The organism is Nocardia sp. CA-136227, from assembly GCF_050955695.1.
Classification (GTDB): domain Bacteria; phylum Actinomycetota; class Actinomycetes; order Mycobacteriales; family Mycobacteriaceae; genus Nocardia.
On the sequence record NZ_CP192081.1, the window covers coordinates 112,524 to 572,585 of the forward strand.

The 460,062-nt window shown below is 68.6% G+C and carries 422 protein-coding genes, 7 tRNA genes, 1 other RNA gene, 1 pseudogene and 1 riboswitch (2 of these 432 running past the window's edge); of the genes and pseudogenes, 275 read left to right on the top strand and 156 right to left on the bottom strand.

The window, feature by feature from the left end:
• Positions 1–1,662, bottom strand: the 5' portion of a protein-coding gene (locus ACQP06_RS00530) for an N-acetylmuramoyl-L-alanine amidase (protein WP_433669667.1). Its footprint begins 354 nt before the window's first position; only the first 1,662 of its 2,016 coding nucleotides appear in the window; its start codon is at positions 1,660–1,662; the stop codon falls past the left edge of the window.
• 318 nt (positions 1,663–1,980) lie between these two features.
• Here ACQP06_RS00530 and ACQP06_RS00535 point away from each other — a divergent pair, with 318 nt between their 5' ends.
• Positions 1,981–3,381 (top strand): SpoIID/LytB domain-containing protein, encoded by a 1,401-nt coding sequence (locus ACQP06_RS00535; RefSeq protein ID WP_433669669.1) that lies wholly within the window; start codon positions 1,981–1,983, stop codon positions 3,379–3,381.
• Positions 3,382–4,015: 634 nt separating this feature from the next.
• Here ACQP06_RS00535 and ACQP06_RS00540 read toward each other — a convergent pair.
• Complete coding sequence (locus ACQP06_RS00540) at positions 4,016–4,270, bottom strand: helix-turn-helix domain-containing protein (RefSeq protein WP_387301033.1); 255 nt, start codon at positions 4,268–4,270, stop codon at positions 4,016–4,018.
• Between the two features lie 140 nt (positions 4,271–4,410).
• Here ACQP06_RS00540 and ACQP06_RS00545 point away from each other — a divergent pair, with 140 nt between their 5' ends.
• The 22 genes from ACQP06_RS00545 to ACQP06_RS00650 all read left to right on the top strand — a co-directional run bounded on the left by ACQP06_RS00545 (position 4,411) and on the right by ACQP06_RS00650 (position 25,009).
• A complete protein-coding gene (locus ACQP06_RS00545) occupies positions 4,411–4,647 on the top strand; it encodes a hypothetical protein (protein ID WP_433669672.1) in 237 nt (78 codons plus the stop codon).
• 2 nt (positions 4,648–4,649) lie between these two features.
• Complete coding sequence (locus ACQP06_RS00550) at positions 4,650–5,330, top strand: hypothetical protein (RefSeq protein WP_433669673.1); 681 nt, start codon at positions 4,650–4,652, stop codon at positions 5,328–5,330.
• Positions 5,331–5,434: 104 nt separating this feature from the next.
• Complete coding sequence (locus ACQP06_RS00555; RefSeq protein WP_387301028.1) at positions 5,435–5,632, top strand: hypothetical protein; 198 nt, start codon at positions 5,435–5,437, stop codon at positions 5,630–5,632.
• Positions 5,633–6,066: 434 nt separating this feature from the next.
• Positions 6,067–6,840, top strand: a complete 774-nt coding sequence (locus tag ACQP06_RS00560; RefSeq protein ID WP_433669675.1) for a PE-PPE domain-containing protein — start codon at positions 6,067–6,069, stop codon at positions 6,838–6,840.
• Between the two features lie 128 nt (positions 6,841–6,968).
• Positions 6,969–7,178: a hypothetical protein gene (locus ACQP06_RS00565; RefSeq protein WP_387301024.1), complete on the top strand. Its 210-nt coding sequence runs from the start codon at positions 6,969–6,971 to the stop codon at positions 7,176–7,178.
• A gap of 1 nt (position 7,179) precedes the next feature.
• Positions 7,180–7,476 (top strand): hypothetical protein, encoded by a 297-nt coding sequence (locus tag ACQP06_RS00570; RefSeq protein ID WP_379343225.1) that lies wholly within the window; start codon positions 7,180–7,182, stop codon positions 7,474–7,476.
• A 211-nt stretch (positions 7,477–7,687) separates the two neighbouring features.
• Positions 7,688–8,302 carry a hypothetical protein gene (locus tag ACQP06_RS00575; protein ID WP_433669677.1) on the top strand — a complete coding sequence of 205 codons (615 nt, stop codon included), beginning with the start codon at positions 7,688–7,690 and terminating at the stop codon, positions 8,300–8,302.
• On the top strand, positions 8,299–11,112 hold the full coding sequence (locus tag ACQP06_RS00580; protein WP_433669679.1) for a hypothetical protein: 2,814 nt from the start codon (positions 8,299–8,301) through the stop codon (positions 11,110–11,112). The genes ACQP06_RS00575 and ACQP06_RS00580 overlap by 4 nt, the downstream gene beginning before the upstream one ends.
• Positions 11,113–11,931: 819 nt before the next feature.
• Positions 11,932–12,369 (top strand): hypothetical protein, encoded by a 438-nt coding sequence (locus tag ACQP06_RS00585; protein ID WP_433669680.1) that lies wholly within the window; start codon positions 11,932–11,934, stop codon positions 12,367–12,369.
• 143 nt (positions 12,370–12,512) lie between these two features.
• Positions 12,513–13,031: a hypothetical protein gene (locus ACQP06_RS00590; RefSeq protein ID WP_379343236.1), complete on the top strand. Its 519-nt coding sequence runs from the start codon at positions 12,513–12,515 to the stop codon at positions 13,029–13,031.
• 219 nt (positions 13,032–13,250) lie between these two features.
• Complete coding sequence (locus ACQP06_RS00595; protein ID WP_433669683.1) at positions 13,251–13,541, top strand: hypothetical protein; 291 nt, start codon at positions 13,251–13,253, stop codon at positions 13,539–13,541.
• Positions 13,502–13,918, top strand: coding sequence for a DUF5361 domain-containing protein (locus tag ACQP06_RS00600; protein WP_433669685.1), 417 nt, complete (start codon positions 13,502–13,504; stop codon positions 13,916–13,918). Before ACQP06_RS00595 ends, ACQP06_RS00600 begins: the two co-directional genes overlap by 40 nt.
• Positions 13,919–13,973: 55 nt before the next feature.
• Complete coding sequence (locus ACQP06_RS00605) at positions 13,974–16,427, top strand: hypothetical protein (RefSeq protein WP_433669686.1); 2,454 nt, start codon at positions 13,974–13,976, stop codon at positions 16,425–16,427.
• Positions 16,424–17,317, top strand: coding sequence for a phage tail protein (locus ACQP06_RS00610; RefSeq protein WP_433669687.1), 894 nt, complete (start codon positions 16,424–16,426; stop codon positions 17,315–17,317). Before ACQP06_RS00605 ends, ACQP06_RS00610 begins: the two co-directional genes overlap by 4 nt.
• Positions 17,317–18,933, top strand: a complete 1,617-nt coding sequence (locus tag ACQP06_RS00615) for a phage tail protein (RefSeq protein ID WP_433669689.1) — start codon at positions 17,317–17,319, stop codon at positions 18,931–18,933. The genes ACQP06_RS00610 and ACQP06_RS00615 overlap by 1 nt, the downstream gene beginning before the upstream one ends.
• 23 nt (positions 18,934–18,956) lie before the next feature.
• Positions 18,957–19,985 (top strand): hypothetical protein, encoded by a 1,029-nt coding sequence (locus ACQP06_RS00620; protein WP_433669691.1) that lies wholly within the window; start codon positions 18,957–18,959, stop codon positions 19,983–19,985.
• Between the two features lie 85 nt (positions 19,986–20,070).
• On the top strand, positions 20,071–21,072 hold the full coding sequence (locus ACQP06_RS00625; protein ID WP_433669692.1) for a hypothetical protein: 1,002 nt from the start codon (positions 20,071–20,073) through the stop codon (positions 21,070–21,072).
• A 14-nt stretch (positions 21,073–21,086) separates the two neighbouring features.
• Positions 21,087–22,133, top strand: a complete 1,047-nt coding sequence (locus ACQP06_RS00630) for a hypothetical protein (RefSeq protein ID WP_433669694.1) — start codon at positions 21,087–21,089, stop codon at positions 22,131–22,133.
• Positions 22,130–22,432: a hypothetical protein gene (locus ACQP06_RS00635; protein WP_379343252.1), complete on the top strand. Its 303-nt coding sequence runs from the start codon at positions 22,130–22,132 to the stop codon at positions 22,430–22,432. Before ACQP06_RS00630 ends, ACQP06_RS00635 begins: the two co-directional genes overlap by 4 nt.
• 59 nt (positions 22,433–22,491) lie before the next feature.
• Positions 22,492–23,784, top strand: coding sequence for a hypothetical protein (locus tag ACQP06_RS00640; RefSeq protein ID WP_433669696.1), 1,293 nt, complete (start codon positions 22,492–22,494; stop codon positions 23,782–23,784).
• On the top strand, positions 23,784–24,230 hold the full coding sequence (locus tag ACQP06_RS00645) for a hypothetical protein (protein ID WP_433669697.1): 447 nt from the start codon (positions 23,784–23,786) through the stop codon (positions 24,228–24,230). Before ACQP06_RS00640 ends, ACQP06_RS00645 begins: the two co-directional genes overlap by 1 nt.
• 14 nt (positions 24,231–24,244) lie before the next feature.
• Positions 24,245–25,009, top strand: a complete 765-nt coding sequence (locus tag ACQP06_RS00650; protein WP_433669699.1) for a peptidoglycan recognition protein family protein — start codon at positions 24,245–24,247, stop codon at positions 25,007–25,009.
• A gap of 430 nt (positions 25,010–25,439) precedes the next feature.
• On the opposite strand, the gene ACQP06_RS00655 is transcribed toward ACQP06_RS00650, so the two are convergent.
• Positions 25,440–26,171 (bottom strand): helix-turn-helix domain-containing protein, encoded by a 732-nt coding sequence (locus ACQP06_RS00655; RefSeq protein WP_433669701.1) that lies wholly within the window; start codon positions 26,169–26,171, stop codon positions 25,440–25,442.
• A gap of 530 nt (positions 26,172–26,701) precedes the next feature.
• A complete protein-coding gene (locus ACQP06_RS00660) occupies positions 26,702–27,202 on the bottom strand; it encodes a MarR family winged helix-turn-helix transcriptional regulator (RefSeq protein ID WP_433669703.1) in 501 nt (166 codons plus the stop codon).
• Positions 27,203–27,312: 110 nt separating this feature from the next.
• Between ACQP06_RS00660 and ACQP06_RS00665 the strand changes: the two genes are divergently transcribed.
• Together ACQP06_RS00665 and ACQP06_RS00670 are read left to right on the top strand one after the other, a co-directional pair.
• The gene (locus ACQP06_RS00665) at positions 27,313–28,242 is read left to right on the top strand and encodes an EamA family transporter (protein WP_433669704.1); all 930 of its coding nucleotides are present in this window, start codon (positions 27,313–27,315) and stop codon (positions 28,240–28,242) included.
• 30 nt (positions 28,243–28,272) lie between these two features.
• The gene (locus ACQP06_RS00670; protein WP_433669706.1) at positions 28,273–28,911 is read left to right on the top strand and encodes an NAD(P)-dependent oxidoreductase; all 639 of its coding nucleotides are present in this window, start codon (positions 28,273–28,275) and stop codon (positions 28,909–28,911) included.
• Between the two features lie 93 nt (positions 28,912–29,004).
• Here the strand turns inward: ACQP06_RS00670 and ACQP06_RS00675 are convergent, their stop codons facing one another.
• On the bottom strand, positions 29,005–29,736 hold the full coding sequence (locus ACQP06_RS00675; RefSeq protein WP_433669708.1) for a S1 family peptidase: 732 nt from the start codon (positions 29,734–29,736) through the stop codon (positions 29,005–29,007).
• A gap of 271 nt (positions 29,737–30,007) precedes the next feature.
• Here ACQP06_RS00675 and ACQP06_RS00680 point away from each other — a divergent pair, with 271 nt between their 5' ends.
• Together ACQP06_RS00680 and ACQP06_RS00685 are read left to right on the top strand one after the other, a co-directional pair.
• A complete protein-coding gene (locus tag ACQP06_RS00680) occupies positions 30,008–30,460 on the top strand; it encodes a DUF4189 domain-containing protein (protein ID WP_433669709.1) in 453 nt (150 codons plus the stop codon).
• Between the two features lie 113 nt (positions 30,461–30,573).
• Entirely contained in the window at positions 30,574–31,329 is a 756-nt protein-coding gene (locus ACQP06_RS00685; RefSeq protein WP_433669711.1) for a MerR family transcriptional regulator, read from the top strand.
• A 112-nt stretch (positions 31,330–31,441) separates the two neighbouring features.
• Here the strand turns inward: ACQP06_RS00685 and ACQP06_RS00690 are convergent, their stop codons facing one another.
• Positions 31,442–32,668 carry a hypothetical protein gene (locus tag ACQP06_RS00690; protein ID WP_433669712.1) on the bottom strand — a complete coding sequence of 409 codons (1,227 nt, stop codon included), beginning with the start codon at positions 32,666–32,668 and terminating at the stop codon, positions 31,442–31,444.
• A gap of 232 nt (positions 32,669–32,900) precedes the next feature.
• Here ACQP06_RS00690 and glf point away from each other — a divergent pair, with 232 nt between their 5' ends.
• From glf to ACQP06_RS00785, 19 genes and pseudogenes are all read left to right on the top strand, one after another.
• Positions 32,901–34,094: a UDP-galactopyranose mutase gene (gene glf / locus ACQP06_RS00695; RefSeq protein WP_433669714.1), complete on the top strand. Its 1,194-nt coding sequence runs from the start codon at positions 32,901–32,903 to the stop codon at positions 34,092–34,094.
• Positions 34,094–36,049, top strand: a complete 1,956-nt coding sequence (locus ACQP06_RS00700; protein WP_433669716.1) for a glycosyltransferase — start codon at positions 34,094–34,096, stop codon at positions 36,047–36,049. The genes glf and ACQP06_RS00700 overlap by 1 nt, the downstream gene beginning before the upstream one ends.
• The gene (locus tag ACQP06_RS00705) at positions 36,046–36,630 is read left to right on the top strand and encodes a phosphatase PAP2 family protein (RefSeq protein ID WP_357088192.1); all 585 of its coding nucleotides are present in this window, start codon (positions 36,046–36,048) and stop codon (positions 36,628–36,630) included. The genes ACQP06_RS00700 and ACQP06_RS00705 overlap by 4 nt, the downstream gene beginning before the upstream one ends.
• Before the next feature lie 26 nt (positions 36,631–36,656).
• The gene (locus ACQP06_RS00710; protein ID WP_433669718.1) at positions 36,657–37,604 is read left to right on the top strand and encodes a decaprenyl-phosphate phosphoribosyltransferase; all 948 of its coding nucleotides are present in this window, start codon (positions 36,657–36,659) and stop codon (positions 37,602–37,604) included.
• Positions 37,605–37,650: 46 nt separating this feature from the next.
• On the top strand, positions 37,651–39,576 hold the full coding sequence (gene zomB, locus ACQP06_RS00715; RefSeq protein WP_433673538.1) for a flagellar motor control protein ZomB: 1,926 nt from the start codon (positions 37,651–37,653) through the stop codon (positions 39,574–39,576).
• A gap of 231 nt (positions 39,577–39,807) precedes the next feature.
• Complete coding sequence (locus ACQP06_RS00720; RefSeq protein WP_433669720.1) at positions 39,808–40,872, top strand: alpha/beta hydrolase; 1,065 nt, start codon at positions 39,808–39,810, stop codon at positions 40,870–40,872.
• A gap of 205 nt (positions 40,873–41,077) precedes the next feature.
• The gene (locus ACQP06_RS00725) at positions 41,078–42,166 is read left to right on the top strand and encodes an alpha/beta hydrolase (protein ID WP_433669721.1); all 1,089 of its coding nucleotides are present in this window, start codon (positions 41,078–41,080) and stop codon (positions 42,164–42,166) included.
• 174 nt (positions 42,167–42,340) lie between these two features.
• A complete protein-coding gene (locus ACQP06_RS00730; protein ID WP_433669723.1) occupies positions 42,341–43,387 on the top strand; it encodes an alpha/beta hydrolase in 1,047 nt (348 codons plus the stop codon).
• Between the two features lie 585 nt (positions 43,388–43,972).
• Positions 43,973–44,932: an alpha/beta hydrolase gene (locus tag ACQP06_RS00735; RefSeq protein WP_357275140.1), complete on the top strand. Its 960-nt coding sequence runs from the start codon at positions 43,973–43,975 to the stop codon at positions 44,930–44,932.
• 87 nt (positions 44,933–45,019) lie between these two features.
• Entirely contained in the window at positions 45,020–46,030 is a 1,011-nt protein-coding gene (locus ACQP06_RS00740) for an alpha/beta hydrolase (protein ID WP_433669725.1), read from the top strand.
• A 127-nt stretch (positions 46,031–46,157) separates the two neighbouring features.
• Positions 46,158–47,183 carry an alpha/beta hydrolase gene (locus ACQP06_RS00745; protein WP_433669726.1) on the top strand — a complete coding sequence of 342 codons (1,026 nt, stop codon included), beginning with the start codon at positions 46,158–46,160 and terminating at the stop codon, positions 47,181–47,183.
• Between the two features lie 142 nt (positions 47,184–47,325).
• A pseudogene (locus tag ACQP06_RS00750) lies at positions 47,326–49,110 on the top strand (alpha/beta hydrolase-fold protein); the annotation flags it as partial.
• 490 nt (positions 49,111–49,600) lie between these two features.
• The gene (locus ACQP06_RS00755; protein ID WP_433669727.1) at positions 49,601–50,116 is read left to right on the top strand and encodes a DUF732 domain-containing protein; all 516 of its coding nucleotides are present in this window, start codon (positions 49,601–49,603) and stop codon (positions 50,114–50,116) included.
• The gene (locus ACQP06_RS00760; RefSeq protein ID WP_433592406.1) at positions 50,113–51,096 is read left to right on the top strand and encodes a cutinase family protein; all 984 of its coding nucleotides are present in this window, start codon (positions 50,113–50,115) and stop codon (positions 51,094–51,096) included. The genes ACQP06_RS00755 and ACQP06_RS00760 overlap by 4 nt, the downstream gene beginning before the upstream one ends.
• A 412-nt stretch (positions 51,097–51,508) precedes the next feature.
• On the top strand, positions 51,509–53,431 hold the full coding sequence (fadD32, locus tag ACQP06_RS00765) for a long-chain-fatty-acid--AMP ligase FadD32 (protein ID WP_433592407.1): 1,923 nt from the start codon (positions 51,509–51,511) through the stop codon (positions 53,429–53,431).
• A 104-nt stretch (positions 53,432–53,535) separates the two neighbouring features.
• Positions 53,536–58,665, top strand: a complete 5,130-nt coding sequence (gene pks13 / locus ACQP06_RS00770) for a polyketide synthase Pks13 (RefSeq protein WP_433669729.1) — start codon at positions 53,536–53,538, stop codon at positions 58,663–58,665.
• 52 nt (positions 58,666–58,717) lie between these two features.
• A complete protein-coding gene (locus ACQP06_RS00775; protein WP_433669730.1) occupies positions 58,718–60,262 on the top strand; it encodes an acyl-CoA carboxylase subunit beta in 1,545 nt (514 codons plus the stop codon).
• An 83-nt stretch (positions 60,263–60,345) separates the two neighbouring features.
• On the top strand, positions 60,346–60,822 hold the full coding sequence (locus ACQP06_RS00780) for a hypothetical protein (protein ID WP_433669732.1): 477 nt from the start codon (positions 60,346–60,348) through the stop codon (positions 60,820–60,822).
• A gap of 61 nt (positions 60,823–60,883) precedes the next feature.
• Entirely contained in the window at positions 60,884–61,090 is a 207-nt protein-coding gene (locus tag ACQP06_RS00785) for a DUF5988 family protein (protein WP_433669734.1), read from the top strand.
• Between the two features lie 85 nt (positions 61,091–61,175).
• Here the strand turns inward: ACQP06_RS00785 and ACQP06_RS00790 are convergent, their stop codons facing one another.
• On the bottom strand, positions 61,176–64,535 hold the full coding sequence (locus ACQP06_RS00790) for an arabinosyltransferase domain-containing protein (RefSeq protein WP_433669736.1): 3,360 nt from the start codon (positions 64,533–64,535) through the stop codon (positions 61,176–61,178).
• A gap of 124 nt (positions 64,536–64,659) precedes the next feature.
• Positions 64,660–67,914, bottom strand: coding sequence for an arabinosyltransferase domain-containing protein (locus ACQP06_RS00795; protein ID WP_433669737.1), 3,255 nt, complete (start codon positions 67,912–67,914; stop codon positions 64,660–64,662).
• A gap of 68 nt (positions 67,915–67,982) precedes the next feature.
• Between ACQP06_RS00795 and ACQP06_RS00800 the strand changes: the two genes are divergently transcribed.
• The 3 genes from ACQP06_RS00800 (at position 67,983) to ACQP06_RS00810 (ending at position 73,131) form a co-directional block, all read left to right on the top strand.
• A complete protein-coding gene (locus tag ACQP06_RS00800; RefSeq protein WP_433669739.1) occupies positions 67,983–69,857 on the top strand; it encodes a serine/threonine-protein kinase in 1,875 nt (624 codons plus the stop codon).
• Positions 69,858–69,890: 33 nt separating this feature from the next.
• The gene (locus ACQP06_RS00805) at positions 69,891–71,498 is read left to right on the top strand and encodes a serine/threonine-protein kinase (RefSeq protein ID WP_433669741.1); all 1,608 of its coding nucleotides are present in this window, start codon (positions 69,891–69,893) and stop codon (positions 71,496–71,498) included.
• A gap of 118 nt (positions 71,499–71,616) precedes the next feature.
• Positions 71,617–73,131 carry a serine/threonine-protein kinase gene (locus ACQP06_RS00810; RefSeq protein WP_433669743.1) on the top strand — a complete coding sequence of 505 codons (1,515 nt, stop codon included), beginning with the start codon at positions 71,617–71,619 and terminating at the stop codon, positions 73,129–73,131.
• 7 nt (positions 73,132–73,138) lie between these two features.
• On the opposite strand, the gene ACQP06_RS00815 is transcribed toward ACQP06_RS00810, so the two are convergent.
• The 4 genes from ACQP06_RS00815 to ACQP06_RS00830 form a co-directional block, all read right to left on the bottom strand.
• Positions 73,139–74,959, bottom strand: coding sequence for a glycosyl transferase (locus tag ACQP06_RS00815; protein ID WP_433673539.1), 1,821 nt, complete (start codon positions 74,957–74,959; stop codon positions 73,139–73,141).
• Positions 74,960–75,162: 203 nt separating this feature from the next.
• The gene (locus tag ACQP06_RS00820; RefSeq protein WP_433669745.1) at positions 75,163–77,094 is read right to left on the bottom strand and encodes a galactan 5-O-arabinofuranosyltransferase; all 1,932 of its coding nucleotides are present in this window, start codon (positions 77,092–77,094) and stop codon (positions 75,163–75,165) included.
• Between the two features lie 145 nt (positions 77,095–77,239).
• Positions 77,240–78,001 (bottom strand): decaprenylphospho-beta-D-erythro-pentofuranosid-2-ulose 2-reductase, encoded by a 762-nt coding sequence (locus tag ACQP06_RS00825; RefSeq protein WP_379277959.1) that lies wholly within the window; start codon positions 77,999–78,001, stop codon positions 77,240–77,242.
• Positions 77,998–79,500, bottom strand: coding sequence for an FAD-binding protein (locus ACQP06_RS00830; RefSeq protein WP_433669747.1), 1,503 nt, complete (start codon positions 79,498–79,500; stop codon positions 77,998–78,000). The genes ACQP06_RS00825 and ACQP06_RS00830 overlap by 4 nt, the downstream gene beginning before the upstream one ends.
• A gap of 44 nt (positions 79,501–79,544) precedes the next feature.
• On the opposite strand from ACQP06_RS00830, the gene ACQP06_RS00835 reads away from it, so the two are divergent.
• Positions 79,545–80,027 (top strand): GtrA family protein, encoded by a 483-nt coding sequence (locus ACQP06_RS00835; RefSeq protein WP_379277963.1) that lies wholly within the window; start codon positions 79,545–79,547, stop codon positions 80,025–80,027.
• A gap of 7 nt (positions 80,028–80,034) precedes the next feature.
• Here ACQP06_RS00835 and ACQP06_RS00840 read toward each other — a convergent pair whose 3' ends face one another.
• The 3 genes from ACQP06_RS00840 to ACQP06_RS00850 form a co-directional block, all read right to left on the bottom strand.
• Complete coding sequence (locus ACQP06_RS00840; protein ID WP_379277964.1) at positions 80,035–80,652, bottom strand: pyridoxamine 5'-phosphate oxidase family protein; 618 nt, start codon at positions 80,650–80,652, stop codon at positions 80,035–80,037.
• Between the two features lie 412 nt (positions 80,653–81,064).
• Positions 81,065–83,365, bottom strand: coding sequence for a molybdopterin-dependent oxidoreductase (locus tag ACQP06_RS00845; RefSeq protein ID WP_433669749.1), 2,301 nt, complete (start codon positions 83,363–83,365; stop codon positions 81,065–81,067).
• A gap of 191 nt (positions 83,366–83,556) precedes the next feature.
• The gene (locus ACQP06_RS00850) at positions 83,557–84,024 is read right to left on the bottom strand and encodes a hypothetical protein (RefSeq protein WP_433669750.1); all 468 of its coding nucleotides are present in this window, start codon (positions 84,022–84,024) and stop codon (positions 83,557–83,559) included.
• Positions 84,025–84,397: 373 nt separating this feature from the next.
• On the opposite strand from ACQP06_RS00850, the gene ACQP06_RS00855 reads away from it, so the two are divergent.
• Together ACQP06_RS00855 and ACQP06_RS00860 are read left to right on the top strand one after the other, a co-directional pair.
• The gene (locus tag ACQP06_RS00855) at positions 84,398–84,979 is read left to right on the top strand and encodes a DUF4282 domain-containing protein (protein ID WP_433669752.1); all 582 of its coding nucleotides are present in this window, start codon (positions 84,398–84,400) and stop codon (positions 84,977–84,979) included.
• Between the two features lie 107 nt (positions 84,980–85,086).
• Positions 85,087–85,959, top strand: coding sequence for a helix-turn-helix domain-containing protein (locus tag ACQP06_RS00860; RefSeq protein ID WP_357275186.1), 873 nt, complete (start codon positions 85,087–85,089; stop codon positions 85,957–85,959).
• 9 nt (positions 85,960–85,968) lie between these two features.
• Here the strand turns inward: ACQP06_RS00860 and ACQP06_RS00865 are convergent, their stop codons facing one another.
• The gene (locus ACQP06_RS00865) at positions 85,969–86,385 is read right to left on the bottom strand and encodes a MarR family transcriptional regulator (protein WP_433669754.1); all 417 of its coding nucleotides are present in this window, start codon (positions 86,383–86,385) and stop codon (positions 85,969–85,971) included.
• 60 nt (positions 86,386–86,445) lie between these two features.
• Here ACQP06_RS00865 and ACQP06_RS00870 point away from each other — a divergent pair, with 60 nt between their 5' ends.
• Positions 86,446–87,936: an MFS transporter gene (locus ACQP06_RS00870; protein WP_433669756.1), complete on the top strand. Its 1,491-nt coding sequence runs from the start codon at positions 86,446–86,448 to the stop codon at positions 87,934–87,936.
• 111 nt (positions 87,937–88,047) lie between these two features.
• On the opposite strand, the gene ACQP06_RS00875 is transcribed toward ACQP06_RS00870, so the two are convergent.
• Together ACQP06_RS00875 and rfbA are read right to left on the bottom strand one after the other, a co-directional pair.
• Positions 88,048–88,614 (bottom strand): dTDP-4-dehydrorhamnose 3,5-epimerase family protein, encoded by a 567-nt coding sequence (locus tag ACQP06_RS00875; protein WP_433669758.1) that lies wholly within the window; start codon positions 88,612–88,614, stop codon positions 88,048–88,050.
• 2 nt (positions 88,615–88,616) lie between these two features.
• The gene (gene rfbA, locus ACQP06_RS00880) at positions 88,617–89,492 is read right to left on the bottom strand and encodes a glucose-1-phosphate thymidylyltransferase RfbA (protein ID WP_357088120.1); all 876 of its coding nucleotides are present in this window, start codon (positions 89,490–89,492) and stop codon (positions 88,617–88,619) included.
• A gap of 248 nt (positions 89,493–89,740) precedes the next feature.
• Between rfbA and ACQP06_RS00885 the strand changes: the two genes are divergently transcribed.
• A complete protein-coding gene (locus tag ACQP06_RS00885; protein WP_433669760.1) occupies positions 89,741–90,739 on the top strand; it encodes an alpha/beta hydrolase in 999 nt (332 codons plus the stop codon).
• A 134-nt stretch (positions 90,740–90,873) separates the two neighbouring features.
• Here ACQP06_RS00885 and ACQP06_RS00890 read toward each other — a convergent pair whose 3' ends face one another.
• Complete coding sequence (locus tag ACQP06_RS00890) at positions 90,874–91,590, bottom strand: hypothetical protein (protein ID WP_433669761.1); 717 nt, start codon at positions 91,588–91,590, stop codon at positions 90,874–90,876.
• Between the two features lie 435 nt (positions 91,591–92,025).
• Here ACQP06_RS00890 and rfbB point away from each other — a divergent pair, with 435 nt between their 5' ends.
• Positions 92,026–93,030, top strand: a complete 1,005-nt coding sequence (rfbB, locus tag ACQP06_RS00895; protein WP_433669763.1) for a dTDP-glucose 4,6-dehydratase — start codon at positions 92,026–92,028, stop codon at positions 93,028–93,030.
• Between the two features lie 80 nt (positions 93,031–93,110).
• Here the strand turns inward: rfbB and ACQP06_RS00900 are convergent, their stop codons facing one another.
• Together ACQP06_RS00900 and ACQP06_RS00905 are read right to left on the bottom strand one after the other, a co-directional pair.
• Entirely contained in the window at positions 93,111–94,676 is a 1,566-nt protein-coding gene (locus tag ACQP06_RS00900) for a DUF2142 domain-containing protein (RefSeq protein ID WP_433669764.1), read from the bottom strand.
• Positions 94,673–95,644 carry a glycosyltransferase gene (locus ACQP06_RS00905; protein WP_433669766.1) on the bottom strand — a complete coding sequence of 324 codons (972 nt, stop codon included), beginning with the start codon at positions 95,642–95,644 and terminating at the stop codon, positions 94,673–94,675. Before ACQP06_RS00905 ends, ACQP06_RS00900 begins: the two co-directional genes overlap by 4 nt.
• A gap of 98 nt (positions 95,645–95,742) precedes the next feature.
• On the opposite strand from ACQP06_RS00905, the gene ACQP06_RS00910 reads away from it, so the two are divergent.
• Both ACQP06_RS00910 and ACQP06_RS00915 read left to right on the top strand, forming a co-directional pair.
• Positions 95,743–96,246 carry a GtrA family protein gene (locus ACQP06_RS00910; protein WP_357088106.1) on the top strand — a complete coding sequence of 168 codons (504 nt, stop codon included), beginning with the start codon at positions 95,743–95,745 and terminating at the stop codon, positions 96,244–96,246.
• Between the two features lie 94 nt (positions 96,247–96,340).
• Positions 96,341–98,242 carry a glycosyltransferase gene (locus tag ACQP06_RS00915; protein ID WP_433669768.1) on the top strand — a complete coding sequence of 634 codons (1,902 nt, stop codon included), beginning with the start codon at positions 96,341–96,343 and terminating at the stop codon, positions 98,240–98,242.
• A 92-nt stretch (positions 98,243–98,334) separates the two neighbouring features.
• Here the strand turns inward: ACQP06_RS00915 and ACQP06_RS00920 are convergent, their stop codons facing one another.
• Entirely contained in the window at positions 98,335–98,922 is a 588-nt protein-coding gene (locus ACQP06_RS00920) for a TetR/AcrR family transcriptional regulator (protein ID WP_433669770.1), read from the bottom strand.
• Positions 98,923–98,943: 21 nt separating this feature from the next.
• Between ACQP06_RS00920 and ACQP06_RS00925 the strand changes: the two genes are divergently transcribed.
• Entirely contained in the window at positions 98,944–99,324 is a 381-nt protein-coding gene (locus tag ACQP06_RS00925) for a hypothetical protein (protein WP_433669772.1), read from the top strand.
• Positions 99,321–99,824: a hypothetical protein gene (locus tag ACQP06_RS00930; protein WP_433669774.1), complete on the top strand. Its 504-nt coding sequence runs from the start codon at positions 99,321–99,323 to the stop codon at positions 99,822–99,824. The genes ACQP06_RS00925 and ACQP06_RS00930 overlap by 4 nt, the downstream gene beginning before the upstream one ends.
• A 2-nt stretch (positions 99,825–99,826) precedes the next feature.
• Here the strand turns inward: ACQP06_RS00930 and ACQP06_RS00935 are convergent, their stop codons facing one another.
• Positions 99,827–100,675, bottom strand: a complete 849-nt coding sequence (locus tag ACQP06_RS00935) for an SDR family oxidoreductase (protein WP_433669776.1) — start codon at positions 100,673–100,675, stop codon at positions 99,827–99,829.
• Positions 100,676–100,899: 224 nt separating this feature from the next.
• On the opposite strand from ACQP06_RS00935, the gene ACQP06_RS00940 reads away from it, so the two are divergent.
• A complete protein-coding gene (locus tag ACQP06_RS00940; RefSeq protein ID WP_433669777.1) occupies positions 100,900–102,075 on the top strand; it encodes a serine hydrolase domain-containing protein in 1,176 nt (391 codons plus the stop codon).
• An 11-nt stretch (positions 102,076–102,086) separates the two neighbouring features.
• Positions 102,087–103,613, top strand: a complete 1,527-nt coding sequence (locus ACQP06_RS00945) for an alpha/beta hydrolase (protein ID WP_433669779.1) — start codon at positions 102,087–102,089, stop codon at positions 103,611–103,613.
• Here the strand turns inward: ACQP06_RS00945 and ACQP06_RS00950 are convergent, their stop codons facing one another.
• From ACQP06_RS00950 to ACQP06_RS00980, 7 genes are all read right to left on the bottom strand, one after another.
• Complete coding sequence (locus tag ACQP06_RS00950) at positions 103,614–104,261, bottom strand: response regulator (protein WP_379275808.1); 648 nt, start codon at positions 104,259–104,261, stop codon at positions 103,614–103,616. It lies immediately after the preceding gene.
• A 33-nt stretch (positions 104,262–104,294) separates the two neighbouring features.
• Positions 104,295–105,581 carry a sensor histidine kinase gene (locus ACQP06_RS00955; RefSeq protein WP_433669781.1) on the bottom strand — a complete coding sequence of 429 codons (1,287 nt, stop codon included), beginning with the start codon at positions 105,579–105,581 and terminating at the stop codon, positions 104,295–104,297.
• A gap of 111 nt (positions 105,582–105,692) precedes the next feature.
• Positions 105,693–106,799 (bottom strand): ribosome small subunit-dependent GTPase A, encoded by a 1,107-nt coding sequence (gene rsgA, locus ACQP06_RS00960; protein WP_433669783.1) that lies wholly within the window; start codon positions 106,797–106,799, stop codon positions 105,693–105,695.
• 227 nt (positions 106,800–107,026) lie between these two features.
• The gene (glfT1, locus tag ACQP06_RS00965; RefSeq protein WP_433669785.1) at positions 107,027–107,950 is read right to left on the bottom strand and encodes a galactofuranosyltransferase GlfT1; all 924 of its coding nucleotides are present in this window, start codon (positions 107,948–107,950) and stop codon (positions 107,027–107,029) included.
• The gene (wzt, locus tag ACQP06_RS00970) at positions 107,947–108,768 is read right to left on the bottom strand and encodes a galactan export ABC transporter ATP-binding subunit Wzt/RfbE (protein WP_433669787.1); all 822 of its coding nucleotides are present in this window, start codon (positions 108,766–108,768) and stop codon (positions 107,947–107,949) included. Before wzt ends, glfT1 begins: the two co-directional genes overlap by 4 nt.
• 7 nt (positions 108,769–108,775) lie before the next feature.
• Positions 108,776–109,621 (bottom strand): galactan export ABC transporter permease subunit Wzm/RfbD, encoded by an 846-nt coding sequence (wzm, locus tag ACQP06_RS00975; RefSeq protein WP_433673540.1) that lies wholly within the window; start codon positions 109,619–109,621, stop codon positions 108,776–108,778.
• A gap of 120 nt (positions 109,622–109,741) precedes the next feature.
• On the bottom strand, positions 109,742–110,338 hold the full coding sequence (locus tag ACQP06_RS00980; RefSeq protein ID WP_433669789.1) for a bacterial proteasome activator family protein: 597 nt from the start codon (positions 110,336–110,338) through the stop codon (positions 109,742–109,744).
• Between the two features lie 327 nt (positions 110,339–110,665).
• Between ACQP06_RS00980 and ACQP06_RS00985 the strand changes: the two genes are divergently transcribed.
• Positions 110,666–111,871: a cysteine desulfurase-like protein gene (locus ACQP06_RS00985; RefSeq protein ID WP_433669790.1), complete on the top strand. Its 1,206-nt coding sequence runs from the start codon at positions 110,666–110,668 to the stop codon at positions 111,869–111,871.
• 3 nt (positions 111,872–111,874) lie between these two features.
• Here the strand turns inward: ACQP06_RS00985 and ACQP06_RS00990 are convergent, their stop codons facing one another.
• On the bottom strand, positions 111,875–112,867 hold the full coding sequence (locus ACQP06_RS00990; RefSeq protein ID WP_433669792.1) for an NAD(P)H-quinone oxidoreductase: 993 nt from the start codon (positions 112,865–112,867) through the stop codon (positions 111,875–111,877).
• A 293-nt stretch (positions 112,868–113,160) separates the two neighbouring features.
• Between ACQP06_RS00990 and ACQP06_RS00995 the strand changes: the two genes are divergently transcribed.
• The 3 genes from ACQP06_RS00995 to ACQP06_RS01005 all read left to right on the top strand — a co-directional run bounded on the left by ACQP06_RS00995 (position 113,161) and on the right by ACQP06_RS01005 (position 115,093).
• Positions 113,161–114,339 (top strand): alpha-hydroxy-acid oxidizing protein, encoded by a 1,179-nt coding sequence (locus ACQP06_RS00995; RefSeq protein WP_433669794.1) that lies wholly within the window; start codon positions 113,161–113,163, stop codon positions 114,337–114,339.
• A 169-nt stretch (positions 114,340–114,508) separates the two neighbouring features.
• Entirely contained in the window at positions 114,509–114,943 is a 435-nt protein-coding gene (locus ACQP06_RS01000) for a MarR family winged helix-turn-helix transcriptional regulator (RefSeq protein ID WP_433673541.1), read from the top strand.
• Positions 114,944–115,008: 65 nt separating this feature from the next.
• Positions 115,009–115,093, top strand: a tRNA-Ser gene (locus ACQP06_RS01005).
• Between the two features lie 59 nt (positions 115,094–115,152).
• Here ACQP06_RS01005 and ACQP06_RS01010 read toward each other — a convergent pair.
• Both ACQP06_RS01010 and hisC read right to left on the bottom strand, forming a co-directional pair.
• A complete protein-coding gene (locus ACQP06_RS01010; RefSeq protein ID WP_433669796.1) occupies positions 115,153–115,950 on the bottom strand; it encodes an alpha/beta fold hydrolase in 798 nt (265 codons plus the stop codon).
• Between the two features lie 87 nt (positions 115,951–116,037).
• On the bottom strand, positions 116,038–117,114 hold the full coding sequence (gene hisC, locus ACQP06_RS01015) for a histidinol-phosphate transaminase (protein WP_433669798.1): 1,077 nt from the start codon (positions 117,112–117,114) through the stop codon (positions 116,038–116,040).
• A gap of 187 nt (positions 117,115–117,301) precedes the next feature.
• Here hisC and ACQP06_RS01020 point away from each other — a divergent pair, with 187 nt between their 5' ends.
• The 3 genes from ACQP06_RS01020 to ACQP06_RS01030 all read left to right on the top strand — a co-directional run bounded on the left by ACQP06_RS01020 (position 117,302) and on the right by ACQP06_RS01030 (position 118,281).
• Positions 117,302–117,994: a dienelactone hydrolase family protein gene (locus ACQP06_RS01020; RefSeq protein ID WP_433669800.1), complete on the top strand. Its 693-nt coding sequence runs from the start codon at positions 117,302–117,304 to the stop codon at positions 117,992–117,994.
• Positions 117,995–118,082: 88 nt separating this feature from the next.
• Positions 118,083–118,172, top strand: a tRNA-Ser gene (locus tag ACQP06_RS01025).
• Positions 118,173–118,208: 36 nt separating this feature from the next.
• A tRNA-Arg gene (locus ACQP06_RS01030) sits at positions 118,209–118,281 on the top strand.
• A gap of 55 nt (positions 118,282–118,336) precedes the next feature.
• On the opposite strand, the gene ACQP06_RS01035 is transcribed toward ACQP06_RS01030, so the two are convergent.
• The 4 genes from ACQP06_RS01035 to ACQP06_RS01050 form a co-directional block, all read right to left on the bottom strand.
• The gene (locus ACQP06_RS01035; RefSeq protein WP_433669802.1) at positions 118,337–119,050 is read right to left on the bottom strand and encodes a maleylpyruvate isomerase family mycothiol-dependent enzyme; all 714 of its coding nucleotides are present in this window, start codon (positions 119,048–119,050) and stop codon (positions 118,337–118,339) included.
• Between the two features lie 26 nt (positions 119,051–119,076).
• Positions 119,077–119,838 carry a DUF998 domain-containing protein gene (locus ACQP06_RS01040; RefSeq protein ID WP_433669804.1) on the bottom strand — a complete coding sequence of 254 codons (762 nt, stop codon included), beginning with the start codon at positions 119,836–119,838 and terminating at the stop codon, positions 119,077–119,079.
• Between the two features lie 124 nt (positions 119,839–119,962).
• Complete coding sequence (locus ACQP06_RS01045; protein WP_433669806.1) at positions 119,963–120,382, bottom strand: very short patch repair endonuclease; 420 nt, start codon at positions 120,380–120,382, stop codon at positions 119,963–119,965.
• A gap of 38 nt (positions 120,383–120,420) precedes the next feature.
• A complete protein-coding gene (locus ACQP06_RS01050; protein WP_433673542.1) occupies positions 120,421–121,563 on the bottom strand; it encodes a DNA cytosine methyltransferase in 1,143 nt (380 codons plus the stop codon).
• A 275-nt stretch (positions 121,564–121,838) separates the two neighbouring features.
• Here ACQP06_RS01050 and ACQP06_RS01055 point away from each other — a divergent pair, with 275 nt between their 5' ends.
• Positions 121,839–122,441 carry a putative glycolipid-binding domain-containing protein gene (locus ACQP06_RS01055; RefSeq protein WP_404204459.1) on the top strand — a complete coding sequence of 201 codons (603 nt, stop codon included), beginning with the start codon at positions 121,839–121,841 and terminating at the stop codon, positions 122,439–122,441.
• 6 nt (positions 122,442–122,447) lie between these two features.
• Here the strand turns inward: ACQP06_RS01055 and ACQP06_RS01060 are convergent, their stop codons facing one another.
• A complete protein-coding gene (locus ACQP06_RS01060) occupies positions 122,448–123,398 on the bottom strand; it encodes a prephenate dehydrogenase (protein WP_433669807.1) in 951 nt (316 codons plus the stop codon).
• A gap of 58 nt (positions 123,399–123,456) precedes the next feature.
• Between ACQP06_RS01060 and ACQP06_RS01065 the strand changes: the two genes are divergently transcribed.
• From ACQP06_RS01065 to ACQP06_RS01085, 5 genes are all read left to right on the top strand, one after another.
• Positions 123,457–123,996: a tRNA adenosine deaminase-associated protein gene (locus ACQP06_RS01065; RefSeq protein WP_433669809.1), complete on the top strand. Its 540-nt coding sequence runs from the start codon at positions 123,457–123,459 to the stop codon at positions 123,994–123,996.
• 26 nt (positions 123,997–124,022) lie between these two features.
• Positions 124,023–124,460, top strand: a complete 438-nt coding sequence (locus ACQP06_RS01070; protein ID WP_433594807.1) for a nucleoside deaminase — start codon at positions 124,023–124,025, stop codon at positions 124,458–124,460.
• Between the two features lie 54 nt (positions 124,461–124,514).
• Positions 124,515–124,602 (top strand) — tRNA-Ser (locus tag ACQP06_RS01075).
• 137 nt (positions 124,603–124,739) lie between these two features.
• On the top strand, positions 124,740–125,303 hold the full coding sequence (locus ACQP06_RS01080; RefSeq protein WP_433669811.1) for a hypothetical protein: 564 nt from the start codon (positions 124,740–124,742) through the stop codon (positions 125,301–125,303).
• A 96-nt stretch (positions 125,304–125,399) separates the two neighbouring features.
• A complete protein-coding gene (locus ACQP06_RS01085; protein ID WP_433669812.1) occupies positions 125,400–125,867 on the top strand; it encodes a hypothetical protein in 468 nt (155 codons plus the stop codon).
• Between the two features lie 36 nt (positions 125,868–125,903).
• On the opposite strand, the gene ACQP06_RS01090 is transcribed toward ACQP06_RS01085, so the two are convergent.
• The gene (locus tag ACQP06_RS01090; RefSeq protein WP_433669814.1) at positions 125,904–126,470 is read right to left on the bottom strand and encodes a TetR/AcrR family transcriptional regulator; all 567 of its coding nucleotides are present in this window, start codon (positions 126,468–126,470) and stop codon (positions 125,904–125,906) included.
• 89 nt (positions 126,471–126,559) lie between these two features.
• Here ACQP06_RS01090 and ACQP06_RS01095 point away from each other — a divergent pair, with 89 nt between their 5' ends.
• Positions 126,560–127,669: an FAD-dependent monooxygenase gene (locus ACQP06_RS01095; RefSeq protein WP_433669816.1), complete on the top strand. Its 1,110-nt coding sequence runs from the start codon at positions 126,560–126,562 to the stop codon at positions 127,667–127,669.
• Positions 127,670–127,740: 71 nt separating this feature from the next.
• On the opposite strand, the gene ACQP06_RS01100 is transcribed toward ACQP06_RS01095, so the two are convergent.
• Positions 127,741–130,068 carry an MMPL family transporter gene (locus ACQP06_RS01100; RefSeq protein ID WP_433669818.1) on the bottom strand — a complete coding sequence of 776 codons (2,328 nt, stop codon included), beginning with the start codon at positions 130,066–130,068 and terminating at the stop codon, positions 127,741–127,743.
• Between the two features lie 217 nt (positions 130,069–130,285).
• Between ACQP06_RS01100 and ACQP06_RS01105 the strand changes: the two genes are divergently transcribed.
• The 5 genes from ACQP06_RS01105 (at position 130,286) to tgt (ending at position 136,567) form a co-directional block, all read left to right on the top strand.
• Complete coding sequence (locus ACQP06_RS01105) at positions 130,286–130,873, top strand: TetR/AcrR family transcriptional regulator (protein ID WP_433673543.1); 588 nt, start codon at positions 130,286–130,288, stop codon at positions 130,871–130,873.
• Positions 130,874–130,909: 36 nt separating this feature from the next.
• Positions 130,910–131,449: an RrF2 family transcriptional regulator gene (locus tag ACQP06_RS01110; protein ID WP_433669819.1), complete on the top strand. Its 540-nt coding sequence runs from the start codon at positions 130,910–130,912 to the stop codon at positions 131,447–131,449.
• Positions 131,450–131,519: 70 nt separating this feature from the next.
• A complete protein-coding gene (locus ACQP06_RS01115) occupies positions 131,520–133,253 on the top strand; it encodes an ABC transporter ATP-binding protein (protein WP_433669821.1) in 1,734 nt (577 codons plus the stop codon).
• Complete coding sequence (locus ACQP06_RS01120) at positions 133,250–135,214, top strand: ABC transporter ATP-binding protein (protein ID WP_433669823.1); 1,965 nt, start codon at positions 133,250–133,252, stop codon at positions 135,212–135,214. The genes ACQP06_RS01115 and ACQP06_RS01120 overlap by 4 nt, the downstream gene beginning before the upstream one ends.
• Before the next feature lie 102 nt (positions 135,215–135,316).
• Entirely contained in the window at positions 135,317–136,567 is a 1,251-nt protein-coding gene (gene tgt / locus ACQP06_RS01125; protein ID WP_433669825.1) for a tRNA guanosine(34) transglycosylase Tgt, read from the top strand.
• A gap of 42 nt (positions 136,568–136,609) precedes the next feature.
• Here tgt and ACQP06_RS01130 read toward each other — a convergent pair whose 3' ends face one another.
• Positions 136,610–137,380: a queuosine precursor transporter gene (locus tag ACQP06_RS01130; RefSeq protein WP_433669827.1), complete on the bottom strand. Its 771-nt coding sequence runs from the start codon at positions 137,378–137,380 to the stop codon at positions 136,610–136,612.
• 64 nt (positions 137,381–137,444) lie between these two features.
• On the opposite strand from ACQP06_RS01130, the gene ACQP06_RS01135 reads away from it, so the two are divergent.
• Positions 137,445–138,005: a DUF4190 domain-containing protein gene (locus ACQP06_RS01135; protein ID WP_433669828.1), complete on the top strand. Its 561-nt coding sequence runs from the start codon at positions 137,445–137,447 to the stop codon at positions 138,003–138,005.
• A 96-nt stretch (positions 138,006–138,101) separates the two neighbouring features.
• Here ACQP06_RS01135 and ACQP06_RS01140 read toward each other — a convergent pair whose 3' ends face one another.
• The 3 genes from ACQP06_RS01140 to ACQP06_RS01150 form a co-directional block, all read right to left on the bottom strand.
• Complete coding sequence (locus ACQP06_RS01140; RefSeq protein WP_433669830.1) at positions 138,102–138,875, bottom strand: RDD family protein; 774 nt, start codon at positions 138,873–138,875, stop codon at positions 138,102–138,104.
• Between the two features lie 50 nt (positions 138,876–138,925).
• Positions 138,926–139,885, bottom strand: a complete 960-nt coding sequence (gluQRS, locus tag ACQP06_RS01145; protein ID WP_433669832.1) for a tRNA glutamyl-Q(34) synthetase GluQRS — start codon at positions 139,883–139,885, stop codon at positions 138,926–138,928.
• 98 nt (positions 139,886–139,983) lie between these two features.
• A complete protein-coding gene (locus ACQP06_RS01150; RefSeq protein WP_433669834.1) occupies positions 139,984–140,481 on the bottom strand; it encodes a DUF309 domain-containing protein in 498 nt (165 codons plus the stop codon).
• Positions 140,482–140,862: 381 nt separating this feature from the next.
• On the opposite strand from ACQP06_RS01150, the gene ACQP06_RS01155 reads away from it, so the two are divergent.
• Entirely contained in the window at positions 140,863–141,072 is a 210-nt protein-coding gene (locus tag ACQP06_RS01155; protein WP_357275290.1) for a DUF397 domain-containing protein, read from the top strand.
• A gap of 105 nt (positions 141,073–141,177) precedes the next feature.
• On the opposite strand, the gene qcrB is transcribed toward ACQP06_RS01155, so the two are convergent.
• A complete protein-coding gene (qcrB, locus tag ACQP06_RS01160; RefSeq protein ID WP_433669836.1) occupies positions 141,178–142,833 on the bottom strand; it encodes a cytochrome bc1 complex cytochrome b subunit in 1,656 nt (551 codons plus the stop codon).
• Between the two features lie 96 nt (positions 142,834–142,929).
• Here qcrB and ACQP06_RS01165 point away from each other — a divergent pair, with 96 nt between their 5' ends.
• The gene (locus ACQP06_RS01165) at positions 142,930–144,330 is read left to right on the top strand and encodes a WS/DGAT domain-containing protein (RefSeq protein WP_433669838.1); all 1,401 of its coding nucleotides are present in this window, start codon (positions 142,930–142,932) and stop codon (positions 144,328–144,330) included.
• Between the two features lie 69 nt (positions 144,331–144,399).
• Here the strand turns inward: ACQP06_RS01165 and ACQP06_RS01170 are convergent, their stop codons facing one another.
• From ACQP06_RS01170 to ACQP06_RS01185, 4 genes are all read right to left on the bottom strand, one after another.
• A complete protein-coding gene (locus tag ACQP06_RS01170) occupies positions 144,400–144,825 on the bottom strand; it encodes a hypothetical protein (RefSeq protein ID WP_433669840.1) in 426 nt (141 codons plus the stop codon).
• A 57-nt stretch (positions 144,826–144,882) separates the two neighbouring features.
• Positions 144,883–145,671, bottom strand: a complete 789-nt coding sequence (locus tag ACQP06_RS01175; RefSeq protein ID WP_433669842.1) for a DUF2637 domain-containing protein — start codon at positions 145,669–145,671, stop codon at positions 144,883–144,885.
• Between the two features lie 485 nt (positions 145,672–146,156).
• Positions 146,157–146,242, bottom strand: a tRNA-Ser gene (locus ACQP06_RS01180).
• A 54-nt stretch (positions 146,243–146,296) separates the two neighbouring features.
• Entirely contained in the window at positions 146,297–147,334 is a 1,038-nt protein-coding gene (locus tag ACQP06_RS01185) for a hypothetical protein (RefSeq protein WP_433669844.1), read from the bottom strand.
• Between the two features lie 100 nt (positions 147,335–147,434).
• Here ACQP06_RS01185 and ffs point away from each other — a divergent pair.
• Both ffs and ACQP06_RS01195 read left to right on the top strand, forming a co-directional pair.
• Positions 147,435–147,529: signal recognition particle sRNA small type (gene ffs, locus ACQP06_RS01190), an RNA gene on the top strand.
• Between the two features lie 141 nt (positions 147,530–147,670).
• Positions 147,671–148,960 carry an aminotransferase gene (locus ACQP06_RS01195; protein ID WP_433669846.1) on the top strand — a complete coding sequence of 430 codons (1,290 nt, stop codon included), beginning with the start codon at positions 147,671–147,673 and terminating at the stop codon, positions 148,958–148,960.
• 56 nt (positions 148,961–149,016) lie between these two features.
• Here ACQP06_RS01195 and ACQP06_RS01200 read toward each other — a convergent pair whose 3' ends face one another.
• Positions 149,017–149,835: a methyltransferase domain-containing protein gene (locus tag ACQP06_RS01200; RefSeq protein ID WP_433669847.1), complete on the bottom strand. Its 819-nt coding sequence runs from the start codon at positions 149,833–149,835 to the stop codon at positions 149,017–149,019.
• A 99-nt stretch (positions 149,836–149,934) separates the two neighbouring features.
• Between ACQP06_RS01200 and ACQP06_RS01205 the strand changes: the two genes are divergently transcribed.
• The 19 genes from ACQP06_RS01205 (at position 149,935) to ACQP06_RS01295 (ending at position 167,683) form a co-directional block, all read left to right on the top strand.
• Positions 149,935–150,510 (top strand): HhH-GPD-type base excision DNA repair protein, encoded by a 576-nt coding sequence (locus ACQP06_RS01205; protein ID WP_357088749.1) that lies wholly within the window; start codon positions 149,935–149,937, stop codon positions 150,508–150,510.
• 116 nt (positions 150,511–150,626) lie between these two features.
• Positions 150,627–151,325: a hypothetical protein gene (locus ACQP06_RS01210; protein WP_433669849.1), complete on the top strand. Its 699-nt coding sequence runs from the start codon at positions 150,627–150,629 to the stop codon at positions 151,323–151,325.
• A 157-nt stretch (positions 151,326–151,482) separates the two neighbouring features.
• Positions 151,483–152,202 (top strand): hypothetical protein, encoded by a 720-nt coding sequence (locus ACQP06_RS01215; protein WP_433669851.1) that lies wholly within the window; start codon positions 151,483–151,485, stop codon positions 152,200–152,202.
• A 205-nt stretch (positions 152,203–152,407) separates the two neighbouring features.
• Complete coding sequence (locus ACQP06_RS01220; RefSeq protein WP_433669853.1) at positions 152,408–153,121, top strand: hypothetical protein; 714 nt, start codon at positions 152,408–152,410, stop codon at positions 153,119–153,121.
• Positions 153,122–153,233: 112 nt separating this feature from the next.
• Positions 153,234–153,782: a flavin reductase family protein gene (locus ACQP06_RS01225; RefSeq protein WP_433669855.1), complete on the top strand. Its 549-nt coding sequence runs from the start codon at positions 153,234–153,236 to the stop codon at positions 153,780–153,782.
• Positions 153,783–153,828: 46 nt separating this feature from the next.
• Positions 153,829–154,710: an amino acid ABC transporter permease gene (locus tag ACQP06_RS01230; RefSeq protein ID WP_433669856.1), complete on the top strand. Its 882-nt coding sequence runs from the start codon at positions 153,829–153,831 to the stop codon at positions 154,708–154,710.
• Positions 154,703–155,467 carry an amino acid ABC transporter ATP-binding protein gene (locus ACQP06_RS01235; RefSeq protein ID WP_379103411.1) on the top strand — a complete coding sequence of 255 codons (765 nt, stop codon included), beginning with the start codon at positions 154,703–154,705 and terminating at the stop codon, positions 155,465–155,467. The genes ACQP06_RS01230 and ACQP06_RS01235 overlap by 8 nt, the downstream gene beginning before the upstream one ends.
• A 25-nt stretch (positions 155,468–155,492) precedes the next feature.
• Positions 155,493–156,479 carry an ABC transporter substrate-binding protein gene (locus ACQP06_RS01240; protein WP_433669858.1) on the top strand — a complete coding sequence of 329 codons (987 nt, stop codon included), beginning with the start codon at positions 155,493–155,495 and terminating at the stop codon, positions 156,477–156,479.
• Entirely contained in the window at positions 156,476–156,979 is a 504-nt protein-coding gene (locus ACQP06_RS01245; RefSeq protein WP_379103416.1) for a GNAT family N-acetyltransferase, read from the top strand. Before ACQP06_RS01240 ends, ACQP06_RS01245 begins: the two co-directional genes overlap by 4 nt.
• Complete coding sequence (locus ACQP06_RS01250) at positions 156,976–158,046, top strand: LLM class flavin-dependent oxidoreductase (RefSeq protein ID WP_433669860.1); 1,071 nt, start codon at positions 156,976–156,978, stop codon at positions 158,044–158,046. Before ACQP06_RS01245 ends, ACQP06_RS01250 begins: the two co-directional genes overlap by 4 nt.
• On the top strand, positions 158,043–159,677 hold the full coding sequence (locus ACQP06_RS01255) for an ABC transporter substrate-binding protein (RefSeq protein WP_433669862.1): 1,635 nt from the start codon (positions 158,043–158,045) through the stop codon (positions 159,675–159,677). Before ACQP06_RS01250 ends, ACQP06_RS01255 begins: the two co-directional genes overlap by 4 nt.
• A gap of 4 nt (positions 159,678–159,681) precedes the next feature.
• Positions 159,682–160,641: an ABC transporter permease gene (locus tag ACQP06_RS01260; RefSeq protein ID WP_433669864.1), complete on the top strand. Its 960-nt coding sequence runs from the start codon at positions 159,682–159,684 to the stop codon at positions 160,639–160,641.
• Positions 160,634–160,807: a hypothetical protein gene (locus ACQP06_RS01265; RefSeq protein ID WP_357087937.1), complete on the top strand. Its 174-nt coding sequence runs from the start codon at positions 160,634–160,636 to the stop codon at positions 160,805–160,807. The genes ACQP06_RS01260 and ACQP06_RS01265 overlap by 8 nt, the downstream gene beginning before the upstream one ends.
• On the top strand, positions 160,800–161,678 hold the full coding sequence (locus ACQP06_RS01270) for an ABC transporter permease (protein ID WP_433669866.1): 879 nt from the start codon (positions 160,800–160,802) through the stop codon (positions 161,676–161,678). The genes ACQP06_RS01265 and ACQP06_RS01270 overlap by 8 nt, the downstream gene beginning before the upstream one ends.
• A complete protein-coding gene (locus tag ACQP06_RS01275) occupies positions 161,675–163,291 on the top strand; it encodes a dipeptide ABC transporter ATP-binding protein (RefSeq protein WP_433669867.1) in 1,617 nt (538 codons plus the stop codon). The genes ACQP06_RS01270 and ACQP06_RS01275 overlap by 4 nt, the downstream gene beginning before the upstream one ends.
• A complete protein-coding gene (locus ACQP06_RS01280; RefSeq protein WP_433669868.1) occupies positions 163,291–164,367 on the top strand; it encodes an LLM class flavin-dependent oxidoreductase in 1,077 nt (358 codons plus the stop codon). The genes ACQP06_RS01275 and ACQP06_RS01280 overlap by 1 nt, the downstream gene beginning before the upstream one ends.
• Positions 164,368–164,379: 12 nt before the next feature.
• Positions 164,380–165,744 carry an NtaA/DmoA family FMN-dependent monooxygenase gene (locus ACQP06_RS01285; protein ID WP_433669870.1) on the top strand — a complete coding sequence of 455 codons (1,365 nt, stop codon included), beginning with the start codon at positions 164,380–164,382 and terminating at the stop codon, positions 165,742–165,744.
• Complete coding sequence (locus tag ACQP06_RS01290; protein WP_433669872.1) at positions 165,741–166,550, top strand: DUF1684 domain-containing protein; 810 nt, start codon at positions 165,741–165,743, stop codon at positions 166,548–166,550. Before ACQP06_RS01285 ends, ACQP06_RS01290 begins: the two co-directional genes overlap by 4 nt.
• Positions 166,547–167,683 (top strand): LLM class flavin-dependent oxidoreductase, encoded by a 1,137-nt coding sequence (locus tag ACQP06_RS01295; RefSeq protein WP_433669874.1) that lies wholly within the window; start codon positions 166,547–166,549, stop codon positions 167,681–167,683. Before ACQP06_RS01290 ends, ACQP06_RS01295 begins: the two co-directional genes overlap by 4 nt.
• 155 nt (positions 167,684–167,838) lie before the next feature.
• Here the strand turns inward: ACQP06_RS01295 and ACQP06_RS01300 are convergent, their stop codons facing one another.
• Positions 167,839–168,150, bottom strand: a complete 312-nt coding sequence (locus tag ACQP06_RS01300) for a hypothetical protein (RefSeq protein WP_433669876.1) — start codon at positions 168,148–168,150, stop codon at positions 167,839–167,841.
• 148 nt (positions 168,151–168,298) lie between these two features.
• Here ACQP06_RS01300 and ACQP06_RS01305 point away from each other — a divergent pair, with 148 nt between their 5' ends.
• The gene (locus ACQP06_RS01305; RefSeq protein WP_433669878.1) at positions 168,299–170,641 is read left to right on the top strand and encodes an ATP-binding protein; all 2,343 of its coding nucleotides are present in this window, start codon (positions 168,299–168,301) and stop codon (positions 170,639–170,641) included.
• Between the two features lie 43 nt (positions 170,642–170,684).
• On the opposite strand, the gene ACQP06_RS01310 is transcribed toward ACQP06_RS01305, so the two are convergent.
• The gene (locus ACQP06_RS01310; protein ID WP_433669880.1) at positions 170,685–171,959 is read right to left on the bottom strand and encodes an ROK family protein; all 1,275 of its coding nucleotides are present in this window, start codon (positions 171,957–171,959) and stop codon (positions 170,685–170,687) included.
• Between the two features lie 709 nt (positions 171,960–172,668).
• Here ACQP06_RS01310 and ACQP06_RS01315 point away from each other — a divergent pair.
• Genes ACQP06_RS01315 through ACQP06_RS01340 form a run of 6 tightly spaced genes read left to right on the top strand, consistent with a single transcriptional unit; the run spans position 172,669 to position 179,413 of the window.
• Positions 172,669–173,457, top strand: a complete 789-nt coding sequence (locus ACQP06_RS01315) for a GntR family transcriptional regulator (protein ID WP_433669881.1) — start codon at positions 172,669–172,671, stop codon at positions 173,455–173,457.
• Positions 173,458–173,685, top strand: coding sequence for a 4Fe-4S dicluster domain-containing protein (locus ACQP06_RS01320; RefSeq protein ID WP_357087910.1), 228 nt, complete (start codon positions 173,458–173,460; stop codon positions 173,683–173,685).
• Between the two features lie 22 nt (positions 173,686–173,707).
• Complete coding sequence (locus ACQP06_RS01325) at positions 173,708–175,096, top strand: ABC transporter substrate-binding protein (protein ID WP_433669883.1); 1,389 nt, start codon at positions 173,708–173,710, stop codon at positions 175,094–175,096.
• Positions 175,093–175,959, top strand: coding sequence for an ABC transporter permease (locus ACQP06_RS01330; RefSeq protein ID WP_433669885.1), 867 nt, complete (start codon positions 175,093–175,095; stop codon positions 175,957–175,959). The genes ACQP06_RS01325 and ACQP06_RS01330 overlap by 4 nt, the downstream gene beginning before the upstream one ends.
• Positions 175,956–176,717: an ABC transporter ATP-binding protein gene (locus ACQP06_RS01335; RefSeq protein WP_433669887.1), complete on the top strand. Its 762-nt coding sequence runs from the start codon at positions 175,956–175,958 to the stop codon at positions 176,715–176,717. The genes ACQP06_RS01330 and ACQP06_RS01335 overlap by 4 nt, the downstream gene beginning before the upstream one ends.
• Complete coding sequence (locus tag ACQP06_RS01340) at positions 176,717–179,413, top strand: fumarate reductase/succinate dehydrogenase flavoprotein subunit (protein ID WP_433669889.1); 2,697 nt, start codon at positions 176,717–176,719, stop codon at positions 179,411–179,413. The genes ACQP06_RS01335 and ACQP06_RS01340 overlap by 1 nt, the downstream gene beginning before the upstream one ends.
• Before the next feature lie 21 nt (positions 179,414–179,434).
• Here the strand turns inward: ACQP06_RS01340 and ACQP06_RS01345 are convergent, their stop codons facing one another.
• Positions 179,435–180,235: an immunity 49 family protein gene (locus ACQP06_RS01345; RefSeq protein WP_433669890.1), complete on the bottom strand. Its 801-nt coding sequence runs from the start codon at positions 180,233–180,235 to the stop codon at positions 179,435–179,437.
• 210 nt (positions 180,236–180,445) lie between these two features.
• Complete coding sequence (locus ACQP06_RS01350; RefSeq protein ID WP_433669891.1) at positions 180,446–182,047, bottom strand: DUF2207 family protein; 1,602 nt, start codon at positions 182,045–182,047, stop codon at positions 180,446–180,448.
• Positions 182,048–182,576: 529 nt separating this feature from the next.
• Here ACQP06_RS01350 and ACQP06_RS01355 point away from each other — a divergent pair.
• Positions 182,577–183,506, top strand: coding sequence for a neutral zinc metallopeptidase (locus ACQP06_RS01355; protein WP_433669893.1), 930 nt, complete (start codon positions 182,577–182,579; stop codon positions 183,504–183,506).
• A gap of 58 nt (positions 183,507–183,564) precedes the next feature.
• Here ACQP06_RS01355 and ACQP06_RS01360 read toward each other — a convergent pair whose 3' ends face one another.
• Both ACQP06_RS01360 and ACQP06_RS01365 read right to left on the bottom strand, forming a co-directional pair.
• The gene (locus ACQP06_RS01360) at positions 183,565–184,860 is read right to left on the bottom strand and encodes an ammonium transporter (protein ID WP_433669895.1); all 1,296 of its coding nucleotides are present in this window, start codon (positions 184,858–184,860) and stop codon (positions 183,565–183,567) included.
• Between the two features lie 105 nt (positions 184,861–184,965).
• The gene (locus tag ACQP06_RS01365) at positions 184,966–185,799 is read right to left on the bottom strand and encodes a hypothetical protein (protein ID WP_433669897.1); all 834 of its coding nucleotides are present in this window, start codon (positions 185,797–185,799) and stop codon (positions 184,966–184,968) included.
• A 400-nt stretch (positions 185,800–186,199) separates the two neighbouring features.
• Between ACQP06_RS01365 and ACQP06_RS01370 the strand changes: the two genes are divergently transcribed.
• The 5 genes from ACQP06_RS01370 (at position 186,200) to ACQP06_RS01390 (ending at position 197,681) form a co-directional block, all read left to right on the top strand.
• Positions 186,200–188,689 carry a DNA polymerase III subunit gamma and tau gene (locus tag ACQP06_RS01370; protein ID WP_433669899.1) on the top strand — a complete coding sequence of 830 codons (2,490 nt, stop codon included), beginning with the start codon at positions 186,200–186,202 and terminating at the stop codon, positions 188,687–188,689.
• 257 nt (positions 188,690–188,946) lie between these two features.
• The gene (locus tag ACQP06_RS01375) at positions 188,947–190,158 is read left to right on the top strand and encodes an acetyl-CoA C-acetyltransferase (protein WP_433669900.1); all 1,212 of its coding nucleotides are present in this window, start codon (positions 188,947–188,949) and stop codon (positions 190,156–190,158) included.
• Positions 190,159–190,195: 37 nt separating this feature from the next.
• A complete protein-coding gene (locus ACQP06_RS01380; RefSeq protein WP_433669901.1) occupies positions 190,196–192,349 on the top strand; it encodes a 3-hydroxyacyl-CoA dehydrogenase NAD-binding domain-containing protein in 2,154 nt (717 codons plus the stop codon).
• A 208-nt stretch (positions 192,350–192,557) separates the two neighbouring features.
• Positions 192,558–196,139: a protein kinase domain-containing protein gene (locus ACQP06_RS01385; RefSeq protein ID WP_433669903.1), complete on the top strand. Its 3,582-nt coding sequence runs from the start codon at positions 192,558–192,560 to the stop codon at positions 196,137–196,139.
• Between the two features lie 36 nt (positions 196,140–196,175).
• Positions 196,176–197,681, top strand: coding sequence for an alpha/beta hydrolase (locus ACQP06_RS01390; protein WP_433669904.1), 1,506 nt, complete (start codon positions 196,176–196,178; stop codon positions 197,679–197,681).
• 78 nt (positions 197,682–197,759) lie between these two features.
• Here ACQP06_RS01390 and ACQP06_RS01395 read toward each other — a convergent pair whose 3' ends face one another.
• The 3 genes from ACQP06_RS01395 to ACQP06_RS01405 all read right to left on the bottom strand — a co-directional run bounded on the left by ACQP06_RS01395 (position 197,760) and on the right by ACQP06_RS01405 (position 206,524).
• A complete protein-coding gene (locus ACQP06_RS01395; protein ID WP_433669905.1) occupies positions 197,760–199,076 on the bottom strand; it encodes a class I SAM-dependent methyltransferase in 1,317 nt (438 codons plus the stop codon).
• Positions 199,073–200,503: an FAD-binding oxidoreductase gene (locus ACQP06_RS01400; protein ID WP_433673204.1), complete on the bottom strand. Its 1,431-nt coding sequence runs from the start codon at positions 200,501–200,503 to the stop codon at positions 199,073–199,075. Before ACQP06_RS01400 ends, ACQP06_RS01395 begins: the two co-directional genes overlap by 4 nt.
• Positions 200,504–200,692: 189 nt before the next feature.
• Positions 200,693–206,524 carry a pentapeptide repeat-containing protein gene (locus ACQP06_RS01405; RefSeq protein ID WP_433669906.1) on the bottom strand — a complete coding sequence of 1,944 codons (5,832 nt, stop codon included), beginning with the start codon at positions 206,522–206,524 and terminating at the stop codon, positions 200,693–200,695.
• 104 nt (positions 206,525–206,628) lie between these two features.
• Here ACQP06_RS01405 and ACQP06_RS01410 point away from each other — a divergent pair, with 104 nt between their 5' ends.
• A complete protein-coding gene (locus ACQP06_RS01410) occupies positions 206,629–207,867 on the top strand; it encodes an SLC13 family permease (protein WP_433669908.1) in 1,239 nt (412 codons plus the stop codon).
• On the opposite strand, the gene ACQP06_RS01415 is transcribed toward ACQP06_RS01410, so the two are convergent.
• Positions 207,864–208,757, bottom strand: a complete 894-nt coding sequence (locus ACQP06_RS01415) for a hypothetical protein (protein WP_433669910.1) — start codon at positions 208,755–208,757, stop codon at positions 207,864–207,866. The genes ACQP06_RS01410 and ACQP06_RS01415 overlap by 4 nt on opposite strands.
• A 109-nt stretch (positions 208,758–208,866) precedes the next feature.
• Here ACQP06_RS01415 and ACQP06_RS01420 point away from each other — a divergent pair, with 109 nt between their 5' ends.
• The gene (locus ACQP06_RS01420; protein WP_357087866.1) at positions 208,867–209,301 is read left to right on the top strand and encodes an SRPBCC family protein; all 435 of its coding nucleotides are present in this window, start codon (positions 208,867–208,869) and stop codon (positions 209,299–209,301) included.
• 5 nt (positions 209,302–209,306) lie between these two features.
• On the opposite strand, the gene ACQP06_RS01425 is transcribed toward ACQP06_RS01420, so the two are convergent.
• Both ACQP06_RS01425 and ACQP06_RS01430 read right to left on the bottom strand, forming a co-directional pair.
• The gene (locus ACQP06_RS01425) at positions 209,307–209,654 is read right to left on the bottom strand and encodes a VOC family protein (protein WP_433669911.1); all 348 of its coding nucleotides are present in this window, start codon (positions 209,652–209,654) and stop codon (positions 209,307–209,309) included.
• A 14-nt stretch (positions 209,655–209,668) separates the two neighbouring features.
• The gene (locus ACQP06_RS01430; RefSeq protein ID WP_433669913.1) at positions 209,669–210,478 is read right to left on the bottom strand and encodes a MerR family transcriptional regulator; all 810 of its coding nucleotides are present in this window, start codon (positions 210,476–210,478) and stop codon (positions 209,669–209,671) included.
• A 101-nt stretch (positions 210,479–210,579) separates the two neighbouring features.
• On the opposite strand from ACQP06_RS01430, the gene ACQP06_RS01435 reads away from it, so the two are divergent.
• Together ACQP06_RS01435 and recR are read left to right on the top strand one after the other, a co-directional pair.
• Entirely contained in the window at positions 210,580–210,909 is a 330-nt protein-coding gene (locus tag ACQP06_RS01435) for a YbaB/EbfC family nucleoid-associated protein (RefSeq protein WP_379273467.1), read from the top strand.
• Positions 210,910–210,923: 14 nt separating this feature from the next.
• A complete protein-coding gene (gene recR, locus ACQP06_RS01440; RefSeq protein WP_357087859.1) occupies positions 210,924–211,532 on the top strand; it encodes a recombination mediator RecR in 609 nt (202 codons plus the stop codon).
• A gap of 38 nt (positions 211,533–211,570) precedes the next feature.
• Here the strand turns inward: recR and ACQP06_RS01445 are convergent, their stop codons facing one another.
• The 3 genes from ACQP06_RS01445 to ACQP06_RS01455 all read right to left on the bottom strand — a co-directional run bounded on the left by ACQP06_RS01445 (position 211,571) and on the right by ACQP06_RS01455 (position 212,766).
• A complete protein-coding gene (locus ACQP06_RS01445; RefSeq protein WP_433669916.1) occupies positions 211,571–211,762 on the bottom strand; it encodes a hypothetical protein in 192 nt (63 codons plus the stop codon).
• A 139-nt stretch (positions 211,763–211,901) separates the two neighbouring features.
• Positions 211,902–212,543, bottom strand: coding sequence for a hypothetical protein (locus tag ACQP06_RS01450; protein ID WP_433669918.1), 642 nt, complete (start codon positions 212,541–212,543; stop codon positions 211,902–211,904).
• Between the two features lie 16 nt (positions 212,544–212,559).
• The gene (locus tag ACQP06_RS01455) at positions 212,560–212,766 is read right to left on the bottom strand and encodes a hypothetical protein (protein WP_357275413.1); all 207 of its coding nucleotides are present in this window, start codon (positions 212,764–212,766) and stop codon (positions 212,560–212,562) included.
• 129 nt (positions 212,767–212,895) lie between these two features.
• Here ACQP06_RS01455 and ACQP06_RS01460 point away from each other — a divergent pair, with 129 nt between their 5' ends.
• The 5 genes from ACQP06_RS01460 (at position 212,896) to ACQP06_RS01480 (ending at position 224,175) form a co-directional block, all read left to right on the top strand.
• Positions 212,896–216,279 (top strand): DUF2126 domain-containing protein, encoded by a 3,384-nt coding sequence (locus ACQP06_RS01460; RefSeq protein WP_433669920.1) that lies wholly within the window; start codon positions 212,896–212,898, stop codon positions 216,277–216,279.
• 23 nt (positions 216,280–216,302) lie between these two features.
• A complete protein-coding gene (locus ACQP06_RS01465) occupies positions 216,303–219,197 on the top strand; it encodes a circularly permuted type 2 ATP-grasp protein (RefSeq protein ID WP_433669922.1) in 2,895 nt (964 codons plus the stop codon).
• Positions 219,197–220,135 (top strand): transglutaminase family protein, encoded by a 939-nt coding sequence (locus ACQP06_RS01470; RefSeq protein ID WP_433669924.1) that lies wholly within the window; start codon positions 219,197–219,199, stop codon positions 220,133–220,135. The genes ACQP06_RS01465 and ACQP06_RS01470 overlap by 1 nt, the downstream gene beginning before the upstream one ends.
• A 199-nt stretch (positions 220,136–220,334) precedes the next feature.
• Positions 220,335–222,137, top strand: coding sequence for a 2-isopropylmalate synthase (leuA, locus tag ACQP06_RS01475; RefSeq protein WP_433669926.1), 1,803 nt, complete (start codon positions 220,335–220,337; stop codon positions 222,135–222,137).
• A gap of 250 nt (positions 222,138–222,387) precedes the next feature.
• The gene (locus tag ACQP06_RS01480) at positions 222,388–224,175 is read left to right on the top strand and encodes a MinD/ParA family ATP-binding protein (RefSeq protein WP_433669928.1); all 1,788 of its coding nucleotides are present in this window, start codon (positions 222,388–222,390) and stop codon (positions 224,173–224,175) included.
• Between the two features lie 83 nt (positions 224,176–224,258).
• On the opposite strand, the gene ACQP06_RS01485 is transcribed toward ACQP06_RS01480, so the two are convergent.
• Together ACQP06_RS01485 and ACQP06_RS01490 are read right to left on the bottom strand one after the other, a co-directional pair.
• A complete protein-coding gene (locus tag ACQP06_RS01485; protein WP_433669929.1) occupies positions 224,259–225,248 on the bottom strand; it encodes an LLM class F420-dependent oxidoreductase in 990 nt (329 codons plus the stop codon).
• Between the two features lie 74 nt (positions 225,249–225,322).
• Positions 225,323–226,216: a LysR family transcriptional regulator gene (locus tag ACQP06_RS01490; protein ID WP_433673205.1), complete on the bottom strand. Its 894-nt coding sequence runs from the start codon at positions 226,214–226,216 to the stop codon at positions 225,323–225,325.
• A 114-nt stretch (positions 226,217–226,330) separates the two neighbouring features.
• On the opposite strand from ACQP06_RS01490, the gene ACQP06_RS01495 reads away from it, so the two are divergent.
• From ACQP06_RS01495 to ACQP06_RS01525, 7 genes are all read left to right on the top strand, one after another.
• A complete protein-coding gene (locus ACQP06_RS01495; RefSeq protein WP_433669931.1) occupies positions 226,331–227,308 on the top strand; it encodes an EamA family transporter in 978 nt (325 codons plus the stop codon).
• 192 nt (positions 227,309–227,500) lie between these two features.
• Positions 227,501–229,201 carry a hydroxysqualene dehydroxylase gene (locus tag ACQP06_RS01500; protein WP_433673206.1) on the top strand — a complete coding sequence of 567 codons (1,701 nt, stop codon included), beginning with the start codon at positions 227,501–227,503 and terminating at the stop codon, positions 229,199–229,201.
• Positions 229,202–229,267: 66 nt separating this feature from the next.
• On the top strand, positions 229,268–229,891 hold the full coding sequence (locus tag ACQP06_RS01505; protein WP_433669933.1) for a pyridoxamine 5'-phosphate oxidase family protein: 624 nt from the start codon (positions 229,268–229,270) through the stop codon (positions 229,889–229,891).
• Positions 229,892–230,086: 195 nt separating this feature from the next.
• Entirely contained in the window at positions 230,087–231,319 is a 1,233-nt protein-coding gene (locus ACQP06_RS01510) for a MurT ligase domain-containing protein (protein ID WP_433673207.1), read from the top strand.
• A 70-nt stretch (positions 231,320–231,389) separates the two neighbouring features.
• Positions 231,390–232,103 carry a type 1 glutamine amidotransferase gene (locus ACQP06_RS01515; RefSeq protein WP_433669935.1) on the top strand — a complete coding sequence of 238 codons (714 nt, stop codon included), beginning with the start codon at positions 231,390–231,392 and terminating at the stop codon, positions 232,101–232,103.
• A gap of 158 nt (positions 232,104–232,261) precedes the next feature.
• Positions 232,262–233,890 (top strand): GMC oxidoreductase, encoded by a 1,629-nt coding sequence (locus tag ACQP06_RS01520; protein ID WP_433669936.1) that lies wholly within the window; start codon positions 232,262–232,264, stop codon positions 233,888–233,890.
• A 182-nt stretch (positions 233,891–234,072) separates the two neighbouring features.
• On the top strand, positions 234,073–234,873 hold the full coding sequence (locus tag ACQP06_RS01525) for an ion transporter (protein ID WP_433669938.1): 801 nt from the start codon (positions 234,073–234,075) through the stop codon (positions 234,871–234,873).
• Positions 234,874–234,877: 4 nt separating this feature from the next.
• Here the strand turns inward: ACQP06_RS01525 and ACQP06_RS01530 are convergent, their stop codons facing one another.
• The 3 genes from ACQP06_RS01530 to ACQP06_RS01540 all read right to left on the bottom strand — a co-directional run bounded on the left by ACQP06_RS01530 (position 234,878) and on the right by ACQP06_RS01540 (position 237,532).
• Positions 234,878–236,086 carry a low temperature requirement protein A gene (locus ACQP06_RS01530; RefSeq protein WP_433669940.1) on the bottom strand — a complete coding sequence of 403 codons (1,209 nt, stop codon included), beginning with the start codon at positions 236,084–236,086 and terminating at the stop codon, positions 234,878–234,880.
• Between the two features lie 83 nt (positions 236,087–236,169).
• Entirely contained in the window at positions 236,170–236,760 is a 591-nt protein-coding gene (locus tag ACQP06_RS01535) for an SRPBCC family protein (RefSeq protein WP_433669942.1), read from the bottom strand.
• A 193-nt stretch (positions 236,761–236,953) separates the two neighbouring features.
• Positions 236,954–237,532 (bottom strand): TetR/AcrR family transcriptional regulator, encoded by a 579-nt coding sequence (locus tag ACQP06_RS01540; protein WP_433669944.1) that lies wholly within the window; start codon positions 237,530–237,532, stop codon positions 236,954–236,956.
• Between the two features lie 72 nt (positions 237,533–237,604).
• Between ACQP06_RS01540 and ACQP06_RS01545 the strand changes: the two genes are divergently transcribed.
• The 3 genes from ACQP06_RS01545 (at position 237,605) to ACQP06_RS01555 (ending at position 240,603) form a co-directional block, all read left to right on the top strand.
• Positions 237,605–238,189 carry a dihydrofolate reductase family protein gene (locus ACQP06_RS01545; protein ID WP_433669946.1) on the top strand — a complete coding sequence of 195 codons (585 nt, stop codon included), beginning with the start codon at positions 237,605–237,607 and terminating at the stop codon, positions 238,187–238,189.
• Positions 238,190–238,301: 112 nt separating this feature from the next.
• Positions 238,302–239,567 (top strand): aspartate kinase, encoded by a 1,266-nt coding sequence (locus tag ACQP06_RS01550; RefSeq protein WP_357275449.1) that lies wholly within the window; start codon positions 238,302–238,304, stop codon positions 239,565–239,567.
• Between the two features lie 4 nt (positions 239,568–239,571).
• Positions 239,572–240,603 carry an aspartate-semialdehyde dehydrogenase gene (locus ACQP06_RS01555; protein WP_387300785.1) on the top strand — a complete coding sequence of 344 codons (1,032 nt, stop codon included), beginning with the start codon at positions 239,572–239,574 and terminating at the stop codon, positions 240,601–240,603.
• Between the two features lie 71 nt (positions 240,604–240,674).
• On the opposite strand, the gene ACQP06_RS01560 is transcribed toward ACQP06_RS01555, so the two are convergent.
• A complete protein-coding gene (locus tag ACQP06_RS01560; protein WP_379103533.1) occupies positions 240,675–240,875 on the bottom strand; it encodes a hypothetical protein in 201 nt (66 codons plus the stop codon).
• Positions 240,876–241,330: 455 nt separating this feature from the next.
• On the opposite strand from ACQP06_RS01560, the gene ACQP06_RS01565 reads away from it, so the two are divergent.
• Positions 241,331–242,581 carry a helix-turn-helix domain-containing protein gene (locus tag ACQP06_RS01565; protein WP_433669948.1) on the top strand — a complete coding sequence of 417 codons (1,251 nt, stop codon included), beginning with the start codon at positions 241,331–241,333 and terminating at the stop codon, positions 242,579–242,581.
• Between the two features lie 15 nt (positions 242,582–242,596).
• Here the strand turns inward: ACQP06_RS01565 and ACQP06_RS01570 are convergent, their stop codons facing one another.
• On the bottom strand, positions 242,597–243,949 hold the full coding sequence (locus ACQP06_RS01570; protein ID WP_433669950.1) for a serine hydrolase domain-containing protein: 1,353 nt from the start codon (positions 243,947–243,949) through the stop codon (positions 242,597–242,599).
• 319 nt (positions 243,950–244,268) lie between these two features.
• Between ACQP06_RS01570 and ACQP06_RS01575 the strand changes: the two genes are divergently transcribed.
• The 3 genes from ACQP06_RS01575 (at position 244,269) to ACQP06_RS01585 (ending at position 248,121) form a co-directional block, all read left to right on the top strand.
• Positions 244,269–245,531, top strand: a complete 1,263-nt coding sequence (locus tag ACQP06_RS01575) for an AAA family ATPase (protein ID WP_433669952.1) — start codon at positions 244,269–244,271, stop codon at positions 245,529–245,531.
• A 17-nt stretch (positions 245,532–245,548) separates the two neighbouring features.
• On the top strand, positions 245,549–246,592 hold the full coding sequence (locus tag ACQP06_RS01580) for a tetratricopeptide repeat protein (protein ID WP_433669953.1): 1,044 nt from the start codon (positions 245,549–245,551) through the stop codon (positions 246,590–246,592).
• A gap of 74 nt (positions 246,593–246,666) precedes the next feature.
• Positions 246,667–248,121, top strand: a complete 1,455-nt coding sequence (locus ACQP06_RS01585; RefSeq protein ID WP_433669955.1) for a catalase — start codon at positions 246,667–246,669, stop codon at positions 248,119–248,121.
• A gap of 45 nt (positions 248,122–248,166) precedes the next feature.
• Here the strand turns inward: ACQP06_RS01585 and ACQP06_RS01590 are convergent, their stop codons facing one another.
• Positions 248,167–248,769 (bottom strand): TetR/AcrR family transcriptional regulator, encoded by a 603-nt coding sequence (locus ACQP06_RS01590; protein WP_433669957.1) that lies wholly within the window; start codon positions 248,767–248,769, stop codon positions 248,167–248,169.
• Positions 248,770–248,870: 101 nt separating this feature from the next.
• On the opposite strand from ACQP06_RS01590, the gene ACQP06_RS01595 reads away from it, so the two are divergent.
• Positions 248,871–249,596, top strand: a complete 726-nt coding sequence (locus tag ACQP06_RS01595; protein WP_433669958.1) for an SDR family oxidoreductase — start codon at positions 248,871–248,873, stop codon at positions 249,594–249,596.
• An 18-nt stretch (positions 249,597–249,614) separates the two neighbouring features.
• On the opposite strand, the gene ACQP06_RS01600 is transcribed toward ACQP06_RS01595, so the two are convergent.
• On the bottom strand, positions 249,615–250,355 hold the full coding sequence (locus ACQP06_RS01600) for a TetR/AcrR family transcriptional regulator C-terminal domain-containing protein (protein ID WP_433669960.1): 741 nt from the start codon (positions 250,353–250,355) through the stop codon (positions 249,615–249,617).
• A gap of 157 nt (positions 250,356–250,512) precedes the next feature.
• Here ACQP06_RS01600 and ACQP06_RS01605 point away from each other — a divergent pair, with 157 nt between their 5' ends.
• Positions 250,513–252,054, top strand: a complete 1,542-nt coding sequence (locus ACQP06_RS01605) for an MFS transporter (RefSeq protein ID WP_433669962.1) — start codon at positions 250,513–250,515, stop codon at positions 252,052–252,054.
• Between the two features lie 67 nt (positions 252,055–252,121).
• Here ACQP06_RS01605 and ACQP06_RS01610 read toward each other — a convergent pair whose 3' ends face one another.
• The 3 genes from ACQP06_RS01610 to ACQP06_RS01620 form a co-directional block, all read right to left on the bottom strand.
• Positions 252,122–252,313 carry a hypothetical protein gene (locus ACQP06_RS01610; RefSeq protein WP_433669963.1) on the bottom strand — a complete coding sequence of 64 codons (192 nt, stop codon included), beginning with the start codon at positions 252,311–252,313 and terminating at the stop codon, positions 252,122–252,124.
• 63 nt (positions 252,314–252,376) lie between these two features.
• Positions 252,377–253,402, bottom strand: a complete 1,026-nt coding sequence (locus tag ACQP06_RS01615; RefSeq protein WP_433669964.1) for a phosphotransferase family protein — start codon at positions 253,400–253,402, stop codon at positions 252,377–252,379.
• A 2-nt stretch (positions 253,403–253,404) separates the two neighbouring features.
• Positions 253,405–254,526: a hypothetical protein gene (locus tag ACQP06_RS01620; protein WP_433669966.1), complete on the bottom strand. Its 1,122-nt coding sequence runs from the start codon at positions 254,524–254,526 to the stop codon at positions 253,405–253,407.
• A gap of 127 nt (positions 254,527–254,653) precedes the next feature.
• Between ACQP06_RS01620 and ACQP06_RS01625 the strand changes: the two genes are divergently transcribed.
• Positions 254,654–255,262 carry a TetR/AcrR family transcriptional regulator gene (locus tag ACQP06_RS01625; RefSeq protein ID WP_433669968.1) on the top strand — a complete coding sequence of 203 codons (609 nt, stop codon included), beginning with the start codon at positions 254,654–254,656 and terminating at the stop codon, positions 255,260–255,262.
• A gap of 521 nt (positions 255,263–255,783) precedes the next feature.
• Here ACQP06_RS01625 and ACQP06_RS01630 read toward each other — a convergent pair.
• Positions 255,784–255,990, bottom strand: a complete 207-nt coding sequence (locus ACQP06_RS01630; protein WP_433669969.1) for a hypothetical protein — start codon at positions 255,988–255,990, stop codon at positions 255,784–255,786.
• Positions 255,987–256,277, bottom strand: a complete 291-nt coding sequence (locus tag ACQP06_RS01635) for an MFS transporter (RefSeq protein ID WP_433669970.1) — start codon at positions 256,275–256,277, stop codon at positions 255,987–255,989. Before ACQP06_RS01635 ends, ACQP06_RS01630 begins: the two co-directional genes overlap by 4 nt.
• A 126-nt stretch (positions 256,278–256,403) precedes the next feature.
• Between ACQP06_RS01635 and ACQP06_RS01640 the strand changes: the two genes are divergently transcribed.
• Positions 256,404–258,089, top strand: coding sequence for a PKD domain-containing protein (locus tag ACQP06_RS01640; RefSeq protein WP_433669971.1), 1,686 nt, complete (start codon positions 256,404–256,406; stop codon positions 258,087–258,089).
• Positions 258,090–258,107: 18 nt separating this feature from the next.
• Here ACQP06_RS01640 and ACQP06_RS01645 read toward each other — a convergent pair whose 3' ends face one another.
• Together ACQP06_RS01645 and ACQP06_RS01650 are read right to left on the bottom strand one after the other, a co-directional pair.
• Positions 258,108–259,103 (bottom strand): TIGR03617 family F420-dependent LLM class oxidoreductase, encoded by a 996-nt coding sequence (locus ACQP06_RS01645; RefSeq protein WP_433673208.1) that lies wholly within the window; start codon positions 259,101–259,103, stop codon positions 258,108–258,110.
• A gap of 151 nt (positions 259,104–259,254) precedes the next feature.
• Positions 259,255–260,889, bottom strand: coding sequence for a GMC family oxidoreductase (locus tag ACQP06_RS01650; protein WP_433669973.1), 1,635 nt, complete (start codon positions 260,887–260,889; stop codon positions 259,255–259,257).
• 205 nt (positions 260,890–261,094) lie between these two features.
• On the opposite strand from ACQP06_RS01650, the gene ACQP06_RS01655 reads away from it, so the two are divergent.
• Both ACQP06_RS01655 and ACQP06_RS01660 read left to right on the top strand, forming a co-directional pair.
• Positions 261,095–262,327 (top strand): cytochrome P450, encoded by a 1,233-nt coding sequence (locus ACQP06_RS01655; RefSeq protein ID WP_433669975.1) that lies wholly within the window; start codon positions 261,095–261,097, stop codon positions 262,325–262,327.
• A 63-nt stretch (positions 262,328–262,390) separates the two neighbouring features.
• Positions 262,391–262,855 carry a glutathione peroxidase gene (locus ACQP06_RS01660; protein WP_433673209.1) on the top strand — a complete coding sequence of 155 codons (465 nt, stop codon included), beginning with the start codon at positions 262,391–262,393 and terminating at the stop codon, positions 262,853–262,855.
• 23 nt (positions 262,856–262,878) lie between these two features.
• Here the strand turns inward: ACQP06_RS01660 and ACQP06_RS01665 are convergent, their stop codons facing one another.
• A complete protein-coding gene (locus tag ACQP06_RS01665; RefSeq protein WP_433669977.1) occupies positions 262,879–264,261 on the bottom strand; it encodes a cytochrome P450 in 1,383 nt (460 codons plus the stop codon).
• A gap of 99 nt (positions 264,262–264,360) precedes the next feature.
• Entirely contained in the window at positions 264,361–264,924 is a 564-nt protein-coding gene (locus ACQP06_RS01670; RefSeq protein WP_433673210.1) for a TetR/AcrR family transcriptional regulator, read from the bottom strand.
• Between the two features lie 119 nt (positions 264,925–265,043).
• Between ACQP06_RS01670 and ACQP06_RS01675 the strand changes: the two genes are divergently transcribed.
• Positions 265,044–265,457, top strand: a complete 414-nt coding sequence (locus ACQP06_RS01675; protein WP_433669979.1) for a hypothetical protein — start codon at positions 265,044–265,046, stop codon at positions 265,455–265,457.
• On the opposite strand, the gene ACQP06_RS01680 is transcribed toward ACQP06_RS01675, so the two are convergent.
• The 7 genes from ACQP06_RS01680 to ACQP06_RS01710 all read right to left on the bottom strand — a co-directional run bounded on the left by ACQP06_RS01680 (position 265,454) and on the right by ACQP06_RS01710 (position 272,418).
• Positions 265,454–266,482: a hypothetical protein gene (locus tag ACQP06_RS01680; RefSeq protein WP_433669981.1), complete on the bottom strand. Its 1,029-nt coding sequence runs from the start codon at positions 266,480–266,482 to the stop codon at positions 265,454–265,456. The two genes, ACQP06_RS01675 and ACQP06_RS01680, sit on opposite strands and share 4 nt — an antisense overlap.
• A gap of 68 nt (positions 266,483–266,550) precedes the next feature.
• Entirely contained in the window at positions 266,551–267,417 is an 867-nt protein-coding gene (locus tag ACQP06_RS01685) for an LLM class F420-dependent oxidoreductase (protein WP_433669983.1), read from the bottom strand.
• 15 nt (positions 267,418–267,432) lie between these two features.
• The gene (locus tag ACQP06_RS01690) at positions 267,433–268,905 is read right to left on the bottom strand and encodes an FAD-dependent oxidoreductase (RefSeq protein ID WP_433669984.1); all 1,473 of its coding nucleotides are present in this window, start codon (positions 268,903–268,905) and stop codon (positions 267,433–267,435) included.
• Positions 268,906–268,935: 30 nt separating this feature from the next.
• Positions 268,936–269,310, bottom strand: a complete 375-nt coding sequence (locus ACQP06_RS01695) for a carboxymuconolactone decarboxylase family protein (protein ID WP_433669986.1) — start codon at positions 269,308–269,310, stop codon at positions 268,936–268,938.
• Positions 269,307–270,185, bottom strand: a complete 879-nt coding sequence (locus ACQP06_RS01700) for an NAD(P)-dependent oxidoreductase (RefSeq protein WP_433669988.1) — start codon at positions 270,183–270,185, stop codon at positions 269,307–269,309. The genes ACQP06_RS01695 and ACQP06_RS01700 overlap by 4 nt, the downstream gene beginning before the upstream one ends.
• A complete protein-coding gene (locus ACQP06_RS01705; RefSeq protein WP_357275517.1) occupies positions 270,182–270,934 on the bottom strand; it encodes an SDR family oxidoreductase in 753 nt (250 codons plus the stop codon). The genes ACQP06_RS01700 and ACQP06_RS01705 overlap by 4 nt, the downstream gene beginning before the upstream one ends.
• 11 nt (positions 270,935–270,945) lie before the next feature.
• On the bottom strand, positions 270,946–272,418 hold the full coding sequence (locus ACQP06_RS01710) for an aldehyde dehydrogenase (RefSeq protein WP_433669990.1): 1,473 nt from the start codon (positions 272,416–272,418) through the stop codon (positions 270,946–270,948).
• A gap of 232 nt (positions 272,419–272,650) precedes the next feature.
• Here ACQP06_RS01710 and ACQP06_RS01715 point away from each other — a divergent pair, with 232 nt between their 5' ends.
• From ACQP06_RS01715 to ACQP06_RS01755, 9 genes are all read left to right on the top strand, one after another.
• Positions 272,651–273,856: a cytochrome P450 gene (locus ACQP06_RS01715; RefSeq protein WP_433669992.1), complete on the top strand. Its 1,206-nt coding sequence runs from the start codon at positions 272,651–272,653 to the stop codon at positions 273,854–273,856.
• A complete protein-coding gene (locus tag ACQP06_RS01720; RefSeq protein WP_433669994.1) occupies positions 273,857–274,651 on the top strand; it encodes an SDR family oxidoreductase in 795 nt (264 codons plus the stop codon).
• A gap of 2 nt (positions 274,652–274,653) precedes the next feature.
• Positions 274,654–274,857 carry a ferredoxin gene (locus ACQP06_RS01725; RefSeq protein ID WP_433669995.1) on the top strand — a complete coding sequence of 68 codons (204 nt, stop codon included), beginning with the start codon at positions 274,654–274,656 and terminating at the stop codon, positions 274,855–274,857.
• On the top strand, positions 274,854–275,417 hold the full coding sequence (locus tag ACQP06_RS01730) for a nuclear transport factor 2 family protein (protein ID WP_433669997.1): 564 nt from the start codon (positions 274,854–274,856) through the stop codon (positions 275,415–275,417). Before ACQP06_RS01725 ends, ACQP06_RS01730 begins: the two co-directional genes overlap by 4 nt.
• On the top strand, positions 275,411–276,667 hold the full coding sequence (locus ACQP06_RS01735; protein ID WP_433669998.1) for a hypothetical protein: 1,257 nt from the start codon (positions 275,411–275,413) through the stop codon (positions 276,665–276,667). The genes ACQP06_RS01730 and ACQP06_RS01735 overlap by 7 nt, the downstream gene beginning before the upstream one ends.
• Before the next feature lie 25 nt (positions 276,668–276,692).
• A complete protein-coding gene (locus tag ACQP06_RS01740) occupies positions 276,693–278,303 on the top strand; it encodes an acyl-CoA synthetase (protein ID WP_433669999.1) in 1,611 nt (536 codons plus the stop codon).
• Positions 278,304–278,369: 66 nt separating this feature from the next.
• Positions 278,370–279,080, top strand: a complete 711-nt coding sequence (locus tag ACQP06_RS01745; RefSeq protein WP_433670001.1) for an acetoacetate decarboxylase family protein — start codon at positions 278,370–278,372, stop codon at positions 279,078–279,080.
• Positions 279,077–279,847 carry an SDR family NAD(P)-dependent oxidoreductase gene (locus tag ACQP06_RS01750; protein ID WP_433670003.1) on the top strand — a complete coding sequence of 257 codons (771 nt, stop codon included), beginning with the start codon at positions 279,077–279,079 and terminating at the stop codon, positions 279,845–279,847. The genes ACQP06_RS01745 and ACQP06_RS01750 overlap by 4 nt, the downstream gene beginning before the upstream one ends.
• Before the next feature lie 178 nt (positions 279,848–280,025).
• A complete protein-coding gene (locus tag ACQP06_RS01755; RefSeq protein ID WP_433670005.1) occupies positions 280,026–281,807 on the top strand; it encodes an ABC transporter ATP-binding protein in 1,782 nt (593 codons plus the stop codon).
• A 47-nt stretch (positions 281,808–281,854) separates the two neighbouring features.
• Here the strand turns inward: ACQP06_RS01755 and ACQP06_RS01760 are convergent, their stop codons facing one another.
• On the bottom strand, positions 281,855–282,676 hold the full coding sequence (locus ACQP06_RS01760; protein WP_357087710.1) for a crotonase/enoyl-CoA hydratase family protein: 822 nt from the start codon (positions 282,674–282,676) through the stop codon (positions 281,855–281,857).
• Between the two features lie 137 nt (positions 282,677–282,813).
• Here ACQP06_RS01760 and ACQP06_RS01765 point away from each other — a divergent pair, with 137 nt between their 5' ends.
• Positions 282,814–284,403 (top strand): succinic semialdehyde dehydrogenase, encoded by a 1,590-nt coding sequence (locus ACQP06_RS01765; protein WP_433670007.1) that lies wholly within the window; start codon positions 282,814–282,816, stop codon positions 284,401–284,403.
• 67 nt (positions 284,404–284,470) lie between these two features.
• On the opposite strand, the gene ACQP06_RS01770 is transcribed toward ACQP06_RS01765, so the two are convergent.
• On the bottom strand, positions 284,471–285,085 hold the full coding sequence (locus ACQP06_RS01770) for a YbhB/YbcL family Raf kinase inhibitor-like protein (RefSeq protein WP_433670009.1): 615 nt from the start codon (positions 285,083–285,085) through the stop codon (positions 284,471–284,473).
• 132 nt (positions 285,086–285,217) lie between these two features.
• Between ACQP06_RS01770 and ACQP06_RS01775 the strand changes: the two genes are divergently transcribed.
• A complete protein-coding gene (locus ACQP06_RS01775) occupies positions 285,218–286,078 on the top strand; it encodes a helix-turn-helix transcriptional regulator (RefSeq protein WP_433670011.1) in 861 nt (286 codons plus the stop codon).
• A 21-nt stretch (positions 286,079–286,099) separates the two neighbouring features.
• Positions 286,100–286,570 (top strand): nuclear transport factor 2 family protein, encoded by a 471-nt coding sequence (locus ACQP06_RS01780; RefSeq protein ID WP_433670012.1) that lies wholly within the window; start codon positions 286,100–286,102, stop codon positions 286,568–286,570.
• On the opposite strand, the gene ACQP06_RS01785 is transcribed toward ACQP06_RS01780, so the two are convergent.
• Positions 286,567–287,139 carry a TetR/AcrR family transcriptional regulator gene (locus ACQP06_RS01785; protein ID WP_433670014.1) on the bottom strand — a complete coding sequence of 191 codons (573 nt, stop codon included), beginning with the start codon at positions 287,137–287,139 and terminating at the stop codon, positions 286,567–286,569. The genes ACQP06_RS01780 and ACQP06_RS01785 overlap by 4 nt on opposite strands.
• 76 nt (positions 287,140–287,215) lie before the next feature.
• Between ACQP06_RS01785 and ACQP06_RS01790 the strand changes: the two genes are divergently transcribed.
• Positions 287,216–287,683, top strand: a complete 468-nt coding sequence (locus tag ACQP06_RS01790; RefSeq protein WP_433670016.1) for a cupin domain-containing protein — start codon at positions 287,216–287,218, stop codon at positions 287,681–287,683.
• 258 nt (positions 287,684–287,941) lie between these two features.
• Here the strand turns inward: ACQP06_RS01790 and ACQP06_RS01795 are convergent, their stop codons facing one another.
• From ACQP06_RS01795 to ACQP06_RS01805, 3 genes are all read right to left on the bottom strand, one after another.
• The gene (locus ACQP06_RS01795) at positions 287,942–288,409 is read right to left on the bottom strand and encodes a hypothetical protein (RefSeq protein WP_433592534.1); all 468 of its coding nucleotides are present in this window, start codon (positions 288,407–288,409) and stop codon (positions 287,942–287,944) included.
• 526 nt (positions 288,410–288,935) lie between these two features.
• Positions 288,936–289,610: a YdcF family protein gene (locus ACQP06_RS01800; RefSeq protein WP_433592535.1), complete on the bottom strand. Its 675-nt coding sequence runs from the start codon at positions 289,608–289,610 to the stop codon at positions 288,936–288,938.
• Between the two features lie 11 nt (positions 289,611–289,621).
• A complete protein-coding gene (locus ACQP06_RS01805; RefSeq protein ID WP_433592536.1) occupies positions 289,622–290,386 on the bottom strand; it encodes a GntR family transcriptional regulator in 765 nt (254 codons plus the stop codon).
• Between the two features lie 199 nt (positions 290,387–290,585).
• Between ACQP06_RS01805 and ACQP06_RS01810 the strand changes: the two genes are divergently transcribed.
• From ACQP06_RS01810 to ACQP06_RS01860, 11 genes are read left to right on the top strand one after another with little or no spacing between them, the layout of a single operon-like run.
• Complete coding sequence (locus ACQP06_RS01810) at positions 290,586–291,047, top strand: hypothetical protein (RefSeq protein ID WP_433592537.1); 462 nt, start codon at positions 290,586–290,588, stop codon at positions 291,045–291,047.
• A 14-nt stretch (positions 291,048–291,061) separates the two neighbouring features.
• Positions 291,062–291,313, top strand: a complete 252-nt coding sequence (locus tag ACQP06_RS01815) for a hypothetical protein (protein ID WP_433592538.1) — start codon at positions 291,062–291,064, stop codon at positions 291,311–291,313.
• A complete protein-coding gene (locus ACQP06_RS01820; protein ID WP_433592539.1) occupies positions 291,313–291,615 on the top strand; it encodes a hypothetical protein in 303 nt (100 codons plus the stop codon). Before ACQP06_RS01815 ends, ACQP06_RS01820 begins: the two co-directional genes overlap by 1 nt.
• Before the next feature lie 3 nt (positions 291,616–291,618).
• Positions 291,619–292,881 carry an FtsK/SpoIIIE domain-containing protein gene (locus ACQP06_RS01825; RefSeq protein WP_433592540.1) on the top strand — a complete coding sequence of 421 codons (1,263 nt, stop codon included), beginning with the start codon at positions 291,619–291,621 and terminating at the stop codon, positions 292,879–292,881.
• Positions 292,878–293,066 carry a hypothetical protein gene (locus tag ACQP06_RS01830; protein ID WP_433592541.1) on the top strand — a complete coding sequence of 63 codons (189 nt, stop codon included), beginning with the start codon at positions 292,878–292,880 and terminating at the stop codon, positions 293,064–293,066. The genes ACQP06_RS01825 and ACQP06_RS01830 overlap by 4 nt, the downstream gene beginning before the upstream one ends.
• The gene (locus ACQP06_RS01835; protein ID WP_433592542.1) at positions 293,063–293,365 is read left to right on the top strand and encodes a hypothetical protein; all 303 of its coding nucleotides are present in this window, start codon (positions 293,063–293,065) and stop codon (positions 293,363–293,365) included. Before ACQP06_RS01830 ends, ACQP06_RS01835 begins: the two co-directional genes overlap by 4 nt.
• A complete protein-coding gene (locus ACQP06_RS01840; RefSeq protein ID WP_433670018.1) occupies positions 293,362–293,568 on the top strand; it encodes a hypothetical protein in 207 nt (68 codons plus the stop codon). The genes ACQP06_RS01835 and ACQP06_RS01840 overlap by 4 nt, the downstream gene beginning before the upstream one ends.
• A complete protein-coding gene (locus tag ACQP06_RS01845) occupies positions 293,565–294,185 on the top strand; it encodes a hypothetical protein (RefSeq protein WP_433670020.1) in 621 nt (206 codons plus the stop codon). Before ACQP06_RS01840 ends, ACQP06_RS01845 begins: the two co-directional genes overlap by 4 nt.
• A complete protein-coding gene (locus tag ACQP06_RS01850) occupies positions 294,182–295,858 on the top strand; it encodes a replication initiator (protein ID WP_433670021.1) in 1,677 nt (558 codons plus the stop codon). The genes ACQP06_RS01845 and ACQP06_RS01850 overlap by 4 nt, the downstream gene beginning before the upstream one ends.
• 13 nt (positions 295,859–295,871) lie before the next feature.
• Positions 295,872–296,096, top strand: coding sequence for a helix-turn-helix domain-containing protein (locus ACQP06_RS01855; RefSeq protein WP_433592546.1), 225 nt, complete (start codon positions 295,872–295,874; stop codon positions 296,094–296,096).
• A 4-nt stretch (positions 296,097–296,100) separates the two neighbouring features.
• Entirely contained in the window at positions 296,101–297,336 is a 1,236-nt protein-coding gene (locus tag ACQP06_RS01860) for a tyrosine-type recombinase/integrase (RefSeq protein ID WP_433592547.1), read from the top strand.
• Positions 297,337–297,453: 117 nt separating this feature from the next.
• On the opposite strand, the gene ACQP06_RS01865 is transcribed toward ACQP06_RS01860, so the two are convergent.
• From ACQP06_RS01865 to ACQP06_RS01880, 4 genes are all read right to left on the bottom strand, one after another.
• Positions 297,454–297,527 (bottom strand) — tRNA-Pro (locus ACQP06_RS01865).
• 56 nt (positions 297,528–297,583) lie between these two features.
• On the bottom strand, positions 297,584–298,348 hold the full coding sequence (locus tag ACQP06_RS01870; RefSeq protein ID WP_433670022.1) for a hypothetical protein: 765 nt from the start codon (positions 298,346–298,348) through the stop codon (positions 297,584–297,586).
• Between the two features lie 351 nt (positions 298,349–298,699).
• A complete protein-coding gene (locus ACQP06_RS01875; RefSeq protein ID WP_433670023.1) occupies positions 298,700–299,731 on the bottom strand; it encodes a hypothetical protein in 1,032 nt (343 codons plus the stop codon).
• 76 nt (positions 299,732–299,807) lie between these two features.
• Entirely contained in the window at positions 299,808–300,773 is a 966-nt protein-coding gene (locus ACQP06_RS01880) for a metallophosphoesterase (protein WP_379280235.1), read from the bottom strand.
• 83 nt (positions 300,774–300,856) lie between these two features.
• On the opposite strand from ACQP06_RS01880, the gene ACQP06_RS01885 reads away from it, so the two are divergent.
• Positions 300,857–301,321, top strand: a complete 465-nt coding sequence (locus ACQP06_RS01885) for a GatB/YqeY domain-containing protein (protein ID WP_357087687.1) — start codon at positions 300,857–300,859, stop codon at positions 301,319–301,321.
• A gap of 87 nt (positions 301,322–301,408) precedes the next feature.
• On the opposite strand, the gene ACQP06_RS01890 is transcribed toward ACQP06_RS01885, so the two are convergent.
• Positions 301,409–303,775, bottom strand: a complete 2,367-nt coding sequence (locus tag ACQP06_RS01890; RefSeq protein WP_433670025.1) for a penicillin-binding protein — start codon at positions 303,773–303,775, stop codon at positions 301,409–301,411.
• A gap of 323 nt (positions 303,776–304,098) precedes the next feature.
• On the opposite strand from ACQP06_RS01890, the gene ACQP06_RS01895 reads away from it, so the two are divergent.
• A complete protein-coding gene (locus tag ACQP06_RS01895) occupies positions 304,099–304,422 on the top strand; it encodes a WhiB family transcriptional regulator (protein WP_033089817.1) in 324 nt (107 codons plus the stop codon).
• Positions 304,423–304,569: 147 nt separating this feature from the next.
• Here the strand turns inward: ACQP06_RS01895 and ACQP06_RS01900 are convergent, their stop codons facing one another.
• Together ACQP06_RS01900 and ACQP06_RS01905 are read right to left on the bottom strand one after the other, a co-directional pair.
• A complete protein-coding gene (locus tag ACQP06_RS01900; RefSeq protein ID WP_433670027.1) occupies positions 304,570–305,745 on the bottom strand; it encodes an ArsA family ATPase in 1,176 nt (391 codons plus the stop codon).
• A 2-nt stretch (positions 305,746–305,747) separates the two neighbouring features.
• Complete coding sequence (locus ACQP06_RS01905; protein ID WP_433670029.1) at positions 305,748–306,767, bottom strand: ArsA-related P-loop ATPase; 1,020 nt, start codon at positions 306,765–306,767, stop codon at positions 305,748–305,750.
• 270 nt (positions 306,768–307,037) lie between these two features.
• Here ACQP06_RS01905 and ACQP06_RS01910 point away from each other — a divergent pair, with 270 nt between their 5' ends.
• From ACQP06_RS01910 to ACQP06_RS01920, 3 genes are all read left to right on the top strand, one after another.
• A complete protein-coding gene (locus ACQP06_RS01910) occupies positions 307,038–307,202 on the top strand; it encodes a hypothetical protein (protein ID WP_404204436.1) in 165 nt (54 codons plus the stop codon).
• A complete protein-coding gene (locus ACQP06_RS01915) occupies positions 307,202–307,657 on the top strand; it encodes a RidA family protein (protein ID WP_404204432.1) in 456 nt (151 codons plus the stop codon). Before ACQP06_RS01910 ends, ACQP06_RS01915 begins: the two co-directional genes overlap by 1 nt.
• 83 nt (positions 307,658–307,740) lie before the next feature.
• Positions 307,741–308,547, top strand: coding sequence for an MBL fold metallo-hydrolase (locus tag ACQP06_RS01920; RefSeq protein ID WP_433670030.1), 807 nt, complete (start codon positions 307,741–307,743; stop codon positions 308,545–308,547).
• A gap of 90 nt (positions 308,548–308,637) precedes the next feature.
• Here ACQP06_RS01920 and ACQP06_RS01925 read toward each other — a convergent pair whose 3' ends face one another.
• Positions 308,638–309,312, bottom strand: coding sequence for a Crp/Fnr family transcriptional regulator (locus tag ACQP06_RS01925; protein ID WP_019044571.1), 675 nt, complete (start codon positions 309,310–309,312; stop codon positions 308,638–308,640).
• Positions 309,313–309,582: 270 nt separating this feature from the next.
• Positions 309,583–309,825: a hypothetical protein gene (locus ACQP06_RS01930; protein WP_033089361.1), complete on the bottom strand. Its 243-nt coding sequence runs from the start codon at positions 309,823–309,825 to the stop codon at positions 309,583–309,585.
• A 292-nt stretch (positions 309,826–310,117) separates the two neighbouring features.
• On the opposite strand from ACQP06_RS01930, the gene nth reads away from it, so the two are divergent.
• Genes nth through ACQP06_RS01950 form a run of 4 tightly spaced genes read left to right on the top strand, consistent with a single transcriptional unit; the run spans position 310,118 to position 313,407 of the window.
• A complete protein-coding gene (nth, locus tag ACQP06_RS01935; protein WP_433670032.1) occupies positions 310,118–310,798 on the top strand; it encodes an endonuclease III in 681 nt (226 codons plus the stop codon).
• On the top strand, positions 310,795–311,451 hold the full coding sequence (locus ACQP06_RS01940; RefSeq protein ID WP_433670033.1) for a TlpA family protein disulfide reductase: 657 nt from the start codon (positions 310,795–310,797) through the stop codon (positions 311,449–311,451). The genes nth and ACQP06_RS01940 overlap by 4 nt, the downstream gene beginning before the upstream one ends.
• A 37-nt stretch (positions 311,452–311,488) precedes the next feature.
• Entirely contained in the window at positions 311,489–312,217 is a 729-nt protein-coding gene (locus tag ACQP06_RS01945) for an NUDIX hydrolase (RefSeq protein WP_433670034.1), read from the top strand.
• Positions 312,214–313,407: a MarP family serine protease gene (locus ACQP06_RS01950; RefSeq protein ID WP_433670036.1), complete on the top strand. Its 1,194-nt coding sequence runs from the start codon at positions 312,214–312,216 to the stop codon at positions 313,405–313,407. The genes ACQP06_RS01945 and ACQP06_RS01950 overlap by 4 nt, the downstream gene beginning before the upstream one ends.
• 63 nt (positions 313,408–313,470) lie before the next feature.
• Here the strand turns inward: ACQP06_RS01950 and ACQP06_RS01955 are convergent, their stop codons facing one another.
• From ACQP06_RS01955 to acs, 4 genes are all read right to left on the bottom strand, one after another.
• Positions 313,471–314,418, bottom strand: a complete 948-nt coding sequence (locus ACQP06_RS01955; RefSeq protein WP_433670037.1) for an alpha/beta fold hydrolase — start codon at positions 314,416–314,418, stop codon at positions 313,471–313,473.
• Positions 314,419–314,441: 23 nt separating this feature from the next.
• Complete coding sequence (locus tag ACQP06_RS01960; protein WP_433670039.1) at positions 314,442–314,954, bottom strand: phage holin family protein; 513 nt, start codon at positions 314,952–314,954, stop codon at positions 314,442–314,444.
• A 41-nt stretch (positions 314,955–314,995) separates the two neighbouring features.
• The gene (nhaA, locus tag ACQP06_RS01965; protein WP_433673211.1) at positions 314,996–316,219 is read right to left on the bottom strand and encodes a Na+/H+ antiporter NhaA; all 1,224 of its coding nucleotides are present in this window, start codon (positions 316,217–316,219) and stop codon (positions 314,996–314,998) included.
• 205 nt (positions 316,220–316,424) lie between these two features.
• Positions 316,425–318,371: an acetate--CoA ligase gene (acs, locus tag ACQP06_RS01970; protein WP_433670041.1), complete on the bottom strand. Its 1,947-nt coding sequence runs from the start codon at positions 318,369–318,371 to the stop codon at positions 316,425–316,427.
• 208 nt (positions 318,372–318,579) lie between these two features.
• On the opposite strand from acs, the gene ACQP06_RS01975 reads away from it, so the two are divergent.
• From ACQP06_RS01975 to ACQP06_RS01995, 5 genes are all read left to right on the top strand, one after another.
• Positions 318,580–320,181, top strand: coding sequence for a peptide ABC transporter substrate-binding protein (locus ACQP06_RS01975; protein WP_433673212.1), 1,602 nt, complete (start codon positions 318,580–318,582; stop codon positions 320,179–320,181).
• Between the two features lie 4 nt (positions 320,182–320,185).
• Positions 320,186–321,112 (top strand): ABC transporter permease, encoded by a 927-nt coding sequence (locus ACQP06_RS01980; RefSeq protein ID WP_357087656.1) that lies wholly within the window; start codon positions 320,186–320,188, stop codon positions 321,110–321,112.
• Between the two features lie 13 nt (positions 321,113–321,125).
• Positions 321,126–322,085: an ABC transporter permease gene (locus ACQP06_RS01985; protein WP_433670042.1), complete on the top strand. Its 960-nt coding sequence runs from the start codon at positions 321,126–321,128 to the stop codon at positions 322,083–322,085.
• A complete protein-coding gene (locus tag ACQP06_RS01990) occupies positions 322,082–323,752 on the top strand; it encodes a dipeptide ABC transporter ATP-binding protein (RefSeq protein WP_433670044.1) in 1,671 nt (556 codons plus the stop codon). The genes ACQP06_RS01985 and ACQP06_RS01990 overlap by 4 nt, the downstream gene beginning before the upstream one ends.
• Positions 323,753–323,813: 61 nt before the next feature.
• Positions 323,814–324,560: an oxidoreductase gene (locus ACQP06_RS01995; RefSeq protein ID WP_357087649.1), complete on the top strand. Its 747-nt coding sequence runs from the start codon at positions 323,814–323,816 to the stop codon at positions 324,558–324,560.
• Positions 324,561–325,029: 469 nt separating this feature from the next.
• Here ACQP06_RS01995 and ACQP06_RS02000 read toward each other — a convergent pair whose 3' ends face one another.
• Positions 325,030–325,830 carry an HAD family hydrolase gene (locus tag ACQP06_RS02000; protein WP_433670046.1) on the bottom strand — a complete coding sequence of 267 codons (801 nt, stop codon included), beginning with the start codon at positions 325,828–325,830 and terminating at the stop codon, positions 325,030–325,032.
• Positions 325,831–326,268: 438 nt separating this feature from the next.
• Between ACQP06_RS02000 and ssd the strand changes: the two genes are divergently transcribed.
• The 8 genes from ssd to ACQP06_RS02040 all read left to right on the top strand — a co-directional run bounded on the left by ssd (position 326,269) and on the right by ACQP06_RS02040 (position 331,635).
• Positions 326,269–327,582, top strand: a complete 1,314-nt coding sequence (gene ssd / locus ACQP06_RS02005; RefSeq protein ID WP_433670048.1) for a septum site-determining protein Ssd — start codon at positions 326,269–326,271, stop codon at positions 327,580–327,582.
• Positions 327,579–327,776 (top strand): hypothetical protein, encoded by a 198-nt coding sequence (locus ACQP06_RS02010; protein ID WP_433670050.1) that lies wholly within the window; start codon positions 327,579–327,581, stop codon positions 327,774–327,776. The genes ssd and ACQP06_RS02010 overlap by 4 nt, the downstream gene beginning before the upstream one ends.
• The gene (locus ACQP06_RS02015) at positions 327,769–328,965 is read left to right on the top strand and encodes a TadA family conjugal transfer-associated ATPase (RefSeq protein WP_357087639.1); all 1,197 of its coding nucleotides are present in this window, start codon (positions 327,769–327,771) and stop codon (positions 328,963–328,965) included. The genes ACQP06_RS02010 and ACQP06_RS02015 overlap by 8 nt, the downstream gene beginning before the upstream one ends.
• A gap of 234 nt (positions 328,966–329,199) precedes the next feature.
• Entirely contained in the window at positions 329,200–330,012 is an 813-nt protein-coding gene (locus ACQP06_RS02020) for a type II secretion system F family protein (RefSeq protein ID WP_433670052.1), read from the top strand.
• Positions 330,009–330,605: a type II secretion system F family protein gene (locus ACQP06_RS02025; RefSeq protein ID WP_433670054.1), complete on the top strand. Its 597-nt coding sequence runs from the start codon at positions 330,009–330,011 to the stop codon at positions 330,603–330,605. Before ACQP06_RS02020 ends, ACQP06_RS02025 begins: the two co-directional genes overlap by 4 nt.
• A gap of 78 nt (positions 330,606–330,683) precedes the next feature.
• Positions 330,684–330,878, top strand: a complete 195-nt coding sequence (locus ACQP06_RS02030) for a DUF4244 domain-containing protein (RefSeq protein ID WP_433673213.1) — start codon at positions 330,684–330,686, stop codon at positions 330,876–330,878.
• Positions 330,879–330,913: 35 nt separating this feature from the next.
• Complete coding sequence (locus ACQP06_RS02035; RefSeq protein WP_433670056.1) at positions 330,914–331,228, top strand: TadE family type IV pilus minor pilin; 315 nt, start codon at positions 330,914–330,916, stop codon at positions 331,226–331,228.
• Positions 331,225–331,635 (top strand): Rv3654c family TadE-like protein, encoded by a 411-nt coding sequence (locus tag ACQP06_RS02040; protein ID WP_433670058.1) that lies wholly within the window; start codon positions 331,225–331,227, stop codon positions 331,633–331,635. The genes ACQP06_RS02035 and ACQP06_RS02040 overlap by 4 nt, the downstream gene beginning before the upstream one ends.
• 320 nt (positions 331,636–331,955) lie before the next feature.
• Here ACQP06_RS02040 and ACQP06_RS02045 read toward each other — a convergent pair whose 3' ends face one another.
• The gene (locus tag ACQP06_RS02045; RefSeq protein WP_433670060.1) at positions 331,956–334,352 is read right to left on the bottom strand and encodes a DEAD/DEAH box helicase; all 2,397 of its coding nucleotides are present in this window, start codon (positions 334,350–334,352) and stop codon (positions 331,956–331,958) included.
• Positions 334,353–334,787: 435 nt separating this feature from the next.
• Between ACQP06_RS02045 and ACQP06_RS02050 the strand changes: the two genes are divergently transcribed.
• From ACQP06_RS02050 to ACQP06_RS02070, 5 genes are all read left to right on the top strand, one after another.
• Positions 334,788–334,991, top strand: coding sequence for a cold-shock protein (locus ACQP06_RS02050; protein ID WP_029925108.1), 204 nt, complete (start codon positions 334,788–334,790; stop codon positions 334,989–334,991).
• A 317-nt stretch (positions 334,992–335,308) separates the two neighbouring features.
• Complete coding sequence (gene topA, locus ACQP06_RS02055) at positions 335,309–338,212, top strand: type I DNA topoisomerase (protein ID WP_433673214.1); 2,904 nt, start codon at positions 335,309–335,311, stop codon at positions 338,210–338,212.
• A gap of 61 nt (positions 338,213–338,273) precedes the next feature.
• Complete coding sequence (locus ACQP06_RS02060; RefSeq protein ID WP_404204449.1) at positions 338,274–338,780, top strand: DinB family protein; 507 nt, start codon at positions 338,274–338,276, stop codon at positions 338,778–338,780.
• A gap of 42 nt (positions 338,781–338,822) precedes the next feature.
• Entirely contained in the window at positions 338,823–340,037 is a 1,215-nt protein-coding gene (locus ACQP06_RS02065) for a DNA polymerase III subunit delta' (protein WP_433670061.1), read from the top strand.
• An 80-nt stretch (positions 340,038–340,117) separates the two neighbouring features.
• A tRNA-Thr gene (locus ACQP06_RS02070) sits at positions 340,118–340,193 on the top strand.
• Between the two features lie 52 nt (positions 340,194–340,245).
• Here the strand turns inward: ACQP06_RS02070 and ACQP06_RS02075 are convergent.
• The 3 genes from ACQP06_RS02075 to ACQP06_RS02085 form a co-directional block, all read right to left on the bottom strand.
• A complete protein-coding gene (locus tag ACQP06_RS02075) occupies positions 340,246–340,605 on the bottom strand; it encodes a hypothetical protein (protein ID WP_433670063.1) in 360 nt (119 codons plus the stop codon).
• Positions 340,606–340,795: 190 nt separating this feature from the next.
• Positions 340,796–341,860 (bottom strand): NAD(P)H-dependent amine dehydrogenase family protein, encoded by a 1,065-nt coding sequence (locus ACQP06_RS02080; protein WP_433670065.1) that lies wholly within the window; start codon positions 341,858–341,860, stop codon positions 340,796–340,798.
• 24 nt (positions 341,861–341,884) lie between these two features.
• Positions 341,885–342,673: an SDR family oxidoreductase gene (locus ACQP06_RS02085; RefSeq protein ID WP_433670067.1), complete on the bottom strand. Its 789-nt coding sequence runs from the start codon at positions 342,671–342,673 to the stop codon at positions 341,885–341,887.
• A gap of 139 nt (positions 342,674–342,812) precedes the next feature.
• On the opposite strand from ACQP06_RS02085, the gene ACQP06_RS02090 reads away from it, so the two are divergent.
• The 3 genes from ACQP06_RS02090 to ACQP06_RS02100 all read left to right on the top strand — a co-directional run bounded on the left by ACQP06_RS02090 (position 342,813) and on the right by ACQP06_RS02100 (position 344,209).
• The gene (locus ACQP06_RS02090; RefSeq protein WP_433670069.1) at positions 342,813–343,442 is read left to right on the top strand and encodes a TetR family transcriptional regulator; all 630 of its coding nucleotides are present in this window, start codon (positions 342,813–342,815) and stop codon (positions 343,440–343,442) included.
• Between the two features lie 95 nt (positions 343,443–343,537).
• A complete protein-coding gene (locus ACQP06_RS02095; protein ID WP_357087566.1) occupies positions 343,538–344,002 on the top strand; it encodes a DUF2752 domain-containing protein in 465 nt (154 codons plus the stop codon).
• 18 nt (positions 344,003–344,020) lie between these two features.
• Positions 344,021–344,209 carry a hypothetical protein gene (locus ACQP06_RS02100; protein WP_433670070.1) on the top strand — a complete coding sequence of 63 codons (189 nt, stop codon included), beginning with the start codon at positions 344,021–344,023 and terminating at the stop codon, positions 344,207–344,209.
• A 15-nt stretch (positions 344,210–344,224) separates the two neighbouring features.
• Here the strand turns inward: ACQP06_RS02100 and ACQP06_RS02105 are convergent, their stop codons facing one another.
• Positions 344,225–345,538, bottom strand: coding sequence for an aminotransferase class V-fold PLP-dependent enzyme (locus ACQP06_RS02105; RefSeq protein ID WP_433670072.1), 1,314 nt, complete (start codon positions 345,536–345,538; stop codon positions 344,225–344,227).
• A gap of 55 nt (positions 345,539–345,593) precedes the next feature.
• Positions 345,594–345,707, bottom strand: a riboswitch (SAM riboswitch).
• Positions 345,708–346,017: 310 nt separating this feature from the next.
• Here ACQP06_RS02105 and ACQP06_RS02110 point away from each other — a divergent pair.
• Entirely contained in the window at positions 346,018–346,686 is a 669-nt protein-coding gene (locus ACQP06_RS02110) for a heme oxygenase (biliverdin-producing) (RefSeq protein ID WP_433670073.1), read from the top strand.
• Between the two features lie 154 nt (positions 346,687–346,840).
• Positions 346,841–347,473 carry a LysE family translocator gene (locus ACQP06_RS02115; RefSeq protein ID WP_433670075.1) on the top strand — a complete coding sequence of 211 codons (633 nt, stop codon included), beginning with the start codon at positions 346,841–346,843 and terminating at the stop codon, positions 347,471–347,473.
• Between the two features lie 2 nt (positions 347,474–347,475).
• Here ACQP06_RS02115 and ACQP06_RS02120 read toward each other — a convergent pair whose 3' ends face one another.
• The 3 genes from ACQP06_RS02120 to ACQP06_RS02130 form a co-directional block, all read right to left on the bottom strand.
• The gene (locus tag ACQP06_RS02120) at positions 347,476–347,940 is read right to left on the bottom strand and encodes a flavin reductase family protein (RefSeq protein WP_433673215.1); all 465 of its coding nucleotides are present in this window, start codon (positions 347,938–347,940) and stop codon (positions 347,476–347,478) included.
• 149 nt (positions 347,941–348,089) lie between these two features.
• Positions 348,090–348,563 carry a YbaK/EbsC family protein gene (locus tag ACQP06_RS02125; RefSeq protein ID WP_433670077.1) on the bottom strand — a complete coding sequence of 158 codons (474 nt, stop codon included), beginning with the start codon at positions 348,561–348,563 and terminating at the stop codon, positions 348,090–348,092.
• A gap of 41 nt (positions 348,564–348,604) precedes the next feature.
• On the bottom strand, positions 348,605–348,919 hold the full coding sequence (locus ACQP06_RS02130) for a 2-oxo-4-hydroxy-4-carboxy-5-ureidoimidazoline decarboxylase (RefSeq protein WP_433670078.1): 315 nt from the start codon (positions 348,917–348,919) through the stop codon (positions 348,605–348,607).
• Positions 348,920–349,068: 149 nt separating this feature from the next.
• Between ACQP06_RS02130 and ACQP06_RS02135 the strand changes: the two genes are divergently transcribed.
• Together ACQP06_RS02135 and ACQP06_RS02140 are read left to right on the top strand one after the other, a co-directional pair.
• A complete protein-coding gene (locus ACQP06_RS02135; RefSeq protein ID WP_433670080.1) occupies positions 349,069–349,890 on the top strand; it encodes a crotonase/enoyl-CoA hydratase family protein in 822 nt (273 codons plus the stop codon).
• 123 nt (positions 349,891–350,013) lie between these two features.
• Entirely contained in the window at positions 350,014–351,669 is a 1,656-nt protein-coding gene (locus tag ACQP06_RS02140; protein WP_433670082.1) for an MDR family MFS transporter, read from the top strand.
• 47 nt (positions 351,670–351,716) lie between these two features.
• On the opposite strand, the gene ppa is transcribed toward ACQP06_RS02140, so the two are convergent.
• Positions 351,717–352,208, bottom strand: a complete 492-nt coding sequence (ppa, locus tag ACQP06_RS02145) for an inorganic diphosphatase (RefSeq protein ID WP_433670084.1) — start codon at positions 352,206–352,208, stop codon at positions 351,717–351,719.
• Between the two features lie 134 nt (positions 352,209–352,342).
• On the opposite strand from ppa, the gene dacB reads away from it, so the two are divergent.
• From dacB to ACQP06_RS02170, 5 genes are all read left to right on the top strand, one after another.
• Complete coding sequence (gene dacB / locus ACQP06_RS02150) at positions 352,343–353,803, top strand: D-alanyl-D-alanine carboxypeptidase/D-alanyl-D-alanine endopeptidase (protein WP_433670086.1); 1,461 nt, start codon at positions 352,343–352,345, stop codon at positions 353,801–353,803.
• Positions 353,804–353,816: 13 nt separating this feature from the next.
• Positions 353,817–354,890 (top strand): zinc-dependent metalloprotease, encoded by a 1,074-nt coding sequence (locus ACQP06_RS02155; RefSeq protein WP_433592577.1) that lies wholly within the window; start codon positions 353,817–353,819, stop codon positions 354,888–354,890.
• A 112-nt stretch (positions 354,891–355,002) separates the two neighbouring features.
• On the top strand, positions 355,003–356,136 hold the full coding sequence (locus tag ACQP06_RS02160; RefSeq protein WP_433670087.1) for a tRNA lysidine(34) synthetase: 1,134 nt from the start codon (positions 355,003–355,005) through the stop codon (positions 356,134–356,136).
• Positions 356,137–356,189: 53 nt separating this feature from the next.
• Entirely contained in the window at positions 356,190–356,747 is a 558-nt protein-coding gene (hpt, locus tag ACQP06_RS02165) for a hypoxanthine phosphoribosyltransferase (RefSeq protein ID WP_357087534.1), read from the top strand.
• Between the two features lie 380 nt (positions 356,748–357,127).
• Positions 357,128–358,015, top strand: a complete 888-nt coding sequence (locus ACQP06_RS02170; RefSeq protein ID WP_357275660.1) for a LysR family transcriptional regulator — start codon at positions 357,128–357,130, stop codon at positions 358,013–358,015.
• Between the two features lie 183 nt (positions 358,016–358,198).
• On the opposite strand, the gene ACQP06_RS02175 is transcribed toward ACQP06_RS02170, so the two are convergent.
• Entirely contained in the window at positions 358,199–359,536 is a 1,338-nt protein-coding gene (locus ACQP06_RS02175; RefSeq protein WP_433673216.1) for an amidase, read from the bottom strand.
• Positions 359,537–359,864: 328 nt separating this feature from the next.
• Here ACQP06_RS02175 and ACQP06_RS02180 point away from each other — a divergent pair, with 328 nt between their 5' ends.
• Genes ACQP06_RS02180 through ACQP06_RS02190 form a run of 3 tightly spaced genes read left to right on the top strand, consistent with a single transcriptional unit; the run spans position 359,865 to position 365,396 of the window.
• Entirely contained in the window at positions 359,865–362,438 is a 2,574-nt protein-coding gene (locus ACQP06_RS02180) for a serine/threonine-protein kinase (RefSeq protein ID WP_433670088.1), read from the top strand.
• The gene (locus ACQP06_RS02185; RefSeq protein ID WP_433670090.1) at positions 362,435–364,690 is read left to right on the top strand and encodes a protein kinase domain-containing protein; all 2,256 of its coding nucleotides are present in this window, start codon (positions 362,435–362,437) and stop codon (positions 364,688–364,690) included. Before ACQP06_RS02180 ends, ACQP06_RS02185 begins: the two co-directional genes overlap by 4 nt.
• A gap of 19 nt (positions 364,691–364,709) precedes the next feature.
• Complete coding sequence (locus ACQP06_RS02190; RefSeq protein WP_433670092.1) at positions 364,710–365,396, top strand: nucleoside/nucleotide kinase family protein; 687 nt, start codon at positions 364,710–364,712, stop codon at positions 365,394–365,396.
• A 4-nt stretch (positions 365,397–365,400) separates the two neighbouring features.
• Here the strand turns inward: ACQP06_RS02190 and ACQP06_RS02195 are convergent, their stop codons facing one another.
• The 3 genes from ACQP06_RS02195 to ACQP06_RS02205 are packed head-to-tail and all read right to left on the bottom strand — an operon-like array spanning position 365,401 to position 368,779.
• Positions 365,401–366,294, bottom strand: coding sequence for a PfkB family carbohydrate kinase (locus ACQP06_RS02195; protein ID WP_433670094.1), 894 nt, complete (start codon positions 366,292–366,294; stop codon positions 365,401–365,403).
• A gap of 20 nt (positions 366,295–366,314) precedes the next feature.
• Positions 366,315–367,145: an SDR family oxidoreductase gene (locus ACQP06_RS02200; RefSeq protein WP_357087520.1), complete on the bottom strand. Its 831-nt coding sequence runs from the start codon at positions 367,143–367,145 to the stop codon at positions 366,315–366,317.
• On the bottom strand, positions 367,145–368,779 hold the full coding sequence (locus tag ACQP06_RS02205; protein ID WP_433670096.1) for an aldehyde dehydrogenase family protein: 1,635 nt from the start codon (positions 368,777–368,779) through the stop codon (positions 367,145–367,147). Before ACQP06_RS02205 ends, ACQP06_RS02200 begins: the two co-directional genes overlap by 1 nt.
• A 156-nt stretch (positions 368,780–368,935) precedes the next feature.
• Here ACQP06_RS02205 and ACQP06_RS02210 point away from each other — a divergent pair, with 156 nt between their 5' ends.
• Positions 368,936–370,201 carry a PucR family transcriptional regulator gene (locus ACQP06_RS02210; protein ID WP_357087514.1) on the top strand — a complete coding sequence of 422 codons (1,266 nt, stop codon included), beginning with the start codon at positions 368,936–368,938 and terminating at the stop codon, positions 370,199–370,201.
• Between the two features lie 11 nt (positions 370,202–370,212).
• Here ACQP06_RS02210 and ACQP06_RS02215 read toward each other — a convergent pair whose 3' ends face one another.
• Positions 370,213–370,482 carry a DUF2277 family protein gene (locus tag ACQP06_RS02215; RefSeq protein WP_433670098.1) on the bottom strand — a complete coding sequence of 90 codons (270 nt, stop codon included), beginning with the start codon at positions 370,480–370,482 and terminating at the stop codon, positions 370,213–370,215.
• A gap of 194 nt (positions 370,483–370,676) precedes the next feature.
• Between ACQP06_RS02215 and ACQP06_RS02220 the strand changes: the two genes are divergently transcribed.
• On the top strand, positions 370,677–371,501 hold the full coding sequence (locus ACQP06_RS02220) for a DUF1266 domain-containing protein (RefSeq protein ID WP_357087511.1): 825 nt from the start codon (positions 370,677–370,679) through the stop codon (positions 371,499–371,501).
• Between the two features lie 59 nt (positions 371,502–371,560).
• On the opposite strand, the gene ACQP06_RS02225 is transcribed toward ACQP06_RS02220, so the two are convergent.
• Positions 371,561–372,427, bottom strand: a complete 867-nt coding sequence (locus ACQP06_RS02225; RefSeq protein WP_433670099.1) for a hypothetical protein — start codon at positions 372,425–372,427, stop codon at positions 371,561–371,563.
• Between the two features lie 367 nt (positions 372,428–372,794).
• Here ACQP06_RS02225 and ftsH point away from each other — a divergent pair, with 367 nt between their 5' ends.
• The 21 genes from ftsH (at position 372,795) to ACQP06_RS02330 (ending at position 393,502) form a co-directional block, all read left to right on the top strand.
• Positions 372,795–375,158, top strand: a complete 2,364-nt coding sequence (gene ftsH, locus ACQP06_RS02230) for an ATP-dependent zinc metalloprotease FtsH (protein ID WP_433670100.1) — start codon at positions 372,795–372,797, stop codon at positions 375,156–375,158.
• Positions 375,159–375,311: 153 nt separating this feature from the next.
• Entirely contained in the window at positions 375,312–375,935 is a 624-nt protein-coding gene (gene folE / locus ACQP06_RS02235) for a GTP cyclohydrolase I FolE (RefSeq protein WP_433670102.1), read from the top strand.
• A 77-nt stretch (positions 375,936–376,012) separates the two neighbouring features.
• The gene (folP, locus tag ACQP06_RS02240; RefSeq protein WP_433673217.1) at positions 376,013–376,870 is read left to right on the top strand and encodes a dihydropteroate synthase; all 858 of its coding nucleotides are present in this window, start codon (positions 376,013–376,015) and stop codon (positions 376,868–376,870) included.
• A complete protein-coding gene (folB, locus tag ACQP06_RS02245; RefSeq protein ID WP_433670104.1) occupies positions 376,867–377,256 on the top strand; it encodes a dihydroneopterin aldolase in 390 nt (129 codons plus the stop codon). Before folP ends, folB begins: the two co-directional genes overlap by 4 nt.
• Positions 377,257–377,258: 2 nt before the next feature.
• On the top strand, positions 377,259–377,795 hold the full coding sequence (gene folK / locus ACQP06_RS02250) for a 2-amino-4-hydroxy-6-hydroxymethyldihydropteridine diphosphokinase (RefSeq protein WP_357087497.1): 537 nt from the start codon (positions 377,259–377,261) through the stop codon (positions 377,793–377,795).
• The gene (locus ACQP06_RS02255; RefSeq protein WP_357087494.1) at positions 377,792–378,259 is read left to right on the top strand and encodes a DUF3180 domain-containing protein; all 468 of its coding nucleotides are present in this window, start codon (positions 377,792–377,794) and stop codon (positions 378,257–378,259) included. The genes folK and ACQP06_RS02255 overlap by 4 nt, the downstream gene beginning before the upstream one ends.
• Positions 378,260–378,328: 69 nt before the next feature.
• Entirely contained in the window at positions 378,329–379,330 is a 1,002-nt protein-coding gene (locus tag ACQP06_RS02260) for a DUF6779 domain-containing protein (protein WP_433670106.1), read from the top strand.
• A 131-nt stretch (positions 379,331–379,461) separates the two neighbouring features.
• Positions 379,462–380,466: a Rossmann-like and DUF2520 domain-containing protein gene (locus ACQP06_RS02265; RefSeq protein WP_433670108.1), complete on the top strand. Its 1,005-nt coding sequence runs from the start codon at positions 379,462–379,464 to the stop codon at positions 380,464–380,466.
• Positions 380,466–381,392, top strand: a complete 927-nt coding sequence (gene panC / locus ACQP06_RS02270; RefSeq protein ID WP_433670110.1) for a pantoate--beta-alanine ligase — start codon at positions 380,466–380,468, stop codon at positions 381,390–381,392. Before ACQP06_RS02265 ends, panC begins: the two co-directional genes overlap by 1 nt.
• A gap of 13 nt (positions 381,393–381,405) precedes the next feature.
• Positions 381,406–381,825, top strand: coding sequence for an aspartate 1-decarboxylase (gene panD, locus ACQP06_RS02275; RefSeq protein WP_357087483.1), 420 nt, complete (start codon positions 381,406–381,408; stop codon positions 381,823–381,825).
• A gap of 14 nt (positions 381,826–381,839) precedes the next feature.
• A complete protein-coding gene (locus tag ACQP06_RS02280; protein WP_433670112.1) occupies positions 381,840–382,634 on the top strand; it encodes a type III pantothenate kinase in 795 nt (264 codons plus the stop codon).
• A gap of 192 nt (positions 382,635–382,826) precedes the next feature.
• On the top strand, positions 382,827–383,441 hold the full coding sequence (locus ACQP06_RS02285) for a cysteine dioxygenase (RefSeq protein WP_433670114.1): 615 nt from the start codon (positions 382,827–382,829) through the stop codon (positions 383,439–383,441).
• 5 nt (positions 383,442–383,446) lie between these two features.
• Positions 383,447–383,869 (top strand): rhodanese-like domain-containing protein, encoded by a 423-nt coding sequence (locus ACQP06_RS02290; protein WP_433594547.1) that lies wholly within the window; start codon positions 383,447–383,449, stop codon positions 383,867–383,869.
• Positions 383,870–384,157: 288 nt separating this feature from the next.
• Positions 384,158–385,624 carry a lysine--tRNA ligase gene (gene lysS / locus ACQP06_RS02295; RefSeq protein WP_433673218.1) on the top strand — a complete coding sequence of 489 codons (1,467 nt, stop codon included), beginning with the start codon at positions 384,158–384,160 and terminating at the stop codon, positions 385,622–385,624.
• A gap of 116 nt (positions 385,625–385,740) precedes the next feature.
• Positions 385,741–386,103, top strand: coding sequence for a histone-like nucleoid-structuring protein Lsr2 (locus ACQP06_RS02300; RefSeq protein ID WP_357087475.1), 363 nt, complete (start codon positions 385,741–385,743; stop codon positions 386,101–386,103).
• A gap of 187 nt (positions 386,104–386,290) precedes the next feature.
• A complete protein-coding gene (locus ACQP06_RS02305; protein ID WP_379273295.1) occupies positions 386,291–386,914 on the top strand; it encodes an FHA domain-containing protein in 624 nt (207 codons plus the stop codon).
• Between the two features lie 121 nt (positions 386,915–387,035).
• Positions 387,036–387,632: a DUF1772 domain-containing protein gene (locus ACQP06_RS02310; RefSeq protein WP_433670116.1), complete on the top strand. Its 597-nt coding sequence runs from the start codon at positions 387,036–387,038 to the stop codon at positions 387,630–387,632.
• A gap of 197 nt (positions 387,633–387,829) precedes the next feature.
• Positions 387,830–388,777 (top strand): esterase/lipase family protein, encoded by a 948-nt coding sequence (locus ACQP06_RS02315; protein ID WP_433670118.1) that lies wholly within the window; start codon positions 387,830–387,832, stop codon positions 388,775–388,777.
• Positions 388,778–388,827: 50 nt separating this feature from the next.
• Positions 388,828–389,772 carry an esterase/lipase family protein gene (locus ACQP06_RS02320; RefSeq protein ID WP_433670119.1) on the top strand — a complete coding sequence of 315 codons (945 nt, stop codon included), beginning with the start codon at positions 388,828–388,830 and terminating at the stop codon, positions 389,770–389,772.
• 273 nt (positions 389,773–390,045) lie between these two features.
• Complete coding sequence (locus ACQP06_RS02325; protein WP_433670121.1) at positions 390,046–392,604, top strand: ATP-dependent Clp protease ATP-binding subunit; 2,559 nt, start codon at positions 390,046–390,048, stop codon at positions 392,602–392,604.
• A gap of 112 nt (positions 392,605–392,716) precedes the next feature.
• A complete protein-coding gene (locus ACQP06_RS02330) occupies positions 392,717–393,502 on the top strand; it encodes a phytanoyl-CoA dioxygenase family protein (protein WP_433670123.1) in 786 nt (261 codons plus the stop codon).
• A gap of 4 nt (positions 393,503–393,506) precedes the next feature.
• Here ACQP06_RS02330 and ACQP06_RS02335 read toward each other — a convergent pair whose 3' ends face one another.
• Positions 393,507–394,313 (bottom strand): LLM class flavin-dependent oxidoreductase, encoded by an 807-nt coding sequence (locus tag ACQP06_RS02335; RefSeq protein WP_433670125.1) that lies wholly within the window; start codon positions 394,311–394,313, stop codon positions 393,507–393,509.
• A gap of 125 nt (positions 394,314–394,438) precedes the next feature.
• On the opposite strand from ACQP06_RS02335, the gene ACQP06_RS02340 reads away from it, so the two are divergent.
• Positions 394,439–394,951, top strand: coding sequence for a hypothetical protein (locus tag ACQP06_RS02340; protein ID WP_433670127.1), 513 nt, complete (start codon positions 394,439–394,441; stop codon positions 394,949–394,951).
• Here ACQP06_RS02340 and ACQP06_RS02345 read toward each other — a convergent pair whose 3' ends face one another.
• Together ACQP06_RS02345 and ACQP06_RS02350 are read right to left on the bottom strand one after the other, a co-directional pair.
• Positions 394,952–395,614, bottom strand: coding sequence for a response regulator (locus ACQP06_RS02345; protein ID WP_433670128.1), 663 nt, complete (start codon positions 395,612–395,614; stop codon positions 394,952–394,954).
• 22 nt (positions 395,615–395,636) lie between these two features.
• Complete coding sequence (locus ACQP06_RS02350) at positions 395,637–396,863, bottom strand: sensor histidine kinase (RefSeq protein ID WP_433670129.1); 1,227 nt, start codon at positions 396,861–396,863, stop codon at positions 395,637–395,639.
• Positions 396,864–397,011: 148 nt separating this feature from the next.
• Between ACQP06_RS02350 and ACQP06_RS02355 the strand changes: the two genes are divergently transcribed.
• Both ACQP06_RS02355 and ACQP06_RS02360 read left to right on the top strand, forming a co-directional pair.
• Positions 397,012–397,908, top strand: a complete 897-nt coding sequence (locus ACQP06_RS02355; RefSeq protein WP_433670131.1) for an ABC transporter ATP-binding protein — start codon at positions 397,012–397,014, stop codon at positions 397,906–397,908.
• Positions 397,905–398,789 carry an ABC transporter permease gene (locus ACQP06_RS02360; RefSeq protein WP_433670133.1) on the top strand — a complete coding sequence of 295 codons (885 nt, stop codon included), beginning with the start codon at positions 397,905–397,907 and terminating at the stop codon, positions 398,787–398,789. Before ACQP06_RS02355 ends, ACQP06_RS02360 begins: the two co-directional genes overlap by 4 nt.
• A 63-nt stretch (positions 398,790–398,852) precedes the next feature.
• Here the strand turns inward: ACQP06_RS02360 and ACQP06_RS02365 are convergent, their stop codons facing one another.
• Positions 398,853–399,458: a TetR/AcrR family transcriptional regulator gene (locus tag ACQP06_RS02365; RefSeq protein ID WP_433670135.1), complete on the bottom strand. Its 606-nt coding sequence runs from the start codon at positions 399,456–399,458 to the stop codon at positions 398,853–398,855.
• A 105-nt stretch (positions 399,459–399,563) separates the two neighbouring features.
• Between ACQP06_RS02365 and ACQP06_RS02370 the strand changes: the two genes are divergently transcribed.
• The 5 genes from ACQP06_RS02370 (at position 399,564) to ACQP06_RS02390 (ending at position 402,889) form a co-directional block, all read left to right on the top strand.
• Positions 399,564–400,211 (top strand): FMN-dependent NADH-azoreductase, encoded by a 648-nt coding sequence (locus ACQP06_RS02370; RefSeq protein ID WP_433670137.1) that lies wholly within the window; start codon positions 399,564–399,566, stop codon positions 400,209–400,211.
• 1 nt (position 400,212) lies between these two features.
• The gene (locus ACQP06_RS02375; protein WP_357087443.1) at positions 400,213–400,533 is read left to right on the top strand and encodes a DMT family transporter; all 321 of its coding nucleotides are present in this window, start codon (positions 400,213–400,215) and stop codon (positions 400,531–400,533) included.
• A 30-nt stretch (positions 400,534–400,563) separates the two neighbouring features.
• Positions 400,564–401,004 (top strand): SRPBCC family protein, encoded by a 441-nt coding sequence (locus tag ACQP06_RS02380; protein ID WP_433670139.1) that lies wholly within the window; start codon positions 400,564–400,566, stop codon positions 401,002–401,004.
• A 43-nt stretch (positions 401,005–401,047) separates the two neighbouring features.
• Positions 401,048–401,491, top strand: a complete 444-nt coding sequence (locus ACQP06_RS02385) for an OsmC family peroxiredoxin (RefSeq protein WP_433670140.1) — start codon at positions 401,048–401,050, stop codon at positions 401,489–401,491.
• Between the two features lie 165 nt (positions 401,492–401,656).
• Entirely contained in the window at positions 401,657–402,889 is a 1,233-nt protein-coding gene (locus ACQP06_RS02390) for a DUF418 domain-containing protein (protein WP_433670142.1), read from the top strand.
• Here ACQP06_RS02390 and mhuD read toward each other — a convergent pair whose 3' ends face one another.
• Positions 402,890–403,201, bottom strand: coding sequence for a mycobilin-forming heme oxygenase MhuD (mhuD, locus tag ACQP06_RS02395; RefSeq protein WP_357087432.1), 312 nt, complete (start codon positions 403,199–403,201; stop codon positions 402,890–402,892).
• Positions 403,202–403,245: 44 nt separating this feature from the next.
• Here mhuD and ACQP06_RS02400 point away from each other — a divergent pair, with 44 nt between their 5' ends.
• From ACQP06_RS02400 to ACQP06_RS02410, 3 genes are all read left to right on the top strand, one after another.
• Positions 403,246–403,989 carry an alpha/beta fold hydrolase gene (locus tag ACQP06_RS02400; protein WP_433670144.1) on the top strand — a complete coding sequence of 248 codons (744 nt, stop codon included), beginning with the start codon at positions 403,246–403,248 and terminating at the stop codon, positions 403,987–403,989.
• Between the two features lie 77 nt (positions 403,990–404,066).
• Positions 404,067–405,239: an acyl-CoA dehydrogenase family protein gene (locus ACQP06_RS02405; RefSeq protein ID WP_433670146.1), complete on the top strand. Its 1,173-nt coding sequence runs from the start codon at positions 404,067–404,069 to the stop codon at positions 405,237–405,239.
• A gap of 48 nt (positions 405,240–405,287) precedes the next feature.
• Entirely contained in the window at positions 405,288–406,100 is an 813-nt protein-coding gene (locus ACQP06_RS02410) for an enoyl-CoA hydratase/isomerase family protein (protein WP_433670148.1), read from the top strand.
• Positions 406,101–406,103: 3 nt separating this feature from the next.
• Here ACQP06_RS02410 and ACQP06_RS02415 read toward each other — a convergent pair whose 3' ends face one another.
• From ACQP06_RS02415 to carD, 6 genes are all read right to left on the bottom strand, one after another.
• Positions 406,104–406,382: a DUF4190 domain-containing protein gene (locus ACQP06_RS02415; RefSeq protein WP_357087423.1), complete on the bottom strand. Its 279-nt coding sequence runs from the start codon at positions 406,380–406,382 to the stop codon at positions 406,104–406,106.
• 122 nt (positions 406,383–406,504) lie between these two features.
• Positions 406,505–407,488 (bottom strand): 23S rRNA (guanosine(2251)-2'-O)-methyltransferase RlmB, encoded by a 984-nt coding sequence (gene rlmB, locus ACQP06_RS02420; RefSeq protein ID WP_433670150.1) that lies wholly within the window; start codon positions 407,486–407,488, stop codon positions 406,505–406,507.
• 263 nt (positions 407,489–407,751) lie between these two features.
• A complete protein-coding gene (gene cysS / locus ACQP06_RS02425; RefSeq protein WP_433670152.1) occupies positions 407,752–409,152 on the bottom strand; it encodes a cysteine--tRNA ligase in 1,401 nt (466 codons plus the stop codon).
• A 45-nt stretch (positions 409,153–409,197) separates the two neighbouring features.
• Positions 409,198–409,665, bottom strand: coding sequence for a 2-C-methyl-D-erythritol 2,4-cyclodiphosphate synthase (ispF, locus tag ACQP06_RS02430; protein WP_379106264.1), 468 nt, complete (start codon positions 409,663–409,665; stop codon positions 409,198–409,200).
• Positions 409,666–409,679: 14 nt separating this feature from the next.
• Complete coding sequence (gene ispD, locus ACQP06_RS02435; protein WP_433670154.1) at positions 409,680–410,426, bottom strand: 2-C-methyl-D-erythritol 4-phosphate cytidylyltransferase; 747 nt, start codon at positions 410,424–410,426, stop codon at positions 409,680–409,682.
• Between the two features lie 2 nt (positions 410,427–410,428).
• A complete protein-coding gene (carD, locus tag ACQP06_RS02440; RefSeq protein ID WP_025346809.1) occupies positions 410,429–410,917 on the bottom strand; it encodes an RNA polymerase-binding transcription factor CarD in 489 nt (162 codons plus the stop codon).
• 476 nt (positions 410,918–411,393) lie between these two features.
• Here carD and ACQP06_RS02445 point away from each other — a divergent pair, with 476 nt between their 5' ends.
• Both ACQP06_RS02445 and radA read left to right on the top strand, forming a co-directional pair.
• The gene (locus tag ACQP06_RS02445; protein ID WP_433670155.1) at positions 411,394–412,044 is read left to right on the top strand and encodes a hypothetical protein; all 651 of its coding nucleotides are present in this window, start codon (positions 411,394–411,396) and stop codon (positions 412,042–412,044) included.
• Between the two features lie 130 nt (positions 412,045–412,174).
• Entirely contained in the window at positions 412,175–413,578 is a 1,404-nt protein-coding gene (gene radA, locus ACQP06_RS02450; RefSeq protein ID WP_433670157.1) for a DNA repair protein RadA, read from the top strand.
• Positions 413,579–413,713: 135 nt separating this feature from the next.
• Here the strand turns inward: radA and ACQP06_RS02455 are convergent, their stop codons facing one another.
• Positions 413,714–414,379 (bottom strand): hypothetical protein, encoded by a 666-nt coding sequence (locus ACQP06_RS02455; RefSeq protein ID WP_433670159.1) that lies wholly within the window; start codon positions 414,377–414,379, stop codon positions 413,714–413,716.
• Between the two features lie 104 nt (positions 414,380–414,483).
• Entirely contained in the window at positions 414,484–415,107 is a 624-nt protein-coding gene (locus tag ACQP06_RS02460; protein ID WP_357087408.1) for a carbonic anhydrase, read from the bottom strand.
• A 347-nt stretch (positions 415,108–415,454) separates the two neighbouring features.
• Here ACQP06_RS02460 and ACQP06_RS02465 point away from each other — a divergent pair, with 347 nt between their 5' ends.
• The gene (locus ACQP06_RS02465) at positions 415,455–416,327 is read left to right on the top strand and encodes an A/G-specific adenine glycosylase (protein ID WP_433670161.1); all 873 of its coding nucleotides are present in this window, start codon (positions 415,455–415,457) and stop codon (positions 416,325–416,327) included.
• Between the two features lie 124 nt (positions 416,328–416,451).
• On the opposite strand, the gene ACQP06_RS02470 is transcribed toward ACQP06_RS02465, so the two are convergent.
• The 5 genes from ACQP06_RS02470 to kstR all read right to left on the bottom strand — a co-directional run bounded on the left by ACQP06_RS02470 (position 416,452) and on the right by kstR (position 422,955).
• Positions 416,452–417,327 carry a metal ABC transporter permease gene (locus ACQP06_RS02470; protein ID WP_379280338.1) on the bottom strand — a complete coding sequence of 292 codons (876 nt, stop codon included), beginning with the start codon at positions 417,325–417,327 and terminating at the stop codon, positions 416,452–416,454.
• Positions 417,327–418,304, bottom strand: a complete 978-nt coding sequence (locus ACQP06_RS02475; protein ID WP_433670163.1) for a metal ABC transporter ATP-binding protein — start codon at positions 418,302–418,304, stop codon at positions 417,327–417,329. The genes ACQP06_RS02470 and ACQP06_RS02475 overlap by 1 nt, the downstream gene beginning before the upstream one ends.
• Before the next feature lie 35 nt (positions 418,305–418,339).
• Complete coding sequence (locus ACQP06_RS02480; RefSeq protein ID WP_433670165.1) at positions 418,340–419,287, bottom strand: metal ABC transporter solute-binding protein, Zn/Mn family; 948 nt, start codon at positions 419,285–419,287, stop codon at positions 418,340–418,342.
• Positions 419,288–419,457: 170 nt separating this feature from the next.
• Positions 419,458–422,034, bottom strand: coding sequence for a trehalose-phosphatase (otsB, locus tag ACQP06_RS02485; RefSeq protein WP_433670167.1), 2,577 nt, complete (start codon positions 422,032–422,034; stop codon positions 419,458–419,460).
• Between the two features lie 270 nt (positions 422,035–422,304).
• Positions 422,305–422,955, bottom strand: coding sequence for a cholesterol catabolism transcriptional regulator KstR (gene kstR / locus ACQP06_RS02490; protein WP_357087396.1), 651 nt, complete (start codon positions 422,953–422,955; stop codon positions 422,305–422,307).
• A 166-nt stretch (positions 422,956–423,121) separates the two neighbouring features.
• Here kstR and ACQP06_RS02495 point away from each other — a divergent pair, with 166 nt between their 5' ends.
• The 7 genes from ACQP06_RS02495 to ACQP06_RS02525 all read left to right on the top strand — a co-directional run bounded on the left by ACQP06_RS02495 (position 423,122) and on the right by ACQP06_RS02525 (position 430,516).
• On the top strand, positions 423,122–425,272 hold the full coding sequence (locus ACQP06_RS02495; protein WP_433670168.1) for an acyl-CoA dehydrogenase: 2,151 nt from the start codon (positions 423,122–423,124) through the stop codon (positions 425,270–425,272).
• Between the two features lie 25 nt (positions 425,273–425,297).
• A complete protein-coding gene (locus ACQP06_RS02500; protein ID WP_433670169.1) occupies positions 425,298–426,365 on the top strand; it encodes an acyl-CoA dehydrogenase family protein in 1,068 nt (355 codons plus the stop codon).
• A complete protein-coding gene (locus ACQP06_RS02505; protein ID WP_357275790.1) occupies positions 426,350–427,519 on the top strand; it encodes an acyl-CoA dehydrogenase family protein in 1,170 nt (389 codons plus the stop codon). The genes ACQP06_RS02500 and ACQP06_RS02505 overlap by 16 nt, the downstream gene beginning before the upstream one ends.
• Before the next feature lie 18 nt (positions 427,520–427,537).
• The gene (locus ACQP06_RS02510) at positions 427,538–428,503 is read left to right on the top strand and encodes a bifunctional MaoC family dehydratase N-terminal/OB-fold nucleic acid binding domain-containing protein (protein WP_433670172.1); all 966 of its coding nucleotides are present in this window, start codon (positions 427,538–427,540) and stop codon (positions 428,501–428,503) included.
• A complete protein-coding gene (locus tag ACQP06_RS02515) occupies positions 428,500–428,913 on the top strand; it encodes a MaoC family dehydratase (RefSeq protein ID WP_357087381.1) in 414 nt (137 codons plus the stop codon). Before ACQP06_RS02510 ends, ACQP06_RS02515 begins: the two co-directional genes overlap by 4 nt.
• Positions 428,910–430,085 (top strand): lipid-transfer protein, encoded by a 1,176-nt coding sequence (locus ACQP06_RS02520; protein ID WP_357275796.1) that lies wholly within the window; start codon positions 428,910–428,912, stop codon positions 430,083–430,085. Before ACQP06_RS02515 ends, ACQP06_RS02520 begins: the two co-directional genes overlap by 4 nt.
• 122 nt (positions 430,086–430,207) lie before the next feature.
• Positions 430,208–430,516: a hypothetical protein gene (locus ACQP06_RS02525; RefSeq protein ID WP_433670174.1), complete on the top strand. Its 309-nt coding sequence runs from the start codon at positions 430,208–430,210 to the stop codon at positions 430,514–430,516.
• Here ACQP06_RS02525 and ACQP06_RS02530 read toward each other — a convergent pair.
• Complete coding sequence (locus tag ACQP06_RS02530) at positions 430,494–431,117, bottom strand: TetR/AcrR family transcriptional regulator (protein WP_433670176.1); 624 nt, start codon at positions 431,115–431,117, stop codon at positions 430,494–430,496. The genes ACQP06_RS02525 and ACQP06_RS02530 overlap by 23 nt on opposite strands.
• Before the next feature lie 79 nt (positions 431,118–431,196).
• Between ACQP06_RS02530 and zapE the strand changes: the two genes are divergently transcribed.
• From zapE to ACQP06_RS02575, 9 genes are all read left to right on the top strand, one after another.
• Positions 431,197–432,147, top strand: a complete 951-nt coding sequence (zapE, locus tag ACQP06_RS02535; protein WP_433670178.1) for a cell division protein ZapE — start codon at positions 431,197–431,199, stop codon at positions 432,145–432,147.
• Between the two features lie 272 nt (positions 432,148–432,419).
• The gene (locus ACQP06_RS02540) at positions 432,420–433,538 is read left to right on the top strand and encodes a glycosyltransferase family 4 protein (RefSeq protein WP_433670180.1); all 1,119 of its coding nucleotides are present in this window, start codon (positions 432,420–432,422) and stop codon (positions 433,536–433,538) included.
• A 2-nt stretch (positions 433,539–433,540) separates the two neighbouring features.
• A complete protein-coding gene (locus ACQP06_RS02545) occupies positions 433,541–435,007 on the top strand; it encodes a UDP-glucose dehydrogenase family protein (RefSeq protein ID WP_433673219.1) in 1,467 nt (488 codons plus the stop codon).
• Between the two features lie 326 nt (positions 435,008–435,333).
• Positions 435,334–436,251 carry a DUF4129 domain-containing protein gene (locus tag ACQP06_RS02550; RefSeq protein WP_433670182.1) on the top strand — a complete coding sequence of 306 codons (918 nt, stop codon included), beginning with the start codon at positions 435,334–435,336 and terminating at the stop codon, positions 436,249–436,251.
• Between the two features lie 49 nt (positions 436,252–436,300).
• Positions 436,301–436,801 (top strand): hypothetical protein, encoded by a 501-nt coding sequence (locus ACQP06_RS02555; RefSeq protein WP_357275810.1) that lies wholly within the window; start codon positions 436,301–436,303, stop codon positions 436,799–436,801.
• 20 nt (positions 436,802–436,821) lie between these two features.
• Entirely contained in the window at positions 436,822–437,784 is a 963-nt protein-coding gene (locus tag ACQP06_RS02560) for an AAA family ATPase (protein WP_357275813.1), read from the top strand.
• Positions 437,785–437,791: 7 nt separating this feature from the next.
• Positions 437,792–439,066, top strand: a complete 1,275-nt coding sequence (locus ACQP06_RS02565; RefSeq protein WP_433670184.1) for a DUF58 domain-containing protein — start codon at positions 437,792–437,794, stop codon at positions 439,064–439,066.
• Positions 439,063–439,491: a hypothetical protein gene (locus tag ACQP06_RS02570; protein ID WP_433670186.1), complete on the top strand. Its 429-nt coding sequence runs from the start codon at positions 439,063–439,065 to the stop codon at positions 439,489–439,491. Before ACQP06_RS02565 ends, ACQP06_RS02570 begins: the two co-directional genes overlap by 4 nt.
• Before the next feature lie 54 nt (positions 439,492–439,545).
• The gene (locus tag ACQP06_RS02575; RefSeq protein WP_433670187.1) at positions 439,546–440,106 is read left to right on the top strand and encodes an RNA 2'-phosphotransferase; all 561 of its coding nucleotides are present in this window, start codon (positions 439,546–439,548) and stop codon (positions 440,104–440,106) included.
• A gap of 46 nt (positions 440,107–440,152) precedes the next feature.
• On the opposite strand, the gene ACQP06_RS02580 is transcribed toward ACQP06_RS02575, so the two are convergent.
• Positions 440,153–440,500 carry a hypothetical protein gene (locus ACQP06_RS02580; RefSeq protein WP_433670189.1) on the bottom strand — a complete coding sequence of 116 codons (348 nt, stop codon included), beginning with the start codon at positions 440,498–440,500 and terminating at the stop codon, positions 440,153–440,155.
• A 206-nt stretch (positions 440,501–440,706) separates the two neighbouring features.
• Between ACQP06_RS02580 and ACQP06_RS02585 the strand changes: the two genes are divergently transcribed.
• Both ACQP06_RS02585 and ACQP06_RS02590 read left to right on the top strand, forming a co-directional pair.
• Positions 440,707–441,366, top strand: coding sequence for an AraC family transcriptional regulator ligand-binding domain-containing protein (locus ACQP06_RS02585; protein ID WP_433670191.1), 660 nt, complete (start codon positions 440,707–440,709; stop codon positions 441,364–441,366).
• A gap of 111 nt (positions 441,367–441,477) precedes the next feature.
• Positions 441,478–441,654 carry a helix-turn-helix domain-containing protein gene (locus tag ACQP06_RS02590; protein WP_433670193.1) on the top strand — a complete coding sequence of 59 codons (177 nt, stop codon included), beginning with the start codon at positions 441,478–441,480 and terminating at the stop codon, positions 441,652–441,654.
• 135 nt (positions 441,655–441,789) lie between these two features.
• Here the strand turns inward: ACQP06_RS02590 and dmpG are convergent, their stop codons facing one another.
• The 3 genes from dmpG to ACQP06_RS02605 are packed head-to-tail and all read right to left on the bottom strand — an operon-like array spanning position 441,790 to position 444,605.
• Entirely contained in the window at positions 441,790–442,854 is a 1,065-nt protein-coding gene (dmpG, locus tag ACQP06_RS02595) for a 4-hydroxy-2-oxovalerate aldolase (protein WP_246598189.1), read from the bottom strand.
• Between the two features lie 12 nt (positions 442,855–442,866).
• Complete coding sequence (locus ACQP06_RS02600) at positions 442,867–443,775, bottom strand: acetaldehyde dehydrogenase (acetylating) (protein ID WP_213558314.1); 909 nt, start codon at positions 443,773–443,775, stop codon at positions 442,867–442,869.
• Between the two features lie 44 nt (positions 443,776–443,819).
• On the bottom strand, positions 443,820–444,605 hold the full coding sequence (locus tag ACQP06_RS02605) for a 2-keto-4-pentenoate hydratase (RefSeq protein ID WP_433670195.1): 786 nt from the start codon (positions 444,603–444,605) through the stop codon (positions 443,820–443,822).
• 143 nt (positions 444,606–444,748) lie between these two features.
• Here ACQP06_RS02605 and kstD point away from each other — a divergent pair, with 143 nt between their 5' ends.
• Together kstD and ACQP06_RS02615 are read left to right on the top strand one after the other, a co-directional pair.
• The gene (gene kstD / locus ACQP06_RS02610; protein ID WP_433670197.1) at positions 444,749–446,464 is read left to right on the top strand and encodes a 3-oxosteroid 1-dehydrogenase; all 1,716 of its coding nucleotides are present in this window, start codon (positions 444,749–444,751) and stop codon (positions 446,462–446,464) included.
• Positions 446,465–446,810: 346 nt separating this feature from the next.
• Entirely contained in the window at positions 446,811–447,671 is an 861-nt protein-coding gene (locus ACQP06_RS02615) for a MaoC/PaaZ C-terminal domain-containing protein (RefSeq protein WP_433670198.1), read from the top strand.
• 751 nt (positions 447,672–448,422) lie between these two features.
• On the opposite strand, the gene hsaB is transcribed toward ACQP06_RS02615, so the two are convergent.
• Genes hsaB through hsaA form a run of 4 tightly spaced genes read right to left on the bottom strand, consistent with a single transcriptional unit; the run spans position 448,423 to position 452,017 of the window.
• Positions 448,423–449,034: a 3-hydroxy-9,10-secoandrosta-1,3,5(10)-triene-9,17-dione monooxygenase reductase subunit gene (gene hsaB / locus ACQP06_RS02620; protein WP_433670199.1), complete on the bottom strand. Its 612-nt coding sequence runs from the start codon at positions 449,032–449,034 to the stop codon at positions 448,423–448,425.
• 29 nt (positions 449,035–449,063) lie between these two features.
• Positions 449,064–449,963 (bottom strand): iron-dependent extradiol dioxygenase HsaC, encoded by a 900-nt coding sequence (gene hsaC / locus ACQP06_RS02625; protein WP_433670201.1) that lies wholly within the window; start codon positions 449,961–449,963, stop codon positions 449,064–449,066.
• Between the two features lie 2 nt (positions 449,964–449,965).
• The gene (gene hsaD / locus ACQP06_RS02630) at positions 449,966–450,844 is read right to left on the bottom strand and encodes a 4,5:9,10-diseco-3-hydroxy-5,9,17-trioxoandrosta-1(10),2-diene-4-oate hydrolase (RefSeq protein ID WP_357089847.1); all 879 of its coding nucleotides are present in this window, start codon (positions 450,842–450,844) and stop codon (positions 449,966–449,968) included.
• Between the two features lie 3 nt (positions 450,845–450,847).
• Positions 450,848–452,017, bottom strand: a complete 1,170-nt coding sequence (gene hsaA, locus ACQP06_RS02635) for a 3-hydroxy-9,10-secoandrosta-1,3,5(10)-triene-9,17-dione monooxygenase oxygenase subunit (protein ID WP_433670204.1) — start codon at positions 452,015–452,017, stop codon at positions 450,848–450,850.
• Between the two features lie 200 nt (positions 452,018–452,217).
• Here hsaA and ACQP06_RS02640 point away from each other — a divergent pair, with 200 nt between their 5' ends.
• Positions 452,218–453,423, top strand: a complete 1,206-nt coding sequence (locus ACQP06_RS02640) for a Rieske 2Fe-2S domain-containing protein (protein WP_433670206.1) — start codon at positions 452,218–452,220, stop codon at positions 453,421–453,423.
• A complete protein-coding gene (locus tag ACQP06_RS02645; protein WP_357089840.1) occupies positions 453,423–453,752 on the top strand; it encodes a hypothetical protein in 330 nt (109 codons plus the stop codon). Before ACQP06_RS02640 ends, ACQP06_RS02645 begins: the two co-directional genes overlap by 1 nt.
• Before the next feature lie 85 nt (positions 453,753–453,837).
• Here ACQP06_RS02645 and ACQP06_RS02650 read toward each other — a convergent pair whose 3' ends face one another.
• The gene (locus ACQP06_RS02650) at positions 453,838–454,248 is read right to left on the bottom strand and encodes a cupin domain-containing protein (protein WP_379279917.1); all 411 of its coding nucleotides are present in this window, start codon (positions 454,246–454,248) and stop codon (positions 453,838–453,840) included.
• An 82-nt stretch (positions 454,249–454,330) separates the two neighbouring features.
• Here ACQP06_RS02650 and ACQP06_RS02655 point away from each other — a divergent pair, with 82 nt between their 5' ends.
• Together ACQP06_RS02655 and ACQP06_RS02660 are read left to right on the top strand one after the other, a co-directional pair.
• On the top strand, positions 454,331–455,245 hold the full coding sequence (locus ACQP06_RS02655) for an AraC family transcriptional regulator (RefSeq protein ID WP_433670208.1): 915 nt from the start codon (positions 454,331–454,333) through the stop codon (positions 455,243–455,245).
• 71 nt (positions 455,246–455,316) lie between these two features.
• Entirely contained in the window at positions 455,317–456,051 is a 735-nt protein-coding gene (locus ACQP06_RS02660) for an SIR2 family NAD-dependent protein deacylase (RefSeq protein ID WP_433670210.1), read from the top strand.
• A gap of 5 nt (positions 456,052–456,056) precedes the next feature.
• Here the strand turns inward: ACQP06_RS02660 and ACQP06_RS02665 are convergent, their stop codons facing one another.
• Entirely contained in the window at positions 456,057–456,809 is a 753-nt protein-coding gene (locus tag ACQP06_RS02665) for a DUF427 domain-containing protein (protein ID WP_379279914.1), read from the bottom strand.
• 164 nt (positions 456,810–456,973) lie between these two features.
• On the opposite strand from ACQP06_RS02665, the gene ACQP06_RS02670 reads away from it, so the two are divergent.
• The gene (locus tag ACQP06_RS02670; protein WP_433670212.1) at positions 456,974–458,425 is read left to right on the top strand and encodes an amino acid permease; all 1,452 of its coding nucleotides are present in this window, start codon (positions 456,974–456,976) and stop codon (positions 458,423–458,425) included.
• A 9-nt stretch (positions 458,426–458,434) separates the two neighbouring features.
• On the opposite strand, the gene ACQP06_RS02675 is transcribed toward ACQP06_RS02670, so the two are convergent.
• Positions 458,435–458,911, bottom strand: coding sequence for a YbjQ family protein (locus tag ACQP06_RS02675; RefSeq protein ID WP_433670214.1), 477 nt, complete (start codon positions 458,909–458,911; stop codon positions 458,435–458,437).
• Between the two features lie 117 nt (positions 458,912–459,028).
• On the bottom strand, positions 459,029–460,062 hold the 3' portion of the coding sequence (locus tag ACQP06_RS02680; RefSeq protein ID WP_433670216.1) for an acyl-CoA dehydrogenase family protein. Its footprint extends 10 nt past the window's final position; only the last 1,034 of its 1,044 coding nucleotides appear in the window; the start codon falls outside the window, past its right edge; its stop codon occupies positions 459,029–459,031.

Sequence of the window (460,062 nt, forward strand, 5' to 3'; positions counted from 1 at the left end):
GTTCCAGTAGCGGGCGACGGCACTGCGGTCGAGCATGCCGAGGATCCGCTGGGTGAGGTCGGCGAGGGCGGCCAGGTCCGCTTCACTGGAACTGGGCGCGGGCGGCGCCGGGGCGGCCTGGACCTGCGGGTTCGCGCCCGCGTTCTGGCCGGGTCGGGTCCGGTTCGGGCTGGTCGGTTCGACCGCGCTGGTGCCGCCCGCGGCGTCGGCGGCGATCTGCCGGATCTTGTCCATCAGGGCGTAGGCGGCGTCACCGGGGCAGGTGGTGTTGCCGACGTCGCGGTGGGCGAAGATATTCGGCAGCTTGACCGCCTGTCCGAGCGCGTATTTCGTGTAGTCGCTGCCCTCGGAGTACATGGTGCTGGAGCCCAGTGGGTCGAAGCCCGCCAGCTTGGCCCGCCAGCCGATGAACTTGCCGAGCGCTTGGATGGAGACGTCGGTCGGATCGTCCTCCTCGTAGTCGCCCATCAGCGCGACGCCCGCGGTGTCGATATTGAAGCCGCCCGCGTGCGCGCCCTCGACCGGGCGGTCGAGGCCGCCGTAGCGTCCCTCGAAGATCTGCCCGTACTTGTCGACCAGGGCGTTGTACCCGATGTCGCACCAGCCCAGCGTCTTCGCGTGATACGAGTAGATGGCGCGCACGATGCCCGCGGACTCGGCCTTGGTGTAGTCGTTGCGGCCCGCGGTGTGGTGCACGGTGATCGCGGAGACGCCGTCGTCATAGGTGGGTTCCTCGCAGCGCAGCGACTCGTCCGCGCCCCATTGCGCCCGCGAGATCACCTTCGGACCGCCGCCGGGCAGCGGGGCGGCCACCGAGGTGAGGTTCTCGTCGATGCTGCCGCGACCCGGATCGATCAGCACCGCGGCCAGTTTCTCCAGATTGATCTGCGCGGGATCGGCTTTGCTGTCGTCCAGCGGAGTCGGTTCGGCCGGCGTGGCGACGGCTTTCGCCTTCGGCGTCACCAGCATCTGCACGGTCTTGGTGTTGCCGACGTAGATGGGCTCGGTGCCCTTGCGCTTACCCGGCTGGGACTTGTCGCTGCCGGATTCGGACTCGGCGTCGTACCACGGTCCCCAGGTGCCGTCGGGGCGCTGGGCGCGAATCTTGGTGGTGGCGTTGAGAACATCGGCCGCGGTGAGCGCGACCATGCTGAACGGGGTGTCCCGGGAGAGCTCCTTGACCTGCGCGCCGACCTTGTCGACCAGGTCGGTGGGGACCGCTCCGGGGGAGAGGGCCGGGGTGCGCAGGTCGCCCGCGAGACCGGGGACCGGATGCGGGCCCGGGGCCGCAGGGTTGTCCGCGGCCGGGAGCGGACCCGGTTCGGCGATGAATCCAGGTACCCCCGCAGGGGTGTTCGGTTTCGCGGAGCCGGGGACCACCGGTGTGGCGTTGGGGAGGGAGCCCGGCAGAGTGGGCCGGACGGCGTGCGGCGCGGGAGCCGGGGCGGGCCCGACGGGCTGTGGCTGGGATTTGTCGAGCTTGGGCAGCGGGATCTCGGTCGGCAGTGGCACGCCCGGGATCAGGTTCTCGGGGATCTGAATCGCGCTGGGCAGCGGCAACATCCGCAGATCGGACAGTCGCAGGTCGGGCAGATCCAGCCCGGTCAGCTCACGCAGCGGCAGCACGATATCGGGCGCGGAGGCGAGGGCGACTTCGGCCATTTGTGCTGGTATAGCTGCCAAATTGCTTTCATCCGCATTCCGGACATCCCGGATGTCACTCAGGGCGAGGACACCGACGGACACGGTCAGCGCGAGGGCGGTGACTACCGGGAGCGTGTAGGCATGTTTCGGTCTGCGATACGGCACAAGCATCTCCCATTCAGGTAAATCGGTCTAACCGCGCCCCGAGCACAAGCTTGCTACTTGGCGCATCAACGATCACACTAGTCCCTACTGTCACATTCCCTGAACGTTTGGTTGAGGCTTAGCTTTGGGTAACTCGAATGTAGCTTCAGCCCTCGAGAGAACGGGTATGACATGCCGAACGGGTACCTAGCCGAGCGCCGTAGACGGCGCGGCCTGCTCACCCTGTCCCTCGCTGTCGCCGCCACCACCGGCGGCACCGCCCTCCTCGTGTGGGCCTGGCCCGAGAACGCCCTCCACTTGACGGTGGGCGCCGGTCACGGCCGCGGCTTGAGCCAGAACGGTGCGTTCGAGAAGGCCGCCCAAGGCTGGACCGCCGACCGCATCCTCGCGAACTACTACTCCGGAGCCGACCTCGCGGACATCGGCGCGACCTCCGTCCGAGTGCGCATCATGGAGCAGGACGACAAAACCCTCGACGTCGTCTCCGACTCCGTCTTCTACGTCGCCGGCCGCCGTGTCATCCCCGGCCAGGCCGCCCACCTCACCCCCACCGCCTCCGGCGCGGACGTCACCATCACCCAGGGCTGCGACGGCAACACCCTGTGGGAAGGCGCCACCGACGACCCCTGGGCCTACCCCGTCACCGAGGGCACCGCCCGCCCCGCCGAGGAACAACTGGAGATCTGCGGCGGCAACGCCTTCCGCGGCGTCCTTGGCGTAGCCCTCGAGGGCGACGCCTTCCGCACCGTCAACGAAGTAGACCTCGACGACTACCTCAAAGGCGTGGTCCCCGCCGAAATGATCCCCGGCTGGGCCGACCAAGGCGGCACCGAGGCCCTCAAGGCCCAAGCCATAGCCGCCCGCTCGTACGCCCTAGCCGAAGACCGCTACACCTACGCCCAAACCTGCGACACCACCGACTGCCAGATGTACCTCGGCACCGACAAAGAGGACCCCCGCACCACCGAAGCCGTCGACTCCACCTCCGGCCGAGTCCTGGTCCGCGACAACCACATCCTCCGAGCCGAATACTCCGCCGCCCCCGACGGCGGCCCCCTGACCCCCGCCTCGGCAATGGAAATAGGCCCCGCCCTCACCGACTTCCCCGGTGTTCAATCCCAGGGCCTCCTCCCGAGCCTCCTGTCTCCCCAGACACCCCAAACCGGTTCCACCCCAACGGAACTCGACCCGGAAACCGGCGCCCCCCTGGACACGACCACCCCCGGCGCCGTCACGCCGACCTACACGGATCCGTCCTACGCCCCACAGACCCTCCCCGGCACCGAAAACCCCGAAACCCCAAACAATGTCGCCCCGGGTACGCCTCCGCACCCCAGCCCGGGCAACCGAACCCGACGCAACCTCCCCAGCCCTGGTAGCGCCGACCCGAACTCGATGCACTCCGACACCAGCGGGCTACCCGACCGAACACCCCCACAGCCGCTGGCCGTCCCAACTGCCACCCCGGGTCCTCGGGCCGCGACCACCGCGACCCCACCCAGCCCCGATCTCCCGGCATACACCACACCTCGGCCCGCGACCCCGGCAACGACTCTCCGGTCTCCCGAGTAATTGGCACGAATGGTCATTGCTATTGGCCGAGTAAACGCATATGCGTGGCGGTGGAGGTCAAATGTACTTAATGCCAACCGATTTCAGACGCAACTCGTAGATGAGTCATGTAGCCAACCCTTACCTATCGGTAGTTCTGTGGGTGGCCGAATAGCCAGATGCATTGGGTGAGACTTGAATCGATGGTTGTCTGGCCGAATGTGTATACTCCGCACGTTGACCTTGATTCGAAGGTGTTGTGCCCCAGGGCATCACAGACAGGTGGATGAATGCGTTAGGCCTGTGCAGGCCGCACGGCATGGGGGCCGGGCGGTGCGGTAGTTACTGTCGAGGGGGTCGACCAGGCTCGGCGTAACGCCATGTTGCCACCATCGACTCGTCGGCGGTCTTTCATGACCCGCTAGGGGTCGACGGATTGGCGGTCCGCAGTGCGCGGGCTCGAAGAAGGGGCAATTGCGCTGTGCTCGCAGAAGCAATGGTTGAGTGGTTCGTGCAGGTTTTTGATACGGAAAGCTTGACTCTGGTGGCAAGCCGATTGGGCGTCGAAGTGGCGCAACGAATCGTGCGGGGTGAGGCCACGGTGGCCGATCTCTTCCTGGCATCGGAGGTCATCGGCTGGGAGTTGGGGGAGCTGTTACCCGCTTCCCTTGACGAACTGAACGGCACGCTCCATGACCTCGAGCGGCGAAACGCCGAGTGCATTGCATAGCGCGAACAGCTGATGCATGTCGGGGGAGCGCTCCCCGTTCTCGAAGCGCTGGATCGTACTGACCGCGACGCCTGACGCGGCCGCGAGCTGGGCTCGCGTGTAGTCGCGCCGGGCGCGGGCAGCGCGGAGCTCTTCACCCACCGCGCGGTTGATGCCGTCGTGGAGATCCCGCAGTTCCATATGGACCATCATGAGGTCCAAACGGAATTCTTGCAAACACACCCAGGCTGACGCGTGCCCAAACCCAACCCCGCGTAACGATCGGGTAACTGTTCCGTTTGGACTTGTTGAAGGTCCGTATGGACCATATGGTGAGCCGTATGGACTTCCTAGATCGACATATCGCCGAAAGGGTGGCACTGGCGATGAGTGAGGCGGGCATAGGGCTGGGGCAGATCGTTGCTCGAACCGGACTCAATGCGACGTCGCTTGCTGCCGAATTGGGCGCGATCGCGCCGTTCAGCGTCGCCGATCTAGTGCTCGTCGCGTGCGCGCTGGGACGTGAGCCCAGCGAACTACTCCCGATTCCGGCCCGTGTGGATTCGGAGGTGGCGTAGTGATGACAAGCGACGGATCGGCCCACCTGTACCTCGAAGTCGATGCCCTTCGTGAGCTCGCCGAGTTGCTCGCCGGTATCCCGGCTCTGGTCGAGGATCTCGCGGATTCCGTCAACGGCCGGGCTCGACTCGGTGCGGCCAATACCCGGCTCAGTGGACGGACCAGTGATCAGCCACTGCCTTTCAGCGTCGGCGCGGCCAGGGTTCGTGACCACCTGCACGCCAGCCTGATCGGCTGGGTACGCCTGGTGTGCGAACAGCGCGCTCTCGACTACAGCGGCCCGACCTCGACGGCCGGACTCGCCGCGTGGCTGCGCACGAACCTGATCGCGTTGGCGATGACCGAGGGGGTGGAGTCCGCTCCCTCGGACATCCGCGCCGCTGTCGAAGCCGCCGAACGGGTGATCTGCCCGCCGGCGCAGCGATTCGTGGTCGATGCCGCATCGGTCGAGGCCGCTCGCCGGGCGCGCCTCAATGTCTCCGGAATCGCCATCCTGGCACAGGAATTGGGTGATCCGTTCCGGACTGTCACCGTTCGTCGCATCCAAACCCTGCGTGACGCGGGCAAGGTCGCGCCCGTACCGGGACCCTGGGCGCCCGACTGGCCGGAACTGTTCCTGGTCGGCGACGTACTCGACGCCCATCTGAAATACCCGATGCGTCGCCGGAAGTCCACCGCGTGATCGCTTGTCCCGCCCGAATCACCCCTGTCGCCCAGGCCGCCGAACCACCGCTCAGCTGCGGTTCGGCGGCCTTCGGCGTTTCCGCCGTCCCTTGGAGGCCCGTCATGAACTACACCCTTCTCGAGCTGATCGAGCTCGCGGCGCACACAGCTCCCGCCGATCCGCTGTCCACGGATCGCGCGCACGAGGTCATGCGCTTGCACCGCGAATGTCCCGCGCGTGAGTGCCCGCATAAGGCGGCGGCCTTCCAAGTGTTGGTCGCCGCCGGCCACATCACGCCCGATTCCGGTCGGTTGCGGTGACTTCGAAGATGGCTTCTACCAGCAACTTTCAAGATATTCAGACTGGACTGTTGACTTTCCTCGTTGCTTAAGTGAAGCTATGTGCAGCGCCACAGTTGCGCCTTCCTCCCGAATCTTCCGGGAATCTTCACTACAACACCAGGTTCCACTCTCGTATCCGGTGTTGACCCGAGATCCGCTGCCCGGCACCAACTTCGCCGACACCACGCCCTTCTCGAACCTCATGCGGCAAGCCCCCGAAAACCCTTCGCAGGTATAACGCGGGTTCAGAGCATGCCGCATGTCCACCCCTCGTGCGCCCGTCTCCCTCAGGTGGTCCGCGGTCGCAGACGACGCAGCAGCACAGGGGTGTCACACGGACGGCCCCACCCGCAATCGCTTCCCGCGGGTGGGGCCGTCCGCTATCCACCCACCGGACCGAAAGGCGACTCCGCGTGATCACCGTCCTGACCTGCCGTGGCACGGGCGAACCCTACGGTTCCCCGGCGAACATGCTCGCGAACGTGACCAGGCAACTCGATCCCGCCAAGTACGAGATCGGCCCCGATATCGAGTACCCCGCAGCCATCGGTCCCGTCAACCCGCAACGGAGCCTCCTCGGTTGCAGCGAACAACAATCCATAGACCAGGGCGTCGCCGCGCTTGTGAAGGCAATCCATGCCACCCCCAATCAAGTTGGCCTCCTGGGCTACAGCCTCGGCGCGGAGGTCGTCACCCGGTTCCTCGAGGCGAAGGGGTGCGGCGAGTATCCGGACTGTGAGGTCGCGTGGGCTGCCAACATCGCCAATCCACTTCGCATGGACGGTGATTCGATCGACCCGAACCCTGTTGGATTCGGGATCGCCGGCCGCCACGACCGCTGGCCGGATGAGTTCCCGATCTGGGAGGTCGCGAATCCCTCGGACTGCATCACGTCGTGCCCAGCCGACTCGCCGCTTCGCACCCTCGCTGACTCGGTATCCGCGTTCGGAGTCGCCGATATGGGCGGCTGGACCTTGGACCTGGCCGACCGCATCCGCAGAAACCGCTGGCAAGCAGTGCGATTCGGCTCCTGGACCAATCCCCTCCGAATCCTGGACCTTTGGTCGAAGGCCGCGGCCTCGATGGAGGGCTACCTACTCGGTGGTGAACACACCACCGCCTACGTCGCCGGCGGCTACTGCGATCGCCTGGCGTCCATCCTCAACCGATATCCCGAGAGGAGGTGAACCCAGTGATCACCATCGCCGAAGACATCATCAAGCTGATCGCCGACCTGATTCCGCTGATCCTGCCGCTGTTCGGCCTGTAACCAGCTCTCGTTATCGACCTGGCCAGCTCGTCAGAAGGAAGAATCATGCGAATCACCAAGGCTCCCGAACCAGCCCTGATCCGATCGGTCCTGGTGGCGGTCACCGGCGTTGTGGCCTACCTGCTCGGCCGCCAGATCAGCACCGACTGGATCGAGGCTGTCCTGACCATCTACGGACTGTTCACGCCCGTGATCGCAGGTGCGGCGATCAGACCGGCCGTGACTCCGGTGGTGCGAGGGGACGGTGCAGGCTGAGATGCAGCAATCCGTCAGTCCAGATCTCGTCCAGGCGGTCGGCGCCGCCATCGCGACGATCATCGCCGCCGTCACTGCCTGGCAGGCGCGTGAGGTAGCGAAGCTCCGCGAACGTGTTGCGGCCCTGGAGGATCAGGCGATCAGCGACCATCGCCGCTTCCGTGACGCGATCCGTCTGATCCGCGCCCTGCAACGGCACATAGATGAGTTGCTCGCGTTCCTCCGCCTCCATGTCCCGGGTCAGGATCCGCCGCAGGCGAACTACAAGATCCCGCCCAACCTCGAAGAAGAACTCTGACGGCAACCTGCCGTCGGATGCCCGCCCCTCCAGCGCGCCCGCCTCCCGCAGATCAACAGTGGTCGCAGACGCCGGTCGCAGCGCAAGGGGCGCAATGGGTCCCGCCCCCGCATGTCCCCTGTGAGTGGGGGCGGGACCCTCCCACCTCACCGATCCCGCGGCCTCCCAGGGCCCGGCGCCGCTCCATGTCTCCGGAAGGTCCTGATACCCGATGCCCGACAAGGAAATCGTCGAATCCGTCCACTTCGGCAACCACCAGCCCCCTTCCGAGTACGTGAAAACCGATACCGGCCAGCTGGTCACCCCCGAATTCCTCGCCCTCATCCAGCAGTCCCTCTCGGGCAAGCTCTCCGAGACCAGCCAGACCGACGAACTGTCCCCCGAGGTCAAGGCTCTCGCCGAAGAACTCGCCGTCATCCATCTCCCCGAATGGCGCACCGAGGTCGGCCGCAAACTCGCCGAACCCACCGTGACGAGCATCAAACAGGCCGTGCGCGTCGCCGAATACCTCGTAAAGCGCGGCGTCCGTATCCATCCCGAACTCGAGGAAATCCGCTGGACCGCCACCCCCGGCGGCCAGCCCGGCGTCTTCGACACCGGCATCCACATCACCAAGGACACCGCCGGCAACTGGCCAGCCCCCGACCCCGAGGAGTTCTACAACCTCGAAGACATCCAGGTCACCAAGACCGACGAGGGCTTCTGGGTAGCCACCCACCCCCGCGGCCTGGCCTCCGAAGCCGCCACCAAAACCGACGCCTACGCCGCCCTCGTCGACCAGCTCCGCCAGCGAATCGAACAAGCTCGGCACACCCGCGAGGAGTGATCATGCCGATCCCTCCAACCGAAAAAGGGCAGGGCAAGGTACATAACTTCTCCGTCGGATCGAGCGCCGATGCAGTGCAACAGTTCGCACGAATACTCCGCACCCAAGATCTGATCGAATCGGCTGGCACGCGGTCGATTCCGGGCCTCCAACCCGTCAGCGGAAAGTACGAGGACCCATACGCGCCAGGCGGTGATCTGGGACCCACCTTCCACAACCCTATGTACAAGGATCCGGAGACCGGAGGCTGGGTGCCCGGTATCGATCCCGCGAAGGTTGCTCCCACAAAGCCCGAGCCAGCGCAACAGCCTGCACCGAGTCCGCAGCCCCAGCTGGCTCAGCAACAGCAACCGAACTCGCAAAAGCCTGCGGTCCAATCGGGCCAGCCCGAGGCGTCGCAACTGGATCCCAATCAGCAACAACAGCCAGAGACGGTCGCTGACGTACCGGCGGGCGCCGACGAACATATCTTCGGTTTGCCTGACGTCACTGGTCACAAAGAGGGCGACACCTGGGAAGAGTTCCTACCTCCAACCCCGGGTAACTCCAAGGGAATTCGCCGGGTGAACACGATCCCATTCGGCAACGGAACTCAAACAGTCGACCAGGTGATCTATAACGCTAACGGCACCATTACCCACTCACGAGTCGTTGCAAACGGCCTGGGTGGTTTCCAACGCTGGAACAACGAGTCTACCGGGGCTGGATCCTACGTCGACAAGAGAACCGCAGAAGCGCCCGCACGTATTCAATCGTTTGAACCTGGATCCTCAACATCCGGCCCGCCTGATCGAGAATCCGGTGCGAACCGAGGGTGGACGGAGACCTACGGGAACTCATACGACTCGGATGGAAATCTGGTCGGCACTGATCGCGGTGTTCGCAACGCAGCCGGCCTCTACAACAACGTCCACTCCGATCTGGCTGGGAACCGCCTCGTCACGCTGGTGACCCCAAACGGCAGCGACGGATTCAAGTCCCGCCTCGCGATGCAGCTCGACCCTTCAGGTTACGGCGTTTACGTCGATCCTTATGACAAGGAATGGTCTGTCTTCCCGGATGGACATGGGCGGCTCGGAATGCAGCGTACCGAGGATGTCGGGGGTGGTATTCATTTCCTCCACGCGAATTCTATTGGGGTGGTTACCGACGAATTCAAGCCGAAGTCTGGAAAGGCTGAAGAATGGTATCGCGATACCGAGGACGTCGATGGATTCAGAACTCGTCTGCTCGCCGATTTCACGGTTATCAAATACGACAAGAGCGGCAAGGAGATCAGTCGAACTGAGCATCCTGACGGCAAAGCCGGGTGGGAAAAGCTTGGACTAGGTTTCGGGTCAGTCATCCTAATCGGAATTCCGAAGACGGCCTGGACGCTAATCTCCTATCCATTCCGGAAGGTCGTCGATTCGATGGCGTCGCTGTCGTCGGTGCAAGTAACGGACACGGGACTGATGACAACCTACCAGTCTCCGAATCGCGAATCCGAACTACTCGATATTGGCAAGAGTTCCGTAATGCCCATGCTGGGCCCGCTGAAATACGGATTCGGAACCCTGGCCGACTCGATGGTCTCTCTCGGCTCTGTCCAAGCAACCCCCGCCGGACTAGCCACCACCTACAAGCCGCCGGACCGTACGGGCGAGCTGATCCACGACGTCACCGGCATCTCTCGCGAGGGATGGGCAAAGGATCCCTGGGGTTCGGCCGGCGCAACCACCGCAATGGTCGCCCTAATGTTCCTCGGGCCCAAAGGTCGTGCCGCACCAGTAAGAATCGGTACTTCAATGGACACAAAAGCGGCATCCATATCGGCACCAACTGTCAGTGCAAATATCGTGAAATCGGATGTCATCCCATTTGGAATTTCTGGTATGGGACACACTGAAATACTGCAACTGAACCACGGATGGGGGCCTAGTTCGATGCTGGGCGACGTTATCGCCCCGGGGATTCCGGTCTCGCCGAACGCAATGATCGCGAACAGGCCCCGATTCCCGATCATCGATCGCCCTGAGCGGGCAACTGCGCCTGTAGCCGAGACAATGGGTAACAAGCTCCATTCACTGAAGCCACCGCCAGAATATGGGTCGATGGCCAAGCTGCCAGCGCCGAAGAATTCACCATTAACGGGGAGAGGAGCCGCAACGCCGATAAGGGAGCCGCAATCGACTTTGATGCTGAAATCCATTGTCGATCGATCCGAAACCGCGAATACCGCAGAAGTGAAAATCACCATGGATGCCCAGGTAGAGGCATCGGTTGGCAGTGGACGCGCTCGTGCAAGCAGTTCCGGGACAGGCGTCGGCGCCGCATCCGGACAAGCAACCGGCCATCCCAATCCGGAATTGGGGCCCCATGGCACTGGAGTGGGTTCTGCAGGTGGTGGTGGCGGTCGCAATGGCCAGGCTGGCCGTAATGAGTCGGGCCCACCTGGGCCTAAAATAGAAGATCCTGATGGGCCTCTGGAATTCGAGAATCTATTCCCAGAGGATCGTCCTGATTGGGCGAGGACCTTTAGTCCCCAGGCGCTACTGAGCGGTCGCTCCGGGAAGTATGCTTACGTGGTTCTGCAGGATGGGAGTCTTGTTCTCGGCCGGATTACTGACGGGCATGTTAGCCTTGCCAAGGGCGAGCTGGTTCTAGCTGCTGGTGAGCTCAAAATGAGGAGTGGGAGAATTGTGGAATTGAACAATCTTTCTGGTCACTATAGACCGTGGGGAAAGAATGCCGAAAACGCTGCAGTTCGCGCCTTTAATGAAAATGGGTTCAGTGCGGAAGGAAAGTATGTTGGATACGAGTTCCCCTAGTATCTGTAATCGAGCTTTATCCAAGGTCAACTTCATCCTCAAGATTGAGCCGATGGTTGACGGTGTGGACCAAATCGAACCACTGTTTGTGGATCTGGTTGAGTATTTGCAAGAGCACCCTCAATGTCGGGATTCTGTGTCCGGGGAGTTCGTGAAGCTACTATCGATGTTGCCGAATGGCTATGTTGATCTACTTCAATTTTGCATGCATATTCTCAAGTGGCGCGAGATTCGTGAGGCCGCCAGTGAGTGCATGCTCTCAGAGCGAGACATTAATCGAAAGAGGTCTTACGAGAGGATTCTGGAGTCCTTTGATGTTGAATGGGTTGATAAAGATCTGTACGATCGATTCGTGAAGTAATGGCGACCGCCCGGGCGGATCTGGTTGACGAGATTGATCGAGGGATCGTCGGGTCGGTCGGGTATGGTTTGAACGATATCGATGTTTGCTCAGCTTTATTGGCCGATGCATAGGTGTCGAGTTTGTTGTCGACGCCTCGGACCCCGCCTCGAAATTCTACGGAAACATCCATGAGTCATCCAGAGATTTGGCGACTAGATTTCGACGAATTCGTTTTGGAGACCGATGGCATTCGCATGCACCAAGTGCGAGGCGCCGGCCCCGTATTTTCTCTATATGAAGTTGTTGATGGGATCGCGGGTCTGGCGGAGAGCGAAGATCGCGCGCCTACGGATGAGGAGCGGGCGTTCATTGACTCTATTCTTTATCGCACTCATTTGCTTTAAAGAGGGTGCTGCGAAGGAGGGCAGCTCGGATGGGTTTGGGGATTCTTCGAATAATTGAAAGGAGGATGATCGATGGCTGAGCAGATTTTGTTCTCTGACATCGAGAAGGCCTTACAGGAATTTTTGTTCGCGAAGCTCTCGGCAGCGTCCGATACCGCGAGTGTTGTTGTCAGAGTGCCGGATCCGCGCCCAGCGCGGTGGGTTCGGGTATCTCGCAACGATCGGAAGGCTCGGCTGGATGTCGAGGATCGGGAGGGGCACCGGGGTGCGCACTTGATCCTGGATCGTCCGCGAGTCCTGTTCGAGTGCGTCGATGATGCCGGTGGTGCCGCGGAGTTGGCGGCCAAGGTGCGGGGCATCGTGAATGTCGCTGCACCGGGGTACATCGGCACCGTCTGGTGTGACTACGTCGAGGATGTCGGCGAAGAGAACGATACTGATCCGGTGACTGCCGCTCCGCGGTACACGATTGTCACCGACCTGATTGTGCGGGGCAAAGTTCTCGCCTGACTGCGTGTCAATTGCAGTCGAAACTGAATAACCAATCCCTAGGGCCTGCGCAAATCCCAAGGGAGATAACGAAAATGGCTCTGCCCTCTAGCAAGTACATTGGCGCCGGCACTCCGAACATCGCTGTTACCGGCGGTGTTCTGGTGGCGCCGCTGGCTACCGCGCTGCCGACCGGCGCGGCCGGCACCATCGATCCCGCGTTCAAGGCGCTCGGCTATGTGTCCGAGGACGGCATCGAATCGATGGGTGAGCGCAAGATCGAGTCCGTCAAGGACTGGAACGCCGATATCATCGCGCAGCTGCAGACCGAGCACTCGGTGCGGTTCGGTCTGACCCTGTATGCGGTGTGGGACAAGGACGTGCTGAGCGAGGTCTTCGGTGCGGGCAATGTCGTTCCGACCGCTGCCACCTCCACCTCCGGTGCGCTGTACCAGGTCAAGGAGACCGGTTCGCCGCTGCCGCGTCGCTCGTGGATCTTCGACATGGTCACCGAGGACAAGAAGCTGCGCATCGTGCTGCCGAACGCCAAGATCACCTCGGTCACCGAGAAGAAGTTCGTGTCGAATGCACTGGCCGGCTTCACCATCAGCGTCGAGGCCTTCAAAGACGACGCCGGTGTGAAGGCGTACCGCTACCTGGACGACGGTATCAAGGCCGCCTGATTCCGACGGTATTCACCGTCGAACACCACGACGGGGTGACAACTCCGTGTAACTCGGGGTTGAACCCTGTCTGACGACGGCTCCGGCCGTCCTGCAAAGCCCCCAACGGCGGCGGTCATTCCAAACCTACGCGCAGGCCCGCCGCCGCCGTTGGGCCTTCCAGCAATGCCCCGCAATTCTCGCAAAACCACAACAACGAAACGAAAGGGTCTGTGTCCAATGACTTCTCCGAAAGCTCCCATCACGATCGCCGCTCCGACGAAGGTGAAGGATGACTTCCACTACCAGGTCGACGGTATCGACATCGAGCTGCCGTCCCTGACCTACCTCAAGCCGGGTCTGGTCCGCCGGATCCGCCGCCTGGGCGATGTGGACGCCATGTACACCTTGATGGAGCTGGCGGTCTCGCCCGAAGCGCTTGCGGCCCTGGATGATATGGATCCGGATGCCTATCACGAGATGTTGGAGGCATGGCGCGCGCATTCGGGAATCAGCCTGGGGGAATCCTGAGCCTCGATGCCCTTCTCGAAGAGCATTCCGAGGCAATCGAATACGACCTGATTGCCCTCGGCCTGCGGTTGCGTCAACTCAGCGGTGAAGCGCTGAGCTGGCGCGACCTGTGGGCCATAGTCAAATTTCTGCCGCCCGACTCGGCATTGATGCGCACTATGCACCCCGAAGACCATCGCTGGCGGCTCGAGCAACATCTGCTCGCGGAGATGACCGACTGCCTGCGCTGGCTGGTGTGGTCCAAGAGTGACGACGCCCGGAACGGGCGCAACCGTCCCGAGCGGATCTCACGGCCGGGACTCGAGTCCGACCGTGAACGCGTGGGAACAGCGGTGGGCGTCGACCGGATCAACGAATTCCTCGGCTGGAGTGAGTAGTTCCTCGCCGGTGGGCGAGCTCGGGCGCACTCGGCCCAGAAAGTGGATGTGAATTGTGGACAAGCAACGCCCACCGGCGATGACACTGCCGGACATTCTTGCGATGACGACGAGCGGGCAGCCGGCTCCTGGGAAGCGGATCACGCTCCCCAGCGGCGCCCTCTGGGAAGGAGGTCCCACTCCCGGGACTTCACTCGTCACGCTTCCGGACCAGGATCCGATCCTGGTCTCCGACAACGGGGCCAGCGCACCGAACTCCCTCGTCGGCCGCTCCGGTCCGTTCGCAGCTCTGGCCCACGCGTTCGAAGAGGTGCTCGGCCACGTGCCGAACTTCTTCGCGGACCGGGTCGCGACGCAGGCGCTGAACCTGTTTCGGGACCATACGAAGGGCGACGAGACCGAGACCCGGATCGTCAAATTCAGTGCCAAGACCACGTTGCTCAACCCCGCAAAGGGGGGAGCGCGATCCACGGGGAGATCGGAAGACGGAGAAGACCGAGATGATTCGGTCTTCGATAGGCAGAATCCGGTTCGCCGTGCGCGCGGCGGCCTGGTCTTCAAGCCGGGCGATACGGTTGCCGATGGCGGCCTGGTCGCGGGCTCCGGCGGCCCGTCCTCCGATTTGGTCCATCTCGCCGCCTCCCGGGGCGAGTACGTGGTCAATGCCGACGCGGCCGCGCAGGCGCTATCGCTACTCGACGCGATCAATTCCGGCTGGGTGCCCTCGGCCGATTTCCTGGCTGGAATGCTGCCAAGTCTCGCGGGCGCCGATGCGAGTCGTACGGCCGCGCCGAGTAATACGAACCAGTGGCGTGATCTGCTCGGCCAGGGCGTAATCGCGGACACGCTGGGCGGGATGGGGAATGCCGCGGTGGACGCGGCATCCTGGGCCGGTGCCGCGCTGGGATCGGCCCTGGCCCCTCTGTTCGGACCGGGTGGCTTGCTCGCTGCCCGACCGGGTTCGGCCGCCTCCACATCGGTGCAGAGTGATCAAGGTCTGACCGACTCCGGAGCCGCGGTGCCGATGACGGCATCCATGCAAGCCACCCCCTCCGCGACGTTGGGGATTCTCGGCGCCGGCCGACCGAACTCGGCTGATGGCGGAACCAGCGAATTGGGTTCTCTCGCAGCTGCTCTCACCTCTGGGATCAGCGGTGCCGCCACCGCGGCAGGCAGTCGGCTGGGCGAGGTGCTGGGTTCGGCCATCGCACCGGCCCTCGGACCCGCCGGTGAACTCGCGCCCGTCATCGGCGACCAACTGGGCCGATTGATCGGATCCCAGTTCGGCAGTCAGCTGAGTACCTCACTCACCGTGCAGGCCGGGCTCGGTGGCGGACAGGCCAGTTCCGTGACCGGTACCGGAGGCGCCGCCGGGGCCGCACCTGGTGGAGCGGGATCGGATTACGGCGACGGTGGTTCCGCTCCGGAACCGACCAGCGGCGGTGGCACCGTTGTGGAGGCAGCCGGTCCGGCTGCCACCACCGGCGGCAGCGGCAACATCATCGGGCAGACGAATCCGGATGGCAGCCGGTGGGAGTACGTGGCCGCCAACCCGGAACTCGGCACATCGGCGGGTTGGGCGCTGTTTACGCCGAAGCGAGGGGTGCCCAACGACGCGGTGCCAGAGGGTTTCTCGCCGGGCAACTTCATCCCCGATGAGGACGGTGCGCCACGTCGTATGGTGCCGAACCCTACCGGCCTGAACTGGATCGATGCGCTGACCGGCCGTACGGGTCAATCTGGTTTGCAGGATCCCAAAGAGGAAATCCACCAGTACAACCCGCACGGCGGCAACTTCACGGATCTCGTCACCTTGGCTGCCGACAAGGTGGGCGGCGATCTGGGCACGCTGCTGGCGCCGGTATTGGGCCCGCAGGCTCCGAGAACATTCGCCGATCTGGCGCAGTCGCTGCTGACGCCGATCGGTCAGGCATACAGTGCCGCCGATCCCGACAAGAATTGGACCAACACGCTCGGTTACTGGATCAAGAACCTGACCGGTATCGAGTGGAGTCCTACTGGAACAAGCGGTTCCCCGTCCGCTACTCAGTTGACCGATCCGCAGCAAATCGGTGTCAGGGCCTTCTCATCCGCGATCACCGGCGTGCAACAGCACGGTCTACTCGGCGGGCTCACCGGAGCGATCTCGGGCGCGGCTTCGACCGCGGGCAGCGCGGTCGGCACCGCGATCGGCACCATGATCGCGCCCTTCCTCGGACCGGCCGCCGCGCTCGGTCCCGCCGTCGGCTCGATCCTGGGTTCGATGATCGGCGGTTCGATCGCCGAGGAATTCACCCGCCCCATCGAGTGGGCGGGCAATGCGGTCAAGGAATTGGTCGGAACCGGTTTCGGTCTCACCGATCTGGCTGAAGGCCCGGGCGGGCACACCGTCCGTGGCGATATCTACAACTTCAACGGCACGGACCCCAAGAGCGCGACCATCGCGGTCGAACGGGTCCGCCGACGCCGGGCTGTGGCCCAGCAACGCGGAGGAGGTTTCGGGCGATGACCCACCAACTTTTGGAAGCCCACGGCACGAAGGTGGTCGTGTGGGATGTCGACGGCCGGGTGTGGCATCTGTCCGGCGTGAACTCCGGACGCGAAGGCGTGCGGCTGTCACAGCAGACCGGATTCATGTTCGCGCCTGTGCAGCTGCTGGTTTCGGAGGGTGCCCGCCAGGACGGCGCGACCTTCATTCGTTCTGTTCGGTCGAAGAAGGAATGGGATTTCCTGGTCGTCATCTCCGGTGCCTCGAAGGTCGCCGGGGTGGATCCCATCCGGGATTTCCACGCCGTGCATGACGCCTGGATGCGCGGCTGGTCCACGGACAAGCCGGTCACGGTCGGGTATTACACGCGGCATCAGGGCTGGAGGTTCCAGCAGGCGCAGCTCGATTCCGCGCCGGAACCCGTCGGTGACGTCGATCCGGCGCGAAATGCCTTGGCCGCGTACAAGATGTCGGCCACCGCGATGGACCCGCTGGAACGACACTTCGACGAGAACGCGGTGTGGACCAACACCTCCGGTCTCGGTGAAGGCACCGTACGGGTGCGCAATGCCGCTGATCAGCCGGTCTGGCCGCGATACACGATGAATGGCCCGGGCCGCTGGTCGATTCTGGACCCGGTCGGTGGAGACCTGCCGCGCATGGTGCAGACGCCGACCCTGACAGCGGGACAGACCTTGCGGATCGACACCCACCCGCGTCACCGCACGGCCAGCCTGTACACGGTCGGAAGCTCGAAACCGACGAACGTGTGGGCGCAGTTGGCGGGTCGTCGCTGGTTGCAGTCGATGGCTCCGTGGAGCACCACCGACATCACCGTGAAGGTCGATGGCGGCACCACCGCGTCCAGCATCGTCGCCACGGTCACGCCGCGTTCCTCGAGGCCGTTCTGATGAGCGCGGGGACCTGGGATCCGCACGACGAAGTACGGCGGATGGACGAACAGTTCCTGGCCGACCAGGAACAGGCGCGCAATCCCGATGTGCTGGTGCGCTATTGGAACAAGTTCATGGAAGAGGTGGGGGAGGAGCACAGCTACCTCTCCCTGGAGTTCACCTATCCGCGCAACTCGGCGGGTGGTCTGAAGATGATCTGCCCGCGCGACATGGTGCATTTCGATCACCTCTTCAACAATCCCGACGGCGAGGACGCCACGATCCCGATCACGGTGAACACCAAGGGATTCCGCTGGGATGGCTATATCACCAAGGCGTCGATCGTCCGCGATGACAACGGCGTCGAGACCGTCGATATCGAGGCCATCCACTGCTGGAACCACATCGCCACGATCTGCTGCTGGGCATCGCCATTCGCGCCGGTGCTGGCGCAGTTCCCGCGCCACCACATCCTTTTCGGGCCGGTCCGTACGCTGGTGACCACGTATCTGTCGATGAACCTGATGCGGTTGCAGGCGCCGGGCTGGGCTCCGGAAGACGGCGTGAACTCCCCGAAATGGAACGCGGGCAACACCCTCTTCCCGGTGGCCGTCGTGCCGGTCGATCCGCTGCATGACACCAGCCGATGGAGCGCCGCCTCCGCTCGATTCGACATGGCGGACAAGCTGTTCCAGCCGATGCTCGAGGACTCGGGGGTGATGCTCACCGCCCGGTTCTTCTTGCCCGACGAAGACGAGCAGCCTGCTCCGGAGTACTTCTTCCTGGAACAGCCCACGGTGGTGCTGGAGACTGTCGACAAGTCCGGTGTCACCGGCAACACCGGCACACTGCTGGACGGAATCAAGTCGTGGATAGAGGAATTCGCCGATGACGGCACCACTCCGAAACGCTACCCGAAGCTCGATTCGACCACCGAGTACGAGGCCGTCTACGGGGAGCCGGGCAAGTTCGGCACCACGAAGAACTTCCCCTGGGTGTGGTACTTCGAAGGCGAGTATTCCGGCATCGGCGCATCCGAAATCGCCCTCCACAAGCCGACCGCGACCGATGTGATCATCGGTGGCCGTTCCCCCGGCTGGGTGAATGCGGGCATCGAAGTCGTCATCAAGGGACTGCTGTCCCTGATCGGACTGGGCTGGCTGTATCGCGGACAGCTCAACGACGTCTTCCTCGCCTGGATGGTGTACCGCGACATGGAGCGAGCGCGCCGTGCCGGACCGTACGCCTTCCGCGAGCTGTACATCACCGGCAGCGACAAGGCCTTCAACCTCGACGGCCTGGTCGCTGCCCGGCAGGGCCTGCACCTGACCCGCGGCTACACCAGCCACAAGGTGACCATCGAGGACAACGCCCCCTATCTGCTGGGCAGGGACTTCGGTCTCGGCGATCAGATCGGTTTCGCGGTTGGCGAGTACGTCTTCACCGATTACGTCACCGAGTTGACCTTCACCGACAACCGCGAGACCCCGGGCATCTGGCACATCACCGTAGGCGACGGCTCCGATGAAGAGGATTCGGTCGTCAAGGCCTGGCAGCGCCTCGGTCGCTTCGCCGCGGCCATCAAGGACCTGTCCACCGATGTCGGCGCCGACCTCGACCTGCTCATCTTCTGATTTACCCGTAGAGGAGAAAATCCATGGCGGACAGTACATTTCCCGCCCAACTCACCGTGGATCGCGGGCTCGACATCAACGGGTTGCCGATCCTGACCGCGAATATCGCGGTCGCCGACGACGTAGCCGATTTGCCGCTGCCCGCCGGTCCCGCTGGACCGCGAGGCCAGCGCGGGCGTCCTCGCACCACCTTCCGCAAGATGGGTGCGATTCCCGATGCGGCCGCGCGCCCGACCGGCCTCGGCGCGGATGACCGCGGCTGTTGGTGGCATCGGATGGACGACGACGGCATGGATGTCTGGGATGGCGCCGGTTGGCGGCATTCCCCGCACGCTGTCGGGCCGCGGGGCCCGCTCGCACCGGCCAATTCGATCACCGTGACCGAGACCATCCATAACTGGAATTTGACCGTTCCGGCGGTCGACTTCACCGGCAAGGGCGCGGAACAGCAGGTGAAAGTGACAGCACCGGCCGGTGTGCAAGGCCCGAAGGGACCGGCCGGAACATCTGGAGCCATCGCCGATTCGCCCGACTACGACAAAGCGACCAGCCCCGGCCCCGGTTCGGTGTTCGCCTACCATCGGGCTTCCCAGAAGTTCCGGCCGATGCCCCCGCCGATGGGGACAGGGCCGTGGTCGTGGTTCCAGGAGGACTTCGCCGCGGACCAGGAGATCGATGCCGCGTCGATCACGGTCGGCAACTTCACGATTCCCGCACAGCCATTCGCGTGGCGGCCGGTAGTGCAGGGGCACCTGTACGTGTACGGCGCCAGCGCCTCGGTCGAGGCCACCGTACGGCTGAGCAACGGGGACGGCGCTGTCCTGGCGGCAACCCGCTCCTGCACCGGCGGCTATCTGTACCTTCCGCTGTTCACCAGTTATCGAGACGATCAAGCGGTCAAGACGCTCTCACCCGGCTCGACCTTCGCCACGCTGCCCGCCGGTCAACCGGCGAACCTGGTCGTCAGCGTGGCCCGGGTCGGCGACGGCAGCGGCAAGATCGGCTTCTCGCGCAACCAGGCGTCCCTGGTCGTCCATGCCCAGCCCATCTGAACGAGGTGACATGTCCACAGTAGGCGAATATTTCGAATCGACGCTGATCAGGGGCATCGACGAGGGGATCGGTACCGCGGGTGTCGTGCAGTCGCTGCACGGCACTCCACGCGACGGAGCCCTCGAACTGATGACAGGCACGACTGGACCGGCGGGGCCGCAGGGCGAACCTGGCGCGGCTTTCCGGTGGGAAGGCGATATCGCCGACCAGTCCGCGCTCACCGCACTGTCCTCGAAACTGGGACTCGCGCATGCCGGCAAGACATGGCGGGTGCTCGCAAATGACACCCTGATGTATTGGAACGGAACAAGTTTCGAGTCGTTCATCGATGCGTTCGGTGCCGCTGGTCCGGAAGGACAGCCGTGTGGCATCACCATCGGCACCGTTGCGACGGGGCCTGCCGGATCCGATCTGGAGGTCGCTGTTTCCGGCACGGCTCCCAACCGCATCCTGAACCTGACTGTGCCCCAGGGCGTCCAGGGTCGCAAGGGAGACCGCGGCGGTCCGGGGCCCATCCGCAACGCCCCCGACTATGCGGACGGCCCGCACGTGAATGGTTCGGTGCCGCTGTGGAATGCGGCGAGCAACCGCTGGCAGGGCCGGCCCTTTCCTGGTTCGCGGGGACCGTGGTCCATCATGGGCGCGCAGGCGTGGGATGGCGGCCCGGGGTTCGCCCCGTCGCAGTCCAAGGTCGGAACCACACCCAATACGGTCGCGCAGCTGAACATTCCGGCCCAGGACGTGGACTGGCGGCCCGTCATCGCGGGCGGTGTGCTCGTTTTCACGGACGAGGGTATTGGCAGCTTCAACACCCGTATCGACGCCGAAGTGCGTCTGGGCTCCGCCGTCGGCCAGATCGTCGCTCTCGGGGCGGGTTTTCCCTTCGGCGCCGACGGCTACTGCTACTTCCAGCCCTATTACGGTGCGCGGGCGATGACCCCCGACAGCACCATCGGTGTCGTCCCTGCCGGCCAGGCGGTAACCCTGTACGTGGTGCTGCGCCGCAACCACGGCGATTCCCTCTATTCCTACAAGCAGGACAGCGCCCAGGTCGTGTGCTGGGCCAAGCCGGTGACGGCGTCGTGATCCCGGAGCAGAACATGACCGAGAACAGCGTCGTCTATGACGACAACATCATGATCACCATGCGCGGCGTCTCCGACTCGGTCGGATTGCCGTACACGGTCAATCCGCTCGAGCTGGTCGATCGGGAGGCGCTCATCGAGCTACGTGAGGGCCCTGTCGGACCCGCGGGTCGCGACGGTGATCCCGCGTGGCCGTGGCAGTGGCGCGGCGATATCGCCGATGTCGCCGCCCTGCGTGCCTTGAATCTCACCACCGCTGATGCCCGTTCGGCCTGGCGGGTGGTTTCCGAGAACGCGGTCTACTACTGGACCGGACTCGAATTCGTGGCGCTCGGGCAGGCCTTCGGCCGAGCGGGGAAGGCGGGTCCCGCCAACGTCCTGACCGGTACCGCGGTCGCCGCAGCGCCGGGGTCGTCCGCGGCCGCACGGATCACGGGTACGACGCCTGGCCAGAACCTCGAAATCACCTTCCCTCGTGGTGTGTCCGGAGATACCGGAGATGCGGGTGGACCGGGGCACATCCAGAACGCGGCGGATGTGCTCGTCGACGACGATCATTCGCTCGCTCAGGATTACATCCTGTCCTGGGATGCGACGCTGGGAAAGTTCGTGCCCGTCCCCAGCCCCCGGCTCGGCGGGCCCTGGGCCATCGCGAAGAACCAGTTCAGCGGTGGCACCAACCTCAACGAGCCGAAAGTACTGGCCGCCATCACGATTCCGGGCCAGGCGACCCGATGGCGGCCTCAGGTGCGGGGACAGGTCCGTGTCAATCCCGCGAACGGCAATGGCTACGGCACCCGCTGCGATGTGAAGGTGTGCATCGGCAGCCCCGACGGCCAGCTCGTCGGCTACGGATTCGGTTACGACATCCAGAATTGGGACTGGGTCCTGATCGGCCCGCGATTCGACTTCCCGCCGACGCCGACCAGCGACTTCGGCGTGGTCCAGCCGAACCAGTCCATCACGCTCTATGTCGTCGCCCAGCGCGTCAAGGGCGGCAACTCCTTCACCGTCGACACCACCGGCGCCCAGCTCATCGTGTACGCGGAGCCGGTGCGATGACCAGCATCTTCCGGCTTCAGGTCGACGTCGGCCCGGAATGGAGCGAGGCCCTCGTTCCCGCAGGCAGCGAACTGCTGTGGACGAAAACGGAATTCGGAAAGTTGGTCACCTTCTGGAGCCACCCGGGCGAGCCGACCGCGCCGGCCGACGAGACGCACCTACTGCGTTTCGATTCGCTTCCACTGCCGCCGGGCGCGGACCTGAACAACACCCTGCGCGGTGTCGCGGATCTCGCGGGCGCGGTCGCCTACATCCAGGACGGCGCGCTGCTCTGGGTCTGCAAGAAGCCCGCTGAATAGACACAATCCGCTCTCGGCATGCCCATCGAGGCTGCCCGCTGCTCGAAAGGCATTGATCCATGGCTGATCTGCCCCCACTGAAATACGGCAAGGTCGTCGGGCGCCTCCTGGCGAATATCGCGGACGGTCCCGACATCGGTGACCTGCCCGAGTTCCCGCCGCTCGCCGGCACCATCACCTTCACCGCCGACGCGCCGAAGATCCTCGTGGCGGGCGCGCAGCCCGCGCCCGCCACCTATGTGCAGCTTCCCAACCATTACGTCTGCGAGCTGGACGAATTCGGGTATCTGACCTGGCGAGGCCAGCGCGGAATCCGGCTCGTCGCACCGAGCGGTGACACCAATCCGCGTGATTGGACCTGGCGAGTGTCGTTCGACGTGAACTATGACGGCGAGCCGATCGCCCTGGAGCCGTTCAACTTCACGGTATCCGAGTACATCCCCGGTCCCGACGCGGCCAACCCGGATACGGGGTCGCAGGGGCTCGTCGACCTGACGCTTGTTTCACCGGTTCCGGCCAGCCCGGGGAACGCCGTCGTTCGAGGTGAACGTGGAACCGGCATCCACATCGATGGATCGGTTGCCACCTATGCGCAGCTACCCGCCGCGCCGCAGGAAGGCGCCCAGTACGTGGTGAAGGCGGACGGGCTGCTGTACGTGTACCACGCGGCTGCGAGCGGGTGGATGCCCAATGGTCAGGGCGTTGTGATCCGAGGTCCTGCGGGAACCACCGATTGGGCCGGTATCACCGGCAAGCCGTCGACCTTCCCGCCCACGATCGGCGCTACGGCCAATACCGCTGTCGCAGGCGATGATCCGCGGCTCACCAATGCGCGTACACCGACCGCCCATACGCATCCGGCGGCTCAGCTGTCCGATGCGACGGCGCTCGGCCGATCGGTGCTCACCGCCGTTGACGCCGCTGCCGCGCGCACAGCGCTGAGTGCGGTGGCGACGACCGATGCGCGCCTGTCCGACCCGCGCCCGCCGACCTCGGCGGGCCAGGTATACGACATCGCGTTCAAGTCGCACACCGGAACTCGTGCGGCCGGAGCCGGGACCGTGATGCCCGAAGGCGTGCGGATCGAACGGAACATCTCGATCAGTTCGATCACGTTCCGCGGTGAAACCGCAGGCACCGGAAACCTGGTCGTCGAACTCCGCAAGAACGGCACCGCCATCGCGGGCACCTCCACCACGATCGCCGCCGCCAATCATGCCGTCGACACCACCGTAACCACCGGCGGGCCGTGGGCCTTGACCACCGGTGATCGGCTGACGGTGAACATCACCACCGCGGACAGCCCGGCCGGTAAGGGCTTGCAGGTGAGCTTGAAAGGCGTGACAGCCTGATGCCCTTCACAATCATCGCGCCCGCACCGACCATGCCCATGGGCATGGACAAAAATGCCGATCAGCAGGTGATCGCGGGAGTCACCAATCTGAAGCTGACCGGCTGGACGGCCCGAAGCGGTTACGGCAGTTCGGATATCACCAATGACGAACTGATCGCCAACGGTTCGGCCACGGCCAACGTGCGCTGCCGCATCCAACTGGCCGCGAACTGGGCCTCCACTCAGGGCGCCCTGCATGTGATGCTCATGCGGAACAGCGCCGAGGTCAAGTCGGCCGATTTCGCCAACAACAGCTCATCGCTGACCTTGCCCGACACCCAGGTCAGCCTGGCGGCGGGTGATCGTATCTGGGTTCAGATCACCAACTCGACGTCGAGCATCTGGGCTGCCAACGCCACCGTCCAGGGAGGCGTGAACACCTACGTCTCCTTCGACCTGGTCTGATCCGGAAAGGCGGAATGACCATGTCATGGACCGGCGACCCGGTCTGGCTCGCAGATGTCCTGCGCGAAGCCGGGTTACGAGTAATCGAACACGACGGCTGGCGCGACCGCGGCCACGGCGACTTCGCCGACCTGCGCGGCGTGCTCTGTCACCACACCGCCGGCGGCGGCACCGACGACTGGCGCATCGTCCAATACGGCCGCCCCGACCTGGAAGGCCCCCTGGCCCAACTGGTCCTCGAACGCGACGGCGCCTTCCGCGTCATCGCCGCCGGCGTCTGCTGGCACGCCGGCCGCGGCTCCTGGCCCGGCTGGCCCACCGACAACGCCAACTACCACGTCATCGGTATCGAGGCGGTCTCCCGAGGCGACGGAACCGACTGGACCCCAGCACAACTCGACGCCTACAAGCGCGGCTGCGCTGCCATCCTGCGCCGCATCGGCCGCACCGCCAATGACTGCGTGGCCCACCGCGAATACAGCACCGAAGGAAAGATCGACCCCGCCGGCATCGACATGGACGAATTCCGCCGCGATGTCCAGGCTTTCATCGACGGAGAGGACGCTCCCATGAGCGCAGCAGAAGTCAACCAGATCCAGGACTTCATCACCGCCTTCTGCGGCCCGATCGGCAGCGACGTCAAAGACATCCGCGAACAACTGTGCGGCGAGTCCCAACGCGACGCGGGCCAGTACGCCGGCTGGCCCCAGCTGGGCAACCGCACGGTGGTCGACGCCCTGGCCGACATCTACACCCGTCTCCAGCGGCTCGAACACTAGGAGGCGACGGACATGTCGCACTCATCGACACCGCCGCTGTCCGCCTGGACACCGGGCAACCCGAGCAGAAGCGGATCCGCCGCCAGCGATCGTGGTGGCCGGGTATTCAACTTCAACAACTTGAGCCAGGCACAGACCGCCGCGCTGGTCAGACGGCAAAATCTAGCTCGTGATCTGAAACGATCAGCCCGCAGCGCAAGCAGGTCGTAGCCGCTTCAATCTCTGCGTGAAGGCCCTATCCCGAGAACGGGATTGGGCCTTTGGCAGTGATGGCGTGCCAAGTGAGCCAACCACGTTCGGGACTCCCTTGGAGTTCGCTATCGAACCGCCGCTCAACGAAGACGACAATCCGATGAATGCGATCGAATGGGCGAGATCTTCGGCTATTGGCAACGGTAGCTGGAGCGCAGGGGCGTGCTTGGTCGTGCCCTCATCGCTGACCATGTTCGCCGGGGCCGCGCACGAGGTGGCAGAGCCACCAGGTGCGTTGGGGATATTCGGGGGAGTACGTGTGTATGTGGAGTCGGATCTGTTGGCTGGTGGGTGTGCGGACCAATAGATGGGGGGTGAAGGTTTTGGGGCTCTGGCTGTTCCACAGCTCATCCCACTCCGGGGCTTGGCTGCATGCTGTCGCCATCGCTGACAGGCGTGGGTCTTTCGCGACGTTGGGGGAGAGTTGGTGGATGCTGTGGAGGCAGCGGCGGGCCTCCTGGTCCCAGTCCACGATCACGTCTCGGGCGGTCGGGTTCAGGAACAGCCACTCGGGGAAACTCACGCTGGGAACCAGGCCAGGGAACAGGTGTTGGTGGGCGGAGTTGGCTGCGACGATCGTGAAGGTTGGGAGCGTGTAGAAGCATGCCGGGGTTTCGATGCCGGCCAGCGCCACTAGGTCGTCGGGGCCGGGTTCCGGAGATGTTGCGGGCGGGGGAGGACCGAGGAGGCCGGGAAGGCTCCGGTCGAGGATGTGGCGGCGGTACATGGGGGCCACGTCGAGGGTGTCGAAGAGGATTTGCAGGGCGTGGAGGGTGGGCTGGCGGGTGCCCAGTTCGATCTTTTCGATGAGGGAGACAGACAGGTTCGCCTTCTTGGCGAGGTCTGTTCGGGTGAGCCAGGCGGCCTGGCGGCGTTGGCGGATGTAGTCACCGAAAAGGTTGTCGGCCAACTGGTTTCACCTATCTCCCGAACATTTGTATTGAGCTATGTACGGCCGGGGTGTCCCACGGATTGTGCGGGCGGGGGTCGTTGAACTCCGATCTTGGTTTCCCGGATAATAGAACACATGTTCGAACGATAGCTCAAATGCTGCCGGTGGCTGCGATGGCGGGGCCGGTGGCGGCAGTGGGCAAGGGGCGGAAGGCGGTCTTGTGGGCTGGATGGACAGGTGTGTCGGGGCGCGGGTCGGGCGGGCCATGAAGGAGGCGGGGGTGAGTGATGTTGACCTGGGGGAACGAGTCGGGATGACGGGGGCTGCGCTCGCGCGCCGGAGGGGTCGGGCCGGGTCGTTCCGGGTGGATGAGTTGATCCTCGTCGCCGCGGCGCTCGGGTGTGATGTCCAGGACCTGTTGCCCGCCGGGGACTGCTTGCCGAATGATGGCTGCTGGATGTGCAGGAATGAAACGTGAACTGTGGCCGGGTAATTCGGCTCATCAAAGGGCGGCACCCTCGAAATGAGGGTGCCGCCCTTTTCGTGTTTCAGTCCAGGGAGAGGTCGCCGAGGGATTCGGAGAACTTGCGGAGGAGGGGGATGAGGGCTTCTCGGTCGGCGGGGGTCAGGTCGGTCAGGAGGCGTTGTTCGTTTTCCATGTGCAAGGGGAGGACATTGTCGACGAGGGTGCGGCCGGTGGTGGTGAGGCGGACTCGGATGGCGCGGCGGTCGACGGGGTCGGGGACGCGTTCGACCAGGTCCTTGGCGACCAGGCGGTCGATGCGGTTGGTGATGGCGCCGGAGGTGCGCATGGCGGCCTTGTTGAGGGCGCCGGCGGTGAGGCCGGAGTCGTTGCCGGAGCGGCGGAGGGTGGCGAGGACGTCGAACTCCCAGAACTCCAGGCCCTGCGCGCGGAAGAAGTCGGTGAGTTCGCGCTCGATGATGTGGGCCAGGCGGGAGATGCGGCCGAAGATCTCCATGGGGGAGCTGTCGACGTCGGGGCGCTGCTGACGCCAGGCCGCGGTGATCTGGTCGACTGCGTCGGGCATGTGACCTGCTCCTTTCGATCTCCGAAATAATCTCAACGTTGAGATACTTGACGCTGAGGTATCCGGGATGGTGTTATCTCAACGTTGAGATTATCAATGAGGAGCTATCGATGACCACCACACGCGCCGGCGCCGCAGGACTCGCGGGAACCCTCGCCGTCACTGCCCTCGCACCGTTGGTTTTCGGGTCGACCTACGCGATCACGACGACGTTCCTGCCGCCGGACCGGCCCATGTTCACCGCGCTCATGCGCGCCTTGCCCGCCGGTCTGCTGCTGCTGGCGATCACCCGCAAGCTGCCGCATGGACAGTGGATCGGCCGCGCCGCGGTGCTGGGCGCGCTGAACATCGGCATCTTCATGCCGCTGCTGTTCCTGGCCGCCTACCGCCTGCCGGGCGGCGTCGCCGCCGTACTCGGCGCGGCCGCACCGCTTTTCGCCCTGGGCATCGCCACCGTGGCGCTCAACGAGCGGCTCACCGTGCGCAAGGTGCTGGCCGGTGTGATCGGACTCTTCGGCGTCGCCCTCGTAGTCCTCAGGGCCACAGCGGTTCTCGATACCGTCGGCGTTGTCGCCGGTCTGCTGGGCGCGGCCTCCATGGCGGGCGGCACCGTGATGACCAAGCGCTGGGGACGCCCCGACGGCGTCAGCCCGCTCGCCATGACCGGCTGGCAGCTGACCGCCGGTGGCCTGATGCTGCTGCCGCTGGCCGCCATCGTCGAGGGTGCGCCGCCCGCGCTGGACGCCCGCAATATCGGCGGCTACCTCTACCTCGGCCTGATCGGCACCGCCGCCGCCTACGCGCTGTGGTTCCGCGGCATCGCCAAGGCCCCCGCCACCTCGGTGTCGTTCCTCGGCCTGCTCAGCCCGCTGTCGGCGGCCGTCATCGGCTGGGCCGCGCTCGGCCAGGCGCTTGCCCCGCTGCAGATCCTGGGCATGGCGATCGCGCTGGGCGGCACCCTGCTCGGCCAGACCGGCGCCGCGCCCAAGGCGCCCGAACCCGTCACCGACACGCCCGCACCGGCCCGCACCGCGGCCTGATCCGGAAATCTTGCGAAGGAGCGAAACATCATGCAGATCACAGTGTTCGGAGCCAGCGGAGACACCGGCAGCCGGGTCGTGACCGAGGCGCTGAGCCGGGGCCACCGGGTGCGCGCGGTCGCCCGCGACGCCGAGCGGCTGCGGCATCTGCCCGAGCAGGTCGAGGTGTGGGCGGGCAATGCCGCCGATGCCGCCGCCGTCGAGAAGGCCAGTGCCGGTAGCGATGTCGTGATCAGCGCGACCCGCCCGGTTCCCGGCAGCGAACACGAGCTGGCCGAGGTCGCCGCGGCCCTGCTGGAAGGGCTGGCGGACAGCGGAATCCGGCTGCTGGTGGTCGGCGGCGCGGGCACCCTGACCGTCGCCGGAACCGGCCGGACCCTGGCCGAGCAGCCGGAGTTCCCGGCCGAACTGGGCCCGATCGCCGAGGGCGGCCGCCGTCAGCTCGAGGTGTTCCGGACCACCGCGCACCCGGTGAACTGGACCTACGTCAGCCCGCCCGCGCTGTTCGAGCCCGGTGAACGGACCGGCGTCTTCCGGTTCGGCCTCGACGAGATGATCGCCGACGACCAGGGCAATTCCTCGATCTCCATGGAGGACATGGCGATCGCGCTGCTCGACGAGATCGAGAATCCTCGCCACCACCGCGTCCGATTCACCGTCGGCTACTGAAAGCCACTACCGCACAACGAGAACACCGCGGGGCGTGACCGATGATCCGGTCACGCCCCGCGGTGTTCGCCGGTTCACCCGGCGTCGAAATGCTTACGCGACGCGGAAACCCGCGCCCGCCCCGCCGTGGTGGTCGATGCTGGCCAGCACCGTGGTGATGTTGGTGGCCAGCTCCGGCTCGTGGATCAGGTTGCCGCCACCGGTGCACAGCGGCAGTTCGATGGTGATCGGCCCGGCCCGGAAGTCGGTGCCCGCCACCACCATGCCGACCAGCTGGTCGCCGCGCAGCACGGGCGCGCCCGAGTCACCGTGGTTGGCACACACCTGGCTACGGAAGTAGGTGGACTTGGTCTCCCACACCGGACCGCAGGTGAAACCGGTGGTGCGGCCGTTCTTGCAGACGTTCTCGCCGATCTGCGGCGGCGCGCCCACCGAGTTGATGACCGACTGCGCGACCTGACGGGTCGGGATCACCCGGTCGGCGTTGAAGACGATGATGGCCCAGTCCATCTCCTCGTCCTTCTCGGCGATGACGCCGATGCCGCCGGAGCGGGTGTACTCGGCGGCGATGCGCGCGCCGACCTCACCGCAGTGGCCCGCGGTCAGTCCGACCAGCTGGTTCTTGTTGTCGTAGCCCATCGCGGTGATGGTGCACTCGCTGACCGAGGTGGCGTCCTGGAGGTCTTCGACGTAGACGCCGGAGCCACCGCCGAGCGTCACCACCGGGGCGGCGTCCGCGGAGCCGGCGAACAGGAGGGTGGAGCTCACGGCAGTGACGGCCGCGGCCGCCCAGTGCAGAACTCGGGCGCGGCCCGCAAACTTCATCAGGTTTTCCCCATCCCACGAAAAAATCGATTCCAGCGCGCCGAATTCGGGAGTCCGGGGGCGCGCGCGTGGAGCATGTCACGCCCGCAAGTGGTTGGCAAGTCCCCACTTCCGGAGCTATTCGGAAAAGCTATGCCCGGCAGCCGGTTCCGGCGGAAACTGACTTGGCCGTGTCGGTGGCCCGTGATAGAAATCCGGCAGTGGTGATCGCACCACCGAGAGCAGTAGCGGCCCATGCGCAGCGGCCGCTGCGAAATTGGGGAGAATTCGAATGGCTTTCTCGGGCAAGCTCGCCTTGACCATGTTCGTTTCCGCGGCCGCCGTGCTGGTGACGTCGCTGGGGGCCGGTACCGCCAATGCCGAGCGGGGACCGGATGGATCGCTCTACGGCACGCTCGCGCTGAGCACCGACGGCGGCACCTTCTACGGCGCCGCGTGGAACTACCCGAGCTGGGGCGCCTCCGACACGGCCGCGCTGAACAAGTGCGCCCACCGCGGCTGCAAGGTGATGGTGCAGTTCGCCAACGGCTGCGGCGCCATCGCCGAGAGCGCCGACCACTCCTATTACTACGGCGGTTCGGGCCGCAACCGCGCCGAGGCCGAGCGTGACGCCATGGACCGGCTGACCAACTGGATGCCGTCCCCGCCGGCCATGTTCGGCAGCTCGGCCCCGCCGAAGCAGTCCGTGCACGTGCGCTACAGCGAGTGCACCGCCGGCGCGTAAGCCCCTCGAACAAGCCCCGACCGGCGCATACTGGTCGGGGCTTGACCTTGACGCTGCGTCAACTTGCATCCTGAATTCGTCGAGGAGAACGAGAGGATACGAAAGGCCGGAACGTGGCAACCGAATGGTCCATCCAGCAATTGGCAGCGGTCGCCCGAACCACCAGCCGCACCCTGCGGCATTACGGTGAGCTCGGGTTATTGCCGCCGAGCCGGATCGGATCGAACGGTTACCGCTATTACGACCAGGAATCCCTCGTCCGGTTGCAGCGCATCCTTTTACTCCGCGAGCTCGGTCTCGGCCTTCCGGCCATCGCCGAAGTGCTCGCCGGGCAAAAGGACACCGCCGCCGCCCTGCGCACACATCTGGAATTGCTGAAAAACGAGCAGGACCGGATCGCGCGCCAGATCGCCTCGGTGCAAACAACATTGCGCAAGACGGAAGCAGGTGAAGAACTGATGGCAGACGAGGTATTCGACGGATTCGACCACGCCCGGTACAAGGACGAGGTCATCGAACGCTGGGGCAAGCAGGCCTGGGACAGTGGCAACCAGTGGTGGAACGCCATGAGCGACGCCGAGAAGAAGGCGTTCCAGCAGCGCCACCTCGACATCGCCGCCGACTACGGCCGCGCCCACGCCGCGGGCCTCCCGGTCGACAGCGACGAGGTGCAGGCCATCGTGCGGCGCCACCACGACTGGATCGGGGCGTCCCCGTCCGGCGGGCCGGTGACCGCTCAGTACTTCAACGGTCTCGGCGACATGTACGTCGCCGACCCGCGTTTCGCGAAGAACTACGACGTGCACGGCGACGGCACCGCCGCGTATGTCCGTGACGCGATGCGGGTGTACTCCGCCGCCCGGCTGTAGTCCCCGGGCAGTGATTCCGGCCGCGGGGGAGTGGCCCGAGAAGTGAACAGCCGCCCGGTCTTTCGGCCGGGCGGCTGTTTCAGTGCTCGATCGGTTTCGGATCAGTGCTCGGTCAGGCCGCGCACATCGACTGCATGACACCGCGCAGGATCGGCGCGCCGTAGGTGGTGGGCGCGAAGGCGATGGTCTGCGCCATGCTCAACGGGGTCGTGATGACCGAGCCCACCCCGGTGAATCCGGCGATCGTGGTGCCCGCGGTGAGCAGCAGGCTGGTGGCGTCGAGCGCGAAGGTGATGAGCGAGAAGACGTTCTCCACCTTCACATCCGCCAGCGCGACGGTGTTCAGGGCGCGGCCCTCGTAGATGTCGAAGCCCAGGTTGGCCAGGAAGGTCAGCGGCCCGTAGTCCATGGCGTCCACGATCGGGCCGAGCTGCTCGGTGCGGCGCAGCATCATGATGTCGGCGACCCGGTTCTCGTGCAGGAAGCCCTGCAGCGCAGCGGCGTTCGCGTTCACCGCCGCCGGGTCGACGGGCAGTCCGGCCGCGGTGGTGAGGAACGCGCGGGTGCGCTCGACCAGGTCGGCGGTCTTCAGTTCGGCCAGGGTGGTGCAGGTGCCGTCGGCCTTGGTGAGCTGGTTGGCCAGGTCGATGAGCGGCTGCGGCACGTCCACGTGTTCGTCGGGCAGTTCCAGCCGCAGCTTCTGGTACGCGCCGTTGGCATCGCAGCCCAGTGACAGCTGCGACTGCACCGACCGCGCCAGCGACTTCACGCCGTTGAACAGCGCGCCCACCACCGGCTTGAGCACGAAGCCGACGGTCGGCACCAGGCTGGCCGCGAACTGGGCGGGGATCTTCACGATGCGGGTGGCGAGAATGAACACCTCGACCACGTCGCGCACCTTCAGCTGCGAGAGCGCGATGGTCTTGTGCAGGTTGCCGGTCTTGACGGCGTCCAGGTTGTTGACGATATAGGTGACGATCGGGTCGTCGAGGAACTGCGTACGGTCGTTGACCTCGTCGGGGCCCAGCGGCAGCAGCCCGTTGCGGTGCACATGGATCGAGGCGACGCTCTGCCGGAAGTCCTCGACCGAGCGGTCGTAGGCGGATTGCTGCTCGGCCGGAACCACCGTGCGAACGGCCGTGGCGGCCGCGGTGATGACGTCATCGAAGGTTGCGGCGGGCTTGCCGCAGACGTCGCCGGCGTCGGCGATCTCGGCTGCCGCGAGGGTGTCGCCCTCGTCGGCGCGAGCCGGGGCCGCGCTCGGGACGAGGGCGGCCGTGCTCAGGATGGCGGTGATGGACAATGCCCCGACGAGCGGGGCGAATCGTGCGAGGCGCATGTACGTGGTCTTTCGAGGGGCCGCGCAATCACACGGCAACAAACTGGTCGGTGTTACAAATCGAGTCGATATGTAATACAGCTTTCATGACGCAACTGTCTGCCGTTTCGTGAACGCTGAGCGAAAACCACGCGACGAATCCCATTCGCCGGGATGGCCTGGGCCACCCCTGCCCGCCGCCCCCGCCGGAGCCCACGCGCGTCCCCGGGCAGTGCCGGTAGTCTGGGCGACCGTGACCGTCGCATCCCCCTTCGATCTGATCGTTGTCGGCTCCGGCTTCTTCGGGCTGACCATCGCCGAACGCACCGCCAACCTGCTCGGAAAGCGGGTTCTGGTGGTTGAACGCCGCTACCACTTGGGTGGCAACGCGTACTCGGAGGCGGATCCCGAAACCGGCATCGAAATCCACAAGTACGGCGCCCACCTCTTCCACACCTCCAACAAGCGGGTGTGGGACTACGTGAACCAGTTCACCGAGTTCACCGGGTACCAGCACCGCGTCTTCGCCAAGCACAAGGGCCAGGCGTACCAGTTCCCCATGGGCCTGGGTCTGCTCTCGCAGTTCTTCGGCCGCTACTTCACGCCCGACGAGGCGCGCGCGCTGATCGCCGAGCAGTCCGCGGAGATCGAGACCAAGGACGCCTCCAACCTCGAAGAGAAGGCCATCTCCCTGATCGGCCGCCCGCTCTACGAGGCATTCATCCGTGACTACACCGCCAAGCAGTGGCAGACCGACCCGAAGGAGCTCCCGGCCGGGAACATCACCCGCCTGCCGGTCCGCTACACCTTCGACAACCGCTACTTCAACGACGACTACGAGGGCCTGCCGAAGAACGGCTACACCGCGTGGCTGTCGAAGATGGCCGAGAACGACCTCATCGAGGTCCGTGTCGACACCGAATGGTTCGACGTGCGCGACGAGATCCGCGCCCAGAACCCGGACGCCCCGGTCGTCTACACCGGCCCGCTGGACGCCTACTTCGACTACGCCGAAGGCGAACTCGGATGGCGCACCATCGATTTCGAGACCGAGGTGCTCGAAACCGGTGACTTCCAGGGCACTTCGGTGATGAACTACAACGACGCGGACGTCCCCTTCACCCGCATCATCGAGCCGCGCCACTTCCACCCCGAGCGCGACTACCCGGCCGACAAGACGGTCATCATGCGCGAGTTCTCGCGCTTCGCCCAGACCGGCGACGAACCGTACTACCCCATCAACACCCCCGACGACCGCGCCAAGCTGCTGGCCTACCGCGAGCGCGCCAAGGCCGAGACCGCGTCGGCGAAGGTGCTGTTCGGCGGCCGTCTGGGCACCTACCAGTACCTGGATATGCACATGGCCATCGGCGCCGCGCTCAGCATGTTCGACAACGTGCTGCGCCCGCACCTGGAATCCGGCGCGCCGCTGGTGGACGAGGCCTGATGACCGCCCAACTCACGCGGGAAGACATGAGCACCGAGACTCGCGCCGTATCCCTGCTCCAGCGCATCATCCTGCCCCGGCCGGGTGAACCGCTGGACGTCCGCAAGCTGTACCTCGAGGAATCCGACACCAATTCCCGTCGCGCGCACGCCATCACGCGCACCGCGCTGGCCATCGGCGCGGAGTCGGAGGTGTCGTTCTGCACCTACTTCAACGCGGTTCCGGCCAGCTACTGGCGGCGCTGGAGCGTGCTGAAGTCGGTCGTGTTGCGTCTGGAACTGTCCGGCCACGGCCGCGTCGACGTCTACCGCTCGAAGGCCGACGGCTCCCGAATCCACGTGCAGGGCAATGAGTTCAGCACGCCGGGCGAGGGCGCGGCCGCCGCGGACTTCGTCGAGTTCGAGGTGGATCTGGGCCCGTTCGAGGACGGCGGCTGGATCTGGTTCGACATCACCACCGACAGCCACGTCGAAATGCGCAGCGGCGGCTGGTACGCGCCCATCGAGGCGCCGGGTGAGGGCAGCATCGCCGTCGGCATGCCGACCTTCAACCGCCCCACCGACGCGGTCAAGACGCTGACCGCGCTGGGCTCCGACCCGCTGGTGCTGGAGAAGATCAAGGCCGTCATCATCCCCGACCAGGGCACCAGGAAGGTCGTGGACGAGCCCGGCTTCAGCGAGGCCGCGGCCCGCCTGGCCGGTCGCCTCGCCATCCACGACCAGCCCAACCTCGGCGGTTCCGGCGGCTACAGCCGCGTCATGTACGAGGCGCTCAAGACCACCGACGCCGAGTACATCGTCTATATGGACGACGACATCGAGATCGAGCCGGACTGCATCCTGCGGGCCCTGGCCTTCTCGCGTTTCGCCAAGTCGCCCATCCTGACCGGCGGCCAGATGCTCAACCTGCAGGAGCGCTCGCACCTGCACGTGATGGGCGAGGTGGTGGACCGCTCCATCTTCATGTGGACCGCGGCCCCCAATGTCGAGTACGACCACGACTTCGCCAAGAACCCGCTGCGCGACCGCGACAACTCCAAGCTGCTGCACCGGCGCATCGACGTCGACTTCAACGGCTGGTGGACCTGCGTCATCCCGCGCCGGGTCGCCGAGGAGATCGGGCAGCCGCTGCCGCTGTTCCTCAAGTGGGACGACGCCGAATACGGTTTGCGCGCAAGGGAACACGGCTACCCGACGGTCACCCTGCCGGGCGCCGCGGTGTGGCACATGGCCTGGTCCGACAAGGACGACGCCATCGACTGGCAAGCCTACTTCCACCTGCGCAACCGCCTGGTGGTCGCCTCGCTGCACCTGCCCAACGACGGCCGCCCGATGGTGGTCAACACCGTCAAGGCCACGCTGAAACACCTGCTGTGCCTGGAGTATTCGACGGTCGCCATCCAGAACGAGGCGATCCGCGACTACCTCGCCGGACCGGAGAAGCTGTTCGAGCTGCTGCCGACCGCGCTGGGCAAGGTGCACGCCATGCGCAAGGAATACCCGGACGCGGTCGTGGTGCCGTCCTCCACCGAACTGCCCCTGGCCTCGCGCGCCGAGGTCGGCGCGGTCGGCGAGCCGGGCAACCCGATCGCCAAGGTGGTGCGCCTCGGCAAGGGCGTGCTGCACAACTTCCGCAAGGCCAACCCGAAGCATCACGACACCCCGCAGCTGAACGTGCCGACCCTGGACGCGCGCTGGTTCCTGCTCTCGCAGGTCGACGGAGTCACCGTCACCACCGCCGACGGCCGCGGTGTGGTCTACCGTAAGCGGGATCCGCGCAAGGCCAAGGAGCTGTTCACCGAGGCCATGCGCCTGCGCAAGGAGCTGGCCGAGCGCTTCCCGGAGGTGCGCGAGCAGTATCGTCGCGCGCACGCGCATCTCACCAGCCAGGCCGCGTGGGAGAACGTCTTCGGTATCGACGCTTCCGCCGCCCAGACGAGGAATGAGCCCAAATGACGGCTGCACAGCCAGCTTCCGGCGTGGACCGCGGACTGCACGCGGTCCCGGACGCGCCGGCGACTCCGGCCGCGTCCCCGGCCGAGGTCAAGATTCTCAACCTGGTGCAGGGCACCATCGGGCAGAACCCGGCGGTCGTGAAGGCCGCCCGCGGCATGTCCCACTTCGGTGAGCACTCGCTGGGCTGGATCGGCATCGCCGCGGTCGGCGCGCTGGTCGACAAGCCGCGCCGTCGCCAGTGGGCCGGGGTCGCGGTCGGCGCGTTCGGCGCGCACGCCGCGTCGGTCGTGATCAAGCGCGTGGTCCGGCGCCCCCGCCCGAACCATCCGTCCGTGCAGGTCAACGTGTCGACGCCGTCGAAGCTCAGCTTCCCGTCCTCGCACGCCACTTCGACCACGGCGGCGGCTGTGTTGCTCGGCCGACTGACCGGGCTACCCTTGCCTGCGGTGCTCGTCCCGCCGATGCTGCTCTCGCGGGTGGTCCTCGGTGTGCATTACCCCTCCGACGTGCTGGCGGGTTCCGCGCTGGGCGCAGCATCAGCCGCCGCCGTGCTCGCCGCCGAAAAGAGACTCGCGAAGTGACCGCCCAGGAAGAAGCCATCGTTGACATGAGCGAAGAGCCGACCAGCACCGACCTAGCAGAGGCGGTCGTCAAGGGACCGCCGAAGACGTTGGGCGGCGGCTTGATCAAGGCCATGCGCCCGCGCCAGTGGATCAAGAACGTGCTGGTCCTGGCCGCGCCGCTGGCTGCCGGCAAGACCGCCGCGGGCGATCTGGTGATCAGCGATGTGTCGGTGCTCGGGCACGTGGCCCTGGCGTTCGTGGTGTTCTGCATGGCGGCGTCGGGCATCTACCTGGTCAACGACGCGCTCGACGTGGAAGCCGACCGCGCCCACCCGACCAAGCGTTTCCGGCCCATCGCGGCCGGCGTGGTGCCGGTGAACCTGGCCTACGCGCTCTCGGCGGTGTTGCTGGTCGGCTCGATCCTGCTGTCGTTCGCCGCGAATTGGCATCTGGCCGTGGTGATGGCGGTCTACGTCAGCATCCAGCTGGCCTACTGCTTCGGCCTCAAGCACCAGGCGGTGCTGGACATCTGCATCGTGTCGTCGGGCTTCGTGCTGCGCGCGGTCGCCGGTGGCGTGTCCTCGGATATCCGTCTGTCGCAGTGGTTCCTGCTGATCATGGCGTTCGGTTCGCTGTTCATGGCGGCCGGAAAGCGCTACGCCGAACTGAAGTACGCGCTCGACACCGGCGCGAAGATCCGCAAGTCGCTGGAGTACTACACACCGACCTACCTGCGTTTCGTGTGGACCCTGTCGGCCACCGCGGTGGTCGTGTTCTACGGTCTGTGGGCGTTCGAGCAGGATCGCGCCAAGGACACCATCTGGTTCGCCATCTCCATGATTCCGTTCGTCATCGCCATCATGCGGTACGCGGTGGACGTCGACGGCGGCGAAGCGGGTGAGCCGGAAGAGATCGTCCTGGGGGACCGGGTCCTCCAGTTCCTCGCAGTCGTCTTGACGGGAGCTCTGGGTGTCGCTGTCTATCTCACCTGACGTGGTAGAGGGAGAAGAGCGAGAGACGGGCGCGCCGACGGCACAATTGCCGGTCGGTCGCGCCCGTCGGCGTGCGGATGACTCCGCGCGCGGTGCCTCGCGACTATCCCGAGCCACGTTCATCGGTGGGATCGCACTGACCGCGACACTGTTCGCGGCCGGTGCGTGGCAGCGGCGCTGGATCGCCGACGACGGCCTGATCGTTCTCCGCACGGTGCGAAACCTGCTGGCGGGCAACGGTCCGGTCTTCAATGTCGACGAACGCGTAGAGGCCAATACCAGCACGGCCTGGACCTACATCGTTTACTTCTTCAGCTGGCTGACCCAGGCCCGGCTGGAATACGTGGTGCTCGGGATCGCGCTCACGCTGTCGGTGCTGGCCATCGTGTTCGCGATGCTCGGCACCGCCCGGCTGTGGGGCGGAACGGGTTCCGCGCTGCTGCTTCCGGCGGGCGTGCTGGTCTACATCGCCCTGCCCCCGGCTCGCGACTACGCCACCTCCGGACTGGAGTCCTGCCTCGTCATCTTCTGGCTGGCGGTGCTCTGGTGGGGAATGGTGCGCTGGTCCCAGGCCGAGAAGGTGCGCCCTGCGGGCTTTCTCGCGCTCGTCTTCTTCGCCGGATTGGCCCCGCTGATCCGCCCGGAGATGACACTGGTCGGCGCGCTCGCGCTGCTCATGCTGTTCTGCGCCCCGGCGCCGGAGACCCGCTTGCGGCCCTGGCTGTTCCGGGTGCTGATCGTGGCGGTCGCGGGTCTGCTGCCCGTGGCGTACCAGATCTGGCGGATGGGCTACTACGCCCTGCCCTACCCGAACACCGCGGTGGCCAAGGACGCCGGCGGCGCGAAGTGGGGCCAGGGCCTGGTCTATCTGTGGGATCTGGTCGGGCCGTACTGGCTGTGGTTGCCGCTGCTGGTGCTGCTGGTGGCCGGTGTGGTGGTCGGGCGGCAGCGCCGCGACCATCTCTCCGGTTCCTATCACGCGGGCGAATCCCGGAAACCCGGATGGCGCGGGCGAATTGACAGTTTCAGCCACTGGCTGCGGACCCCCGCCGCGGTGGTCGCGCTCATGCTGGGCAGCGGATTCGTGCTCACCGTCTACGAGATCCGGGTCGGCGGCGACTTCATGCACGGCCGCATGCTGCTGCCGCAGGTGTTCTGCCTGATCCTGCCCGTCGCGGTGCTGCCGCTGCGGCTGCCGCGCACGATGGCGGCGGGCGAGACCGGAATGCGCCGACTGGACTGGGCTTTCGTGGTCGTGCTGGCCGCGTTCGCCGGAACCACGGGGTGGGCGCTGTTCGCGGCCGACACCACGGCGATCACCACCGGCACCAAGATCCGGGCCAACGGCATCGTGGACGAGCGCATCTACTACGTGCTCAACACCGGCCACGACCACCCGATCCGCGCCGAGGACTACCTGGACTATCCGCGCATCCGCGCCATGGTCCGGGACATCGAGAATTCGAAGGACGGCGCGCTGCTGCTCAGCTCGCCCTCGTTCACGAACTGGTACCTGGTGCCCGCACCGGTCCCCGAGGGCAATCAGGAACACGTGGTGTTCTTCCTGAATCTCGGCATGACCAGCATGAACGTCCCGCTGGAGGTACGCGTCATCGATCAGATGGGCCTGGCGTATCCGCTTGCCTCGCACACCGATCGACTGACCGACGGCCGCATCGGCCACGACAAGAACCTCTACTCCGACTGGGTGGTCGTGGACGCCGGCATGGTGGACAAGCACCCGTGGATGCCGTGGTTCCTGGACGAGAAGTGGACCACGCAGGCGCGGACCGCGTTGTCCTGCCCGGCCACCCAGGACATGCTGGCCTCGGTGCGCGCGCCGCTGACCTTCGACCGCTGGCGGCACAACCTGGTGCAGTCGCTCGATTTCGCCAAGTACCGGATCGATCGGGTCCCGAAGTACGAGATTCAGCGCTGCGGATTGGTCGATCCGACCGAGCCGCCGAAGTAACCGGACAGCACAGCAGCCCCGTATCCATCGCGGATACGGGGCTGCTGTGCGCAGTACTCCAATTGATTTGGGCGTTTTGTCACGAACTGAAGATGAAATTTGAAATTCTGTCTCAATTAGGTAACGCCTGGTGGGGGTTTCCGCGATACGCTACTCGGCAGGCCGCTGCGGGTGATCTCTTCCTATGTGTCACAGCGGATGTCATGAGTTTGGAAGGGCCGGAACAACACGATGCCTAGCGCTGCCACTGTGGGTGGGAAACGGGGAACTCGACCGCGGCGAGCGTGGTTCAAGAGGGCGACATTCGGCCTGGCCATGGCGCTGATGCTGCCGTTCGGGGCATCGGTCGCCGGCACCGGCGGCACCGCGCAGGCGGCTCTGAATCCGGCCGGTTTCGATTTCTACGTGGATTCCGCGATGGGCCCGATCAAGTCGCGCGTCTTCCGCGCCAATGACGGCAATACCAATCGCGTGGTCTACCTGCTCGACGGCATGCGTGCCCGCGAGGACCTGAACGGCTGGGAGATCGAGACCAATGTCGCCCAGGCGTTGATGGACGCCAATATCAATGTGGTGATGCCGGTCGGCGGCGCGTCCAGCTTCTACGCCGACTGGACCCAGCCCAGCACCTTCCTGGGCATGAAGCCCGGCACCGCGCCGGGCGACGTGACCGGTTCCGGCGCCTCGTCGGTGTTCTCGGGTGGTCCGGGCAAGTCTTACACCTACAAGTGGGAAACCTTCGTCACCAGCGACCTGCGCAACGCGCTGCGGGATCGGCTGGGCTTCAGCCCGAACCGCAACGGCGTGGTCGGCGTATCCATGAGCGGCAGCGCCGCGCTCATGCTGGCGGCCTTCCATCCCGACCAGTTCAGTTACGCCAGTTCGAATTCGGGTGTGCCGAATATGAGCACGCCCGGCATGCGGGCGGCGATCCGCGCCGCGATGCTGGACTGCGGTGGTTACAACGTGGATGCCCTGGCTTCGTCGGAGTCCAAGTGGCAGCACCTCGACCCGGCCGTGTTCGCAACGCGGTTGAAGGCCAACAACACCCGGCTGTGGATCTCCGCGGCGAGCGCCATTCCGGGCGGCGGTGACATCTCCGCGATGGCCACCAAGGAAGGCATGGGCATCGAGGCGGTGGCGCTGGCGAGCACTCGGATGTTCCAGGCCCGCTTGGCCGTTGTCGGTCTCGGAAATGTCGCCTACGACTTCCCGCCCACCGGCATCCACAACTGGCATACCTGGGAGCCGCAACTCATCAAGCAGTTGCCGGATTTGTCCTCTCATATCGGCTGACATACGTCCCTTTGTCTCGAGTCCTGTATCAATGAGCAGCTCAGGGCACGTTTCCGCCGAATAGTGGCGCCGGTCACTTCTGTCACGAACCGATAACGAACACCTCTCCAACGCACGATAGGCTCCCCGAGACCTTCCGCCGGGAGATGACGGACCGGCGGGAATTGCACGGATATGAACAGGACACGAAAGGCCGGACGAAGGCATGCGAGGCGAGTGGGTTAGACGTCCATCAATGGGCGGCGGATGGTTGAAACGATCGGCACTCGGGCTCGCCGCGGCCCTCATGGTTCCCCTGGGTGCGACGGTGGCCGGGGTCGGCGGGATCGCGCACGCGGCCTTCAACCCCTCCGGGTTCGACTTCTGGGTCGACTCGGCCAGCATGGGCCCGGTCAAGACCCGCGTGTTCCGCGCGGCTGACGGCAACACTGCCCGCGTCGTCTACGCCCTCGACGGTATGCGTGCCACCCAGATCCTCAACGGCTGGGAGAACGACACCGACGTCGTCCGCGCGCTGACCGCCGCGAACATCAACGTGGTCATGCCGGTCGGCGGCGAGTCCAGCTTCTACGCCGACTGGGCCGAGCCCAGCTCCATCCTCGGCATCGGCGGCGGCAGCGGCTCGGCCGGTTCCTCCTCGGGCTCCGCCTCGGGCTCGCAGTCGGGTTCCGGCGCGTTCGGCCTGTTCGCCGGCGGCCCGGGCAAGAGCTACCGCTACACCTGGGAAACCTTCATCACCCAGGACCTCCGTAACGCGCTGCGCGACCGGCTGGGCTTCAACCCCAACCGCAACGGCGTGTTCGGCCTGTCCATGGGTGGTTCGGGCGCGCTGACCCTGGCCGCCTACCACCCGGACCAGTTCAGCTACGCGGGCTCGTTCTCGGGCTACCTGAACGTCTCCGCGCCGGGCATGCGTGAGGCCATCCGCGTCGCCATGATCGACGCCGGCGGCTACAACGTGGACTCGATGGCCCCGCCGTGGGGTCAGCAGTGGCTGCGCATGGACCCGTTCGTGTTCGCGCCGCGCCTGATCGCCAACAACACCCGCCTGTGGATCTCCGCCGCCAGCGCCATCCCGGCCGCCGGTGACGTCTCCGGCGTCATGTCGGTCATCCAGGGCATGCCGCTGGAGGCGCTCGCGCTCGCCAACACCCGGGCCTTCCAGGTCCGGATGGCCACCCTGGGCGCGCAGAACGTCACCTACGACTTCCCGGCCAGCGGTGTGCACAACTGGCGGAACTGGGAGGCCGAGGTCTACCGGATGCTCCCGGACCTCTCCAACAACATCGGCTAGAACACCGCGCTTCAGCGCGTCAAGTCCCCCGGGCGTAGGTCAAGATCTGGACTCGCCCGGGGGACTCGTGCGTCGACACGCCCGACACGCCGACGCGGACGTCCGATACTTGAGCGGTTCCGAAGAGAAGATCGTTCTGCTGGATCGTCTGTGCTCCGATGAGAGGCTGGGTCGATGCGGGTGCGTGGCTTCAAACGAACTGTGCTGGGTATCGCAACGGCGATGTTGCTGCCACTAGGCGCCGGGGTGGTCGTCTCCCCGCCCGCATCAGCCGGTTTCAATCCCTCGGGATTCGACTTCTGGGTCGATTCTCCCGAGATGGGCCCGATCAAGTCGCGGATCTTCCCAGCCGCCGACGGGAATACCAACCGCGTCGTCTACGTGCTCGACGGCGAACGCGCCCAGGGCGACCTGAACGGCTGGGAGATCAACACCAATGTCGCCGAGGTCCTGCAGAGCTGGAACATCAATGTGGTGATGCCGGTCGGCGGCCAGTCCAGCTTCTACGCGGACTGGGATTCGCCCAGTTCCTTCTTCGGCCTCGCACCCGGCAGCGGCTCGTCCGCGCGGAATTCCGGATCCGGCATGACCGAGGCGCTGGGCAGCGGTGAGGGCAAGAGCTACCGCTACACCTGGGAATCGCTGCTCACCAATCAGCTGCGCTGGGGATTGCGGGATCGCCTGGGCTTCAATCCGAATCGCAATGGCGTGTTCGGATTGTCGATGGGCGGCAGTGCCGCGCTCACGCTGTCGGCGTACCACCCCGACCAATTCAGTTTCGCCGGATCATTCTCCGGTTATCTGAACATTTCCGCGCCGGGTATGCGCGAGGGCATTCGCGCGGCCATGATCGACGCCGGCGGTTACAACGTCGACTGCATGGCACCGCCGTGGGGCCCGCAGTGGTTGCGCATGGATCCGTTCGTCTTCGCGCCCACCCTGATCGCGAACAACACTCGCGTCTGGGTCTCGGCCGGCAGCGGCCTGCCGATGCAGCAGGACCTGAACATTCCGTTCGGCGCGGCCGCAGACCGCATCGTTCGAGGCACCCCGCTGGAGGCGTTGGCGCTGGCCAATACCCGCGCGTTCCAGGTCCGCATGATGACGCTGGGCGCGGGCAACGTGGTCTACGACTTCCCGCCCGCCGGGCTGCACGCCTGGACCAACTGGCAGGAAGACGCGTACCGGATGATTCCGGACATGTCGGCGAATATCGGCTGACGTCCGAAATCCGCGCCACCGCAACACGGTTCGACACGAGTTCGCCCGATGTTCGATCAGCGGCATGAGACCGAGTCTCATGCCGCTGTTTTGTTGTGCCTGGTCGGAGCGTGTGCGAGGCATTGCCCGTGCATCGGAGACATTGCCGGCCAGCTGGATTGGAGGCTGCCGATTACCGGCTGAGCTGTTGTCATAGGAATGGCGAATAGACGGGTGAGTGACACAAGTCACTGGTGCTGAATCGCTGTTTGTGCATAGGCGAAATGCGAGTTCGTGTACGCGTCGGATGCGGTTCCCGTCAGTGCCGCGACACTCGCGAGTCGGCGTGTTTCTCATTGTGCCGAAAGATCATTCGGTCCTGTTGCCGAGAGTGGGCTCCGTGACATATTGTCACGCGGAACCAATCTGATGAGGTTGTCGGGGATCTCGCTGTCCGGTGATGTCGCGGCCGATGTCGGCTGCACTCATGGGGCGGGTTGGCCGTCAGCAGCGAAGTAGCCGGAGTAAAAGAAAGCAGGATTCATGAGGTTCGGCAGGAACGGGGGGAGTACTGCGGCGCGTCCGACACGCGGTGCGGGTACATGGATGAGGCGGACGCTGGTCGCATCGGTCGCCGCTCTCGCACTGCCGGTGGTGGTGGGCGGCGCTCCGGCGCAGGCCCTGCCCGCTCATGGCATCACCCACCGGATGAACCCGGGCGCCACCGAGGACCTGATGGTTCCCTCGAGCATGGGCCCGATCAAGGTCCAGGTCCAGTGGGCCCGCAACGGCGGCAACGGCGCGCTCTACATGCTCGACGGCATGGCCGCGCGTGACGACCGCAACGCGTGGAGCTTCGAGACCAACGCCAACCAGCAGTTCTCGAACGACGACATCACCCTGGTGATGCCGGTCGGTGGTCAGTCGAGCTTCTACACCGACTGGCTGGCCCCGAGTAACACCAACGGCCAGAAGTTCACCTACAAGTGGGAGACCTTCCTGACCAAGGAGCTGCCCGCCTTCCTCGAGGGCTACGGCGTCTCCCGCACCAACAACGCGGTCGTCGGTCTGTCGATGAGCGGTGGCGCCGCGCTCGCGCTGGCCGCCTTCCACCGCGACCAGTTCAAGTGGGCCGGCTCGTACTCCGGCGCGCTGAACGTCTCCGCGCCCGGTATGCGGGAGGCCCTGCGCGTGGCCGTCCTGCGCTGGGGCGCCTACAACATCGACTCGATGGCGCCGCCGTGGAGCCCGCAGTGGCTGCGCATGGACCCGTTCGTGTTCGCCCCGCAGCTGCGTGGCCTGCCGATGCGTATCTCGGCCGGTGGCGCGCTGCCCGGTGAGTTCGACCGGCCGGCCAATGTCGGCGCGGTGTTCGACACCGGCGTCGGTATGGGCATCGAGGCGGTCTGCCTGCTCAACACCCGCTCGTTCCAGGCCCGCCTGGCGCAGCTGGGCATCCCGGCGGACTTCGACTTCCCGGCCACCGGCACCCACTCCTGGAAGTACTGGGAGGCCGAGCTGTGGAAGTCCCGCATCGGCATCCTGCAGGCGCTGCACGCGATCTGATCTTCCGATAGCCCGAATGCCGGTCACCCCCTGGGGTGGCCGGCATTCGCCGTTTCCCGGACGGGTTCGAAAGCTAATGTGGCACAGGTGGTATCGCGACGACGGCGCTCGTGCCGGATCAGGGGGACGGTCGCTATCGCGGCGGCCGTCGCGATAGTGCTCACCGGCGCTCCGGCCGCGGCGGATCCCGCGCCCGCCGCGGCGCCCGTCATCAGTCAGGTCACCCCGCTGGGGGCGAGACGTGTTGCGCTGTGGGTGGATTCGCCCGCCATGCGCGACCGCGTGCAGGTGCAGCTGCTGCTGCCGCGCGATTGGGACGCCCGGCCCGCCGCCAAGTTCCCGGTGCTGTTCCTGCTGGACGGGACGCGGGCCAGCGATCAGGAGAGCGGCTGGACGAAAGAGGCTGGGGCGCAGTCGTTCTACGCTGACAAGAACGTGGTGGTCGCCCTGCCCGTCGGTGGCGCGGCGAGCTACTACACCGACTGGAGACAGGCTTCGGAGGGTAAGGCAAATCGGTGGGAAACGTTCCTCACCAAGGAATTACCGCCGCTGCTCGAACGCGACTGGCGCACCACCGATGTGCGCGGCATCGCGGGACTGTCGATGGGTGGTGCGGCCGCCATGACGCTGGCCGCGCGGAACAAGGGCTTCGCGCGTTTCGCGGCCTCGTTCTCCGGTCTGCTCACGGCCACGACTATCGGTATGCCGCAGGCGATCCAGCTCGCGCAGCGGGCGGCGGGGGAGAACAACGCCGACTTCATGTGGGGGCCGCCGGGCGCCGCGGAGTGGTCCGCGCACGATCCCTACGAATTGGCCGAACGGCTCAAGGGCGTCAGCCTCTACATCTCCAGCGGCAGTGGGTCCGGGGGTGTCCGGGGTGGTGCGACGATCCCCGGAGTGAGTACCGACTGGTCCGGTACGGCGCTGGAAATCCTGGCGCGCATGTCATCCCGGCAATTCGCCGCGAAACTCGACAAATTGAGCATTCCGGTCTCGGTGAACTACCGGGCGGCCGGCACGCACGCCTGGCCGTACTGGGATTTCGAGATGCGACAGTCCTGGCCGCAGGCCGCGGCCGCGCTCGGTGTGGAGCGGTGATCGAAACACGCGCCTGCTGAACGGGATACCCGCCGGTTACCTCCGAGCCGTCTGTAGAGTGCACCGTTGTCCGTGACTCCCGTCACGTCGGTGTGGTTCCCCCCTGCGGTTCAGGAGATCGATCTCTATGGCAGTACAGGGCGCTTCGTCATGCCCACAGCACGGTTCGGTTCGGCTCACCACGCGCGCTCGCGTCCGAAGGTTCTGGCGGCGCGCCCTGGTCACGGCCCTGTCGGTGGCCGCGGTCCCGGCGTTGGCCGGGCCCGCGGCCGCCATGCCCACGCACCCGGTGCATCGCACCCCCGAGGGCGGATTCGAGGAGCTGTACGTCCCCTCGAGCATGGGTCCGATCAAGGTTCAGGTGCAGTGGGCGCGGCACGGCGGCAACGCCGCGCTGTACCTGCTCGACGGGCTGCGTGCCCGAAATGACTTCAATGCCTGGACTTTCGAGACGGATGCCTTGAAACAGTTCGCCGAGGACAACGTCACCCTGGTGATGCCGGTCGGCGGCCAGTCCAGCTTCTACACCGACTGGCGCGCGCCCTCCTCGACCAACGGTCAGAAGCTCACCTACAAGTGGGAGACCTTCCTGACCGAGGAGCTGCCGGCGTTCCTCGAGGGCTACGGCGTCTCCCGCACCAACAACGCGGTGGCAGGACTGTCCATGGGCGGCTCGGCGGCGCTGGCGCTGGCCGCCTACCACCGTGACCAGTTCAAACACGCGTCCTCGTTCTCGGGCTATCTGAACATCTCCGCGCCCGGGATGCGGGAGGCGATCCGGATCGCCATGCTCGACGCGGGCCGCTTCAATGTGGATTCGATGGCCTGGCCGTGGAGTCCGCAGTGGCTGCGCATGGACCCGTTCGTATTCGCGCCGCAGCTGCGCAATCTGCCGCTGTTCATCTCCGCCTCCTGGGGCGTGCTCGGCCCGCACGACAATCCGGACTCGGCGACCGGAACGTTCAATACCGTGAATGCCGTTGCGCTGGAGTCCTTGTCGATGGTGAACACCATGTCGTTCATAGGCCGCATGGAGCAACTGGGCATCGACGCGCACTACAACCTGCCGGTCCAGGGCACCCACTCCTGGGGCTACTGGCAGGACCAGTTGGCGGAAGCCCGGCCCGACATCCTGGCCGCGCTGGGGGCTTGACGCCCGGCACGGACCGGCAACTGGGCGTTTGCTGCGGAACGGCAGATTTGCGTGTGTCCTACCGGAACTCACAAGGTTCCGGAGGTACAACACTAATGTGGCTGGAGTTGTCCGTGGGATCAGAACAGGGCGCATGCGCAGGATGGCATGCGCCATGGCGGCGGTATTTCCGCTGATAGCGGGCACTTTCTTGGTGCCGGGGGTGGCAAGCGCCGCCCCCGAGGCCCCGGCTCCGGCGGCCTCGGTCCAGAAGATGAACTGGGTGAACGACCACCGGGTCGATGTGTGGGTGAACTCCCCCGCGACCGGTTCCCCCCTCCAGATTCAGCTTTTGCTGCCGCGTGACTGGAACACCAAGCCGGACGCCAAATTCCCGGTCGTCTACATGCTCGACGGCCTGCGCGCGACCGACGACGAGAACGGCTGGACCAAGGACGCGGGCGCGGCCGGCTTCTACGCCGACAAGAACGCCCTGGTGGTGCTGCCCGTCGGTGGCCAGTCCAGCTTCTACGCCGACTGGCTGGCCCCCGACAACGGCCACAACTACCAGTGGGAGACCTTCCTGGTGAAGGAACTCCCGCCGCTGCTGGAGAGCCAGTTCCGGGCCACCGATGTGCGTGCGGTGGAGGGCCTCTCGATGGGCGGCACCGCCGCCATGATGCTGGCCGCGCGCAATCCGGGCTGGGTCCGCTCGGCCTCCTCCTACTCCGGGTTCCTCACCCTGACCTCGCTGGGCATGCCGCAGGCGGTCAACTTCGCCATGCACGACGCGGGCGGCTTCGACTCGTCGAAGATGTTCGGTCCGCCCACCAGCGCCGCCTGGAAGGAACACGACCCCTACGAGCAGGCCGAGAAGCTCAAGGGCACCGCGCTGTACGTCTCCAGTGGCAACGGCGTCGCGGGCGCCACCGACCCGCTGTCCGACATTCCCGGTATCAGCACCAACTACGCGGGCCTCGGGCTCGAAGTGCTGTCGCGGCTGAGCACCCAGAACTTCGTGGCCAAACTCAGCAAGCTGAACATCCCGGTCTCGGTGAACTACCGCGCCTCCGGCACCCACACCTGGCCGTACTGGGATTTCGAGATGCGTCAGGCCTGGCCGCAGACCGCGGCCGCGCTCGGCGTGGACTCCACCCCGCCCAACTGCAGGACCGGTGGCGCGATCGCCCCGGTGGTGCAGGGAAACAACTGGCTCGGCGACTGCCTCACCGGCGAATACCCGACGACCGGCGGCGTCGGCCAGGACTTCCGCGGCGGCCGGGTGATGTTCTCGCAGGGCACCGGCGCGCAGCCGGTCGCGGGCGCGATCGGCGGCAGCTACGCCGGACTGGGCGGCGCCACCGGCGCTCTCGGCTTCCCGACCGGCGGCGAGGGCGGACTGCCCGACGGCCGCGGCCGGGTGCAGCACTTCCAGAACGGATCCATCTACTGGACCCCGCAGACCGGAGCCCAGGCGGTGCGCGGCGCGATCCTCGGCGAATGGGCCCGGCAGGGCTTCGAGTACGGCCCGGCGGGCTACCCGAACGGGCAGGAGGCGCGCACGCCCCAGAAGGACGGCGTGATCCAGAGTTTCGAGAACGGTCCGGTGTACTTCACCGCCAAGACCGGCGCGCATCTGGTGCAGGGCCTGATCCTGGGCAAGTACTCCCAGCTCGGATTCGAGAGCGGCCCTTACGGTTTCCCGACCAGCGGTGAGCAGGGGCTGCGCGACTTCGGCCGCTACAGCGCCTTCGAGGGCGGCAATATCTACTGGAGCCCGCTCTCGGGCGCCTGGGGTGTGCGCACCGGTCAGATCATGGACGCCTGGGGCGCGACCGGATTCGAGAACGGACCGCTCGGCTTCCCGATCTCCGACGAGGGCCAGACCCCGGGTGGCCTGCAGCAGACCTTCCAGGGCGGCACCATCACCATCCACGACGGCCGCGCCGTCGCGGCCACCTTCGACGGGCGGCCCATCGCCATCCCCGGCAGCGAGGCGCCCAAGCCCGACCCGGCTCCGGCGGCGGCTCCGGCCGCCACTCCGGCTCCGGCTCCCGCGAACGCCCCGGCTCCGGCCCCGGCCGAGGTTCCCGTGCCGGCGGCAGCCGCTCCCGCCCCCGCGGCACCCGCTCCCGCTCCGGCGGCGGCCGCTCCCGCCTCGGTACCGGCCCCGGCGGCCGCTCCGGCTCCGGCCGCGGTCCCGGCTCCGGCGGCGGCTCCGGTCCCGGCCCCGGAACCCACTCCGGCCGAACCGCCGTCCCCGGCACCCATCCCCGCGCTGGGCCCTGAAGTCCGTCCCAACTGAGACTTTTCCGACGAACAGACCCTAATCGGCCCTAAGAAACGGATGAGGGTCCGCTGTGGTTCGGGCTCCACGTCCGGGTTGCGGCTAGCCTGGGGGCGACCTTTGCCCTTGGACAGAAATAGGAAGCGAATAGATGCACGGAACCCGTGGAAAGGTATTCGGCGTGGTGGCCGCCCTCGCCGCCGCCGGCCTGCTCGCCGCGTGCGGTAGCAATGACTCGACCGCCAAGAGCACTCCCACGCTGAGCGCCACCAAGACCACGGCCGCCGCCTCCGGTGCCGCCACGCCGTCGGCCGATCAGCAGGCCCCCTCGGCCGCGCCCGACGGCGGGACGACCCAGCGCCCGGAGCCGATCCCGAGCCAGTTCCTGACCACACCGCCCGGTTCCCCGGCGCTGACGGACAAGGAGAAGGGCTTCCTCGAGGAGCTGAAGAAGGCCGGCATCACCCCGGGTTCCTCGGACATCGCCATCACCGCGGCGAATCTGGTCTGCCAGGGCAAGGCGGAGAACGCGCCGCAGGACCAGATCATCACGTACGTGACCGCCATCGCCGGCTCCGACCCGGCCTTCGATCCGGCCAAGATGTCGGTCGAGCAGGCGGGTAAGACCTACTACGACGTCGCCACGAAGAGCTACTGCAACAAGTGACGACACGACGCCGAAACGGACGACGCCGGACCCGGCCCGTAGGTTGCCTGCTCCTCGCCATCGCCGCGATCGTGATCGTGGTCGTGGTGGCGCTGCTGCTGTGGTACCTGCTGGCCGGCCGGCTGCGGCTGCCCGGCCCCAAGCCGCCGGGACCCACCCGTCCGAGTTCGCAGCCGGCCGCCTGCCCGGATGTGCTGCTGCTGTCCATTCCGGGCACCTGGGAGTCGAACGCCACCGACGACCCCTACAGTCCGACCGCGAACCCGGCGTCGCTGATGTTGAACATCTCCAACCCGATTCGGGCCAAGTTCCCGAACGAACGGCTCGAGGTCTACACCGTTCCCTACGTCGCCCAGTTCTCGAATCCGGTCGCCATTCCGCCGGACGGGCAGGCGTCGTACAACAACAGCCGGTCCGAGGGCGCCAAGCGGGCTTCGGAGAAGCTGGCCAAGACCCACGCCGACTGCCCGCTCACCACCTTCGTGCTGGCGGGCTTCTCGCAGGGCGCGGTGATCGCGGGTGACGTGGCCGCGCAGATCGGCGCGGGCAAGGGCCCGGTGCCCGAGGACCTGGTGCTGGGTGTGACCACCATCGCCGACGGCCGCCGCGATATCGGCGACCCGGGCGAGGCCACGGCCATCGGACCGTCCCCGGCGGGCGTCGGCGCGGAGATCGCGCTGCGGGGGCTGAACGTGCCGGGCATCACCATGACCGGACCGCGCGGCGGCTTCGGCAAGCTGTCCGACCGGGCCTTCACCATCTGCGCCGCAGGCGATTTGATCTGTGATTCGCCCCGGCAGGCGCTCAACCCCGGGAACATCCTCGGCAGCCTGAACATCCTGGTCAAAGCCGCGGGCAACCCGGTCCACAGCCTGTACAACGGCTACCAGGTGGACGACAACGGGACCACCGCCACCCAGTGGACGGTGAACTGGGCCTCCGGTCTCATCGAAAACGCCCCGCACCCAGCGCATACGTGAGTGAATGGTGACCCCCACCGACCAACCCCCCAGTTTGGGGGTCACCCGGTAAAGTGCTCCGGGTTGCGACACTGCCGAGACCCGGTGGGTGCGGCAACTCACATCCCTGTCCTAGTTGTGTCCTATCCGGGGCGCTCCCCACCCATTTGGAGGCATTCGCGCCGGTGAAGCCATAGTCCAGTGGTGTGAGCTGGGAGATGTTCGGCCGCTCCGAAGCATGGCCGGATCGCTCCTCTGTAACATGTCCCTGGCTCGAGAACATCTAGCCAATAGACGGTCACCGCGCAGACCGCAACGAAATTCTGCAGGTTGTCTCTCATGGAGCTCCCGCGGGCGAACACAGTCGGGGCCTCACAGGTAACAGCGGCAAGCAGCCGTTCCATGCCGCGTGTGCCTCGGAGGAGAAGAAGGAATGGACGAGACTTTCGACGATTACCTCGACGAAACGGGGAACATCACGATTCCCGAGGGACGTACCCTCGTCGACTACGTCGAGATGCACACTGCGGGCAATGACGCGAACGACCTTGCCTACCGCTACATCGACTACTCACGCGAGCGCGACGGTGAGTATCAGGACCTCACTTGGAGCCAGTTCGGCACCCGGCTGCGCGCGGTGGCCGCCCGACTGCAGCAGGTGACCAAGCGGGGCGATCGGGTCGCGATCCTGGCCCCGCAGGGCCTGGATTACGTCATCTCCTTCTTCGCGGCGATCTACGCGGGCACCATCTCGGTGCCGCTGTTCGATCCGGACGAGCCGGGCCACACCGACCGGCTGCACGCCGTGCTCGGTGACTGCACGCCGTCGGCGATCCTCACCGCGAGCTCCTCCGCCGCCGGTGTGCGGCAGTTCTTCCGCGCGCTGCCCGCGGCCCAGCGCCCGCGCATCATCGCGGTCGACGCCATCCCCGATAGTGTCGGTGAGTCCTGGATCCGCCCCGACATCCGCGTGGACGACATCGCCTACCTGCAGTACACCTCCGGCTCCACCCGCGTGCCGGCCGGTGTCGAGATCACCCACCGCGGTGTCGGCACCAATGTGCTGCAGATGGTGAACGCGCTTGATCTGAACGAGAACTCGCGCGGTGTGACCTGGCTGCCGCTCTACCACGACATGGGTCTGCTGACGGTGATCCTGCCCGCCGTGGGCGGCAAGTACATCACCATCATGTCCCCGGCCTCCTTCGTGCGCCGCCCCTCGCGCTGGATCAACGAGCTGGCCGCGGTCTCCGACGGCGCCGGAACCTTCGCCGCCGCACCGAACTTCGCGTTCGAGCACGCCGCCGTGCGCGGTCTGCCCAAGGCGGGCGAGTCGCTGGACCTGTCCAACGTGCTCGGCCTGATCAACGGCTCCGAGCCGGTGACCACCACTTCGATGAAGAAGTTCAACGAGGCGTTCGCCCCGTACGGCCTGCCCAAGACCGCCATCAAGCCGTGCTACGGCATGGCCGAGGCCACCCTGTTCGTGTCGGCCACCCGGCACGAGGACGAGGCCAAGGTCATCTACGTGGACCGCACCGAGCTCAACGCCGGTCGCGTGGTGAAGGTCGAGCAGGGCACCGAGAACGCCATCGCCCAGGTCTCCTGTGGTTACGTCTCGCTGTCGCAGTGGGGCGCCATCGTGGACCCGGAGACCGTCGACGATCCCGAGGGCGCGCGTGAGCTCCCCGAGGGTCAGGTCGGCGAGATCTGGTTGCACGGCAACAACATCGGCATCGGCTACTGGGGCCGCGCCGAGGAGACCCAGAAGACCTTCCGGAACCGCCTCACCAACCGCCTGCCCGAGGGCAGCAACGCCGGCGACGTCCCGCTGGACGGCAACTGGCTGCGCACCGGTGACTACGGCGTCTACGTGGACGGCGAGCTGTACATCACCGGCCGCGTCAAGGACCTGGTCATCGTGGACGGCCGCAACCACTACCCGCAGGATCTCGAGTACTCCGCCGAGGAGGCCTCGACCATGCTGCGTGCCGGTTTCATCGCCGCCTTCGCGGTGCCGGCCAACCAGCTGCCCGCCGAGGTCTTCGCGCAGGACAGCCACTCCGGTCTGAGCTACGACGCCGACGATGCCAGCGAACAGCTGGTGATCGTGGCCGAGCGCGGCCCGGGTGCGGGCAAGGCCGATCCGGGTCCGATCGCGGACGCGGTCCGCGCGGCCATCTCCACCCGGCACGGTGTCACCGCACGTGACATCCTCCTCGTGCCCGCCGGGTCGATTCCGCGTACCTCCAGCGGCAAGATCGCGCGTCGGGCCTGCAAGGCGGAGTACATCGGCGGGACGCTGCGGGGTGGTTACAAACAGCAGGCATTCCCCGATGCACCAGACGAGGAGTGAGACGACAGTCTCATAGTTGGATGGCGCGAGCCGATAAGGTTCGCGCCATTCATGCATGAAAACACCGCCGCGCACCGTAAGCAGACAGGTAGCTTGAGGAACTGATGGCTGAGAACGAGGGCACGGACCCCACCCAGACGACCGGTGAAGCGTCGACCCCGGATGCCGCGAAGAAACCCGCGGTGACCGACATGTCGGTGGCGGACCTGCGGGAGTGGTTGCGCCGCTGGGTCGCCGACGCGACCGGGCAGCCGATCGACAACATCACCGTGGACCGGCCGATGGAGGAATTCGGCCTGGCGTCCCGTGACGCTCTCGCGCTGGGCGGCGACATCGAGGAGCTCACCGGGGTCGTGCTGAACGCGACCATCGTGTACCAGCACCCGACCATCGGTTCGTTGGCGGAACGAATCATCAATGGGGAGCCCGACCTTCCGGCCGACGCGGCCGACGACTCGTTCTACACCCAGGGCCTCCAGCCCGGCGAAGCGCACGACATCGCGATCGTCGGCTTGTCCACCCGTCTGCCGGGTGCGGGTGATACACCCGAATCCACCTGGGAATTCCTGATCAACCGCGGCGACGCCATCCGCGACCTACCCGAGGGCCGCTGGTCGGAGTTCCTGACCGATCCCCGCGTCGCGGAGCAGGTCGCCAACTCGAACGTCAAGGGTGGTTACCTCGACCAGTCCGTTCTCAAGAGCTTCGACGCCGAGTTCTTCGCCACGTCGCCGGTCGAGGTCGAGCGGATGGATCCGCAGCAGCGGCTCGCGCTCGAGCTGACCTGGGAGGCGCTCGAGCACGCCAGGATTCCCGCCAACACGCTCAAGGGTGAGCAGGTCGGCGTCTTCATCGGCTCCACCGGCAATGAGTTCGGCATCATCGCCGGCATGGCGGCCGGGAACGTCGATCCGGGCACGCCGCTCTCCGCTGAGGGCTACGTCATCATGGGTGCGGTTTCGGCCATCATCCCGAACCGCGTCTCTTACTTCTTCGACTTCCGTGGCCCGTCGGTGGCCGTCGACACCGCGTGCTCGTCGTCGCTGGTCGCGGTGCATCAGGCGGTCCGGGCGCTCCGCGGTGGTGAGGCCGATGTGGCGCTGGCCGGCGGCGTGAACGTGCTGCTGTCCCCGGCCGCGACGCTCGCTTTCGACGCCAATGGCGGTGTGTCGAAAGACGGTCACATCAAGGCGTTCTCGTCGGACGCCGATGGCATGGTGCGTTCCGAGGGCGCCGGTCTCGTGGTCCTCAAGCGCCTGGCTGACGCCGAGCGCGACGGCGACACCATCTACGCGGTCGTCAAGGGCTCCGCGATCAACAGCGACGGCCGTTCCAACGGCCTGCTGGCTCCCAACCCGGACGCCCAGGCCGAGGTGCTGCGCCGGGCCTACCGCGATGCCGGGATCCTGCCGTCCATGGTCGATTACCTCGAGGCGCACGGCACCGGTACTCCGATCGGTGACCCGATCGAGGCGGATGCGCTCGGCCGGGTCCTGGGCCGGGGCCGCGAGGCGGACAAGCCCTTGCTGCTGGGTTCCGCCAAGACCAATTTCGGTCACCTCGAGGCCGCCGCGGGCGCGGCGAGCCTCGCCAAGGTGATCATGGCGTTGCAGCACAACGTCATTCCGCCGCACATCAACTACGCCGGTCCGAGCCCCTTCATTCCGTTCGACCAGGCGCACCTGAAGATCACCGATCAGTCGACGGAATTCCCGCGCTACAGCGGTAAGGCCACCATCGGCATCAACGGCTTCGGCTTCGGTGGCACCAACGCGCACGTCGTGGTCCAGGAGTACGTGCCGGTCGCGGCCGCGCCCGCCGCCGCCGACGACGAGGCGCCCGCGGATCAGGACGTCGAGAGCACCGATGTGGTCGCCGAGGCCGAGGCCATCGCGGAAGCCGCTGTGCCGGAGCCGGAGTGGGGCCATCGCGAAGAGCCGATGCCGCTGATCATCCCGGTGTCGGGCTACCTGCCTTCGCGCCGCAAGCGTGCCGCCAAGGATCTGGCCGACTGGCTGGAATCCGAAGCCGGACAGGCCACTCCGCTCGCCGATGTGGCCCGCGTGCTGGCCAAGCGCAACCACGGTCGTTCGCGCGGCGTGGTCGTCGCCAAGACGCACGAGGAAGCCATCGCGGGCCTGCGGGCCATCGCCGAGGGCAAGCCGGGCAACAGCGTCTACACCGCCGATTCCCCCGCCGCTCGGGGCGCGCTGTGGGTGATGGCCGGTTTCGGTGCGCAGCACCGGAAGATGGGCAAGCAGCTCTACCTGGAGAACTCGATCTTCCGCAAGGCTGTCGACCAGGTGGACGAGCTGGTCGTGGACGAGGCCGGGTACTCGGTTCGGGAGATGATCCTGGACGACGAGCAGGACTGGGACATCGGCACCGGTCAGGTCGGCACCTTCACCATTCAGGTGGGTCTGGCCTCGGTGCTGCGCGCGCACGGCGCCGAGCCCGAGGGCGTGGTCGGTCACTCGCAGGGTGAGGTTGCGGGAGCGTACATTTCGGGCGGTCTGCCGCTCGAGGACGCGGTCCGGGTGATCTGCGCGCGTTCGCGGCTGATGGCCGAGGGCGAGGCCATGATCACCGACGATCAGGTCCGCAACATGGCCCTGGTGGAGTACTCCGCCGAGGACATCGCCAGGCTGCAGGAGACCGAGTTCCCCGACATCGAGGTCGCGGTCTACGCCGCCCCCACCAACACGGTGATCGGCGGCATGCCGGACCAGGTGCACGCGATCGTGGCGCGCGCCGAGTCGGAGGGCAAGTTCGCCCGCGTGCTGCAGACCCGCGGCGCGGGTCACACCTCGCAGATGGACATGCTGCTGGGTGAGCTCGCCGCGGAACTGGCCGGCATCGAGCCCACCAAGCTCAAGCGCGACCTGTACTCCACCGTGCACGCGGCGGCCGTCTACCGCGGCGGCAACCCGCCGGTGCACGACGTCGACTACTGGGTCATGAACATGCGTGGCTCGGTGTACTTCACCAATGCCATCCGCCAGGCCGTGGACAACGGCATCACCACCTACCTCGAGCTGGCCCCGAACTCGGTGGCGCTCATGCAGGTGATGGGCACCACCTTCGCGGCGGGCGTGCACAACGCCGCGCTCATCCCGACGCTCAAGCGTAAGGAGGACGAGGTCGCCGGTGTGGTCTCCGCGCTGGCGCAGCTGTACGTGCAGGGTCACAAGGTGGACCTGGCCTCGCTGCTGCCCGCCGGTGATTTCGCCGCCGTACCGCGCACCGCGTTCCTGCGTAAGGAGTACTGGCCCAGGGTGACCGGCGGCTTCGGCGGCTCGGGCAACGCCGGGGTCCCGGGTGCGCACGTGTCGCTGCCGGACGGCCGCCACGTCTGGGAGGTGCAGGCCTCGGCCGTCACCGATCTGGCGGCGCTGGTGAATGCCGCTGCCGCGCAGGTGCTCTCGGATGTCACCGTCGGCGCCTCGCTCGCACACGAGGCGATTCCGGCCGATGGCACCCTGACCACGACGCTCACCCCGCATCCGGGCGGCGCGTCGGTGTCGGTGCACGCCAAGGCCGGCAACGCCTTCCGTCCGCTCTTCGACGCCGTCGTCACCTCCGGCGCCCCGCTGCCGGAATCGGCTGTGGCGCAGCCGGCCGTGGCCGTCGAGTCGGCTCCGGCAGTCGAGGTTGCCGAGGCGGCCGGTGAGCGCTGGGATCCCAACGGCACCCAGACCATCGAGGCGCGCCTGGCCATCATCGTGGCCGAGTCCATGGGTTACGCGGTCGAGGACCTGCCCATGGAGATCCCGCTCATGGAGCTGGGCCTGGATTCGCTGATGGCCATGCGCATCAAGAACCGCGTCGAGTACGAGTTCGACATCCCGCAGCTGCAGTTGCAGGCCGTGCGCGACGCCAGCCTGCTCGAGGTCGGCAAGGTGCTGCGCTACGCGCTGGAGAACCGCGAGCAGCTCGCGGACATCGCCGCCCGCCAGGCCGCCGGCGAGGACATCGCCGTCGACGCCGACTTCATCACCGCCGCGCGGACCGCGATGGCCGAGGGCAAGGATCCGGCGGCGCTGCTGCCGAAGGTCGAGACCACCTCTCCGGTGGCCGAGGCCGAGGCGATCGTCTCCGAACCTGTTGTCGCAGACTACGAGGCGTCCGCGCCGGTGGCCGAGACCGACGCCGACAACGTCCCGCCGCGCAACGCGCCCGAGCGACTGGTGTTCGCGACCTGGGCACTGGTGACGGGCAAGTCGGCAGGCGGCATCTTCAACCCGTTGCCGAAGCTCGACGACGAGTCCTTCGGCAAGCTGGTGGCTCGGCTGTCGGAACGTGCCAAGGCGCAGATCGATGCCGAGCGGATCCGCGCCTGCGACACCATCGAGCAGATGTCGGACGTGGTCGCGGAGTACCAGGAGCACAGTGACGACGTCGAGGGCTTCGTCCGTACCCTGCGTGCGAAGGAAGTCGGATCGAACGCCGTGCCGGTCTTCGTGTTCCACCCGTCGGGCGGTAACACCCTGGTGTACGAGCCGCTGCTGAAGCGGCTTCCGGCCGGAACGCCGATGTTCGGTTTCGAACGGGTCGACGGCACCATCGATGAGCGTGCGCGTCAGTACATTCCGGAGATTCGCAAGCGTCAGCCGGAGGGGCCGTATGTTCTCTACGGCTGGTCGCTGGGCGCGGTGTTCGCACTGACAGTCGCGCAGATCATGCGTGCTGAGGGCGCGGACGTTCGCCTGGTCGGTCTGATCGATCTGGCGATTCCAGTTGAGCCGGAGGTGGATACGCTCGAGGCGCGGGTGGAGCGCATGCGCCGGTACCAGTCCTTCGCGCAGAAGACCTACGGCTTCGCCGGTGAACTCGATGATGAGCAGCTGGAGGAACTGGCTGCGGCGTCGGACGAGGACCAGATCCAGATCATCATGGAGCTCGTGAAGTTCGCGGGTGCGAACATTCCGGGTGGTGTGATGGAGCACCAGCGCACCTCGTTCATCGAGGGGCGAGAACTTCAGAAGGTCGAGCTCTCGAACTACGACGGCGATGTGACGCTCTACCTCGCCGACCGCTACCACGACGGAATCATCGAGCTGGAGCCCCGCTTCGGCGATCGTCGCCCGAATGGTGGTTGGTCGGAGCACATTCCGGCGCTCGAGGTCATCCATATTCCGGGTGACCATCTCCAGATCATCGATGAACCGCGGATCGCGGCCATCGGTGCCGACCTCACCAAGAAACTCGGGGAGATCGACACCACCGGGAAATAGCACCACCGCGTCACGGGTTCTGCGAAAGTAGGTTTTTGCCGAAAGGAGTCCAGTGAGCACCACCGCCGATAAACTCGCCGACCTTCGAAGCAAGCTCGACATCGCGAGGGAACCGGCGGGGGAGGCAGGCATCGCCAAGCGGGCGCGGAAGTCCATTCCGTCCGCCCGCGACCGCATCGACATGCTGCTGGACGCCGGAACCTTCGTGGAAATCGGTGCGCTGGTGCGCAATCCGGGCGACAAGAAGGCGCTCTACGGCGACGGCGTGGTCACCGGGCACGGTTTGGTGGAGGGCCGCCCGGTGGCGGTCTTCTCGCACGACCAGACCGTGTACGGCGGTTCGGTCGGCGAGATGTTCGGCCGCAAGGTCGCCGGCATCATGGAATTCGCGGCCAAGGTGGGCTGCCCGGTGGTCGGCATCAACGACTCCGGCGGCGCCCGCGTGCAGGAGGCGGTGACCTCGCTGGCCTGGTACGCCGAGCTGGGCAGACGCCAGGAACCGTTGTCCGGCTTGGTGCCCCAGATCTCGATGATCCTGGGTAGCTGCGCGGGCGGCGCGGTGTACGCGCCGATCAATACCGACGTCGTGGTCGCCACCGAAGAGGCGTACATGTTCGTCACCGGTCCCAAGGTGATTCGCGAGGTCACCGGCGAGGATGTCAGTCTCGAGGAGCTGGGCGGCGCGAATTCCCAAGCGCAGTACGGCAATATCCACCACGTGGCCCGGGACGAGAAGGCCGCGTTCGAGTGGGTGCGCGACTACCTCGGCTACCTGCCCTCCAGCTGCCAGGAGTTGCCGCCGGTGGTGAATCCCGGTCTGGAACCGGAGATCACGGAGTCGGACCGGGAACTCGAGGCCATCGTGCCCGACGCCGACAATGCCGGCTACGACATGCACGAGGTCCTGCTGCGCATCTTCGACGACGGCGACTTCCACGAGTTCGGTGAATCCGCGGGCCGCAATGTGATCTGCGGTTTCGCGCGGGTGGACGGGTGCAGTGTCGGCGTGGTCGCCAATCAGCCCCTGGTCTACGCGGGCGCGCTCGACGCCCGGGCCTCGGACAAGGCCGCACACTTCGTGCGACTCTGCGACGCCTTCGAGATTCCGCTGGTCTTCGTCGTGGACACGCCCGGCTTCCTACCCGGCGTGGAGCAGGAGAAGATCGGCGTCATCAAGCGGGGTGGCCGGTTCATCTTCTCGTTCGTGGAGGCGACGGTCCCGAAGGTGACCGTGGTGATCCGCAAGTCCTACGGCGGCGGTTACGCGGTGATGGGCTCCAAGCAGCTGGGCGCGGATGTGAATCTGGCCTGGCCGACGGCGCGGATCGCGGTCATGGGCGCGGAGAGCGCGGTGTCGCTGATCGGGGCGAAGACCTTGGCGGCGGCGCCGGAGGATCAGCGTGCCGACATGCGCAAGCAGATGATCGATTTCTACAACGCGACGGTGGCGACGCCGTGGGTGGCGGCCGAGCGCGGCTATATCGACGCGGTCATCGAGCCGTCGAGTACTCGCCTGGAAATCCGGCGGGCGCTGCACTTGCTCAAGGACAAGAGAATTCCTCGCAACCCGCGCAAGCATCACCTGCTTCCGTTGTAGATTCCGAAACCATTGCGGGTCGCTCTCAGTTGTGAAAAGCTCGCATTTCATTTTGAAATGCGAGCCTTGGGAGCGAAGCGCTAATGGCTACCCGTCGAATTCGGCAACTCATCATCGGTGGCGCGGCCACCGCCGCCACCGCTCTGGCGGTCGTCTCCGCACCGACCGCGTCCGCGGTGACCTTCGGAATCACGGGTGTCAACGGCCTGGCGCACGTCGGCACGACGTATACCCTCAGCACCCATGTCGGCGGCACGAATGCGGGGACGCAGGTGGGCTTCTGGGTCGTGAACCCGGGTAGCAGCACCGTGGTCAGCCTCGGCGCCGTTCCGGTCGACGCCTCGGGCAACGCGAGTGTGACCTGGTCCCCGTCGGCAGCCGGGCAGTACACCTTCACCGCCAATGACGATCTCACTGTCGGCGCCAACGGCGGCTCGACGCTCAGCATCCAGGCCACCGCGGTGCCCGAGGGCAGCATGGGCGGCACCGGCAGCTTCAGTGCGATCCCGGTCATCGGCGGACCGCTGGTGACCTTGATGAAGCTGATGGGCCTGGTCTAGGCGGCTCGCCGATTGGGCTGAATCTATGGGCTGTAAGGCACGAATGTGAGAGCCTTCAGCTATGAGTACCTCACCGCTGGCGCTACTCGAAGGCGGGCCGGAAGGCCTCGAAACACGGATCGTTCGGATCACTCCACCGGGCGTCGAACTGCGGGTCGCGTACGGGAACGGGTACGAGCGTTTCAAAGTGACGTCACGGTGGCAGGACACTCCGGACGGCAGTTTGCCCGTCTACGAGTGGTTCGCCCACGTGGACGCCGAGAAGTAGCCGCCCCCGGAATTCGATCGGCCCGCATCATGGCAGTGGCCGCCCGCTTCGTCGCGGGCGGCCACCGAATGCCTGACGCCTCGGGTCAGAAGACCCGCATCTTGCCCGGTGACCAGAACCCGGAGCGGTTCACCACGTGGGTGTCGATCTGCGCCGGCTTGGGGAAGTCGCCCTTGCCCGGATCGGCCGGATTCGAGTAGTACGGCACGTACTGCTCCAGCGAACCCCAGTCGCGGTCGTAGTTGTCCTTCAGATACGTCGGGACCGTCTTCGACGACGCCAGCATCTGCGCCCAGCCCAGCGGGCCACCGAATTCCTGCGCCTGCCAGGTGTTGGTGGAACTGATCGCCAGCGGGCGATCGGGCAGGATGCGGTACCCGGGAGCCGCGTCGACCACACCGTTGTGGTGGTCGAACGGGTGTTGGCACGGGAACTGCAGGCCCACCGCCCAGTCCAGCAGGATCGGCTGCGTCCGGCCCAGGTAGCTGTCGAGCGACACCAGCTTCGGCACCCGCGGCGGCGTGAACGCCAGCCACTGATCACCGATCAGGATCGGGTCGTTGGCCCGGATGCGCACCACATTGGCGTCGTCGGACAGCGCCGAGAACGGGATGCGCAGGTTCCGCCAGGACGGCGCGGGGCCGATGTCCAGCGGTCGGTAGGCCCGGATCTCACCGAGGCTGCCGTCCGGATTCCGGTGCGCGTACTCCAGGAAGATGTCCTGGCCGTAGGTCATATTGCCGGTGTCGTCGAACGACATCGCGCGCCCGGCCGCCGAGATGACGATCAGCGGGGAGTCGTCCGAACGCTGCGGCAGCTGGTACCAGCTCGAGGTGAGCGAGGCGGGCTGCTGCACGCCGTCCTGGTAGCTGCCCATCACCGGGGTGGTGGCGGGGTCCAGGCCGAACGGCAGCGCCACGGTCGACCCGTTGACGCCCTGCGCGCCCTTGCCGCCGCCGGTGCCCGCGTTCTGGCCCTCCTCGAAGGCCGGGCCGACGGTCTGGGTGGAGGTGTTGCCGGTACCCGGCTTCACCTCGACGGCGTCCGCGTCGAGCTTGGTGGCGACCCCGTTGGGGGAGAAGCCGACCGGGTTCTCCCCGGCCAGCGGGTCGCCGTTCAGCGGCGGGTGGGCGGGGTCGATGATCGGGGTCAGGTTGCCGCTGTTGACATTGCCCTCGACCAGCACGTCATTGGCCAGGCCGCAGGTCTTGCCGGTGACCGCGTCGATGTTCGAGCGGGCCAGCGAATAGGCCGGGTACTGCTGCACCGCGCCCTTGAGCAGCGACACCACCTCGAAGATCACCATGAGCGCGGCGACCACGGTGAGCGGAATCGCGGCGAACCGGCGGATCCGCTTGCCGCGCCGGGTCTTCCCGTTCTCCATCGGCTTGGCGTAGCCCTCGCGCAGCGACTGCCAGGCCACCACGGCCAGCGCCAGCCCGAACAGCATGAGCATCAGGGTGTTGGACTGGAAGCCGTGCAGGGAGACGGTCTTGTCGTACCACGGCACGCCGTAGCTGGAGACGTACCAGTAGCCGTTGATGCCGGAGAAGGCGACGGCGAGGGTGAACAGCAGCCCGGCCAGGAAGACCGAGCGGTTCTTGCGGGACCGCAGCGCGGTGGCGGACACCGCGACGGCGGTCACCGCGGCCAGCGAGCCCGCGATGCCGGCGTACGAACCGAAGTGGTGGGTCCACTTGGTCGGGTTGAACATCATGAAGAAGATGGTTCCGAAGACCACGCCCATGAGGCGCCAGGTCGGCGCGCTCGCGATGCCCGGCACCTGTCGCCGGCGCAGCAGCACCAGCATGGTGGTCATCAGGCACAGGATCATGAGCAGGAACGCGAAGCGGCGGGCCAGCGAGCCGTCCACCGTCTCGACGAACAGGTAGTAGTAGCGCAGATAGTCCTTGTACCAGGCCAGGTTCGGCCCGGTCACCTGCCGCACCCGGTTGGCCTCCATGATCCCGGCGAAGGTCTGATCGGCGAAAACCGCCACCAGCACCAGGGTTCCGGCGGCCGTGATGGGGGCCAGCAGCGCCACGTCACCGAACTGCTTGCGCCGCCGCACCACGATGGCGACCAGCGGCCGGATGCCCGCGAGCAGAGCCGCGACACACATCAGACCGGTCGGCGCCGCCGCCAGCGTGAACGCCGCCACCAGCACCGCGACCGCGGCGGGCAGCAGTCGCGAGGTCGCGATGGCCCGCTCGATGGAGACCCAGGTCAGCAGTGCGCCCAGGGCCACGATCGGCTCCGAGCGCAGGCCGTTGTCGTAGGGCAGCCAGAAGGCCAGGAACACCAGGCCGCCGGTCCACAGCGCGACCTTGGACCGCGCCACCGCATTGCCCAGGCGCGGCACCACCTCGCGGCTGATCACCAGCCAGCACAGGATTCCGCAGAGCAGCGCGGGAATTCGCACCCACGGGCTGGCGGTGGAGACCTCGGCGAAGGCCTGGATGACGTAGTAGTACCAGCCGAACGGCGCTTCCGGCACGCCGAACCAGCGGAAGTAGTTGGCCAGGTAGCCCGCGTGCGGGGCGACCCGCACCATGGTCAGGATGTAGCCGTCGTCGGAGGTGTTGGCGCCCACGAAATGCCACAGCAGCAGGGTGCCGATGATGCCGCCGTCCGCCCAGGTCGGCTTCAGCCAGTGCGCGGGCAGGATGCGCCGGTGCCCGCGGCCGTCGCTGGTGTCCAGCACCGCGAGCGCGCCCATGGCCAGCAGGGTGAGCAGCACGGCGGCGATGATCGCGACCAGCTTGATCAGCGTCGGCGAGGACGAGTACCGCGAGTCCACCGTCATGTGGAACGAAAGGCCCTCCGGGACGCCGCCTTTCATATCGGTGAAGACGCCCACCACCTGCGGCCGCAGGTCGCCCAGCAGCCGGCCCTCGATCGGCACGGTGACCAGTTCCCGGCCGCCGTCGGGGGTGGTCTTCTCGACCGTGCGGGTGACGCCCTCGAAGCCGGCGTAGGTCTCCTTGCTGTCGGAGGTGATGACGAGCTTCGAGCACTCGTTCATCTCCGCGCGGGTGGCGGTGGCCACCACGGCATTCCGGTCCAGCACGTCCACGCTGTCGCCCGAGACGCGGACGAACATGGCCTCCAGGTCCGCGCCCTTGCCCTGCGGCGGCGCCGTTGCCAGCAGGATGCCGCCGCGCGGATCCAATTGCCCGACCGCGGAACAGGGGATGGTGACGTTCACGTCGATCGGCACCTGTGACACCAGTGCCGCCTGCACCGGATCGAGCGAACCGCGCTGCGGCCAGCTCACCTCCGCCTGGGTCTGCTGCACCGGCAGGAACGGCGTCGCCAGCGCGAACAGCGCCCCGAGCAGGCCCGCGACGATCGCTATCAGCTTCGCTACCCGGTAATCACGCGGGTTCGCGGGGTCGGTCGCCGGAGGGTTCGGCTTCGTGAGCACTGCGGAGGCGTCTGGCACGGTTGCTGATCGTATCTGTCCTCTCTGAGAGTGGCGGTGTTCACTGCCGCGCCGTCGCGGGCATGGTGTGAATAAACCCGAAAGCCCGCCCGGAACAGCGTTCCGAGCGGGCTTTTCGCGGCTTCTACTTGGCCTTGATCGGCGAGTCCTTGGCCAGGCCCGATCGGGTCTCCACGGTCACGTCCAAGGTGGGGCGTGAATTCGCGTTCGGGGCATACGGGGTGAACTTCTCGAGGCCGCCCCAGTCCCGTCGCCAGTCGTGGTTCAGGTACGACGGCCGGGTCTCGGACTGCAGCAGCAGACCGGTCCAGCCGAGCGGGCCGCCGCCGATGTCGTCCTGCCAGGCATTGGAGGCGTCCTGGCCCACGCGGTCGGGCAGGATGCGCCATTCGGGCACCTCGGCCACGCCGTCGTGGTGGTCGAACGGGCGCTGGCACGGGAACGCGAGGCCCACGTGCCAGTCCTCGAGCACGGGGGCCTGGTCGCCGACAAGGGAATTCAGCGTCCGCAGCTCGGGCAGCCGGGGCGGGGTGACCGCCAGCCACTGGCGTGGTGTGATGTCGGCGTCGTTCAGGACCAGGCGAATCGCGTTCGCGCCCGCGGGAATCTGGTCCAGCGGGATACGCAGATTGCGCCAGGACGGGTTCGGGCCGATGTCGATGGGCCGGATCTGGCCGACATCGCGGACCTCGCCCGCGGCGTCGCGGGTGCCGTACTCGACGATCAGATCCTGTCCATAGGTCTGGACGCCGTCCTTGTCGAAGGACTTGATGCGGCCCGCCGCGGTCACCACCAGCACCTGGTAGGCCGGGTTGTCGCGCACCGAGTTCAGCTTCTCGGCGTTGTACCACTGGGTGGTGAGCTTCGAAACCTGCTGCTCGCCATCGGTGTAGCTGCCCAGCACCGGGGTCTTGGCCGGATCCAGACCGAAGGGCAGGGCGACCGAGCTGCCGTTGATACCGGCCTGCTCGCTCTTGCCGCCGCCGGTGCCGGCCCCGGTGGTCTTGGAGGTCTTGTTGCCGGACTTGTCGTTCACCGAGTTGGCGCCGCCGGTGACGGTCTCCTCGGCGTCCGCGGTGAGGTCGGTGGCCACGCCGTTGGGGGTGAACCCGGTGTTCTGCGCGGCCAGGCCGTCGGCGTCGGAGCCGGTCCACGGGTGCAGCAGCGACCCCGCGGTATCGGTCTCCACCAGCACCTCGTTGGCCAGGGCGCACGAATCACCCTTCAGCGCGCGCAGATTCGACTGGGCGATGGAGTAGGCCGGGTACTGGCCGACGGCCGCCTTGGCCAGCGACAACACCTCGAACAGCACCAGGACCGCCGCCGCGATGGTGAGCGGCATGCTGGCGAACTTGTCGAAGCCGCGCACCGGCCGTGGCGTCATATACGGCTCCCGGAAGTGCTGGTAGGCCGCGATCAGCAGGCACAGCACCGCCAGCCCCAGGAACAGGGTCGAGAACCCCTTGCCCGCGACGAGCGGGGCCTTGTCGAACCACGGCACGCCGTAGCTGGACACGTACCACCAGCCGTTGGATCCGGTGAAGGTCATGGCCAGCAGGAAGAACACCGCCGCCGTGAACAGCGTCCGGTTGCGCGGCGAGCGAATCCCGTTGACCCCCACCGCGACCGCGGCCAGCGCCGCCAGCGATCCCGCCAGGCCCGCGTACACGCCGAAGTGGTGGGTCCACTTGGTGGGCGTGAACATCATCAGGAACAGCGACATGAACACGATGCCCAGCACCCGCGCCGACGGACCCCGCGAGGTGCCCGGGATGCGGCCGTTCTTGCGCAGCATCACCATCACGCACACGCCCAGGCTCAGCAGCATGGCGAGGATGCCGAACCGGCGGGCCAGTGAGCCGTCGGGGGAGAGCATGAGCAGCGCGTCCCAGCGGGTGCGCTCGTCGAACCAGGCCACATTGGGGCCGATCAGGGTGCGCACCCGGGTGGCCTCCATGACCGAGGCCAGGGTCTGATCACCGAAAACGACCACCAGCACCAGGGCTCCGGCCGCGATGCCGGGCGCGAGCAGCGCGCCGTAGCGCAGCAGCCACGAACCGCGCTGCTGCCCGGCGCGTTTGATGATCACCATGAGCACCGGCCGCGCGCCCGCGATCAGGGCGGCGATGCAGATCAGGCCGGTCGGCCCGGCGGCCAGCGAGAAGGCCGCGATCAGCACGCCGACGGCCGCGGGCAGCAGCCGCCCGGTGGCGATCGCGCGTTCGATGGAGCACCAGGTCAGCAGCGCGCCCGCCGCGATCAGCGGTTCCGGTCGCAGGCCGTTGTCGTAGGGCATCCAGGCGGCCAGGAACACCAGGCCGGCGGTCCAGATCGCGACCTGGTCGCGGCGCACCCGGGAGCCCAAGCGCGGCAGCACTTCCCGGCTGATCACCAGCCAGCACACGATGCCGGCCAGCAGCGCGGGCAACCGCATCCACGGGCTGGAATCGCTGATCCGGGTCATCCAGGCCAGTACCTCGTACGGCCACCCGAAGGGCGCCTCGGCGACCCCGAACCAGCGGTAGTAGTTGGCCATATAGCCCGAATACTTCGAGGCCCGAGCCATATTCAGGATGTAGCCGTCGTCGGAGGTGTTGGCTCCGATGAAGTGCCACACCACCAGCGTGCCCAGCACCGCGACATCGGCGAGCCGCACCCGCCACCAGTGCGCGGGCAGGAAGCGGCGGGGCTTGCGGCCGTCGGCGGTGTCGAGCAGGTGCAGCGCGTACAGCGACAGCAGGGTGAACAGCACCGCGCCGATGGTCGCCAGCCGCTTGAGCCAGGTCGGGCTGGAGGTGAAGCGCGCGTCGATCTGCACGGTGGCGGAGGCGTTCCCGAGCTGCTCCCGCTTCAGATCGGTGAACAGGCCCACCACCTGCGGCCGGGTGTCGCCGCCGACGGTGCCGACGAACGGCGTCCCGTCCTTGCGCGCGACCCCGGCGAATTCCACCCGGGTCTGGGTGGCGTCGGAGTGCACGGTCACGGCGCCGCACTCGCCGATCTCGGCGACGGGCGCGGACAGCAGCGGAATCAACCGCACCAGCACCGAGAGGACGGGTCCCTTGCCGGGTTCGTCGGTGACCTTGACGACCAGGCCCTTGGTCTCGGCCTGCCCGGAGGCGGCGGGCACCGTCGAGAACAGCGTCCCGCTCGGCAGCTCCCGCAGCACCTGGCACGGCAGCGTGACGTCCAGGCTCAACGGCACATAGGAGACCAGGGGCGCGGCCACATCGGCCGTATCCCCTTGTGGCCAATGCAGAGTGGGCCGGTCCTGCTGCACCGGCAGGATCGGTGTGATCACCGCCAGCAGGAATCCGAGAAGACCGGACACCAGGGCGAGGATGCGGATGCGGTGGAACGCTCGGGAGTCTGCGCGCACGAAGAACGACTCTATGATGGTTGTTATCCGAACTGGGCGTGGGGCCGGGCCGGAGGACAAGAGGAATCATGACCGAGCTGCGACCTGGCGAAGTTCTCGCCGGGTATGTGATCGCGCGGCGGGTCGGGGCCGGGGGATCGGGCGTGGTCTATGCGGCCCGGCATCCGCGGTTACCCCGGCTCACGGCTCTGAAGGTCTTGAAACGTGACGAGGTCGCCGAAGACGACGAGGTGTGGCGGCGTTTCGAGCGTGAGGCCGATATCGCGGCGCATTTCGACCATCCCAATATCGTGCAGATCTACGACCGCGGCGTCGCCGAGGACCGGTTCTGGATCTCCATGCAGTTCGTGGACGGCGCGGATGCCGGTGAACTGCACCATGTTTCGCCCGAACGGGCGTTGAGCATCGGCGGTGAGATCGGGGCCGCGCTGGATTACGCGCACGGCAAGGGTGTGCTGCACCGGGATGTGAAGCCGTCCAACATCCTCATCGCCGATCCCGAGAGCGGCCGCCCGGAGCGGGCGCTGCTCACCGACTTCGGCATCGCGCGGCTGCGCGACGAGACCACGAAGCTCACCCATACCGGAAATATCTCCGCCACTTTCGCTTTCGCATCACCGGAGCAGGTGAGCGGGAAACCGGTCGGTCCGCGATCTGATCAATACTCGCTGGCCTGCACGCTGTTCGTGCTGCTCACCGACCAGCGGCCCTTCACCGCCGACAATCCACTCGCCTGGGTGCACGCTCATACCCAGGAGAAGCCGCGCCGGCTGAGCGAACTGAACCCGGCGCTCCCGGACGCCCTGGACGACGTGTTCGAGCGTGCCCTGGCCAAGGACCCGGAGGACCGCTTCGACAGCTGCGTGGATTTCGCCTACGCCGCCACCGAGGCGTACTACTCCGATCCGGCCCTGGCCGTCACCGCCCGCGCCCGCCTGCCGCATCCACCGCCTCGGAGCGTCGGCAGGCGAAGACGGAAACCGCTGTGGCAAGGGCGGTTACAGCGACGCGTGCTGATCCCGGCGGCGGTGGCGGCGGTGACCGCGGCGGGCGTGGGATTCGCCCTCGACCAGGGCAACTCGCCGTCCCCGCCGACCGCGCGGGGGATGGTGCCCGACCGGTTCGTGGGCACCTGGCTGGCCACCGAGGGCCAGACCAACTACCGGCTCACCGTGCAGCAGGCCAAGATCGGTGATCCGGTGCTGTCCAACCGGGTGGACGGCGTGCTGCCCAACGGGTTTCCGTTCCACTGCGAATTCTCCGCCCCGCTCGATCAGGTGCCCGGCGACGGCGACCGGCTCATCATCGGCACCTCCGAGATCGTGGTGCGCGAGCCGTCCAATGCCTGCCGCGCCAACGGGCCCACCACCCTCACCCTGCTGCCCGACGGGCGGGTCAGCCGCAAAACCGATGTGAGCGGCCTGATCACGTACACCAGCGCCGACACCCTCATCTCCTCGTGGGGCCGTGAGGACGCCGCCATCGCCCGTGCCTTCCCCAGCCTGATCGGTCAGCTCGCCGCCAACGGCACCGCGGTCGGCTGGCAGGGCGGGTCCTGCCGTCCCAAGGATCCCGGTCCGGACGAGGCGGTCCAGGGTGCGCACCGGGTGCGCTGCAATGCCGAGGACGCCACCGGTCAGCCGCGCTTCGACTTCCTCGACTTCGACACCCGCCCGGGCAAATCGGTGGCCGCGCTGTTCTTCGGCGGCAATGCCCGGGTCACCCCGGTAACGCATCAGGACGTGGCGGGCGATCTCACCGTCACCACGGCGGCCACGGTGGATCCGGCCGTCACCCGGGACAGCGAGACCCAGCGCGCGCTGGCCGCGGTCTCCTTCCCCGACGGCGATCCGCGGTCGCGCTTCGTCATGGTGCTGCACTGGCCGGGGCACACGGTGAACAACCTCCTGACCGACTGGCTCGACAGGGCTCCACTGAAGTAGCAGGGTTCCACTGACGTAGGTAGGTGCGCGATCATGGCCGATCCGAAGCCGGGCGAGGAGATCGCCGGATATGTCATCGAACGCTGGATCGGGGCCGGGGGATCGGGCACCGTCTACGCCGCCCACCATCCCCGGCTACCCCGCCTGGCCGCCCTCAAGGTATTCAACCGCGACGAGGTGGACGCCGACACCGAGGGCTGGCGGCGCTTCGAACGCGAGGCCGACATCACCGCCCGCTTCGACCATCCGAACATCGTGTCGGTCTACGACCGCGGCATGGACGCCGGAAGATTGTGGATCGCCATGCAATTCGTGGCCGGACCCGACGCGGACGGCGTCACCGGCCTGGCCCCCGAACGGGCGCTGCGCATCGGGGGCGGCATCGCCTCGGCCCTCGACTACGCGCACGGCCAGGGCGTGCTGCACCGGGATGTGAAGCCCTCCAACATCCTGCTCTCCCCGGCCGCCGACGGCCGCCCCGAACGCGCCCTGCTCACCGATTTCGGCATCGCGCGCCTGCGCGACGAGACCACCCACGTCACCAAGACCGGCGATATCTCCGCCACCTTCGCCTTCGCCTCCCCCGAACAGGTCTCGGGCCGCTACCTCGACCCCCGCACCGACCAATACTCCTTGGCCTGTACCCTTTTCGTGCTCCTCACCGGCACCCGCCCGTTCCTGGCCACCGACCTCGCGGGCTGGATCTACGCCCACACCAGCACCCCGCCCCTGCACGTCACCCAGCTCCGCCCGGACCTGTCCGCCGCCTTCGACCCGGTCTTCGACCGCGCCCTGGCCAAACATCCGGACGAAAGATTCCCCAGCTGCACCGATTTCGCCGACGCCGCCTGGCACGCCTGGCAAACAGGTTCCGCGCAAACCATCCTGAACCCGGCCGCCGCGGCCCCGAGCACCCCCCCGCCCGGTTTCGTCACCGACCCGTCCGTCCTACGCTCCCCCCGCACCGACCCCACCGCCCTCGCCGGCGGCTACCGCACCAACCCCGGCGCACCGGCCTATGGCGTCGCCTACGGCGCGCGCACCGGATCCTTCGAAGACGCGCCGCCCCACCGGCATCGAGCCCCCGAACCCGTCCCGGTGTCGACGGGTGTGAGCCGTGGCGTGGTCACCGGCCTGCTGGCCGTGCTGGCCGCCGCCGTGATCGGCGGCAGCGCCATCGTCGTCACCATGAACCTCGAGAGCCACGGAAGATCCTCCGGCACACCGCTGTCCGCCGCGGTCCCGACCGTCGCCTCGGCAGCCCCCACCGCCGTCACCACGGTCGCCGCCACCACCCCACCGGCCCCCGCGGGCCGCGTCCCCTCCGCCTTCGTCGGCGACTGGTCCGGCACCAGCACCGCCAACGCCGACCGCTACCGCCTCTCCATCCGCCAGGGCAACCTCAACGACGTGGTCGTCACCTCCACCGTCCTCCGGGACAGCCGCCCCATCTGCGTCTTCGACTACCGCCTCCTCGGCGTCCCCGGCACCGCCGACATCACCGTGGGCGCGGGCAATCTGGTCACCGGCGACGCCGACGGCTGCCTCGTCCAAGGCACCCACGAACTCGTCCTCACCGACGGCCGCATCACCCGAGCCCTCTCCCGCAGCGGCGCCGTCACCTACACCCGCACCAACTGAGAACCGAAAAGTCCTTCAACCGGCCGGAATTCGATAGGGTTCCCACGACACGCGCGCTTCGGCGAAGATCGACAGGTCGTCGGCGCGCGGTGTCGGCGAGGAATGGAGAAGCGGGGGCATGGCGGAACTCCGTCCCGGTGAGATCGTGGCCGGGCATGTGATTCAGCGGAGGATCGGGACCGGGGGGTCGGGATCGGTCTACGTGGCGCGACATCCCCGATTACCCCGCATGGTGGCGCTCAAGATCATGCACCAGAGCGCGCTGATGACCGAGGCGGACACCTGGCGGCGCTTCCAGCGCGAAGCCGACCTCACCGCCCGCTTCGACCATCCGCACATCGTGTCCGTCTACGACCGCGGCGTCGCCGAGGACCTGCTGTGGATCTCCATGCAGTACGTCGACGGCCCGGACGCCGGACTGCTGCGGGCCGTGGCGCCCGCGCGGGCACTGCGCATCGGGGCCGAGATCGCCGGGGCCCTGGACTACGCGCACGGCAAGGGCGTCCTGCACCGGGATGTGAAGCCCTCCAACCTGCTGCTCGCGCCCGCCGACAACGGCCGCACCGAGCGCGCGCTGCTGACCGACTTCGGCATCGCCCGGCTGCGCGACGAATCCACCAAACTGACCGCGACCGGCGTCATCTCGGCCACCTTCGCCTTCGCCTCACCCGAACAGGTGTCGGGCGCGCCCATCGGACCGCAGTCGGACCAATACTCCTTGGCCTGCACGCTTTTCGTGCTGCTGACCGACCGCCGCCCCTTCGACGCCGACAATCCGCTGGGCTGGGTGCACGCGCACACGGCGGTCGCGCCGCTGCGGCTGAGCCAGGTGCGGCCCGATCTGCCGCGGGCGCTCGACGACGTGCTGAGCCGCGCGCTCGCCAAGGATCCGGCGCAGCGCTACCCGACCTGCACCGACTTCATGAACGCGGCGCGCGACGCCGCGGAGTCCCGAACGCCGACAACCTATTTCGTGACACCGCCGCTGCCGGGCGGCGCGCCGTCGAATCCACCGCCGAACGCCGTCCGGCCCGCGCCACCGGAACCCGCGCCGCCCGCGGCACCCGTTGCCGGTCCGACCCGCCCGCGGCGCGGCGTCCTCGTGGCCGCCCTCGGCGTGCTGTTCGTGGTCACCGCCGGCGGCCTGGGCTACGGCTTGTTCCGCTACCTCGGTTCGGCGGCGGAGGTGACGAACGCGTCCAGCACCCAGGCGTTCTCGCCGGTCTCGACCGTCAGCCCCACCTCCGCCGGTCGCCCGGCGACCGATGGGCAGGTGCCCGGGTCCGTGCTGGGCCGCTGGTCGGCGAAGACCGGCCCCTCGGGCGACGGCGACTACGCGCTGACCATCAACGGCGGCAATATCGGCGACCAGGTCTTCACCCTCACCGAGAAGATCACGCTGCCCGGCGGCGGCCAGGGCATCTGCTCGTACACCGCGCTGCTGGAGTCCAGCAATCTGTCGACCCGCATCTCGGTCGGGGAGTCCCGGCTCGAAACCACCGGCAGCGATCACGGCTGCCCGGTGTCCGCACCCCGGACCGATGTCGAGTTCCGGGGCGGCACGCTGGTTCGCTCCGGTGCGAATTACCCCGGAGCGACCTACACCAAGGTGAGCACGCCGCCGGCGCGCTGACGCGGGGTCAGTGCAGGAGGGTGCGGACGTCCCACAGCCAGACGCCGTCGACGTACTTGGCGGGGAAGCCGAGGAGCTGGTCCAGGGTCAGGCGCAGGGTGTCGGCGTTGTCGGTGGGCGGGAGGACGACGACGTCGGCCTGCCAGTAGCGGAGGTCGACCAGGGCGCGGATGCGGTCGGACTCGTCGATCGCCGGGATCTTGTTGGACTGCTGGGCTTTGGTCAGCAGGGTTGCGGTGGGGCGGTCGTCGGGGCCGTAGCGGCCCTTCTTGGAGGAGCCGGTGGGGCCGACGAAATAGCCTCCGGCGAGGGGGAATTCGAAGCCGGAGTCCACCTGCCAGCGCAGGGCGCGGGCGTCGGGGGCGGTGGGCGGCGGGGCGATGACCACGGAGCCGCCCGAAACGTATTGGCGCACCGTGCCGTCGGTGAAGAACGCGGGTGTGGGGGCGCGCTGGACCACCGGCAGGACGGTGGGGGTGAGCGGCAGCAGCGCGAAGACCAGGGCGGCGAACAGGGCCAGTGGGCGCCAGTCGGTGGCGGAGACGCTCCAGTAGTCCAGGGCGCGCTGGGTGGCCAGGACCAGCACCACCGCGATGGCGGGGATGGCGGCCATGGTGAAGCGGGACTCCAGCACCGAATTCAGCAGCGGCACATGGTCGAGCCACTTCCACGGCAGCACGATGCCGGTGTCGCCGAGGCCGATGGTGGCCGAGGCGCCCAGCGACAGGATCGTGAACAGGGCGATCACCGCGGCGGCGGCGCGCACCGCGCGTTCCCGCCACATGAGGATGATGGCCACCGACACCACGATCCACAGCGGCCAGCCGAAGTACGAGTTCTCCTCGGTGGCGTTGATGGCCACGTTCTGGCCGTGCGAGAACATGCCGCCCAGGGACTCGGACGGGAACTGGAACAGCGCCTTCAGATCGTTCTTCATCGGCCCGTGGTCGATGGAACGGTAGGACTGCGGCCCGAAGAACTGCCACCACAGCGGAATATCGGTCAGCGCCACCGTGATCAGCGCCGCCAGCAGCACCGGCGGGGCCAGAGCGCGCACCATCCGCAGCCCGGTCTTCGGGGCGTGCAGGTGATAGACCAGCGCGAAGAGACCGAAGGCGAGCGCGAAGATGAGCAGCGGTTCCTCACCGAGCGCGATCTGCGTCGCCACCAGCAGGCCCAGCACGAAGGCGTCCTTGTTGCGGCGACCGCGAGTCACCTCGGTGCCCGCAGCGGCGCGGCGCGCCATCCGGATCACCTTCAGGGCGATCACCGGCAGCAGCGCCAGCAGCACGAAATTCGGGTGGGCATTGGCGTGCGAGATCATGGCGGGCGCGAACCCGCAGAACAGGCCGCCCACGGCCGCAGCGAATTTGGACGACACCAGTTCGCGGGAGAACAGCCAGTACCAGGCGAACGCGGTGCCGCACAGGCCCAGGGTGAGCACCAGCACGAAGGTGACCGTCGGCCCGAACAGCAGCGTGACCGGGGTGAGCGGCACCCCGACGCCGAACATGGCGGTATTGGCCATCATGTTCACGCCGTCGGGATAGTTCTGCAGCGTGGTGCCCAGCGGATTGTGCAGATGCGAGACATCGTGGGCGGTGACCGCGAAGAACCACTCCCACATGGTCTGGTCCTGGCCACTCTTGATCAGGTAGCCGCGGTCGGTGTGCAGCCACTGACCGGACAGCACCAGCACCGCCAGCGACAGGTACGCGCCCGCGACGAACAGATCGGCTCGTGCCAGGCGTAGCCGTGCGGCCGTGCGCTGCGCGCGAGTCAGGTTGGGACGGGCCGTATTCGGCGTGACGCGGTCGAGAACCGCCACCGCCGAGCCCGTTTCGTTCCCCCGATCGGTTTCCCGCCCCTGTGCCAACGCATAACTCCTTGTGCCTTGCAATCAGCGGCCCACGCTACAGCTTCCCGCTGAGATTGCACTGGCAAGTCGAGAAGTTATCCACAGAATCGGACAGTTATCCCCAGATTCCGCCTCACTTTTGGGGATAAGTGATCCTTGTCTCGCCCCATCCCTCAGACACGCACGACGAGGGTGAACGGTCCGATATCGGTGATGCGGTAGTGCCCGTCATCGAACAATGCCTTGGGCAGCGTCACCGTGATGCGCTTCACATTCGGATCGTTCGGGTAGACGTCCTGGGACAGCCGCAGCGTGTAGCCGTCACCGGAACGCCGGAACAGGAAAGCGTCCGGCGCCCGCCACGGGCAGTGCTCGAGCGCGTCGGTCAGCTCCTGCGGCGTCTTCAGTGTGCCCCAGCGCTGGATCTCGGCGGTGCGCGCCGCGAAATCCGCCAGCGGGTTCGCGTAATGCGAAGTGAGCGCCTGGAATCCGAAGTATGGGTAGATCGCGAGGAAGCTGGTGTCCGCGGTCAGCACCACGCTGCCGTCGCGCGGCCGCCCGGTCTGCTCCAGCAGTTTCGCGTCGATCTCGCGGTAGTAGGAGACCGCCGACGGAGCCCGCTGGTCGGCGCGATCCCCATTGCCGTCGGTATCGGTGTACGCCGTGGTGATCTCGGTGGCCAGCACCGTCGGAATGCCCTGGCTGAACCCGATCGCCCCGGCCAGCGCCACCGCGGCCGCCGCGACCCGGAACCGGCTCGGCTCGTTCAGCGCCTGGTAGACCGCCCGCGCACCCTCGGCAAAGGCGAATACGCCCGCCGCCGACAGCAGCGCCAGCAGCGGCGACTCCAGGCGGAACGACAGCAGGGTGGTTCCGCCCGCCGTCGCTGCCATGGACAGCAGGCACCACAGGTAGATGGCCACCACGCCGATGCCCAGCGCCTGTGCGCGCCGTGAACTGCCCGCACGCAGCACCAGCCAGATGGTTCCGGCCAGGCAGAACACACCCAGCAAATCGAACTCGGTCATCGGCAGCGGCAGCCGCGAACCCGTCTCGGGAAGGTAGTGGAGCGCGGAGCCGGAGCCCAAAGATGCCTTGCCCGACAGGAACTTCAGCAGGAACGGGGTCCAGACGGCGAGTGCCAGCACGCCCGCGATGGCACCGATTCCGATGAGCCGGACCAGGATCGGCCAGATGGCCCGCCAGGTGTGTTGCGATCGGATGGCGAGCCCCGCGGCGATGACGGCCATCAGGCACACCGCGAAGACGGCGACACCGAAGTAGAGGCTGTAGAAGGTGGCGCCGAGGCCGAGGAACAACCCGGTCCCCACCACAGCGCCCCAGCCGCCCGCGGTGGTCTCCGTGTCCTCGCCGGACTCGGCGGGCCGATAGAGCGCGCCCCAGGCCAGTACCAGTGCGGGTCCCAGCAACAGCGTGAGCACCGCGCTGTACGCCTCGGGGGCACCATAGGCCAGGGTCACCGCGGTGGTCGCGGCGGCGACAGCGACCGCCCAATCCGCGCGAATCAACTTGGACCACAGCACCAGAGCGACAGTCGCCGCGACCGCCAGACCGATGATCGCGAAGGGCTTGAACGCCTCCCACCCGGCCATGCCGGTCAGGCTCGCGAACCGGCCGCCGAGCCAGAACCAGCCCGCGGGATAGAACGGCGGCAGTTCGGCGTAGTTCATATCGCGCAGCGCCGCACTGTCGGTCAGCCGCGTCAGATACTGCGTCCGGAATTCCTGGTCCACGGACATGCCGAACAGGTACAGCTTGGTCGCGGCCAGCGGCATGCCGAGCGTCACGGTCACGAAGGCCGAAAGTCCGCCCCAGGACAGCAGTTTCGCGACCCACTCCCATTTGCGCAGGCGCAGCAACACGACCGCGACCACCAGCATGGCCAGCGCGGCCACCTGCCCGACGGTGGTGAGCGCCCGGGTCACATTGGAGGAGTTGAACGCCGGCCAGTGCACGACCGAGAACGCCTCGAGCCCGATCGCGGCCACCACGGCCGCCACCACGGCGGCGAGCACGGCCTCCCCGGCCGCATTACCGGCCTGCCGCGCCAGCACCGCCGCTCGCCCGCTCGCCCGCTCGCTCATCCGCACCAGCCCTCCGCATTCATGTCATGGACCGCCGGTCAGCCTAGCCAGTGCCGCGTGCGCGGACCTCTCGCCGGGGCCGACCCGCCGGAAATGAAAAACGCCGCACCCCGGGACCGGAATGCGGCGTTGATCGCAAACTCGCCTAGATGGGCAGCTTGCGGAAGATCGGACGCGGCACGTGCCGCAGGATCATCATGACGTAGCGGAAAACGCCCGGGGCCCAGACGATTTCCTTGCCCTTCTCCGAGGCGGACACCGCGAGCTGCGCGACGTCTTCCTTGTTCACGGTGAGACCGTTCTCCTTGGCGTGCGCGGAGAGCCGGGTGCGCACCATGCCGGGGCGGATGACCGTGACGCGCGGGCCGAACTTGGCGATGGCCTCGCCCAGTCCCAGGTAGAAGCCGTCCAGGCCGGCCTTGGTGGAGCCGTAGACGAAGTTGAAGCGGCGCACCCGCTCACCGGCGACCGAGGACATGGCCAGAATGCGACCGAAGCCCTGCGCCTTCATCTTCTCGCCGAGCAGCACACCCACCGACACCGCGGCGGTGTAGTTGATCTCGGCCATCATGACGGCCTTGCGCTGGTCCTGCCAGAAGATCTCGCCGTCGCCGTCGATGCCGAACGCGACGATGGCCACGTCGATATCGCTGGTGGCCCAGGCCGCGTCGATCACGGCCGGGTGGCTGCCGGTGTCGAGCGCGTCGAAGTCGACGACCTGGACCTCGGAGGCCCCGGCCGCCTTCATCTGCGACACGGCGTCCTCGCGCAGCGGGTCACCCGGCAGGGCCGCCAGGACGATGCGCGCGGGGCCCTTCTTCAGGTACTCGGCGCAGATCGCCAAGCCGATCTCCGAGGTGCCGCCCAGCAGCAGAATGGACTGCGGGTTGCCTACCGCATTGATCACTGAAGCTCCAGCCTTCTCGCCATATCGGACATGAAAACGCCTGTGGGGTCGACGCTCCGGCGGATCTTGATCCACTCGTCGATCCGCGGGTACATCTTGTGGAAGGTCTCCGCGTCGGTGCGCGAATCCTTGGCAGTGTAGAGGCGACCGCCGAATTCCAGGACGCGGCGGTCCAGTTCACGCACGAAGTCGTTGAGACCCGGGCGGACCGGGAAGTCGACGCAGATGTTCCAGCCCTCCATGGGGAAGCTCAGCGGCGCCGGGTTGCCCGGACCGAAGAACTTCAGCACATTGAGCGCCGAGTGGTGACCCGACCGCTGGATATCCACGATGATCTTGGTGAATTCGTCCAGCGCCTCGGGCGGCAGCACGAATTGGTACTGGATGAATCCGGCCGAACCGTAGGCCCGATTCCACTCCGACACCACGTCGAGCAGGTGGTAGAACTGCGTCAAGTTCATGATCTTGCCGCTGTAATTGCCGCCGAGCGCGTAATACGCCTCGCCGACCATGCCCAGCGTGAACTTGTTGGCCGCGAAGCTCGGGAAGATATCCGGCACCGTCAGCAGATTCGGCGCATCGAACTTCAGCGGATTCTTGCGCAGCTTCTTGGGCAGCTCGTCGAGTTTCGCCAGCCGGCCGCGAGACACATTGGCGCGACCCAGTTTCGGCGGCGCGCTGATCGCGTCGAACCAGGTCGAGGAGTAGGTGTAGTTCTCCTCGGACCCGTCCGAGTGGACCCGGATGGTCTCTTCCAGGCTGGTGGTCTTGATGCCGTCGGAGATGAAGTAGGCCGTCTCGGTCGGCGTCATCTCGATGGTGGCGCGCAGCACGATGCCGGTCAGGCCGTTGCCGCCGACGGTCGCCCAGAAGAGTTTGGCGTTCTTCTTCGGCCCGATGGTCTGCACCTTGCCGTCGGCGGTGAGCAGATCGATGGACCGCACGTGATTGCCGAAGCTGCCCGCGCTGTGGTGGTTCTTGCCGTGGATGTCGGAGCCGATCGCGCCGCCCACGGTGACCTGCCGGGTGCCCGGGAGCACCGGAACCCACAGGCCGAACGGCAGCGCCGCCTTCATCAGCTGGTCGAGGGACACGCCCGCGTCCACGTCCACCAGCCGGGAGTCCCGGTCGATGCGGTGGATGCGGTTGAGCGCGGTCATGTCGACGACCAGGCCGCCGGCGTTCTGCGCGTGATCGCCGTAGGAGCGGCCCAGGCCGCGGGCGATGACGCCGCGACGCAGGTGCGCGGGCTTCGAGTCGTTGTCCTCCGCGACCATGGCGACCGCCTTGGCGATCAGTTCCGGGTCGCTGGTGGAGAGCACTTCCGAGGTGGTGGCCGCGGTGCGTCCCCAACCGGTCAAGCGCCGGGTCTGCGTCGGCAGGTCGAACGAACCCTGCTGTGACACGGTGCCCTCTTTTTCTTTGCCGACTACGGGGCTGTCACCGTTCGAGCTGGGCTCGGCGGCGGCCTCGGTAGTGGTCTGAGCTTTCGTGGACATCGGCATAGAGGCTACAGGCATAACCGTTCCGAGGCTTGTGTCCAATGTCGCGGGCATTACTCTTCTGCGTTGTGACCGCGGAACCCCATCTGCCCCTCCCTCCCGAGCTGCCCCTCGTCGACGAACCGGGTGGCACGGATGTCGATCTCAAGACGCAGATCGTTCGCTTCCTGGCGACGGGCATCTTCTCCGCGGTGGTGGACTTCGGCCTGTACACCCTGCTTTTCACGGTGGTGGGCCTGCCGCTGCCGGTGGCCAAGTCGATCAGCTTCATCGCGGGCACCACGACGGCGTATCTGATCAACCGGCGCTGGACCTTCCAGGCCGAGCCGAATCGCAAGCGGTTCCTCGCGGTGATCGCCCTGTACGCGTTGACCTTCGCCTTGCAGGTGGGGATCAACCAGCTCTGCTATTACGCGCTGCCGGACGCCTGGTGGCGGATCGCCCTGGCGTTCTGTGTGGCGCAGGGCACCGCCACCGTGATCAACTTCATCGTCCAGCGTGCGGTGATCTTCAAGATCAAATAGGCGCGGTTCAGGATTCGACGAGGGCGCTGGTCTCTTCCTTGGCCCGGAAGTAGTCACCGCCCTTGGCGCGCATATTGTCGGTGCCCCACTGCCGGGCCTCCCGCTGCGCGGGCACCAGGTGCGGGATGTGCTTGCGGCAGTGGATGTAGGCCTCCTCCACATCCACCACCACCCAGCGCTCGGGCATGCGGCCGCGGGACTCGGCGGGCAGATCCGGGACGCAGCGGCGCATGAGCGCGTCGTCCACGATGCGGGCGGTGCCATTGACGTGCAGGCCGATCAGGTCCTGGACGAAGTCGATCATCAGAATGCCGACGTGCGGGTTCTCGAGCACATTGCCGAGGCTGGCCATCACGCCGTTACCGCGGTATTCGGGGTAGGCGACAGTGCGTTCGTCGATCACGTGCAGGAAGCCGGGATTGCCGGCGCGGAAACTGGCATCGCATTCGCCGTGCTTGTCGGCGGTGGCGATGAAGGCCATATCCATCCGGCGGATGAAATCGATCATGTGGGTATTGAGCCGATCCCGTACCTGATCGGAGTAGAAGCGCTCCGCTCGGTCCTCGGTGCCGTACCGATCCTGCAGTTCCCGCTCGCCGTCGCTGCCGTTTCTGACCCCGGGCATCGTGCGCCCCCTTTGGTAGCTGAAATACCGGATGGAAGAGGCTCGGCCACGAACTACGGCCACCCGAAAGCCTATACGGTTTAACTATTTTCGTGTGGCGAATGCGTGAACCGGCATATCTGCCCTGGTAAGGGCGCTTCGACTGATGCCGGACAAACCTTCCCGATGCGAGGATCCTCCCGGATGAAACCGCTCACAAGGGACCTCCGTCCCTTAGCTGTGGGGATGCTGCCGGTTCATTTCAGGGTGCGGGTATGCGAGATCCCCAGGGGGCGCGGGGATTTCGCATACCTGTTTTGTCCATTTTGCAGACTTTCGCACCCGGCTCGATCGTTTTCATCCCCCTAGCTGGCGCTGATCTTCGGTACTCGAAACATAAATACCGGAAGGTCTTTTCGCGACGGCTCCGGAATCAGGCTCGGGTGAGCGTCACCGGCACCCCGTTGAACACCGCGTTCCCCGACGGGACATCCACCAGCGAATCATCGGTCAGCACATTGGCGTTCACCCCGGCATGGGTCCGGGCGACCGCCTGCGCGCTGTCCTCGTGTCCCCAGCCGTGCGGCAGGCTCACCACCCCCGGCATGATGTCCTCGGTCGGCTCCAGTTCCACGGTCACCGTGCCCGCCGCCGACTTCACCACGGCCCGCCCGTCCAGCCCCAGCCGCGTCGCGTCCTCGGGATGGATGTGCAGCGTGCACCGGTTCGACCCGCCCACCAAGGGCGGAACGTTGTGCAGCCAGCTGTTGTTGGAGCGCAGCTGGCGCCGGCCCACCAGCACCATCTCCGGCCGGCGGTCCTCCGCGCGCGCCCGCAGCCGGGCCACATCGGCCAGCAGCTGCGCGGGGGCCAGCTCCACCTTCCGCGAGGCCGTCCGCAGCGCGCGGGGCAGGCGCGGGCGCAGCGGGCCGAGGTCGATGCCGTGCGGATTGTCCAGCAGTACTTGCAGATTCAGCCGACCCGCCCAGTTCTCGGTCGAGTCCCCGGAATCGGCGTCGCTCGCGGCGGACGGCGCCGTCGGGGCCTTCGCCGCTGCCGCCCACTCGCCGAACGGGCCCAGCCGCAGCATCAGGTCCAGGCGCTGCTCGGTGGTGTTCGACCCGAGCAGTTCCGCACGCCGATCGGCCATCCCGGCCTTGTGCAGGGTCCCGGCGATCACGATCTCGTCGACCACGGTGAGGGGATCCAGCCCCGGCTGCGGTTCCTGCCCGGACACCGCGAGCGCCAGCCGGGCCATCACCTCGGCCTCGGACAGCTCGTCCTCGCCCAGCGCCGTCACCGGCGGCGAGTAGCGGGCGTAGTTCCGCACCGCGAAATTGAGCAGCGCGAAGTCGTAGTGCGGGGACTGTGTCATGCGCGGAGGCGGCAGAATCACGTCCGCGTGCCGGGTGGTCTCGTTGAGGTACCGATCGACGCTCACCATGAATTCCAGGCCCTCGAAAGCGGCATCCAGGCGCGCGCCGCTGGGCGCGGACAGCACCGGATTGCCGGCCACCGTCACCATGGCCCGGATCTGCCCGTCCCCGGGTGTCAGGATCTCGTCGGCCAGCGTCGCCACCGGCAGTTCGCCCATGGCCTCGGGCAGCCCGCGCACCCGGCTGCCCCAGCGTCCGGTCCGGAACGGCCGCGACCGCACGATGCCCAGCGCCGCGCCCGTCGCGAACATGGCCCCGCCGGGCGAGTCCAGGTTGCCGGTCAGCACATTGACCACGTCCACCAGCCACTGCGTGACCGTGCCGAACTCGGCGGTGCAGGTGCCGATCCGGGCGTAGACGGCGGCGGCGGGCGCGGCGGCCAGCTCCCGGGCCAGCCGCGCGATGGTCCCGGCGGGCACCCCGGTGCGCGCGGCGACCAGCTCCGGCGGGAAATCGGCCGCGGCGGCGCGGATCTCGTCGAGCCCGTTCACCTCGACCCGGATGTCGGTCAGCTCCTCCGCGAACAGCGTGTGCACGATCCCGAACAGCAGGTAGGCGTCGCTGCCCGGCCGCACGAACAGGTGCTCGTCGGCCAGCTTGGCGGTGCGGGTGCGGCGCGGATCCACCACCACGAAGCGGCCGCCGCGCTGCCGCAGCGCCTTCAATCGGCCCGGGAAATCCGGTGCGGTGCACAGGGATCCGTTGGACTCCAGCGGATTCGCGCCCAGCATCAGCAGGTAGTCGGTCCGGTCCAGATCCGGCACCGCCACGGTGAGCGGGTCGCCGAACATGAGCCCGCTCGACACCTGCTTGGGCATCTGGTCGGCGGTGCTGGCGGAGAACAGGCTGCGGGTGGCCAGGGCCCGGATCAGCAGCGGCACGTACAGCGCACCGGCCACGGTGTGTGCGTTGGGGTTGCCGAGATACAGGCCCACCGCCTGATTGCCGTACTCGGCCGACACCTGCGGCAGCCGTTCCCGGATCACCCCGAAGGCCTCGTCCCAGCTCGCGGCCCGCCAGGTATCGGTGGCGCGATCGCGAATCATGGGCCGGGTGAGCCGGTCCGGGTCGCCGTCCAAGTGGCCGAGAGTCGCGCCCTTGGGGCAGACGAAGCCTTTGCTGAAGGGGTCGGCGTGATCTCCGCGCACCGACACGATGCGGTCGCTGCCGTCGAGGGTGAGTTCGAGTCCGCACACCGCCTCGCAGAGCGGGCAGGTGCGCAGCGCGGTCCGATGATCACCCTGAGCCGTCCGATGATCACTCGGGGCGGTCCGGGGGCTGTCCGTGACGTGGGTCATACCCAATGATCGCCCGGCGGCGGATCGGGCGAAACACCTGCGGCGGACGAATCGCGATGGGGGAGCAGGAAATCGCGAGGCCTGCGCTGATGTCCGTTATCTCTTAATTCGCAACGTTCGGACCTGGATACGGTGAAACCCGCGAGCGCCGGGGAGCACTCGCGGGCTTCGAGTCGTTCGTGGAGCCGGTGTCAGGAGGCGATACGAGTCGCCTGCGGCCGGGCTCCTTTGGCGGCGGCGCGGACGCCCGCGGCGATGGCGACCACCGGCGGGATCCAGCGGGCCTCGTGCGGGGCGACGCCCCAGCAGGCCGCACCGGCGGACAGCTTGCTCGGCGGCAGCGGGATGCCCGCGCCGTCGGAGTAGACGACCACGCCGGCGTCGCGCAGCGCCTCGATGGCGCGCACGGCCTTGGCCAGGCCGGTGACGAGGTGGATCTCGCGGCGCTCGGCGCCCGGGATCTCGATGACCGGGCCGGTCAGGTCGTTGGCCCGCAGGTAGCGGCGCACGAACGCGGCGGTGTCGCCGGTGACCTCGATGCCCGCGATGTTCTCGTCGGTGACCAGGCAGACGCCATTGGCGGTTTCGGCGACCGTCCAGCCGCGCTGGATGTAGTCCTGCGCAGATTCCGCAACGGCTGACGAAAACGTCGTACGCACTGGTTTCTCCATTCCCCGGTAGATCTAGTTCCTGCTCTGGTGGCGTATCGGAGCGGGGGGTTCGCGGCGTTACACACCCTTTTTCACCTCGAGTCCGGATTCTTTGCAGAACGTCATGTGTCCAGTCCGCTTCGACCGAAAAGCGGCTTTGGCTCATCTGCGACACCCGGATACCGGACCGGCTCTCGCCTGCGACGACGCGTCAAGGGCGCTACCGCTCGGTTCGGAGCCCGTCATCAGCCCGCCGGCGTGACGTGTTCTACAACACACTCTCTCGTCGTGCGGGCCTCCGGCGTTACCGGAGACACTGAATCGGCCGAAACCGGAGACACAGAATCGGCCGAACGGGTCTGCGGGAGAGGAGATCGTCGGCATGGCCGAACAGCCGGGGGAGTCGGAACTCGAGGAGCTCGAGAAGCTCGAGGAGCTCATCGAGGAAGGCCGCTGGGCCGCCTTCAAGGAGGCCGCCACCCGCCGCATGTCCCGGCGGCTCGCCGAGGAAGAAGACCCAGAGGAACCGGTCGAACCCTTCACCAGCCCAGGAGCATTCGGCGCGTGGAGCGTGGATGCCGCCCGCGCCCTGCTGGACCTGCAGTTTCACCACGCCGCCACCCGCACGCTGCTGCCGCTGGCATATCTGCTGGGCTTGGCGGGTGCTTTCACCATCCCGATCGTGGGAACCGTCGGGCTGTGGCGAATCTCGGCCTGGCTGGGAATCGTGTTCGCGGTGGTGTTCGCGGTGCCGCTGGGCCTGGTGATCGCCGCGGTGGTGCGCCTGCTGCTGGAGTTCGTGCTCAACGCGTCCCGGCTGGCGGCGCGGGTCGAGCATATTTCCGATATGGCCGACGATCTGTTCCAGGCGCTGTCGGATGTGGCGGAACCGGTCAATCAGCTGTCCAAAGATGTTCAGGCAGTGCAATTCTGGCGCTTCCGCCGCCGGTCTTCCCGGAAGTAGCCTGGGTAGCGGCCCGTTACGTCTCCGCCGGGAGCGTGTCCCGCGTCCATGGATCGCTGAGTTTTCCTGTGCAACAATGCGATCGCAACACTGGTATAGGGGGACGAATGGCTCTACCGCAGGGGATTACCGGATCGACCGTGCCGCGCCGGCAGCTCGGCCGACACCTGCGCGACCTGCGAAATCGCGCGCGCATGACGACCCGGGTGGCGGCGCAGCGACTGGAATGGTCCGAGGCCAAGATCTGGCGCATCGAAACCGGTCAGACGTCGTTGCGCAGTCTGGATGTCGAGGCCATGTGCCGGATCTACGGTGCGCCGGAGGACGCCATCGAACCGCTCACCGCGCTGGCCCGCGAGACCAAGGCCCGCGGCTGGTGGACCGAGTTCAGCGATGTGATCGACGAGGGCTACGAGGTCTACATCGGGCTCGAGGAAGCCGCCGGAAAGCTGATCAGCTACGAGAACGAGCTGGTCCCCGGGCTGCTGCAGACCGAGCAGTACTACCGCGCGGTGCTGGCGGGGGCCTACCCCGGCATCTCGCCCGAGCAGCTCGACCGCCGGGTCCGGGTGCGCACCGCGCGCCAATCCCTGCTCACCCGTGCCGATTCGCCGCTCCAGCTGGACGTGGTGATCTCCGAGGCCGTGCTGTGGCACCGCGTCGGCGGTGACGAGGTGACCCGCGGCCAGCTCGACCGGCTGCACAAGCTCGGCGAGCTGCCCAATGTCCGGCTGCGCCTGTTGCGCGCCGAGTGCGGCTACCACAACGGTATGGACGCGGGCCGGTTCGTGTTGCTCGAATTCCCCACCGCCGCAGGCGAACCCACCGAACCGCCGGTGGTGTACGTGGAGTCGCTGACCGGTTCCTCGTATCTCGACAAGGAGCCCGAGGTGGCCCGCTACCGCGAGGCCTTCGCCTCGGTGAGTTCCATTGCGGTGGACGCGCTTCCGATCATCGAGTCGGTGCGCGCGGCGCTGTAGGGCGCCGGTTCACTGGCCCAGGGTCTGGGCCAGCACCGCACGGTGCGTGGGCGCGGCCTGCTCGTGCAGTTCGCGCCCTTTTTCCGTCACGCAGACGAAGATCGCGCGCCGATCGTTGGTGCACAGTGTGCGATCCACCAGGCCGTCGCGTTCCAGCCGCGCCACGGTGCGCGAGAGCGCGCTCTGGCTGAGGTAGATGTCATTGGCCAGATCGCTCATCTTGTAGCTGTCGCTGCCGGTTTCGATGAGGCGGTCCAGGGTCTCGAATTCGCTGAGCCCGATGTGGTGGCGGCCCTGCAGTTCCTTCTCCAGGGCGCACGATGTGGACGCGTGCCGGGCCAGGAGCTCGCGCCACTCACCCACCAGCCCCGACGTCTCGAAAGACGTTGTCACAGGCCGGTCGACGGGCAGTGTCGGCTTCGGCATGGGGGTCATCTTAGTCGCTCGGGCAAAATCATGCCACCGCATTAAATGCTTGTGCATTTGATGCGCACGCATGTACCGTCCTCTCTCGTGACTTCCACCGAGATCCGCCCCGCAGTGAGCACCGCGGCCGACACCACGCAGTGGACCGCCCGGCTCTGGGGCATGCTCATCACCCTGTGCATCGTGCTGTTCCTCGACGGCCTCGACGTCTCGATGATCGGCGTCGCGCTGCCCTCGATCGGCACCGAACTCGACATCCAAACCTCCACCCTGCAGTGGCTGGTCAGCGGTTACGTGCTCGGCTACGGCGGCCTGCTGCTGCTCGGCGGCCGCACCGCCGACCTGCTCGGCCGCCGCAAGGTCTTCCTGATCGCCCTCGCCGTCTTCGCCCTGGCCTCGCTGGCCGGCGCGCTGGTCAGCTCGCCGGCGCTGCTCATCCTGACCCGCTTCGTGAAGGGCCTGGCCGCCGCGTTCACCGCGCCCACCGGCCTGTCCATCATCACCACGAACTTCCCGGAGGGCCCGGCCCGCAACAAGGCGCTGTCCATCTACACCGTCTTCGGCGCGGGCGGCTACTCCATGGGCCTGCTGTTCGGCGGCCTGATGACCGGGCTCGGCTGGCGCTGGACCTTCCTGCTGCCCGTCCCGATCGCGCTCGCCGCCCTGGCCGCCGCGTACTTCTTGGTCCCCAAGGACAAGCCCGCCGAAGAGGGCGGCCACGACCTGCTCGGCGCGCTGCTGTCCACCGCCACCATGCTGCTGCTGGTCTACACCGTCGTCTCCGCGCCCGCCGCGGGCTGGGCCTCGGTCCGCACCATCGGCTCGTTCGTCGCGGTCGCCGTGCTCGCCGCCGCCTTCGTCTACGTCGAGAACAAGGTGCGCTACCCGCTCGTCCGCCTGGGCATCCTGCGCAAGGGCACCCTGGTCCGGGCCAGCCTCGCCATCATCGCGGTCGGCGGCTCGTACTTCAGCTGGCAGTTCATCACCACGCTGTACCTGCAGGACACCCTCGGCTGGTCGCCGCTGAAGCTGGCGCTCGCGCTGCTGCCGGTCGGTCTGCTGGTGGTCGCCTCGGCCTTCGTCTCCGACAAGCTGGTCGACCGTTTCGGCACCGGCCCGATCATCGCGATCACCATGGTGATCATGGGCATCGGTTACCTGCTGTACCTGCGCATCGACACCGCGCCGGACTACCTCACCGTGCTGCTGCCCGCCGTGCTGCTGGTCGGCATCGGCTGGGTCGGCTTCCCGGCCATCAACATCCAGGCCACCAGCGGTATCGACGACGACGAGCAGGGCTTGGCGGCCGGTGTGCTGCAGACCGCCATGCAGGTCGGCGCGGCCATCGTGCTCGCGGTGACCACCGCCATCGTCACCTCGTCGGTGCCCAGCCACCCGACCCCGGCCACCATGCTCGACACCTACCGGCCGGGCCTGCAGTTCGCCGCGGGCGTCGCCATCGTCGGTGCCCTGGTCGCGCTCACGGCCTTCCTGCCGAAGGTCCGGGCCCGCCGGGCGGACCGCGACGCGGAGGTCGAGCTGGTCGGCTAGTCACCCGCCGGTCGGGTCCGCCGCTCACACGGGCCCGGCCGGCTTCCCGAAAACAGCCGAGGCGCACCGTTACTCACGGTGCGCCTCGGCTTCGGCGTTTCGGGCGGAAAGTCAGTGCGGCAGTGTCAGATCCGCCAGGCGCGGGGCCGCGGCGTCCTTGTCGGAGCGGACGAAGGTGAGCGGCTCGCCGTCGCGGCCCACGGTCGGCCAGGCGATGGCCAGGTCCGGGTCGAAAGCGTCCAGGTCCCGGTCGAATTCGGGGGAGTACTCCAGCGAGCACAGGTAGTTCACGGTGGAGTTGTCCTCCAGCGACAGCAGCGCGTGCCCCAGGCCCTCGGCCAGGAACACCGACTTGCGCTCCACATCGTCGATCACCACCGCGTCCCAGGTCCCGAAGGTCGGGGAGTCGCGACGCAGGTCCACCACCACGTCCAGGAACGCGCCGCGCACGCAGGTCACGTATTTGGCCTGGCCGGGCGGGGTCTCGGTGTAGTGGATGCCGCGCAGCACGCCCGCCGCCGAGGTGGAGATATTGACCTGCAGCAGATCGAAGGGCCGGCCCGTCGCCTTCTCGAACTCCGAGGCCTTGAACGACTCGTAGAAGACGCCGCGGTCGTCTCCGTGCAGCCGGGGGGTGAACTCCCACGCACCCGGCACCGACAGTTCCCGAATCCGCATGCCTACTCCCAGGTTCGCCCGTGGCCCAGCAGGTCCATCAGGTACTTTCCATAGCCCGAGCGCACCAGGGGTTCGGCCAGCCGGGCGAGTTGATCGTCGTCGATGAAGCCGAGCCGCCAGGCCACCTCTTCCGGCACACCGATCTTCAGGCCCTGGCGTTCCTCGATGGTGCGCACGTAGTTGGCCGCGTCCAGCAGGGAGTCGAAGGTACCGGTGTCGAGCCAGGCGGTGCCGCGGGCCAGCACCTGCACGTGCAGGCGGCCCTGCTCCAGGTAGGCGCGGTTGACGTCGGTGATCTCGTATTCGCCGCGGTCCGAGGGCTTCAGGTCGCGGGCAATGGCGAGCACGTCGTTGTCGTAGAAGTACAGCCCCGGAATGGCGTAGTTGGAGCGCGGGCGGGCCGGCTTCTCCTCGATGGAAATGGCCCGGCCGTCGGCGAACTCGACCACGCCGTAGGCGGTGGGGTCGGAGACCCGGTAGGCGAAGACCGCGCCGCCGTCGAGGTCGTGGAAGGTCTGCAACTGGGTGCCCAGGCCGGGGCCGTGGAAGATGTTGTCGCCCAGCACCAGCGCCGCGCTGTCGTTGCCGATGTGATCGGCGCCGAGCACGAAGGCGCGCGCCAGGCCGTCGGGCTCGGGCTGCACCACGTAGGAGATGTTCACCCCGAAGCGGCTGCCGTCGCCGAGCAGCCGGGTGAAGGCGTCCGCGTCCTCGGGGGTGGTGATCACCAGGATGTCCCGGATCCCCGCCAGCATGAGGGTGGACAGGGGGTAGTACACCATCGGTTTGTCGTACACCGGGACCAGCTGTTTGCTCACCCCGCGCGTGATCGGGTGCAACCGCGATCCGGTGCCCCCGGCCAGGATGATTCCGCGCATGTCACGACAGTCTGCCAGTTCTGCCGCGAACCGTGGCGGTCAGGTTCCGACTGGACCTCAGATCGATCACGCCCGTTTACCGGCGGACGAATCCGGCGATAACTGTTGCGTAGGTCACGTTCCCATGGTGTTCTGAAATAACGCTATGTGAGATGTCAGCGCCGACTCTCCGCGCGCCGGGTGCCGAGCCAACCAATCGGCCCTTCCGGTCGAACGGCTCGGCGCGCCAACAACGAGGTAGGTGCGCGATGGCATTGCCCTATGACGGGACTGTGGCCCGCGACGAAGTCGAGAACCCGGACCGAATCAGCGCCGCCGCGCGCACCCTGACCGCCTTCTCCCGAACCGTGATCCGGCCCGCCGGCGATCGCGCGACGGTCACTGTGGGCTCGATGCCGGTCGTCAGCACCGTGATCAACAGCCTCGCCAAACTGCGCCCCAACCCGCGCGGCGTGGAACGGGAGGAAGTGCGGCTCAAGGGCTTCCGCATCGAGATCGTGCGGCCCGCCGGGGCCAGCAAGTCACTCCGCGATGGCGCGGTGCTGTACATGCACGGCGGCGGCTTCTTCCTGTGCGGCCTCGACACCCACCGCCCGGTGGTCGCGTCCCTCGCCCGGCGCACCGGACTGCCGGTGGTCAGCGTGGAATACCGGCAGCTGCCCAAGACCGACATCTCCGGCTCCGTCGACGACTGCCTGACCGCCTACAAATGGCTGCTGGCACACGGGGTTCCGGCCGGACGCGTGGTGTTCGCGGGCGACTCCGCCGGCGGCTACATGACCTTCGCGACCGCCCTGCGCGCCCGCGACACCGGACTCCCGGTCCCGGCCGGTCTGGTCGGGCTGAGCCCCGCGCTGGACCTGGACTGCGCCGAGAAGCGCGCCCACCCCAACTACCATCGCGACGCGCTGATCCCGTTGTCCGCCTTGGAATCCGTGGTGAAGATCGGCGCGGAGGTCGACGGCCGCCTGGATCCCCGGATGTCGCCGGTCAACAATGTGCTCGCGGGCCTGCCGCCCGCCCTGCTCATCATCGCCGAGGACGAGGTGCTGCGCCGCGACAGCGAGGTGATGGCGCAGCGGATGGCCCAGTCGGGTGTGCCCGCCACGCTGGAGATCTGGCGCGGCCAGGTGCACGCGTTCCCGGCCATCTTCCCCAACATGCCGGAGAGCCGGGCCGCCCTGGCGCACGTGGCGCGGTTCGTCCGCGAACGCATCGAATCCGGAAGCATCGCCCGCACAGCGTGATTCGATGATGTGGGGCTCGGGGTCGTGGCCTCGGGCCCCACATCGACAGTTGGGACAACGCGAAACCCCCGCCCGGATGACCCGGGCGGGGGTTTCGACGTACAGCGCGCGGTTACTCGGCCGGAGCCGGAGTATTACTTGGCCGGAGCCGGGGAGATGTGCGGGCCGTTGATGGTGGTGAAGTACTGGATCGCGGCGGCGATGGCGACCGGCGCGGTGATCAGCAGCTGACCCGCGATGGTGCCCAGGAAGCCGACGGTGGCGGCGCCCACGAGGCAGCCGATGACCGGGCCGGCGCCGAACAGGGCGGCCAGCGGGGCGGAGGCCAGACCGGCGACACCGAAGCCGAGGGCGCAGCCGACGGCCGCGGCGCCCAGGCCACCGACCAGGGTCGCGACGGTGGCGCCCAGCGCGATGGTGTCCTTCATGCGGTTCCAGGCGGCCTGCTCACGGTCGTAGTCCGACTTCCACGGAGCCTGGTCCTCGTACGGCAGGGCGACGTCCTTCACGTTCTGCGGCGTGTAGGTGGCGTGGTCCATGTCGTACTGCGGGGTGAGGGTCGCGGTGTGGTCGGAGATCTCCGCCGCGATCGGGAAGGTGAAGTCGTCCACCTGCAGCTTCAGCGGCATGCCGGCGACGATGCTGCCGTTGGCGGCCTTGATAACGAAGTTGCCGTTCTCGACGACCATCGAGCCCGCGTCGGTACGGATGACGGTGTTGGTCTCGGAGGTGGTGGCGGTGTAGTTGATCGCACCGGCCTCCTCGGCGGGGGCGGCGTTCACGGTGCCGGCGGTGACGGCCATGACAGCGGACACCAGCGCCGCGGTGGCGGCGAATTTCCTCATCAGCATTTGTAGAAACCTCATCGAAGAGCTCGGGGGGACAACACGAATCGAAATGGAGGACAGCTAACGAGCGGTGAACCCGTTGTGACCGTTCGTTCAAATTCTGTTCACCAAGTCGATCGCGCGGTTCGTAAGGTAGGGGAAAAGTGCTGCGTAGGAAAGGTTTTCGCGCAGATATACGATCGCCGTAACCGTCACTCCGGCGCATACTTGTGACGAAGGTCACACGCGCCAATGACGAAGTCGTGACCTTGCGCACCCGAATGTCACGGTCGGAGCACCGAATTGCGAAATGTAGACCGAGCGGCCCCCTTTCATTTAAGTGCATTTGTTTCAACTGGATGACCGATTCCGCGCACACGGGTCGCCCCACAGGTGTATGGGATCGCAACTTCCCGGACCCACCGCCGAGGTTCGCCGCGGCCGTCGTAGTGTTTCGGTGTGCGATTGCTCGTAACCGGCGGGGCCGGCTTCATCGGCGCGAACTTCGTTCACCAGACGGTGACGCGGCGCGCGGGTGTCCACGTCACCGTGCTGGACAAACTCACCTATGCGGGCAACCGCGCCTCACTCGACCCGGTCGCGGACCGAATCGAGTTCGTGCACGGCGACATCGCCGATACCGCGCTGGTGGATCGCCTGGTCGGGGGTGTGGACGCGGTGGTGCATTTCGCCGCCGAATCACACAACGACAATTCGCTGGCCGACCCGTGGCCCTTTGTCCAGACCAATATCGTCGGCACCTATTCGCTGCTCCAGGCCGTGCGCCGCCACCAGGTGCGCTACCACCACATCTCGACCGACGAGGTGTACGGCGACCTGGAACTCGACGATCCGGCGGCATTCGATCAGAACACGCCGTACAACCCGTCGAGTCCCTATTCGGCCACCAAGGCCTCCAGTGACATGCTGGTCCGCGCCTGGGTGCGTTCCTTCGGCGTGCGGGCCACAATCTCCAACTGCTCCAACAACTATGGGCCCTACCAGCATGTGGAGAAGTTCATCCCGCGTCAGATCACCAATCTGATCGACGGCGTCCGGCCCCGGCTCTACGGCGCCGGACATCAGGTGCGGGACTGGATCCACGTGGACGACCACAACAGCGCGGTCTGGGAAATCCTGGAGCGCGGGCGAATCGGCCAGACCTATCTGATCGGCGCCGACGGCGAACGCGACAACAAGTCCGTGGTGGAGTTGATCCTGGAGGCATTCGGCCGCGCCGCCGACGATTTCGACCACGTCACCGATCGCCCGGGTCACGATCTGCGCTACGCCATCGACGCTTCGCTGCTACGCACCGAACTGGGCTGGGAACCCGAGTACCGGGACTTCCGCAAGGGCCTGGCAGCCACCGTCGACTGGTATCGGGACAACGAATCCTGGTGGCGGCCACAGAAGGCCGCGACCGAATCCGCGTACGCCGACGCGGGCGAAAAGGTGATCTAGACCGGTTCTGACCGACCTGAACAGCAACGCCGGGGCAATTCGCCCCGGCGTTGATCGTCGCAGGTCACGGATGTTTCGGGTCAGCCCCAGACCAGAGTGGAGTACTTCACCACGGCCGCGATCAGCGCCACCGAGGTCGCCGCCATCACGGTGAACGCCGCCGCCCGCGCCGGCACCCGGCCCGCGGCGTCGGCGAGCCGCAGCGGCACCCAGCGCAGCAGCACCGCCAGGCCCAGCACCGCCAGCGGCACGAAGTAGCGGCCCTGTACGCCGTCGATGATGAAGTAGCCGACCGGCGTGAAGGACATGTACAGCGTCACATAGATCATGGCCACGCTGGCCGCGATGGTCAGCAGCACCAGCCAGGTCCGCTTGCGGTCCGCGCCGGCCGGAGAGAAGCGCTCGGCCGCACCGAGGCTCATGCCGAAGGCCAGCAGCGCCGCCAGGATGGTGAGGGCGGGCACCTCCACGTAGGAGAAGCCGAGCTCACCGAAGAACTGGGTGAACCAGTGCTGGTCGCGGCGGGCGATGCTGTCGCCGAAGATCCGCAGGAAGTGGAACGGATCGCTGAGGATGCCGTGCAGCTGGTCGCCGGGGCGCACCGTGCCCCACTGCTTCTCGGGCCGCATCAGGCTCATGCCGTCACCGGTCGGGGCGGCGATCTTCATCCAGCCCGCGAAGGACACCGCGCCGAGCCCGGCGGCCGCCCACGGCAGCACCCGCTGCCACACCGCGACCCGCTCGCCGTCGCCGAAGCCGAAGCGGCGGGCCGGGATCAGCACGGTGAGCATGGCGATCAGCACGTAGGTCGGCTTGCAGACCGGCAGCAGCACGGTGGTGGCCAGCGCGGCCACCGTCTCCGGCTTGCTCAGCCGCTCACCGAGGAACAGGCCCTTCACCACCAGCGCCGACACCAGCAGGGCGAGCGCGTTGGTGACGGTGTCCGCGGTGACGGTTCCCGCCTGGAACAGCGCGATGGGCAGCACCGCGACGGTGAAGGCCAGCCACTGCACCCGGTGCCCGCGCAGCACGCGCAGCGCGAATCCGACGATCAGCAGGTAGGCGAGCAGTCCGGCCCAGCGGGTGGCCAGCACCATGCCGCCGACGTTCAGGTCGAGGGCCTCGGCGATCCGGATCCCGGCCGCGGGCGGCAGGTATGGGATCGGGGAGTAGGCCGCGGTATTGGTGAACCACACCGGCGTGGTGTCGGCCGAGACGGCGGCCGCGCCGAGCTGGTCGTAGACGTGCGGGTCCAGAACCATGGGCTCCGGCTCGTCCGGGTTGTCCTGGTAGTCGGCGAAGGCGTAGCTCATCAGCGCGTCGATGCTGACGGGCACGTCGCCGCCCCAGGCCGGGCCGCGGTCGTCGTGGATCTTCTGCGGCAGGAAGCCGCCGTGCGCGACCTGGTAGGCGCGGCCGAACTGGGTGATCTCGTCGTGGCCCCAGAACGGAGGCGTGAGCACCGACCACACCGCGCCGAAGACGCCCGCGATGAGCACGAAAGCCACGGCGGCCGAACCGAATCGGCGTTCGATGCCGATCGCGGCGCGACGCAGCCCGGCGGTCTTCGAGCCGGGCTGCGCGGCAGTGGGTTCGGGTTCGGCCGGGATCTTCTCGGGTGCCGCGACGGTGGTGCTCTCCGTCATCGAACCGAACCGCCGGAGTGGCCGCCGGGTTCGGTCTCGCCGACCGCCGCGTACCGCAGGTACATCAGGCGGGCCGCCTCGTGCCGGGAGCGGCGGATGCCGTCCAGGATCAGGCCGGCGGTCCAGGCCAGGCTGCCGAGCAGCAGCAGCGTGAAACCGAGGAACAGGGTCGGGAAACGCGGGACCTGGTGGGTCTCGTAGAACTCGATCACTATCGGCGTGATGAGCACCAGCGAGACCAGCCAGGACAGCGTGCCGAACAGGCCGTAGAAGGCGACCGGCCGCTCGTGCCGCGCCAGGCCGACGATCAGGCGCAGGATCTTGAAGCCGTCGCTGTAGGTGCGCAGCTTGGACTCGCTGCCCGCGGGCCGGTCCCGGAAGCCGACCGGCACGGCGGTCTGCGGGACGCCCAGGTGCTGCGAGTGCACGGTCAGTTCGGTCTCGATCTCGAACTCGCGCGACACCGCGGGGAACGACTTCACGAAGCGGCGGGAGAAGACCCGGTAGCCGCTGAGCATGTCCTCGACGTTCTCGCCGAACACCTTGCCGACGACGCCGTTGAGCACCTTGTTGCCGGTCTCGTGCCCGGCCCGGTACGCCGACCCGGCCTCGACCTCGCGGCGCACGCCCAGCACGTGGTCGTAGGGGCCCGCGAGCAGGGTGCGGATCATCTCCGGCGCGGCGGCGGCGTCGTAGGTGTCGTCGCCGTCGACCATCAGATAGACATCGGCCTCGATATCGGCGAAAGCGCGGCGCACCACATTGCCCTTGCCCTTGCGGTTCTCGGTGCGCACGATCGCCCCGGCCGCGCGCGCCTTGTCGGCGGTGGCGTCGGTGCTCAGGTTGTCGTAGACGTAGACGACTATGCCCGGGACGGCGGCCTGCAGGTCGGTGACGACCTTCGCGACGGCGGCCTCTTCGTTGTGACACGGCACGATGGCGGCTATACGAAGCTCGGTGGAGTCCACCCGGTCAATCCTCTGATCGGAGGCGAATATGAACACGGGGGAGGGTACCCGACCGTCACAGATATATGGGTGCTGCGGGGTTGGGGTACCGTCGGCCGGTGTCTGCGAACGAGTCCACGGCGGTGAACGTATCGTCGCCGAATACTTCCCTGACCGGGAAGGTCCGGGCCCTGCTGCAGCGCGGCGGGGCCTTCCTGGTGGTCGGCGCGATCGGCTTCGTCGTCGACGCGGGCACCTACAACCTGCTGGTCTTCCTGGGCGGTGAGGGGCCGTTGTTCCGCCTCCCGCTGGTCGCCAAGATCATCGCGATCGGGGTGGCCACGGTGGTCACCTATTTCGGCAACAAGTGGTGGACCTACTCCGATCACGACGGCGATACCGGGGCCCGGCACATCCTCACCTATGCCGCGCTGAATGTGATGGCCATCGGACTGCAATTGAGCTGTCTCGGCTTCTCGCGCTATGTGCTGGGACTGGACAGTCCGTTGGCGGACAACGTTTCCGGCACGCTGATCGGCCAAGCCGTGGCCATGGGCTTCCGATTCTGGGCCTACGGGAAATTCGTCTTCACCAATCCGGCCTCGGGAACGAATAACGCCTGACACTGATATTGTCGGGCCGCCGAGCGTGACAGTGGCCGTGCGACCACGTCGGGATGAGCCGGTGTCTAAGTATTCAAAGGATGTCGAGGGATTCATGGATGCGTCGGCTGGGCAGGCCGTGACCGAAACCGAGGACCAGGAGAGCGTGGCAGCGCCCGCGACCCTGCGCGCGGAACACGCCGCGCCGGAGCGGATGGTGCTGGCCCGCGGCATCTTCACCGGTCCCGCCCCCAAGATCAGCGACGACCTGTACGCCGTGGCCAGGGGCAAGGTCACCCGGGAACGGCAGACCCTGCGCCTGGAGAAGGGCGCGTCGGTCAATACCAATACCTACTTCGGGCGCTTCGCCGCGTCCTACTGGCAGCGCTGGACCAAGGTCACCGAGGTCGAGGTGGGCCTGACCCTCGAGGTGACCGGCAAGGTGCGGGTGCGGCTGGCCGCCTCCGACATCGCCGGACACCGCCGGGTGGTGGACACCGCCGTGGTGAAGGAGACCGGCCGGGTGACGCTGGTCGCCCCGCTGGACATGTATATCGACGGCGGCGCGATCTGGCTGGAGATCGAGGCGCTCGGCGGTGAGGCCGTGATCACCGATCTGGAGTGGACCACCGCCGCGCCCGAGCAGGTGCGCCCGGTGGCCATCGCCATCTGCACCTTCAACCGGGCCCAGGACTGCGCGAACACCGTCGCGGCGCTGGCCTCCGACGCGACCGTGCTGTCGCTCATCGACGCGGTGTACGTGGTCGACCAGGGCACCGACCTGGTGCAGGACCAGGCACTGTTCACCGAGACCCAGCCGAAGTTCGGCGACAAGCTGCGCTATATCCGGCAGCCGAACCTCGGTGGCGCGGGTGGCTTCACCCGCGGCCTCTACGAGGTGTCGGGCGCCAACGAGCACGCCGACGTCATCCTCATGGACGACGACATCCTGTGCGAGCCGGAAACGGTGTTGCGGCTCAACGCCTTCGCCAATCTGACCGTGGAACCCACCCTGGTGGGCGCGCAGATGCTGTTCCTGTTCAACCCCGACTATCTGAATGTCGGTGCGGAAGAGACGAATCTGGGCAAGCTGCGCCACGGCCAGAAGGTGGCCAAGGCGCTGCGCAACACCTCCATGCTGAAGAAGCACCAGGAACGCCGCGTCGACGCCGGCTACCAGGCCTGGTGGACCTGCCTGATCCCGGCCGAGGTGGTCAAGAAGATCGGGCTGCCGGTGCCGATCTTCTTCCAGTGGGACGACGTGGAATACGGCCTGCGCGCGCGGGAGAACGGTTTCGTCACCGTCACCCTGCCCAATGCCGCCGTGTGGCACGCCGACTTCTACTGGAAGGACTTCGACGACTGGGCGCGCTACTTCTCCTCGCGCAACTCGCTCATCGTGTCCTCCCTGCACCACGACCTGGACGGCAAGGCGATCACCCGCCAGCTGTTCCGGGAGATCGCCGAGTACCTGGTCGGCATGCAGTACGGCCTGGCGCACACCACCCTGCAGGGCATCGAGGACTACCTGAAGGGCCCGGAGACGCTGCGCGACGGCGGCATCGAGGCGCTGGCCAAGGCCCGCGGCTCCCGCTCCGACTACCCGGAGACCGCCAAGCACGCGGCGACCGCCTCCGGGATCCCCAACGCCCACCTGCACGTTCGCCGTGCGGGCGGCGAGCCCAGCCACCCGCTGATGGTGCTCTACAAGCGCGCGCTCAACCAGTGGACCGGCCGCGTCATCCCCGGCCCCGTCGCGGTCACCCGCGAGGACGCCCACTGGTGGCACGTCGGCCTGTTCAACCACGTGGTCGTCACCGACGCCTCGCAGTCCGGTGTCCGAGTTCGCGTGCGCGACAAGGAAACCGCCCGCCGTCTGCTGATCCGCACCTACCGGGTGCTGCGTCAGCTCCGCAAGGAGCTGCCGGACCTGCAGCGCCGCTGGCGGGGCGCGATGCCGGAGCTGACCAGTCGAGAGAACTGGGAACGCCTCTACGGAATCGACAAGACTGCTTGATATTCGGCTGAACATGGCCCGGGACATCCTGTCCCGGGCCATGTTTCATTCTGCTGCGGGTATTACGCCTGTCCGCCCATCCGGCTCGCCGGTCAGGGCGCGGTGAGCAGTGTGCGGGCGGCGGCGGCGAGGTCGGCTTCCAGCCACTCCGGGAGTTCGGGGGCGTGGGCGTGGCGGCGCAGCGCGGCGTAGGGGAGGTCCACGACCGCGCGGCTGACGGCGTCGATCTCGCGGGGCCCGGCGCTGCCGTAGAGGCCGTTCGCGATGCGATCCAGCTGCGCGAACAGGGGTTCGTTCATCCGGGCCAGGCGATCGCGGAACTCGGTGTCGGGCGCGCCGTCGAGCAGGTCCCGGGGCCGCAGGTTGAGCAGCAGCTTGGCGTCGTCGGGGCAGTCCCGGCCGAAGCCCACCGCGGCGGAGGTCATACCGACCGCCGCCGCCAGCGGATCCTCCGCCGCCGCGGCGGCCAGCACCCGGGACTGGAACCGGTCCAGCGCCCGGATCCATGCCTCGGTGAGCACGCCGTTGCGGTTGCCGAACCGGTGGTAGAGCGTGCCCACGGGGGCACCGCTGGCCTCGGCGATGGCGGCGACGCTCGCCGCGCGAGGGCCGTCGCGCAGCACCAGTGCGCGCGCTGCGTCGAGGATCACGTCGGTGTCGTGCTTGCGGGGAGCCGCCATGAACTAGTACGTTCCTTCTATATGGAGCGTTTGCCCTATATCGATGAGCATTCCAGGGTAATCAATGCCGATCGCGCCGCAACGTGGACCGCACTACTGCGCACGACCTGCGAAAACCCTGACGATCTCAACACACTGCCCCGCGGTTTCGTGCTCGACGAGGCCGACCAGCCGCACCGATTGGCCGCCAAGGGCCGCCACTGGTTCTCCCGCTACCGCCTGACCTTCGTGCTCGACGAGGTCGACCCCACCCACACCCGTCTCACCGCGATCAGTCACGCCGCCTTCCCCGGCATCCACGGCCGGATCTATCGGGCCCTGGTCATCGACTCCCGCATGCATCGCCTGGTGGTCCGCGACATGTTGCGCCGGATCTCGGTCGCCGCGGGGAGGCCCGCATGAGTCTCCCCGGTCAGCGGTGGGGCGTGACCGACGTCGAACTGTCCGCGCGCATGCCCTGTGACGCAGCGCTTTCCGGCTCCGTGGTGATCTGTGATCGGGCCGTTCCGGTGGACGCGCCCGCACCCCTGGTCTTCGCCTGGCTCTGTCAGCTGCGCGCCGCCCCGTACAGCTACGACCTGCTCGACAACTTCGGCCGCCGCAGCCCGCGGCTGCGCGATCCGGAACTCACCGAACTCGCGGTCGGCCAGCGTGTCATGTCGGTCTTCGAACTGGCCGATTTCACACCCGGTGAGCAGATCACGTTGCGGGCCAAGGGCGTAGCGGTCACCTACGCGGTGCGCCCCGAAACCGGTGCGGGCAGTCGTCTGCACGCGCGCGTCCGATTCCGGGGTCCCGCCTGGCTGCTGGCGCTACCGGTCTGCGGCGATTTCCTCATGATGCGCAAGCAACTGCTCACGCTGAAGGAATTCGCCGAGCGTGAGGCCGTCGCGCTCGGCTGAGTTCAGAGGAACAGGTCGGTGGTGAGGGGGCCGTCGCCGGGAGTGACGCGGTACTTGTCGAGGTCGGTGATGCCGTGGGCCGCAAGGACTTCGTCGTCGATGAAGAAGTTCCCGGTGGTGTCCTTGGCCGGGGAGGTGAGGACCAGGTAGGCGGCGTCGGCGTAGATGTCGGGGGTGCGGGAGGTGGAGATCATCTCCTCGCCGCCGAGCAGGTTCTTGACGGCCGCGGTGGCGATGGTGGTGCGCGGCCACAGGGAGTTCACGCCGATGCCGTACTTGCGCAGCTCCTCGCTCAAACCCAGTGTGGTGAGCGACATTCCGTACTTGGCGATGGTGTAGCCCAGGGCCATGCCCGCCCACTTGGGGTCCAGGTTCAGGGGTGGGGACAGCGTCAGGATGTGCGGATTGCGCCCGGACTGGGCGGAGTCCTTCAGCGCCGGGATGCTGAGCTTGGACAGCAGGAAGCTGCCGCGGCAGTTGATGTCCTGCATGAGGTCGTACTTCTTCATGGGCAGGAGCTCGGTGGGGGAGATGTCGATGGCCGAGGCGTTGTTCACCACCATGTCGATGCCGCCGAACCGCTCCCGCGTCTGCCGTACCGCGTCCGCGACGGCCTCGTCATCGCGCACGTCGCCGAGGTATTTGAGGACGGTGCCGCCCACGGTCTCCAGCTCGGCGGCCGCGGTGTGAATGGTGCCGGGCAGCTTCGGGTGCGGCACATCGGTTTTCGCGATGAGGGTGATGTTCGCGCCGTCCGCGGCCGCCCGCTTGGCGATCTCGAGCCCGATTCCGCGACTGCCACCCGACATGATCATGGTCCGACCCGCCAGCGGCTTCTGTGCTCCGGTCATGGATCCACTCCTCTTCTGCTGTTGTCGCCCTGAATCCGATCATCCGCGCCTCACCGGGCCGGCGGGCCGGAACTCTCGCATCCCGGGCAGTAGCGCTGGCACTACCGAGCACCCGGCCGCCGACACGACCGCGATCCGGGTGCTCGGGGCATGGGCCGCAGCCGTGCGCGTCCCTACCCTCGAAAGGGCCGGAAAACCCGGCCTGAACAGGAGGAATGTCTTCCATGAGCGTATTGCGGCGGCCCCGCGGGCGGGTTCTGCTGGCCGGTGTCGGGGTTCTGGCCGTCCTCGCGGCCCAGGCGTGCGGCACCGACCCCGGGAGCGGCGAACCCGCTCGCAAGGAGCTCTACCGCACCATCACCCAGGCCCTCGACGGCGTGGTCCGCGGCGGCTTCCCGGGCGCGCAGGTCGTGTTCGACGGACCGGACGGTCATCACGTGCTCACCGCGGGCGTGGGTGACCTGAGCACCGGCGCACCCATCCCCGAGGATGCGCTGGTGCGGATCGGCAGCAATACCAAGACCTTCGTCGCCACCGTGGTGCTGCAGTTGGTCGGCGAGGGCAAGATCGAACTGGACGCTCCGATCGAGCGCTATCTGCCGGGCGTGGTGCGCGGTAACGGCAATGACGGCAACCGCGTCACGGTCCGGCAGCTGCTGCAGCACACCAGCGGTCTGCCCGAATACCTGGCGGGCCGCGACCCCGCCGCGCCCGGTTCCGGGCAGTTGACCGCCGATTCCGATCAACTCCGCCGGTCCCACTACGAACCGGCGGACCTGGTCCGCATCGCCATGGCCATGCCACCGCAATTCGAGCCCGGCGCGCGTTCGGTCTACACGAACACCAACTACATCCTGCTCGGCATGTTGATCCAGCAGGTCACCGGCCGCCCGGCGGCCGCCGAGGTCGAGCGCCGCATCCTGGAGCCGCTGGGCCTGCGCGACACCTACTTCCCGAACTCGCGCGAGACCGGGATCCGGGGGCCGCATCCGCGTGGATACCATGAAATCGACGGCCGCCGCGAGGACTACACCGAGCTGGACCCGTCCTGGGCCGACACCGCGGGCGCGATGATCGCCACCCCCGCCGACCTGAACCGCTTCTTCACCGCCCTGCTCGCCGGGAAACTGCTGCCCGCCGCCCAATTGGCGGAGATGAAGCGGACGGTCCCCTGGGATCGCGGCGAACCCGGATCCGGCTACGGGCTCGGACTGATCCACCACGCGAGCTCGTGCGGCAAGGAGGTGTGGGGTCACGGCGGCAGCATTCCCGGCTTCGGCACCCACACCGGTGTGGCCGCCGACGGCACCGCCGTGGTGGTCACCGTCAATCAGCTCCTGGCCGACCGGGCCGCGTCCGAGGTCGTGACCAAGGTCTTCGACTCCGCCTTCTGCTCGTGAGAGGAACCTCCGTGCGTTTTCGCGAGATCGCCCGCACTCGACGGGGCTTGGCCGCGCTGGCGGTGACCGGTCTGGCGGCGGGAGCCGCGCTCACCACGGCCGCCGTCACCGAGCCTCCCGCCGCCGCGGCGCCTCTGGACCGCTACTACCACCAGCAGCTCGACTGGAACTCCTGCGACATTCCGGAACTCGACGGTATGGGCGGGCAGTGCGCCGACATCACCGTGCCGCTGAATTACGCCGAGCCGCAGGGCCTTACGACCACCGTCGCCATCTCCCGCATCCCCGCCGCCGACTCGGCGCACCGGCGCGGCGTCCTGCTCTCCAACCCAGGCGGTCCCGGCGGCGCGGGCCTGGACTACTTCGTGGACACCAGCAAGGCCATGACGCCCGAGGTCCGCGCCCGCTACGACCTCATCGGCATGGATCCCCGGGGCGTCGGGCGGTCCGCCGCCGTGAACTGCCACTGGCCGACCGGCTTCGGACTGCAATTCGCGGGCGTCGACGCCAAGGGTTTCGCCGAATCCGTCGCCACCCAGGCCGACCTGTCGGCGCGGTGCGCGACCTCGGAGGGAGATCGGCTGCCGCACATGACGACTCGCAATACCGCCAGGGACATGGATGTCATCCGCACCGTGCTCGGCGAGGACAAGATCAGCTACCTGGGCACCTCGTACGGAACCTACCTGGGTGCGGTGTACATGCAGATGTTCCCCGACCGATCCGACCGCATGGTGCTCGACAGCAGCGTCGACCCCGACCGCTACGGCGTGGTCGGCATGGTGCACGACATGGGCGCGCCCAACGAGGCCGCGCTCGACGCCTGGGCGGCCTGGACCGCCGAACGCGACGGTGAATACCACCTCGGCGCGTCCGCGGCCGCCGTCCGCGCCCTGGTCCAGCGGCTCATCGAACGCGCTGCCGCCCAACCGATCCGGATCGGCGACTTCGACGTCGACGCGCACTCTCTGCCCCTGGTGCTCTACATCGCCTTCGACTCCCCGCAGAACTACGGCCGCGCCGCGCAACAGATCCGAGAACTGGCCGACGCCGCCGACGGGAAGCCGGTCGAACCGGACGAGAACCTGGCGGGCAGCCTGGCGGTGATACTGCGCGCCCAGCCGCGCGACATGTCCCCGTCGATGGCGGTGCTCTGCGGAGATGTCGGCGCGCCCCGCGATCCGGCCTGGTACTGGCGCAATCTCGAGGCCTCCCGCGCCACCCAGCCGGTCTTCGGGGCGCTGGCCGACAACATCACGCCGTGCGCGTTCTGGGCCCCGCCCGCCGAATCACCCACGGCCATCGCCAATTCGGTGCCCAGCCTGATCATCCAGGCCACCGGCGATACCCGCACCAGCTACGGCGGCGCGCTCGCCATGCACCGGGCGCTGACCGGCTCCCGCATGGTGACACTGCAGGACGTCGGCATCCATTCGATCCTGGGCCGCTACCCGAACGCCTGCGTCTACGACGCCGTGAACACCTACCTGGCGGACGGCGTCCTGCCCGCCGGCGACCTCACCTGCCGCGACGAGTGATCAGCCGGCGTTCAGATAGGCGAGGACGGCCAGCACCCGCCGGTGCCCCACCTCGTCGGCGAACAGCCCCAGCTTGGCGAAGATGCTCCGAATGTGTTTGAGCACAGCGCCTTCGGTGACCACGAGGCGCTCGGCGATCGTGGCATTGTCGAGCCCCTCGGCCATGAGCGCCAGCACCTCCCGCTCGCGCGGGGTGAGGCCCGCCAGCGGATCGTCGGTCCTGCGCCGCACCAGCAGTTGCGAGATCACCTCGGGATCCATGGCGGTTCCGCCCTCGGCGACCCGGCGCAGCGAATCCAGGAAGCGATCCACCTTCCCGACCCGCTCCTTGAGGAGATATCCGATCCCGCCCGCCCCGTCGCCGAGCAGTTCGGCGGCGTAGCTGTCCTCGACCCAGGCCGAGAGCACCAGCACCGGCAAGCCGGGATGAATCTGCCTGGCGCGCACCGCCGCCCGTAGCCCGTCGTCGGTGTAGGTGGGAGGCATTCGCACATCCACCACCACCGCGTCGGGCCGGTCGGCGGTGACCACCCGCAGGAAGTCGTCGGCATTGTCGACCGCCGCGACCACGTCGATACCGGCGGTCTTCAACAACAGCGCCAGTCCCTCGCGCAGCAGCGCGTCGTCCTCGGCGATCACCACGCGCATGACGCCATCACCCGCTCACCGCTTCCCTCATGATCAACATGGCAGCTCCACCCGCACCACGGTAGGTCCGCCGGGCGGGCTGCTGAGCAGCATCCGGCCGTCCAGCGCTTGGGCCCGCCGCCGGATTCCGGCCAGTCCGCCGCCCTCGGCTTCGACCGCCGCTCCGACACCGTCGTCGTGGACTTCCACGGTCAGGACCTCGGCGGTACCCCCGAGGCCGACTCGAAGCTGTCGCGCCCCGGAATGTTTGGTCGCATTGGTCAGCGCTTCGGCGATCACGAAATACGCGGCCGCCTCCACCGCCGCCGGCCTTCGCCCGATCGGGGCGCTCGCCTCCCCGTCGACATCGAGGGTGCACGGGATCGGCGAGCGGGCGGCCAGGGCCGAAATGGCGCTCGTCAGGCCACGATCCGCGAGCACCGGCGGATAGATGCCGCGCACCGCGTCCCGCAATTCGGCGAGCGCGGCCTCGGCCGTGTCCTGGGCCTTGCGCACCAGCTCGTCCGCCGCGTGCGGATCCCGTTGCCGCAGTTGATCGGCCAGACCGAGCTGCATGATGACCGCCGCGATCCGCGCCTGCGCGCCGTCGTGCAGATCCCGTTCGATGCGTCGCAGCTCGGCCCCGTGGGCGTCCAGCGCGTCCGCGCGCGTCGCGGTCAGTTCCGCCACCCGGACCGCGAGCTCGGCGCCCGGCGCCGGTCCGAGCAGCGCCCGCGCCAGCAGCGCCTGCCACCGGGCCACGGTCGGCAACTGAAGAACCAAGGCCGCCAGCGGAATCGCGATCAGGGCGCTGAGCGCCGCCAGCGGCCACGAATCGACGACGAAACCGAAGCTCTCGACCGTGCCCGGCGGCACGATCCGCCAATACACCGGAATCGCGAGCTGATTCAGTGCGCCCCACGGCAGCCCGACCGCCAGCAGCGCCACCACCATGCCGGGCACCCCGTGCAGCCACAGCCACGCGATATCCCGGCCGTTCGCCGGATCCCGCAGGGCAGCCGTCAGCCGCTCCCGCAAACCGCCGGTCATCGGCCGATACGCCACCCGGATCGGCTCGCCCAGCCGTTTCCCCGCCCGCCGCCGTTCGAATCCGGTCAGCGGCCGGATCAGTCGCAGGAATTCGGGGATCGCCGGAATGCCCACGCCCAGGAGGCTGGTTGCCGCGACCAACACCAGGCCGACCAGGGCCACCGTGGCCGCGGCCCCGGAAACGCCACCGACCAGCAGATAGCCGATGCTCCCCGGGAGCGCCCGCAGCCGACTTCCGGCCCACCGGCGCACGGCCGCCGGGCCGCGCGTCGGCAACGGGTCGGCACTCACACCACCAACCTACTGATCGACCGGATGCCGGCTCGATGAGGTCGGTCGCGAGAGCCGACGTGCGGGCGCCGCCCGGCCTCGATGTCGGTCGTGGCCGGGCAGGGCGAATCCTCAGCGCTGCTTGCCGCCGCGTTCCTTGTACATCCGCCGCTGGCTCTTGTTGATGTCCTTCCACACCTTCTTGCGCTCGGCCTGCAGCCGGGCGTCGGTGCGGGAGGCCAGCCAGTCGTTCTCGCGGCTCAGCTTGCGGTAGCTGTCGAGCCGGCGCTGCGGCAGCGCACCCGAGTCGATGGCCGCGAGTACCGCGCAACCGGGTTCGGTCCGGTGCTCGCAGTCGGCGAAACGGCATTCGGCGGACAGGGATTCGACATCGCTGAAGGCGCGGCCCAGCCCCTCCGCGGCATCCCAGAGACCGACCGAACGCAGTCCGGGCGTATCGATGAGCGTGCCGCCGCCGGGCAGCGGTCGCAGTTCGCGATGCACGGTGGTGTGCCGGCCGCGCTTGTCGCCCTCGCGCACCGCCTGGGTGGCGAAGACCTCCGCGCCGAGCAGCGCGTTGGCGAGCGTGGACTTGCCCGCGCCCGACGGCCCGATCAGCGCGACGGTGCCGGTCAGCAGGGAACCGAGCACGTCCATGCCGACCCCACCGGCGGCGCTGACCGCCAGCACGGTCACCCCGGGCGCGGCGGCCCGGACGTCCTCGAGCGGAATATCGTGCGCCAGATCGGCTTTGGTGAGCACCACGATCGGCTGAGCGCCGGATTCCCAGGCCAGCGCGAGCAGCCGCTCGATCCGCCCGAGGTCGACGTCCCCGTCACCGGGGGTGCACACCAGCACCGTGTCCACATTGGCGGCCAGCACCTGATGCGCGGATTTGGCGCGCGAATCGGGCTGTCCGGAGACGGCCGCCCGGACGATGGCGGTCCGGCGCGGCAGCAGGGCCCGCACGGTCCGGGTGCGATCGATGGCCACCCAGTCGCCGGTGCACAGTCCGCTGACCTCGGAATCCGAGCGCGGGAGTTGTGCGCGGACCACCGCGGCCGTCAAACGGCTCTGGTAGTCGGCGGTGGGCAGTGGCGCGGCGATATCGCATTCGCTGCGATCCATGCGGATCACGCGGGCGGGAATCAGGCCTTCGCCCAGCAGCGGCCGGTAGTCGGTGGCGAGAGCGGAGTTCCAGCCGTAGGGGGAGAGCAGGTCGAGATCGACCGAAGACATGGGGGAGTCCTTTGACGGGCCGAGCCCGGATCACGGACTCAGCGAGGGGAATTCGAGGTGGAGGCGCACACCGCGCGAGTGAACGCGGGCGCGGCAATCCGCACAGCCGTCGTCACGTAACTCCACCTCCCATCTCTCCTCATGCCGTCGCCGAGGCGAGGGCTCCCAACAAGAACGGGGACAACCTTGTCAGGCCGTCCCCGTCCGCGCAACGTATTTTCCGAGCCCTACGACGAGGGCTTGTCGAACTGCTCCCGGCGGCCCATCCGCTGCAGGCGTAGCCACTCCATCAGCCCGGCCGGGTCCTTCTGCTGCACCAGGAAGAACCAGCCGAAGCGGGCGACCTCCTGCGGCAACAGCTTGCGCATGCCCGGCTGAGCCATCAGGTAGCCGCGGTTGCGATAGGTGAAGTGCCGCTTGACCGGATCGTCCGGGTACTGGGTGTGCATGCGCCCGCCCAGGATCGGCTTGAACTCGGCCGACCCGTTCGGGTGCAGGTAGGCGGTCTGCAGGCAGGTGCCGAAGGGCAGCCCGGACCGCACCAGCCGGCGGTGCACCTCCACCTCGTCACCACGCACGAACAGCCGCAGGTCGGGGACGCCGATCTTGTCCACGGCGGTCGCGGACACCAGCGCGCCGTTGAACAGCGAGGCGATGCCGGGCAGGAAGTCCTCGTCGCCCAGTTCGGACCGCAGTCGCCGCCACACCACGCCGCGGCGCAGCGGGAACGCCAGCCGGTCCGGGTCGTCGATATCGGCGACCACCGGCGACACCTCGACCAGCGAGTGCCGTTCGGCGCAGTCGAAGAGGGTGGCGAGCACGTCGGGGCCCTCGGGCCGGCCGTCGTCGTCGGCCAGCCACACCCAGTCCGCGCCCATGGTGAGCGCGTGCAGCATGCCGAGCGCGAAACCGCCCGCGCCGCCCAGATTGTGTTCCGAACCCAGGTAGGTGGATTCGATGGGCTGCTGCTTCACCAGCTCGCCCACCTCGGCCTCGTTGCCGTTGTCGACCACGATCAGATGGTCGACCGGACGGGTCTGGCTGCTCAGCACCTTCAGCGATTCGGCGAGCAGTTCCCGGCGTTTGTGCGTGACCACGATGGCGACGATGCGGGCCTCGTCGCCGTAAAGGGGGGTGGATGGCTCAGTCATGCGGGGTTCCGTTCCGGTTCACGTTCACGTTCCAGATCCCGCAGCACCTGCGCCACGTGATCACCCGCCTCCGGGCCCTCGTAGGCCCGCACCACGTCCTCGATGCCGCCCTGCATGCGCACCTGTCCGTGATCGATCCACATGGCGTGGTCGCACAACTGGGCCAGGAACTCGTTGGAATGGCTGGCGAAGACGAGAATGCCAGAGCGCGAGACCAATTCCTGCAGACGCACCCGCGCCTTCTTCATGAATTCCGCGTCGACCGCGCCGATGCCCTCGTCGAGCAACAGGATCTCCGGATCGATGGAGGTCACCACGCCCATCGCCAGACGCACCCGCATACCGGTCGAGTAGGTGCGCAGCGGCATCGCCAAATAGTCACCCAGCTCGGTGAATTCGGCGATCTCGTCGATCTTGGCCAGCATCTGCTTGCGGGTCTGCCCGAGGAACAGGCCGCGAATGATGATGTTGTCGTAACCGGAGACCTCGGGGTCCATGCCCACGCCGAGGTCGAAGACCGGCGCCACCCGGCCGCGAATCCGCGCGCTGCCGCGGGTCGGTTCGTAGATGCCCGAAAGCAACCGCAGCAGTGTCGATTTGCCCGCGCCGTTGTGGCCGACCAAGCCGACGCGATCGCCTTCCTTCAGCGACAGCGAGATATCCCGCAGCGCCTCCACGACCACCACATCGGATTGGTTGCGCCCGATGGCCCCACCGGCCGAACCCAGTACCGCCTTTTTCAGCGATCGGGATTTGGCGTCGAAGATGGGGAATTCCACCCACGCGTTCTGGGTCTCGATACTCACACGGTCGGTCATTGAGCCTTCACACCCAGTAGGGGACTCGGGAACGGAACTTCTTCATAGCCAGTATCGCGACTATCCAGCCGACAGCGGTGATCGCCACCACCACAATCCAGCTGCGGAGGTGGATCGGGTCGCCCAGCAGGGGCGCGCGCACGATCTCCAGGTAGTGGAAGGTCGGTACCAGTTCGGCCAGCTTGGCCCGGTCGCTGGCGGTGCCCGACAGCGCCGAGGTCTTCCACATGACCGGGGTGAGCACGAACAACATCAGGGTGGTGCTGCCCAGGATCGGCGCCAGATCCCGATAGCGGGTGCTGAAGATGCCGAACACGATCGTCACCCAGATGGCATTGAGGAACAGCAGCACCAGGGCCGGGATCGCCAGCAGCGCCGACCAGTGCAGATGCCGCCAGATCCCGAACGCGGGCACCATCACCACGTAGATGATCAGGTTGTGGGCGAAGAACAGGAACTGCCGCCACACCAAGCGGTACACGTGCACGCTCAGCGCCGACGGCAGCTGTTTGATCAAGCCCTCATTCGCGATGAAGACGTCCGAGCCTTCGAGAATGCTGGCATTGATCACATTCCAGACGATCAAACCCACTGTCACATACGGCAGATACGAACTCAGCGACTGCCCGAACAGTGTGGCGTAGAGCACGCCCATCGCGGCGGCCTGCAAACCGGTGGCGATGGTGATCCAGAACGGGCCCAGCACCGAACGCCGGTACCGCTGCTTGATGTCCTGCCACCCCAATGCCAGCCATAGTTCACGCTGGGAGAACCCGTCGCGAAAATCCTTGAAGGCGCGACCGAAGGACTGGGAATCCGACACGAGCGGCACGGTCTCAGCGTCCGGGCGCACGTCGGTCTTCGCCGAGTCGGGGGGAGCAGCAGCAGGCACAGCACCCGACCTTATCTAATGGCTTTCCCTTTGCACGCGGAACCTGCCGCCGACCGGCTGGCGTGGCGGCAGGACCGGGCGTCAGAGGTATTGACCGCCGCCCGCGCCCTGCTGTCCGCGGGGGTCGCCGTGGCTCATGCCGGGCGGGAGGGCCTGGCGCATCTGCTCGAGTTGGGCGCGCGCCGCCATCTGCTGGGCGAACAGGGCGGTCTGGATGCCGTGGAAGAGTCCCTCCAGCCAGCCGACCAGCTGGGCCTGGGCGATGCGCAGCTCCGCGTCGGAGGGGATGGTCTCGTCGGTGAAGGGCAGGGCCAGCCGCTCCAGCTCCTCGCGGAGCTCGGGGGCGAGGCCGGTTTCCAGCTCCCGGATGGAGGTGCGGTGGATCTCGCGCAGGCGGGTGCGGGAGGCGTCGTCCAGCGGCGCGTGCCGGACCTCCTCGAGCAGCTGCTTGATCATGGTGCCGATGCGCATGACCTTCGCGGGCTGTTCCACCATGTCGGCGAGCGACTCCTCCTTCTCCTGGGAGTCGTCCAGAATGCCCGAATTATCGTCACCGACAACCTGTCCGGTGATCTCCACCGGCTCGCCGCCGATCTGGGCCGCCGCCGGGATGAACAGCGGCTTCCCTTCGGGTCCGATCACGACAATGTTCTCCGGAACCCCATCGGATTGCGTCATGTCTCCCATCCTGCCCAATCCGCCCCGAACCCGCTAAGTCCCACCCCGGATTCGTAACACGCCGATGACTCGCCGCGAAGTGTGACCAGACCCCTCGGTTCGCGGCCGTCCCGATTCTGGACTGACGGAGCGGGGGAGCGAAGCGGAGGAGCGGAGGAGGGAAGAATCGGGACCAGAGGCCGCGAACCCGCCCCGGAGCGAAGCGGAGGGGCAATATAAACACCGTCCCGTCCAGTTTGTTCGGTAGATGCAGGTCGTCCCTTTCTGGGAGGACGCTTCCATCCCTACCGTTACCCAGTCGTGCCCTCTCCCTTTAGAGTGGCCAGCATGACTTACGACGTCGCACGGGTGCGGGGCCTGATTCCGTCCCTGGGCGACGGCTGGATCCATCTAGACCCTCAAGCGGGCATGCTGGTCCCGGATTCGGTATCCCGGGCCGTCTCAACGGGTTTCCGGACCTCCGCCTTCTTGCACTCCAATCGGCACGGCGCGGCCAAGCGCAGCGCCGCGATCCTGGAGGCGGCGCGCGAGGCCGTCGCCGATCTGGTCGGCGGCGATCCGGCGGGCGTGGTGCTCGGCCCGGATCGCGCGGTCCTGCTGGCCTGGCTGGCCGAATCGCTGAGCTCCCGGCTGGGTCTGGGCACCGGGATCGTGCTGTCGCGCCTGGATGACGAGGCGAATGTCGCGCCCTGGCTGCGCATCGCGAATCGCTATGGCGCGCACGTGCGCTGGGCCGAGGTCGAGATCGAGACCTGCGAGATGCCGGCCTGGCAGTTCGAGGAACTCATCGGACCCACCGCCCGCCTGGTCGCGCTGACCGCGGCCTCACCCATCGTGGGCTCCGCGCCCGCGGTCCGGGTGGCCGCGGACCGCGTGCACGAGGTCGGCGGCCTGCTGGTCGCCGACTGCTTCGGCGCCGCGCCCTACGCGCTCATCGACATCGACGAACTCAATGCCGACGTGATCGCCCTGAGCGCACCGGCCTGGGGCGGCCCGCAGATCGGCGCGCTGGTCTTCCGCGATCCGGCCTTCCTGGACCGGATTCCGTCCATGTCGCTGAATCCCTATGCCAAGGGCGCGGAACGGCTCGAGGTGGGCGGTCACCAGTACGCGCTGCTGGCCGGGCTCACCACCTCCATCGACTACCTGGCCTCGCTGGACGAGCGCGCCACCGGCACCCGCCGCGAACGCCTGGAGATGTCGATCACCTCGCTGCAGGACTACCACGATCAGCTCTTCGAGCATCTGATGGCGGTGCTGGACACCATCCCCAATCTGACCGTGATCGGCCGCGCCTCCACCCGCATCCCGACGGTGAGCTTCACCATCTCGGGCATGCAGGCGGAGAAGGTCTCCGCCAAGCTGGCCGACGCCCGCATCGGCACGCTGAGCGGCTCCCACGGCGGCAGCCGCCTGCTCGACGCCCTGGGCGTCAATGACGAGGGCGGCGCGGTGACCATCGGACTCGCGCCCTACACAACGACTTTCGAGATCGACCAGCTCGGCCGCGCGCTGGCCGCCCTCGACACCTAGGCCCTAGACCTCGCGGATCTGCAGGATCACCTTGCCGACGGTCTCCTCGGAGTCCAGCAGCCGGTGCGCCCGCGCCACCTCGGTCACCGGAACCTCGGCCGACACCACCGGCGCCACCGTGCCGTCGGAGATCAACGGCCACAGGTGGCGGCGCAGTTCGGTGATGATCTCCGCCTTCGACCCGCGCCCGTGCTCGGGGCGGCGGCGCAGATTGGTGGCGTGCACCGAGCCCCGCTTGCCCAGCAGCACGCCCAGATTCAGTTCCGCCTGCACGCCGCCCTGCATGCCGATCACCACCAGGTGCCCGTCCTCGGCGAGCGCCTCGACATTGCGCTTCAGATAGGACGCGCCCATATTGTCGAGAATGATGTCGGCGCCGGGATATTCGCTGTGCAGCGTGGTCACGAAATCGTGCTCGCGGTAATTGATCAGCACCGTCGCGCCCAATTCCGCGCATCGATCCAGCTTGAACTGCGATCCGGCCGTCACCGCGACCCGCGCGCCCAGCGCCCGCGCCACCTGGATGGCGTGCGTGCCGATACCGCTACCGCCGCCGTGAATCAGCAGCAACTGCCCGCTGTGCAGGCCCGCGGTCATCACCAGGTTGGACCACACGGTGGCCGCCGCCTCGGGCAGCGCGGCCGCGGCGGCCACGTCCAGGCCGTCGGGTACCGGCAGCAGCTGGGAGGCGGGCGCGTTCACCCGTTCGGCGTAGCCGCCGCCGGCCAGCAGCGCGCACACCCGATCGCCGGGCCGCCAATCCCGTACGCCGGGACCGACTTCCGCGACGGTCCCGGACACCTCCAGGCCCAGGATCTCGCTCGCGCCGGTCGGCGGGGGATACAGGCCCTGCCGTTGCAGCAGGTCCGCGCGGTTCACCCCCGCGGCCGTCACATCGATCGCCACTTCGCCCGGTCCGGGCGCGGGCAGGTCGTCCACCTGCGCCCATTTCATGACCTCTGGCCCACCGAAACCGTCGAGTGTCACCGCATACATGAAAACGAGCCTACGACCGAGCCGCACCGATTACTGTCAGGCCACCCTCGGGCGCGGTACAGCATTCTCTCAGCTTCGACCGGCACCGTGTGTGTGGAGGGTTTCGAAAGGAGATTCCATGATCACCACCCTGACCGTTCTCGGCGGCATGGTCATCCTGGCCGCCATGGCGATGTCCGGATTCGTCGCCAACGACGCCCCGCGCGCCCTGGTCCGCGTCCGAAACCGCCGATAGTCCCCGAGTAATTTCGACCCGATACGCAGCCGGGTCGAAGGTACTAGCGTTCCGGGGCATGAGCAGTTTCGTCGACTTCCAGAACGAGATCTATCTCGCCGGTCTGGCGGGCGCTGTCCCGGCGCTCCCGATGACCGCGGCGGGCCTGGAAGAGCGGGCTCGGGAAGTGCTGGATCCGGCGGCCTTCGCTTATGTGGCGGGCAGCGCGTCCTCCGAACGCACCGCGCACGCCAATCTCGCCGCCTTCGAGAAGTACCGGCTGCTGCCGCGCGTGCTGCGCGGCGCGAGCGGGCCCGGCGCGCGCGACCACTCGGTCGAGGTGCTCGGAACCCGGTTGGCCGCACCGATTCTCACCGCGCCGGTCGGCGTGCTGGGTCTGCTGCGCGAGCGCGGCGAGACCTTCGTCGCCGACGTCACCAAGGAACTGGGCATCGGCATGTGCCTGTCCACCGCCGCCTCCTCCACCATCGAGGAGGTGGGCGCCCGGGCCGGGGCCTGGTGGTATCAGCTGTACTGGCCCAATGACATGGAGCTGGCCCGCTCCTTCGTCGAACGCGCCGAGAAGTCCGGCGCCAAGGCCATCGTCGTCACCGCCGACACCCCCGCGCTGGGCTGGCGACCCCGCGATCTCCAGCACGGCCACCTGCCGTTCCTGCACGGCCAGGGCATCGCCAACTACCTGTCCGACCCGGTCTTCCGGGCCAAGCTGAGCGCCCCGCCGGAGGAGAGCGAGGAGGCGCTGCGCGCGGCCGTGCTCACCTGGTCCGGGCTGTTCGGCAATCACGCGCTGCGCCCCGCGGACCTGGCCCGGCTGCGGGACTGGACCGAACTGCCCATCGCCGTGAAGGGCATCCTGCACCCCGACGACGCCCGCCAGGTGGTGGACGCGGGCGCGGACGCGGTGATCGTGAGCAATCACGGCGGCCGTCAGGTGGACGGGGCGGTCGGTGCGCTGGACGCGCTGCCGACCATCGTGGCCACCGTCGGCGATCGCGCGGACGTGCTCTTCGACTCCGGCATCCGCACCGGTTCCGACGTCATGATCGCGCTGTCGCTGGGCGCCAAGGCCGTCCTCTACGGCCGCCCCTGGGTGTACGGCCTGGGCCTGGCGGGCGCGGACGGCGTGCGCCACGCGCTGCGCTGCCTGCTCGCGGATTTCGATGCGGCCATGGGGCTTTCGGGCTGCCGCGGTCCGCACGAACTGAGCCGGACCATGATCTCGTCCTACCGCGTTTAGCCCGGGCACGCGGAGGAATTCTGCGGGGGGAAACCGCGCGGGACCGCCGAGCTGAGGAGGGGCGATCACACGCCGTCACAACAATGAGCCGGTGGCCGCTGCCGCGGGCCGGAACACGCTCGAACCGAGGTGGCTCACCCCGGAGCAGCAGCGTGCCTGGCGCGCCTACATGGACGGCAGCCAGCGCCTCATGTCCGACCTCAACCGGCAGCTGCAACGCGACTGCGACCTGTCCCTGGCCGAGTACCGCATCCTGACCAAACTCTCCGAGGCCCCCGGCCGCGCCCTGCGCATGAGCGACCTCGCCGACGGCGTGCTGTCCTCCCGCAGCCGTCTCACCCACCAGATCCGCCGTATGGAGGCGCAGCGCATGGTCCGCCGGATCGCCTGCGAGGACGACGGCCGGGGTGTCCTGGCCCAGCTCACCGACGAGGGCCTGTGCCGGCTGCGGACCGCCGCGCCCGCCCACGTCGCCGCGGTCCGCCGGTTCTTCGTGGACCTGCTCACACCGCAGCAGCTGGCCGCGGTGGCCGCGGCCCTGGACCTGGTGAACCTGGCCGCCGACCACCGCGCGGACACCAGGCCGGCCGCCGATCTCGAGTGACCGGCTATGCCGATCCGGAAGCGGCAGGCCGACCGCACGCGCCATCAGTTACCATCAGTCCGCTTGGAAGCGTGGCAGAGCGGCCGAATGCACTCGCCTTGAAAGCGAGCGTTGTGAAAGCAACCGGGGGTTCAAATCCCTCCGCTTCCGCGTGAAGATGCTGGCGGCCAAGGGATTTCACACCCCTTGGCCGTCGGCATTTCGCCTTTCTAGGCGGGCAGATTCGCGAGCCAGTCGCGGATGATCGGGTCGGTGACCTCGGGGTGGGTGAACGGCACCGAGTGCGCCGCGCCGAGTCCCTCGATGGTCTCGACCCGGGTCGGACCGCCCAGCTGCGCGGCCAGTTCCTCGGTCTGGCGGCGGCTGTGGATCTGATCCTGCACCCCGTGCATGAGCAGCGCGGGCGCGGTGACGTCCTTGACCAGGTCGACGATGGACTCACGGTCGATGAGGCAGCGACCGGCCTGCTCGAGCCGACGGCGGTCCGCGGCGTTCCACTTGTCGAGCCAGTAGCGGCGCTGTTCGCGGGTGCCGCCGATCATCTGCACCGCGATCGGGGTGGCGATGGGCTCCAACGGGACGTCGCCCAGGATCCACTGGTTCATGATGATCATCTCGAAGCCAACGGATTCCGCGTCGTCGTAGGCGTCGGCCCGGGTGCCGATCAGGACCAGGCCGCGCACCCGCGCGGGCTGCAGCAGCGCCATGCGCATGCCGACCCAGCCGCCCTGCAGCAGGCCGCCCACGACCAGCCGGTCCAGGCCGAGGTGATCGATGACAGCCCATGCGTCCCAGGCCAATCGCCAGTTGTCGAACGGCTCGGCCGGGTCCTCGGTGTGGCCGTGGCCGCGCGCGTCGATGGTGACGATCCGGTAGTCCGGGGCCAGGGACGCCTCCTGGGCGGCCCACATCTCGGTGTCCTGGAAGAAGCCGTGCATCAGCAGCACCGCCGGGCCGTCGCCGCCGGTGTCGCGATAGTGGATCTTCGCCCCGTCTTCGGTCGTCACGAACGGCATGCGGCGGCGCCCCCTGTCAGGTCTTCGGTTGCGCCGGTGTGGATTCGAGGCGCGTGCCGACCCTAACAGGAACGTGTTCTAGATGAAGCGCGCGATCGTCGCCGGATCGGTGGCGAACTCCAGGAACGCGTCGTTCTCGTGCGGATCGCCCGCCGTGACGCGCACGCCGTCCGCGCCGTAGGGCCGGATGATGACCCCCGCCTCGGTGCTGGCCGCCCCGTATTCGGCGCTGCGGTCGCCCAGCGGCAGCCAGACGAAGTTGGCGTGACTCGGCGGCACCCGGTAGCCCGCCGCCAGCAGCGCGGCGCGCATGCGATCCCGTTCGGCCACAACCGCATCGGTGCGCTCGATCAGCTCCGGCCGCGCCTCCAGCGACGCGATGGCCGCCGCCTGCGCCACCCGGCTCACGCTGAACGGGATGTGCACCTTCATCAGCGCGGTGATCACCTCGGGCGCGCCGACCGCGTAGCCGACGCGCAGCCCCGCCAGGCCGTACGCCTTCGAAAACGTCCGCAGCACCAGCACATTCGGGCGCGTGCGGCCCAGTTCGACGCCGTCCGGGAAGTCCTCGGCGGGCATCCGCACGTACTCGAAGTACGCCTCGTCCAGCACCACCAGGACGTCGGAGGGCACCTTGTCGAGGAACTCCACGATCTCGGCCCGGTCGCGCGCGGTGCCGGTCGGATTGTTCGGGTTGCACACGAACACCACGCGGGTCTTCGGGGTGATCGCCGCCGCCAAAGCGTCCAGGTCGTGGGTGAATTCATCGTCCAGCGGCACCTGCACCGCCTTCGCGCCCGCCACCTGGGTGACGATCGGGTACGCCTCGAACGAGCGCCACGCGAACAGCACCTCGTCGTCGGGGTTGCGGCAGGTGATCTGCACCAGCTCCTGGCAGAGCGCGACGCTGCCGCAGCCGGCCGCCACGTTCTCCAGCTCCACGCCCAGGAAATCCGCGATGGCGCCGCGCAATTCGATGGCGTGGTTGTCCGGGTACCGGTTGGACAGCTCGACCGCCTCGGCAATGGCCTTGGTCACCGACGGCAGCGGCGGGAAGGTGGTCTCATTGCTGGCCAGCTTCACCGCGCCGGGGTGGGTCTTGCCGGCGACGTACGCCGGGATGGCATCGAGGTCCGGGCGAATGTGCGCGCTCACCCCTCCACCCTATGTCCAGTGCCGGCGGGGTCGCCCGGGGGTGCCGCCCGGTTCGCGCGAACGTCGGCCGGGGTTTGCTCGCCAGCCCCGAGCCGGGCTCGAATCGCACTCGGCTGGAATATCTCCGGCCCTCCTGACCGGCGGAAAGATTTATCCCGTTTTTACCTAGCGCAACTACAGTGGCCCTATGTCGGGCATCTATCGAGAACTGGCCCCTGTGCACGACACCACCGCGATAGCGCTGACCGTGCTCGAACCCGAGGGACACACGCGTGGCGGCATCGTGGTGTTGCACGAATCACGTGAATTCACCGAGCCATTGCTGGAACTCATGCGAGCGCTCGCCGCCGACGGCTGGACCGTCATCGCCCCCGATCTGTTCCACCGCCCCGCCAACGGCAGCCTCGTCGACCGCGTCTTCGGCGACGACCTCTTCGCCGACTTCGACGCCTGCTTCGAGTGGCTCACCGGACACGGCGTCTTCCGCGACTGCATCGGCGTCCTCGGCTTCGACTCCGCCGGCACCGCCGCCGCCCTGGTCGCCACCAACCGCCGCGTCGGCGCGGCCGTCAGCGTCGCCGCCCCCGGCATCGAAACGCCCCTCAACGAGCAGGCCGTCGCCCTGCTCGCCGCCGCGCCCGCCTTCCAGGCCCCCTGGCTCGGCCTCTTCGGCGAGGACGACCCGCGCACGCCGCCCGATCAGGTGGACCGCCTCCGCGAGGCCGCCGCCCGCGCCGACGTCGCCACCCTGGTGGTCACCTACCCCGGTCTCCACCACCGCCCCGACCAACCCGGATTCGACCCCGCCGCCGTCGACGACGTCTCCGTGCTCGACGCACAGACCAGAATCTACGAATGGTTCGACTCGCACCTACGCTGACCAGCCGATTTGGCCTATTGGTCACCCGCTGTGTAATCTTCTGTCCCGGCGGTTCGAAAGGAACCGGCGCCCTCGAAGAGGGGCACCAGGAGGCGTGCCAGAGCGGCCGAATGGGACTCACTGCTAATGAGTTGTCCCTTCACGGGGACCGGAGGTTCAAATCCTCTCGCCTCCGCCACCGCCCGGTACGCCGGGTGGACATTTGAATAGACATGCGCCCGTAGCTCAACGGATAGAGCATCTGACTACGGATCAGAAGGTTAGGGGTTCGAATCCCTTCGGGCGCACAAACAAGTGCCCCACACCAAACGGTGTGGGGCACTTGGCTTTTGGTGGGTGCGGCTACTTCCAGGCGGCGAGGGCGGGGAGATCGCCGGTGAGGTCGGCGCCGGGGGAGCGGCCGATGAGCCAGGCCGCCAGGGACGCGGCTGGGCCGGTGATTTCGGGGCCCTGGGCGCCCACTGCGCCGGTGAAGCCGGTGTCGGTGGCGGTGACCGTGAAGCCCGCGTCGTCGGCGGGCTTCACCTCGCTCAGGGACTGCGCGAGGAGGCGGGTGGTGAACTCCTCGGGCCAGTCGGCGGGGGTGTAGCCGATGTTCAGGTCGACGTGGTGGATCTCCACCTCCAGCAGGCGCATCCAGATGACGCGCATCGCGGGGATCTCGCCGCCCATGCGGTTGCGGACGGTGGCGGTCCAGCTGTCGGCGGGCATGGCCCGGGCCAGGGTCAGCCAGCGTTCGGCGGAGGCGGTGAGGTCCTCGAGTTGGTCGCGCAGCGGGCGCGGCGCACCGGCCTCGATATCGGAGTCTCGGAGGTATTGGCTTGCGTACTGCGGGGTTTCGATGCCGGTGCGGGCCCACAGCAGCAGGTTGACCAGGCTGTCGGCATTGCGGGAGAGGTGCGCGAGCACATGGCCGCGGGTCCAGCCGGGCAGCAGGGAGGGGTCGACGAGGTCGGCCTCGCTCAGCGCGGCGACCGCGGGGAGCAGGCGCTCGGTCGCGGCGGCGACGGTGTCGAGCTGGGCGGCGGTGTCGGCGAGGTGCGCGTCGCTGGTCACGATCCGACCCTAACCGCTGCGGGCGGTCAGCGGCCGGACGAGCGCGCGGTGCGCCGGTGCCGGGACGGCGTCCCGGAATCGCGTTCGGCCACAACGATTTGCACGGCCAGTGCCACCAGCCACAGGGACATGGCCCCGACCTGGATGCGCTGCGCGATGCCCAGGCCGTAGTTGCCGGGCAGGTTGTCGGCGATCAGCATCCACGCCGTCACCACCGAGCCGACGATCAGAATCCACAGCCCGGTGTGCCGCAGGATCGGCCAGCGCCGGTACTTGAACGCGGCCACCGTGAACGCGATCATCGCGATGTAGATGGAGAAGACGGCCAGGGTGCTGGTCAGCGCGTGAATCTGGTGCAGCTGCGGGAACAGCCCGGTGTCCACATAGCGTTTGGGCGCGCCCGGCTCGTCGGGCACGATCGGCCACTGCGCGTCCGCGATGGTGGCCGCGCCGAAGCAGGCCAGCGCCACCCAGCCGATGGTGGAGTAGAGCCGCCGCGAGAACAGCAGCACGCCGCCCAGTCCCGCCACCACCAGCAGCGAGCCGGAGACGGTGTCACCGGTCGTGAAGACCCAGCGGAACGGTGCGCCCTTCTCGGCCAGCTGGCTGAGGAAGGTGTTGGTCGGGTTGCTCTGGATGGGCAGGATGAATTCCAGGACCCAGGAGGAGTAACCGAGTCCGGCGACCGCGATCAAGATCGCGATGAACCATCGCAGTGCCCGTCGCCATCGTGGCTGGAGCACGGTCGTGCTCGGAGCCGCCTCGGCTAGTTTCTGCTCGGTTGGCATCACCGCGCTCGCTTTCGCTGGCCTCGCTCACTCGGACTGCCCTGCCCGGCAGTTATTCGTTCCATCCGGACTGGTCGGGTGGTCCGGTCACCAGTCCATTGTCGCCCATGTACTGACAGCGACCTCACAGCTGGCGCGACAAAGCGGTCATCACCAGGTCGGCAGCCGATTCGGCGGCCTCGTGTTCCCACACCCGCACCACGGTCCAGCCCGCGGCCACCAGCCGGGCATCGGTGTCGCGGTCGCGCGCCACGTTCCCGGCCAGCTTCTCGGCCCACCAGTCGGCATTGTTCTTCGGCCGGGTCGCGTGCTGCGGGCAGCTGTGCCAGAAGCACCCGTCCACATAGACCGCCACCTTCCGCCGCGGGAACACCAGATCCGCGCGCCGCCGCAGTCCCGGCAGCGGCGCCCGGTCCACGAAGTAGCGCTCACCGCGCCGATGCAATTCCCGCCGCAGGGCCAGCTCCGGCTTCGTCCCCACGCGGCGCTGCTTGGCCATGCGGGCGCTGGTCGCCGCATCGGTGCCCGGCCGCGCATCCGTCATCCGGCCATCCTTGCCGCGGCCGGTGCGCCGGGCAAGGATCACGCGGCTTTGACGGGAGCGCCTCCCATACGCTCGAGATGGTTCTCGACATCGTCGAGGAAGCCCTCCGGGAAGCGCAGCGATCCCATCTGGGTGCGGCGCAGGAATCCGGCGGTCGCCCGGGCCGACAGCAGCCGGGGATCGTCGAGGAACCAGCGCAGGTCCTCGTACGGCGCGTGAACCGGCCAGGTGGACACCGGAACCCGCCGGACCTCCCCGCGATGCCCCCAGGCCGCGGTCGGCCAGCTGCGGCGGGTCAGCGGTTCGCCGTCGGGGATCGGGTCGTCGGCCGGGTTGGTGACGCGCCCGGCGATCCACTCGGCCATGCGCACGCTCACCGCGTTGCCGACCAGCTTCCAGCGATGCCCGGGGCGCACGCCCGGCACCTCCAGCGCCGGCGTGGTCCAGTCGCGGTCGAAGCCCTGCAACCGCTCCCCGTCGGTGATGCCCGGCGTCACCAGTTCCCCCGACGGCAGCCGGACCGCGGGCGGGCTGGCGATGCCGAGGCCCGAACCGCCCTTCAAGGTGGGCACCGCGTTCACGGCCCAGCCCAGTCCGCGATTGCCCTCGGTCCAGTAGAAGCCGCACGGATCGTGCGCCGGATCGCCGACCTCCCGCGGGCCCGCGTCGGTCCCGAACAGGATGGGCCGCGGATCCTCGGTGCGGGACGCCAGCATCAGCACCCGCTCCCGCCGCTGCGGCAGCCCGAAGGCGCGCGCGTCGACCACGCGATAGGCCCAGGTGTAGCCGAGTTCGGTGAGCGCGTCGGTGATGTGGCGCATGGCCGCGCCGCCGCCGAGTTGCAGCATGAACGGCACGTTCTCGATGAGCAGCCAGCGGGGTCCCCGCCGGCGCTTGACCAGCCGGAACACCTCGTCCACCAAACCCGAACGGGAACCGGTGATTCCGGCCGTGCGCCCGGCCTGGGACAGGTCCTGGCACGGGAATCCGGCCGCCACCAGCTCGATCCCGGACGGCAGCGCGCGCAGCTTGGTCACGTCCGAATGCAGTGGCACGCCGGGGAAATGCGCTGCCAGCACGGCCTGCGCACCCGTATCGATCTCGCAGAGCAGTTCACTGCGCCACCCGTGGGCCGCGAGCCCGAGTTCCAGCCCGCCGATGCCGGCGAACAGGCCGACCATCCGCGCGCCCGTCACAACAGTCCCTTTCACCCCGGAGTCCCCGTGCCGCAGAGCACGTTACTCGAGTCCCCTCATCCACATCGAGCGCAACGCCCGACAGGGCCGGACTTCCAGAGCCGGTCGCTATCACTCGGGCGATCGATCGGCGGGCGTTGGCGTGCGGAAACGCCGAGAACCGCTCCGCACCATTGCATGTTGATCACGATGTCCGGTCCCGGGAGTGATACCGGCCGGGGATCTCGGACGAGCCGGGGCCTGCAACTACGGTTATAGGCGTGACGGATAACGGGAGTGAGGACGCCAAGCCGGGAGCGAAGCGGTGGCCGGCCATTCTCACCTGGCGCGCACACAACGCCTCACGCATGGAGTCGGTGCGGGTGGTGCTGAGCGGCAACCGGATTCGCGCCGCGGGCCGGATCATCGCCGGCGACTGCGAGGACCATCCCGCGTTCAGCGCGTCCTACGACCTGGTCACCGACGAATCCGGGGTCACCAAGCGGCTGTCGCTGCGCAGCACCCTGGCCACCGGCGAACGCCACGCCTCGATCGCGCGCGACGAGGAGGACTACTGGCTGATCGACGCCGGAAACACCCATGTGCGCTCCACCTTCGGCGGGGCGCTGGACGTGGACGTGGTGCTGAGCCCGTTCTTCAACACGCTCCCGATCCGCCGCTACGGGCTGGCCCGGGCGAGCGAGGACGTGCAGGTTCCGGTCGTCTACGTGCGGCTACCGGACCTGCAGGTGCAGGAGGCCAGTCTCACGTACAGCAGCGGGCCGGACGGCATCCACGTGCTGTCCCCGGTGTCCTCGGCGACCGTCACCGTCGACCAGGACGGATTCCTCCTCGACTATCCGGGCCTGGCCGAACGGATCTGATCCCGGTCAGTCCAGTGAGGTGAGAACGCCGCCGGCGCGCCCGGCGTCGATGAGCTTGGTGAGCCAGTTGCGCTCACCCAGGCTGATGTCGGTGATCGGCCAGCGCTCGTTGTCCTCGTAGTCGGTGCGGGCGTCGTGACCGGCCTCGGTCAGTTCGGCGAGGGTGCCGTTGGCGCGCAGGCTGTCGCGGGCCTGGGTGAGCACCTCGAGGGTGTCGTCCAGGACGTCCAGCAGGGCCGCGGCATTGGGTTCGCAGATGGCGCGGACCAGTTCGGGGGAGGTGGCGGCGACGCGGGTGCCGTCGCGGAAGGAGCCCGCCGCGAGGCCGAGCGCCAGCGGGCCGCCGTTGGCGCCTTCGATGGCGAGAGCTTCCGCGAGCACGTGGGGTAGGTGCGAGATGCGGGCGACCGCGCGGTCGTGTTCCACCGCCAGCACGGGGACCACCACCGCGCCGCAGTCCAGGGCGAGCTGGGCGACGCGCCGGAAGTTGTCGGCGTGCACGCCCGGGTCCACGCTGACCGCCCAGGCGGCGTTCTTGAACAGGTCGGGAGTGGATGCGGCCCAACCGGATTCGCTGGTCCCGGCCATCGGGTGACCACCCACGTAGCGGGCGCTCAGTTCGTGGCGTTGGACGGCGGCCGCGACCGGGGCTTTCACGCTCACCACGTCGGTGAGCACGCAGTCGGGGGCGTAGGTCTTCACATCGGAGAGCACCGCGTCGATGGCGGGCATGGGCACGCCGATCACGATCAGCGCGTCGCGTTCCGCGGCGCGCGACAACACTGCCTCCACGTCGCTGATCACGTCGTAGCCGTCCATCCGGGCGGCCTTGGCGCCGACCTCGGACCGGTTGTAGCCGAAGGCCTCGTAGCCGCCGGCGGCGGTGGCCCGCAGGACCGAACCGCCGATCAAACCGGTACCCAGGACGCAGACAGCTGGTTTCGAAGTGCCCGTCATGCGATCAGATTCGCATACGACTTCAACATTTCCCCCGAAGCGGACTACCGTTGCGCGCATGGCAGCACAACGCTCGAGCACGAACAGGGCGGCGTCGGACGACTTCGACGACGTGGAAGGGTTCGCGGTGGCCGTTGTCCGTGAGGAAGCCAACTGGAAGGTGACGCCGCTGAGCGACGCGTCCCTGACCAGTTTGTCCGCGGCCGAAGACGAGTTGCGCGCGCTGCGCAGTTCCGGCGCGGTGTTCGGCCTGATCGACGTCGACGACGAGTTCTTCATCATCCTGCGCCCCGGCCCGACCGGTAGCCGCATCCTGATCTCGGACGCCACCGCTGCCATCGACTACGACATCGCGGTCGACGTACTCGAGGAACTCAATGTCGAGGTCCCCGACATCGACCCCGACGAGATCGACGACGTCGAACCGTGGGAAGAGGGCGACCTCGGCGTCCTCTCCGACCTCGGCCTGCCCGAGCCGGTGCTGGCGGTCATCCTCGCCGAGACCGACCTGTACCCCGACGAGCAGCTCGGCATGGTCGCCCAGCGCCTCGGCTTCGCCAACGAGTTCTCGGCGGTCCTGGACAAGCTCCCGCGTTGACCGGCTCGCTCGCCGCCGATGAGGCGATGATGCGAGCCGCCATCGCCGCCGCGGCCGCGGCCGACCCGCGCGACGTCCCCGTCGGCGCGGTCGTCTTCGATGCCGACGGCCGCGAACTCGCGCGCGCCGCCAACGCCCGTGAAGCCCTGGGGGATCCCACCGCCCACGCCGAAGTCCTCGCCCTGCGCGCCGCCGCCCGGGTCCACGGCGACGGCTGGCGGCTCGAGGGCGCGACCCTCGCCGTCACCCTCGAGCCCTGCACCATGTGCGCCGGCGCCCTGGTCCTCTCCCGAGTCTCCCGCGTCGTCTTCGGCGCCTGGGAACCCAAGACCGGCGCCGTCGGCTCCCTCTGGGACGTGGTCCGTGACCGACGTCTCAATCACCGCCCCCAAGTCCGAGCCGGCGTCCTCGAACCCGAATGCGCCGCCCTCCTGGACTCTTTCTTCCAATCCCACCGCCCCTAGCCCCCTCTCCAGCCGATTTCGGATTCCGCCGGGTCCTCCTGTAAAGTCACCACCGGTGGCGTGTCCGAGCGGCCTAAGGAGCACGCCTCGAAAGCGTGTGAGGGGTAACCCCCCTCCGAGGGTTCAAATCCCTCCGCCACCGCTGAGGAGCCCCTCACCTGTACAGGTGAGGGGCTCCTTCTATTTCGAGCCGCCTGCGTGAACGCATCGCCGGACCTTGGCTTCCAGTCGCAGGAAATGCCGTGGCTCCCAGGACCCGCATGAGCTCAGACTGGAGCAGTGAATCCGGTTGTGCAGCAGGTACTTACGCTGGTGGCGGTGGTTTTGGGCGCTGGATCGACGTTCATCGTGACGGCATCGACGGAGCGGGCGAAATGGCGACGGGCCCAGGACGTGCGGTGGGATGACAAGCGGTTGGCGGCGTACAGCGAGTTCGCGAACGCGCTGAAGCAATACGTGCAGGTGTCATATCGGTTGGCGGCGGCCCGCGGCTATCCAGCTGTGGCGCAACCGATGGACATAGAAGTCGGGCTGAAAGCACTGGCGGAGGCAGAGGCTGAGAAGACCGTCAAGTGGGAAGCGGTCCTGCTGCTCGGCTCGCCCGGTGCTGTTGCTGCGGCACGGGCGTGGAATCGTGCGGCGTGGGAGCTCGGTTGGCCTGCGCGGGGCCACGCCATCGACCATGCGGAGTATGTCCGCCAGTACTCGGAGATGGGGCGTCGGCGGAATGAGTTCTACGAATGCGCGCGTGCGGATCTCGGGGTGATCAGTGGTGAACTGCCGCCTGGGGACCAACCCTGGCTTCCGCCCAGCGGTGAGAACCAAGATCCTCCCGTGCCGTAGGTCGTTATCCGGACGAAAAGGTTTGCTTAAGCGTTGGCTCGCAGGATTGCTTGCAACGCAGGACTTTCCGTGCGAACGAGCAGCCTGGAGGCTTCGATGTCCTACCCGTACAACCAGCCTGGCCAGCCCTACTGGTATCCCGCGCAGCAGGTGCCGCCGCGTGTGGACAGCGCCGCCGGGGTTCTCGCGGGTGTCGCGGCTCTCGGGTTCGGGTTGCTGACGGCGTTGGGAAGTGCTGCGCAGTACCACCTGTGGTGGAGCTACTCGGATGAGATGCGGAAGCTCATGGGGGTGCTGCCGTCGATGGTGTGCGGCCCGATCGCTGCCTTGCTACTGATCCCCGGCGGCATCTTGCTGCTGCGTCGTACGGCGGTTGGCCGAGTCCTGGTCATTCTCGGCTTCGTTCCGCTTTTCGCCGAGCAGGTGCTCGAGTGGCAGAAGCACGTGCCCACGAGCCCTCTTCTGTTGGCCTGGGTTCTCGGCCTCATGGCCCTCTATCTCGGCGTGGTCATCCTCGCCGCCCTGCCCTCCGTCACCCGCTGGATCAACGCCCGCGAAATGTGATCCCCGCACTGGGAAACCGGTGCGGGGCTTTCTTGTTCAGGGGCGGAGACCGTTGAGGAGGAGGTCGACGACTCGGTTGACGGCGGTGGGGTAGGGCTCGTCGGGGGTGGCGTAGATCTGGAGGGTCATCAGGCGGCCGATGTCGGCTGAGGTGACGTCGGGGCGGAGGGTGCCGTCGTCGTGGGCCTGGGTGGTGAGGCGGGCGATGCGGTCGGTGATGGTGGCGCGGACTTCGGTGAGGGCGGGGTCGGCCTTGATGTCGGCGTGGAGGGTGGGTTCGATGGCGGCGGCGAGGGCGCCGAGACGGAGTTCGGCGCAGGCGCGGAGGAGGCGGGTGAGGGCTTCGAAGGGGGTGGGGGCTTCGCGTTCCGCGGTGGCGGCCAGGTCGGAGAGGGCCGAGAGGTAGGAGTGGGCGGCGGCGGTGATGAGGGCGCCGCGGTCGGGAAAACGGCGGTAGAGGGTGCCGACGCCTACTCCGGCGGCGTCGGCGATGTCCTTCATGGAGACATTGGTGCCCTGCTCCCGGAAGACGAGCTGGGCGGCGGCCAGGATCTGGTCGCGGTTGTTGCGGGCGTCGGACCTGAGCTCGGCCGTTGTCCTCACCTCCGGGATTAAGTGGACGAAATTCTTCCGGTTACTGTACCGTCTGAAAAGTGGACGAAAATCGTCCACTTCGGATGGAGGTGATGACGATGAGCAAGGCCGTGCTGATCTCCGGGGCGGGGATCGCGGGGGCGACGCTGGCGTATTGGCTGGTGCGCAACGGGTTCGACGTGACCGTGGTCGAGCGGGCGCGCAAGCAGCGGTCGAGCGGGAACCCGATCGATGTGAAGGGGCCCGCGGTAGAGGTCGTGGAAGCCATGGGGGTGATGCCGGCGCTGCGGGCGGCGGCCTCGGCTGTGGATCGGATGAGCTTCGTGGACGAGACCGGCAGGAAGCGGTCGGGGTTGCGGCTCAGCGCTTTTCAGGGCGGGGCGGGGGACCGGGAGGTGGAGGTCGCTCGGGCGGACCTGGCCGGGATCCTGCTCGGTGCGGCCCGTGACAAGGCCGAAGTCCGTTGGGGAGAGTCGATCTCGGCGATCGCGCAGGATGCGGGCGGGGTGGATATCCGCTTCGAGAGCGGCGGCACCGGCCGCTACGACTATGTGATCGGAGCCGACGGCCTGCATTCGAACGTCCGGCGGCTGGTCTTCGGCGACGAGGCCGGATTCATCCGGCATATGGGCATGTACGCCGCCACCCTGCCCGTCGACCGGGTCTTCGACGACGAACGTGAGGTGGTCATGTTCAACCGGCCGGGCCGCGCGATCACCGTCCACCCGTCCAACGGGAAAGCCGTGGCCGCCTTCATGTTCCGGCAGGCGGCCGTTCCCGGCTTCGACCACCGAGACCTCGCGCAGCACAAACGCCTGGTGGCAGCCGCCTTCGCCGGCCGCACCGGCATCTTCACCGGTCTCCTCGACCAACTCCAGGCCGCCGACGACATCTACTTCGACTCGGTGAGCCGAATCAGCCTGCCGCACTGGTCGATCGGCCGCATCGCCCTGCTCGGCGACGCCGGATCCTCGCTCTCCCTGTTCGGCGACGGCTCCACCCTCGCCATCGCGGGCGCGCACATCCTGGCCGAGGAACTCACCCGCACCCCCGACGACCCCCGGCAGGCATTGGCGTCCTACGAGCGCCGCCACCGCAAGCTCGTCGAACCCAAGCAGCGCGGCTTCCGCGCCGCCACCGCCCTCATGGTTCCCGGCACCGCCGCCGGCATCGCGCTCCGCAACACCGCCGTCCGCTTCCTGCGCTGACGACCAAGGCGCGCAGACGAACTCGGCCCCCACCCGGAATCCGGGTGGGGGCCGAGCATTCAACGCGTCGATCAGCCGATCGTGGCGTGTTCCTTCGCCTCGGCGGGGACGGTGGACTGCTTCAGCTCGGTGAGCTTGGCGCCCTCCACGTCGATGTCGGGGAGGATGCGATCCAGCCACTTGGGGATCCACCACGCCGAGTCGCCCAGCAGGGCGAGCAGCGACGGGATGAGCACCATGCGGACGATGAAGGCGTCGAAGAAGACGCCCGCCGCCATCGCGAAGCCCATGGACTTGGCCACCACGTTGTCCTGCAGCATGAACGCGCTGAAGACCGAGATCATGATGATGGCCGCGGAGGTCACGACCCGGGCGCCGTGGTGGTAGCCGCTGATCATGGCTTCCTTGGCGGACTTGCCGTGCACGTACTCCTCACGCATGCGGGTCACCAGGAACACCTGGTAGTCCATGGCGAGGCCGAATACCAAGCCGATCAACATGATCGGCAGGAAGCTGACCAGCGGGTGCGGTTCGACCAGGCCGAACTTGCCGTCCTGGAAGATCAGCACGGTCGCGCCGAAGGTGGCCGCCATGGAGAGCAGGAAGCCGAGCGCGGCGGTCAGCGGGACCAGGATCGAGCGGAACACCAAGAGCAGCAGGATGAATGCCGCGCCGGCCACGATCGCCAGATACGGGATGATCTTGACCAGCAGGGCCTGCGACACATCCGCGAAGATCGCGGTGGTGCCGGTGATGCCGTATTCCATGCCGTACTGGGACTTCAGCTCGGACTCCGCGTTGCGGGCGTCCTTGACCAGGTCCTTGGTCTCCTTGTTGTTCGGCCCGGCGTGCGGGACGCCGGTGAACATGGCGGCCTGACCGTCCTGGCTGTGCTGGGCCACCGTCAGGTAGTCCATGCCCGGGTAGTGGGCCAGCTTGTCGCGCAACGCGTTCAGCGCATCGGTCCGCTGGTTCTCCGGGGTCTTGCTGAGGTCGACCACCACCATCAGCGTGCCGTTCGAGCCCTCGCCGAAGCCCTCGGTCTGCAGGTCGTACGCCTTGCGGATGGTGCTGTCGTGCGGCATCGAGTCGCCGCCGGGCAGACCCAGCTGCAGATTCACCGCGGGGGCGGCGAGCAGACCGAGCAGCACCACGGAGATGCCGAGGGTCAGCGCGGGCGCCTTGCCGATGAGACGGGCGAAACGCTGGCCGTTGGTGACCGACGAGTCGTCCTCGGGATCGTGCTGGGCGACCAGCGGCAGCTTCGGCTTGAACAGGAAGCGGCCGAACGCGCCCATGAGCGCGGGCATCAGGGTGACGGCCACCAGCACCGCCATGGCCGCGGAGACGGCGCCGAAGATACCCATCGAGGTGAGGAAGCTGACCTTCACGAAGGTGAGACCGGCCAGCGCGATGATGACGGTCAGACCGGCGAAGATGACGGCCGAGCCCGCGGTGCCGACCGCGGTGCCCGCGGCCTCCTCCGGCGAATTCGACACGGCCAGTTCGTGTTTGTACCGGGAGACGATGAACATGGCGTAGTCGATGGACAGCGCCAGGCCGATCATGGAGGCCAGGATCGGGGTGAAGGTCGGCACGGTCAGCCAGTGGGTGCCGAACATGATGACGGAGATGGCGGTGCCGACACCGACCAGCGCGGTGAGGATCGGCACGAAGGCCGCCACGATCGCGCCGAACGCGATCACCATGACCACCAGCGCCACCGCGATGCCGATCATCTCCGAGGCGCCGCTGGAGCCGCCCGGATCCTGGGTGATGGAACCGATGAGTTCGACCTGCAGGCCGGCCGCGCGCGCGTCGTCACCGACCTTGTAGGCGGCGTCACGGTCTGCCGCGGTGAGGTCGGAGTACTTCGGGATCGTGTACTTGACCTGCATGGTCGCGACCGAGTCCGGGTGCTCCTTGTTCAGCACGTTCAGCGGTGCGCTCGAGCAGTTCGCGGCGAAGGCCGGGTTGGAGCGGTCGGCGGCGAGGCAGTCGATTCCAGCGCGCTCACCGATCTTCTTGGTGATCTCGACCGGGTTCATCAGCGGCGCGGACTTGTCGATGATGTCGAGTGCGCCGAGCTTGGTGACGAAGGCCTGCAGCGCGGCCGCGTTGCCGGGGTCGGTCAGCTTCTGACCGTTCGGCGCGGCGATCACATAGGTGCCGTTGACGGCATTCTGGTCGAAGCCGGCGGAGGCGCCCGGGAAGTGCTCGTCGAGGATCTTGGTGGCCCGCTCGGACGGCAGGTCCGGCATGGTGAAGGAGTCCTGGAACGGCTTGGCCAGCGAACCGCCGACACCACCGATCACGAACAACGCGGCGATCCACGCCGCGATGACGATCCATTTACGGCGGAAGGCGAACTTCCCCCACCGATAGAGGTATACGGACACGAGGGGTCTCCTGGGCGATGGTTTGTGCGGGCTGAACAGGGGTGCTGGTGTGCGAGCGCGTAGACAACACTGCCGCCGGGAGCTACCGCTCCCCGCCTTCACGAAACGAAATCTGCCTACCGTGCGGTAGGTAGACTACCGAGGAGCTAAGTGGAGGAACAACCTCGACTCTAGGTGGCGTTGATCGCATTTCGAGCGCGAGTGAGAGGATGTGCGCATGGGTGGCCAAAACGGTTCCGGGACCGTTGTCGCAGGTAGAAGCACTAAAGACGCGATCCGTGACGCCGCTCTGCAGTTATTCGCCAGCAAAGGGTTCGACCACAGCAGTTTGCGCGAGGTCGCCGATGCGGTGGGAATCACAAAAGCCTCGCTCTACTATCACTATGCCTCGAAGGTCGATCTCCTGGTGGCGATCATCGAGCCGATGTTCGACGAAGTGCGGGATCAGGTCGCGAGCCTCGACAACCTGCCCGCAACTCCCGACAACGTCCGAGCGGTGATTCGCGAGCGGCTGCACTCCACCCTGGCCAACCGTCAGGTGGGCGCGCTGTGCATGCGCGACACGGTCGCCATCGTCAACGCGCTCGGCAATCGCTACCCCGACATGATCGAGCTGCACCACCGCATGTGCCGGTGGATGGCGGGACCCGATCCGGACGCCGACACCCTGTTGCGCGCCGCCGCGGCCATGCAGGTGCTCAGCACCGCGATGATGACCCAGGAGATCGTCCCGGACATGGATGTCGACCACGTCGAGACGACCCTGCTGAATGCCGCACTCGGTGTGCTGTATCCAGCGCGATAGGGTTTTCACACCACCGGTCCGATATCAGGAGTTTCCGTGCACATCACCGCGAAGGTCGATTACGCGGTGCGCACCCTCGTCGAAATCGCGAAGGGGCAACCGGATTCGGTGAAGGCCGACGCGATCGTCGCCGCCCAGGACATTCCGCCGAAGGTGCTGGAATCGGTGGTCGCGGATCTGCGCAAGGGCGATCTGGTGATCAGCCGCCGCGGTCCGGACGGCGGTTACCGGCTGGCCCGCCCGGCCGCCGAGATCAGCATCGCGAATGTGATCCGCGCCGTGGAGGGCCCGCTGGCCTCCGTGCGCGGGCAGCGGCCGGAGGACGTCAGTTATTCGGGCGCGGCCGAACCGCTGCAGCGGGTGTGGATCGGCCTGCGGGTGAACATCCGTTCCGTGCTCGAGCGCGTCACCATCGCCGATATCGCCCACGACTTGCTCCCGTCCTTCCTGGACGAGCTGTTGCACGACCCGGACGCCTGGACCCGCCGCCCCCGCCCGGCGGGTGGCACGGTCGCGGCCGCGCCCGCGCAGCCCACCGCGGGCGAGTGGCGTGATCTGGATCAACCCGACATCTAGCGGGGCGGACCCAGTGCCGCCGGAAAACGTCACGGCGAGCGTCCGAGGATGGCGGTAGCCTGCCAGCATCATGTTGATCCGACTTCTACGCACCTCCATGCGGCCCTACCGCAATCAGTTGGCGGGGGTCGTCGTGCTCCAGCTGATCTCGGTCATCGCCATGCTGTATCTGCCCACCTTGAACGCCGACATCATCGACCGGGGTGTCACCAAGGGCGATATCGGCTACATCTGGTCCACCGGCGGCTGGATGCTGCTGGTGACCGCCATCCAGATCATCGCCCAGGCCGCCTCTGTCTACCTGGGCGCCCAGGCCGCCATGGGCGCGGGCCGCGATATGCGCGCGGCCCTGCTGCACCGGGTGGGCACCTTCTCCGCGCGCGAGGTCGGCGTGTTCGGCGCGCCGTCGCTGATCACCCGCAATACCAATGACATCGGCCAGGTGCAGCTGCTGGTGCTGATGAGCGCGACCATCCTGGTGATGGCCCCGATCATGTGCATCGGCGGCATCTTCATGGCATTGCGCGAGAGCATGCAGCTGTCGTGGCTGCTGTTGATCGCGGTGCCCGCGCTGGCCCTGTCGATGGGCTTCATCATCACCCGCATGGTGCCGGGCTTCCGGCGCATGCAGGACCGGATCGACGCGGTGAACCGGGTGCTGCGTGAGCAGATCACCGGTATCCGCGTGGTGCGGGCGTTCGTGCGCGAACGTCAGGAGACCTGGCGTTTCGGCGTCGCCAACAGCGAGCTGACCGAGCAGTCGCTCTACGTCGGCAAGTACATGGCCCTGATGTTCCCGATGGTCATGCTGATCTCGAACGTCACCACGGTCGGCGTCATCTGGTTCGGCGGCCACTCGATCGACAACGGCGACATGCAGATCGGCACGCTCACCGCGATGCTGGCCTACATCATGCAGATCCTGATGGCGGTCATGATGGCCTCCTTCCTGGCCATGATGGCCCCGCGCGCCGCGGTCTCGGCCGAGCGGATCAGCGCGGTGCTCGACACCGAGTCCTCGGTGTCGGAGCCGCGGCTGCCGCAGGCGTTCAAGGACGACCCGGGCAAGGTGGACCTGCGGTTCGCCGAGTTCAAGTTCCCGGGCGCGGAGAAGCCGGTGCTGAAAGCCATTCGCTTCCAGACGAAGCCGGGCACCACCACCGCCATCGTCGGCGCGACCGGCGCGGGCAAGACCACCCTGATCAACCTGATCCCGCGGCTCATCGACGTCACCGACGGCGCGGTCCACGTGGGCGGCACCGATGTCCGGGAGCTGGGGCTGGAGACGCTGCGCACCGAGATCGGCCTGGTCCCGCAGAAGGCGTACCTGTTCTCGGGCACGGTGGCCTCGAACCTGCGCTACGGCAAGCCGGACGCCACCGACGAGGAACTCTGGCACGCGCTGGAGATCGCGCAGGCCGCCGACTTCGTGCGCGAGATGCCGCAGGGGCTGGAAACGCCTGTGGCGCAGGGCGGTACGACCGTCTCCGGTGGTCAGCGGCAGCGCCTGGCGATCGCCCGCGCGCTGGTGCGCAAGCCGCGCGTCTACCTGTTCGACGACTGCTTCTCCGCCCTGGACGTCGCCACCGACATGCGGGTGCGCGAGGCCCTGAAGCCGGAGACCGCGAACGCGTCGGTCATCATTGTGGCGCAACGGATCTCGACCATCCGCGACGCCGATCAGATCGTGGTGCTGGAGGACGGCGCGATGGCCGGCATCGGCACCCACGACCAGTTGCTGCTCGACTGCAACGAATACCGCGAGATCGTGGAATCGCAGTTCAGCGCGGAGGAGGTGCGATGAGGCCCGGAGCCCCCAATCCCGGTGCGCCGGACGCGAAGGCGAAATCCTTCGGCCCGTCGCTCAAGCGCCTGCTGCGCATGCTCGCGCCGGACAAGGCCTACCTGGCGGTCGTGTTCGTGCTGGCCGTCGGCTCGGTGGTGCTCAACACCCTGGGTCCGCAGATCCTCGGCAAGGCCACCAACCTCATCTTCGACGGTGTGGTCGGCAAGCAGTTGCCCGCCGGGCAGAGCAAGGACGAACTGGTCGAGGGCCTGCGCGCGGGCGGCAACACCACCTTCGCCGACATGCTCGCCAGCATGGACGTGATCCCCGGCACCGGAATCGATTTCACCGCCGTGGGGCAGGTGCTGGCCTGGGTGCTGGCGCTCTACATCGGGTCCGCGCTGTTCGGCTGGCTGCAGGCACAGCTGCTGATCGTGGTGCTCAACCGCACCGTGAAGCGGATGCGCGCGCAGATCGAGGAGAAGATCCACCGGCTGCCGCTGCGCTACTTCGACTCCATGCCGCGCGGCGACGTGCTCTCGCGTGTCACCAATGACGTCGACAATGTGGCGCAGACGCTGCAGCAGACCATGTCGCAGCTGATCATCAATGTGCTGTCGGTGATCGGCATCCTGATCATGATGTTCTGGATCTCCTGGATCCTGGCCCTGATCGCGCTGCTCACCGTGCCGCTGGCGGTCATCGTGACCGCGCAGATTGCCAAGCGCTCCAAGCCGCACTTCGTGGACCAGTGGAAGTACACCGGCGAGGTGAACGCCCAGGTCGAGGAGGCCTTCACCGGCCACGAGGTGGTCAGCGCATTCGGCCGCGTGCGCGAGGTGGGGGAGAAGTTCGACGAGACCAACGCGAAGCTCTACGACTCCTCGTTCAAGTCGCAGTTCATCTCCGGGCTGATCATGCCCGCCATCATGTTCCTCGGGAACCTGAACTACGTCCTGATCGCCGTGGTCGGCGGTCTGCGGGTGGCGTCGGGTCAGCTGTCGCTGGGCGAGGTGCAGGCGTTCATCCAGTACTCGCGCGGGTTCACCCAGCCGCTCACCCAGATCGGTTCGATGATGAACCTGCTGCAGTCGGGTGTGGCGTCGGCGGAGCGGATCTTCGAGATCCTCGACGCCGAGGAGCAGTCGCCGGACCCGGATCCGGAGGACTCGCGGCCGCTGGAGCGCGGGCGGGTCGCGTTCGAGGACGTGTCCTTCCGCTACGAGCCGGAGACCCCGGTCATCGATGACCTCTCGCTGGTCGCCGAGCCCGGTCACGTGGTGGCCATCGTCGGGCCGACCGGTGCGGGCAAGACCACCCTGGTCAACCTGCTCATGCGGTTCTACGAGGTGGATTCCGGCGCCATCACCATCGACGGCGTCGACATCACCGCCATCACCCGCGACCACCTGCGTTCGCGCATGGGCATGGTGCTGCAGGACACCTGGCTGTTCGGCGGCACCATCCGCGAGAACATCGCCTACGGCAATCCGAACGCCTCCGAGGAGGACATCCTCGAGGCCGCCCGCGCCGCCTACGTGGACCGGTTCGTGCACGCGCTGCCGATGGGCTACGACACGGTCATCGACGAGGAGGGCTCCGGCGTCAGCGCCGGTGAGAAGCAGCTCATCACGATCGCCCGCGCGTTCCTGGCCAAGCCGTCCATCCTGATCCTGGACGAGGCCACCAGCTCGGTCGACACCCGCACCGAGCTGCTGGTGCAGCACGCCATGGCGGCGCTGCGCCGGGACCGCACGAGTTTCGTGATCGCACACCGGCTTTCGACGATCCGCGACGCCGACACCATCGTGGTGATGGAGAAGGGCAAGATCGTCGAGCAGGGCACGCACGAGAGACTGCTCGCGGCCCGCGGCTTCTACCACCGGCTCTACAACGCCCAGTTCGCCGCCGCCATCACCGACGGCGAGGGCAACAATGTGGACGATCCGGAGCCGGACGCGGTCGTCCTCACCAAATGACCCGACGCTCCGCCGGCCTGGCCCGCACACCACGGTGTGCGGGCCAGGCCTCTTCGCGGAGCGAAGAAAATCACTCAGCTCGGGAGATGAGAGGATAGCTCGGTGTCTGCTGCCTCCGAGTTCTCGTTCAAGGTCGGTGCCCGCCTGGAAGGGCGGCACGGCAGGACCGGTGTGATCAGTACGCCACATGGCGATATTGCGACACCCGCCTTCATCCCCGTCGGCACCAAGGCCACGGTCAAGGCCGTGCTGCCGGAGACCATGAAGGAACTCGGCTCGCAGGCCCTGCTGGCCAACGCCTATCACCTCTACCTCCAGCCCGGCCCGGACATCGTGGACGAGGCCGGGGGTGTGGCCGAGTTCATGAACTGGCACGGCCCGACCTTCACCGACTCCGGCGGCTTCCAGGTCATGTCGCTGGGCGTCGGCTTCAAGAAGGTGCTGGCCATGGAATCGGTCGGCGTGCAGGACGACGACGTGATCGCCAAGGGCAAGGAGCGGCTGGCGCACGTCGACGACGACGGTGTGACCTTCCGCTCGCACCTGGACGGCTCCAAGCACCGGTTCACCCCCGAGGTGTCCATGGCCATCCAGCATCAGCTGGGCGCGGACGTCATGATGGCCTTCGACGAGCTCACCACGCTCATGAACACCCGTGGCTACCAGGAGGAATCGCTGGAGCGCACGCGGCTGTGGGCCAAACGCTGCCTCGACGAGCACGAGCGGCTCACCGAGGCGCGCTCGCATCGGCCGTATCAGGCGCTGTTCGGTGTGATCCAGGGCGCGCAGTACGAGGACCTGCGCCGCAAGGCCTGTCGCGACCTCGAGGAGTTGCGGGGCGCGGCCGGAACGGGATTCGACGGCTACGGCATCGGCGGCGCGCTGGAGAAGCACAATCTGGGCACCATCGTCGGCTGGTGCTGCGACGAACTGCCCGAGGGCAAGCCCCGGCACCTGCTCGGCATCAGCGAGCCGGAGGACATCTTCACCGCCGTGGAGAACGGCGCGGACACCTTCGACTGCGTGAATCCCTCACGCGTGGCGCGCAATGCGGCGCTGTACACCGACGAGGGCCGGTTCAATATCAATACGGCCCGGTTCAAGCGCGACTTCACGCCGATCGACGAGACCTGCGACTGCTACACCTGCGCGAACTACACGCGCGCCTACATCCACCACCTGTTCAAGGCGAAGGAAATGCTCGCCTCGACGCTGTGCACCATCCACAACGAGCGGTTCACGGTGCGCCTGGTCGATCGCGTCCGCGAGAGCATCGACGGCGGCTACTTCGACGAATATCAGGCCGACTTCCTGGGCCGCTGGCGCGGCCGCATCAAAGCCCCTGGGCAATAAGGGAATTCGACACGGCCGCGAGCTTCGGAGAGTCGGTCCGCGTCACTCGTGGATGGCCGAGCGCTCGCGCGGGCGGTAGGAGGGTTCGCGCTTCTTCAGGAAGGCGATGCAGCGGTAGCTGATCGGCAGCACGCACGCCTCGACGAGGGTCTTCCAGATGAAGCCGACGATCACGTAGTTGACGAAGTCGCCCCAGGTGTTGATGCCGATGGCGGTCGCCGCGATCGAGCAGAACACCAGCGTGTCACCGAACTCGCCCGCGATGGTGGAGCCGAGCAGTCGCGCCCAGAGATGCTTCTCCTTGGTGCGCTCCTTGATCAGCACCAGCGTGCTGGAGTTCAGGAACTGGCCCACGAAGTAGCCGGTGATCCCGGCCAGCGCCAGCTGCGGGGTATTGCCGAGCACGTCCCCGAAGGCGGTCGGGTTCTGCTGCAGGTCACCGGTGGGCAGTTTGATGACGATCTGGAAGCAGACGATCATCAGCAGCAGCGCCGCGAACCCGTAGTAGACGGTGCGGCGGGTGGCCCTGAAGCCGTACACCTCGCTGAGGATGTCGCCGATGACGTAGGCGATCGGGAAGAGGAAGAACGCGCCGTCCATGGTGATCGGCAGGATGGTCAGCGGGCCCAGGGAGAAGTGCTGTCCGGAGAAGAATTGGACGCCCTTGGCGACGCATACGTTGGAAATCAGCAGGACAGCGGTGAAGGCCACCGCCACCGGCGTGAAATATCCCCCCGCCGCGTCCGCGAATGCGGCGTGTTGCGGCGTGGGGTGTCCAGATCGGTCGGTTTCGACCGTTTCGATATCACTCACGCCCGAAAGTATCCCCTGCCGCGACCGCGGGGTACGGATAGCTGGGGTGCCCTAGGCTGGACGAATGACGAATCCTGGCGATTCCGACGAGTGGTGGAAGCAGTACGGGGGTGAGGGCGTCGCGCCCGAGACCCCGCCCGCGGCGCCGCAGCAATCGACGCCGCCTCCGCCCGGTTACACCTCCGCGCCGCAGTATCGGCAGCCGCCGCTGACCCCGCCGCCGCAGCCGGTGTATCCGAGCTATCCGCCGCCGCAGGCGAATCCGACGCCGGGCTATCCGGGCGCGGGCCAGCAGCCCACGCCGCAGCCCCCGGGCTACGGCGGCTACCCGGGCTATCAGCCCTACGGGTACGCGGCGCCGACGCAACAGACCAGTTCGCTGGCCATCGCGTCGCTGGTGGTGTCGATCATCGGCATCCCGGCTATGTTCTTCTGCGCGTTCCTACCGGTGATCTCGATCGTCGGACTGGTGCTGGGGGTCGTCGCTCTCAACCAGCTCAAGACGAACGGGCAGCAGGGCCGCGGCCTGGCGCTCGGCGGCATCTGGGTCGGCGCGGCCGGAACGGTGCTGGGGCTGGGTGGGTTCCTGATCTTCATCATCGCCAGCATGACGGGCTCCAGCTGAGGGACCGGCGCGGTGCGTGAATGAGGTGGCGCGCCAATGACAATGGGGCGCATCCGGAGTGGATGCGCCCCATTGCGTTCAGCGGAGGGAAGAGCCTCAGCCCTTCAGCACCTGGGTGCCGCCGGCGAACTGGTCGTGCCAGCCCTGCTTGGTCGGGCTCTGCTCGATGGTGATGGCGATGTAGATCGCCATACCGAGGCCGACCAGCGTGCCCAGGCACGGGACCAGCTGCACGATCATGAACAGGTTGCGCTTGGCGGAGGTGGCCGGGTCCAGCGGCGCGCCGCCGGGGCCGACGACCCGCAGGTTCAGGATCTTCTTGCCCAGTGTCTGGCCGCCCTGCTGGGTCTCCATGAAGATGAAGTAGCCGAAGTAGATGACCGGGACCAGCACGCTCCACAGCCACGCGATGCTGTTGGGCAGCAGCACCTCGATGATTCCGGCCGGGATACCGATGATCAGGCCGTCGATGATGCGGGCCGCGAAGCGGGTCCACAGGTCACCGGGCTGCGATCCGCCGAAACCGCCACCGAAACCGGGCTGGCCGCCGTCCGGGTAGGGCTGGTAGGCGGGCTGGCCGTACGGCTGCTGCGGCTGCTGGCCGTAGGCGTCGGGCTGACCGAACGGCTGCTGCGGCTGCTGGCCGTACTGCGGCGGCTGCTGCTGGCCGTACGGGTCGGGCTGCTGCCCGTAGGGCTGCTGGCCGTAAGGCTGCTGCGGCTGCTGGCCGTAGGGGTCGGACTGCCCATAGGGCTGCTGCTGACCGTACGGCTGCTGTGGCTGCTGCGGCTGCCCGTAAGGCTGCTGCGGCTGCCCGTACGGCTGGCCGCCCTGCGGATACTGGTTGGGGTCGTACCCACCGCTCGTCATTGTTCCGCCGTCCTCGTCGATTTCGTTCGGGATCTGGTCGAGTGCGTACGTTACGGACACCAGCTGGGTTGCAACAACCCGTCGGGGTCGAGTCTCCAGGGTTCTTTGGGCAGGTTTTCCGGCCGGAATCGTTCCAGGACATCGGCCGACGTGGTAGCGCCGTCGTAGCCGAGCGACGCCGCGAGCGCGCTCAGCACGTGTCGCGGGGACTCGCCGAGGGCTGTCCGATCGCGCAGGGTGACCGCCCCGTCGCGCTTGGCGAGCCGTTGCCCGGAGGTATTGAGCACCAACGGGACGTGGGCGTATGCGGGGACGGGCAGGCCGAGCAAGGTCGCCAGATACGCCTGCCGCGGCGTGGAGGGCAGCAGGTCGTCGCCGCGCACCACCTGGTCGATGCCCTGGTCGGCGTCGTCGACCACGACGGCGAGGTTGTAGGCCGGGGTGCCGTCGCCGCGCCGCAGCACCAGATCGTCCACGGCGCCACGGTATTCGCCGAGCAGCCCGTCGGTGACGGTGAACTCGGTACGGTCGGCGCGCAGGCGCAGCGCGGCGGGGCGGCTCTCGTCGCGCCACCGCTGCCGCTCCGATTCGGTGAGGTTGCGGCAGGTTCCCGGGTACGCGCCCATCGGGCCGTGCGGCGCGGTCACCGCCTGCTGTATTTCCTTACGCGTGCAGAAGCATTCGTAGGTCAGGTCCGCCTCGGTGAGGCGTGCGATGGCTGTCTCGTAGAGGGCGAGGCGCTGCGACTGCCACACCACGGGCGGGTCCCAGTCCAGGCCGATGGCGGCGAGGTCCTCGAGTTGCCGTTCGGCCGCGCCCTTCTTGACGCGGTCCAGATCCTCCACCCGCATGAGGAATTCGCGTCCGGTGGAGCGGGCGAAGAGCCAGGCCAGCAGTGCGGTGCGGAGGTTGCCCAGATGTAGATCGCCGGACGGGCTGGGCGCGAAACGACCGGCCCCGGGCCGCCGCCCAGGGTGGGCGGTCGTTGCTGGGGCGGGGTCGGTCGGCATGTCTGTCGATGGTAGTTCGCATCCTTCGCAGCGCGGCCGACCCTTCGCCTTCCTGCGGGTGCGCACGTCGAGTGCGGCGGGGCACTGGGATTGCGAATTCAGTGTGGGATTGTGAGCCGAGCTCGAAGATCCGTGTCGGAGATGGGTTTTCCCTGCTCGATGGCCATGAGCAAGGTCTCGGCACGGGCCACCAGGCCGGGCGAGTCGATGCCGTAGGGGGCGGGTCCGTAGGCGGAGAGGCGTTCGGACGCCCGTGTCAGCAGAGTGCGCGCTCCCTTGGGGTTTCCCCGCTGAATGTGGGTGAGTCCAACGGCAAATTGCGCGAGGCCCTGCCATAGCGACTTTTCCGCGAACGGGCCGTTCTTCCAGGCGGCCTCCAGTACCTCGTGCGCGTTGAAAGCCAGGCCCTCGTCCAGCAGACGTTGGGCGTAGTCGAGGGTTTCGGCCGGCGGCAGGTCCAGGTCATCGGGAATGCGGGGGATGCCCGAGCTGCCGAATGGGAGGGGTCGCCCAAAACGGTCACGAGGACGGGCATTCCGGGCACGGCCGTCGTCGTCGCGGTCCCGTCCGGCATCCTCCGGTGACTGCTGGGGCATGCTTCCCATCATTCCCCATGTCCCGCGTGCCCCGATCCACCCGGGGTACCCGAGCGGTGAGTGAAGGAATTCTCATATTTGAAATTCAATAGCCTCAAATTGGGGCTAATTTCTTGCAAATAATTTGCTGGCTAACCTTGCCGCAAATTTGCTGGTTGAAAACGAAAGAATGCGATCTCCTAATGACGAACCCTGCTAGGGTTTAGCGCGGGAACGGCCATCGGGGGCGCATTCCCATCGCGAAGTGCAGAGACAGGTTGTACGGAGCGTTTGCGTGCGACCCGCGGCGAGCCCGGTGATTCGTGTTTTCGAACGATCCCGCGGTCGCCAGGTTCTATGCCAGCAGGATTCCAAGCTTGACGCAGAAAAGGAGCTAGTACCGTGAAGGTGGATTTCACCGGCGCCGTTTGGCGCAAGAGCAAACACAGCGGCCCCAACGGCAACTGCGTGGAGGTCGCGTTTCTCCGCGACGGCAATGTCGCGGTCCGGGACACCAAGGACCACGGCGCCGGGCCGATCCTGGCTTTCACCCCGGGCGAGTGGGATGCCTTCGTAGCGGGTGTCTCCGACGGAGAGTTCAAGCGGGCCTGATCGCGGCCTGCGGGCGGCCTGCCGCGACCCCACCGGGAAAAACGAGAAGCCCCCGAGTCCCGGAGACTCGGGGGCTTCGCTCTGTCGAAGGCCGTGGGGGAGCGGTCAGCTCGAGCCGTGCCCATTGCCGGATTGTCCGTTACCTGACGCGTTCTGCTGTGCCCGCCGCAATACGGCCAGCTGGGCGTGTTCGGCCGCGCGCTCGTTGGCGGCGTTGAGGTCGCGTTCCTCCTGGGGATCGGCCCAGAAGAACGCGCCGGTGCCCGGGCTGCCGGCGACGCCGAGCTGGTTCATCTTCCGAGGGACGCGGGCGCCCTGATATTCCAGGGGGATCGGATGGCCGTGCTCGTCGACCGGGCCGAGCGGCTGGTGCAGTTCGATGTACTCGCCGTGCGGAAGTCGCCGCACCACACCGGTTTCGATGCCGTGCTCGAGCACGCTGCGGTCGGCGCGCTGCAATCCGACGCACAGCCGGTAGGCCACGAAGTAGGCCAGCGCCGGAACGGTGAGCAGGCCGATGCGGAAGGCCCAGGTGGTGGCATTGAGCGAGATGTCGAACTTGAAGGCGATGATGTCGTTGACGCAGGCCAGGGTGAGGATCAGGTAGAAGCTCAGCGACATGGCCCCGATGGCGGTGCGCACCGGGACGTCGCGCGGGCGCTGCAGCAGGTTGTGCCGGGCCCGATCGCCGGTGAGCCGTTTCTCGATCCACGGGTAGGCGATGATCAGTGTGAAGATCAGCGGCATGAACAGGGCCACCGAGAACGCGCCGGGCACGGTGTGCCCGAAGGGGTACGCCTCCCAGGCGGGGAACAGGCGCAGGAAACCGTCGGTCCACATCATGTAGAAGTCGGGCTGGGTGCCCGCCGACACCTGGGATGGGTTGTAGGGACCCAGATTCCAGATCGGATTGATCTGCAGCAGGCCACCCATGATGGCCAGCACGCCCAGGGTGAACGCGAAGAACGCGCCCTGGTCCAGCGAGAACACCGGAACGATGCGGGTGCCGATGACATTCTTCTCGGCGCGTCCCGGGCCCGGGTACTGTGTGTGCTTCTGGTACCAGACCAGCGCGATGTGAACCACGATGAGCGCCAGCATGATTCCGGGCAGCAGCAGCACGTGGGCGATGTAGAGCCGCGGAATGATGATGTTCCCCGGGAAGTCCCCGCCGAACATGAGCCAGTGCAGCCAGGTGCCGATCACCGGGCTGCCCAGAGTGATTCCGGCGAAGGCGGCGCGCAGCCCGGTTCCCGACAGCAGGTCGTCGGGCAGCGAGTAGCCGAAGAAGCCCTCGAACATGGCCATGATGAGCAGCAGCGCGCCGAGCACCCAGTTGGCCTCGCGCGGCTTGCGGAAGGCGCCGGTGAAGAAGATCCGGCACATGTGGATGATCATCGACGCGGTGAAGAGCAGCGCGGCCCAGTGGTGCACCTGTCGCACGAACAGTCCGCCGCGGACGTCGAAGGAGATGTTCAGCGCGCTCTCGTAGGCGCGCGACATGGTGACCCCGCGCAGCGGCTGATAGGCCCCGTTGTAGGTGACGTCCTGCATCGAGGGGTCGAAATACAAGGTCAAATAGACGCCGGACAGCAGCAGAATGATGAAGCTGTACAGCGCTATTTCGCCGAGCAGGAACGACCAGTGGGTCGGAAATACCTTGTTGATCGACCTCTTGAGGAATGCGGCGCCTTGGTAGCGCTGGTCCATCTCGTCGGCTTGCTCCGCAAGTCGACCGGAGATCTTGTTGGTGGTTGCCATAGCGGTCACCCGCCCCCGGGAGAGTGGTAAGGCTTCTACTACAAACGGTAGCACCGCGAGCGGCCTCGGAGTATAGGGTTTCGTTATGGTCGTCGGGTGAATTCCCTGGCCCCTCGGGACGCCACCATGTACTGGTTGTCCGCGCGCACGCGCAACGATCTGTTCCTGCTGTACTGCTTCGCCGACGCCGGGCGGGATCCGGAGCAACTGCGGGCGGCCGTCGCGAACCGAGTGGTCCGTATTCCGGATTTGCTGATACACGTGCTGGATACTCCTGCGAACATTGCGTATCCGCTTTGGGTGACTTGCGACGTCACCGACGATCAGTTCATCGACCATGACCTCGGCGATGCGACCTGGGCGAATCTCACCGCCGACCTCGGCACCCTGCTCGGCGCCGGCCTGAAGGCGAATGACCGCCCCTGGCGACTACACACCTTCCGGAATGTCCGGGACGTCCCGGGATTCGCTCCCGGAGAGCCCGCCCTGGTAGCGGTGCTCCAGCTATCTCACGCCCTGGCCGACGGCCGCCGCGCCGCCGCCATCGCCCGCGCCCTGTTCGGCGCCGATGACCTTCCGGCCCCACCCGCGACGCATCCGGCCGCCCCCTTCCCCCTCCGATACGTGCCGAACAGCTTGCGCGCCAGGACGACTACCGCCCTCGCCGCGACCCTCGCCCTGCCCGCCATACCGATCGGCATGGCGCGCACCGTGATTCGCGGCCTGGCCGCCGCCCGCGCACAGCGCCACCTGGCCGACCTCACCACCGCCGGTGAACTCCCACCCCCGGCCCCCGATGTCGAACCGACCCTCCTGAACGGCACCGGCGCACCACCGGCCGCTCACATCGCGCGAATGCTGGTGTGCGACAAGGCCCGTCTGCGCACCCCGGACCATTCGGTCACGGTGGTCGCCCTCACCGCCATCTCGTTCGCCCTCGAACGCTATCTCCGCGACCGCGACGAGCCGGTCCCCGAACTCCGCGCCCAGGTCCCCATGGCGATCACCGCCCCCGCGACCGACAGCCCCACCCGCAACACCTACCGCGACCTCTCGGTCGACCTGTCGCTGTCCGAACCCCACCCGCGCGCCCGCGCCGACCGCATCGCCGCCGACCTCACCGCCCGCCGTACCCGCGCGGCCCACCCCCTCCAGCACGCACCCGACGCGGTGACGGCCGTCCTCCCCGCCCCGATCCTCCACCGCGATGTTGCGAACGCCCCGATCGACCAGCTCCCCGAACGAGTCTCCGGTCATACCGTCGTCTCCAGTGTCGACCGTGGCCCCGCCGACCTCGAGTTCGGTGGTGGTCCGGTCCGCTTCACCGCCGGCTTCCCGGCCCTGGGCGCGGTCATGCACCTCACCCACGGCGTCACCGGCCTGGGCGACACCGTCACGATCTCCGTGCACGCCGACCCCGCCGTGATCCCTGACCCGGACCGCTACACCGATCTGCTGGACTCGGCCCTGGACGAGGTCGCCCGCGCATTGCGCTGACCCGCGAAGACGAAAGACCCCGGCGGACCGAGTCCGGCCGAGGCCTTCGAGGTGGAGTTCGGTGGAGAGTTAAGTCATTCCGTTGACCATCGGATGCTCGGACAAGCTATCGGGTACGCCCCACTGGGTATGGGTGAGTGCTTCGAAAACACAGATCAGCAAAAGTTTTCGCGCGCGATGGCCGGAGGTGCTTTCGGATTCGCCGGCTACGTCGTGGATTCGCATACCGGCCGCCGGGCTACGGCGCGGCGCGGGCTCCGACAACATCCAGAACATTTCGGGTCCCATCAGTGTCGAGCGCCCACCCGTTTCGGTGAACCACCGGCCCGAGTATTCGATCATCAGATCGGTGAATGATTCGACGTTACCGAATGCATCGGTGAACTGAGTCATCGCACCGGATCGATCCAGACTGTTCTGGATGATCGAAGCCAGCCGGATCGCGATTTCCCGGAACTGATCTACTCCCTGGTCCTGCCACATGTTCATCGCCATACTTCGCTCCAGAAGGGTCGGTGGTGAATGTTGGGGGTTGATCGAGCCGCATGCCCACTACATTTGCGCAGCGGTCATGTAGAACCGGCGCCGTTCGTCGGCATCCAGCAGAACGGGCTTGTGCTGGGCGCCGATGCCGGCGGTCTGCCCCATGGAATATCCGGGTCCCACGGATTCCAGTGGGTAGAGCTTCGGCTGGGCGGCAGGGAACGGGTCCTCGGCGCGCCTCGTCTCCTGCCGTTCGAGTGCCGCCTCGTAGAGCTCGAGGGTGGGCTCCGGGTCGTCGTCGTGCTCGGCCGCACCGACCACGTCCTCGAGCTCGGCCTCGAGTTCGGCGGCCTCGAGCTCGGCCGCGTGTTCCGCCGCGACCTGCTTGCCGCGTTCCCAGAGCATCAGCGTGAGGTGCACGGCGAACAACATCGTCAGCGGCATGCCGGCGTACAGGCACATCGGCACAACGCTGCCGCCGATCTCGTGGGCGTATTGGATATTCCCCGCGATCGAGACGAGAGTCGAGAGAGCGAACAAGACGGTCGAGTACCACCAGCCGACGCTCCATTGCCGGAATGCGGCGGTGGCGATGATCGAGGCGATCACCAAGCCATCGATGGCGATCGGCACATTCGAGGCGAGATCGGGCGGCACCAGATTACGCACCGAGAGTTGGTGCAACGCGGCAAAAGACATCTGAAATGACTTGACTGCCACCACTGCGGTCACCACCAGCGAAGCATGTGCCAGCCGGGGTCTGAACGAACTCAGTCGACGGAGAATGCCGCCCGTCCCGCGCGACTGGGAAACTCGCACTTCGCCATTCGTAGATCCTGTGGTAGGCATCGTCACCATGGCGGCGAGGGTACCGCGCGGCCGGTCGTCGATTGCGCATCGTCTTATTTTCAGATGCGGTCGGGTCCCGAGTTCCTATCCGCGGCGACTGAAATTGGCGAACTATTATCTGAAATCGCCTCTACTGCAACATGTCACGACTTACGGCAATGGCCGGAACTGCTGTAATCCTCAGCCTATGGGTGTTTCGTGGCGATTATCCGTTATGCCCCTCTGCTCGTTGGGTTCTGGCGAAAAGTGGACTCGCAGACGATTGTGGCACCGCCACGTTCCCGCGGCCGCTCGCCTGAACCGTCCAGCTCAACGAGTCTCGGGTCACACAGTCGTCTCCAGCGTCGACCGCGGTCCCGCAGACTCGAGTTCGCAAACCCGCCGGCGGCTGGAATCCACCCCGAGTGAGGTTGCTCACGCCTTGCGCTGAGCCCGATCGGCTCCGGATATGCGGAAGGCCCCGACCGGACTGAGTCCGGCCGGGGCCTTCGAAGCGGAGGATAGGGGATTTGAACCCCTGAGGGCTGTTAACCCAACCCGCGTTCCAGGCGAGCGCCATAGGCCACTAGGCGAATCCTCCGTCGAGCAATATACCGGGTACACCCCTGGTGGAAGCAAATGCAGTGGTCGGCGGCTACTTCTTCTTCAGATTGTTGAGCGCTTTCTGGGCCTGCTCCTTGCACACCTGGGCGATCTCGTCCTTGCTGACGCTCTGGCCCTTGCCCATGCGCAGCCGGATGTTGACCTTCACCGAGGCGTTGTCGTCCTTGACCGCGACCGTGTAGTCGGTGGTGGTGAAGGAGGAGTAGTCGTCGACCTTGGCCGCCCAGTAGCCGGCCTCGCCGATGCCGTTCACGTCACCGGCGGTGCGGCCGCTGCCGGTGGTGCCGGTGTCGCTGGTCTTCCAGATGTCGTACTCGGGGCGGTTGTAGGCGCTCGACGAGCCGCTCAGCAGCGAGACGTTGAGGGTGAGGTCGGCGGTATTGGCGATCGCGTACTTGTCGGTCTTGGAGGTTTCCTCGTTGCCGGCCCGGCAGTCGAAGCGGCCGCCCGAGTAGTCGGTGGGCTTGGTCTCGGAGTGCTCGGGGGTGCCCTTGGAGTTCGCGGCCCACTTGTTGAGCACCGAGGTGTCGATCACGGTGCAGCCGTTGGTGATGCCCTCCATGGAGTACTTCCCGGCGGCCTTCTTCTTGTCCCCGCCCAGCGGCGACGAGCTGTCGCTGCCGCTGAGCGCGACCACGCCGATCACCGCGCCGACGATCACCACCAGACCGATCACCCCGCCGATGATCCAACCGGTCTTATTGCCGCCCGAACGCGGCGGCTGCGCCGGATAGCCGTAGCCCTGGCCCGGCGGCGGGACCGGGGGCTGGGCGAACTGCTGCTGCGGGAAGCCGCCGGACAGGGGCTGGCCGTAGGCGTCGGTCATGGGCTGCTGGTAGCCGGGCATCGGCTGCTGTGGGTAGCCGGGCGCGGACTGCCCGGTCGGAAGGGGCTGGGCGGGGGGCGTGTACGGGGGCATGCCGCCGGCGGCGTAGTTGAGCATCGTCGGGTCCGCGCCCTGAACCGGCTGGCCCTCCCCGGCGGCGGGCGCGGTGGCCCACCATTGCGCGGTCTCCTGGGCTTTCTGCGGATCGTGCGGAGCACCGGCTCCTGGATCGGAACTCGTCATATCGTCTTTACCCCTCCGGAAAAACGCGGGCGACCCCGCATATCGCAGGCATCGTATCGACCCCGGGCGGCACCGGGCGCGGTGAGCCGCTACACTGGCCGACGGATCCAGCGCGGCGCGCATCCTGTGAACTCCCCCAGGGCCGGAAGGCAGCAAGGGTCAACGGGCTCTGCCGGGTGCGCTGGGTCCCCTTTCTTTTTCCGGCCCGGTCGTCGCGGGTGACGGAAGTACAGATATCCCTGCCGAATCGGAGACGCCGCCTAGTAACCTGGGCGGTTGGGTTCGCGGTGCGCGCAACCCTGGACAAACATCCCACGCCATTGGAAGGGCGCTCAGATGCCTCGGCAGACGCAATTCGGTTTGATGAGCCATGCGGAACTCGTGACGGAACACGAGACGCAGACCGCGAACTACGCGAAGCTCAAGACCGAGAAGCTGACGCTGGACATTACGAGGGGTAAGCCATCGCCCGAGCAGCTGGACCTCTCGCAGGGACTCCTGGAGCTGCCGGGCGCCGCCGACTACCGTGACGCCAACGGCACCGACGTGCGCAATTACGGTGGCCTGCACGGCCTGCCGGAGCTGCGCGCGATCTTCTCCGAACTGCTCGGCATCCCGGTGTCGAATCTGCTGGCCGGCAACAACGCCAGCCTGGAGATGATGCACGACCTGCTGGTGTTCGCCATGCTGCACGGGACCGCGGATTCGGAGCGCCGCTGGGCGGACGAGCCGGTGCTCAAGTTCCTGTGCCCGGTGCCGGGTTATGACCGGCACTTCGCGATCACCGAGTCGCTCGGCTTCGAGATGATCCCGATCCCGATGAAGAACGACGGCCCCGACACCCACCTGATCGCGGAGCTGGTCGCGTCCGACCCGAGCATCAAGGGTCTGTGGGCGGTGCCCAACTACTCCAACCCGTCCGGCGTCACGTTCTCCGAAGCCGTTACCCGCGAACTGGTTTCGATGCCGACCGCGGCTCCGGACTTCCGCCTGTTCTGGGACAACGCCTACGCGGTGCACCCGCTCACCGACACCGCCGAGCCGGTGCTGGACGTGCTGGGCATGGCCGCCGCGGCCGGCAACCCGAACCGCCCGTTCGTGCTTGCCTCGACCTCGAAGATCACCTTCGCGGGTTCGGGCGTGAGCTTCTTCGGCTCCTCCACCGCGAATGTGGAGTGGTACCTGAAGCACCTGGGCAAGAAGACCATCGGCCCGGACAAGGTGAACCAGCTGCGGCACCTGCGCTTCTTCGGCGACGCCGAGGGCGTGCGGGAGCACATGCAGAAGCACCGGGCCGTGCTGGAGCCGAAATTCAAACTGGTGCTGCGGATTCTGGAGGACCGGCTGGGCGCGTCGAAGGTGGCGTCCTGGACCGAGCCCAAGGGCGGCTACTTCATCAGCCTCGACGTGCTGGAGGGCACCGCCAGCAAGGTGGTGGCGCTGGCCAAGGACGCGGGCATCGCGCTCACTCCGGCCGGTTCGTCCTACCCGTACGGAAAGGACCCGGAGGACAAGAACATTCGCATCGCGCCCAGCTTCCCGTCCCTCGGTGAGCTGGAGAAGGCGATGGACGGCCTGGCCACCTGCGTGCTGCTGGCCGCCTCCGAGAAGCTCATGAGCCTGTAGCGGCGGCGAAAAAGCGGCGCGTACCCGAAAGGGTGCGCGCCGCTTGCGTTCTCGGGTCAGTTCGGCTTGTGTGCCAGCACCGCGAAGATGGTCACCGACAGGTGGATGTCGCCGCTGGCGGCGCCGGCCTCCAGGTCGGCGAGCAGCTGATCGCGCTGCGACTCGCTGATCGAGCCCCGCGCCACCGCCCGATCGGCGACCCGGGCGACCAGTGCGCCCGCGCCCACGCTGCCGTCCTGGATCAGGGCGTGCGAGCCGATGTCGTCGACGACCAGTCCGGCCGCGGCCAGCTGCCCCGACAGGCGGCGGCCCGCGTACGGGTTGGTGGTGCCCGCGATCATGGTCTCGATCACCTCGTGCACCACGTGCCGGTCACCCGGGTGCACGATGGCCGAGCCCCAGTCGGTGTCCATCACCACGACCCGGCCGCCGGGCCGCAGCACGCGGGCGATCTCCCCGACCGCGCGGGCGGGCGCGGTGAGGTGCTGGAAGACGCGTTCGCACAACGCCACGTCGAAGCTCTCGCTGCCGACGGGCAGGCCGTAGGCGTCGCCGCTGACGAAGGTGGCGGAGGAGCCGGCCTGGGCGGCGCGGCGTTCGGCGGCGGCCAGCAGGTTCGGGTCGGGTTCGACGCCGAGCGCGGTGCCGGTCGGCCCGACCAGCTCGGCCAGGGCCAGCACCTCCGACCCGGAGCCGGAGCCGATGTCGACGGCGCTCTCGCCGGGGCGGGTGGCCAGCGCCTCGTGGGCCCAGGCCCGCAGGCGCCGGATGCCCGGCAGCGCTGCCTGTAGATCCTGGACGTCGACGAGCTGGTCCTGTCCGTCACGGTCGAAGCGGTCCGGTCGCAGTCCTGAGTCCGCACCAGGTTGCGGCACGGTTCGCACTGAAGAATTAGCCATGGTGTCGGGCATAAGCCGAGCCTAGTCGTGACCCGCGTCACCGCAACGCAAGATGAATGGGATGATCGACGCATGGTGAGCCGCACGCTGTGTATTGCGCAGGAATCCGATGCCGACGAGCTGCTTTCGACCGATGATTTCGCCCTGTTGGTCGGGATGATGCTCGATCAGCAGTTTCCGATGGAACACGCATTCCGTGGCCCGTGGAAACTGGCCGACCGCATGGGCGGCTTCGATATCCACCGGATCGCCGCCGCCGATCCCGCGGAATTCGAGGAGCTGGCCGCCACGCCGCCGGCCATTCACCGCTACGGCCGCTCGATGGGACGGCGGGTCCAGGAGCTGGCCCAGTACATTCTGGACAACTACGGCGGCAATACCGCGGGCCTGTGGACCGACGGCGACCCGGACGGCAAGGAAGTCCTGAAACGGCTCAAGAAGCTGCCCGGTTTCGGTGACCAGAAGGCCCGGATCTTCCTCGCCCTGCTGGGCAAACAGCGTGGTCTGGCCGCCGCGGGCTGGCGTGAGGCGGCCGGTGCGTACGGCGAGGACGGCTCCCGCCGCTCGGTCGCCGACGTCACCGACGCCGAATCCCTCACCCAGGTGCGGGAATTCAAGAAGCAGGCCAAGGCCGCCGCCAAGGCGAAGTAATCTCCCTCACTTCCACGGCATCGAATCAAGCTGGTTTTTAACCTCCAGATTCACAGGGGGTTCACAGATGCTTGCCGCCGACAGTTCAGTTCTCGGCAGTGGAAGCAGTAAAGAAAATGAAGATGAGGGAATTCGCCGGGATCGCGGCATTGCTGGTCGCGGCGACGGGGGTCACCGCCGGCACCGCGTACGCCGGTCCGGCCAAGACCGACGACGGCACGATCAACTACACGTCCCAGGTCACCGAGCAGGGCAACACGGTGGTCAGCACCGACGCCGGTTCGCTGGTCGTCGAGGACGGTGCGCTGAAGGTCAAGGCGGCGAATGGAACCACCGTCGCCGGCACCGAATTGAAGTTCCGGATCGACGATTTCGAGTTCCCGATCGCGGCGCAGATCAGCGACCGCACCGCCACCCTGACGCCGCAGGCCGATCTGGCGCACGCGGTGTACAAGCCGGTCGCGCTGCCCTACGAGGATCAGGCGCCGTGGAAGACCCAGTACGACCGTGAGCTGGCCGCCTGGAACCGTTTGACCAGCACCATCTCCGCGGGCGCGACCATCGGCACCGTGGTCGGCGGCCTCGGCGGCGCGGCACTCGGCTGCGTCCTGGGCGGCGTCGCCTTCGCGACGGCGACGGCCCCGCTGGCCACGCTGTTCGGCGTCGGACCGCTGGCGGGTTGCTTGATCGGAGCCAGCACGGTCGGCTTCCTGGGCACGATCGGCGGTCAATTGCTGGTGACCGCGCCGATCGCGATCGCTGCCGCGGTGCAGTACTTCACCACTATCAACCAGCCGTTTTCCGCACCCAAATAGGCATTTTCGGCAACCGATGGGCAAAGGTTCACCGCGCCAAAACCCAGCTGCCACGCGGCGTTAGTCAAGGCCGGTTTCCATCACTGGGCCCCGGGGGATACACCTGACGTTGTTCCTCCGGGGCACACCGCTCATCTCAAGAGGGAATTTCGAACACATGCGTCTCAAGAACTTCACCGCGGTTTCCGCGCTGGTCATCGCCGCTCTGGGTGTCACCGCCGGCACCGTGAACGCCGCGCCCGCCGCCGACAACAACGGTGCGATCAACTACACCGCCACCAACTCCGAGACCAACACCATCATCCGCACGGATGCCGGTTCCATGGTCGTCGAGAACGGCAACTTCGTCATCAAGGCCGCCAACGGCAATGTCGTCGCCGGCATGCCGCTGAAGGTGCGCGTGGACGACTTCGAGTTCCCGATCGCCGCGGAGATCTCCGACCGCACCGCGACCCTGACCCCGCAGTACGACATGGACCACGCCACCTACGCGCCGGTCGCCAAGGATGTCGCCCTCCCCTACGAGGACCAGGCTCCGTGGAAGTCGGACTACGACCGTGAGCAGGCCGCCTGGAACCGCATGAAGGACACCATCTCCCTGGGCGCCACCGTCGCGACCCTGGTCGGTGGCCTGGGCGCCGCGGCCGTCGGTTGCGTCCTCGGCTTCGGTGTGGCCGGTCTGGCCTCGGCCCCGCTGGCCGCGCTGTTCGGTGCCGGTCCGGTCATCGGCTGCCTCGTGGGCGCCGCCACCGTCGGCTTCCTGGGCACCATCGCGGGTCAGCTGCTGATCACCGCGCCGGTCGCCATCGCCGCCGCGATCCAGTACTTCACCACCATCAACCAGCCGCACATCACCGCTCCGGCTCCGGCCAAGTAATACTCGGTCCGAGTCAAGAGCAAGGGGCACAACAGGCATCAGCGATCACCTCATCGGGACAGCCCGCTCGGTCAATCGGCCGGGCGGGTTTCGCAATTCGGGAGAGTTCATCGTTTGAGCACCCGTGCGACATATTTCGTTCGCGTCGGCCCGTTTCGATCATGCGGTCCAACCACGCGGACTGCCTGATGAGGAAAACCGAGAAATGCGCTTCAAGACTTTCGCCGTGACCGCGGCCCTGCTGTCCGCTGCCATGGGCGTCACCGCCGGTACCGTCAACGCCGCTCCGGCCGCTGACAACGGCGTGATCAATTACACCGCAACCACTTCCGAGACCAACAGCGTCATCCGGACCGATTCCGGTTCGCTGGTCGTCGAGAACGGCGTCTTCAAGATCAAGGCCGTCGACGGCACCGTCGTGGCCGGTATGCCGCTGAACTTCCGCGTGGACGACTTCGAGTTCCCGATCGCCGCGGAGATCTCCGACCACACCGCGACCCTGACCCCGCAGTACGACATGGACCACGCGACCTACAAGCCGGTCGCCGAGGCCAAGGACGTCAACCTGCCCTACGAGGACCAGGCTCCGTGGAAGTCGGACTACGACCGTGAGGTCGCCGCCTTCAACCGCATGAAGGACACCATCTCCATGGGCGCCACCATCGGCACCCTGGTCGGTGGCCTGGGCGGCGCGGCCGTCGGTTGCGCCATGGGCGCGGTCGTCTTCGCCGCCGCGACGGCTCCGCTGGCCACCATGTTCGGTGTCGGCCCGCTGGCCGGCTGCTTCATCGGCGCGAGCACCGTCGGCTTCCTGGGCACCATCGCGGGCAACCTGCTCGTGACCGCCCCGGTCGCGATCGCCTCCGCCTACAACTACTTCGTCACCATCAACCAGCCCCACCTGGTCGCGCCGAAGTAGGTCGCACAGCACTCCGAACCCCCGTCCGGTACCCGCCGGGCGGGGGTTCGTCGTTGTAATCGGCCTGAGCCCAATCCTGTCGCGGCGCCGCCGCCGATGCTGGAGTGGATCGATGGGTGACCTGACCTCGATTCACGGCGCGGCAGCCGCGCTCACTCCGGTCGACGGGACCGATCTCCGGAAGACCTTCGCGCACTTCCCCAGCGGTGTGGTGGCGCTCTGCGCCCGGCTGGGCGGAACGCCGCACGGGCTGGTGGCCAGCACTTTCGTGCCGGTATCGCTGGATCCGCCGCTGGTGTCGGTGTGCATTCAGTACTCGTCGGAGACCTGGCCGAGGCTGGAGCAGGCGAGCCGATTGGGATTGAGTCTGCTCAGCAGCGACCAGGAGAGCGCGGCGCGCGGTCTGAGCTCCAAGCGCGGGGATCGGTTCCGGGATGTGGAGCTGCGGGGCGGGAACGGCAACGCCGCGTTCGTGGCGGGGGCGACGGCCTGGCTGGAAACCTCGGTGTACGAGCAGGTTCCGGCGGGCGATCATGCCGTGGTGCTGCTGCGGGTGCACCGGGTGAGCGTCAGCCCGGAGTCGGAGCCCCTGGTCTTCCATCGCAGTGATTTCCGCGCACTTTCCGGGAAATCTATTGACGCGCAATTGAATTCAGCCTGAGCCGGACCGGCGACAGGGTGTGCCGGGCTTCGTATCGTCGTTGTCCATGAGCACCCTGGCGGTATCCGCGCAGACGGTGGCGGCCACCGGAGCCGAGGACGGAGATCTGCCCGTCGTCCGCACCCGCCACCCCTGGCGCTGGGTCACGGGGGTGGTCGCGCTGGTGCTGGTCGCGCAGTTCGCGCACGGGCTGATCACCAATCCGGGCTGGGACTGGGGCACGTTCGCGCGGTACATCACCGCGAAATCGGTGTTGTCGGCGCTGAAGGTGACTCTGGAACTGACTTTCTGGGGCACCCTGCTCGGGTTCTTCCTAGGCGTCTGGCTGGCTGTCGGCCGCCTGTCGAAGAATCCGGTGCTGAAAGCGATCGCGTGGACCTATGTCTGGGCGTTCCGCTCGATTCCGCTGATCGTGCAGCTGCTGTTCTGGTTCAACCTGGCCTATCTGTACAAAACGCTGTCGCTGGGAATTCCTTTCGGCCCCGAGTTCGTGCGTTTTCAGACCAATGGCGTGATCAGCGGATTCAGTGCGGCCGTCATCGGTTTGGCGTTGCATCAGGCGGCGTATTCGGCGGAGATCATCCGGGCCGGCATCATCTCGGTGGACGCCGGGCAATGGGAGGCGGCGCGGTCGCTCGGGCTGCCGTGGCGGCGGCAGTTCTTCACCATCGTCGGGCCGCAGGCCATGCGTGGAATTCTGCCGAATGCCGCCAATGAGGTGATCAGTCTCTTCAAGGGCACCTCGATCGTCTCGACCATGGCGATCGCCGAGCTGTTCTATCAGGTCCAGGTGATCTACGGCCGCAGCGGCCGCGTGGTCCCGATGCTGATGGTGGCTACCGCCTGGTACATCCTGCTGACCACGGTGCTCAGCGTCATTCAGTTCTATATCGAGCGGCGCTTCGCGAGAGGGACCGGCGATGAGTGACTACGCGATCGAATTGCGCGGCATCCGAAAGTCTTTCGGCCGCACCGAGGTGTTGTCCGGCATCGATCTGACGGTCCGTCCCGGCGAGGTCACGGTCATCCTGGGCCCGTCGGGTTCGGGCAAGTCCACCTTGCTGCGCACCATCAATCACCTCGAACAGGTGGACGCCGGCACCGTGCGCGTGGGCGGCGAGCTGGTCGGTTACCGCCGCAAGGGCCGCAAGCTCTACGAACTGCGCGAGCGCGACATTCTGCGGCAGCGGGCGCGCATCGGTTTCGTGTTCCAGAACTTCAATCTCTTTCCGCACCTGACGGTCCGGGAGAACGTCGCGCTGGCGCCGGTGGCCGCCCAGCGGCGCGCCAAGGCCGAGGTGAACACCGAGGCGCTCGACCTGCTGGCGCGAGTCGGGCTGGCGGACAAGGCCGACGAGTACCCGAGCCGCCTGTCCGGCGGGCAGCGGCAGCGGGTCGCCATCGCACGGGCGCTGGCGCTGCGGCCGGAGGTGGTGCTGTTCGACGAGCCCACCTCGGCGCTGGATCCGGAGCTGGTCGGCGAGGTGCTCGAGGTGATCCGGGATCTCGCGCGCGCCGGCTCGACCCTGGTGATCGTCACCCACGAGATCGGTTTCGCCCGCGAGGTCGCCGACACCGTGGTGCTGATGGACGCCGGCCGCATCGTCGAGCAGGGCCCGCCCGCGCAGGTGCTCGATGCCCCGACCCATCCGCGCACCAAAGCCTTTCTCGCACACGTCCTCTGACCGATCGACCACGAAGGAACCTCCCATGCCTCAGGCACGCCGTCGCAGACGGATCACCGCACTCGCCGCACTCACCGTGCTCGGCCTGTTCGCGGCGAGCGCCTGTGGCAAGGACGGCGACAGTGACGCTCCCGCCTCCAATACCGTCAACGGACTGAGCTACGACCTGTCCCCGGCGCAGTCCGGCCGGGTGCACGCCGCCAAGGTGGACGCTCTCGCGGCGCAGCTGCCCGCCGCCGTGCGGGATCGCGGGACGCTGGTGGTGACCGGATCGGTGGGCGCGACACCGCCGCTGCGCTTCTACGCCACCGACGACCGCACCCCCATCGGTTCCGACGCCGACATCTCCTACCTGCTCGCCGACCTGCTCGGCCTGAAAGTGGAGACCCGCATCGGGGACTGGGCGCAGAACTTCGTGAAGGTCGACTCGGGTGAGGCGGACGTCTTCATCAGCAATGTCACCGTCACCGAGGAGCGCAAGGAGAAGTACGACTTCGCCACCTACCGCCTGGACAATATCGCGCTGGAAGTGCCCAAGGACGCGACCTGGACCTATCAGGACCGGAAGTCGCTGGCGGGCAAGACGATCGGCGTCGGAACCGCCACCAACCAGGAGCAGCTGCTGGTGAAGTGGAACGAGGACAATATCGCCGCGGGTCTGCCCAAGATCGATCTCGCCTACTACGAGAAGACCAGCGACTACTACCTGGCGCTGTCCTCGGGCCGATTGGACGGCTACCTCGGCCCCAACCCGTCGGCGCAGTATCACGCCGCCTCCGCCGGCCAGACCAAGGTGGTCACGACCCTTTCCGGCGCGGGCGACGCGCTCCAGGCCGAGATCGGGGTCCTCACCAAGAAGGACAACGGCCTGGCCGGTCCGCTGCGGGCCGCCATCCAGTACGCCATCGACAACGGGCTCTACAAGCAGGTGCTGGACCGCTGGGGTCTGAGCGGCGAGGCCGTGCCGCAGTCGCGGATCAATCCGCCCGGACTGCCCAAGAAGAAGGGATGAGCATGTCGCGCAGGGTTTTCCATGTCGGGCAACACGATCCCCTGGCCGCGCCGCTGCTGGCGGAGCTGGCCATCGAGTACAGCAGCCGGTACGGCGGGACGCCGGGGGAGGTGCACGCGGATCTGACCGGGTATTCGGCCAGTCACTTCGCTCCTCCACAGGGCGACCTGTTGATAGTTGTGGATAACGGGGAAACGGTGGCGGGCGGCGCGTTCCAGCGGTACGACGCCGAGACCGCCGAGCTCAAGCGGATCTGGACCGCCGCCGAGCACCGGCGAAAAGGGCTGGGGCGCTTCGTGCTCGATCAGCTGGAAGCCGAGATCGCGCGGCGCGGCTACACGCGCATCTATTTGACCACCGGGCCGCGCCAGCCGGAGGCCGTCGCCCTGTACACGGCGGCCGGATACACCGCGCTGCCGCGTGACGTGCGCAAGGAAGTCGGCTACGTGCACCCGTTCGAGAAGTTCATCGAGGCCGGAGAGCAGGCGATCCCGGCATGAAATTCCTGCTGCTGACCTTGATCACCCACACTCCGGACCCGGTGACCGGCGGGACCGAGTCGCCCCGGCAGCGGTTGCGGCGGGTCGTCGACAGCGCGCGCCTGGCCGAGGAGCTCGGGTACGACGGCTTCGCGGTGGGGGAGCGGCACGAGGATCCGTTCATCTCCGCGGCCCCGCCCGTGGTGCTCAGCCATCTCGCGGCCGTCACCTCGCGGCTGGCCCTGTTCACCGGTGTCACCACGCTCAGCCTGCTGGATCCGGTGCGCGCCTTCGAGGACTACTCGACGCTGGACAACCTCTCCGACGGCCGGCTGGAACTGATCATCGGGAAGGGCAACGGCGCGGCGCAGGCCAAGCTGTTCCACGTCACCACCGACGACCAGTGGGATCGCAATCGCGAAGGCTACGAACTGTTCCGGAAGCTGTGGGACAGCGACAGCGTCACCTGGTCGGGCCGGTTCCGGCCCGCGCTGACCGAGGCCAAGGCGCTGCCCCGGCCGTTGCAGCCGCGGCTGCGCATCTGGCACGGCAGCGCGACCAGTCGTGAATCCGCGGATTACGCGGCGCTGCACGGGGATCCGCTGTTCTCCGCGAACGTCACCTACCCGATCGAGCCGTACGCCGAACTGATCGACCACTACCGGGAACGCTGGGCGGCCTACGGCCACGACCCGGCCGAGGCGCTGGTGGGCGCGGGCACGGCGGGGTTCCTGGTGACCCGGACCTCGCAGGAGGCGCTCGACCGGTACCGGCCGGTCTTCGAGGCGCGGCAGGCGGTGGCGCGGAAGTTCGACGTGCCCATCGTGTTCGACTCCGTCGAGGACTTCGCGGCCCGGTCCTCGGCGCTCATCGGGAGCCCGGAACAGGTGCTGGACAAGGTGAGCCGCTATCACGAGCGCTTCGGCCACGAGGTCATCCACCTCAGCGCGGACGCGGACGGCCGGACCGAGGCCGAGCACCGCGACAGCCTCGAACTGTTCCAGGCCGAGGTCGCTCCCGAACTGCGCCACCGCATTCCGAGCCGACCGCTCGGCGCCGACCGTTACCCCGCTGGAGATCCCCGATGACCCGTTCCCTGCTCGCGCGCACCACCCGACCCGTGGCCCTGGCGGGAGTGTTCGCCGCCGCCGTCACGCTCGCCGGGTGCGGCGGCGGGGACGCCGCCACCGGCAGTGGTGAGCCGTCGGGTCCGCCGCAGGCGGGCGGCACCCTCCGCTACGGCCTGTCCTCGGCCCCGACCTGCTCCGATCCCGCGCAGTCGTCGACCAATCAGACGATCTATGTGACCCGGCAGGTCGTGGACTCGCTGGTCGATCAGGACCCGGAGACCGGTCAGCTGAAACCGTGGCTGGCCGACACCTGGACCGTCTCCCCGGACGCCAGGTCGTTCACCTTCCACCTGCGCGACGGCGTCACCTTCAGCGACGGCACCCCGCTCACCGCGGACTCGGTGCGGCGGAACTTCGATTCGATCGTCGCGCTCGGTGGTGCGAAGGCGCCGCTGGCCGCGAGCTACCTGGCCGGGTACGCGGGCAGCACGGTGCTGGATCCGCGCACCGTGCGGGTGGACTTCGCCGGTCCGAACGCCCAGTTCCTGCAGGCGACCTCGACCCCGCAGCTGGGCATCCAGTCCGAGGCCACCGCCGCCAAGGCCGCCGAGGAGCGGTGCCTGGGCGCCAATGTCGGCAGCGGCCCGTTCACCTACGCGGAGTGGAAGCAGAACGCCTCCGCCACCCTGGTCAAGCGGGCCGGGTATGCGTGGGGCTCCGCGGTTTTCGCCGGCCAGGGCGAGGCGCATCTGGACAAGATCGTGTTCACCGTGGTCCCCGAATCCGGGGTGCGGACCGGCAGTCTCGCCTCCGGCCAGCTCGACGCCATCAGCGACGCGCTGCCGCAGGACGTGGCGCAGATCGAGGGCGGCGGCGGTCGCGTGCAGTTCACCGCCAACCCGGGCGTCCCGTTCGGCTTGCAGGCCAATGTGACCCGGGGCGTGCTGCGCGATCCGGCGGTCCGGGCCGCGCTGCTACCCGCCATCAACCGCAAGGAACTGGTGGACACCGTGCTCGGGCCGCAGTTCAAGACCGCCAGCAGCGTGCTCGCCTCCAAAACGCCCGGCTATGTGGATCTTTCGGCGCGGGTGAAGTTCGACCCGGACGCCGCGAAGAAGCAGCTCGACCAGGCCGGCTGGGTGCCGGGCGCGGACGGTATCCGGGTCAAGGACGGACAGCGGCTGAGCGCGGGCGTCATCTTCGCCCCCGTGTTCTCCGCCAACCAGCCCATTCTCGAGCTGACCCAGCAGCAGCTGCGGGCGGTCGGCTTCGACCTGCGGCTGGAGCCGTTGTCGGTGGCGGAATCGACCGTGCGCCAGAACTGCAAGGACTTCGACTTCAACTACTACAACTCGACCCGCGCCGACGGCGACATCCTGCGCACCACCTTCGCGGTGGACCAGCGCAACCTGAACGCCCGCGGCCCCGCCGAACCCCTCGACGCCCTGCTGGCCCAGCAGCTGTCGGCCACCGACCCGGCCGCGCGCGCCCGCATCATCGGCGACGCCCAGACCGCGGTCCTCGACCAGGGCCTGTGGATTCCGACCATCGAACTCTCGCAGGCCATCGGCGTCGGCAAGACGGTGGCCGGGGTGAAGTTCGAGGCCTCGGCGCGACTGCAGTTCCACGACACCTGGCTGGCGCGGTAAACCCATGGGCCGCTACGTGATCGGACGGGTGCTGCAGGCCATCGGCGTGCTGTGGGCGGCGTTCACGCTGTCCTTCGCCGGGCTGTACCTGCTGCCCGGCGACCCGGTGGCGCTGGCGGCCGACGCGGCCACCGGCACGCCCGTCGACGCCGCGGCGGTCGCGGAGATGCGGGCACGCTACGGTCTCGACCAGTCGTTGTGGGCCCAGTACTGGACGGCCTTGTCGCACGCGGTGCGCGGCGACCTCGGCCACTCCATCTCCACCGGTCAGACCGTCACCGCGGCGCTGGGCGACGCCCTGCCCTCGACGCTGGCGCTGGCGGCGACCGGGCTGCTGCTGGCCGTGGCGGCCGGCGGGGCGCTGGCCCTGGCGGCCGCGTACACCGAACGTCCCCGGCTGCGCGGGCTGCTCACCTCGCTGCCCGCTGTCGGGGCGTCGATGCCGGGCTTCTGGGTGGGATTGCTGCTCCTGCAGCTGTTCTCGTTCCGGTTGAAACTGGTGCCCGCGTTCGGCGGCTCCGGATTCGGCGGGACCATCCTGCCCGCGATCACCCTGGCCATCCCGGTCGGCGCGGTCATCGCCCAGGTCCTCCACGCGAGCCTGGCCGCGACCTGGCGGCAGCCGTTCGTCGAGGTCGCCTTCGCCAAGGGCGCGTCCCGCTGGTGGGTGCAGCTGCGTCACGTCCTGCGCCCGGCCGCCGCCCCCGCACTGACGGTGTCGGGATTGTGGACCGGCACCGTGCTGGCCGGGGCGGTGGTCACCGAGACGGTGTTCTCCCGCCCGGGCATCGGCCGACTGGCGCAGGAATCCGTACTGCGCCAGGACATCCCGGTCGTCCAGGGCATCGTCGTGTTCGCCGCCCTGGCCTTCGTGACCGTCAATCTGCTGGTCGATCTCGCGTACCCCCTGCTCGACCCCCGTGTGGTGCACAGGAACTCGACGAAGGAGCGTGCTCATGCCTGACCGTTCGCCGACCCCGCCCCGGCATGTGATCCGTGATCTGCGCGCGCGGCTGCGCGCCTACTCGGGCGGCCCGCGATCGACGCTGCGGGTCATCACCCTGACCCACCCCCTGCTCGACCCGGGCATCGCCTTCTGGGACGCGGATGACGAGTGGTCCGATGTCTGACCTGGCACTTCGGGCCGAGTCCGACCGGACGTTCCGCCGCGAGGCCCTCGCCGGCGGGACCGCGGCCGCGGCGTGGGCGCGGCGCAATCCGGGAACCGTCGCGGCGGGCGCGGTCGTCGCGCTGGTGTGCGCCTGGGCTGTCGCCCCGGCCGTGTTCGCGAGCGGTGATCCTCTGCGCGGCGTGCCCGCGCAGAAGCTGCGCGGCCCCAGCCTCCAGCACTGGTTCGGCACCGACAATCTCGGGCGTGACCTCTATACCCGGGTGGTGCACGGCGCGGCACTGTCGTTGAGCGCGACCGTGTTCGCCGTGCTGATCGGGCTGGTGACCGGCGCCTTGATCGGGCTGGTCGCGGGTGCGGCGGGCGGCGTGATCGACACCGCGATCATGCGCGTGGTCGACGTGGTGCTCTCGATTCCCGACATGCTGCTCGCCCTGGCCACCATCACCGTGCTGGGGCTGGGCACCCGCAATGTGGCCATCGCCGTGGGCATCTCGCTGATCGCCAGGTTCGCGCGCGTGATGCGCGGCGAGGTGCTGCGGGTGCGCAACGCGCCCTACGTGGAGGCCGCGTTCGCGTCCGGCGTGCGCTGGCACATCGTGCTGTTCCGCCACATCCTGCGCAATGCGTACGGGCCGGTGGCGGCCTTGGCCGCCGTCGACTTCGGCGTGGTGACCCTGTTCGTGGCGTCGCTGAGCTTCCTCGGCTACGGCGCGGTGCCGCCCACCCCGGAATGGGGCTCGCTGGTGTCGGAGGGCCGCGGCTACCTGGCCACCGCGTGGTGGCTGACCACCCTGCCGGGGCTGGTCATCGTCGTGCTGGTGCTGTCCACCCAGCGGATCGCCCGCGCCATGCAGAAGGAGGCCCGATGACCGAGCTGTTGAACATCGAGGGGCTACAGGTCGAGTATCGGGGCCGCGGCGGAGCGACACCCGCCGTGCGCGGCGTCTCGCTCCAGGTCCGGCGCGGGGAGACGCTCGCGCTGGTGGGCGAATCCGGTTCGGGCAAGTCCACTCTCGCCCACGCCGTGATCGGGCTGCTGCAGGGTGGGGTGATCACCGCCGGGGAGATCACCTTCGACGGGGAGCGGCTCGACCGGGCGTCTCCGGGCGCGCTGCAACGGATTCGGGGCGCGCGCGTCGGACTGGTTCCGCAGGATCCGGGCACCTCGCTCAATCCGGTGCTGCGCATCGGACGGCAGGTGGGGGAGGTGCTGCGCATCCACGGCCGGGCCGATCGCCGCACCGCCGACCTCGAGGCGGTCGCGATCCTCGAGCAGGCCGGGCTGGACCGCCCCGAGCTGCGGGCCCGCCAGTATCCCCAGGACCTGTCGGGCGGACAGCGGCAGCGGGTACTGATCGGGATCGCGCTGGCCTGCGGGCCCGAACTGGTGATCGCCGATGAGCCGACCAGCGCGCTGGACGTCACCGTGCAGCGCCGCATTCTCGATCTCCTGGCCGCGCGGACCGCGGAATCGGGGACCGCGGTGCTGCTCATCACCCACGACCTGGCCGTCGCGGCCGAACAGGCGGACCGCATCGCGGTGATGCGGGACGGCCTGATCGTCGAGACCGGCACGGCGGCGGAGGTATTGGGCAATCCGCGGCACGAGTACACCCGGCGGTTGATCGCCGCCGTGCCGAGCCTCGGTGCGCCCGCGCGTCCGGTCCGCGAACACGGGACCCCGCTGCTGGCGGCGACCGGTCTGCGCAAGTCCTTCCGCGTCACCAGGGATTTCACCGTCGACGCGGTGAACGACGTGTCCTTGGAGGTCCATCGCGGTGAAACCCTGGCCGTGGTAGGTGAATCCGGCTCGGGCAAGTCGACCACGGCCCGCATCATCGCCCGGCTGACCGCGCCCGACGCGGGCAGCGTCACCTTCGACGGGCAGGACGTCACCGCCCTGCGCGGTTCGGACCTGCGGGCGCTGCGTCGTCGCGTCCAGGTCGTCTACCAGAACCCGTACGTCTCCCTGAACCCGAAGCTGACGGTCGGACGAATCGTGGCGGAACCCTTGCAGGCGTTCGGGGTCGGCGATCGGCGCGCACGACGTGCCGCGGTGGCCGAGCTGCTGGATCAGGTGGCGCTGCCCGCCGCCTTCCTGGATCGCCGCCCGGCGGAGTTGTCCGGCGGGCAGCGGCAGCGGGTCGCCATCGCCCGCGCGCTGGCCCCGCGCCCCGAGCTGCTCGTGCTGGACGAACCGGTCTCGGCCCTGGACGTCTCGGTGCAGGCGCAGATCCTCGACCTGCTCGAACGACTCCAGGCCGAACTGGACCTGGCCTACCTGTTCATCTCCCACGACCTGGGGGTGGTCCGTCGCCTGGCCGATCGTGTCGCGGTCATGCGTCAGGGCGGTGTCGTCGAAACCGGAGCCACCGCCGAGGTTTTCGACCGACCGCGACACGACTACACCCGTGAACTGCTCGCGGCCGTCCCCCGGGCTGCCACCCCCGATCACCCGCTACCGCTAGAAAGGACAGCCTGATGCCGCATCCGACTCCGCTGCTGCTGGGCCTGGAACTGTCCGGCACCGGCGCGCACCCCGCCTCCTGGCGGCGCGCCGACTCCCGCGCCGAGGACCTCTTCGACGCCCGGTACTGGGTGGACGCGTTGCGCGCCGCCGAGGACGCGGGCATCGAGCTGGCGTTCCTGCCGGACTCCTTCACCCTGCAATCCGCCGGGGCCATCGGCCGCCTGGACGCGGTGGCGGTGGCCGCGCGCGCCGCCGCCGAGACCCGGCGCATCGGCCTGATCCCGCAGGCCTCGGTCACCCACACCGAGCCCTTCCATCTCTCCAAAGCCATTGCCAGCCTGGACTTCGCGGCCGCGGGCCGGGCGGGCTGGGAGGTGGCCGTCGGGGCGGGGGAGGCGCGGCTGTTCGGCCGCAAACCCGAGCAGGACGAACGCTCCCGCTGGGCGGAGGCGGACGAGGCGGTCGAGGTGGTGGCCCGGCTGTGGGACAGCTGGGACGACGACGCCGAGATCCGCGACCAGGCCACCGGCCGATTCATCGACCGCGACCGGCTGCACTACATCGACTTCGCGGGCGAGCACTTCTCGGTGAAGGGACCGTCCATCACCCCGCGTCCGCCGCAGGGACAGCCGCCGGTGGCGGTGCGCGCCGCCGACCCGCACAGCACCCGCGTCGCCGTGCACCGCGCCGACCTGATCCGGATCGCCGCACCGGATCTCGCGACCGCCGCCGCCACCCGTTCCGAACTGCGGTCTGCCATCGCCGCCGCCGGACGCGACCCGAACCGGGTGCGGGTGCTGCTCGACCTCGACATCCATCTCGCCGACACCGCGGACGCCGCCGCCCTCGAGGTCGCCGAGCTGGAGGACTGGACCGCCTCGCCCGCTCCGGTCAGCGTCTTCCACATCGGCACCCCCGCGGAACTGCGCGGCATCCTGCGCCGCATCGAAACCGACTGCGCCGCCGACGGTGTGGTGCTGCGCCCGCTGGCGCTCGCCGCCGCCCTGCCGCAGCTGCCCGCCCTCACCCCGACCCTGCGCGAGCGGCTGGGCCTGCCCCGGCCCGTCGGCCGCTACGCCCACGCCTGAGGAGTCATCGCCATGCCGGACCATCGGATACGCAAGCAGATTCACCTCGCGGCCCACTTCCCGGGCGTCAACCACCACACCGTCTGGACCGACCCGGACTCGGGCAGCCAGATCGACTTCGACTCCTTCGTGCACCTGGCCCGCACCGCCGAACGCGGCCTGTTCGACTTCTTCTTCCTCGCCGAGGGGTTGCGGCTGCGCGAACACCGCGACCGCATCCACGACCTCGACGTGGTCGGCCGGCCCGACACCTTCACGGTGCTCAACGCGCTGGCGGCCGTCACCACCCACCTCGGGCTGGCGGGGACCATCAACACGACCTTCAACGAACCGTTCGAACTGGCAAAGCAATTCGCCTCGCTCGACCACCTGTCCGGCGGTCGCGCGGCCTGGAACGCGGTCACCTCCTCGGACGCCTTCACCGGCGAGAACTTCCGGCGCGGCGGCTACCTGGAGCACGCCAAGCGCTACACCCGCGCACACGAGGTGGTGGAGGCCACCCGCGCGCTGTGGGACAGCTGGCCCGCCGACACCCTCGTGATCGACCGGGAGCGCGGCGTTTTCGCCCAGCCCGTCCCGCAGGCCCGGTTCAGCAGCGACCAGTTCGAGATCGAAGGCCGGTTCGTGCTGCCCCGCGGCCCGCAGGGCTACCCGGTGCAGATCCAGGCGGGCGACTCCGACGAAGGCCGCGAATTCGCCGCCGCCAAGGCCGATGTCATCTTCAGCGCGCACGGCGAACTCGAGGACGGACAGCGCTTCTACCGCGACGTGAAGGACCGGCTCGCCAAGTACGGCCGGGGGCGCGACGACCTGAAGATCCTGCCCGCCGCCGCCTTCGTGCTCGGCGACACCGCCGAGGACGCCGCCGAACGCGCCCGGCACATCCGGCGCCAGCAGGTGACGCCGCAGACCGCCATCGCCTTCCTCGAACAGGTCTGGGGCCGTGACCTTTCCGCCTACGACCCGGACGGACCGCTGCCCGACATCGACCCCGTGGACGACGCGAACATCACCCGCGGACGGGTGCGCCACGCCCGCGACCCGCTCGCCGTCGCCGAGGCCTGGCGGGCCAAGGCCGCCGCCGAGCAGCTCTCCATCCGCGACCTCATCATCGCCACCACCGCCCGCCAGCAGTTCGTCGGCACGCCCCGGCAGGTGGCCGCCGAGATCGACCGCTACGTGCAATCCGACGCCGCGGACGGCTTCGTCCTGGTCCCGCATCTGACCCCGACCGGGCTCGACGAATTCGTCGACAAGGTCGTCCCGGAGTTGCAGTCCCTGGGCAGCTTCCGCACCGAGTACACCGGCGCGACCCTGCGCGAACACCTGGGCCTGCGCCACCTCCATCACGGCACCGAAGGAGTACGCGCCTCATGACCGCCATCGAAACCACCTACGACCAGCAATGGGCCGCCTTCCGCACCGAACGCGCCGCCTGGGCGCGCCAACCCCTGGGCTGGCTCAGCCTCACCGGGCTGCACTGGCTGGGGGCCGACCCGGAGACGGTCGACGGGCTGCCCGGCCGGTGGCGCGCGGACAGCGAGAACGTCTATGTCACGGTCGATTCGGAACAGCCGGAGCTGTTGCTGGACGGGGTGGCGCTGAGCGGCGAGGCCGCGATCACGCCCGGCGAGGGCGCGCCGGGTCTCCAGGTCCACACCGGTGACCGCATCATCGAGGTGATCCGGCGGACCGGGCAGTTCGCGCTGCGCGTGCACGATCCCGCCGCGCCGACCCTGGCGGCGTTCACCGAGATCCCCGTCTACGAACCGCGGCAGCGGTGGATCGTGACCGGCTATTTCGAGCCCTTCGCGCAGACCCGTGTCGTCACCACCGGCGCGGTCGTGGACGGTCTCGAGCATCACCACACCGCAACCGGCACAGTCACTTTCGACCTGGACGGTGAGCGTCGCGAACTGGTGGTGTTCGGCAGCGAGGCCCTCGGCCTGCACGTGCTGTTCACCGACGGCACCAGCGGCGTCACCACCTACGGCGGCGCGCGGCGACTGGATCTGTCCCGGCCCGCGGCGGACGGCAGCGTGCTGCTCGACTTCAATCGCGCGGTCAACCTGCCGTGCGCCTTCACCGACTACGCGACCTGCCCGATCGCCCCGGCGGAGAACCGGCTGCCGCTGGCCGTCGAAGCGGGCGAACAGGATCCGCGGCGGGGGCGGTCGCTATGACCATCCCGCTGTCCGTGCTGGACCTGTCGCCGATCAGCGCCGGCTCGACGCCCCGGCAGGCCCTCCGCAATACCGTCGACCTGGCCCGGCACGCGGAAAAGCTGGGCTACCACCGGTTCTGGGTCGCCGAACATCACTTCGTGCGGGTGGCCAGCGCGGCGCCGACCACACTCATCGGGCTGATCGCCGCCGCCACCGACACCATCCGGGTCGGCTCGGCGGCCGTACAGCTCGGTCACCACACCTCGATCTCCGTGGTGGAGGCGTTCGGCACCATCGACGCCCTCTACCCGGGCCGGCTGGACCTGGGGCTGGGCCGCTCGGGACAACGCGGCGAACAGTTGCGATCGGCGGGCGTGCCGCCGGTGCCCGCCCCGCCGCGGCCCACCGAGGTCCGCGACGGCGTGGTGCTCCCGCCGCCGTTCTACCCCGGCCAGCTGCTCGACTTCACCAGGGTGAAGGCGGCTTTGGAGACCCTGCACCTCCCGGGGTCGCGGCCACTGCCGTACACCGAGCAGGTCGAGGAGATCCTCGCGCTGCTCGACGGCAGCTTCGTGACCACCGACGGCGTGGAACTGCACGCCGTCCCGGGCGAGGGCGCGGACGTGCAGCCCTGGCTGTTCGGCAGCAGCGGCGGCGAAAGCGCGCAACTGGCAGGGCGATTCGGGCTGCCGTTCGCGGCGAACTACCACGTGTCGCCCGGCACCATCGTCGAGACCGTGGAGGCGTACCGGGCGGCGTTCCGGCCCTCGGCCCGCTTCCCGCGGCCGTACGTGGTGGTGTCCGCCGATGTGCTGGTCGCCGAGGACGACGCCACCGCCCGGCACCTGGCCTCCAGCTACGGGCACTGGGTGTACTCCATCCGCAGCGGCGCGGGTGCGGCCGACTACCTCGACCCCGATACCGCGCCCGCGCTGTCGGGTCCGCAGCAAAGGCTGGTCGACGATCGGGTGACCACCCAGTTGGTGGGCTCCCCGGCCACCGTCGCCGAACGCCTCGACGCCCTGCGCAAGCTGACCGGCGCGGACGAAATCCTGGTCACCAGTGTGGCTTTCGACCACGAGGACCGGGTGCGGTCGCACCGCCTGTTGGCGCGCGAGTGGGGGCTGACCCCGCAGGCGCGGGCCGCCTGAGACCACCGCCGCCCGGCTGGAAGGGGACTCCGGGGCGGGTGGCGGTACCCCGCACCACGCGCAATGGGCCTCGCGCGTGGGGCGGGACCCGGGGCCGGGCCGGATCGTGGACCATCCGGCCCGGCCTCCCGGGTACGAACCGAGGTTCGACGGATTCAGGCCGCGGCGAACGCGGGCACGGCGGCGGGTTCGTGATGCCCGGCCGCCCGCAAGACCTGCAATACACCCTGATTGGCCTCGATCAGCTCGCGCTCGCGCGCCTCTCCGTCCGCGCCGGCGAGCTCGTCCTCGTGCGCTCGCACCATCAGATTCCAGCGGTAGCGAAGCGCCGCGATCAGTCCGCCCGGGTCGCCGAACACCGCGGCGTGTTCGGCGCGCCAGGGCAGCTCGCCGTCTCGTCGGTTCTCGATCTCCGCGGCCACGTCGTGCAGTGCCCGCCACCATTCGTGTGTGCTGTCCCAACTCATTGCTCTCACCTCGATCGATTGTCGATGCCGTCACGATCGCCGGGCTGTGACCGGCTCTCCAGATCAGAATCGGTCCGGGCCGCATCGGACCGCTATTGGGGGAATCACGTACTTCCGGGCACCGGTGGGGTACGCGTAGGCTCCGACAGTGACGCCCAGCGATTGGGAGCTCGCTCCTCCGCTGAACAATCTCCCGAGGCCGCTGTCGAGCTTCGTCGGACGTCATGCCGATCTCGCGAGGATCCAGGAGCTTTTCCAGACCTATCGAGTCGTCACCATCACGGGGCCGGGCGGCGCCGGCAAGAGTCGGCTAGCGCTCGAGGTCGCGCTGGCGCGCAGCGATGATTTCGTGGACGGCTGCTGGTTGGTCGAACTCGCCTCGATCACCGACCCCGCGCTCGTACCGCACGCCATCGCCGGGGCCGTAGGGGTTCCCGAGCATCGCCGGCGTTCCCTGACCGATTCCCTGGCGGTCCGTCTCGAAGCGTCGGCCGCGCTGATCGTGCTCGACAATTGCGAACACGTCGTCGAGTCCGTGGCGACCGTGGTGACCGAGCTGCTCGAGCGCTGCGGCCTGTTGCGGATTCTGGCCACGAGCCGGGAACTGGTCGAGATACCGGGTGAGGGCGTCCTGCGCGTCGGAGGACTCGCGCTGCCGTCCGCGACCGGCGATCAGGATCTCGCGGTCGTGACCGGCGCGGAGAGCGTCGCGCTGTTCTTCGAGCGGGCTCGGGCGGTGCAGCCGAACCTGACGATGACCGCGGCGACCGCTGCCGGAGCCGCGCGGATCTGCCGCTATCTCGACGGCCTCCCGCTGGCGATCGAGCTGGCCGCGTCGAGAGCCGCAGCGCTCGACGTCGAGCGGATCGCGACCCTCATGGACGACCAGTTCGGGTTGCTGACCAGTGGAAACAGGGCCGCCATCCGGCATCATCGCACGCTCGTCGCCACCATGGACTGGAGTTACCGACTGCTGAGTCCGGCCGAGCAGACACTGTTCGACCGACTCGCGATCTTCGCGGGCAGCTTCGGAATCGAGGAGGTGGACGGAGTCGGCTGCGCACGGTCCGACGGGGACAGCGCGGGACTCCTCGCCGGTCTCGTCGCCAAATCGCTGGTCTCGTTCGACCCCGCCGCGGGACCCGCGCCCTATCGCCTGCTGGAGACGGTGAAAAGCTACGGCCGCGCGCATCTGCGCGAATCGGGGGACCTGGGCGAACTGCGGAATGTCCACGCGTCCTACTTCCGCGATCTCGCCGAGCGCGCCGGCGCCGCCTTCCGGACCTATGCGGAGCACGCGTGGGCGAACCGGTTGGAGGCCCAGCACCCCGACCTGCGCGCCGCGCTGTCGCACAGCATCGAATCCGGTGATGCCGGCACCGCGATCCGGCTCGCCGGGGCGCTGCCGCACTTCTGGCAGCTGCACGGTCATTTCCGGGAGGGATTGCGGTGGCTCGCGACCGTCCTCGCGATGTCCGGTGAGGTCGATGAGTGGTTCACCGCCTGGGCCCACGTCGGGGTCGGTGACCTGGCGATGATCCATGGCGACCGGGCGGCCGCCGCGGCGGCGCTCGAGGTCGCCGCGGCGACATTCCGGGGGCTCGACGACGATCGCGGCCTGGCCCGCGCACTGCAATATCGAGGGCTCACAGCGGCATTCGACGACGAGCTGGCCCCCGCCGAGAGCCTGATCCACGAGTCCGTGGCGCTCATCACCGCGGCCGGCGAAACCGGGGGGCTGGCCCACGGTTGGGGCCTGATCATGCTGGCGGGCGTCGAACTCGGGAAGGAAGACTATGTCGCGGCCGCCCGCGATGCCGAGGCGGCCGACCGGATCATGCGGGTGATCGGGGATCGTGAGGCCTTGGGCTGGGCGGCCCTGATCCGCGCGGTCGCGGCGTGGCGCACCGATCGGATCGACGAGGCCAGGACCGAGGCACGAGCTTGCCTGGTCGCCTTCCTCGATGCCGGCGGGTTGTACGGGGCGAGCGTCGGTCTGATGGTGGCGTCCGCGGTCGCGTTGAGCGGTTCCAGACTCACGCGCATGGCCGAATTGCTCGGCGCCGCCGAGGCCCTCGCCGCCGCGATCGGCGCCATGACGGTGCCGTTCGGGATGCGCTGGCTGACCGAGACATTCGGCAACGCGGTCGCCACGCTCGGCCCGGCGGCCTTCGAGGAACACCGCCGGATCGGTGCGGACCGGGTGCGCTCCGACACCGCCGGATACCTCGCCGAGGTCCTCGACGATCTCGACGTCTCGCTTCCGCACCGAGCCGGGAAGCCGCTGCTCACCCGGCGCGAGCGTGAGGTGGCGGCGCTGGTGGCGCGCGGCCGGACAAACCGCCAGATAGCCCGGGCGCTAGGGATTTCCGAGCGGACGGCCGAAGTGCACGTGCACAACATCGCGGGCAAGCTCGGAGCGAGTGGCCGGGCCGAGGTGGCCGTGTGGTTCGCCACCGATCACGCTCTCCGGGGCGGGGATACAGCGTAGGTCCCCGCCGGAATCACCCGGCGGGGACTTCGCGTGCGGTGGGTCAGCGGGTCCGCGTCGCCCGGCGCATGGCCGAGAGCGGATCGGCGTAGAACGCGCTCACCGACGTGACCGCCGCCGCGAATTCCTGCACCCGGCCGCCGAATCGGCTGATCCGCAGATCCGCCGCGGGCAGCGTGGTCGACTCCGCGAAGGCCTTGGCGACCCGCTCCATGCCCGGCCGCCAGCCGGTGAACGCCTGACCGCCCAGCACCACCCGGTCCGGGTTGAACATGTCACGCACCAGAGCCGCTGTGCGGCCGAGGATTTCGGCCCGCTCGATGAGCAGGTCACGGGCATCGGCATGGCCCGCGTCAGCGGCCCGGTACAGATCGGTGACGGCCGGGCGGCGCGGGGCCTCCGGCTTGGGCAGGATGCCCTTGCGCACGGCACGCTCCAACAGGGCGCGCTCACCGATGGTGGCCTCCAAGCAACCGCGCCGGCCGCAGGTGCAATCGGCGTCCGAGCCGGTCGGGAGATGCGCGATGGAGCCTGGGCCGTTGGTGGGGGTGTGCACGCGATCGTGCAGAGTGACCGCGACACCGGCGGTTTCGCGGGCGTACACGAACAGGCTGCTGCCGGGCCGGTTCTCCTCGGCCGGGTCGCGCGGGGTGAGCAGCAGCTCCGCCGCGGCCATCGCCTCGACGTGCGCGGACACCGAGACCGGCAGGTCCAGCACGCTGCTGAAGACCGCCGCCACCGGCGCGGCCTGCCAGCCCAGGCGGGGATGGTCCACGACCCCGGCCGCCGGATCCACTCGACCGGCCAGCGCGACGCCGGTCCACAGCGGCCGCCGCCGCGGCAACCGGTCCAGGAAGGCCTTGGCGCTGCGGGCCACTATGGTCAGCGCCGCGTCCTGACCCGTTTGGGGCGTGGCGATTTCGAGCCCGCCGAGGATGCGGCCGGACAGGTCCGCGGCCACGATGCGGGTCACGGTGAAGCCGATGTGCACGCCCAGCGTCACGTACGAGTCGGTGTCGACCTCGAACGGCACCCGGGGGCGGCCCACCGCGCCGGACGCGGTCAGATCGGCGCGCTCACGCAGCAGTCCGGCCGTAAGCAGCGCGGACACTTGGCGATTCACGGTGGCGATGCTCAGACCCGTGGTCTGCGCGGCGACATCGCGGAAGATCGGGCCGCGAGTGGCGGCGCGCAGCACGGCGGCCGCCGGGTTGTCGGTGATCCGCAACTCCGGGGGCACGGCCGGGCGCGCCGGAGCGGGCCGCGTGGTCGCGGTGGAGACGGCGGTATGGGTGCGGTCGAGCGTGGGGCTGGACACTGTGTCGAATCCTTGCTGCGGTCCACCCGGTCGACGGGTGGACGAATGCCTACATGAAGGTTTCAGCGGTGCAGCGAGGAACCCGGATTACGACCCGGCGGAAATGCCTGGACGATCCGGTCAGAACTCGACTGCGCGACGGCAGGGACAACACAGTTCCCGTTGCCGCGGCAGCCGAACGCCCAGCGCGACGGTCACGTAGGTGACCCGCGGCGCGGAAGAGGGGCGGCTGGCAGACATAGGATCAAAGTATCATTCCGATCACGAGGAACGGAAGGTAAGCGCGATCCTCCCGGCAGTCCCGGGCCTGTCGCGGCGCGTCGGCGCGAAACCCTCCGGGCAACCTCCTGAGTCACCGAATCTTTTGCGCCGGTTGATATTTCAAGCCAGCCGCGGCACGGATCGAGCCGCGCGGGACGAGTGGCGCACGCCACATTCTCTTCTCACATCTCGAGCGGCGGCCCGAATCCCCACCCCACTCGAGTCCGCTGTCGCGCACACGCATTCCGCTCAGTGTGATTCCAAGGCGCGCACTCCCGGCGCGGGTGGCGCAATACCCCGATTCGACCGCATTCCGGCAGGCCGCGCGCTCGGGCGGGCGGCGCAGAACCGCATCGCCGGCGCAGGGGCGCGGTGAGCGGTCCGGACGGCCCCATTTTCGCCGCTACAGTTCTGAAACCGCAGGTCAACGGCGTAGAAAGGAGTCGAGGTGTCGCCGGAACCGGTACCGCTGCGCGCCCCCGAACGCCGGGCGGATCGCGCCCGCCACGTGGCGGATGTGCTGCGTCAGCAGATCCACGCGAGCGCGTTCGACAACGCGCTGCCCGCCGAGGCGGCGCTGTCCGCGGAATTCGGCGTGTCCCGCAACACCGTTCGCGACGCGCTCGCGCTGCTCAAGGACGAAGGTCTGATCGAGCGCGCCCCGAAGATCGGAACGCATGTCGCGCGCCGCAAATACGACCACGGCCTCGATGCCCTGCTCGGTTTGAAGGAGACGTTGCGCGGCCACGGCGAGGTCCGCAACGAGGTGCGCGCCGCCCGCCGGGTCAGCCCGCCGCCCGCGGTCGCCCGCAAGCTGCGGCTCGAACCCGGCGAGCAGGCCGTCTACATCGAGCGGCTGCGCTGGTTCGGTGACCTGCCGCTCAGCCTGGACCTCACCTACCTGGTCCCCGGCATCGGCGACGAGGTCGTCACCCGCGACCTCGAGACCAATGACGTGTTCGCGCTCATCGAGCAGATCAGCGGCGGCCCGCTCGGTTCGGCGGAACTGGCCCTGGAGGCCATCACCGCGGACGCGCACTCGGCCATGACCCTGCAGATGCCCGAGGGCGGCGCGCTGCTGCTGCTCGAGCGCCTTACCTCGCTGGAGGACGGCCGCCCCGTCGACCTCGAGTACATCCGCATGCGCGGCGACCGGATCACCATGCGCGGCAGCCTGATCCGGCCGCCGGAACGCTCACCCGATGCCGACCCGGGCACCGACTGGAGGTTGACCTAGATGGCTTTGGCCGAGAACCGGGCGGATGTCCCGGTGACCATCGACGAATCGCTGTGCATCCAGGGTTGCACGCTCTGCGTGGAGATCTGCCCGCTGGACTCGCTGGCGATCAACCCCGACAACGGCAAGGCGTACATGCACGTCGACGAGTGCTGGTACTGCGGCCCCTGCGCGGCCCGCTGTCCCACCGGCGCCGTCACCGTCAACATGCCCTACCTGCTGCGTTGAGCCCAACCCGCTGAGGAAACCCATGAAGTACCGCCCCGCCCGCGTCATCGCCGCGGCCCTCGCCTCCGCCCTCGCCCTGACCGTGTCCGGCTGCTCGCTCGAGAACGCCGGCAACGGCGACACCGTCAAGGTCGTCATCGGCTACCAGTCCAAGACCATCAATACCGTCACCGCCGGAACCCTGTTGAAGGCCAAGGGCTTCCTGGAGCAACGCCTGAACGCGCTGAGCGCCAAGGGCGGCGCGAAGTACCAGGTGGAGTGGCAGGACTACGACACCGGCGCGCCGATCACCGCGCAGATGGTGGCGGAGAAGATCGACATCGGCTCCATGGGCGACTACCCGCTGCTCATCAACGGCTCCCGTACCCAGGCCAATGAGCGTTCCCGCACCGAGCTGGTGTCCATCACCGGCTACAACCCCAAGGGCGCGCTGAACATGGTGGTCGTCGCGCCCGACTCCAAGGCGCAGTCCATCAATGACCTGGCCGGGCAGAAGATCTCGGCGAGCGTCGGCTCGGCCGGGCACGGCACCCTGGTCCAGGCGCTCACCCGGGCGGGCATCGACCCCAAGTCCGGGGTGGAGGTGCTCAACCAGCAACCCCAGATCGGTTCCTCCGCACTGGAATCCGGTCAGGTGGCGGCGCTGTCGCAGTTCGTGGCCTGGCCCGGCCTGCTGGTGTTCCAGAACAAGGCCAAGCTGCTCTACGACGGTGCGGAACTGAACGTCCCGACCTTCCACGGCGTGGTCGCCCGCCGCGACTACGCCAAGCAGCATCCGGAGGTGCTCGATGCCTTCCTGCAAGCCCAGCTCGACGCCACCGACTTCATCCACCAGCACCCCCTGGAGGCGGCGCAGACCGTCGCGGACAACGCCGGGCTGGCCCCGGAGGTCGTGTACCTCTACAACGGGCCGGGCGGAACCTCCTTCGACACCACGCTGAAGCCGTCGCTGCTGGCCGCCTTCAAAGGCGATGTGCCGTACCTGAAGTCGATCGGCGACTTCGCCGACCTCGACATCGACAAGTTCGTCGACCCGGCCGCGCTGAAGCAGGCGTACCAGGAACGCGGGCTGAACTACGACGCCGAACTGGCGATCAACGCCAACCCGCTGCCCGGATCCGGCGGTGAGCTCTGGCTCACCGGGCAGGACACGACGCAGTCCCTCGCCGACCCGACCGCCCTGCTGCGGGCCGTGAAACAGGCTCGGGCGCAGGGTAAGACGGTGCGCGCCGCCTACGTGCCCGACGCCGAGCTCGGCACCCGCTGGTTCGCGGACAAGGCGATCTGGGTGCGCGACGGCGACAACTACCTGCCCTTCACCACGCCGGCGGCCGCGCAGCGGTACCTCGCCAAGCACGCCGCGGGCGCGATCGTCGGCTTCGACCAGGCCGTGAACGAGGTCCGGGTATGAGCGCCCCGGCGGTCGCCGCGCCGGCGGCGGCCCCGGTCCTCACCCCGGCCGCACCGCGGGTGACGCGCCCGCGGGCCGGTCGGACGGTGTGGCGGTCGCGGATCGTGCGGGCGCTGTCCGTACTGGCCGCCATCGGGGGCTGGGAGTTCCTGACCGCCAACCACATTCGGCTCTGGGTGCGGTTCGACACGCTGCCGACCGTCACCCAGATCGTGCGGGCCTTCCGGCATCAGCTCGGCGCCGACGCCTACTATCTGGACCTCGGGCAGTCGCTGATCCGGATCCTCAGCGGCTTCGGCCTGGCCGCCGTGATCGGCGTGAGTGCCGGTGTGGCACTGGGTCGTTCCCGCTGGTTCGCCGACACGGTGGGACCGCTTACCGAACTGGCACGGCCCATTCCGGCCATCGCCATCGTGCCGGTCGCCATCCTGCTGTTCCCCGACGACGAGGCCGGAATCGTGTTCATCACCTTCCTGGCCGCCTTCTTCCCGATCCTGGTCGCCACCCGGCACGCGGTGCGGGCGCTGCCCACCATCTGGGAGGAATCCGTCCGCACCCAGGGCGGCAACCGCTGGGACGTGCTGTGGCGGGTGGTGCTGCCGGGCAGCCTGCCCGGCGTGTTCGGCGGGCTCTCCGTCGGCCTCGGCGTGGCCTGGATCTGCGTGGTGTCGGCCGAGATGATCTCGGGGCGACTGGGTGTCGGCTACCGCACCTGGCAGGCGTACACCATCGTCGACTACCCGGGCGTATTCGTCGGCATCATCACCATCGGCGTGCTCGGCTACACCACCTCCGCCGCGGTGGAACTGCTCGGGCGGCGCGTCACCCACTGGCTGCCGCGCGGCGACGAGGAGGCGAAATGAGCACGGCCGGAATCGGATTGACCCTGGACCGGGTACGGCTCTCCTACACCGGAGCCCCGATCATCGACGACCTGTCGATCACCGTGCGGCCCGGCGAGATCCTCGTCCTCACCGGACCCTCGGGCTGCGGGAAGTCCACGGTGCTGCGCGCCCTGGCCGGACTGCTGCGCCCCGACGCGGGCCGGGTGCTCGCCGACGGCGCCGAGGTCACGGGCACCGACCGCGACCGCGCCGTCGTCTTCCAGGACAACGCGCTGCTGCCCTGGAAGACCGTGCGCGCCAATATCGAACTGGCACTGCGGTTGCGGGGCGCGCCGCGCGCCGGACGCCGGGAACTGGCCGACCGCTGGATCGCCGAGATCGGGCTCACCGGCTTCGCCGACTTCCTGCCCAAATCGCTGTCCGGCGGCATGCGCCAGCGCGTGCAGCTGGCCCGCGGCCTGGCGGGCGCGCCACGCGCGGTCATGATGGACGAACCCTTCGGCGCCCTCGACACCCAGACCCGCGACACCATGCAGCGCCTGCTCGTCGACACCTGGGACAGCCACCCCACCACCGTCGTCTTCGTCACCCACGACGTGGACGAGGCCCTGCTGCTCGGCGACCGCATCGCCGTCCTCGGCCGCGCCGGCGAACCCCTGCGCGCCCTGCTGGAGGTCCCCCGGCCGCGCGAGACCGGCGTCGACCGCACCGCCCTACGGTCCGAAATCATTGCCGCCCTGAACCATTCGGGCGAGCTCACGGAGGCGACGAAGTAATGGAAATCCCCGATCTCGACGACACCCTCCGCCTCGACTGCGACGTGCTGGTCATCGGCGGCGGCACCGCCGGCACCATGGCCGCCCTCACCGCCGCCGAAGCCGGCGCGAACGTGCTGCTGCTGGAGAAGGCGCACGTCCGCCACTCCGGGGCGCTGGCCATGGGCATGGACGGCGTCAACAACGCCGTCATCCCCGGCAAGGCCGAACCCGAGGACTACGTCGCCGAGATCACCCGCGCCAACGACGGCATCGTCAACCAGCGCACCATCTATCAGACCGCCACCCGCGGTTTCGCGATGGTGCAGCGGCTGGAGCGCTACGGCGTGAAATTCGAGAAGGACGCCTACGGCGAATACGCCGTGCGGCGGGTCCACCGGTCCGGGTCCTACGTGCTGCCCATGCCGGAGGGCAAGGACGTCAAGAAGGCGCTGTACCGGGTGCTGCGGCAGCGCACCATGCGCGAGCGCATCCGCATCGAGAACCGGCTGATGCCGGTGCGGGTGCTCACCGAGAACGGGCGGGCGGTCGGCGCGGCCGCCCTGAACACGCGCACCGGGGAATTCGTGGCGGTCGGGGCCAAGGCCGTCATCCTGGCCACCGGGCCGTGCGGGCGGCTCGGGCTGCCCGCCTCCGGATACCTGTACGGCACCTACGAGAACCCCACCAACGCGGGCGACGGGTACGCCATGGCCTATCACGCCGGGGCCGAGCTGTCCGGGATCGAATGCTTCCAGATCAACCCGCTGATCAAGGATTACAACGGCCCGGCCTGCGCGTACGTCGCCAATCCGTTCGGCGGATACCAGGTCAACGCGCTCGGCGAGCGGTTCGTCGACTCCGACTACTGGTCCGGCCAGATGATGGCCGAGGTCAAACGGGAGATCGAATCCGCGCGTGGGCCCATCTATCTGAAGGTCTCGCACCTGCCCGACGAAACCCTCGAGGCGCTCGAGGACATCCTGCACACCACCGAACGGCCCACCCGCGGCACCTTCCACGCCAATCGCGGCCACGACTACCGCACCCACGACATCGAGATGCACATCTCAGAGATCGGTTTGTGCAGTGGGCATTCCGCGTCCGGCGTCTGGGTCGACGAGAACGCCCGCACCACCGTGCCCGGTCTCTACGCCGCCGGTGACCTGGCCTGCGTGCCGCACAACTACATGATCGGCGCGTTCGTCTACGGCGACCTCGCCGGAGCGCACGCCGCCTCCACCCTCGGTGAGCTGCCCGAACCCGGCGCACTGCCCGCCGACCAGTTGGCCGCCGCCCACGAACTCGTCTACCGGCCGCTGCGCCAACCCGACGGGCCGCCGCAGCAGCAGGTCGAATACAAGCTGCGCCGCTTCGTGAACGACTATGTGGCCCCGCCCAAGACGGCCGCCAAACTCTCCCTCGCGATCGAGACCTTCGACCGCATGCGCGGCGATCTCACCGCCATGGGCGCGCGCACCCCGCACGAACTCATGCGCTGCGCCGAGGTCAGCTTCATCCGCGACTGCGCGGAGATGGCCGCCCGCTCCTCGCTCACCCGCACCGAATCCCGGTGGGGGCTCTATCACGAGCGCGCCGACCTGCCCGCCCGCGACGACGTCGAATGGCGGTACCACCTGAACCTGCGCAAGACCGCCGACGGGGACATGGAGTTCCTGAAGCGGCCCGTCGCACCGTATTTCGTGCCCGTGCCGGGACTGGACGACCTGCCCGGCACCGACACGGCGGTCATCCCGGTCGAGCAGCCCGCGCTGATCGGCACCCCGCCCAACCTCGGGGCCCAGGTGCGCTCACACGCCCCGGCGGGGCGGACGGCGAAAGACGTTGTCGCGCCCCGGATCGCGCTGCTGCTGAGCCTGGACGCGCCCGGCGTCGCGGAACTGCGCCCCTTCCTGTCCGATTCGGACCCGCGGGTGCGGGCGAACGCCCTCGCGGTACTCACCGAGAACACGCCCGACGGATTCGCCGGCGAACTGGTCGCGTCACTCGGTGACGAGGACGCCGAGGTGCGCGCCGCCGCGGTGGCGGGCCTGCGCGAACTCGCCGAAATCCTGCCCGCCGCAACGGGGCTCGCGGAGCACGCCGATTCCGCCGACCCGTTCGTGCGCGCGGCCGTCGTGGATCTGCTGCGCTCACTGCGCGCCGGGACGGCCGAACTGTTCGGCAAGGCCTCGGTCGACGCGGACCACCGCGTCCGCATCCAGGCGGTGCACGCGCTGGTGTCGCTGGACGACTGGCCCGCGCTGACCGCGGCCGCGCACGACGACAACCGTGAGGTCCGCATCGCCGCCGCCCGCGGCCTGGCCACCATCGGTCAGGGCGGTGCCGACACCGTGCGCGCCCTCGCCCTGGACCGCGATCCGCTGGTGCGCGCGGCCGCGTTCACCGCGCTCGCCCGGCTCGGCGGGGATGCCGATACCGCGATCCTGACCGCCGCACTGGGTGATTCGGCCTGGCAGATCCGGGAGGGCGCGGCGCGCGGGCTGGCCGGGGTCGGCCCGGAGCACGCCGTGACGGCCTTGAGCGCGGCGCTCACCGACATCCACCCGGACATCCGCAAGGCCGCGGTGCTGACGCTCAGCGTCTGGCCGGAGTCCGAAGCGGCCCGCGTCGCACTCGAAACCGCCCACGCCGACAGCGACGCGGACGTGCGCGCCTACGCCCGGCGGGCCCTGGCGGTGCACGCCGAACGGTGAGAGCGGTTACGGGCGAACCGGTTACGCGGTGCGGTACATCAACCCGGTCGGCAGATACCCGGTGGAGACCCCGGGGCTCAACCCGCGATCGACCGCCAGGCACACCACCGCCAGCAGCGGCCACGCGATGAATCCCTCCGGATCCAGGCCGCGCTGCGGGGTGTCCCAGAAGCGCCGGTGGAATTCGAGGCCCTCGACGAGGGCGGTCTCGAATTCGGCCGGGTCGCCGCGCAGCACCGCGTCCAGCAGGCACAACGCCGAATAGGCGATGGTGAGCGTGTAGTCGTCACCGCCGGACTGCTGCGCGTCCACCGCGGCCTCGATCCCGTCCACGATGATGGTCTCCGCCGCCGGATCGCCGGTCCAGGCCCGCTGCCAGGCATCGGCCCATAGATAGAGGCACTGCTCCCCGGGCTGCCCGGTGCGCGTGGTCACCGCCAGCGGGTGACCGGGGCTGCCCGGCGCGCCCAGCAGGTAGGCCAGCAGCTCGCGATCGCGGTCGATCACGGCGGCCCACAGGCCGTTCAGCAGATCCGCCACCGGCGGGGGCGGCGCCACGCCGCCGCACGCGGGCACCGACCACGGCGTCCGCGCGATCGTCACCGTGACGGGCTCCTGCCCGGCGGGCCGCGCGGCCGAGCGCAGCCGCGCCGTGTAGGCCGCGGCGGTGTCCGCGACGGCCTGGCGCAACCGGACCGACTCGCCGCGCGGATCGTCCAGGCTCAGATAGCCGGCGATGGCCCGGGAACTCCAGGCCACGTCGGCGAGCACCGCCTGCGGTTGCGCGGCCAGGAATTCGGCCTGCAGCGCCGTGGTCCGCACCCGGAAGGCGCGGCCGAAACCCGCATCGGTCGGTCGAATAGCTGTCGGATAACTAAGTTCCTGGGCTGTTCGTGCGATATGGCGATCGATCATCGGACTTCGATGATGATCGGTGTGCCCACCAATTTTGCCAATCGATTGCTCACGCCGTGACAATAGCGAATGGGCAACCCTGCTACATCGGTTGGTATATCGGTCGCCGGGGGTGTGTCACCGCTGATTGCCGGGCCGGAACAACCCCTCGACCGCGGTGATGAAGTACGGGAAGTGCGCGCCGAAACGCTGCAGACTGCGATCGCCCTCGAACCCGCCGAACCAGTACAGCCCCGGACTCCCGTCCGCCGTCGGATCCAGGTCCCGGAACGTGCGCACCCACTGATCGCCCCGGCGCGCGGCCACCAGGAACGGCAGCGCCCGGGAGAACGCCAGCTCCTGATCCGCCGCCGGAATGCGCTGCGGCGCAAGCGCGTCCAGCCCGCGCTGCATGGCCTGCACCCGGCCGGTCAACTCCCGGCCCATCGCGGTGCGGGACGGCAGATAGCGGGGGAGCAGCAGCGCTGCCACGCCGCCCAGCGCGAGCGCGATACCGATCAGGGCGTGCCGCTGCGGACCGAGGGCCAGCGCCACGGTCGCGGCGAGGCCGCCCACGATCAGCGCGATCCCGAGCCAGAACTCGAAACCGCGGCGGGTGCGGTCGATGAACACCCCGGCCGTCACCGCGTCGTCGATCAGCGCGGCGCGCACCGCCTTCGCGTTCACCTGCCCGCGGCGCTCGGACAGCAGCACCGCGTCCGTGCCGTCGGGAATCAGCGCCGAATACACCGCGCGCTCATAGGCGGTCAGCTGCGCGTCGGGCGGATTCACCCGGGAGAAGCGCCAATCCGCGTCACCGGCGACCGTCACCCACAGATAGTTGCGGACGGCCAGATCCACCACGGTCGACGCCATGTCCGGCACATCGGCGTGGCCGTCGAGCAGCAGGCCCGCCGTACTCGGCAGCACACCGTCCGGCGAGGTGAACTGCACGTGATTGCCGGTGCGCACCAGCGGATCCAGGGTCTCGGCGGCGACCGGCGCCGAACGCCGCGACCACAGCACGTATCCGGCCGCCGCGGCCACCGCCGCGAGCAGCGCGCCGAAGGCGGCCCACACCGGACCGGTCGGCGAGAACGCGTTGGGCGCGTTGTCGTCGCGCACATCGGCATTGGCCCGCACCGTATTCGGCGGCAACTGCAAGGTCACATCGAGAATGTCGCCCTTGCGCAGGTCGGTCTTCTCCAGATGCGCGAAACCGTCCGGCTCGACCCGGATATCGCCGCAGTTCTGCGGATTTCCGGGCGGGCCGACCGTGCACTTGGTGACGCCCATCCGGAAGCTCGGGCTCGACACCGTCGCATTGATCGACGCCACATCGGTGTTCAGCACGCCGGTCCACTGGAACACCTGCGCGCCCGTAGCGTCACTGACGGTGTTGTGCACCGTGTATTTGAAGGTGGCCGCGCCCGGTCGCGCGGAGATGGTGAACAGATCGTCCGCGACATGCGCCTCGCCGTCCCCCTCGGCGGACACCTCGGTCACCTCGAACGTACGCAGCACACTCGGGCTCACCTGCACGCGCAGCGGCAGCACCTGCCGAAACTCCCCGCCCTCGGGGACTTTCACGGTTTCGGTGACCCGCAGCAGACCGTCGTCGCCCAGATTCACCTCCGCGGTGATATCCACACCGGCCGGCTGCGCCCACGCGGCCGGCGCCGCCACACCCGCTATCGCGAGCAGCAGCGCGACGAGGGCGGCCCCCCGAAAAATCTGCATGACTGGCACTCTAGCCAGCTTGCTATCCTTCCTCAGCGGCAAGTCGCAGGTCTATGGAGCCGGCAGGCTATCTCTGAGGAACGAGGGGGTGCGGGGGTTGACTCGCCCACCGTCCGAGCACGGACCGACGCCCCCGGGTCGCCGGCCCACGCCGCCTCCTGGAAACCCACAGCCGCACGGCAATCCGCAGCAGCCCGTCCAGCAACCCGGATTCCCGGCGGTCCCGCGCCGCCCGGCGGGTCAGCCCGGAGGCGCGCCGCCACCCGGGTACCAGCCCCAGCCCGGGTATCCGCCGCCGCCCGGATATCAACGGCCACCCGGATATTCGCCCCAGCCGGGCCATCAGCCGCCGCCGTACTCCGGTCACCCGCAGCAACCCGGCGTACCCCGCCCGGGCTATCCGGTCCAGCCGGGCAAGGGCCCCGCCCGGCCGGGTTACCCACCGCAGCAGGGCTTTCCGCCACCACCCGGATACGGGCAACCCGGATATCCGTCCACCGGTCAGGGCCGGCCCGCGTATCGCGCGCCCATGCCGCCGCCCACCGCCGCGCCGCCGACCGGCGCGATTCCGGTGGCCCGGCCCGCGCCGCCGAGACGCGGCCGGGTGGGGACGCTCGTCGTGATCCTGGTGCTGCTGGTGTCCGGTGTGCTGCTGCGCACCGCCGTCACCACCGGTCTGAACCCCTTGGGCTCCGGCTCGAACGTCAAGACCGGCTATTCCAACGATGCCGGGGAGAACCACGGTGTCGCCGCCACCGGCGACAACCCGCTGCTGACCAACCCCGATTACACGCTGCTGCCCGCCAAATGCGCGTACTCGCCGTGGGGCACCCAGGTCGAGGTGGCGCGCAAGTTCTTCGAGACAGCGGCCGACTGCCTGCACACGGCGTGGAAACCATTGTTCGACAAGATCAATCTGCCGTTCCCCGCGCCCAAGCTGAACGTGTCCGCGGACACCGCGGGCATCACCACCCTGTGCACCGGCAACAGCAGTAACTTCGCGGCCTTCTACTGCTCGGCGGACATGACCATCTACATGCCGATCAGCCAGCTGCAGACCGACATCTTCGGCAACAACTGGGTCGTCTACCTCTCGGTGTTCGCCCACGAGTACGGCCACCACGTGCAGGCGCAGTCGGGCATCCTCGGCAAGGTGCACCAGCAGCGCCGCGACGCCGGATCGCGCAGCGACACCGGGCTGGAACTGTCGCGCCGCACCGAACTCCAGGCCCAGTGCTTCGACGGCATGTACCTGTCGTCCTCCGGTAACGGCGGCTCGCTGACCAGCGCCCAGATCGGGGTGGCCCGCAACGACGCCTACCACCGCGGCGACGCACCCGGCGACATGCGCGATCACGGCACCGCGCAGAGCATGGGCGGCTGGTTCGAGATCGGTTACGACAAGGACCGCGCCATGCAGTGCAACACCTTCACCGCCGCTGTGAGCAAGGTGAACTGACCGCCGAAACACTCGAGCCCCGCCGCGGTACGCGACGGGGCTCGAAACAGCTTCGGGCTCAGTGCCCCAGCGGCTTGCCGATCCGGTTCGGCGAATGTCCGTGCACGCCCTCGGCGTACGCGGTCTCCGCGTGCAGCGCGAAGTCGACGCCGCCCAGCTCGTCCTCCTTGGTGACCCGGAAGCCGACCACCTTGTCCAGCACCTTGCCCAGCGCGAACGTCACCCCGAAGGCGAAGGCCGCCACCGTCACCACGCCCAATGCCTGCTTGCCGAGCTGACCCAGCCCGCCGCCGTAGAACAGGCCCGCCGGGCCCTTGGTCATGACGGCCGAGGCCAGGAAGCCGATCAGCAGCGTGCCGACGATGCCGCCCATGAAGTGCACGCCCACCACGTCGAGCGAATCGTCGTAGTTGCCCTTGAACTTCCAGCCCACCGCGAACGAACACACCACGCCCGCGACCAGGCCCACGACCATCGCGCCGATGGTGTTCACCTCACCGCAGGACGGGGTGATGGCCACCAGACCGGCCACCGCACCCGACGCCGCGCCGAACGTGGTCGGCTTGCCGTCGCGGCGCGCCTCGACCACCAGCCAGCCCAGCATGCCGAGACAGCCCGCCACCAGCGTGTTCAGGAACACCGCCGCGGCGGTGCCGTCGGCGGTCAGCGCCGAACCCGCGTTGAAGCCGAACCAGCCGAACCACAGCAGGCCCGCGCCCAGCACCACGAACGGCAGATTGTGCGGGCGCATCGCGTCCACCTTGAAGCCCTGCCGCGGGCCCAGCACCAGCACCATCGCCAGAGCCGAAGCGCCCGAGGCGATCTCGACCACCATGCCGCCCGCGTAATCCAGCGCGCCCATCTTGCTCAGCCAGCCGTCCGAGGTCCACACCCAGTGCGCGATCGGCGCGTACACGATCAGCGCCCACACCGGCACGAAGATCATCCACGCCGAGAACTTGGTCCGGTCGGCGATCGCGCCGCTGATCAGGGCCACGGTCAGAATCGCGAAGGTCAGCTGGAAGGTGACGAACAACAGTTCGGGAACACCCGCGCCGGTGGTCTTGTCCACCACGTGCACGGTGTCCGGGTTGATGCCGGCGAGCCCGAAATGCTCCAGGTCGCCGATGATTCCGCCGCCCGCGTCATCGCCGAAGGCCAGGCTGTACCCGCCGAGCAGCCAGGCCACCGTCACCAGCGGGATCGAGATGAAGCTCATCATCAGCATGTTGAGCACGCCGCTGGACCGCACCATGCCGCCGTAGAAGATCGCGAGGCCAGGTGTCATCAACAGCACGAGCGCCGTGGCCGCCAGCAGCCAGGCGGTCGACGCCGCGTCGATGTGGGGTGTCATGCGGTAACTCCTTCTGCGCGTGATCGCGTTGCGTGGAAGTTACCGAAAACTCACGTTAAGGCGCTGTTACAAAAATGAGGAGTCCGATACCTCCCCGTAACAGCGTCAGCTGCGCTGTTCCCTCGCTTTTTTGGCCAGAGCGCGCAATCCGCGCGGGCCGGGCACCGGATTTCCGTCCTCCAGCGCCATCCATTCCGCGGTGACGAGCCACTGCTGCTGGGCGCGGGCGTCGGCTGTGTCGTTGAACACCCGCCGGCCGCGGTCGTCGCGCAGCTCATAGGCCATGACCGACCAGCGCGGCGGGCGCCCGTTCTCGGCCACCTGGTCGCGCAGATAGGCCGCCACCAGGGTGCCGATCATGTTCACCGGCCGCAGCGAGACCCGGTTGCCGTAGCGGGCGCCGAAGAAACGCCTTCCGGCGCACAGGGATCGGGGCTCGGCGCTGTAGGCGATCCAGCCCGACCGCTGCGCGCGCTCGATGAGCCACAGGTGCTTGATGGCGGTCGGCGGGATGTCACCGACCCGGTCCCGGATCAGCGCGATCACCGGTTCGGTGAGCAGGATGTCGCGCCGGGTCGGACCGGTGCCGTGCGCGGTCCAGTATTCGTCGGTCAACTTGGCCAGGACCCGCCCGAAGTCGTCGATGCTGCGCTGCGCCCGGCGGCCCAGCCGCTCGATGCGCTCGGCCTCGGTCCGCATGTCGTTCTGCACCATGTGGGTGCGGATGGCGGCCAGGGTCGGCACCTGGCGGCGCTGCAGCAGTTCCAGGATCGCGCCCGCGGTGGCCGGATCGGCAGCCGCCGACACCGGTAGCGAATCGCGCTTGATGTCGAAATCGTGCGGGCTGATGGCCCGGCTGAGCAGTCCGACGGCGGCGCTGTCGTCCGCGAATTCGGTGCTGGAGAGCCAGGCGGTGGCGATGTCGTCGTGCGAAGGCACGGGGCATGTCCTCCGGAGGATTTGGTTGTGCCCCGGTCGGGATGAGGGACCGGCCGGGGCAACCAACCTGATGAAGGTTTGGCTACCGAAGTTGCCGATGTCCACGGTAGCCAAGGGATTGCGATCTTGCCCCACCGTTTCACAGGATCGTTATATCCGCTCTGTGGAGTTGAAACAGGACGCAGGTCTGTATCTGGCGTCGTTGCAAGAAATGCGGGTTCGACAATTACCGTTTCAAAACAACGCGGAGAATTTGCTATCCGATTTGACGGGGTATCAGTTCGGGTCGGTCGGTTTTGACCGGAGCTCCGAATGGAATGTGATCTGCATCACATCATGGGACGGCTGGTGGTTCGGCCGCATGTCACCACCTGTCGGGGCGCACCGGTAACCTCTCCCCGTGGCTCTGTACCGGAAGTACCGACCGGCAACGTTCGCTGAAGTGGTGGGTCAGGAGCACGTCACCGATCCGCTGAGTACGGCGCTCGACACCGGACGGATCAGTCATGCGTATCTGTTCTCGGGACCGCGCGGGTGCGGCAAGACCTCCTCGGCGCGCATCCTCGCCCGCTCGCTGAACTGCGAGCAGGGACCGACCTCCACCCCCTGCGGCGTGTGCTCGTCGTGCGTGGCGCTGGGTCCGGGCGGCGCGGGCAACCTCGACGTCATCGAGCTCGACGCCGCCAGCCACGGCGGTGTGGACGACACCCGCGAACTGCGCGACCGCGCCTTCTACGCACCCGCCGAATCCCGGTACCGCGTCTTCATCGTGGACGAGGCGCACATGGTCACCACGGCGGGCTTCAACGCGCTGCTCAAGATCGTGGAGGAGCCGCCCGCCCACCTGATCTTCGTCTTCGCCACCACCGAGCCGGACAAGGTGCTGCCCACCATCCGCTCGCGCACCCACCACTACCCGTTCCGGCTGCTCCCGCCCGCCACCATGCGCGGACTGCTCGGCAAGATCTGCGACCAGGAAGGCGTGCAGGTCGAGGAGTCGGTGTACCCCTTGGTCATTCGCGCGGGCGGCGGCTCCCCGCGTGACAGCCTCAGCGTGCTGGACCAGCTGCTGGCGGGCGCGGGCACCGAAGGCGTCACCTACCCCCGCGCGGTGTCCCTGCTCGGCGTCACCGACGTCGCCCTGATCGACGACGCCGTCGACGCCCTCGCCGATTCGGACGGCGCGGCCCTCTTCGGCACCATCGACCGGGTGGTGGAGGCGGGCCACGACCCCCGCCGCTTCGCCACCGACCTGCTCGAGCGCCTGCGCGACCTGATCCTGCTGCGCGCCGTCCCCGACGCCACCGACCGCAACCTGGTCACCGGCCCCGGCGATGTCATCGACCGGATGCGCGCCCAGGCCGACCGCCTCGGCGCGGCCACCCTGGCCCGCCACGCCGAACTCCTGCACGAGGGCCTCGGCGACATGCGCGGCGCCACCAACCCCCGCCTCCTGCTCGAGGTCATCGCGGCCCGCATGCTCCTGCCCGGGGCCTCCGACGCCGAGACCGCCACCCTCCAGCGCCTCGAACTCCTCGAGCGCCGAATGGCAAGCGGCGCAATCCCCGCCGCGTCGCAGCAGCCCCAGGGCGCCGCGCCCGCAGCCGCGTCGGCCCCGGCCGCGGCTCCGCCCGCCGCTCCCGCCGGCCGCCGCGGAGCCGCCGCCCTGGCCGCCATGCGTGCCGAGAAGTCCGGCGCCCCAGAGCCTTCCGTCCCCACTCCGCCCACACCTGCTCCGGTGGCCGAGGTCGCGCCGAATCAGGCGGTGCCCGTCCCGTCCGGCGCCACCGCGGTGCGTCCGCCCGAGCTCGGTCCGGTCAATGCGGTACCCCAGGCTCCCGCGGCTCCGATAGCGGAAAGTCCTGCGGCGCAGCCTGTTCAGGCCGCCACGAAGGCGACGCCCCCTGAGCCGCAGCCTGATCCGGCGGCGGTCGAATCCGTGGCGCCGGTCGCCGAGCCTGCCGCGCAGGCGGCTCCTGAGCCTGCCGCGGAGGCCGAACCGGTGGCAGCGGCTGCGCCGGTGCCGGTTCCCGCGCCGGTCGTCGAGCCGGAGCCCGTTCCCGCGCCGGAACCTGTCGTCGTGGCCGAGCCGGCGCCCGCCCCCGAAGTGGCCCCGGTTGCGGCTCCGGCGGCTGCCGGGCCCGCCGGTGACGACGTACTGCAGCAGGTCGAGGAGGCCTGGGCGGATATCCGGGCCAAGGTGCGGGAGTTCGGAGCCGCGGTGCACGCGCTGCTGTCCGGGGCGAGCGTGGCCCGGGTCGAGGGCGAGACGATCGTGCTGGCGCATCAGCACGCGCCGCTGGCGCAGCGGTTGTCGCAGCCGCAGTACCTGGAGGCCGTGCAGTCGGCGGTCAAGGCGGTGCTGGGGCGGGAGCACGGGGTGAAGTGGGAAGTCGGCGGAGCCGGGTCGGGCGGCGCGGCCACCAAGGCCCCGGCGGGCCGGGCGCCCGCCAGCGCGCCCGCGGAGCCGAAGAAGGCGGCGCAGAAGTTCTCGCGGCCGAGTCAGGCCAAGGCGGCCGCGGCGCCGGTCGCCGAACCGGCTCCGGCGACCGGGTGGGGGAGCGCCCCCGCGTCCGCTCCGGCGGCTCCCGCGCCCACGGATCCGGGGCCGGCGGGCGGGGATTCCTTCGAGCGGGAGAGCGCCCGTTTCGCACCGCCGGAGGACGATATTCCGCTGCCCGACGGGCCGGACCTTCCGGACGATCCGGGGCCGGGGGACTACTCGCCGGTAGGTTATGACGGCGTCCCACCTGCTACTACGCCGGAGGAGGAGCGCGAGATGCTGGAGGAGTCGGCCAAGCCGGTGCCTCCGGAAGAGCGCCGCGACCCGGATGAGGTGGCCCTAGCGTTGTTGGTGCAGGAGTTGGGCGCCACACCTCTGGAGGGTTGACAGTTCCCTCGGGTGCCAACTTAAGTTAACCGGAGTTCGCATAGTTCGGTACTATGATCGGGTGGCCGTGAGTATCGGTTTCGCGAGGTTCTAAGGTATGCCCAGGCGTACGGGTTACCGGAGCGTCAACAAACCGGCTCGGGACGTTGTTTGTACAGCGTCAAAGGCGATCGGTCGTGGGGCCGGTCGGCGAGGTATGGCTACGGCACGGCCCGCACAACGCGGTGACGGCGCACCCAAGAGAGGAAAACTCCGATATGACCACAGAGGCCTACATTTACGAGGCCATCCGCACCCCGCGCGGCAAGAACCGTGGGGGGTCGCTGCACTCGGTCAAGCCGATCGACCTGACCACCGGTCTGGTCCAGGAGCTGCGGAAGCGCTTCCCGAACCTGGACGAGGCTCGGATCTCGGACATCATCCTGGGTGTCGTCTCGCCGGTCGGTGACCAGGGCGCGGACATCGCCCGCACCACCGTGCTGACCGCCGGCCTGCCCGACACCGTCGGCGGCTTCCAGATCAACCGCTTCTGCGCCTCGGGCCTCGAGGCCGTCAACCTGGCCGCCCAGAAGGTGCGCTCGGGCTTCGACGACCTGGTCATCGCCGGTGGCGTCGAGTCCATGTCCCGCGTGCCGATGGGCTCCGACGGCGGCGCCATGTTCATGGACCCGAAGACCAGCTACGACAGCTACATTGTCCCGCAGGGCATTTCGGCCGACCTGATCGCCACCATCGAGGGCTTCACCCGCGACGACGTGGACGCCTACGCCGTGCGCTCGCAGGAGCTGGCCGTCAACGCCTGGAAGAACGGCTACTTCACCAACTCCGTCGTCCCGGTCAAGGACATCAACGGCCTGACCGTGCTGGACAACGACGAGCACATGCGTCCCGGCACCACCGCCGCCGACCTCGGCAAGCTGAACCCGGCCTTCGCCGGCATCGGCGAGATGGGCGGCTTCGACGCGGTGGCCATGCAGCGCTACCACTTCGTCGAGTCCATCAACCACGTGCACCACGGTGGTAACTCCTCGGGCATCGTCGACGGCGCCGCCCTGGTGCTGGTCGGTTCCGAAGAGGCCGGCGCCGCGTCGGGCCTGACCCCGCGCGCCCGCATCGTGGCCACCGGCACCTCCGGCGCCGACGCCACCATCATGCTCACCGGTCCGACCCCGGCCGCCGAGAAGGCGCTGGCCAAGGCCGGTCTGAAGCGTGAGGACATCGACCTCTACGAGATCAACGAGGCCTTCGCCTCCGTCGTCCTGAAGTTCCAGAAGGACCTGCAGATCCCGGACGAGAAGCTGAACGTCAACGGCGGCGCGATCGCCATGGGCCACCCGCTGGGCGCGACCGGCGCGATGATCACGGGCACCGTGGTCGACGAGCTGCACCGTCGCAACGCCCGCTACGGCCTGATCACCCTGTGCATCGGCGGCGGCATGGGTGTCGCCACCATCATCGAGCGCGTCTGACGCCCACCGACTTTTCTCTAGGGAGACACGAAACACTATGACCGAGAACATGATCGGCTGGGAAAAGGACGCCGACGGCATCGTCGTGCTGACCATGGACGACCCCAACCAGGGCGCCAACACCATGAACCAGCTCTACAAGGACTCCATGAAGGCGACCGTCGATCGCCTCGAGGCCGAGAAGGACGACATCACCGGTGTCGTCATCACCTCCGCGAAGAAGACCTTCTTCGCCGGCGGCGACCTGAAGAACATGATGAAGACCACGCCCGAGGACGCGGCCTCCATCATGGAAGAGCTCACCACCATCAAGGGCGACCTGCGTCGCCTGGAGAAGCTGGGCAAGCCGGTCGTCTCCGCGATCAACGGCGCTGCCCTGGGCGGCGGCCTGGAGATCACCCTGGCCACCCACTACCGCATCGCGGCCGACGTGAAGGGCGTGCAGCTGGGTCTGCCCGAGGTCTCCCTCGGCCTGCTCCCCGCCGGTGGCGGCGTCACCCGCATCACCCGCATGCTGGGCATCGCCAACGGCCTGATGGGCGTGCTGCTGCAGGGCCAGAAGTTCACCCCGGCCAAGGCCAAGGCCACCGGCCTGATCAACGAGGTCGTCGGCTCGATCGAGGAGCTGGTCCCGGCCGCCAAGGCGTGGATCAAGGCCAACCCGGACAAGGGCGTGCAGCCCTGGGACGTCAAGGGCCACAAGATCCCGGGCGGCACCCCGTCCACCCCGGCGCTGGCCGCCAACCTCCCGGCGTTCCCGGCCAACCTGCGCAAGCAGCTCAAGGGCCAAAACATGCCGGCCCCGCAGGCCATCATGGCCGCCGCGGTCGAGGGCGCGCAGGTCGATTTCGACACCGCGTCGATCATCGAGTCCCGCTACTTCGTGTCCCTGCTGACCGGCCCGGTCGCCAAGAACATGATCCAGGCGTTCTTCTTCGACCTGTCGCACATCAACAACGGCGGTTCGCGTCCCAAGGACGTGCCGAAGCGTGAGATCAAGAAGGTCGGCGTCATCGGCGCGGGCATGATGGGCGCGGGCATCGCGTACGTCACCGCCAAGGCCGGCATCGACGTCGTCCTCAAGGACGTCACCATCGAGGCCGCGAACAAGGGCAAGGACTACTCGGTCAAGCTCGAGGAGAAGGCGCTCTCGCGTGGCAAGACCACCGAGGAGAAGTCCAAGACCCTGCTCGACCGCATCAAGCCGACCGCCGACCCGGCCGACTTCGCGGGCGTGGACTTCGTGATCGAGGCCGTGTTCGAGAACCCGGAGCTCAAGGCGAAGGTCTTCGGCGAGATCGAGGACATCGTGGACGCCGACGCGCTGCTCGGCTCCAACACCTCGACCCTGCCGATCACCCTGCTGGCCGACGGCGTGAAGCGGGCCGAGGACTTCATCGGCATCCACTTCTTCTCGCCGGTCGACAAGATGCCGCTGGTCGAGATCATCAAGGGTGAGAAGACCTCCGACGAGGCGCTGGCCCGGGTGTACGACTACACCCTCGCGATCCGCAAGACCCCGATCGTGGTGAACGACTCGCGTGGCTTCTACACCTCGCGCGTGATCGGCAAGTTCATCAACGAGGCCATCATGATGCTCGGTGAGGGCGTCGACCCGCAGAGCATCGAGCAGGCCGGTCTGCAGGCGGGCTACCCGGCGGCGCCGCTGAAGCTGTCGGACGAGCTGAACTTCACCACCATGCAGAAGATCTACAAGGAGACCGCCGAGGCCGTCGTGGCCGCCGGTGGCGAGATCGACGCCGCCTCGGGCGCGACCGCGAAGATCCTGAACAAGATGGTGGACGAGTTCGACCGCAAGGGTAAGGCCGGCGGCGCGGGCTTCTACGACTACACCGATGGCAAGGCCACCGGCATCTGGTCGGAGCTGCGTTCCACCTTCGGCACCTCGACCACCCTCCCCGAGGGCGTCACCCTGCAGGATCTCAAGGACCGCATGCTGTTCGCGGAGGCCATCGAGACCCAGAAGTGCTTCGACGAGAACGTGCTGACCTCGACCGCCGACGCCAACATCGGCTCGATCTTCGGCATCGGTTTCCCGGCCTGGACCGGTGGTACCCACCAGTTCATCGTCGGCTACCCGGGTGGACAGGAAGCCTTCGTGGCCCGCGCCGACGAGCTGGCCGCCAAGTTCGGCAGCCGCTTCGAGGTTCCGGCCTCGCTGCGCAAGTAGTAACCGTGCGCGAGCGCTGAACCACCGGCGCTCGAGCATGTGAAATACCCGGCCCGGGTCGCGAATACGCGGCCCGGGCCGCGTGTTGTACGGGTATGAGTACAGCGGTGGGCGCGAGACCGAAAGGGTCTACACGCCCGAGCGGTCCGCGCTACGTTGAATATGCGCGGGTGGACACGGTTACTCGTTCCAGGTCGAGGTGGTGGAGATGAACTCACAGGCGCGCCGGGACGGTTCGCGGCGTGAGCAGACGTCTCCCGAAAACTCCACGCAGGCATACGTTCCCGTGAACATCGACGACGAACTCGAGGCCATGGGCCTGTTCGACGCGGAGGAGATCGGCCGGGGCGGGTTCGGGGTGGTGTACCGCTGTAGCCAGCGCGCCCTGGACCGGGTGGTCGCGGTGAAGGTGCTCTCCGCGGAGATCGACGACGAGAGCCGCGAGCGGTTCCTGCGCGAGGAACACGCCATGGGCCGGTTATCGGGGCATCCGAACATCGTGGACATCCTCCAGGTGGACGTGACGCCGACCGGACGGCCCTACATCGTGATGCCGTACGCGACCCGCGGTTCCCTCGAGCAGGTGGTGCAGAACAACGGGCCGCTGTCCTGGGCGGATTCGCTGCGGGTCGGGGTGAAGCTGGCGGGGGCCATCGAGACCGCGCACCGCGCCGAGGTGCTGCACCGGGACGTGAAGCCCGCCAACGTGCTGTTGAGCCGGTACGGGGAACCGCAGCTCACCGACTTCGGAATCGCGCGCATCCCGGGCGGTTTCCGCACGTCCACGAGTTTGATCACCGGGTCGCCCGCGTTCACCGCGCCCGAGGTGCTCAAGGGTGACGAGCCGACCGTGCGCTCGGATGTGTACGGGCTCGGTTCCACCCTGTTCGCGCTGCTGACCGGGCACGCCGCCTTCGAGCGGCAGGCCGGGGAGAAGGTGGTGGCGCAGTTCCTGCGCATCACCAGTCAGCCGGTGCCGGACCTGCGGGAACTGGAGATCCCGCCGGATGTGGCCGCGGCCATCGAGGCGGCCATGTCGCCGGAGCCGCGGGATCGGCCGGTCAGCGCGGTGGAGTTCGGTGAGCTGCTGCGCGGGGTGCAGGGCGACCACGGTCAGGTGCCGGACGAGATGGCGTTGATCGACGGCGCGGAACTCGGTGCGGACGGCCACGATCCGTCGGCGCCGACCCATTCGACCCAGCGCCGGCACACGGTGGTGACGGCCCCGCGCAACCGCTCGCTGACGCTGCGCCCGACCGGCAATCCGAGCGCCGTGTTCAGCACCGGCAATACGCTGCCGCCCACGGCCACAACGAAATTCCTGCCGCCGACCCCGGCGCGGGAACCGATCGCCCGGCCCCGGCTGCTGGAGCCGCTGCGGGCGGGTGGCCGCCGCCGGCTGGCGGTGATCCACGGCCCGGCCGGATTCGGCAAGAGCACGCTGGCCGCGCAGTGGTGTGCCGAGCTCACCGATCGCGGGGTGCCGGTGGCCTGGATCGGCATCGACCGCGACGACGACAACGAGGTGTGGCTGCTGGCCCACATCATCGCGGCCATTCGCAAGGTGCGGCCGGAGATCGGCGTGGGGCTGGAGCAGCTGCTGGAGGAGCGGCCCGCCGAGGCGGTGCCGTACGCGGTGTCGGCGCTCATCGACGAGGTGCGGGCGGGCGGGACCCCGGTGGTCGTGGTGGTGGACGACTGGCATCGGATCACCGACGCCGGGGCGCAGCGGGTGATGGCGTCGCTGCTCGACAATTGTTCGCACGAACTGCGTTTCGTCATCACCAGCCGGGAGCGGGCGGGACTGCCGCTGAGCCGTATGCAGGTGGCCGACGAGCTGATCGAGCTCGGATCCCCGCAGTTGCGGCTGACCGAGTCGGAGACCAGGGAAATCCTGGTCGACCGGCTGGGATTGGAGTTGAGCGACCGGCAGGTCGAGCAGATCCACACCGCGACCGACGGCTGGCCGGCCGCGATCCAGCTGGCGGGGCTGTCATTGCGCGCGGCGGATCACGATGTCGACCGGCTGATCATCGGGCTGTCGGGTGACAACAAGGCGATCCGGGAGTATCTGGCCGAGAACGTGCTGGGCGCCATCGAACCGCGCATGCTCGAATTCCTCAGTGCCATAGCGATTCCCGAGCGGGTGAACGCCTCGCTGGCCGAGGCGCTGTCGGGTGCGAAGGACGCCGCGGATCTGCTCGACGAGGCCGAGCAGCGGGAGCTGTTCGTGCACCGGATTCCCGACGATCCGAGCTGGTATCGGATGCAGCCGATGGTGGCCGAGCATCTGCGGGCCCGGTTGGAACGGGCGCAGCCGGGGCAGTTGAAGAAGTTGCACGGCAAGGCGTCTCGCTGGTTCGCCGAACACAATCTGATCAAGCAGTCGGTGGATCACGCGCTGGCCGCCACCGATCTGAAGTACGCGCTGGACCTGGTGGAGAAGGGCGGCATGGATCTGATCGACAGTTCCCGGCTGGCCACCCTGTTCGGCACGGTGTCGAAACTTCCGGTCCAGCAGGTGACTTCGCGGTCAAAGCTGTTGATGGCGCTGGCCCGCGCGAATGTGAATCTGCAGCAGTCCGGGGCGGCGCGGACCGCGCTGGGCCGGTTGTCGAACATGCTGGCGCGCAGCGGCACCGACGATGCCGAGGCGGTGACTCAGCGCTGTCAGGCGGCGGTGCTGGCGGCGGCCGACCAGGTGGCGCGGGACCGTACCGAGGGCGTGCTCGACAAGATCACCGAATGTCTGAAGCTGGCCGACGATCTCCCGGCGTGGACGGTGTCCACGGCCGCGAATCTGGCCTCGTTCGTGCGGCTGTGCGGTTTCGACTTCGAGGGCGCGCGCAGCATGCAGGACTGGGCCGCCCCGTTCCACGCGCGGTCGGCCGATCCGCTGGGTGAGGTGTTCGGCCTGTGCGCGCGGGGTGACGCCGCCTACGAGCAGCTCGATGTCGCCACCGCCACACGGTGTTTCGAACAGGCCTGGCAGACCGCCCGCGATCGCGCCGGGTCCCGGTCGGACGCGGTGCGGGTGGCGGCGGCGCTGCTGGGCGAGGTGGCCTACCGTCGCGGCGACCTGGACAGCGCCGAGCGGCTGTTGGATCAGAGCCACGAATTGACCACCCGCGTCGGCCCGGTCGACTTCCTGGTCACCATCTTCGTAAGCGGCGCGCGCGTGAAGGCGGTGCGCGGCGACCTGAAGACGGCGGCGGCCCGCCTGGACGAGGGCGCGCGGATCGCCGCCGACCGCAAGCTCACCCGGCTGGCCGCACAGGTCCGGGCCGAGCGCCTGCGCCTGGGCCTGCCCGCCGACTCGCTGAGCGCGGGCCTGGTCACCGATCCGATGGCGCGCACGCCGCGGCATGCCACCGGCGCGGCGGTGCTGACCGCCGAGGCCGAGGAGATCGCCACCATCCGGGCGCTGCTGGCCCGCCACTATCGCGGCGACGACCGCGCCACCGACGACCTGGCCCCGCTCGGCACCGATGACACCGTGGTGAAGCGGGCCCGCGTTCTGCACGCCCGGATCCAGGAGCAGCACCGGCCCCGGGCCGAACTCGATTCGGCGCTGCTGCTGGCCGAGTGCCTGTCCACGGCGGGCTGGCTCGGGGAGTCGATCGCGACGCTCACGCCGGTGGTGCTGCGGTGCGCCGACCTGGGCTGGTCGCGTCCGCTGCTGGATGCCGGGCCGGGCGTGCTCACCATCCTGCGGACGATGCGGCACGAGATGCCGCTGGACACCGACGGTCGGGAGGCGCCGCGTCGCTTCCTGGATTCGCTGCTGTAGGTCGGGTCGCAGGGTATTCACAGCGTTTCTCGAGGAATGGCGGACACAATCGCCGTCGTGTTCTCGCCGCATGCGCCGTCGCAGTCACCGCCGCTCGGGCCGCCGCCCGCGCCGCACCCGCCCGCCGCCCGTAACGGCTACGGGGGCTTCCACCACGGGGTTTCGCTACTGCACGGGTGGGTGCCGCAGGTGGTGGCGTTCGTGGCGGTGCTGCTGCTGGTGATCGCGTTCGCGCGGGCGACGCGGCGCTGGTGGGTGTTGTGGATGCCGGTGTGCGCGGTGGGCGGCGTCGCGGCGGCGTGGGCGGCCTGGGATTTCGTGGACGATCAGGGCCTGGCCTCGGATCCGGCCCCGGCATTGTTGTGGGCGTCGGTGGGTTTGACCGCCGCCGGACTGGTGGCCGCGGTCGTCGGCCTGCGCACCGGCGGCTGGTGGCAGCGGATCGCGGCGGTGCTGGCCGTCCCGGCGGCGCTGCTGTACACGGGCGTGGTGCTGAACCAGTGGGTCGGCTACTACCCGACGGTGCAGGCGGCGTGGGACGCGCTCAACGCGGATCCGCTGCCGCACCAGGTGGATCCGGACGAGCTGGCCGCATTGCGCAATACCGATGTGGGGACCGGGCGCATCGTGGAGGTGGATATTCCGGAGGCGGGCAGCGACTTCCGGCATCGGCGCGAGTACGTGTATCTGCCGCCCGCCTGGTTCGCCGGTGACAAACCGCCCAGCCTGCCCGCCGTGATGATGATCGGCGGCGAGTTCAACACCCCGGCCGACTGGGTGCGCAGCGGCCAGATCATGCCCGCCGTGGACGCTTTCGCGGCCAAGAACAACGGGCAGACGCCGGTGCTGGTGTTCGTCGATTCCGGCGGCAGCTTCAACAACGACACCGAATGCGTGAACGGCCCGCGCGGCAACGCGGCCGACCACCTCACCAAGGACGTGCCCGGTTACGTGGAGTCGGAGTTCGGCGTCTCCAAGGATCCGGCGCAGTGGGCGGTGGTGGGCTGGTCCATGGGCGGCACCTGCGCGGTCGACCTGGCCGTCATGCATCCGGACCTGTTCGGCACCTTCGTCGACATCGCCGGTGACCTGGGCCCGACCGCGGGCTCCAAGGAGCAGACCATCAAACGCCTCTACGGCGGGAACGCCGACGCCTGGGCGCAATTCGATCCACTGACGGTCATGGAGCAGCACGGTCCCTACTCGGGCGTGGTCGGCCTGTTCGACGACCTGACCGCGCCCAAGCGCACCAACAACCCGGGCGCGAACGGTGCGCCCAACGGCCAGCCACGGAACTTCCCCGGCATGCCCAAGGTGAACGAGGAGCAGATCGGCAAGGGCGGCCGCGACGGCGTCCAGGACGCCAACGAGGAGGGCGCGGCCGAGCAGCTGTGCGACGCGGGCCGCAAGGTCGGCATCGACTGCACGGTGCACACCACCGTCGGCGGTCACACCTGGCAGTTCGCCGCCTCGGCCTTCACCTCGTCATTCCCTTGGCTGACAGCCCGTTTGGGGATTCCGGTACCCGGCCTGTCGTCGTGAAAGGGAACGGGCGTGCGGCCTTGGCCGCACGCCCGTCCTCCGGGGTTTCCGGGGATTACCCCTGAGAGCCCATGAGAGTCACGCCTTCCACCAGGGGCGGAGGGGCACCGTCCAGGACTGGTCCGCGGCGAGTTTGACGCCCAGGATCTGGTGCAGCTGCACCACATTGCGTTCGAACCCGAGCTGGCAGCCCGCCATGTACAGGCCCCACACCTTGGCGGTGCCCTCGCCGACCTCGGCGACCGCGTCGTCCCAGTTCTTCACCAGGTTGTCGCACCATTCGGCGAGGGTGAGGGCGTAGTGCTTGCGCAGGTTCTCCTCGTGCAGCACCTCGAGGCCCGAGTTCTGGATCTCGGAGATGATGCGGCCGGAGCCCGCGAGTTCGCCGTCGGGGAAGACGTAGCGGTCGATGAAGTCGCCCGCCTTGGTGATTCGGGTGTTGTCGGGCCGGGTGATGGAGTGGTTGAGGAACAAGCCGCCGACCTTCAGCTTGGACTTGATGTAGTCGAAGTAGGCCGGGTAGTTGTGCACGCCGATGTGTTCGGTGAGGCCGATGGAGGACACCGCGTCGAAATTGCCTTCGCGCACGTCGCGGTAGTCGGAGTGCCGCACCTCGGCGAGGTCGGACAGGCCTTCCTCGGCGATCTTGGCCCGCGCCCATTCGGCCTGTTCGGCGGACAGGGTCGCGCCGATGACGTGGACGCCCTGCTTGGCGGCGTAGCGCACCATGCCGCCCCAGCCGCAGCCGATGTCGAGCAGCCGGTCGCCGGGCTTCAGGTTCAGCTTGTCGAAGACCAGGCGGTACTTGTTCTCCTGCGCCTGTTCCAGCGTCCAGGCCGGGTCCTCGTAGGTGGCGCAGGTGTAGGTCATGGACGGGCCCAGCACGTATTCGTAGAACGTGTTGGAGACGTCGTAGTGGTGGTGGATGGCCTCGGCGTCGCGAGTCTTGCTGTGCCGCAGTCCCTCCAGCGCGATGCGCCGCCAGCGCGGCATGGCCTCCTGCGGCGGCGGGGGTACCGGCTTGAGCAGTTCCCAGCCCAGCGAGCGCGCGATGACCACCAGTTGCAGCGCGGTGGGGCGGCGGAACTTCATGCCCGCCATGGCCTTCAGCAGTTCGTACGGGTCGCCGGGTTCGACGCCGTGGGCGATCAGATCCCCGGCGATGTAGGCGCGCGCCATGCCGAGGTCGCCGGGCGCGGTGGCGATGTAGTTGACGCCGCGCGGCGTGAGGATCTCGAGGCCGAATTCGGAGTCCTCGGGTCCGGCGGTGCTGCCGTCGTAACAGGTCAGGTGGATGGGCACCGGGCCGTCGAGCAGGGTCGCGAAGATCTCGGCAATACTCAGTTTGGTTCCGAGCTCGGCGAATACGTCGGAACGGTCCTTGTACGTGGTCACTTGCGTTGCACCGCCTTCGAATACAGATCCAGTAGACGAGAATCCGGGTCGTAGCGCTTCTTGAGGGAGGAGTAGGCACCGCCGCCGTAATAGAGGCCGGCGAATTCATCCTGGTCGTAGTAGGAGTCCGAATACAGCGATTTGTGACCGTCCAGTTCGGACACTTTGCGTTCGATGGCGCGGTTGGCCGCGCCCTCGGGCTGTCCGGGCACGGTCGGCACGGCCGACCAGAAGCCGACGTTCACATAGGTGCGCTCGGGTTCCAGCGGGTAGAGCGGCCAGGGCCGTTCGCCGTCGGTGTCGCGCAATCGCAACGGGCACAGCCAGATCGGCTCGATCGGGATCTCGCGCAGGAACCATTCCACGAAGTCCGCGGTGTGCTCGAGCGGCACCTCGATGTCCTGCACCACCCGCTCGCGGGGCGGATTCCCGTGCCGTGCCTCGATCTTGTCGCCGATGGCGTACTTGTGGTCGAGGGCGATGAGTTTCCAGTAGAAGCTGGAGCGCCGGTACCGCTGCGGCCAGCAGCGCCGGATGCGCGGGTTCTGCGCGCCGAAGGCCCGCGAGCACCAGAACCAGTCGGTGTCCCAGCGCCACAGGTAGTCGTGGATGGTGAGCCGGTCGCGTTTGGGCCGCGGGGAATCGTGCTGGATGGACCGGTAGTAGATGTCCATGCCGGTGTAGTCGCTGACCGGGCCGGGTTCGTCGGTCTGGCGGCCCAGGATCAGGTAGCTCTCGTCGGCCGTGAAGACCACGCCGTCGAGGTAATGGACCGGTTCGCCGTCCCAGGCGCGGTCGGCGATGATCCGCGCCATGGCGGCCTCGAGTTCGCGCAGCTGATGGAAACGGACGTGCCGCACCTCGACATACGGTTCGACGGTTTCCAACTCGATTTTCAAACGCGTCGAATAACCCAGCGTTCCATACGAATTGGGGAAGCCGCGATACAACTCCGCATGCTCCCCGTCGCGGGTCGCGGTGATGATCTCGCCCGCCCCGGTGAGCACATCCATCTCCAGCACGGATTCGTGCGGTAGCCCGTTGCGGAACGAGGTGGATTCGATGCCGAGCCCGGTGACCGCGCCGCCGAGGGTGATGGTCTTGAGCTGCGGCACCACCAGCGGGGCCAGTCCGTAGCGCAGCGTGGTGGCGACCAGGTCCTCATAGGTGGTCATCCCGGCCACGTCGGCCGTGCGGGCTTCCGGGTCGACCGCGATGACCTGCGTCAATCCGGACACGTCCAGTCCGGGTGCGGTGCTGCGGGCGCGGGCCCGGAAGAGATTGGACGTCTTCTTGGCCAGCCGGACATTGGCATCCGGCGGTATGGCGCGGTAGGAGGCCAGGAGGCGATCGACCCCAGCCCGATGCGCGGCGAAACCTGATTCCTGTGCGGCCGGTGCGCGGCCGGCCTTACCCAACAGACTCACTGCCACCCTCGAAAACCTAGCGTGCACCGACCGGTACGGCCAGCAAGAAAGCACCGGCGGGGCGGGTTTTCACACATAGTTTCCCTGTGTGCGGACAGGCGTGACCTGCCCTGTAGTCAGAGTATTCCCCGTCACACCGTGATGATTCTTACTTTAGCTAACATTTGGCTTACGGTGTGCCGGAGCGGTTTACAGCGGGTCGTCCAATTCCATCTGCCGGATCTGCGGCAGATACGGGTCCAATTCGCCCGCTTCGAAGCGGCACATGCCGATCACGTGCCAGAACTGGCCCGCCGTCAGACCTTCGGTCTTGTAGCGGCCGTCCGGGGTGAACGCCACCCAGCCCTCCGGCAGGCCCAGCAGGGTGGCCCGCGGTTCCGGCGGGGCGCCGGACTCGTCCAGCGCCCACACCATGATCGAGCCGTCATTGCCGCCGCTGGCCAGCAGCCGCCCCGACGGATCGAAGGCCAAGGACCGCACCCGGTTCCGATGGCCGTGCAGGGTGTGCCGGTGCTCGCCCGTGGCGATGTCCCACAGGTGGATCACCAGATCGTCGCCCGCCGTGGCCAGCAGGCCCGACCGCGCGTCCACCGCCACGCACCACAACCGCCCCCGATGCAGGTCCAGCCGGTGCAGCGGGGGACCTCCGGCCCGGCTCCAGATCCGGACCGTGCCGTCCCAGGAGATGCCCGCGACCAGGTCGTCGTGCAGGACCACCCCGTAGACGCGATGTCCGCCCGCGCCGCTCGGCATCGGATCCGACAGCGTGCCCAGCAGTTCCCCGGACTCCACCGCCCAGAGCCGGATCTGCCCGTCGTCGCAGCCGGTGGCCATGGTCGCGCCGGTGGCGTCGAAGGCGATCGAGCGCACCCGGCCGCGATGGTCGGCGCAGACCGCGTGCTCACCGCCGGTCTCGCGGGTCCACAGCGTCACCGTGTCGTCGTCGTTGGCGGTGGCGATGAAGCGGGCGGTCGGGTCGTAGGCGATGGCCCACACCGGCGCGGAGTCGACGGTGATCTCCCGTTCGGCCTCGCCGGTGCCGATATCGGACACCCGCAGCCGCCCGGCATTGCCGACCGTCACCAGCTGGGTGGCCCGGGCCGGGCTGAACACCCCCGATTCCACCGTGACCAGCCCGTCCGCGCTGCCCTGCAGCCGGCGGGTGAGCCGCCCGGTGGCGGCGTCCCAGAGCCGGACGCTGCCGTCGTTGCCGAAACCGGCGAGCACCGTGCCGTCCGCGCTGAAGGACACCGCGCGCACGTGCCGCCCGTGCCCGTTGAGGGTGTGCAGGCGTTCGCCGGTAGCGGGATCCCAGACCCGCAGCGCGAACTGGTCGTCGGCGATGGCGAGCTGGGTGCCGTCGGGCCGGAACGCGAACGGCCAGATGGATCCGGTGTGCCCGGTCAGCTTGTGCAGCGGCGCGCCGGTGCGGCCGTCGCGCACGTAGACCGCGCCCGCCGTGTCGCCGGACGCCAGCATGTCACCGCCCGGATCGAAGCCGAGCCAGTGGATGCGGGCATTGCCGTGCTCGGTGCGGTGGTGCCGCTGCGCGCCGGCGCCGGTGTCCCACAGCCGGATTCCGCCCGCGAGATCGCCGCTGGCCAGGATGGGTTCGGTCGGATGGAAGGCGATCGTGTAGACGATGTGCTCGTGCCCGGACAGATCGTGGACCAGGGTCCCGGTGGCCGGATCCCACAGTCCGAGTACGCCGTCCGCGCCCCCGGCGGCCAGCAGCGTGCCCAGCGGATCCCAGCAGACGCGGCGGACCGGTCCCGGCGCGGCCCGGAAGCCGCCCAGCTCGGCCCCGGTGCCCAGGTGCCAGACCCGCACGGTCCCATCGTGATAGGCGGCGGCGAGCCGGTCCCGGTGGAAGGCGAGGCTGTAGATGCGTTGCGGGCGGCCGTCCGGCGGTGGGAGTTCGTGCAGCAGTTCACCGTCGGGGAGTCGCCGGACGCGTAGCGTCCCGGCCGCGTCGCCGGTGGCGAGCAGGGTTCCGGCGGTATCGGTTTCCAGTGGCCAGGGCCAGTTCTGGTGTCCGGTCAGGACCGCCTTGATCGCGCCGCTGGCGGCGTCCCAGATCCGCACGGTCCCGTCGGCCGAGCCGGTGACCAGCACCTGTTCGGTGTAGGCGAGGGCGAAGGTGCGGTCGCGGTGCCCGTGCAGGGTGCGCAGGGTGCGCCCGGTGTCCGCGCCGTAGACGACCACGCTGCCGGAGTCGCAGCCCACCGCGATGGTGCCGCCGTCCGGACTGTAGGCCAGCGGTCGCGGCAGTCGTCCGCTCTGCGCGTCCACGCCGTGCTTGACCCCGATGGCGGCGGGCGCGAATTCGGTCAGCGGCGGGGTGCCGGGGACGCGGCCGGACCCGGCCAGATCGGTCCCGGCGGGACGGCCGATCACGTCGAGCAGCGCGGCCCGGGTCCAGCGGCTGCCCTCGCCGCGCACGCCGGTGAGGTCGGTGCGGGCCAGGCGGGCCCCGGTCAGGTCGGCGCGGCCCAGATCGGCGCGCACCAGCGAGGCCTGATCCAGGTGCGCCCGGTGCAGGCGGGCCCCGCGCAGGTCGGCGTTCTGGAGATTGGCGCTGGTCAGCTGGACTTCGGTCATATCCGCTCCGCGGAGGTCGGTGCCGACCAGGGAGGCCTGGTCGAGTTGCGCGCCCACCAGTCGGACGCCGCGCAGGACCGCCTGGTCCAGCACCGCGCCGGTGAGCCGGGTGGCGGTCATGTTCGCGCCGGTGAAATCGAGCTGCCGCAGATTGCGGAAGGACAGGTCCTCGCGCGACAGGTCGAGGCCGCGCAGGTCCTTGTCGGGGCCGATGCGCAGCCGGGCCGCGACGCGGGCGGCATTGGTGCGGGTGATCTCGTGCTCGTCCGGATCGTCCTGGATGCGTTCGACCCAGGCCTGCAGCAGCTCGACTTCGGCCAGATCACAGAGGAATTCGACGGCGAGGGGTTCCAGCTGCGCCTGCGCCGGCGGCGCGGGTTCGGCGACCCCCGCACCCAGCTGGGTGGCGATGGCCTTGGCCACCAGCCAGTCCCGCACCGAGGAGTGGATGAAGCCGAAGCGATTGTCGTCGGTGCGCACGATGAGGCTGCGGGAGCCGAGGGCGTGCACGAACTGCGCCACATTGAGCCGGCTCGCGTCGATCTCCTGTGCGGCGGCCTGCGCGACCTCGGTCAGCTCGGTGAGATTCAGGTAGGGCCGCCCGTTCTCCCACACCCGCAGCGCGAAATACGTGACGGCGAGCCACAGTTCGGTGAGGCCCAGGGTGGGCTGGGAGCTGGCGCGTTCGGGGGAGCGCTCGATCTCGTAGGTGAGCCAGCTGGTCAGGATCTCCTCGTAGAGCCGGGTGGGGCCGATGATGCGGCGGGCCCCGGCCGCGGTGCGCAGCCGCTGTTCGTCGAGGTCGGCGATGAAGCTCAGCATGCGCGGATTGCAGGCCAGTTTCAGCAGGCCGGGAATCCCGCGCAGCAGCCGCATCCGGGCGTCGGCCGAGGGCCCGCTCGGGCCGTAGCGGTTGACCAGGAAGGCGTGCACCTGCTCGTCGGTGAAGTTCTCCACGCTCAGGATGTAGCGGTCCGGGTGCGGGTCCTCGCGGGTGTCGAGGGCCGCCGCGATCTGGTCGTAGGACTTGAAATGCTGTGTGCGCCCGGCCACCACGACCTTGGCCCGGCCCACCGCGGCTTGCAACAGTGTGGCCATGTGCTCGGCGGCGCTGTCGTAGTTGAGGCGGGTGAGCAGTTCGTCGAAGCCGTCGAAGAGCAGCACCACCCGGCCCTGTTCCAGCATGTACCGCAGGGCGCGCAGGTCGATGCGGGATTCGCCGTTGTTGGCCAGGTGCGCGGCCAGCAGGGTGTCCAGGGAGCTGGTGCGATCCAGTTCGCGCAGCTCGATGTGGATGGGCACCAGCCCGGTGGTGGTCTCGGCGATCCGGCGGGTCAGCTCGCGCAGCGCGAAGGTCTTGCCGAGTCCGAAATCGCCGAGCAGCAGCACGAATCGGCCGTCCGCGGCGGTCACCAGGTTCATGAGTTCGGCGACCAGATCGTGCTGCACCTCGCGACCGCGCGGAGCGAGCATGCGGAAGCGCTGCGGCACATACAGTTCCGGCGGATAGGCCGGGTCGTCGCGCAGTCGGGCCGACTGTTTGCGCAGGTAGTCGCCGAGTTCGACCATGCCCTGGAAGTCGGTGAAGCTGCGGATCCGCACGCCCTCGGCGGCCGCCCGGTCGGAGAGTTCGCGGCTCGGGGCGGGACCCAGGTAGATGAGCTGGGAGCCGGGTCGCGGTTCGGGCCCGAGGAAGGCGTCGAGGACCTGGCCGGTCACCTCGCCCACGTGCGCGCCGATGATGAGCTGCTCGATGACCGGCTCGGAATTCACGGTGACCAGCAGATAGTGCGGGTCGGCGGTGATGCGGCGGATCCGCGCGCCCGGATAGCGCACCTCGCACACCTCGGCGACCTGCTCCAGCAGCATGTCGTGCGGTCGGGCGGTCTCGCTCGCCCGCAATTCCGGGCGGCGGGGCGCGGTCGGGGGAGCGGGCAGTTCGCGGGCGCCCCGGCGCTCCAGCGCCACAACGGCATTCGTCCAGGTGAGGGCCTGCGGGACCGGAGTCTCCAGCGGTTCGTCGTAGCGGTAGCGGGTGAGTCCGGCATCGGTGATGTGGACCAGTTCGGCCTGACCCGGTGCGGGCGCGGCCAGGACGGGCAGCGTGCCGCCCGGGTGCGCGAGCGAGCGTCCCGCCCGGCCGGGGCCGCGCAGCAACAGGTTCAGGCGCGGGCCCAGGCGGCGGAAGGCGCGTTCGGCGTCGCGCAGCACGCCCGCGTCGTAGGGCGAGGTGTTCGGACCGGGGGCCGGATCGTGGCGCAGCACGCCCAGCCGGAACCAGCCTTGCGCCTCCTGGGCGCGCAGCTGCTCGGCGAACCAGTCCTTCTGTTCGTCACCGATGGCGCCGTAGTCGTCCTCGGGGCGGTGGGTGGCGGCCATGGTCGAGTTCAAACCGGCCACGACCAGGCGCAATCCGGGGATCGGGAACAGCGTCCAGGGCTGGCCGACATCGAAGACCAGATGGTCGAGCCCGCGGTAGAGGGTGTTGAACATCTGCTCGAACAGGCGCAGTTTCGCGAAGTAGGGCGCGCGGGGCAGGCGGTCGTTGGCCTCGCAGTCCAGGAAGTGGGCGCGGCAGGCCAGTTTCGAGATGTCGTGGTTGCCGGGGACCACGATCAGCCGGTCGGGTTCCAGTTTGAGCAGCACCCGCAGGCCGGTGAGAAACGCGGTGGCCTTGCGGAATTCGGTCGGATGCGCGGATTCGGTGAGATCACCGCTGACCACGATGAGATCCGGCGGCGGGGCCTGCCGATCCACCAGTTCGGTGACCGCGCCCCAGATGTGGGACTGCAAACCCTCCGGATCGGTGGGGAGATCGGCCGACGCCCGCCCGAACCGCGGACCGCCGATATGCAGGATGGACAGTCCCGCATGGGTGCGGGCCGCGGCGATGTCCCCCGGGAACGCCGGCGGCGACAGCGGGCGGCGGCCCGGCGGCCTGGGTTCCGGTGCCGTGGACCACGAGTCGTCCGAACGCGGGTCCGCACGCCGCCGCGGCGTCCACCGCTCCGACAGCATCCGCTCGACCCGGTCCAGCACTTCCCGCCGCATCTCGGCCTCGTCGGTCACCCCGAACAGGTCCAGGCAGGCGACCCCGGTCGGCAGCCATTCCAGCGAGCAGTCGCTGACCCGGATGGCCAGCAGCTTCCCCGGGTCCACGTCCAGCGCGGCCTGCCACTCCCGGTTCGCGTGCCGGGAGGACACGTAGTCGCGGGTCAGCACCGCGATCACCAGATCCGCCTCGCGCACTCCCCGCTGCACGAACTCCCCGTAGTTCGCCGCCGGATCGAAGTCCCACGACGACACCAGGGTTCGATACCGCCCCTCGGCATGTTCGAGCAGCCATCCCAGCCAGATGGCCCATCGCTCGTCGGCCGCCGAATAACTCGTGAAAAGTAACCGCCCACCCCACGCCGTCACACCGCCCAGTATCCCGCCCCCCAAACCAACCCGCCGCCAATCGAATTGACCTCTTTCCCAATTCTCAGATCATGCGATCCGCGTCGCCCTGCGAGAATTGACCGATGGCCGAAGTTGACTCCGGTTCACCGCCCGCCCGGGCAGGCTCGGCCGTGCGCCGGCGGCCCGGCGTCCTGGATTCCGTGCGGATCGGGTTGCTGCTGGCCGGACTGCTGTGCGTCGCGACCGGGCTGCTGCCGCGGGCCGAGGCCGCGGACAATATGCGGCGGATCGCGCCGCTGCTGTTGTTCCTGGGCAGCGTGATCGTGCTGGCGAATCTGGCGCGGCGGGCCAGGGTGTTCGATGTGATCGCGCACCGGCTGGCGATCGTCGCGGGCGGGAACTATGCCGGGTTGTTCCTGCTGTGCGTGCTGTTCGCGGCGGTGACGACGACGGTGCTGAACCTGGACACGACCGCGGTGCTGCTGACGCCGGTGATGATCGCGCTGGCGGTGCCCGCGCGGATTCCGCCGCTGCCGCTGGCCATGACCACCCTGTGGCTGGCGAACACGGCGAGTCTGCTGCTGCCGGTGTCGAATCTGACCAATCTGCTGGCCGCGGATCGGGTGGCCTTGGACGCCACCGGGTTCGCGGCGCGCATGTGGCTGCCGCAGCTGCTGTCGATCGCGGTGACCATGGTGTGCCTGTGGTGGTGGTACTGGCGGCGGTCGCAGCGCGGGGCCGACCGCTATGTGGTGCCGGATCCGATCCGGCCCGCGGATCTGCGGGAACGGGTGCTGCTGTACGCGTCCGGGGGCGCGTGCGCGCTGTTCGTGCTGGCGATTCCGTTCGTGGGGGACCGGATCGGGATCGCGGCCACGGTGGCGGCGGCCATCGCGGTGCTGGCCTTCGCGATATACGACCGGTCGGCGCTGCGGCCGTCGCTGTTGCCGTGGCAGCTGCTGGTTTTCGTGGCCGGCCTGTTCCTGGTGGTGCCGACGCTGTCGCGGTACGGGCTCTCGACGTTGATGGAGCACCTGATCGGGGAGGACACTAGCGGGCCGGGGGTGTTCCGGGCCGCCGGGGCGGGGGCCGCGCTGTCCAATATCGTGAACAATCTGCCCGCCTACACCGCGGGGGAGGCGGTCGGGCACGGCGGCCGGGATCAGTTGCTGGCCTTGCTGATCGGCACCAATGTGGGTCCGGTGGTGACGCCATGGGCCTCGCTGGCCACCCTGCTCTGCCTGGAGTTCTGCCGCACCCACGAGGTGCGGGTCCCCATGCGCCGCTTCGTGCTGACCGGCCTGGTGCTGGCCGTGGCCGCGACCACCGCCGCGACCGCGGGCCTGCTGCTCACCGGCTAGAACGTATTGGACGGTCGCAGTGCGTATTCCACGATCTCGGTGACGTCGTCGTCGGTGTACACGGCGGGCAGCGGCAACGCCAGCCGCTCCAGCAGCCGCCGCACCTGCGCGATGCTCGGTTCGGCGGGCGGTCGCAGCTCGCTGTCGCGGCCCATCGGAACGTGGCGGGCCTGCTTGAAACTCGAGGCCAATTCGCGGGTGAGATCGGAGTATTGGGTCTTGCCGCGTTCGAAGAGCAGCGCCGGGGTGTTCGAGCCGCGCTGATTGGTGATGACCACGCTGTCGGACATGTCCCAGCGGTAGGTCGACACCACCGAGGACAGCGCCAGCTCGATGGTCAGCAGCTCGGACTGGGCCCGGTACCAGGAGCAGGCCACCACGGTGGCGAAGGACTGCTTGCGAATCCGGTCGGTGGTCCACGGCCGTCCGGTCGCGTCGCCGCCCGGCTGCAGCGAGTTGCGGTGCTGCGCCTCGACCTCGCACAGCTGCTCGTCGCCGGGGTCGAGGATCTCGACCCGCAGATTCAGCAGGTGCTGTTCGGCGCGCACCCGGCCCAGGAAGAACGGCAGGGTGGTGGCCCGCAGATAGGTTCCGGTGCCGCCCTTGTAGATCCAGTTGTCGGTGTCGCGGCGGGCCAGCGCGTGCGCCTGATCCACCTCCGCGCCGTAGAGCAGGCGCACCGCCGCGGTCTCGCCGACCAGCCGGGCGATCCGATTGCGGTCCCGCAGCAGCGTCACCGCGAGCAGGCTCAGCACCAGCAGGATGGCATTGCTCACCGGATCGAGCTTGGTGTTCTTGTCGATGAACTCGACGATCACCGCGGTGATCGCGATCACGATGGCGACCACCGCGTCGATATTGAGCCGGAGCCAGGTAGCGAAGCGGGTCATGGGCGGCGTCCTCCCCCGAGAGATGTCACCCAGGATAGGTGCCGCGTAGCATGACCGAGCGGTAACAGGGCAGAGTGCCGGTCAGCCCGCAATCACTAAGGAGCACATGGTGGGACAGGTCAGCGCCTCCAGTTCGATCGTCGTCGCGGCGGATCCGAAGCGCACCCTCGACGCGATCGCCGACTACGAAACGGTCCGGCCGAAGATCCTCTCCTCGCACTACCGCGACTACAAGGTGGTCGAGGGCGGCCAGGGCGCGGGCACCGTCGCGGAGTGGACGCTGCAGGCCACCGAGAAGCGGTCCCGCAATGTGCGCGCGGCCATCTCGGTCTCCGATTCCATGGTGACCGAACGGGATTCGAACTCGTCCATGGTCACCGCCTGGACCGTCACCCCCTCGGGCTCCGGCTCGCTGGTCACCGTGCGCACCACCTGGAAGGGCGCGGGCGGCATCGGCGGCATCTTCGAGGGCATCTTCGCGCCCCTCGGCCTGAAGAAGATCCAGGCCGAGGTGCTCGAGAACCTGAAGCGGGAACTGGCCTAGGTTCGCTAGTCCTGTGCGATATCGAAGAGGTTGCCCTCGGGGTCGGACAGCGTCGCCCACTTGACGCCGTATTCGTCGAAGTCGGCGAGATGCTTGGCCCCGAGCGTGACCGCCTTCGCGATCTCGGCCTGCTGGTCGGGTGAGTGCAGGTCCAGGTGCACCACGTTCTTGCCCGGGTTCTTGTCGGGCACCTTGATGAACATGAGCGTCGGCGTGGCGGCCCCGTTGTCGATGGTGGCGAAGAATTCGGTCGCGCCGTCGTCGACGGGACGCTCGAACAGCTGCGCGTAGAACCCCGCCAGCTCGGCGGCGTTGTCGCAGTCGAAGGTGATGTTCCCGAGGGACAGTGCCATGTGTTCTCTCCTTTTCAGAGCCGGCCGATCGGCCAGCAGACTTCGGTGCGGTAGTCGGCGGGTTCGGCGTCGCCGGGACCCACCAGGTAGAGCTCGCGCACGGGTTCGGCGAGCGCGGTGTCGTGTTCGGCCACGTGGCTGCCCAGCGCGCCGTAGGTGCGGTCGAATTCGGTGAACGGGCCCGCGTGCACCGCGATAGCGAAGCGGCGGGCCGGCAGGTCCAGGACGGTTCCGGGGTCGAAGCGGTCCCGGTGCCGGGGGTCGATCGGCACGAAGGTGACCACCTCGCCGCGGTCCTGCTCGAAGAAGGCGGGCGCGTAGGTGGCGCCGCCCGGCCCGGCGGGTGCGAGATCGGCTGCGCCCAGGCTGCCGTAGAGCGTCCCGAAACTGTGGTCGCACCACTGGTCGCAGTCCTCGCGCGCCACCTCGGCGGACATGGCGATCACGGGATGGCTTGTGATGGAACGGTATTCGACGCTGATCCGGTCCGACGGCAGCAGCAGCGCCTTGAGCGAGGCCACCACGTCGCGGGTGCGCACCAGCTCGGCCTCCATCCGCTCGAGATGCGCGCGGATCGCCGCGTCCCGCGCCGGCTGATCCGGGGCGGCCATCACCGCCTTGATCTCCGGCAGCGGCATGTTCAGTTCGCGCAGCCGCTTGATCAGGTGCGCCTGATCCACCTGGGCGGTCGAGTAGAAGCGGTAGCCCGAGCCGGGGTCCACCGCGACCGGCTCCAGCAGCTCGATCTCGTGGTAGTACCGCAGCGTCTTGATGGTCAGGTAGGTGAGCCGGGAGAACTCACCGATCGGAACCGTTGCCGTCATGCTTTCAGCGAACACCCTCCAGCGAGGGGAGAGTCAAGCGAACCGTCGCGTGTCGGCGACTAGGCTGGGATGCGATCACCATCCCCCAGGAAGGACGCGCCGTGCAGCCCGGTGAAGGTTTCGATTTCCAGCAGTTGATGGCACAGGCCCAGCAGATGCAGCAGGCGGTGATGGCCGCGCAGCAGGAGATCGCGGAGTCCGAGGTCGAGGGCGAGGCCGGCGGCGGCCTGGTGCGCGCCAAGATCCGCGCCACCGGCGAGGTGCTGTCGCTGACCATCGATCCCCAGGTGGTCGACCCCTCGGATGTGGAGACCCTCCAGGACCTGATCATCGGCGCGCTCAACAACGCCATGGACACCGCGCAGAACCTGGCCGCCGAGCGGCTGGGTCCGCTCGCGGGCGGCCTCGGCGGCGCGCTGCCCGGACTCTGAGCGGGGCTGGGTAGGTGTACGAGGGTCCGGTTCAGGATCTCATCGACGAACTGGGCAAACTGCCCGGTGTCGGCCCGAAGAGCGCGCAGCGCATCGCCTTCCATCTGCTGTCGGTGGAGCCGCCGGAGATCGACCGGCTGCAATCCGCCCTGCAGAAGGTGCGCGACGGGGTGCGGTTCTGCAATGTCTGCGGCACCGTCTCCGATGGCGAACTGTGCCGTATCTGCGCCGATCCGCGCCGCGATCGCACCATGATCTGCGTGGTCGAGGAACCCAAGGATGTGCAGGCCATCGAGCGCACCCGCGAATTCCGGGGCCGCTATCACGTGCTCGGCGGCGCACTCGATCCGCTCTCGGGCGTCGGCCCGGATCAGTTGCGTATCCGGGAATTGCTGACCCGCATCGGAAATCAGGATGACGGGGTGGACGTGTCGGAGGTCATCATCGCCACCGACCCGAATACCGAGGGTGAGGCGACGGCCACCTATCTGGTCCGTATGCTGCGCGACTTCCCGGGCCTGAGCGTGACGCGTCTGGCCTCGGGTCTGCCCATGGGCGGCGATCTCGAATTCGCCGATGAATTGACCCTGGGTCGCGCCCTTTCCGGCCGTCGCGCGCTATAGCCGGTCCGGGGGTTTCGGGGGGAACCCCCGAGAGCCGATCAGGTCCAGGTCGGCGGTGCGGGCAGCGCCGCCGGCTGCGGGCACGGAATGTGCTGCACGTTGCGGGGGATATCGGCGCCGGCGCCACTGGCGTGTAAAGCCACGGCAATGGCGAAGGTGGCCGCCAAACCCGCCACAACTGCCAGGCCCTTACGCAAGGTCCCGGTTTTCAGGGACGGGCGTAGCTTCATCTTTCGCTCCTCGCCTCGGTGATAATGCGTCGACCTGGAACACCGCGTGCAATTAGCGAAATGCTAGCTTTCCGTCCCGCCCCCGCCGCACATTGTGGGGGGTCGGAAACGGAAATTGAAATCTTCCCGTTATTTCCGGTCAGAACGTTAGACGCTGCCAGTCCAGGGCATCGAATCCCGAACGATCTCCGGTCGCCCAGCCCCAGATGAGGTCGGCGACAATTCGCGGATCGTTCGCGGTGGCGGCGAAATGCTTGTCCGGCGACCCATCCCGGTATTCGACGTCGTAATGCCCATCCGGGTGGCGATAGGTCTGGATATAGATCTGATCGGCGGTTTCCGCGATCAGATACGGACCGGGCTGACCCAGTTCCGGAATCCACAGGTCCACCAGTTGTTTTGTCAGGTAAGGAAATTCGCCGGCCCCGCCGTGGGTGACCGCGGCGGCCACCGATCCGGCCGGATCCGCCAGCCACGACAGCTGCGGATCCCACACCGCGTACCCGCGCGGCGTGCCCAGCTCGAACAGCAGTGAGCGGGTGTGCCCGATGGCGTCGTACTGGGTGGACACGAACAGCGCGTCACCGAGCACGCCGTCGGCGGCGGGCGTGCCCAGGAAGCTGTCGACCTCGGGCAGCTCCGCATTGCGTTTGTCCAGCTCGGCCGCGATCTCGGTGATCGCCGCACCGGCCGGGCGGCCCTCCTGCCCGGTCAGGTGGTCGTCCACCTCGGCGGGGGAGGACGCGACGCCGGAGGGCAGCAGAACGAGGTCGTAGCTCACCCGGCCAGGCTAGTGGCTAGCCCGCGCGGGTCCGCCGCCCGGTCTCCGCGCAGGCGCAGCCGCCCGCCGCGTCGCCGCAGTCGGCCACGAACAGGTGCCGGGCCCGGTCGGTGTCGAAGCATTCGGATTCGGTGCATTCCACCGGACCCGCGGCGTGCACGATCAGCGTCCCGTGACAGTGATCGAGGGCCGATTCGCAAAGTGAGCAACCCGCAGGATGCACCGCAACCTCCTTCAGCCGTTCCTATGGTGATAACACTCGCCACCGACAAGCGCGGGAGGACACCGCGTGTCGTCCGAACTGTCGGAAAAACTTGCGCGTGCCGGGGGTCCGCCGTGGTGAACTGGACGGATGGGGATCAAGGTTTCCCTCGAACACCGCACCACCTATTCCTTCGACCGCCCCGTGCGCGTCCACCCGCACGTGGTCCGGCTACGCCCCGCCCCGCACACCCGCACCGCCATCGAGGCGTACTCGATGCGGGTGACGCCGGGAAACCACTGGGTGAACTGGCAACAGGACGCGTTCGGGAACTTCCTGGCGCGCTTGGTCTTCCACGAACCGACGCCGGAACTGTCCATCGTGGTCGGGCTGATCGCCGACATGGACGCCATCAATCCGTTCGACTTCTTCGTCGAGGACCGGTCCGAGCACTTCCCGTTCGAGTACTCCCCGCAACTGGCCGCCGACCTGGAGGCATACCTGCGGCCGGTCGCCGAAGGTGAAAATGACACGGGGCCAGGCGGTCTCGTACGCGACTGGGTGCGCCGCCACGCCCCGCGCGACCGGCCCCGCACCATCGAATTCCTGATCGCCGTGAATCAGGCGCTGCGCCAGGACGTCGCGTACACGATCCGCATGGAGCCGGGCGTGCAGACGCCCGGCCACACCCTGCGCGCCGGCCTGGGCTCCTGCCGCGACTCGGCCTGGCTGCTGGTCTCCATCCTGCGCGAATTCGGCCTGGCCGCCCGGTTCGTCTCCGGCTACCTCATCCAATTGGCCCAGGACGTCCCATCTCTGGACGGCCCCTCCGGCCCGCCCGCCGACTTCACCGACCTGCACGCCTGGACCGAGGTGTACATCCCCGGCGCGGGCTGGGTCGGCCTGGACCCCACCTCCGGACTCTTCGCCGGAGAGGGCCACATTCCCTTGGCGGCCACCCCGCACCCGGTGTCCTCGGCCCCCATCACCGGCGCCACCGACCCGGTCACCGCCACCCTCGACTTCTCCAACACGGTCCGCCGCATCCACGAGGACCCACGGGTCACCCTGCCCTACACCGATTCCCAATGGCAGCGCATCCGCGCCGCCGGAGCCGCGGTCGACGCCCGCACCGCCGCTGCCGGAATCGATCTCACCATCGGCGGCGAACCCACCTTCGTCTCCGTCGACGACCAGACCGCCCCCGAATGGACCACCGAGGCCGACGGCCCCGCCAAACGCGAACGCGCCACCGATCTCGCCGACCGCCTCCGCCGCATCTACGCCCCCACCGGCCTGATCCAGTACCGCCAGGGCAAGTGGTATCCCGGAGAACCCTTGCCGCGCTGGGAAATCGCCCTCACCTGGCGTGACGACGATGAACCCCTCTGGAGCCACCTCGACCTCCTGACGCACCCTTCCCCGGCGGACGCCGAAGCGCCGGGCCCTACCGACGCCCGGGACGCACGTGCGCTGATCAGCCACATCGCCCGGGGTCTGGGACTGCCGGACAGTCAGGTCCGCCCCGCTTTCGAGGACCCGCTGCGCCGGATGGCGGCGAAAGTCGCCGCGCCGTCCGGGGATCCGGTCGGTGCGGAGGAGGATCTCGTGCCGAGCCGGGATTCGGCGCGGGCCCGCCGCGAGCTGATGGAACGCCTCGACACCGCGGTCGGCGAGCCCGTGGCCTGCGTGCTGTCGCTGTACCGCCGCGCCGACGAGGCGGGCTGGGCGAGCGCGGACTGGCGGCTGCGGCGCGGCCGGATCATGTTGACCGAGGGCGATTCTCCGGCCGGATTGCGGCTGCCCCTGGGATCGGTCACCTGGAACGCGCCGCCGCCGCGCGCGGAGGCGGATCCGTTCGCGCCCCGCAAGCCCTTCGCGCCCGGCGAGCCCGCGGCCGTGGTCGAGTCCGCCGAGCGGGCGCCCATCTCCGCGCTGGTCGCCGAGATCCGCGACGGACAGTTGTACGTCTTCCTGCCGCCGATCGCGGAATTCGGGGCGTTCTGCGATCTCGTCCGCCGGGTCGAGGACGCGGCGGTGGCGGTGGGCGTGCCGATCGTGCTCGAGGGGTATCCGCCGCCGGTGGACGACCGGCTGCACACGCTGTCGCTGGCTCCGGATCCGGGCGTGCTCGAGGTGAATGTGCAGCCCACCACCGGGTTCGGTGAGCAGTCGCGGCTGCTGGAGAACCTGTACGAGCAGGCGCGGCTGGCACGGTTGAGCACCGAGGCGTTCGATGTGGACGGCACCGATCGGGGAACCGGGGGCGGCAATCACATCACGCTGGGTGGGCGGACACCCGCACGGTCGCCCTTGCTGCGCAGACCGGATCTGCTGGTGTCGATGCTCACCTATTGGCAGCGGCATCCGGCGCTGTCGTATCTGTTCTCCGGCCGGTTCATCGGGCCGACGTCGCAGGCGCCGCGGGTGGACGAGGGGCGCGAGGACACGCTCTACGAGTTGGAGATCGCGTTCGCCGAGATCGCGCGGTTGAGCCGGGCCGCGGCGGGCGACGATTCCGAGGAGTCCGTCGCGCCGCCGTGGGCGGTGGACCGGGCTCTGCGGCATCTGCTCACCGATCTCACCGGCAATACCCATCGCGCCGAGTTCTGTGTGGACAAGCTCTACAGTCCGGATTCGGCGCGCGGCCGACTGGGACTGGTGGAGTTGCGCGGCTTCGAGATGCCGCCGCATTTCCGGATGGCCATGGTGCAGTCGCTGCTGGTGCGGGCGCTGGTGCTGCGGTTCTGGGAGCATCCGTACACGGCCCCGCTCATCCGGCACGGCGCGAATCTGCACGGACGCTATCTGCTGCCGCATTTCCTGCAGGCCGATATCGCCGATGTCGCGGCCGATCTGCGCGCGCACGGTATCGAATTCGAGACCAGCTGGCTCGATCCGTTCTCGGAGTTTCGTTTTCCCCGCTTCGGCACGGTGGTACTCGGGGATATGGAAGTGGAACTGCGCGGCGCGATCGAACCGTGGAACACCCTGGGTGAACAGACCACCGCGTCCGGGACCGCCCGGTACGTGGACTCGTCGGTGGAGCGGCTGCAGGTGCGGGTCACCGGCGCCGACCGGGACCGATACGTGGTGACCTGCAACGGCTTCCCGCTGCCGCTGGTCCCGGCCGGGCGCGCGGACGTACAGGTGGCGGGTGTGCGGTATCGCGCCTGGCAGCCGCCGGAATCCCTGCACCCCACCATCACCGTGGACGCGCCCCTGGTCTTCGACGTGATCGACCTGGAGACCGGACTGTCGCGCGGCGGCTGCACCTATCACGTGAGTCATCCCGGCGGCATGTTCTACGCCGGGCCGCCGGTGAACGCGATGGTGGCGCAATCGCGGCGCAACCGGCGCTTCGAATCCACCGGGCACACTCCGGGTCCGGTCGATCTCGCCGATGTGCGTGCCAAAATGGCCATACAGGCGACGGACGTGGGCGCGCCCGGAATACTCGATCTGCGCCGGGCGCGGACCGTGTGGGGCACGGCCGGCGGTCCGCGGGCCCACCCGAACGTCGGCGATCGATAGGCATACCCGGGGAAGTGGTTGCGGTGACAGTGCTCGACGCGGTGCCGCCCGGAGACGCCACGCCGGGAGAACCCGACCGGTGGACCGCCCTGGCCGCGCGCCGGGAGGTGCTCGAGGAATTCGCGAACTACCGCGCCGCCGCGGCCGACACCGGCGCGCGCGACGCCTGCGGCCTCGCCACCGGCGGCTACTACGACGAACTCGCCGACCGGGACGGCCGCCTGCGCGGCATGTGGGCCGACCTGTCCGCCGACGTCCTGGACCAGGGCCGGGAAGGGCTGCGGCGCATCGACACCCGGGTCCGGCGGCTGGTCGAGGACGACGGCATCACCTACACCGAACTGACCCCGTCCGCGGAACCCGCAGCCCCCTCGCCGTGGCGGCTGGACCCGATCCCGCTGCTGCTCTCCGACACCGAATGGGCGGCCCTGGAATCCGGTGTGGTGCAACGCTCCCGGCTGCTCGACGCCGTGCTCGCCGACGTCTACGGCCCGCGCCGCACCCTCACCGAGGGCCTGCTGCCGCCGCAGCTGGTCTTCGCCAACCGGGGGTATGTCCGTGCCGCGCATGGCATCTCGCTGCCGGGACGGCATCAGCTGTTCCTGCACGCCTGCGATGTGAGCCGCTGGAGCGACGGCGGCTTCCGGGTGCTGGCCGACTGGGCGCAGGCCCCGTCCGGCGCGGGCTACGCGCTGGCCGACCGCCGCGTCGTGTCCGCCGCCATCCCCGAGGCGTTCGAACTGGCCAGCCCGCGCCCGCTCACCCCGTTCGTGCGGGCCATGCGGCTGATGCTCATCGAGGCCGCGCCCCGCGCCGCCGACGAGGACCCCGTGGTCGTGGTGCTGAGCCCCGGCGTGCATTCCGAAACCGCCTTCGATCAGGCGTATCTGGCGTCGGTGCTGGGCTTCCCGCTGGTCGAGAGCGCCGACCTGGTGGTCCGGGAGGGCCGTCTGTGGATGCGATCGCTGGGCACCCTGAAACGGGTCGACGTGGTGCTGCGCCGGGTGGACGCCGAATTCTCCGATCCGCTGGACCTGCGCGCGGATTCGCGGCTGGGCGTGGTCGGGCTGGTGGAGGTGCTGCGTCGCGGCGCGGTCACAGTCGTCAACACCCTGGGCAGCGGGCTGCTGGAGAATCCGGGGCTGGCCCCGTTCCTGCCCCGGCTGTCCCGGCGACTGCTGGACGAGGAGCTCACCCTGCCCGGCGTCGAATCCTATTGGGGCGGAGATGATTCCGAACGCTCCCACCTGACCGCCAATCTGCACCGGCTGGTCCTGCGCTCCACCGTCGACGGCTCCACCGTCTTCGGACCGGTCCTCACCGCCGCCCAGCGTGCGCGGTGGCGGGCCCGGGTGGAGGCCGAGGGCTGGAAATGGGTGGGGCAGGAACCCGCCCGTTTCTCCGTCGCGCCGGCGGTGGACGGCTCGGGCGGACTGGTCGCCGCACCCGTCGCGGTCCGGCTGTTCTCGCTGGCCGGTCGGGTCGGATACCGCGTCATGCAGGGCGGATTGGGGCAACTGCATCAGCGCGGGGGTCCCGACGGCATGGTGGGGGAGGCCGCCGCCAAGGACGTCTGGGTGCGCGCCACGCCGGCCGAGGTTCCGGCCGTGCCCGCGGTCGACGTGCCGGAGGAGCGCGAACGCCTGGTGGTGGCCGTCGCCCCCGTCGATGTGGTCAGCTCGCCGCGCGTCCTCGACGATCTGTTCTGGCTGGGCCGCTACGGCGAACGCGCGGAGGTCACCGTGCGTCTGCTCGCCGCCATCCACGACCGGCACCAGGACTACCGCTATCGGCCCTGGATGGAGGGGGCGGAAGCCATGCCGATCCTGATGGACGCGCTGGCCCGCATGACCGGAACCGCGCTGCCCGCGCCGACCCGGGGCGTCGTCAAACCGGTACCGGTGCACGAGGATTCGACCGACCGCTCCGGCAGGCGGCGTCCCGGGGTGTCGCCGTCGCGAGCGCGCCCGGGGACGTCATCGAGATCCGCCGCGCAGCCCGGACCGGCTTATCCCGGACAGTCGCAGTCCCTGCCCGAGCCCGTGGGCGCCGCGCAGATCTCCCGTCGCCGCGAGTACTCCGACGAACCGACCGTCCCGATCGCTCTGCCCGGCGCCTCCCGCCGCGATCACGACTACCTGGTCTCGCTCACCGTCGACCGCGATGTCACCGGTTCGGTCGCCTTCTCCGTGGAGCGCTACGCCAAGGCCGCCCGCGCCGTCCGTGATCAACTCTCGCCCGACACCTGGATGGTGCTCGGCTCCCTGGACCGCGCCCTGTCGGAATACCGTGACGCACTGGGCGATCGGGGCGCGGCCCTGTCCGCCGTGCACTCGCGCGCCCTGTCCGCGCTGCTGTCGCTGACCGGCATCGACGCCGAGTCCACGGTGCGCGACACCGGCTGGCACGTCATGGACATCGGCCGCCGCCTGGAACGCGCCCTCGCGCTGGCGGCGCTCATGAGTTCCGCGCTCACCGGCGACCATCCGCCCGAGGCCGGGCGAGTGATCACCGACGCCGTCCTCCAGGCCACCGTCTCCGCGGTGAGTTACCGCCGCCGCCACCGCGATTCGGTGCGCATCGCCGCCGTGGCGGGCCTGCTGCTGTTCGACGAGCACAATCCGCGGTCGCTGGCCTACCAGCTGCAACGCCTGGACGACGACTTCCAGGCGCTGCCCGGCGCCTCCGGATCCGCCCGCCCGCAACGACTGCTGGCCGACGCTCAGCGCATGCTGCGCCGCGTCGATCCGGCCGGCCTGGAGGCGGTCGACGCCGAGGGCCGCCGCGCCGAGCTGGCCGACCTGCTCGACGGCGTCCACCTGCGGCTGCGCAAGCTCTCCGAGTCCTTCGAGGCGACCCGGCTGTCGGTGCCCTCGGAGATCCAGCCGCTCTGGGGCACCGCCCGGGTGGTGGGCTGATGCGCCGCTACCGGGTGCTGCACCGCACCGTCTACGAGTACTCCGACGTGGTCAGCAGTTCCTATGGCCGCGCGTATCTCACCCCGCGCGAGTTCCCGGGTCAGCGCCTGCTCGCCCATGACACGCGCGTGGACCCGGTGCCGTCGGACCGGTCGGTCGGCGCGGACGTGTACGGCAACACCACCCTCTATTTCCATGTCACCGCCGGCCACCGCCGCCTCGAGGTCACCGGCGAATCCCTGGTCGAGGTCGCCCCGCCCGCCGTCCCCGCCGCGCAACCGCCCTGGGAGCAGGCCCGCCCCGGCGCCGGGAACGGCCCGCTCGCGGTCGAATTCACCCTCGACCTGACCCCACCCGAGATCACCCCCGAGATCGCCGCCTACGCCGCCGAATCCTTCCCGCCCGGCCGCCCCCTGCTGGAAGCGGTCCGGGAACTGACCACCCGTATCCACACCGACTTCGCCTACGAATCCGGCTCCACCACGGTCAGCACCAGCGTCGCCGACGTCTTCGCCGAACGTCACGGCGTCTGCCAGGACTTCGCCCGCCTCGGCATCGCCTGCCTGCGCTCCCAGGGCCTGGCCGCCCGCTACGTCTCCGGCTACCTCTCCACCGACCCGCCCCCGGGCAAGGAACGGATGGTCGGCGCCGACGCCACCCACGCCTGGGCCGACGTCTGGCTGCCCGGCGGTGCCGGCCGGTGGATCGGCTTCGACCCGACCAACGACCAGTTCGCCGACGACCGCTATGTCACCGTCGCCTGGGGCCGTGACTACGCCGACGTCCCCCCGCTGCGCGGCATCATCTACACCGACGCCCGCGAATCGACCATCACCGTCTCCGTCGACGTCGCCCCCATCCCGCCCGATACCGCCCCTATCGCGCCCGACACGGCCCCTATCTCTCCTGATGTCGGCCCGGCCCCGGCCCCGGAGTGACACACTCGACGATGTGGCCCCCGCCTCCCCGACTTCCAGGCGTCTATCGCGCCCCTGTAAACTCGTGACCATCATGCAGCGGGCACTTCTCCTCGGCCGCCGCGACGGGGTCTGATTCGGACCGGCTCCCGCCGCGGGGATCTGCCGTGCCGGTCTACCCAATAACTGGGATCCAGCCACACCTCGGAGATAAATCGCCATGTCACCCGCTGATGCTTTCGTTTCCGGTACGCGCATCATCACCGCGCCGTCCAAGCCCGCGCCCGCTGACCAGCCGGCCTGGAACAAGCAGAAGAACTCCTCCATGCCGGTATTCCGGTACCGGCCGTTCGCCGAGGAGGTCGAGCCCGTCGAGCTGCCCGACCGCACCTGGCCGGACAAGATCATCGACCGCGCGCCGGGCTGGTGTGCCGTCGACCTGCGCGACGGCAACCAGGCCCTGATCGACCCGATGAGCCCCGCCCGCAAGCGTCGCATGTTCGACCTGCTGGTGCGCATGGGTTACAAGGAGATCGAGGTCGGCTTCCCGTCCGCCTCGCAGACCGACTTCGACTTCGTCCGCGAGATCATCGAGGACGGCGCGGTACCGGACGACGTCACCATCCAGGTGCTGACCCAGTCCCGCCCGGAGCTGATCGAGCGCACCTTCGAGGCCTGCGCCGGCGCCCCGAACGTGATCGTCCACTTCTACAACTCGACCTCGATCCTGCAGCGCCGCGTGGTCTTCCGCGCGGACCGGGACGCGGTCAAGAAGATCGCCACCGACGCGGCCGCGCTGTGCCTGGAGGTGGAGAAGCGGTACCCGGACACCAACTGGCGCTACGAGTACAGCCCCGAGTCCTACACCGGCACCGAGCTGGACTACGCGCGTGAGGTCTGCGACGCGGTCTCCGAGATCATCGCGCCGACCCCCGAGAAGCCGCTGATCATCAACCTGCCCGCGACCGTGGAGATGGCGACGCCCAACGTCTACGCCGACTCCATCGAGTGGATGCACCGCAACCTGGCCCGCCGCGACTCCATCCTGCTGTCGCTGCACCCGCACAACGACCGCGGCACCGCCGTGGCCGCCGCCGAACTGGGCTACCAGGCCGGCGCCGACCGCATCGAGGGCTGCCTGTTCGGCAACGGCGAGCGCACCGGCAACGTCTGCCTGGTCACGCTGGGCATGAACATGTTCTCCCGTGGCGTGGACCCGCAGATCGACTTCTCGAACATCGACGAGATCCGCCGCACGGTCGAGTACTGCAACCAGCTGCCCGTCGCCGAGCGCCACCCCTACGGCGGCGACCTGGTCTACACCGCCTTCTCCGGTTCGCACCAGGACGCCATCAACAAGGGCCTGGACGCCATGAAGGCCGCCGCCGACGCGCAGGGCGCGGACGTCGACGACATCGTGTGGGAGGTTCCGTACCTGCCCATCGACCCGAAGGACGTCGGCCGCACCTACGAGGCCGTGATCCGGGTGAACTCGCAGTCCGGCAAGGGCGGCGTCGCCTACATCATGAAGACCGATCACGGGCTGGTGCTGCCGCGCCGCCTGCAGATCGAGTTCTCACAGGCCGTGCAGCGGATCACCGACGGCGAGGGCGGCGAGGTCACCCCGAAGGAGATGTGGGACGTCTTCTCCGAGGAGTACCTGACCCCGATCCTGCCGCTGGAGCGCATGCGCCAGAAGGTGACCGCGTCCGAGACCGACGGCGGCGTCGACCACATCGAGGCCGTGGTCAAGGTCGAAGGTGTCGAGCACGCCATCGCCGGTGAGGGCAACGGCCCGCTGGCCGCCTTCATCGACGCGCTGGCCACCATCGACTACGACGTGCGGGTGCTGGACTACAGCGAGCACGCCATGTCCTCCGGCGACGACGCCCAGGCCGCGGCCTACGTCGAATGCGCCATCGGCGATCAGGTCACGTGGGGCGTCGGCATCGCCACCTCGATCACGACCGCCTCGCTGCGCGCGGTGGTCTCGGCGGTCAACCGCGCTGCCCGTAAGGCCTGACAACGCGCCCCGATCGTCGCGAACGCAACGCCTGATTTCGTGACGATCGGGGTAACTCACCGGGTACGTCCACAATGGTTTGGGCACCCAACGCAGGCACGCATGCAGGAGTGTCGGCGGCTCTCGGTTGTGCGCCGAAGTCGCGGGGAGGCGGTATTGCCTCGCCGCGTCCGGGCGGGTCAACAATGCTAGCGTTGGGTCGCAATAGCGCCGAGCTCTCTGTTCGAGCTGTCGAGCAGATGGGGGACACGTGACTACGAAAGATCAGAATTCGACCGCGAAGCCGATCGTGGCGGAGGACGTCGAAGACATCCTCGACGAGGTGGAAGCGGGCGGGCCCGCCGAGTCGAAGGAATCCGATTCCGAGGAGCAGGCGGCCGGATTCTTTCCGCCGGTACCGGATTCGATCGACCAGACCGTGGTGTATCCCGGCAATGGCGGACCGTTCCCGGGACCCCAGGGGCCCGACGGCCACAATCCCTTCGCGGCCGACGGCCACAATCCGTTCGCGCCGGGCGGGCCCGGACCGTACGGCCCGCCGGGATTCCCACCCGCGGGCGGCTTTCCGCCGCCGGATGCCGGGCAGTTCGCCCCGCCGCCGAATCCCGGTGTGCCGGGCGGTTTTCCGCCGATCGGCGAAGTGCGCGAGCAGACGCCCTACGGCGAGGTCCGGCAGGAGATCGGCAGCGACGGCATGGTGCGCCGGGTGTTTCCCGAGCAGCAGCCGGGTGAACCGATGGAGCCGGGCCACTTCGGCGGTCCCGGACAGCCCGGGCAGTTCGCGCCCTCCAACGACCAGCCGGGCGGGCCGATCTACAGCTGGTCGCCACCCCCGGCCGCACCGCCGCAGCAGCCGCAGCCCCAGGTCGGTTTCCAGCCGGGCTGGAATGCCCAGCAGCAGCAGGGGATTCCGCCGCAGCCGGGCTCGTTCGGGCAGCAGTACGGTCAGCAGCCGCCGCCCGGACATTCGGTCAATGACCTCAATCTCTTGAAGCGGGCCCGGCGCGCGCCGGGCAGCGGCTGGCGGCGCGCCGTGCACAAGGCGTCCGGCGGTGTCATCAATCCGGGCGAGTCCGCCGCGGACGTGGTGTACCGGCAGCTGGTGGACCGGGTGAACCAGCCGGTGCGCGGGGACTACCGGATCGCCATCCTGTCGCTCAAGGGCGGCGTCGGAAAGACCACCACCACTGTCGGTTTGGGCTCCACCTTCGCGTCGCTACGCGGTGACCGGGTGATCGCCATCGACGCCAACCCCGACCTCGGGACGCTCGCGCACCGGGTGCCGCGGCAGACCCGCTCCACGGTGCGAAACCTGCTGGAGGACGGGCACATCAGCCGGTACTCCGATGTGCGGGCCCACACCTCGCAGGCCCCGAGCCGGCTGGAAGTGCTGGCCTCCGAACAGGATCCGGCCGTGTCGGAGGCGTTCTCGGAGGCGGACTACCGCAAGGCCATCGGCATCCTGCAGCAGTTCTACAACATCATCCTGACCGACTGCGGTACCGGTCTGATGCACTCGGCCATGTCCGGCGTGCTGGATATGGCGAGCTCGCTGGTGCTGGTCACCTCGCCGGCCATCGACGGCGCGCGCAGCGCCTCGGCCACCCTGGACTGGCTCGACCACCACGGCTACCACAAGCTGGTGGAGCGAACCGTGGTGGTGGTCAACGCCTCTCGCAAGGGCTCCTCGACGGTGGACCTGGACCAGCTGCGCAAGCTGTTCCTGGACCGCACCCGGGCCGTGCAGGTCGTCCCGTTCGACGACCACCTGGCCGAGGGCGCGGAGATCGACCTCGAACTGGTCGGCAAGCCCACCCGCCGGGCGCTGCTGGAGCTGGCCGCCATGGTGGCCGACGACTTCGGCTATCAGGCTGCCGCGCAAGGTTTCCCGCCCCAGCAGGGCGGCTTCCCGCCGCAGGGTGGATTCCCGCCGCCCCAGGGCGGTATGCCCCCGCAGCAAGGCGGTATGCCCCCGCAGCAGGGTGGGATGCCGCCGCAGGGTGGCTTCCAGCCGGGCGGGTTCCCGCCGCAGGGCTGAGCCCCCGGCCGGATCCGATGAACGAAAAACCCCGCGGTTCAACAGAACCGCGGGGTTTCGTCTGTCCGGCGCCGGGCGGCGATTCAGCCCTGGACCAGGGGCGAGAGCGCGCGCCCGGCCAGTTCGACCGTGCCCGCCTCGTGCCCGTTGGTGACCAGGTTGACGATGATGCCGTCGATGCCGTGATCGAGGACCCGCGACTGGATCTGCTCGGCCACTTCGTCCGGGGTGCCGACGAATTGGCGGTCGGCGGGGGAGTTGCGCAGCGCCTCGGTGGGCAGCGCGCCCAGGTCGGTGATGCCGATGCGGGCCAGCATCTCGGCCTGGGTCTTGCGGGCGCGGTCGCCGTCCTCGTCGACGATGACGAAGGCCAGGAAGCTGGTCTCCAGGGTCTTCGGGTCGCGGCCCGCCTCGTCCAGGCGCGCGTGCAGGGCGTCCAGCTTGCGGGGCAGCTCGGAGGCGTTGCAGATGATGTTGAGATGGTCGGCGAAGCGGGCCGCCAGCCCGAAGGTCTTCTTCTCGCCGCCGCCGCCCAGCAGGATCGGCAGGTCGTCGCGCACCCGTGGCTCGTTCATGGCGTTCTTCGTCCGGTACCACTTGCCGTCGAAGGTGGAGTGCTCGCCGCGCAGCATCGGCGTGATGATCTCGAGGGCCTCCTCGAGCTTCTCGAAGCGCTCGGTGAAGGTGCCGAAGTCGAAGCCGTAGGCCTGGTGCTCGAGCTCGAACCAGCCCGCGCCGATGCCGAGCACGGCCCGCCCCCGGCTCACCACGTCCAGGGTGGTGACGGTCTTGGCGGTGAGCGCCGGGTTGCGGTAGGTGTTGCCGGTCACCAAGGCGGACAACTGGATTCGCTCGGTCGAGGCCGCGAGGCCGGACAGCGCGGTGTACGCCTCCAGCATCGGTTCCTCGGGCGCTCCGAGGAGCGGCAACTGGTAGAAGTGGTCCATCACGAAGGCCGCGTCGAAGCCCGCCGCCTCGGCCTCGCGCGCCTGCGCCACCACCGCCGGGAAGAGGTCCCGGGGCGCGACCCCGTAGCTGAAGTTCGGCATCTGATACCCGAGTCGAATGCTCATGAGCGCCACGGTAGGACTTGGAGCGCACTCCAAGTCAACCGCTGAAATTCCAACCCCGTCGCCCCGGCGTGGGGTCAGGTGGTGGCGTGGCGGGCGGCGGCCTGGAAGGCGGCGATCACCATGGCGACGGCGGGCCGCTTCTCGGCGTGCGGGCGGGTGGCCAGATCGTAGACGCGGGCGGCGCGCACCCCGGCCAGGCGCAGCATCACCAGGTGCGGGTGGCGGACCGCGTAGCGGGGCATGAGGGCGACGCCGTACCCGGTGGCCACCAGGGCCTCGATCACGCTGAACTCGTTGAGCCGCTGGGCGATCCGCGGTTGCACGCCGGTCACGGTGGCGATGGAGCGCAGCACGTCGTCGACCGGGAAGCCGGTGCGCACGCTGATCCAGGTCTCGTCGGCGAGTTCCGCGGGCACCACCGCGCCCTGCCGCGCCAGCCGGTGGTCGGGTGCGACTACGACGTCGATGGGCTCCCGCATCAGCACCCGCGACGCCACCCGCGGCCCGGTGAGCGACGGCGCGCGCTCGTCGCGGTGGGTCAGCACCACGTCGTAATCGGCCAGCAAGCGCGGCACCTCGCTGGGCGGCACGTCCTCGTCGCTGGCCATCACGTCGACGCCGCCGCCCGTCAGTTCGGCCAGCACGTGCGGCAGCAGCAGCGCGGCCCCGGACGGGAAGAGCGCCACCCGGACCCGTCCGCGCGGCGATCCCCGGTACTCGGCCATCTCGGTGACCGCGCGTTCCATGGCCGCGAGCACCTCGTCCGCGCGCACCACCAGCGCCCGCCCGGCGTCGGTGAGCCGCACCCGCCGGCCGTCCGGCTCGAGCAGCGCCACCCCGGCCTCGCGGGCCAGCACCTTCAGTTGCTGCGAGACGGCGGACGGCGTCATGGACAGGGCTTCGGCGACCGCGGCAACTGTTCCGCGATCGGCCAGTTCCCGCAGCACCCGCAGCCGTTCGAGCGACATCAGCGGCCCGTCGGCGCGGGGCGGTTCGGGGGTCGGCACAATTAAGTTCTACTACATCGTGAGTGCAGAATTATTCGATTGTCCTTACTTATTAGCGCCAGCAATATTCTCGGCATGACCAATCGCGATCGCCTGCTCGGACTCGCCGTCGTGGTGCTGTGGGGCCTGAACTTCCTCGCCATCCACGTCGGGCTGGAGCACTTCCCGCCGTTCTTCTTCGCGGGACTGCGGTTCGCCGTCATCGCGATTCCGGTGCTGTTGTTCGTGCCGCGGCCCCGGGTGGCGTGGAAGTGGTTGCTGCTCTACGGGATCGGGTTCGGGATCCTGCAGTTCGCCTTCCTGTTCACCGCCCTGCGGACGGGGATGCCGACCGGGCTGTCCTCGCTGGTGCTGCAGTCGTCCGCGCCGTTCACGGTGCTGCTGGGCGCGGTGTTCCTGCGGGAACGGCTGCGCGGGGTCCAGTTGGCGGGGATCGCGGTGGCCATGGCGGGCATGGCGGTGATCGGCTGGGATCGGGCGCATCACGCGGCCCTGGTGCCCCTGCTGCTGACGCTGCTGGGCGGCTTGGGCTGGGCCTTCGGCAATATCGGGTCCCGGCTGGCCGCGGCCTCGTCGGCGGACGTGAATCCGCTGCACCTCACGCTGTGGATGGCCGTGGTCCCGCCGATCCCCATGTTCGCGCTGTCCGCGCTCACCGAGGGGCCGAGCACCGGCTGGAACGACCTGATCGCGTCGTTCTCGGCGACCGGATGGCCCGCCTTCGCCGCCCTGGCCTACATCGTGGCGCTGGGCACCATCGCGGGTTCGGGCCTGTGGACCTATCTGATGAGCCGCTATCCGGCGAGCACGGTGGCCCCGCTGTCGCTGGCCGTGCCGGTGGTGGGGATCGCCGCCTCGTGGGCCTTCCTGCACGAGTCGCCCTCGGCATTGTCGCTGGTCGGGGCGGTGATCGTGATCGTGGGCGCGTTCACCGCGACCTCGGCGGGCCGCCGGGTCCCGGCGGTCGAGGTGGAGGCCGCCACGCCCGGGCAAATTCGACACGCCCAGCCGACACACCGCCAAATTCAGGACCCCACGCTCGTCGAGGCCTAGCTGAGCAGTCCGGTTTGTTGCTGTTCGACCGAATTACGGACCTTCGGGATGAAAATTTCCACCCCAACCGACCATCTGTCTGCGACAGCTCCATAGGATGCTGACCAGGCGTGGGAGGTAACGGGTATGGCAGGACAGCGTTTGTCCGTCACGCGGCGATCAGTGCTGCGTGGAGCAATGGCGGCCGGGGCGATGGCGGGAGCGGTGGCGGCGGGGGCCGCCCGTCCCGGCACCGCCCACGCGGCCGCCGGACGTCGGGTAGCCGTGCTGGGCGGCGGTGTCGCGGGTCTGACCGCGGCGCACGAACTGGCCGAACGCGGTTTCGAGGTGACCCTGTACGAGCGGCGGGCGCTGGGCGGCAAGGCGCGCAGCATTCCCGTCCCGGGCAGCGGCAAGGACGGGAAGACGGAACTGTGGGGTGAGCACGGATTCCGTTTCTTCCCCGGGTTCTACCGTCACATTCCAGACACCATGCGGCGAATCCCGTTCGCGGGCAATGCCAATGGCGTATGGGACAACCTGGTCGCGGCGTCGGAGGCGCGCTTCTCGCGCAAGGGCACCGACGACACCATCATTCCGATGGGCAAAGCCGGGAAACCGTGGTCCAGCCCCGACAACTTCCGCGAAACAGTCGGGTCCGCGATCACCACCTCCACCAATATGGGCACGGCCGACGCCCTCTACTTCGCCAATCGCCTGCTGGTCTTCAACACGAGTTGCGACGCGCGCCGCAACGGTCAGTGGGACAGCGTGGCGTGGCGGGACTACGTCGGTGCGGGCAAGCGCTCCAACGAATTCCGCATGCTGCTGTCCAGAACGCTCACCACCCTGCTGGTGGCCGCCAAGGACGACAAGGCCAGCACCCGCACCATCGGCAATATGGGCGAGCAGTTCCTGGGCAACCCGCTCGAGACCGGTAATGACGGCCCGCTCGACCGGCTGCTGAACGGCTCCACCAACGAGGCCTGGATCGACCCGTGGGTCAACCGGCTGCGCGAACTCGGCGTCACCTTCGTCAACGCCGAGATCCGTGGACTGGAACTGGACGGGGCGCGCATTTCCGGTGCGCGGATGGTGGATTCGTCGGGAGCGGCCCAGACAATCGAGGCCGACCATTTCGTGAGCGCGCTGCCCGTCGAGGTGGCCCGCACCCTGTGGACGCCCGAGATCCTGTCGCTGCGACCGGAATTGGCGGGCATGAGCCAGCTCACGGTGGACTGGATGAGCGGCATCCAGTTCTTCCTCCGCCGCCGCACCGATATCGCGCGCGGCCACGTCGCCTACGTGGATTCGCCGTGGTCGCTCACCTCGATCGCGCAGGGCCAGTTCTGGAATCGCACCCCGGTCACCGGCCTCGGTGACGGCACCGTGCAGGACTGCCTGTCGGTCGACATCTCCGACTGGAACACCCCGGGCATCCTCTACGGCAAACCGGCCAAGGAGTGCACGCACGAGGAGATCGCCCGCGAGACCTGGGCGCAGCTCGACGCGCACCTCAACGACCGCGGTGAGCTGCTGCGCAAGGACGACCTGCACTCCTGGTTCCTCGACACCGGCATCACGTGGGACGCCGCTCAGCAGCGCAACACCAATGCCGACCCGCTGCTGATCAATACCGCGGGTTCGCTGGCGTTGCGCCCCGATTCGCACTCCGACAGCCTCCAGAACCTGTATCTGGCGGGCGATTACGTACGCACCAACGTGGACCTCGCCACCATGGAGGGTGCTTCGGAATCGGCCCGCGCGGCGGTCAACAAGCTGCTCGACGTGGCCGGTTCGGACGCGCCGCGCTGCAAGCTGTTCACGCTCTACCGCGCCCCCGAGTTGGAGCCGTTCCGGCAGCTGGATGTCCAGCGGTACGCCGCCGGTCAGCCGAATCTGTTCGACGCCTGAGGGAATTCCTCACACCGGCGGAAAAGAGCTGGTGTGGGGGCATCCCGTGCGCGTTGAATCGGGGACATGAGCGAGATCACGGACCCGGTCGAACTGCGTGAACTGCTGGGGGAGGTCGCTCCGCGGCCGCGGAACAAGGACCGCTACACCCTGCACGAGCGGGATCGGGAGTGGATCGCGCGCTCGCCGTTCGTGGTGCTGGCCACCAGCGCCGCGGACGGCACCTGCGACGCCTCGCCGAAGGGCGATCCGGTCGGATTCGTGCGGGTGCTCGACGACAAGACCATCGCGATCCCGGAGCGGCCCGGCAACCGCCGCGCCGACGGCTACCTCAATATCCTGAGCAATCCGCATGTGGGCGTGCTCTTCATGATTCCGGGCCGCAACGACACCCTGCGGATCAACGGCCGCGCCCGATTGCTCCGGGACGCACCGTATTTCGACGACATGATCGTCAAGGGCCATCGCCCGATCCTCGCCATCGAGATCGAGATCGAGCAGATCTTCTTCCATTGCGCCAAGGCGTTCATGCGCAGCGCGCTCTGGCAGCCGGAGAGCTGGGCGGCCGACACGCTGCCGGGTACGGCACGTCTGGTCAAGGATGTGCAGCCGGCCACACCCGAGACCGTCGAACAGCTCGAGGAGTACTACAGCGCCGACAGCTACCGAAAGATGCTCTACAACGGCTGAGCAGGCATGTTCGCGGCCCGTCTCGTTCTGGACTGAGTGGAGCGGAGGAGCGAAGCGGGGGAGCGGAGGGAGGGAAGAACGAGACTTCGGGGGCCGCGAACCGCCCGGAGCGGAGCGGAGGGCAAATTGGACACAGCACCGCGTGCACGCTGGTTCCTCGTTCCCCATAAACTCGCGGGCGTGGCAGACATCTCGATGCGCGGACAGCTGGCGCTGCGGGCGGCGACGGCGGCGTCGTGGGCCTCGCGGCGGGCCGGGCGGGGCAACGGCTCGATGATCGGCGGTTTGATCGCGCTGAAGATCGATCCCTCGCTCATGACACAGCTCGGTCGCGGCAAGCGCACGGTGCTGGTGACCGGCACCAACGGCAAGTCCACCACCACCCGCATGACCACCGCGGCGCTGCAGTCGCTGGGCCGGGTCGCCACCCAGGCCGACGGCGCGAACATGGACGCCGGGATCGTGGCCGCGCTCACCGCGCACCGCACCGCGCCGCTGGCGGCCATCGAGGTCGACGAACTGCACCTGCCGCACGTCGCCGACGCGCTGAACCCGTCGGTGGTGGTGCTCCTGAACCTGTCCCGCGACCAGCTCGACCGGGTCGGCGAGATCAATATGATCGAGCGCCGCCTGCGCGAGGGCATGGCCCGGCATCCCGCGGCCGTCCTGGTCGCCAACTGCGACGACGTGCTGGTCACCTCCATCGCCTACGACCACCCGAACGTGGTGTGGGTCTCGGCCGGCAGCGGCTGGGCCGTGGACGCCACCAGCTGCCCGCGCAGCGGCGAGCCCATCGTGTGGGAGGGCGAGCACTGGTACAGCACGGGTGCGGACTTCCAGCGCCCGGAGCCGCAGTGGCGGGTCGACGAGGCGGGCCTGCACGGCCCCGACGGCCTGGAACTGCCGCTCTCCCTTGCCCTTCCGGGCCGCGCCAACCGCGGCAATGCCGCCCAGGCGGTGGCCGCCGCGGTCGCGCTGGGCGCGGATCCGGCCGTGGCCGCCGCGGCCACCGGCACCGTGAAGGAGATCGCGGGCCGCTACCGCAGCGTCGACGTGGACGGCCGCAGCACCCGCATGCTGCTGGCCAAGAACCCGGCGGGCTGGCAGGAAGCACTGTCCATGATCGACCCGGCCGCAACGGGTCTGGTGATCGCGGTCAACGGCCAGGTGCCCGACGGCGAGGACCTGTCCTGGCTGTGGGACGTGCGCTTCGAGCACTTCGAGGGCACCCAGGTGGTGGCCGCCGGCGAGCGCGCCACCGACCTCGCGGTCCGCCTCACCTACGCCGGCGTCGAGCACATCACGGTGGCGGATCCGTTGCGCGCCATCGCCTCCTGCCCGCCGGGGCGGGTCGAGGTGCTGGCCAACTACACCGCGTTCCGCGACCTGAACCGCGACCTCGAAGAGAAGACGGGCGTCCGCGCATGAGTGGTCAGGCCCGGAGGCGGCAGCGCAGTGTAACCACGGAGGGCCCCGCGAAGGCGCGAGAGGATAGAGCATGACACGAGAATCGATCGTCCGCGTCGGCCTCGTGCTCCCGGACGTGATGGGCACCTACGGCGACGGCGGCAATGCCGTGGTGCTGCGTCAGCGGCTGCGCATGCGTGGCTACGACGCCGAGATCGTCGAGATCCCGCTCACCGAGCCGGTTCCCAATTCCCTGGACCTCTACACCCTCGGCGGCGCGGAGGACTCGGCCCAGCGGCTGGCCACCCGCCATCTGCAGCGCTATCCGGGCCTCCAGGAGGCCGCTGGACGGGGTGCGCCGGTGCTGGCCATCTGCGCGGCCATCCAGGTGCTGGGCCACTGGTACGAGACGTCGTCGGGCGAACGCGTCGACGGCGTGGGCCTGTTCGACGTCACCACCGCGCCCCAGGACAAGCGGGCCATCGGCGAGGTCGCGACCCAGCCGCTGGTGCCCGGCCTGTCCCAGCCGCTCACCGGCTTCGAGAACCATCGCGGCGGAACCAAACTCGGCGGCGACGCCAAACCGCTGGCCCGGGTCACCAAGGGCGTCGGCAACGGGGTCGGGGACGGGCTCGAGGGCGTCATCCAGGGTTCGGTGCTCGGCACCTACATGCACGGCCCCGCCCTGGCCCGCAATCCCGAGCTCGCCGACTATCTGCTCGGCCGCGCGCTGGGCGTGGATTCGCTTCCGCCGCTGGAGCTTCCGGAGGTCGATCAGCTCCGCCGGGAACGCCTCCGGGCCTGATGGCGGGCTGATTTCGGCGTCGCCCACGGGATCGGGGGCTTGTGCCGCGGCACAGCCGTCTCGAATGTCCGGTTAGTGATCTCTCACGAAGGTGTTGAGGCGATGGCGACCGGCCGGTAATCTCGCGCGCGGTCACGCGTGATGAGGGAGGTGACCGGTTGCGTAGGCGCACCATGTTGAAGGCTGCCGGGTGGGCGGCTGTGCTGGCGGGCGTAGGAACGGGTGCCGCTACGCGCGGCGCCGGGTCCGCGTCGGCCAATCCGTTGTGGAACGCGCTGTTCGAGGCGTGGGTCCCGGAAATCTTTGCGCCACTGCCGGATCCGCCCGAACACACCGAGGCCATCGTCATCGGCTCCGGTTTCGGCGCCGCGGTGACCGCGCTGCGACTGGCCGAGGCCGGTATCCAGAACACCGTCCTGGAACGCGGTTCCCGCTGGCCCAACGACCCGTGGCGGGAGATCTTCACCGGCGACGAACTGCCCGACGGTCGCGGCTTCTGGCATCGCACCAGCTTCACCGGCGTCACCAAGGTGCCGGTGCCGTGCGCGTCCTTCGGCGGCGTCCTGGACGTCACCGAGTACCCCGGCATCGACGTGTGGCGCGCCTCCGCGGTGGGCGGCGGCTCGATCGTGTTCACCGGCGCCATGGTCGCGCCGCCGAAGCACCTGTTCGACCACGTCTTCGGCGGCGTGGTGAACTTCGACGAACTGGACTCGGTGTACTACCCCCGGGTCCGGCAGATGCTGCGGTTGTCCCCGATGCCGCAGGACGTCTACGACTCCGGGCCGTTCGCGCACTCGCGGGTGTGGGACCAGCAGGTGCGGGCCGCTGGGTACACGCCGGAGGCCAACGACTCGATCTTCAACTGGGACGTGGTGCGCGCCGAGCTGGCGGGCAACAGCCGCGCCTCGGCCACCGCGGCGCGCAGCAATCTCGGCAACTCCAATGGCGCGAAGTTCGACCTCAACCAGAACTACCTGCGCTACGCCGAGGGCACCGGCCGCACCGGCATCTTCCCGGGCCACCGGGTCGACACCATCGGCCAGGACGCCAACGGCAAATACGTTGTCACCGTGAGCAAGCTGGCCCCGACCGGTCAGGTGCTGCGCACCCGCACCCTCACCTGCGACAAGCTGTTCCTTGGCGCGGGCTCGGTCGGCACCTCCGAACTGCTGGTGCGCGCCCAGGCCACCGGCGCCCTGCGCAACCTCAACGAGCACGTCGGCGACGGCTGGGGCACCAACGGCGACGTGGTGCTGGCCCGCAGCTTCAGCTACCCGTCCATGAACGGCGGCGGCGTCCCCAGCGCCAGCCGCATCTTCGACGACGCGGGCATGCCGTTGCACCTCGAGAACTGGTACGTGCCGGGCATTCCCATGGACACCGGCGCCATCGCCTCGCTGGGCATCGTGCTGGACCCGACCCGCGCCCGCTTCGGCTACGACGGCGGCCGCAATGCCGTCGGACTGGCCTGGCCGCGCGCGGCGCAGGATCGGATCGTGGACGCGTGCCGCGCGGTGGATCACAAGGTGGGACAGGCCAGCGGCGCGATGGTGGACTACACCGCCATCGGATTCGACGCGCAGGGCTTCTTCACCGCGCACCCGCTGGGCGGCGCGGTGCTCGGCCGCGCGACCGACGGCTACGGGCGGGTCGTCGGCCACCCGGGCCTGTACGTCATGGACGGCGCGGCCATCCCGGGCAGCACCGCCACGGTGAACCCGTCGCTCACCATCACCGCGATCGCCGAACGCAATATCGAGGCGATCATCCGCGCCGGAAGGTAGCCGGGCGGAAGGCATTTCGCCGTTGTCCACAGTTCCCCAGGGCGCTGTGGACAAATTTGCGACGCGGAATGCTGCGATAGGGAAAGACCGGTCGGCGGGAAATCTGCTGTGCGGAACACCGCCTCACCGAGGGTTTGCGCCGACTACGCTGGCGGCGACCGTTCGAGGAGGAAGGGGACGTCGTGACCGAGCTCGGCGCAGCGGAGGCCGATGAGTTTCCGCACAAGCCCCCGGCCCTGTGGAGCGATTTCCTCATGCTCGCCCTCGCGGTGGTGTCCGTCGTGCTGGTCGCCTGGATCACCTTCTTCCCGGTGTCCGACCACACCTACCGGACGATCCGGATCGCCGACTACAGCATCTGCGCGGTCTTCGCCGCCGAATTCCTGTGGCGCTGGCGGCGCGAGGGCTGGAGCTGGACGTTCCCGTTCATCTACTGGTACGAGGTCCTCGGCATGATTCCGGTGACCAGCCCGTTCTTCCGCGGGTTCCGGCTGCTGCGGATCGTGGTGATCGTGGTGCGGCTGGGCCGGGTGGCCGACCGCGCCTTCGGCGACCGGATCACCGCGGCGGTGGTGAACCGCTCGATCGGGGCCATCGTCGAGGCCATCGAACGGCCGCTCACGATCCGGGTGCTCGACGAGGTCGGCGAGGTGATGCGCGCCGGGCACTACACCCGCAATATCGCGAATGCGCTGGAGGAGAACCGCTCCGAGATCGATCAGATGATCGTCGAGGTGATCCGGAGCGATCCGCAGCTGGGGAAGGTGCGCTACATCCCGTTCCACGAGGACATGATCCGGGGCATCGCGGACGCCAGCTTCCGGGTCATCTTCCAGGTGCTGGCCGATCCGCGCACCGACGAACTGGTCGCGGACGCGCTGCGGGAGAACATCAATCAGCTCCGCGACGCCGTGCACGCGGGCACCCGGGTGCCGGAGGCGATCAACCACCGGATCACCCCGGTCCCCGGCGCGCCCGTATGACCGCTCAGTGCGTCCCGTGCCGGATGAGATCGCGCGGCTGGGCGTAGCGCACCACCTCGAACACGATCAGCGCCAGCAGCACCGCGCACAGGATGCCCAGCGCCGCCAGCGCGGGCAGCGCCGAGGCGAGCGGGATCAGCGCCACCAGGATCACGGCGGCCACCAGTCGCGGCACCAGCACCGTGCCGGTCGCGTAGTGCCGGAACCCGACCAGCGCCAGCAGATAGGCCGCCACACCGCCGTACAGCGCGAACAGCGGGATCCCGTGCAGCTGGTCGTTGAGCGAATGCCCTTGCGCCCCACCCACGTAGTTGAGCACCTTCTTCAAACCCAGTGCCATGGCCACGATTCCGGCGATCATCGGGAAGTGCCAGAAGGTGTAGCAGTTGCGGGCGATCTGGATGCGGCGCTCGCCGCCGGCCTGGTGCATGGCGCGTTCCACCACCAGCGCGGCCACGTCGAAGTAGGCCCACCACAGCAGCCCGGCCACGCCGAGCCCCAGCATCGAGCCGACCGTGATGGACCACGAGATGGGCAGTCCGGCCACGCCGACGCCGATGGACACGATGGACTCGCCCAGCGCGATGATGACGATCAGCCCGTACCGCTCGGCGAAGTGCGAGGCCGAGTAGAGCCGCCATTCGTTGCCCGCGAAGAACGTCCAGCCCATCTCCCACACCAGGGCGGCCAGCCACAGACCGAGCTGGGCGGCGCCGGAGGTGAGCGCGCCCGTGACCAGCAGCACGCTGGCCACGCTGAGTGATCCTGCGGCCCAGCGGATCACCTGCCGCCGCAATTGGGCGTCGTGGGTGCTGGCCATCCAGAACACGGTCAGATGGACGAGCCGCACGACCAGGTAGCCGATCACGAAGACCAGCGGCCCGTACCAGCCGCCGGGCAGATCGTGGAAGGCCTCGGGAATGGTGAGCGCGATGATGAACACCGCGCCCATGGCCACGAACATGGCCACCCGGGCGATGCCCTCGTCGGCCTTGATCACATTGCCGAGCCAGGAGTAGCCGATCCAGGCCCACCAGAGCATGGTCAGCATCAGCAGGGCGCGCAGCAGCGTGACACCGGAGGTGTCGTGCGCGGCGAAGTCGGTGACCATGGTGAACGCGAAGACGATCACCAGGTCGAAGAACAGTTCCAGCTGGGTCACCGAGGCGTCCTCGGCGACCGGGGTCATGCGGGTGCGAACCGAACCGGGCATGGCAGACATACTGCCGGTTCGCGCGGGCGAACGGCAGTGTCAGCGGCGAGTGTTCGCCCTCGGCGTTACGGGGTGAGCCGGGGTTACGCGGTGCCGAAGCCGGGCTCGAAGCCGCGGCCGTAGTCCAGACGCTGCGGGTAGCCGGGCTGGGCGTAGCCCTGCTCGTAACCCTCGGCGTAGGGCGCGGGTTCGGCGGCCTCGGCCGGAGCGGCCTCGACCTCGCCGAGGCCCTGCAGGCCGGTGACGGATTCGACGAAGGCGATGAAGTTGCTGATCATCGCCTCGCCCTCGCGGCGCGCGCTGCGCTTGAGGACCATGCCGGGCACCGGGATCGGCAGGTAGAGCTCGGAGTGGTACCAGACTTCGGTTGCGCCGTCCTCGATTTCGGCGAGGTCGAACCAGCTGGTGCCGCCGGCGCCGGCGCTGGACTCGGTGACCCGCCATTCGACGCGGGTCTCGGTGCAGCTGAACTCGACGACCTGCCGGTCCGGCCGGCCCATCAGATTGGCCGAGACGTAGACCCGCTTCGGTCGGCCGAACCGGTCGCGGCTGGCGACCCGGACGTCCTGGTGCGAGGGCGACCAGTCGGGCATCTGCTCGACCATGAGCAACGCGTCCATCACCTGATCGGGATCGAGGTCGATCACGAACCGGTGGTCAGTTTTCGTGCGCATATCTACCCTCCACTCGGGGACCGATTGTGACCAGGGTCGCTGCCAGAGTCAACTGCGCATCCCACCACTTCTGACCGACTGGTCGGTCTGATTGGTCGCAATGTCCCAGCTCCGCGTGGAAATCCGCCACGGCTGTAGACAAACCGGAAATCTTGGGCAAAGCCGGTATTCGGGCGGTGCGAAGTGACGGCGGTCACATGGCCGGAATGGCCCGTTCCACCGCCGCCTCGATCAGCCGCGCGGCCTCCGCGTCGTCGAAGATCTCGGGCAGCGTGAGCCTTTCGACGATCAGCCAGTTCAAGGCCAGGTACAGCAGCAATACGGAGTCGGCATCGCCCGGCAGCCCGGAGTCCAGATGGTTGCGGACATTGAACTCGATGTCGGCCCGCACCCGCTCGGTGAGGATCGCCTGCAACTCCGGGCGGCGGGTGGCCTCCAGGCGCAATTCCAGCAGGGCGAGGTAGCCGGTCCGGAAGCCCATGATCCGGGCGACGGTGTCGGTCATCAGCTCGGTGATGGTCTGGCGGGTCCGCGGGCCGGTCGCGAGGTGATCCATCGTCTCGGCGCTGGGTTGCAGCCGTTCGTAGAAGCGGTGTCCCGCCTGCACGAAGAGTTCGTCCCGGTTCGGGAAGTAGTTCGAGGCCGTTCCCGCTGGTACACCGGCCTCCTTGTCGACCGCGCGGAAGGTCAGTCCGCGGGCGCCGTCGCGGGCCAGGACCTCGATGGCCGCGTCGATCAGGGCATTGCGTCGTTCCGGATTCGTCCGAACCATTGACACCACTCCATCCGTAGTACTATGTTCGTAACCACTACGGACACAGTACTACGAATGAGGCGGTAAAACATGCGAAACCTCGTCTACTACGTGGCGGTCACTCTCGACGGCTTCATCGCAGGTCCGGATAACGAGGTCGACTTCTATCCGGTCGGTGACGACCTGTCGGCCTGGTTCAACGAGCGGGTCCCGGAGGTCGTCCCGACCCACATCCGCGAACACGCCGGCCTGCCGGCCGATACCCCGAACCGGCAGTGGGACACGGTCCTCATGGGTCGGGCCACCTATGAGCCCGCGCTGGCCGCGGGCATCGCCAGCCCCTACGACCACATGAAGCAGTACGTCTTCTCCACGACCCTCGCGCCGGTCGACAACCCGCAGGTGGAAGTGGTCGCGGGCGATCCGGTGGAGCTGGTGCGCCGATTGAAGAAGGAGGAGGGGCTCGACATCTGGCTCTGCGGTGGCGCGAATCTGGCCGGACAACTGATCGATGAGGTCGACCGGCTGATCCTCAAGAGTTACCCGGTGATCGCCGGTGCGGGCATCCCGCTCTTCGCCGGCGGGTTCCATCCCACCCGGTTCGCCGTCACCGAGCGCCGGGAATTCGGCAATGGCACGCAGGTCACCTGGCTGGACCGAGTGCGTTCGGAATAGCTACCGGATGGCTGAACTCGGCCGACGAGAGGTGGGGCGAAATCTCGTGGACCTCGGCCGGTAGTCTTGGGGCTCGGTAGCAGCAGTTTGTCGATCTTGGAGGATTTCCGCCGTGGCTCTCGTCGTCCAGAAATACGGAGGATCCTCGGTCGCCACCGCCGAGCGCATCCGGAGGGTCGCCGAGCGGATCGTCGAGACCAAGAAGCTGGGCCACGATGTGGTCGTGGTGTGCTCGGCCATGGGCGACACCACCGACGAACTCCTGGATCTGGCCCAGCAGGTCGCGCCCGCCGCGCCGGCCCGCGAGATGGACATGCTCCTCACGTCCGGTGAGCGCATCTCCAACGCGTTGGTGGCCATGGCCATCCACTCGCTCGGCGCCGAGGCCCGGTCCTTCACCGGCTCGCAGGCCGGTGTCATCACCACCGGCACGCACGGCAACGCCAAGATCATCGATGTGGCCCCGGGCCGGGTGCAGCAGGCGCTCGGCGAGGGCACCATCGTGCTGGTCGCGGGTTTCCAGGGCGTGTCCCAGGACAGCAAGGACGTGACCACGCTGGGTCGCGGTGGTTCCGACACCACCGCGGTCGCGCTGGCCGCCGCGCTCAATGCCGATGTGTGCGAGATCTACACCGATGTGGACGGCGTCTTCTCCGCCGACCCGCGCATCGTCACCGACGCCCAGAAGCTGGACTCCGTCTCCTACGAGGAGATGCTGGAGATGGCGGCCTGCGGCTCGAAAGTTCTGATGCTGCGTTGCGTCGAGTACGCGCGCCGCTACAACGTGCCCGTCCATGTGCGGTCCTCGTACACGGACAAGACGGGCACCATGATTACCGGATCGATGGAGGACATCCCCTTGGAGCAAGCAATCCTCACGGGCGTCGCGCACGACCGCAGCGAGGCCAAGGTGACCGTGGTCGGCATTCCGGACGAGCCGGGCTACGCCGCCAAGGTGTTCCGCGCGGTCGCCGATGCCGAGATCAATATCGACATGGTGCTGCAGAACATCTCCAAGGTGGAGACGGGTAAGACCGACATCACCTTCACCCTGCCCAAGCTGGAGGGCCCGCGCGCCGTCGAGCTGCTCACCAAGCGGCAGGGCGAGATCGGCTTCTCCCAGGTCGTGTACGACGACCACATCGGCAAGGTGTCGCTGGTCGGCGCGGGCATGAAGTCGCACCCGGGCGTGACCGCCACCTTCTGCGAGTCGCTCGCGGACGCGGGCATCAATATCGACCTGATCTCCACCTCGGAGATCCGGATCTCGGTGCTGGTCAAGGACACCGACCTGGACGAGGCCGTGAAGGTGCTGCACTCGGCGTTCGATCTGGGCGGCGACGAGGTCGCCGTGGTGCACGGCGGAACGGGACGGTAGAGGCATGGGTGTGCGTGTAGGCGTCGTCGGCGCGACCGGTCAGGTCGGCGCGGTCATGCGAAAGCTGCTGGAGGAGCGCAACTTCCCGGCCGACGAGGTGCGCTTCTTCGCGTCCTCGCGCTCGGCGGGCAAGACGCTGCCGTTCCGCGGCAAGGACATCGTGGTCGAGGACACCGAGACCGCGGACCCGACCGGACTGGACATCGCGCTGTTCTCGGCCGGCGCCACCATGTCCCGGGTGCAGGCGCCGCGCTTCGCGGCCGCCGGTGTCACCGTCATCGACAACTCCTCGGCCTGGCGCAAGGATCCCGAGGTGCCGCTGGTGGTCTCCGAGGTGAACCCGGAGGCGACCCGCAACCTGGTCAAGGGCATCATCGCGAACCCGAACTGCACCACCATGGCCGCCATGCCGGTGCTCAAGGTGCTGCACGACGAGGCCGGTCTGCAGCGGCTGATCGTGTCCAGCTACCAGGCGGTCTCGGGCTCCGGCCTGGCCGGTGTGGAGGAGCTGGCCTCGCAGGTGCGCGCGGTGATCGGCGACGCCGAGAAGCTGGTGCACGACGGTTCGGCCGTGGACTTCCCGGCGCCGAACAAGTACGTGGCCCCCATCGCCTTCGATGTGATTCCGCTCGCGGGCTCACTGGTGGACGACGGCAGCGGTGAGACCGACGAGGATCAGAAGCTGCGCAACGAGTCCCGCAAGATCCTGGGTCTGCCGGACCTGCTGGTGAGCGGCACCTGCGTGCGCGTTCCGGTGTTCACCGGGCACTCGCTGTCGATCAATGCCGAGTTCGCCCGGCCGATCTCGGTGGAGCGCGCTGAGGAATTGCTGGCCAAGGCGCCCGGCGTGCGGCTGACCGATGTGCCGACGCCGCTGGCCGCCGCCGGCCAGGACGAGTCGCTGGTGGGTCGTATCCGCCAGGATCCGGGTGCGCCGGACGGTCGCGGTCTGGCGCTGTTCATCTCGGGCGACAATCTGCGTAAGGGCGCCGCGCTGAACACCATTCAGATCGCGGAAGTTCTTTTGAACAACTGATCAGTTTCTCTGATCGGAACTAACCGTTACGGACCGTGCACACAAAGTGCGCGGTCCGTTTTCGGATATGATCAATCGGCCCAGAGTTCCGCGCACGGTAGTGGCGCGAGCCGATCGATGGGCATGCCGTCGATGATGACTTCAATGCGATGCGGTCTCAAATGCGCTGCGAGACGTTCCGCAATTGCTCGCTCGGCGCGGTAATCCAAGATCATTCCGCCGGGAAACCGCAGGCGCACATGGACTTCATCGGTTTTGGGGGCGGCCGTCATCGGGCGGGCGCCCGGTGAGTGACTGGTTGACCTTTCGCCGCGCGAGAGTTCCGGTTACCCTCGCGTTCGAGGCGAGCGGTGATCGATTGCACCGTCGCCCCGTCGGCAGCGGAGGAATACTTGGTGGCCGCTAGGGCGCACGCCGCGAACCACATTGCCGCGCCGCCGATTCCGGCTCCGAGTAGGAAGAAGAGAAGTTCGCCGGGCATGACCACCTCTTGTCGTCCGTTTGGTTCGACGGGTCCTCTTCAAACGTTAAACACAGAAAAATTGCGGTGCAATAAGAAAAATCCATGTTCCATACTGTGCGCCGTAAGCTCGCCCGGTCTGGAATCCTTGTCGGCAGATCCCCCCTTGGAAGGAATGGGCGGAAGGAGAAGGGCATGGTAGACATCGGCGAAACAAGCGGGCGGTGACGGCCGGGAAAGCCGATCAGGCAGAAGGAGTTTGACCCGGTGGCCGAAAGTACCCTTGGGGCACGGGTAGCGGAGTTGCGCCGGCGGCGGGGACTATCGCAGAAAGAGCTGGGCGCGGCGATTCGGCGCTCGGAAAGCTGGGTGTCGCAGGTCGAGCGAGACGTCCTGCCTGTTGAGCGACTGTCCGTTCTGCAAAGACTGGCGGACGTGCTCGGCGTGGCGGTACGCGATCTGCGTCCCGAAGCGGCCGAACCGGTGGCCGCCGACCGCGGTGACGGGCATCGGCCCGGCTCGGCGGTCTTCGAGCAGCTGCGGCTGATGCTCACCGGACATCCCGCACTGGACCAGCTCCTGGGCGACGTGGCCGACCGCGTTCCCGAGCCGAACGCGGCGGACGCGAAACTCCCCGAGCTGCAACAGCGCGTGGACCTGGCCTGGCAGCTGGCCCACGAATCCCGCTTGGTCGAGGTGGGCGGCAGCCTGCTGGAACTGATCCCGGACCTGGAACACGCCGCGCGGGCGAACACCCCGCGGCGGCCGGAAGTGCTGACCCAGCTCTCGCGCGCCTATCAGGTGGCCGCGACCGCGTTCACCCGTCAGGAGGAGGTCGACGCGGCGTGGGTCGCGGCCGATCGCGCCCTGTCCGCGGCCGAGGAATCCGGCGACGCGCTCAGCGTCGTGGCCGGAACCTATCGCATGGCACAGGCCTTCCTGCGCCTGCAACGACTGGAACAGGCCGAACGGGCGGCACGGGTGTCGGTGGCGGCGCTGGCCGCCCGCGCGGCGGCCGACCACCCGCAGCCGGAAGTGCTGTCGCTCTACGGATCTCTGCAGCTCATGCTGGCGGTGATCGCGGCGACGGACGGGAATCGCACCGCGGCCCGGGCCGGGTTGGCGGCGGCGCGCACGGCCGCCGATCGACTGGGCGAGGGCCGCAACGACTTCGACACCGAGTTCGGTCCGACAGGGGTCGCCGTGCACGCGGTGGCCGTGGCCGTCGAACTGGGCGACGCCGGCGAGGCGCTCGACACCGCGCGCACCGTCGACGCGTCGATCCTGTCGCCGGAACGGCAGGCCCGCTTCCTGGTCGACGTGGCTCGCGCGCACGCGCAGCGGCGGCAGGCGGCGGAAGCGTTGGAGGCGTTGCTCAATGCCGAGCGACTAACGCCCGAACTGGTCCACACCGATCATCGCGCCCGCGAGGTGGTGCGCGATCTGCTGCAGTTCGCCGGCCGCCGACCGGCCGACGAATTACGGGAGCTGGCGGGCCGGGCCGCGGTCACGCCCTAGGCGCTGTCGCCGGAGTCAGCGCACACCCGGGGTGCGCGGGTCGGGGCCGACGCACGCCAGCAGCAGGCAGCCCGGGGGCGCGTCACTGAACGGCGGGGCGAGCGGAAGGTTCAAGCAGGACAACACGGTACAGCCGGGATAGGCGTCCGCGCCGATGCCGAAGACCGCCAGCGCGATATCGGTGTCGAAGTAGGCGCGGTAGTCCACCCGCAGCGGCGTCTCCACGTATGGGCCCGGATCCGGCATCGGATGGTCGCGGAACCCGGACAGCAGGCGGCGGAAGAACTCGTGCGACGGCTCGTCGCCGTATTGCAGGAGGCCACCGGGGCCTTGACCGCTGTGCACGCCGAACGCGCCGGTCCACACCACCATCAGGTCCAGATCGGGCACCACGAAGACGTTCTGCAGGCCGAGGCCGGACATGGAATACGTGTCGGCGGGCAGGAATTCGGGATTCTCCGCGCAGCCCGGGCCGAGCCAGAACAGGTAGCCGTAGCAGCGGTTGGTGCCCGACGGCGTGACGGCCCGATCCAGGTAGGTCTGGGAGACGACGGCGCGGCCGTTCCAGCGGCCGTGCGCGGCGACCAGCATGCCCAGCCGCGCCAGATCGGCGGGCGGGATGAACAGGTGCGCGTACCCGTAGGTGTGGCCGGAACGGTCCCGCGCCCAGTAGTAGTCGCCGCGCTCGATGCCCAAGGGGCCGAACAGTTCCCGCTGCGCGAAGTCCTGGAGCGGTTCGCCGGTGGCCAGTTCGATCACATACGACAGCAGGTCCACATTGCGCTGGCTGTATTGGAAGGCGCTGCCCGGCGCGGTGTCGAAGGGCACGCCCAGGGCCTGGATCGCGCTGAACGGGTCGATGGGGACGACACCGGTGATGCCCTCGGTGGCCGCGCCGACCCGCAGGCCCGAGGTCTCCTGGAGCAGGTTCTCCACGGTGATGGCGCGGTGCCCGGCATCGCCGATGTCCGGCGGGAGATAGCTGTCCAGGGTCGCGTCGATGTCGAGTTTCCCGCGGTCCCAGGCGATTCCGGCGAGCAGCGAGACGACGCTCTTGGTGACGCTCCAGACGTTCCACGGGACGGTGTCGGTCTCGGCGTTCGAGGGGCCGGTGCCGATCAGGCAGTTGTGCCGAAAGACCTGGACGTTCAAGCGGTTTCGGGTGGCCGCGAAAGCGAGGGCGTCGGCCAGCGGCCCGGGGTCGACCCCGGTGTCCTCGGGTGCGGCGCGCACGAAGTCGCGCCCGGTCGGTTGCGCGCAGTACGCCGGATCGGTGGCCGCTGTCGCGGTTCCTCCGCCGAGGATCACGCTGCCCGCCATCACTACCGTCGCCAACGCCCCGGCCATCCCCCTGCGCATGCGCCGCATGGAGTTCAGGCTAACCCGGAAAGTTGAAGCCGACGCCCAACAAGCGCCTCTCGGCGAGTGGTCGCTCGTAGCGACGAAGGGTGCGGCCCGGGGCTGTTCCGACGCCGGCAGAGTGGATCAACCAGGCTCCGCACCGATCTATTCCAGCTGCGGCACTGTGATCTGGGCGATGCCTCATAACGCCTATGGAGAGTCCGGGTTCAAAACCACAGGATGGCACGCCGGCATGATCCGGGTGACGTCCTTGCGGTGGTGACCGGTGTCACCCGGAGCGTTTAGCATTCGGCGAAGAACAATCTGTACTTCTCTTGGGGGAGCTGTGACCGACGATCCGGTGATCGCCAATCTGCTGACCGTGCTCGACGCCAATCCCGAGCTGCTGCCGGTGCGGATCAGCGTGATCGAACTGCTGGCCGCCCGGGGCCGCCACGCGGAGGCGCTGTCGCAGTGCGCCACGGCGCTGGCCCAGGATCCGGTCAACGCGCAGGTGACGGCGCTGCTGCAACGCTGCACCGCGGCGCTGGCGGGCGGCGAGGCCGGTGAATCGGCCGCGGTCGCACCGGTTTCCGCGACCTCACCCGCGATCGGTTCCGAGGCGGCCGATTCCGGCTACGACTGGGACGCCGCCGAGGAGCAGGTGGGCGACATCATCCAGCCCGCCTTCGTGAACGAGCGGTCCGAACCGTACGCAGAGGGCGATGTCGGCCTGTTCGAGCGCCCCAAGCTGACCCTCGCCGATGTCGGTGGCATGGAGCACGTCAAGCAGCAGCTGGAGTTGTCGCTGCTGGGCCCGGTCCGAAACCCGGAACTGGCCAAGGCCTTCGGCACCAGCGCCCGCGGCGGTCTGCTGCTCTACGGTCCGCCAGGTTGCGGCAAGACGTTCGTGGCGTCGGCGGTGGCCGGTGAGCTGGGCGCGAACTTCTATGCCATCGAGATCGCCGACATCCTGAACTGGTACACCGGCCGCAGCGAGTACAACCTCAAACAGGTCTTCCGCACCGCGCGCCGCAAGGCCCCCTGTGTCCTGTTCTTCGACGAGATCGACGCCCTGGGCCACAAGCGCAGCCACCTCTCCGGCTCCAGTTCCCTGCGCTCCACCGTCAATCAGCTGCTCACCGAGATGGATTCGATGACCAGCGACAACGAGGGCGTCTACATCATCGGCGCCACCAACCACCCCTGGGACGTCGACGTCGCCCTGCGCCGCCCCGGCCGCTTCGACCGCATGGTCCTGGTCGCGCTCCCCGACCCGGAGGCCCGAGTCTCGATCCTGCGCCACCACCTGAAGGACCGCCCCGTCGAAGGCATCGACCTCGCCGCCGTCGCCGCCCGCACCGAGAACTACTCCGGCGCCGACCTGGCCCAAATCTGCAAGTCCGCAACCCAACTCGCCATGGCCGACTCCATCCGCACCGGCGCCGTCCGCCCGGTCCGCATGGACGACCTCGCCGCCGCCCTCGCCCAAACCCGCCCCAGCACCGGCGCCTGGTTCGAATCCGCCCGCAACGTGGTCGAATTCGCCAACAACGACGGCAGTTACGACGAACTGGCCGCCTACATGCGCACTCGCGACAACCGCTGATCCCGGATCGCCGATCGATGAGCGAGAAGATCGAGAAGGCCAGGGTGCTGGCGGATCTCGGGCGGTTCGAGGCGGCCCGGGAGATGTTGGGGGAGGTGCTGGCGGGGGATCCGGAGGATCCCGAGGCGTTGGCGGATATGGCCAATCTGGCCTATCGGGCGGGGGAGTACGAGCGGGCGCTGGAGTTCGCGGGGACCGCCATGCGGGTGGTGCCGGACGAGCCGTTCGTGTGGCGGGTGCGGGCACTGGCGGAATTGCAGTTGAGCCGGGCCGCGGCCGGCGACGAGGGGGCACAGCGGCGGGTGCGGGCGCTGGCGGCGGCTCGGCGGGCTGTCGAACTCGAGCCGGACGAGGCGGTGAATTTCCGGATACTGGCTGCCACGCAACGGGATACCGATCCGGCGGCGGCGCTCGAGAATCTGGAACTGGCGCTCGAGCTGGAACCGGATGACCCGCACACGCATCTGCTGCGCGGGCTGACCCTGCGGCGGAACGTGCACGGGCCCGATGCACAGGCGCAGGCGGAGGCCGCGTTCCGGGAGGTGCTGCGGCTGGAGCCGGACCATGCGGAAGCGCTGTACGAGCTCGCGCTGCTCGCCGTGGATCGAGGGGACAATCGGGCGGGCGCGGAGCAATTGCGGCGGGTCGCGCAGTTGGATCCGGCGTACGGCGATGTGGTGCGGGAGCAGCTGGCGTGGCTGGCCGCGCAGGACGAGCTGCGGGCGCGGGCGGTCCGGGAGGCCGCGGCCGGAGGCGCGTCCCGTCGTCCGTCCGGCACTCGGAAAGCCGCTGTCCAGGTGCCGGTTTCGCGGCCGAGGTCCGATGGCAGCCGGTTCGGGCGGTGGGCGGCGGTGGTCGGGGTGCTGCTGGTGATCCGGGTGGTGATCGCCGCGCTGGGTTCGGACCATGACTCCGCGCCGACCACGACCCACTACACGCCGCCGCGCTACAACGCGCCGCCGACGTTCCCGTCCTACCTGCGGCAATACCCGCTCACGGTGCCGCCGATGCCCACCTGGCCCGGCGACTTCCCGACCCCTCGGATGCCGCCGCCGCGGTAGCCCCGGACTGTATACACCTTTGTTTACGCCCGCTTTTCTTGACTAATTCCAGAAAACCGAGCACGCTCGGCGACATGACCAAGGCGACCACCACCAACTCCGGCGCCCCGGTGCCCAGCGACAACGAATCGCTCACCGCGGGCGCCCAGGGCCCGATCCTGCTGCACGATCACTACCTGATCGAGAAGCTCGCGCACTTCAACCGGGAACGCGTCCCGGAGCGTGTGGTGCACGCCAAGGGCGCGGGCGCGTTCGGCGAACTGGTGGTCACCGGCGACGTCAGCCGCTACACCAAGGCCGCGCTGTTCCAGCCGGGCACCCGCACCGAATCGCTGGTGCGGTTCTCCACCGTCGCCGGTGAGCAGGGCAGCCCCGACACCTGGCGCGACCCGCGCGGTTTCGCGGTGAAGTTCTACACCACCGAGGGCAACTACGACATCGTCGGCAACAACACCCCGGTCTTCTTCATCAAGGACCCGATCAAGTTCCCCGACTTCATCCACTCGCAGAAGCGCCTGCCCGGCTCCGGCCTGCGCGACGCGACCATGCAGTGGGACTTCTGGACCCTGCGCCCGGAGACCGCCCACCAGGTCACCTGGCTCATGGGCGACCGCGGCATCCCCGCCACCCTGCGCCACATGGACGGCTTCGGATCGCACACCTACCAGTGGATCAACGAAGCGGGCGAACGCTTCTGGGTGAAGTACCACTTCAAGACCGACCAGGGCATCAAGACCCTCACCCAGGCCGAGGCCGACGAACTCGCCGGCAAGGACGCCGACTACCACCGGCGCGACCTGTACGAGGCCATCGAGCGCGGCGACCACCCGAGCTGGACGCTGAAGGTCCAGATCATGCCGGTCGCCGAGGCGGAGAACTACCGCTTCAACCCGTTCGACCTGACCAAGGTCTGGTCGCAGCAGGACTACCCGCTCATCGAGGTCGGCCGCTGGACCCTGAACCGCAACCCCGCGAACTACTTCGTGGACATCGAGCAGGCCGCCTTCGCGCCCTCGAACGTGGTGCCCGGCATCGCCTTCTCGCCCGACAAGATGCTGCTGGGCCGCGTCTTCGCCTACGCCGACGCGCACCGCTACCGGATCGGCGCCAACCACGCGCAGCTGCCGCCGAACCGCGCCAAGGCCGCCCCGGTGAACTCCTACTCGCAAGACGGCGCCATGCGCTCCGGCCACAACGCGCCGACCGTTCCGGTGTACGCGCCCAACTCCTTCGGCGGCGCGCACGCCGACCCGGCCCGCGCCATCGACGACGGCGCGTGGGCGTTCGACCCGACCATGATCCGCGCCGGGTACGTCACCCACCGCGAGGACAACGACTTCGCGCAGGCGGGCACCCTGGTGCGTGAGGTCATGGACGACGCCCAGCGGGATCGCCTGGTGAGCAATGTGGCCGGGCACATCCTGGGCGGTGTGCGCGAGCCGATCCTCAGCCGCGTGTTCGATTACTGGAAGAGCGTGGACGCCGACCTCGGCAAGCGCATCGAAGTGGCTGTCCGCGAACGGCTCTGAACTCGAGATCGAAGCCCGCGCCGCAATCTGCGGCGCGGGCTTCTTTCATATGTTCCCGGCCAGAATCGAATCGGTGAGCCGTTCGGCCACGGCGGTATCGAGGGGTGCGTGGCCGAGCAGGAAGCGGTACCAGAACACGCCGTAGAACTGGTCGACCATGAGATCGAGATCGGCGTCATCGGCCAGTTCGCCGCGTTCGCGCCCCCGCTCCAGGACCTCCAGGACGGCCCGACGCCGTTGCGCCGTAAAGGTTTCCAGCAGTTCGGCCAGGTGCGGGTCCTGCGCCGCCTCGCGAACCAGGGTGCGCAGGGCGGGCGCGGTCGAATCACTCTGCGCGCCACGGAAGGTCGAGTCGATGATCGCGAGCAGGTCGGCGCGCACCGTGCCGGTGTCGGGCGTCGGCACGTGCAGGGCCGATCGCTCGGTGAGCGCGTCCAGCAGCAGCGCGCCTTTGGACGGCCACCAACGGTAGACGGTCTGCTTCCCGACTCCGGCCGCCCGCGCGATGGCGTCGATGGTGACGGGCGCGCCCTCGGATTCGCCGAGCAGCCGCAGCGCCGTATCGAGGATGGCCTGGTGGGTGGCCTCGTTGCGGCGGCGGCCGGTATGAGGTCGCTGCGGATCGGTCTGCGGCCCTGTGGTTTTCATCGATGCCCTCCTGTGGCGCAGCTCACCGTTCTGTCGAGACTAAAAGTCTCGGTTTCGCTGTTGTCGAGACTATCAGTTCCGACAAACTGGAGGTTCCGGCAATGACCACAACACAGCGCGTCGTCATCATGGGCGGCAGTTCCGGCATCGGCGAGGCCACCGCCGCCGTCTTCGCGGCCGCGGGCGCGGAGGTCGTCATCACCGGTCGCGACCGGGGCAAACTGGACGCGGCCGTGGCCCGCATCGGCGGCGCAACCACCGGTCACGCCGTGGACGCCACCGACCAGGCCGCGGTCGACGCCTTCTTCGCCGGGCTGGGAACCCTTGACCACCTGATCATCTCGGTGAGCGGTTCGGCCGGCAGCGGCCCGTTCGCCGAACTCGGCCTGGATCAGCTGGCCGCCGGTTTCGACGGCAAGTTCTGGCCGCAGGTCCGCATCTTGAAAGCAGCGCTGCCGCACCTGGATTCGCACGGTTCGGTGACCTTGGTGACCGCCGCCTCGGCCCGCTCGGCCTTCCCGGGCACGGCGGGTCTGGCCGCCATCAACGGCGCGCTCAATGCCATGGTCGCGCCGCTGGCGGTCGAGCTCGCCCCGCTGCGGATCAACGCGGTCGCCCCGGGTGTCATCGATACGCCTTGGTGGGACCGGGTTCCCGAGGCGCAGCGCACCGCTCTGTTCGACGGTCTGGTCGCCACCACCCCGGTGGGCCGGGTCGGGCGCCCGGAGGATGTCGCGGCCGCCATTCACCTGCTGGCGGTGAACGGCTTCACCACCGGCGTCGTCCTCGATGTCAACGGGGGGACCGGTCTGGCGACCGGTCGCTGAATCCGCCGTCGCGGCAGGCTATTTCCCGGCCGCGCGGTCGCGGCGCAGTTCCAGGCCGTCCAGGATGAGACTGAGTTCGGAGTCGAAGAAGTCCTCGCGGGTCTGGGCGACGTCGATGTCCCCCAGGCTGCGATGTCGCTTGGTGATGTGCGGATATCCCTGCGTCGCCTGCCCCGCCATCACCATCATCTTGGCGAACCACTCCTGTTCGGTCTGGCCGCTGCGTGCGACGGTGGTGACCATGGCGGTCTCGCCGCCGGTGGAGCCGATCACGTAGGACCAGATGGCATTGGAGCCGCGGTCGGCGGCGTAGTCGTCGAACCCGGCCGCCTCGAGCAGGGCGAGCATGCCCTCGGACAGGCGCAGCAGGTTCGGGCCGAGATAGGCGAGTCCGGCGCCGGTCATGGCGATGCTGATCCAGGGGTGTCGCAGAATGGTGGCTCGCAGTTCGCGGCCGACCGCCAGGAGATCGGCGCGCCACCGCTCGGGGGCGAGGGGCGGCATCCGGACCTCGCCGAAGGCCTCGTCGATGACGAGTTCGAGGATCTCGTCCTTGTTGGTGACGTGGGTGTAGAGCGAGGTCGCGCCCGCGTTGAGCCGGGTTCCGAGCCGGCGCATGCTGAGCGCGTCGTAGCCCTCGGTATCGAGCAGGGCGAGCGCCTCGGTGACGATCTGTTCCCGGCTCAGTGCGGGCTGATCCTTGCGCTGTCGTTCCGGTCGGGTCCACACCGACGAGAACTCCTGTGCCTTGGCCGCCATGGCTCTTCCTCCTTTGTCTGCCGAACAGCATAACCCCAGCTAGAACGCCGTTCGTGCTGCCGTACACCGTTCCCTCTTGCGAACAGTGTACGGAGACCGTACAGTGTTCGACAACGCCGCACAGTGTGCGGAACCGCTTCTCGAAGGGGACACGACAATGACTGCGAAAGACATGGCCGAGGCGCTGACCGCGCCGGTCGCCCAGCGCGACCCGCGGCGCTGGCTGATCCTGGTGGTGCTCTGCCTGAGCTCCCTGGTGCTGGTGATCGACAATATGGTGCTCACCGTCGCCCTGCCCCAGATCGCCACCGACCTGCACGCCGGCCCGCAGGCGCTGCAGTGGGTGATCGACTCCTACATCCTGGTCTTCGCCGGCCTGCTGCTCACCACGGGCAGCCTCTCCGACCGCTTCGGCCGCCGGCTGGTGATGGTCCTGGGCCTGGTGCTCTTCGGCGCGGCCTCACTGCTGGCCGCCTACGCCACCAGCCCCGAGATGCTGATCGGCGGCCGGGTGATCATGGGTATCGGCGGCGCGCTCATCATGCCGAGCACCCTGTCCATCCTGATCACCGTGTTCGACGAGCAGGAGCGTCCGAAGGCGATCGCCGCCTGGAGCAGTGTCGCCATGATCGGCATGGTCGGCGGCCCGGTGCTGGGCGGCCTCATGCTCGAACACGTGTGGTGGGGCGCGGTCTTCCTGCTGAACGTGCCGATCGCGGCGGTGGCCATCGTGGCGGCCATGACCCTGATGCCGGAGTCCAAGGGCCCGGCCCGCCCGACCGATCTGCCGGGCATGGCGCTGTCCATCGTCGGCACCGTGGCGCTGGTGTGGGGCATCATCGAGTTCCCGACCAAGGGCCTTGCCGGAACCTGGGTTTCGCTGCTCGTCGCCGCGCTCTTCCTGGTGGCCTTCCTGATTCGCGAACTGAAGGCCGAGCACCCGATGGTGCCGCTGCAGCTGTTCCGCAACCGCGTCTTCACCGGGTCCAGCTTCTCCCTGGTGCTGGTCACCTTCGCCAATGCGGGTCTGCTCCTGCTGCTGACCCAGTACCTGCAGTTCGTGCTCGGCTACACGCCGATGAAGACCGCGCTGGCCTTCACCCCGCTGGCCTTCGCCGCCCTGGTGGCGCAGGGTGTGGGCGCGGGTCTGGTGCGGAAGCTGGGCGTCCGCCCGCTGACCCTGCTCGGCATGCTGGTGCTGGCCGCCGGTTCGGGCGCCCTGGCCGCGCTCGACACCGACTCGGGCTTCTGGGCCGCGGCCCTGGCCATGGCGCTGGTCGGCGCGGGCGCCGGTCTGGCCATGCCCGCCGCGATCGGCGCGCTGATGGGGGCCATCCCGCCGGAGCAGGCCGGTGTCGGTTCGGCCCTGAACGACACCATCCAGCAGACCGGTGGCGCGCTGGGCGTGGCCGTGCTGGGTGCCATCCTGGCCGGAACCTACACCGACGGAATGCCTTCCGACGCCCCGGCGGCGGCCCGCGACAGCATCGCCGGAGCCTTCGCCACCGGTGACGCGACCCTGCTGAACGCGGCTCGCGACGCCTTCACCCACGCCATGTCGACCACCTTCCTGACGGGTGGCGCGGCGGTACTGGCCGCCACGGTGATCGCCTTCTTCCTGATGAAGGGCGCGAAGGCGGCAGCGCCGGAAGGACTTCCAGAGGAGGCGGCCGAGTCGGAACTGGCCGAGGCCCGCTAGCCGATACCCGAAAACGATTCCGCCCCCGGCGTCCTGCCGGGGGCGGAATCGTCTATTTCCCGGTGGCTCAGGCCGACTCGTCCTTGGCCTGCATGCCGAACGAGACCAGCGCCACCAGTACCCCGATCGCCCCGAGCACGATGCCGAAGCCGGGCTGCATATTGTCAGCCCAGGCCAGGATGATGAAGTGCATATTGGCCTGCTCCAGGAACAGCGAGCCGAAGCCGAGAATCGCCATCCAGATACCCAGACGCAGCATTAGGGAACCCCCCCGATCGAAATGAAATGTGCCGCGACAGCGTATCGGTGGACGGCGACACTGTCAGTTCAGTAATTGCTCGATGCGGGCGGTGCAGAAGCCGGTGATGTTCATTTCCGGGGGCAGCTGCACGCGATGGGTCATGCGCAGCAGCGGAACCGACAGCAGCGCGGCGGAGAAGATCTCCTGGTATTCGAGATTGCGGACCGGGTTGCCGGTGAGCTTCTCGTAGTAGGCGATGGTCTCCGCGCGGGAGGGCGTGCCCGGCAGGGGAGCGTGGCCCTCGTATTCGCTGCACGCCCAGTCCAGGAACAGCAGCCAGGCGAGATCGGATTCGGGGGCCCCGAGGTGGGCGATCTCCCAGTCGAGCACGCCGCGGACCCGGAAGTCCTGGTCGTAGAGGATGTTCGACATCCGGGCGTCGCCCCAGCACAGCACAGCTTCATCGGGTTCGTAGAGATGCTCGCGCAGGAACGCGATCGCCCGCCGGTACGTTTCGGGCACGTCGCCCTCGCACGCCCAGTGCAGGGCCGCGTCGAGATAGTTCACCCCCTGCTCGATGACCCCGTTCCCGTGCTGCGGGAAGGCGAGGAACTCCAATCCCGAGGCGCGCCAATCGATCCGGCTGACCTCGGCGATGGTGTCCACGCACCCCCACCACATGCGGGCCCGCTGCTCCGGCGTGGCCTCGAAATAGGTTCCGGCGGCGTGATACGACGGATAGTCGCTCGGCGCTCGTCCCTCCAGGCGGTTCATGACGAAGTACGGGCTGCCGAGCGGGTTGTCGTCGCGTTCGAGCCAGGCCACGGTCGGGACCGGGATGCCGGTACCGGCCAGCCGTTTCATGACCAGTACCTGCCGCAGCAGGTCGTAGTCGGGGAACAGCGACATGTCCGGTGGCCGCCGCATCACCAGCGGAACGGTGCCGTACTCGTCGTTGACGTCGAAAAGATAGGTCTCGGTGGCGAATCCGCGTTCGGTGCGGGCGAATCCGCCGACCCTGACCTGGCCGGTGCTCGGAAAGTGCTCACGCACCAGTGGTTCCAGTGCCACGCCGAGGTGCTCGGCGGGAATTCGGGTGGCGCTCACCGTCAGAATCCCTCGTACCCGTACCCGTACCGCGTATTGCGGCCCATGAACACCATTTCGACCAGCCCGTAGCCGACCTTGCCCTCGGTCTCGACGCGGCAGAAGGTCTCGCTGAGCATGCTGGCCTGCTTCAGGTCGGCGGTGTCGGTGAGGTCGACCGTCAGGCCCTCGCTCCAGTTCTCCCCGCGCCACAGGCCCGAGGCGTACCCGCGGTAGAAGTCGTAGCCGGCTATGCCGGGCCAGAAATCGGAGATCGGGGTGATGGTGAATTCGCGATCGCGGCCGTCGGTGGACCGCACGGTGAAGCTGCCGCCGCTGACGATGCGGAAGTCGTCGCGGAAGGTGAGCGCGTGGTCGGTGGTGGCGATCGGAACGGGCTGCTTGCCCGAGTCCAGCGGCGGCAGCACGGTGCCCTCGAAGTGCCAGCGCCGGCCTTCCGCGGTCTCACGCTGCGCGAAATGCACCAGCTCGTCCTCGAACTGGAAGATGCCCATGTAGTAGAGGACGCCGTCGGGGATCTCGGACGGCTGCAGGCCGTCGCCCTCGCCGAGGCTGCCGCCGCCACCGCCGTGCCGGGTGCCCCAGGAGTGGTCGCGACCGAACCACCAGGTCTCCGGGTCGATGTCGTAGCGCTTGCCCTCGACCTCGATCCAGCCGGAGATGCGCCCGTTCTGGTAATAGCGCCGGGCGTCCTCGCGGACCCGGCCGCGGGTGCGGAAGAAGGCGGGCTCCTGCTCGTAGGCCGGGAACTGGCCCTCGAAGTCGAGGTGCAGCCGGACGCCGTGCTCGTTGTCGCCGAGGGTGGCGCGGACCTTGCGCAGGGGTTCCACGATCTCGTACTTGAACGGTCCGACCGTCCAGTCGGCGATGCCGTCGTAGCGGTCGCCGATCTCGCGGGAGAGCCGGACCACGTGGGCGGTCTTGTTGCCGACGGTGACCATGGCGTACGCGTCGAGCACATTGCGGTTGGGGTAGCGCGCCATGCCGGTCATGACGCTGATCTCGCCGGTGGTGTCGAAGCCGTACAGGACGACGCGTTCGGTCCAGCGCAGATCGCTCTGCTGCACGTGGTCGAAGGTGGTGGGGAGCTGGTGGGCGAGTAGTTCGTCCTGGGGCGTCAACATCGACGGCTGCCTCTCGGAGGTGTGGCGCAGGCCACGGTAAATTAGAATACGAGGCGCAGCGTATTCGAATTCCGGCGAGAATGTAACCTGTTCCAGAAGATTGGCCGGCCGACCAGAGGGAGACCACGTGACCGCAGCGACAGGGACCGCCCGCACCGGCCCCGGCCGTCCCCGGGATCCGCAGCTGGACGCCCAGGTGCTGACCGCCACCCAGGAACTGCTTGTGGAGGACGGCTACCAGGCCACCACCATCGCGGCCGTGGCCCGCCGGGCCGGGGTGGTCACCACCTCGATCTACCGCCGCTGGCCGGGGAAGCGGGCGCTGGTGGAGGACGCGATCTTCGCGCTGGACACCGAGAACCATCCGGCCCCCACCGGCGATCTGCGCGCCGACCTATTGGCGTGGACGCGCCTGTTCCTGAACGCGGCCGCGCACCCCGCCGCCCGCTCGGCCATTCCCGGCCTGCTGTCGGAGTATCACGACGATCGGGAGAGCTACCGCCGCCTGCTCGACGGCGGCGAGCGCCCCACAATTCAAGCGCTGGGCGATCTGCTGACGGCGGCCGCCGAGTCCGGCCAGGCGGCCCGCACCTGCGACACCGAGGCGGTCTTCGAATTCCTCCGGGGTGCGACCCTGATGCGCGCACTCACCCACGGCACCGAGGATGCCGACCACTTCAGCCGCCGGATCGCCGACGCCCTCTACGCGGTCGCGCAAACTCCCCGGTCAGAGTAGACCCCACCAGTAGATCAGGCAGGCCAGAGCCAGTACGACCAAGGTTTCCATCGTCCATCCCAATCTGCTTGGCGCTCTTGCCTTCCATGATGCCGTCTCTCGAGTCACGAAGGCCACATTCGCCGATAACAAGATCATTCAACTCCTATCCATCCGGCGAGTGCGCGCCACGAACCCGCCCGGAGCGAAGCGGAGGGCAGACAACAGAGAACCCGCGTGTCCGTCACCCCTCGTGGACGGACTCGCGGGTTCTGCGCCTGCCTGCCACCCCCTTCGCGGCAGGCCGGATACCCAGCGAGACGCCAGTCGATCGGTGTGCTGTGGGCGGCCCGTCACCCCTCGTGGACGGGCCGGCCCCAGCATTCCCGCCCCAGGAAAGGTGGCTCGGTGGGTCCGCCGGTGCGTTCCGGCGTTGGACACAACGATGCCCAGCCGTGCTTGGCACGGCCTTAACAAGATCTTGTAACAGTGAAAAGTCCTGCTAATCCCCCTTTTTCGGGGAGCTATCCGTTCCGGAGTGGTCAAACGCGTTGGCGGACTTCGGTGGCCGGTGCGGTCTGGCGCAGCTCGCGACCGATCCTCAGGGTGAAGAGCAGGACGGCGACGGCGGTGAGGGCCAGCAGGATGTAGCCGAAGGTGTAGTCGTGGTTCGCGCTGTAGACCGCGCCCATCACCAGCGGCGGGAAGTAGCCGCCGAGGCCACCGGCCGCGCCGACCAGACCGGTCACGGTGCCGACGCGCGCGGGTTCGACCAGCCGACGAGCAGCACCGGGATGATCGAGATGAAGCAGACGGCGGTGAACATCAACCGCCCGCCGAACTTGTCGGTGAGCACGCCGACCGGAATCCGGCCCAGCGATCCGACCAGGACCGGGGTGGCGACCAATAGTGATTGCCGGCCCGGGGAGAGGTCCAGCTGCTTGGTATAGCTGCTCGATAGCGGACCAATCAGATTCCATGCCCAGAAGGTGAGGGCGAAGGCGGCTGTAGCGAGTGTCAGATTTCTCGCGTTCATCCCTTTTGTCTAACAGATTCGCAGGTAGAACGAGCTAAATTGGGCCATTTCGGCGCGCCTACGGGTGCCGTGCCGCCGCATCCGCACCATGTCTGCTGTTGGATTGCGCATGTCCCAGGAGGAGCAATGAAAGTGTGGCGATCTCGCCGGTGTCGCGCGGCCCTGCTGCCGGCCCTGGCGGGTGCGATCGCGGTAGCCGGAATCGTGGCGCAGGCCGGTCGGCCGCTACCCGCCGCCGCCGAACCCGCGAGCGACCTTCCCCTCGTCATAGACGTCAGCGCACCCCCCGACGGGCCGTGCGCCGGACCGCTGCACGGCACCGCCGCCGTCTACTTCCCGCCGGGCGTCGACTCGCACGCGGAGGTGGAGTGGCGGATTCTCGGTGGCGGACAGCCGATTCGCAGCGGCATCACCGTGGTGCAGAACGACGTGATGACGGTCGGGTTCGACCTCCGCCACGACGAGCTCCCCACCGACGGCCTGCTCCGCGTGGACGCCCGCGCCCGGATCCCGGGCGGTGACGTCACCGGCTACGGCAAGCCGTGGAACTTCCGGGTGAACCGGGATTGCCGTCCGCTGCACGTGGTCTCGGTCGGCGACTCGGTGCTGTGGGGCCAGTCGGTGCTCGGTGGCATGAACGCCCCGCGCAAGCACAGCTTCGCCAATGTGGTGGCCGATGCCCTGGGATCCAGGACCGGCCGCGGCGCCACCCTGCACGACTACACCGCCTCCGGCGCCGCCCTGGACGCACCCGGTGAACACCCGACCGGCAAATGCCCCGGCGGGGACGCCACCCTCGACGTGTTCTGCCAGCTCGCCAAGGCCACCGGCGACGCCGCCGCGAACGGCTACCCGGTCGATCTGGTGCTGATCGACGGCTGCCTCAACGATCTGGACCCGATCTTCGGCATTCCGGTGGGCGTCACGCCCGGCACCCAGGATCTGGCGTCCGCCGTGCACCGCGAATGCGGCGGGGTGGGCGCGGACGCGGTGAACCCGGCCGCCGCCGTGCCCTATTACAGCGGGGCCACCCTCGGCTACGGCGGTCGCGGTATGCGGGAGGCGGTGCAGGCCGCGCACCAACTGCCCGGAACGCCGAAGGTGCTGGTGGGCAACTACTTCCACGGCTACGACGGGGATCGGGTGCCGGAGTCGCTGACCCAGCGTTGGTCGGAGTTCGTGCGGGTGTCCTCGGAGTTGTTCCGGCAGGCCGTCGCCGACGCCAATGCCGCCGCGGACGAGGAGTACGCCACGGCCGCCGACGGGCTGTTCACCGAGGACGCCGTGGGCGTTCGGGATCCGGCGCAGGTCGTGCCGGACCCCGCGCAGACGACGCCCCGGGACATCGCACAGCCGGCCGAGCGCACGCCGGCCCTGAACCCGCTCGGCGACGAGGCGGCGTCGCTGCGGCTGCTGGTCTGCCCGCAGGCCAACGACCTGCCGCAGTGCCGGGCCATTCCGGCCGTGTCACCGCCCGACCTCGAGGTCGCGCGCAAGCACGCCGACGTCTTCCTGATGAATCCCCGGATCAGCGAATGGTTCGGTGGCGGTGAGCCGTTCGGCATCGGGTTCACGGCGTCGAAGGTGACCGCCCGGTCCGGCAATGCGGTCAGTTTCGACGCCGAGCGGGCGGGCGGCGCCATTCGCCGCTACGACTGGTACTTCGGCGACGGCTCGCACGAGACCACCACCGATCCGGCGGCCTCGCACGTCTACAACGGGCTCGGCCCGAACCTGCCGCGACTGGTGGTCACCGATATGACCGGCCGCCGGAGTCTGTACGAGCTGGCCGAGCCCATCACCGTGGGCTGATCAGGCGCGCGGTGTCGATCAGGCGTGCAGTGCGGTCACCAGGTCGGCGATGGCCTCGTCGCCGACCTGGTAGCCGGGGAAGTAGCAGCAGACGCGAGCGGCGGTGTCCCCGAAACGATTCCGGATCCGGTCGGCGCACTCGGCGGGCGTGCCGCTGACGGTGAGCGCGTCCACCATGGTGTCGTCGATCAGTCCGGCCATCTCCCGCCAGCGCCCCTGCTTGGACAGCAGATTGAGCTCGGGCTGCAGATCCGCCCAGCCCTCGACCTCCAGCACCGGGCGGTAAGCGGGCGTGGAACCGTAGAACGCCAGCAGGTTTCGCACCGCCTTGCGCGCCGCGGCCAGCTCCTCTTCCGTATCACCCATGGCCACAATGGCTTCCACGATGATCTCGAACGGCCGGGTGGAGTCGCCGCGGCCTTTTTCCACCGCCGCGAGGGTCCGCTCCCGGTAGTGGCGCTCGGTATTGAACGGCATGACCAGCAGCCCGTCCGCGACCTCGGCGGCCATGGCGGTCATGCGCGGCCCCAGCGCGCCGACCAGCACCGGCGGCGGCCCGGACGGATTCGGTCCCGGATCGAATTGTGGCGTCATGAGCGTGTGCTGCCAGAACCGCCCGCGGTAGTCGAGGCGTTCCCCGGTCTGCCAGGCCCGCAGAATCGCCTGTACCGCGAGCACGGTGTCGCGCATCCGCTCCACCGGTTCCGACCAGACGCTGCCGTACCGCTTCTCGATGTGCGGCCGGATCTGGCTGCCGAGTCCGAGCCGGAACCGCCCGCCCGAGAGCGCCTGCAGATCCCACGCGGTGTGCGCGAGGTGCATCGGGCTGCGCGGGAACGCCATGGCCACATTGGTCATGATGTCGGTTCCGGCGGTGGCGGCCAGGGTGAGCGGCGCGAACACGTCGTGCGCGCCCTCGAAGGTGAACACGCCGTCCACCCCGAGTTCGCGCAATCGCGCGGCGCGCGAAGCGGATTCGGCCAGTGGCGCGTTGAGCCACAGATCGACGGGCAGGGACACCGCTGACTCCTCGGGAGAAAGGACAACAGCCCCGGGCCGAGAGGTAGGAGGCCCGGGGCTGTCACAGGTCAGCGATGGTCGTGGCCGCTGACCCGCGCGCCGGAGCTACCAGGGAAGTAGCAGTCTCCGGAGCGGCTCGGTGGGATTACTGTCCGCCGTTGATGAACTCGGCGGCCTTCTCGCCGATCATGTAGCTCGGCGCGTTGGTGTTGCCGCCGGTGATGCTGGGCATGATCGAGGCGTCGGCGACGCGCAGGCCCTCGATGCCGTGCACCTTCAGGGTCGGGTCGACGACCGCGCGCTCGTCCACACCCATGCGGCAGGTGCCGACCGGGTGGTAGATCGAGTGCACGCGGTTGGGGAGCTCGCGGCGCAGCGCGGTCTCGTCCGCCCACTGCTGGCCCGGGAAGAAGTTCTCGGTCCAGTCGCCCGCGATGCTCGCGTGCGACATGATCTCCTTGATCATCTTGATGCCCTCGACCAGGAACTCGGTGTCCCACGGGTCGGTCAGGTAGCCCGGGTCGATGAGCGGCGAGGCGAACGGGTCCGCCGAGGCCAGCTTCATCTCGCCGCGGCTCTTCGGGTAGATGAGCGACGGCATGATGGTGAAGGCCGGGCGGCGGTCCACCAGGTGCAGCTTGTCGGCGTCCTGGTTGGGCGTCGGGTAGCTCCACGGCAGGGTGTGGATCTGCATGTCCGGGTGGTCGCCCTCGGCGAACTTGGTCTTGACGAAGCCGGCGGCCTCGAAGACCGTGCGGCCCATGAAGGAGCTGCCCGGGTTGCGCATCTCCTTGAGGATGCCGCGCGCGAAGTAGGTCGGGATGCCGCGGTGGAGGGCCTTCTTGGACACGAAGGTCATGGGCACGAACAGGTGGTCGTGCAGGTTCTGGCCGACCGGCAGGTCCGCGACGACCTCGATGCCGTGCTCGCGCAGCTGCGCGGCCGGGCCGATGCCCGAGAGCATGAGCAGCTGCGGGGAGCCGATCACACCACCGGAGACGATGACCTCCTTGGCGGCCTTCACGATCCGGCGGGTGCCGTTCTTCTCGGCGATCTCGACGCCGGTGGCGCGGCCGTTCTCGATGACCACGCGGGTGGCGTGCACGTGCGTGAGCACGGTCATGTGCGAGTTCGGCATGTTGGTGATGAAGCCGCGCGAGGAGCTGTAGCGGATGCCGTCCTTGACGGACTGCTGGAAGATCGAGATGCCTTCCTGCGACTCGCCGTTGTAGTCCTTGATGATCGGCGTGCCGAGGGACTCGGAGGCGGCGGTCATGAACTGCTCGGCGATCGGGGTGATCTCGCGGGGGCGGGTGACCTCGATGGGGCCGCCGGTGGCGCGGTAGTCGTCGGCGCCGTCGACCCAGTTCTCCAGGCGCTTGTAGGCGGGCAGAATCTCGTCGTAGGACCAGCCCTTGTTGCCCTCGGCGGCCCAGGAGTCGAAGTTGGCCTTGTTGCCGCGCACGTAGAGCATGCCGTTGACCGAGGACGAGCCGCCGAGCACCTTGCCGCGGGTCATCGGGATCTTGCGGTCGTTGGCGTGCTTCTGCGGGACCGAGTACTGCTTCCAGGTCACCAGCTTCTTCAGCTGCGGGACGGTGTGAACCATCGAGATCATGCCGGGGCGGGTGACCAGCTGGGAGTTGTCCTTGCGCCCGGCCTCCAACAGGATCACGCTCGCGCCGGCCTGCGCGAGGCGCCCGGCCAGGACCGCGCCGGCGCTGCCCGCGCCAACGACGACGTAATCGGCTTCGGACGTGGAGCCCGGGGAAGGGGTCATATCAGTTACCTCATCTTCGAGTGTGCCTGGCATCACTGTAGAACAGGTTCTAGTCTGCCGACACCCGGGATGGGCTGTCCAGTCTCGAGATCGACTTCGGGTTGGAGGCTGGAAACGCCGCCCTGGGGCCGGTCGGCATGGTTGAATTCCTGTGAAACACGTTCCAATTTCGTGATCTTAGCGGCACTTTGCCCGAGGAGGAACAGTGTCTGTTCCGTCACTGCCCGTCGGCTTCGACTTCACCGATCCCGCGCTCTGGGCCGACCGTAGTCCGGTCGAGGAATTCGCTCTGCTGCGGCGCACCGCGCCCGTCTGGTGGAACGCGCAGACGCCCGCGCAGGCCGCCCCCATGGACGACGACGGGTACTGGGTGATCACCCGCCACGAGGACATCAAGGAGATCTCCCGGCGGCCCGAACTCTGGTCCTCGAACCGCAAGGGCTCGATCATCCGGATGCCCGCCGACTCCGAGCCCGAACAGCTCGAACTCGGCCGCGAAGCGCTGCTGGTGAACATGGATCCGCCGAAACACACCAAGATTCGGCGCATCGTGTCCAAGGGCTTCACCCCGCGCGCCGTGGAGGGCTTGCGGGCCGCGCTCACCGAACGCGCGGAGAAGATTGTGCGGGAGGCGAAATCGACCGGCGGCGGCGATTTCATCGAGCAGGTGGCGTGTGAACTCCCGCTGCAGGCCATCGCCGAACTGCTCGGGGTGCCGCAGGACGATCGATACAAGCTGTTCCACTGGTCCAACCAGCTGATGAACTACGACGATCCGGAGTTCGAGGGCCAGAACATGGCCGCCAACGCCGAATTGCTGGGCTACGCCTACAACATGGCCGAACAGCGGCGGGCCTGCCCGGTCGGCGACATCGTCAGCCAGCTGGTGACCGCCGATGTCGACGGCGAGGCGCTGGGCTCCGACGAATTCGGATTCTTCGTCATCCTGCTGTCGGTGGCCGGCAACGAGACCACCCGCAATGCCATCGCGCACGGGATGAAGGCCTTCGTCGACAACCCCGATCAGTGGGAGCTCTACCGGGAGCGCCGCCCGCACACCGCGCCCGACGAGATCGTGCGCTGGGCGACGCCGGTGACGGCGTTCCAGCGGACCGCCACCCAGGACACCGAACTCGGCGGGCAGAAGATCCGCGAAGGCCAGCGCGTCGGATTGTTCTACAGCTCCGCCAACTTCGACGAGGAGGTCTTCGACCGCCCCTTCGAATTTGATGTGCTGCGCGATCCCAATCCGCACGTCGGATTCGGCGGCACCGGCACGCATTTCTGTGTCGGCGCGAATCTGGCGCGGCTGGAGATCGACCTGATGTTCAATGCCATCGCCGACGCCATGCCGGAAATCCGCGAGGTGGAGCCGCCGCAGCGGCTGCGTTCGGGCTGGATCAATGGGATCAAGCATTGGCAGGTCCGATACTCCTGAACCGGTGACCCCGTCGAACCCGTTCTAGAATTCGGCCTTGTGACCAATCTTCGCGAGATTCCGCTGCGCACCCTGACCGACAAGCCCACCTCGCTGGCCGAGCTGGCCGACGACCAGGTCGTGCTGCTGGTCAACGTCGCCTCCAAGTGCGGGCTCACCCCGCAGTACTCGGGCCTGGTCGAACTCCAGCAGACCTACGGGTCGCGCGGGTTCACCGTGATCGGCGTGCCGTGCAACCAGTTCATGGGCCAGGAGCCGGGCACCGCCGAGGAGATCGCCGAGTTCTGCTCGGCGACCTACGGCGTGGACTTCCCGCTGCTGGAGAAGAGCGACGTGAACGGCGACGGCCGCATCCCGCTGTACCAGGAGCTGACCCAGGTCGCCGACGCCGAGGGCGCGGCCGGGGACATCCAGTGGAACTTCGAGAAGTTCCTGATCGGCCGGGACGGCTCGGTGCTGGGCCGTTTCCGCCCGCGCACCGAGCCCAAGGACGCGGCGATCGTCGCCGCGATCGAGGCCGCGCTCTGATCCGCCTCGCGGCAGAGCTCTGATCAGTCCTGGGACGGCCGGGCGCGGCGGCGGTAGCGGACCGCGCACGGCTGTTCCAGCTGGACCACCATCTTGGAGTGGTCGTTGCGGTAGCTGTCGGACGGCTGCGCCAGCTCGAACTCCCAGTCCCGCAACAGGATCGAGAAGATCGCCTTCAGCTGCATGAGCGCGAACGCCGCGCCCACACAGCGGTGCCGGCCCGCGCCGAACGGGATCCAGTTCCAGCGGTTGGCCAGATCCTCCTGATTCGGGTCCAGGTAGCGGCCCGGATCGAAGTGCTCCGGGTCCGGGAAGGCCTCCGGAATCCGGTTGGAGACAGCGGGACTCGCCGCCACCAGGTCGCCGGGATCGATGCGGTGGCCGCACACCTCGAACTCCTCGCGCGCCACCCGCATCAGGATGATGAGCGGCGGGTGCAGCCGCAGCGCCTCCTTCAGCACCGCCTCCAGATTCGGGATCTGGCGCAGCGCATGGAAACTCACGTCCGCGCCGTCGGCGTAGAGGGTGTCCAGCTCGGCGACCACCTGGCCGAGCACCTCCGGATGCCGGAGCAGTTCGATGATGGTCCAGGCGGCCGTGCCCGAAGTGGTGTGGTGCCCGGCGAACATCATGGAGATGAAGATGCCGGTGACCTCGCTGGCCGAGAAGCGGGGCTGGCCAAAGCGCGGGGAGGCGGGGCGGTCGTCGCGCACCGACACCAGCACGTCGAGCATGTCCCGATCGTCCTTGCCGGTCGGCGGATTCGCCATCCGCCCCGCCATGATGTGGCGCACCAGCTTCACCAGCTGGTGGCGGGCCTCGTCGCGGCGGCGGAAGCTCTCGATATCGGCGTACGGGTCGACGTAGCAGTAGGCGTCGGTGCCGCGCTCGAGCTCGTGGTAGAGGTGCGCGAAGCGGTCGTCGAGCTCCTCGCGGAACTTGGTTCCGATCAGGCAGGCCGAGGACGTGTAGATGGTGAGTTCGGCGAAGAACTCGAGCAGGTCGATCTCGCCCTCGTCGCCCCAGCGGGCCAGCATGCGCTCCACCTCGCGGGCGATGGTGGTGGCGTGGCCGCGCATCTGCTCGGCGCGCAGGGCCGTGTTGTGCAGCATTTCCTTGCGCCGCTCGGGTGGGGCGTCGAAGACCACGCCCTCGCCGAAGATCGGCTTCATGAACGGATATGCCGCGGCTTGATCGAGTTCATCGTCGCCGGCGCGGAAGAAGAACTCGTTGGCCTGCGCGCCGGTCAGCAGGATGACATCGCGATCCGCCAATCGGAACGAGCCGATATCACCGCATTCTTGCCGAACCCGAGCCATGAGGGCGATGGGATCGGTGCGGAATTCCTCCAAGTGGCCGTGCTCGTGCTCGCCACCGGATACCGCGCGCGGTTTGACCAGGGTCATCTGTGACCTCCCGGGTAGACACCTGTCCAGACGGTACTACGGAAGGGATTACACGGCAAGGGATCCCACGGATTCCCGCGCGAAATCGGAATGGTTATTTCAGGGCCGCAGGATGCGCAGCGCGGATTTCTCCATGCGCTCGGCAATTTCGGCGTAGGACGCGTAACCCATGCCCGCGCGCACCAGTGCGCCGGCGTAGATCATTTCGAGCGTCTCGATGAGTTCGGGATCGGAGTCGGAGCCCAGCGCGTCGATCAACCGCCGCCGGATCTCACCGCCGATCCGCAGCCGCAGATGCGCCACATCCGGATCGACACCCAGCAGCGCGGCCGTCACCGCGCCCGCGAGCGTGGGTTCGTCGGCCATCAGCATGGCGATCTGCCGCAGCACCGCCAGCACCCGGGCGGTGGAGTCGACGCCCTCCCCGGCGGGTGCGTCCGTGGCGGCGAGCCGCCGCCAGAACATCTCCGCGACCAGGTGTTCCTTCGAGGAGAAATACGTGTACGCGGTGGCCGTGCCGACCCCGGCCTGGGCTGCGACCATGCGCACGGTGAGCCCCGCGAACCCCTCCCGGGACAGCACGTCCATGGCCGCCCGGGTGAGCTTGTCCACGGTGTCGGCCTGCTTCTCGGTGAGCCGCCGGCGGGTGGCCTCCATGCTCACCGCTGAGCGGTCGGAAAGGGGATCAGACACGTGTCCGGATGCTACTATGACTCAGCCCGCCGAGCAACTCGCGGTATGCGCGATCGGTATGAATGAGACCGCACCGGAAAGGCTTTCGAATGCTCCCCGCCGCGCTCTCCGCCACCCCGCGCGAATTGCCCGCACTCATCGAGCAAATCGCCGCCACGCTGCCCCCGGACGAGGCCGCGGCATTGTCCGAGGCCGCCCGCACCTATGCGAGCAAGGGCGCGATCCTGGAGATCACCACGGCGCCCGGCGACGCCGCCGACGCGTACGCCACCGCGGTCCGGGAATGGCGCACCCCGCTGCGCCTGCTGCTGATCACCGGCTCCGACTCCGTTGCCGCCGACCGCGCCTACGACGACTGGTCCCACTGGGTGGCGGGTGGCGGCCTGCTGGCCCTGCGCGCCGCCGACGAGCTCTACCGCCGCGCCGAGGCCACCGGGAAGTTCCGCACCCTCGCCGCCGCCGGAACCCTGCGCGTCCTGCAGCGCGTCGCTGCCTGCAACTAGCGGCTCGCCGCCATTTCGGCATTCAGCGCGCGAATGTAGGCGATCGCGAAGTCCGGGAACAATTCCCGCGGGTACGCCCCGCCGTCCAGGCCCCGCAGTTCGACCACGCCGTCCTCGATGCGCACCTCGTTGATCCATTCGTACCGGATGCGGGTTCGGCGGCTGCCCAGGTGAATATCGGCCGCGTCGGGCCCGAACCGCGCCGCGAAGCCCGTGCCCGGCGGGAACTGGTGCGCCATTTCCCTTTCCCGCCGATTCCGGTCCGCGGTGTAGGTCAGGGAGAACACGACGGCCAGCAGCAGGATGCCCGCGGTCGCGAGCGGAACCGGCCCCGAACCGCGGATCAGATACAACGTGATCAGGTAGATCGACGAGAGCAGGGCGAAGATGATCGCCCGTCGCACCCGGAATCGGTGCGCCGGAACCCGGACCAGCCGGCTCGTGTCGCCGGGGCGCACGACATAGACGGCCGACGGATCGGCCAGCGGCGGAATCGGACTCGGCGGTTCGACCGGGTGGGTGTCCGCCGTCATGAGTTCGAGTGCGCTGTCGGGGAACAGTTCTCGCGGATAGGTGTGGTACTGCGGACCCTCGCCGAAGGCTACCGCCGCGGGCGTCACCTCGAGGTCGCGGATGCTGTCGTAGCGGATCCGGCGGTGGGTGTCCGCGCCCACCTGGATGTCGAACGCGGCCGGGCCGAACCGGCTCGCCATCACCGTGCCCGGCGCGGCCATGGCCGAGAACAGGGCCACCGTCCGGACGGGATCGGAATTCCAGCGCCGCCGGTACATCCCGACCAGCGCCGCGCAGATCGCCAGCCCGATCAGCAGGCCGCCGAGTGACCACAGCGAGTACAGCACGATCGCCGTGATCACCCAGCGCAACGCATTGCGTCGTCGTCGCCGGGAATGCCGTCGCACCCAGGCCAGTGCCGACTCGGCCAGCTCCCGCGCGGTGTCCTCGTGCGTGATGAACACCGCGGTCGAGTCGGGCAGGCCGGGCATCGGCGGCAAGGGTTCGAACACGGCTCGAGCGTACGATTCTTGCCGCCGTACCGAATCCGCAGGTGAATCGGCCATGACGGCCGATTCGGTCAGGCGGACGGGGCCTGGAGACCCAGCGGGGCGAGCTTGGCGGCCAGCCGGTCCAGGTAGGCGAGGACCTCGTCCTCGGACTTGTCGGGCAGGCCGTAGACGGCGTCGGTGACCCCGGCTTCGGCCCAGGCCGCGAGCTGTTCGGCGTTCGGCTTACCGGCCAGCGCCACCACGCGCGGGGCGCCCTCGCGGCCGGCTTCCTGCCAGTGCTTCAGCAGCAGGGCGGTGGAAGCGGAGATGTCGGACTCGTACGGCGTGGTGATCCAGCCGTCGCCGGAGCGGGCGATCCACTTGAAGGTCTTCTCGGTGCCGCCCGCGCCGATCAGCAGCGGAATGTGCGACTGGACCGGCTTGGGCCAGGCCCAGCTGGGTCCGAAGGAGATGAAATCGCCGCTGTAGGAGGCCTCTTCCTCGGTCCAGAGCGTCCGCATCGCCTCCATGTACTCGCGCAGCACGGTGCGGCGCTTGTTGCCGGGGACGCCGTGGTCGGTGAGTTCGTCGGTGTTCCAGCCGAATCCGGCGCCGATGGTGACCCGGCCGCCGGAGAGGTGGTCCAGGGTGGCGATGGTCTTGGCGAGGGTGATCGGGTCGCTCTCGGTGGGCAGCGCCACCGCGGTGGACAACTCGATGCGCGAGGTGACGGCGGCCGCGGTGCCCAGCGCGACCCACGGGTCGAGGGTGCGGGTGTAGCGGTCGTCGGGCAGTTCGCTGGTGCCCGTGTGCGGGTGGGCGGCGTCGCGCCGGATCGGGATGTGGGTGTGCTCGGGCACGTAGAACGAGTCGAAGCCGCGGTCCTCGGCGGCCTTGGCGGCGGCCGCGGGCGTGATGCCGCGGTCGCTGGTGAAGAGAACGATGCCGAAACGCATGGGGGAGAGGTCCTTTCAGAGCTGCTTGGCAGCGGAGACGCCGGCGCGGCGGCCGAAGAAACTGCCGTCGCCGAGGGAACAACCGGAGGCGTATCCGCCGGCGCAGATGCCGGAGGTGACGCGACCCGCGGCGTACAGCCCGGGGATCGGTTCGCCGGAGACGTGGAGAACCCGCGAGTCCAGATCGGTGCGCAGGCCGCCGAGGGTGAAACCGCCGGTGTAGCCGCGCAGGTCGTAGGCGCCCAGCGGCGTCCGGATGGGCTTGACCCACTCGGTCTTCTTGTTCAGGAACGGGTCGTCGCCCTGCGCCGCGTGGTGGTTGTAGAGGTCGATGGTCGACTGGAGGGTGTGCTCCGGCAGCCCCATCTCGCCTTCCAGCTCCGCCACGGTCTCGGCGACCCAGGTCGGCGCGATGCGCAGGAACGACATGGACGACTTGGTCTCCATGGCCTCCTCCAGCGCGAGCTCGTCGATCACCAGGTACGCCTTGTTGTCCTGATCCTGCAGCACTGCCTGACCCATGCGCCCGGGGTAGGTGTCCTCGGTGATGAACCGCTGCCCGTGCCCGTTCACCAGGATGCCGCGCGCCACCAGCTGCGGGTCCACCACCAGGGCCACCTCGGTGGCGTCCATGTGGGCGAGGTCCGCGCCGAGCGCCTGCGCGACCCGGATGCCGATGCCGTCGTGCTCCTCGACCGTGGCGGCCGGGCGACCGGCGATCTTGGGCGCGAACTGTTCCACCATCTCGTGGTTGTAGGCGAAGCTGCCGGTCGCCAGCACCACGCCGCGCTCGGCGCGCACGTGCACCGGCTTGCCGTAGCGGGTGGCGGCCACGCCGACCACGCGGCCGGTCTCGTCCACGATGAGCCGCCGCATGCGCACGTCGTACTCGTGCCGCACGCCGAGTTCGTCTGCCATCTGGGCGAGCGGCTCCATCAGCATGTAGCCGCCGCCCTTCTCACCCAGCTTCTTGTCCTTGGTCCAGGCCAGGTGACCGCGCGGGGCGGGCGGGATCTTGTCCTTGAAGGGGGCGGCGTTCTCGCCGCCGGAGAACATCAGACCCTCGTCGGCGGGTGGCTCGTAGCCGGGTTCGCCCCAGAACACCTCGTTGAACGGGACGCCCTGCGCGACAAGCCAATCGAAGTGCTCGACACTGCCCTGGCAGTAGTCGTGGATCTTGGCCTTGTCGACGCCGGGGCCCAGGGCCGCGGTGAGGAACGCCTCCATGTTCTCGGCGGTGTCCTCGAAGCCCAGTTTCCTCTGGAGCGCCGTGCCACCGCCGAGATAGATGAAGCCGCCGGACATGGCGGCCGCTCCGCCCCAGCCGCCGGTGCGTTCCAGCACCAGCACGTCGGCCCCGGAGCGGGCGGCCTCCAGGGAGGCGCACACCCCCGCGATGCCGAAGCCGACGACCACGACGTCGGCCTGGTGGTCCCAGGTCTCGACCTCGCTGGCCAGGATGGGCCGGACGCTAGCGATTTCCGCCATGTTCTCTGAATTCCTCACTGCGGGTAGGGATTACTTCTTCTGGTCCTTGGCGAGCGTCTTGCGGACGGCGCCGTCGAGCTTGGTGGCGCCGGGCCAGCCCACGTAGTGGGCCAGGAACACCGCGATCTCGCGCAGCTGGTCGGCATCGAGCTCACCGTTGCGCAGGGCCGCGCCCACCTGGATCTCGAGGATGTCCGCGTGCCCCTGCGCGGTGATCGCGCCGAGCAGCAGCAGGCGCCGGTCCCGCAGCGACAGTCCGGGCCGATTCCAGATGTCGGCGAAGAGGTGATCCGCGGTGACCTCGAAGAACGGGTCGCCGGCGAAGTTCGGCAGATCGAAGCCGTACACCTCCGACATCTTCTTCAAACCCTGCTGCCGCCGCTCCGAGGGCTGCTCGTCGGTCATGACTGCTCCTTAGCGATCGATCCGGGCCCCACACCGAGCCCGTCACCCAGGTTGTGCAATGCCTTGCGCGCCAGCGGTAGGTCGAGATCCAACCGGCCCGCCAGATCCAGCGCCAAGGACAGATCCTTCTCACCGAGATCACGCACATGGCCGAGGATGGGGAACCAGAAGTCGTCCGCCTCGACCGGCGCGGTCGTCTTGCGCAGCATGATCGCGCCCGGCCCGCCCGTGTGCGAGTCGGAATGCCGGACCACCTTGCCGAGCGCGGTGATGTCCAGCCCGGCGGCCTCGGCCAGCCGCTGCGCCTCCGCCGCCGCGGTGAAGGCGACGAAGTGGAGCAGGTTGCGCGCCAGCTTCATTCGCGTTCCCGCGCCGACCTCGCCGGCGTGGATGACCAGCGATCCGAACCGCCCGAACGGCTCGCGCACCGCCTCGAAGGCGGCGGGACTGCCGCCCACCATGACCGCGAGCGCGCCCTTCTGCGCGGCGGGCGCCCCGCCGCTGATCGGCGCGTCCACGAATTCGACACCGTGCGAAGCGCATTCGGCGCCGAGTTCCACGGCGGTCCGGTCGGAGATGGTGGAGTGCACCGCGATCACGGTGCCGGGCTTCGCGGTCTGGAGCAGACCGTCCGGGCCGGTCACCACCGTGCGCACCTGCGCGTCGTCGAGGACGACCACCGAGATGACCCGGCACCGCTCGGCCACCTCCGCGGCGGTCGCGGCGGCGGTCGCCCCCGCATCGGTGAACGGCTGCACCGCGTCGGCCCGCATATCGCAGACCACGAGCCCGCCCGGCCACTCGACGAGGCGCTGCGCCATCGGCGCACCCATATTGCCGAGCCCGATGAACCCGACCGAGATGTCCTCGCTCATGGCCGGAACACCTGCCCGCCATCGACATTCAGCACCTGACCGGTGACCCAGCCCGCGTCGTCGGACAGCAGGTACAGGCAGGCCCCGACCATGTCCTCGGTGGTGCCGAGCCGCTTGAGCGCCATCTGCTTCACCAGCTGATCCACGAACTGCTCGGGCACGATGCTGCGGGTGGCCTCGGTGTCGGTGGGTCCCGGCGCGATGGCGTTCACCCGGATCCTGGAGTGCCCCAGCTCGTGCGCCAGCTGCTGGGTGAGGCTGTTGATCCCGGCCTTGGCCAGCCCGTAGAAGCCGGAGTAGGTCCAGGCGGCGGTGGACGACTGGTTCACGATGGAACCGCCGCCCGCCTTGGCGATGTGCTTGTAGACCGCGCGCGTCACGTTCAGCGCGCCGTCGAGGTTCACGGCCATGAACTTCTTGTAGTAGTCCCACGGCACGGACACCAGCAGGTCCAGCTTCATGTCGCCGTAGATGGCGGCATTGTTGACCAGGTGGTTGATGCCGCCGAACTCGGCGACGGTGAAATCGGCCAGGGCCTTGGCGGATTCCGGATCGGCGACGTCGACCGGCGCGAAGACCGCGACGCCGCCGTCGGCGGTGATCTCCTTGGCGGTCGCCTCGCCCAGTTCGCTGTTCAGGTCGGCGACGACGACTTTCGCGCCCTCGGCGGCCAGCGCCTTCGCGTAGGCCGCCCCGATGCCGCGCGCGGCGCCGGTGACGATGATCGATCTGTCGGTGAATCGGCTCATGTCGGTACTCCTCAGACGCCGGTCGCGATGAGTTTGGTCTCGGTGTATTCCTCGAATCCGAGGACGCCCATTTCCCGGCCCACGCCGGACTGCTTGTAGCCGCCGAAGGGCGCGTCGGCCGAATACCAGATGCCGCCGTTGACGCTGAGCGTCCCGGTGCGCACGCCGTTCACGACCTCGCGCAGCCGCTCGGGATCGCTGCCCCACACCGTGCCGGACAGGCCGTAGGGGGAGTCGTTGGCGATGCGGACGGCATCGGCGTCACCGTCGTGCGGGATGACGGTGAGAACGGGCCCGAAGATCTCCTCCTGGGCCACGGCGGAACTGTTGGGCAGGCCGGTGATCAGCGTCGGCTCGACGAACCAGCCGTGCTCACGGTCGGGCCGCTTGCCCCCGGTGACGATGGTGCCGCCCTCGGCGCGCGCGATATCGAGATAGCGCTCGATCCGCGCCCGCTGCCGTTCGGAAATGACCGGGCCGCACACGGTTCCGGGCTTCGCCGGATCGCCGGGCTTGATACCCGCCATGGTGCGCGCCGCGGCTTCGACGGCCTGATCGTGCAGTTCGCGCGGCACCAGCAGGCGGGTGCTGATCGCACAGCCCTGGCCCGCGTGCACGCACACGCCGAACGCGGCATAGCTCGCGGCGGCCGCGATGTCGGCGTCGTCGAGCACGATGAACGCCGACTTGCCGCCCAGCTCCAGGAACACCTTCTTCAGGGACGCCGCCGCGGCGGTCATCACGGCCTTGCCGGTCTGGGTGGACCCGGTGAACGAGATCATGTCCACCCGCGGGTCGGTGACCAGCTGCGTGCCGAGGCCGTGATCGTCGGAGGTGACGATATTGACCACCCCGGCCGGAATGTCGGTCTCCTCGGCGATGATCCGGCCCACGGCGGCCGCGCACCACGGGGTGTCGGGCGCGGGCTTGAGGACCACGGTGTTCCCGGCCGCCAGCGCCGGACCCAGCTTCGCGAAGTTGATCTGGTGCGGGAAATTCCAGGGCGTGATGGCCCCGACCACGCCGATGGGTTCGCGCCGCAGCCGGCGCGAGCTCTTGATCCCCATGGGCGCGGCGACCCCGAGATCGGTTTCCCACGCGTAGTTCTCGGCCAGATCGGCGAAGTAGCCGAGATCCCCGACCGGTCCCTCCAGCTGCGGGCCGCTGGTGAGCATGCGGGGCGCGCCCGCCTCGGCGATGGTGATCTCGCGCAGTTCCTCGATGTGGCCGCGCAGGGCGTCGCGCAGCTGCCGGAGGCAGGCCGCACGGAAGGCCGGATCGCGGGACCAGTCGGTGGTGTCGAAGGCGGTGCGGGCCGCGGCGATGGCCGCGTCCATATCGGCGGAGTCGGCATTGGCGGCGTAGCCGAGGGGTTCCCCGGTGGCCGGGTCGGCGGTGGTGAACACACCGCCGCCGCCGGGCGTCAACTTGCCGCCGATCAGCAGGTGCGAACCGCCGTCGGGGACGAGATCGCTCGGGCTCATAGGTAGCTCCCATGCTGTCCGGACACGTGTACGGACTATAGGTTCGCGGCTCGGAAACGCGCAAGAACAGGTTTCAGTTTCTGCGGTCCGGCCGATTTTCTTCGCGGGATTCCGTTGTGAGGTGATCCCGTCGCTAGTACCGTACAGACACATGTCCAGCTACGTGTCTCCGTTGCTGGAAAACGTTCGTCAGAGCCGATGAACGAGTTATCGAATACGAGGTGGACCCACCATGACCGCAGCCTCGCTGGAGCCGCTGCTGTTCGACCCCTACGACTACCGCATCCACGAGGACCCCTACCCCGTGTACCAGCGGTTGCGCACCGAGGCCCCGGTGTACCACCACCCCGACCTGGACTTCTGGGCGCTCTCGCGACACGGGGACGTGGCGGCCGGCTTCCGGGACAACGTGCGCCTGTCCAGCGCCAACGGGGTCTCGCTCGACCCCGCCGCCTGGGGGCCGCACGCCTGGCGAACCATGTCCTTCCTGGCCATGGACGACCCCCGGCACCTGCGCCTGCGCAAGCTCGTCTACCAGGGCTTCACCCCCCGGCGGGTGACCGAGATGGGCGAGCGGATCCGGGAGATCACCCTGCGCTACCTCGAACCGGCGCTGGCCGGTCGCGATTTCGACTGGATCGACGCGGTCGCGGGCCAGGTCCCGATGGACGTCATCTCCGAACTGCTCGGGGTGCCCGAGGCCGATCGCGCCGAACTCCGGCGGCTGGCCGACCTGCTGGTGCATCGTGAGGAGGGCGTGCTGGACGTGCCGGTCGCGGCCATGGAGGCGGCCATGAAACTCGCGGGCTACTACAACGAGATCCTCGCCGAACGGAAGCGCAAACGCGCCGACGACCTCACCTCGGCCCTGCTCGACGCCGAGGCCGACGGGGACCGGCTGACCGACGAGGAGATCCTCGGCTTCATGTTCCTCATGGTGGTCGCCGGCAACGAGACCACCACCAAACTGCTCGGCAACGCCCTGTACTGGGCGGGCCGCAATCCCGAGCAGTACGCCAAGGCCGCCGCCCACCCCGAACTCGTGGAGGACTGGGTCGAGGAGACCCTGCGCTACGACGCCTCCAGTCAGATCCTGGCGCGCACCGCCGCCGAGGACCTCGAGTACTACGGGCAGACCATTCCCGCGGGCTCGAAGGTGCTGCTGCTCATCGGATCCGCCAATCGCGACGACGCCGTCTTCCACGACCCGGACCGCTACGACCTCGAACGCGGCGACAAGGGCGGGCTGATCAGCTTCGGCCGCGGCGTGCACTTCTGCCTCGGCGCGCACCTGGCGCGACTGGAGGCCTCGATCGTCTTGCGCGAGTTCGCCGCTCGCGTCCGCTCGTACGGCATCGCCGACACCGGTATCCAGCGCGTGCATTCGGTGAATGTGCGCGGCTTCGCCCACTTGCCCGTCTCCGTGGAGGTTCGCTGAATGGCCCGCTTCGCACCGCATCCCGCCCGCCGCCCCGCCATCGTCGCGGGCGCGTCCTCCGGAATCGGGGCCGCCACCGCGGAAGCCCTTGCCGCGCTGGGACACCCGGTCGCGCTGGGTGCGCGCCGGGTGGAGATCTGCGAGACCCTCGCCGAGAAGATCCGCGCCGAGGGCGGGGAAGCCTTCGCCGGACCGCTCGACGTCTGCGACACCGCCTCGGTGCACGAATTCGTCACCGCCGCCGAAGCGGCGCTCGGGCCCACCGAGATCCTGGTCTCCGGCGCGGGCGATCTCGAATTCGGGCAGGGCTGGGAGATGGATCCCGACCTGTTCGAATCCCAGGTGCGGGTGCACCTGGTCGGCGCGCAACGCCTCGCGCACCGGGTGCTGCCCGGCATGATCGAGCGGCAGCGCGGCGACTTCGTGGTCATCGGCTCCGACTGCGCGGTGCGGGCCCGGCCGGGCGCGGGCGCGTACAACGCCGCCAAGACCGGCGTCGAGGCCTTCGCCACCCAGCTGCGTATGGAGTTGGAGGGCACCGGCGTGCGCTCGTCCATCGTGCGGCCGGGCCAGACCCTCACCGGCATGGGCATGCAGGCCACCCCGGAAGTGGTGGGTCCGCTGCTGGAGAACTGGGTGAAATGGGGGTTCGCCCGGCACCCGCAGTTCCTGCGGCCCGCCGATCTCGCGGCGGCCGTGTCCGCGGTCGTATCCACCCCGCGCGGGGCGCACCTGGTGCTGGTGGAGGTCCAGCCGGAAGCGCCACTGCGCGAACCGAATCCGGAAGGACCCTGACCATGCGCCTGGTCGTCGATCTCGACCTCTGCCAGGGCCACGCCGTCTGCCAGGACGAGGCCCCCGACCTCTTCGAGGTGCCCAAACAGGGACAGGTGCGGATCCTGCGCACCGACCCCGGCACCGACCTGGACGCGGCCCGCGCCGCCGTCCGCTACTGCCCGACCCAGGCCCTGTCGCTCGTAGACGACAGCGCTGTCGAATGAAGGAGACAGCCGTGAGCTGGTCCCGAGACGAACTCGACGAGATGATCCGCCGCTGGGTGGACGAGAACAAACAGTGTGAGGCGGCCGGGGACTGGAAACCCCTCGAGCACTTCTACACCGATGACGCCACCTACGGCTGGAACTACGGTCCGCAGCAGGAATTCATGGCCGTCGGGCGCGACGAGATCCGCGATATCGCGCTCGGCCAGGAGATGTTCGGGCTCGAGGGCTGGACATATCCGTACCAGGAATTCGTGGTCGACGAGCGCACCGGCAGCGTGATCGGCTTCTGGAAGCAGGTCAACGATCAGCAGCGGGCCGACGGGCGGCCCTACAGCCCGGAAGGGCTCGGCGGCAGCTGGTTCCGCTACGCCGGGAACTACCAGTGGAGCTGGCAGCGCGACTTCTTCGACTTCGGCAATGTGACCGCGCTGTTCGTGGAGATGATCTCGAACAACGCGCTCTCGTCCGGCATGCGCAAGCGCATGGAACGGTCCATGTCGGGCGAACCGCTGCCCGGCTGGTACCCGGTCGGGAAGGGGCCGGCGCCCCTATGGTGACCAGCAGATACGCATCACTCACCAGATCCGAACTGGCCCTGCTGGTTCCGGAACTGCTGCTGTGCGGGCACCTCATCGACCGGTCCGGCATGGCGCACGTGCTCGGCGCGCTCGGCCGGGAGGGCATGACCGCGGTCGCCATCGACGAATGGCAACTGGCCAGCCCGGTCTACACCCGGCGCATGCGGCGGGCGCTCGGCATCACGAGTGACGGGGTGGACGCCATCTTCAAGGGCTTCCAGCTGGATATCGGCGCGCCACCGCAGTTCATGGACTTCCGCTACAAGGTGATCGACCACGATCACGGGGAATTCCATCTCGACCACTGCGGCGCGCTCGCCGACGTCGAGCCGATGGGGACCGAATTCGTGGTGGCCATGTGCCACGACATCGAGGACCCCACCTTCGACGCGACCGCGCTCGCCACCAATCCGTACGCCCAGGTGCGGCCCGTGCACCGGCCGCCCCGCGAACCCGCGGACCGGAAACCGGTGTGCGCGTGGACCGTCACCATCGATCCCGCGCACGAACCGCCGATTCCGCACCAGGACGCGCAGGTGGTGGCCGGGTCCGAGGCCGCCGCCACCGTGCTCGATCCCATCGACCCGGAAGATCCCGGGCAGGCGGACTACGCGGGGCCGCTGCTGAGCGACCTGCGGTTCGAGGACTTCTCGCGCTCGGCGCTGATCCGGATCGCCGACGAGGTGTGCCTGCAGCACCACCTGCTCACCCTCGGCTACCGGACCGCGGTGGAGTCGCGCGCGAAACCGGGAGTGGCGCTGGACATCCTGCGCAAGCAGTTCACCGGCATCGCGGGCCTCACCGCCGAACGCATCCGCACCGCGCTCGGGCTCGGCGACGATATGGCGGCGCTGGCCAAGGTACTGCGCCTGCACCCGGCGCTGAACCCGGCCGCCTATGTCGACGTCGACGTCACCGCCGAGACCACCGGCGGCGAGCAACTGGTCGAACTGCGCATCGGCCGCGGCTGCGGCGCGGTCGACGACGGCGCCTGGCCGGCTCTGCTCGACCCCGACCATCTCCAGCCGCTCGACGCCCTGGTGCGCGGGGTGAACCCGCGCTTCCACGCCCGGGTCCGCGAGGCCGCCGACTGCGGGCTCACCCTCGAAATCGGTTGCGCCGAACTGCCGTTCCGGGAAGCCGACGAGGTCGCCATCACGCGGTTCAGCTCCGGGGCGGCCTTCACCTTCACCGACCGGGGCACACCGCTGCCGCTCACCGTCCTGTAGCCGGAACACACCAGGAGAAACGGCCATGGCGTGCAACTTCGCCGACCTCTACGAACATTCGGCCGACGCCGTGCCGGACCGGACCGCCGTGATCGAGGGGACACGACGGCTCACCTTCGCCCAGCTCGACGCCCGCGCCAACCGGCTCGCCCACCACCTGGCGGCGGCCGGGGCCGGGCCCGGCACCCACATCGGGTTCCACATGCACAACAGCATCGAGAGCCTCGAAACCCTGTTGGGCTGCTACAAGATTCGCGCGGTGCCGGTCAATATCAACTACCGGTACCGGGCCGAGGAACTGCGCTACGTCTACGACAACGCCGACCTCGAGATGGCGGTGCACCACCGCTGCTACGCGCCGCTCATCGAGGAGATCCGCGATCAGCTGCCGAAGCTGCGGCACACCCTGGTCGTGGAGGACGACCAAGGGGGAGCGGGACTGCCGAGCCGGTCGCTGCCGTACGAGGACGCGCTCGAATCCGCCTCCGACATCCGGGATTTCGGGCCGCGCAGCGCCGACGACCACTTCATCATGTACACCGGCGGCACCACCGGCCTGCCCAAGGGCGTCATCTGGCGGCAGGAGGACATGTGGCGGGTGCTCGGCGGCGGCATCGACTTCTACACCGGTGAACCCGTCGCCGACGAATACCAGCAGTCCCGGGTGGCCGCGCAGAACGAGTTCCCCATGACCTGGTTCGTGCTGCCGCCGCTGATCCACGCCGCCGCCATGATGCCCACCTTCACCGCGCTGTGGTCGGGCAACGCGGTGGTGTTCCAGCCGCGCTTCGATCCCGACGAGGTGTGGCGGGTGGTGGCGCGGGAACGGCCGCACGTCCTGGTCGTCACCGGCGACGCCATCGCGCGGCCGCTGGTGGACTCGTATCGGGCCGCGCCCGTCGACGCCTCCTCGCTCGTCTCCATCGGATCCGGGGCGGCGCAGCTGACCCAGCCGGTGAAGAACGCACTGCTGGAACTGTTTCCGAGCACCCTGGTCACCGAGTCCATCGGGTCGTCCGAAACCGGTTTCGGCGGAATCGGATTCGCGCAGAAGGACGACGATCCGGCTCGCGCGCCGCGGGTGAACACCGGCCGAGGCGCGCTGGTGGTCGACGATGACGGGCGGCCGGTCGCACCCGGCGGCGAGGGATGGGTGGCCAAGACCGGCAATGTGCCGATCGGGTACTACAAGGATCCGGTCAAGACCGGCAAGCTGTTCCGCACCGTGGACGGCGTGCGGATGGTGATCACCGACGATCGCGCGCGCGTCGAATCCGACGGGTCGGTCACCTTGATCGGGCGCGGCAATATGGTCATCAACACCGGCGGCGAGAAGGTCTTCCCCGAGGAGGTGGAGGCCACGCTCAAGGCGCATCCGTCGGTCTACGACGCGGTCGTGGTGGGGGTGCCGCACGAGCGGTGGGGGCAGCTGGTGGCGGCCGTGGTGTCCCCGGCGGACGGCGATATCGACCTGGCGGCGCTGGAGACCCATGTGCGCGAGCGCCTCGCCGGATACAAACTGGCACGCCGGATCTGGGTGGCCGAGACCGTCGCCCGGACCCCGAGTGGGAAGCCCGATTACCGATGGGCGAAGGCATATGTCGCGGAGCGGGCGCCAGACCATGAAAGTAGGTGACCCGGTGAGCGGACGAACTGCGTGAAACGTCCGGCATGCCTAGGTGAAACCTGTTCTAATTCGAACATGGTTGATGCCCACACCGTGCTCGGGGAGCGGGTCAGCATGCCGGTGCGAATCCGGCACGCGGACGCGAGTTCGGCGCTGTTCCTCGTCGACGCCCGCGCCGCCGCCGAACTGCTCACCGGCACCGGGCTGGAGCCGCTCACCCTGCTCGGCAAGGCCGTGCTCTCGCTGGCCTTCGTGCGCTACGTCGACGGTGACCTCGGGCCGTACCACGAATTCGCGTTCTCGATCATGGCGAAACAGCCCGGACGCCGGGACAGCACCGGGGCCTACATCCACTGGCTGCCGGTGAACCAGAGCTTCACCTGCGAAGCGGGACAGTCGATCTGGGGCTTCCCCAAGCTCATGGCCGACATCGACATCGCGCCCGACGGACGTGGGCACCGGTGCGAGGTCCGCGTCGACGGGCAGTTCGTGCTCGCGCTGCGAGTCGCGGACGGCGTCCCGATGCCCGCCGGCGCGGGCGGGGCCTCCATCGACGCCTACACCTCGCGCAACGGAATCCTGCGTCGCACACCCTGGATCATGGACCCCGGCCAGGTCCGGGGACGGCCGGGCGGCGCGCGCATCCACCTCGGAGACCACCCCGTCTCCGATCAACTGCGCGCCCTCGGGCTGCCCGGGCGGGCACTGTTCTCCAGCCGGATCGGCGCGCTCCGTATGACTTTCGAGGACGCCGCCACCGTCTTGCAGACCCAGGAGGTCCGATGAGCCGCATCGCACTGGTCACCGGAGCGGCCAGCGGTCAGGGCCGCGTCGTCGCGCAACGCCTCGCCGCGGCGGGCTGGCAGGTGGCCGCGGTCGACGTGAACGCCGACGGGCTGGCCGTCACCGCCGCCCGCTCGCCCAATACCCACACCTACGAATGCGATGTCTCCGACGCCGCGCAGGTCCGGGCCGTCGTGGACAAGGTGCGCTCGGAACTGGGGATCATCGACCGGCTGGTGCACGCGGCCGGCATCGGCCATGTGCACGCCTCGGTGCTGGACCACGACGTGGCCCTGATCCGGAAGATGATGGACGTCAACTACATCGGGACCGTCAACCTGGTGCAGGCGGTCGTGCCCGCCATGCGGGACGCGGGCGCGGGGACCGTGGTGCTGTTCGCCTCGCTCGTCGGCTGGCTGCCCTCACCCGGCATGGCCGGATACACCGCGTCCAAGCACGCGGTCATCGGCTTCGCCGAGAGCCTCTCCTACGAACTGCACGGCACCGGCGTGCGCCTGCTCGTCCTGTGCCCGCCCGGCGTCGAGACCCCGTTCCTGGACGTGGTCCGTGAGGAGAACGCCAGCGTGCTCGGCAACGCGGTCCCCGTCACCCCGGAATTCGTCGTCGACACCCTGGAAAAGGCGTTGGCCGCACCGAAGACGCCGCTCTACGTATTCCCCGGAGAGGCTCGGCCCGCCTACTACATGCGGCGATTCCTGCCGGGCGTGGCGCGCGCCATCATCCGGCGCACCATCCGTCCGGTCGAGTAGATCCCCGAACGTGGATGCCGGCACGTGCTCCGATCGGCATCCGCTCCGGTGCTGGGCGGCCGGGCTCTGCGGCCGCCCAGCACCCGTATCCCGCAACCATCCAGCGATAATTCAGTAGCGCTATCACTCCCCTCCGGGCACTCTGGGCTCTCTGCAAGCACTAGCCGAGAGGGGATGAATGAGTACGCGCACGTCCGCGGTACGGCTGGTTCTGCGCTATTACGGCCGGGAAATGGCCCGGCGCAAAGCCATCACGATCACGGCCATGCTGGGGCCCGCCTTCGGCAATATCTGTCAGCTCTACATCGCGCCGCTGCTGGTCGCGATCGTCGTCGGCAAGGTCGCCGCCACCGGCGACTCGTCCATCGGCGCGCTCGCGCCCTACGTGGTGGGGTTCGGCGCGCTGCTGTTCATCGCCGAGGTGTGCTGGCGCATCGGCATCCACTTCCTGAACCGGTTGGACGCCAACGGGATCGAGAACCTCTACAACACCGCGATGGACGAACTCCTCGCCAAGGACTCCGCGTTCTTCCACAACAACTTCGCGGGCTCGCTGACCAAGCGCGCGCTGAGTTTCGCCACCCGGTTCGAGGACTTCGCCGACACCTTCGCCTTCGAGATCGTCGCCGCATTCGTGCCGCTGACCTTCGCGTCGGTGGTGCTGTGGCGCTACGACCCGATGCTGGTCATCGTGCTGCTCGGCCTCATCGCCGTCAGCGGCGTGGTCGTCGCCCCGCTCATCCGGCGCCGCCAGCATCTGGTCGACGATCGTGAGGCGGCCATCGCCCTGGTGTCCGGGCACGTCTCCGACACCCTGTCGAACATGCAGGCGGTGCGGGCCTTCGCGGCCGAACCCGAGGAGATCGCCGAACACCGGCGGCGGGTCGCGGTGCAACGGCGAAAGTCGTTGCTGTCGTGGGACTACAACAATCTTTACATCGACACCGTCATCACCCCGCTGATGGTGATCGTCAATGTGGCTGGACTGCTCATCGCCCTCGGCATGGGCGGCGGGCACGCATCGGTCGAGGTGATCATGGTGGCCTTCACCTACTACTGGAACGCCACCGGGATCATGTTCCGGTTCAACCAGATCTACCGGCGGCTGGAGAGCACCACCACCGAGGCCGCGCAGTTCACCGAACTGCTGCTGGCATCGCCGACCGTGCTCGACGTCGCCGAACCGGAACCCTTGCGGCCCAAGGGGTCCGACATCCGGTTCGAACAGGTGAACTTCGCGCACCCGGGGGCGCAGCCGCTGTTCCGCGGCCTGGATCTGGACGTGCCCAGCGGCGCGCGCATCGGTCTGGTCGGCCGGTCCGGCGGCGGCAAGAGCACGCTCACCCAGCTGCTGCTGCGCATGATGGACATCGACGGCGGCGTGATCCGCATTGGTGGACAGGACATCTCGCGACTGCGCCAGAGCGATCTGCGCAGCCTGCTGTCCTACGTGCCGCAGGACCCGGCCATGTTCCACCGGTCGCTGAGCGACAACATCCGCTTCGCCCGGCCCGAGGCCACCGACGAGGAGGTGCGGCGCGCCGCCAAGGCGGCGCACGTCACCGAATTCGCGGACGGGCTGCCCGATGGCATGGACACGCCCATCGGCGAGCGCGGCGTGAAACTGTCCGGCGGACAACGCCAGCGGGTCGCGCTCGCGCGGGCGATCCTGCGCGACGCGCCGATCCTGCTCCTGGACGAGGCCACCAGCGCCCTCGACTCCGAGAGCGAGCTCCTGGTGCAACAGGCGCTCTGGGAGTTGATGGAAGGGCGTACGGCGCTGGTGGTCGCGCACCGGCTGAGCACCGTGGCCGGGATGGACCGGCTCATCGTGCTCGATCGCGGGCGGATCGTCGAACAGGGCAGCCACGAAGAGTTGCTGCACGGTGAAGGCACCTATGCGCAGCTGTGGCGGCACCAGTCCGGCGGATTCCTCGCCGAGGAAGTGGCCGCCCGCTGATGGTTCGAGGTGGTGACGGGAGAGGTTCCGTCGCCACCTCGAATTCCTCAGTTGCCCTGGAAGTTCGGCTTGCGCTTCTCGGCGAACGCGCGCGGGCCTTCCTTGGCGTCATTGCTGCGGAAGACCGGCAGACCGACCTTGGCGTCGATCTTGAACGCCTCTTCCTCGTGCAGGCCCTCGGTGTCGCGGATGACCTTCAGGATCGCCTGCACGGCCAGCGGGCCGTTGTTGTTGATCAGCTCGGCGATCTCCAGGGCCTTGTCCAGCGCGGTGCCGTCCGGCACCACGTGGCCGATCAGACCGAAGTTCAGCGCCTCCGCGGCGGTGATGTGGCGGCCGGTCAGCAGCAGCTCCGCGGCCACGGTGTACGGGATCTGGCGCGGCAGGCGCACCGCCGAGCCGCCCATCGGGAACAGGCTCCACTTCGCCTCGGACACACCGAACTTGGCGCTCTCACCGGCGATGCGGATGTCGGTGCCCTGCAGGATCTCGGTGCCACCCGCGATGGCCGCGCCCTCGACCGCCGCGATCAGCGGCTTGGTCAGACGGCGGCCCTTGAGCAGACCCGGCATGCGGGACGGGTCGAAGGCCGAACCCTCCTTCATGCCGTCCTCGGGCTTGTTCTTGTTCATGTTCTTCAGGTCCGCGCCCGCGCAGAACGCGCCGCCGGCACCGGTGAGGATGCAGGAGCGGATCTCCGGATCGTTGTCGACCGTGTCCCACGCCTCGGTCATGATGGCCAGCATCTCGCCGGTCAGCGCATTCTTGGACTTCGGGCGGTTCATGGTGACGATGAGCGTCGCGCCACGCTTCTCGACCAGCGCGTGCGGCTCGGTGTTGGCGGGGGTTTCAGCAGTCGCTGCGGTCATCGCCGACCCTTCTTTCGATATGGACGAACCAAGATTCCGGCACGAAAGTACCCCGCGCCGTTGTCCTAAACAATAACGTGTTCTAGTTTGGATCATGGTGACCGCCGTCACGGGCGGCAAGTAGTGGAGAGAGTCCCATGAGCACAACGAGCAAGGCCAAGCTGCCGCCGCGCGTCACGGAATCCCTCGTCAACCGGCTGACCGCGATGGTGACCGCGGGCAAGGCCGGCGAGGCCCGCGAGCCCTTCGAGATGACCGAGGTCTACACCGGCGACGTCGTCGGCTACCTGCCCCAATCTTCCCCCGAAGACGTGGTGGCAGCGGCCGAAATGGCCCGCGCCGCGCAGAAGGAATGGGCCGCCCGGCCGCTCAAGGACCGTCTCGCCGTGTTCGAGCGCGCCCACGAGCTGCTGCTCACCGAGATCGAGACGCTCGCCGACCTGATCCAGATCGGCTGCGGCAAGGCCCGGCGCATGGCCATCGAGGAAGTGTGCGACACCCCGCTGGTGATCGCGCAATACCTCAAGACGGCCGAGAAGACGCTCAAGCCCAAGAAGCGCTCCGGGCCCATGCCGGTCATCACCTCCTCCACCGAGGAGCACCGGCCGAAGGGCGTCGTCGCGGTCATCGCGCCGTGGAACTTCCCGTTCGCCATCTCCATGTCCGACTCCACCCCGGCGCTCATCGCGGGCAACGGCGTGATCATGAAGCCGGACAACAAGACCGCGCTGTGCACGCTGTACGGCATCGAACTGCTGCACAAGGCGGGGCTGCCGCGCGGGCTCGTCCAGGTGGTCTGCGGCGTCGGCCCCGACGTCGGCCCGACCCTGATCGACAATGTCGAGTTCGTCATGTTCACCGGCTCCACCGCCACCGGCCGCACCATCGGCGAGCAGTCCGGGCGCAACCTCATCGGATGCAGCCTCGAGCTCGGCGGCAAGAACCCGATGATCGTGCTCGACGACGTCAACTTCGACGAGGCCATCCCGTCGATCCTGTTCGCCGCCTTCGGCAACGCCGGCCAGATCTGCATGCACATCGAGCGCATCTACGTGCAGGAACGCATCTACGACGAGTTCCTGCGCCGGTTCAGCGCGGCCGCGGAGGAACTCGCCGCGAAGACGGGCGCGTCCTACGACTTCGAACCCGAGATGGGGTCGCTGGTCTCCGTCGACCACATGAAGCGCGTGGCGGCGCATGTCGACGAGGCACGGGAGAAGGGCGCGACCGTCGTCACCGGCGGCAACCCGCGTCCCGATCTCGGACCGGCCTTCTTCGAGCCGACCGTCCTCACCGACGTCACCAAGGACATGGCGCTGGCCACCATGGAGACCTTCGGGCCGGTCGTCAGCATCTACAAGTACAAGACCGACGACGAGGCCGTGGCGCTCGCGAACGACACCGCGTATGGATTGAACGCCGCCATCTGGACCGGAAACATCGACCGCGCAACGAAACTCGCCGAGCGCATCGATTCCGGCTCGATCAACATCAACGACGGCTTCATCACCAGCTACGCCGCCAAGGGCACGCCGTCGGGCGGCGTCAAGCAGTCCGGCGTCGGCACCCGGCACGGCGCGGCCGGCCTGCTGAAGTACACCGACACCATCAACGTCGGTGTCCAGAAGAAGCAGATCATGGCCTCCCGCTCGTCCATGCCGTACGAGAAGCAGCTCAAGTCGACCCTGGTCACGCTGCGCCTCATGCGTCGCCTGCACCTGGGCTGACGGCTGCGGTAAACCGTTCCACGACACAGGGTCCCGGCCGAGATGGCCGGGACCCTGTGCGTTCGGGTCAGGGGCGCTGCGCGGTCAGCGACAGGTGCGCGACGCCGATGATGTGCGAGCCCATCGAGAACGAGGCGACCGCCGGGGTGGTGGTGGCGGGCAGGCCCAGGCTCGGGGTGTCCAGGGCCAGGACCGAGATCTGATAGGTGTGCGGGCGGTCGCCGGCGGGCGGGCAGGGGCCCAGGTAGCCGGGGGCGCCCGCGTCATTGGTCCCCGCGACGCCCGCCGCGCCCGCGGTGAAATCGGTTGCGGTGGTGGGGATATCCCAGTTCAGCCAGTGCCAGAAGCCCGCGCCGGTCGGGGCGTCCGGATCGAACATGGTGACCGCGAGGCTCTTCGCGGCCGCCGGAGCGCCCGACCATTGCAGGCGCGGGGCGTGATTGGCGGCGGTGCAGCCGAACGCTCCCGCGTAGAAGTCGGCGGGGAAGGCGTGCTCGGCGGTGCCGTCCGGGGTGGTGACCGTGAACTGCGCGGCCGAGGCCGGGACCACGGGCCGAACCTGAACGGACGCAGCCGGATTCGTGGTGGTGGGCGTCGAATCCCCGTCATTGCCGCAGGCGGCGGCGGACAGCAGGGCCGCCACGGCGAAGGTCGCGGAAACGGTGCGTGCGATGCGAGTCATGGCGGTTCTCCTCGTGTTCGAATGACACGACGAGCATCCCGGAATCCGGAAGCCCCAGGGAGAGCCTCCGCACCCTGGTATTCCGCGTACCACCCGGCCGCTCCTACGCTGGTCCCGAGTGAAGGAGCGAGCGTGGACACAACGACATCCGGCCAGGAGCTCGGCGCGTTCCTACGCGCCATGCGTGAGCGGCTGACACCGGAGCAAGCGGGTCTCCCGGCCGTCGGCCGACGCCGCACCCCCGGCCTGCGCAGGCAGGAAGTCGCGCAGCTCGCCGCCGTCAGCATCGACTGGTACATCCGCCTCGAACAGGGCCGCGTCGGCACCCCCGGCGCCGCGATCCTCGACGCCCTCGCCGAGGCGCTGCACCTCACCGGCACCGAACGCGCCCACCTCCACCTCATCGCCCGCGGCGCCACACCCCCGGCCCGCACCCCCGTCGCCGCCCCGCCCGCCTCGCTCCTGGCGATCCTCGACGGCATGCCCGCCCTCCCCGCCTACCTGACCGACTTCCGCCTGGACGTCCTCGCCCGCAACACCGCCGCCGTGGCCCTCTTCGGCCCCGGATTCGACTCCGGCACCAATACCGCCCGCCTGACCCTCCTCGATCCCGGCATCCGTGCCAGTCAACTCGACTGGGCGCGCATCGCCCGCGAGACCGTCGGCATCCTCCGCCGCAACCAGGCCCGCCACCCGGCCGACCCTGGTCTGCGCGCCCTCATCGCCGAATTGCACACGGACAGCCCCGAATTCGCCGACTGGTGGGACGACCACACCGTCCAGGACCGCAGCCACGGCACCAAACGCATCCGCCACCCCGAAGCCGGCGACCTCACCGTCGCCTACGACAGCCTCACCAGCCCCAACGACCCCGACCACACCCTCACGATCCTCACCCCGGCGGACCCCGCCACCACCGCCGCCCTGCGCACCCTCCTCACCGCCCACGCAAACCGCCTGGCCACCACCCGACTTCGCCCCGTCGCCGGGTGACCGACGCGTATCGTCCGCTCCATGAGCACCGCCGCCGACACCACCGCCGTGACGAACCTGATCGCGAAATACGCTGAACTGATCGACACCGGAGACTTCGCCGGCGTCGGCGCGCTGTTCGAGGACGCCGAATTCGTCGGCAACGGCGGATCGGTCCGCGGCAGCGCCGCCATCGAGCGCATGTTCACCAGCCTGGTGATTCGCTACGACGACGGCACCCCACGCACCCATCACGTCACCACCAACATCGCGCTGGAATTCGACGACCCGGCGACCACGGCCACGGCGCGCGCCTACTTCACGGTCTTCCAGGCCCTCCCGGACCTGCCCTTGCAGGCCATAGCCGCGGGCCGCTACCGCGACCGCTTCCAATGCCTCGACGGGCAGTGGCGATTCGCCGAGCGCCGAGTCACGATGCACTTGACGGGCGACCTCAGCCGCCACCTGCGCATGCCGAACGCGGCCACGCGAGACAACCACGGGGCCGGTTAGACCCGCAGCCCCTCGTACAACAGGGTGAGCAACCGGCGCCAGTCGCCGCTACCGGAGCGAATGGTGGCCGACAGCGCGCCGACGACCATGTAGACGTCGGCGACGGACAGGTCCGGGCGCACCGTTCCGGCGGCCCGATCGGATTCGATGAGGGCGCCGATGATCTCGGCGAGCTGTTCCAGCGCCGCACCGCGCGGTTCACTGCCGCGCGATCGGCGGGCGGCTTCGATGGCAGCCGACAATCCGCTGTCGGCCGCCAGGATCGTGCCGACATGGGTCAGGTAGCGCAGCACCGCGCGTCCGGGCTCGGAGCGGTCCAGGCATTCGGTGCGTGCGTACTCCCCGATCTCGGCGAAGCGTTGCGCGGCCGCGGCTTCGATCAGGTCGGCCTGGGTCGGGAAGTGCCGGTACACGGTGCCGATCCCGACACCCGCGGCCCGCGCCACCTCCGGCAGCTGGACCTGGCTTCCCCGCTCCGCGAACAGGTTTCGTGCGGCGTCCAGGATGCGGTCACGATTGCGGGAGGCATCCGCGCGCGGCTTGCGCGACGGTGATGATGGGCTTGACACCTGGGTTCCCTTCCGGCCTACAATCGAAACGGATCCGGATTCCGGTTCCGGTTCTCTTGAGTCGAAGGGTACCACCATGTCCCACAATCGATTTCTGCTACTCGACGTCGGCGCGGTTCGGCCGGGCCGCGTGCCCCTGCCGCCCGCGTTCGCCGTGAAGGCCACTACCGCCGATACCGAAGGCCGCTTCTCACTCCTGGAAGTCACCCTCGCGCACGACATCCCCCGCCACACCCATCATGTGGCCGACGAATGCATCTACGTGCTGGACGGCACGCTCGAAGTGGAATTCGACGACCGGGTCGAGCACGCCACCGCCGGGATGTTCGTCCTACTCCCACATGGCATTCCGCACGCGCTGCGCCGCGGCTCCGCCCTCCCGCCGCGGCTCATCCAGATCTCGTCACCGGGCGGCTGGGAGTGCTATCTGGAGGATCTGATCGAGGCGGGGCCGACCGTGTTCACCGCGGGCGCCCTCGACCCGGCCAAGATCAACCCCATTGCCGCCGGGCATCGCATCCGGTACGAGGAACCCGCGGTGTGACCGGACCCGATCGCGGGTCCACGGTCTGACCTCGGGAAACACAAAACCCCCGGCTCTGGAAAGAGCCGGGGGCCGAGTTGTGTCTCAACCACACAGTCGGGGTGACAGGATTTGAACCTGCGACCTCTTCGTCCCGAACGCTGTTCGGGACCTGCGGCGCGGCTCGGGTAGTGCCGCTGAGCAGCGGCATAGTGCCTGTGCATCCCATCCCGTCCGCTTGTGTCCCAAGCGGTTTGCTGCCTTCCTGCTGCCTGCTTGTCAGCTGATGCTGAATGGGCCGTGGTTCTTCACCCACCAGTTCGCCAGGAGGTCATGGTGTTCCACAACGAGGGCGCAGGCGTGTTTGACCATCTTCGCCCGCCCCTTGGGGATGGCGTTCATCAGTTCGCCTGTCTGGAGATTGATTCGCAGGTCGATGGACGGATCCGTGGTAAAGGTGATGTGCGCATGCGGTGGCTGGTGATCACGGGTATGCACGGTGAGGGTGACTCCTCCCTGGAGGCGAATTCCCTCCGCAGTCAGTGCCGTGACGAACCCGTCCGCGTCGTACGCGACAGGACCTTCGCCGTCCATCTCGTGCATCGCGATCGCGTGTAGCCGCGCAAACACATGCTCAGCGGTGAGGTATCCGGCCGCTTCGGCCTCCGCCCACACCCTGCGAGACCCGATCATGATCGGTTTGTCGTCCGTTTGGCTCCAATACGGATTGTCAGGATGTCGGCTCATCGCACCTTCCAGTTGCAGGTAAGGGCGGCAACGTACCAGCCACGTCCCTGACGACGCACCCCATTTTCGGCGGCGCGCTGCCTACGTCACGACATGCGGACTGCCCGCGCCAGATGTGCTTAGGCGACGAGGTTGGCCCTGGGGTGGTCGGGTGTGCGCCGCCGGGCGGGCAGGTACCCACCTGCCCCATAGGGCCTGCCCTTCTCGCGTAGAGGCTCCGGGGTCAAGGGTGGCCGTAGGCCATCGGCGTGCCGACGCGACGAAGGAGCGCCCTTGAAGCTGGAGGGGCGCGGGAACACAATGCAGGCCCGACCACCCCGGGGCCACGCATCCGGAGGATGCGGAATTCCTAAAAGCGATGGCGGGTGGCGCGACGCTCCGACGTTCCCCGTCCGCGAGGGACGAGCGGGCGGGCCGCACGGCGACGTGCGGCGCGTCGCCGGCGCGCGCCAGCGCGCCCTTGATCCTGTATAGCCAAATTCGGCAAGGACTTTGGTATGTGAGGGGCGGGCCGACGCGCGGATTCTCAGCGCGAGTCTTCTGTGAGAAGGCGACGAGTGAATCCGGCGGCCACGAGGCGCTCGTAGGCTTCCCGGACATCGTCTGGAACGTCTTGTGCGATGGCCCAGCCCTTCGAGGGGTAAACCCAAATCCGTTGTGTATCACCGACGAGCATGTTCACCACACGGTCTACGTCGCCGATGCTGGCGACATAGTCGTCCAGGGCGAGGGGAAGCGATCCGCAGATGACATCGACCTCGGGCCAGCGCATTCGGCAGATGGCGTAGCTCCGGCGCTGCTGGTACGGGCGGGAAATCAGCATGACCGACTTCGTGGATTCGAGACGGTCATGCTCCTTCAGGAGGTCCCGGGTGAAGTCGATATTGTCGCCGGTATTCGTAGCTGCTGGCTCGATGAGGATGGCATCGCTCGGCACCCCACGTTCGATGGCGTGCTCTCGGAAGTGGATGGCTTCGCCTCGGGGAAAGCGGTCCACGGTGGTCGGTGCGTTCGCGCCCGTGAACACGATGAGCGGAAACATGCCCGCGCGGTAGAGATCGGCGGCGTAGGTGGCAACTCCGATGTCATGACCTCCGAGTCCGATACCGACATCGACCGGACGCGGGTCATGGTGCATCTGGTTGAAACCCCAGAGGGTTTCGACCTCCGAGCGGTATTCCGCGGGCAGGGTTGCTGGCATGGGCGTTTCCTCTACTCGGGCAGCTTGAAGTCGTAGGTCCACGAGAATCGGGATGCCGCATGGACGCCACGCGCAAACTCAATCAGGACATCGTTCGCGGTATAGGTACGACGCGTAAGAATCATGACCGGTTCGCCGGCAGGGAGTTCGAGGGTCTCGGTTTCTTCCGGGGTCGGCATCCGGGCGAAGATCGTTTCTGACATGTGGTCGGGCTCGTACCCCTGCAAAGTGAGGACTGAGAACCCGCCACCCGGGCCGGCCGGGCCGGGAGTCGGGTCCACCAGTGGTGTGCCTTCGACCATTTCCGGAAGGTAGTAGCTGGCGAGGGTATGAGTTGGCCGACCGGCGTCACGGACGATGCGAGCGCGCTCGTAGACTCGCGAATCAGCTTCTAGCCCAAAGGCTTCCGCGACTTCGGAATCTGCTTCGAGCAGACTAACCGTCTGAGTCTGATCGGTCCGCTGCCACGGTCTTCCGGACGCTTCGCGGTCAGCGATGAAGGCGACCGTATCGCCGTACTTCCACTTCTTCTTCGAGTACCGCTCGGCCCCGAGCCTCCGCATCGGAGGGCGCTCCCGTACCACGGTCCCGCGGCGGCGGATCGGGGTCACCAGCCCCTCGGCTTCAAGCTGATTGACCGCCTGGCGAACCGTCTTGATGTTGACGCCGTAACGCTCCGCTAACTCCTCCTGTTTGGGAAGCGTTGCGCCAGGCAGGTATTCGCCCTTATTGATGGCTTCGCGCAGGTTGGCCGCAACTTCTCGGTATCCGCTCATGTCGTTCAGGTGCTCTCTCGTGGCAGGTCTGCGGAGTCGTCGGCATTAAGAGTAGCCATAATCCAGCAATTGAGGAATACGGCCAATTAGAACCAGCTCTATTGTTGCTCCGACGTGCCAGTGCTCCAATAGAGCTACCCCTATTGGAGCTATTGGCTCCGGGTTCGAAACCTCAACTAGTGCACAAGGAGTGGAGCCAATGGCTCTCAAGAACTACCGCTTTGGTCTTCCGTTTCGTACGCCGTTCGAGAACGGCTTGGTGCTGATCGGCACCATCGAGCGCAACACCGAGTACAAGCAGGGCGTCCCGGAGGAGAACCGTCGCCAGAAGGTGGACGACGTGACCGGGCTGAAGGAGTGGAAGGCCAAGGTCACCGACCCGACCGAGAAGAACGCCAAGCGCGCCTCGTTCGAGCTGATCTTCCTGGCGGACGTGCAGCCGGTTCCCTCGACGCAGGAGATCGTGCCCGGTACCGGGATGCGCATGATCGAGCTGGAGGGTCTGACCGCGGAGCCGAAGGTGATGGGGCAGGGCGAGTTCAAGTACCTCGGCTACACCTACCGCGCGACCGGGATCGTGGGCGACAACTCCGGCGCGAAGATGCCCCCGATGGACGTGCCGGCCTCCCGTTCGGCCCGTGGTGACAAGGCGGGTGCGTGATGGGCTACATGCGGATGAGTGCCCATTCCGCCTCGACGGTCCGCGAGGTGGAGTACCGCCCGCAGCAGGTGGTGGTCTACGGCAAGCAGAAGCAGTACACGGACACGGTGCTGCCCGCGATCTGGGTGCGGCTCACCGGTGACAGCGAATTGTCGCTGAGCATCGGCATCGACGAGGCCCGCGCCCTGTTCTACGGCCTTGGTGTCGCGTTGGTGGAACACGCTGTGGCCCAGTGCGATCCGCGTGGCGCTTGGGCGGTGGCGTGATGGGCTTCGCCGCGTACCGCCTCTACCTGTCGGCCATGGTGTCCCTCACGGGCGTCGCGATGGTCCCGGTCGCGCTCCTGCTGGCGTTCGGTCCGCGCCCCGACACTCTGGTTGTCGCTCCGGACTCCTCGCTGGTCTCCTCGGCCGCAGAGTGCGTGATGTTCTGCGACCAGCCCACGCTGGCCGCGCCGAGCAACACCGCGCCGGCCAAGAAGTCCGATTGCGCGTTCTTCTGCGACGAACCGCCGATGCCCTCGCATGACGAGATCTGCCGGCTGTTCTCCGGGCAGAAGGAGTGCTGAACGATGTTGTACACGGTTGGGGCGCTCCTGGTGGGTGCCCTCGCCGTACTCCTGCTCTTTCGGCGGACATCGCGGTCCGTCCCGTTCGAGCGGGAAGTTGCGGCGGCTCCGCTGGAGTTGCAGACCGCGGTGAAGCGGTTGGCGGACAACGGGTTCCGTCACCGCATACTCGCCGCTTTGAAGCTGGGTTCGCCCGAGAAGGGCTACCCGCGCCTGATCTGGTGGGACTACACCAATCAGGGTTTGGAAGCGCACCTGATGGTGTTGGGTGGTCAGTCCACCTCGGACTGGACCGGAAAGGACATCCTCGACGCGTGGGCCCACGCGCTGATGGTCCCGAAGGTCACCGCCTACACCCCTGAGCCCGGCCATATCCGCTTGCAGGTGAGGACATCCGATGCCCTCGCTGCCCCGGCAACGTTGCCGGCGGCGGTCCCCGATGACGTGGACCTGCGGGCGGTACCGGCCGGCCTCGGCGAAGACCTCAGCCCGTGGCTGGTGCCGATCCTCTACACACACCTGCTGATCGCCGGCGCGACCGGTTCAGGCAAGGGCGGCGTTGTCTGGGCCATCGTCAACGGCCTCGGCCCGGCCATCCGCTCGGGGCTGGTGGACCTGTGGTGCATCGACCCCAAGGGCGGGGTGGAGTTCGGGCCGGGTGAGGACTTGTTCGTCCGGTTCGCCTACTCCACGGCGGAGGACGCTCTCGCGCTGCTGCGGGAAGCGGTGGAGGTGATGCGGGAACGGCAGGCAGCGTTGCACGCCAAACGCATCCGCAAGCACGTCCCCACCCCGGCGGAACCGCTGATCGTGATCATCATCGACGAAGCAGCGTCGCTGTCGTCCTACGCGCCGCGCGAGATTCGCAACGAGTTCGAGGAGCTGCACGGCCTGCTGCTGTCCCAGGGGCGGGCGTTGGCGATCTCGGTCATCGGGTGCGTGCAGGACCCGTCCAAGGACACCATGCCGCAACGCCAGCTCTACCCGTACCGAGTCGGTCTGCGGCTCGACGAACCCGGCCAGGTCGGCATGATCTTCGGCGCTGGTGCCCGGGACCGCGGAGCGCGGTGCGACGAAATCCCAGACACCACGCCCGGTGTCGCCTACGTGGAACAGGACGGGTCCAGCCGGATCAGCCGGGTTCGCGCGTTCCTGGTCACGGACGACGACGTACCCGAACTCGTGGAACGGTACGCGCCGCGACCCCAACTGTTCGCAATCGACGGCGACACAGACGATTTCGACCCGGAAGGGGAAGCGGCATGAACGGGCAAGTACAGCTGCGGCTGTCCGGCGACCTCGGGGATATCACGATGGTCCTCGCGGAGCTGCTGGCCTCCAAGCAATTCCATCTCGCTGTGGACGAAACCCCGTACCCCAACCGCCGCCAGCCCGGCGTCCGGGTCTACGTGGACCTGACCGTCCCCGCTCCCAAGGAGGGTGGGCTATGAAATCCGGACTCGTCACCATCTCCCACGTCCTGGCCTACTGCACCGAGTGCGGCATCGGTTGGCACTGCGGAGCCGTGGACTGCGAGCGTGAAGCCTGCTGCCTGGGCGATTCCGACGATGCCGCTGCCGCGCGCCTGGACGCCGCCGGCTGGGAAGTCGACCTCACCGCGCACCAATTCCGCTGCCGCAACTGCGCCGTCTTCGGCACCTGCGACGCCTGCGGCCACGGCTTCGGCGGAGGCGGAGTCACCTGCGGCGACGTATGTGAGGCACTGCTGCGGGACCGGGATCAGTCATGACCACCCGAAAGAAGTCGGACACAGAGCCGAAAACCGCTGTGCGGAAAGCCAATCCGATCGTCAAGAAGGCTGCCGAGCAGGTCCAGGCGGCCAAGGCCCGCAAGGTCGCCCGCTGGGGCAAGGACTTCCGCGGCGACTGCTCCGGCCAGTTCGAACTGGACCTGTTCCCGCCCACCCCGAAACCCCGCAGGAGGCGGTCATGACCACCGCGACCACGAAGACCACTGACAATGAGTTGGACGTGCTCGACCTGATCGTCCTGGCCGTGCTCAACACCATCTGGCACACCGCGACCGGACTACTGGTCGGGGCGTGGTGGGCGATCCTGTTCCCGATGTTCTCGGTCCCGCTGGTGACGTCGCTGGCCGTGGGCTGGCGGCTCGGCTGGCCGGCTGGAGCGGCGTGGGCCGGGGTATCGGCCGCGGGGATCATGCTGTGGCGCTGGAAGTGTCCACAGATGTTCGAGCGGGCGGTGACCTGGCGGGCACGCTCCCGCTACCTGACCTGGTGGCGCTACCGCCGGCAGTGGCGAACCCGAATCGATGACTGCGGACTGACAGTCAGCTTCGGCACCGTGGTGGGCTACCCGGTCCTCCAGGAGATCTGGATCGACGACGTCACCGACTGCGCCCACGTGCGGATGCTGCCCGGCCAGAGCCCCACCGACTGGACCAGCCGCGTCGATCGCCTCGCCCTGGTCTTCGGTGCCCGCGAATGCCAGGCCCGCCTGGTCGGCCCCGGCCTCATGGAACTGGAGTTCTGGCACTGGGACCCGAAGGTCCCGATGCTCCTCGACGACGGCGAGGAGAAGGCAGCATGACCACGGCTGCCGACACCGGGGGCGGTTCCACCGAACAGGATGGGGCCGCCCCCGGCCTCTCCGATCATGAGTCCGCCGCCGCACGACGTGCCAGACCCTCCATGCGTGAGATCGCGATTGCCGCGGCCGACAACTTCGGCGTCTGCCGCCGACCCATCCCGATGCGGGTCGAGGAAGCGGACGGGCGCGAACGCTACATCGGCGCACCCTGCAAGAGCACCGTGGCCTCCGTCTGCCCAGCCTGCGCCCACCACGCTTGGTCCCTGCGATTCCAGCAGTGCCGCGAGGGCTGGCACGCCGAAACCGAACCCGTGGACGAGAAACGAGAACCAACTCGCGAGCAGACCGAAATGCTCAGTGACCGTGCGGATTTGGTGAGCGAATACCATGCGGCTCGCGATGATGGCGACGATGAAGCTGCGGCGGTTATCCGCGATATGGTGGCCGATCTCGATCGTGAACTCCGTGCTTCCGGTGCCCGCGGCTCGCTACCTGCCTTGGACGCCGCCCCGAAACCGCGGCGGGCTCGGTCGACTCGTCGGCGGCAGGATTCGCCGAATCTGCCGCGAATGAAGGTGGCGCGCACCACCATCGGCGGTGTCCACGCGGGCCGTCGCTACTCGATGTTCGTCACGCTCACCCTGCCCTCCTACGGCCCGGTTCGCTCCGATGGCGCGCCCTGGCACGCGGACGGGTACGACTACCGCGGCGCTGCCCGGGACATCGTGTTCTTCGCGATGCTGTTCGACCGCTGGATTCAGAATCTGCGGCGCGCGGTCGGCTACGACGTGCAGTACTTCGCCACCGTCGAACCCCAGCGCCGCGGCGCACCACACCTGCACATCGCCCTGCGCACCTCGATCCCGCGCAAGCTGCTTAAGCTCGTCACCGCCGCCACCTACCACCAGGTGTGGTGGCCGCACTTCGACCAGCCCGTCTACGACGGCGACCGCATGCCCGTCTGGGACTACCAGCACGCCACGTTCGTGGACCCGGACGACAGGACACCCCTGCCGGATTGGCAGCAGGCCCAGGACGTCCTGGACACGGTGGACGACCTGGAGCCGGCCCACGTGATCCGCTTCGGCGCACAGATCGACATCAAGGGCATTCCCGCCGGCAGCGAGGAATCCAACCGCCACATCGGCTACCTGACCAAGTACCTGGTGAAGTCCATCGGAGAAGTCCTGAACGCCGGCACCCGCCGCGCCGCCGATCACTACGACCGCCTGCACGCCGAACTCCAGACCGTCCCCTGCTCCCCGCAGTGCTCGGTGTGGCTGCGCTACGGCATCGTGCCCAAGGGCGCTACGGAGAAGACGGTCCCGGGCCACTGCAAGGGCAAGGCGCACCGCCGCGAGACCCTGGGCTTGCGCGGGCAACGGGTCCTGGTCTCGCGCCGATGGTCCGGCAAGACGCTCCCGGACCATCAGGCCGACCGCGCCGAATTCGTTCGGCAAGTCCTCGCTGCGGCTGGCATCGAGAAGACCGAAGGCCGGACGGTGAGCATCACCCCGGTCCGACCGGGCGACACTGCGGTTCCGCCTCGTGAGCACCTGATCATGGCCGCGATCTCGCAGCGGTCGGCGTACCGGGTCCAGTACCAGAACGCGCTGGAGTCACTCGGACCTCCTGAGGCGCATGACATTTCGGCAGTACCGACAGCGGCATAGGGAGGAGAACACAATGCAGCTGGTGAATGACGGTCGGCGGAGGCTTCGGAGAGCGGAGCCAGCGGCCTACACGGTGGACGAGGTGGCGGAGCTGCTGGGGGTGTCCCGCGGCAATGCCTATCAGGCGGTCCACGACGGGGTGATCCCCGCGAAGAGGGTCGGGCGTCGCTGGGTGATCTCGCGCAAGGCGTTCCACGAGTGGCTGGAATCGCCGGACAACCTACAGGAAGTGGTGTAGCGCAATGGGATTCATAGAGCGCACCGACTCCGGCAAGTGGAAAGCTTACTGGCGCGAACCGTCCGGGTCGCAACGGTCGAAGACGCTGCCGACGCAGAAGGAGGCCAAGGCGTTCCTCGCGCAGGTGGAACTCTCCAAGTCCACGGGTACCTACGTGTCCCCGCACGCGGGCCGCACGAAGTTCGGTGATCATGCCCGCGAGTGGATGACCGGATGGAACGCGGACCGCACCACGCAGGCCCGGGATACCTCGATCATGCGCACGCACGTGCTGCCGTACTGGGAGGACTGGAAGCTCGGCAAGATCGACCACCTGTCGGTGCAGAAGTGGGTGACCGGGCTATGCGAACAGCGCTCCCGCGCGACGGTGGCCGAGTGCAAGCGCCTGATGGCGGGCGTGATGGCCTCCGCGGTCAACAACCGGCTCATCGGCGTCAATCCAGCTGTGGGAGTTCGGATTCCGATGCGCCGCGTCCGGGACACCGATGAGCGGATCATCACGCAGGACGAGGTTCGGCAACTGCTGCTGCCGAAGGTGAGGCCCGAACGATACCGGGTGCTGATCGCCACCGCGGCCTTCACTGGACTGCGGTGGGGTGAAGCGGTCGGCCTCTGTCGGGACGCCGTGGACCTCGATGCCGCGGTCCTGCGCGTCGTGCGGACGGTGACGGAGGTCGCCGGTGCCACCGAGTTCAAGCCGTTCCCGAAATCCCGTGCGGGCCGGCGGACGGTGCCGCTCCCGAAATGGCTGGTCGTCGAACTGCGCGACTACATGCGGGAGTACCCAGCGGGCGAGCGCGGCCTGATCTTCTCGAACGAGGCCGGGGGTGCGTTGCGCCGCACCCTGTTCCGGTCGCGGGTATGGCGGCCGGCGCTGGTGCGGGCCGGGCTGCTCGGTGAGGTCTCGGAAGTGGACGGCAAGTTCGAGGCCGTCTGGATGGACGAGGACGGCGAGGTGTCCGCAGAGGTGTTCGGCAACTACGAGCAGGCAGTGAAGCAGGTCGCCCGGTACGAGCACGGTGGGCTCCGGTTCCACGATCTGCGCCACTCGTACGGCACCTGGCTCGCGGATGACGGAGTGGAGCCGCACAAGATCGCTCGCGTGATGGGCCACGAGAACATCACCACCACCATGCAGCTCTATGTCCGGCGTACCGATGATGCGGCAGCGATTCGAGGAGTGCTCGGCGATAGCGATGATGGTGAGGCGCACGACGGGGGCGAGGTGCTCGGCGGCTGATGCTGCCTTTTCGCTGCCTTCTCGGGTTCGCCGGATACTCATGGTGATCGTGAAACGAGGAAAGGCCCTGACCAGATGAACCGGTCAGGGCCTTTCAGCTGTGTCTCAACCAACACGTCGGGGTGACAGGATTTGAACCTGCGACCTCTTCGTCCCGAACGAAGCGCGCTACCAAGCTGCGCCACACCCCGTGAAGTGAACCTGCAGTAGCTTAGCGCACCCGTTGTCCAGGTGTTAAATCGGCTGGTCAGGGGGCTAAAGGAGGCGGAAAGTGGCGAAGATTCGGCGGGCCAGATCGGCCGAGACGGAGCGGTCCACGCCGGTGTCGGCGACTATGACCAGGACCAGGGAGCCGCTGGTGGGGCCGGCGCTCACGGCGTACGTGAAGACCGAGAACGTGGTAGCGCAGCCGGCGGGGGCGGTGAGGGTGCCGGTGGTCTCGACGAATGTGGAGGGTGTTGTCGCCGGAGTCCAGGGGTTGGGGGGTGCCCGCTTTCGACGAGGATTGGGTGGACCAGCCGATGCGGGCGGCGTGGGCGCCGATGTCGGTGGCCGCGGCGGTGGCGTCGGAGAGATCGGAGGTGGAGAGAAACATGTTGGTGCGCACATTGTTCGGGCAGTAGTCGACGCCCTCCTGGGCGAAACCGGCGGCGGGGATGTGGTCGGCGTCGGTGCCGTACTTGGCGGTGGAGAGGTCGACGGTCCAGTCCTGGGGGACGTCCCAGGCGGCCTTCAGGTCCTTGGGGACCACCACCTGGTAGCCGGGGATGCGTGGGGTCAGAGTGGAGGCCGGGGCGGTCGTGGAGGTGCGCGGGGCCGTGGTGGTCGGCTCGGCCGACGACGGTGGAGTGGTGGGATCCGGGGTGGAGCCGGAGTCGCGCACGACGAACACGATGGCGGCGATGGCGACGATCGCCACCACGACCGCGCCGATGGCCGCCAGCAGCCATAGGCGGCCACGATCACCGCGCGGGGGTGGATAGATGCCGGGCAGCGGCGAGTCGGATGCCACGGGGGCGAGGCCGGTGCCGTACGAATTCGCGACTGGTGGAACCGGATTCGGCCCCGAGGCGTAGGGATTGGGGCCGGACGCGTACGGGTTACGGCCGGACGCTTGGGGATTCGGTCCGGAGGCGTGCGGATTCGAACCGGAAACCTGGGGGCTCGGTCCGGATCGGTACGGGTTCGGTTCGGGGGCAGGGGGATTCGGGGTCGGGCGGTACGGCGGCACAGGCGGGGTGGCGGGGCGGTTGTGGACCGGGCCCTGCCACCAGTCGCCGCTGGATGCCGTTCGATCCGGGTCGTCGCCCTGGTCGTCGCGTTCTCCGCTCACCGCAGCCCCCTGTCCGACGAGTCGTGCCGCCTACTGGATCGGGCGGATGCTGGCGAGGATCTTCTTCGCCAAGGTCGCGTCCACCGCCTGCGCGACTCCGGTGTCCGCGGCGATCGTGAACACGAAAGCGCCGCTGTCGCCGGGAAACGCGAAGGTGTAGATCGAGTAGGTCGACGCACAACCCGCGGTCGACGGGATGGCCGTCCCCTTGGTCTCCAGGTAGACGCCCTGCAACTGTCCGTCCGAGGACTGGAACGACTCGGGTGCGCCGGGCGTGGTGCCGGTGGAGGTGGACCAGCCGATGCGGCCCAGGCGGGTTCCGATGTCGGTGGCGGCCTTGCCCGGATCGGTCTCGTCGGACTGAGTCAGGAAGACGTTGGTGCGCACGTTTTCCGGGCAGTAGTCGACGCCGTCCTGCGCCAGCCCGGCCACCGGAACGGAGTCCGTGCCCTTGCTGAACGAGTCCTGACCGGTGTGGTCCAGCTTCCAGCCCTGCGGAATGTCATAGGCCGCACCGTTGTTCGGGATCCTCACGACCTGATAGCCGGGAATCACCGCGCCGGGCGTACCGGTCGCCTTCGGGGCGGTGGTCTTGCCGGGCGTCGGCTTGCCCGAGGACGGCGGCTTGGCGGTGGTCGAGGTGAGCGCGCTGATCAGCGACGGCGTCGTATTCGACTTGGCCGACGGCGAATTCGAGCCCTTGTTCACCAGCGCGACCACCACCACGGCCGCGACGATCGCCACCACCAGCACGGCGAGCCCGCCGAACAACCACGCCTTGCTCTTACCGCCGCCAGGCGGCGGGGGATACGGCTGCTGACCGTAGCCGGGCGGCTGGGCGAACGCCTGCGTCGGCGGATACTGCGGCGGCGGCGCGTACTGCCCGGCGGGCATCGGCGTGGTCGGCTGATACCCCTGCTGCGGCCACGCCGGCGGCTGATTCGGCTGGGGCGCCGGATATCCCGGCTGTCCCCATCCCGGCTCCTGCGCGGGCGCGCCCTGCCACCAATTCGGATCGGGTTCCGAACCGGCCTCGTCGCGGTGGTTGTCTCCACTGGTCACGATGGCCCCCTGACTGACGACTACATACCGCGCTGTATATCGCGGCAGACGCTCAGGGCATATCGCCGCGGCGGATTCAGTGGGCGACGGCCTCCGAGGACGCGGCCCGGCCGCGCCCCGACTCGGCCACCGGCTTCTTCGGCGGCGCGCCGACCAGCGTCAGCAGCGTCGCCTCCGGGCGGCAGCAGAACCGGTACGGAGCCCACGGCGAGGTGCCCAGACCGGCCGACACGTGCAGCCGGGTGTGCGCGCCCCAACGCGACGCGCCCTTCACCCGGGCCCGGTCGATCCCGCAGTTGGTCACCAGCGCGCCGAAACCGGGCACGCACAGCTGCCCGCCGTGGGTGTGCCCGGCCATCACCAGGTCGTAGCCGTCGGCCGCGAACCGGTCCAGCACCCGCGGCTCCGGCGAGTGGGTGAGCCCGATGCTCAAGTCCGCCAGCGGATTCGGCGCGCCCGCGACGGTCTCGTAGCGGTCCCGCTTCAGGTGCGGGTCGTCCACGCCCGCGGTGGAGATCTTCACGCCCGCCACCTCGATATCGCGGCGCACGTGGGTCAGGTCCAGCCAGCCGCGCTCGGTGAACGCGGCCCGCATGTCCTGCCAGGGCAGCGGCTCGCCGTAGACGCGCTTGTGGTCCTTCTTGAAGTACTTGAGCGGGTTCTTCGGCACCGGCGCGAAGTAGTCGTTCGAGCCGAACACGAAAATGCCGGGGCGCCCGAGCAATCCGCCCAGCGCCTGCACCACGGCGGGCACCGACTTCAGGTGCGAGAGGTTGTCCCCGGTGTTCACCACCAGATCCGGTTCCAGTCGATCCAGCTCGCGTAGCCACGCCTGTTTCAACTGCTGCCCGGGCATCATGTGCAGGTCGCTGATGTGCAGCACCCGCAGCGACGGCTTGCCCGGTTCCAGCACCGGCAGCGTCGCCTCCCGCAGGGTGAAGGCGTTGCGCTCGATGAGCGTCGCGTATCCGATTCCGGCGACCGCGGCCCCGGCGGCTCCCAGGGCGGCACGGCTGAGGGCGGTGGTCGAGAAGACGGGCATTTGCCCAGAATAGGCGACCCGACGGAGAAACATCGAGTCAAATGAGCTGGACCACGATAGAAGTCCCTCGTAGCGTGTCGCTCATGTCGGAACTCAAAACCACGCTGCGCACGGATATGACCGCCGCGATGAAGAGCAAGGACGCGCTGCGCCTAGGCACCCTGCGGATGCTGCTGTCGGCGATCCAGAACGCCGAGGTCGCCGGACCCGAGGCGCGCGAGCTCTCCGACCCCGAGATCATCGCCGTCCTGCAGAAGGAGGCGAAGAAGCGCAACGAGGCCGCCGTGGTCTACGAGCAGGCCGGGCGTGGCGAGCTCGCCGCCAACGAGCGCGCCGAGGAATCGATCATCGACGAGTACCTGCCCACCCAGCTCACCGAGGCCGAGGTCGGCGACATCGCCGACACCGCCATCGCGCAGGTCGCCGAGCAGCTGGGCGAGCGGCCGGGCATGCGGCAGATGGGTCAGGTCATGAAGGCCGCGACCGCGCTGGCCGCCGGGCGCGCCGACGGCACCCGGATCTCCGCGGCCGTGAAGGCCCGCCTCTGAGACGGTTACGACGGCGGTTCATGCGGTACCGCTATTAAATACGAAAGGCCCGGAGCGAATGACTCGCTCCGGGCCTTTCGTATCCGGCTAGCGCGGGATGGGAATCGGGATCGGGATCGGCGGCAGCGCCGGGATCGTGATGCCCGGCAGCCCCGGCACCGTCGGCGGTGCGTTCGGCGGCGTCGGCACCGGCAGCTGACTTCCGTCGCTGACGTACATGGTGATCACCGAGCCGGGAATCGCCGAGCCATTGGGCGACACGTTCATGACCGTGCCCTTGCCCGCGCCCGGCTGTGTCACCACCGACACCTGGAAGCCCGCGCCGACCAGCGCCGCGTTGGCCTCGGCCTGCTGCATGCCGATCACATCCGGGATCTGCGAGTTGTTCGATCCGCGCACGTACTTGTCGTCGACCGGCGGCAGCGCGGCCGGCGGGAACCGATCGAGCACGTTCTTCATCGCGCCCAGGTAGGTGCGGGCCGGCTCGTTACCGCCGTACAGGTTTCCGCTGCCGCAGCTGCGCAGCGGGAACGAGCAGATCTCACCGGGCGTCGGGCTGTCGCCGTAGACGTAGGAGGCGCCCGCGAAACCGTTGGTGAAGGCCAGGAAGGCCGAGGACCGGTGACTCTCGGTGGTGCCGGTCTTCGCCGAGGTCGGAATGTTCCAGCCGACGGAATGCGCGGAACCGGCACCGGTGCCGCTCACCACGTCCTGGCCCAGCGCCACCGCGAGGGTATTCGCCAGACCCGGGTCGACCACCTGCTCACACGCCTGCTGGGTCAGCGGCACCTGCTTGCCGCTGCGGTCGATCACCTCCCGGATCGGGGTGGGCGGGCACCACTTGCCGCCGGAGGCCAGGGTGGCGGCCACATTCGACAGCTCCACCGGGTTGATCGCGACCGGTCCCAGGGTGAACGAGCCCAGGTTCTGATCCTTGATCATGTCCGCGAGGCTCTGGTTCCCGTGGCCGGAGGTGCCGGGCAGGGTGTACGAGCGCATGCCGAGCCGGATCGCCATGTCCACGGTCGGGGCCACGCCGACGGCCTGGATCAGCTTGACGAAGGCCGTGTTCGGCGAGGTGGCCAGCGCCTCGGTCACCGACATCGAACCCTTGTAGGCGCCCGCGTTCTTCACGCAGTACGTCTCGGGCGGGCAGCCGGGCGTGCCGGAGTTACCCATGCCCTTGGCGGAGAAGAACGCCGGAACATCGAGGGTGGCGTTGATGCCCAGGCCCTTCTCCATGGCCGCGGCCGTGGTGAAGATCTTGAAGATCGAGCCCGCGCCGTCGCCGACCATCGAGTACGGCTGCGGCTGCACGGTCTGATGCGCGCCCGCGTCCAGGCCGTAGACGCGGCTCGAGCCCATGGCCAGCAGCGGATGCGAATCCTGGCCGGGGGCGATGATGTTCATGACCTCGGCGATGTCGTCGAGGTTCGGGTTGGTGTTGGCGGCCAGCGAGTCCCGCACCTGGTCCTGCACGGCCGGGTCCAGGGTGGTCTTGATCAGGTAGCCACCCTTCTCCAGCTGATCGCGGCTGATGCCGGCGTTGGTCAGGTACTGCATCGCGTAATCGCAGAAGAAGCCGCGGTCGTTGGCCGCGATGCAGCCGCGCGAGAGACCCTTGGGCTCGGGCAGCACGCCCAGGCCCGTGTCCTTGGCCTTACGGAACTCCTCCGCCCGGCTGGGCACGTTCTGGATCAAGGTGTCGAGCACGGTGTTCCGGCGCTCCAGCACGCCCGTGGGGTTGGTGTACGGGTTCAGCTTGGAGCTGGACTGCACCATGCCGGCCAGCATGGCCGACTGCGTCATGGTCAGGTCCTTGGCGTCCACGCCGAAGTACGTCTGCGCGGCGTCCTGGATGCCGTAGGAGCCGTTGCCGAAGGGCACCAGGTTGAGATACCGGGTGAGGATCTCGTCCTTGGTGAGCCGCTTGTCCAGCGTCAGCGCCATCCGGATCTCACGGATCTTGCGGGCCGGGGTGGTCTCGGTGGCGGCGCGGCGCTCGGCGTCGGTCTTGGCCACCACGAGCAGCAGGTAGTTCTTCACGTACTGCTGGTCGAGGGTCGAGCCACCTTGGGAGACCTGGCCGCCGGAGGTGTTGGTCAGGAAAGCCCGGAAGGTGCCCTGCCAGTCCACACCGTGGTGGTCGGCGAAGCGCTTGTCCTCGACCGAGACCAGGGCCAGCTTCATGTTGTTGGAGATCTTGTCGCTGGGCACCTCGAAGCGGCGCTGCTCGTACAGCCAGGCGAAAGGCGTCCCATTGGTGTCCACCATGGTCGAGACCGCGGGCACGCTGCCCTCGACAAGTTCGGCGGAGACGTTGTCGACGGCGTCGGCGGCCCGGTTGGAGATGAACCCGAAGCCACCGGCCAACGGGAACAGCAATCCGGCCAGCAGCACGGCTGCCAAGACGCACGCGCCTGCCAGTCTCCAGAGCGTTCGTGTGATCGGCACGGGCCCTAGCCTAATTGGCCTTTCGGACACTCGGTGTTCGCCCGCCATGGGTGTCCTTCCGTCCCCACACGGGTGTCCTTTCGTCCCTAAAGGTACGGACTGCCCGGTTCTTGGCAACGAATGCGTGGACGGACGTACCAGAAAATCTCGGGACGGTCTTGCGCAGGCCGCACACCTTTACCTAGATTGAGAACCCAGTGTGATAGAGCTAACACTCAAAGTGGAATGTGGTGCAGAACGCAGTGGGGTTGGGTAACTGCGCGCTGCACTCGCGATTCTGGAGCGCCGTGACCCGGTGTTCGGACTGCAAAGGGGCACACCAAATGCACATGACTACCCCGATCGCTCGATTGGACGTGGAGCAGGCCGAAGCGAGAATCGCCTGGGTTTCCCAGGCCCGATGCAAGGAAGTGGATCCCGACCAGCTGTTCGTGCGTGGCGCGGCACAGCGCAAGGCCGCAACCATCTGCCGGCACTGCCCGGTGCTGATGGAGTGCGGTGCTGACGCCCTCGACAACCGAGTCGAGTTCGGTGTGTGGGGCGGTATGACCGAGCGGCAGCGCCGTGCGCTGCTGAAGCAGCACCCGGAGGTGACGAGCTGGGCGGACTTCTTCCGCGTCCAGCGATCACAGAAGGTAGCGATGTAAGCGAGTATCCCTTACCTAGATCCCCCCTATAAGCAGAACGGATCGAGCCCGCGGGAGCGGGCTCGATCCGTGTCCGGGGTCGGATCGGGCATTTCAAACCAAAGGGTCGAAAGCCGAAAACCGAGCCGAGGGCTCGGCGGGTCCGCGTCAGGCGGGCTTGTCGCCGGCCTCGACGAGCTGGTCACCGACGGCGCGCAGCGCCTCCAGATCGGCCACCTCGAAGGGCAGCGCGGTGACGGCCACGATGGGCACGCTCGGGTGAGCGCCCGTGAACCGGTGCAGCAGATGCTGTTCCCGCTTGGCGGTGGCGGCCCGATGGGCGTGGATGCGCAGCACCGCGGCCGCGAGCGCCTCCGGCGTCTCCACCTCGGGTTCCGGCGTCGCACCGTTCTCGGATTCCGGCACCAGGCGATCCGCAGCGACCTGCGCCTGCTCGGCGGACATCGAGCTCAGGACCGGGTGGGTGCGGTTGAGCACCAGTCCGGCCATCGGCATCTTGTCGGTCGAGAGCCGGTCCACGAAGAAGCTGGCCTCACGCAGCGCGTCCGGTTCGGCCGCGGCCACCACCAGGAAGTGGGTGCCCGGCCGGGACAGCATCGCGTAGGTGCGGTCGGCCCGATCCTGGAAGCCGCCGAACATGGATTCCAGTGACTGCAAGAAGACACTGGCGTCTTTGAGAAGCTGGCCGCCGACGATGGTCGAGACACCGCGCAGGGCGAGGCTCATGGCGCCCGCGACGAACTTCCCGACGCCGCGGCCCGGGGCCATGATGACCCGGATCATCTTGCCGTTGAGGAAGTTGCCCAGCCGCTTCGGCGCGTCCAGGAAGTCCAGGGCGTTCCGCGAGGGCGGGGTGTCGACCACGATCAGGTCCCATTCCCGCTTGGCGGCGAGCTGCCCGAGCTTCTCCATGGCCATGTACTCCTGCGTGCCACCGAAGGAGGACGCCACGGTCTGGTAGATCGGGTTGGCGAAGATCTGCTCGGCCTTGTCCGGGGTGGTGTGCTCGAGCACCATGTCGTCGAAGGTGCGGCGCATGTTCAGCATCATGGCGAACAGTTCGCCCTCGGCCTCCGGCCCCAGCTCGACCTTCTGCGGCACATTGCCCAGATCGCTGACGCCCAGTGACTGGGCCAGGCGGCGGGCCGGGTCGATGGTCAGCACCACGACCTTGCGGCCGGCCTCGGCCGCGCGCAGCGCGATGGCCGCGGCCGTGGTGGTCTTGCCGACGCCGCCGGAACCGCAGCACACCACGATCCGCGCCGACGGGTCGGCGATGATCTTCGAGATATCCAGGGGCACAGTGCCTGCCGGAACGACCATGACTAGCGAACCCCCTGCGCGCTCAAGACTTCGGCCAGCTCGTAGAGCCCGCCCAGATCCATGCCGTCGGTGAGCGACGGCAGGTACAGCCGCGAGATGTCGAGCTGGGACAGCTCGGCGGCGCTCTCGTCCTGGGCGGCCAGGCGTGCGGAGTGCTCGACGGTCTCGGTGATCAGGCCCTGGAAATCGGCCTCGGACAAGGTGACCCCGGCCTCGGCGAGCCCGGCCTTCAGGGCGTCGACGTCGACCTCGCCGAGGGCGGCCCGTTCGCGCACGTTGCGCGGCAGGTAGCCCTCGCTGGCCCGGTTCACGATGACCGTGCCGATGTTCAGGTCGTTGGCGGTGAGCTCGGCGACCGCGTCGGCGGTCTCCTGCACCGGCAGCGCCTCCAGCAGCGTGACCAGGTGGATCATGGTCTGCTCGGAGTGCAGCAGCTTGGACACGCCTTCGGCCTGCGAGGCGATCGGCCCGCCGCCGGCGATGTCGGCCATGGCCTGGGTGACGTCCAGGAAGCTGGCGATCCGGCCGGTCGGGGGCGCGTCGATGACGATCTCGTCGAAGGCGGGCTTGCCGGACTTGTCGGCCCGCACCGCGCATTCCTTGATCTTGCCGGTGAGGATGACGTCCCGCAGGCCCGGCGCGATGGTGGTGACGAACTCGATGGCCCCGACCCGGCGCATGGCCCGGCCGGCGAAGCCCAGGTTGTAGAACATGTCGAGGTATTCCAGGAAGGCGTGCTCGACGTCGAGGGCCAGCGCCATCACCTCGCCGCCGCCGTCCGCGGTGGCGATGCGAGTCTCGGTGGGCGGCAAGGGCGGCAGATCGAACAGCTGCGCGATGGACTGTCTGCCCTCGACCTCGACCAACAGCACCCGGCGCCCCCCGGCGGCCAGTGCCAGCGCGAGCGCCGCGGCGACCGTCGACTTCCCGGTGCCCCCCTTCCCGGATACGTAATGCAGGCGGGCCTTGTCCGCCCGCTCCGGCCAACCTGCCTCGACCCCCGGCTCAACCGAAACGGGCACTGCTATCGGTACTCCCACGCTCGCGAGCCTATAACTCGTTCCGTATTCCTGCCCACAGGCGCGACAAACTGTCTGATACACCACTTCTGGTTCGCGGCCCGCCTCGGCCTGGACTGCGCTCCGCCTCCCCGCGCTTGGAGCGGAAACGGGAGCGGAGCGAAGGAGCGGAGGAGGGAAGGCCGAGGTTACGAGGGCCGCGAACAGCCGTAGCGAAGCGGAGGCAGATGGGGTGCAGCACTGGGGGAACGCGGCCGGGGCTACTCTCAGCGCATGAGTGAAGTGACCGTGTGGGAGTACGCGACGGTGCCCCTGTTGACCCATGCCACCAAGGCCATCCTCGACCAGTGGGGTTCCGACGGCTGGGAACTCGTCACCGTGCTGCCCGGACCGACCGGTGAACAGCACGTCGCCTACCTGAAGCGGGCGAAGAACTGATGACCTGGGCCGAGAACCTGAAGGAGCTCGGACTCGAACTGCCGGTCGCGCCGAAGCCGGTCGCGGTGTACGTGCCGGGCGTCCGGACCGGCAACTACGTCTACACCTCCGGCCAGCTGCCGTTCGTCAACGGCGAACTGCCGCTGACCGGCAAGCTCGGCGCCGAGATCACCATCGAGCAGGGCGCGGAGATGGCCAAGCTGGCCGCGCTCAACGCGCTCGCGGTGGTGCACGACCTGGTCGGCCTCGACAATGTCGTGCGCATCGTCAAGGTGGTCGGCTTCGTGGCCTCGGCGGCGGGTTTCAACAGTCAGCCGCTGGTCATCAATGGCGCGTCCGAGCTGCTGGGCGCGGTCCTCGGCGAGGCCGGGGTGCACGCCCGCTCCGCGGTCGGAGTCAACGAGCTGCCGCTGAACACCCCGGTCGAGGTGGAGCTCATCGCCGAGGTGCGATAACCCCGAAATGCTTGGGGCACAGTCGAAAGCGTGATGCGTCCAACACTGGACGCATCACGCGCGGTGCATTAGGACGGAAAAGTATGACGCTCACCCACCCCGCGTACGAACAACTGCGGCAAGTGACTCCGTCCGCCGCCGTCGTCCTGGCCGACAACCCCAGCGGAATGACATTGCAGGGCACCAACACCTGGCTGCTCCGCGCCCCCGGCGCCACGGAATACGTTGTGGTGGACCCGGGTCCGAAGGATCGCAAGCACACCGAGGCGCTGGTCCGCGCGACCGGCGGCGAGATCGTGCTGACCCTGATCACCCATGAGCACGCGGATCACACGGGCGGCATCGACCACCTGGTGAAGGCCACCGGAACCCCGGTGCGCGCCAAGGGCTCCGACTTCCTGCGCGGCTCGGGCACGGTCCTGGCCGACGGTGAGGTCATCGAGGCGGCCGGCGTGCGCATCACCGTGCTCGCCACCCCCGGTCACACCGGGGATTCCCTGAGTTTTCTGGTCGACGGCCCGGACGACGAGCGAGTCCTGCTCACCGGCGACACCGTCCTGGGGAGTGGGACCACGGTCCTCGAATCCTCCGACGGCGCGCTGGCCGCGTACCTGGATTCGCTGAATCGCCTGGTGTCGGTGGCTCCCGGCCGTACCCTGCTCCCGGCGCACGGCCCGGACCATCCGGATGCCGAACCGGTCATCCGCTACTACATCGCGCACCGCGAGGAGCGCCTGAACCAGGTGCGCGCGGCGCTGGAGAAGCTGGGCCCCAACGCCAAATCCCTGCAGATCGTCGCCGAGGTCTACGCCGATGTCGACAAGCGGCTCTGGCCCGCCGCGCGCAGTTCGGTGAAAGCCCAGCTGGCCTACCTGCGTTCGCAGGGCTAGGCACACGGTTCGCACGGAAACGCGAAAGGATCGGGCACCGCTACGGAGGTGATGCCCGATCCTTCGACGTATTCGTTTGTCCGTCTCGCGTCAGCGAGCGCGGCGCGCCAGTCGCTCCGAGTCGGAGATCAGCACGCTCTTGCCCTCGAGCCGCAGCCAGCCGCGGTGCGCGAAGTCGGCCAAGGCCTTGTTCACGGTTTCGCGGGAGGCGCCGACCAGCTGGGCGATCTCTTCCTGGGTCAGGTCGTGGGTCACCCGCAGGGCGCCCGCTTCCTGGGTGCCGAAGCGCTGGGCGAGCTGCAGCAGCGCCTTGGCGACACGACCCGGCACGTCGGTGAAGATCAGGTCGGCCAGGTTGTTGTTGGTGCGCCGCAGGCGGCGGGCGAGCACCCGCAGCAGCTGCTCGGCGATCTCCGGACGCTGGTCGATCCACGCCTTGAGCGCGTCCCGGTCCATGGTGACGGCTCTGACCTCGGTGACGGTGGTGGCCGTCGAGGTCCGCGGGCCCGGGTCGAAGATCGAGAGCTCGCCGAACATGTCGGACGGGCCCATGATCGTCAGCAGGTTCTCCCGGCCGTCGGGGGAGCGGCGGCCGATCTTCACCTTGCCCGAGGTGATGATGTACAGCCGGTCGCCGGGCTCACCCTCGTTGAAGATGACGTGGCCGCGCGGAAAATCAACGGGCTGTAGTTGTTTGGCGAGAGCGGCCACCGCGGTGGGCTCGACGCCTTGGAAGATGCCTGCTCTGGCGAGGGCCTCGTCCACGAATGTGCTCCTTATGGGAAATGGCTCTGTCCTGGACCGAAACGACTCGGCCGACAGTGCAGTCTACTTTGCATTACCGCCGGGTAGTGATAGACACCACGCGCCGAGCTGATACTCGGATACGCGGAGCCCCAGTACGCGACACACAACGCAACGTGCGACACGCTTCATACGAATCTACGACACGCCGTGAGACCGGCGTCATGAAGATCGTAAAAAGTGGTCCGGGGCTCGAAGCCACCGGACCACCCGACCGCCGACCCGCCCGGGTCAGCTGGCCTGCGCGACGTCCATTCCCTTGGCCGCGGGCCGGGCCCGCCGGGGCCGCGCGGCGGCGGCCGGCAATCCCAGCTTGGTCAGATCGCTGACCTCGGCATTCGTGGCTCGATCGAGGTACTGCTGGACCTCCGGGTCGGGTTCGAGCAACTTGCGCAGTCGATTCTCGACCCGTTCCATCACCAACGCGAACAGCATCAGCGCTATCGGAAACAGCACCACAGCGAGTCCTTGCATAGGCAGCAGTAAACACGCCGAAGGTCTCAGATGGAACACGGGAGGCCCGCTGGCCGGTTGTGACGGAGTGCGGGTTCCGTAAGGTGGACGCGTGCGTGTCACTGAATCCAACGCGGCCCTGAGCGGGGCAGACCCGGATAATTCGGGCCTCGCGACAGCGAAATCGGACGCTGCCACGGTTCCTGCCGAGGCCGCGGTCGTTGTCGCGGATGCGCCATCGTTCACGCGCCCGGCCAAAGCGCGCAAGCGCGACAAAGAGACTCGGACCGGCCTGGTCAGGCGCGCGCGGCGGATGTATCGGGAAATGACTCGGGAGTTCCCGGACGCGCACTGTGAGCTTGATTTCACTACGCCGCTCGAATTGGCGGTCGCCACAATTCTTTCCGCGCAGTGCACCGATGTGCGGGTGAACCAGACCACACCGGCATTGTTCGTGAAGTACCGCAGCGCACGCGATTACGCCGAGGCCAATCGCGCCGAGCTGGAGGAGTACATCCGGCCGACCGGCTTCTATCGGAACAAGACCAATTCGCTGATCGGGCTCGGCCAGGAACTGGTCGAGCGATTCGACGGAGAACTGCCCGGCACCCTGGACGAGCTCGTCACCCTGCCCGGGATCGGGCGCAAGACCGCGAATGTCGTTCTCGGCAATGCCTTCGGGGTCCCCGGCATCACCGTCGACACCCACTTCGGGCGGCTGGTGCGGCGCTGGGGCTGGACCGCCGAGGAGGATCCGGTCAAGGTCGAGCACGCCGTCGGCGCGCTGATCGAGCGCCGGGACTGGACCATGCTCTCGCACCGGGTGATCTTCCACGGCCGCCGCGTCTGCCATGCCCGCAAGCCCGCGTGCGGCGCCTGCCTGCTGGCCAACGACTGCCCGTCCTTCGGGACCGGGCCGACCGATCCGGCCGAGGCCGCCAAACTCGTGAAGGGCCCGGAGACCGAGCACCTTCTCGAACTGGTCGGCCTGTGAGCGCCGAGGCGACGCGGGGCAACACCTGGTGGCGCTGGGTCCTGGTGGCGGTGATCGTCGCCGTGGCGGCCGTCGTCGCGCTGTGGCCGCAGCTCACCCGCACCGATGACAAGAGCACCGCCACCGGGTCGACCACCGTCCCCGCCGAACCGGCGGTCGCCGAGGCAGATCGGGCCGCGGCCGCGCTGGCGTCCTGCCCGCTGCCCACCGGCGCGCCCGTCGGCGACACCCCGCTGCGTGGCATCACCTTGGACTGCCTGGCCGACGGCAAGCCCGTGGACCTGGTCGCGGCGCTGGCGGGCAAGCCCGCCCTGATCAACCTGTGGGCCTATTGGTGCGGCCCGTGCGCGGAGGAACTGCCCCTGCTGCAACAGTTCTCGCAGCAGGCGGGGACCGCGCTCACCGTGCTGACCGTGCACAGCGATCCCGGCACCGGCAAGGCGCTGTCGCGGCTGAGCGGGCTGGGCATCCACCTGCCGGGTGTCGTGGATCCGAACTCCAAGGTCCGCGCCGCCGTCGGAGCGCCCGCCGTGCTGCCGATCTCGGTGCTGTTGCGCGCGGACGGCACCGTTGCCAAAGTCGTGGTGCGCCCGTTCCGCAGCGTCGAGGACATATCCGATACCGTCGCGGCCGAATTGGGAGTCCGGGCGTGAGCGCGGCCGGTCCGCGGTTTTCGGTGAGGGTGTGGTGATGAGACTCGAGGCGTCCAGCAATGGGATTCCGGCCTGGCTACGCGGGGTGGCCGAGCATGATCCGGCCGACCCCACCGGCGTGAACCCGGTCCTGCGCCGCAGCGCCATGCGGCGCTTCGCCGCCGCCGCGACCCGGCCCCGGGACGCGGCCGTGCTGGTGCTGTTCGGCGGATCCCCGGAGGCGGATCCCGCTACGCCGGGCGGACTTCCGGCCGACGCCGACGTGCTGCTCACCCAGCGTGCCGCCACCCTGCGTCAGCACAGCGGCCAGGTGGCGTTCCCCGGCGGCGGGGTGGAGCCGCAGGACGACGGCCCGATCAGCACCGCCCTGCGCGAGGCCAACGAGGAGACCGGCCTCGATCCGGCGAGCGTGGAGCCGCTCGCGGTGCTGCCCAAGATCTTCGTGCCGCCGTCGCGGTTCGATGTGACGCCGGTGGTCGCCTATTGGCGCACGCCCGGCGCGGTAGGCGTGGTGAGCGAGACCGAGGCGGCCCGGGTGGCGCGGGTGCCGGTGACGGAGCTCATCGATCCGGCCAATCGTTTCGTGGTGCGGCATCCGCTGGGTTATATGGGCCCGGCGTTCACCGTGGACGGAATGCTGGTGTGGGGGTTCACCGCCGGCGTGCTCGCCGGACTGCTGGCGGTATCCGGGTGGGAACACGAATGGGACCATCACGATGTACGTGATCTGCAGGCCTCGCTGGCCGCGGTAGGGATGACATTATGAGCGCCTCTGGCTGGCTCGACCTCGGCATCATCATTCTGGCGTTGCTCGCGGCCACCTCCGGGTGGCGGCAGGGCGCGGTCGCCTCGGCGCTCGCCTTCCTGGGCGTCATCCTGGGCGCGGTGGCCGGAATCCTGATCGCGCCGCACATTCTGAAGCACCTCAGCGAGGGCCGGACGCGGGTGCTGGTGGGCGTGCTGCTCATCGTGGCGCTGGTGATCATCGGCGAGGTCGCGGGCATGGTGCTCGGGCGGGCCGCGCGCGGCGGCATGCGGGATCCGTTCACCCGCAGCGTGGACAGCGTGGTGGGCGCGGGCCTGCAGGCGGTGGCGGTGCTGGCCACCGCGTGGCTGCTGGCGCTGCCGCTGACCAACTCCTCGCAGCCGGGCATCGCGGCCGCGGTCACCAACTCCCAGGTGCTGCGCAATGTCGACCATGTCGCGCCGGACTGGCTGCGGCGGGTGCCGACCGACTTCTCCAACCTGCTCAACACCTCCGGGCTGCCGGACGTCATCGGCCCGTTCGGGCATGTCCCGATCACCGCGGTGGAGCCGCCCGACGCCAGCGTGCTGCAGCTGCCCATCGCCCAGCAGTTGCAGGGCAGCGTGCTGCGCATCCGCGGCATCGCGCCCAGTTGCCAACGGCAGCTGGAGGGTTCGGGCTTCGTGGTGGCCCCGGAGCGGGTCATGACCAACGCGCACGTGGTGGCGGGCACCAACAGCGTCAGCGTGGACACCGCGCGCGGCGCGCTGCCGGCGACCGTGGTGCTCTTCGATTCGCAGAAGGACGTCGCGATCCTCGCGGTGCCGGGCCTCAACGCCCAGCCGCTGGCGCTGGCCCCGAAGGACGCCGGCACGGGCGAGAGCTCCATCGTGCTCGGTTACCCCGGCGGCGGGCGCTACACGGCCAGCGCGGCCCGGGTGCGCGAGACGCTGAACCTCAAGGGCCCCAACATCTACCGCGACGCCGACGTCAAGCGTGAGGTGTACACCATCCGCGGTCAGGTCCGGGCCGGTAACTCGGGCGGTCCGCTGGTGGATACCGATGGCCGGATCCTGGGCGTGGTGTTCGGCGCGGCCGTCACCGACGACGACACCGGGTACGTGCTGACCCTCGACGAGGTGAAGCCGGAACTGGATGCGGCGTCGAACCAGTCGACGGCCGTCGGCACCGGCAGCTGTGTGCTGAGCTGATCGAGACCGAAAGCGGCCCCCGGCGAACTGATTCGCCGGGGGCCGTTGTCGGTGGTGGGCCGGTCAGGCCAGCAGTTTCGCGATCTCCGCGGTCACCGGTTCCGGATTCTCCTGGTGCGCATAGTGACCCGCGCCGGGAATCTCGACCAGCTGCCGCTCCGGCGACAGCTGCCGTCCCCGGTGGATGGTGCCGGGCAGGATATAGGGGTCGCGGTCGCCGTACATCGCCAGGGTCGGCACCCGCACGGGCTCGCTCATGGCGGACATGAATCGCCGTCCGTCGGGCCGCCATTGGCTGCGGAAGGCCCAGCGCTGGTATTCCAGCGCACAGTGCGCGGCACCGGGGATCCGGATGGCGGTACGCATGCGGCGGGCGGTGTCGGCGAATTCCTCGGTGGCCGAGAACCGTTCGCTGACCCGGTCGCGCAGCTGGAGTTCGATCTCGATGCCGTCGTCGCGGGTGAGCCGATGCTCGGGCAGGCGCGGCAGCTGGTAGCGCAGGAAGCCGGGCAGCCAGGCCGAGCGTTGCGCGTCGTCGCGCAGCACGGCTCTTTTCAGCGCCACCGGGTGCGGGGAGCTGATCAGGGCGATGGACCGCACCACCCGGGGGTGCAGGACCGCGGTGGCCCAGCACACCAGCCCGCCCTCGGCGTGCCCGACCAGGGTGGCCTCGGTGTGCCCGAGGGCCCGGACCAGTCCGGCCACGTCACCGGCGAGGGTCCAGCCGTCGTAGCCGCGCGGCGGCTTGTCGGTGTCGCCGTAGCCGCGCAGGTCCACCGCGACGGCGCGGTAGCCGCGCGCGGCCAGCCCGGTCAGCTGATGCCGCCACGACCACCAGAAATCGCCGAAACCGTGCAGCAACAGCACCAGCGGCGTGCTGGTTCCGGGCTGGGCGGGTTCGGGCGCGGCCTCGACGACGTGGAAGCGAATGCCGTTGGCGCGCACGTCGCGATGGGTCCACGGCCCGTCATAGCGGACTGCGGACGGATCCGGCTGCGATTTCGACGACACGCCGAAGGAGCGTAATCGAAGGTCTAGGTCCGGGGCTTGCCGACTGCCGTGGCGTCCACCGCGTGCTCGTCGGAGTGGCTGAAGCTGCTCGACAGCAGTGTCTGGGTCTCCTTCAGCGAGCCGATGGTCTTCTCCGGCGCCCGCAGTTTGCGCACCTTGAGGTAGCCGAGCAGCGCGAAGGCCGCGACCGCCGCGATCATCAGCAGGAACACCACCAGGAACGCGGCCCAGCGGTACAGCCACACGTCGAGCAGTTCGGCGAGGAAGAAGAAAAAGAAGAAGGAGCTGAAGAGCAGGATGGTCAGCGCCAGGATGAAGAAGACGCTGCCCTGCAGGCCCTTCTTGATCTCGCCGGTGACCTCGGTCTTGGCGAGCTCCACCTCGGCGCGCACCAGGGTCGACATCTGCTCGGTAGCGTCGCGGACCAGACTGCCGATGGTGGCCGACTGATGGGCGTCGATATCGGACAACGGAATCGAGGTGACGGTGCGGGTGCGGTTCCCGTCGTAGCCGTTACCGCCCTGTGTGAAGCTCAATTGCTCGACCCTTCTCCATGTCCCGGTAGTACGTTCCGGTGTCACTCTTGACTTTGCAGTGCGCGCTCGTCACGTCGTGCCTGGTGAGCACGGCCACGACGCAACAGTAGCGCCGAACCGGCCAGGGAAGCCGCCAAAGACGTGAGCAACACAGCCGCTTTCGCGAGTTCTGCCGCCGACCCGTCGCCGACGTCTTCCAAGGCCAGTTCTGCCACCAAGAGGCTAACGGTGAAGCCGATCGCGCCCAGTACCGACAGGGCGAACATGTCCCGATACCCGAGATCTCCCGGTCGTTCGGCGATCCTCAACCGCACGGCGAGCCAACTGAATCCGAAGATACCGACTGTCTTGCCGACCAGTAGACCCAGGATGATGGCCAGCGACATCCGGTTGGTGAACAGCTGCGACAGCACGGCCGAATCCAGCGGGACGCCGGAGGCGAACAGCGCGAACAGCGGCACGCACAGCGCCGCGGAGATGGGCTGGAAGAAGTGCTCGAGCCGGGCGGCGGGCACGCAGTGCTCGTCCTCGCCGGGATCCGGGCGCACCCGGGTGAGCAGGCCGCACGCGACGCCCGCCAGGGTGGCGTGAATCCCGGCCTCGTGCAGGGCGTACCAGGAGAGCAGGCCCAGCGGCACATAGAGGAACGGGGTGCCGATCCGGAACCGCTGGCCCAGTGCCCAGCCCGCGAAGCACAGGAAGGCGATCAGCAGCCACAGCATCTTCAGGGTGGTGGTGAACAGCACCGCGATCAGGATGATGGCGATCAGGTCGTCCACCACGGCGAGGCTGAGCAGGAACACCCGGGCGCCGGCCGGGATCCGCGACCCGGTCATGGCCAGCACGGCCAGCGCGAAGGCGATGTCGGTGGCGACCGGGATCGCCCAGCCGCGATCCATGCCCTCCACGCCGTGCCCGACCACCATGGCGATGACCGCGGGCATGATCACGCCGCCGATCGCGGCCACGATGGGCAGGGTGGCGCGTTTGCGATCGGCGAGCTCGCCGACCACCAGCTCGCGTTTGAGCTCCAGGCCGGCGACGAAGAAGAAGATGGCGAGCAGGCCGTCCTTGGTCCAGTCGGCCAGCGTGAGGTCCAGGTGGAGGGCGGGAATCGCGAGCTTGGTGTCGACCATGGTGGTGTAGCTCGCGCCCCACGGCGAGTTGACCCAGATGAGCGCGCTCGCGGCGGCGATGAGAAGGAGTGCGCCACCGAAGGTTTCGGTTCTCAGATAGCGCGTGAGCTCCGATCGGACCTGAGTGATCACCGGGTGCACCTTTCAGCCGTACGTTCGACAGAACAGCGGCGTGCACACCACTGACGGGATCAACGGCACAACCGCATGCCGACCAGACTTCCCGGCACACCTTTTGCGCAATTCTAACGGTTTGCCCGGAACTTCTTGACCATCCCACAGCGGCGAGGCCCCCCGATCAGCGATCGGAGGGCCTCGCCCGGGGTGCTACCGGTTACGCCTTGCCGGCCCGGATGGCCTCGAAGACGTTGGGGTCCACCAGGGTTGAGGTGTCGCCCAGTTCGCGGCCCTCGGCGACATCGCGCAGCAGGCGGCGCATGATCTTGCCCGAGCGGGTCTTCGGCAGCTCCGGCACCACGTGGATCTCCCGCGGGCGCGCGATCGGGGAGATCTCGCGGGAGACCTCGGCCTTGAGCTCGGTGATCAGATCCGCGCCGGTGTCCTTGGCCTCGGCGGTCAGGATCACGAACGCCACGATGCCCTGGCCGGTGGTGTCGTCGGACGCGCCGACCACCGCCGCCTCGGCCACGCCCGAGTGCCCGACCAGCGCGGACTCCACCTCGGCGGTCGAGATGCGGTGGCCCGACACGTTCATCACGTCGTCGACGCGGCCGAGCACCCACAGGTCCCCGTCCTTGTCGAGCTTCGCGCCGTCGCCGGCGAAGTACCAGCCCTTCTCGGCGTAGCGGGACCAGTAGGTGTCCACGTAGCGGTCGTTGTCGCCCCAGATGCCGCGCAGCATGGACGGCCACGGCTCGTCGAGCACCAGGTACCCGTTGGCCTCGGTCTCGCCCAGCTGGACCGGATTGCCCTCCTCGTCAACGACTTTCGCGGAGATACCGGGCAGCGGGGTCATGGCCGCGCCCGGCTTGGCCGAGGTGACGCCGGGCAGCGGGGAGATCATGATGGCGCCGGTCTCGGTCTGCCACCAGGTGTCCACGATGGGAGTCTTGTTGCCGCCCACCACGTCCCGGTACCAGCGCCAGGCCTCGGGGTTGATCGGCTCACCGACCGAGCCCAGCAGCCGCAGGCTCGACAGGTCGTGGGCGTCAGGGATCTCGCGACCCCACTTCATGAAGGTGCGGACCAGCGTCGGCGCCGTGTAATAGATGCTTACGCCGTACTTCTCGATGATCTGCCAGTGCCGGTGCTCGTCCGGGAAGTTCGGGGTGCCCTCGTAGACGATCTCGGTGGCGCGGTTGGCCAGCGGGCCGTACACGATGTAGCTGTGCCCGGTCACCCAGCCGATGTCGGCGGTGCACCAGTACACGTCCTGGCCCGGCTTGTGGTCGAACACCTGGTGGTGGGTGTACGCCGCCTGGGTCAGGTAGCCGCCGGAGGTGTGCAGGATGCCCTTGGGCTTCCCGGTGGTGCCGGAGGTGTAGAGGATGAACAGCGGGTGCTCGGCGTCGAAGGCCTGGGCCTCGTGTTCGGGGGAGGACAGCGCGACCGTCTCGTCCCACCACAGGTCGCGGCCCTCGGTCATCTCGGTGTCGAGGCCGGTGCGGCGCACCACGAGCACGTGCTCGACGGTCGAATCGCCCTCGGCGAGCGCCTCGTCCACGGCCGCCTTGAGCGGGGCCGCGGCGCCGCGCCGCCACTGGCCGTCGGTGGTGATGACCAGCTTGGCCGCGGCGTCGTCGACGCGCTGGCGCAGGGCGCTGGGCGAGAAGCCCGCGAACACCACCGAATGGGTCAGGCCCAGGCGGGCGCACGCCAGCATCGACACAATGGCCTCGGGGACCATCGGCATGTAGATGGCGACCCGGTCGCCGGCGACCAGGCCCAGGCCGGTCAGGTAGTTGGCGGCCTTCGACACCTCGGCCAGCAGGTCGGCGTAGGTGAGGTCGCGCGAATCGCCCGGCTCACCCTCCCAGTGGATGGCGACCTGATCGCCGTGCCCGTCGAGTACGTGCCGGTCCACACAGTTGTAGGCGACGTTCAGCTTGCCGTCGGCGAACCACTTGGCGAAGGGGGCGTCGGTCCAGTCCAGCACCTGGGTGAAGGGCTGATGCCAGTGCAGGCGGCGCGCCTGCTCGGCCCAGAAGTCCTCCCGGTCGGACTGGGATCGAGCATAAAGAGAGGCGTCGCCATTGGCGGCGGCCGCGAACTCAGCGCTGGGCGGATAGGCATCCAGGTGGTCTGCGGATGTCTCGGTCATCTCGTCTCTTCTTCTCTCGCGTGCAAGCCGCGTGGGTGACGACGGCCACGTCCGACCCTAACCGACTGTGACCTGGGCCGGGCTTCGCTGTCTCGATCGGTGGGGCGGCCCCGGGGACACACGGTGATGCGATCCCCTGACAAGGGCGGTGAGGGTCACTACTGTCCCTGTCACCGACAGCGGCTCGAGGCGGGAGAACGCGTTGAGAATCAGAGGGATCGCCGTGCTGGCCGCCGTACTCGCGCTGATCGCGGGCGCGAGCCTGACCGGATGCGCCGTCACTCCGGCCTACGGCGACATGATCGCCGTCAACGGCAGCGAACCGCAGAATCCGCTGATCCCGTCCAATACCAACGAGAACGGCGGCGGGCGCATCGTCGACCGGCTGTTCGCGGGACTGCGCTACATCGACCAGCGCGGCGCGCTGCACGACGAGGTGGCCGAATCCATCGACACCACCGACCAGCAGCACTACCGGATCACGCTGAAGCCCGGGTGGACCTTCGGCGACGGAACACCCGTCACCGCACACTCTTTCGTGGACGCCTGGAACTACGGGGCGCTGGTCACCAACGCGCAACTGCAGAGCTACACCTACGGGCCGATCGCGGGATTCGCGGACGTGCAGGCGGATCCGCCACGCGCGCAGACCATGTCGGGGCTGAAGGTGGTCGACGACCTGCACTTCACCGTCGACCTGGTGGCGCCCACCATCGACTTCCGGACCCGGCTGGCCTACGCGCCGTTCTATCCGCTGCCCGCCGCCGCTTTCAAGGACATGAAGGCCTTCGGGGAGCACCCGATCGGCAACGGCCCCTACCGATTCGCCGACGGCAATGCCTGGCAGCACGACGTCCAGCTCACCGTGGTGCCCAACGAGAGCTACCGGGGTGGGCGGCCGCCGCGCAACAAGGGCCTCACCTTCGTGTTCTACTCCAACTTCGACGCCGCCTACTCGGATCTGCTGGCCGACAACCTCGACGTGCTCGACACCATCCCCGACAGCGCCATCGCCGTCTACAAACACGATCTCGGCGACCGCGCGATCGAGGCCCCGACCGCGCAGAACCAGTGGCTCGGATTCCAGCCCAACATGGCGCATTTCGGTGGCGAGGAGGGACGGCTGCGCCGACAGGCGCTCTCGATGGCCATCGACCGCGCGCAGATCGGGCGGAAGATCTTCCACGGCACCCGCATTCCCGCTCGCGACTTCACCTCCGCGGTGCTGCCCGGCTACAACCCGGATCTGCCCGGCTCGAACGTCCTCGACTACAACCCGGCCGAAGCGGCGCGGCTGTGGAGCCAGGCCGACGCCATCGCGCCCTGGAGCGGGCGCTTCGAGATCGCCTACAACGCCGACGGCGGCCACCAGTCCTGGATCGACGCCCTGGCCAACAGCATTCGCAACACGCTGCACATCGACGCGGTCGGCGCGCCCTACCCGACCTTCAAGCAACTGCGCGACCAGATCGTCCACCGCACCATCGGCAAGGCCTTCCGCTACGGCTGGCAGGGCGACTACCCGACCATGCTGCAATTCCTCGAACCCGGCTTCGTGACCGGCTCGGAGACCAACGACGTCGACTACAGCAACCCGGAATTCGACCGGCTGCTCACCGCCGCCGAAGCCGCGCCCACCGAACAGGAATCGTGGAAGCTGGTGGGGCAGGCCCAATCCGTGCTGCTGCACGACCTGCCCACCATCCCGGTCTTCGACTACATCAACTCCGCCGGCTACTCCAAACGCGTCCGCGATGTGGTCATGACCTGGAACGGCCTGGCCGACTTCGAGAACATCGAGCTGAGGTGACCTGATGGCCTGGTATATAGCGCGGCGGCTGCTGCAGATGATCCCGGTGTTCTTCGGCGCGACGCTGCTCATCTACTTCCTGATCTGGAAGGTCACCGGCGGGTCGGTCACGGCGCTGGCCGGGCAGCGCACGCTGACACCGGCGCTGGAAGCGCAGCTGAAAGCGCAATACGGTCTGGACAAACCGTTCTGGTGGCAATACCTGCACTACCTGAAGGGCATCGTGACCCTCGACTTCGGCACCTCGTACTCGGGACGGCCCGTACGTGAAGTGCTCGCCCGCGCCTTCCCGATCACCTTCCGGCTGGCGCTGCTCGCGGTGTTCTTCGAGGCCGTGTTCGGCATCGCGTTCGGCGTGATCGCCGGACTGCGCAAGGGCGGCTGGTTCGACTCCACCATGCTGGTGCTCAGCCTGCTCGTGATCGCCATGCCCATCTTCGTGATCGGATTCCTGGCCCAGTTCCTGTTCGGCGTCACCTGGCATCTCGCGCCCGTCACCGTCGGCTCCGACGTGAGCATCCCGCGGCTCGTCCTGCCCGCGCTGGTCCTCGCCTCGCTGTCCTTCGCCTACGTGCTGCGGCTGACCCGGAACTCGGTGGCGGAGAACAAGGACGCCGACTTCGTGCGCACCGCCACCGCCAAGGGCCTGCCGCGGCGGCGGGTGGTCGTGGTGCACATCCTGCGCAACTCGCTGATCCCGGTGGTCACCTTCGTCGGCGCCGACCTGGGCGCGCTCATGGGCGGGGCCATCGTCACCGAGGGCATCTTCAATATCCCCGGCGTCGGCGGCACCCTCTACCAGGCCGTGGTGCGCGGCGAGGCGCCGACCGTGGTGTCCTTCGTGACCGCGCTCATCGTCATCTTCCTGCTCTCCAACCTGATCGTGGACCTGCTCTACGCCGTGCTCGACCCGCGGATCCGCTATGCCTGACGGGAGCGCCGACATGCCCGAAACCTCACCGCCCCGGCGTGATCCGCGACCCGGCCAGGAACGCTGGGTGGCGCCGCCCGACGCCGTCGAAGTGGTCGCCACCGACCGGGTCGACGTGCACGGCGCGCCCGCCGGATTCTGGGGCTCGGCCTGGCGGCAGCTGCGCCGCAAGCCGCTGTTCCTGGTCTCGATGGCCATCATCGTGCTGGTGCTGCTGGTCGCCGTCTTCCCGGGGCTGTTCACCGGACAGGATCCGCGGCACTGCGTGGTGGATTTCAGTCTCGCCCCGCCGAATCGGGACCACTGGTTCGGCTACGACCTGCAAGGCTGCGACATCTACGCCCGCACCATCTACGGCGCGCGGGCCTCCGTGCTCACCGGCGTCGGGGCCACCCTGCTGTTCCTGCTCGTCGGCGGCAGCCTCGGCGCGCTCGCGGGATTCTATGGGGGACCGCTGGATTCGATCATCTCCCGGATCGCCGAGATCGTGTACGCCATCCCGCTCATGCTGGCCGCCATCGTCCTCATGCAGCTGGCCGGGCACCGCACCATCTGGGTGGTGATCGCCATCCTCGCGGCCTTCACCTGGCCGCAGGTCGCGCGCATCGCCCGCGGCTCCGTGCTCGCCGCCAAGGGCAGCGACTACGTGCTCGCGGCCGAGGCGCTCGGGGTGTCGCGATTCCGGATCCTGGTGCGGCACATCATCCCCAACGCGCTCGGACCGGTCATCGTCGTGACCACCATCTGGCTGGGCGTCTTCATCGTCACCGAGGCCACCCTGTCGTTCCTCGGCGTCGGACTGCCGCCCACCGAAGTCTCCTGGGGCGCGGACATCGCGGCCGGACAGCGGCAACTGCGCGCCGGATCGCTCATCCTGTTCTACCCGGCCACCGCGCTGGCATTGACCGTGCTCGGCTTCATCATGCTCGGCGACGCCCTGCGCGACGCACTCGACCCCAAGGAGCGACGATGACCGAGCCCCTGCTCGACATCCGGGACCTGCGAGTGTGTTTCGGATCCGGCGACAACCGGGTCGAGGCGGTGCGCGGGGTGAACCTCACCGTGTACCCCGGCCAGACCGTGGCCATCGTGGGGGAGTCCGGGTCCGGGAAATCCACCACCGCGCACGCGGTCATCGGACTGCTGCCCGGCGGCGGGCGCGTCGAATCCGGCAGCATCCTGTTCCAGGGGCGGGATCTCGCGGGAGCATCCGAGTCGGAGCTGGTCGCGGTGCGCGGCAACGGGATCGGATTCGTGCCGCAGGACCCCATGTCCAACCTCGACCCGGTATGGAAGGTCGGATTCCAGATCTCGGAAACCCTGGCCGCCAATGGCATCGCGCGCGGACGTGCCGCCCGGCAGCGAGCGGTGGAACTGCTCGCCGAGGCGGGGATCAAGGAACCCGAACGGCGGGCCGGCCAGTACCCGCACGAATACTCCGGCGGGATGCGGCAGCGCGCGCTCATCGCCATCGGGCTCTCGGCGCGGCCCACACTGCTCATCGCGGACGAACCGACCTCCGCGCTCGACGTCACCGTGCAACGCCAAATCCTCGACCACATCGACGAACTGACCCGCGAACTCGGCACCGCGCTGCTGCTCATCACCCACGACCTCGGGCTCGCCGCCGAACGCGCCGAACACCTGGTGGTCATGTATCGCGGGCGGGTGGTGGAATCCGGACCGGCCGCGGAGATCCTGCGCGATCCGCGCCACGAATACACGCGACGACTGGTGGCCGCGGCGCCCTCGCTGGCCGCGCGGCGCAGCGCCACCACCACCGAACGCGCCGCCTACCGGGACCTCGCCATCGACGTGGCCGACGCCGAAGCGGCCGACGTGCCCGACGACATCGTGGTCGCCGAGGGGCTCACCAAGCGGTATCGGGTGCGTGGATCGGTGCCGTGGAAGCACACGGAATTCACTGCGGCCGAGGACGTCTCGTTCCGGCTGCGGCGGGGAACCACCACCGCGCTGGTGGGGGAATCGGGCTCGGGCAAGACGACGGTGGCGTCCCTGGTACTCGGATTGGACACGCCCACAGCGGGTTCGGTGTACTTCGACGGCAAGGACGTCGCCGAACTCGCCCGCCGGACGCCGCTCGCCTTCCGGCGGCGGATCCAGCCGATCTTCCAGAACCCGTACGGGTCACTGGATCCCACCTACTCGATCCATCGAGCCATCGCCGAACCGCTGCGCACCCACCGCATCGGCACCCGCGAGTCACGCGACGCCCGTGTCCGGGAACTCCTGGACCTGGTGGCCCTGCCGTCCGCCGTCGCCGCCCGCTATCCGCGCGAATTGTCCGGCGGCCAAAGGCAACGCGTCGCCATCGCCCGCGCGCTGGCGCTGGAACCCGAGCTGATCGTGTGCGACGAGGCCGTGTCCGCGCTCGACGTCCTGGTGCAGGACCAGATCCTCGAGCTGCTCAACACCCTGCAGGCCGAATTCGGGCTCTCCTACCTGTTCATCACCCACGACCTCGCGGTGGTGCGGCAGATCGCCGATTCGGTCCTGGTCATGCAGGACGGGAAGGTGGCCGAATCGGCGCCCACCATTGACCTGTTCGCGAACCCGCGGTCGCCGTATACCCAGCGCCTGCTCGAAGCCATCCCCGGCCGTGATCTGCATGTGAGCTGACGGGCCCGGGGTACGAGGTGGTGGCCGGGGCGCTGGTGACCAGCCAGTAGCCTCGTATCTCGTGACCGACCCGCTGCAGCCCCTCGTCGACCTGCCCGGCGTGCGCGACGCCGCCGACAAGGCCCGTGACGCTCTCGCCGAGGTGCACCGCCACCGGGCGAACCGCCGCGGCTGGCCCACCACCGCCGCCGAGGCCGCCGTCCGCGCGGCCCGCTCCTCGGCCGCCATCGAGGGCGGCACCATCGATCTGCCCGCCGACGGCAATGTCGAGGACCCGATCCTCGCCGGTTCGCTGCGGGTAGGGCAGGCCCTGGACGCGGAGGCCCTCACCAACCTGGTCGGCGTCTGGCAGCGCGCGCCCCTCCAGGCTCTGGCCCGCCTGCACCTGCTCGCCGCGGCCGACATGGTCGAGGACCAGCAGCAGCTGGGCCGCCCGCGCAATGTGCCCGGAGTCGCCGAGCGCCTGGACCTGCTGGCCCAGACCGTCACCACGACCAAAGCGCCCGCGCCGGTCATCGCGGCCGTCGTCCACGGGGAGCTGCTCTCGCTGCGCCCCTTCGGCACCGCCGACGGGATCGTCGCCCGGGCCGCCTCCCGGCTCGTCGCGGTGTCCAGTGGTCTTGACCCCCACAGCCTCGGCGTCCCCGAGGTTTTCTGGCTCCGCCGCCGTCAGGCGTACCTGGACGCGGCGGCCTCCTTCGGCATGGGCACCGCCGACGGGGTCGGCGGCTGGGTGATCTTCACCTGCGGCGCGCTCGAGGACGGCGCGCGCGAAGCCCGCTCGATCGCGGACGCGGCCTCGGGGTAAACACCCCTGGCATCGAAAATGCGTGTGCCCCACCGTAATTCGAGGTCTCACACGCATTAAGAGCGGGCGGCGTTGTCGCGATTGCGACCTCACCGCCCGCTAGCACGGACTACCTGGTTACCAAGCGTGCTTTTCGGGTTGTGTTCTCTTCGGCCTCGGCGAGCTCTCCGGGATCCGGTGGTTCATCCCCGCATTGGATGCGAGGCCCTCGCCGTCGAAATCCTGGATAACGCAGGCCCACAACTATCCGTGCCCTTGTCGCGGCGTGCTCCGCGTGGGTGCCTGGTGTCCGTGCTGGGAAGGGTGGGATGGGAGGTCGAATCTTCTCTTCCGATCCGATCTTGGCCTTCCGTCCTTCCGTGCCTCCATTGTTACCCCGTGACCGCCGTCACATCAAGACCTGCGGAAACTTTCCAATCCCGGCGTGTCCGTCTCGTTTCACGCCCGGTATTTCGGACGAATGACCGGGTCAGCGACGACGGCGCAGCAGCCGGTAACTCAGCGCCCCGGCCGCCACCGCGCTCAAGCCGACCGCGACCGTCGCGGCCACCGTGGTGGTCGTCGGCGCCGGGATCCGGGCCCACAGCGACACCGGGTTCGAGAAGGCCAGCACCGGCCAGCCGCGGGCGGCGGCCTCGCGCCGCAGACCCCGGTCCGGGTTCACCGCGGTCGGATGACCGACCACCTCCAGCATCGGCAGATCGGTCACCGAGTCGGAGTAGGCGTAACAGCGGTCCAGATCGTAATCGTATTGCGCGGCAAGCTTTTCGATCGCCTCGACCTTGCCGGGGCCGTAGCAGTAGAACTCCACTTCGCCCGCGTACCGGCCGCTCTCGATCACCATCCGGGTGGCGGCGAAGTGGTCCGCGCCCAGGGCGGCCGCGATCGGGGCCACCACCTCCTCGCCGGAGGCGGAGACGATCACCACGTCGTGTCCCCGAATCCGATGGTCCGCAATGAGATCCGCGGCCTCGGCGTAGATCAGCGGGTCCACGATGTCGTGCAGGGTCTCGGCGACGATCGAGCGCACCTGGTCGACATCCCAGCCCGCGCACATCTTGGTGAGGTGCTCGCGCATGCGCTCCATCTGGTCGTGATCGGCGCCGGACAGCAGGAACAGGAAGTGCGCGTAGCTGCTCTCCAGCACCGCGCGCCGGCTGAGCAGGCCCTGGTCCAGGAACGGCTTGCTGAAGACGAAGGCGCTCGACCGGGCGATCACCGTCTTGTCGAGATCGAAGAAGGCGGCGACTCGTCCGCGTTCGGCTGTCACGGGTCCAGGATATGGTTCCGGGTCGCGCGGCGGGCGTCGTGGGTCGTCCCGCGCGGGTCCTCGATGCGCCGGGGTCCTTCATGCGACGCGGTCGGCGGCCATGGTCGACGTCACGTTTGAACTGGGGTTCGTCGGGGTTAGCCAGCGGGAAGCCGGGCGGTCAGGACGGGAAAAAGACTCGCCGGGCGGACTTGCAATACGGCCGGGGCTTGGGTGTAGTATCGCAGTTACCTGGACATGGTCCAGGCGCGTTCAGCCCGACCCCCCGGGGCTGAACCCGACGGCCCCAGCCTCCTCCCCCCCCGGCTGGGGCCGTCCTCTATTTTCAGGCGGTTTCGGATCCGCCCACACTTCCCGAATTGTCCACAGGCCGCGTGTTATCCACACTCGCCGTCGGGCCGCTGTCGTCGCTTCGTCATTCGGGCGACGCTGACCTGCATGAACTCCGATGTCGCCACCCCACCCGCGCTCGCACTGGTCGCCGATCCCCGTCTGCGCGAGGAGATCCGCCGTATCGCCGCCGCGGCCGACCGCCCGCTCGACGAACGCGTGCCGCCCCCGGGTCGACACCCCTGGACAGCCGCGTCCGTCATCGTCCTCGATACCGCCGCCGCGCATAGCTGCGTATCCGCCGGGCACCCCCGCCGCTCGGGGATCCTCCTGGTGACCGACGGCGAGCCGAGTTTGCTCGACTGGCAAGCCGCCACCGCGGCGGGCGCCGAACAAGTCCTTCCCCTGCCCGCCGCGGCCGACGCCTTGATCGCCGCCTTCGCCGCCCACGACGGCCGCCGTCCCGGCGACGGCGCGGTCCTCGCGGTCGCGGGGGCGGGCGCCGGTGCGGGCGCCTCGGTGCTCGCCGCCGCCGTAGCCCTCACCGCCGCAGGGCGTTTCCGCGACCGCACCCTGCTCGTCGACTGCGCGCCCTACGGCGGCGGCCTCGATCTGCTGCTCGGTCTGGAGAAGCACGCGGGCCTGCGGTGGCCCGACCTCACCATCGAACACGGCCGGGTCGCCGCCTCGGCGCTGCACCAGGCGTTGCCCGTCACCTCGGGGCTGGCCGTCCTCTCCTGTGGAAGAGCCGCTCCCGCAGGGGAACTCGATGCGGAGGGCTGTGAAATCGATCGAGGAGTGATGGCCGGTTACTCCGGAATCTCCGGAGTGGCAACCGAACTCGGCTCCGGATCGGACACGTCGAGCGGCGCGTGGGTGGATGGCGGTGGAGCGAATTCGCCGCTGGCGCCGGCTGCGGTGCGTGCCGTCCTGGAGGGTGGTCGTGCGGCCGGTGATCTGGTGGTCGCCGACCTGTCCAGCGACCATGGTCCGCACACGGACCAAGTTCTCGATCTGGCGGATCTGGTGGTGCTGGTGACGCAGGCGCGACTCCGTTCGATCGCCGCGGCGGAATCCGCAGCGGCCTACCTGAAGGCCCGAAACCCGCATGTGCGCTTGATCATCCGTGGACCGGCCCCGGGCGGCCTCGCGCCCACGGATATCGCGGAGACCCTCGCGCTGCCACTGCTGTCGGCCGTTCCCTCCCAGCCGGGGCTGACCGAGCGCCTGGAGCGGGGTGGCCTCACCGTGCGTCGTCGTGGTCCGCTCCGCACCGCCGCTGAATCCGCGCTGACGGCCTTGTTCACCGGTGGTCCCGGCCACGACCGCGTCGCGCGCCACCCGGGCCCGTTCTGGTGGAGTGTCGCCCGGACGCGTGGCACCCATGCGGGGTCGCAGGCGTCAGCACAGGTGGGCCGATGACGCCGGGATGCGGGCGCTGCCGATTGCAGCGGGTGCTCGTGGGCATCTGGCCGGATGCGGGGACGCCACAGGCATCGGGCGGCGGTCCGCTGGCGCACGCGCGGTCGACCGCCGGGCGGTTGACCTACTGCCGTATCGGGTCCGGGCCGGGCTGCCGGTGGCTCGCGTTCGATGTGGAGGTGCGCGATGAGTGAGCTGGTGACGGCCGAACTGCTGGAGCGGGTGCGGGAACGGCTGGCCGACGGGGCCGCCGACCCGGATCCGGCGCGGGTGGCGGCGGCCATCCGGACCGAGGCGGGCGGGGTGCTGGCCGACACGGATCTGTTGCGCGCCTTGCGAATGCTGCAGACCGAGATGACCGGAGCCGGGGTGCTGGAACCGCTGCTGCACGATCCCGAGGTGGCCGATGTGCTGGTCACCGGACCGGAGTCGGTGTGGGTGGATCGCGGGCGGGGGTTGCGACGCACCTCGATCCGATTCCCGGACGAGGCGGCGGTGCGGCGGCTGGCCCAGCGGCTCGCACTGGCGGCGGGGCGCAGGCTGGACGACGCGCAGCCGTGGGTGGACGGTCGACTGCCGGGAATCGGCGCGGCACAGGGGCATTCGTTCGGCGTCCGACTGCACGCGGTGCTCTCGCCGATCGCACACGGCGGCACCTGCCTGTCCCTGCGGGTGCTGCGGCCCGCCACCCTGGGCTTGGATGCCCTCGCCGCGGCCGGGGCGGTGAACTCCGATGCGAAGTCGCTGCTGGAGCGCATCATTCGCGCCCGGCTCGCGTTCCTGGTGGTGGGCGGCACCGGGTCGGGCAAGACAACCCTCCTGTCGAGTCTGCTGGCCACGGTCGATCCTGCCGAGCGCATCGTCTGTGTCGAGGACGCGGCCGAGCTCGCGCCGCCGCATCCGCACGTGGTCCGGCTGGTGGCCCGGCCCGCCAATGTCGAAGGCGCGGGCCAAGTCACGATGCGCGACCTGGTCCGCCAGGCGCTCCGCATGCGACCCGACCGCATCGTCGTCGGGGAGGTCCGCGGCGCGGAGGTGGTGGACCTCCTGACGGCCCTGAACACCGGGCACGACGGCGGGGCGGGCACGGTGCACGCGAACTCGCCCGGCGAGGTCCCGGCCCGCCTGGAGGCGCTGGCCGCCCTCGGCGGCCTGCCCGCGGCCGCCCTGCACAGCCAGCTGGCGGCGGCGATCCAGGTGATCCTGCACGTTCACCGCCACCCCGACGGCCGCCGCACACTCCGCGAGATCGGCCTGGTCACGGCCGACCGCGGCCGGGTGCGGTTCGTACCCGCATGGACCGCCGACGACCGTCCGGCCCCGGCGGCGTCCGCCCTGCTGACCCTGCTCGACGAAAGGACCCCTGATGATTCCCGCGAGTGACGAGTGCTCGGGTTCGTGCGGGTGCCCGCGGCCCGCGGAGGCTCCACGTGTCCGTCTGGAGAAGACCTACCCGGTTCCGGTCGGTAATGCGCCGTGCTGCAATCCATTCGGGGTGCACGGGTCGCGGTTCCCAGGTATCAGGCTGGCCCGGCCCGTCGGATGCTGTCGCTGTTCGAACAGTGATTCCCGTGGGGCACAAGATGAGTCGACAACGTCGATGAGCGAAGGCAACTGATGTCGACCACCATCGGCCAGCCCGCGTCCGTGCTGGCGTGTGTCGCGCTCGCGCTGTTCGTGTTGCCGCCGCCCATCGCCCGGCGACGGATGAACAGGTTGTTCGATCAACCTGCGCTCGCGCGAAAGGCGCAGTGCACCTGGACCGTTCGTGCTCTGCCGCTCGCCGCCGCGCCCCTGCTTCTGTTCGCCGGTCCCGGACCGGTTCTGGCGGGTCTGCTGGTGTCCGCGACCCTTGTGATCCGCTCTCGGCGTACCCGTCGGGAGCGGTCGCGGATCGCCGCCACCGCGCAGCTCCTGGAGGGGCTGGAGGCGGTGATCGGTGAACTGCGCATTGGCGCGCACCCGAGCGCGGCGGCCGCGGTGGCGGCCGTCGAGACCGAGGGTGAGGTGGCCAGGGCCTTCGCGGTCAGCTCCGCGCGCAGCCGGCTGGGAGGGTCCGGCGCTGAGGGCCTGCGCCGCCCCGATTCGGTGGTGGCTCGAGAACTGTCCCGGGTGGCCGGTGCCTGGCGGGTGGCGGAACGGTACGGTCTCGCATTGGCCGAGCTGCTGACGGCCGCCCGTCTGGATCTACTGGGTCGCAAGCGCTTCCGGGACCGCACCGCCGCGGCGCTGGCCGGAGCCCGGGCGACAGCGGTGGTGCTGGCCCTACTGCCGGTGCTCGGTATCGGCCTCGGACAGCTGATGGGCGCGGCCCCACTGCGGGTACTGTTCCTGTCCCCGGCGGGAACGGCTTTGCTGCCGTTGGGTTCCGCGCTCACCTGTGCCGGTCTGCTGTGGTCCGATGCCATCGCGGGCAAGGTGCTGCGATGAGTCCGGCTGTCGCTGTGCTGGCGGCCCTCGCCCTGCTGGTCCTGCCGGGTCGGGGCGGCGCGGTGCGCAGACTGCGCTGGATGCGCGACTCGACGTCGGCGGAACCGCCGGTGCCGTCGGCGTATCCGGCCGATCCGGACGTGCTGGGTGTCGCCTCGGCGCTCGATCTGCTCGCGGCCTGCCTGCGAGCCGGACTGCCCACCGCACAGGCTGCCGCCGCGGTGGCCACCGAATCGCCTGAGCCCTTGGCGTCGGCACTGTCGCGGGTCTCGGATCTGCTGATGCTGGGCGCGGATCCGACGAGCGCCTGGGCGCAGGCCACCGAGGGCATCGCCGACGACGCGGTGGCGGCGCTGGCCCGGATGGCCCGCCGGTCGGCGCGTTCGGGGACCGGATTGGCCACCGCCGTCACCGAATTGGCGGAACGCCGCCGCGGGGAGCTCGAGGATGCCGCCGCCGCCCGCGCCGAGCGGGCCGGGGTGCTGATCGGCGGCCCGCTCGGTCTCTGCTTCCTGCCCGCCTTCGTGTGCCTGGGCATCGTCCCGGTGGTGCTGGGTCTGGCGGGCCGGGTACTGGACGGCGGTCTGCTGTGACCGCCGACGACTGTGCCGGCGCGGAACGGCCGCGCCGCGACGAGGGAGGGAGAGACCGTGGGAACGACCGTCCGGCACCTGTACTGGGAACTGCGCGCCAGACTGCTGCACGCCCTCACCGCCGACTCCGGCATGAGCACCGCCGAGTACGCGATCGGCACCATCGCGGCCGCGGCCTTCGGCGCGGTGCTCTACACCGTGGTCACCGGGAACAGCATCGTGAGCGCCCTGACCGCCATCATCGACCGAGCTCTGAAGACTCCCGTCAAGTGACGTATGCCACACCACCTGATCATGCCGAGGCGGGGATGGCGACCGTTGAGGCGGCGATCGCGCTGGTCGCGCTGGTCGCGGTCGTGATTCTCGGGGTGGGCGCCCTGCTGGCGGTGTCGGCGCAGGTGCGCTGTGTCGACGCCGCCCGTGAGGCGGCCCGGCTGGCGGCTCGCGGCGAGACCGACGCGGGCGTCGCGACCGCCCGGCGGCTGGCACCGTCGGATGCCCGGATCGTCGTCCGGTCCGAGGGGGAGCTCGTGGTGGCCGAGGTGAGCGCCCACGCCGCGCTGGTCCCGGTGACGCTGCACGCGGCGGCGGTCGCGGCTCGGGAACCGGGGGAGTCGCCATGATCCGCCTGCGCCGGGATCGCGCGACGTGGGATTCGGGCGGGGTGACGGTGACCGCGTGCCTGGCGCTGATCGGCCTGTTCGCGGTGACGATCCTGGTCGCGCAGGTCGGGGTGGCGGTCACGGCCCGGCATCGGGCGCAGGCCGCCGCGGATCTGGGCGCGCTCGCGGCGGCGGGTGCCCTGGACGGCGGTGTCGGCGCCGCGTGCCGCCGGGCCGCCGAGATCGCGGACCGCATGGGTGTCCGGTCTGTCGGGTGCGAGGCGCGGGGGTGGGACGTGACGGTGACGGTCGTCGGGCGGGTGTCGCTCGGGCCGATCGGGGAGCGGGATGTCCGGGCCGCCGCTCGGGCCGGCTTGGGGGATGACCTGGGGTTGCGAGGGGATATCTCGTACCGAGCGGTTGGTTAGAATTGTGATGGCGCGGGCCACATCGGTGGTCGATCAATGCGGAAATTCGATGAAAGCTTTAGCCGAATTGAAGAGGTGTCGATTGCATTGCAATTCGTTGCCCGAGACTCATTCGAATGAATGCACAGGTAAATCCGCGGGTGACATATTCGAGTGGAGCAACCCCTCAGTTAACAGGATCACATCCCTTTTTAATCGACTTGACGCCTCGGCGTGTCGCCGCCACCCTCCAGCATCCGGATTCGGCCCGATATCTGCCAGTTGACGACGCCGACCGGTTGGTCGGATGGCGCTCCGGTCTCACCGCGGCGACGGCGGCGTCACGGTTCGGGCGTGCCGTCGTCACCTTCGCCCAGATCGGCCAGAACCGCCCGGAGGAGCCGGGCTGCCCCGGCCTTGTCCAGGGGATTGTTGCCGTTCCCGCACTTGGGCGACTGCACGCAGGACGGGCACCCGGCCGCGCAGCCGCAGGAGTCGATCACGCCCAGCGTGGCGGTGAGCCAGTGTCGCAGTCGCAGGAACCCGCGTTCGGCGAATCCGGCCCCGCCGGGATGTCCGTCGTAGACGAATACTGTCGGCAGGCCGGTGTCGGCATGTTCAGCCGTCGACACTCCGCCGATGTCCCACCGATCGCAGGTCGCGACCAGCGGCAGCATGCCGATGGCGGCGTGTTCGGCCGCGTGCAGCGCGCCCGCGGCGTGTCGCGCATCGATCCCGGCCCGGGCCAGCAGATCCGGCGTGACCGTGTAGTACACCGCCCGGGTCGGCAGGGTCTGGGCGGGCATGTCCAGCGAGATCAGGTCCAGCACCTCGCCGCTGGGCAGTCTGCGCAGGTAGGCGATGACCTGCCGGGTGACCAGCACCTGGGCCAAACCCGTGGTGACCGAGCCGTACCGCCGTTCCTCGGTGACCGCCTCGATCTCCAGCGTGGTCACCGCCCGCGCGCTGGTGCTCCACCCCGGCGTGTCGGCGCGGACCAGGGCGACACCCTCCTCCAGGTCCAGCTCGTCGACCACATAGCTCTCGCCCTGATGCAGGTGCACCGCGCCCGGGTGCAGGGTGGCGGGGGCGCGCCCGGCGTCGGTGGTGCCCAGCATGCGCCCCGATTCGACGTCCACCACGGCGATCGCGGTGCCGATGCCGCCGCGCACGTCCACCGCGTCGTGCGGGTGCGCGTCGGCCGTCACGAACCAGCGCGCCGACCCGTCCCGCGCCACCCCCGCGCGCCGCCGGATCAGACCCTGTTCGGCCAGGTCGGACAGCAGTTCCCAGGCTTCGAAGGCGTGCACCTCGGCGTCGCTGAGCGGCTGTTCCAGCGCCGCGCACAGCAGGTGCGGCCCGAGCACGTACGGATTGTGCGGGTCGGTGATCGTCGCTTCCAGCGGCCGCCCGAGCAGCGCTTCCGGGTGGTGCACGAGGTAGGTGTCCAGCGGGTCGTCACGGGCGATGAGCAGCACCAACGACCCCTGCGTGCGGCGCCCGGCGCGCCCGGCCTGCTGCCAGAACGACGCGACCGTCCCCGGGTATCCCGCCACCACGACGGCGTCCAGTCCGGCGATGTCCACGCCCAGTTCCAGGGCATTCGTGGTGGCCGCCCCCAGTAGCGTGCCCTCCGACAGGGCGGCTTCCAGGGCGCGCCGGTCCTCGGCCAGATACCCGGCCCGATAGGCCGCGACACGCCCGGGCAGTCCCGCGTCCACGTCGGCGAGCAGCCGCCGGGTGTCCATGGCGATGAGTTCCGCGCCGCGCCGGGACCGCACGAAGGTCAGGGTGCGGGCGCCCTCGGCGACCAGATCGGCCATCACGGTGGCCGCTTCCGCCCCGGCCGAACGCCGCAGGGCCGCACCGTTTTCCCCGGTCACGCCGCTGCCGACGAGCGGCGGCTCCCACAGCGCCACGGTCCGCGCGCCCTGCGGCGACCCGTCCTCGGTGACCGCGACACACGGTGCGCCGATGAGCTTCTCGGCGGTGGCGGCGGGGTCGGCGGCGGTCGCCGAGCACAGCACGAAGACCGGATCGGCCCCGTACCGCTCGGCGAGTCGCCGGAGTCGGCGCAGCACCAGGGCCACGTGCGACCCGAAAACTCCCCGGTAGATATGGCATTCGTCGACCACGATGTACTTCAGCTGCCGAAACAGCCGCGCCCACCGCTGATGCGACCGCAACATGCCGACGTGCAACATGTCCGGATTGGTGAAGACCCAGCGCGCGTGCGCCCGCACCCACTGCCGGATCTCCGCCGGCGTGTCGCCGTCGTAGGGCGCGGGATGGATGCTCCGCAGCGGATCTTCGCTGGTCAGCTCGTTGACCATGCGCAGCTGGTCGGCTCCCAGCGCTTTGGTCGGCGCGAGATACAGCGCGGTGGCCCGCGGATCCTCCTGTAGCGCGGTCAGCACCGGCAGCTGGTACGCCAGCGACTTTCCAGACGCCGTTCCGGTCGACACCACCACGTGTCGGCCCGCCGCGGCGAGGTCCGCGGCCCGGCTCTGGTGGCTCCACGGCTCCGCGACGCCGGCCGCCTGAACTGCGGCGATGACGTCGGGAGATGTCCATTCGGGCCATTTCGTGACCTGCGCCGCGCGCGGTGGTAGCTCACGAACATGAGTGAGCCGGGGGTCACCTGAAACAGGGCCGTTTAGGACACGATTCAGCAACGATCTCCCGTAGCTGATGTCGCTCGCATCTCCGGATCGCGGCGCCGGATCTCGATCAATCATCGAAGCGCCATCGCGACACGCCGAAGGGGTGCGAAACGTGTGTGCGTCCGCCGCTCTACCTGCCATTTCACTACAGGGTAGCGACCTGCCTCACACCCTGTTTGCCAGATGCTCGCTCTGTTATCCGGAAGCAAACCAACTTCAAGTACGGATTTGGGCATTATGCCCCTCACCTGCGCATTCGCAAGATCAACTTTTTTGCAAATTGTGGGTAACTCCGCTGTTGAATTGCCCGAAGACATGGTTCCCTGGTCCCTGGTCGCAAGCTTCTGTGTTCGAGGGAACGGATCTAAAGTCCAAACCATCAGCAGGATCGATGTTGCGAACGGTGTACTAGGTGCTTTCCTGCAGGGGGAACAGAGTACAGCGGTCTCAACGGACCCGGTGGATGAACCCAGTTGTCCGCCGTTCCGGTATGGAAAGAGAAGGAACAGAATGGCACAGGGAACTGTGAAGTGGTTCAACGCGGAGAAGGGGTTCGGCTTCATCGCGCCCGAGGACGGCTCCGCTGACGTCTTCGTCCACTACTCCGAGATCCAGGGGTCGGGCTTCCGCACCCTCGAGGAGAACCAGAAGGTCGAGTTCGAGGTTGGTCAGGGCACCAAGGGCCCGCAGGCCACCGGTGTTCGCGCGCTCTGAGCGCGCCAACCCCTAAGGTTCCGTCCCCCATCGCCCCCGGCGGTGGGGGACGACCCATATCTTGACCCATTACACTCGATCACGATCAGGGGCTACATCGTCGCCGCGCACCAGCCGCGGCCTTTGAACACGGTATAAACGTTGCTGGCAGCGATATCGGACATCGCAGCCGCTTTGCCCCAGCCGCGTAGAGCGCGTACACCAAGCTCCGGCGCGGATCGAGACGAAAGGTGTGTTCGCCGGTGGCAACACGAGACCGCGGTGCAGCGCCGAACCCCGAGGCAGCGCCCGACCAGGGCCGTTCCCTGCGTCGTCTCGTGATCGTCGAGTCGCCGACGAAGGCCAAGAAGATCGCCCCGTATCTGGGCCGCGGTTATGTGGTCGAGGCGTCGGTCGGCCACATTCGGGACCTGCCGCGTGGTGCGGCGGATGTGCCCGCCAAATACAAAGGACAACAGTGGGCCCGGCTCGGCGTCGACGTCGACCATGATTTCGAGCCCATCTATGTTGTCAGCCCCGAAAAGAAGGGGAAGGTCAGCGAGCTGAAGAGCCTGCTGGCCGACGCCGACGAGCTCTACCTCGCCACCGACCCCGACCGCGAGGGCGAGGCCATCGCCTGGCATCTGCTCGAAACCCTCAAGCCCAAGGTGCCGGTCCGGCGCATGGTGTTCCACGAGATCACCGAGCCCGCGATCCGCGCGGCCGCCGCCGACACCCGGGAACTGGACCAGGATCTGGTCGACGCGCAGGAGACGCGGCGCATCCTGGACCGCCTCTACGGCTACGAAGTGTCGCCGGTGCTGTGGAAGAAGGTCATGCCGCGGCTGTCGGCGGGCCGCGTGCAGTCCGTGGCGACCCGCGTCATCGTGCAGCGCGAGCGGGAGCGCATGGCGTTCCGGTCCGCGGAGTACTGGGACATCGCGGCCAAACTGGATGCCGGCGGCAAGGAGGACGGCGGGAATCCGCGGGTCTTCGGCGCGCGCCTGGTCAGTGTCGACGGTCTGCGGGTCGCGACCGGTCGTGATTTCGGCGCCGACGGGCAGCTGAAGTCCGGCGAGCGCAATGCCCCGACCGTGCGGGTGCTACACGCCCACGACGCGCAGCACCTGGCCGAGTCGCTGCACGGTGTGAATCTCGCCGTCACCTCGGTGGAGTCCAAGCCGTACACGCGAAAGCCGTACGCGCCGTTCATGACCTCGACCTTGCAACAGGAGGCGGCACGCAAGCTGCGTTTCACCTCCGAGCGCACCATGCGGGTGGCGCAGCGGCTGTACGAGAACGGCTACATCACCTACATGCGTACCGACTCGACGACGCTGTCGGAGTCGGCGATTCAGGCGGCGCGGTCGCAGGCCACCCAGTTGTACGGTGCGGAGTACGTCAGCCCGACACCGCGCCAGTACACGCGCAAGGTCAAGAACGCGCAGGAAGCACACGAGGCGATTCGCCCCGCCGGTGACACCTTCGCCACGCCGGGGCAGCTGCACAACAAGGTCGACAACGACGAATTCCGTCTGTACGAGCTGATCTGGCAGCGCACCGTGGCCTCGCAGATGCAGGACGCGCGCGGCACCACGCTGACCGTCCGCATCACCGGTGTCGCGAATTCCGGTGAGGAGTGCGTGTTCTCGGCGTCGGGCCGGACCATCACCTTCGCGGGCTTCCTCAAGGCGTACGTGGAGAGTGTCGACGAGGAGGCGGGCGGCCAGTCCGATGACGCCGAATCGCGCCTGCCCGCGCTGACCGAGGGCCAGGGCGTCACCGCCATCGAGCTGCTGCCGGACGGGCACACCACCAATCCGCCCGCGCGATTCACCGAAGCCTCGCTGATCAAGGCGCTGGAAGACCTCGGCATCGGCCGTCCGTCCACCTACTCCTCGATCATCAAGACCATTCTCGACCGCGGTTACGTGTACAAGCGCGGTAGCGCGCTGGTGCCGTCGTGGGTGGCGTTCGCGGTGATCGGCCTGCTGGAGGAACACTTCGGGCGGCTGGTGGACTTCGACTTCACCGCGGCCATGGAAGATGACCTCGACGCCATCGCCGGCGGTCGCGAGCAGCGCGGAAACTGGTTGTCCTCCTTCTATTTCGGTGGCGATCACGGTGCGCAGGGTTCGGTCGCGCGCGAGGGCGGCCTGAAAAAGATGGTGGGCGAACGGCTCGACGGCATCGACGCGCGAGAAGTGAACTCCATCAAGCTCTTCGCCGACGAAGAGGGCCGCGATGTGGTGGTCCGGGTCGGCAAGTTCGGGCCGTACCTGGAGCGCATGGTCGTCAATCCCGATGACCCGGACGGGGATCCGGTCTCGCAGCGCGCCAACCTGCCCGACGATCTGCCGCCGGACGAGCTGACCCCGGAGGTCGCGGAGAAGCTGTTCGCGACGCCGCAGGAGGGTCGATCGCTGGGTGTGGATCCGGTGTCCGGGCACGAAATCGTCGCCAAGGAAGGACGTTTCGGCCCGTACGTCACCGAGGTCCTGCCCGAGCCGGTCGAGGAGGCCGACACCGGCGCGAAGAAGACCAAGAAGGCGGCCGACAAGCCGAAGCCGCGCACCGGCTCGCTGTTCAAGTCCATGAGCGTGGAGACGGTGACGCTGGACGAGGCGCTGCGGCTGCTGTCGTTGCCGCGCGTGGTCGGCGTCGACCCGACTTCCGGGGACGAGATCACCTCGCAGAACGGTCGCTACGGGCCGTACCTGAAGAAGGGCACCGACTCTCGGTCGCTCACCAACGAGGACCAGATCTTCACGGTGACCCTCGAGGAGGCGCTCAAGATCTACGCCGAGCCCAAGCGGCGCGGCGGGCAGGCGGCGAGCGCGCCGCCGCTGCGGGAACTGGGCGTCGACCCGGTGTCGGAGAAGCCGATGGTGATCAAGGACGGCCGTTTCGGTCCGTATGTCACCGATGGCGAGACCAATGCCAGCCTGCGCAAGGGCGACGAGGTCGAATCCATCACCGACGCCCGGGCTTCGGAGCTGCTGGCGGACCGGCGGGCGCGCGGCCCGGTGAAGAAGGCCGCGAAGAAGACGGCCAAGAAGGCGGCGGCGAAGAAGACCCCGGCCAAGAAGACGGCGGTCGCCAAGACCGTGGTCAAGAAGGCGGCGGCGAAGAAGGCGGCGGCCAAGACGGCCGACGGCGTCACCACCAAGAAGGCCGCGGCGGCGAAGAAGGCCCCGGTCAAGAAGGCCGCGACGAAGAGCGCCGCGTCGGCGCAATCCTGACGATCGTCGGTGCCCTGCCGTAGCGTGCTGTTCGGAACACGCACCAGCGGAAGGGCATTCGATGACGGTCGACCACGAGCGGGAAGAGCTGATCAAGGTTCTCGCGAGCCAGCGGGACCTGTTCCGGATCACGGTCCGGGGCATCGACGACGAACAGGCGCGCCAGCGCACCACGATCAGTGAACTCACCCTCGGTGGGCTGCTCAGTCATTGTGTGAATGTCGAGCGGCACTGGACCACCATCCTGGTCGAGCGGGACCCGAACTCCGAATTCGACGTCTCCCGAATGGATTCCGAGTACCGGCTGGACGCGGACCAGACGGTCGCGGGGCTGCTCACCGAGTGGGAGGCGGTGGCCGAGCACACCGCGAAGCTGATCCGCGAACTGCCGAACCTCGAGGATTCGGTGCCGACGCCGACCGCCCCGTGGGCGCCGGAGCGGGAGTGGCTGACCGTGCGCTACATCCTGCTGCACATCCTGCGGGAGATCGCGCACCATTCCGGCCACGCGGACATCCTGCGTGAGGCGCTGGACGGCGCGAACACGACATATCAGCGCGCGAACTGACACTCGGCGGCGCTGTCGGGGGTGGCCGCTAAGGTGGTCGGCGTGGCGGGTGTCTTCGATCGGCTGGTCGGCCAGGGTGCGGTCGAGTCCGCGTTGACGGCTGCGGCGGTGGCGGCGCGGGGTGGGGCCGGATCGTCGTCGGCCATGACGCATTCCTGGTTGTTCACCGGTCCGCCCGGTTCGGGGCGGTCGGTGGCGGCGCTGTGTTTCGCGGCCGCCCTGCAGTGCACGGACGAGGGAACACCCGGCTGCGGCCGCTGCCACGCCTGCACCACCACCATGGCCGGCACCCACGGTGATGTGCGCCGGGTGGTGCCGGAGGGTTTGAGCATCGGCACCAAGGAGATGCGCGAGATCGTGCAGGTGGCGTCGCGGCGGCCGAGCACCGGCCGCTGGCAGATCGTCGTGGTCGAGGACGCCGACCGTTTGACCGAGGCCGCCGGCAATGTGCTGCTCAAGGTGGTCGAGGAGCCGCCGGCGCGCACCGTGTTCCTGCTCTGCGCGCCTTCGGTGGATCCGGAGGACATCTCGGTGACCCTGCGATCCCGCTGCCGCCACGTGCATTTGGCGTCGCCATCGGTGGAGTCGATCGCCCAGGTGCTGCGTGACCGGGACGGCCTGGACGCCAAGGTCGCCGGTTGGGCGGCCTCGGTGAGTGGCGGCCACGTCGGCCGCGCCCGCCGGCTGGCCACCGATGACGACGCCCGCGCCCGCCGCCGCCGGGCGCTGGCCCTGGTCGCGGCGACCGCCCGCCCGGCGCAGGCCTACGCCGCCGCCGACGAACTGGTGAAGTCCGCCGACGACGAGGCCAAACTGGTCAGCGCCGAACGCGACGAGAAGGAACGCGACGCCCTGGCCACCGCCCTCGGCGCCGGCGGCACCGGCAAGGGCACCGCATCGGCCACCCGAGGTTCCGCCGGCGCCCTCAAGGATCTGGAGAAACGCCAGAAGTCCCGCGGCACCCGCACCGGCCGCGATGCCCTGGACCGTTCCCTCATCGATGTCGCGGGCCTCTACCGCGACGCCCTCGCCGTCCGCTTCGGTGCGGCCGCCGCCGATTCCTCCTCCGGCGTCACCCTCACCCACCCGGATATGGCCGACCAGATCCGCGAACTGGCCACCGACGTCCGCCCCGAGGGCCTGCTCCTCTCCATCCAGGCGGTCCTCGACTGCCGCGAGGCCCTCGAGACCAATGTGAAGCCCCGCTTCGCCCTCGCCGCCATGGTCGCCGCCCTGATGGCGGCCCGTTCCGCCTGACCGAGAGTGTTCCCGGTCACCCGACCACCCGTTTTCGCGATCCGGCCCCGAGACGATAGACTCGCACCGCCGGAAGGCACGCCGCCTTAGCTCAGTCGGTAGAGCGCTTCACTCGTAATGAAAAGGTCGGGGGTTCGATTCCCCCAGGCGGCTCCAAACAAGCAGGTGGAGAGCGATTGTCGCTCTCCACCTGTTGTCGTTTCCACCGCTACCCGATCGCTGGGGACGTGCCCGTGGCGTCGTGGATTCCGCGGGCTTCGGCGACCCCTGGCCCACCTCCGGTCCCGCCGTGTTCGCCGTTGTCGGTGCAGCCGTTCCCGGTCTCGCTGGGATCGGTGCAGGTCTTCTCGCCCCCACCGCCCTCCCCGCAGTTTTCGTTGTCGCAGCCATGGGGCGGGACCGGCGGAGGCGGCGGAACCGGCTCGGCGACCTGCACGACGCCGGACGACGCACTCGCCGTGGCCACGGCCGGACCTGCCGCCGTCGCGGGAACCGCCATCACCACCCCTGCCAGCACGAACGTGGTGAACAGCTGACGCATGACATTTCGGTAGGTCTCGTTGGTCATCATCATTGCCTTTCGGGCGGAGATACCCCCATCTGCGATCGACCTGATCAGAATTTTACTCAGGTGATCAACAGCGCTGAACCATGTGGCGCAGTCGTGACCTGCCGTTATGGAACGGTCGGGGGTTCGATTCCCCAGGGCAAAAGAAAAGGTGAGGACCGTTGTGGTCCTCACCTTTGTCGTTGGCGGGTCAGGAGACGAGGCCGCGGCCGGTGGTCAGGGGGAGGTCCATCGCGGTCAGCAGGCCGGGGCGGGCTTGGACGACGGCGGGGATGGTGCTGACCAGGCGGGCGGCGGTGCCGACCACTCCGGCTTCGGCGTGGTCGCCGTTGCTGTAGAGCTGCAGGTCGAGGAGGTAGTCGGGTTCGCCCTTGATTTCCACTCGGTAGCAACCGGATCCGGCCGGTTGGGGCCAGTCGGGGGCCAGGTCGGGGTGGAGGCGGGTGACGTGTTCGAGGGTGAGGATTTCGCGGCCGTCGCGGATGCCGTGGATCTGGAAGCGGAGTGCGGCGGCGGTGCCTTCCTCTACGGTGTGGGCGCCGATGCGGATCGGTTCGGTCGCGGGGAGGCGTTCGAAATGCTGTGTGACCGAGTCGAGTTCGATGTCGAGGGCGGCGGCGAGCTGGCGGATGACGCTGCCCCAGGCGAGGGTGAGGATGCCGGGCTGCAGGAGCAGGGGGAGGTCGTCGAGCTTGCTGCCGAAGCCCATGATGTCGAAGACGACCTTCGGGTTGTCGTAGGTCGAATAGTCCATGATCTCCGAGCAGATGACCCGGTCGATGCGCTCGGAGCCGCTGGACAGGAGCAGTGGCAGCCAGTCGTTGGCCCAGCCGGGGTCGATGCCGTTGACCCAGAGGGACGCGCCGCCTTCCTCGGCGGCCTCGATGATGGGGGCGATGGCCTCGTCGGGCAGAGTGCCGTAAGGGAATTGGAGGAAGACCGGGCTGCTGGAGACCACGTTGATGCCGGCGCGGAGGAAGGTCTTCAGGTCCTCGACGGCCTCCATCAGGCGGTCGTCGGCCATGGCGGTGTGGACGATACAGTCGGGCTTCAGGGCCAGCAGGGCCTCGGCGTCCCGGGTGGCCAGGACGCCGGTCTCGCGGTCGAGACCGGCCAGTTCACCGGCATCCTTGCCGGCCTTCTCGACGCTGGACACCCAGACGCCGACCAGTTCGAGTTCGGGGCGGTTGATGATGGAGCGCAGGGCGCGGCGGCCGACATTGCCTGTGCTCCACTGGACTACGCGGTAGGTCATGGAAAACTCCTGGGGCGCGGCGGATTACAGGTCGGGGATGGGGAGGGCCAGGTTGGGGGCGTCGATGCCGCCGTCCACCTCGAGCACCTTGCCGGTGATGTAGCCGCCCGCGCGGGAGCTCAGGTAGACGATGGCGGCGGCGATCTCCCACGGCTCGCCGAGGCGGTGCAGCGGGGTGGCGTCCTCCATCTGCTGCTTGATCTCCGGTTGCTGCGCAACGACTTCCAGTGCCGAGGTGAGCACCGAGCCGACCGCGATGGCATTCACCCGGATACGCGGGGACAGGTCGGCGGCGGCCAGCTTGGTCCAGTGCGCGAGCGCGGCCTTGGCGGTGCCGTAGGCCAGGAAGCCGCGGCCCGCGCTGATGCCCATGCGCGAGGAGATGCTCACGACCGAGCCGCCGCCGCGCTTCAGCATGTACGGCACCGCGGCCTGGGTGAGGGCGTGCGCGGTCGACACGTTGAACCGGAACGCCTCCTCCAGGAACTCGGGGGTGCTGGTGAGGAAGGTGTTCGGCATGGTGCCGCCGACATTGTTGACCACGATGTCGATGCCGCCCAGTTCGGCGGCGGCGGTCTCGGCCAGCGCGGTGACGGCCGAGAGGTCCGACAGGTCCGCGGGGACGGTGACGCACCGGCGGCCCAGCGCGCGGATCTTGCCGGCGACCTCGTCGAGCTGGGCGGCGGTGCGGGCCGAGATGGCCACGTCCGCACCGGCTTCGGCGAGCGCTAGGGCGGTGGCGGCGCCGATGCCGCGGCCCGCGCCGGTCACGACGGCGACGCGGCCGTCCAGTCGGAAGGTGTCCAGGATCATCGCTAATTCAGTCCTTCGAGGGTGACGACAGTCACTCGACACTTTTAAGCATTAGTTCTTAACCGTCAAGGACAAGTTCTTTATCCCCAGGTGAACGGCTACAGTGCAGACTGTGGACAAGGAGGGTGGCGGTACTCGAATGGCAGTCACGGGAGCGCGGGAGCGCATCATCCTGGCGGCGGAACAGCTGATCGCCGAGCGCGGACCGGCGGTGCCGCTGCGCGATATCGCCGCGGCCGCCGAACAGCGCAACAACTCCGCGGTCCAGTACCACTTCGGCTCCCGCGACGGGCTCATCGAGGCGGTGGTCGAACACCGGCTCGCCACCCTGGAGATCCGGCGCCTCGAATTGCTGGCCGAACAGGCCGGCACCGGCGTGACCAGCGTTCACGACCTGCTCGAAGCACTGGTCATCCCCATGCTCGAACTGGGGGACCGGCACGGGATCCACCATTACGCGCGCTTCCTCGAACAAATCCACACCCATCGAGCCGTCACCGATGCCGCGAATCTGGCCTCCGCCCAGCGCACCTCGGTCCGCGTGATCATGCAGCAGCTCGATCGGGAACTTGCCGACCTGCCGAAACGCTTGCGGCTGCGGCGGTTGCGCGCGCTGCCGACCGTGCTGTTCGCGCTGCTCGCCGATCACGAACGCGCGGTCGAGGCGGGCAAGGTCGCCGCGGGGGATGTGGATGCCTGGGGAGAAATCGTGGACATGCTCGCGGGCGCGCTCACCGCCCCGGTCGTGGAACGCGCCCCGATCCGCTGAGGCCGCAACACAATCGGATGTGACCCAGCGCGACCGGGGTGCGAAGTTCGGCGCGACCTGGCAGGTGGGCGGCGGCCCGGCTACCGTTGATTCTCGTGGACACCACGGCAGCAGTACCGACGGCGGGAGCCGAACCAGGGCCGACGCGCCCGCGACGGCTCGGCGTCGGACTCCCGCTGCTGAGCGGCGCGGCCGTCGCCGGCGGCCTGGCGCTGCTGCACTTCCGGGACCCGCACGTGCAGGGGGCCTACGGGTTCTGCCCGTTCTACGAACTGACCGGGTACTGGTGTCCCGGCTGCGGCGGCCTGCGCGGCCTGCACAATCTGACCGATGGCCGGTTCCTCGACGCCATCCACAGCAATGTGCTGCTGTTGCCGTTGACGCTCGGCTTCCTCGCCTGGTGGGGCACCTGGCTGGTGCGCGCCTGGCGGGGCCGGGCGACGCCGCCGCGACTACCGCGGATTCTGCCCAGGTCGGCGATGTGGATCGCGGTGGCCTTCCTCGTCGTGTTCACGGTCGTCCGGAACACGCCGTGGGGTACGTGGATCGCACCCGTCTAGGCGGAGGATGCTCTTGCTATGAGCGAATCGCTGAAGGAGCGGGTTCGGAACAAGCTGATCCGCCAGCTCGACGAGGACGGACCGCCCGATCCGGAGCGGCAGGACACCCGGCAGGTATCGGTCCAGAACGATCTGGACCTGCTCGAAGCCGTCAGCGAGGACGACCCTTTCGTCGAGGAGCTCGCGGCTCGCTACATGGTGCCCTGACCCGCTCCGCGCGACTCAGAATCCGCAGGGTGCTCCGCCGTCCGCGGAACCGCCGAAGGGCCGGGTTTCCGGGACTGGGTTCCAGTGGCCGTCGGTGCGGGCGTAATCCCAGCTCGGACCGTGCTCGACCAGGGTGGCGACGGCGTCGATGAGGCGGTCCACGTCGGCGGCGGTGGTGCCGAGTCCGATGCTGGCGCGCAGCGCCGCGTCCACCCCGAGCCGCGACAGCAGCGGGTGCGCGCAGAACCGTCCGTCGCGCACACCGATCCCGTGTTCGGCGGAGAGGTACGCGGCCACCTGGCCGGGCTCGAAGCCGTCGACCGTGAACGCGACGATGCCGACGGCGTCGGTGCTGTCGCGCCACACGCGCAGGAAGTTCACGCCCGGAACGGTTTTCAGCCCGTAGCGCAGCCGGTGGGTGAGGTACTGCTCGTGCTCGACGACGGTGGTCTCGTCCAGGTCTGCGAGCGCGTCGCAGGCGGCGGCCAGGGCGGCCACCCCGAGCACGTTCGGGGAACCGGCCTCGTGGCGCTGCGGCGCGGGCGCCCACTCCACGCTGTCGGCGGTGACCGAGCGCACCGCGCCGCCGCCCGCCAGGTACGGCTCGGCGGCGTCGAGCCAGTCCCGGCGGCCGACCAGGACGCCGGCGCCGAACGGCGCGTACGCCTTGTGCCCGGAGAAGGCCAGGTAGTCGATGCCGGTGGTGCGCAGGTCGATCCGTCGGTGCGGGGCCAGCTGGGCGGCGTCGACCAGGATGCGGGTGCCGCACTGGTGCGCGATCCAGGCCAGCCGTTCCAGCGGCAGCAGTTCGCCGGTCACATTGGAAGCGCCGGTAACCGCCAGCAGCGCAGCGGGTTTCGAGCACAGTTCGGCGACCAGTCGCTGGATGGTCTCCTCGATGGTGTCGGCGACCGGCACCACGCGGCGGCCGTGCCGGGTCCAGGGCAGGAAGTTGGCGTGGTGTTCGACATCCAGCACCACGGTGTCGCCGGGCACGCACGCGGCCAGCAGGTTCAGCGAGTCGGTGGTGTTGCGGGTGAAGACCACCACCTGGTCGTCGGCGGCGTCGAGGAAGCGGGCGACGGAGCCGCGGGCCGATTCGTAGCAGTCGGTGGAGACGCGGGAGGCGTATCCGGCGCCGCGGTGCACGCTGGCGTAGAACGGCAGCAGGTCGGCGACCCGGTCGGTGACCTGCCGCAACGCGGGCGCGCTGGCGGCGTAGTCGAAGTTGGCGTAGCCCGTGGTCCCGCCCTGGACCAGCGGAACCCGGAGGTCACAGCCGGACACGGTGGCGAGGGGAGCACAGGTCTGGTCGGCGAAAGCGGTCATCACAAATCCCATCGGATTCAGGGGACACGCGATCGGAAAACAGGAATCGATCGTGAGTCCGCGCTTGCCGCGCCCGGTCGGGCGACGGCCCGGTCGTCACCCGGAGCACCCCGCCGCGGTGGAGGGTTGCCGACCAGCTAGCCGGGGCTTAGCGCTGGTACTCATGACCTGAGTGCGAGATTGGCAGACGCGTCGCGGGCTTGTCAACCCTGCCCGGCCCGGCCTGCCGGGTCAGATCTTCACGGCGGAGACGCAGCGTTCGAGGCCGGGGACCGTTCGCCGCCGCGGACCGCACACGACCTCCAGGCCCGCTGAGAACCTGTGACCAACGGCACCGGCGAATCGGAAAAATCATCCGAAAGTTGGAGTGGGTGGGCCGCAAAGTTCGAATCGCGCGATCGTTGCTGGGGCGTAGTGTCGATGAGGAAGTTAGGGTAGCCAAAGTGGTGCCCCCGGAGTTGACCACGAGGAGCCCGACCATGTTGGACACGGACACCGCCGCCGCCCCGTTCTCGACGCTCATTCGCACCGCGACCGAGCAGCAGCACAACGAGGCCGAGCACTCCACGTTCATGCGTGACCTGCTCACCGGCCAGCTCGGCGTCGAGGCCTTCCTCCGCTACACCGGCCAGCTCTGGTTCGTCTACGAGGCCCTCGAAAAGCATTCCGCCACACTGGCATCCGACTCCGTCGCGGGCCCGTTCGTGAAGCCGGAACTGGCGCGCCTGGCCGCGCTCGAGACCGACCTGGCCCACCTGGGCGGCGCGAACTGGCGCGACGAGCTGCAGCCGCTGCCGGCCACCGCCGCCTACGCCGCCCGCATCGAAGAGTGCGCGCAGGAGTGGCCGGCCGGGTACGTCGTCCACCACTACACCCGCTACCTGGGTGATCTCTCCGGCGGCCAGGTCATCCGCGGCACCGCCGAGAAGCTGTGGGACCTGCCCAAGAAGGGCGACGGCGTGCGCTTCTACGTCTTCGACGAGATCACCAATCCGGCCGCGTTCAAGCGCGAGTACCGCGAGGCCCTGGACCAGCTTCCCCTCGAAGGTCCCGAAGTCGATCGCGTGCTCGACGAGGCGCGACTGGCGTTCACGATGAACACCGATCTGTTCCGTGAACTCGGTGCGGAGTTCGGCGCGCGGAACTAGAACACCGTCACCAGAGGCCGTCGCGCTCCGTCCACCAGGCGGGGGCGGCGGCCTTCGCCGTGCTCGGGGACGCACCGTTGGCCCTGCTCGTCGGGGGCAGGGTCAGCGATATCACCCTTGCGTCGCGTCGCCGCGATGGGTTGCCATGGAGGGCATGAGTCTTCCGCTGCTGTTGAGTTTCGCGGGGTTGTGCGTGCTGCTGGCGCTCACACCGGGTCCCGATACCTTTCTGGTGCTGCGATTCTCGATGGCCGGACCGCGACCCGGGATCGCGGCGGCGGTGGGCTCGGCGTTCGGCGGGATCGTCTGGGCGACGGTGGTGGCGGCCGGAGTGGCGGCGCTGCTGGAACAGTCGGCGACCGCGTATCGCACGCTGAAGGTGATCGGCGGAATCTACCTGCTGTACCTGGGGATTCGGGCGCTGGTCGAGCATCGGCGCGCACGGAACGCGGAGGCCGAGCCGGAGGTGACGGTCGCGCAGGGCACGCCGGCGTCGATGCGCTCGGCGTTCGCTGCCGGATTGCTGTCCTGTGTTTTCAACCCGAAGGTGGGGTTGTTCTACCTCGCGGTGCTGCCGCAGTTCCTGACCGAGGTGACCTTCCTGAACACGCTCACCCTCGGCGCCATCGAATCCAGCATCGCGGCGATCGAGATGATCCTGCTCGCGGTGGCCGCCGCCCGCGCGGTCACGCTGTTGAAGCGGCCGCGGATCCGGGCCCGGCTGGAACAGGCGAGCGCGGCCATCCTGGCGGCGCTGGGTATCGGCACCGCGGCCTCGGCGGCCTGAGGTCAGTCGGCGATCTCGGCGCGGTGATAGGCGCCGTTGTAGTACACCAGCGGGCCGGCCGCGGGCGAGCTCTCGGTGTTGTCGTGCACCTGCGTGACCAGTCCGATCACCAGCGTGTGATCGCCGACGGGGATCAGCTGGTGCACGGTCGCGCGCACCCAGATCGGGGTGCCGTGCAGGACCGGTTCGCCGGAGCCGAGCGTGGCCCACAAGGACTTGTCGGTGAAGCGCTCCTCGGCGGACCGGCTGAACCGCTGCGCCAGATGCTTCTGATGCTCGCCCAGGAAGTGCACCACCACCGATTCGGCCCCGAGCATGGCCTCGATGCTGGAGGAGGTCTCGGCGATATTGAACGAGATGAGCGGCGGCTGCGCCGACAGTGAGGCGAACGAGGTCGCGGTGAATCCGACCGGACCCTGCGCGGAGTTCAGCGTGACGATGGTGACGCCGGCCGGATAGTGCCGCATGGCGGCACGGAACTGCTGCGCGGTGATGCCGCTCAGGTCGTCGGGCACGTGTAGCTCGGCGCCGGGCGTCGGAGAATCGGTCACGTCAAGAACCTACGTGGTCGCGGGCCCAGGTATTCCACGCCGGCGGAAAACCCCGTCGACGGCGGTCAGTCCACGTCGATGGCCAGGCCCGCGGTGATTCGGCACAGCTCGCCGAAGGTCGTGCGGAACAGGGTGTTCGGATGCCCGCCCGCCGCCCACAGCTCCCGGTACTGGGCCAGCGCGTTGTCGACGAAGGTGGGCAGGTTGGTGGGGTGCCCGAGCGGCGCGACGCCGCCGATGGGCTGCCCGGTCACCTCCTGGACCATGGCCGCGGGCGCCCGGCTGAGCGTGCCCTCCAGACGTTGCCCGGTGCGCGCCAGATGCACCTGGTGCGCGCCGGAGACGAGCAGCAGTACGGGGTCGTCGTCGAGCAGGAACACCAGGGATTTGGTGATGGCCCCGATGGTGACGCCGACCGCGTCGGCCGCATCGCGCGCGGTGGGGGTGGGTGTGGGCTGGGTGATGATCACCCCGTGATGGCCGCGCGCGATCAAGGTGTCGGAAACCTTCGACGCGACCGGTGGCAGGGACCTGCGCATGGCAACCAGGGTAGAGCGATTGCGGTGGATGTGCGGGGGGATCAGTAGTCGGGGTAGCCCTCCTCGGGGCCCAGCATCGTGGTCAGGCGGTTGGACACGATCGGGGCGAGCTCCTCCACGGTGCGCTCCGAAACCGGCTGGTGCGCACAGGAATCGAAGACCCGTTCCAGATCGACGGCGGACATGGCGCGCAGTTCCGCGGCCGCCGCGGTCTGCAACGCGGCGTGGCCGGGGTAGGGGCGGCCGTCGGCGATCTTCTGCGCCCAGGTGACATTGCAGCAGCATTCGTACAGGGCATGAATCGCGCGATGGCGGGGGAGCGCGTTGAAGCGGTCGAGGCCGATTCCGTGATGCATCATCGTGACCTCACACACAGGAGGAGCAGTTTGTGCGGACGCGATAATCGTCCGCCTCCCCGTGTGGTGAAAACGGTGGGACGCAGCAGATTTAGCACAGGGTTTACACCGGCCTACCTACTCGCGGGTAACCCCTATACGCTGGACCGATGACCGAATGGAAGGCTTTCGAGGTCGAAAGCAAGGACCACATCGCCCAGGTGACACTCACCGGTCCCGGCAAGGGCAATGCCATGGGCCCCGACTTCTGGCGCGAGCTGCCGATCATCTTCGGTGAGCTCGACGCGAACCCCGACATCCGGGCCATCGTGCTCACCGGCTCCGGGAAGCACTTCTCCTACGGACTGGACCTCCCGGCCATGAGCCCGCTGTTCGGGCCGCTGCTGGCCGACAAGGCGCTCGCCGGGCCCCGCACCGACTTCCTCAAGCACGTGCGCAGCATGCAGGACTCGGTGACCGCGGTCGCCGACTGCGTGAAGCCGGTCATCGCGGCCATCTCCGGCTGGTGCATCGGCGGCGGACTGGACCTCATCGCCGCCGCCGACGTCCGGCTGGCCAGCGCGGACGCCAAGTTCAGCCTGCGCGAGGCCAAGGTGGCCATCGTGGCCGACATCGGCTCGCTGCACCGGCTGCCGGGCATCATCGGCGAGGGACACGTACGCGAACTCGCCTACACCGGCAAGGACATCGACGCCGCCCGCGCCGAGAAGATCGGGCTGGTCAACGACGTGTACGCCGACCAGGAAGCCGTGCTCGACGCCGCCTACGCCATGGCGCGCGAGATCGCGGCCAACCCGCCGCTGGTGGTGCAGGGCATCAAGGACGTCCTGGACCAGCCCAAGCGCGGCAAGATCGCCGACGGGCTGCGCTACGTCTCCGCCTGGAACTCGGCGTTCCTGCCCTCGGAGGACCTGACCGAGGCCATCCAGGCCGTCTTCGAGAAGCGGGACCCGCAGTTCAAGGGTAAATAGCAACTCTCGTGGCTCTCAGGGGCTTTCGCCCCTGGAACCCCCACCCTTCGGGCCCGGTCCCGAAAAGGGACCCCATGCCTCCGGTTCCCGGCCTATCGTTTTGGTCGGGGCTGGAGGTATGGCATGGCGACATCCGAAGTGGGCGAAGCGACCGGCGAGGGCGGCTTCACGCATCGGCAGATATTGGTGATCCTCTCCGGGCTGCTGCTGGGCATTCTGCTCGCGGCGCTCGATCAGACGATCGTGTCCACCGCGATCCGCACCATCGCCGATGACCTGAACGGGTATTCGCTACAGGCCTGGGCGACCACCGCGTACCTGATCACCGCGACACTGGCCACGCCCCTGTACGGCAAGCTGTCGGACATGTACGGGCGCAAGCCCTTCTACCTGGCCTCGATCACCATCTTCGTGACCGGCTCGCTGCTGTGCACGTTCGCGCAGTCCATGTACGAGCTGGCGGTGTTCCGGGCGCTGCAGGGGCTGGGCGCGGGCGGGTTGATGTCGCTGGCGCTGACCATCGTCGGCGATATCGTGAGTCCGCGCGAAAGGTCCAGGTACCAGGGGTATTTCCTGGCCGTGTTCGGCACCTCCAGCGTGATCGGGCCGGTGCTGGGCGGGCTGTTCGCGGGGCAGCACAGCATTCTGGGGATCGCGGGCTGGCGGTGGGTGTTCCTCGTGAACGTTCCCATCGGATTGTTCACGCTGGTGGTGGTGACCCGCGTGCTACGGCTGCCGCCGCGCGAGAAATCCCGTGACCGCGTGGACTACTGGGGCGCGCTCGCCTTGATCGTCGCCATGAGCCCGCTGTTGATCGTGGCCCAGCAGGGGCGCGAATGGGGGTGGAGCAGTGGGAGATCCGTGGCCTGCTACCTCATCGGGGCGCTCGGCGTCGCCGCGTTCGTGCTGATCGAGCGCGCGCTGGGGGACGCGGCGCTGATCCCGCTGCGCATCTTCGCCAATCGCACCTTCGCGCTCGGCGTGGTCATCTCGTTCGTGGTCGGCGCGGGCATGTTCGGCGGAATCCTGTTGCTGCCGCAGTATTTGCAGGCCGACCGGGGCGCGAGCCCGATGCTGGGCGGATTGCAGATGATTCCCATGGTGCTGGGGATGATGATCGGTTCGGTGCTGTCGGGCCAATTGATCTCGCGCACCGGGCATTACCGGATCTACACACTGCTCGGCGCGGCCATGATCACCCTCGGGCTTTTCCTGCTGCACTATTTGCAGGCCGATACGGCGTTCTGGGTCGTGGTGCTGTTCATGTTGTGCGTGGGATTCGGGCTCGGCAATCTCATGCAGCCGCTCATCGTGGCCTTGCAGAATGCGTTGCCGCCCAAGGACATGGGTGTGTCCACCGCGTCGGCGACATTCTTCCGGCAGATCGGCGGCACTCTCGGCGCGGCCGTATTCCTGTCCATCCTCTTCGACCGGCTGGGGCCGAATATTCGCACTCAGCTGGAGACGTCCAGCACCGATCCGGCTTTCCAGAAAGCCGTGGTCAACGCCGCGCACGACGGAAATCCGGTGGATATGCGGCTGGCGCAGGGATTCCTGAATCACGACACCTCGGCGGCGCAGGGCGTGCTGAAGGACAGTTCGATCATTCAGAAGCTGAATCCCGTTCTGGCGCATCCGTTCAAGGTCGGATTCGCGGATTCGCTGTCCACGGTTTTCCTGACGACCTCCGCGGTCGCTCTGGTCGCGTTCGTGCTGGTGCTGTTCTGGAAGGAAGTCCCACTCCGCACCACAGCGGGAGTGGATTCCGTTCCCGAATAAAGCGAAGGGCGGCACGGAAATCCGTGCCGCCCCGCACTCGGCGTGACCTAGTGGCCGCCCTGCTCCTTCAGACGGGCGTAGGCCTCGTCGACGAGCTTCTCGGCCTTCTCACGGCCCTCCCAGCCCTCGACCTTGACCCACTTGCCCGGCTCCAGGTCCTTGTAGCGCTCGAAGAAGTGCGCGATCTCCTTGCGCTGGAACTCCGGGATGTCCTCGACGTCCTGGATGTGGTCCCAGCGCTTGTCCTTGTTGGGGACCGCGACCAGCTTCTCGTCGATGCCGGCCTCGTCGCTCATGATGAGCACGCCGACCGGGCGGGCCTCGACCAAGACACCCGGGAACACGGGCTCGGGCAGCAGGACCATGCAGTCCAGCGGGTCGCCGTCGCCGCCCAGGGTGTTCTCGATGTAGCCGTAGTCGGCCGGGTACATCATCGGGGTGTACAGGTAGCGGTCCAGCCGCACGCGTCCGGTCTCGTGATCAACCTCGTACTTGTTGCGCTGACCCCGGGGGATCTCGATGGTGACGTCGAACTCCACGTCATCTCCTTCTTCGGTGGGCGGTAAGGCTGCCGACTCGCCAGCACGTTCGGGGGAACGACTGCGCAACGAGGATAGTGTGGACCGCGGTAGAGCCATCAGCCCCACCACAGGTATCAGGGAGACAGCGGCAGGTGTTTGGTCGGAACAAGCAGAACATCGGTGGTCTGGAGGCCAAGCGCCGACGCAGAACCTGGATCGTGGTGTCATCGGTGCTGGTCGTCATGCTGGTGGCCGCCACTGCCGTGGTGCTGATCCTGAAGCCCTGGACCGAGGAGTTCCAGCACGGGGGTTTGACGATCGCCGACCCGCCCGCGCCGGTGAAACCGATCCCGCAGGTCGCGCCCGCCCCCGAGACCGCGCCCGCGGCGAGCACCGCCGGTCTGGCGGCCGCGCTCGCGCCGGTCGTCGGCAACCCGGACCTCGGCGCGTTCGCCGCCTCGGTGTCCGACGGGGACACCGGCAAGGTGCTGTGGACGCTGGACCCGGACAAGGCGATGATCCCGTCCTCCACCGCCAAGATCCTCACCGTCGCGGCCGCCCTGCTGGCGTTGCCCGCCGACCACCGGGTCACCACCAAGGTGGTGACCGGTGCGGCCCCCGGCGAGATCGTGCTGGTCGGTGGCGGCGATCCCACCATCACCGCGCAGCCCGACGGCAAGGGCTACTACCCGGGCGCGCCGCGCCTGCAGGACCTGGTCGCGCAGATCAAGGCCACCGGACAGCGGGTGGACTCGATCACCGTCGACATCTCCGCCTACCCGGGACCGAACTTCGCGCCGGGCTGGGACGCCGCCGACATCGGGGGCGGCTCCATCGCGCCCATGGACGCGGTGATGATGGACGGCGGCCGCCTGGACCCGCTGGTCGAATACTCGCCCCGCACCGCCACTCCCGCCCTCGACGCGGGCCGCAGGATGGCCGCCGAACTGGGCGTGGACGGTGCGAAGGTGAAGGCGGGCAGCGCGCCCGCGACCGCCACCCAGCTGGCCGCGGTGCAGTCCGCGCCGCTGCGGGACCGCCTGCTGCAGGCCATGGTGCACTCCGACAACGTGCTGGCCGAGGCCATCGGCCGCGAGGTCGCGGTGGCCGGCGGGCAGGAGGCCTCCTTCACCGGCGCGGTCACCGCCCTGAACACCGTGCTGCAGGCCGCCGGATTCGACCTCGCCGGCCTGAAAATGGCCGACAACAGCGGACTCTCGACCGACGACCGGATCCCGCCGCGCCTGCTCAACCGGGTGCTGACGGTGGCCGCGCTGCCCAACGGCGCTGCTCCGCAAGGCAATTCGACCGTCGATCCGGCCGCGGTCACCACCCCCGGCTCCCCGCTCGCGCCGCTGCTGGACTATCTGCCGGTCGCGGGCGGCACCGGCTCGCTGGCGAGCCGTTATGTGGACCGCGATCGCGAGGGCGCGGGTTGGATCCGGGCCAAAACCGGAACTCTGTCCGTATCGAGTGCGTTGGTCGGTTATGTGCTGGACCGTGACGGACGCGTCCTGACGTTCGCGCTCATGTCGAACGATCGGCCGCCGGAAGTGAGCCGACCCGCGCTGGACGCCGTCGCCAACGCACTGCGCAACTGTGGCTGCTCCTGACGGGTGGATGAACATGACCGGATCCGACAACCCCGCCGCCCCCGCCCGTACCCGGACCACGCTGACCGGGTCGGTGGACTGGAACGTGGCCGCCCGCACCGGCGCGGCCCTGGTCCCGGCCGGGCCGCGCACCTCGCGGTACTCGGCCGAGCACGCGGTCGCCGAACTCGCCGCCGCCTCGGTTCGCGCCGAGGCGCCGGTGCGTGAGGTCAGCGGGCTCGACGACGGCTCGGTGGTGCCCGACGCGCTGATCGTGGACCGGCCGGGCTGGATCCGGGCCGCCGCCGACTCCATGGCCCAGCTCACCGGCAGCGGCATCGAACCCGGCGAGAAGGGCAAGCTGGTCGGCAAACCGGCCGGACTGCAGGCCGGGGCCATGCTGGCCTTCCTGTCCACCGCCATCCTCGGCCAGTACGACCCGTTCACCGGGCCGGACGGCACGCTGCTGCTGGTGGCGCCCAACATCATGGCGGTGGAACGCGCACTCGGTGTGCCGCCCAGCGACTTCCGGCTCTGGGTGTGCCTGCACGAGGTCACCCACCGGGTCCAATTCTCGTCCGCCCCTTGGATCGCCGACTACATGCGCCGCAACGTCGAGACCCTGGGCGAGGCGGGCGACGAACCGCTCGCCGACATCCTGGCCCGGCTCGCCGACGCCGTGAAGGAACGCCGCCGCGGCGTCGAGGACCCCGCGGGCGGCGTCATCGGGTTGCTGCGCGCCACCCAGGCCGAACCCCAGCGCCTGGCCCTGGATCGACTACTCATGCTCGGCACCCTGCTGGAAGGCCACGCCGACCACGTCATGGACGCCGTCGGCCCGGCCGTGGTCCCCTCCGTCACCCGGATTCGCGCGGCCTTTGATCAGCGCCGCAAGCGGCCCGCCAACCCGATCCAGCGCCTGCTGCGCGCCCTGCTCGGCATGGACGCCAAGGTCGCCCAGTACGTGCGCGGCAAGGCCTTCGTCGACGAGGTGGTCGACACCGTCGGCATGGCCCGCTTCAACACCATCTGGACCGAACCGGAAACCCTGCCTCGCACCGACGAGATCGGCGAACCGCAACGGTGGGTCACCCGGGTCCTGGGCTGATCCCCGGCCCCCGTCCCTCCGGAGCGCTTGCGGCACGCCGGAATTCGGGACGTACCCGGCAGGAATCCTCGCCGCACGGCACCGCGCCCCGGCCGCGTGCGACGATCGGGGCGTGAACGAACGGCCCCGACTACCCGAGACGCGCGCCGCGCTGGAGCTGCGCCGCGCCGTCCGGGAGTGGCTGGGCCGCTACGCGCCCGAGGGTGTGGTCCGGGTGGCCCTCTCCGGCGGTGCGGACTCGCTGGCCCTCACCGCCGCCGCTTGCGCCGAAGCCGACGTGGTCGACGCGCTGATCGTGGACCACGGACTGCAGGACGGCTCGGCCGACGTGGCGGATCGCGCCGCGGCCACCGCGCTGGGCCTCGGGTGCCGGTCCGCCAGGGTGCTGCGCGTTCAGGTCGAGCGCAGCGCACCGAACGGGTCGATCCGGTCGGTGCGGTCGGCAGATCCGACCGCGCTACTTGCAGCCGAGAACGGGTCGACGCTGGAGGACGGGCTCGTTCCGGCGGCGGAGTGGGCGGCCGGGGAGGAACCGGCGGGCAGCGGTCTCGCGGGCGACAGGTTTCCGGGCGGGCCCGAAGCGGCTGCGCGGCGAGCCCGATACGACGCGTTGCGAGCGGCCCGTGAAGGCAAGCCGGTGTTGCTCGGGCACACCCTCGACGACCAGGCCGAGACCGTGTTGCTGGGCCTGGGGCGCGGGTCGGGGGCGCGATCGATCAGGGGGATGGGGGAGTACGACGAGCCGTGGGGGCGGCCGCTGCTGGGGGTGCGGCGGAGCGTGACCCGGGAGCTGTGCGCGGACCTGGGGCTCGAGGCCTGGGAGGATCCGCACAACAGTGCGCCGGAGTTCACCCGGGTCCGGCTGCGCGCCGAGGTGCTGCCGTTGCTCGAGGAGGTGCTCGGGGGCGGGGTGGCCGAGGCGCTGGCGCGGACGGCGGTGCAGCTGCGTGAGGACTCGGCGGTGCTGGACGCGCTCGCCGGTCGGTTGCTGGCGGCCGCGCGGGCGGGCGACGGGCTGGGGATCGAGACGCTCGCCACTGCCGAACCCGCGATCCGGCGCCGCGTCATTCGCGCGTGGCTGCTCGAACGTGGCGCAAAATCATTGACAGACAGCAATTTACGCGCGGTGGAAGCGCTGGTCACGCGGTGGCGTGGGCAGGGCGGGGTCGCGGTGGGTGGTTCACCCAGCGGGACCAGGTTGGTTGCCGCGCGTGAACATGGCAGGCTCATACTCGGGTCGGAGTGAACCCGTTCATTGCAAGAGTCACAGTCGGGTCGACTGAAGGGAAACCAGCGGACGTGTACGGGGACGACATCGCGTCGGTGCTGATCAGCGAGGAAGAGATCGCCGCCAAGGTCGAGGAACTGGCCGAACTGGTCGCCAAGCGGTATCCCGCCGATGCCCCCGAGGGCGACCTGCTGCTGGTGGGCGTGCTCAAGGGCGCGATCTTCTTCATGACCGACCTGGCCAAGAAGCTCACCGTGCCGACGCAGATGGAGTTCATGGCCGTCTCGTCGTACGGCTCCTCCACCTCGTCCTCGGGCGTGGTGCGCATCATGAAGGACCTGGACAAGGACATCGCCGGGCGCAATGTGCTGATCGTCGAGGACATCATCGACTCCGGCCTGACGCTGTCGTGGCTGCTGCGCAACCTGTCCAGCCGCAATCCGGCCTCGCTCGAGGTCGTCACGCTGCTGCGCAAGCCCGACGCGTTGCGCACCCAGGTGGACGTGATGGCCGTCGGCTTCGACATCCCGAACGAGTTCGTGGTCGGCTACGGCCTCGACTACGCCGAGCGGTACCGCGATCTGCCTTACATCGGCACCCTGGATCCGAAGGTCTACGGCGGGGAGTAACCGCCGCCTCACCGGGTCGAAAAACAGGCCGCCTTCCACTGTGGGAGGCGGCCTTTTTGCTCTTATGTGACCAAACTCACTCGATCGGCTGGTTTGGGGTGTGGGCCGGGGCGGAGCGTTGTTGCTGAAGGTCAGCGCTCGGATCGCTTTCGGATCGCGAACCGATCAAGATCACGAATCGATGCTGGTCAAGCGTCCGTTCCGAGGTGCTTGGGGGAGTGCTGGCAAATGGCCAGGAATTCGCGAGTCCGGTTAACGGAATGTTGAACTGGCGTCATATGCTGTCCGTAACAAACCTGACGGCTGTTTTCTGATCCTGTTGCAAACTTTTGGGTCGGATACGGCTGGAAAATCAAGACCGATTCTGATAGCAAGGGGCTATGGACCCGCATTTGCGCGACCTGCGGTATTTCGTCGCCGTCGCTGAGGAACTTCATTTCACCAACGCGGCGCAACGCCTGCACATCGCTCAACCCACCCTGTCACGACAGATCCGGCAGTTGGAACGCCAGCTGGACGTCGTGCTGTTCGACCGCAACCAGCGCAGCGTGGCCCTGACCGTCGCCGGCAAGGAACTGCTCGAAGGCGCCCGGAAGATCCTCGAACTCTGGGAAGTCACCAATGTCGCCCTGCAGGAGGCCGGTGAGGTGCTGCGCGTCGGCATCCAGTCCTCCATCGGCCGCGGCCTGATCACCGACCTGGAGAGCGCCAGCGGCCACCGGCTCGCCCTGCACTCCGCGTCCTGGACCGACCCATCCAGCGGCCTCGCCGGCCGCCAGGCGGATCTGGCGCTCATGTGGCTGCCCGTGCCCGACACCAGCCGCTACCGCTGGCAGGTGCTGCGTACCGAGCCGCGCTGGGTGCTGTTGCCCGAGAACCACGCCCTCGCCGGCCAGGAGAGCATCGACTTCGCCGACCTGATCGACGAGCCCTTCGTCGCCATGCCCGCCGAAGCCGGTGCGGCCCGCGACTTCTGGCTCGGTGCCGACTCCCGCGGCGGCCGCCAGGCCAAGATCGGCGCGGAAGCCGCCACCGCCGAGGAACGCCTCGAGGCGGTCAGCCTCGGCCTGGGCGTCTGCCTGCTGGCCGAGAACAACGTCCCCATGTACCGCTGGCCGGGCCTGACCGCCCGCCCGGTGACCGGCCTGGCCCCGTGTGAACTCGCGGTCGCCTGGCGCGCCGACGACGACCGCCCGACCATCCTCGAGTTCGCGGCCCGCGTGCTCGACGGCGGCTTCGCCGAACAGGAACCGCTCGCGGCCGTCTAGGCCCGAGGGAAGGACCGTCCGGGACGGGCGGCGGCAGTGGGTCGGAGGTTGCCGCGGTCCGTACGGGCAGTGTGGGACCGGCACAACGGGGTGCGGGATCGACACGACGACAGCGCCGCGTCACTTCGGTGACGCGGCGCTGTCCTGTGTCCGGGGACGGTCAGGAGACGGGGCCCGATCCCGTCAGGAGACGGTCCGCTGCCAAGGGTGGGCGGCCTCGATCTGGGCGGCCAGCCGCAGGATGGTGGCCTCGCTGCCGGGCGGGCCCGCGATCTGCGCCGCCACCGGGGTGCCGGAGCGCGGGTGCAGGCCCATCGGAATGGAGATGGCGGGCCAGCCGACCAGATTCCACAGCGGCGTGAACGGCGAGAACTTCACGTTGGCAAGCACATTCGCCAGCCACGGCCGCGAATGCCAGCGGCGGGCGCGCGGCGCGGGGGTGGCCAGCGTGGGCGTGATGACCACGTCGTAGCGCTCGAAGTAGTCCAGCAGGCGTGATTCCACCCGGTCGACCTGCGAGGCCCGCAGCAGACCCGACTTCAGCACCATCCGGCCCAGCGCCACGTGGGTGCGGGTGCGGCGCTGCAGCCGGTCCGGGTGCGGCACGGTCGCGGCCTCGCGGGCGGCATTGGCCAGCCAGCGCAGCAGCAGCGCGAAAGTCACGCCCTGATAGGGGAGTTCGGCCACGCCGATGATGTGCCCGGCCAGCGAGGCGGCCGCCGCGGCCTTGTCGGCGGCCGCGGTCCAGGCCAGGTCGACGTGGGTGAGCGGCGTCGGCGCCCCGGTCGCCAGGCCGATGCGCAGGGTCTGCGGGGTGTCCAGGTCGGCTAGGTCGGGGCGGTCCGCCAGCACCGACAGCATGAGCGCGGTATCGGCGACAGTCGTTGCGAGAACGCCGTTTTCGGTCATTCCGCCCCACGAGTCGATGCCTACGTCCGCGGGCACCAGGCCGCGGCCCGGCTTCATGCCGACCACGCCGGAGCAGGCCGCCGGGATGCGCACCGAGCCGAGTCCGTCGTTGCCGTGCGCTATCGGCACCATGCCGGAGCCGACCGCCGCGCCGGAGCCGCCCGACGAACCGCCCGCGGAGTAGCGGGTGTTCCAGGGGCTGCGGGTGATGCTGCCCGGACCGTCGGTGACGCCCCACAGCCCGAACTCGGGCATGTGGGTGAGCCCGACGACCACCGCGCCCGCCGCCCGCAGTCGCCGCACCACGACGTGATCGCCGGTGGCGGCCAGATCGGACCCGGACAGCGACCCGCCCCGGGTCACCTCGCCCGCGACATCGATGTTGTTCTTGACCGCGACCGGCACCCCCGCCAGCGGCAGCATGTCCAGATCGGCCCGCTCGGCGACGGCGCGCGCCTCGGCGCGGGCGGCCTCCTCACGGACCAGGGTGAAGGCGTTCAGCTTCCGATCGCGGGCGCGGATCCGGGTCAGCGCGGCCTCGACGGCGTCCTCGGGGGACAGGGCGCCGTTCTGGACCGCGGTGGCGACGCCGATCGCGGTGGTCGGATCCATCGGGGGACGGTCGGACGGGGTGTCGGAATCGGGCGTGTCGGCTCCCCCGTCTCGCGCGTTTGGTGCCACCGCTTCCTCCTCGGCGGCGTCGGCCGCGGCGATCTCCGCCGCTAATGCCGTGCCCTCGTCGTACATGCTGGTCTTCCCCCGTCGCATCGTGTCGAAATCGGGTGATCCGCTCGTGGCCCGCAAGTTATCATTCCGGCTGAAGGTCGGGGATGATGGTGTCGGGTGTGGCGGCTTCTTTGACCGAATCTCGGAATCCACGACATCCCCGGATCGACAGTGCGGATCGACGACATCCGTGCCGAGCCAGATGGGTGCGGACATGACTTCTGGTTCCGACCACCGTTCCGGCGCATACTCGGCCGGAACCGAATCGAGCGCGGTCGTCGCCTTCGCGGCGGCCTGGGACTCCGCTGCGGCCCCGCCCAGCATCGCCGCCTATCTGCCCGACGCCAGCACGCTGCGCCGGGGCGCCCTGCTGGAACTGATCCGCATCGACATGCGCCACCGCTGGCTGCGGCGCACCACCGGGGAACCGGCCACCCCGCCCAAACGACTGCGCGACTACAGCGCCGAATTCCCCGAGCTCACGCCGGCCGACCTGCCCGCCGGGCTGGTGTACGAGGAGTTCGTCATCCGCCGCCACAGCGGCGAGCGCGTGGATCCGCGCGACTGCCTGCGTGAGTACCCGGATCAGGCGGGCGAGCTGCGGCAGCTGCTCAATGCCGACGACGAGGACCAGAGCACCCGCCGCGCCGGGCCCGGCGAGTCCACCCGCGGCGATTTCGAGCTGGACGCGTCCACCCGCGGCGCCTGGCTCGACGAATCCACCCGGCTCCCGGTCGAGGCCACCACCCGCGCCGAACCGCCGGTCGACGGCGACACCACCCGGGTGCCCGACGCGAGCGAGCTGACCCAGTACGAGGACCCCTCGCAGCTGATCGGCGACCCGGCCGATCCCACCCGCGCCACCGTCGGGGTCGCCACCACGCCCGAGACCGGCGCGCTGCTCGACCGCATCGAGATCGGCCAGCGCATCGACGACTTCGACCTGCTGACCAGCCTCGGTTCCGGGGCGTTCGCCCGCGTCTTCCTGGCCCGGCAGCGGTCCCTGCAACGTCTGGTCGCGGTGAAGATCTCCGCCGATCACGGCACCGAACCGCAGACCCTGGCCCAGCTCGACCACGACTACATCGTGCGCGTCTTCGACCAGCGCCTGCTCTCGGACGTGCGCACCGAATCCGGGCGGCGGCTGCGGCTGCTGTACATGCAGTTCCTGCCCGGCGGCACCCTGCTCGGCGTGCTGCGCTGGGTGCGCGCCACCCCGCCCGCCGAACGCAGCGGGCAGCTGCTGCTGGACGCGGTGGACGCCGCCATGGAGGAGAAGGGCGAGATCCGGCCCACCGACTCCAGCGTGCGCGCCGAACTGGCCGGGCTGAGCTGGCCGGAAACCGTTGCGTGGCTGGGCCGCAGACTGGCCGAGGCGCTGGACTACGCGGACTCGCACGGGGTGCTGCACCGCGACGTGAAACCCGCGAACGTGCTGCTCACGGCCGAGGCCGTGCCGAAACTGGCCGACTTCAATATCAGTTTCAGCCGCAATCTGGACAGTTCCAGCCCGGTCGCCTACTTCGGCGGTTCGCTGTCCTACATGTCCCCGGAACAGCTGGAGGCCTGCCATCCGGGGGCCGCGACCAGTGCCGCCGACCTGGACACTCGCGCCGACATCTTCTCCCTCGGGGTCGTGCTGTGGGAGCTGCTCACCGGGGCCAAACCCTTCGACGACAGCACCGCCGGACCCGGCGACCACGGCGACCGCACCACCCTCGAGGCCATGCTCGCCCGCCGCCGCGGCGGCGTCGACCACGTGGCCCTGGACCGGGTGCCGCCGGACTGCCCGGCCGCGCTGCGCCGGGTCCTGCTCACCTGTTTGGCGCCCGAACGCGACCAACGCTGGAGCAGCGGCGCCGTGCTGGCCGGCCAGCTCGACATGTGCCTGGACGAGCGCGCCCGCGACCTGGTCGACCCGCCCCCGAACAGCTGGCGGATGCGGTTGCGGCCGTGGTTGATTCCCCTGGTCACGCTGGCCGTGGCGATCCCGAACACGCTGGCCTCGCTGTACAACATCGCGCACAACCGGGCCTTCATCATCAGCCATCTGTCCGAGTCGGCCATGCGCACCTTCGTGCTCACCACTGGCTCGGTGAACCTGGTGTTCTTCCCGCTCGGCACCGCCGTCATCGCCTACCTGTGCCGCTCGGTGATCGTGGTGCCGCGCGGACTCCGCAAGGGCCGTGAATACGACGCCGAGACACTGCGCAGAGCCCGGGCGGACGTGCTGCTCGCCGGGGAACGCATCTCCTTGGTGGTGTTCGCGCTGTGGGTGGTCGCGGGCTTCACCTTCCCGATGGTGCTGCGCATGACCGCCACCGACCTGCCGGTGCGCGGCGTCCTGCACTTCCTGGTGTCACTGGTGGTGTGCGGGGCGATCGCGGTGGCGTACCCCTTCTTCCTGGTCGCCTTCTATCTGGTGCGGTGCATCTATCCCATGTTCCTGCGGCACGGCGACATCAGCGGCGAGGACGCGGTGTGGCTGCACCGGCTGGGCCGCCGCTGCACCACCTATCTGGCGGTGGCGGCGTCGGTGCCGCTGCTCGCGGTCGCGGGCGTGACGTTCCTGCCGCCGGAGGACATTCCGAAAGTGATCGTGGCGGTCCGGGTGCTCAGCGTCGGCGGCATCGCCGCGTTCGTGCTGATCTACGCCATCTTCCGGGCCCTCGAAGCGGACCTGGCGGCGCTGGAACGCGTGGTCGCCCCGGCCCGCTCGGCGCGCCCGGCCGGCGATGGCAAGACCGCGGCGCCCGGCGCCGATGGCGACCCGGATGCCACGCCGTGAGTGAACTCTCGGCCCGAGCTCTCGCACGCTTCTCCGCCGACTGGGAATCAACGCTGCGCGGCGACCGCCAGGAACCACCGCCCCTGGCCGGGTACCTGCCCGACGGGCGCGCGGTCCGGCTCGAGGTCCTCACCGACCTGGTCCGCGTCGACATGCGGCAGCGCTGGCGGCGCGCCGGACTGGAGAAGCGGATCGCGGAGTACCGCCGGGAATTCCCGGAGATGGGAACCAGTCCGGCCTTCGCCGATCTGGTGTGCGAGGAGTACCTGGCCCGCAGCCGCTTCCGGCCGCTCGACGTGGACAGCTTCACCGCCGAATACCCCGAGGTCGCCACCGAGATCCGCCGTCGCTTCACCGGCGAGACCCCGCCGCCCCCGCCGCCGGTGCTGCCCGAGGGCATCGAGACCGGTCGTCGCCTCGACGATTTCGACCTGCTCACCGATCTCGGCGGCGCCGACTACAGCCGCATGTTCCTGGCCCGGCAGCGCTCCATGCAGCGTCTGGTCGCGGTCCGGGTGGAGGCGGGCGCGGACACCGACACCGACACCGTCGCCCAGCTCGACCACCAGTACATCGTGCGCGTCTTCGACCAGCGGCTGATCGCGGACGGCAGCACGGGGAAGCCACTGCGACTGCTGTACATGCAGTACGTGCCCGGCGGCACCGCCGAGGGCGTGCTCGCCCAGCTGCGCCGCGAAGCCCAGGCGGCGGGCAATGGCGGCAAACCCGGCGGCCGCATGATCCACCGCACCGCCCCCGCCGCGAACGGACTGCCCGACGGCGGATTGCTGCTGCGCGCCATCGATTCCGCCATGGAGGCCAAGGGCGAGAGCCGCCCGTCCGGATCGCCGGTGCGTACCGACATCGCCGCCCTGAGCTGGCCCGAAACCGTGGCCTGGGTGGGGCGACGGCTCGCCGAGGCACTCGAATACGGGGAACGGCAAGGGGTGCTGCACCACGACATCCGCCCGGCCAATGTGCTGTTCACGGCCGAAGGGGTGCCCAAACTCGCGGATTTCGCACTGGGGCCGATGTATTGGAGCACCGGGTTCATTGGTGCCAGGAGCGCGAGCGCGAATGGCGCGGGGGCCCTGCGCTATCGGTCGCCGGAAGCGCTACGGGCCCTGCTGGATTCGGCCGCGCCCTCGCCGGGCCCTGCCGGCGATATCTACTCACTCGGCGTGGTGCTGTGGGAAATGCTCACCGGCTCACTGCCGTTCGACGATCCCGAGGTCGGGACCGACGCCGTGCCGGAGATGCTGGCCCGCCGTATGGCCGGGGTGCCCGCGGCGGCCTTGGACAACCTGCCCCCGGACACCCCCGCCACCCTGCGGCGCGTGCTGCTGGAATGCCTGCGCCCCGACGCGTCCCGGCGTTGGCAGAGCGGCGGTCAGCTGGCCGGGCAGCTGGACCTGTGCCTGGACCCCGATGCCCGGGATCTGATCGACCCGCCCGCGCACAGTCTGTGGTCGCGGTTGCGGAGCTGGCCGGTGCCGATCGCGATGCTGTGCGTGGGTCTGCCGAACGCCCTGGCCAGTTGGTACAACATCCGGATCAACAAGAGCCTCATCGTGGATGAGCTGTCGGCGTCGGATCAGTACCGGTTCGAGCAGGTGGCGCTGATCAACAATCTGGCGGCCTTCCCGGTGGCGGCGCTGCTGTTGTTGTGGCTGGCGCGGCGACCGCTGACGGTCTCGTACCGGCTGCGCCGCGGCCACGAGTACACCCCGGATCAGCTGGCCCGCGCCCGCGCGGACACGCTGCTGCTGGGGGAGCGGGTGGTGTGGGTGCCGTTCGCCTTGTGGCTGATCGCCGGAATCGCGTGGCCGCTGGCGCTGGCCGGTGCGGGAGCGCGCCTGCCGCACATGGCTTTCGCGCATTTCTTCACCGCGCAGGTGGTGTGCGCGACCATCGCGCTGGCCTATCCGTTCTTCCTGATCATGGTGTATTCGGTGCGGTCGCTGTATCCGCAGTTGTTGGCGCGCGGTTCGGTGGGGCACGAGGATCGGCGGCAGCTGGCGGCGCTGGCGCGACGCAGCAATTTCTATCTGGCCGCGGCGGCGTCGGTGCCGCTGCTCGGGGTGGCGTCGGTGACGTTCGTGTCGACCGACGATCTGGGGTTGGTGATCGTGCCGCTGCGCATCCTCAGCGTGGGCGGCGTGCTGGCGTTCGTGGTGATCTACCGGTTGTCGCGAATGCTGGAAGCCGATCTGGGGGCGCTGGTTCGCGCCATTCCCGAAGGCGGGCACTGATTCCCCGTAGGCTCGTGGGGTGGCGATACGTGGCAGTGTCGAAACCTCCTTGGCGGAGTTGGCGGCGCGGGTCCGCCGGCGTGCTGAAGGTCATTCCGGTCGGTTTCTGCTGGGGATCGCGGGCCCGCCCGGGGCGGGCAAATCCACCCTCGCCCGCGGCATCCGCGACGAACTGAACCTGGCCGCCGGGACCGCCATCGCCGAAGTTGCGCCCATGGACGGCTTCCACCTCACCAACGACCGGCTGCGCGCCGCCGGAATCCTGGACCGCAAGGGCGAACCGGGGACCTTCGACGCCGAAGGCTATGCGGCGCTGCTCCGAACGCTCCGCGACGCCACCCCCGGCACCCCGGTGCCCTGGCCCACCTACGACCGCGATCTGCACGAACCGGTGCCCGGCGGCGTCGTCTTCGACCACCACACGATCGTCGTCACCGAGGGCAACTACCTGCTCCTCGACGACCGTTCCCACCCGGGCTGGGCTGCCGTCCGCCCCCAGCTCGACGAGGCCTGGTACCTGGACGTGCCGCGCCCGATCATCGAACAACGCCTGCTGCGCCGACATATTCGCGGCGGCCGCACCCCCGCGGCCGCCCGCGACAAGGTGATGAACAGCGACCTGCGCAATGCCGTCCTGGTCGAATCCACCCGCGGCCGAGCCGATCTGGTGCTCCGGAAAGCAGGTCGCGGCTACCGCATCGACTGAGCGGTCACCGCACCGGCCGAGTGTCGAAGTGCCGCATCCATTCCCGCGTGCCGACGTAGCGACAGGAAGCGCCGGCCACGACGGCTGCCTCGCGCAGCGCGGCCGGGAAGTCGGCGCCGCGTTCGTGGAAGTGGCAGAACGCGCCGTGCAGGATGTCGCCCGCCCCGAGCGTGTCGATCGCGGGTTCGGCGGGAACCCGGATCTCGCCGCGGCCGCCCGGCATCGAATAGCGGATCGGGCCGCCGCCCCCGGTTACCGCCACCAGCGCCGGGCCCACCGCGTGCAGGCGGTCGAACACCTCATCCGCCGAATCCGCCGCCACCCCAGGCGGAGTGAAGGCACTCGAGCAGATCGCGATATCCACGATCGGCAGCAGTTCGGCATGCACCGGCCGCCAGCGTCCGGCATCGAGCACCACCGGCACTCCCGCTGCCCGAGCCGCTGTCGCGAGCCGTACGGCATGGTCGGGGTAGTGACCGTCCGCCAGCAGCAGCGACGCGTCCGCGACCGTCTCGGCCGTCGAGTCGTCGAGACCCGGATGGATCCGCGAGCCGTCCAGCGACACGATGGTCCGGGTGGCCGCCGCCGTGGCGACGATGATCGAGGACACCGGCGGTTGCTGATCACCGTCCGGGGTGAGGTCCACGATGGTGACGCCGTGCTGCCGCAGATCACTCCGGATCAGTTCCGCCAGTGGGTGTTTCCCCAACGCGGTGACCAGCGCGGGGTGCGCGCCGGACAGGAACGCGTAGGTGACCGCCGCGTTGGCGGCCGGTCCGCCCGCGCCCAGGAACAGGTCGGCGGCCTGGGTCTTGGAGTCCTCGGCGGGATACCGGTCGACGGCATAGGCGAGATCCAATGTCGACAATCCGGCGAAAACCGCACTCCTGCTTCCCATGCCGCCGACCCTACGGTGAGCTAGTCGCGCACCCGATGCTCGTAGGCCTTGCGCGCGTCGCCGTCCACGTCGTCGAGGAAGGCGGTCTGCGAACCCAGCGCCCGCCCGATGGCGTCACCCACGAACTGCGGCAGCAGCCCGACGGCCTGCGCGATGATCCCCGCCACCGCGGTGACCCGTGCCTTCGCCTTGGGCGCCACGATCAGCTTGGCGATGGCGTCCGCGATCTCCTCCGGTTCGGCCGCGCGCATCAGCTTGGGCAGTGAAACCCCGGAGCCCAGTTCGGTTTTGGTGAGCGTGGGCAGCACCGAGGAGAACTCGAGCCCGGTGCCCCGGTACTCCTCGCGCAGGGTATCGGTGAAGCCGAGCACCGCGTGCTTGCTGGCGTTGTAGGTGGCCAGGCCGGGAATGTGGCTCTCGCCCGCCAACGACGCGATATTGATGACGTGCCCGCGCCCGCGCGGCAGCATACGGGCGATGCCCAGCTTGGAGCCGAGGATCACGCCGTACACATTGATGTCGAGGATGCGGCGGGTGATCTGGTCCGGCTCGTCCACCACGCGTCCGGTGGGCATGATCCCGGCATTGTTGATCAGCACGTCGATCGGGCCGAGCCGGCGTTCCACCTCGTCGAGGAAGCCCTCGAAGGACTGCTGGTCGGTGACGTCCAGCTTGTCGTAGACGTCGAAATCCCGTGCCGCGCCGGACTCCTTGACGGTGGTCTCGTCGATGTCGCCGATGGCGATCTTCGCGCCGAGCGCCTGCAGGGCGGTGGCGGTGGCCAGGCCGATGCCGCGCGCGCCGCCGGTGATCACCACGACCTTGCCGGCGATGGTTCCGAAGTCGGTCATCACAGCCCCCGCACGGTCTTGACGATGGCGGGCACGTTCAGACGCCGCAGCCCGCGGGTGCCCGCGGCTCGCATGGCGCTCATGGCGAACATCAGCTTGGGCGGCGAATACGGGAACCAGAGCGGTTCCTTGGTCATGGTGGGCAGGATCGGCTTGGTGATGGCCTGCTGGCGGCAGTACTTGCGCACGCCGTTGGGGCCGCCCCAGCGCGCGCCGGTGCCGGACAGACCCCAGCCGCCCATGGGCAGCGCGAAGCTGAACATATTGGCGAACACGTCGTTGATATTGACCGCGCCCGCGTTCAGCTGGCGCGCAACGCGTTCGGCGCGATCGTTGTCGCCCGACCACACCGACGCGGACAGGCCGTAGATCGAATCATTGGCCAGCCGAATGGCTTCCGCCTCGTTGGCGACCTTCATGACCGGCAATGTGGGACCGAAGGTCTCCTCGGTCATGCAGGTCATGGTGTGGTCCACGTCGGCGAGCACGGTCGGCTCGAACAGGGTGCCGACGCCGGTCCGCTTGCCGCCGGTGGTGATTCGCGCACCCGCCTTGACGGCTTCCTCGACGTGCCGCTGCACGATCTGCGCCTGGTTCTCGTTGGCCAGCGCGCCCATGTCGTACTGCGGCTTGCGGCCGTCCACGCCCTGGCGGACCTCCTTGACCGCGGCGGTCAGCTTCGCCAGGAACTCGTCGTAGACAGCGGCTTCCACGTACACGCGCTCCACCGAGATGCACACCTGCCCGGCGTTGAACAGCCCGCCGAAGGCGATGCCGTGCGCCGCCCGGTCCAGGTCGGCGTCGGCCAGCACGATGGCCGGGTCCTTGCCGCCGAGCTCCAGGCTGAACGGGATCATCCGCTCGGTGCAGGCCGCGGCGATCTTGCGGCCGGTGGCGGTGGAACCGGTGAACTGGATGTAGTCGGCGTTGCCGACCACGGCCGCGCCGGTCTCGCCCGCGCCGGTGACGACCTCGAACACCGGGGGCGCGCCGATCTCACGCCAGCCGCGCGCCAGTTCGACGGCCGAGAGCGGGGTCACCTCGGAGGGCTTGAGGATGACCGCCGCGCCGGCGGCCAGCGCCGGGATCACGTCGATGACCGGCATGGCCAGCGGGAAGTTCCACGGGGTGATCACGCCGACCACCGGGTACGGGCGGAAGACGGTGGTCAGCTGCTTGACCCGGGCCAGCGGGCTGTGCGGCGAAGGGTGTTCGTCGGCCAGGAATTTCGCGGCGCGGCGGGCGTAGTAGCCGGTGAGGTCGACCGAGAAGGCCGGGTCGATGAGCGAGTCCACGCGGGCCTTGCCGGTCTCGGACTGCAGCACGTCGGCCAGGTGGTCGGTATTGTCGACCAGCCAGTCCTGGAGCTTGAGCAGCCATTCCTTGCGGCCGTCGGGGCCCAGGGCCTCCCAGGCGGGCTGGTGCGCGCGCAGTTCGTGGACCTTGGCCGCGACGGTGTCGGCCGAGTCGATCGGGACCGTCCCGGCGAGCGCCCCGGTCGCGGGGTTGCGGACCTCGAGCTCGGTGGCCGGTTTCGGGGCCTCGGGCTGCGGGGCGGCCTTGGTCGCGGTCCCGGCTGCCTTGCGGGTCCCGGTCTTGCGAGCGGTGCCCGCGGCGGGTTCGGTATTGGTCACGATGTGCCTCTCCCCATGCGCTTCGTTGCGATGGCGAGCTGTGTGCCAGCTCACCGGACTATGATCGTGACACAATTTCGCGAGCCCATGCTTGGCCAATCGGGTCAATAGTTCCGGTCGGTTTTGTGCTCGGAGTACAAACCCGGGAGGTGCCCCGTGACGACGACGCTGAACAGCGCCGAGATCCGGCAATGGATCGCCGATTTCGTCGCCGAGACCCTGCCCGCCGAAACCCTCGAACAGGTCGTCACCCGCCTCGACAACGCGATCATCGCCCGCATCCCCGAACTGCGTGACCGCGATATGCGCCGCGACCTCGCCGCCAGTAGCCGTGCCCACGCCGTCGCCGTGCTCAGCGGCCTCACCCAGGACCGCTTCGACTACCCGGTCCCCGAGGAAGCCCACGCCTTCGCCCGCACCGTCGCCCGCCGCGGCTACGACGTGCGCCTGCTGCTGCGCGTGTACCACCTCGGCCAGGAAGCCTGCATCGACTACATGACCGAGGTGCTCGAACAGCGGCAGCTGCCGCGCGATATCGAAAGATCGCTGCTGCTACGGCTTTTCGACCGCACCACGCGCTGGGTCAGCACCTCGGTCGAAACCCTCACCGACACCTACATGGCCGAACGCGAACGTGGTCTGCGTGCCGCCCTCACCCAGCGCGCCGAGATCGTGCGCAGCCTGCTCGACGGCGCCGACGTGGACACCGAGAGCGCGTCCGCCCGGCTCGGATACCGGCTCGGCCAGCGGCATCTGGCGCTCGTGGTGTGGACCGACGAGGATGCCGCGCCGTTGCCGTCCGACGGCAGTGGCGAGGCGGTGGGCCGGCTCGACCGGATCGTGGCCCGATTCGCGGGCACGCTCGGCAACGGCAGCCTGCTCACCGTGCCCTCCGGCGCGACCGCGCTGTGGGCCTGGATCGGCGTCGACGGCGACGGAGTGTCCGGCCCGGCGATTCCCGGGCCGGACGATCCGGTGTGGTCGGTGGACGCGCCCGTGCGCGTCGCGGTCGGCGTGCCCGCCGCGCACACCGCCGGATTCCGGGCCAGCCACCGCGAGGCGGTCGCGGCCCGGCAGGTCGCCGAACGGGCCCGGCCGGGTACGCCGCGGGTGCTGCACTACTCGGAGGTGGAGGTCGCCTACCTGGCGGGAACCGACGAGGCCGCGATGCGATCGCTCATCGAACGAGAACTGGGCGCACTCGCCGCGCCCGACCCGCAGTCGGCGCGATTGCGCGAAACCTTGCATGCCTATCTCCGAGCCCGGCGCAGCCCCGACGCGGCCGCGAAAACGCTCGGCGTGCACAAGAACACGGTGCGATACCGCATTCAGCGCATAGAAGAACTACTCGGTCACTCACTCGACCAGCGCGGACCTCGGCTGGAGATCGCGCTCGACTGCGTGGCGGTGTACGGCGTGTGATTCGGCGAGCCTCAGCTCGCCTCCTCCGCGATGGCCTCCCGGGCGGCCCGGCGACGGGTGGGCGGTTCGCCCTCCGAGGCCCGGCGTTCCGGTAATTCGGCCAGCAATTGGGTGGTGGCGGCGGCGATCGCGGCGACCGCCTTGTCCACCGCCGTCTTGGTAGTCGTTGTCAATCCCGACACCCCGCCGACTTTCCGCACGTATTCCTGTGCGGCGGCATAGATTTCCTGCTCGGTGGCGGCCGGTGTGAGTCCGCGCAGCAGGGTGATGTTCCCACTCATGCCCCCAGAGGTTAGCGTCGGATTACCCGCTGTGACAGGGCAAGATTCAGACAATTGCGTGACTGTGTCGTGCCGGGTTCGCTGAAATTACGGACCGAATGGTTTGCCGATTATTCGCACCCGCCGCGACGGGTGTGGCAGACGCGATCGGCGAATAGGCGGCCACTCCAAGATCGATGGGGAACAATCGGGTTATGCCCGCCCGCGACGTACCCACGCTGACCACATTTCCCTATCCGGAGCTGGACCAGCGCGAAGACGATCATTGGTCCGGTGCGCAGGTCTCGGACGACGAACTGCGCGCACTGGCGCTCGGCGGCTTCTATTCAGCGCGCTGGGACGCCTTCCACGACGCGCTGTTGCTCGGACCCGAACGCGACCACCCCCTGGGTGATCGCCGCGAACTTGCCATCGACACCCTCACCGGCGCCTGGGGCATCACCGACGGCACCGAGGCCATGGCATCGATGGAACAACTGCTCGACGGCATGCACGGCCCGCTCTACGCGCTCGTGCATCCGCTCGTCATGGCGGCCATCAACTCCCCTGAACGCGACCGCTTCGGCGAACGCGCGGATCGTCATCGCGCGTTCCTACGCCAGGTCGGATCCTTCCGCGGCATGGAGAATCCCGAAGCCCTGGTCCGCGATTACGACATCTGGTCGCAGGCCATCAAACTCGGTCTCACCGACCACCTGGTCCGCCCGCTGCCCACCGATATCCAGGCCTGGGATCTGGCCCGGGTGGTGGCCGTCGCGCGCATGGCCTACACCGCCGGCTACCTCGACGCCGACGTCGCCTGGGACTACCTGATGCGGGCCCTGCCCCCGGCCCAGCGCAAATACCGCAACTGGCGGCAATTCGGCGACGCCTACCTGGCCGGGTGGACCTACTGGCAGGCCTGCGAGGACCTCGCGGAACTGAAATCCGGCGGCGTGGACCGGCGCATGGAATTGCTGCGCCTGTGGATGCGGCCGACCAGCCCGTGGCGGCGGATCACGCTGCAGCCGGACGAATAACAACCCCGGTTCGGGGGCCATTCGCCCCCAAACCCTGCCTCGGTTCCGGCCGTGTCGATCTAGTCCGGCAGGGACCGGAGAATTCCGCGGCCGTAGCGCTGGAACTGCGCGTCGTCGACCATGCCGAGCGAATGCCGCTCGACCAGCAATTCCCACTCCGAGTACAGCTTCGCCACACCCGGATCGGCCGGCCCGGCCGCGCCGTCGGCGACCTCGCGCTGAATGGCGAAATTCAACGCGCCCGCGACCCGATCGGTGTCGGTGCGATCGGTGCCGAGGAAATTCCAGATCAGATTGCCGTCACTGACCTCGAAACCGTATTCACCCGGGGCCGAGTCCGCCGCGTCCTCGTCGTCGGTGGTGCGAGCCCACAGCAGGGTCGCGATCGGCAGCTCGTGGGCGAAACGCTTGCCCGAGCCGAGGGCCACGAAGATCAGCCGCGTGGTGGTGACCGCGAGCAGGCCGGTGGCCTTGGGCGCGGGCGCCTGCGCGGTGACCAGGGCGGTCTCCAGCACGTACTCGTCGGGCGTGACGAACCGCTGCAATGCCGCGATCGCGGGCTTGGCGTCCCGCTTGGGGGCCATGCGCCGCACCGCGCGGTCCACGTCGGCGCGGGCGGGTCCGCCGCGGCCCCAGGAGGGCGCGGGCGGGGTCAGATCGGGGGCGGCCACGTCCAGCCGCTGGGTGGCCAGGATCTGGTTGTTGATCCGCTCGACGATGACGGTCGCGGCGGGCACATCGTGTTCGGCGATGAGCACCGGCAGCGGGGTCCGGTCGGCGGGGACTCCGGTCAGGACCGGGGTGGGGTAGCGGAGGTAGATCTCGATGACGACGGCGTCATCGGCGCGCCGGTTCAAACGCACCTTCAGCAGGTCGCTCACCGGCACGTCGAGCACGCGCTCGCCGTCCGTTCCAGGTCGCAGCACCGTCAACCGCCCGTTGCCATGACGCACAATCGCCGTGGGTGTCCGTAGCTCGACTATGTCCATACCCCCTGCGCTCTGTTGTGTCGCCACTCACGATGTAACGACCATGCCATGATTGTGACCACGAGGTCCGACACCAGGGGGTGATCGAACCGACGTGTTGCCGCAAGTGGTCGGGGAACCACCCGCGTTCTCCAGCCGTTTACCTGTTGAACTGCACTAGCTGCCGAACTGCGCGATGTAACGACTAGACCGTACGCGGTACCGTGGCATGTCCGCATCCGTTCGCCGGAACGGGCGTGCCCCGAAAGCACAGCAGGCAACCGGATACACCCCCCGGAAAGGACTGGCCTCCGGCCGACGCTCTATGACCCGCAAGAATGTGTTCCGCAACCTGGCCATAGTCGCGGGCTTTCTGCTCGTGATCTGGTTGGTCAGCTATTTCAGCAACGACACGCGCGGCTGGCATAGCGTCGATACTTCGGTGGCGCTGTCCCAGCTGCAGGACAAGCAGAATGTCGAATCGGTTCAGATCGACGACAAAGAACAGCAGCTGCGCATCACGCTGAAGAATCCCACCGACGCGACCAAGGGCGAGACCAAGCTGCTCGCCAAGTATCCGGGCGGCGGTGAGGTGTCCGCGCAGATGTTCAAGGCCGCGCAGGATTCCGGCGCCAAGGTGAACACCTCGGTCAAGCAGGACTCGTGGCTGAGCCAGATCCTGCTCTTCATGCTGCCCATGGTGATCCTGCTGGGCCTGTTCATCTTCGTGATGTCGCGCATGCAGGGCGGCGGCCGCGGCGGCATGATGGGCTTCGGCAAGTCGAAGGCCAAGCTGCTGTCGAAGGACATGCCCAAGACCACGTTCCAGGATGTGGCGGGCGCCGACGAGGCCATCGAAGAGCTCGAGGAGATCAAGGACTTCCTGCAGAACCCGGCGCGGTACCAGGCGCTGGGCGCGAAGATCCCCAAGGGCGTGCTGCTCTACGGCCCGCCCGGCACCGGAAAGACGTTGCTGGCCAAGGCCGTTGCCGGTGAGGCGGGCGTCCCGTTCTTCACCATCTCCGGTTCGGACTTCGTCGAGATGTTCGTCGGTGTCGGCGCCTCCCGCGTGCGCGACCTGTTCGATCAGGCCAAGCAGAACAGCCCCTGCATCATCTTCGTCGACGAGATCGACGCGGTCGGCCGCCAGCGCGGCGCGGGCCTGGGCGGCGGTCACGACGAGCGCGAGCAGACCCTGAACCAGCTGCTGGTCGAGATGGACGGCTTCGGTGAGCGCACCGGCGTCATCATCATGGCGGCCACCAACCGGCCCGACATCCTGGACCCGGCGCTGCTGCGCCCGGGCCGTTTCGACCGGCAGATCCCGGTCGGCAACCCGGACCTCAAGGGCCGCCGCGCGATTCTGGCCGTGCACTCCAAGGGCAAGCCGATCTCGCCGGAAGCGGACCTGGACGGTCTGGCCAAGCGCACGGTCGGCATGTCGGGCGCGGATCTGGCGAACGTCATCAACGAGGCCGCGCTGCTCACCGCACGCGTGCACGGCACCGTGATCACCGGTGCGGCCCTGGAGGAGTCGGTCGACCGCGTCATCGGCGGCCCCCGCCGCAAGTCGCGGGTGATCAGCGAGCACGAGAAGAAGATCACCGCCTACCACGAGGCCGGTCACACCCTGGCCGCCTGGGCGATGCCCGATATCGAGCCCGTCTACAAGGTCACCATCCTGGCCCGCGGCCGCACCGGCGGCCACGCCATGACCGTGCCCGAGGACGACAAGGGTCTGATGACCCGCTCGGAGATGATCGCCCGCCTGGTGTTCGCCATGGGTGGTCGCGCGGCCGAGGAACTGGTGTTCCACGAGCCGACCACGGGTGCGTCGTCCGATATCGACCAGGCCACCAAGACCGCGAAGGCCATGGTCACCGAGTACGGCATGAGCGCCCGCCTGGGCGCGGTCCGCTACGGCCAGGAGCAGGGCGATCCGTTCCTGGGCCGGTCCATGGGTATGGGTTCGGACTACTCGCACGAGGTGGCCCGCGAGATCGACGAGGAGGTGCGCAACCTCATCGAGGCCGCGCACACCGAGGCCTGGTCGGTGCTCAACGACTACCGCGACGAGCTGGACTCGCTGGCCACCGCGCTGCTGGAACGCGAGACCCTGCACCGCAAGGACCTCGAGACCATCCTCGCCACCGTCGAGAAGCGGCCGCGCATCACGGCTTTCAACGATTTCGGTGAGCGCAAGCCCTCGGACCGCCCGCCGGTGAAGACGCCGCGCGAGCTGGCCGCCGAACGCGGTGAGCCGTTCCCGGAGGAGGAGTCGCGCCCGGCGGCGCAGCCCGCCAACGGGTACCCGGATCCGGCCTACGCCGGGGCGCAGCCGCAGTACGGCGGCGGCTATCCCGCCCCCGCGCCGCAGGGCTACCCGGCGGCGCCGCAGGCTCCGGCCTACCCGCGCCACGGCTCGCCCACGCACGGTTCGCGTCCGGACTACGGCGCTCCGGCCGGCTGGTCCGCGCCGGGCTGGCCGCCGCAGGAGGACGAGGGTCAGTCCCCGCAGCCGCGCGGCGCGTACGGCGGCTGGGCGCCCGCGGGTAACCAGCGGTATCAGCCGGGCGGTCAGTACCAGCCGGGCTATCAGCCGCCGGAGGCCCCGGCCGCACCGCCCGCCGCCGCCGGGAATGACGAGGACGAGAAGAACGGTTGGGACGGACCGAACGGTCGTCGCTGACCGCGGTCCCGATACGCTCTAGGGGTTCGCGGCCCGGCTCGGGCGAGTTCGTTCGCGGGGCGATTGCCCACGCGAAGGAACTCGCCCGAGTGGCACGGCGACCGCGTCCAGGCCGCGTCTGTATGTGCGGCAAGTCAACACAGGAGGTGTCGATTGTCGGCCACCAACAATCGTGTCGTATCCGGCCCGATCGCGCGCGACACCGGTCGGCCGTTCGATCAGGACCGTGCCGAGGCCGCTGTCCGCGAACTGCTGATCGCGGTCGGCGAGGACCCGGACCGTCCCGGTCTCGCCGATACCCCGGCCCGGGTGGCCCGGGCCTACCGCGAGATGTTCGCGGGCTTGTTCACCGATCCGTCCGACGTCCTCAACACCACGTTCGAGGAAGGGCACCAGGAACTGGTGCTGGTGCGCGACATCCCCATGTACTCGACCTGTGAACACCACCTGGTGGCGTTCCACGGCGTCGCGCACGTCGGCTACATCCCCGGCCCGCACGGCCGGGTGACCGGTCTGTCCAAGCTGGCCCGCCTGGTCGACCTCTACGCCAAGCGCCCGCAGGTGCAGGAGCGGCTCACCTCCCAGATCGCCGACGCGGTGATGGAGAAGCTGGATCCGCGCGGCGCGATCGTGGTGATCGAGGCCGAGCACCTGTGCATGGCGATGCGCGGCATCCGCAAGCCGGGCGCGTCCACCACCACCTCGGCCGTGCGCGGCATGCTGCAGAGCAATGCCTCCTCGCGCGCCGAGGCCCTGGACCTCATCCTCCGAAAGTGAGCGCGCTGACCATGGCCGAGAGCGGTACGCGGGGGGCCGAACTGGTTGTTCCTCGTGGGGGCCGCTCGTGCGTGGTCATGGGCGTGGTGAACGTCACCAGCGATTCGTTCTCCGACGGCGGCCGCTACCTGGATCCCGGTCTGGCGGTCGCGCACGGGCTCGAGCTGTACGCGATGGGCGCGGACATCGTCGATGTCGGCGGTGAGTCGACGCGGCCGGGCGCGATCCGGATCGATCCGGAAACCGAAGCGGCGCGGGTGGTTCCGGTGATCCGCGAGCTGGCCGCGGCGGGCGTGCCGACCAGCGTGGACACCATGCGGGCCGATGTGGCCGCCGCGGCGATCGCGGCGGGCGTGACCATGGTCAACGATGTGTCCGGCGGTCGCGCCGACCCGGACATGGTGAAAGTGGTCGCGGAGTCCGGGATTCCGTGGATCCTCATGCACTGGCGCGCCGAGGCCGACTACCGGCACGCCGGGCCCGCCGAGCAGTACGACGACGTGGTGTCGAAGGTGTGGGAGGAACTCGAGGCGCAGGTCGAGTTCGCGCTCGCCGGCGGCGTCGGCCTGGACCAGCTGGTGCTGGATCCGGGCCTGGGCTTCGCCAAGAACTCCGACCACAACTGGGAGTTGCTGGGCGGCTTGTTCTATCGCATGACCGAGATGATGGACGCCGGGATCCCGATCCTGATCGGGGCCTCCCGCAAGCGTTTCCTCGGCGCGCTGCTGGCCGAGGGCGAGACCCCGCGTCCGCCCGACGGCCGCGAGGTGGCCACGGCCACGATCTCGGCGCTGGCCGCCGAGCACGGCGCGTGGGGTGTGCGGGTGCACGACGTGCGGTCGTCGCTCGACGCGATTTCGGTGGTGGACGCCACCACCCGGGCCGCGCGGCGGCTGCGGGAGCGGTATCGGCGGGAAGCGGGGCAGCGGCGGTGAGCGGGGACCGGATCGAATTGCGCGGCCTGCGCGTCTTCGGCCACCACGGGGTGTTCGACTTCGAGAAGCGCGACGGCCAGGAGTTCGTCGTGGATCTCACGCTGTGGACCGACTTCTCGGCCGCCGCGAAATCCGACGACATCGCCGACACCATCCACTACGGCGAGCTCGCCGAGCAGGTGGTGGCCATCGTGGCGGGCGAGCCGAAGGACCTGATCGAGACGGTGGTCTCGAACATCGCCGAGGAGGTGATGGCCGATTCCCGCATCCAGGCGCTGGAAGTGGTGCTGCACAAGCCTTTCGCGCCGATTCCGCATACCTTCGAAGACGTCCGTGTAGTCACGTCCCGCCGGCGCGCAGCAGACCCTGAGGGAGCGGAGGAGTAGCGGTGACCCGCGTAGTCCTGTCCATCGGATCCAATCTCGGCGACCGGCTCGCGCATCTGCGCAGTGTCGTGGAGGCGCTGGGCCCGCGCCTGGTGGCGGTCTCGTCGGTGTACTCGACGCCGCCCTGGGGCGGGGTGCCGCAGCAGGACTATCTGAATGCGGTGCTGGTGGCCGACGATCCGGCGTTGGAGCCCTCGGACTGGCTACGCCTCGGGCAGGAGCTGGAGCAGGCCGCGGGCCGGGTCCGGGAAGTCCGTTGGGGGGCGCGCACTCTCGACGTGGACGTGGTGTCCGCCGAGCAGCGCCGCCGCGACGGCCGGACCGTGGTGCGCAGTCTGGATCCGGTGCTGACGCTGCCGCACCCGCAGGCGCATCACCGCGCGTTCGTGCTGGTGCCGTGGCTCGAGGTGGAGCCGGACGCGGAGCTGGAGGCGGCCGGGGCGCTGCGCTCGCTGCGAGAGTGGCTGTCCGCCTTGGACGGCGCCGAGGTGCTGGGCGTGCGCCGCACCGAGTTGACGCTGGGCTGGGCGCCGCGGTGAAGCCGACTCGCATTCTCGATCTGTGCGCGAACGTGCTGCTGGCCGCGGTGGTGGCGTGGATCGCTACCAATGTGGCGTACTCCAGCTTTCCGCCGATCTCGGTGTTCTCGGGTGCGTCGCTGCTGCCGGTGGCGCTGCTGGAGGTGGTGCTGGCCTTCGTGATTCGGCAGCGCAAGGACAATCACGGGATCGGTCCCGGTTCGGGGCAGCTGCATCCGATCACGGCGGCCCGCGCGGTGGCGCTGGCCAAGGCGTCGGCGCAGGTGGGCTCGCTGGTGGGCGGGATCTGGCTGGGTTTCCTGGTGTGGCTGGCCATGCATTCGGATCTGCGTGCGGCGACCGCGGATACGCCGGGCACCGTGGTGGGTCTGGTCAGCGGTATCGCGCTGGTCGCGGCGGCGTTGTGGCTGGAGTATTGCTGTCGCGCGCCCATCGAGCCGCCCGATGAGGCAGCTACTTCATAGCTAACGTAATGATGCTGATCATCGCCAAGGTTGGGGACGTGCCCGGAAGATCACGCTACGCTGGCTGACATGGTTTCACCCTCCCGTAGCAGTGCTTCCCGTCGCCGCCGGGAGGATGCGGGAAAGTTCTTCACCGGCTTTCTGCTTCTCCTCGGACTGGTTGCCAGCGTTTTCCTGGTCTTCAGTGACAACCTCCACCTGATCCGGGTGGGCCTGGTCGCGGCGCTCTGGGCGGCCGCCATCGGCGCCCTAGCAGCCACCCGTTATCGCAGGGAGGCGGCCGTCGACAAGGCGAAAGTGGGCGACCTCCAGAAGGTCTACCAACTGCAGCTGGAACGCGAGGTTGCTGCCCGCCGCGAATACGAGCTGGGCGTGGAGACCCGGGTCCGCCACGAGGTCGGCGCGGACGCCACGGAAATGGCCGCGCTGCGCGCCGAACTGACGGTCCTGCGCGAGAGCCTGCAGCGCCTCTTCGACGGCGATCTGCCCTCCGAGCGCCCCGCCTTGCGCGCCGATGCCGTTCGGGTCCAAGAACTTCCGGGTGGCGACACGGTTACGGCTCCGGAAGCGGCGAACGATAACTGGCCGAACGCGGACCCCTGGGACCCGTGGTCGTCCCCCGATCAGGCCGAGGACGAGGACGATCCGCGCGCCCGCATCGCGCCCAAATTCGACCCCTCGCACCCCGAGCCCCCGGCCTTCGCGACCCCCTTCGACGACCCGGTCACCGCCGAAACCTCGATCATCACCGACGCCATGCGTCAGGACTACGAGGCCGAACGCGCCGCCGACCCGGCCCCCGAACCCCCGGCCGCCGACCCGGAGGCCCCGGCCGCCCCCGCCGAAACTCCGGAGCCCGAACCCGCCACCAACGGCCACGCCACCGACAACGGCAAGGACAGCACCGCCACCCCGGTCCCGCGCCTGGTCCCCGAGCCCGCCGCCGCGGTCCCCGTCGGCCGCGCCACCTCCCGCCGCCGTCGCCGCGACGACAGCGCCGACCCCGAAGGCACCCAGCGCCTCTCGGTCGCCGAGATCATGGCGAACTTGAAGTCGGAGAGCAGCAACTAGCAGTGCCCCTGCGCGCCGCGAGAGTTGCCTATCCCACACTGGGTAGCTCTGGCGAATCGGCGGCGATATTCTCGCTCTCGTAACGTCCGGTACCCGCATGGCGGGACTGGAACGACTTTCGAGAGGACGAAGTGACCTCGGACAAGGATGTCTGCGGGACCGATCCTGCGCCTGCACGGTTGACGGTGGGAATCGTCTCGGCGGGACGCGTCGGCTCAGCACTGGGTGTGGCACTGGAGCGTGCCGGCCATGTCGTCTTCGGGGTGTCCGCGATTTCGGACGCCTCGGTGCGGCGTGCCGCCACGCGCCTGCCGGATTCCCACATCCTGCCGGCCGAGGAGGTGGCGGCTCGCAGTGAACTGCTGGTTCTCGCCGTTCCGGACAGCGAGTTGCCCGGTCTGGTCGCGGGTTTGGCGGCCGCGCGCGCGGTGCGCTCGGGCACGATCGTGGTGCACACCTCGGGTGCGAACGGTGTCGGAGTGCTCGCGCCGCTGACCGAGCTGGGCGCGTTGCCGTTGGCGATTCACCCGGCCATGACGTTCACCGGGCACGACGAGGATGTGGCCCGGCTGGCGAACGCCTGCTTCGGCGTGACCGCCGCGGACGACATCGGCTACGCCATCGCGCAGTCGCTGGTGATCGAGATGGGCGGCGAGCCGGTGCGGGTGGCGGAGGAGAACCGCACCCTCTATCACGCGGCTCTCGCGCATGGCAGCAACCATCTGGTGACCCTGATCGTGGATGCGGTGGAGGCGTTGCGCGCGGCCCTGTCCGGTCCGGGTCTGCTGGGTCAGCAGATCGTGGACGATCAGCCGAACGGCCTGGCCGAGCGCGTGCTCGCCCCGCTGGCCTCGGCGGCTCTCGACAATGCCCTGCGGCGCGGCCCGGCCGCGTTGACCGGTCCGGTCGCCCGTGGTGACGTGGCCGCGGTGGCCGCGCACCTGGAGGCTTTCGAGGCGCTGGATCCGCGCCTGGCCGCCGGTTATCGGGCCCAGTCGCTGCGTGCGGCCGAGCGCGCCCGCACCGATCCCGCTCTCATCGATCTGTTGGAAGGACCCCGGCCGGGCGGTCAGGGCCGGAGGCGGCAGCGAAGCGTAACCACGGAGGCCCCCGACCGGCCGGAGAAAGGACACTGATGGACCCCAAGCTGATCGGAACGTACAAGCGCGGCGAGCTGACCGTGCACCACGATCCGGCCGTCATGACCAAGGTCGTGAAAGCGTTGCGTTCGGTGGGCCGCCGGATCGCGCTGGTGCCGACCATGGGCGCGCTGCACGAGGGCCATCTGGAGCTGGTGCGGCTGGCCAAGGTCACCAACACCACCGTGATCGTGTCGATCTTCGTGAATCCGCTGCAGTTCGGCGCGAACGAGGATCTCGACAAGTACCCGCGCACCCTGGACGCGGATGTGGAGCTGCTGCGCGGTGAGGGTGTGGAGCTGGTCTTCGCACCGAGCGCGCAGAGCATGTACCCGTTCGGTCCCCGCACCACCGTGCAGGCCGGTCCGTACGGCGACATCCTCGAGGGCGCGACCCGGCCGGGTCATTTCTCCGGCGTGCTGACCGTGGTGTCGAAGCTGCTCAATATCTGTCAGCCGCACGAGGCGTTCTTCGGTGAGAAGGACTACCAGCAGCTGTCCCTGATCCGCCAGATGGTGGTGGATCTGAACATGGACGTGAAGGTGGTGCCCGCGGCCACCATTCGCGAGGCCGACGGTCTGGCGCTGTCCTCGCGCAACCGCTTCCTGAACCCCGAGGAGCGTGAGCTGGCCACCACCCTGTCGGCCGCGCTGCTGGCCGGCCGGCACGCGGCCGGCAAGGGCCCGGAGGCCGTGCTGGAGACCGCGCAGTCGGTGCTGGACACGGCGCCCGATATCGAGGTCGACTACCTGACCTTGCGCGGCTCCGATTTCTCCGAGGCGTGGCCGACCGGCAATGCCCGGCTGCTGATCGCGGCCCGGATCGGCAGCACCCGCTTGATCGACAACATGCATGTTCCCGTCGGACAGGCCCTCGACGGCCTGCCCACCGTTCCCGACCAGCCTGCCCAGGCGACCCAGTAGGAAGGCGACGACGATGTTGCGCACCATGATGACGTCGAAGATCCACCGCGCCACGGTGACTCACGCCGATCTGCATTACGTGGGTTCGGTGACCGTGGACCAGGACCTGCTCGATGCGGCCGACCTGCTCGAGGGTGAGAAGGTCAGCATTGTCGACATCACCAACGGGGCCCGCCTCGAGACCTATGTGATCGCCGGTGAGCGCGGTTCCGGCGTGATCGGAATCAACGGCGCGGCAGCGCATCTCGTGCACCCGGGCGACCTGGTGATCCTCATCGCCTACGGCATGATGGACGCGAAGGAGCTCGAGAACTACGCTCCGCACGTGGTTTTCGTCGACGAACGCAATCGCCCGATCGAGCTGGGCACCGATCCGGCGCACGCCCCGGAGGGCTCGGACCTGATCTCGCCGCGTTCGCTCACGATGGCCTGAGCGGCGGGGCGGGCATGCTGCTCTGTATCGACGTCCGCAATACCAGCATCGAGCTGGGCCTGTTCTCCGGCAGCGGGGAGCACGCGAAGCTGGCCCAGCGCTGGCGGATGCACACCAATCCGCTGTTGACCGCGGACGAGTTCGCGCTGCAGGTGCGCGGTCTGATCGGCGCGGACGCCGATCAGGTGGTGGGTGTCGCGGCGCTGTCCACGGTGCCGCCGGTGCTGCGTGAGCTACGCGAGATGCTCTCGCGCTATTGGGGTCACGTGCCGCATGTGCTCGTGGAACCCGGTGTGCGCACGGGTATTCCGTTGCTGGTGGACAATCCCAAAGAGGTCGGCGCGGACCGGATCGTGAATTGCCTTGCGGCATATCACCGTTTCCAATCCCCGGCCATCGTGGTGGATTTCGGGACGGCCATCTGTGTGGACCTGGTGTCGGCGAAGGGTGAATTCCTGGGCGGCAGTATCGCGCCGGGTGTGGAGATTTCCACCGAGGCGCTGATCTCCCGCAGCGCGCTGCGGCGCGCGGAGTTGACCCGTCCGCGGTCGGTGGTGGGCAAGAACAGCATGGAGTGCCTGCAGTCGGGCGCCATCTTCGGTTTCGCGGGCCTGGTGGACGGCCTGATCGACCGGATCCGGGATATCGACGCCTTCTCCGGCGACGATGTGGCGGTGGTGGCGACGGGTGCGACGGCGCCGCTGATCGTGCCGGAGTCGGAGACCATCGAGCATCACGAGCCGAACCTGACCCTGGACGGCCTGCGGCTGGTGTACGAGCGCAATCAGGCGCGCCGCACCCGGCCCTGAACCGACCGGGCGGAATAAAAGTGACGCAGTCGTCGCCGGGGGGCCTGGTGATTCCCGGCGATCCGCTGTTAAACTCGCCCTCGTGTATTTCCGTGTGAGCACCCAGGAGTGTTGTCGAGGCTGATTCGCCTCGACGGTCGTCGAGGCTTCGTATAGCCCCCGGCCACTTTCACACTTCTTGGAGATGCGCTCATGCGTTCCTCTGTTCTTTCCTTACCTGTCGATTCGCGTGCCGCCGCCACGTCGGGCCTGTTGCCCGAGGTCACCGAGCGCGCCACCGCCTCCGCCCTGCCCACCCGGCTGCGTCCGGCCGACCTGCTGCGCCTGACCGATGAGGGCGCCCAGGACGTGCTGGACGGCCGCTACGATCACCTGCTGCCCGACGGCGGCCTGTGGCCCACCGAGAACCGCTGGGCCGCAAGGCTTGTCGCGGACGACGAGGTCGACGTCTGGCTGATCAGCTGGGTGGAGGGCAAGTACACCGAACTGCACGACCACGCGGGCTCGCTGGGCGCGCTGACCGTGCTGTCCGGCGCGCTCTCGGAATACCGCTGGAACGGCCGGGACCTGCGCCGCCGCACCCTCACCGCCGGCGACCAGGCCTCCTTCCCGCTCGGCTGGGTGCACGACGTGGTGCGGGCCCCCGAATCCGAGGCGGGCATCACCGGCCCGCTGAATCCGACCCTGAGCGTGCACGCCTATTCCCCGCCGCTGACGGCCATGTCCTATTACGAGGTCACCGGCCACGGCACCCTGCGGCGCACCCGTTCCGTCCTCACCGACCAGCCCGAAGGCGAACTCGAATGACCCACATGACGATCGACGGCATGCTCGCCCAGGCGCGCCGGCAGCTGCGTCGCCTGCTCCCGATCGAATTGCCGCAGGCCATCGCCCGTGGCGCGATTCTGGTGGATATTCGCCCGCAGGCGCAGCGCCTGCGCGAGGGCACCCTGCCGGGCGCGCTGGTCATCGAGCGGAATGTGCTGGAATGGCGTTTGGATCCGTCCAGTTCCGCGCGTTTGGCAATGGCCGAGCACCACGACGTGGAATGGATCGTCGTTTGCTCGGAGGGCTACACCTCCAGCCTGGCCGCCGCCTCGCTGCAGCAGCTCGGCCTGCGCCGCGCCACCGACCTGGAAGGCGGATATCAGGCGCTGAAGGCCGCCGGTCTGCTGACCGTCGCCGCCTCGGCGCCGCACTTCGAACGCGAGGTCGCCACCCTGGCGTGGCTGTAGCTTTCGATCGCGGAGTTGCCGACTGATTTCGTGCCGCGCGGGGTAACTCGTCGGGTACGGCCGAAATTGTTTCGGCACTCGACCGCTGGCACGCGTGCGAGACGGTCGACGCTGCCCGGGTCGGGCGCTGGAGTCGCGGGGAGGCGGGGGAGTGAAAAAGGTTTCCGCCGCAGGATAGGCTGGGTACCCGTGAGCACCCCTCCCTCTTCTTCTTCTGCAAGCATCACTGTTTCCGCTGGGCAAAAGCGTGCCGCGGCGCCCGCGGTGGAGCATGACGTCCCCGAGCAGATGCGGATTCGCCAGGAGAAGCGGGAGCGGTTGCTGGGGGAGGGCCGCGAGGCTTATCCGGTGGTGGTGGATCGCACCCACACGCTCGCCGAAATTCGGGCGGCGTACCCGGAGCTGGCGCCCGATACCCAGACCGGTCAGACGGTCGGGATCGCGGGTCGCGTCATTTTCGTCCGTAATACCGGCAAGTTGTGTTTCGCCACCCTGCAGGAGGGCGACGGCACCAAGCTGCAGGCGATGATCAGCCTGAACGGGGTCGGCGCGGAGTCGCTGGCGGCCTGGAAGGCCGATGTCGACCTGGGTGACTTCGTGTTCGTGCACGGTGAGGTGATCGCCTCGCGCAGTGGCGAATTGAGCGTCATGGCCGACTCGTGGGAGATGGCGGCGAAGTCGCTGCGCCCGCTGCCGGTGGCGCACAAGGAGATGAACGAGGAGTCCCGGGTCCGGCAGCGCTATGTCGACCTGATCGTGCGCCCGGAGGCGCGTGAGATGGCCCGCACCCGCGTCGCCGCGGTGCGCGCGCTGCGAAACGCGATGGAGCGCAGGGGATTCCTCGAGGTCGAGACCCCGATGCTGCAGACCATCCACGGCGGCGCGGCGGCCCGTCCGTTCGCCACCCACTCCAACGCGCTCGACATGGAGCTGTTCCTGCGCATCGCGCCGGAGCTGTTCCTGAAGCGTTGCGTGGTGGGCGGCATCGAGAAGGTCTTCGAGATCAACCGGAACTTCCGCAACGAGGGCGCGGACTCCACCCATTCGCCCGAGTTCGCAATGCTGGAAACCTACGAGGCGTACGGCACCTACGATGATTCCGCCGTGATGATGCGCGAATTGATCCAGGAAGTCGCGCAGGAGGTCTACGGCACGCAGGTGGTGACGCTGGCCGACGGCACCGAATACGATCTGTCCGGCGAGTGGGCGACCGTCGAGATGTACCCGTCGCTGTCCGAGCAGATCGGTACCGAGGTCACCCCGGAAACTTCCGTCGAGGAATTGCTGGCGCTCGCGGATCGGGTCGGTCTGGAAATTCCGCAGGGTAAGGGCTACGGACACGGCAAACTGGTCGAGGAACTGTGGGAGCACGTCTACGGCGACAAGCTCTATGCCCCGACTTTCGTGCGCGACTTCCCGGTGGAGACATCGCCGCTGACCCGTCAGCATCGGAGCAAGCCCGGGGTTACCGAGAAGTGGGACCTGTACGTGCGCGGCTTCGAACTGGCCACCGGCTATTCGGAACTGGTGGATCCGGTGATCCAGCGGGAACGATTCATGGATCAGGCGCGTTTGGCGGCGGCCGGTGACGACGAGGCCATGCGCCTGGACGAGGACTTCCTCGCCGCGATGGAGCACGGTATGCCCCCCACAACGGGAACGGGCATGGGTATCGATCGTTTGCTGATGGCCCTGACTGGCCACGGAATCCGGGAAACGATACTCTTTCCAATTGTGCGGCCGGCCGCCCGTTAGTTCTCCGGATTGCATTTCCGGGGCCTGTTCTGGGACTATCGGAATTAGCGGTATTCTGGCGTCGGGTAATCGGCCTGACTATGTGGGTCGCACGATTTCGAGAGGACGTTCATCTCATGGCAAAGAAGGTCACCGTTAGCTTGATCGACGATGTCGACGGTGAGTCCATCGCGGACGAGACCATCGAGTTCGCTATCGATGGCGTCTCGTACGAGATCGACTTGTCGACGGCGAATGCGGCCAAGCTTCGGGAGGGTCTGGAGACTTGGGTTTCGGCCGCTCGGCGCACGAGCGGACGGCGTCGCACCAAGGTGGCCGGCGCTCCGGCCGCGGGACCGAAGAACCGGGTCTCGATCGACCGTGAACAAAGCGCGGCCATTCGCGAATGGGCTCGCCGGAATGGACACAAGGTGTCCGCCCGTGGTCGTATCTCCGCTGACATCACCGAGGCTTACAACAAGGCCGCCGCTAAGAACTAGTGTCCGCTAGTCGCCGATTCGACTGCCGTCCGGGTGTTCGTGCGACCCGGGCGGCAGTGGTTTATTCATACGCTTTGCGTATAACCAGAGGATCAACTGCGATCTTGCTACTGCCCGGGGTGGCCAGGCACCATTGAAACGTGCAGACGACGTCACTGGCTGGGCGTAGAGAAGAGGTATCGGCACAGTGACCGCTTTCCACGGTTCCTTCCTCCGGGTCAAGGACCAAGAGGGACGCCAGCACGAGTTGATGCTGTCCTCCGACCAGCCCCGGATCACCATCGGCCGCTCCCCGCAGGCCGATCTGTCGCTGTCCTGGGACGCCGAGGTGTCGCGCCTGCACGCGACCGCGGAGTACCTGGGCGCGCACTGGACCATCGTGGACGACGGCCTGTCCCGCAACGGCACCTTCGTCAACGGTGACCGCCTGGTGGGGCGGCATCGGTTGCAGCCGGGGGATGTCATCCGGATGGGCACCTCGCGGGTCACCTTCCATGACTTCAGCGGCGCCGCAGGCGATGTCACGCAGACCTCGACCGGTGGGCTGCCCACGCTCCGCTCGCTCACCGAGACCCAGCGGTCGGTGCTGATCGCGCTCTGCCGCCCCCTGCGCGGTAATGACGGCTTCGCCTCGCCCGCCTCGAACCAGCAGATCGCGGCCGAACTCTTCCTCAGTGTCGACGCGATCAAGACCCACCTGCGCGCTCTGTTCGCCAAGTTCGGCGTCGAGGACCTGCCGCAGAACCAGAAGCGCGTCCGCCTCGCCAACCTGGCCATGCAGTCCGGCGTCATCTCGGAGCGCGATCTCTGACCCTGGACCCGCGCGCATGGGGGTGAGCTTCTGAGCCATGGGTTTCCGGGGCCGCGGACTGTTGACTGGATGTAGTTGATCGCCCGGGAGTCCGGGTGGCGGATCCAGTCAGGAGAGATCGATGTTCGCACTTCGCACGGCCGCGCTGGTGGCGGCGACGCTGACCACCGGTCTCACCGCCGGCATCTTCTTCGCCTACGCGACCTCGGTGATGACGGCGCTGGGCCAGTCCGACGACCGCACCTTCGTCGACATCATGCAGAAGATCAATGTGGTCATCATCAACCCGCCGTTCATGCTCGCCTTCATGGGTTCGGTCGGCTTCACCGTGCTGGCCGCGGCCCTGCACCTGGGCAAGGACACCCGCACCACGCTGATCTGGGTCGGCGTCGCGCTGGCGCTCAATGTGATCGCCTTCGCGGTGACCTCCGGCCTGAACGTGCCGCTCAACAACCAGCTGGCCAATGCCGGTGATGTCGCTCAGATCCCGGATCTGGCGGCGGTGCGGTCCCAGTTCGAAAGCTCCTGGGTGGCTTGGAACGTCGTGCGCGCGGTGATCCACACCCTCGCTTTCCTGGTGCTGACGGGTGCGCTGTTCGTGGCGGGCATGCAGCACGCCAAGGCGGATCAGAAGGCGGTGTCGGCTCCGGCCGCGGCCTCGGCTCCGATGTACCCGCAGTATGCCCCGCAGCCCGGATTCCCTTCCGCCCGGCAGTAATTCAGCTCGCTTTTCCGGCGGTGGCCGGGACCTCATGTGCGGCAACACAAGCCGCCTGCGGGTCCCGGCCATCGCCGTTTTCCTGTAGTGGAACCAGTTTCAGAACTTACTCGTCAGTAATCCATCCTCCGTGCTTGTTTCCTGACTAGGTTGTCGGAACGCGTTCTAATTTGGGAGGGAACATGCAGAGGATGCCCATGCGTGGAACGCCAGGATCACTGCTGATCATGGCGGTGCTGGCGATATTAGGTATCACCGCGAGCGGTACGGCTCGCGCGGAATACCCGGTCACATACAGTTTCTTCGCGGGTATCCCGAACGAGCTGCTGAATCCGGGCGGCTCGCTGCCGGGCGCCAATGACTGGTCGTGCAAGCCCACGGCCACGCACCCCGATCCGGTGGTGCTGATCCACGGCACCGCGGGCGGCGCGCAGACCAACTGGGGCGCCTACGCGCCGCTGCTCGCCAACGAGGGTTACTGCGTGTTCGCCCTGACCTACGGCGCCCTCGACGTCCCGTGGCCGTTGAACGCCCTGGGCGGGATGAAGCCGATCCCCGAAAGTGCCGCTCAGCTGGCCGCGTTCGTGAACCGGGTGCTGTCGGCGACCGGCGCCGCGCAGGTCGACTTCGTCGCCCACTCGCAGGGCAACACCGTCGGCAACTACTTCATCAAGCGGCTCGGCGGCGCCGGCAAGGTCAACCACTTCGCGGCCATCGCGCCCCCGTGGCTGGGCATCTTCGGCGACCAGATGAACGTGATCCGGGCCTTCGGTCAGCAGTTGGGCGCGACCGCGGACCAGATCGACAACCTGGCCACCGTGGGCGTCATCTGCCAGGCCTGCCCGGAGATGCTCGGCAACTCCTCGTTCATGAACGCCCTGAACGCGGACGGCGTGTTCGACCCGTCGGTCACCTACACCAACCTGGCCTCCAATTTCGACGAGGCGGTGTGGCCGTCGATCGCCCTGGTCCCCGGCGCGAACGTCACCAACGACCTGATGCAGGAAGGCTGCGCGCTCGACTTCTCCGATCACATGGCCATCGCGGGCAGTCGCCGCGCGGCCATGATGACGCTCAACGCCCTGGACCCGGCGCACCCCCGTCCGGTCCCGTGCGAGTTCGTCCCGCCCTTCACGGGCGCCTGACCGGCCGATTCACCTTGGGATTCGGGGCATCGGGAGGGATGATGACAAGGATGCGGGGAACATCGGTTTCGCTGTTGATCCTGGCGGTATCGGCCATGCTGGGAATCACCGCGAGCGGTGCGGCTCGCGCGGAGTATCCGGTGAGCTTCAACTTCTTCGCGGGTATTCCGTACGAGCTCGCCGATCCCGGTGGTTCGCTGCCGGGCTCGAACGACTGGAACTGCAAGCCCTCCGCGGCGCATCCGGATCCGGTGGTGCTGGTGCACGGCACCGCCGGTGGGGCGCAGACCAACTGGGGCGCCTACGCGCCGCTGCTGGCCAATGAGGGTTACTGCGTGTTCGCCCTGACCTACGGCGCGCTGGACGTGCCGTGGCCGTTGTCGGCCATGGGCGGGTTCCGGACCATCGAGGACAGTTCGGCGCAGCTGGCCGCCTTCGTGGCCCGGGTGCGGGTCGCGACGGGCGCCCTGAAGGTGGACCTGATCGCCCATTCGCAGGGCAATATCGTCGGCCAGTACTTCGTCAAGCGGCTCGGCGGTTCGGGTCAGGTGGACAAGTTCGTGGCCATCGCGGCGCCGTGGCTCGGCACCTACGGCGACAACATGGCCGTGGTCCGGGCCTTCGCCGCGCGGCTGGGGGCCGACACCGCGACCGTGGACGCCGCGGTCGGCCTGGGCGTGTGCCCGGCCTGTTCGGAGATGCTCGGCGGGGATCCCTTCATGACGGCCCTGAACGCCGACGGCGTGTACGACCCGACCGTGGCGTACACCAACCTGGACACCCGCTACGACGAGCTGATCGTGCCGTACACGATCGGCCTGGTGCCCGGTCCGAACGTCACGAACTTCTTCATGCAGGACGGTTGCCCGATCGACTACTCCGACCACCTCGCCATCGCGGGGAGTCATCGCGGGGCGATGATCGCGCTCAACGCTCTGGATCCGGAGCATCCGCGGCCGGTCCCGTGTGAGTTCGTCCCGCCGCTCACCGGATAGCCGACCCGCTCGATTTCCGGGACTGACCGGCTTGTTCGCTGTGGGCGTAGCGAGTTCGGAAACGAGCCGCGCAACTGCCCCGTTATGACTGAATGAGTCGTACTGTCGCCGGTTCGCAATAGGGTGGACGGACGACGTGCGTGACCCCCGGCAACTAGAGTGGAGTCGGGGGATGCAACCCCAGGGCTTCATGGCAGGCTGGCGACCAGAAGGGCAGCACAGGGTCTGAAGCGCCGGATGCCAGTGATGGCGGAGCAGGAGAGTGAGGGAGCGATGTTCGAGAGGTTCACCGACCGCGCGCGGCGGGTCGTTGTCCTGGCCCAAGAAGAGGCCCGGATGCTCAACCACAACTACATCGGCACCGAGCACATCCTGCTGGGCCTGATCCACGAGGGCGAGGGCGTCGCGGCGAAGTCGCTGGAGTCCCTTGGTATCTCGCTGGAGGGTGTGCGTTCGCAGGTCGAGGAGATCATCGGACAGGGCCAGCAGGCGCCGTCCGGTCACATTCCCTTCACCCCGCGTGCCAAGAAGGTGCTCGAGCTGTCGTTGCGTGAGGCGCTGCAGCTCGGCCACAACTACATCGGCACCGAGCACATCCTGCTCGGCCTGATCCGCGAGGGTGAGGGCGTCGCGGCGCAGGTGCTGGTGAAGCTGGGCGCGGATCTCAACCGCGTCCGTCAGCAGGTCATCCAGCTGCTGTCCGGGTACCAGGGCAAGGAGCCGGTCGAGGGTTCCGGTTCGCGTGGCGAGCAGGGCACCCCGTCCACCTCGCTGGTGCTGGACCAGTTCGGCCGCAACCTGACCCAGGCCGCCCTCGAGGGCAAGCTCGACCCGGTCATCGGCCGCTCGAAGGAAATCGAGCGCGTCATGCAGGTGCTGAGCCGCCGTACCAAGAACAACCCGGTCCTGATCGGTGAGCCCGGCGTCGGTAAGACCGCCGTCGTGGAGGGTCTCGCCCAGGCCATCGTCAACGGCGAGGTGCCGGAGACGCTGAAGGACAAGCAGCTGTACACCCTCGACCTGGGTTCCCTGGTCGCGGGCAGCCGCTACCGCGGTGATTTCGAGGAGCGCCTGAAGAAGGTGCTCAAGGAGATCAACACCCGCGGCGACATCATCCTGTTCATCGACGAGCTGCACACCCTGGTGGGTGCGGGCGCGGCCGAGGGCGCCATCGACGCGGCCTCGATCCTGAAGCCCAAGCTGGCTCGCGGTGAGCTGCAGACCATCGGCGCCACCACCCTCGACGAGTACCGCAAGTACATCGAGAAGGACGCCGCCCTGGAGCGCCGGTTCCAGCCGGTCCAGGTGGGCGAGCCGACGGTCGAGCACACCATCAACATCCTCAAGGGTCTGCGCGACCGCTACGAGGCGCACCACCGGGTCTCCATCACCGATGGCGCTCTCGTCGCCGCGGCCACGCTGGCCGACCGCTACATCAACGACCGCTTCCTGCCGGACAAGGCGATCGACCTCATCGACGAGGCGGGCGCGCGCATGCGCATCCGCCGGATGACCGCGCCGCCGGACCTGCGCGAATTCGACGACAAGATCGCCGAGGCGCGCCGGGAGAAGGAGTCCGCGATCGACGCGCAGGACTTCGAGAAGGCCGCGCGTCTGCGCGACAAGGAGAAGCAGCTCGTCGCCAAGCGGGCCGAGCGCGAAAAGCAGTGGCGCTCCGGTGATCTGGACGTCGTGGCCGAGGTCGACGACGAGCAGATCGCAGAAGTGCTGGCCAACTGGACCGGTATCCCGGTGTTCAAGCTCACCGAGGAGGAGACCACCCGTCTGCTCCGCATGGAGGACGAGCTGCACAAGCGGATCATCGGCCAGGAGGACGCGGTCAAGGCCGTGTCCAAGGCCATCCGCCGCACCCGCGCCGGTCTGAAGGACCCGAAGCGTCCGTCGGGCTCGTTCATCTTCGCCGGTCCGTCCGGTGTCGGTAAGACCGAGCTGTCGAAGGCGCTGGCGAACTTCCTGTTCGGCGACGACGACGCGCTCATCCAGATCGACATGGGCGAGTTCCACGACCGCTTCACCGCCTCGCGTCTGTTCGGTGCCCCTCCGGGCTACGTCGGTTACGAGGAGGGCGGCCAGCTCACCGAGAAGGTGCGCCGCAAGCCGTTCTCGGTGGTGCTGTTCGACGAGATCGAGAAGGCGCACCAGGAGATCTACAACACCCTGTTGCAGGTCCTGGAGGACGGTCGCCTGACCGACGGTCAGGGTCGTACGGTCGACTTCAAGAACACCGTGCTGATCTTCACCTCGAACCTCGGTACCTCGGACATCTCCAAGGCCGTGGGCCTGGGCTTCGCCCAGTCCAACGCGGAGGGCTCGAACTACGAGCGGATGAAGCTGAAGGTCAACGACGAGCTGAAGAAGCACTTCCGCCCGGAGTTCCTGAACCGCATCGACGACGTGATCGTGTTCCACCAGCTGACCCAGGACCAGATCATCCAGATGGTCGACCTGATGATCGGACGCGTCGCGAACCAGCTGCGGAACAAGGACATGGAGATCGAGCTGTCCGAGAAGGCCAAGAGCCTGCTCGCCAAGCGCGGTTTCGACCCGGTCCTGGGCGCCCGCCCGCTGCGTCGCACCATTCAGCGCGAGATCGAGGACCAGCTGTCGGAGAAGATCCTCTTCGGCGAGCTGGGCGCCGGTCAGATCGTGGTGGTCGACGTCGAGGGCTGGGACGGCGAAGGCCAGGGCGAGAACGCGAAGTTCACCTTCGCGGCCAAGGCCAAGCTGACCAAGAAGGCCGACTCGGCCGCCGAGGACAAGCCGGTCGCCGCCCTCGCGGGTGAGGCTCCGGCTGCCGCCTCCGGCGAGTAGTTCTCAGCAAGACGACAGCAGCCCCGTTCTCCTCCGGGAGGGCGGGGCTGCTGCTGTGTCCGGGAACGAAATTCGGTGGCGGAACGACCCGGGTGTCGCGGATGCTCGAGCAATGCTCACCGACGCTCAGATCGCCGCTTTCGTCACCGATGGCTTCGTGAAGGTCGACGGGGTCTTCTCCGCGGCGACCGCCGCGGCGGGCCGCGAAATCCTCTGGCGCGAGACCGGATGCGATCCGGACGATCCCGCCACCTGGACCGAGCCGGTCATCCGGCTCTGGGATCACGCCGAGGAGCCCTTCCAGCGCGCGGTCACCGCTCCCGCTCTGCTGGAGGCCTTCGACCAGCTGGTGGGCCCGGGCCGCTGGCTGCCGCGGAAGAGCCTGGGCAGCTGGCCGATTCGCTTCCCGAGTCCGGAATCGCCCGGCGATGCCGGCTGGCATGTCGATGTCAGTTTCCCGGGCGACGCCGACCGCGACGACTACCTGAGCTGGCGGGTGAACGTCTACTCCACGGGCCGTGCCCTACTCATGCTGTTCCTCTTCTCGGATGTCGGCCCCGATGACGCCCCCACCCGGATTCGGGTCGGCTCGCATCAGCGCCTCGCCCCGGTCCTGCGTCCGTTCGGCGAGGCGGGCACCACGATGTTCGATCTGCACGAGTTCTACACCGACTGCGCCGATCTGCCCGAGGCCGCGGCCACCGGCAAGGCGGGTGACGTGTTCCTGTGTCACCCCTTCCTCATCCACGCCGCCCAGCCCAATCGCACCGGCCGCCCGAAGTTCATGGCCCAGCCGCCGCTGCTGCTGCGGGAGCCGTGCGACCTGGATCGGCCGGACGGCGCGTATTCCCCTGTGGAACAGGCCATTCGGCAGGGCCTGGGCGAGCCGGTGCGCTGACGGGTCAGCGGAAGCGGTTCAGCACCGGCGCGAACGCCTCGGAAAGGTCGCCGGGGACCAGGATTTCGTCGATGCCGAGCTTCTCGCGGCGGTGCTCGAGCAGTTCGGCCGCCGCGGCCGGGTCGGCCGGCAGCAGGGCGGCCGCGTTCGCCTCTCGCAGCTGCTCGAGGGTGACGCCCATGAACTTGCTCATGAACGGCGGCAGCGCGTCCCCGATCGCCACCAGTTGCAGGCTGAACGCGATCGGCCGGTCGGTGAGATCCCGGACCCGGGCCACGATGTCGGCCAGGTCCTGTTCACCGGCGGTCGGCGCGACGGCCAGATGAACCCGGTCCGCGATCTCCGCGCAGGCGGCGAGCATCCGCGCCCCGGCGGCCGCGACGACGATGGGCGGTGCGGGCGTCACCTCCGCGCGTACCGCCCGCGCGACCTCCACCAGCTGCGCCCGCCGCTGTGCTGCGGAACCGAAAGCGACACCGAGCTTTTCGGCCTCGGCCGCCGCATCGGGCCGTCCGGTCCCGAGTCCGAGCTCGAACCGTCCGTCGGAAAGCAATTGCAGCGCAGCCGTTTCGCGCACGGTGGCGGCCGCCGACCGCATCGGCGCGGCCAGCACATTGGGCCGCAGCCGCAGGGTGGTGGTGACGGCGGCCGCGGCGGCCAGCGCCGGGAACGGTGAGGGGGTATAGAGCGTGTCGGGCAGCAGCACGGTGCCGTAACCCTGCCGCTCGGCGGTCCGAACCGCCTCGATCCATGTGGCCCCCGACCGGGGCGCGATGACAATGCCGAAGTTCATGCTCATGTCTTCGAGCATGCGCGGATTCGATTGGCGGGGAATCCGCTTCGCGTCGGCTTCTCGACTACGTCCGGGTGCGTACCCGGCGGCGACCTAATCGGCGACCGATTCGGGGAGGTTCGCGTGCTTGCTACCCTGCCCCGATGTTCGCGGTTCGTTCCTGTTTTCCGGTGTTGACCGGGCTCGCGCTCGTGGCGTCCACGGCGGCCTGTTCGGGGAGCGATACCGCATCACCCGCGACCGCTACGCCGCCGGCGGGAACGACGACCGCCGCGGCGACGCCGTCGATCCCCGCCACCTCCGGTGCCCTGCCGCCCGCCGCGGACGCGCAGGGCTGGCGGGATTCCTTCGCGCGCTGCGGAGATGGTGAACGCCCGGTCCTGCTGATCGGCGCCCTGCTCGGGACCACGCAGCGCTTGGCGGTGTGCGAGGAGCCCGGCGGTCCGCGGGTGCTGCGGGCCGATGTCCCACAGTTGCGGGCGCAGCCGTTCGAGGCCAAGTTCTTCACCTTCACCGCCAACAGCCAGCAGTTCCTCGCCGCGGACGGCATGAAGCTGGACCTGTCGCGTCAGATGGTGACGATCACCGATGATCCGCAGATGAAACGCGGTGTGGTGCAGAGCTTCACGGTGGGGGAGTACTGGAGCACCTTCTGATCACTGCCAGCCGGGCCGCACCAGGCCGGATTCGTAGGCCAGCACCACCAGTTGGGTGCGGTCGCGGGCGCCGAGTTTGACCAGGATGCGGCTGACGTGGGTGCGGGCGGTGGCGGGGCTGAGGTAGAGGCGTTCGGCGATCTCGGCGTTGGTGAGGCCCTCGGCGACGAGCGTCATGACCTCGCGTTCGCGGTCGGTGAGCTCGGAGAAGGCGGCGGCGGGGGCGGGTTTGGCGTGGGTGGCGAATTCCTCGACCAGGCGTTTGGTGACGCTGGGGGAGAGCAGGGCGTCGCCGCCCGCGACCACCCGGACGGCCTTGACCAGGTCGGCGGGTTCGGTGTGTTTGACCAGGAAGCCGGTGGCCCCGGCGCGCATCGCCTCGAAGACGTATTCGTCGAGGTCGAAGGTGGTGAGCACGATGACCTTCACCGCGGCGAGGGCCGGGTCGGCGGCAATGGCGCGGGTGGCGGCCAGTCCGTCCAGGACCGGCATGCGGATGTCCATGAGCACGATGTCGGGGACCAGCGCCCGGGCCAGGTCGACGGCCTGGCCGCCGTGGTCGGCCTCGCCCACCACCTCGATATCGTCCTGGGCGCCGAGCAGCGCGACGAAGCCCGCGCGCACCAGTGCCTGGTCGTCGGCGATCACCACGCGGATCGGCATCGGTCCTCCTCGAATTCCCAGGTTACGCAGCCGGTTCGGGGTGAGCCAGGTGGGTGGGCAGGCGCGCCTTGACCCGGAAGCCGCCGTCGGCCTTGGGTTCGGCGGACAGCTGCCCGCCCAGCGCGTGGGCGCGTTCGGTCATGCCGGTGATGCCGTGCCCGCCGGACGGCGACTGGGGTGCGGGCTGGCGGGTGGGCCTGGTGTTGTCGATGGTGAGCTGCAGCCGTTCGGCCGCGTAGTGCACGGTGACGAGCACGCTCGCGCCGGGTGCGTGCCGCACCACATTGGTGAGCGACTCCTGCACGATGCGGGCGGCGGCCACGTCGACCACGGCGGGCAGCCGGCGCGGTCCGCCGGTGACCATGGTGTGCACCTCGAGGCCGGCGGCGCGGGCCGGTCCGGTGAGCTTGTCGAGGTCGGTGATGCCGATGGTGGGCGTGGTGGGGGCGGCGACGGTGGCGGTGCCGCCGCGTATGGACCGCAGCAGCGCGTTGACCTCGCCGAGCGCGTCCTTGCTGGCGGTCTTGATGGCGGCCAGCGCGGTGGCGGCCTGTTCGGGCTTGCGCTCGAACAACTCCAGCGCGACCGAGGACTGCACATTGATCAGTGACAGGCTGTGCGCCAGCACGTCGTGCAGTTCGCGCGCGATCGCCAGGCGCTCCTCGGTGACCCGCTGTTCCCGTTCGGCCGATTCCAGCGCGTACTGGGTGCGCGCCCGCTGGCGCTCGGCCTCTTCCTCGCGGGCGGCGGCTTCGGCGCGCTGTCGCCGGGCGATGAGGGCGACGCAGCGTTGCCGAAACCCCTCGGCGGCGGCCGCGAGCAGGAAAAGCCAAGCGAGCAAACCGAATTCCTGCCAGACGCTGGTCCGGTACCCGCACCACCCGGGGACCGGCCACACCATGAGCAGGTACCCGACGGCGACGAACGGGTAGGTGTACCAACGGGATCCGCGGACGGCGGCGGTCATGAAGGCGACGACGAGCGAGACGAAGATCGGCCCATACCCATAACCGAACAGTAGGTACGCGACGGTGACGGCCATCGTCCCGTAGAACACCCCCAGCGGGTACCGCCGCCGTAGCAGAAGCAGCACCGGACCCACCGCGAGCAGCACGTATCCGAGCAGGTCGAGGGCGCGCGGCACGTTCTGATGGTGATTGGCCAGCGTGCCCGCGCCGAGCTGTATCGCCCCCACCACCAGAGCCGGGAGCACGTCGCGCCGACCCAGCCTTCCCCCGCGTGTGTCCATAGCAGCACCGTAGCGCCGTCGTCGGGCAGCGGCACCGTGTCGCACCGAAATACGTCCGGATACGGCCCCCGAATACGTCTCGATACGTACACCCGATCACGCGCCGGGACGGATTACTTTCCGTCCCCGGAATCGGATCGTGGAAGCCATGAACGAAGCGATCGCCGTCACCGACCGGCTGACCAAGCGCTACGGCCCCCACACCGCCGTGGACGCGGTCAGCATGAGCGTGCGCCGCGGCGAGATCTACGGCTTCCTGGGCCCCAACGGCGCGGGCAAGACCACCACGCTGCGCATGCTGGCCGGTCTCATCCGCCCGGACTCTGGCGCCGCGACCGTGCTCGGCCGCGCGCCCGGCGACCCGGATGCCTTGCGCCGCATGGGCGTTCTCATCGAGGGCCCCGGCTTCTACCCCTACCTCTCGGGCCGCGACAACCTGCGCGTCCTGGCCCGCTATCGGGGTGTCGGCGACGACGCGGTCGCCGACGCTCTGGCCCGGGTGGACCTGTCCGCCCGCGGTAAGGACAGGTTCCGCACCTACTCGCTCGGCATGAAGCAGCGTCTCGGCGTCGCGGCCGCCCTGCTCGGCCACCCCGACCTGCTGATCCTCGACGAACCCACCAATGGCCTGGATCCCGCGGGCATGGCCGACATGCGGGAACTCATCACCGGACTCGCCGCCGACGGGCACACCGTCGTGCTGTCCAGTCACCTGCTCAGTGAAGTGCAGGAGATCTGCGATCGCGTCGGCGTCATCTCCGACGGCCGCCTGCTCACCGAATCGACGGTGCGGGACCTGCGCGGCACCGCCTCGCTGCTGGTCCGGGCCGAACCCCTGGACCTGGCGTTCCCGGCGGTGCGCGCGGTGGCGGGGGAGCGGTCCGCGCTGCTCACCGCCGCCGGGATCCGGGTGGACGCCGGAGCCGCCGAGGCACCGGCGGTGGCGCGCGCTGTCGTCGAGGCCGGCGCGGACCTGCTCGAACTGCGCAGCGACGAAAAGTCCCTGGAGGAAGTATTTTTCGAGATGACGGAGACAGCGAAATGACAGACCGCGGCACCCTCGACAACCACGGCGCGTTCCCGGCTCTGGTGGCCAGTGTCCGGGCCGAACTGCTACGGCTGCGCAAGTGGCCCGCGTTCTGGATCGTGCTCGGCACCTGGATCCTGCTGAACCTCACCTTCGCCTACCTGTTCAACTACCTCGCCTACACGACCGGCAGCAGTACGCGCATGTCCAATGGGCTGCCCCGCGATGCGCTCCTGCAGCAGATGCTGCCCGCCGCGGTACCGGAGGTGTTCACGCAGGGCATGGCGCTGTTCGGGGGCGCGCTGCTGCTGGTGCTGGGCGCGCTGGCGACGGGCAGCGGGTACGGCTGGGGCAGCTGGAAAACCGCGCTCACCCAAGGCCCTTCGCGGGCGAACGTGATCGGCGCGGTGGTGCTGAGCCTGGCGCTGACGGTGGTCGCGCTGGTGCTGGTCGCCTTCGCGGTGGACACCGGGGTGGCGATGCTCATCGCGGGCAGCCAGGGGCAGTCCCTGGCGCTGCCGTCCATGGGCCGGATACTGCTCGGAATCGGTTCGGGCGCGGCGATTCTGAGCATGTGGACGCTGGCGGGCGCCTTGGTCGGGACCGCGGCCCGGGGGCCCGCACTGGCGGTCGGCCTGGGCCTGGTGTGGGTGCTGGTGGTGGAGAATCTGCTCCGCGGCGTGGGCGCGATCTTCTCGCCGATCCAGGCGGTGACCGATCACCTGCCCGGTACGGCGGCCGGTTCGCTCGCGGGCTCGATGCGCACGGTGAGCGGCCCGGCGACGCCGGGCGTACTGAGTGTGCTCTCGCGCGGCGAGTCCCTGATCGTCCTGGCCGTCTACGTCATGCTGTTCGCGGGCGGCACGATCTGGCTGGTCCGTCGTCGCGACATGGCTTGAGGCGCAGGCGGATACCGTGTTCCGCGACCGTCCATCCCACCGGTGGGCGGTCGCGGCGCCGTGTCACGGCCGGGGCGAGTCCAGTACGCCGTGCGCGATCCGCGCGAGTCCGGCGGCGATCCGATCGGTGCTGAGCCCGCGGTCGCGCTGCTGCCGGTACACCTCGGCGGCGAGCGGCGCGAGGAGTGCGTCCACCAGCGCATCCGGTTCGGCCACACCGGCTTCGACGAGCAGCATCCGGACGTGCACCGCCCAGAACTGGTAGGCCCCGGTGCGGAAGCGCGCGCCCCCGGTCTCCGCGCCGAGCACCAAATTGGCGTGGGTGTCGAGCAATTCGAGCATCGCGGCGTAGAACGCGGCGAGGCGTTCGGCGGGCGGCGCGCCCGGCCCGAGCGGCGGTTCCCCGCGCAGGAGCTGTTCCTGGAGCGCCTTCTCGTGGTCGTCGAGCAGGGCCACCGCGATCGAGCCCACATCCGGATAGCGCCGGTACAGCGTCCCGCGGCCGACTCCGGCGGCCTTGGCGATGTCGTCCATGGTGACCGTGCGCGGGTCGCGGTCGGCGAACAGTCGCGCGGCGGCGGCCAGCACCTTGGCCCGGTTGCGGGCCGCGTCAGCGCGCTCGACGGGCGCGGCCTGGTCGTCGATGAGCGGTAGGCCGGGGGTGTTCATGCAGCTCACTGTAGCCTTCGAGGAATAAGTGGACAATACGTCCGGTTAAGGTCTACCGTTGGAGAAGTAACCGGACAATATGTCCACTTGATGGGAGACCCGCTCATGACCGCTCTGCTGCACCTCGACGCCAGCGCCCGCCGCAACTCCGTCAGCCGTCTGCTCGGCGCGACCTTCGCCGACGCCTGGCGGGCCGAACACCCCGACGGCGCCTACGTCCACCGCGACCTGGCCGACGACCCCATCCCGTTCATCGGCGAGGGCTGGACCGAACTGTGCGACCGCGTCCTCGCGCACGGCAGCACCGACCTGGACCGCCTGGCCGACCTGGTGGACTCACCCGAGCAGCAGCGGGCCTGGGAGATCGTCGAACCCCTGCTCGCCGAGGTCCGCGCCGCCGATGTCGTGCTGATCGGCACGCCGATGTACAACTACTCGGTTCCGGCGAGCCTCAAGGCCTGGCTGGACCAGATCACCTTCCCGCGAATGTCGCTGGCCCCCACCCGATTCGTGGTGGTGACCGCCCGCGGCGGCGCGTACTCCCCGGGCGCGCCGAAGGCGATCTACGACTACCAGGAGCGCTACCTGCGCGACTTCTTCGCCGGCCACTTCGCCGTCGAGGACACGGTTTTCGTCAATGCCGAACTGGTGAACGCCCGCCACGATCCGGCGCTGGCCCATCTGCGCGACAAGCACGACGCCTCCTACGCGGCCGCCCTCGACGCGGTCCGCGCGCTCGGTAAGGAGTACTGACATGAACTGGCTCGTCCTGGGTTTGGCCGGCCTGGTGGAGATCGCCTGGTCGCAGTCCATCAAACCGACCCAGAATTTCACCAAGCCGCTCCCGACCCTGGTGTGCTTCCTGCTCGCGGCGGTCGCGGTGTACCTGCTGTCCTACGCCATGCAGTCGCTGCCGGTGGGCACCGCGTACGCGATCTTCACCGGCATCGGGGCGGTCGGCGCGATCGCGCTGGGCGTGCTGGTGCAGAAGGACCCGCTCAGTGTGGGCCGGATGCTGGCGCTGTCCATGATCATCGGCGGCATCGTCCTCGCCCGGGTCACCAATCCCGGGTGAGCGCGGTTCGGGGCGGTATCGTCGCCGCCCATGAACGCTGCGCCCCCGCGGCCACCCGACCTCGCCGCGCGACCGTTCTCGCTGGTCGCCGAACGCATCATGGCCGCCTCCCCGGCCGAGCTGTACCGCATGGCCACCAGACAGTTCGGAACCTGGTTCGCGGACCCGGGTTCGGTGCGGATGCGGCCCGAGGTGAACGAGCCGTTCTACTTCACCGCGGGCGGCGGCCACCCGCACTACGGGCGCTTCCTGCGCCTGGTCCCGGACAATCTGGTGGAACTCACCTGGATCACCGATGGCACGGCGGGCGCGGAAACCGTACTCACGGTGGAACTCTCGGCGCACGGCGCGGGCACCGCCCTGGTGCTCACCCACGCCGGATTCCCCGACGAGCCCGCCCGGGACCGGCATCGGCAGTCCTGGCCGCGCATCCTCGAACACTGGGACCACAGCGCCGCCGCCACCGGGTAGGTTCGATCCGAAGTCGAGTTCCCCCACACGAAAGGACGTAACGATGCCTACACGTTCCGCGCATACCAGCTGGTCCGGTGGTCTGCAGGACGGTTCCGGTCAGGTCGAGCTGGTCAGCTCGGGCGTCGGCAAGTACGACGTCTCGTTCCCCAAGCGCGCCGCCGACGCGGCCGACGGCACCACCAGCCCCGAAGAGCTCATCGCGGCCGCGCACTCCTCCTGCTACGCCATGGCCCTGTCCGGCCAGATCGGCAATGCGGGCGGCACCGTGCAGAGCCTCGACATCACCGCCGACGTCACCCTGGGCCCGGACCCGGCCGGCGGCTTCCGCATCACCAAGATCAAGCTGACCGTGGTCGGCAAGGCCTCCGGCATCGACGAGGCCGGGTTCCTGGCCGCCGCCGAGGCCGCCAAGGCGGGCTGCCCGGTGTCCAAGGCGCTGACCGGCGTCGACACCATCGAACTGGCCGCCACCTTCGAGGCGTAGTCCTCGAGGCGCAGTGCGCGCGGTCCCGGCTGACACTCTTGTCTGCCGGGACTAGTTCTTTCGGTCAGAGTTCGCCCGGAATCGGGCAATGGGCTCGAAATTCACGCTGCCCCACCATTAGCCTCGCCCTCACTGCCGGTCGAAATGTGGAGGTGAGCAGTGGTGATGGAGTCACCGGTCGCGGTCGAGGCGGCGCGGGAATCGAATGCGGTCGATCCGCTGCCGCGGGTGCTCGCGCTGGACGCCGCCCGCGGAATCGCGGTGCTCGGCATGTTCGCGGTCCACGTCGGACCACCGCGGGAGAGTCCTGGCGCGGGCTGGCTGACGGTCTTCGAGGGCCGTTCGGCGGCCCTGTTCGCAGTGCTCGCGGGCGTGTCCCTGGCCCTCATGTCCGGTGGGGCGCAACCCGCCACCGGTCCGGCCGGTCGCCGCGCGGTGGTCCGCATCGCCGCCCGGGCGATCCTGGTGGCGCTGCTGGGTCTGGCACTGGCGCAACTGCATTCCGGTATCGGAATCGCGCTCATCCTGGCCTATTACGGCCTGTTCTTCCTGCTGGCGCTGCCCGCGCTGTGGCTGAGCGCGCGGGGACTGGCCCTGCTGGCGGCGATCTGGGCGATCGCGGGACCGCTCGAGTCGTACGCGATCCGAAATCAGATGGAGCAGAGTGCTTTCGGCGGCGATCCCGACTTCGGCATGCTGACCTCCTGGTCCGGCGTGCGGGAGGTGTTCCAGATGCTGACGCTCACCGGCACCTACCCGGCCCTGACCTGGATGCCGTTCCTCTTCGCCGGAATGGCCCTGGGCCGCTGGGGGATTCGCGCGCTGCGTCCGCTACCGGTGATCGGTGTCGGCGCGGCGCTCACGCTGCTCGGCTACGGCGGTTCCTGGCTGGCGCAGCATCCGTTCGGTGGCCGTGCGCAGCTCGCGGAGCTGCTCACCCGGAACATGGCGGCGGCGGGCATCATCGACTTCGATCCGGGCCGGGTCATCGACGCGGCCGGATTCGGAGTGGTGTCCACGACCAGCCCGTGGTGGCTGACCGTCGCGACCCCGCACAGCGGCACCCCGTTCGAGGTGTTCGGCGCGACCGGCGTCGCCTTCCTCGTGATCGGCGTCCTGATGGCGGTGGTGCCGCGCACCGGAATCGCGGTGCGGCCCTTGATCGCCGCGGGCTCCTGCGCCCTGAGCCTCTACATCCTGCAGGTGGTCGCGGTCAGCGTGCTGGTGCCGGTCCCGGATCCGGAAGCGACGTCGCTGCCCGGCGGTATCCACGGACCGGGCTGGGAACTACTGGCCCTGCTGGCGCTCGGCTCGCTGCTGGCGGCGACCCTGTGGCGCTACCGCTTCCGCCGCGGTCCGGCGGAATGGCTGCTCCACAAGGTCACCTATCGGGCCTGATCAGGCGTTCTTGCCCGCCACATCCAGGACGACCTCGAACTCCAGCAGCGACGCGCCGGTCGAGACGGGCTTGCGCGCCTCGCCCGCGTGCGCCTCGCGCGCCGGGCCGTCCCGCCACGCCGCGAAGGACTCCTCCGAATCCCACTGCGTGACAACGAAGTAGCGGTTGTCGCCGGCGACCGGGCGGAGCAGCTGGAAGCCCAGGAACCCGGGCGAGTTCTCGACCGCGTGCGCGCGGTGCGCGAAACGCTTCTCCAGTTCGGGGCCGGCGCCCTCGGGGACCTCGATTGCGTTGATCTTGACGACTGCCATGCCTGCGAATGTACTCCGGCACTCCGGACGTATCGTTCGGGGCGATGTTGTATGACGAAGGCGGCACCGGGACTCCGATCCTGCTGCTGCATGGGCTGATGGGCAGTGCCCGGACCTGGCGGGCGCAGCTGCCCTGGGTGCGGGAATTCGGGCACGTGTACACGTTCGACGCGGCCGGGCACGGGCGGCCCGCACCGCCGCGGCTCACCACCGAGGCCTTCGTGGCCGATCTCGCGGAAGCGACCGCGCACATCGACGAGCCGATGGTCGTGATCGGGCACTCCATGGGCGGCCTGCACGGCTGGATGTTCACCGCCGCCCACCCGGACCGGGTCCGGGCGCTGGTGGTCGAGGACATGGCCCCCGACTTCCAGGGCCGCACCGCGGCGGACTGGGCGGCCATGGTCGAGGCCTGGCCGATCCCGTTCGCCACCGAGGCAGCGGTGCTGGAGTTCTTCGGGCCGGTGGCCGGACGCTACTTCCTGGACTCGTTCCGCCTCGAGCCCGACGGCTACCACCTGCACGGCGAGGTGCCGACCTTCCGGGACATCTCCGAGGAGTGGGGCACCCGCGACTTCTGGGCGCAGTGGAAGTCGGTGACCGTGCCCGCGCTGCTGATCGAGGGCGAGTACACCATCACGCCGCCGGGTCAGATGCGGGAGATGGCAGCGCTGCATCCGGACGCCCGGCACGTGGTGATCGCGGACGCCGGGCACCTGGTGCACGACGATCAACCGGCCGCCTACCGGGCCGAAGTCGAGGATTTCCTGCGTCGCGTCCTCGTTTGAGGGCGGGTGCCTTCAGTCGGGTGGGGTGGTCGTCGTATGCTCGGCTCGACCGCGACTCCTGACGGATGGTGACCACGATGATCGACTTCTCGATTCCCGCCGACCTCGCTGCCGAACGCGACCGCGTTCGCCAGTTCGTCATCGACAAGATCGTGCCCTTCGAACGCGACCCGCGCCTGACCGCGCACGGCCCCAACGACGAACTGCGCCAGGAAATGGTGGAGCTGGCTCGCGCCGAGAAGCTGCTCACCATCCAGGCCCCCGTCGAGCTGGGCGGGCGCGGCCTGACCCACGTCGAACAGGCCGTGCTGTACGAGGCCGCCGGCTGGTCCACCCTCGGCCCGGTCGCCATGAACTGCGCCGCCCCCGACGAGGGCAATATGTTCATGCTGTCCAAGATCGCGAATCCGGAACAGACGCAACGCTTCCTGCAGCCGGTCATCGACGGCCACCAGCGCTCCGTCTTCGCCATGACCGAGCCGGGCGGCGCGGGCTCCGACCCCAACCAGCTCGCCACCGAGGCCGTCTTCGACGGTGAGAACTTCACCATCAACGGCCGCAAATGGCTGATCACCGGCGCCGACGGCGCCAAGACCTGGATCATCATGGCGCGCCTGGCCGCCAACCCGCACCTGCCCGAGGGCCCCACCCTGTTCCTCTGCGACGGCGACACCGAGGGCATCGTCATCGAGCGGATCATGAACACCATGGACCGCAACTACGTCGGCGGCCACGCGGTGGTGAACTTCGAAAACCTGGTCCTGCCCAAGGAATCCGTGCTCGGCGAGACCGGCCAGGCGCTGCGCTACGCCCAGCTGCGGCTGGCCCCGGCCCGCCTCACCCACTGCATGCGCTGGCTCGGCGCGGCCGAACGCGCCCAGGCCATCGCGGTCGACTACGCCAAGACCCGCACCGCCTTCGGCAAGCCGATCGGCGAGCACCAGGGCGTGTCGTTCATGCTGGCGGACAATGAGATCGCGCTGCACCAGTGCCGCCTCACCATCTGGCACGCCTGCTGGCTGATGGATCAGGGCCACAAGGCCCGCCACGAGTCCTCGATCGCCAAGTCCTATGTCTCCGAGGAGCTGTTCAAGGTCACCGACCGCTGTGTCCAGGTGCTCGGCGGCATCGGCATCTCCGACGAGACCGTGGTCGAGATGATCTTCCGCGACATGCGCGCCTTCCGCCTCTACGACGGCCCCACCGAGGTGCACAAGTACGCCATCGGCCGGCAGATCCTCCGCGCCTGAACTGTGGGAACCCGCCCGGAGTCGGGCACAGGGCCTAATATGCACCGCATGAGTTCGGAATTGCTTGTGGACGTCTCCGGGGGCGTCGCGGTCCTGACGCTCAACCGGCCCGCCCAGCAGAACGCGCTGACTCCGGCCATGGCGTCGGAACTCGGTGCGGCCCTGCGCCGCTGCGACAACGACGATGCCATCGGCGCGGTCGTCATCACCGGCACCGCGCCCGCGTTCTGCGCGGGCGCGGACCTGTCGCTCAAGGTCGGCGAGGTCAACGGCCTCATCGACCCGGCGCCGTTCCGGATCCGAAAACCGGTCATCGCCGCCGTCAACGGGCACGCCGTCGGCATCGGCCTGGAGATCGCGCTGCAGTGCGACCTGCGCTACGTGGCCCGCGACGCCGTGTACGCCCTCAACCAGGTCCGCCGCGGCGCGCTCGCCGACGGCTTCGCACACTGGACCCTGCCCCGCCTTATCGGCAGCGCCCGCGCCGCCGACCTGCTGCTCACCGGTCGCACCTTCGACGGTGACGAGGCGTACTCGCTCGGCATCGCCAATTCCTGCCTGCACGCCGCCGAGGTCCTGCCCACCGCCCTCGAGGTGGCCCACGACATCGCCCACGGCTCGGCCCCGCTCCCCGTGGCGCTGTCCAAGCGCCTGCTCTGGGAGGCCCCCACCATGGACCCGGACACCGTGGGCCGCTTGGAAACCGAGCTCAACGACTACGTCGCCAAGAGCACCGACGGCGGCGAAGGTGTCGCGGCCCTGAAGGACCGCCGCCCGCCGAAGTGGACCGGCAGCGTCGCGGGGGAATGGCCCGCCTGGGACGGCATCACCGGCGGCGAGCAGCGCCCGGGCCTGGACTGATGATCAGGCCCTTCCGCTGATCACCATCATCAGGAAGATGCTGCCGAACACGACCATCATGAATGTCCCGATGACGCCGAGGACATAGCCGACCAGGACCTGCACCCGGCCGCCGAAGCGGCCCCCGCCCTCCTCGATGTCGTTGAGCGCGCGTCGGCCGAGGGCCCACGCGATCGGTCCCAGCGCGCCGCAGCAGAACACGCTGAGCGCGCCCAGTAGCAGGACGGCGGTTGCGTGCTCGTGCTCGACGGGGGACCCGAGGGGCGGCTGATCGAAGACCACCGCCAAAGTTTACGGGCGAAAGGCACCGCGCGGCAGGTGGACGCGCGGTGTTCGCTTGGGCCACTTGATTATCGAGGCGGAACTGGACGCCCCACAGTGATGGTCGAGCGACCGATTTGGGGTCAGGAGCGGCGCTGGCGAGCCACTTCGGCCAGCACCACACCGGCCGCCACCGACGCGTTCAGCGACTCCACCGGCCCCGCCATCGGAATGCTCAGGATCGAATCGCAGTTCTCGCGCACCAGCCGCGAGAGCCCCTTGCCCTCGGAGCCGACCACGACGACCGTCGGTGCGCTGCCGTCGAATTCGTCGAGGGTGGTGTCCCCGCCCGCGTCGAGCCCGACGATCTGGTAGCCCTTGTTGGCCCAATCCTTCAGCGTACGAGTCAGATTCGTGGCCCGCGCGACCGGAAGCCGCGCCGCCGCACCGGCGCTCGTGCGCCACGCCACCGCGGTGACGCTGGCGCTGCGCCGCTGCGGGATGACCACGCCGTGCCCGCCGAACGCCGCCACGGACCGGATGACCGCGCCCAGGTTGCGCGGGTCGGTGATGTTGTCCAGCGCCACGATCAGCGCCGGCTCGCCCGAGTTGCGCACCCGGTCCACCAGGTCGTCGGGGTGCGCGTACTTGTACGGCGGCACCTGCAGCGCCATGCCCTGGTGCATGCCGTTGTGGCTCATCTTGTCCAGGTCGGTGCGCGGCACCTCCAGGATCGAGATGCCGATCTCGGCGGCCGTCTTCACCGCCTCGGAGAGCCGGTCGTCGTTCTCGGTGCCGTTGGCGACGTACAGGGCGGTCGCGGGCACACCGGCGCGCAGGCACTCCACGACCGGGTTCCGGCCGAGCACCAGCTCGGGACCCTCGTTGTCCTTGCGGCCCGCGATCGGCCGCGAGGCATTGCGCGACCGGGTGGTGGCGGCCGTCGCCTCGGCCTTGGCCTTCGCCTTCGCGCGCTTGGCGGCGACGTGATAGACGCGGTCCTCGGCCTTGGGGGTCGCCCCCTTGCCCTCGAGCCCACGCCGGCGCTGCCCGCCGGAACCGACGACCGCGCCCTTCTTGCTTCCGGTCTTCCGGGTCGCCCCGCGTCGCTGGGAGTTGCCTGCCATCACTTCGCCTTCCGAATCTGTTAAATGCACACAGCACGCGGTAAACCCGCCTCGAGCCGGGCGCGGGACGAACCCGCTCACTCTCGATCCTGCGGGAAACCTGCCTCCGGTCGGCGCAGCGTGCGGCTGCGCCCATCTCGAACATCCTCCGGGCCTGGCATTGCCGGAGGGTCACTGAGAATTGTGCCCCACGCTGGTCCGCGGTCCCGAATTCGGTGCGCTCCGCCACACCGACCGGGAACCGCCGCTCCTGCTCGGAACCGCTACTTCTTCTCCTTGGACAAGGCCCACTCCGCGCCCTGCGGCGTGTCGGTGACCTCGACGCCCGCGGCCTGCAGCCGGTCGCGGACCGCGTCGGCGGTGGCCCAATCCTTGTCGGCGCGCGCCTGCTGCCGCCGGCCCAGTTCCGCGCCGATCAGCACGTCCAGCGCGGCGATGGCGTTCGAGTTGTCGGCGGGCGCGGCCCAGTGCGCGTCCAGCGGGTCCACGCCGAGAATGCCCAGCATGGCCCGGACCTGACCGGCGAGCATGCGCGCGCCCGAGAGGTCCCCGGCGTCGAGGGCCTTGTTGCCCTCGCTCACCACGCCGTGAATCGCGGCCAGCGCCTGCGGAACACCGAGATCGTCGTCGAGCGCCTCGGCGAAGGCCGGGGTCCAGGTGCCGACCGGCACGTCACCGGTGCGCTCGGCGACCCGCAGCACGAAGGCCTCCAGGCGCTGGTATCCGGCGGCGGCTTCGGTCAGCGCCTGATCGGAATATTCGACCATCGACCGGTAGCCCACGCTGCCGAGGTAGTAGCGCAATTCGACCGCGCGCACCCCGACCCGTTCCAGCACATTCGGAATGGACAGCACATTGCCCAGCGACTTGGACATCTTCTCGCCGCCCATGGTCACCCAGCCGTTGTGCAGCCAGTAGCGCGCGAATCCGTCCCCCGCCGCGCGCGACTGCGCGATCTCGTTCTCGTGGTGCGGGAAAACCAGATCCATTCCACCGCAATGAATATCGAATTCCGGACCGAGATAGAACTCGGCCATCGCGGAGCATTCCAAATGCCAGCCCGGCCGGCCGGGACCCCACGGCGACGGCCAATTCGGCTCACCGGGTTTCGCGGCCTTCCACAGCGTGAAATCGCGCGGATCCTTCTTACCGGTGCCCGCGCTCTCACCCTGATGCACGTCATCGAGCTTGTGCCCGGACAACTTTCCGTAATCCGGGAAGCTCAGCACATCGAAATAGACATTGCCGTCGGAGGCATAAGCGTGGCCGCGCTCGATGAGCCGTTCCATCATCCCGACCATCTGGGTGATGTGCCCGGTCGCGCGCGGCTCCGCGGACGGCGGCAGCACGCCGAGCGTCTCGTAGGCGCGGTCGAAGGCGCGCTCGTGCGTGGCCGCCCACTCCCACCAGGGGCGGCCGTGCTCGGCGGCCTTGGTCAGGATCTTGTCGTCGATATCGGTGACATTGCGGATGAAGGCCACGTCGAAACCGTTGGCGGCCAGCCACCGTCGCAGCACGTCGAAGGCGACGCCGCTGCGCACGTGCCCGATGTGGGGTTCCCCCTGAACGGTCGCGCCGCACAGGTACACCGAGGCTTTGCCGGGGACCAGCGGCGTGAAATCACGCAGGGTCCGCGTCTCGGTGTCGAAAAGGCGCAGAGTCACGACAGAGCATCCTAGCTGTTGGGAAATGGGCGGATTACGGGTGCGTCAGGCGCGGCAACACAGCAGGGCGGTGGCCACCGCGGCCACGCCCTCGCCGCGGCCGGTGAGGCCCAGACCGTCGGTCGTGGTGCCCGACACCGAGATCGGCGCACCCAGGATCTCACCCAGCACCTGTTGCGCCTCGGCCCGCCGGGGACCGATTTTGGGCCGATTTCCGATGACCTGTACAGCCGCATTGACAATCGAGAATCCGGCCTCGTCGAGCAGTCGCCGGACTTCTTTCAGCATGGCCGCGCCGGACACGCCCTCCCATTCGGGACGGCCGGTGCCGAAGACCGCGCCGACATCGCCGAGTCCGGCGGCCGAGAGCAGGGCGTCGCAGAGCGCGTGGGCGGCGACATCGCCGTCGGAATGGCCCTCGCAGCCGCTGTCACCCTCGAACAGCAGGCCCGCCATCCAGCAGGGGCGGCCGGGTTCGATGGGGTGGACATCGCTGCCGATGCCGGTGCGCAGGCTCATCGGATCCGTCACGGCGCGATCACCGCCGCGCGTGTCGTGTCCAGCCCACCTGCGGTGTCGGGCGAATCACGGCGGGCGGCCAGGGTATTGGCCAGGACCAGGTCCAAGGGCGAAGTGATCTTGAAAGCCAGGGCGTCACCGAGCACCGTCTCGACGGTCGCACCCAGCATCTCCACCAACCCCGCGTCATCGGTCGCCTGTGTACCCACAGCGTAGGCGGAGCGCAGCAGCTCGGCGTCGAAGCCCTGCGGAGTCTGGATGGCGCGCAGCTCGGAGCGGTCCGGCGTGCCGGTCACCGCGCCCGAGGCGTCCACGGATTTGATGGTGTCGGCCACCGGCAGGGCGGGCACCACGGCCCGCGCACCCGCGCGCAGCGCGTCCACGACCCGGGTGATCAGGGCCGGGGGAGTCAGGGCCCGGGCGGCGTCGTGCACCAGCACCAGGGTGGCGTCGGGGGCGGCCGCGAGGCCGGCCCGCACCGAATCGGTCCGCTCGGCACCACCGGCGACCACGTGCACGGGGACGTCGGAGTCGGGCAGCAGGCCACGGGTCTGTGCGACGAGTTCGGCGGGCACCATAACCACAACGTCGTCGACCGACCCGGAATCGATCAGCCCCTGGACCGCGAGAGTGAGCATGGGACTGCCGCCGACGTGGACGAAGGCCTTCGGCTTGTTCTCACCGAGACGCACGCCCATGCCGGCGGCAGGAACCAAGGCGGCGACGCGAACGCCGTCGCCGGGTGTTGTTTTCACGGTCAGGAGGCCGCTGCGAGAACCTCGTCGAGCAGGGTCTCCGCCTTGACGTCGTCGGTGCCTTCCGCGAGCGCGAGCTCGCCGACGAGGATCTGACGGGCCTTGGCCAGCATCCGCTTCTCGCCGGCGGACAGGCCGCGGTCCTGCTCACGACGCCACAGGTCGCGAACGACCTCGGCCACCTTGTTCACATCGCCGGAGGCGAGCTTCTCGAGGTTGGCCTTGTAGCGGCGGGACCAGTTGGTCGGCTCTTCGGTGTGCGGAGCCCGCAGAACCTGGAAGACCTTGTCCAAGCCCTCCTGGCCGACGACGTCGCGGACGCCGACATACTCCGCATTCTCTGCGGGAACCCGAACGGTCAGGTCGCCCTGTGCGACCTTCAGGACCAGATACTCCTTTTGTACACCCTTGATGGTGCGGGTTTCGATAGCTTCGATCAGCGCCGCTCCGTGGTGGGGGTAAACGACGGTGTCTCCGACCTTAAAAATCATGTGTCCCGTGCCCCTTTCGATGTTCACAGTTTAACATGCGACTCGGTAACGGCGCGATCAACGGCGCAGGTCAGGGCCACAACGGAGCGGCGGCGGGGGTTGACAGATGGCGAATCGTGTGCATCCCGTTGTGGCATAAGGGGATAGCGCATCGCGCTGTTCGCGCGCATATGCGAGTGCGTAGTTCGCATACGCGACCGGGCACCCTCGCATAAACGGCAATGCCGCTCACGAGAACTCGTCTCGGAATCTCTGTCATGCCCCCTGACACATCCCACCCGGTCGCTCCGTGTGATCTGTGACGCGCTCGCCCGATACCGACCGACGTTCGATCCGATATCGCACGGCGCTCGCAACCGGCTACCGCGTGACGCGCGCACGACACCGCCCGCGTGTAGCACGGGGGAAGCGACGCACTACTCTCATTGACTACTACTCTCCATAGTGGAGTGAGCCCGGTCGACATGGAGGACACCGTGACTGCCCTGAAAGCCACCACTGCGTCGAAGTCGCGGCGGCGTGCCGTGACAGTTGCTGCACTCGCTGCGGGTGCGGTGCTCGCGCTGTCGGGTTGCGGCGCCGGTCAGATCTCGCAGACCGCCACCCAGGTCGCCGCCGTCAACGGCAGCACCGCCAATGTCGGGTCCATCGCGCTGCGCGACGTGCGCTTCCTGCTGCCGCAGGGCGAGGAATCCGGCAACACCAAGGGTGGCAAGGCCGTGCTGGCCTTCACCGCCGTGAACATGAGCGACAGCAAGACCGACGAGCTGGTCAGCATCACCGCCGAGGGCCTGGGCACGGTCAAGCTGGACAGCAAGATCGAGATCAAGCCGTCCAGCGCCGTCGTCGCCGACAAGCCGACCGCCAAGGACTCCGCCCAGGCCTCCGCCGTGCACGAGCAGAACGCCGGCCAGCCCGCCTCCGACAAGGTCGCGGACCCCAACGCCAAGCCGATCCTGATCGAGGTCACCGGTCTCGCCAAGGACGTCAACCCGGGCCTGACCTACCCGCTCACCTTCAACTTCAAGGAGGGTGGCACCGTCGTCGTCAACACCCCGGTCGACGCCGGTCCGAACAACCCGCGCCCCGAGCCCGCCAAGGCGGAGAAGAAGGGCGGCGAGCACTGAGCTCGCGCTGAACCTCCGACGGTGCCCGTCCCGGATTCCGGGGCGGGCACCGTCGTATCCGGGCCCGGCGGGGAGGCTTCGGCGCGCGTGGTTGCCGGAGTGTGTCGGGGGCCCTGGCTAGGCTGCCCGCGTGGCCAAGGTGAAATCGGTGTACCGGTGTGCGGAGTGCACGTGCGAGGTCGCCAAATGGGTTGGGCGCTGCCCGGATTGCGGGGCGTGGGGGAGCATCGAGGAGGTGGCCGCGTCCTCGGGCGCGATGGCGGTGGGGCGCCGCGCCATGCTGCCGAGCACGGCGGCCACGCCGATCTCGAGCATCGACTCCAAGAAGACGCAGTCGCGGTCGACGGGCGTGTCCGAGCTGGACCGGGTGCTGGGCGGCGGGATCATCCCCGGTTCGGTGGTGCTGCTGTCGGGGGAGCCGGGCGTCGGCAAGTCGACGCTGCTGCTCGAGGTGGCGCACCGGTGGGCGCGGGCGCGTGACGAGATCGCGCTGTACGTGACCGCCGAGGAGTCGGCGGGTCAGGTGCGGCTGCGGGCGGACCGGACCGACGCGGTGCACGAAAAGGTGTACCTGGCCGCGGAATCCGATCTGGCGACCATCCTGGGCCATGTGGAGCAGGTGAAACCCAGTCTGCTGGTGGTGGACTCGGTGCAGACCATGCTGGCCGCCGACGCGGACGGCGTGATCGGCGGTGTCACCCAGGTGCGGTCGGTGACGGCGGCGCTCACCTCGCTGGCCAAGGCGACCGGGATCGCGGTGCTGCTGGTCGGGCACGTCACCAAGGACGGCGCGGTGGCCGGTCCGCGCACCCTGGAGCACCTGGTGGACGTGGTGCTGCAGTTCGAGGGGGACAAGCATTCGTCGCTGCGCATGGTGCGCGGCATCAAGAACCGTTTCGGCAGCACCGACGAGGTGGGCTGCTTCGAGATGGTGGAGGCGGGAATCCGTTGCGTGGACGACCCTTCCGGGCTGTTCCTGCACCACCGCACCGATGCGGTGCCCGGGACCGCGGTCACGGTCGCCATGGACGGCAAGCGCCCCATGCTGGGTGAGGTGCAGGGCCTCACCGTGGACACCCAGGCGCCCGCTCCGCGGCGCGCGGTCAGCGGGCTGGACTACAACCGCGTTTCCATGGTCCTGGCGGTCCTGCAGAGCCGTGGGGGCGTGTACGTGGGCAAGCAGGACGTCTACGCGGCCACCGTGGGCGGTATGCGGCTCACCGAGCCCGCGGCGGATCTGGCTGTCGCGCTTGCCATCGCGAGCGCCAGCCAGGACCTGGCGCTGCCGACCGGCATGGTGGTGCTGGGCGAGGTCGGGCTGGCGGGCGAGGTGCGCCAGGTGACCGGGCTGACCCGCCGGCTGGCGGAGGCGGAGCGGCTGGGCTTCACCGAGGCCCTGGTCCCGCCGGGCGTGGACCGCACCGGCCGCACCATGACCTTGCGCGAGGTGGCCGATATCCGTGCGGCACTGTCGGTTACCGGTCTGCGCCGCCGGCGGCGCGATCAGGAGGAGCCCATGGAAATGGCGGAGTGAACGCCGGAATCGAATAGCGGGAGCGCGAATTCGAAATGGGGGGCGGAATTCGATTCGTGAATACCGGAATTCCCCGGAAACGACGAAGGCCGGGATCCGTGTGATCGGATCCCGGCCTTCGGTGTGCTGGAGGCGTCAGGCGATATTGAAGGGTTCCGGCTGGCTGCGGACCGAACCGAGCTGGGCCACAACGGTGTACGGCCCGGACGGAACCTGCAGGCGCTCGCCCGCGCAGCCCGGCTGCGAGCTGGCGCCCGACCAGGTCACGGTGAAGGCGGCCTGCTGGCCGGGGGCCAGGGTGCGCATGTCGGGGGTGCCGTCCGGGTAGCAGTCGGTGCTGGACCACAGCTTGCGCTGGCCGTCGAGGGACTGCACCTGGACCAGCTGGAGTCCGGAACCCATATCGCGTTCGCAGACGCCGCTGGAGATATTGGTGATGACGATGCCGAACTGCGGCTGCTCACCGACCTTGTAGCTGGCCTGCCCGACGGTGACCTTCACGGCCAGTGACTGATCGGTGCACTGGGCCTGCGCCGCCGGGGCCGCGCCGCTCGACGACGCGGCGGACGGCTTGGCCGAGCTCGGGTCCGGAGTGCCCGTGGCGCTGCCCGAGGGCTTACCGCTGGCCGCCGCACTGGAGCTCGCGGCGGCCTTGGTGTCGGACTTGTGGTCGCCGCCGCCCTTCAGCAGCGCGAAGCCCACCCAGAGCACCAGGGCGAGCCCGATCACCATCGCGCCGATCGCGACCGCGCGTCGACGCCAGTAGATTTCCGGTGGGAGTGGTCCGTTCGGTTCCAGCACGGTGACAACGGTAAGCGCACCGTCCCGGTCATCCCGAGCAGGGTCTCGGCGTGTCGGTCGCGAAAGCGGCTACGGGGCCGGTAAATTCCGGCCCCCGCGCCGGGTCAGACCACTTCGCCGATATTGCCGATGACGCGGTGCAGCTTGATCTGGCCTTCGCCGAGGTTGTAGGTGACGCAGGCGATGGCGCACTCGCCGGTGGCGACCCGCTGGGAGATGATCATCGACCGCTGCATGAGCAGGCGGGCGGTCTCCTCGACGTGGCGGGCCTCGAGTTCGTCGACGCCCTCCAGGCCCTCGCGGCGGCCGATCAGGATGGACGGGGTGACGCGTTCGACGACCGAGCGGATGAAGCCGCCGGGCACATTGCCGTGGTCGAGGGCGTCGATGGTGGCCCGGACAGCGCCGCAGCTGTCGTGGCCGAGGACCACGATGAGCGGCACGTTCAGGACCTGCACGCCGTATTCGATGGAGCCCAGCACGGAGGCGTCGATGACGTGTCCGGCGGTGCGCACCACGAACATGTCGCCGAGGCCCTGATCGAAGATGATCTCGGCGGCCACGCGAGAGTCGCCGCAGCCGAACAACACCGCGCCGGGCTGCTGTCCGTCGACGAGCTTGGCCCGGTCGATCGCGCCTTGGCTAGGGTGCCGCAACTGGCCGTTGACGAAGCGTTCATTGCCTTCGCGCAGGGCTTTCCACGCACTGATCGGGTTGTTATGCGGCATGTGACCTATTTTCCATAGCCCCTCGGTTACCGGCGAGTCCATGGCGTTACGGTCCGGCAAAGACGGGCCGACCATGTTGGCGTGCGCACGGTGAGCTGCCAGACACGCCGGGAGACTGCTCGTGTGCGGCACGCTGGGTCGGGAAAACCAGCCTCCCGGATATGGATACCATCGCCAACGGCGGTCTGCAGGATTTCCTGTGCCCCAACCTCCTCGCAGGCGTTCCCACAGGTTCGCGGCCGTCTCGATTCTGGACTGACGGAGCGGGGGAGCGAAGCGGAGGAGCGGAGGAGGGAAGAATCGAGACCTCGGGGCCGCGAACCCGCCCGGAGCGCAACGGAGGGCCAATGGGCATGGACAGCGACGTGCTGATCGACTGGTACCAGGAGACTGCTCGGGACCTGCCGTGGCGGCGGCCGGGGGTTACCGCGTGGCAGATTCTGATGAGCGAGATCATGCTGCAGCAGACGCCAGTAGTTCGGGTGGAGCCGATCTGGCGGGAGTGGGTGGCGCGCTGGCCGGTGCCGTCGGCGATGGCGGCCGCGCCGCAGGGTGAGGTGCTGCGCGCCTGGGGCAAGCTCGGGTATCCGCGGCGGGCGCTGCGACTGCACGAGTGCGCGCAGGTGCTGGCCGCCGAGCACGGCGACGAGGTGCCCGCCGATGTGGATGTGCTGCTGGGCCTGCCGGGCATCGGGGCGTACACCGCCCGCGCGGTCGCGTGTTTCGCGTACGGGCAGCGAGTTCCGGTGGTGGACACCAATGTTCGCCGGGTGGTGGCGCGGGCTGTGCACGGGCGTGCCGAGGCCGGCAATCCCGCGGCCCGCGATCTGGCCGAGACCGAGGAGCTGTTGCCCGCGCGGGTCGATCGGGCCGCGGTCATGTCGGCGGCGCTGATGGAGCTGGGCGCGCTGGTCTGCACCGCCCGCACCCCCGACTGCGAGCGCTGCCCGCTGCCCGCGTGCGCGTGGGTGTCGGCGGGCCGTCCGGCCTCGGAGGTGGTGCGCAAGGTGCAGAAGTACGAGGGCACCGATCGGCAGGCGCGCGGACGGCTGCTCGATGTGCTGCGGGATTCGTCGGGGCCGGTGGAGCGGGTTCGCCTGGACCTGGCCTGGACTCGCGATCCGGGCCAGCGGGACCGGGCCCTGGATTCGCTGCTGGTCGACGGTCTCATCGAGCAGACCCCCGACGGTTTGTTCGCGCTGGCGGGCGAGGGGAGCTGACCCCGCGCCGCCCGTCCCGGGCCGATGCGTGACGGCCCGGGAGCAGGCGAGCGGGCACGATCTGCCGCCCCTCATGCGGCAGATCGGGTGGGGTGTGGCCGGTTTCGCGGGATCGCCGCGAAACTCAGGCGGCGACCAGGGCTGTGCGCCGATTGCGGGTGCGGGACCCGACCACGCGGCAGATCAGGTAGATGGTGAACGAGATGGTGGTGACGAAGGTCGAGATCGGGACGCCGGGGGCCAGCGACAGCAGAATGCCTCCGACCGCGGCGATCTCGGCGAACACGATCGACAGCACCGCCACCCGGGCCGGGCTCGCGGTGAGCTGCGCGGCCGCCGCGGCGGGCGTGATGAGCAGCGACAGCACCAGCAGCGCGCCCACGATCTGCACGCCGAAGGCGGCCGTCACGCCGAGCAGCACCGCGAACACGATCGACAGCGCCCGCACCGGAACCCCGCGCGCGACAGCCACTTCCGGATCGGCGCTGGCGAACAGCAGCGGCCGGTAGACGGCGGCCAGCACCACCAGTACCGCGGCCGTGCAGGTGGCCAGCAGCCCGAGACCGGAGTTGCCGACGCTCACCACCTGGCCGGTGAGCAGCGAGAACTTGGAGCCCGCGCGTTCGGGGCCGAGCCACAGGAACAGCACCGACAGGCCGAGGCCGAAGGACAGCACCACCGCGATCACCGAATCCCGTTCGCGGGCTCGGGATCCGAGCACGCCGAACAGCACGGCCGCCACCACCGACCCGATGATCGCGCCGACGCCCACCCCGATCCCGGCGAGCAGCGCGGCGGCCGCGCCGGTCAGCGACAGCTCGCTGGTGCCGTGCACGGCGAACGACATCTGCCGGCTGATGATGAGCGGCCCGATGGCCCCGGCCAGCAGGCCCAGCAGCGCGGCGGCGATCACGGCCTGCTGCACGAAGTCGTAGGCCAGCAGATGCGTGGTGGTGGACACGTCGAACAGCTGTGAGAACAGCTTGGACAGCTTCTCCATCAGGCCCGCACCTCCGGCTGGCAGTGGGCCGCGCCGGATTCACCGAGCGCGTCCATGGCGTCGCCGGTGCCGACCACGACGAGGCGGCCGCGCACCCGCAGCACGTCGACCTCGGTGCCGTAGAGCTCGGAGAGGGTCTCGGAGGTCATCACCTCGTCGGGCGTGCCGATCCGGAACTTCCCGTCCACCAGGTACAGCACCCGATCCACCAGCGGCAGAATGGGATTGATCTCGTGGGTCACGAACAGCACGGCCGTCTCGTGGCTGCGCCGCCGCCGATCGATGAGCTCCGACACCAGCCGCTGATTCGCCAGATCCAGGGACAGCAGCGGCTCGTCGCACAACAACACCTGGGGGTCACCGGCCAGTGCCTGCGCGACTCGCAGCCGCTGCTGTTCGCCGCCGGACAGCGCGTCCAGCGGCGCGTACGCGAAGTGTTCCGCCCCGACCGCCGAGATCGCCTCGGCCACTTTCCGTTTGCGTTCCTTGCGCCCGCGCAGCCCGAGTCCCCACCGGTGCCCGTCGACGCCCAAGCCCACCAGATCCACGCCGCGCAGCTGCCCGCCGCCTTCGATGGTCTTCTGCTGCGGCACGTAGCCGATATCCGGGTTGCCCACGCGCACCGGCGATCCCGCGATCTCGGCGGTTCCGGCGGTCAACCCCAGCTGCCCCAGCAGCATTCGCATGAGCGAGGTCTTCCCGGAGCCGTTGGGCCCGAGCACCGCGATGAACTCGCCCGGCTGGACCTCGAGATCCAGTCCGTCCCACAGCGTCCGTTCGCCGAACGCCAGCCGTGCGCCCGCCAGCCGCACCGCGGGGACGCCCTGGCGCCGCACGGTTTCCGGCTGGGGTGCGGCGACGGTCCTGGTGGGTTCCGCGCGGCCGGAGCGCCCGGGGGTGCGGGGGCGGGCTCCGGTGAGGGCGCAACCGGCCTTGGGGGTGGTGACCCCGGGGTTGGTCGCGGGGTTCGCGGTCATGGTGGTCCTCCCGGATCCGGCGGTGCTGCGGGTGTTTATGCGAGAGCCTTGGCGAGGGACTGGGCGTTGTTCGTCATCCAGGTGACGTAGTCCAGGCCCTGGGGGAGGGTTTCGGTGACCTCGACGACGGCGACGCCGGACTTGTCGGCGGCGGCGCGGAGGTCCTTGGTGAGTTTGTCCTCGGTCTGGATGTTGTAGACGAGGGCGCGAACCTGCTTGGCGTTCACCAGGTCCCGGACGGCGGCCACGTCGGCGGGGGCCGGGTCGGTGCCCTGCTCGATGGCCTCCTGGAAGGCGCGCGGGGTCTTGTCGTCGGCCTTGGCGGCGGTGAGCAGGTACGCGGCCAGCGGTTCGGTCTGCAGGACCGGCTGGTTCGGGTGCTCGGCGGCGATCTTGGTGGTGACGGCCTCGACGGGCGCGAGTTTCGCGGTGAACGCGGCGGCGCGGTCGGTGTAGTCCTGCTTGTGGGCGGGGTCGACGGCGCCGAGGGCTTCGGCGATGTGCTCGGCGACGTGGCCGACCTGGTGCACGTCGTACCAGATGTGCTCGTTGGCCTCGTGGTCGTGACCGGCGGCCTCGGTCTTGGCGGATGTCGGTGCGGCGGAGGCGCTCTCGTGGGCGTGGCCGCTCTCGGTCGCGATGTCGAAGGCGTTGACGGTCTTCTTGTCCCGGCCCGCGATGGCCTTGTCGATGAATTCGTCGTAGTGGCCGCCGTTGTAGACGACGAGCGCGGCGTCGGTGATCCGGGCGGCGTCGGCGGGGGTGACCTCGAACGAGTGCGGGTCCACCTTGGGGTCGTCGATGATCGATTCGACCTTCACGTCGGGTCCGGCGACGGCCCGGGTGATGTCGCCCCAGACATTGGTGGACGCGACGACGGTGAGCTGGTCCGAGGTCTTGGTGCTGCCGCAGGCGGTCAGGGTGGCGACGGTCGCGAGTCCTGCGGCGAACACGGCGAATCCTCGGGCAGAGCTTCTGGTCACGCGGGGCACTCCTGGCACTACGGCTTATCAATAACGAAAACGATTGCCATTTGAATGTAGCGCACGCCCCGGGCGAGTCCCTAGCCCCGATCCGCGGATGTGGTCCGCGACACGAAAGGCCCGGAGAGCAAGCTGCTCTCCGGGCCTTTCGGAACTATCGAATCCTCAGGTCAGTGGCTGGTGAAGGCCGCGACCGGCTGGCTCAGCAACTGCGCGCAGCGCAGCAGACCGAGGTGGCTGTACGCCTGCGGGTGATTGCCGAGCGAGCGTTCGGCGACCGGGTCGTACTCCTCGGAGAGCAGGCCGGTCGGTCCCGCCACATCCACCAGCTGCGCGAACAACGCCTCCGCGTCCTCCCGCTTGCCGATCAGCAGATACGCCTCGACCAGCCACGCGGCGCACAGGTGGAACCCGCCCTCGCCGCCGGGCAGCCCGTCGTCGTGGTGGTACCGGTACACCGTCGACCCGCTGCGCAGCTCCGCCTCGGTGGCCACCACGGTCGCCGCGAAGCGCGGGTCGGAGGGCTCGATCAGCCCGCTCAATCCGATGTGCAGGGTGGCGGCGTCCAGGTCGGTGCCGTCGTAAGCCGCTGTGTAGGACTGGACTTCGTCGTTCCAGCCCTCGGTCTTGACCTCGTCGGCGATGGTGTCGCGCAGCGGCGCCCACTCCGGGTCGGCCGGGCGGCCGAACTGCTTGGCCAGGGTCAGCGCCCGGTCCACCGTCAGCCAGCCCATGACCTTCGAGTACACGTGGTGGCGCGGATTGCCGCGGATCTCCCAGATGCCGTGGTCGGCCTCACGCCAGCGCCGCTGCACCGCGGACACCATGGCGTGCACCAACTCCCAGTCCGCGTCCGGCAGCGCCTTGGCGGGATCGTTGATGCCCTGGCGTTCCCGGGTGTGCGCGAGCTGCGAGATGAGGTCCACGATGGGCCCGAACACGTCCAGCTGAACCTGCATGTTCGCCGCGTTGCCGACGCGCACCGGCCGCGAGCCGGCGTAGCCGGGCAGCTGGTCGATGACGGCCTCGGGCGGCAGGGTCTCGCCGTAGAGGGTGTACAGCGGGTGCAGCCGCTCGGGTCCGGGCAGCGTCTCGAGCACCCGGTGCACCCAGGCCAGCAGTTCCTCGGCCTCGCCGGTGGAGCCCAGCGAGACCAGCGCGGACGCGGTCAGCGAGGCGTCGCGCAGCCAGCAGTAGCGGTAGTCCCAGTTGCGCACGCCGCCGATGTCCTCGGGCAGCGAGGTGGTGGCCGCGGCCAGGATGGACCCGGACGGCGCGTGCACGAGTCCGCGCAGGGTGAGCGCGGAGCGCTTCATCAGGTCGGGCTTGAGCGGCGGCAGTTCGAGGGTGCCGACCCATTCCCCCCAGTAGCGCTCGGCGTCGCGGCGGCGGTCCGTCTCGGGCCGCATGGCGGGCGCGAGATCGGAGGTGCCGCAGCGCAGTTCGAGCACGACCGGACCCTGGGAGGGGTCCACGACCGCGCGGGCGGTGTGGTGGTTGCCCTCGTCGATGATCTCCCATTCGACGCCGGGGGAGCGCAGCACCATCGGATCGTTGGTGCCCTCGAGCTTGAGCCCGCCGGTGGCGTGCACCAGCCGCACCGGCACCTGCCCGAATTCGGGCCGGGGCGCAAAGATGATGACCGCCTTGGCATCACCGGTGATGACACGGGTGAGGTCGGTGCGCTCGGGGACCACGTCGTGCGGCAGGTAGTCCACGACCTGCAAACTGGACCAACGGGTTTCGACGGTCATGGTGCCGTCGACGTACCGCTGCGACAGCGGCAGCCCCGCGCGCTCGGGCTGAATGGTGAAGTGCCCCGCGCCAGGTCCGCCCAGCAGGTGGGCGAAGACGGCGGCCGAGTCGGGTTCTGGGTGGCACAGCCAGGTGACGGTACCGTCCGGTGTGACAAGGGCTTTGGAGCGAGGGCTGGCCAGCATGGTCAGCCGCTCGATTCGAGGGGCCGAGGCACCTGCCAACCATGTGCGGCGCTCCTCGAGTAGGAACGCCAGCGCCTTCGACACCTCCTCGGTGCTGGCCACATGGTATTTCGCGAGGGACTCCCCGTCGCCGACCTTGATGCCGACGTCGGGTCCGGAGAGGCGTTTGAACGCCTTCTCGTCGGTCACGTCGTCGCCGATGAACAGTGCCGCGGAGGCGCCCTGCTGGTGCCGGACGATGTCGAGGGCCGCGCCCTTGTCGGTCTCGACGACCGCGAGCTCGATGACTTCCTTGCCTTCGGTGGTCTGCACGCCGACCCAGCTGGCCGGACCCTGACGCACCTGAACCAGTGCGCGACGGCCGATTTCGGGGCTGGCGTTGCGGACGTGCAGGGCCACGCTGGCGGGTTTGATCTCGACCGAGGCGCCCGGGTTGTCCTGAGCGATCTGCGTCAAAGTCGTAGTGACCTCTTGCAGTAGCTGTTTCGCGTCGTTGTCGATGGCGTGCACGAAGCCGACATCGAATTCCGAACCGTGACTACCGATCAGCTGAACCTCGACCGGAAGTCGCGACAGCGCCGCGAGATCTCGCAGGGCGCGGCCCGAGATGACGGCAGCCGTGGTGCCGGTGAGTCCGGCGAGAGCGCGTAAGGCGCTCACCGATTCTCGATGGGGATAGGCCTTGGCCGGGTCGGAGACGATGGGCGCGATGGTCCCGTCGTAGTCCGAAGCAACCAGCAACCGTGGCACGCGGGCGATGGCCGACAGGGCACGGCGCAGTTCGAGTGACAAATCCTGTGCGCTCACGCATCCAACCTAGTGATCGGAGGAGATTTTTCAGGGCGCGAGTGATGCTACTGGGTCTTGATTGCCCGCTCGTGTGTGCGGTGATACATAGCGTTTACAAGACACTTTCGCGTCGATCACGCCGTGTGTGAGACACACCCGGGTTGCTCGCTGTTCACCCCGGCTGACCAGCGCTGTTCCAGCAAACCCGGACCCCGGAAATGCCAACGGGCTGCCCGGCTCTCCGGACCGGGCAGCCCGTCTCGCTTCGCGAACGCAGTAGTGCGTTCGCTACTCCTTGTCGCCGCCGATGAGCAGATCGACGGTCAGCTCCAGGCGCTCGGTGACGTCCGTGGCGGACGCGCGACGGGTCAGCCAGGCGACCAGATTCGACAGCCACACATCGGAGATGACGCGGGCGATGGCGAGCTGGCGGTCGCTGGGGATCTCGTCGGACAGGGCGCGGGCGAAGAACCGGTCCATCACCTTGCCGACCCGATCGACCTCGGCGGCCGCGGACGCGTCGGCGAACATGAAGGCGCGGGTCATGGCCTCGGTGAGCAGCGGGTCGCGCTGCATGGCCCGGGTGACCTGGGTGAGCAGCAGGTGCATGCGCTCCTGCGGGGTGGCCCCGGCCAGCGGCTTGCGGCGGCCCTCGAAGGACTCGAACTCCCGGGCCAGGGCGGACACCAGCAGGTGCACTTTGGACGGGAAGTACCGGTAGAGCGTGCCGACGGCGACGTCCGCGCGTTCGGCGACGGCCCGCATCTGGACCGCGTCGTAGCCGCCCTTGGAGGCGAGTGCGAGGGTCGCGTCGAGGATGCGTTTACGCCGGTCGCGCTGGGCCGCCGAGCTCAGATCCTCCTCGCTGAGGGTGGTGACGGGCGCGGTGCGTCCACCGGGCGCCCCGTCGGCGGCCTGCGATCGGGAGGGACTGGCCATCGGTTGAAAGTCCTTTCGCACGAATCGTTCGGTTCATCTCACCCGGCAGACACGCGCCGGGCACGAGTTCGTACCGCGTCGTCGGGACGGCGCTTGACTTCCGCCCGGCTCGAACATTAGAACATGTTCTAGGAGTGGAAGTCACGCCGGGAAGAAGGTAGGGGTTGTGACCATAGCCACCACTGACGAGCATAAAGCCGTCCAGGAGTCGATGCGCGGATGGGCTTCGGCAGTGCGACCAATTGCAACAATGCGTTCCGGCGCACCAGATTTCTGGCACGAATACTGGCCGCGCCTGGCCGATCTCGGGGTTTTCCGGGTCGCGGTTCCGGAAGAGGCCGGGGGCGCGGGCGGCACCGTCGGGGACTTGGCCGTCCTGATCGAACAGGCGGCGCACGACCTCGTCGGCGGACCGGTTCTCGCGACGGCGCTGGCAGGTCTCGTCGTCGGCGAGGCGCTCGACGAGACTACGCCATGCGGCGTCGCGCTCGAGGGCGAAATCGCGATCTCGGCGAGCGCCTCGGGCGCCGTGGTGTCCGGTGAGTGGGACTCGGTTCCGGGCGCCGCGCCGGGAACCGCCGTGCTGGTTCCGGTCCGTGACGGCGACCGCCACCTGTGGGCGCTGATCGACGCCGACGCCGCCGGACTGACCGTCGAGCCGCTGGACGCGATCGACCAGAGCGTGCCGCTGTCCCGCGTGGTCTGCGCCGAGGTCGCCGTGGCCGCGGACCGGCTGTTCGAGCCCGGCTTCTCGGTGCTGGACCTGGCCGCCACCCTGGTCGCCGCCGAGCTGGCGGGCATCGCCGGCTGGGCCCTGGAGACCGCCACCGAATACGCGAAGGTGCGCGAGCAGTTCGGCCGCCGGATCGGCGAGTTCCAGGCCGTCAAGCACATCTGCGCCTGGATGCTGTGCCGGGTCGAGCAGATTCGCGCGGTGGCCGCCGATGCCGCCGCGGCCGCGGACGCCGGGAGCGCCGAGCTCCCGCTGGCCGCCGCCGTCGCGCTGTCGATGTCCCTTGACGCCGCGGTCGAGAACGCCAAGGACTGCATCCAGGTGCTGGGCGGCATCGGCTTCACCTGGGAGCACGACGCCCACCTGTACCTGCGCCGCGCCACCGCGCTGCGGCAGCTGCTGGGCGGCACCGCGCGCTGGCGGGCCCGGGTCACCGAGCTCACCCTGGCGGGCGTGCGCCGCACCGTCGGCATCGACCTGGGCGGCGAGGCCGAATCGGAGTGGGAGACGGGCGGTTTGGACGCCGCCGAGGCGGCCGTGCTGGAAGCCGACCTGGCCAAGATCGCGGCCCTGCCCGAGGCCGAGCAGCGCCTGGCGCTGGCCGAGGCCGGACTGATCGCCGCGCACTGGCCCGCGCCATACGGTCGCGGCGCCGGCCCGCTGCTGCGCACCCGCCTCGATGATCAGGTCCGCAAGGCCGGGATCACGCTGCCGGACATCGCGATCGCCAACTGGGCGATCCCGACCCTGCTGCAGTGGGGCACCCCCGAGCAGATCGAGCGCTACGCCCTGCCGACGCTGACCGGCGAGGTCATCTGGTGCCAGCTCTTCTCCGAGCCGGGCGCCGGTTCGGACCTGGCGGCGCTGCGCACGGTGGCCGAGCGGGTCGAGGGCGGCTGGAAGCTGCGCGGTCAGAAGGTGTGGACCTCGCTGGCTGATCGCGCCACCTGGGGCATCTGCCTGGCCCGCACCGACGCGTCCGCGCCGAAGCACAAGGGCATCAGCTACTTCCTGGTCGACATGAAGAGCGCGGGGCTGGACATCCGGCCGCTGGTGGAGATCACCGGTGAGGCGCGCTTCAACGAGGTGTTCCTCGACGACGTCTTCGTGCCGGACGACTGCCTGGTCGGCGAGCTCGGCAATGGCTGGAAGATCGCCCGGTCGACGCTGTCGGCGGAGCGGGTGGCCATGGGCGGCAAGGGAATCGGCGACGAGCTGGAGGCGTTGATCGCCGCCGCGCCCGTCTCGGGCCCGGGCGCCGAACTGGTCGCGGATCGGCTCGGCGGACTCGTCGCGGAGTCGGTTGCGGGAACATTGTTGGAGGCCCGTGCGGCCCGGAAACTGCTGACCGGCGGGGACCCCGCCGCGGAGAGCAGTGTGCGCAAACTGGTCGGTGTCAGGCACCGGCAGGCGGTGGCCGAGTTCGCCGTCGAATTGTCCGGTGTCGCGGGCGCTCTGGAAACCCCTGTGGTGAAGGAATTCCTGCTCACACGCTGTTTGTCGATTGCTGGCGGTACCGAACAGATTCTGTTGACCGTCGCCGGTGAACGGATTCTCGGGCTGCCTCGCGAGTCGAGCAGCTAGCCCACACTCAACCGGGAGCATTGAATTGGACTTCACCAGGGACGAGAGCCAGGACGCTGTCGCCGAGGTTGTCGTAAGTTTGCTGGAGCGTGAAAGCGCACGCGATATCGCGCTCTGGCCCATCATCGCGGAGAGCGGTCTGCTGGCCGTGCCGCTGCCCGAACGCTTCGGCGGCGACGATATGGGTCTGCTCGAGGTCTCGGCCATGCTCACCGAGCTGGCCACCGACGCCGCGCAGGTGCCCGCCCTGGCCACCCTCGCGTTCGGCGTGCTGCCGCTGAAGGCGATCGGCGTGCCGGATGCCTTGGCGGAGAAGGTGTTCCCGGCCGTGGCCGAGGGCGCGGTGCTGACCGCGGCCCTGCACGAGACCGGCGCGCCGTTCACGGTGAAGCCCGAGACCACCGCGGTGAGCGACGGCGCGACCGTGCGCGTCACCGGCCAGAAGGTGGCGGTGCCCTACGCCGACACCGCGCGCTGGATCCTGGTGCCGACCGACAACGGCCTCGCCGTGGTCGACGGTGACACCGCCGGCATCACCCGCATCGCGAGCCCCACCTCCGACGGTGTGCCGGAGTTCTCGGTCCGCTTCGACGGAGTCGCGATTCCCGCCGGGCAGCTGCTGCCGGGCGGGCTCACCGAGCTGCACCGGTACGCGCTGGCGGGCCTGGGCTCGGTGGCCGACGGCCTGCTCGCGGGTGTGGTCCGGCTGACCGCCGAGCACGTGCGGACCCGGCAGCAGTTCGGCCGCGCGCTGGCCGAATTCCAGGCGGTCGCGCAGCAGATCGCCGATGTGTACGTGGTCTCGCGGACCCTGCACGCGGTCGCGCTGTCGGCGGCCTGGGCGCTCGCCCAGGAAGACCCCAGCGCGGAGCACCTGGAGCGGATCGACGACGATCTCGACGTGCTGGCGTACACGGTGGCCTCGGAACTGCCCGCGGCCATGCAGCAGTGTCACCACCTGCACGGCGGCCTGGGCGTCGACATCACCCACCCGCTGCACCGCTACTACTCACAGGCCAAGGACATCGCCCGCTGGCTCGGCGGCGAATCGTTCCGGCTGGACCGTATGGGAGCCAGATGTTCATCGAACTGACCGCGGAACAGCGGCAACTGCGCGACGAATTGCGCTCGTACTTCACCGGTCTCGTGACTCCCGAAGAGGAGGCCGAGATGCTGGTGAACCGGCACGGCGACGCCTACCGCGCGGTGGTCAAGCGCATGGGCCGCGACGGCAAGCTCGGCGTCGGCTGGCCCAAGGAGTACGGCGGCCAGGGCTTCGGTCCGCTGGAACAGCAGATCTTCTACAACGAGGCGGTCCGGGCCGACGTGCCCGTGCCCCTGGTGACCCTGCTGACCGTGGGCCCGGCGCTGCAGTCGTTCGGCACCGAGGAGCAGAAGCAGAAGTTCCTGCCCGGAATCCTCACCGGTGACGTGCATTTCGCCATCGGTTACTCGGAGCCGGACGCCGGCACCGACCTGGCGGCGCTGCGCACCTCCGCGGTGCGCGACGCCAACGGCGACTGGATCGTCAACGGCCAGAAGATCTTCACCACCGGCGCGCACGAGGCCGACTACGTCTGGCTGGCCGTCCGCACCGGCACCGTGGAGTCCCGCCACAAGGGCATCACGATCCTGATCGTGGACACCAAGGACCCGGGCTACTCCTGGACGCCGATCATCACCGCCGACGGCGCGCACCACACCAACGCCACCTACTTCGACAATGTCCGCGTCCCCGCGAACATGGTCGTCGGCGAGGTCGACGGCGGCTGGAAGCTGATCACCACCCAGCTCAACCATGAGCGGGTCAGCCTCGGCCCGTCCGGCAAGATCGAGCAGCTCTACGAGCGGGTGCGCGAGTGGGCGCAGAAGCAGGGTGTGCTCGGTCAGGCCGAGGTGCGCCGCTCGCTGGGCCGCCTGCACGCCATGACCCGGCTCAACGAACTGCTGAACTGGCAGGTGGCGTCCAATATGGAACGCCCCGACGCCGATCCGCGCGACGTGATCGCCGACGCCTCGGCGACCAAGGTGTTCTCCACCGAGGCGCTGCAGGAAGCCGGCCGCCTGGCCGAGGAGATCGTGGGCCGCTTCGGCGATCCCGCCGACCCGGCCACCGCCGAACTGCTGGTCTGGCTGGACCGCCGCACCAAGCAGAACCTGGTGGTGACCTTCGGTGGCGGTGTCAACGAGGTCATGCGCGAGCTGATCGCCCAGATGGGCCTGCGGCTGCCGCGGGTGCCGCGCTAGATCGCAGAGGAGCAGAGCGTGACGAAGAGTTTCACGGCCGACGAGATCCGCGACGGCCTGGAGAAGATCAAGGCCGACGGCGAGTCCGCGCCCCGCGCGGGCCGCGACCCGATCAACCAGCCGATGATCAACAACTGGGTCGAGGCCCTCGGCGACGCCAACCCGATCTACGTGGACGAGGCCGCCGCACAGGCGGCCGGGCACCCCGGCATCGTGGCCCCGCCGGCCATGGCGCAGGTGTGGACCATGCTGGGCCTGGGCGGCGTCCGCGCCGACGACGACCCGATGACCCGCACCAACGAGCTGTTCGACGCGGCCGGCTTCACCTCGGTGGTCGCCACCAACTGCGAGCAGGTCTACCACCGCTACGTGCAGCTCGGCGAGCAGGTGACGGTGCGCTCCAGCATCGGTGACATCGTGGGCCCCAAGAAGACCGGGCTCGGCGACGGCTGGTTCACCACCTACCTCACCAACTGGTACGTGGGCGACGAACTGGTCACCGAGATGAAGTTCCGGATGCTGAAGTTCGCGCCCGGGACCGGAAAGACCGAGGCCCCCGCGGCTTCCGGTGACGTCTCGGCCGAGGATCTCGCCAAGCGGGTGCGGCCGACCGTCTCCAAGGACACCGAGTTCTACTGGGAGGGCGTCAAGGCCGGGGAGCTGCGCATCCAGCAGCGGCCCGACGGCACCCTGCAGCACCCGCCGGTGCCCGCGCTGTGGAAGCACCACTCGGAGCCCACCGACTACGTGGTGGCCTCGGGCCGCGGCACGGTCTTCAGCTTCGTGGTGCACCACGCGCCCCGGGTGCCCGGACGGCAGCTGCCGTACGTGGTCGCCCTGGTCGAGCTGGAGGAGGGCGTGCGCATGCTCGGCGAGCTGGCCGGGGTCGACCCGGCCGACGTCGAGGTCGGCATGCCGGTCGAGGCCGCGTTCCTGAAGCTCGACGACGACAACACCGTGCCCTACTGGAAGGCCGTCAAATGACAACCGTCGAACTGTCGGCCGTCCAGGTCGGAACCACGTTGCCGGAGTTGGTGATCCACGCCGATACCACGTTCATCGTGTCGACGGCGCTGGCCACCCGCGACTTCCAGGACGTGCACCACGACCGCGACAAGGCGCTGGCGCGCGGCTCCAAGGACATCTTCGTCAATATCCTCACCGACACCGGTCTGGTGCAGCGGTTCGTCACCGATTGGGCGGGGCCGACGGCTCTCGTCAAGTCGCTGTCGCTGCGCCTGGGCGTGCCGCTGTACGCGGGTGACACCCTCACCCTGTCCGGCACCGTCTCGGCCGTCGAGGGCTCGACCGTCACCATCGACGTGGTCGGCAAGGATTCGCTCGGCGACCACATCACGGCGAAAGCCGTTATCTCCCTTCAGGAGGCACAGTGACCGGGCTGAGCCGCGAAGCCGCGATCGTCGGCATCGGCGCGACCGACTTCTCCAAGGACTCCGGCCGCAGTGAACTGCGTCTGGCCGCCGAGGCGGTCACCGCCGCCCTCGCCGACGCGGGCCTCACCCCCGCCGACGTGGACGGCCTGACGACCTTCACCATGGACACCAATACCCAGGCCGCCGTCGCGCGCGCCACCGGTATCCCGTCCCTGAAGTTCTTCTCCAACATCCCGTTCGGCGGTGGCGCGGCCGCCGCGACCGTGCAGCACGCCGCCATGGCGGTGGCGACCGGGATCGCGGATGTCGTCGTGGCGTACCGCGCGTTCAATGAGCGCTCCGGAAACCGCTTCGGCCAGTTCGCCACTCACCTGGCGACCGGCAACCCGAGCTCCTCGGGCGTGGACAACGGCTTCTCCTACACCCACGGCCTGGGCACCCCGGCCGCGCAGGTGGCCATGGTGGCCCGCCGCTACATGCACGTGTACGGCGCGCGCAGTGAGGATTTCGGCCGCATCGCGGTGGCCGACCGCAAGCACGCGGCGGTGAACCCGGCGGCCCACTTCTACGGCAAGCCGATCACCCTCGAGGAGCACCAGGCCTCGCGCTACATCGCCGAGCCGCTGCACCTGCTGGACTGCTGCCAGGAGACCGACGGCGGCGTGGCCATCGTCATCACCTCCGCGGAGCGGGCCAAGGATCTGCCCAACAAGCCCGCGCTGATCGCGGGCGCCGCGCAGGGTTCGGGTGCGGACCAGTACGTCATGACCAGCTACTACCGCGACGGCATGACGGGTCTGCCGGAGATGGGCCTGGTCGGCGACCAGCTGTGGGCGCAGTCCGGTCTGCGTCCGGAGGACATGCAGGCGGGCATCCTCTACGACCACTTCACCCCCTTCGTGCTGATGCAGCTCGAGGAGCTGGGCTTCTGTGGTCGCGGTGAGGCCAAGGACTTCATCGCCGACGGCGCCATCGAGATCGGCGGCCGGTTGCCGCTGAACACCCACGGTGGCCAGCTCGGCGAGGCCTACATCCACGGCATGAACGGCATCGCCGAGGGCGTGCGCCAGATCCGCGGCACCTCGGTCAACCAGGTCCAGGGCCTGGAGAACATCGTGGTGACCGCCGGCACCGGCGTCCCGACCTCGGGCCTGGTGCTCACCGCCAACTGACCTCGATCGAACCCGACCTCGATTCGAGGGGACAAGGAGTCCACCGGCGTGAATCACGCCGGTGGACTTCTGCTTTCGGGGCGTACATTGGGACGGGATTCGCCTGTCGGGAAGGGGTCGTCATGACCGTGCGAGACCGTCTGAACGAGCTGTCGCCGCTGCGTGGCGCGCCGGTGTTCGGGGAGCCGTACGAGACCTCGGACGGGACAACGGTCATCACCGTGACCGAGCCCGGGCTGTTCGGTCCGCGGGCGCGCGGCATGTTCGTGGTCAGCGGCGGGAACGTCGAGTGGGTGTGCACCGCCAATGGTGAGCGGGTCGCGCTGCTCGGCGTGCTCACCGGGTTGATCGCGGCGACATTCGCGACCGCGGCCATGATCAAGCGGCCACCGTGGCCGGACACCCGGATCACGGTGACGAAGCACCTCTGAGCTGAACGGCGAGTACGCCTTTCAGCTGTGCGACGCTCGCCGGCGTGCCCGGCGCGAGGTCGGTGCGGGCGCCGGCGAAGCGGTCGAAGACCAGGCCCTCGATGACCGCGATGAAATCGGCCGCGGCGGTGGCGGGTTCGGCCGCGCCCAGGGTGTCGAACAGGCCGGTGGCGTGCTGGTGGGAGAAGAGGCTGCGCACCAGTCGCGGCCGCAGTTCGGCGTCGCCGAGCAATTCGAGAATGAGCGCCTGCCGCGCGATCAGATGGTTGCGGCGATGTGCCAGTAGATGATCCAGCCAGCCCGCGATGCCGGTCGCGAGCGCGTCCAGGTCGATGTCCTCGCGCGTGCCCGGCAGGGCCGTGGGCGTGACCAGACCGCCCTGTCCGGCCGTGAAATCGGTGCGGGAGCGGGTGGTGATGCGGTCCACGACGGCCTCGATGAGCGCGCGTTTGGTGCGGAAGTAATACGACGTCGAGCCCGCGGGAAGTTCCAGCGCGGTGTCGAGGGCCCGATGGGTGAGGGCCCGGAGTCCTTGCGCGGCAATGAGATCTATGGCGCTGTCCACGATGAGACTGCGCCGATCGGTTGTGGGAGTGGTCACCTTCGCTCCTCTGCGGCTTCGCGATCCTCTACAACTATAGAGGACGCTCTACAGCGGTAGAGGAAGCAGGGAGGTCGCAATGGAAACCACGGAGATCGTGCTCGACGCCGACCAGCGGTCGGCCGCCGACCGACTCGACGCCATCGCCGCCCGGGTCGGCAAGCGGTGGCGGCGGCCGCGCGGGCTCTACCTGTACGGCGGGCCGGGCCGCGGCAAGACCATGCTGATGAACCGCTTCTTCGAATCGGTCCCCACGGCGCGCAAGCGGCGCTACCACTTCCACGCCTTCTTCGCGCGGCTGAACGCGGGCATCCACGAGTACGGCGGCATCGACGCCTCGGCGGCCGCGCTGCTGGGTGACGCCGAGCTGATCTGCTTCGACGAATTCCACGTCCACGACTCGGGCGACGCCCGCCTGGTGGCCCGGCTGCTGGACACCCTGTTCGCCCGGCACATCACGTTGGTGGTGACCTCGAACTACCCGCCACAGGACCTGCTGCCCAATCCCTACATGCACGCCATGTTCGTGCCGACCATCGACCGCATCCTCGAGCACCTCGACGTGGTGTCGGTGAACGGGCCGACGGACTACCGCACGCTCGGCGGGCGGCACACCGGATTCGCGGCCGGGCACTACGTGGTCGGCGCCTGCCCCGAGACCGGGGCCGTGGACCTGCCGGTCGCCCACCGACAGCTGCACGCCCGCGCGGTCGAAAACGGCGTGATCACCGTCGGATTCGCGGAACTGTGCGGCATCCCGGTGTCGGCGGCCGATTTCCTCGAACTCACCGCCGACCTCCACACCTGGGTGGTGTGCGACGTCCCGCCGCTGGGCACGGTCCCGCCGGACTGGGTGATGCGCTTCGTGAACCTGGTCGACGTGCTCTACGACGCCGACCTCGAACTGTCGGTCTACGCCGAGGTCCCGCTGGCCGAACTCGGCGCTGAGGTGCGCCGCGTCCCCGATCTCTACCGCACCCTCAGCCGCCTCGGCGAGCTGCGGGAACCGGCCAATCTCGAGGCTCGATAGCCGTTCGGCGAAGCCCCGGTGAACTGGCCGGGGAGATCGACGCGCACGGTTCACGTCCCGGCCATGCGGAGGGGGGCTCGGGTTTCGGGCCGCTTCCTACCGTGGCGTCAGGAGCTGCACCGAACCGGAGGGGACCGATGCGAATCCGCGAGCAGGCAAGGGATTCCGCGCCGCGGAACCCGAGCAGACCGAGTAATAGCCCCCATCTCCGGAACAGTGCCCGCCTGCGGGTGTTGGTCGTCGCCGAGTCCTTTCTTCCCCAGGTCAACGGCGTGACCAACTCCGTGCGGCGGGTGCTGGATCACCTGGCCGCCAAGGGTCACGAAGCCACACTGGTGGCCCCGACCGGACCGGCGAAATACGCCGGGTTCCGCGTACACGTGGTGCGCGGAGCCCGGCTGCCGTTCTATCGGGACTTCCGGATCGGGCTCGAGACCCGCCGACGGCTGCGCAAGATCATGCGCGAATTCCGGCCCGACGTCGTGCACATCGCCTCCCCGGCCACGCTGGGTTATCAGGCGGCCAAGGTCGCGGGCGAACTCGGGATTCCGACGGTCGCCATCTATCAGACCGATCTGGTGGGTTTCGCGCTGCGCTACGACCTGCCCGGCGGCGTGCGCGCCATGACGGCCCTGACCCGCCGCATCCACCTGCGGGTGGACCGCACCCTCGCGCCCTCCACCGCCAGCCTGCGCCAGCTGGAGCTGATGGGCATCCCGGGGCTGGGTCGCTGGCCGCGCGGCGTGGACCTGCAGCAGTTCGGGCCCTTCCGTCGCTCGGAGGAGCTGCGAAAGCGCTTGGCCCCCAATGGTGAAGCCCTGATCGGTTATATCGGGCGGCTCGCGCCGGAGAAGGAACTCGAGCTGCTGGCCGCACTGCGCCCGCTGCCCGGGGTGCGGCTGGTCATCGTGGGCGGCGGCCCGGAGGAGAAGCGGCTGCGCAAGCTGCTGCCGGATGCGGAGTTCCTCGGCGTCCTGCACGGTGAGGAACTCGCGGCCGCGTACGCCTCGCTGGACGTCTTCGTGCACACCGGCCGCCACGAAACCTATTGCCAGGCAGCGCAGGAGGCCCTGGCCTCCGGGGTGCCGGTGGTCGCGCCCAAGTCCGGCGGCCCGATCGACGTGATCACGCCCGGCGCCGGATTCCTCTACCCGCCCGGCGACGCCGACGCCATGACCGCGCTGGTGCGCCGCCTGGTCGAGGACGACCGGCTGCGCGAGCAGACCGCGGCCACCGCGGTGCGCAGCGTGCGCGACCGCTCCTGGGCCGCGGTCAACGACCTGCTCATCCGCCACTACCGCGAGGTGATCGCGGAACGCGCGCAGCCCGATTCGGCGCTGCGGTCCGACCCGGTGCCGGGCGAGGTCCCGGCTGCCAAGGAGGCATCCTGATGCTGCGCATCTCCGTCATCGGCACCGGCTACCTGGGCGCCACCCACGCCGCGGGCATGGCCGAACTCGGATTCGACGTGCTCGGGGTGGACAACGACCCGGCCAAGGCCGCGGCGCTGTCGGCCGGGCGGGTGCCCTTCCACGAACCCGGCCTGCCGGACCTGCTGGCCGGGCACGTGGCCAACGGCCGCCTGCGCTTCGGCACCTCGCTGATCGCGGCCGCCGAGTTCGCCGACGTCCACTTCCTCTGTGTGGGAACGCCGCCCGGCGTGAACGGGGCCGCGGACCTGTCGCAGCTCTACAGCGCGCTGGACGGCCTGGTGCCGCACCTGACCCGCAACTGCCTGATCGTCGGCAAGTCCACGGTGCCGGTGGGCACGGCCGAGGCGCTCACCGCGCGCATCGCCGAGCTGGCTCCCGAGGGCATCTCGGTGGATCTGGCCTGGAACCCGGAGTTCCTGCGCGAGGGGCACGCCGTCCACGACACCCTGCACCCGAACCGGCTGGTGTTCGGCGTGACCACCCCGGACGCCGAATGGGCGCTGCGGCAGGTCTACGCCACCCCCATCGCCGGGGGATCACCGGTGGTGATCACCAACCTGCCCACCGCGGAACTGATCAAGGTGTCCGCGAACGCCTTTCTGGCGACCAAGATCTCGTTCATCAACGCCATGGCCGAGCTGTGCGATCTGACCGGCGCGGACGTGACCCTGCTTGCCGACGCCCTGGGCCACGACGACCGGATCGGCCGCAAGTTCCTGGGCGCCGGTCTGGGCTACGGCGGCGGCTGCCTGCCGAAGGACGTGCGCGCCCTGATCGCCCGCGCGACCGAACTCGGCGCGGGGGAGTCGGTGGCGTTCCTGCGCGACGTCGACGCGGTGAACCTGCGCCGCCGCGAGCGGGTGGTGCGCGAGACCCTCGAACTGCTCGGCGGCGAGCACCGGCCGGTCGGCCGGGTGGGCATCCTGGGCGCGGCCTTCAAGCCGCTCTCCGACGACGTGCGCGACTCCCCGGCCCTGGACGTGGCGCGGCGGCTGCACGCGGCGGGCGTCGAGGTGACCGTCTTCGATCCGGCCGCGACGGGTCCGGCGCGCGCGGTGGCGCCGCAGCTGGTGTTCGCGGCCACCCCGGCCGCCGCCCTGCACGAGGCGGACGTGGTGCTGCACCTGACCGAGTGGCGGGAATTCCGGGAGCTGGACCCCGGTTTCCTGCGCACCGTCGCGCGCGGGCGCGTGATCATCGACGCCCGCAACACCCTGGACCCGGAGCCGTGGCTGGCCGCGGGCTGGGACTTCCGCGCCCTGGGCCGCCTGGTGGAGCCGCGGACGGCCGCCGGTGCGGTCGGCGCCCCGGCCGGGAGCTCCTACCCGGGTCCGACGGCGATCCGGGACGTGGCCGAACCGGCCCGCGCCCTGCAACAGCCGTCGCCGCTGACGCGTCTGCGCGCCCGGGTGCGCCGCACGGCTTGATCACTACCGGTACCGCCTGACCGCTGTCGATTCCGGCCCTCCTATCCCGCTCCGGTATCGCCCGTCCGACCTCGACGGGCGGTCCGTCGCGCCCGCGATCCACCACCGATGGTGATAAGTGGGGTTGCGCGTCGGCTGCCCGGCGCGGGCGGGATGACCTGGGTTTTCGGGGCTGGTGACGCTCGCCGCGCAGGTGGGGGATTTATGCGCGGCGGGTATGTGATTCCAGCTTCCCGATTTTGGTCCTGACGAACCGCTTGGCATGTAACTATGTGCCTGTTTCTGCTGGACTCTGGTTAGGAGTGGTCGTGACTGGGGTGGGGACGGTGGCAACGCGGACGATCGCACTGATCGGTCTCGTCGTGCTGGCTGTCGTCGCACTGCGCGGGTACGTTCCGGGAACCGGAGGACCCGCGGCGCCGCATCCGTCGTCGGCGGTGTCCCTGGCATTGATGCCGGTGCTGCTGCTGGTCTCGATGGTGATCCTGGTGGCCGGTGTGATCAACAGCCGGCACCGGCTGCCGCTCGCCATGCCCGAACCCGATCGCGAGAACCTGGTGCGCGTCCCGGGACTGCGGCGGCTCGGGTTGCTGGTGGTGGTCGGCGTCGCGGCGCTGGCGCTGATCGTGACCGCGGTGCTCTCGATCTACCTGGTGACCCCCGCACGGCACGGCGAGAGCGGCACCCAGCCCACCGCGACGCCCGGCGCCACGGAACCCCTGGAAACCACCGCGCCCCCGATGGACTCGGTGCCGGAGCCGTCGCTGAGCGGCACCGCGCTGCTGCTGGTCGGCATCACCGCCACCGTGCTGGTGCTGATCGCCATGACCGGCTTGGTCGTGGTGGCGGTCAACTCGAACCGCCGGCCCGCCCTGACCCGCACCCCGCTGCCGCAGCCCAGCCCCACCGAGGCGGTCTCGCTGGCCAAGGTGGCCGAGATGGGCCTGGCCGCCATGATCGCGCCCGGACAGGATCCGCGCACCGCCATCATCGCCTGCTACGTGGCCATGGAAAGCGGTCTGGCGCAGGCGCGGGAGGTCGCGCCGCTGGCCTCCGACACCCCCTCCGAGGTGCTGGCGCGGGCCTTCGACCGCGGCTTCCTGCACGACGCGTCGGCGCGGGAACTGGTGTCGCTGTTCGAGGAGGCGCGGTTCAGTCCGCACTCCATGCTGGAGTGGCAGCGGATGCGGGCCGAGCAGCTGCTGCGTATCGTATTGGCAGATCTTCAGGGGCTGGCCGCATGAAAGCTGTTGTGGCGGGGGAGATCTGGGTGGACCGAACGGGGGATCGGCCATGAATCGGGGCGCGATCGTGACCGGCGCGGTGGTGCTGGTGGTGTTGTTCGAGTTCGTCGCGCTCGGCAATCAGCGCGAACTGCTGCCGCTGCTGACCGGCATTCCGGTGGCGGGCGCACTCGGACTGCTGGTGTGGACGCTGGTCGAGCGGTCGCGGCGGCTCGCCCCCGTCGAGGAGGACAACGACATCGACAACGGCCCCGTCGAGATGCTGCGCCGCTGGCAGGCGCGCGCCACGATGCTGGCCGACCGGTCCGAGGGCACCCGCGCCGACTGGGACCGGCACCTGCGGCCGCTGCTGGCCAAGGAATTCGAGCTGACCAGCGGGCATCGGATGAACAAGAACCGCCGGGCCCTCGAGGTGGCGGGACAGCTACAGTTCGGCCCCGAACTGTGGCGGTGGGTGGACCCGGCCAACTCGGCGCTGCGCGACGAGGTCAATCGCGCCCCCGGCCGTGAAGCCCTCGACGAGATCCTGCGTCGGCTACAAGACATGTGAGATGAGATGCGAGAGTTGCCATGACATCACCGATGGACGTGACCATCAAGCGCACCGACGCCGTACTGCGCGAAGTATCCCGGGTCGTGGTCGGCAAGCGGGACGAGCTGCAGCTGATCATGATCGCGGTGCTGTCCGGCGGCCACATCCTGATCGAGGATCTGCCCGGCCTGGGCAAGACCCTGATCGCGCGCTCCTTCGCGACCGCGCTCGGGCTGAACTTCACCCGCGTGCAGTTCACCCCGGACCTGCTGCCCGCCGACCTGATCGGCTCCACCATCTACGACATGCATTCGGGCCGTTTCAGTTTCCGGCGCGGCCCGGTGTTCACCAATATGCTGCTGGCCGACGAGGTCAACCGCACCCCGCCCAAGACCCAGGCCGCCCTGCTGGAGGCCATGGCCGAGGGCCAGGTCTCGATCGACGGTGAGACCTTCCCGCTGCCACAGCCTTTCATCGTCTTCGCCACCGACAACCCGATCGAGTACGAGGGCACCTACCCGCTGCCCGAGGCCCAGCTCGACCGCTTCGCCATGCAGCTGCGGCTCGGGTACCTGTCGGAGAACGACGAGATGAACATGATCCGCCGCCGCCTGGAACGCGGTGCGCAGCCCGCCCAGATCGGGCAGGTGGTGGACGCCGAGGGCCTGCTCGAGATGCGGCAGTCCGTCGAATTCGTGACCGTGCACCCCGATGTGGTCGGCTACGTGGTCTCGCTCGCCTCCGCCACCCGCGGCCACCCGCAGGTGGAGGTCGGCGCCAGCCCGCGCGCCGAACTCGACCTGGTGCAGATGGCGCGCGCCCGCGCCCTGCTGAACGGCCGTGACTACGTGGTCCCCGAGGACGTGAAGGCGCTGGCCATTCCCGCCATGGCGCACCGCATCACGCTGCGCCCCGAGATGTGGGTGCGCCGCATCCGCGGCGAGGACGTCATCTCCGAACTGCTGCGCCGCCTGCCCGTCCCGCGCGCCACCACCGCTTGAGGCACGCATGAAGCATCGCGACACCACCGCCTCCGTCGAGGCCGAACTGCGCTGGCGGCCCGCGCCGTTGGTGTTCATGCTCGCCGCGGTGTCGGCGCTCGCGCTGGTGCTGGCGGTGATCCTGGGCAAATGGCAGCTGGTGGTGTTCGCCGCGCCCATGCTCGGGGTGCTGGCCTCCGCGCCCTTGCAGCAGTCGCGCACCCGGATCCAGATCGACGGGTCCGGGGTGTTGCGCTGCTTCGAGACCGAGGAGGTGGTGCTGACCGCCGCCGCCTTCGTGGAGAGCGGCCACGCGCTGCTGCGGCTGCATCCGGAACCCCTGCCGGACATGGAGATCCACGTCGAGGAGACGGTCGACTCCGGCGTCTCCCCGGCCGGGCTGCGGCTGGCGCTGTCGGCGGCGCGCTGGGGCCGGTACCCGGTGCCCATGCGGATCACCGCGCTCAGCCCCGCCGGACTGGCGGTGGCCTCGGTGCGGCTGCCCGCGGGGGAGCTGTACATCTACCCGATCACCGACCCGCAGCGGATGCGGTTGCCGCGCACCGAACTTCCCGAACGCATGGGCTCGCACCTGACCCGGCGGCACGGCCCCGGCGTCGAATACGCCGACATCCGGGCCTACACCCCGGGCGACCAGCTGCGCACCGTCAACTGGCCGGTGAGCGCGCGCCGCGGGCAGCTGTTCGTGACCGAACGCTTCACCAACCGGGCCGCGGACGTGGTGGTGCTGGTGGACACCTCGATGCAGGCCCCCGGCCCCGCCTCGGAGTCGCTGGAGCTGTCGGTGCGCGGCGCCGCCCAGGTAGCGCAGTCCGCGCTGCAGGCCGGTGACCGCACCGCGGTGGTGTGCCTGGGCCGCAGCCCGCGCTGGCTGCGGCCCGATATCGGCCGCCGCCAGTTCTATCGCATCGTGGACGCGGTCCTCGACGTCGGCGACGAGCACATGGAAATGCAGGGTTCGCTGGCCCCGCACTCCGCGGTCCCGATCGGCGCGGTCATCATCGCCTTCTCGACCCTGCTCGACACCCAATTCGCGCTGGCCCTCATCGATCTGCGCAAACGCGGCCACGTCGTGGTGGTGATCGACGTGCTGCGCGGGCCGCCGTTCGGCGAGGGCCTGGACAATACGCTCGCCCGCATGTGGCAGCTGGAACGCACCTCCATGTACCGCGACATGGGCACCGTCGGCGTCGACATCGTGCCCTGGCCCGAGGACACCCGGCTCGACCAGGTGATGCGGATGCTGCCCGAACACCGCCGCACCGTGAGGGTCCGCCGATGACGAAGTTCCTGGCCGTACTGTCCGGCGTCCTGCTCGCGGGCGCGGTGGCCGTCATCCTGCCCTGGGCCGCAGTGCCGGTGGCCGTGCTGGCCGCGGCGGGCTGGCGCTGGCGAGCCTGCGCGGTGCTGGCCGTGCTGGCCGCCATGGCGGCGCTGGCCTGGGTCGGCACCGGGGCGCTGGTCGCGGGCGGCATCGGGCTGGTCGCCACCACCTATCTGCTGAACATCGCCAGCGTGTCGGCCCCGGCGGGCGTGGTGCCCACCACGATTCCGTCGGTCGCGGGTGCGCTCCTGTTCACCGTGGCGGCCGGGGCGGCGACCGTGCTGCCCGCCGGACTGACCTGGGTGCCGATCCTCGCGCCGTTCGCCGTGATCGCCTTGTACGCCATGCTGGTGCGCGGGCTGTCGAGCGACCCGGCCGCCTAGCGTCCCGGCGAAAATCGCTTCGAATTCGCGTGCGGGACTGCTTCACTCGCGAACATGAACGACTATCGCATGAACGAGCAACAGCTCGTCCGGACCTCCAAGCGGCTGTCCCGGCATCTGCGGCACGCCCCCGAGGCGATCGGGCTCACCCTGGACTCGGCCGGCTGGGTGGACGTCACCGCGCTGCTGGCGGGACTGGCCCGGCACGGCCGCGGCGTCACGCGGTCCGAACTGGACGAGGTGGTGGCACGGAACAACAAGCGCCGCTTCGAATTCGACGCGACGGGGACCCGGATCCGCGCGAGTCAGGGGCACAGTGTCGACGTAGACCTGGAGTACCGGGCGACCACGCCGCCCGAACTGCTCTACCACGGCACCGTTGCCGCGGCCCTGCCCGGAATTCGTGCCGAGGGCCTGCGGCCCATGCGCCGCCACGACGTCCATCTGTCGGCGGATACCGAGACCGCCGTCAAGGTCGGTTCACGTGGAGGCCGACCCATCGTGCTGACCGTGGACGCCGCCGCGATGCACCGCGACGGTCACGAGTTCCGGGTCAGCGCCAATGGGGTCTGGCTGGTGGCCGCCGTCCCGCCCGGTTACCTCGCCGGTCTCTGAGCTCCCGGCAGGACTCGAGCAGGACGGAATCCACGGTGGGCGGGAATTATTGGAGCGCGGGCGGCATCCGGGTCGGCTTGATCCGGCCGGCGTCGATGAGCGCCCGGAATGCCGCGGCTTTGCGCTGACATTCGGCGACCGGGCAGCGGCGGTGCTGCTGCATGGTGCGGTGGGCTTCCTGGACGCCCAGGGGGTGATCGGGGGCGAGGTGCGACCAGGAGGATGGTGCGGTGGCAGCCAACGCCAAGGCGTTGTGCTCCTTGGTGATTCGATCGCGGATCCGATCCACTGAGAGCCGATCGGGATCCTGGTGGGGGTGGTGCAGACTCATGATGGCGATTGCCGTGACCACGAGCGCTGCGAGGGTGGCCGTGAACACTTGCCAGGCGGCCATTCGTTCACCTTCTCCATGTCTATCGGATGTAGTCAGAGAGATATTCAGTTGATAGCTAGATATTCACCGTATGCCCTGAAACGTTACGCCTCCAGCGTGTCCTGGGTCAGGAACAATCGAATTTCGGCCGCTTTCAGCAACTTCCCCGCTCGTGGCGCCGCGCGGCACGCTGAATGTTTGCGACTATTTCGAGGTGGCGGACGGTCATGCCCAGTCGCGCTCCATCACCAGTGCGGCGCTCCTCGTCGAATTCGCGGTCGGCCAATGGCCTGGCAGCCGCTGATCTGCTGCACTACACCGGAATTCGTGAGCGGGATCTGATGGATTCGGCCGCCGAGATCAGCCTCGCGCAGGAGCTGGCCCTGATACGCAATGTCGTGGCCGGAGTCGGGGGTGAGCCCGGTATGGGGCTTATGGCCGGATTGCTGTGTCATCCACCGAGTCTCGGCGTCCTCGGGTCCGCCCTGATGAGCTGCCCGACCGTCCGCGAGGCCGTGGATCTGGCCCTGCGCTACGCGGACCTGTCGTTCACCGTGGCGCGGCACCACCTGGTCGTCACCGGCGACGATGTCTCCATCGTCCGCGACGGCAGCGGCGTGCCCGCCGACCTGCGGCGTTTCGCGGTGGAGCGGGATGTGGCCGCCATCTGGACAATTCAGCAGGACGTGATGCCGCTGCGCCCGCCCATCGCCCGGGTCGCGGTCGCCTTCCCTCCGCATCCGGTCTACGAGATGTTCGGGGCGATGCTCGGCGTCGAGGAGGTGGTCTTCAACGCGCAGCGTTCAGTTCTTGCCGGACCGTCCAGTATTCAGAAACTTCCACTACCTCAGGCGAATTACGCGACCGCCCGTTTCTATGAACGCTAGTGCGCCGAACTCCTGCAACGCCGGAAACGCCGCCAGGGCGTCAGCGGCTGCGCCCGGCACCTGCTCATCGCTCGCGGAGGAATAGCCGACCAATCGCGCATAGCCGCCGAATTGGACAGCAGCGTCCGAACATTGCGCCGCCACTTCGCCGACGAGGGCACCACCTTCCGCGAACTTTCAACCGAAACGGTCGGTTTGCTGTCTGGGGAATTCCTCGTCACCGGCATGACCGTCGAACAGGCCGCCCAGCGCCTCGGCTACGCCAGCGTCTCCGCCTTCCGCGCCTAGAAAGGCTAGTCCCCCAGACAGTTCGCCCGCGAGAACCACGGCCGCATCGCCGCTCGCGGCGCCTGACCTGCATCCACCCCAAACGACGCTGGGCCGCAACCGAATTCGGTTGCGGCCCAGCGTCGAGCGGGTGGGTCAGGCGTTGGCGGCCGACTTCTCCTTTTCGCGCTGGAGCTCCAGGGCGATGTCGATGAGCTGGTCTTCCTGGCCACCCACCAGCTTGCGCTGGCCGGCGCGGACGAGCATTTCGGCCGCGGAGACGCCGTAGCGTTCGGCCTGGCGCTCGGCGTGGCGGAGGAAGGAGGAGTAGACGCCCGCGTAGCCCATCATGAGGGCCTGGCGGTCGAGGAGGCACTCGCTCGGCATGGCCGGGCGGACGACGTCCTCGGCGGCGTCGGTGATGGCGAAGAAGTCGACACCGGTCTTGATGCCGAGCTTGTCGCAGACGCCGATGAAGGCCTCGACGGGCAGGTTGCCCGCGCCCGCGCCGAAACGGCGTGCGCTGCCGTCGATCTGGGTGGCGCCCGCGCGCACGGCGTACACCGAGTTCGCGACCGCGAGGCCCAGGTTCTCGTGGCCGTGGAAGCCGACCTGCGCGTCGTTGCCGAGCTCGGCGACCAGGGCGGAGACGCGGTCGGAGACCTGCTCCAGCACCAGCGCGCCGGCGGAGTCGACGACGTAGATGCACTGGCAGCCGGCGTCGGCCATGATGCGGGCCTGCTTGGCGAGGTTCTCCGGGGTGGTGGAGTGCGCCATCATCAGGAAGCCGACGGTCTCGAGGCCGAGGTCGCGCGCCATGTTGAAGTGCTGGATCGAGACATCGGCCTCGGTGCAGTGGGTGGCGATGCGGCAGATGCTCGCGCCATTGTCCTGCGAGATCTTGATGTCTTCCTTGACGCCGACGCCCGGCAGCATGAGGAAGGCGATCTTGGCCTGCTTGGCGGTCTCGGCCGCGACCTTGATCAGTTCCTGCTCAGGGGTTTTCGAGAAACCGTAGTTGAACGAGGAACCGCCGAGGCCGTCACCGTGGGTGACCTCGATGACCGGCACGCCGGAGTTGTCGAGGGCGGCGACGATGTCACGGACCTCTTCCACCACGAACTGGTGGCGCTTGTGGTGCGAGCCGTCGCGCAGCGACGTGTCGGTCACCCGGACGTCGAGATCCGCGGAGAACGGCTTCAGAATGTTCGAATTGCTCACTGTCGGTTCTCCTTACACCCGAGCCGAGATGATCTGGTCGGCCAGCACATTGCCCACCTGGGTGGCGGCCGCGGTCATGATGTCGAGGTTGCCCGAGTACGGCGGCAGGAAGTCGCCCGCGCCCTCGACCTCGACGAAGATCGACACCTTCGCCATGCCACCGGACACCAGCGACGGCTCGTCGAACTGCGGCTCGTTGAGCAGGCGGTAGCCGGGCACGTACTCCTGGATGGCCTTCTCCATGCGGTGCACCGACTCGGTGATCGCGTCGCGGTCGGCATCCTCGGGGATCGAGCAGAAGATGGTGTCGCGCATGATCATCGGCGGCTCGGCCGGGTTCAGGATGATGATGGCCTTGCCGCGCTTGGCGCCGCCGATGTTCATGACACCCGCGGAGGTGGTCTTGGTGAACTCGTCGATGTTGGCGCGGGTACCCGGACCGGCGGACACCGAGGACACCGACGCCACGATCTCGGCGTAGTCGACCGGAACGACGCGGGACACCGCGTGCACCATCGGAATCGTCGCCTGGCCACCGCAGGTGATCATGTTGACGTTCATCTCGTCACGCAGGGTGTCGAGGTTGACCGGCGGGATGACAGCGGGGCCGACGGCGGCCGGGGTGAGGTCGATGGCACGGATGCCGGCCTCGGCGTACTTCGGCGCGTAGGCGCGGTGCACGTACGCGGAGGTCGCCTCGAACAGCAGGTCCGGCTTCTCCGGCAGCGCCAGCAGCCAGTCCGCGCCCTCGGCGGAGGTCTCCAGGCCGAGGCCGCGGGCGCGCTTGAGGCCCTCGGAATCGGGGTCGATGCCGATCATCCAGCGCGGCTCGATCTTGTCCGAACGCAGCAGCTTGTACAGCAGGTCGGTGCTGATGTTGCCGGACCCGACGATCGCGGCGGTGACTTTGCTTGCAGTCACGGCTTTCTCCTACTCGGTGAGGTCTGTGTCAGTCGGGGCGGCGCTTACGCGAAACCCAGGTGGACGGAACCGAGTCCGGCGAACTCGGCGATGAACTCGTCGCCCGGGCGGGCGTCGATGGCACGGGTGCAGGAGCCGGGCAGCACGATGTCGCCCGCCTTCAACCGCACGCCGAACTGGGCGACCTTGCGGGCCAGCCAGGCGACGGCGATGGTGGGATCGCCGAGCACGGCGTCGGAACGGCCCTCGGCGATGACCTCGCCATTGCGGGTCAGCACGGCGTCGATGGCCTTGATGTCCAGCAGTTCCGGCGCGACGCGGGCCTGGCCGAGCACGTAGCCGGCCGAGGAGGCGTTGTCGGCGATGGTGTCGCAGAGGCCGATCTTCCACTCCTTGATGCGGGTGTCGATCAGCTCGATGGAGGGCGCGTAGGCGACGGTGGCCTTGCGGACGTCCTCCTCGGTGCAGTCCTCGCCGGGCAGGTCGGCGCCCAGGATGAACCCGACCTCGACCTCCACGCGGGGGTACAGGTACTTGGCGGTGTCGACCGGAACGTCTTCGAAGACTTCCATTTCCGCGAGCAGGTGCCCGTAGTCGGGCTCGTCGACGCCCATCATCTGCTGCATGGCCAGCGAGGACAGGCCGACCTTGTGGCCCACCACCTTCGCGCCACCGGCGAACCGCTGCCGCATGTTGATCAGCTGGATCTCGTACGCGTCGACCACGTCGATCTCGGGGTGCCGCGCGACCAGCGGGTCGATCGGGGTGCGATCCCGTTCGGCCGCGGCGAGTTCGTCAGCCAGTTCCTTGCGAAGCGCGTCGGTCAGCACGCTGTGTTCCTTCCATCGGGGGTACCGGCCGGTGGCCCTACGGTAACGAGACTAGAAATTGAAACGAGTTTTTGTGAAGAACATCGCTTCAGCAGTCCCATCTGCCAGACCAACATAGACCAAACCAGGATTGATTCTATAACGTGTTCTACATGACTGATCGGGATTACGACGTGGTGGTGGTCGGCAGCGGTGCCGCCGGTATGTCCGCCGCCCTCACCGCTGCGCACCACGGTCTGCGCACGGTGCTCATCGAAAAAGCCGCTCATTACGGCGGTTCTACCGCGCGTTCGGGCGGTGGCGTCTGGATTCCCGGAAACAAGGTGCTCAAGGCCGCCGGCAAGGGCGACGACCTGGACGAGGCGCGGACCTACCTCTACAGCATCATCGGCGACGTGGTGCCCAAGGAGAAGATCGACACCTACATCGATCGCGGCGCCGAGGCGTTCGACTACGTCCTGGACCACTCCGCGCTGAAGATGACCTGGGTGCCGGGCTACTCCGACTACTACCCGGAGGCACCGGGCGGCAAGGCGGACGGCCGCTCCTGCGAGCCCAAGCCCTTCAACCTGAAGGTACTGGGCGCAGAGCGCTTCAATCTGGAGCCGCCCTACAGCAAGGCGCCGCTGAACGTGGTCGTCATGCAGGCCGACTACAAGAAGCTCAACCTGATCCGCCGCCACCCGAGCGGCATCCTGCGCGTGCTGCGCGTCGGCACCCGCTGGGCGTGGGGCAAGGCCACCGGCAAGGCGCTGGTCGGCATGGGCCAGGCGATCATCGCGGGTCTGCGCAAGGGCCTGCTGGACGCGAACGTCCCGGTGCTGCTGAACACCCCGCTGACCGGCCTGGTCATCGAGAACGGCGTGGTCACCGGCGTCGAGGCCACCGAGAACGGCGAGACCGTGCGGTTCAACGCCAAGTACGGCGTGATCCTGGGCAGCGGCGGCTTCGAGCGCAACGCCGACATGCGGCACAAGTACCAGCGTGAGCCCATCACCACCGAGTGGACCACCGGCGCCGAGGCCAACACCGGCGACGGCATCCGCGCGGGCATCGAAGCGGGCGGCGCGATCGACTTCATGGACGACTCGTGGTGGGGTCCGACCACCTTCCGCGGCGAAGGCAAGCCCTGGTTCTGCCTCGCCGAGCGAAACCTGCCCGGATCCATCATGATCAACACGCAAGGTCAGCGATTCGGTAATGAGTCCGCTCCTTACGTCGAGGCTGTGCACACCATGTACGGCGGCGAATACGGGCAGGGTGAGGGTCCGGGCGAGAACGTGCCGTGCTGGCTCGTGTTCGATCAGCGCTACCGGTCTCGCTACATCTTCGCCGGATTGCAGCCTGGCCAGCCGATTCCGTCCCGCTGGATGGAAAACGACCTCATTGTCAAGGCCTCTTCGGTAGAAGCTCTCGCGGAGAAGATCGGCGTCCCCGCCGACAACCTGGCCGCCACCATCGAGCGCTTCAACGGCTTCGCCGAGACCGGCAAGGATCTCGACTACAAGCGCGGCGACTCCGCCTACGACCGCTACTACGGCGACGAGACCATCAAGCCGAACCCGTGCCTCAACAAGCTCGAGGTCGGCCCGTTCTACGCGGTCAAGATGGTCCCCGGCGACCTGGGCACCAAGGGTGGTCTGGTCACCGACAACGACGCCCGCGTGCTGCGCGAAGACGGCACCGTGATCGACGGCCTCTACGCCGCCGGCAACACCTCGTCGCCGGTCATGGGCCACACCTACGCCGGTCCCGGCGCGACCATCGGACCCGCGATCACCTTCGGCTACCTGGCCGCTCTCGACATCGCCGCCAAGGCGAAGAACGGCGCGCCGGTGACGGCCGACAAGGCGTCCTGAACCGTCCCAACCCGGTTCAGGATCGGGTTGGGCGCGAGTCGGGTCACGTCGAGTCCGCGCCCAACCCACCCACACATCCCGTCGTACCGCTCTATCCCGGCGGGGTGTGTGACGACAACTGAAGAACCCGGATCCGCCATCGCGAACGCTCTTTCCGATGGCGGGTCCGGTCTATATCCCGAGCATCAGGAGCCGTGCGCGGCGACGCGCTACCCGGTCAGCGGGCGCAAGCTTGCGGACTCGGCGGCCGCGTTGAACCATCGGACCCAACGAACGGGGCTCGCGGGTTCGGCACTACGACGTCAACTCGGACCCGAGTGGGGTCGCGATCACGAGGAGAACTTTCATGCCCATCGACTTGAGTGTCGCGCTCGGCGCGCAGATCCCGGCGCGCGATTTCAGCTGGTCGGCCAGCGACGTGCAGACCTACAACCTGGCGCTGGGCGCGGGCAACCGCTGGACCGACCCGGCCGAGCTGCGCTACCTCGACGACCGGGACCCGGCCGTGCTGCCGTCCTTCGGCACCGTCGCGCCCTCGTTCCACGAGACCGAGGCGCCGAAGGTCAAGTTCGACGGCATCGACATCGACCTGGCGAAGGTCGTGCACGGCAGCCAGGAGATCATCGTGCACCGCCCGATCCCGGCGTCAGGCAAGGGCACCATCGCGGGCAAGATCAGCGAGATCTGGGACAAGGGCTCCAACGCCGTCATCTGGCGTGAGGACACCGCCGTCGGCTCCGACGGCGAACCCCTGTGGACCTCCCGCTCCTCCATCTTCGCGAAGGGCGAGGGCGGCTTCGGCGGCGACCGCGGCCCGTCCGCCAAGACCGAACTCCCGGACCGCGCACCGGATTTCGAGGTGCTCACCCCCACCCTGCCGCAGCAGGCCCTGCTCTACCGCATGTGCGGTGACCGCAACCCGCTGCACTCGGACCCCGAGTTCGCCCGCAACGCCGGCTTCCCGAACCCCATCCTGCACGGCCTGTGCACCTACGGCCTGGTCCTCAAGACCGCCACGGACACCGCCCTGGCCTCGGATGTCGCCCGCGTCAAGGGTTTCCGCGCCCGCTTCGCCGGCGTCATGTACCCCGGCGAGACCCTCCGCTCCCGCATCTGGCAGCAGGACGGCGAGCTCGTCATCGCGGTGACCGTCGTCGAGCGCGACGACGCCCCCGTCCTCGCCGACGTGGTCCTCACCCACTCCTGACCCCGGTCTCCACCGGGCCGCAACCGACTCCGGTTGCGGCCCGGTGGCGTTCAATGTCGACGTTTGGCGGGGATGGCCGGTCCCCGCGAGAGTCACCCACACGATGCGTCGCTCGTCATCGATCGCATACCAGATCCGGCCACTGCCGGTGACCTCGTATTGCCATTGATCCAAACGCATTTCGCCTACCTCGACGTGCCCGAGCGCGCCCCTGAGCGGGTGCTGGCGCGTCAGGTCGTCGTACTTCATCGCCTCTGCCGAGTTGATCAGCCATCGGTCCTACCCGGGCGTTCGACATCGGTAGCGTCGCTGATGTCGAACGGTCCGCGTAGGCGGCGGGTCAACTCGGGGTCGGAGTGGATCTCAGCGGTGGCCTGCCATTCGCGAAGAGATCGGGCGAAGGGCAGCAACAGGCCGGTTTCCGCCCCCGCCAACAGGTTTTCGAGCAACTCGCGGACGCATTCGATGCGTTCGTCGGCGGGCTAGTTCAGAACTATGAGGGGTGGTGTGATGCGATCTGTACGAGCGGTCCTGAGGGAACTCCGCGCTGTTCGCCGCCGAGCTTCGGCTCTTGCTCGTCTCCAGAAGGCAGTGGCCGAAGGCGCTGTCGATCTGGAGGTCTTCCAGTCCAAGGGGAACTATCGACGTTGAGGGCGGGGGTTTGTCCCCAGCCTTCCCCAATGTGAAAGGCCCCTGTGGATGAAATCCACAGGGGCCTTTTTCTATCGCCAGGGTTCTGGAGGAACCCGCCTCACAGCCAGGTGTCGAGCGTGGTGGTGGTGAGGAAGTGTTCGAGGTCGGCGCGCCAGGGGGCGGGGGTGGTCTTCTCCGGCTCGATGGCCGTGTACTGGCCGCGGTAGAAGAGCAGCGGCCTGCCGGAGTCGGTGGACTCCGACAGGGCCTGTACCCGGCCGATCACGATGTAGTGATCGCCGCCGTCGAGCACGTTGTCCACAGTGCACTGGATCGTGGCCAACGCGCCGTCCAAAACCGGGAGGTCCAGTTCCGAGGTGTGCCAGTCGATTCCGCCGAACTTGTCGGGTTCGCGGGAACCGAAGCGGGCGCACACCGGCTGTTGCTCCTCGGCCAGCATGTTCACGGCGAAACTGCCGTTGCGTTCGATCGCCTTCCAGGAGCGGGACTCCTTGGTGGGGCAGAAGAGCACCAGCGGCGGATCGAGGGACAGGGCGGCGAACGACTGGCACGCGAAGCCGATCGGCGCCCGCTCGTCACCCTCGCCGTCGAAGGTGGTGATGACGGTGATGCCGGTGCAGAACTGCCCCAGCACATTCCGGAACTGCCGGCCATCGATGACGGGGTGCCCGTCGGTGGTCGCGTTCGTGGTCAATTCTGCCTCGGTCACTGTTCGGCCGCCCCTGTTGTCCGTACTCGCTACTTGAATCCGACAGTGAAGTCGTGGCCCCACAGGCTGACCGCGGTGGATTCGCGCGCGATCCACGAGTGGTCGTCGACCTCGAGTCCCTCACAGCCGAATTCGATGTCGAATCCGCCCGGCGTCTTCATGTAGAAGGAGAGCATCTTGTCGTTGATGTGGCGACCCAGGGTCGCCGACATCTTGACCTTCTTGCGGTTCGCGCGATCCAGGCAGAGGCCGACATCGTCGGAGTTCTCCACCTCGACCATCAGGTGCACGATCCCGGTCGGGTTCGGCAGCGGCAGGAAGGCCAGCGCGTGGTGGCGCGGGTTGCAGCCGTAGAAGCGCAGCCAGGCCGGGTCGCCGTCGGCGGGACGGCCCACCATCTGCGGGGGCAGACGCATGGAGTCACGCAGGCGGAAGCCCAGCACGTCCTGGTAGAACGCCTGCGCCGCGGCGTCGTCCGTGCAGGTGAGGACCACGTGGCCCAGACCCTGCTCGGCGGTCACGAACTTGTGGCCGTACGGGCTGACGAAACGGCGACCCAGGTACTGGGCGCCGTAGAACGCCTCCAGGGTGTTGCCGGCCGGATCCTGGAAACGGATCATGCCCTCGACGCGACGCTCACCGAGTTCTTCCTTGGTGCCCTCGGTGAAGGCGACCCCGGCCTTGTCCAGGCTCTCGCGCAGCTCCTGCAGGCCCTTGGCGTCGGTGACCTCCCAGCCGGAGACCAGCAGGCGGTCCTGCTCGCCCGGCACGATGATCAGACGCGCGGCGAAGTCGTCCATACGCAGGTAGAGCGCGTCGGGGTTGAGCCCCGAGCCCTCCATCATCCCGAGCACCTTGAGGCCGTACTCGCGCCAGGCCGCCATGTCGGTGGCCTCGATGCGCATGTACCCGAGTGCCTTGATACTCATGGTCACTTCTCCTTGACGCCGAGCAGGAAGTCGGTTGCCAGGCGGTTGAACTCGTCGAACTTCTCCAGCTGCGCCCAGTGCCCGCAACCGCCGAACACGTGCAGCTGCACGCGCGGCACCATCTTCAACGCCACGAGCGCGCCGTCGATCGGGTTCACGCGGTCCTCGCGGCCCCAGATCATCAGCACCGGCTGACGCAGCTTGAACGCGTCGCGCCAGATCATGCCCTTGGCGAAGTCGGCGCCCGCGAAGGACTTGCCCATGGCGCGGGTGGCGGCCAGGGATTCCGGCTGCGAGGCCGAGGCGAAACGCTCCTCGACGAGTTCCGGCGTGATCAGCGACTGGTCGAAGACCATGATCCGCAGGAACGCCTCCAGGTTCTCCTTCGTGGGTTCGAAGTTGAACTTGGACAGCAGCTTCACGCCCTCGGTCGGGTCCGGCGCGAACAGGTTGGTGGACAGGCCGCCCGGGCCCATCAGCACCAGCTTGCCGGCGCGGTCCGGGTAGTCCAGCGCGAAGCGGGTGGCCGCGCCGCCGCCGAGCGAATTGCCCAGCAGGTGAACGCGATCGGTGATGCCGAGGGTGTCGAGCAGGTCCTTCAGCGCCGAGGACGAGTGCACGAAGTACTGCGGGTGCTCGGTCGGCTTGTCGGACTGCCCGAAGCCGGGCTGGTCGACGGCGAGGACGTGGAAGTCCTTGGCCAGCACCGGAATGTTCTTGGCGAAGTTCGACCAGGAGCTCGCGCCCGGACCGCCGCCGTGCAGCAGCACGATGGTGGGGCCGTTACCGACGCCCGCCTCGTGGTAGTGCAGCTTCAGGTCCGGTCGCACCTGCGCGAAGCGCGAGGTGGACTCGTAGGTGATTTCCTCTACGGCCGTCACGGATTACACCATTCCGTCGGTGACCGGCAGGCCGAACGCGTGGGTGCCGTACATGACGTAGGCGCGCTCGGGATCCTGCGAGGCGTGCACGCGGCCGGCGTGGGCGTCACGCCAGAAGCGCTGCAGCGGAGTGCCTTCCACCAGTGCGGTGGCGCCGGCGGCCTCGAAGAGGCGGTCGACGGAGGCGATCACGCGGCCGGTGGCGCGCACCTGGTCGCGGCGGGCGGCGGCACGCATCTCGAACGGGACGTCCTTGCCCGCCACGATGCACACGTACTCGTCGGCGATATTGCCCGACAGCTGACGCCAGGCGGCGTCGATGTCACTGGCGGCCTCGGCGATCCGGACCTTGGCGAACGGGTCGTCCTTGGCGTTCTCGCCGGCGAAGGCGGCGCGCACGCGCTTGCCCTGGTGCTCGACGTGGGCCTCGTAGGCGCCGTAACCCATGCCGATGATCGGCGCGGTGATGGTGGCGGGGTGGATGCTGCCCCACGGCATCTTGTACAGCGGATCGGTATTCTGCTCCAGGCCAGGCGATTTCAGTTCGCCCATGGTCCGCATGCTGAGGAAACGGTGCTTGGGAACGAAAACGTCCTTGACCACGACGGTGTTGGAACCGGTGCCGCGCAGGCCCACCACGTGCCACACATCGTTGACGACGTACTCGCTGCGGGGGATCAGGAACGAGCCGAAGTCGACCGGCTTGCCGTTCTTGATGACCGGACCGCCGACGAAGACCCAGTCGGCGTGATCGGAACCCGAGGACCAGGCCCACGAACCGTTGACGGTGTAGCCCGAGCCGTCCTCGGTCACCACACCCGCGCCCATCGGGGCGTAGGAGGAGGAGATCCGGACCTCGGTGTCGTTGCCCCAGACCTCTTCCTGGGCCTTCTGGTCGAACAGCGCCAGGTGCCAGTTGTGGATGCCGAGGATGCCGGCACACCAGCCGGTCGAACCGCAGGCGCTGGCCAGCTTGCGGACCTGGTCATAGAAGATCACCGGGTCGCAGGCGTAGCCGCCCCACTGCTTGGGCTGCACGAGCTTGAAGAAGCCGGTCGCCTGCAGATCCTTGACGGTCTGGTCCGGAAGGCGGCGCAGATCCTCGGTCTCCTGGGCGCGCTCACGCAGGGTCGGCAGCAGCGCCTCTACCCGCTCAACTACTTCTTGCGTCATCTCGCCAGTTGCTCCTGCCTGGTACGGGGACCGGAAGCGGTCTTCGTTTGCCCCTGAGAGTAGAACACGTTCTTATTCCTGTCGAGAACGCGGTTCATGCCCAGCTCAGAGAGACGCCATCCTGGTAGTTGGTCCTATCGCTGGCAAACGGCCAGCCGATTTTGTAACGTGTTCTAGTACATCCATAGGAGGATCAGGAAATGGCGACAACCCCCCAAGGGCCCCGCGGAAAGGTCCGCGAGATCGACGTGGGCGCCGCGCCCACCCGTTTTGCCCGGGGCTGGCACTGTGTAGGCCTGGCCAAGGACTTCCGGGACGGCAAGCCGCACTCGGTCAATATTTTCGGCACCAAGCTGGTCGTTTTCATGAACAGCCAGGGTGAACTGAAGGTCCTGGACTCCTACTGCCGCCATCTCGGCGGCGACCTCTCCATGGGTGAGGTCAAGGGCGATTCCATCGCTTGCCCGTTCCACGACTGGCGCTGGGGCGGCAACGGCAAGTGCACCGGCATCCCGTACGCCCGCCGCGTGCCCCCGCTGGCCCGCACCCGCGCGTGGATCACGCTCGAGCGCAACGGTCAGCTGTACGTGTGGCACGACCACGAGGGCAACCCGCCCTCGGACGAGGTGACGATCCCCTACATCGAGGGTCCGTACACCAATGCCGACGGCACCCCGTCGGAGAGCCTCAACGACGGCTGGACCGACTGGACCTGGCACTCGCTGCTGATCGAGGGCTCCAACTGCCGCGAGATCATCGACAACGTCGTGGATATGGCGCACTTCTTCTATATCCACTATGCCTTCCCGACGTACTTCAAGAACGTCCTCGAGGGTCACGTCGCCACCCAGTACCTCGAGACCAAGGGTCGCCCGGACATCGGCCAGGCGGCCGCGAACGGCATCGACGTGCTGCTCAAGTCCGAGGCGTCGTACTTCGGCCCGTCGTACATGATCAACCCGCTGCTCAACATCTACAGCGGCTTCGAGGTCAAGACGGTCCTGATCAACTGCCACTACCCGGTCTCGCAGGACTCGTTCGTGCTGCAGTGGGGCGTGTCGCTGCAGAAGCCGCAGGGGCTGCCCGAGGCGCAGGCGGACAAGTTCGCCGCCAAGATGACCGAGGGCGTGTCCGAGGGCTTCCTGCAGGACGTCGAGATCTGGAAGCACAAGTCCAAGATCGACAACCCGCTGCTGACCGAGGAAGACGGCCCGGTCTACCAGCTGCGTCGCTGGTACGAGCAGTTCTACGTCGATGTCGCCGACATCGACCCGAAGATGACGCAGCGCTTCGAATTCGAGATCGACACCTCCAAGGCCAACGAGCAGTGGGGTCTCGAGGTCGAGGAGAACCTGCGCAAGAAGGCGGAGGCCGAAGCGGCCGCCGCGCAGGAGGCGAACGCCTGATGACCACCTGGGCGAAGGCACCCGATTTCGCGGACCGGCCGGAACAGCGAGCGCAGGTGCGCGCCCAGACGGTCGTCGACAAAGAGCACTACATGGAGTCCGGTCTGACGCCGATCGCGTGTCAGACCTGCGGCACCCAGGTGCAGGTGCGCAAGCACAGCCACAACCAGAAGACGGTGCAGTGGACGACCGACCCGGCCGCCACCTGCCCCGTCTTCCGCAAGCTGGCCGAGTCCGGTCCCACCACCGGGAAGCCGGACTCGTGCCCGAACCTCGAGAAGACCATCGACCACGCGGTCGCCGAAGGACTTCTCGGGATCGACGACTGAATCGGTCGACCCACCGGGTTCCACTTGCGGTGTGCCCGCCGCGCGAAAGCACGGCGGGCACGAGAACCGAAGAGTGGAAATTCCCTCAGTCGAGCCGGAAGTCGGCGAAGTCGAATCCGGGGGAGACGACGCAACTCACCAGCGCGTAGTCGTCTCCCGCCGGACGGGCGGCCTGGCTGATCCCGCCGGGAACCACCGCCTGGGGGCGCTGCCCCTGCTCGACATCAGGTCCGAGGACGATCTCCTCACCCCCGATGTTCAGCAGCAGGGGACCACCCCGATGCCAGAACCAGATCTCGTCCGAGGCCACCGTGTGCGGCGCGGACTTCTCACCCGGCAGCAGCAGGAAGTAGATCGCGGTGCCGCTCGCCCGCGGCCCCGGATAGTCCTCCGGCGTGAATTCCACTGGGCTGCGCCAGGTTTCGCGATACCAGCCACCCTCGGGATGCGGCTGAAGATCCAATTCCACGGCCAGTTTCGGACGGTCGTCGCTCATCGGTTCACTGTATTTCCCGACGCCCCGGGATGCGGGGCGGCGCGAGAATCACCACGCTGCGGCGAGCGGATATGGTCGAAACGTGGACCTGCTCAGCGAAGCCATCTCCGCCATTCGGACCGGTCACCCCACCTCCGGCATGTTCGTGCGGCACGCGCCGTGGGGCCGCGCGTATCCGGTGGTGCCCGGCTCGGGATTCCATGTGGTGCTGCAGGGTTCGTGCTGGCTGGTGCCGCCGGACGGAGAACCGATGGCCCTCGGCGTCGGCGATGTGATCTTCATGCCCCGCGGGGCTGATCACCTGCTGGTGGACAGTCTCGACAGCGCCGTCACCGAGCGGGCGCGGCCGGGCGAGCCGCGGGAGATCACCGGGCCGGGCGCGCGCTGCGTGCTGGTCTGCGGGGCCTACGAACTCGGGCGGCAGCGCAGCCACCCGCTGCTGGACGAGCTGCCCGAATTCATCCATCTCCCCGCCCGTCCCGGCCGCCACCCCGCCCTGCGCGGAGCGGTGGACCTGCTCGCCGCCGAGATCTCCGAACCGCGGGCGGGCACCGACGCCGCGATCCCGGCCCTGCTGGAGACCCTGCTGCTGTTCGCGCTGCGCGCCTGGTTCGACGATCGGGCCGACGCGCCGACCGGCTGGGCCGCGGCCTTCACCGATCCGGCCGTCGCGACCGCCCTGCGCGCCATGCACGAAGCGCCCGAGCGGGGCTGGGCGGTACCCGAACTCGCTGCCGTGGCGGGTGTTTCGCGGGCCACCCTGGCCCGGCGCTTCACGGCCACGGTCGGTGAGCCGCCGCTGTCCTACCTCACCCGGTGGCGCATGCTCACCGCGGCGCGACTGCTCCGGGAGTCCGACACCCCGTTGTCGACCGTCGCCCGGAAGGTCGGCTACCAGAGCGAATTCGCGTTCGCGAAGGCGTTCAAACGCGAATACGGGCTGGCGCCCGGACAGTACCGGCGCGCGGAGGATCAGCCCGCGGTCATCGCGGTGTGAGACGGGCGGGCTGCTGAACGGCCGGTGAATCCGGAGGCGGAAGGGCGGCGCGGCGGCCTAGGCTGGCAGGCGTGACGGACTGGCGTGCACGCAAGGGGCCGATCGGGGTACTGACGGGCGCGGGCATCTCCACCGATTCCGGGATTCCGGATTTCCGTGGGCCGCGCGGGGTCTGGACCGAGGATCCGATCGCGGAACTGCTCTCCACCTATCAGAACTATGTGGCCGATCCGGAATTACGGGCGCGGGCCTGGCTGGCCCGCCGCGACAATCCGGCCTGGACGGCCACCCCGAACGACGCCCATCGCGCGCTGGCCAGGCTGGCGGCGGAGCGCCAGGTCGGGATCATCACGCAGAACATCGACCGGCTGCATCAACGGGCGGGCTCGGACACGGTCGTGGAGATCCACGGCAATATGTTCGAAGTCGTCTGCATCGACTGCGAATTCACCGACTCCATGGCGGCCACCCTGGAGAAGGTCGCCGCCGGGGACCCGGATCCCGCGTGCCCGGAGTGCGGCGGCATCCTCAAGGCGGCCACCATCATGTTCGGGCAGCACCTGGATTCGGATGCGATCCGGGCGGCCGTGCAGATCGCCGAGACCGCGGAGATCTTCCTGGCCGTGGGCAGTACGCTCCAGGTCGAGCCCGCGGCCTCGATGTGCGCGGTGGCCGTGGACGCGGGCGCGGACCTGGTCGTGGTGAACGCCGAGCCGACCCCGTACGACGAGTACGCCGCCGAGATCGTGCGCGACCCGATCGGTGTCGCGCTACCCCGGTTGGTGTCGGAGATCCTGGGGGACTGAGGGTTTCAGCTGAACGGGGTCTTCGGGCGGGCCTGGAGTTCGCCGTCGATCCACAGGTCGATCTTCTCGTTGTAGAAGCAGGCGAGCCCGGCGATCTTCTGGCTCTCCGGCAGCGGGGTGCGGTAGATCCAGACCAGGTCCGGGAACTCCTCCTCGCCGAGCCGAACCGACCAGTATTCGGCGGTGCCCTTGTACGGGCAGTGCGTCTCGGTGTCGGACGGTGTCAGCAGGTCCATCCGGACATCGGTGAGCGGCACGTAGTAGCGCGCCGGCAGGCCGGTCTCGAACAGGATGCGCGGGCCGTGCGAATCGGCCAGCACCTGGCCGTTCAGTTCCACCCGCACGTGCCGGGAACTGCCGAGGATGTCCACCCGGGTGTAGGGGTCGCGCGGGTGCACGTAGATCGGTTCGTCCTCCTCGAACCATTCCGTCATGGCGTGGAAATCCAGTTTCACCAGGTCACGCAGTTCCGGGAGCGGGGAATCGAGGTGCCGGACGGCCGCGCCGGCCGCCACGACGCCGTCGGTCACCACATCGAACTCGGTGCCGGTGCCGCGGCTGGGGGACGGGCGGGTCTTGCCATTGGGTTCCAGCTTGGCCCGCAGGTCGGCGACCGGCAGGTAGTAGGTGGGGTAGTGCGGGGACTCCCACACCAGCGTCGGAGTGACGGTGTCCGCGGCCAGGTGACCGCCGAGGTAGGCGCGTACCCGCTTGGCGCTCGGTTCGACGCGTACTCGGCCGCGCTGAGTCTCGGTCATACCTTCCGACGGTACGCCCGCCATGGAAGCGGCTGGCGGCGAAGCGGATTCGGGACGTGGGCCGATGCGTGTCCGGCGCGGTTCCGGAGGCGATTTTCCCCGGCTGACCAGGCTCGATAGGGTGGGCTGGCAATTTATGGGCAACACAAGAAGGTGGCGGTCAGATGTCGGAACCGGTCGAGGCGCGCGTGACGGGGCCGGACGGCACGCTGACGGCGGGCATCGACGCCACGCCATCCGAGCCGCAGGGGCTGCGCACCGGGCTCCGGCGCCGTCACATGACCATGATCGGCATCGGCGGGGCGATCGGCGCGGGCCTGTTCGTGGGCAGCGGCTCGGTCATCCAGACCGCCGGGCCCGCCGCCGTGCTGTCCTACGCGGCCGCCGGGCTGGTGGTGCTGGCCGTGCTGCGGGCCCTCGGGGAAATGGTGGTCGCCCGACCGGTCGCCGGATCGATGGGGGAGTACGCGCGCCTGGCCATGGGTCCGTTCGCCGGATTCACCGTCGGCTGGCTGTACTGGTACCTCTACGTCATCCTGGTCGGCGCCGAGGCGGTGGCCGGGGCGGCCATCCTCGGCACCTGGGTCGACCTGGACCAGTGGGTGCTCTCGGCCGGACTGCTGATCATCATGACCGCCGTCAACCTGCTGTCGGTGAAGTCGTTCGGCGAGTTCGAGTTCTGGTTCGCCTCCATCAAGGTGGTGGCCATCGTCGGCTTCCTGGCGGTCGGGCTGGCCTGGATCTTCGGGCTCTGGCCCGGGTCGCAGTCCGGATTCGGGAACCTCACCGGCCATGGCGGTTTCGCACCCAACGGGGTCACAGGCATCTTCTCGGCAATCGTGGTGGTGATGTTCGCCTTCGGCGGCACCGAGATCGTCACCGTCGCGGCCGCCGAGACCGAGGAACCGGCCAAGGCCGTCACCCGCGCCACCAACAGCGTGCTGTGGCGGGTGGGCCTGTTCTACGTGGCCTCGATCTTCCTGGTGGTCACGATCCTGCCGTGGAACGACGCCAAGGTGCTGACGAGCCCCTTCGTCAGCGCCCTCGAACACATCGGCATCCCCGCCGCGGGCACCATCATGCAGGTCGTCATCCTGACCGCGGTGCTGTCGGTGCTGAACTCGGCCATCTACGTCTCCTCCCGCACGCTCTACGTCCTCACCCGCGACGGCGATGCCCCCGCCGCCCTGGTGAAACTCAACAAGCGCGGCGTCCCCGCCCGGGCCGTCCTGCTCGGCACCACCGCCGCCTGGGGCGCGGTCATCGCCTCCTACGTCTCCCCGGACAAGGTCTTCACCTTCCTGGTGAACTCCATCGGCGTGGTGCTGGCCTTCGTCTACGTGGCGATCATGTTCTCCCAGCTCCGCCTGCGCGCCCGCCTCCGCCGCGAGGACCCCTCCGCCCTCACCTACCGCATGTGGGGCTACCCCTACATCAGCTGGGCCGTGATCATCGCCCTGTTCGCCGTCTTCGTCGCCATGGCCCGCAACCCCGACCAGCGCAACCAGCTCATCGCCTCCACCGTCAGCCTCCTGGCGGTCATGGCGATCTACCCCCTGCGCGCCAAATTCGGCCGCAAGAAGCCGGTCCGCGAGGTCGAGGTGCTCCACCACTGACCGACCCGGCTACTCCCCGGCCGGCTTGACCACGACCGCGGTGCCGTAGGCGGCGACCTCGCTCATGGTGTTGGCGATCTCGTTGCAGTCGAATCGCATGGCGACGACGGCGTTCGCGCCATAAGCCATGGCGTGCTGGCACATTCGCATGATCGCCTCGTGCCGCGACTGATACAGCAGCTGCGTGTACTCGTGAATCTCGCCGCCGCCCAAGGCCCGGAACCCGGCCGCGAAGTTCGCGCCCAGACCACGACTGCGCACGGTCAGCCCCGCGACCTCACCGATCACCCGGACGATCTCCTGACCCGGCACATCGTTCATGGTGGACACCAGGATCGGGAACTGCGGGGCCGGAGGCTGCTGCGGCTGCGGCTGGCCCTGCTGCGGGTAGGGGGCCTGGCCCTGCGGGGGATACGGCTGCTGGCCGGGACCCTGCTGCGGGTACTGCTGCTGATAGGGCTGCTGCGGCGGCATGGGTTGGTTCATGAGCGGGATGGTACGGGGCGGAATCGACCGCGGGCGGCATCCAGGTGAACGGGCCGGGGACGGCGAACGGCCCGTGCGCGGTGAATCGCGCACGGGCCGTTCGGGAAAGCGTCGCCGCTAGGCCGGGCGGGCCAGGGGGCGGGCGGGGGTGCCGAACAGCTGGGCGTCGGCGTGGGCGCGCTTGAAGAACAGGTGCGCGTCGTGTTCCCAGGTGATGGCGATGCCGCCGTGCATCTGGACGGTCTCCGAGACCACCGAGTTGAAGGTGTCGATGGCGTGCAGGCGAGCGGCCTGGATGTCTATCGGGTCGATCGCGCCCTCGGCGAGACCGGCGATCGCCAGGTAGCCCAGCGAGCGGGCCGACTCCACCAGCACGTACATGTCGGCCATGCGGTGCTTGAGGGCCTGGAAGCTGCCGATCGGGCGGCCGAACTGCACACGCGACTTCGAGTACTCGACGGTCATGTCGAGGCACTGCTCGGCCGCGCCGATCTGCTCGGCCACCATTGCGGCCCAGGCGATCTCACGCAGGCGGGTGACGTCGAGCTGCCCCAGCGGGGTCGCCGCCACGGAGTCGAAGTCGATGCGCGCCAGCTTGCGGGTCGGGTCCTGGGTGACCACGGCGGTGCGGGTGACCCCCGCCGCGTCGCCCGCGACCTCGAACAGGCCGTCGGCGGTGAGCACCAGCAGGGTGTCGGCGAACGCGCCGTCGAGCACGTAATGCACTGAGCCCGAGAGGGTTCCGCCGTTCGACTGGACGCCGAAGGCGTCCCAGCCGCTCGCCGCCGCCCAGCACAGGGCCAGCGTCCGCGCGCCCTCGGCGACCTCCGGCAGCAGCCGCTCGTTGGCCTCGGTGTTCCCGGCCAGCAGCAGCGCCTGCACGCCCAGCACGGCCGAACCGAGCATCGGGGGCGCGGACAGCGTGCGGCCGAGTTCCTCGACCACCAGCAGGGATTCGACCAGGCCGACCCCGATGCCGCCGAACTCCTCCGGAATGGCCAGGGCCGCGACGCCGACCTGCTCGCACAGCAGCTTCCACAGCTGTTCGTCGTAGCCGCGCTCGGTCTCCAGCCCGCGCCGCATGGCCGCGCTGTCACCGTGCTTGGTCAGCACCGCGCGCACGGTGGTGACGAGTTCCTGCTGTTCGGCAG

Coding starts and splice junctions, on each gene's coding strand:
- gluQRS (WP_433669832.1), bottom strand. CDS start 139,885: ATGCCGACCGACCCCGCCCCAGCAACGACCGCCCACCCTGGGCGGCGG.
- ACQP06_RS00940 (WP_433669777.1), top strand. CDS start 100,900: ATGAGCGTATTGCGGCGGCCCCGCGGGCGGGTTCTGCTGGCCGGTGTC.
- ACQP06_RS01300 (WP_433669876.1), bottom strand. CDS start 168,150: ATGAGTTGGGACAGCACACACGAATGGTGGCGGGCACTGCACGACGTG.
- ACQP06_RS00690 (WP_433669712.1), bottom strand. CDS start 32,668: ATGCGCCTCGCACGATTCGCCCCGCTCGTCGGGGCATTGTCCATCACC.
- mhuD (WP_357087432.1), bottom strand. CDS start 403,201: ATGGCAGTCGTCAAGATCAACGCAATCGAGGTCCCCGAGGGCGCCGGC.
- ACQP06_RS02015 (WP_357087639.1), top strand. CDS start 327,769: ATGAGTGAGCTGGTGACGGCCGAACTGCTGGAGCGGGTGCGGGAACGG.
- ACQP06_RS01845 (WP_433670020.1), top strand. CDS start 293,565: ATGACCACCGCGACCACGAAGACCACTGACAATGAGTTGGACGTGCTC.
- ACQP06_RS00745 (WP_433669726.1), top strand. CDS start 46,158: ATGGCAGTACAGGGCGCTTCGTCATGCCCACAGCACGGTTCGGTTCGG.
- ACQP06_RS01050 (WP_433673542.1), bottom strand. CDS start 121,563: ATGGTCGGCCTGTTCGCCGGCATCGGCGGGCTGGAACTCGGGCTCGCG.
- ACQP06_RS01740 (WP_433669999.1), top strand. CDS start 276,693: ATGGCGTGCAACTTCGCCGACCTCTACGAACATTCGGCCGACGCCGTG.
- ACQP06_RS01750 (WP_433670003.1), top strand. CDS start 279,077: ATGAGCCGCATCGCACTGGTCACCGGAGCGGCCAGCGGTCAGGGCCGC.
- ACQP06_RS01760 (WP_357087710.1), bottom strand. CDS start 282,676: ATGACCGCAGCGACTGCTGAAACCCCCGCCAACACCGAGCCGCACGCG.
- ACQP06_RS01240 (WP_433669858.1), top strand. CDS start 155,493: ATGCCTCAGGCACGCCGTCGCAGACGGATCACCGCACTCGCCGCACTC.
- ACQP06_RS01355 (WP_433669893.1), top strand. CDS start 182,577: ATGCCGCCGCCCACCGCCGCGCCGCCGACCGGCGCGATTCCGGTGGCC.
- ACQP06_RS01215 (WP_433669851.1), top strand. CDS start 151,483: ATGCGTCTCAAGAACTTCACCGCGGTTTCCGCGCTGGTCATCGCCGCT.
- ACQP06_RS00705 (WP_357088192.1), top strand. CDS start 36,046: ATGACGGCTGCACAGCCAGCTTCCGGCGTGGACCGCGGACTGCACGCG.
- ACQP06_RS02290 (WP_433594547.1), top strand. CDS start 383,447: ATGACGATCGACGGCATGCTCGCCCAGGCGCGCCGGCAGCTGCGTCGC.
- ACQP06_RS00920 (WP_433669770.1), bottom strand. CDS start 98,922: ATGGCGGCTCCCCGCAAGCACGACACCGACGTGATCCTCGACGCAGCG.
- ACQP06_RS02125 (WP_433670077.1), bottom strand. CDS start 348,563: ATGCGCAGGTCCCTGCCACCGGTCGCGTCGAAGGTTTCCGACACCTTG.
- ACQP06_RS02335 (WP_433670125.1), bottom strand. CDS start 394,313: ATGCTCGAAGACATGAGCATGAACTTCGGCATTGTCATCGCGCCCCGG.
- ACQP06_RS02370 (WP_433670137.1), top strand. CDS start 399,564: ATGACCGCTCTGCTGCACCTCGACGCCAGCGCCCGCCGCAACTCCGTC.
- ACQP06_RS01350 (WP_433669891.1), bottom strand. CDS start 182,047: ATGCAGATTTTTCGGGGGGCCGCCCTCGTCGCGCTGCTGCTCGCGATA.
- ACQP06_RS02100 (WP_433670070.1), top strand. CDS start 344,021: ATGAGCGAATCGCTGAAGGAGCGGGTTCGGAACAAGCTGATCCGCCAG.
- ACQP06_RS02215 (WP_433670098.1), bottom strand. CDS start 370,482: ATGAGTGGGAACATCACCCTGCTGCGCGGACTCACACCGGCCGCCACC.
- ACQP06_RS02560 (WP_357275813.1), top strand. CDS start 436,822: ATGACATCACCGATGGACGTGACCATCAAGCGCACCGACGCCGTACTG.
- ACQP06_RS02050 (WP_029925108.1), top strand. CDS start 334,788: ATGGCACAGGGAACTGTGAAGTGGTTCAACGCGGAGAAGGGGTTCGGC.
- ACQP06_RS02300 (WP_357087475.1), top strand. CDS start 385,741: ATGGCAAAGAAGGTCACCGTTAGCTTGATCGACGATGTCGACGGTGAG.
- ACQP06_RS02380 (WP_433670139.1), top strand. CDS start 400,564: ATGAACGCTGCGCCCCCGCGGCCACCCGACCTCGCCGCGCGACCGTTC.
- ACQP06_RS01530 (WP_433669940.1), bottom strand. CDS start 236,086: ATGCCCGGTTCGGTTCGCACCCGCATGACCCCGGTCGCCGAGGACGCC.
- ACQP06_RS00730 (WP_433669723.1), top strand. CDS start 42,341: ATGCGGGTGCGTGGCTTCAAACGAACTGTGCTGGGTATCGCAACGGCG.
- ACQP06_RS01115 (WP_433669821.1), top strand. CDS start 131,520: ATGTTGATCCGACTTCTACGCACCTCCATGCGGCCCTACCGCAATCAG.
- ACQP06_RS01690 (WP_433669984.1), bottom strand. CDS start 268,905: ATGGCGGAAATCGCTAGCGTCCGGCCCATCCTGGCCAGCGAGGTCGAG.
- ACQP06_RS00930 (WP_433669774.1), top strand. CDS start 99,321: ATGAGTCTCCCCGGTCAGCGGTGGGGCGTGACCGACGTCGAACTGTCC.
- ACQP06_RS01275 (WP_433669867.1), top strand. CDS start 161,675: ATGACCGAGCTGTTGAACATCGAGGGGCTACAGGTCGAGTATCGGGGC.
- ACQP06_RS00725 (WP_433669721.1), top strand. CDS start 41,078: ATGCGAGGCGAGTGGGTTAGACGTCCATCAATGGGCGGCGGATGGTTG.
- ACQP06_RS01920 (WP_433670030.1), top strand. CDS start 307,741: ATGACGCTCACCCACCCCGCGTACGAACAACTGCGGCAAGTGACTCCG.
- ACQP06_RS00585 (WP_433669680.1), top strand. CDS start 11,932: ATGGCTGAGCAGATTTTGTTCTCTGACATCGAGAAGGCCTTACAGGAA.
- ACQP06_RS01485 (WP_433669929.1), bottom strand. CDS start 225,248: ATGAGCATTCGACTCGGGTATCAGATGCCGAACTTCAGCTACGGGGTC.
- ACQP06_RS01445 (WP_433669916.1), bottom strand. CDS start 211,762: ATGAAGCTACGCCCGTCCCTGAAAACCGGGACCTTGCGTAAGGGCCTG.
- ACQP06_RS01535 (WP_433669942.1), bottom strand. CDS start 236,760: ATGCGCACGAAAACTGACCACCGGTTCGTGATCGACCTCGATCCCGAT.
- ACQP06_RS00885 (WP_433669760.1), top strand. CDS start 89,741: ATGGCATTGCCCTATGACGGGACTGTGGCCCGCGACGAAGTCGAGAAC.
- ACQP06_RS00900 (WP_433669764.1), bottom strand. CDS start 94,676: ATGACGGAGAGCACCACCGTCGCGGCACCCGAGAAGATCCCGGCCGAA.
- ACQP06_RS00645 (WP_433669697.1), top strand. CDS start 23,784: ATGCCCTTCACAATCATCGCGCCCGCACCGACCATGCCCATGGGCATG.
- ACQP06_RS01280 (WP_433669868.1), top strand. CDS start 163,291: ATGCCGCATCCGACTCCGCTGCTGCTGGGCCTGGAACTGTCCGGCACC.
- ACQP06_RS02010 (WP_433670050.1), top strand. CDS start 327,579: ATGACGCCGGGATGCGGGCGCTGCCGATTGCAGCGGGTGCTCGTGGGC.
- ACQP06_RS01910 (WP_404204436.1), top strand. CDS start 307,038: ATGAGTGAAGTGACCGTGTGGGAGTACGCGACGGTGCCCCTGTTGACC.
- ACQP06_RS01580 (WP_433669953.1), top strand. CDS start 245,549: ATGAGCGAGAAGATCGAGAAGGCCAGGGTGCTGGCGGATCTCGGGCGG.
- ACQP06_RS02180 (WP_433670088.1), top strand. CDS start 359,865: ATGACTTCTGGTTCCGACCACCGTTCCGGCGCATACTCGGCCGGAACC.
- ACQP06_RS01840 (WP_433670018.1), top strand. CDS start 293,362: ATGACCACCCGAAAGAAGTCGGACACAGAGCCGAAAACCGCTGTGCGG.
- ACQP06_RS00700 (WP_433669716.1), top strand. CDS start 34,094: ATGACCGCCCAACTCACGCGGGAAGACATGAGCACCGAGACTCGCGCC.
- ACQP06_RS01695 (WP_433669986.1), bottom strand. CDS start 269,310: ATGACCGACGAGCAGCCCTCGGAGCGGCGGCAGCAGGGTTTGAAGAAG.
- ACQP06_RS01290 (WP_433669872.1), top strand. CDS start 165,741: ATGACCGCCATCGAAACCACCTACGACCAGCAATGGGCCGCCTTCCGC.
- ACQP06_RS02285 (WP_433670114.1), top strand. CDS start 382,827: ATGCGTTCCTCTGTTCTTTCCTTACCTGTCGATTCGCGTGCCGCCGCC.
- ACQP06_RS01650 (WP_433669973.1), bottom strand. CDS start 260,889: ATGACCCCTTCCCCGGGCTCCACGTCCGAAGCCGATTACGTCGTCGTT.
- ACQP06_RS02330 (WP_433670123.1), top strand. CDS start 392,717: ATGCTCACCGACGCTCAGATCGCCGCTTTCGTCACCGATGGCTTCGTG.
- ACQP06_RS00755 (WP_433669727.1), top strand. CDS start 49,601: ATGCACGGAACCCGTGGAAAGGTATTCGGCGTGGTGGCCGCCCTCGCC.
- ACQP06_RS01515 (WP_433669935.1), top strand. CDS start 231,390: ATGACACGAGAATCGATCGTCCGCGTCGGCCTCGTGCTCCCGGACGTG.
- rfbA (WP_357088120.1), bottom strand. CDS start 89,492: ATGCGCGGAATCATCCTGGCCGGGGGCACCGGATCGCGGTTGCACCCG.
- ftsH (WP_433670100.1), top strand. CDS start 372,795: ATGACCCGCAAGAATGTGTTCCGCAACCTGGCCATAGTCGCGGGCTTT.
- ACQP06_RS01105 (WP_433673543.1), top strand. CDS start 130,286: ATGGGTGGCCAAAACGGTTCCGGGACCGTTGTCGCAGGTAGAAGCACT.
- ACQP06_RS01795 (WP_433592534.1), bottom strand. CDS start 288,409: ATGAGCCGACATCCTGACAATCCGTATTGGAGCCAAACGGACGACAAA.
- ACQP06_RS00990 (WP_433669792.1), bottom strand. CDS start 112,867: ATGTATGCGGTGACACTCGACGGTTTCGGTGGGCCAGAGGTCATGAAA.
- ACQP06_RS01555 (WP_387300785.1), top strand. CDS start 239,572: ATGGGTGTGCGTGTAGGCGTCGTCGGCGCGACCGGTCAGGTCGGCGCG.
- ACQP06_RS02140 (WP_433670082.1), top strand. CDS start 350,014: ATGGCGACATCCGAAGTGGGCGAAGCGACCGGCGAGGGCGGCTTCACG.
- ACQP06_RS02575 (WP_433670187.1), top strand. CDS start 439,546: ATGAACGACTATCGCATGAACGAGCAACAGCTCGTCCGGACCTCCAAG.
- ACQP06_RS00550 (WP_433669673.1), top strand. CDS start 4,650: ATGACAAGCGACGGATCGGCCCACCTGTACCTCGAAGTCGATGCCCTT.
- hsaA (WP_433670204.1), bottom strand. CDS start 452,017: ATGACGCAAGAAGTAGTTGAGCGGGTAGAGGCGCTGCTGCCGACCCTG.
- ACQP06_RS00780 (WP_433669732.1), top strand. CDS start 60,346: ATGGCTACCCGTCGAATTCGGCAACTCATCATCGGTGGCGCGGCCACC.
- ACQP06_RS01805 (WP_433592536.1), bottom strand. CDS start 290,386: ATGAGCGGATACCGAGAAGTTGCGGCCAACCTGCGCGAAGCCATCAAT.
- lysS (WP_433673218.1), top strand. CDS start 384,158: ATGCGGATTCGCCAGGAGAAGCGGGAGCGGTTGCTGGGGGAGGGCCGC.
- ACQP06_RS01095 (WP_433669816.1), top strand. CDS start 126,560: ATGAGCAAGGCCGTGCTGATCTCCGGGGCGGGGATCGCGGGGGCGACG.
- ACQP06_RS01915 (WP_404204432.1), top strand. CDS start 307,202: ATGACCTGGGCCGAGAACCTGAAGGAGCTCGGACTCGAACTGCCGGTC.
- ACQP06_RS01320 (WP_357087910.1), top strand. CDS start 173,458: ATGGCTTTGGCCGAGAACCGGGCGGATGTCCCGGTGACCATCGACGAA.
- ACQP06_RS01500 (WP_433673206.1), top strand. CDS start 227,501: ATGGCGGGAGCGGTGGCGGCGGGGGCCGCCCGTCCCGGCACCGCCCAC.
- ACQP06_RS01060 (WP_433669807.1), bottom strand. CDS start 123,398: ATGACGGGCACTTCGAAACCAGCTGTCTGCGTCCTGGGTACCGGTTTG.
- ACQP06_RS00950 (WP_379275808.1), bottom strand. CDS start 104,261: ATGCGCGTGGTGATCGCCGAGGACGACGCGCTGCTGCGCGAGGGACTG.
- ACQP06_RS02025 (WP_433670054.1), top strand. CDS start 330,009: ATGAGTCCGGCTGTCGCTGTGCTGGCGGCCCTCGCCCTGCTGGTCCTG.
- ACQP06_RS02390 (WP_433670142.1), top strand. CDS start 401,657: ATGGAGTCACCGGTCGCGGTCGAGGCGGCGCGGGAATCGAATGCGGTC.
- ACQP06_RS01710 (WP_433669990.1), bottom strand. CDS start 272,418: ATGAGCCCGAGCGATCTCGTCCCCGACGGCGGTTCGCACCTGCTGATC.
- ACQP06_RS02475 (WP_433670163.1), bottom strand. CDS start 418,304: ATGACCGCGAACCCCGCGACCAACCCCGGGGTCACCACCCCCAAGGCC.
- ACQP06_RS01850 (WP_433670021.1), top strand. CDS start 294,182: ATGACCACGGCTGCCGACACCGGGGGCGGTTCCACCGAACAGGATGGG.
- ACQP06_RS01330 (WP_433669885.1), top strand. CDS start 175,093: ATGAGCGCCCCGGCGGTCGCCGCGCCGGCGGCGGCCCCGGTCCTCACC.
- ACQP06_RS01360 (WP_433669895.1), bottom strand. CDS start 184,860: ATGACACCCCACATCGACGCGGCGTCGACCGCCTGGCTGCTGGCGGCC.
- ACQP06_RS02060 (WP_404204449.1), top strand. CDS start 338,274: ATGACGGTCGACCACGAGCGGGAAGAGCTGATCAAGGTTCTCGCGAGC.
- ACQP06_RS01900 (WP_433670027.1), bottom strand. CDS start 305,745: ATGGTCGTTCCGGCAGGCACTGTGCCCCTGGATATCTCGAAGATCATC.
- ACQP06_RS02090 (WP_433670069.1), top strand. CDS start 342,813: ATGGCAGTCACGGGAGCGCGGGAGCGCATCATCCTGGCGGCGGAACAG.
- ACQP06_RS01460 (WP_433669920.1), top strand. CDS start 212,896: ATGGGGATCAAGGTTTCCCTCGAACACCGCACCACCTATTCCTTCGAC.
- ACQP06_RS01430 (WP_433669913.1), bottom strand. CDS start 210,478: ATGACGGCAACGGTTCCGATCGGTGAGTTCTCCCGGCTCACCTACCTG.
- ACQP06_RS01390 (WP_433669904.1), top strand. CDS start 196,176: ATGGCGGACACAATCGCCGTCGTGTTCTCGCCGCATGCGCCGTCGCAG.
- ACQP06_RS00630 (WP_433669694.1), top strand. CDS start 21,087: ATGACCGAGAACAGCGTCGTCTATGACGACAACATCATGATCACCATG.
- ACQP06_RS00615 (WP_433669689.1), top strand. CDS start 17,317: ATGAGCGCGGGGACCTGGGATCCGCACGACGAAGTACGGCGGATGGAC.
- ACQP06_RS02405 (WP_433670146.1), top strand. CDS start 404,067: ATGATCGACTTCTCGATTCCCGCCGACCTCGCTGCCGAACGCGACCGC.
- ACQP06_RS01170 (WP_433669840.1), bottom strand. CDS start 144,825: ATGGCGATGAACATGTGGCAGGACCAGGGAGTAGATCAGTTCCGGGAA.
- ACQP06_RS01135 (WP_433669828.1), top strand. CDS start 137,445: ATGACGAATCCTGGCGATTCCGACGAGTGGTGGAAGCAGTACGGGGGT.
- ACQP06_RS01335 (WP_433669887.1), top strand. CDS start 175,956: ATGAGCACGGCCGGAATCGGATTGACCCTGGACCGGGTACGGCTCTCC.
- ACQP06_RS01285 (WP_433669870.1), top strand. CDS start 164,380: ATGCCGGACCATCGGATACGCAAGCAGATTCACCTCGCGGCCCACTTC.
- ACQP06_RS00570 (WP_379343225.1), top strand. CDS start 7,180: ATGCAGCAATCCGTCAGTCCAGATCTCGTCCAGGCGGTCGGCGCCGCC.
- ACQP06_RS00870 (WP_433669756.1), top strand. CDS start 86,446: ATGCGCACGCATGTACCGTCCTCTCTCGTGACTTCCACCGAGATCCGC.
- ACQP06_RS02110 (WP_433670073.1), top strand. CDS start 346,018: ATGTTGGACACGGACACCGCCGCCGCCCCGTTCTCGACGCTCATTCGC.
- ACQP06_RS01250 (WP_433669860.1), top strand. CDS start 156,976: ATGAAATTCCTGCTGCTGACCTTGATCACCCACACTCCGGACCCGGTG.
- ACQP06_RS00985 (WP_433669790.1), top strand. CDS start 110,666: ATGACTTACGACGTCGCACGGGTGCGGGGCCTGATTCCGTCCCTGGGC.
- ssd (WP_433670048.1), top strand. CDS start 326,269: ATGAACTCCGATGTCGCCACCCCACCCGCGCTCGCACTGGTCGCCGAT.
- ACQP06_RS01930 (WP_033089361.1), bottom strand. CDS start 309,825: ATGCAAGGACTCGCTGTGGTGCTGTTTCCGATAGCGCTGATGCTGTTC.
- ACQP06_RS01720 (WP_433669994.1), top strand. CDS start 273,857: ATGGCCCGCTTCGCACCGCATCCCGCCCGCCGCCCCGCCATCGTCGCG.
- ACQP06_RS01800 (WP_433592535.1), bottom strand. CDS start 289,610: ATGCCAGCAACCCTGCCCGCGGAATACCGCTCGGAGGTCGAAACCCTC.
- ACQP06_RS00860 (WP_357275186.1), top strand. CDS start 85,087: ATGGCTCTACCGCAGGGGATTACCGGATCGACCGTGCCGCGCCGGCAG.
- ACQP06_RS01600 (WP_433669960.1), bottom strand. CDS start 250,355: ATGGCGGCCAAGGCACAGGAGTTCTCGTCGGTGTGGACCCGACCGGAA.
- ACQP06_RS00680 (WP_433669709.1), top strand. CDS start 30,008: ATGGCTTTCTCGGGCAAGCTCGCCTTGACCATGTTCGTTTCCGCGGCC.
- ACQP06_RS02385 (WP_433670140.1), top strand. CDS start 401,048: ATGCCTACACGTTCCGCGCATACCAGCTGGTCCGGTGGTCTGCAGGAC.
- ACQP06_RS00600 (WP_433669685.1), top strand. CDS start 13,502: ATGGCGCGCGCATTCGGGAATCAGCCTGGGGGAATCCTGAGCCTCGAT.
- ACQP06_RS00865 (WP_433669754.1), bottom strand. CDS start 86,385: ATGCCGAAGCCGACACTGCCCGTCGACCGGCCTGTGACAACGTCTTTC.
- ACQP06_RS02360 (WP_433670133.1), top strand. CDS start 397,905: ATGACAGACCGCGGCACCCTCGACAACCACGGCGCGTTCCCGGCTCTG.
- ACQP06_RS01235 (WP_379103411.1), top strand. CDS start 154,703: ATGAGTGACTACGCGATCGAATTGCGCGGCATCCGAAAGTCTTTCGGC.
- ACQP06_RS00620 (WP_433669691.1), top strand. CDS start 18,957: ATGGCGGACAGTACATTTCCCGCCCAACTCACCGTGGATCGCGGGCTC.
- ACQP06_RS02410 (WP_433670148.1), top strand. CDS start 405,288: ATGAGTTCGGAATTGCTTGTGGACGTCTCCGGGGGCGTCGCGGTCCTG.
- ACQP06_RS02220 (WP_357087511.1), top strand. CDS start 370,677: ATGCCCGCCCGCGACGTACCCACGCTGACCACATTTCCCTATCCGGAG.
- ACQP06_RS02640 (WP_433670206.1), top strand. CDS start 452,218: ATGGCGACAACCCCCCAAGGGCCCCGCGGAAAGGTCCGCGAGATCGAC.
- ACQP06_RS01490 (WP_433673205.1), bottom strand. CDS start 226,216: ATGTCGCTCGAACGGCTGCGGGTGCTGCGGGAACTGGCCGATCGCGGA.
- ACQP06_RS01425 (WP_433669911.1), bottom strand. CDS start 209,654: ATGGCACTGTCCCTCGGGAACATCACCTTCGACTGCGACAACGCCGCC.
- ACQP06_RS02280 (WP_433670112.1), top strand. CDS start 381,840: ATGCTGCTCTGTATCGACGTCCGCAATACCAGCATCGAGCTGGGCCTG.
- ACQP06_RS01265 (WP_357087937.1), top strand. CDS start 160,634: ATGCCTGACCGTTCGCCGACCCCGCCCCGGCATGTGATCCGTGATCTG.
- ACQP06_RS01260 (WP_433669864.1), top strand. CDS start 159,682: ATGGGCCGCTACGTGATCGGACGGGTGCTGCAGGCCATCGGCGTGCTG.
- ACQP06_RS02260 (WP_433670106.1), top strand. CDS start 378,329: ATGGTTTCACCCTCCCGTAGCAGTGCTTCCCGTCGCCGCCGGGAGGAT.
- ACQP06_RS01990 (WP_433670044.1), top strand. CDS start 322,082: ATGACCGAGCCCCTGCTCGACATCCGGGACCTGCGAGTGTGTTTCGGA.
- ACQP06_RS00915 (WP_433669768.1), top strand. CDS start 96,341: ATGGATGCGTCGGCTGGGCAGGCCGTGACCGAAACCGAGGACCAGGAG.
- ACQP06_RS01545 (WP_433669946.1), top strand. CDS start 237,605: ATGCGAAACCTCGTCTACTACGTGGCGGTCACTCTCGACGGCTTCATC.
- ACQP06_RS00635 (WP_379343252.1), top strand. CDS start 22,130: ATGACCAGCATCTTCCGGCTTCAGGTCGACGTCGGCCCGGAATGGAGC.
- ACQP06_RS02195 (WP_433670094.1), bottom strand. CDS start 366,294: ATGGGAAGCAGGAGTGCGGTTTTCGCCGGATTGTCGACATTGGATCTC.
- ACQP06_RS00575 (WP_433669677.1), top strand. CDS start 7,688: ATGCCCGACAAGGAAATCGTCGAATCCGTCCACTTCGGCAACCACCAG.
- ACQP06_RS01185 (WP_433669844.1), bottom strand. CDS start 147,334: ATGACGAGTTCCGATCCAGGAGCCGGTGCTCCGCACGATCCGCAGAAA.
- ACQP06_RS01735 (WP_433669998.1), top strand. CDS start 275,411: ATGGTGACCAGCAGATACGCATCACTCACCAGATCCGAACTGGCCCTG.
- glfT1 (WP_433669785.1), bottom strand. CDS start 107,950: ATGACTGAGCCATCCACCCCCCTTTACGGCGACGAGGCCCGCATCGTC.
- ACQP06_RS01340 (WP_433669889.1), top strand. CDS start 176,717: ATGGAAATCCCCGATCTCGACGACACCCTCCGCCTCGACTGCGACGTG.
- ACQP06_RS02075 (WP_433670063.1), bottom strand. CDS start 340,605: ATGACCAACGAGACCTACCGAAATGTCATGCGTCAGCTGTTCACCACG.
- ACQP06_RS01175 (WP_433669842.1), bottom strand. CDS start 145,671: ATGGTGACGATGCCTACCACAGGATCTACGAATGGCGAAGTGCGAGTT.
- ACQP06_RS01765 (WP_433670007.1), top strand. CDS start 282,814: ATGAGCACAACGAGCAAGGCCAAGCTGCCGCCGCGCGTCACGGAATCC.
- ACQP06_RS01595 (WP_433669958.1), top strand. CDS start 248,871: ATGACCACAACACAGCGCGTCGTCATCATGGGCGGCAGTTCCGGCATC.
- ACQP06_RS01820 (WP_433592539.1), top strand. CDS start 291,313: ATGGGCTTCGCCGCGTACCGCCTCTACCTGTCGGCCATGGTGTCCCTC.
- ACQP06_RS00925 (WP_433669772.1), top strand. CDS start 98,944: ATGGAGCGTTTGCCCTATATCGATGAGCATTCCAGGGTAATCAATGCC.
- rsgA (WP_433669783.1), bottom strand. CDS start 106,799: ATGTCTTCGGTCGATCTCGACCTGCTCTCCCCCTACGGCTGGAACTCC.
- ACQP06_RS02675 (WP_433670214.1), bottom strand. CDS start 458,911: ATGAACCAACCCATGCCGCCGCAGCAGCCCTATCAGCAGCAGTACCCG.
- ACQP06_RS02135 (WP_433670080.1), top strand. CDS start 349,069: ATGACCGAATGGAAGGCTTTCGAGGTCGAAAGCAAGGACCACATCGCC.
- ACQP06_RS01325 (WP_433669883.1), top strand. CDS start 173,708: ATGAAGTACCGCCCCGCCCGCGTCATCGCCGCGGCCCTCGCCTCCGCC.
- ACQP06_RS00670 (WP_433669706.1), top strand. CDS start 28,273: ATGCAGATCACAGTGTTCGGAGCCAGCGGAGACACCGGCAGCCGGGTC.
- ACQP06_RS01725 (WP_433669995.1), top strand. CDS start 274,654: ATGCGCCTGGTCGTCGATCTCGACCTCTGCCAGGGCCACGCCGTCTGC.
- ACQP06_RS01045 (WP_433669806.1), bottom strand. CDS start 120,382: ATGACGGATGCGCGGCCGGGCACCGATGCGGCGACCAGCGCCCGCATG.
- ACQP06_RS01715 (WP_433669992.1), top strand. CDS start 272,651: ATGACCGCAGCCTCGCTGGAGCCGCTGCTGTTCGACCCCTACGACTAC.
- ACQP06_RS02105 (WP_433670072.1), bottom strand. CDS start 345,538: ATGACCGCTTTCGCCGACCAGACCTGTGCTCCCCTCGCCACCGTGTCC.
- ACQP06_RS02355 (WP_433670131.1), top strand. CDS start 397,012: ATGAACGAAGCGATCGCCGTCACCGACCGGCTGACCAAGCGCTACGGC.
- ACQP06_RS01825 (WP_433592540.1), top strand. CDS start 291,619: ATGTTGTACACGGTTGGGGCGCTCCTGGTGGGTGCCCTCGCCGTACTC.
- ACQP06_RS00835 (WP_379277963.1), top strand. CDS start 79,545: ATGTCGCGGGCATTACTCTTCTGCGTTGTGACCGCGGAACCCCATCTG.
- ACQP06_RS00980 (WP_433669789.1), bottom strand. CDS start 110,338: ATGACGCAATCCGATGGGGTTCCGGAGAACATTGTCGTGATCGGACCC.
- ACQP06_RS00610 (WP_433669687.1), top strand. CDS start 16,424: ATGACCCACCAACTTTTGGAAGCCCACGGCACGAAGGTGGTCGTGTGG.
- ACQP06_RS02340 (WP_433670127.1), top strand. CDS start 394,439: ATGTTCGCGGTTCGTTCCTGTTTTCCGGTGTTGACCGGGCTCGCGCTC.
- ACQP06_RS02645 (WP_357089840.1), top strand. CDS start 453,423: ATGACCACCTGGGCGAAGGCACCCGATTTCGCGGACCGGCCGGAACAG.
- ACQP06_RS01470 (WP_433669924.1), top strand. CDS start 219,197: ATGCGCCGCTACCGGGTGCTGCACCGCACCGTCTACGAGTACTCCGAC.
- ACQP06_RS01770 (WP_433670009.1), bottom strand. CDS start 285,085: ATGACTCGCATCGCACGCACCGTTTCCGCGACCTTCGCCGTGGCGGCC.
- ACQP06_RS02565 (WP_433670184.1), top strand. CDS start 437,792: ATGAAGCATCGCGACACCACCGCCTCCGTCGAGGCCGAACTGCGCTGG.
- ACQP06_RS00650 (WP_433669699.1), top strand. CDS start 24,245: ATGACCATGTCATGGACCGGCGACCCGGTCTGGCTCGCAGATGTCCTG.
- ACQP06_RS00845 (WP_433669749.1), bottom strand. CDS start 83,365: ATGACCCACGTCACGGACAGCCCCCGGACCGCCCCGAGTGATCATCGG.
- ACQP06_RS01635 (WP_433669970.1), bottom strand. CDS start 256,277: ATGAACGCGAGAAATCTGACACTCGCTACAGCCGCCTTCGCCCTCACC.
- ACQP06_RS02615 (WP_433670198.1), top strand. CDS start 446,811: ATGCCCATCGACTTGAGTGTCGCGCTCGGCGCGCAGATCCCGGCGCGC.
- ACQP06_RS00875 (WP_433669758.1), bottom strand. CDS start 88,614: ATGCGGATTCGGGAACTGTCGGTGCCGGGTGCGTGGGAGTTCACCCCC.
- ACQP06_RS00540 (WP_387301033.1), bottom strand. CDS start 4,270: ATGGAACTGCGGGATCTCCACGACGGCATCAACCGCGCGGTGGGTGAA.
- kstR (WP_357087396.1), bottom strand. CDS start 422,955: ATGGCCAGTCCCTCCCGATCGCAGGCCGCCGACGGGGCGCCCGGTGGA.
- ACQP06_RS02525 (WP_433670174.1), top strand. CDS start 430,208: ATGACCGTGCGAGACCGTCTGAACGAGCTGTCGCCGCTGCGTGGCGCG.
- ACQP06_RS01835 (WP_433592542.1), top strand. CDS start 293,063: ATGAAATCCGGACTCGTCACCATCTCCCACGTCCTGGCCTACTGCACC.
- ACQP06_RS01755 (WP_433670005.1), top strand. CDS start 280,026: ATGAGTACGCGCACGTCCGCGGTACGGCTGGTTCTGCGCTATTACGGC.
- ACQP06_RS01605 (WP_433669962.1), top strand. CDS start 250,513: ATGACTGCGAAAGACATGGCCGAGGCGCTGACCGCGCCGGTCGCCCAG.
- ACQP06_RS00830 (WP_433669747.1), bottom strand. CDS start 79,500: ATGTCCACGAAAGCTCAGACCACTACCGAGGCCGCCGCCGAGCCCAGC.
- ACQP06_RS00675 (WP_433669708.1), bottom strand. CDS start 29,736: ATGAAGTTTGCGGGCCGCGCCCGAGTTCTGCACTGGGCGGCCGCGGCC.
- rlmB (WP_433670150.1), bottom strand. CDS start 407,488: ATGGCAGGCAACTCCCAGCGACGCGGGGCGACCCGGAAGACCGGAAGC.
- zapE (WP_433670178.1), top strand. CDS start 431,197: ATGGAAACCACGGAGATCGTGCTCGACGCCGACCAGCGGTCGGCCGCC.
- ACQP06_RS02045 (WP_433670060.1), bottom strand. CDS start 334,352: ATGATTGATCGAGATCCGGCGCCGCGATCCGGAGATGCGAGCGACATC.
- ACQP06_RS01085 (WP_433669812.1), top strand. CDS start 125,400: ATGTCCTACCCGTACAACCAGCCTGGCCAGCCCTACTGGTATCCCGCG.
- ACQP06_RS01065 (WP_433669809.1), top strand. CDS start 123,457: ATGGCAGCACAACGCTCGAGCACGAACAGGGCGGCGTCGGACGACTTC.
- ACQP06_RS01510 (WP_433673207.1), top strand. CDS start 230,087: ATGCGCGGACAGCTGGCGCTGCGGGCGGCGACGGCGGCGTCGTGGGCC.
- ACQP06_RS01815 (WP_433592538.1), top strand. CDS start 291,062: ATGAGTGCCCATTCCGCCTCGACGGTCCGCGAGGTGGAGTACCGCCCG.
- ACQP06_RS01495 (WP_433669931.1), top strand. CDS start 226,331: ATGACCAATCGCGATCGCCTGCTCGGACTCGCCGTCGTGGTGCTGTGG.
- ACQP06_RS02320 (WP_433670119.1), top strand. CDS start 388,828: ATGCGGGGAACATCGGTTTCGCTGTTGATCCTGGCGGTATCGGCCATG.
- pks13 (WP_433669729.1), top strand. CDS start 53,536: ATGGCTGAGAACGAGGGCACGGACCCCACCCAGACGACCGGTGAAGCG.
- ACQP06_RS00660 (WP_433669703.1), bottom strand. CDS start 27,202: ATGCCCGACGCAGTCGACCAGATCACCGCGGCCTGGCGTCAGCAGCGC.
- ACQP06_RS01070 (WP_433594807.1), top strand. CDS start 124,023: ATGATGCGAGCCGCCATCGCCGCCGCGGCCGCGGCCGACCCGCGCGAC.
- ACQP06_RS01590 (WP_433669957.1), bottom strand. CDS start 248,769: ATGAAAACCACAGGGCCGCAGACCGATCCGCAGCGACCTCATACCGGC.
- ACQP06_RS01380 (WP_433669901.1), top strand. CDS start 190,196: ATGACCGAGAACATGATCGGCTGGGAAAAGGACGCCGACGGCATCGTC.
- ACQP06_RS02345 (WP_433670128.1), bottom strand. CDS start 395,614: ATGCCGATCCGCGTGGTGATCGCCGACGACCAGGCACTGGTGCGCGCG.
- ACQP06_RS02650 (WP_379279917.1), bottom strand. CDS start 454,248: ATGAGCGACGACCGTCCGAAACTGGCCGTGGAATTGGATCTTCAGCCG.
- ACQP06_RS01570 (WP_433669950.1), bottom strand. CDS start 243,949: ATGCGGCGCATGCGCAGGGGGATGGCCGGGGCGTTGGCGACGGTAGTG.
- ACQP06_RS02460 (WP_357087408.1), bottom strand. CDS start 415,107: ATGCCGCATAACAACCCGATCAGTGCGTGGAAAGCCCTGCGCGAAGGC.
- hsaC (WP_433670201.1), bottom strand. CDS start 449,963: ATGAGTATCAAGGCACTCGGGTACATGCGCATCGAGGCCACCGACATG.
- ACQP06_RS01895 (WP_033089817.1), top strand. CDS start 304,099: ATGCACATGACTACCCCGATCGCTCGATTGGACGTGGAGCAGGCCGAA.
- ACQP06_RS01675 (WP_433669979.1), top strand. CDS start 265,044: ATGCTCCCCGCCGCGCTCTCCGCCACCCCGCGCGAATTGCCCGCACTC.
- ACQP06_RS01540 (WP_433669944.1), bottom strand. CDS start 237,532: ATGGTTCGGACGAATCCGGAACGACGCAATGCCCTGATCGACGCGGCC.
- ACQP06_RS01040 (WP_433669804.1), bottom strand. CDS start 119,838: ATGCCAACCGAGCAGAAACTAGCCGAGGCGGCTCCGAGCACGACCGTG.
- ACQP06_RS00640 (WP_433669696.1), top strand. CDS start 22,492: ATGGCTGATCTGCCCCCACTGAAATACGGCAAGGTCGTCGGGCGCCTC.
- nth (WP_433670032.1), top strand. CDS start 310,118: ATGTATCGGGAAATGACTCGGGAGTTCCCGGACGCGCACTGTGAGCTT.
- ACQP06_RS01295 (WP_433669874.1), top strand. CDS start 166,547: ATGACCATCCCGCTGTCCGTGCTGGACCTGTCGCCGATCAGCGCCGGC.
- ACQP06_RS02470 (WP_379280338.1), bottom strand. CDS start 417,327: ATGGAGAAGCTGTCCAAGCTGTTCTCACAGCTGTTCGACGTGTCCACC.
- ACQP06_RS00720 (WP_433669720.1), top strand. CDS start 39,808: ATGCCTAGCGCTGCCACTGTGGGTGGGAAACGGGGAACTCGACCGCGG.
- ACQP06_RS01685 (WP_433669983.1), bottom strand. CDS start 267,417: ATGCGTTTCGGCATCGTTCTCTTCACCAGCGACCGCGGCATCACGCCC.
- ACQP06_RS01705 (WP_357275517.1), bottom strand. CDS start 270,934: ATGAGCCGATTCACCGACAGATCGATCATCGTCACCGGCGCCGCGCGC.
- ACQP06_RS00665 (WP_433669704.1), top strand. CDS start 27,313: ATGACCACCACACGCGCCGGCGCCGCAGGACTCGCGGGAACCCTCGCC.
- ACQP06_RS02155 (WP_433592577.1), top strand. CDS start 353,817: ATGACCGGATCCGACAACCCCGCCGCCCCCGCCCGTACCCGGACCACG.
- ACQP06_RS02130 (WP_433670078.1), bottom strand. CDS start 348,919: ATGCATCACGGAATCGGCCTCGACCGCTTCAACGCGCTCCCCCGCCAT.
- ACQP06_RS02350 (WP_433670129.1), bottom strand. CDS start 396,863: ATGGACACACGCGGGGGAAGGCTGGGTCGGCGCGACGTGCTCCCGGCT.
- ACQP06_RS01665 (WP_433669977.1), bottom strand. CDS start 264,261: ATGACCCTGGTCAAACCGCGCGCGGTATCCGGTGGCGAGCACGAGCAC.
- ACQP06_RS01745 (WP_433670001.1), top strand. CDS start 278,370: ATGGTTGATGCCCACACCGTGCTCGGGGAGCGGGTCAGCATGCCGGTG.
- ACQP06_RS02570 (WP_433670186.1), top strand. CDS start 439,063: ATGACGAAGTTCCTGGCCGTACTGTCCGGCGTCCTGCTCGCGGGCGCG.
- leuA (WP_433669926.1), top strand. CDS start 220,335: ATGTCACCCGCTGATGCTTTCGTTTCCGGTACGCGCATCATCACCGCG.
- ACQP06_RS02505 (WP_357275790.1), top strand. CDS start 426,350: ATGTTCATCGAACTGACCGCGGAACAGCGGCAACTGCGCGACGAATTG.
- ACQP06_RS02670 (WP_433670212.1), top strand. CDS start 456,974: ATGTCGGAACCGGTCGAGGCGCGCGTGACGGGGCCGGACGGCACGCTG.
- ACQP06_RS02365 (WP_433670135.1), bottom strand. CDS start 399,458: ATGAACACCCCCGGCCTACCGCTCATCGACGACCAGGCCGCGCCCGTC.
- ACQP06_RS02170 (WP_357275660.1), top strand. CDS start 357,128: ATGGACCCGCATTTGCGCGACCTGCGGTATTTCGTCGCCGTCGCTGAG.
- ACQP06_RS02085 (WP_433670067.1), bottom strand. CDS start 342,673: ATGATCCTGGACACCTTCCGACTGGACGGCCGCGTCGCCGTCGTGACC.
- ACQP06_RS01860 (WP_433592547.1), top strand. CDS start 296,101: ATGGGATTCATAGAGCGCACCGACTCCGGCAAGTGGAAAGCTTACTGG.
- ACQP06_RS01120 (WP_433669823.1), top strand. CDS start 133,250: ATGAGGCCCGGAGCCCCCAATCCCGGTGCGCCGGACGCGAAGGCGAAA.
- ACQP06_RS01230 (WP_433669856.1), top strand. CDS start 153,829: ATGAGCACCCTGGCGGTATCCGCGCAGACGGTGGCGGCCACCGGAGCC.
- ACQP06_RS02120 (WP_433673215.1), bottom strand. CDS start 347,940: ATGCGGCACTATCCGGCCGGCGTCACCATCGTCACGCTGAACTCCGCG.
- ACQP06_RS01505 (WP_433669933.1), top strand. CDS start 229,268: ATGAGCGAGATCACGGACCCGGTCGAACTGCGTGAACTGCTGGGGGAG.
- ACQP06_RS01620 (WP_433669966.1), bottom strand. CDS start 254,526: ATGTTGACGCCCCAGGACGAACTACTCGCCCACCAGCTCCCCACCACC.
- ACQP06_RS01375 (WP_433669900.1), top strand. CDS start 188,947: ATGACCACAGAGGCCTACATTTACGAGGCCATCCGCACCCCGCGCGGC.
- ACQP06_RS01730 (WP_433669997.1), top strand. CDS start 274,854: ATGAAGGAGACAGCCGTGAGCTGGTCCCGAGACGAACTCGACGAGATG.
- ACQP06_RS00565 (WP_387301024.1), top strand. CDS start 6,969: ATGCGAATCACCAAGGCTCCCGAACCAGCCCTGATCCGATCGGTCCTG.
- ACQP06_RS02555 (WP_357275810.1), top strand. CDS start 436,301: ATGAATCGGGGCGCGATCGTGACCGGCGCGGTGGTGCTGGTGGTGTTG.
- ACQP06_RS02585 (WP_433670191.1), top strand. CDS start 440,707: ATGCCCAGTCGCGCTCCATCACCAGTGCGGCGCTCCTCGTCGAATTCG.
- panD (WP_357087483.1), top strand. CDS start 381,406: ATGTTGCGCACCATGATGACGTCGAAGATCCACCGCGCCACGGTGACT.
- ACQP06_RS00595 (WP_433669683.1), top strand. CDS start 13,251: ATGACTTCTCCGAAAGCTCCCATCACGATCGCCGCTCCGACGAAGGTG.
- ACQP06_RS01225 (WP_433669855.1), top strand. CDS start 153,234: ATGGGTGACCTGACCTCGATTCACGGCGCGGCAGCCGCGCTCACTCCG.
- carD (WP_025346809.1), bottom strand. CDS start 410,917: ATGATTTTTAAGGTCGGAGACACCGTCGTTTACCCCCACCACGGAGCG.
- ACQP06_RS00890 (WP_433669761.1), bottom strand. CDS start 91,590: ATGCTGATGAGGAAATTCGCCGCCACCGCGGCGCTGGTGTCCGCTGTC.
- ACQP06_RS00735 (WP_357275140.1), top strand. CDS start 43,973: ATGAGGCGGACGCTGGTCGCATCGGTCGCCGCTCTCGCACTGCCGGTG.
- ACQP06_RS02375 (WP_357087443.1), top strand. CDS start 400,213: ATGAACTGGCTCGTCCTGGGTTTGGCCGGCCTGGTGGAGATCGCCTGG.
- ACQP06_RS00785 (WP_433669734.1), top strand. CDS start 60,884: ATGAGTACCTCACCGCTGGCGCTACTCGAAGGCGGGCCGGAAGGCCTC.
- ACQP06_RS02400 (WP_433670144.1), top strand. CDS start 403,246: ATGTTGTATGACGAAGGCGGCACCGGGACTCCGATCCTGCTGCTGCAT.
- ACQP06_RS01000 (WP_433673541.1), top strand. CDS start 114,509: ATGGACGGCAGCCAGCGCCTCATGTCCGACCTCAACCGGCAGCTGCAA.
- folP (WP_433673217.1), top strand. CDS start 376,013: ATGGGCGTGGTGAACGTCACCAGCGATTCGTTCTCCGACGGCGGCCGC.
- ACQP06_RS00935 (WP_433669776.1), bottom strand. CDS start 100,675: ATGACCGGAGCACAGAAGCCGCTGGCGGGTCGGACCATGATCATGTCG.
- ACQP06_RS01830 (WP_433592541.1), top strand. CDS start 292,878: ATGAACGGGCAAGTACAGCTGCGGCTGTCCGGCGACCTCGGGGATATC.
- ACQP06_RS01610 (WP_433669963.1), bottom strand. CDS start 252,313: ATGCTGCGTCTGGGTATCTGGATGGCGATTCTCGGCTTCGGCTCGCTG.
- ACQP06_RS02040 (WP_433670058.1), top strand. CDS start 331,225: ATGATCCGCCTGCGCCGGGATCGCGCGACGTGGGATTCGGGCGGGGTG.
- ACQP06_RS00805 (WP_433669741.1), top strand. CDS start 69,891: ATGGCCGATCCGAAGCCGGGCGAGGAGATCGCCGGATATGTCATCGAA.
- qcrB (WP_433669836.1), bottom strand. CDS start 142,833: ATGGCAACCACCAACAAGATCTCCGGTCGACTTGCGGAGCAAGCCGAC.
- ACQP06_RS00710 (WP_433669718.1), top strand. CDS start 36,657: ATGAGCGAAGAGCCGACCAGCACCGACCTAGCAGAGGCGGTCGTCAAG.
- ACQP06_RS02020 (WP_433670052.1), top strand. CDS start 329,200: ATGTCGACCACCATCGGCCAGCCCGCGTCCGTGCTGGCGTGTGTCGCG.
- panC (WP_433670110.1), top strand. CDS start 380,466: ATGGACCCCAAGCTGATCGGAACGTACAAGCGCGGCGAGCTGACCGTG.
- ACQP06_RS01410 (WP_433669908.1), top strand. CDS start 206,629: ATGGCCGAAGTTGACTCCGGTTCACCGCCCGCCCGGGCAGGCTCGGCC.
- ACQP06_RS02115 (WP_433670075.1), top strand. CDS start 346,841: ATGAGTCTTCCGCTGCTGTTGAGTTTCGCGGGGTTGTGCGTGCTGCTG.
- ACQP06_RS01810 (WP_433592537.1), top strand. CDS start 290,586: ATGGCTCTCAAGAACTACCGCTTTGGTCTTCCGTTTCGTACGCCGTTC.
- wzt (WP_433669787.1), bottom strand. CDS start 108,768: ATGACCGACCGTGTGAGTATCGAGACCCAGAACGCGTGGGTGGAATTC.
- ACQP06_RS02665 (WP_379279914.1), bottom strand. CDS start 456,809: ATGACCGAGACTCAGCGCGGCCGAGTACGCGTCGAACCGAGCGCCAAG.
- ACQP06_RS01700 (WP_433669988.1), bottom strand. CDS start 270,185: ATGAGCGAGGACATCTCGGTCGGGTTCATCGGGCTCGGCAATATGGGT.
- ACQP06_RS00800 (WP_433669739.1), top strand. CDS start 67,983: ATGACCGAGCTGCGACCTGGCGAAGTTCTCGCCGGGTATGTGATCGCG.
- ACQP06_RS00535 (WP_433669669.1), top strand. CDS start 1,981: ATGCCGAACGGGTACCTAGCCGAGCGCCGTAGACGGCGCGGCCTGCTC.
- ACQP06_RS02465 (WP_433670161.1), top strand. CDS start 415,455: ATGGGCATGGACAGCGACGTGCTGATCGACTGGTACCAGGAGACTGCT.
- ACQP06_RS00840 (WP_379277964.1), bottom strand. CDS start 80,652: ATGCCCGGGGTCAGAAACGGCAGCGACGGCGAGCGGGAACTGCAGGAT.
- acs (WP_433670041.1), bottom strand. CDS start 318,371: ATGACCGAGACATCCGCAGACCACCTGGATGCCTATCCGCCCAGCGCT.
- ACQP06_RS01385 (WP_433669903.1), top strand. CDS start 192,558: ATGAACTCACAGGCGCGCCGGGACGGTTCGCGGCGTGAGCAGACGTCT.
- ACQP06_RS01985 (WP_433670042.1), top strand. CDS start 321,126: ATGCCCGAAACCTCACCGCCCCGGCGTGATCCGCGACCCGGCCAGGAA.
- ACQP06_RS02310 (WP_433670116.1), top strand. CDS start 387,036: ATGTTCGCACTTCGCACGGCCGCGCTGGTGGCGGCGACGCTGACCACC.
- ACQP06_RS01415 (WP_433669910.1), bottom strand. CDS start 208,757: ATGACCCGCTTCGCTACCTGGCTCCGGCTCAATATCGACGCGGTGGTC.
- ACQP06_RS01855 (WP_433592546.1), top strand. CDS start 295,872: ATGCAGCTGGTGAATGACGGTCGGCGGAGGCTTCGGAGAGCGGAGCCA.
- ACQP06_RS01255 (WP_433669862.1), top strand. CDS start 158,043: ATGACCCGTTCCCTGCTCGCGCGCACCACCCGACCCGTGGCCCTGGCG.
- ACQP06_RS01220 (WP_433669853.1), top strand. CDS start 152,408: ATGCGCTTCAAGACTTTCGCCGTGACCGCGGCCCTGCTGTCCGCTGCC.
- ACQP06_RS02315 (WP_433670118.1), top strand. CDS start 387,830: ATGCGTGGAACGCCAGGATCACTGCTGATCATGGCGGTGCTGGCGATA.
- ACQP06_RS00820 (WP_433669745.1), bottom strand. CDS start 77,094: ATGAGCGAGCGGGCGAGCGGGCGAGCGGCGGTGCTGGCGCGGCAGGCC.
- ACQP06_RS00545 (WP_433669672.1), top strand. CDS start 4,411: ATGGACTTCCTAGATCGACATATCGCCGAAAGGGTGGCACTGGCGATG.
- ACQP06_RS01885 (WP_357087687.1), top strand. CDS start 300,857: ATGTCGGAACTCAAAACCACGCTGCGCACGGATATGACCGCCGCGATG.
- ACQP06_RS02175 (WP_433673216.1), bottom strand. CDS start 359,536: ATGGATCCGACCACCGCGATCGGCGTCGCCACCGCGGTCCAGAACGGC.
- ACQP06_RS02035 (WP_433670056.1), top strand. CDS start 330,914: ATGGCGACCGTTGAGGCGGCGATCGCGCTGGTCGCGCTGGTCGCGGTC.
- ACQP06_RS01780 (WP_433670012.1), top strand. CDS start 286,100: ATGAGCACCGCCGCCGACACCACCGCCGTGACGAACCTGATCGCGAAA.
- ACQP06_RS02515 (WP_357087381.1), top strand. CDS start 428,500: ATGACAACCGTCGAACTGTCGGCCGTCCAGGTCGGAACCACGTTGCCG.
- ACQP06_RS01270 (WP_433669866.1), top strand. CDS start 160,800: ATGTCTGACCTGGCACTTCGGGCCGAGTCCGACCGGACGTTCCGCCGC.
- ACQP06_RS00810 (WP_433669743.1), top strand. CDS start 71,617: ATGGCGGAACTCCGTCCCGGTGAGATCGTGGCCGGGCATGTGATTCAG.
- ACQP06_RS01560 (WP_379103533.1), bottom strand. CDS start 240,875: ATGACGGCCGCCCCCAAAACCGATGAAGTCCATGTGCGCCTGCGGTTT.
- ACQP06_RS01790 (WP_433670016.1), top strand. CDS start 287,216: ATGTCCCACAATCGATTTCTGCTACTCGACGTCGGCGCGGTTCGGCCG.
- ACQP06_RS02325 (WP_433670121.1), top strand. CDS start 390,046: ATGTTCGAGAGGTTCACCGACCGCGCGCGGCGGGTCGTTGTCCTGGCC.
- ACQP06_RS02080 (WP_433670065.1), bottom strand. CDS start 341,860: ATGACCTACCGCGTAGTCCAGTGGAGCACAGGCAATGTCGGCCGCCGC.
- ACQP06_RS01195 (WP_433669846.1), top strand. CDS start 147,671: ATGCCTCGGCAGACGCAATTCGGTTTGATGAGCCATGCGGAACTCGTG.
- ACQP06_RS00855 (WP_433669752.1), top strand. CDS start 84,398: ATGGCCGAACAGCCGGGGGAGTCGGAACTCGAGGAGCTCGAGAAGCTC.
- ACQP06_RS01150 (WP_433669834.1), bottom strand. CDS start 140,481: ATGCCCCAGCAGTCACCGGAGGATGCCGGACGGGACCGCGACGACGAC.
- ACQP06_RS02580 (WP_433670189.1), bottom strand. CDS start 440,500: ATGGCCGCCTGGCAAGTGTTCACGGCCACCCTCGCAGCGCTCGTGGTC.
- ACQP06_RS01945 (WP_433670034.1), top strand. CDS start 311,489: ATGAGACTCGAGGCGTCCAGCAATGGGATTCCGGCCTGGCTACGCGGG.
- ACQP06_RS01880 (WP_379280235.1), bottom strand. CDS start 300,773: ATGCCCGTCTTCTCGACCACCGCCCTCAGCCGTGCCGCCCTGGGAGCC.
- ACQP06_RS01640 (WP_433669971.1), top strand. CDS start 256,404: ATGAAAGTGTGGCGATCTCGCCGGTGTCGCGCGGCCCTGCTGCCGGCC.
- ACQP06_RS01140 (WP_433669830.1), bottom strand. CDS start 138,875: ATGACGAGCGGTGGGTACGACCCCAACCAGTATCCGCAGGGCGGCCAG.
- ACQP06_RS01585 (WP_433669955.1), top strand. CDS start 246,667: ATGACCAAGGCGACCACCACCAACTCCGGCGCCCCGGTGCCCAGCGAC.
- ACQP06_RS01245 (WP_379103416.1), top strand. CDS start 156,476: ATGAGCATGTCGCGCAGGGTTTTCCATGTCGGGCAACACGATCCCCTG.
- ACQP06_RS00995 (WP_433669794.1), top strand. CDS start 113,161: ATGAGCAGTTTCGTCGACTTCCAGAACGAGATCTATCTCGCCGGTCTG.
- ACQP06_RS01980 (WP_357087656.1), top strand. CDS start 320,186: ATGGCCTGGTATATAGCGCGGCGGCTGCTGCAGATGATCCCGGTGTTC.
- ACQP06_RS01020 (WP_433669800.1), top strand. CDS start 117,302: ATGTCGGGCATCTATCGAGAACTGGCCCCTGTGCACGACACCACCGCG.
- ACQP06_RS02200 (WP_357087520.1), bottom strand. CDS start 367,145: ATGACCGACTTCGGAACCATCGCCGGCAAGGTCGTGGTGATCACCGGC.
- fadD32 (WP_433592407.1), top strand. CDS start 51,509: ATGGACGAGACTTTCGACGATTACCTCGACGAAACGGGGAACATCACG.
- ACQP06_RS01210 (WP_433669849.1), top strand. CDS start 150,627: ATGAAGATGAGGGAATTCGCCGGGATCGCGGCATTGCTGGTCGCGGCG.
- ACQP06_RS00555 (WP_387301028.1), top strand. CDS start 5,435: ATGAACTACACCCTTCTCGAGCTGATCGAGCTCGCGGCGCACACAGCT.
- ACQP06_RS01950 (WP_433670036.1), top strand. CDS start 312,214: ATGAGCGCCTCTGGCTGGCTCGACCTCGGCATCATCATTCTGGCGTTG.